Source organism: Aeromonas sp. QDB20 (genome assembly GCF_027707805.1).
GTDB lineage: Bacteria > Pseudomonadota > Gammaproteobacteria > Enterobacterales > Aeromonadaceae > Aeromonas > Aeromonas dhakensis.
Genome location: NZ_JAPCJC010000001.1, coordinates 57,672 through 440,619, shown reverse-complemented (window position 1 = coordinate 440,619; position 382,948 = coordinate 57,672). Strand labels below are relative to the sequence as shown.

At 62.2% G+C, this 382,948-nt stretch carries 313 protein-coding genes, 5 tRNA genes, 2 other RNA genes, 1 pseudogene and 1 other annotated feature (1 of these 322 running past the window's edge); of the genes and pseudogenes, 146 read left to right on the top strand and 175 right to left on the bottom strand.

Features of this window, described 5'->3' with window-relative positions; all coding sequences use genetic code 11:
• Positions 1-79: 79 nt before the first annotated feature.
• The 5 genes from PG897_RS01865 to PG897_RS01845 all read left to right on the top strand — a co-directional run bounded on the left by PG897_RS01865 (position 80) and on the right by PG897_RS01845 (position 4,716).
• Entirely contained in the window at positions 80-1,402 is a 1,323-nt protein-coding gene (locus PG897_RS01865; protein ID WP_270828721.1) for a hypothetical protein, read from the top strand.
• A gap of 3 nt (positions 1,403-1,405) precedes the next feature.
• Positions 1,406-1,720 carry a DUF2523 family protein gene (locus PG897_RS01860; RefSeq protein ID WP_010634000.1) on the top strand — a complete coding sequence of 105 codons (315 nt, stop codon included), beginning with the start codon at positions 1,406-1,408 and terminating at the stop codon, positions 1,718-1,720.
• A 3-nt stretch (positions 1,721-1,723) separates the two neighbouring features.
• On the top strand, positions 1,724-2,926 hold the full coding sequence (locus PG897_RS01855) for a zonular occludens toxin family protein (protein ID WP_081588815.1): 1,203 nt from the start codon (positions 1,724-1,726) through the stop codon (positions 2,924-2,926).
• A gap of 282 nt (positions 2,927-3,208) precedes the next feature.
• The gene (locus PG897_RS01850; protein WP_081588814.1) at positions 3,209-4,051 is read left to right on the top strand and encodes a DUF2971 domain-containing protein; all 843 of its coding nucleotides are present in this window, start codon (positions 3,209-3,211) and stop codon (positions 4,049-4,051) included.
• A gap of 332 nt (positions 4,052-4,383) precedes the next feature.
• Positions 4,384-4,716 (top strand): hypothetical protein, encoded by a 333-nt coding sequence (locus tag PG897_RS01845; protein ID WP_144050649.1) that lies wholly within the window; start codon positions 4,384-4,386, stop codon positions 4,714-4,716.
• A gap of 22 nt (positions 4,717-4,738) precedes the next feature.
• Here the strand turns inward: PG897_RS01845 and PG897_RS01840 are convergent, their stop codons facing one another.
• The 3 genes from PG897_RS01840 to PG897_RS01830 all read right to left on the bottom strand — a co-directional run bounded on the left by PG897_RS01840 (position 4,739) and on the right by PG897_RS01830 (position 7,176).
• Positions 4,739-5,089, bottom strand: coding sequence for a DUF3653 domain-containing protein (locus PG897_RS01840; protein ID WP_042889051.1), 351 nt, complete (start codon positions 5,087-5,089; stop codon positions 4,739-4,741).
• A gap of 196 nt (positions 5,090-5,285) precedes the next feature.
• On the bottom strand, positions 5,286-6,563 hold the full coding sequence (locus PG897_RS01835) for a tyrosine-type recombinase/integrase (protein WP_041204660.1): 1,278 nt from the start codon (positions 6,561-6,563) through the stop codon (positions 5,286-5,288).
• Positions 6,564-6,861: 298 nt separating this feature from the next.
• On the bottom strand, positions 6,862-7,176 hold the full coding sequence (locus PG897_RS01830) for a YebG family protein (RefSeq protein ID WP_024941798.1): 315 nt from the start codon (positions 7,174-7,176) through the stop codon (positions 6,862-6,864).
• A 169-nt stretch (positions 7,177-7,345) separates the two neighbouring features.
• Between PG897_RS01830 and PG897_RS01825 the strand changes: the two genes are divergently transcribed.
• A complete protein-coding gene (locus PG897_RS01825) occupies positions 7,346-8,242 on the top strand; it encodes an esterase/lipase family protein (RefSeq protein ID WP_024941797.1) in 897 nt (298 codons plus the stop codon).
• Positions 8,243-8,291: 49 nt separating this feature from the next.
• Here PG897_RS01825 and PG897_RS01820 read toward each other — a convergent pair.
• Positions 8,292-10,263 (bottom strand): annotated as a pseudogene (locus PG897_RS01820) (SDR family oxidoreductase).
• A 248-nt stretch (positions 10,264-10,511) separates the two neighbouring features.
• Here PG897_RS01820 and PG897_RS01815 point away from each other — a divergent pair.
• The 4 genes from PG897_RS01815 to PG897_RS01800 all read left to right on the top strand — a co-directional run bounded on the left by PG897_RS01815 (position 10,512) and on the right by PG897_RS01800 (position 13,856).
• Entirely contained in the window at positions 10,512-11,096 is a 585-nt protein-coding gene (locus PG897_RS01815) for a phasin family protein (RefSeq protein WP_201880535.1), read from the top strand.
• A gap of 82 nt (positions 11,097-11,178) precedes the next feature.
• Entirely contained in the window at positions 11,179-12,363 is a 1,185-nt protein-coding gene (locus PG897_RS01810) for a patatin-like phospholipase family protein (protein ID WP_005300847.1), read from the top strand.
• A gap of 1 nt (position 12,364) precedes the next feature.
• A complete protein-coding gene (locus tag PG897_RS01805) occupies positions 12,365-13,015 on the top strand; it encodes a TetR/AcrR family transcriptional regulator (RefSeq protein ID WP_201880538.1) in 651 nt (216 codons plus the stop codon).
• A 43-nt stretch (positions 13,016-13,058) separates the two neighbouring features.
• Positions 13,059-13,856, top strand: a complete 798-nt coding sequence (locus PG897_RS01800) for a hypothetical protein (RefSeq protein WP_005300853.1) — start codon at positions 13,059-13,061, stop codon at positions 13,854-13,856.
• 66 nt (positions 13,857-13,922) lie between these two features.
• On the opposite strand, the gene PG897_RS01795 is transcribed toward PG897_RS01800, so the two are convergent.
• Together PG897_RS01795 and PG897_RS01790 are read right to left on the bottom strand one after the other, a co-directional pair.
• Positions 13,923-15,344, bottom strand: coding sequence for a wax ester/triacylglycerol synthase family O-acyltransferase (locus PG897_RS01795; RefSeq protein WP_201880540.1), 1,422 nt, complete (start codon positions 15,342-15,344; stop codon positions 13,923-13,925).
• Positions 15,345-15,636: 292 nt separating this feature from the next.
• Positions 15,637-16,014, bottom strand: a complete 378-nt coding sequence (locus tag PG897_RS01790; RefSeq protein WP_201880543.1) for a polyhydroxyalkanoic acid system family protein — start codon at positions 16,012-16,014, stop codon at positions 15,637-15,639.
• A 211-nt stretch (positions 16,015-16,225) separates the two neighbouring features.
• Between PG897_RS01790 and PG897_RS01785 the strand changes: the two genes are divergently transcribed.
• Positions 16,226-16,969, top strand: coding sequence for an FFLEELY motif protein (locus tag PG897_RS01785; protein WP_094698452.1), 744 nt, complete (start codon positions 16,226-16,228; stop codon positions 16,967-16,969).
• A 90-nt stretch (positions 16,970-17,059) separates the two neighbouring features.
• Here PG897_RS01785 and PG897_RS01780 read toward each other — a convergent pair whose 3' ends face one another.
• From PG897_RS01780 to prpB, 3 genes are all read right to left on the bottom strand, one after another.
• Complete coding sequence (locus tag PG897_RS01780; RefSeq protein WP_201880553.1) at positions 17,060-18,505, bottom strand: bifunctional 2-methylcitrate dehydratase/aconitate hydratase; 1,446 nt, start codon at positions 18,503-18,505, stop codon at positions 17,060-17,062.
• Between the two features lie 129 nt (positions 18,506-18,634).
• Complete coding sequence (gene prpC, locus PG897_RS01775; RefSeq protein ID WP_201880555.1) at positions 18,635-19,762, bottom strand: bifunctional 2-methylcitrate synthase/citrate synthase; 1,128 nt, start codon at positions 19,760-19,762, stop codon at positions 18,635-18,637.
• Positions 19,763-19,773: 11 nt separating this feature from the next.
• Complete coding sequence (gene prpB, locus PG897_RS01770; protein WP_201880558.1) at positions 19,774-20,661, bottom strand: methylisocitrate lyase; 888 nt, start codon at positions 20,659-20,661, stop codon at positions 19,774-19,776.
• Between the two features lie 148 nt (positions 20,662-20,809).
• Between prpB and PG897_RS01765 the strand changes: the two genes are divergently transcribed.
• The 4 genes from PG897_RS01765 (at position 20,810) to rsmF (ending at position 26,207) form a co-directional block, all read left to right on the top strand.
• Positions 20,810-21,442, top strand: a complete 633-nt coding sequence (locus PG897_RS01765) for a paraquat-inducible protein A (protein WP_010633989.1) — start codon at positions 20,810-20,812, stop codon at positions 21,440-21,442.
• Complete coding sequence (locus PG897_RS01760; RefSeq protein ID WP_010633988.1) at positions 21,420-22,028, top strand: paraquat-inducible protein A; 609 nt, start codon at positions 21,420-21,422, stop codon at positions 22,026-22,028. The genes PG897_RS01765 and PG897_RS01760 overlap by 23 nt, the downstream gene beginning before the upstream one ends.
• Before the next feature lie 68 nt (positions 22,029-22,096).
• Entirely contained in the window at positions 22,097-24,649 is a 2,553-nt protein-coding gene (locus PG897_RS01755; protein WP_201880563.1) for an MlaD family protein, read from the top strand.
• A gap of 130 nt (positions 24,650-24,779) precedes the next feature.
• On the top strand, positions 24,780-26,207 hold the full coding sequence (gene rsmF / locus PG897_RS01750; RefSeq protein ID WP_024941787.1) for a 16S rRNA (cytosine(1407)-C(5))-methyltransferase RsmF: 1,428 nt from the start codon (positions 24,780-24,782) through the stop codon (positions 26,205-26,207).
• A 214-nt stretch (positions 26,208-26,421) separates the two neighbouring features.
• On the opposite strand, the gene PG897_RS01745 is transcribed toward rsmF, so the two are convergent.
• The 16 genes from PG897_RS01745 to PG897_RS01670 form a co-directional block, all read right to left on the bottom strand.
• Positions 26,422-26,691 carry a RepB family protein gene (locus PG897_RS01745; RefSeq protein WP_024941786.1) on the bottom strand — a complete coding sequence of 90 codons (270 nt, stop codon included), beginning with the start codon at positions 26,689-26,691 and terminating at the stop codon, positions 26,422-26,424.
• A 181-nt stretch (positions 26,692-26,872) separates the two neighbouring features.
• Positions 26,873-27,901 carry a site-specific integrase gene (locus tag PG897_RS01740; RefSeq protein WP_024941785.1) on the bottom strand — a complete coding sequence of 343 codons (1,029 nt, stop codon included), beginning with the start codon at positions 27,899-27,901 and terminating at the stop codon, positions 26,873-26,875.
• A 308-nt stretch (positions 27,902-28,209) separates the two neighbouring features.
• A complete protein-coding gene (locus tag PG897_RS01735) occupies positions 28,210-28,989 on the bottom strand; it encodes a TatD family hydrolase (RefSeq protein ID WP_139430864.1) in 780 nt (259 codons plus the stop codon).
• 17 nt (positions 28,990-29,006) lie between these two features.
• Entirely contained in the window at positions 29,007-29,954 is a 948-nt protein-coding gene (holB, locus tag PG897_RS01730) for a DNA polymerase III subunit delta' (protein WP_201880565.1), read from the bottom strand.
• Positions 29,939-30,580, bottom strand: a complete 642-nt coding sequence (tmk, locus tag PG897_RS01725; RefSeq protein WP_201880566.1) for a dTMP kinase — start codon at positions 30,578-30,580, stop codon at positions 29,939-29,941. The genes holB and tmk overlap by 16 nt, the downstream gene beginning before the upstream one ends.
• Positions 30,580-31,581: an endolytic transglycosylase MltG gene (gene mltG, locus PG897_RS01720; RefSeq protein ID WP_005300892.1), complete on the bottom strand. Its 1,002-nt coding sequence runs from the start codon at positions 31,579-31,581 to the stop codon at positions 30,580-30,582. The genes tmk and mltG overlap by 1 nt, the downstream gene beginning before the upstream one ends.
• Positions 31,571-32,425 (bottom strand): aminodeoxychorismate lyase, encoded by an 855-nt coding sequence (gene pabC, locus PG897_RS01715; protein WP_201880568.1) that lies wholly within the window; start codon positions 32,423-32,425, stop codon positions 31,571-31,573. Before pabC ends, mltG begins: the two co-directional genes overlap by 11 nt.
• A gap of 19 nt (positions 32,426-32,444) precedes the next feature.
• On the bottom strand, positions 32,445-33,686 hold the full coding sequence (gene fabF / locus PG897_RS01710) for a beta-ketoacyl-ACP synthase II (RefSeq protein ID WP_201880570.1): 1,242 nt from the start codon (positions 33,684-33,686) through the stop codon (positions 32,445-32,447).
• A gap of 82 nt (positions 33,687-33,768) precedes the next feature.
• Complete coding sequence (acpP, locus tag PG897_RS01705) at positions 33,769-34,005, bottom strand: acyl carrier protein (protein ID WP_005300909.1); 237 nt, start codon at positions 34,003-34,005, stop codon at positions 33,769-33,771.
• 157 nt (positions 34,006-34,162) lie between these two features.
• Positions 34,163-34,897, bottom strand: a complete 735-nt coding sequence (gene fabG, locus PG897_RS01700) for a 3-oxoacyl-ACP reductase FabG (protein ID WP_005300916.1) — start codon at positions 34,895-34,897, stop codon at positions 34,163-34,165.
• Positions 34,898-34,910: 13 nt separating this feature from the next.
• A complete protein-coding gene (fabD, locus tag PG897_RS01695; protein WP_201880573.1) occupies positions 34,911-35,846 on the bottom strand; it encodes an ACP S-malonyltransferase in 936 nt (311 codons plus the stop codon).
• A gap of 69 nt (positions 35,847-35,915) precedes the next feature.
• Positions 35,916-36,875, bottom strand: a complete 960-nt coding sequence (locus PG897_RS01690; RefSeq protein ID WP_139430868.1) for a beta-ketoacyl-ACP synthase III — start codon at positions 36,873-36,875, stop codon at positions 35,916-35,918.
• A gap of 7 nt (positions 36,876-36,882) precedes the next feature.
• The gene (gene plsX, locus PG897_RS01685; protein ID WP_017779016.1) at positions 36,883-37,902 is read right to left on the bottom strand and encodes a phosphate acyltransferase PlsX; all 1,020 of its coding nucleotides are present in this window, start codon (positions 37,900-37,902) and stop codon (positions 36,883-36,885) included.
• Positions 37,903-37,911: 9 nt separating this feature from the next.
• The gene (rpmF, locus tag PG897_RS01680; protein WP_005300935.1) at positions 37,912-38,079 is read right to left on the bottom strand and encodes a 50S ribosomal protein L32; all 168 of its coding nucleotides are present in this window, start codon (positions 38,077-38,079) and stop codon (positions 37,912-37,914) included.
• 19 nt (positions 38,080-38,098) lie between these two features.
• On the bottom strand, positions 38,099-38,620 hold the full coding sequence (gene yceD / locus PG897_RS01675; protein ID WP_010633974.1) for a 23S rRNA accumulation protein YceD: 522 nt from the start codon (positions 38,618-38,620) through the stop codon (positions 38,099-38,101).
• 250 nt (positions 38,621-38,870) lie between these two features.
• The gene (locus PG897_RS01670; RefSeq protein WP_043170170.1) at positions 38,871-39,536 is read right to left on the bottom strand and encodes an START domain-containing protein; all 666 of its coding nucleotides are present in this window, start codon (positions 39,534-39,536) and stop codon (positions 38,871-38,873) included.
• A gap of 248 nt (positions 39,537-39,784) precedes the next feature.
• Between PG897_RS01670 and PG897_RS01665 the strand changes: the two genes are divergently transcribed.
• Positions 39,785-40,366 (top strand): Maf family protein, encoded by a 582-nt coding sequence (locus PG897_RS01665; protein WP_043170168.1) that lies wholly within the window; start codon positions 39,785-39,787, stop codon positions 40,364-40,366.
• 72 nt (positions 40,367-40,438) lie between these two features.
• Here PG897_RS01665 and PG897_RS01660 read toward each other — a convergent pair whose 3' ends face one another.
• Positions 40,439-41,086: an HAD family hydrolase gene (locus tag PG897_RS01660; protein ID WP_043170165.1), complete on the bottom strand. Its 648-nt coding sequence runs from the start codon at positions 41,084-41,086 to the stop codon at positions 40,439-40,441.
• Positions 41,086-42,030, bottom strand: coding sequence for a 23S rRNA pseudouridine(955/2504/2580) synthase RluC (gene rluC / locus PG897_RS01655; RefSeq protein ID WP_201880576.1), 945 nt, complete (start codon positions 42,028-42,030; stop codon positions 41,086-41,088). The genes PG897_RS01660 and rluC overlap by 1 nt, the downstream gene beginning before the upstream one ends.
• A gap of 411 nt (positions 42,031-42,441) precedes the next feature.
• Here rluC and rne point away from each other — a divergent pair, with 411 nt between their 5' ends.
• Positions 42,442-45,570: a ribonuclease E gene (gene rne, locus PG897_RS01650; RefSeq protein ID WP_043170161.1), complete on the top strand. Its 3,129-nt coding sequence runs from the start codon at positions 42,442-42,444 to the stop codon at positions 45,568-45,570.
• A gap of 730 nt (positions 45,571-46,300) precedes the next feature.
• Here the strand turns inward: rne and PG897_RS01645 are convergent.
• The 4 genes from PG897_RS01645 to apbC all read right to left on the bottom strand — a co-directional run bounded on the left by PG897_RS01645 (position 46,301) and on the right by apbC (position 50,652).
• On the bottom strand, positions 46,301-47,770 hold the full coding sequence (locus PG897_RS01645; RefSeq protein WP_005300957.1) for an inorganic phosphate transporter: 1,470 nt from the start codon (positions 47,768-47,770) through the stop codon (positions 46,301-46,303).
• A 399-nt stretch (positions 47,771-48,169) separates the two neighbouring features.
• Positions 48,170-48,751, bottom strand: a complete 582-nt coding sequence (dcd, locus tag PG897_RS01640) for a dCTP deaminase (protein ID WP_005300960.1) — start codon at positions 48,749-48,751, stop codon at positions 48,170-48,172.
• 63 nt (positions 48,752-48,814) lie between these two features.
• On the bottom strand, positions 48,815-49,459 hold the full coding sequence (gene udk, locus PG897_RS01635) for a uridine kinase (protein ID WP_005300963.1): 645 nt from the start codon (positions 49,457-49,459) through the stop codon (positions 48,815-48,817).
• Positions 49,460-49,569: 110 nt separating this feature from the next.
• A complete protein-coding gene (gene apbC / locus PG897_RS01630) occupies positions 49,570-50,652 on the bottom strand; it encodes an iron-sulfur cluster carrier protein ApbC (RefSeq protein WP_005300966.1) in 1,083 nt (360 codons plus the stop codon).
• A gap of 186 nt (positions 50,653-50,838) precedes the next feature.
• Between apbC and metG the strand changes: the two genes are divergently transcribed.
• Together metG and PG897_RS01620 are read left to right on the top strand one after the other, a co-directional pair.
• A complete protein-coding gene (metG, locus tag PG897_RS01625; protein ID WP_201880589.1) occupies positions 50,839-52,872 on the top strand; it encodes a methionine--tRNA ligase in 2,034 nt (677 codons plus the stop codon).
• Positions 52,873-53,070: 198 nt separating this feature from the next.
• On the top strand, positions 53,071-53,706 hold the full coding sequence (locus tag PG897_RS01620) for a glutathione S-transferase family protein (protein ID WP_010633965.1): 636 nt from the start codon (positions 53,071-53,073) through the stop codon (positions 53,704-53,706).
• Positions 53,707-53,795: 89 nt separating this feature from the next.
• On the opposite strand, the gene PG897_RS01615 is transcribed toward PG897_RS01620, so the two are convergent.
• Positions 53,796-54,068: an acylphosphatase gene (locus PG897_RS01615; RefSeq protein ID WP_005300975.1), complete on the bottom strand. Its 273-nt coding sequence runs from the start codon at positions 54,066-54,068 to the stop codon at positions 53,796-53,798.
• A gap of 85 nt (positions 54,069-54,153) precedes the next feature.
• On the opposite strand from PG897_RS01615, the gene PG897_RS01610 reads away from it, so the two are divergent.
• A complete protein-coding gene (locus PG897_RS01610) occupies positions 54,154-55,584 on the top strand; it encodes a methyl-accepting chemotaxis protein (RefSeq protein WP_201880595.1) in 1,431 nt (476 codons plus the stop codon).
• A 147-nt stretch (positions 55,585-55,731) separates the two neighbouring features.
• Here PG897_RS01610 and PG897_RS01605 read toward each other — a convergent pair whose 3' ends face one another.
• Complete coding sequence (locus tag PG897_RS01605) at positions 55,732-57,246, bottom strand: flagellin N-terminal helical domain-containing protein (protein ID WP_043171350.1); 1,515 nt, start codon at positions 57,244-57,246, stop codon at positions 55,732-55,734.
• A 347-nt stretch (positions 57,247-57,593) separates the two neighbouring features.
• On the opposite strand from PG897_RS01605, the gene PG897_RS01600 reads away from it, so the two are divergent.
• A complete protein-coding gene (locus tag PG897_RS01600; protein WP_005300980.1) occupies positions 57,594-58,787 on the top strand; it encodes a class I SAM-dependent methyltransferase in 1,194 nt (397 codons plus the stop codon).
• A gap of 476 nt (positions 58,788-59,263) precedes the next feature.
• Here PG897_RS01600 and PG897_RS01595 read toward each other — a convergent pair whose 3' ends face one another.
• The gene (locus PG897_RS01595; RefSeq protein ID WP_043171351.1) at positions 59,264-59,908 is read right to left on the bottom strand and encodes a glutathione S-transferase family protein; all 645 of its coding nucleotides are present in this window, start codon (positions 59,906-59,908) and stop codon (positions 59,264-59,266) included.
• 254 nt (positions 59,909-60,162) lie between these two features.
• On the opposite strand from PG897_RS01595, the gene PG897_RS01590 reads away from it, so the two are divergent.
• The 4 genes from PG897_RS01590 (at position 60,163) to PG897_RS01575 (ending at position 64,535) form a co-directional block, all read left to right on the top strand.
• Positions 60,163-61,347 (top strand): acyltransferase family protein, encoded by a 1,185-nt coding sequence (locus PG897_RS01590; protein ID WP_201880598.1) that lies wholly within the window; start codon positions 60,163-60,165, stop codon positions 61,345-61,347.
• 383 nt (positions 61,348-61,730) lie between these two features.
• Positions 61,731-62,768, top strand: a complete 1,038-nt coding sequence (gene selD, locus PG897_RS01585; RefSeq protein WP_043171353.1) for a selenide, water dikinase SelD — start codon at positions 61,731-61,733, stop codon at positions 62,766-62,768.
• Positions 62,765-63,865, top strand: coding sequence for a tRNA 2-selenouridine(34) synthase MnmH (gene mnmH, locus PG897_RS01580; RefSeq protein WP_201880601.1), 1,101 nt, complete (start codon positions 62,765-62,767; stop codon positions 63,863-63,865). Before selD ends, mnmH begins: the two co-directional genes overlap by 4 nt.
• Before the next feature lie 25 nt (positions 63,866-63,890).
• A complete protein-coding gene (locus PG897_RS01575; RefSeq protein WP_043171356.1) occupies positions 63,891-64,535 on the top strand; it encodes an MBL fold metallo-hydrolase in 645 nt (214 codons plus the stop codon).
• Here PG897_RS01575 and PG897_RS01570 read toward each other — a convergent pair.
• The 7 genes from PG897_RS01570 to PG897_RS01540 form a co-directional block, all read right to left on the bottom strand.
• Complete coding sequence (locus tag PG897_RS01570; protein WP_010633956.1) at positions 64,525-65,526, bottom strand: response regulator; 1,002 nt, start codon at positions 65,524-65,526, stop codon at positions 64,525-64,527. The two genes, PG897_RS01575 and PG897_RS01570, sit on opposite strands and share 11 nt — an antisense overlap.
• Positions 65,523-68,693, bottom strand: coding sequence for a hybrid sensor histidine kinase/response regulator (locus PG897_RS01565; protein WP_201889261.1), 3,171 nt, complete (start codon positions 68,691-68,693; stop codon positions 65,523-65,525). Before PG897_RS01565 ends, PG897_RS01570 begins: the two co-directional genes overlap by 4 nt.
• A gap of 205 nt (positions 68,694-68,898) precedes the next feature.
• A complete protein-coding gene (gene rplY, locus PG897_RS01560; RefSeq protein ID WP_005301003.1) occupies positions 68,899-69,186 on the bottom strand; it encodes a 50S ribosomal protein L25 in 288 nt (95 codons plus the stop codon).
• A 106-nt stretch (positions 69,187-69,292) separates the two neighbouring features.
• A complete protein-coding gene (locus PG897_RS01555; protein WP_201880605.1) occupies positions 69,293-70,144 on the bottom strand; it encodes a hypothetical protein in 852 nt (283 codons plus the stop codon).
• Positions 70,145-70,207: 63 nt separating this feature from the next.
• Positions 70,208-74,122, bottom strand: a complete 3,915-nt coding sequence (gene hrpA, locus PG897_RS01550; protein WP_201880608.1) for an ATP-dependent RNA helicase HrpA — start codon at positions 74,120-74,122, stop codon at positions 70,208-70,210.
• Between the two features lie 216 nt (positions 74,123-74,338).
• Positions 74,339-74,761, bottom strand: coding sequence for a CBS domain-containing protein (locus tag PG897_RS01545; RefSeq protein WP_005301012.1), 423 nt, complete (start codon positions 74,759-74,761; stop codon positions 74,339-74,341).
• An 84-nt stretch (positions 74,762-74,845) separates the two neighbouring features.
• Entirely contained in the window at positions 74,846-75,916 is a 1,071-nt protein-coding gene (locus PG897_RS01540) for a helix-turn-helix transcriptional regulator (protein WP_043171359.1), read from the bottom strand.
• 591 nt (positions 75,917-76,507) lie between these two features.
• Between PG897_RS01540 and PG897_RS01535 the strand changes: the two genes are divergently transcribed.
• The 3 genes from PG897_RS01535 to katG all read left to right on the top strand — a co-directional run bounded on the left by PG897_RS01535 (position 76,508) and on the right by katG (position 83,034).
• A complete protein-coding gene (locus PG897_RS01535; RefSeq protein WP_043171360.1) occupies positions 76,508-77,830 on the top strand; it encodes a YjiH family protein in 1,323 nt (440 codons plus the stop codon).
• 583 nt (positions 77,831-78,413) lie between these two features.
• Entirely contained in the window at positions 78,414-80,102 is a 1,689-nt protein-coding gene (locus PG897_RS01530; RefSeq protein WP_043171361.1) for an ArnT family glycosyltransferase, read from the top strand.
• Positions 80,103-80,847: 745 nt separating this feature from the next.
• On the top strand, positions 80,848-83,034 hold the full coding sequence (gene katG / locus PG897_RS01525; protein WP_043171363.1) for a catalase/peroxidase HPI: 2,187 nt from the start codon (positions 80,848-80,850) through the stop codon (positions 83,032-83,034).
• A gap of 468 nt (positions 83,035-83,502) precedes the next feature.
• Here the strand turns inward: katG and PG897_RS01520 are convergent, their stop codons facing one another.
• The 4 genes from PG897_RS01520 to PG897_RS01505 all read right to left on the bottom strand — a co-directional run bounded on the left by PG897_RS01520 (position 83,503) and on the right by PG897_RS01505 (position 87,731).
• Positions 83,503-83,832, bottom strand: a complete 330-nt coding sequence (locus tag PG897_RS01520; RefSeq protein ID WP_005301028.1) for a YbaB/EbfC family nucleoid-associated protein — start codon at positions 83,830-83,832, stop codon at positions 83,503-83,505.
• Between the two features lie 113 nt (positions 83,833-83,945).
• Positions 83,946-86,492, bottom strand: a complete 2,547-nt coding sequence (dnaX, locus tag PG897_RS01515) for a DNA polymerase III subunit gamma/tau (RefSeq protein ID WP_201880610.1) — start codon at positions 86,490-86,492, stop codon at positions 83,946-83,948.
• A 184-nt stretch (positions 86,493-86,676) separates the two neighbouring features.
• Positions 86,677-87,222: an adenine phosphoribosyltransferase gene (apt, locus tag PG897_RS01510; RefSeq protein WP_005301034.1), complete on the bottom strand. Its 546-nt coding sequence runs from the start codon at positions 87,220-87,222 to the stop codon at positions 86,677-86,679.
• 131 nt (positions 87,223-87,353) lie between these two features.
• Positions 87,354-87,731 carry a YbaN family protein gene (locus PG897_RS01505; protein ID WP_043171367.1) on the bottom strand — a complete coding sequence of 126 codons (378 nt, stop codon included), beginning with the start codon at positions 87,729-87,731 and terminating at the stop codon, positions 87,354-87,356.
• Positions 87,732-87,909: 178 nt separating this feature from the next.
• Between PG897_RS01505 and dusC the strand changes: the two genes are divergently transcribed.
• The 3 genes from dusC to PG897_RS01490 all read left to right on the top strand — a co-directional run bounded on the left by dusC (position 87,910) and on the right by PG897_RS01490 (position 90,182).
• Complete coding sequence (gene dusC, locus PG897_RS01500; protein WP_201880613.1) at positions 87,910-88,854, top strand: tRNA dihydrouridine(16) synthase DusC; 945 nt, start codon at positions 87,910-87,912, stop codon at positions 88,852-88,854.
• 97 nt (positions 88,855-88,951) lie between these two features.
• Positions 88,952-89,320, top strand: coding sequence for a TraR/DksA family transcriptional regulator (locus PG897_RS01495; protein WP_043171370.1), 369 nt, complete (start codon positions 88,952-88,954; stop codon positions 89,318-89,320).
• Positions 89,321-89,414: 94 nt separating this feature from the next.
• Positions 89,415-90,182 (top strand): substrate-binding periplasmic protein, encoded by a 768-nt coding sequence (locus tag PG897_RS01490; RefSeq protein WP_043171371.1) that lies wholly within the window; start codon positions 89,415-89,417, stop codon positions 90,180-90,182.
• Positions 90,183-90,223: 41 nt separating this feature from the next.
• On the opposite strand, the gene rnd is transcribed toward PG897_RS01490, so the two are convergent.
• The 7 genes from rnd to PG897_RS01455 form a co-directional block, all read right to left on the bottom strand.
• Positions 90,224-91,336, bottom strand: coding sequence for a ribonuclease D (gene rnd, locus PG897_RS01485; RefSeq protein ID WP_181969393.1), 1,113 nt, complete (start codon positions 91,334-91,336; stop codon positions 90,224-90,226).
• Between the two features lie 96 nt (positions 91,337-91,432).
• Entirely contained in the window at positions 91,433-93,109 is a 1,677-nt protein-coding gene (gene fadD, locus PG897_RS01480; protein ID WP_010633942.1) for a long-chain-fatty-acid--CoA ligase FadD, read from the bottom strand.
• A gap of 198 nt (positions 93,110-93,307) precedes the next feature.
• Positions 93,308-94,174, bottom strand: coding sequence for an alpha/beta fold hydrolase (locus tag PG897_RS01475; protein ID WP_201883580.1), 867 nt, complete (start codon positions 94,172-94,174; stop codon positions 93,308-93,310).
• Between the two features lie 9 nt (positions 94,175-94,183).
• Positions 94,184-94,699 carry a Slp family lipoprotein gene (locus PG897_RS01470; protein WP_065017116.1) on the bottom strand — a complete coding sequence of 172 codons (516 nt, stop codon included), beginning with the start codon at positions 94,697-94,699 and terminating at the stop codon, positions 94,184-94,186.
• Between the two features lie 95 nt (positions 94,700-94,794).
• Positions 94,795-95,496 (bottom strand): tRNA (adenosine(37)-N6)-threonylcarbamoyltransferase complex dimerization subunit type 1 TsaB, encoded by a 702-nt coding sequence (gene tsaB / locus PG897_RS01465; protein WP_017788102.1) that lies wholly within the window; start codon positions 95,494-95,496, stop codon positions 94,795-94,797.
• Between the two features lie 157 nt (positions 95,497-95,653).
• Positions 95,654-97,570 carry an ATP-dependent DNA helicase gene (locus PG897_RS01460; RefSeq protein ID WP_270828705.1) on the bottom strand — a complete coding sequence of 639 codons (1,917 nt, stop codon included), beginning with the start codon at positions 97,568-97,570 and terminating at the stop codon, positions 95,654-95,656.
• A gap of 71 nt (positions 97,571-97,641) precedes the next feature.
• Positions 97,642-97,884, bottom strand: coding sequence for a hypothetical protein (locus PG897_RS01455; RefSeq protein ID WP_005301068.1), 243 nt, complete (start codon positions 97,882-97,884; stop codon positions 97,642-97,644).
• A 186-nt stretch (positions 97,885-98,070) separates the two neighbouring features.
• Positions 98,071-98,199: a sequence feature (His leader region), on the top strand.
• Between the two features lie 24 nt (positions 98,200-98,223).
• Here PG897_RS01455 and hisG point away from each other — a divergent pair.
• The 11 genes from hisG (at position 98,224) to hisIE (ending at position 113,012) form a co-directional block, all read left to right on the top strand.
• Positions 98,224-99,120 carry an ATP phosphoribosyltransferase gene (gene hisG, locus PG897_RS01450; RefSeq protein ID WP_017764450.1) on the top strand — a complete coding sequence of 299 codons (897 nt, stop codon included), beginning with the start codon at positions 98,224-98,226 and terminating at the stop codon, positions 99,118-99,120.
• Between the two features lie 12 nt (positions 99,121-99,132).
• The gene (gene hisD / locus PG897_RS01445; RefSeq protein WP_201880622.1) at positions 99,133-100,458 is read left to right on the top strand and encodes a histidinol dehydrogenase; all 1,326 of its coding nucleotides are present in this window, start codon (positions 99,133-99,135) and stop codon (positions 100,456-100,458) included.
• Entirely contained in the window at positions 100,455-101,525 is a 1,071-nt protein-coding gene (gene hisC / locus PG897_RS01440) for a histidinol-phosphate transaminase (RefSeq protein ID WP_201880625.1), read from the top strand. The genes hisD and hisC overlap by 4 nt, the downstream gene beginning before the upstream one ends.
• Before the next feature lie 15 nt (positions 101,526-101,540).
• On the top strand, positions 101,541-102,671 hold the full coding sequence (gene hisB, locus PG897_RS01435) for a bifunctional histidinol-phosphatase/imidazoleglycerol-phosphate dehydratase HisB (RefSeq protein ID WP_201880628.1): 1,131 nt from the start codon (positions 101,541-101,543) through the stop codon (positions 102,669-102,671).
• A complete protein-coding gene (gene hisH, locus PG897_RS01430; RefSeq protein ID WP_017784289.1) occupies positions 102,671-103,300 on the top strand; it encodes an imidazole glycerol phosphate synthase subunit HisH in 630 nt (209 codons plus the stop codon). The genes hisB and hisH overlap by 1 nt, the downstream gene beginning before the upstream one ends.
• 5 nt (positions 103,301-103,305) lie before the next feature.
• A complete protein-coding gene (hisA, locus tag PG897_RS01425; protein WP_201880631.1) occupies positions 103,306-104,055 on the top strand; it encodes a 1-(5-phosphoribosyl)-5-[(5-phosphoribosylamino)methylideneamino]imidazole-4-carboxamide isomerase in 750 nt (249 codons plus the stop codon).
• 151 nt (positions 104,056-104,206) lie between these two features.
• Positions 104,207-105,316, top strand: a complete 1,110-nt coding sequence (locus PG897_RS01420; RefSeq protein WP_010633932.1) for a response regulator — start codon at positions 104,207-104,209, stop codon at positions 105,314-105,316.
• Positions 105,309-107,462: a PAS domain-containing protein gene (locus tag PG897_RS01415; protein ID WP_201880636.1), complete on the top strand. Its 2,154-nt coding sequence runs from the start codon at positions 105,309-105,311 to the stop codon at positions 107,460-107,462. The genes PG897_RS01420 and PG897_RS01415 overlap by 8 nt, the downstream gene beginning before the upstream one ends.
• The gene (locus PG897_RS01410) at positions 107,459-111,430 is read left to right on the top strand and encodes a PAS domain S-box protein (protein WP_270828704.1); all 3,972 of its coding nucleotides are present in this window, start codon (positions 107,459-107,461) and stop codon (positions 111,428-111,430) included. The genes PG897_RS01415 and PG897_RS01410 overlap by 4 nt, the downstream gene beginning before the upstream one ends.
• 180 nt (positions 111,431-111,610) lie before the next feature.
• Positions 111,611-112,384, top strand: a complete 774-nt coding sequence (gene hisF, locus PG897_RS01405) for an imidazole glycerol phosphate synthase subunit HisF (protein WP_011706044.1) — start codon at positions 111,611-111,613, stop codon at positions 112,382-112,384.
• Positions 112,377-113,012: a bifunctional phosphoribosyl-AMP cyclohydrolase/phosphoribosyl-ATP diphosphatase HisIE gene (hisIE, locus tag PG897_RS01400; RefSeq protein ID WP_201880640.1), complete on the top strand. Its 636-nt coding sequence runs from the start codon at positions 112,377-112,379 to the stop codon at positions 113,010-113,012. Before hisF ends, hisIE begins: the two co-directional genes overlap by 8 nt.
• Before the next feature lie 91 nt (positions 113,013-113,103).
• On the opposite strand, the gene PG897_RS01395 is transcribed toward hisIE, so the two are convergent.
• From PG897_RS01395 to PG897_RS01385, 3 genes are all read right to left on the bottom strand, one after another.
• Positions 113,104-113,424: a hypothetical protein gene (locus tag PG897_RS01395; protein WP_201880643.1), complete on the bottom strand. Its 321-nt coding sequence runs from the start codon at positions 113,422-113,424 to the stop codon at positions 113,104-113,106.
• A gap of 66 nt (positions 113,425-113,490) precedes the next feature.
• On the bottom strand, positions 113,491-114,189 hold the full coding sequence (locus PG897_RS01390; RefSeq protein WP_201880787.1) for a helix-turn-helix transcriptional regulator: 699 nt from the start codon (positions 114,187-114,189) through the stop codon (positions 113,491-113,493).
• 193 nt (positions 114,190-114,382) lie between these two features.
• Positions 114,383-116,005: an acyl-CoA synthetase gene (locus PG897_RS01385; RefSeq protein WP_201880645.1), complete on the bottom strand. Its 1,623-nt coding sequence runs from the start codon at positions 116,003-116,005 to the stop codon at positions 114,383-114,385.
• Positions 116,006-116,640: 635 nt separating this feature from the next.
• On the opposite strand from PG897_RS01385, the gene PG897_RS01380 reads away from it, so the two are divergent.
• Positions 116,641-118,167 (top strand): YfcC family protein, encoded by a 1,527-nt coding sequence (locus PG897_RS01380; protein ID WP_201883578.1) that lies wholly within the window; start codon positions 116,641-116,643, stop codon positions 118,165-118,167.
• Between the two features lie 58 nt (positions 118,168-118,225).
• On the opposite strand, the gene PG897_RS01375 is transcribed toward PG897_RS01380, so the two are convergent.
• A complete protein-coding gene (locus PG897_RS01375; protein WP_017764436.1) occupies positions 118,226-118,414 on the bottom strand; it encodes a hypothetical protein in 189 nt (62 codons plus the stop codon).
• Positions 118,415-118,918: 504 nt separating this feature from the next.
• Between PG897_RS01375 and PG897_RS01370 the strand changes: the two genes are divergently transcribed.
• Entirely contained in the window at positions 118,919-119,464 is a 546-nt protein-coding gene (locus tag PG897_RS01370) for a glycine zipper 2TM domain-containing protein (RefSeq protein ID WP_010633922.1), read from the top strand.
• A gap of 135 nt (positions 119,465-119,599) precedes the next feature.
• Here the strand turns inward: PG897_RS01370 and PG897_RS01365 are convergent, their stop codons facing one another.
• The 12 genes from PG897_RS01365 to mocA form a co-directional block, all read right to left on the bottom strand.
• A complete protein-coding gene (locus tag PG897_RS01365) occupies positions 119,600-122,818 on the bottom strand; it encodes an ExeM/NucH family extracellular endonuclease (protein ID WP_226013828.1) in 3,219 nt (1,072 codons plus the stop codon).
• A 529-nt stretch (positions 122,819-123,347) separates the two neighbouring features.
• The gene (gene xdhC, locus PG897_RS01360; protein WP_065017101.1) at positions 123,348-123,833 is read right to left on the bottom strand and encodes a xanthine dehydrogenase iron sulfur-binding subunit XdhC; all 486 of its coding nucleotides are present in this window, start codon (positions 123,831-123,833) and stop codon (positions 123,348-123,350) included.
• On the bottom strand, positions 123,830-124,708 hold the full coding sequence (xdhB, locus tag PG897_RS01355) for a xanthine dehydrogenase FAD-binding subunit XdhB (protein WP_201880649.1): 879 nt from the start codon (positions 124,706-124,708) through the stop codon (positions 123,830-123,832). Before xdhB ends, xdhC begins: the two co-directional genes overlap by 4 nt.
• A complete protein-coding gene (gene xdhA / locus PG897_RS01350) occupies positions 124,701-127,019 on the bottom strand; it encodes a xanthine dehydrogenase molybdenum-binding subunit XdhA (protein WP_201880651.1) in 2,319 nt (772 codons plus the stop codon). The genes xdhB and xdhA overlap by 8 nt, the downstream gene beginning before the upstream one ends.
• A gap of 329 nt (positions 127,020-127,348) precedes the next feature.
• The gene (locus PG897_RS01345) at positions 127,349-128,725 is read right to left on the bottom strand and encodes an NCS2 family permease (protein WP_011706033.1); all 1,377 of its coding nucleotides are present in this window, start codon (positions 128,723-128,725) and stop codon (positions 127,349-127,351) included.
• A gap of 286 nt (positions 128,726-129,011) precedes the next feature.
• Positions 129,012-130,328, bottom strand: a complete 1,317-nt coding sequence (gene guaD / locus PG897_RS01340) for a guanine deaminase (RefSeq protein WP_029302966.1) — start codon at positions 130,326-130,328, stop codon at positions 129,012-129,014.
• 24 nt (positions 130,329-130,352) lie between these two features.
• On the bottom strand, positions 130,353-131,870 hold the full coding sequence (locus tag PG897_RS01335) for a nucleobase:cation symporter-2 family protein (protein ID WP_270828703.1): 1,518 nt from the start codon (positions 131,868-131,870) through the stop codon (positions 130,353-130,355).
• Between the two features lie 95 nt (positions 131,871-131,965).
• Positions 131,966-134,863 (bottom strand): molybdopterin-dependent oxidoreductase Mo/Fe-S-binding subunit, encoded by a 2,898-nt coding sequence (locus PG897_RS01330; protein WP_201883577.1) that lies wholly within the window; start codon positions 134,861-134,863, stop codon positions 131,966-131,968.
• Positions 134,860-135,636, bottom strand: coding sequence for a molybdopterin-dependent oxidoreductase FAD-binding subunit (gene ygfM / locus PG897_RS01325; RefSeq protein WP_201883576.1), 777 nt, complete (start codon positions 135,634-135,636; stop codon positions 134,860-134,862). The genes PG897_RS01330 and ygfM overlap by 4 nt, the downstream gene beginning before the upstream one ends.
• Positions 135,637-135,717: 81 nt before the next feature.
• On the bottom strand, positions 135,718-137,046 hold the full coding sequence (ssnA, locus tag PG897_RS01320) for a putative aminohydrolase SsnA (protein WP_201883575.1): 1,329 nt from the start codon (positions 137,044-137,046) through the stop codon (positions 135,718-135,720).
• Between the two features lie 30 nt (positions 137,047-137,076).
• Positions 137,077-140,187, bottom strand: a complete 3,111-nt coding sequence (ygfK, locus tag PG897_RS01315; RefSeq protein ID WP_201883574.1) for a putative selenate reductase subunit YgfK — start codon at positions 140,185-140,187, stop codon at positions 137,077-137,079.
• A 420-nt stretch (positions 140,188-140,607) separates the two neighbouring features.
• Complete coding sequence (gene mocA, locus PG897_RS01310; RefSeq protein ID WP_226013829.1) at positions 140,608-141,243, bottom strand: molybdenum cofactor cytidylyltransferase; 636 nt, start codon at positions 141,241-141,243, stop codon at positions 140,608-140,610.
• Between mocA and yqeC the strand changes: the two genes are divergently transcribed.
• Both yqeC and yqeB read left to right on the top strand, forming a co-directional pair.
• Positions 141,242-142,090 (top strand): selenium cofactor biosynthesis protein YqeC, encoded by an 849-nt coding sequence (gene yqeC / locus PG897_RS01305; protein WP_201883572.1) that lies wholly within the window; start codon positions 141,242-141,244, stop codon positions 142,088-142,090. The genes mocA and yqeC overlap by 2 nt on opposite strands.
• A gap of 19 nt (positions 142,091-142,109) precedes the next feature.
• Positions 142,110-143,702 (top strand): selenium-dependent molybdenum cofactor biosynthesis protein YqeB, encoded by a 1,593-nt coding sequence (gene yqeB / locus PG897_RS01300; RefSeq protein WP_201883571.1) that lies wholly within the window; start codon positions 142,110-142,112, stop codon positions 143,700-143,702.
• Positions 143,703-143,771: 69 nt separating this feature from the next.
• Here yqeB and PG897_RS01295 read toward each other — a convergent pair whose 3' ends face one another.
• The 12 genes from PG897_RS01295 to fadI form a co-directional block, all read right to left on the bottom strand.
• Positions 143,772-144,695, bottom strand: a complete 924-nt coding sequence (locus tag PG897_RS01295) for a DMT family transporter (protein ID WP_201883570.1) — start codon at positions 144,693-144,695, stop codon at positions 143,772-143,774.
• Between the two features lie 184 nt (positions 144,696-144,879).
• The gene (arcC, locus tag PG897_RS01290; protein ID WP_201880672.1) at positions 144,880-145,812 is read right to left on the bottom strand and encodes a carbamate kinase; all 933 of its coding nucleotides are present in this window, start codon (positions 145,810-145,812) and stop codon (positions 144,880-144,882) included.
• 95 nt (positions 145,813-145,907) lie between these two features.
• Complete coding sequence (gene hydA, locus PG897_RS01285; protein ID WP_201880674.1) at positions 145,908-147,332, bottom strand: dihydropyrimidinase; 1,425 nt, start codon at positions 147,330-147,332, stop codon at positions 145,908-145,910.
• A gap of 99 nt (positions 147,333-147,431) precedes the next feature.
• Positions 147,432-148,649 (bottom strand): YgeY family selenium metabolism-linked hydrolase, encoded by a 1,218-nt coding sequence (locus tag PG897_RS01280; RefSeq protein WP_270828702.1) that lies wholly within the window; start codon positions 148,647-148,649, stop codon positions 147,432-147,434.
• 124 nt (positions 148,650-148,773) lie between these two features.
• Positions 148,774-149,973, bottom strand: coding sequence for a diaminopropionate ammonia-lyase (dpaL, locus tag PG897_RS01275; protein WP_201880682.1), 1,200 nt, complete (start codon positions 149,971-149,973; stop codon positions 148,774-148,776).
• Between the two features lie 127 nt (positions 149,974-150,100).
• The gene (gene ygeW / locus PG897_RS01270; RefSeq protein WP_201880684.1) at positions 150,101-151,288 is read right to left on the bottom strand and encodes a knotted carbamoyltransferase YgeW; all 1,188 of its coding nucleotides are present in this window, start codon (positions 151,286-151,288) and stop codon (positions 150,101-150,103) included.
• 428 nt (positions 151,289-151,716) lie between these two features.
• A complete protein-coding gene (locus tag PG897_RS01265) occupies positions 151,717-153,651 on the bottom strand; it encodes a sigma 54-interacting transcriptional regulator (RefSeq protein ID WP_201880686.1) in 1,935 nt (644 codons plus the stop codon).
• Positions 153,652-153,866: 215 nt separating this feature from the next.
• Positions 153,867-154,751, bottom strand: a complete 885-nt coding sequence (locus tag PG897_RS01260) for an AEC family transporter (protein ID WP_270828701.1) — start codon at positions 154,749-154,751, stop codon at positions 153,867-153,869.
• 11 nt (positions 154,752-154,762) lie between these two features.
• Positions 154,763-155,320, bottom strand: coding sequence for a YaeQ family protein (locus PG897_RS01255; protein ID WP_010633897.1), 558 nt, complete (start codon positions 155,318-155,320; stop codon positions 154,763-154,765).
• A gap of 192 nt (positions 155,321-155,512) precedes the next feature.
• Positions 155,513-155,653, bottom strand: coding sequence for a TIGR02808 family protein (locus tag PG897_RS01250; protein ID WP_005301193.1), 141 nt, complete (start codon positions 155,651-155,653; stop codon positions 155,513-155,515).
• Between the two features lie 294 nt (positions 155,654-155,947).
• Positions 155,948-158,071, bottom strand: coding sequence for a fatty acid oxidation complex subunit alpha FadJ (gene fadJ, locus PG897_RS01245; RefSeq protein ID WP_201880694.1), 2,124 nt, complete (start codon positions 158,069-158,071; stop codon positions 155,948-155,950).
• Positions 158,071-159,381, bottom strand: a complete 1,311-nt coding sequence (gene fadI, locus PG897_RS01240) for an acetyl-CoA C-acyltransferase FadI (protein WP_010633895.1) — start codon at positions 159,379-159,381, stop codon at positions 158,071-158,073. The genes fadJ and fadI overlap by 1 nt, the downstream gene beginning before the upstream one ends.
• A 194-nt stretch (positions 159,382-159,575) precedes the next feature.
• Here fadI and PG897_RS01235 point away from each other — a divergent pair, with 194 nt between their 5' ends.
• The 11 genes from PG897_RS01235 (at position 159,576) to PG897_RS01185 (ending at position 171,965) form a co-directional block, all read left to right on the top strand.
• Positions 159,576-160,526: an AAA family ATPase gene (locus PG897_RS01235; RefSeq protein ID WP_201885002.1), complete on the top strand. Its 951-nt coding sequence runs from the start codon at positions 159,576-159,578 to the stop codon at positions 160,524-160,526.
• A gap of 34 nt (positions 160,527-160,560) precedes the next feature.
• Complete coding sequence (locus PG897_RS01230; protein WP_201880696.1) at positions 160,561-161,451, top strand: DUF58 domain-containing protein; 891 nt, start codon at positions 160,561-160,563, stop codon at positions 161,449-161,451.
• Complete coding sequence (locus PG897_RS01225) at positions 161,436-162,017, top strand: DUF4381 domain-containing protein (protein ID WP_201880698.1); 582 nt, start codon at positions 161,436-161,438, stop codon at positions 162,015-162,017. The genes PG897_RS01230 and PG897_RS01225 overlap by 16 nt, the downstream gene beginning before the upstream one ends.
• Positions 162,014-163,024, top strand: a complete 1,011-nt coding sequence (locus PG897_RS01220; protein ID WP_201880700.1) for a VWA domain-containing protein — start codon at positions 162,014-162,016, stop codon at positions 163,022-163,024. Before PG897_RS01225 ends, PG897_RS01220 begins: the two co-directional genes overlap by 4 nt.
• Positions 163,024-164,514 (top strand): VWA domain-containing protein, encoded by a 1,491-nt coding sequence (locus tag PG897_RS01215; RefSeq protein ID WP_201880789.1) that lies wholly within the window; start codon positions 163,024-163,026, stop codon positions 164,512-164,514. The genes PG897_RS01220 and PG897_RS01215 overlap by 1 nt, the downstream gene beginning before the upstream one ends.
• A complete protein-coding gene (locus PG897_RS01210) occupies positions 164,511-166,052 on the top strand; it encodes a BatD family protein (protein WP_201880702.1) in 1,542 nt (513 codons plus the stop codon). Before PG897_RS01215 ends, PG897_RS01210 begins: the two co-directional genes overlap by 4 nt.
• Before the next feature lie 12 nt (positions 166,053-166,064).
• Positions 166,065-166,655, top strand: a complete 591-nt coding sequence (locus PG897_RS01205) for a sigma-70 family RNA polymerase sigma factor (protein ID WP_005301215.1) — start codon at positions 166,065-166,067, stop codon at positions 166,653-166,655.
• Entirely contained in the window at positions 166,648-167,394 is a 747-nt protein-coding gene (locus tag PG897_RS01200) for a DUF3379 domain-containing protein (RefSeq protein ID WP_201880704.1), read from the top strand. Before PG897_RS01205 ends, PG897_RS01200 begins: the two co-directional genes overlap by 8 nt.
• Before the next feature lie 410 nt (positions 167,395-167,804).
• On the top strand, positions 167,805-169,103 hold the full coding sequence (locus PG897_RS01195) for an outer membrane protein transport protein (RefSeq protein WP_005301224.1): 1,299 nt from the start codon (positions 167,805-167,807) through the stop codon (positions 169,101-169,103).
• Between the two features lie 253 nt (positions 169,104-169,356).
• Positions 169,357-170,613, top strand: a complete 1,257-nt coding sequence (locus tag PG897_RS01190; protein ID WP_201880706.1) for an OmpP1/FadL family transporter — start codon at positions 169,357-169,359, stop codon at positions 170,611-170,613.
• Between the two features lie 128 nt (positions 170,614-170,741).
• The gene (locus PG897_RS01185; protein ID WP_201880708.1) at positions 170,742-171,965 is read left to right on the top strand and encodes an EAL and HDOD domain-containing protein; all 1,224 of its coding nucleotides are present in this window, start codon (positions 170,742-170,744) and stop codon (positions 171,963-171,965) included.
• On the opposite strand, the gene PG897_RS01180 is transcribed toward PG897_RS01185, so the two are convergent.
• Positions 171,962-173,125, bottom strand: coding sequence for an acetyl-CoA C-acyltransferase (locus tag PG897_RS01180; RefSeq protein WP_201880710.1), 1,164 nt, complete (start codon positions 173,123-173,125; stop codon positions 171,962-171,964). The genes PG897_RS01185 and PG897_RS01180 overlap by 4 nt on opposite strands.
• A gap of 121 nt (positions 173,126-173,246) precedes the next feature.
• On the opposite strand from PG897_RS01180, the gene PG897_RS01175 reads away from it, so the two are divergent.
• Positions 173,247-173,642, top strand: a complete 396-nt coding sequence (locus tag PG897_RS01175; protein WP_201880712.1) for a MerR family transcriptional regulator — start codon at positions 173,247-173,249, stop codon at positions 173,640-173,642.
• Positions 173,643-173,698: 56 nt separating this feature from the next.
• Here PG897_RS01175 and PG897_RS01170 read toward each other — a convergent pair whose 3' ends face one another.
• Complete coding sequence (locus PG897_RS01170) at positions 173,699-174,937, bottom strand: dicarboxylate/amino acid:cation symporter (RefSeq protein ID WP_005301229.1); 1,239 nt, start codon at positions 174,935-174,937, stop codon at positions 173,699-173,701.
• Positions 174,938-175,206: 269 nt separating this feature from the next.
• Between PG897_RS01170 and ppnP the strand changes: the two genes are divergently transcribed.
• The 3 genes from ppnP to PG897_RS01155 all read left to right on the top strand — a co-directional run bounded on the left by ppnP (position 175,207) and on the right by PG897_RS01155 (position 178,725).
• A complete protein-coding gene (gene ppnP / locus PG897_RS01165) occupies positions 175,207-175,491 on the top strand; it encodes a pyrimidine/purine nucleoside phosphorylase (protein WP_010633884.1) in 285 nt (94 codons plus the stop codon).
• 204 nt (positions 175,492-175,695) lie between these two features.
• On the top strand, positions 175,696-177,078 hold the full coding sequence (locus PG897_RS01160) for an L-serine ammonia-lyase (protein ID WP_005301231.1): 1,383 nt from the start codon (positions 175,696-175,698) through the stop codon (positions 177,076-177,078).
• A 276-nt stretch (positions 177,079-177,354) separates the two neighbouring features.
• Complete coding sequence (locus PG897_RS01155) at positions 177,355-178,725, top strand: L-serine ammonia-lyase (RefSeq protein ID WP_005301233.1); 1,371 nt, start codon at positions 177,355-177,357, stop codon at positions 178,723-178,725.
• Positions 178,726-178,888: 163 nt separating this feature from the next.
• Here PG897_RS01155 and PG897_RS01150 read toward each other — a convergent pair whose 3' ends face one another.
• Both PG897_RS01150 and PG897_RS01145 read right to left on the bottom strand, forming a co-directional pair.
• Positions 178,889-179,848, bottom strand: coding sequence for a lytic murein transglycosylase (locus PG897_RS01150; protein WP_201880714.1), 960 nt, complete (start codon positions 179,846-179,848; stop codon positions 178,889-178,891).
• The gene (locus PG897_RS01145; RefSeq protein ID WP_017764394.1) at positions 179,845-180,126 is read right to left on the bottom strand and encodes a YcgL domain-containing protein; all 282 of its coding nucleotides are present in this window, start codon (positions 180,124-180,126) and stop codon (positions 179,845-179,847) included. The genes PG897_RS01150 and PG897_RS01145 overlap by 4 nt, the downstream gene beginning before the upstream one ends.
• A 107-nt stretch (positions 180,127-180,233) precedes the next feature.
• Here PG897_RS01145 and minC point away from each other — a divergent pair, with 107 nt between their 5' ends.
• The 5 genes from minC (at position 180,234) to mtgA (ending at position 183,330) form a co-directional block, all read left to right on the top strand.
• A complete protein-coding gene (gene minC / locus PG897_RS01140; RefSeq protein WP_201880716.1) occupies positions 180,234-180,944 on the top strand; it encodes a septum site-determining protein MinC in 711 nt (236 codons plus the stop codon).
• A gap of 18 nt (positions 180,945-180,962) precedes the next feature.
• Positions 180,963-181,775: a septum site-determining protein MinD gene (minD, locus tag PG897_RS01135; RefSeq protein ID WP_005301248.1), complete on the top strand. Its 813-nt coding sequence runs from the start codon at positions 180,963-180,965 to the stop codon at positions 181,773-181,775.
• Positions 181,776-181,777: 2 nt separating this feature from the next.
• The gene (gene minE / locus PG897_RS01130; protein ID WP_005301252.1) at positions 181,778-182,044 is read left to right on the top strand and encodes a cell division topological specificity factor MinE; all 267 of its coding nucleotides are present in this window, start codon (positions 181,778-181,780) and stop codon (positions 182,042-182,044) included.
• Positions 182,045-182,242: 198 nt separating this feature from the next.
• Entirely contained in the window at positions 182,243-182,569 is a 327-nt protein-coding gene (locus PG897_RS01125) for an HI1450 family dsDNA-mimic protein (protein ID WP_005301255.1), read from the top strand.
• 53 nt (positions 182,570-182,622) lie between these two features.
• A complete protein-coding gene (gene mtgA / locus PG897_RS01120; protein ID WP_017779732.1) occupies positions 182,623-183,330 on the top strand; it encodes a monofunctional biosynthetic peptidoglycan transglycosylase in 708 nt (235 codons plus the stop codon).
• Between the two features lie 23 nt (positions 183,331-183,353).
• Here mtgA and PG897_RS01115 read toward each other — a convergent pair whose 3' ends face one another.
• Positions 183,354-183,488 (bottom strand): hypothetical protein, encoded by a 135-nt coding sequence (locus PG897_RS01115; RefSeq protein ID WP_017764392.1) that lies wholly within the window; start codon positions 183,486-183,488, stop codon positions 183,354-183,356.
• Positions 183,489-183,633: 145 nt separating this feature from the next.
• On the opposite strand from PG897_RS01115, the gene PG897_RS01110 reads away from it, so the two are divergent.
• Positions 183,634-183,957: an HI1450 family dsDNA-mimic protein gene (locus PG897_RS01110; RefSeq protein ID WP_005301259.1), complete on the top strand. Its 324-nt coding sequence runs from the start codon at positions 183,634-183,636 to the stop codon at positions 183,955-183,957.
• Positions 183,958-184,000: 43 nt separating this feature from the next.
• Here PG897_RS01110 and PG897_RS01105 read toward each other — a convergent pair whose 3' ends face one another.
• Positions 184,001-184,312: a DUF1289 domain-containing protein gene (locus PG897_RS01105; RefSeq protein ID WP_201880718.1), complete on the bottom strand. Its 312-nt coding sequence runs from the start codon at positions 184,310-184,312 to the stop codon at positions 184,001-184,003.
• Entirely contained in the window at positions 184,313-185,188 is an 876-nt protein-coding gene (locus tag PG897_RS01100) for a CvfB family protein (protein WP_019840419.1), read from the bottom strand.
• 212 nt (positions 185,189-185,400) lie between these two features.
• Between PG897_RS01100 and PG897_RS01095 the strand changes: the two genes are divergently transcribed.
• The 4 genes from PG897_RS01095 to PG897_RS01080 all read left to right on the top strand — a co-directional run bounded on the left by PG897_RS01095 (position 185,401) and on the right by PG897_RS01080 (position 187,783).
• Positions 185,401-186,615 carry a UPF0149 family protein gene (locus PG897_RS01095; protein ID WP_201883567.1) on the top strand — a complete coding sequence of 405 codons (1,215 nt, stop codon included), beginning with the start codon at positions 185,401-185,403 and terminating at the stop codon, positions 186,613-186,615.
• 169 nt (positions 186,616-186,784) lie between these two features.
• Positions 186,785-187,255 carry a MarR family winged helix-turn-helix transcriptional regulator gene (locus PG897_RS01090; protein ID WP_005301279.1) on the top strand — a complete coding sequence of 157 codons (471 nt, stop codon included), beginning with the start codon at positions 186,785-186,787 and terminating at the stop codon, positions 187,253-187,255.
• On the top strand, positions 187,252-187,440 hold the full coding sequence (locus tag PG897_RS01085) for a DUF4250 domain-containing protein (RefSeq protein ID WP_017784784.1): 189 nt from the start codon (positions 187,252-187,254) through the stop codon (positions 187,438-187,440). The genes PG897_RS01090 and PG897_RS01085 overlap by 4 nt, the downstream gene beginning before the upstream one ends.
• Before the next feature lie 163 nt (positions 187,441-187,603).
• The gene (locus PG897_RS01080) at positions 187,604-187,783 is read left to right on the top strand and encodes a hypothetical protein (RefSeq protein WP_236660883.1); all 180 of its coding nucleotides are present in this window, start codon (positions 187,604-187,606) and stop codon (positions 187,781-187,783) included.
• Positions 187,784-187,878: 95 nt separating this feature from the next.
• Here the strand turns inward: PG897_RS01080 and PG897_RS01075 are convergent, their stop codons facing one another.
• Entirely contained in the window at positions 187,879-188,466 is a 588-nt protein-coding gene (locus PG897_RS01075) for an FMN-dependent NADH-azoreductase (RefSeq protein WP_005301286.1), read from the bottom strand.
• Between the two features lie 225 nt (positions 188,467-188,691).
• Between PG897_RS01075 and PG897_RS01070 the strand changes: the two genes are divergently transcribed.
• The 4 genes from PG897_RS01070 to PG897_RS01055 all read left to right on the top strand — a co-directional run bounded on the left by PG897_RS01070 (position 188,692) and on the right by PG897_RS01055 (position 192,100).
• Positions 188,692-189,582, top strand: coding sequence for a DMT family transporter (locus PG897_RS01070; protein ID WP_050559303.1), 891 nt, complete (start codon positions 188,692-188,694; stop codon positions 189,580-189,582).
• An 85-nt stretch (positions 189,583-189,667) separates the two neighbouring features.
• A complete protein-coding gene (purT, locus tag PG897_RS01065) occupies positions 189,668-190,846 on the top strand; it encodes a formate-dependent phosphoribosylglycinamide formyltransferase (RefSeq protein WP_201883566.1) in 1,179 nt (392 codons plus the stop codon).
• A gap of 127 nt (positions 190,847-190,973) precedes the next feature.
• The gene (hxpB, locus tag PG897_RS01060) at positions 190,974-191,633 is read left to right on the top strand and encodes a hexitol phosphatase HxpB (RefSeq protein WP_017764382.1); all 660 of its coding nucleotides are present in this window, start codon (positions 190,974-190,976) and stop codon (positions 191,631-191,633) included.
• Positions 191,634-191,896: 263 nt separating this feature from the next.
• On the top strand, positions 191,897-192,100 hold the full coding sequence (locus tag PG897_RS01055) for a CPXCG motif-containing cysteine-rich protein (protein WP_005301298.1): 204 nt from the start codon (positions 191,897-191,899) through the stop codon (positions 192,098-192,100).
• Between the two features lie 85 nt (positions 192,101-192,185).
• Here PG897_RS01055 and ribE2 read toward each other — a convergent pair whose 3' ends face one another.
• Positions 192,186-192,797 (bottom strand): riboflavin synthase E2, encoded by a 612-nt coding sequence (gene ribE2, locus PG897_RS01050; RefSeq protein ID WP_201883565.1) that lies wholly within the window; start codon positions 192,795-192,797, stop codon positions 192,186-192,188.
• 131 nt (positions 192,798-192,928) lie between these two features.
• On the opposite strand from ribE2, the gene PG897_RS01045 reads away from it, so the two are divergent.
• From PG897_RS01045 to PG897_RS01015, 7 genes are all read left to right on the top strand, one after another.
• Positions 192,929-193,135 (top strand): YaeP family protein, encoded by a 207-nt coding sequence (locus tag PG897_RS01045; RefSeq protein WP_043171700.1) that lies wholly within the window; start codon positions 192,929-192,931, stop codon positions 193,133-193,135.
• A gap of 146 nt (positions 193,136-193,281) precedes the next feature.
• The gene (locus PG897_RS01040; protein WP_005301310.1) at positions 193,282-194,661 is read left to right on the top strand and encodes an MATE family efflux transporter; all 1,380 of its coding nucleotides are present in this window, start codon (positions 193,282-193,284) and stop codon (positions 194,659-194,661) included.
• Between the two features lie 161 nt (positions 194,662-194,822).
• Positions 194,823-194,899 (top strand) — tRNA-Val (locus PG897_RS01035).
• Between the two features lie 12 nt (positions 194,900-194,911).
• A tRNA-Val gene (locus tag PG897_RS01030) sits at positions 194,912-194,988 on the top strand.
• A gap of 16 nt (positions 194,989-195,004) precedes the next feature.
• Positions 195,005-195,081: transfer RNA gene (locus PG897_RS01025), tRNA-Val, on the top strand.
• A 37-nt stretch (positions 195,082-195,118) separates the two neighbouring features.
• Positions 195,119-195,195, top strand: a tRNA-Val gene (locus tag PG897_RS01020).
• Between the two features lie 37 nt (positions 195,196-195,232).
• Positions 195,233-195,309 (top strand) — tRNA-Val (locus PG897_RS01015).
• Between the two features lie 131 nt (positions 195,310-195,440).
• On the opposite strand, the gene PG897_RS01010 is transcribed toward PG897_RS01015, so the two are convergent.
• Entirely contained in the window at positions 195,441-197,879 is a 2,439-nt protein-coding gene (locus tag PG897_RS01010) for a DNA polymerase II (protein ID WP_370688960.1), read from the bottom strand.
• A 198-nt stretch (positions 197,880-198,077) separates the two neighbouring features.
• On the opposite strand from PG897_RS01010, the gene PG897_RS01005 reads away from it, so the two are divergent.
• The 3 genes from PG897_RS01005 to PG897_RS00995 all read left to right on the top strand — a co-directional run bounded on the left by PG897_RS01005 (position 198,078) and on the right by PG897_RS00995 (position 200,553).
• Positions 198,078-198,572 carry a prolyl-tRNA synthetase associated domain-containing protein gene (locus PG897_RS01005; protein ID WP_196249033.1) on the top strand — a complete coding sequence of 165 codons (495 nt, stop codon included), beginning with the start codon at positions 198,078-198,080 and terminating at the stop codon, positions 198,570-198,572.
• Between the two features lie 203 nt (positions 198,573-198,775).
• Positions 198,776-200,014, top strand: a complete 1,239-nt coding sequence (locus tag PG897_RS01000) for a GGDEF domain-containing protein (RefSeq protein ID WP_201880725.1) — start codon at positions 198,776-198,778, stop codon at positions 200,012-200,014.
• Entirely contained in the window at positions 200,011-200,553 is a 543-nt protein-coding gene (locus PG897_RS00995; protein WP_201880727.1) for a GNAT family N-acetyltransferase, read from the top strand. Before PG897_RS01000 ends, PG897_RS00995 begins: the two co-directional genes overlap by 4 nt.
• A gap of 51 nt (positions 200,554-200,604) precedes the next feature.
• Here PG897_RS00995 and PG897_RS00990 read toward each other — a convergent pair whose 3' ends face one another.
• From PG897_RS00990 to PG897_RS00975, 4 genes are all read right to left on the bottom strand, one after another.
• Entirely contained in the window at positions 200,605-201,465 is an 861-nt protein-coding gene (locus tag PG897_RS00990) for a PA4780 family RIO1-like protein kinase (RefSeq protein ID WP_123246207.1), read from the bottom strand.
• A gap of 110 nt (positions 201,466-201,575) precedes the next feature.
• On the bottom strand, positions 201,576-202,571 hold the full coding sequence (locus PG897_RS00985; RefSeq protein WP_270828699.1) for an LpxL/LpxP family acyltransferase: 996 nt from the start codon (positions 202,569-202,571) through the stop codon (positions 201,576-201,578).
• 170 nt (positions 202,572-202,741) lie between these two features.
• A complete protein-coding gene (gene lpxM / locus PG897_RS00980) occupies positions 202,742-203,731 on the bottom strand; it encodes a lauroyl-Kdo(2)-lipid IV(A) myristoyltransferase (protein WP_017764371.1) in 990 nt (329 codons plus the stop codon).
• A 253-nt stretch (positions 203,732-203,984) separates the two neighbouring features.
• A complete protein-coding gene (locus PG897_RS00975; protein ID WP_054544830.1) occupies positions 203,985-204,965 on the bottom strand; it encodes a TDT family transporter in 981 nt (326 codons plus the stop codon).
• 99 nt (positions 204,966-205,064) lie between these two features.
• Between PG897_RS00975 and PG897_RS00970 the strand changes: the two genes are divergently transcribed.
• Entirely contained in the window at positions 205,065-205,973 is a 909-nt protein-coding gene (locus PG897_RS00970; protein ID WP_201880730.1) for a LysR substrate-binding domain-containing protein, read from the top strand.
• Positions 205,974-206,096: 123 nt separating this feature from the next.
• Here PG897_RS00970 and PG897_RS00965 read toward each other — a convergent pair whose 3' ends face one another.
• The 3 genes from PG897_RS00965 to PG897_RS00955 all read right to left on the bottom strand — a co-directional run bounded on the left by PG897_RS00965 (position 206,097) and on the right by PG897_RS00955 (position 209,079).
• On the bottom strand, positions 206,097-207,086 hold the full coding sequence (locus PG897_RS00965; RefSeq protein ID WP_270828698.1) for a Gfo/Idh/MocA family protein: 990 nt from the start codon (positions 207,084-207,086) through the stop codon (positions 206,097-206,099).
• Positions 207,087-207,119: 33 nt separating this feature from the next.
• A complete protein-coding gene (nfo, locus tag PG897_RS00960; protein ID WP_201880732.1) occupies positions 207,120-207,965 on the bottom strand; it encodes a deoxyribonuclease IV in 846 nt (281 codons plus the stop codon).
• A gap of 160 nt (positions 207,966-208,125) precedes the next feature.
• On the bottom strand, positions 208,126-209,079 hold the full coding sequence (locus PG897_RS00955) for a LysR family transcriptional regulator (RefSeq protein ID WP_017764366.1): 954 nt from the start codon (positions 209,077-209,079) through the stop codon (positions 208,126-208,128).
• A 125-nt stretch (positions 209,080-209,204) separates the two neighbouring features.
• Here PG897_RS00955 and PG897_RS00950 point away from each other — a divergent pair, with 125 nt between their 5' ends.
• Positions 209,205-209,960, top strand: a complete 756-nt coding sequence (locus PG897_RS00950; RefSeq protein WP_005301360.1) for an SDR family NAD(P)-dependent oxidoreductase — start codon at positions 209,205-209,207, stop codon at positions 209,958-209,960.
• A 29-nt stretch (positions 209,961-209,989) separates the two neighbouring features.
• Here the strand turns inward: PG897_RS00950 and PG897_RS00945 are convergent, their stop codons facing one another.
• Both PG897_RS00945 and PG897_RS00940 read right to left on the bottom strand, forming a co-directional pair.
• Complete coding sequence (locus PG897_RS00945; RefSeq protein WP_201883563.1) at positions 209,990-211,267, bottom strand: HD-GYP domain-containing protein; 1,278 nt, start codon at positions 211,265-211,267, stop codon at positions 209,990-209,992.
• Positions 211,268-211,511: 244 nt separating this feature from the next.
• The gene (locus PG897_RS00940; protein WP_095592683.1) at positions 211,512-212,945 is read right to left on the bottom strand and encodes a glycoside hydrolase family 1 protein; all 1,434 of its coding nucleotides are present in this window, start codon (positions 212,943-212,945) and stop codon (positions 211,512-211,514) included.
• Between the two features lie 157 nt (positions 212,946-213,102).
• On the opposite strand from PG897_RS00940, the gene PG897_RS00935 reads away from it, so the two are divergent.
• A complete protein-coding gene (locus PG897_RS00935; protein WP_017764364.1) occupies positions 213,103-213,975 on the top strand; it encodes a LysR family transcriptional regulator in 873 nt (290 codons plus the stop codon).
• Between the two features lie 49 nt (positions 213,976-214,024).
• Here PG897_RS00935 and PG897_RS00930 read toward each other — a convergent pair whose 3' ends face one another.
• The 4 genes from PG897_RS00930 to PG897_RS00915 are packed head-to-tail and all read right to left on the bottom strand — an operon-like array spanning position 214,025 to position 219,145.
• A complete protein-coding gene (locus PG897_RS00930) occupies positions 214,025-215,194 on the bottom strand; it encodes a glycosyltransferase family 4 protein (RefSeq protein ID WP_201880734.1) in 1,170 nt (389 codons plus the stop codon).
• Entirely contained in the window at positions 215,191-216,456 is a 1,266-nt protein-coding gene (locus PG897_RS00925; RefSeq protein ID WP_201880736.1) for a glycosyltransferase family 4 protein, read from the bottom strand. Before PG897_RS00925 ends, PG897_RS00930 begins: the two co-directional genes overlap by 4 nt.
• Complete coding sequence (locus PG897_RS00920; RefSeq protein ID WP_201880738.1) at positions 216,453-217,838, bottom strand: O-antigen ligase family protein; 1,386 nt, start codon at positions 217,836-217,838, stop codon at positions 216,453-216,455. The genes PG897_RS00925 and PG897_RS00920 overlap by 4 nt, the downstream gene beginning before the upstream one ends.
• Positions 217,826-219,145 (bottom strand): lipopolysaccharide biosynthesis protein, encoded by a 1,320-nt coding sequence (locus PG897_RS00915; RefSeq protein ID WP_201880740.1) that lies wholly within the window; start codon positions 219,143-219,145, stop codon positions 217,826-217,828. Before PG897_RS00915 ends, PG897_RS00920 begins: the two co-directional genes overlap by 13 nt.
• 318 nt (positions 219,146-219,463) lie before the next feature.
• Here PG897_RS00915 and PG897_RS00910 point away from each other — a divergent pair, with 318 nt between their 5' ends.
• The 4 genes from PG897_RS00910 to PG897_RS00895 all read left to right on the top strand — a co-directional run bounded on the left by PG897_RS00910 (position 219,464) and on the right by PG897_RS00895 (position 224,554).
• Complete coding sequence (locus tag PG897_RS00910) at positions 219,464-220,240, top strand: acyltransferase (RefSeq protein WP_201880742.1); 777 nt, start codon at positions 219,464-219,466, stop codon at positions 220,238-220,240.
• Positions 220,237-221,436, top strand: coding sequence for a glycosyltransferase (locus PG897_RS00905; RefSeq protein ID WP_201880744.1), 1,200 nt, complete (start codon positions 220,237-220,239; stop codon positions 221,434-221,436). The genes PG897_RS00910 and PG897_RS00905 overlap by 4 nt, the downstream gene beginning before the upstream one ends.
• Before the next feature lie 89 nt (positions 221,437-221,525).
• The gene (locus PG897_RS00900) at positions 221,526-224,015 is read left to right on the top strand and encodes a hypothetical protein (protein ID WP_201880793.1); all 2,490 of its coding nucleotides are present in this window, start codon (positions 221,526-221,528) and stop codon (positions 224,013-224,015) included.
• A gap of 11 nt (positions 224,016-224,026) precedes the next feature.
• Entirely contained in the window at positions 224,027-224,554 is a 528-nt protein-coding gene (locus PG897_RS00895; protein WP_226013850.1) for a hypothetical protein, read from the top strand.
• On the opposite strand, the gene PG897_RS00890 is transcribed toward PG897_RS00895, so the two are convergent.
• On the bottom strand, positions 224,529-224,981 hold the full coding sequence (locus tag PG897_RS00890; RefSeq protein WP_201880746.1) for a hypothetical protein: 453 nt from the start codon (positions 224,979-224,981) through the stop codon (positions 224,529-224,531). The two genes, PG897_RS00895 and PG897_RS00890, sit on opposite strands and share 26 nt — an antisense overlap.
• Entirely contained in the window at positions 224,965-225,732 is a 768-nt protein-coding gene (locus PG897_RS00885) for a hypothetical protein (RefSeq protein ID WP_201880795.1), read from the bottom strand. The genes PG897_RS00890 and PG897_RS00885 overlap by 17 nt, the downstream gene beginning before the upstream one ends.
• A gap of 149 nt (positions 225,733-225,881) precedes the next feature.
• On the opposite strand from PG897_RS00885, the gene PG897_RS00880 reads away from it, so the two are divergent.
• The gene (locus tag PG897_RS00880; protein WP_201880748.1) at positions 225,882-226,739 is read left to right on the top strand and encodes a DUF1194 domain-containing protein; all 858 of its coding nucleotides are present in this window, start codon (positions 225,882-225,884) and stop codon (positions 226,737-226,739) included.
• 133 nt (positions 226,740-226,872) lie between these two features.
• Here PG897_RS00880 and PG897_RS00875 read toward each other — a convergent pair whose 3' ends face one another.
• The 3 genes from PG897_RS00875 to PG897_RS00865 form a co-directional block, all read right to left on the bottom strand.
• The gene (locus PG897_RS00875; protein WP_201880750.1) at positions 226,873-227,556 is read right to left on the bottom strand and encodes a hypothetical protein; all 684 of its coding nucleotides are present in this window, start codon (positions 227,554-227,556) and stop codon (positions 226,873-226,875) included.
• Positions 227,557-227,619: 63 nt separating this feature from the next.
• On the bottom strand, positions 227,620-228,627 hold the full coding sequence (locus tag PG897_RS00870) for a hypothetical protein (protein ID WP_201883560.1): 1,008 nt from the start codon (positions 228,625-228,627) through the stop codon (positions 227,620-227,622).
• 478 nt (positions 228,628-229,105) lie between these two features.
• Entirely contained in the window at positions 229,106-230,509 is a 1,404-nt protein-coding gene (locus PG897_RS00865) for a GumC family protein (RefSeq protein WP_201880754.1), read from the bottom strand.
• A gap of 161 nt (positions 230,510-230,670) precedes the next feature.
• Between PG897_RS00865 and PG897_RS00860 the strand changes: the two genes are divergently transcribed.
• From PG897_RS00860 to PG897_RS00850, 3 genes are read left to right on the top strand one after another with little or no spacing between them, the layout of a single operon-like run.
• A complete protein-coding gene (locus PG897_RS00860; protein ID WP_270828696.1) occupies positions 230,671-231,771 on the top strand; it encodes a glycosyltransferase in 1,101 nt (366 codons plus the stop codon).
• Positions 231,772-231,815: 44 nt separating this feature from the next.
• Complete coding sequence (locus tag PG897_RS00855) at positions 231,816-233,009, top strand: glycosyltransferase family 2 protein (RefSeq protein ID WP_201880757.1); 1,194 nt, start codon at positions 231,816-231,818, stop codon at positions 233,007-233,009.
• Positions 233,006-233,641, top strand: a complete 636-nt coding sequence (locus PG897_RS00850; RefSeq protein WP_270828695.1) for a sugar transferase — start codon at positions 233,006-233,008, stop codon at positions 233,639-233,641. The genes PG897_RS00855 and PG897_RS00850 overlap by 4 nt, the downstream gene beginning before the upstream one ends.
• 491 nt (positions 233,642-234,132) lie before the next feature.
• Here PG897_RS00850 and PG897_RS00845 read toward each other — a convergent pair whose 3' ends face one another.
• The 6 genes from PG897_RS00845 to PG897_RS00820 all read right to left on the bottom strand — a co-directional run bounded on the left by PG897_RS00845 (position 234,133) and on the right by PG897_RS00820 (position 240,261).
• A complete protein-coding gene (locus tag PG897_RS00845) occupies positions 234,133-235,134 on the bottom strand; it encodes a glycosyltransferase family 4 protein (RefSeq protein WP_065018123.1) in 1,002 nt (333 codons plus the stop codon).
• A gap of 75 nt (positions 235,135-235,209) precedes the next feature.
• On the bottom strand, positions 235,210-236,697 hold the full coding sequence (locus PG897_RS00840; RefSeq protein ID WP_201880758.1) for a SpoIIE family protein phosphatase: 1,488 nt from the start codon (positions 236,695-236,697) through the stop codon (positions 235,210-235,212).
• A gap of 10 nt (positions 236,698-236,707) precedes the next feature.
• The gene (locus PG897_RS00835; protein ID WP_270828694.1) at positions 236,708-237,376 is read right to left on the bottom strand and encodes a capsular biosynthesis protein; all 669 of its coding nucleotides are present in this window, start codon (positions 237,374-237,376) and stop codon (positions 236,708-236,710) included.
• A 1-nt stretch (position 237,377) separates the two neighbouring features.
• A complete protein-coding gene (locus PG897_RS00830) occupies positions 237,378-239,483 on the bottom strand; it encodes an SLBB domain-containing protein (protein WP_201880760.1) in 2,106 nt (701 codons plus the stop codon).
• Positions 239,484-239,500: 17 nt separating this feature from the next.
• Positions 239,501-239,917 carry a hypothetical protein gene (locus PG897_RS00825; protein ID WP_010633832.1) on the bottom strand — a complete coding sequence of 139 codons (417 nt, stop codon included), beginning with the start codon at positions 239,915-239,917 and terminating at the stop codon, positions 239,501-239,503.
• Positions 239,914-240,261, bottom strand: a complete 348-nt coding sequence (locus tag PG897_RS00820; RefSeq protein WP_005301420.1) for an STAS domain-containing protein — start codon at positions 240,259-240,261, stop codon at positions 239,914-239,916. The genes PG897_RS00825 and PG897_RS00820 overlap by 4 nt, the downstream gene beginning before the upstream one ends.
• Before the next feature lie 341 nt (positions 240,262-240,602).
• Between PG897_RS00820 and PG897_RS00815 the strand changes: the two genes are divergently transcribed.
• The gene (locus tag PG897_RS00815; RefSeq protein WP_201880763.1) at positions 240,603-241,094 is read left to right on the top strand and encodes a molybdopterin-dependent oxidoreductase; all 492 of its coding nucleotides are present in this window, start codon (positions 240,603-240,605) and stop codon (positions 241,092-241,094) included.
• Positions 241,095-241,102: 8 nt separating this feature from the next.
• Entirely contained in the window at positions 241,103-242,926 is a 1,824-nt protein-coding gene (locus PG897_RS00810) for an ATP-binding protein (RefSeq protein WP_043158731.1), read from the top strand.
• 109 nt (positions 242,927-243,035) lie between these two features.
• Here the strand turns inward: PG897_RS00810 and PG897_RS00805 are convergent, their stop codons facing one another.
• Both PG897_RS00805 and PG897_RS00800 read right to left on the bottom strand, forming a co-directional pair.
• A complete protein-coding gene (locus PG897_RS00805; protein WP_226013861.1) occupies positions 243,036-244,064 on the bottom strand; it encodes an MBL fold metallo-hydrolase in 1,029 nt (342 codons plus the stop codon).
• A gap of 119 nt (positions 244,065-244,183) precedes the next feature.
• Positions 244,184-245,167 carry an aldo/keto reductase gene (locus tag PG897_RS00800; RefSeq protein WP_010633828.1) on the bottom strand — a complete coding sequence of 328 codons (984 nt, stop codon included), beginning with the start codon at positions 245,165-245,167 and terminating at the stop codon, positions 244,184-244,186.
• Between the two features lie 193 nt (positions 245,168-245,360).
• Here PG897_RS00800 and PG897_RS00795 point away from each other — a divergent pair, with 193 nt between their 5' ends.
• Entirely contained in the window at positions 245,361-246,341 is a 981-nt protein-coding gene (locus PG897_RS00795) for a LysR family transcriptional regulator (RefSeq protein ID WP_080761011.1), read from the top strand.
• Between the two features lie 48 nt (positions 246,342-246,389).
• Here PG897_RS00795 and PG897_RS00790 read toward each other — a convergent pair whose 3' ends face one another.
• Genes PG897_RS00790 through PG897_RS00780 form a run of 3 tightly spaced genes read right to left on the bottom strand, consistent with a single transcriptional unit; the run spans position 246,390 to position 248,980 of the window.
• Complete coding sequence (locus PG897_RS00790; protein ID WP_201880765.1) at positions 246,390-247,028, bottom strand: SDR family oxidoreductase; 639 nt, start codon at positions 247,026-247,028, stop codon at positions 246,390-246,392.
• 55 nt (positions 247,029-247,083) lie between these two features.
• Positions 247,084-248,013: an alpha/beta hydrolase gene (locus tag PG897_RS00785; protein ID WP_026141351.1), complete on the bottom strand. Its 930-nt coding sequence runs from the start codon at positions 248,011-248,013 to the stop codon at positions 247,084-247,086.
• Positions 248,014-248,062: 49 nt separating this feature from the next.
• On the bottom strand, positions 248,063-248,980 hold the full coding sequence (locus PG897_RS00780) for an alpha/beta hydrolase (RefSeq protein ID WP_201880767.1): 918 nt from the start codon (positions 248,978-248,980) through the stop codon (positions 248,063-248,065).
• Positions 248,981-249,103: 123 nt separating this feature from the next.
• On the opposite strand from PG897_RS00780, the gene PG897_RS00775 reads away from it, so the two are divergent.
• Positions 249,104-250,024, top strand: a complete 921-nt coding sequence (locus PG897_RS00775; protein WP_270828693.1) for a LysR family transcriptional regulator — start codon at positions 249,104-249,106, stop codon at positions 250,022-250,024.
• Positions 250,025-250,433: 409 nt separating this feature from the next.
• Here the strand turns inward: PG897_RS00775 and ffs (PG897_RS00770) are convergent.
• Positions 250,434-250,527: signal recognition particle sRNA small type (gene ffs, locus PG897_RS00770), an RNA gene on the bottom strand.
• 269 nt (positions 250,528-250,796) lie between these two features.
• On the opposite strand from ffs (PG897_RS00770), the gene PG897_RS00765 reads away from it, so the two are divergent.
• Positions 250,797-250,979, top strand: coding sequence for a hypothetical protein (locus PG897_RS00765; protein ID WP_223920027.1), 183 nt, complete (start codon positions 250,797-250,799; stop codon positions 250,977-250,979).
• A gap of 278 nt (positions 250,980-251,257) precedes the next feature.
• Here the strand turns inward: PG897_RS00765 and PG897_RS00760 are convergent, their stop codons facing one another.
• From PG897_RS00760 to radC, 6 genes are all read right to left on the bottom strand, one after another.
• Positions 251,258-252,052: a hypothetical protein gene (locus PG897_RS00760; RefSeq protein WP_270828692.1), complete on the bottom strand. Its 795-nt coding sequence runs from the start codon at positions 252,050-252,052 to the stop codon at positions 251,258-251,260.
• A 26-nt stretch (positions 252,053-252,078) separates the two neighbouring features.
• Complete coding sequence (locus tag PG897_RS00755; RefSeq protein ID WP_270828691.1) at positions 252,079-252,630, bottom strand: recombinase family protein; 552 nt, start codon at positions 252,628-252,630, stop codon at positions 252,079-252,081.
• Positions 252,631-252,870: 240 nt separating this feature from the next.
• The gene (locus PG897_RS00750) at positions 252,871-253,014 is read right to left on the bottom strand and encodes a hypothetical protein (protein WP_005345168.1); all 144 of its coding nucleotides are present in this window, start codon (positions 253,012-253,014) and stop codon (positions 252,871-252,873) included.
• On the bottom strand, positions 253,011-253,139 hold the full coding sequence (locus tag PG897_RS00745; RefSeq protein WP_254902196.1) for a hypothetical protein: 129 nt from the start codon (positions 253,137-253,139) through the stop codon (positions 253,011-253,013). The genes PG897_RS00750 and PG897_RS00745 overlap by 4 nt, the downstream gene beginning before the upstream one ends.
• Before the next feature lie 17 nt (positions 253,140-253,156).
• Positions 253,157-253,525 carry a DUF2787 family protein gene (locus PG897_RS00740; protein ID WP_005345165.1) on the bottom strand — a complete coding sequence of 123 codons (369 nt, stop codon included), beginning with the start codon at positions 253,523-253,525 and terminating at the stop codon, positions 253,157-253,159.
• Positions 253,522-253,989 (bottom strand): RadC family protein, encoded by a 468-nt coding sequence (radC, locus tag PG897_RS00735; protein ID WP_111900654.1) that lies wholly within the window; start codon positions 253,987-253,989, stop codon positions 253,522-253,524. The genes PG897_RS00740 and radC overlap by 4 nt, the downstream gene beginning before the upstream one ends.
• Positions 253,990-254,249: 260 nt before the next feature.
• Between radC and PG897_RS00730 the strand changes: the two genes are divergently transcribed.
• The 3 genes from PG897_RS00730 (at position 254,250) to PG897_RS00720 (ending at position 259,586) form a co-directional block, all read left to right on the top strand.
• Positions 254,250-254,627 carry a hypothetical protein gene (locus tag PG897_RS00730; RefSeq protein WP_111900653.1) on the top strand — a complete coding sequence of 126 codons (378 nt, stop codon included), beginning with the start codon at positions 254,250-254,252 and terminating at the stop codon, positions 254,625-254,627.
• A gap of 537 nt (positions 254,628-255,164) precedes the next feature.
• Positions 255,165-256,421: a S1 family peptidase gene (locus PG897_RS00725; RefSeq protein WP_111900659.1), complete on the top strand. Its 1,257-nt coding sequence runs from the start codon at positions 255,165-255,167 to the stop codon at positions 256,419-256,421.
• A 516-nt stretch (positions 256,422-256,937) separates the two neighbouring features.
• Positions 256,938-259,586 carry a phage/plasmid primase, P4 family gene (locus PG897_RS00720; protein ID WP_270828690.1) on the top strand — a complete coding sequence of 883 codons (2,649 nt, stop codon included), beginning with the start codon at positions 256,938-256,940 and terminating at the stop codon, positions 259,584-259,586.
• A gap of 196 nt (positions 259,587-259,782) precedes the next feature.
• Here the strand turns inward: PG897_RS00720 and PG897_RS00715 are convergent, their stop codons facing one another.
• The 10 genes from PG897_RS00715 to PG897_RS00670 form a co-directional block, all read right to left on the bottom strand.
• Positions 259,783-260,922: a site-specific integrase gene (locus PG897_RS00715; protein ID WP_182963761.1), complete on the bottom strand. Its 1,140-nt coding sequence runs from the start codon at positions 260,920-260,922 to the stop codon at positions 259,783-259,785.
• Positions 260,923-261,006: 84 nt separating this feature from the next.
• An RNA gene (gene ffs / locus PG897_RS00710) (signal recognition particle sRNA small type) lies at positions 261,007-261,103 on the bottom strand.
• Positions 261,104-261,205: 102 nt separating this feature from the next.
• On the bottom strand, positions 261,206-261,994 hold the full coding sequence (locus PG897_RS00705; RefSeq protein WP_019840551.1) for a sulfite exporter TauE/SafE family protein: 789 nt from the start codon (positions 261,992-261,994) through the stop codon (positions 261,206-261,208).
• 91 nt (positions 261,995-262,085) lie between these two features.
• The gene (gene arcD, locus PG897_RS00700) at positions 262,086-263,522 is read right to left on the bottom strand and encodes an arginine-ornithine antiporter (RefSeq protein ID WP_270828689.1); all 1,437 of its coding nucleotides are present in this window, start codon (positions 263,520-263,522) and stop codon (positions 262,086-262,088) included.
• Between the two features lie 389 nt (positions 263,523-263,911).
• On the bottom strand, positions 263,912-264,673 hold the full coding sequence (locus tag PG897_RS00695; protein ID WP_019840550.1) for an SDR family oxidoreductase: 762 nt from the start codon (positions 264,671-264,673) through the stop codon (positions 263,912-263,914).
• 71 nt (positions 264,674-264,744) lie between these two features.
• On the bottom strand, positions 264,745-265,665 hold the full coding sequence (gene mmsB, locus PG897_RS00690; RefSeq protein ID WP_201883558.1) for a 3-hydroxyisobutyrate dehydrogenase: 921 nt from the start codon (positions 265,663-265,665) through the stop codon (positions 264,745-264,747).
• Between the two features lie 27 nt (positions 265,666-265,692).
• Positions 265,693-266,796, bottom strand: coding sequence for an enoyl-CoA hydratase/isomerase family protein (locus PG897_RS00685; RefSeq protein WP_201883557.1), 1,104 nt, complete (start codon positions 266,794-266,796; stop codon positions 265,693-265,695).
• A gap of 59 nt (positions 266,797-266,855) precedes the next feature.
• Positions 266,856-267,668 carry an enoyl-CoA hydratase gene (locus tag PG897_RS00680; protein WP_043171672.1) on the bottom strand — a complete coding sequence of 271 codons (813 nt, stop codon included), beginning with the start codon at positions 267,666-267,668 and terminating at the stop codon, positions 266,856-266,858.
• A 123-nt stretch (positions 267,669-267,791) separates the two neighbouring features.
• On the bottom strand, positions 267,792-268,949 hold the full coding sequence (locus PG897_RS00675; RefSeq protein ID WP_201881844.1) for an acyl-CoA dehydrogenase family protein: 1,158 nt from the start codon (positions 268,947-268,949) through the stop codon (positions 267,792-267,794).
• Between the two features lie 80 nt (positions 268,950-269,029).
• Entirely contained in the window at positions 269,030-270,541 is a 1,512-nt protein-coding gene (locus tag PG897_RS00670) for a CoA-acylating methylmalonate-semialdehyde dehydrogenase (RefSeq protein ID WP_201881846.1), read from the bottom strand.
• A 245-nt stretch (positions 270,542-270,786) separates the two neighbouring features.
• On the opposite strand from PG897_RS00670, the gene PG897_RS00665 reads away from it, so the two are divergent.
• The 9 genes from PG897_RS00665 (at position 270,787) to PG897_RS00625 (ending at position 282,852) form a co-directional block, all read left to right on the top strand.
• Positions 270,787-271,935: an isovaleryl-CoA dehydrogenase gene (locus PG897_RS00665; RefSeq protein WP_201881848.1), complete on the top strand. Its 1,149-nt coding sequence runs from the start codon at positions 270,787-270,789 to the stop codon at positions 271,933-271,935.
• Positions 271,932-273,533, top strand: a complete 1,602-nt coding sequence (locus PG897_RS00660) for a carboxyl transferase domain-containing protein (RefSeq protein WP_043171669.1) — start codon at positions 271,932-271,934, stop codon at positions 273,531-273,533. The genes PG897_RS00665 and PG897_RS00660 overlap by 4 nt, the downstream gene beginning before the upstream one ends.
• Positions 273,534-273,542: 9 nt before the next feature.
• Complete coding sequence (locus tag PG897_RS00655) at positions 273,543-274,382, top strand: enoyl-CoA hydratase-related protein (RefSeq protein ID WP_043171668.1); 840 nt, start codon at positions 273,543-273,545, stop codon at positions 274,380-274,382.
• Between the two features lie 109 nt (positions 274,383-274,491).
• Positions 274,492-276,456, top strand: a complete 1,965-nt coding sequence (locus PG897_RS00650) for an acetyl/propionyl/methylcrotonyl-CoA carboxylase subunit alpha (protein WP_043171667.1) — start codon at positions 274,492-274,494, stop codon at positions 276,454-276,456.
• Complete coding sequence (locus PG897_RS00645; RefSeq protein WP_043171665.1) at positions 276,453-277,409, top strand: hydroxymethylglutaryl-CoA lyase; 957 nt, start codon at positions 276,453-276,455, stop codon at positions 277,407-277,409. Before PG897_RS00650 ends, PG897_RS00645 begins: the two co-directional genes overlap by 4 nt.
• An 11-nt stretch (positions 277,410-277,420) precedes the next feature.
• On the top strand, positions 277,421-277,843 hold the full coding sequence (locus tag PG897_RS00640) for a MerR family transcriptional regulator (RefSeq protein WP_005301493.1): 423 nt from the start codon (positions 277,421-277,423) through the stop codon (positions 277,841-277,843).
• A 38-nt stretch (positions 277,844-277,881) separates the two neighbouring features.
• A complete protein-coding gene (locus tag PG897_RS00635; protein WP_043171664.1) occupies positions 277,882-278,643 on the top strand; it encodes a substrate-binding periplasmic protein in 762 nt (253 codons plus the stop codon).
• Positions 278,644-278,691: 48 nt separating this feature from the next.
• Entirely contained in the window at positions 278,692-281,592 is a 2,901-nt protein-coding gene (locus PG897_RS00630; RefSeq protein ID WP_201881850.1) for a DUF748 domain-containing protein, read from the top strand.
• A 663-nt stretch (positions 281,593-282,255) separates the two neighbouring features.
• Positions 282,256-282,852: an acetate uptake transporter gene (locus PG897_RS00625; protein WP_017764320.1), complete on the top strand. Its 597-nt coding sequence runs from the start codon at positions 282,256-282,258 to the stop codon at positions 282,850-282,852.
• A gap of 82 nt (positions 282,853-282,934) precedes the next feature.
• Here PG897_RS00625 and PG897_RS00620 read toward each other — a convergent pair whose 3' ends face one another.
• Together PG897_RS00620 and PG897_RS00615 are read right to left on the bottom strand one after the other, a co-directional pair.
• Positions 282,935-283,744, bottom strand: coding sequence for a zinc-dependent peptidase (locus PG897_RS00620; RefSeq protein WP_201881851.1), 810 nt, complete (start codon positions 283,742-283,744; stop codon positions 282,935-282,937).
• Between the two features lie 19 nt (positions 283,745-283,763).
• Positions 283,764-284,201, bottom strand: coding sequence for a GNAT family N-acetyltransferase (locus tag PG897_RS00615; RefSeq protein ID WP_124250592.1), 438 nt, complete (start codon positions 284,199-284,201; stop codon positions 283,764-283,766).
• Between the two features lie 316 nt (positions 284,202-284,517).
• Between PG897_RS00615 and PG897_RS00610 the strand changes: the two genes are divergently transcribed.
• On the top strand, positions 284,518-286,017 hold the full coding sequence (locus PG897_RS00610) for an alanine/glycine:cation symporter family protein (protein ID WP_117403429.1): 1,500 nt from the start codon (positions 284,518-284,520) through the stop codon (positions 286,015-286,017).
• Between the two features lie 66 nt (positions 286,018-286,083).
• Here the strand turns inward: PG897_RS00610 and PG897_RS00605 are convergent, their stop codons facing one another.
• On the bottom strand, positions 286,084-286,890 hold the full coding sequence (locus PG897_RS00605) for a crotonase/enoyl-CoA hydratase family protein (protein WP_201881852.1): 807 nt from the start codon (positions 286,888-286,890) through the stop codon (positions 286,084-286,086).
• 167 nt (positions 286,891-287,057) lie between these two features.
• On the opposite strand from PG897_RS00605, the gene PG897_RS00600 reads away from it, so the two are divergent.
• The 5 genes from PG897_RS00600 (at position 287,058) to PG897_RS00580 (ending at position 293,374) form a co-directional block, all read left to right on the top strand.
• Positions 287,058-288,845 carry a putative nucleotidyltransferase substrate binding domain-containing protein gene (locus tag PG897_RS00600; RefSeq protein ID WP_201881853.1) on the top strand — a complete coding sequence of 596 codons (1,788 nt, stop codon included), beginning with the start codon at positions 287,058-287,060 and terminating at the stop codon, positions 288,843-288,845.
• Between the two features lie 2 nt (positions 288,846-288,847).
• On the top strand, positions 288,848-289,474 hold the full coding sequence (locus tag PG897_RS00595; RefSeq protein WP_054544786.1) for a 3'-5' exonuclease: 627 nt from the start codon (positions 288,848-288,850) through the stop codon (positions 289,472-289,474).
• 109 nt (positions 289,475-289,583) lie between these two features.
• Positions 289,584-289,895 (top strand): DUF485 domain-containing protein, encoded by a 312-nt coding sequence (locus PG897_RS00590; protein ID WP_005301514.1) that lies wholly within the window; start codon positions 289,584-289,586, stop codon positions 289,893-289,895.
• Positions 289,892-291,547: a cation acetate symporter gene (locus tag PG897_RS00585; protein WP_201881854.1), complete on the top strand. Its 1,656-nt coding sequence runs from the start codon at positions 289,892-289,894 to the stop codon at positions 291,545-291,547. The genes PG897_RS00590 and PG897_RS00585 overlap by 4 nt, the downstream gene beginning before the upstream one ends.
• A 234-nt stretch (positions 291,548-291,781) precedes the next feature.
• Positions 291,782-293,374 (top strand): ABC-F family ATPase, encoded by a 1,593-nt coding sequence (locus PG897_RS00580; protein WP_010633798.1) that lies wholly within the window; start codon positions 291,782-291,784, stop codon positions 293,372-293,374.
• Between the two features lie 244 nt (positions 293,375-293,618).
• Here the strand turns inward: PG897_RS00580 and ppiD are convergent, their stop codons facing one another.
• From ppiD to tig, 6 genes are all read right to left on the bottom strand, one after another.
• A complete protein-coding gene (gene ppiD / locus PG897_RS00575) occupies positions 293,619-295,532 on the bottom strand; it encodes a peptidylprolyl isomerase (RefSeq protein WP_201881855.1) in 1,914 nt (637 codons plus the stop codon).
• A 151-nt stretch (positions 295,533-295,683) separates the two neighbouring features.
• Positions 295,684-295,956, bottom strand: coding sequence for a nucleoid-associated protein HU-beta (gene hupB / locus PG897_RS00570; RefSeq protein ID WP_005315375.1), 273 nt, complete (start codon positions 295,954-295,956; stop codon positions 295,684-295,686).
• Between the two features lie 240 nt (positions 295,957-296,196).
• Positions 296,197-298,551, bottom strand: coding sequence for an endopeptidase La (gene lon / locus PG897_RS00565; protein WP_005301522.1), 2,355 nt, complete (start codon positions 298,549-298,551; stop codon positions 296,197-296,199).
• A gap of 141 nt (positions 298,552-298,692) precedes the next feature.
• A complete protein-coding gene (gene clpX, locus PG897_RS00560) occupies positions 298,693-299,967 on the bottom strand; it encodes an ATP-dependent protease ATP-binding subunit ClpX (protein WP_270828688.1) in 1,275 nt (424 codons plus the stop codon).
• Positions 299,968-300,113: 146 nt separating this feature from the next.
• Entirely contained in the window at positions 300,114-300,737 is a 624-nt protein-coding gene (gene clpP / locus PG897_RS00555) for an ATP-dependent Clp endopeptidase proteolytic subunit ClpP (RefSeq protein WP_005301526.1), read from the bottom strand.
• Positions 300,738-300,823: 86 nt separating this feature from the next.
• Positions 300,824-302,134 (bottom strand): trigger factor, encoded by a 1,311-nt coding sequence (gene tig / locus PG897_RS00550; RefSeq protein ID WP_017781395.1) that lies wholly within the window; start codon positions 302,132-302,134, stop codon positions 300,824-300,826.
• Between the two features lie 428 nt (positions 302,135-302,562).
• Here tig and PG897_RS00545 point away from each other — a divergent pair, with 428 nt between their 5' ends.
• Both PG897_RS00545 and yfbR read left to right on the top strand, forming a co-directional pair.
• Positions 302,563-302,997 carry a YccF domain-containing protein gene (locus tag PG897_RS00545; protein WP_005301529.1) on the top strand — a complete coding sequence of 145 codons (435 nt, stop codon included), beginning with the start codon at positions 302,563-302,565 and terminating at the stop codon, positions 302,995-302,997.
• Positions 302,998-303,069: 72 nt separating this feature from the next.
• Positions 303,070-303,660: a 5'-deoxynucleotidase gene (yfbR, locus tag PG897_RS00540; RefSeq protein WP_010633794.1), complete on the top strand. Its 591-nt coding sequence runs from the start codon at positions 303,070-303,072 to the stop codon at positions 303,658-303,660.
• Between the two features lie 86 nt (positions 303,661-303,746).
• Here the strand turns inward: yfbR and lolE are convergent, their stop codons facing one another.
• The 3 genes from lolE to PG897_RS00525 are packed head-to-tail and all read right to left on the bottom strand — an operon-like array spanning position 303,747 to position 306,962.
• Positions 303,747-304,988, bottom strand: coding sequence for a lipoprotein-releasing ABC transporter permease subunit LolE (gene lolE / locus PG897_RS00535; RefSeq protein ID WP_043171656.1), 1,242 nt, complete (start codon positions 304,986-304,988; stop codon positions 303,747-303,749).
• Positions 304,988-305,686, bottom strand: a complete 699-nt coding sequence (gene lolD, locus PG897_RS00530) for a lipoprotein-releasing ABC transporter ATP-binding protein LolD (RefSeq protein ID WP_005301532.1) — start codon at positions 305,684-305,686, stop codon at positions 304,988-304,990. Before lolD ends, lolE begins: the two co-directional genes overlap by 1 nt.
• Positions 305,687-305,726: 40 nt before the next feature.
• The gene (locus PG897_RS00525) at positions 305,727-306,962 is read right to left on the bottom strand and encodes a lipoprotein-releasing ABC transporter permease subunit (protein WP_005301533.1); all 1,236 of its coding nucleotides are present in this window, start codon (positions 306,960-306,962) and stop codon (positions 305,727-305,729) included.
• A 76-nt stretch (positions 306,963-307,038) separates the two neighbouring features.
• Between PG897_RS00525 and PG897_RS00520 the strand changes: the two genes are divergently transcribed.
• Positions 307,039-307,614, top strand: coding sequence for a hypothetical protein (locus tag PG897_RS00520; RefSeq protein WP_010633791.1), 576 nt, complete (start codon positions 307,039-307,041; stop codon positions 307,612-307,614).
• Positions 307,615-307,623: 9 nt separating this feature from the next.
• Positions 307,624-311,088 carry a transcription-repair coupling factor gene (mfd, locus tag PG897_RS00515; RefSeq protein ID WP_043171654.1) on the top strand — a complete coding sequence of 1,155 codons (3,465 nt, stop codon included), beginning with the start codon at positions 307,624-307,626 and terminating at the stop codon, positions 311,086-311,088.
• An 86-nt stretch (positions 311,089-311,174) separates the two neighbouring features.
• Here mfd and fbp read toward each other — a convergent pair whose 3' ends face one another.
• On the bottom strand, positions 311,175-312,209 hold the full coding sequence (gene fbp / locus PG897_RS00510; protein ID WP_017781392.1) for a class 1 fructose-bisphosphatase: 1,035 nt from the start codon (positions 312,207-312,209) through the stop codon (positions 311,175-311,177).
• 384 nt (positions 312,210-312,593) lie between these two features.
• On the opposite strand from fbp, the gene PG897_RS00505 reads away from it, so the two are divergent.
• On the top strand, positions 312,594-314,210 hold the full coding sequence (locus tag PG897_RS00505) for a peptide ABC transporter substrate-binding protein (RefSeq protein ID WP_043171653.1): 1,617 nt from the start codon (positions 312,594-312,596) through the stop codon (positions 314,208-314,210).
• A gap of 48 nt (positions 314,211-314,258) precedes the next feature.
• Here PG897_RS00505 and PG897_RS00500 read toward each other — a convergent pair whose 3' ends face one another.
• From PG897_RS00500 to sixA, 3 genes are all read right to left on the bottom strand, one after another.
• Positions 314,259-315,176 carry a DMT family transporter gene (locus PG897_RS00500; protein ID WP_017781390.1) on the bottom strand — a complete coding sequence of 306 codons (918 nt, stop codon included), beginning with the start codon at positions 315,174-315,176 and terminating at the stop codon, positions 314,259-314,261.
• 201 nt (positions 315,177-315,377) lie between these two features.
• A complete protein-coding gene (locus tag PG897_RS00495; RefSeq protein WP_005301545.1) occupies positions 315,378-315,584 on the bottom strand; it encodes a DUF1107 domain-containing protein in 207 nt (68 codons plus the stop codon).
• A gap of 133 nt (positions 315,585-315,717) precedes the next feature.
• Positions 315,718-316,185: a phosphohistidine phosphatase SixA gene (gene sixA, locus PG897_RS00490; RefSeq protein WP_017784731.1), complete on the bottom strand. Its 468-nt coding sequence runs from the start codon at positions 316,183-316,185 to the stop codon at positions 315,718-315,720.
• A gap of 162 nt (positions 316,186-316,347) precedes the next feature.
• Here sixA and PG897_RS00485 point away from each other — a divergent pair, with 162 nt between their 5' ends.
• Positions 316,348-319,122 carry an insulinase family protein gene (locus PG897_RS00485; RefSeq protein ID WP_201881856.1) on the top strand — a complete coding sequence of 925 codons (2,775 nt, stop codon included), beginning with the start codon at positions 316,348-316,350 and terminating at the stop codon, positions 319,120-319,122.
• A 320-nt stretch (positions 319,123-319,442) separates the two neighbouring features.
• On the opposite strand, the gene PG897_RS00480 is transcribed toward PG897_RS00485, so the two are convergent.
• Positions 319,443-320,096, bottom strand: coding sequence for a thiopurine S-methyltransferase (locus PG897_RS00480; protein ID WP_017779648.1), 654 nt, complete (start codon positions 320,094-320,096; stop codon positions 319,443-319,445).
• Between the two features lie 216 nt (positions 320,097-320,312).
• Positions 320,313-321,662, bottom strand: coding sequence for a leucine-rich repeat-containing protein kinase family protein (locus PG897_RS00475; protein ID WP_201881858.1), 1,350 nt, complete (start codon positions 321,660-321,662; stop codon positions 320,313-320,315).
• Positions 321,663-321,985: 323 nt separating this feature from the next.
• Between PG897_RS00475 and PG897_RS00470 the strand changes: the two genes are divergently transcribed.
• Together PG897_RS00470 and PG897_RS00465 are read left to right on the top strand one after the other, a co-directional pair.
• Positions 321,986-322,750, top strand: a complete 765-nt coding sequence (locus tag PG897_RS00470) for an SDR family oxidoreductase (RefSeq protein ID WP_042050539.1) — start codon at positions 321,986-321,988, stop codon at positions 322,748-322,750.
• Between the two features lie 51 nt (positions 322,751-322,801).
• On the top strand, positions 322,802-323,629 hold the full coding sequence (locus tag PG897_RS00465) for a bifunctional transcriptional activator/DNA repair enzyme AdaA (protein ID WP_201881860.1): 828 nt from the start codon (positions 322,802-322,804) through the stop codon (positions 323,627-323,629).
• A 32-nt stretch (positions 323,630-323,661) separates the two neighbouring features.
• Here the strand turns inward: PG897_RS00465 and PG897_RS00460 are convergent, their stop codons facing one another.
• The 4 genes from PG897_RS00460 to guaB form a co-directional block, all read right to left on the bottom strand.
• A complete protein-coding gene (locus PG897_RS00460) occupies positions 323,662-327,219 on the bottom strand; it encodes a YobI family P-loop NTPase (RefSeq protein ID WP_270828687.1) in 3,558 nt (1,185 codons plus the stop codon).
• Positions 327,220-327,823: 604 nt separating this feature from the next.
• On the bottom strand, positions 327,824-328,096 hold the full coding sequence (locus PG897_RS00455; protein WP_010633780.1) for a hypothetical protein: 273 nt from the start codon (positions 328,094-328,096) through the stop codon (positions 327,824-327,826).
• Between the two features lie 378 nt (positions 328,097-328,474).
• Positions 328,475-330,064, bottom strand: coding sequence for a glutamine-hydrolyzing GMP synthase (gene guaA / locus PG897_RS00450; RefSeq protein WP_043172061.1), 1,590 nt, complete (start codon positions 330,062-330,064; stop codon positions 328,475-328,477).
• Between the two features lie 83 nt (positions 330,065-330,147).
• Positions 330,148-331,611, bottom strand: a complete 1,464-nt coding sequence (guaB, locus tag PG897_RS00445; protein ID WP_005301581.1) for an IMP dehydrogenase — start codon at positions 331,609-331,611, stop codon at positions 330,148-330,150.
• A gap of 464 nt (positions 331,612-332,075) precedes the next feature.
• Between guaB and PG897_RS00440 the strand changes: the two genes are divergently transcribed.
• The 6 genes from PG897_RS00440 (at position 332,076) to xseA (ending at position 338,481) form a co-directional block, all read left to right on the top strand.
• Entirely contained in the window at positions 332,076-333,944 is a 1,869-nt protein-coding gene (locus PG897_RS00440) for a potassium transporter Kup (RefSeq protein WP_041202971.1), read from the top strand.
• A 235-nt stretch (positions 333,945-334,179) separates the two neighbouring features.
• A complete protein-coding gene (locus tag PG897_RS00435) occupies positions 334,180-334,953 on the top strand; it encodes an energy transducer TonB (RefSeq protein ID WP_201881867.1) in 774 nt (257 codons plus the stop codon).
• 2 nt (positions 334,954-334,955) lie between these two features.
• Complete coding sequence (locus PG897_RS00430) at positions 334,956-335,711, top strand: MotA/TolQ/ExbB proton channel family protein (protein WP_201881868.1); 756 nt, start codon at positions 334,956-334,958, stop codon at positions 335,709-335,711.
• On the top strand, positions 335,711-336,130 hold the full coding sequence (locus PG897_RS00425; protein ID WP_201881869.1) for an ExbD/TolR family protein: 420 nt from the start codon (positions 335,711-335,713) through the stop codon (positions 336,128-336,130). Before PG897_RS00430 ends, PG897_RS00425 begins: the two co-directional genes overlap by 1 nt.
• Positions 336,131-336,268: 138 nt before the next feature.
• Positions 336,269-337,009: a DMT family transporter gene (locus tag PG897_RS00420; protein ID WP_270828686.1), complete on the top strand. Its 741-nt coding sequence runs from the start codon at positions 336,269-336,271 to the stop codon at positions 337,007-337,009.
• A 107-nt stretch (positions 337,010-337,116) separates the two neighbouring features.
• A complete protein-coding gene (gene xseA, locus PG897_RS00415) occupies positions 337,117-338,481 on the top strand; it encodes an exodeoxyribonuclease VII large subunit (RefSeq protein ID WP_201881871.1) in 1,365 nt (454 codons plus the stop codon).
• Positions 338,482-338,554: 73 nt separating this feature from the next.
• Here xseA and hutW read toward each other — a convergent pair whose 3' ends face one another.
• Positions 338,555-339,925 carry a heme anaerobic degradation radical SAM methyltransferase ChuW/HutW gene (gene hutW / locus PG897_RS00410; protein WP_201881873.1) on the bottom strand — a complete coding sequence of 457 codons (1,371 nt, stop codon included), beginning with the start codon at positions 339,923-339,925 and terminating at the stop codon, positions 338,555-338,557.
• A 260-nt stretch (positions 339,926-340,185) separates the two neighbouring features.
• On the opposite strand from hutW, the gene PG897_RS00405 reads away from it, so the two are divergent.
• Positions 340,186-341,781, top strand: coding sequence for a methyl-accepting chemotaxis protein (locus PG897_RS00405; RefSeq protein WP_201881875.1), 1,596 nt, complete (start codon positions 340,186-340,188; stop codon positions 341,779-341,781).
• A gap of 94 nt (positions 341,782-341,875) precedes the next feature.
• On the opposite strand, the gene aroG is transcribed toward PG897_RS00405, so the two are convergent.
• From aroG to PG897_RS00380, 5 genes are all read right to left on the bottom strand, one after another.
• Positions 341,876-342,931 carry a 3-deoxy-7-phosphoheptulonate synthase AroG gene (aroG, locus tag PG897_RS00400; RefSeq protein WP_017765809.1) on the bottom strand — a complete coding sequence of 352 codons (1,056 nt, stop codon included), beginning with the start codon at positions 342,929-342,931 and terminating at the stop codon, positions 341,876-341,878.
• A 213-nt stretch (positions 342,932-343,144) separates the two neighbouring features.
• Positions 343,145-344,428, bottom strand: coding sequence for a 3-phosphoshikimate 1-carboxyvinyltransferase (gene aroA / locus PG897_RS00395; RefSeq protein ID WP_043172052.1), 1,284 nt, complete (start codon positions 344,426-344,428; stop codon positions 343,145-343,147).
• A 171-nt stretch (positions 344,429-344,599) separates the two neighbouring features.
• A complete protein-coding gene (gene serC / locus PG897_RS00390; RefSeq protein WP_043172051.1) occupies positions 344,600-345,688 on the bottom strand; it encodes a 3-phosphoserine/phosphohydroxythreonine transaminase in 1,089 nt (362 codons plus the stop codon).
• Between the two features lie 224 nt (positions 345,689-345,912).
• The gene (locus PG897_RS00385; protein WP_043172050.1) at positions 345,913-346,839 is read right to left on the bottom strand and encodes an electron transfer flavoprotein subunit alpha/FixB family protein; all 927 of its coding nucleotides are present in this window, start codon (positions 346,837-346,839) and stop codon (positions 345,913-345,915) included.
• 100 nt (positions 346,840-346,939) lie between these two features.
• Entirely contained in the window at positions 346,940-347,689 is a 750-nt protein-coding gene (locus PG897_RS00380) for an electron transfer flavoprotein subunit beta/FixA family protein (RefSeq protein WP_005301613.1), read from the bottom strand.
• A gap of 123 nt (positions 347,690-347,812) precedes the next feature.
• Here PG897_RS00380 and PG897_RS00375 point away from each other — a divergent pair, with 123 nt between their 5' ends.
• The 3 genes from PG897_RS00375 (at position 347,813) to PG897_RS00365 (ending at position 351,411) form a co-directional block, all read left to right on the top strand.
• On the top strand, positions 347,813-349,456 hold the full coding sequence (locus PG897_RS00375) for an electron transfer flavoprotein-ubiquinone oxidoreductase (RefSeq protein ID WP_270828685.1): 1,644 nt from the start codon (positions 347,813-347,815) through the stop codon (positions 349,454-349,456).
• Positions 349,457-349,861: 405 nt separating this feature from the next.
• On the top strand, positions 349,862-350,809 hold the full coding sequence (gene corA / locus PG897_RS00370; RefSeq protein WP_005301617.1) for a magnesium/cobalt transporter CorA: 948 nt from the start codon (positions 349,862-349,864) through the stop codon (positions 350,807-350,809).
• A 140-nt stretch (positions 350,810-350,949) separates the two neighbouring features.
• Entirely contained in the window at positions 350,950-351,411 is a 462-nt protein-coding gene (locus PG897_RS00365; protein WP_270828684.1) for a DUF2919 domain-containing protein, read from the top strand.
• Positions 351,412-351,424: 13 nt separating this feature from the next.
• Here the strand turns inward: PG897_RS00365 and PG897_RS00360 are convergent, their stop codons facing one another.
• Complete coding sequence (locus PG897_RS00360) at positions 351,425-352,177, bottom strand: hypothetical protein (protein ID WP_043172046.1); 753 nt, start codon at positions 352,175-352,177, stop codon at positions 351,425-351,427.
• Between the two features lie 251 nt (positions 352,178-352,428).
• On the opposite strand from PG897_RS00360, the gene PG897_RS00355 reads away from it, so the two are divergent.
• The 5 genes from PG897_RS00355 to PG897_RS00335 all read left to right on the top strand — a co-directional run bounded on the left by PG897_RS00355 (position 352,429) and on the right by PG897_RS00335 (position 358,704).
• Positions 352,429-353,658, top strand: a complete 1,230-nt coding sequence (locus PG897_RS00355) for a siderophore amonabactin export MFS transporter (RefSeq protein ID WP_201881878.1) — start codon at positions 352,429-352,431, stop codon at positions 353,656-353,658.
• A 57-nt stretch (positions 353,659-353,715) separates the two neighbouring features.
• Complete coding sequence (locus PG897_RS00350) at positions 353,716-355,689, top strand: siderophore amonabactin TonB-dependent receptor (RefSeq protein ID WP_270828683.1); 1,974 nt, start codon at positions 353,716-353,718, stop codon at positions 355,687-355,689.
• A 70-nt stretch (positions 355,690-355,759) separates the two neighbouring features.
• Positions 355,760-356,776: an amonabactin ABC transporter permease subunit 2 gene (locus PG897_RS00345; protein ID WP_010633763.1), complete on the top strand. Its 1,017-nt coding sequence runs from the start codon at positions 355,760-355,762 to the stop codon at positions 356,774-356,776.
• Positions 356,777-356,789: 13 nt separating this feature from the next.
• The gene (locus PG897_RS00340) at positions 356,790-357,857 is read left to right on the top strand and encodes an amonabactin ABC transporter permease subunit 1 (RefSeq protein WP_201881879.1); all 1,068 of its coding nucleotides are present in this window, start codon (positions 356,790-356,792) and stop codon (positions 357,855-357,857) included.
• Between the two features lie 43 nt (positions 357,858-357,900).
• On the top strand, positions 357,901-358,704 hold the full coding sequence (locus PG897_RS00335) for an amonabactin ABC transporter ATP-binding protein (RefSeq protein WP_043161687.1): 804 nt from the start codon (positions 357,901-357,903) through the stop codon (positions 358,702-358,704).
• A 61-nt stretch (positions 358,705-358,765) separates the two neighbouring features.
• On the opposite strand, the gene amoD is transcribed toward PG897_RS00335, so the two are convergent.
• Positions 358,766-359,536, bottom strand: a complete 771-nt coding sequence (amoD, locus tag PG897_RS00330; RefSeq protein ID WP_201881881.1) for an amonabactin biosynthesis phosphopantetheinyl transferase AmoD — start codon at positions 359,534-359,536, stop codon at positions 358,766-358,768.
• Between the two features lie 156 nt (positions 359,537-359,692).
• Between amoD and PG897_RS00325 the strand changes: the two genes are divergently transcribed.
• On the top strand, positions 359,693-360,637 hold the full coding sequence (locus tag PG897_RS00325; protein ID WP_201881882.1) for an amonabactin ABC transporter substrate-binding protein: 945 nt from the start codon (positions 359,693-359,695) through the stop codon (positions 360,635-360,637).
• 73 nt (positions 360,638-360,710) lie between these two features.
• On the opposite strand, the gene amoH is transcribed toward PG897_RS00325, so the two are convergent.
• The 7 genes from amoH to amoC form a co-directional block, all read right to left on the bottom strand.
• Positions 360,711-362,255, bottom strand: a complete 1,545-nt coding sequence (gene amoH / locus PG897_RS00320; RefSeq protein WP_201881888.1) for an amonabactin biosynthesis glycine adenylation protein AmoH — start codon at positions 362,253-362,255, stop codon at positions 360,711-360,713.
• Positions 362,252-368,545 (bottom strand): amonabactin biosynthesis non-ribosomal peptide synthetase AmoG, encoded by a 6,294-nt coding sequence (amoG, locus tag PG897_RS00315; RefSeq protein ID WP_201881895.1) that lies wholly within the window; start codon positions 368,543-368,545, stop codon positions 362,252-362,254. The genes amoH and amoG overlap by 4 nt, the downstream gene beginning before the upstream one ends.
• Before the next feature lie 135 nt (positions 368,546-368,680).
• The gene (gene amoA / locus PG897_RS00310; protein ID WP_201881897.1) at positions 368,681-369,430 is read right to left on the bottom strand and encodes an amonabactin biosynthesis protein AmoA; all 750 of its coding nucleotides are present in this window, start codon (positions 369,428-369,430) and stop codon (positions 368,681-368,683) included.
• 20 nt (positions 369,431-369,450) lie between these two features.
• Entirely contained in the window at positions 369,451-372,552 is a 3,102-nt protein-coding gene (gene amoF / locus PG897_RS00305) for an amonabactin biosynthesis non-ribosomal peptide synthetase AmoF (RefSeq protein ID WP_201881906.1), read from the bottom strand.
• Positions 372,549-373,475: an amonabactin biosynthesis bifunctional protein AmoB gene (amoB, locus tag PG897_RS00300; protein WP_201881908.1), complete on the bottom strand. Its 927-nt coding sequence runs from the start codon at positions 373,473-373,475 to the stop codon at positions 372,549-372,551. The genes amoF and amoB overlap by 4 nt, the downstream gene beginning before the upstream one ends.
• 23 nt (positions 373,476-373,498) lie before the next feature.
• Positions 373,499-375,166, bottom strand: a complete 1,668-nt coding sequence (locus PG897_RS00295) for a (2,3-dihydroxybenzoyl)adenylate synthase (protein WP_201881911.1) — start codon at positions 375,164-375,166, stop codon at positions 373,499-373,501.
• 76 nt (positions 375,167-375,242) lie between these two features.
• Positions 375,243-376,430, bottom strand: a complete 1,188-nt coding sequence (gene amoC / locus PG897_RS00290) for an amonabactin biosynthesis isochorismate synthase AmoC (protein WP_017765830.1) — start codon at positions 376,428-376,430, stop codon at positions 375,243-375,245.
• A 314-nt stretch (positions 376,431-376,744) separates the two neighbouring features.
• Here amoC and PG897_RS00285 point away from each other — a divergent pair, with 314 nt between their 5' ends.
• Positions 376,745-377,296, top strand: coding sequence for a lipoprotein (locus PG897_RS00285; protein ID WP_017765831.1), 552 nt, complete (start codon positions 376,745-376,747; stop codon positions 377,294-377,296).
• A 147-nt stretch (positions 377,297-377,443) separates the two neighbouring features.
• On the top strand, positions 377,444-379,444 hold the full coding sequence (locus PG897_RS00280; RefSeq protein ID WP_201881913.1) for a hypothetical protein: 2,001 nt from the start codon (positions 377,444-377,446) through the stop codon (positions 379,442-379,444).
• Positions 379,445-379,521: 77 nt separating this feature from the next.
• On the opposite strand, the gene glgC is transcribed toward PG897_RS00280, so the two are convergent.
• Positions 379,522-380,796, bottom strand: a complete 1,275-nt coding sequence (gene glgC / locus PG897_RS00275) for a glucose-1-phosphate adenylyltransferase (RefSeq protein WP_005301813.1) — start codon at positions 380,794-380,796, stop codon at positions 379,522-379,524.
• 188 nt (positions 380,797-380,984) lie between these two features.
• Here glgC and PG897_RS00270 point away from each other — a divergent pair, with 188 nt between their 5' ends.
• Positions 380,985-382,625: an EAL domain-containing protein gene (locus PG897_RS00270; protein WP_024941938.1), complete on the top strand. Its 1,641-nt coding sequence runs from the start codon at positions 380,985-380,987 to the stop codon at positions 382,623-382,625.
• Here the strand turns inward: PG897_RS00270 and PG897_RS00265 are convergent.
• Positions 382,588-382,948, bottom strand: the 3' portion of a protein-coding gene (locus tag PG897_RS00265) for a hypothetical protein (RefSeq protein ID WP_010633746.1). It continues 134 nt past the right edge of the window; only the last 361 of its 495 coding nucleotides appear in the window; its start codon lies beyond the right edge, outside the window; it ends in the stop codon at positions 382,588-382,590. The genes PG897_RS00270 and PG897_RS00265 overlap by 38 nt on opposite strands.

Genomic DNA, 382,948 nt, shown 5'->3' with positions numbered 1-382,948 from the left:
CAGGCAGCCTGTCAAGGTATTCGAAGAGTACCGTCAGGCGGCATAGGCGAGTGTCGCACTTCGAAGTTGAATTCGCGCTGTGCGCATCGCTTGGCTTTTATTGCTGTTTCCGCTGGGGGCTTGGGCGGGTTGTCCTGTCGGGCTCCGCCTGTCTAACGTGCCGATTTCTACTGCGCTGCCGTTCTGCGTGAAATGGGAAAGTTCCTCCCAGGGAGGCTGCTTTGTCGGGTGTCCAGGTATCTGCCTGCAGTTCCCAGATGCCGGCACTATGGGGCCGATTGAGAGTACCGGCCAGGAGTGCTCGGTGGGCGGTGGATCCGATGGGGATGGCGGCTCGGATGGCGATGGTAACGGTAGCAATGGCAATAACGGCAATAATGGCGATGTAATTCCCAATCTGCCGCCCAACGGGATCCGTGTCGGTGGTGATAAGCAGGAAATGACCACGGACGCCTTGCGTCAGGTGAATAATACCCTGATAACGGGTTTTACTAGCTTGATGTCGAGCTCTGCGGGTGCGAGTCGATCAGCTCAAAATATTGATGGCAAAATGGTAGATGTTCTTCGTTATATGAAGGCCACTAATAATGGTCAGGTTGGCATGGAGAACAGTATTCGGGAGCAGACGGCGTTAGGTCATAAGTTCTATGACGAGTTCCTTGGATTAAAGAATGCCATGATTAATCCGCAAGACGGATTTGGTCAAAGCACGGGTGAGTATCGTGTTTTGAAAGAGTTGCGGGATAATTTCTTTGGGCCTGATTTTGCTCAGAATTATGGTGGTAACACCATGTATGGGCTTATGCGGACAATGCAGTATGACATCGAGTCGATGAAAGGCCGAGTGCATGAATCCGCCAGCGACATGCACAACCTTTATTCCTACACCATGCAAGATATGCGAAATAATAGCATTGAAATGAACCGCAATATTAAGGCCATTGCTGAGGCCCTGCAAAATGGCGGTACAAATGGTGGTGATGGCACCGGCGGCACAGGTAATGGCAGCAATGGTAATGGCAATAATGGCCCAGGCATTGATTACTCACAAATGCCTGGCTCTGCAGAAAATCCGCTGCATGTAACAGGGTCTGAATATACATCCCAGCTCTGTAAAGGTGGTGCGCACTGTTTCTTTGACCTGGAAACCATTAATAAGCAGTTCCAGGAGCATAAGGAGCAACTCAAGAATACCCATAACGGTATTAAAGAAGATATGGTCGATATGTTCCGGTATAGCCTGAGCGGGTCGGCGGCGGTGCCCAAGTGTTTTGATATGTTCTCGATGTTTGGTCGCTCTTATTCCGTCTGTCCCGAGGTGGAAGGATATTGGGAAATGATAGCGGCCATCATGATGTTCATCTTCTATTTTCTGGCGCTGATGATTGTGGCTAAGAGGTGATATATGGAATGGATGAGTGATTTCTTTAACGGATTTTTCAACGATATATATCAACTGGCGGTGCAGTTTGCAGCCTGGATAACGGTTAAATTGGCTATTCAGTGGGTCGAGTTCAAAATATTCCTGCTCACTTTTTCCTGGGACGTTGCCAAGCAGATACTGATTAACCTGCAATTCAGCGACCTGATCTCCGCCTCCTTTAATAACCTGCCCTCTCAAATGAGGGGGATCTTGCTCTATTTGCACGTTGATAAAGGGCTGTCGATATTGACGCAAGCCTTTGTGACCCGCTTTTTGCTGAATATGTTGGGGTGGTAAGCCATGTCTATCAAGATCCACCACGGCGCCCCAGGCTCCTATAAATCGTCAGGAGCGATTCATACCGATGTGATACCGGCCATCAAGGCTGGCCGTCATATCGTTACCAACGTGCGCGGCTTTACCGCGGAGCGGTGCAAAGAGGTATTGGGCAAGGAAGTGCCTGACGAGTTCCAGGTCACCTATATCGAGACAGAATCCCAGGAAGGACGTGATCACCTCGCCCGCTTTTATCATTGGGCACCTAAGGGAGTGTTCTTCCTGGTCGATGAAGTGCAAAGAATATTTCCGCCTTCCTGGCGCCAGAGTGATTTAGACCGGCTCGATTATCCTGGCGGGCCGGATGTGGCCAAAGCCGATGGCCGGCCAGAGACAATTGATGTGGCCTTTGATATGCACCGTCATCATAACTGGGACTTTGTATTTACGACTCCGAACATCAAAAAGGTGCACCAGGTAATCCGGGCTGCTGCCGAAACGGCCATTCGTCATACCAATATGGCGATATTGGGGATTGGTGGTCGATATAAGACGGTGCTTCACCTCTCTGATAACTCCGGTACGTCCATGAATGACGTACTGCAAGCCAAGCCATTTAATAAGGTGCCCAAGTATGTTTTCAAGCTTTATGACTCGACTACTACCGGTAAGGTCTCGGATACAATCGCGGGCAGCTCGATATTACGAGACCCTAAAATTCTGTTTATTCTGGCGATTTGGGGACTCTGCGTATTCTTTGGCTTCATCAAGCCTGAATATATTGATGCTCCTGCTAAGGCCGATGAAACCGCTTCTGCCGCTGTTCCGGCTGCTGGTGCGGTGGGTGCTTCGCCCGTTGCTGATGTACGTCCTGGTGGCGCTCCTGCTGCGTCTGCTGCTGGCGTCCTTGCTGTAGGGCCGTTTGCCGGCCATCAGCTCATTATCAGCTGTCACGTCCTGATAAAGGATCACCTGGGCGAGTATCGGGTCGAGTATTGCTTCTCGCTGCGCAAGGGCGATGACGTGCAGCCGCTCGACAGGGACGATTGGCCGGACGAGCTCGCCAGGGTGGATCCCATGAGTGCATGCCATGCGGTGGTCAAGTACCAGGGGCAGCCTGTGGACGTGTACTGTGACCCCGAGGGGGACGCCCTGCGCCGGAAATACAATGCCACCCTCTTTGCGGGTGGAAACAACAAGCAAGCAAATACTGATGACCGGTCATAACTCCTTTCTCCTGCCAGTGGCCGCCTTTCTCCAGGTCGGCCACTGAACCCCAGGGGCGTGAGCCCCTACAAGCCGCCCTCTGCTGTCCATTTGGCCTCTAAAAGCCTCGCGGCGGAACACGCCCATATTGCCCCGAGACTGGACACCCCCTTCCCTGCAAAACCGGCTTTTAAGGCTCTCCGGCTCTGAGGGATGTAAATGCAATAGCACCCTTTGATGTTGCGTTAATGCTTTAATGTATAGGATGATGGCAAGTATTAATCGTTATAGGTGTGTGAGCTAATGAATTATTATAAATATATGGGGCGTATTTCATCGGAATGTTTTTTGAAGGATTCAACAATACGCTTTTCTCAACCAAGGGCACTAAATGATCCCTTTGAGCTGAGTCCTGAAATATACTGTGAAGAATCCGATGCTAAGTTGGGAATGAATTTCCCAACAAAATATTTTCTTACTGGACGTGAGTCTGTCGTAAAAAAATATCTTGTCCCTGAAGATAATTTTTCTAAAGGAAGTTTAATGGTTGATGTTAAATATCAAATAGAGCAGTTTAATACTAAGCTTGGTGTTTTGTGTTTAACTAGAGATCATCATATATTCCCTAAAAACTCTCTTATGTGGGCTCATTATGGTGAGTCCCATTCTGGAATTGCGTTGAAGTTTAAAAAAACTTGTCAGTTTGTTTCTGAGTCTCACGAGGTTCACTATGTGAAATCAAGGCCAATAATAAATGCAAAGATCTTTTTTGAAAACGCTGAAATTTCTATTGGTGATTGGTTTTTTAAGTCTGACGCATGGGCTTATGAGCGTGAGGTTAGATTTCCAAGGCATTTAGATGATTGTTTGAATACCGGTAAGAAAGATTGTTTTGGTAATGACATTTACGTGCGTCATGTTGAATCTGATTTGCTTGAATGCGTATATATAGGGGCTAATGCTAGTGATGATTTGAAGCATCTGGCTTTAGCGTTTCACAATAAAACAGGTGTTGACGTTATTTATTTGGGTGTAGGTTCACGTCAGTATTCTTTAATTCCATACAGTTTTAATTCCCGTAAAAGCTATGATCATATGATAGAAAAAATCATGCGAATTCATCAGGAAAGCCTGGTGCTTTTTTGAGTTACGGGCCCCCCGTGTAGTAATACGGGGGGAATACTACCCCTTCCCTCTACCCCTACCGTCTACCCCCGCCCCTTCCCGTTCTGCCCTTGACCACTCGATGGTAGGGCCATACGGGCAACCACTCGGCTAAGGCTTACTCGGGCGAGTGTTTAGTGCAGGGGCGTTCTTACTAAAGCGCGGGGGGTGCAGCCTCCAGCTTTTGCGGCGCTACGCGCCGACATATGTTTTTTCTATCAACCCATCTTAATGATAATTGTTGATTATAATTGACACAGTTGACAGTATAGTTTCTGGTTGTGGTAAAGCCATTGATAACAAATGGGACTCCTATGGGTACAACCTTAAAAATACTATGTCATTTGTTTAGTTTTGACCTTCTCAATAATGCTAGCCCGATGGTTGTTGCCTTGGCTCATCGTGCAATTCGGTTTGGCTTTGATAGTCTATCTGTAGAGCAGAAATTGATTCTTAAACCCTTTCTATCCGTTAAGTGTTCTGGTTATGAAGATGTGGATGGTGCGCATCAGTGTTCGAAGGTGTTAGAGGGTGAAGATCTTTTGGAGGCTTATGGAGCATCGGGCGGGTCTTGGTTCATTCGATGTCGTCACTGTCACGCAGCAACGAATTACATTGCTTATTGCGCTTCGGCGGATGATAAATAAATGGGGGCCGTAGCCCCCAAGCTCACATTAAGCCAAGTTTCTTTCTCCAATAGAAAGCAGCCATTTGCCGTTCGGATCGCTCCACCTGGATGATGGCAATCGCCTCTATCCTGCGTCTGTCGAATCTCACACCTGTTGGCGATACAAGGCAATCATTCATCATTCGCCAACCTTCCCAGTCTTTCCAAATTGTCGGCAGTTCTCTCCCTGAAGCCATGCGCATTAGCCGTTTATAGACAGGTGGGATCTCTTTGCCTTTATCCCAATATGTGACCTGTCTCACAGAAACAAAACAAAGATTGGCCGTTTCTTCAATTGATAAACCGCACTCAAACCATCGAAAAATGAAGTTTTTGGTCAACTCTCGTTCCATCCAAGTAAATACCTGATAAACCAGCAAAATTGCGTGGATTGGCTTATCGGCGGGTTCCGGATGGGCATTTAACAAAACGTCGCATTATGCGCGGTTGCGAATGTGGAGCAATTTAGTGTCCTGGATTGGTTCAACAACACTGGGTTGGTTTGCCATGAACGAATTTTTCCCTTTCTGTTATCTCTCACTGTTGAACTTAATCATGTAGCCGATCCAGTGGTTTGTGATTGGCACTCTCGTGACGTTCGCTGTTGCCGGTGTGCAGGTATTTGGAGGTGGTGTCGATGCTGTCGTGGCCGGCATCGGCTTGCACATGGGACAAGGGCCGGCCGTTGAGATTGATGTCGTGAGTGATGCCGGTATGACGAATGGAGTGCGGTGTCAAGTTGCGCATCTCTGCGGCATCCTGGGCAAAGCCATCCTGTTCTGCCAGCGTAGCGGCCGCCTGAATGACGGCCATCACCAGCTCGCGCAGCTGACGGATGCCGAGGTTGGCATTGAGCTCACCTTGTTCACGGCCGTGGGCTGCGGCCTTGTGACGCACAAACAGTGGCGTCTGTTCATCGGGTATCGGCAGTGGCGAGAGACCGAGAAACGTCCGGTAGCGTTTGAGGGCCTCCAGCAAGGCATGGGAGACCGCCACTGTGCGGCGCTTGCCGCCCTTGCTGCGGGGAATGTAGTAGCCCCAGACGCCGGTTTTCCCGTCGCGGCGAAACTGGCCCATGACGGGGGTAAAACCCGGTCTTGCCGCCACCTCGGAGATGCGCAGGTAGCAGGCATACATCAGGCTTATCAGAAAGCGGCTGCGCTCATGCTGCTCCGGTGATTCGGTGGCCAGCCGATCGGCCGCCTGCATCACATAGGACCACTGCAGCTCGCTGAAGGCCTGGCCCTGATCATCCGGCTCCTGCTGGACGGTGCGTTTCACCCGTTGCAGCAGGAGCGCCGGGTTGCGGTCCATGTACTCTTCCTGGATCAAAAACTGGAAAAAGGCCGACAGAATGGCGAGCTTGGTCTTCATGGCTTGCTCGCTGAGGCGGTACGGCAGTTCACGGCCCAGCTCCCGTTTGCCAAGGAAGGGTCGCCATTGGGGATTGGGCAGGCGCTCTCCCCACTCCTTGTCGAGCACGAACTGCGCCACATTGCGATAGGCAATCAGGGCCGCTGGCGGTGACTGGCAATAATCGAGGTAGCGCATCATGATGCGCCGGGTCAGATCCTTTGGGCTGATGCGCATCTCGCCAAAGCACCAGTGCAAGAACGTGGTCAGCTCACTGCGATAGGTCTTGTAGTTGTTCTCGTTGTTGCGCTGCTCCAGCAGCCAGTCGACGGCGAGTTCGTAGACGATCCCGGCATCGGGTACGTCGGTGAGGCTGAGGTTGGCCAGGTACTGATTGACCTGGGGGTTGCCCGCCTCCAGGTATACCAAGCCATCGAACAGCGGCATGGCGGGTGGAAGTATGGTTGTGGTCATGGTCTTGCTTGAAATGGTTCTGGCTTGCGGCCTGCTCAAGGGTAATGCCGATAAATGGGGTTATCGGCATCATCGGTGGTGGGAACATTGTCAGGAAACATGGATGCAGTCACCACGTGGAATCACTGCGAACACATTCTTATCCCATTCAATGAATATGCACTCTTGTCAGAAAATTCTCGGGGTAAATAGTCTGAAAGTTGACTGTTAATACTATCTTTTTGAATAAGAAAGTGTTTGGCCGTGATGGCTCGCCCCTTTTCCCTGTCCTTCCTCACCCTGTTATCCAGACGCCTTGCTACGCAACCCGCTTGAGTGACTTGCCTTTGGGGTCGGTTGCTTCACTCTGGGTTTCCTGGCTCTCTGTCTTGTTGCTCCCCTGCCCCTTTCCACCACGCAATACGCTCTGCAGTGCGTCCCGCTGTTCGGCCAGATAGAAGGCCAGGCTCTCCTGCTGTTCCGGCGCGAGTGCAATGGGAGCCGCGGCCAGCAACGTCATCAACTCATCGGCAGTGTCCAGCAGCTTGTCATAGGCGTCAGCCTCTTTCTTGCTGGTAAAGGTCATCTTCTCCACTCCCCCACGAACCACAACATATTTGATCTCAACGGCCATAGTGGCGTCCTCCTTCTGATGGTGAATACAAGTATATGTATGGATATACAGTATTGCAAATAGCCGCAGGCAGGTAGGTTTGAGCCGAGACTGACCGAGAGCTGGTTGGCCGTCACATTGATGAAAGGGTCATTTGACTTCCACGCCAAACTGGTCGGATGATTGAGTCATGACGATAACAAAGCAATTACTGATCCTGCTGCTGGTTGAGGTGACGCTCCTTGGGAGCATCGCCCACCTTGCCATCGACCTCTCTTGGGTGCCCTCCATCTTGTTTGTGGTGGTAGCCCTGCTGGGGCTGCGCACCTTGGTGGTATTGCTGACCTGGGGCTTTTCCCGCTTCTACCCGGTGCCAGCCATCGGCTGGCGAGCCTGGCTGCCCATGGTGGGGCGGGAGATAGCCGCCTACCTGCTGACCTTCACCTGGCTGCTGCCGTTCGAGCGCTGGTTAATGCCGCCTGACAAGTTGACCCCCTCCCCCCTGCCCCTGCTGCTGATCCACGGTTATGGCTGCAGTCGCGGCATCTGGCGGGTGCAGCGGGCACGGCTGGAGGCCGCCGGTCACACGGTGGCAACCGTCACCCTGACTCCTCCCTTTGGCCATCTCGACGACATGGTGCCGCTGTTGGCCAGGCGTATCGACGAGGTGTTGGCCGCCACCGGCGCATCGCAGCTGGTGTTGATCGGCCACAGCATGGGCGGACTGGTGTGCCGCGACTATCTGGCGGTGGCGGGGGGTGACAAGGTGGCGCAGCTCATCACCCTGGCCACCCCTCATCAGGGCAGCCAGCTCGCCACCCTGGGACTGGGCGACAATGCCCGCGAGATGGAGCCAGGCTCCGGCTGGTTGCAGCGCTTTGCCGCCGTGCCGCTCTGCGTACCCGGCGTCTCGGTGCGCACCAGTCACGACAACTTCGTGCTGCCCCAGTCCCGCCAGCGTCTCGATGGCATGGAGGACGTGGAGCTTGCCGCCCTTGGCCACCTCTCCTTGCTCTACTCCCGCCGCACCACGGCCCTGCTGCTGACTCTGCTCTCCCGCCCGCAACCGCAAATGAAAAGGGCCTGATTGTTCAGGCCCTTTCCGTTTTTGCTACATCAGCTCGTTGTGGTCACCACTAGAAGTGGATCCCCTTGATCAGGGTGGAGACTGCCATCTGATCCGCCGACGCCTTGGACTCGTTGCCCTCCTTGGGGTCGGAGAAGGTGCGGAAGCTGGTGTTCATGATCACCTGGGCCACCCGCGGTGCCAGGGCATGGATCACCTGGCCGAACACCCCGAGCCGGGTGGCGAGGCGCACGTGCTTGTTGATGATGGTGTCGCACACCAGATCGGCGGCCTCTTCCGGCGTCATCATGGGCACCTGTTCATATACCTTGGTGGGGGCCACCATGGGAGTTTTCACCAGCGGCATGTTGATGATGGAGAAGTTGACCCCCTTGTCGGCAAACTCGGAGGCCGCGGTGCGCACCCAGGCATCCAGCGCCGACTTGGAGGCGACGTAGGCGGAGAAACGCGGCGCATTGGTCAGCACTCCGATGGAGGAGATGTTGATGATGTGCCCCTTCTTCTTCTCGATCATGGTGGGCAGTACCCCCATGATCACCTTGAGGGTGCCGAAGTAGTTGAGCTGCATGGTGCGCTCCAGATCGTGGAAACGGTCGAAGGAGTCCTCGATGGCGCGGCGGATGGAGCGACCGGCGTTGTTGACCAGAATGTCCACGCCGCCATGCTCGGCCACGATCTGCCGAGTGATCGCCTCCCCCTGCGCCAGGTCGGCGAGATCACCCTGATAGACCTGCAGGGTCAGGCCCAGCTCGGCAAACTCGGCCTGGGTTTCGGCAATCTTGTGCTCGTCCCGGGCGATGGTCAGCACCCTGGCCCCCGCCTCTGCCAACTTCTTCGCGGTGGCCTTGCCGATGCCGGAGGTGGCACCGGTGATCAGCACCACCTTGCCCTCGACCCGGCCGCGCAGGGTGCGGTCGATGAACAGGTCCGGGTCGAGGTGACGCTCCCAGTAATCCCACAGGCGCCAGGCGTAGCTGTGCAGCGGCGGCACTTCGATGCCGGTCCCCTTCAGCACCCGCTGGGCCTCGCGGTTGTCAAAGCGGGTCGGATAGTTGATGAGCCGGAAGATGTCCTTGGGCAGGCCGAGATCGGCGATGGCTGCATCGCGAATACGCCGCACCGGGGTCAGCGCCATCAGCATGGTCATCAGATGGCGGGGAATAAAGCTGAACAGGGCGGCATTGATGCGAATGGCCGGCTCGGGGGCATGGGCCGCCCGGGAGAAAGTGCTCAACATGTCGCCGACCCGCATGGGGTGAGAGTCGGTCAGGTGGAACGCCTTGTTGTCCTCCCCCTCCAGGTGGGCGATGTGATCGATGGCATCTACCACGAAGTTGACCGGCACCAGGTTGATGCGTCCCCCCTCGACCCCGATGGCGGGCATCCAGGGCGGCAGCATGCGGCGCAGCTTCTGGATGGTCTTGAAGAAGTAATAGGGGCCGTCCACCTTGTCCATCTCGCCGGTGTTGGCGTCGCCGACTACTATGCCGGGTCGATAGATGCGCCAGGGGATGGTGCTCTCCTTGCGCACTATCCCTTCGGCCTCGTGCTTGGTCTGGAAATAGGGCATGTCGAGGTGTTCGGCCTCATCGAACATGTCTTCCCGGAACAGGCCGTCAAACAGGCCGGCCACCGCGATGGAACTGCAGTGATGGAAACAGCGCACCTTGGAGCCGCTCGGCCAGTTGCAGGGCCTGACGGGTGCCCTCGGCATTGACCTGCTGCTGAATGCCCGCCTTGGCGTTGAGATCATAGATGGCGGCGAGATGCAGAAAATGATCGACCTTGCCGATGAGGGGCTCCAGTTCACCGTTGCCGACGCCGAGCAAGGGGTGGGTCATGTCGCCCACCACGGCAATGGCGCGATCCTCACCAACGCCCCAGTAGGCCAGCAGGTCGGGTACCCGCTCGAGATGGGCTGCCCGCATCAGGAAATGCACCCGACTATTTGGACGCTGCAGCAATTTTTTAATCAGCCGGCGGCCGATGAAGCCGCTGCCACCTGTGATGAAATAATCCATGGTATTTATATCCCTTACTGATTGGGCTGTTAGTTGCTGTTAGATATATCACGCTTTTACTGAAAATATTCATTCGAATATCATTCTTCGTGACCCAGTCCAAAATTACCAGGGTTGCCTGTTCCGTTATTAGGTAGAACCCTCTATTTTTTCTCCCTAGACTGAGGATGAAAGTTAAGTAATGCCACAACGAATATACCAAGGTTGTTGTCATTACCATCATCTATATCACGAGTAAGGAGACTGTCATGGCCAAAAAATTGAAAGCACTGGCAAGTTCGGTGACCGACAACCATCTCACTTCCACCATCAAAGAGTCCACCCAGCAGATCTGGCTGGCTGGCCTGGGTGCCTATGCCAAGGCGCAAGAGGAAGGCGGCAAGATCTTTGAAGCCCTGGTTCAGGAAGGGGAAGCCCTGCAAACCCGTACCCGTCAGAGCGCCGATGAGAAAATTGCGGCCATGACCGACAAGACCGCCGGTACCTGGGGCCGTCTGGAGCAGGTATTCGAGGATCGCGTGGCCCGCGCCGTCGCCAGCCTCGGCATCCCGACCCGCAAGGACATCGACAAGCTCTCCAAGCGGATGGCTGAACTGACCGAAGTGGTGCAGCAGCTGATCGATGCCCAGGACGACACTGCCCCGGCTGACGAGGTCAAACCTGCTGCCGCAGCGGCCAAGAAGCCGGTTGTTGCCAAGAAGCCGCCGGTCAAGAAAGCCGCCGCCGCACCCGCTCCCGTCGCCAAGGTGAAGGAAGAGGTCAAGGAGCTGGCAACGGAAGTAGAGAACGTGGCCAAGGAGATCAAGGAGAAGGGTGAAACCGCCCTCTTCTGATCCCGACCGGCTTGTTCTGACTGATGATCCACCGGCCCATGCCCTCTGCTGGGCCGGTTTTGCGTGATAAGGGAGGCAAATCATGAGCACGATTGCGGTTGCCCTCGCCGGGGGGGGACCTCTGGGGGGGATCTACGAGATCGGTGCCTGCGCCGCCCTGGCCGACAGCATCAAGGGAGTGCGTTTCGAGCAGGCTGACATCTATGTGGGGGTGAGTTCGGGGGCGGTGATCGCCTCGGCGCTGGCCAACGGCATCTCCCCCGACAAGCTGGTGCGGATCCTGCTGAGCGACGACAGTGGCGAGTTCTTCGACCCCTCTACCCTGCTGCGCCCCGCCTTCGGGGAGTATTTTGAGCGGCTCACCTCGCTGCCGCCGCTGGCGCTGGCGTGTCTGGCCGACTACCTCTCCTCCCCCTGGAACAAGAGCCTGCTCGGCTCACTGCAGGGGCTGTCCAAGGCGATCCCCACCGGCATGTTCGACAGCCGTGGGGTGGATCGGATCCTGACCCAGTTCTTTTCGCGCCCCGGTCGCAGCAATGATTTTCGCGAGCTGGCCAGCCGGCTGTTCGTCATCGCCACCGAGCTCGACACCGGTCGGGCGGTGGCCTTCGGCAGTCCGGGGCTCGACCAGGTGCCCATCTCCGCCGCGGTGCAGGCCTCCGCCGCCTTGCCTGGCCTGTTCCCGCCCTCCCTCATCGATGGCCGCTACTACGTGGACGGCGCGCTCATCAAGACGCTGCACGCCTCGGTGGCGCTGCAGGAGGGGGCCGATCTGGTGTTCTGCATCAACCCGCTGGTGCCCTTTGATGCTGGCCTGGCCAGCGAGCGCCCCGCCAAGCTGGTGGATAGCGGTCTGCCTGTGGTGCTGGCCCAGACGTTTCGCGCCATCATCCACTCGCGCATGCACGTGGGGATGGATCGCTACAAACACCAGTACCCAGATGCGGATGCCCTGCTGTTCGAGCCCTCCCCGGCCGATGGCGAGATGTTCTTCACCAATGTGTTCAGTTACCGGGACCGACGCCATCTGTGCGAGCACGCCTTCCAGCATACCCGCCGGGATCTGTGGCAGCGGCGGGCCGAGCTTGGTCCCATCCTCGCCAGACACGGGCTGGAGCTGGATCTTGACGCGCTGGCCGATGAGCAGCGCTCCCTGCTGACCCCGGGCATCGGTGCGGTGGCGGCGCTGGATGCCTCACTGACCCAGTTGCAGCACTGGCTGACCCGTCGCTATGGCGACAAGGGCCGGCGTCAACCGAAGGAGTAGCATGGATCGCAAACCCAAGCGGCGTACCAGGGATCGCATCCTGGCCACCGCCCTCGCCCAGTTCAACCTGCTGGGCGAGCCGACCGTCACCACCACCGCCATCGCGGCCGAGCTGGAGATGAGCCCGGGCAACCTCTATTACCACTTTCACAACAAGGAGGAGATAGTCAACGCCCTGTTCGGCGAGTTCGAACAGGAGATGGCCCACCTGCTCGACACCATTACCCCGCCGTTGAACGAGGCAGAGGACATCTGGTTCTTCTTGCACCTGATGTTCGAACTCATCTGGAAGTACCGCTTTTTCTATTACGACATCAGCACCCTGATGAACGGCAACCACAAGGTGGAGCAGCGCTTTTCGGCCCTGCTGCGGCGCAAGGAACTCACCGCCGCCGCCATCTGTCACCACCTCTGGCGCAGCAGTCTGCTAGAAGGCGATGAAGCGCAGGTGACGGCGCTGGCCGCCAACATTGCACTGGTGGGGACCTTCTGGATCTCTTATCAGCGAGCGCTGCATCCGCGGGCCGATGCCGACATCGCCCTCGGCGTTTTTCAGGTGATGGAGCTGGTGGCCCCCAGGCTGCGAGCCGATGCCCGCGCCGCGCTCGATGCCATCGCCAGCCATTATCGTCCCGCCACCGTGGCGGGTTGACCGAACCGTGTTTTTTGATTGTGTTTTTAACAGGGAGAATCATATGACCACTGCACAGCCCAACTTCGATTTCACCCCCTTCCCCTGGCCGGAAGCCACCTATGACTATGCCGGGGAGCGCCTTGAGCAGCACTGGGAGCGGCTGCACCAGGGGGATGCCGAGCCCTGGCCCGAAGATGAACAAGTACAGGAAGCCTGGCGCGCCTATCACGCCGGTGATTTCGCCCGGGCCGTCAGCCTGGGGCTGGCCGCCGGCGAGGATGGCCTCAACGTGGCGAACAAGGCGCTGGTGATCCACGCCAGCTACCTGCTGGATGACAAGTATGCCAAGCGCGAGGCGTTCGAGCTGGCCGCCAGCAACGCCGAGAAGCTGCAAAAACGTCAGCCAGACAACGTCAACGCCTGGTACTTCCACGCCCTGGCGCTGGGTCGCTACAGCCAGGTGATCTCGGTCTCCAAGGCACTCTCCATCGGCATAGGTGACAAGATCAAGAGCAGCTTGGAGCAGGCGCTGGCGCTGGAGCCTGACCACGGGGAGGCCCATATCGCCTTCGGTGCCTGGCATGCGGAGATCATCGACAAGCTGGGCGCCATGATCGGCGGCATCACCTACGGCGCCAAGAAGGATGAGTCCGAGCGTCACTTCAAGGCGGCGCTGGCCATCATCCCCCACTCCGCCATCGCCCGCATGGAGTACGCCAACGCCATGGTGATGATGCACGGCAAGAGCAAGATGGCGGCGGCCGAGGCACTCTATGGCGAGGCTGCCGAGTGCGAGGCGCTGGATGCCATGGAGCGGCTCGACGTGGAAGCCGCCCGTGAGGAGCTGGAGGAGGAGTAATTCGCCAGACTCATAAAACAAGAGGCCAACCCCCGGGTTGGCCTCTTGCGTTTGAAGCGCGGCGGATCAGCCGTGCAGCAGTTGATCCAGCATGGCGGGGTCGTAGAGTAGATCCGGCTCCATCAGTACCAGCAGCAGCAACTGCTCAAACTCCACCGCGAAGCGCTCGACGATGAGGTCGGGGTCTGGCACCCGCTTCTTGTCGGTGATCAGGCCCACCTGCACCTTGTTGTCATAGGAGAGGATGGAGACGCCGACTGCGATATCGCCGGCCTGGGGCACCCAGAACAGCGGCTGACGCAACCTGGCGCCGGCCAGATAGAGGGTCTGCTGCGGGCCAGGCACGTTGGTGATGACGGCGCTGGCCTTGGCGGAGAGGATGTCGATGGCCTGTTGCTGCACCGCCTTGGGGGCCATGCCCATCACTTCCAGCAGGTTGAGCACCACCGCTGGCTGCAGGGAAGATTTGAGCGCCTGCATCCGATCCCGCACCGCATAGAGGCGTTGCAGCGGATGTTCGATGTTGAGGGGCAGATCCAGGGCCACCAGCCCGAAGCGGTTGCCAAGGGCCCCCTTGTCGTCCGGAGCGCGCATGTTGACCGGCACCAGGGCCCGGATGTCGACGTCGGCCTCGTCGCCCTTCTCCAGCAGATAGTGGCGAAAGGCCCCGGCGGTGGCGGCGATCAGCAGGTCGTTGACCGAGCAGCCGAGCACCCGCCCCACCGCCTTCACGTCCGGCAGCGGGATCTGTTCTGACCAGGCTACCCGCTTGGTGCAGCCGGTCTCTCCCCTGAGCCGGGTATCGGCATCATCGGAGAGGGTGGCAATGGTGTAGAGCTCGGCGGTCACGTCCCTGCTGGTCTTGAGGTAGTCCATCGCCTTGGTGGGGTGGGTCAGCACCTCGACGTATTTGGACCAGAGGGTGCCGGTCAGCTTGAGGCCGGCCCGCAGCAGGCGACTGCCCTGCTGATCGTGCTCTTCATCGTCGTCGTTGGCCACCGGCTCGGGCTGCGGTCTGGGAGCGGCAACCGGGCTCTCGTCCATCATGGTGAGCATGGCCCGCACCAGGGAGAAGCCGTCCCCCATGGCGTGATGAAAGCGTACCACCAGCGCCTGACCGCCGAGGGAGGTGTCTACCAAGTGCATCTCCCAGAGCGGACGCTGGTGGTTGAGGGGGGTGGAGGCAAAGTCGGCCACCAGCCGCTCCAGCTCTGCCTTGCCGGCCTTGCCCGGCAGGATCACCCGCTTGAGGTGCAGGTCGAGATCGAAATCGGGGTCGGTACGCCAGTAGTACTCCCCCCCTTCCAGGCAGGCTTTCTGTGCGAAGCGTGGCTGTACCCGTACGGTGTGCAGCAGGCTCTCGCGCAATCTGGTTTCATCCAGCTGACCGTCGAACATCAGCACGCCGACGATCTGCATCAAGTTGTTGGGCCTGTCCATCCGCAGCCAGGCGGTATCGACACAGGAGATGAGTTCACACACAGACATGTATTATCCCTATTATTTCGCATTATTTGTGCCACATTTCGTTCTGGACGTCGGCGACCAGAACGGAAGCAACAAACAATGTTTTCTTATGTTGGTGAAACTGCACGGCGATTAATTAACGCCAGCCATCCATGACAAAGGCAGAGGCTCTTATTGCCCCGTGAAAATTAAAAATACGACTTGTGATATGCCGCCTGAATAATAATCTCCAGGTCGGCTGTTTCGCCAAAAGAATATAAAGCGCACTATTTCACCATTATTTATTGCGCTGGATCAGTCTTTATTGGATTGGTTATCGCCGCGTGGGACAAGGCAGACGCTGATCGACATATTCGAGGATCTCCTGCTCCAGTACGCTGCGTACCGGTAACAGCATCAGGCCGAGGCGCACTTCCAGCGACAGGGTATCCTCGGTGAGGCAGAGGGAGCCATTGACCCCGGCGCCGCGAAACAGCAAGCGGGTCTCCTCCTCGTCTTCCCACTCGCAGTCGAGTTCGTACTCTTCGCTCATGTCCTGGGCGATGGCTTCGGCAGCGAGCCGAGCACCTGCGAGGCCGAGCGGGTGTTGACGGCTGACCTGGATGGTCGACAGGCTGCTGCCGGCAAGGGGATCGTATAGAAACATGCTAACTCTCTGAGCGGTGACGACATTTACTGATATTAAACACATGAATCAAACAAGTGAAAGTGATTTGCAACATATTTGGGACTCACTTAACAAAGGCTGTCGAGTAAAAGCTCCATCGATTCCGCCTGGGTTGCCGCCGCGTTACACTGGTCTGGCGGCTCATGACGAGTGACTCCCGCCCCTCGCCGGCCGCCCGTTTTATCCGTCACAGGCCATGGGATACACCAGAGAACACAGGTCAAGAGAGCAGCAGATGACCCAAGAGAAACAACCATCCGATGACCACCACCTAGATGAAGAGAGCACCCTGGGGCGACTCTACCGTCAGCTCAACCAGGTGGCCGCCTTGCGTGAGCAGATGCGCACCCACCCGCAGGATCAGCAAGACAGGGACGCATTGCGCCAATGGCAGGCCGATCGGCTGGGGCGCACTCACCGCGATCTGCTGGAGAGCAAGCGCTACGGCCCGGCTGCGCAGTTTTTCCTGACCGACCTCTACGGGCCGGGGGATTGTGCCCGCCGCGATGCGGACGTGATGCGGGTGATGCCGACCGCCGAGCGGCTGTTGCCGGAGTCCGGCCTCAAGGTGCTGGCGCAGGCCATTGAACTCGACGCCCTCTCCGAGGAGCTCGATTACCTGATGGTGGTGGCGCTGCGTCGTAGCGGCAGCATGGCGCGACTGAACGCCAAGGCCTATGCCCTCGCCTATCAGGAGGTGGGTGAAGAAGCGCGCCGCCGTCATCAGTTGCAACTGGTCAACGAGCTGGGAATGACCCTGGACCGGCTGGCCAGAAAGCCGCTGCTCGGGGCGACCTTGAAGCTGATATCGGGGCCGGCCCATCTGGCGGGGCTGGGTGAGCTCTTCTCCTTTGTCGAGCGGGGTTACCGGGTCTGTCATCACATGGGGCGGGCCAGCGAGTTTCTCGAGACCATCGCCAGCCGCGAGACGGCAATCATGCAGGCGTTGCTGACGGGCGATGACACAGTGCTGGATTGACCTTGGGAGTCATGCAGGCACACATGCCGTCAAACATGACAAAGCGGGCCGAGTGGCCCGCTTTTCGTTTATTGTTGGACAGGAGTGCGGTCAGATCACCAGCAGATCCATGAAGGTGTGCACCGGGGTGGCGGCCAGCTGCTTGCCATCCTGGCAGAGGGCCAGGATCGCCTCGGCCCGTCTGGCCGGGAAGCGGGTGGCCAGGTTGTGGCGGAACTTCTCTACCAGCAGCGGGATCCCCTCCTCGCGGCGGCGACGATGACCGACCGGATACTCCACCTCCACCTTGGCGGTATGGGTGCCGTCCTTGAAGAACACCTGGATGGCGTTGGCAATGGAGCGCTTGTCCGCTTCCAGATACTCGCGGCTGTAGCGCTTGTCCTCCTGCACCACCATCTTGGCGCGCAGTCCATCGATGCGGGGATCGGCAGCCACGGCGTCCTCGTAATCCTCGGCGATGAGGCGTCCGAAGATGAGCGGCACCGCCACCATGTACTGCAGGCAGTGATCCCGGTCCGCCGGATTGTTGAGGGCGCCCACCTTGCTGATGATGCGAATGGCCGACTCATGGGTGGTGAGCTCGATGCGGTCAATTTCGTCGAGGCGTCCCTTCACCTGCTCATGCAGCTTCATGGCGCACTCCACCGCGGTCTGGGCGTGGAACTCGGCAGGATAGGAGATCTTGAACAGCACGTTCTCCATCACATAGCTGCCGTACCCCTGATGTAGGGCGAACTGGTTGCCCTTGAACAGCACGTCGTAGAAGCCCCACTTGGGGGCCGTCAGAGCGCCGGGATAGCCCATCTCGCCGCTCATGGTGATAAGGGCGAGGCGCACCGCCCGGGAGGTGGCATCCCCCGCCGCCCAGCTCTTGCGCGAACCGGCATTGGGGGCATGACGGTAGGTACGCAGGCTCTGGCCATCGACCCAGGCCTGGGAGACCGCATCGATCACCTGATCGCGGCTACCGCCCAGCATGTGGGTCACCACGGCGGTACTGGCAACCTTCACCAGCACCACGTGATCGAGACCGACCCGGTTGAAGGAGTTCTCCAGTGCCAGTACCCCCTGGATCTCATGGGCCTTCACCATGGCCGTCAACACATCGCTCATGGTGAGCGGCGCCTTGCCTTCTGCCACCCGGGTACGGGAGAGCCAGTCGGCGGTAGCCAGGATCCCCCCCAGGTTGTCGGAAGGGTGGCCCCACTCGGCGGCCAGCCAGGTGTCGTTGTAATCGAGCCAGCGGATGATGGCGCCGATATCCCAGGCGGCCTTGACCGGGTCGAGGCAGAGCTGGGTACCGGGCACCCGGGCACCGTGGGGTACCAGGGTACCGGGCACGATGGGGCCAAGATGCTTGGTGCACTCGGGAAAACGCAGGGCCAAGAGGCCACAGCCCAGGGTATCCATCAGGCAGTAACGGGCGGTATCGAGGGCGGCCTGGCTGGTAATGGGGTGATTGCAGACGTAATCGGCAATATCGACCAGCACCTGATCGGGGTCTGGTCTGTGGTTGACGTCGACGTTGGCGGACATCGTGACTTCCTTATCGTTGTAGTGAATGAAACAGGGTGATGAAACGGCGCCCTGCCCGCCCGCCTGCGCGCATCGACCCCGCTGTGGCCGGTGTCGGGTGACGCAATGGGGTGACAGGGCTGCTCATGGTTATCGCTGCTGCAGCGAGACGAAATGCCGGGGCGCCGGGCCGACGTAATCGGCGCTCGGGCGGATGATCCGGTTGTGTTCGCGCTGCTCCATCACGTGGGCGCACCAGCCGGTGACCCGCGAGCAGACGAAGATGGGGGTGAACAGCTTGGTCGGGATCCCCATGTAGTGATAGGCGCTGGCGTGGAAGAAGTCGGCGTTGGGGAAGAGCTCTTTCTCCTCCCACATCACCTTCTCCGCCTCGCAGGAGACGCGATAGAGCCGGTCATCGCCCACCGCCTCGGCCAGCTTGGCCGACCACCCCTTGATGATGACGTTGCGCGGATCCGAGGTGCGATAGACGGCGTGGCCAAAGCCCATGATCTTCTCCTTGGCTGCCAGCTTGGCCTGCAGCTCGCGCCGCGCCTGGGCCTCATCCTGCCAGGGTTCGATCATCGCCATGGCCGCTTCGTTGGCGCCGCCGTGCAGCGGGCCGCGCAGGGTGCCGATGGCCGCGGTGACGCAGGAGAACATGTCAGAGAGCGTCGAGGCGCAGACCCGGGCCGCAAAGGTGGAGGCGTTGAACTCATGCTCGGCGTAGAGAATGAGGGAGACGTGCATCACCCGGCGCTCCAGCTCGCTCGGCGTCTTCTGGTGCAGCAGCGCCAGGAAGTGGCCGCCGATGCACTCTTCGTCGGTGTCGAGGGCGATGCGCACCCCGTCGTGGCTGAACTTGTACCAGTAAAGGAGAATGCCCGGGAAGGCGGCCAGTAGCCGATCCGCCACTTCATGCTCGTGCTCGAAGCCATCCTCCGGCTCCAGATCGCCGAGCATGGAGCAGCCGGTGCGCAGCACATCCATGGGATGGGCGTCGGCTGGAATGCGCTCGAGCACCTCCAGCAAGGCGGCAGGCAGGGTGCGCAGGCGGAGCAGCGTCCGCTTGTAATCCTCGAGCTGCTGCTCGTCCGGCAGCTCGCCCTTGAGCAGCAGGTAGGCGACCTCTTCGAACTGGGCGCCGTCGGCCAGCTCCTGGATGTCATAGCCGCGATAGGTGAGCCCGGTGCCGCTCTTGCCCACGGTGCAAATGCTGGTCTCCCCCGCGCTCTGGCCACGCAGGCCGGCGCCACCCAACGGTTTTTGCTGTCCCATTGCCTTTCCTCCTAGTCCTTGGGTGTAAACAGACGGTCCAGCGTCTGCTCGTAGTGGTGATAACCGAGGAAGTCGTAGAGCGACTCCCGGGTCTGCATGGTGTCGACGACGGCCCGCTGATGGCCATCCTGGCGAAGGTGCTGATAGACGTTGAGGGCTGCCTGGTTGGCCGCCCGGCTGGCACTCAACGGATAGAGCACCATGTCGACGCCGTGGGCGGCGAGCGCCTCCTTGTCGAACAGCTCGGTTTTGCCAAATTCGGTCATGTTGGCGAGAATGGGCACCCCGGCCGCCTGCTTGAACAGGTCATACTGGCCGAGCTCGGTCACCGCCTCGGCGAAGATCATGTCGGCCCCGGCGGCCACGTAGGCGGCGGCGCGCTCCAGCGCCGGGCCAATCCCCTCCACCGCCAGCGCGTCGGTGCGGGCCATGATGACGAACTCGTCGTTCTCGCGGGCATCCACCGCCGCCTTGATGCGATCACACATCTCCTCCTGCGAGACCACCGCCTTGTTGGGTCGGTGGCCACAGCGCTTCTGGGCCACCTGATCTTCCATGTGCACGGCAGCTACTCCGGCACGTTCGAAGGCGCGTACGGTGCGGGCTATGTTGAAAGCCCCGCCCCAGCCGGTGTCGATGTCGACCAAAAGCGGCACACGGGTCGCCGCCGTGATGCGTTCGGCGTCGGTCAAGACGTCGTTCAGGCTGGTCATGCCAAGATCCGGCAGGCCATAGGAGGCGTTGGCCACGCCGGCGCCCGAGAGGTAAATGGCCTGAAAACCGCTGCGCTCCGCCATCAGCGCCATGTAGGCATTGATGGTGCCGACGATCTGCAGGGGGCGTTCATTGGCGAGGGCGGTGCGAAAGCGCAGACCTGCCGAGGGGGTAAGGCTGGACATCATGACTCCTTTCACTTGTCTGGTCTGACTATCTAATATCACGTTTACGTTAACGTCAATCATACTTTCGTGGCAGCCCCCTGCCAGGCAAGACAGGACGCGGCTTTTAGGGTAAATTTCACCAATTCCTTCAACAGGTTGAATCGTAATGTCGGATCCTAATCCCGTGATCGTCTGCCCGGCTTGCGACTTGCTGATCGAACGCAAGTTATTGCCGCTTGGGCGCCACGCCCACTGCCCCCGCTGTCATCAGCATCTGTACGGGCGCTACGCATTTCGCCCCTCCCAGCTGATGGCGCTGACCATCACCGGTTTCCTGTTGCTCCCGTCCGCCTTCTTCGAACCGCTGATCTACCTGCGCCTGGCTGGCGTTAACTCGGACGCCAACCTGCTCAAGGGGATCCTGGTGCTGCTGCTCGAACACGAGATCTGGGTGGCGGGGCTGGTGTTCTGGTGCGCCGTGCTGGCGCCGGTGGGCTTGCTGCTCGGGATCTTTGCGCTGGCCTCGGGCCTCGCCAAACGCTGGCACATACTGGCGCCGACCCTGCAGGCGGTGGAGGTGTTTCGCCACTGGGCCATGCTGGAGGTCTACATCGTCAGCCTGCTGGTCGCCCTGTTCAAGCTGGTCGACATCGCCGACGTGCGCCTCGGCGGCGGCCTGCTCAGCCTTGGGATCCTGATGCTGCTCAACCTGACGTTGCTGATCCTGTTTGACCCCGCCCCCTATTGGGAGCGGGTACCGCTGGAGGAGCCGGACCATGTCCCAGACCAGCGCCCGTGAACTGGGGCTCTGCCGCTGCCACACCTGTGGCCTGCTGGTGCGCTATCAGGCGGGCAGCGTCTGCCCCCGCTGCCACAGCCGGCTGCAAGTGCGCATTCCCCACTCCCTGGCCTGGTCCTGGGGTTTGCTGGCGCTGGCCAGCTTCATGCTGCTGCCCGCCAACCTTCTGCCCATCACTCATTTCTACAACAAGGGATTGTTGCAGTCCGACACCATCTTCAGCGGTATCATGATGCTCTATCGCAGCAAGATGTCGGGGATTGCCACCATAGTCCTCACCGCCAGCATCATAGTGCCGGTGGGCAAGATTTTGGGGCTGGGCTGGATCTGCTGGCAGTTGCAGCGCAGCAAGCCGGTGCGGCGCAAACGCCAGCTCATCATGTATCGCATCATCGACTTCATCGGGCGCTGGTCCATGCTGGACTTGTTCGTCATCTCGCTGATGGTGGCCCTGGTGGATCGCGGGGTGCTGCTCAACGTGCGAGCCGGCCCCGGCGCCACTGCCTTTGCCGGTGTGGTGGTGTTGACCATGATGTCGGCCCGCATGCTGGACACGCGCCTGCTGTGGGACAAGGCGGCCCGTTAGGGCGCGGCAGTGTTAACCTGTTTTCTTCTATCTGAATGCTGTTTATCTCAGCCAATTAAGGAGTCGGTATGATCGGGGCTGAACCCGTCATTGAGAAGCGTCGCTGGTTGTCACCCGTCTGGTTGCTGCCCTTTATCGCCCTGTTGCTGGCGGGGGGCTTCATCTACCAGCAGTTTGTCAGCAGTGGCCAGCTTATTCGCATCAACTTCGCCCAGGGCAACGGCATCTTGCCGGGCAAGACCCAGGTGCGTTACCAGGGGGTCGCCATCGGGGTGGTACAGGAGCTGGCGCTGGCCGAGGATGGCCGCAAGATAGCGGTGCTGGCCAAGATTGACAGCCGGGCTCGCCCGCTCATCCGCAAAGGCTCGGACTTCTGGCTGGTGAGCCCCAAGGCGTCGCTCACCGAGATTTCCGGCCTCGATACCCTGGTCTCCGGCAACTACATCAACCTGCAGCCCGGGCGGGACAACAACCCGCTGCAGGAGGAGTTCGACGCGCTGGACGGCCCTCCCCCCGGTTATCAGGCCCAGGGGCGGATGCTGCACCTGACCGCCGATTCGCTCGGCTCGGTCGGCATCGGCGCCAAGCTCTATTTTCGCGGCATCGAGGTGGGCAGCGTCATCAACACCCGCCTTGGCGAAGAGAACCAGAACGTGATCCTGGATCTGGTAATCGAGCCGCGTTTTGAACACCTCATCAAGGCCGACACCCGCTTCTGGAACATCAGCGGCATCAAGGGCTCCTTCAGCCTGGCCGGGGTCAATGTGGAGGCCGGCAGCCTCACCTCCATCCTGAGCGGCGGCATCGCCTTCGACTCTCCCAAGGACTCCCCGGAGCCGGAGAAAGGCCAGGTCTTCACCCTCTACAAAGGGTTGGCCGAGGCGGCCCGCGGCGAGCGAATTGACATCCAGGCGGGGGATCTGCCCATCAAGGAGGGGATGCCCATCCTGTTTGAAGGCATCGAGATCGGCCGCATCGACCCCATTCGCCTGACCGACAAGGGCCGGGTGGTGAGCGCGCTGATCAACCCGGAGCAGGCGTTTCGGATCACCGGCAACAGCCGCTTGGTGTGGGAGAGCGTCTCCCTCGGCGCCGGCGGCATCAAGCATGCGGATCGCCTGCTGGCGGGCCCGGCCATTCGCCTCGACTATGTGGCGGGCGAGCGGGTCAAGGCCATGACCCTGAGCAGCAAGGAGCAACCGGGCGGCATCAAGCTGGTGCTGCAGGCCGACGATCTGGCCGGCCTCAACGAAGGGGCGCCGCTCTGGTACAAGGGCTTGCAGGTGGGCCAGATCAGCCAGCTCACCCTGGATGGCGGTGGCAACGCCAGTGTGGCTCTGGTCGTGCAGAGCCAGTATCAGCATCTGCTCAACCGGGCCCGTTTCTATCGGGCGGCGCCGCTGCAGATCGATGCCGACTTGAGCGGTATCAAGGTGGAAACCAGCCCGGCCAGCGCCTGGATTGGCGGCGGCATCAAGCTGGTGCAGGCTCCCTCTGGCGAGCGGGTCAACCGGCTCTATCCCAGCCAGGAGCTGGCCCTGCTCGGTACCCGGGATGCCAAGCCCCGTCGCTGGATGTTGAAGGCTGAACAAGCCGATGGCATCGGTATCGGCTCCCCGGTGCTCTATCTGGGGCTCGAGGCCGGTAAGGTCAACGCGCTGCGCGCCGCCAGGGAGGGGGTGGAGATCGAACTCGAGATCGCCGGTGTCTATGCCCCCCTGCTGGAGCAGCAGCCGCAATTCTGGAAAAAGCCGGCGCTGGATACCCGGGTGCGGGTGGATGGCGTGCAGGTCAAGGTGGGGAACCTCGCCACCCTGCTGCGTGGCGCCATCGAGTTCGATCGGCTCGGCACAGGCCGCAGCAGTCATCAGCTGTTTGACAGCAAGGAGCAGGCCAAGGCCAAGGTACGGACCCTCTCCCTGGTGGCTGACAGCAACCCGGGGCTCGGGGTCGGCAGCCCGATCCGCTACCGCGGGGTCGACATCGGCAAGATTGAACAGATTGAGCTGGAGCCGGCCCTGGGCCAGGTGATCTTCAAGGCCGAGCTGGATGGCCAGTATGCCGCGCGCTTCCTGCAGTCCGGTGCCCGCTTCACCCTGGTTCAGGCCAAGCTGGGGCTGGGTGGCGTGGCCCACCTCGATACCCTGATCAAGGGTGCCTTTGTGGAGGCGCAGCCCGGCCAAGGAGCTGGCAAGGAGCGCTTCCCCCTTAGCCAGAGTGGCCCGGCCGGCCTGGCGCTCACCCTCAAGAGCGCGTCGGTCAACGGTTTGAGCGTCGGCAGTCCATTGCTGTTTCGCAAGATGGTGGTGGGCAGCGTGACCAAGGTGGCGCTGGCCCGCGATGGCAGCGAGGTGCTGATCGACGTCAACGTGGAGCAGGAGTACGCCCATCTGGTGCGGGTCAACACCCGCTTCTGGAATGTCTCCGGAGTCAAGGCGGATATCGGCCTGACCGGTGGTACCATCGAGGTGGAGACGGTGCAGAGCCTGCTCGCCGGCGGCATCGCCTTCAACACTCCGGAGAAAGAGATGGGGCCGACCGTCAAGGCCGGCCACAGCTACCCGCTGCATGCCAAGGCCGAGAAAGAGTGGCAGGAGTGGAGCCCCCGCATCCAGCCCTGATCTCTCCCCTCACTCACGCTCACCCAAGCCCGGCACTGTGCCGGGCTTGTTTTTAGCCGCTGCGCTTTCAGAATATTCCTGCCCTTGTGATAAGATGTCGCCCCTCATTTTCGGTCAACGAGACGGCTCCGTGCACGACAACACCTATCTTCCCGATCACTTCTTGCGCCATATCGCAGCCATCATGCCGGCGCACCTCTCCATGGATGAGTTCGTGGCCAGTTGTCGACGACCGCTGCGGCGCAGTATCCGGGTCAACACCCTGAAGATATCGGTGGCGGCGTTTGTGGCGCGGATGCAACCGCTCGGTTGGCAGCTCGATCCCGTGCCCTGGTGCGACACCGGCTTCTGGCTCAGTCGCGAAGACGAGAGCGTGCCCCTTGGCAACACCGCCGAGCACTTGAGCGGCCTCTTCTACATTCAGGAGGCGAGCTCCATGCTGCCGGTCACCGCCCTGTTTGCCTGTGAGCAGACCCGGCGTGATGGCATGTTGCTGGACGCGGCGGCGGCCCCCGGCTCCAAAACCACTCAGATTGCGGCCCTGATGGACAACCAGGGGATGCTGGTTGCCAACGAGTATTCCAGCAGCCGGCTCAAGGTGCTCAGCGCCAATCTGCAGCGCTGCGGCGTGACCAACGTGGGCATGACCCATTTCGATGCCAAGGTCTTCGGCCAGTGGTTGCCGGAAACCTTCGATGCCATCCTGCTCGACGCACCCTGCTCCGGTGAGGGTACGGTGCGCAAGGACGAAGACGCCCTGCGCAACTGGAGCATCGAGAGCATCGACGAAATCGCCGCCGTGCAGCAAGGGTTGCTGGAGAGCGCCTTCCATGCTCTCAAACCGGGGGGCGTACTGGTCTACTCCACCTGTACCTTGAGCCTGCAGGAAAACCAGGCCGTCTGTCAGTCACTGCAAGACAAGTTCGGCGATGCCTTCAGCTTTGACTCGCTGGCCGATCTCTTCCCCGCTGCGGAGAAAGCCTGTACACCGGAAGGATATCTGCACGTTTGGCCCCAGATCTTCGACAGTGAAGGCTTTTTCGTCGCCAGATTGCGCAAGCACCACTCAGTGCCCAACACCATGTTCAAACCGGGCAAGCTCGGCAAATTTCCCTTCTCGCCGCTGCCGGCCAAGGAGTCCGAACCCATGCTGCGCGAGATTGAAGCAGCCTTCGGGGTGGCGCAGCAGGGAAATCTGTTTGGCCGCAGCGAGGAGATCTGGCTCTTCCCCCAGCTGTTCGAACAGGTACAGGGCAAGCTGCGTTTCGATCGCATCGGACTGAAACTGGCGGAGACTTTCAAGAAAGGGTATCGGCTGACCCATGAGTGGGCGCTGGCCTATGGTGACGGTGCGAGCAAGGGATTCGTCGAGCTCGATATAGCGAATGCGCGGGAGTTCATGATGGGGCGGGACGTGTGGCCGGAGCAAGCCGCCGGCACTGGCGAGGTGATCGTCCGCTATCAGGGTCATACCCTGGGCATGGGGAAATGGGTGGGCAGCCGGGTCAAGAATGCCCTGCCCCGCGAGCTGGTGCGTGACAACAATCTGTTCGTGTAACAAGTTGTACCGGAGCAGGAAAACCCACACTCCGGTTGAACCTTTGCGCGGGTCTTGAAAAGCCTTGAGCCTTGTCTAAGCTTAAAGGCAATCCGAACACCAGTTAGCGCACGGCTCTGCAAGGAGCCAATTCCCCTATGCCAGGTACAAGGAATTCGTACCTGGCTTTTTTTATGTCCCGGTTTCTCGATCTTTGCCTCAATTGCCGGCGCGTTTACTCGAGCATCTCCGCCGGTGCTTGTGCATCGATCTGCGCCCTGTCCTGTTTCTGTTTCTGCTCATGCTGATAGAGCAGATCGATGGCCTGTTCGATGAGGGATGCCTGGCTATCTTCGAGCAACTGCCCCAACATGGCCAACCGCTCGGCATGGCGATTGCTGATCCAGCATTGCAACCGGCTGTGAGTTTCCTGTTTGCGTTTCACGTGCTGGCGCTGCCGCTCGGCGTTGTCTTGCGCCCCGCTCACTTCTATTTCCTGGCTCATATCACCTTGCAACTTTGATTTTTACAGCCCGTTATCTCTCACCAAGTCTTCAATATTCGCTGACCAACACCGAAGAGCCTGACTCTCCCCTTCTTGATGGGGTGAGGTCCAGTGCGCTGCAAATATATCATTGGATCAACAAGATATCATTTAACATAAAAAAGTGAGTGACGCGGTTATATTACAGCAGGCCATCCAGGGCGTGATCCGAGAACTTGTGAGCATCGTCGAAATACTCCTGCAAGGTACGGATGTCCTTGTGGCGGGTGACCTCGATGATCTTGTTCATCGGTTTGCCGGCAGTGACCGCCGAGGTGATGAAGCCGCGGCGCAGACTGTGGCCGCTGACCTGGAGATCGTCGATGGCCTGACCGGTGCGCCGCTTGATCATCAGGTTGATGCCTTGCGGGCCGAGCGGCTCCTGCATGAGCTGGCCCCAGCGATTCATGCGGCGAAACAGGGCCCCCTCATGGATCCGGCTCTGTTTGAGCCAGCGCGCCAGTGCCGACACCGGGCAATATTGTTTGCCGGGCACCAGGGCGATCTCCGTTTCATGTAGCTGATGCTTGCTGGGCTTGAGCCGAAGGCGGATCCCCTGCCCCACAAAGTCGAGGTCATCCACCTCAATCCTTGCGGCCTCCGAGCGGCGCAAGGCACCGCTGAACATCAGCAACAACAGGGTGTAATCCCGCAGTCCCGCCAGATTGCTGGTGTCGATTTCGTCGAGCACGCATGCCAGCGGTTTCAGGGTCAGCGCCCCCGTTTTACGTTTGCGGTTGTCACCGAGCCGCACTATGCCCCGCATCATCTCCTTTATTTCCGCATGCTCGGTCGGCATGGGGTGGATCCCCTTCTGCTTGAAGGCATAACGGATGCCGGCGAGCCGTCTTACCAGGGTGGCTGGCTTGCGGGGATCGCCGTTTCGCAGCTCCCCCTTCCCCTCTTCCTTGTCCAGCCAGACCCAATCGGCCAGGATGCCGTCGGCCTGATCCGCCAGAAAGTTCATGATGTCATGATGGGTAGTCTGCAGCGGATCGAGCCCATGCAGCTGACACCAGAACACGAAGATACGGGTATCGGCCTGGTAGGCATTGAGGGTGGAGTCGGCTTTGGCGCTGCGCAGGAAGCGTCTGGCCCGGCTGTTCAGCTGAGGATCGAAGACGCTCTGCAAGGGCTGCTGAACTGGGTTTGAAATGCGTGGGTAGTTCACTTAACTCTATGATTTAATGCGGAGTTTCGTTGGATCTTACAGGATCTTGCAGATCTATCAAGTATCGATAATGAATATTATCGATACTTATGAAGAGTGCTTTTAACCCATTTCACCCTCCTCATTTATTCCTCAGCACACTGTTCTTCTTGCTTCGTTTTATCAGGGTTGAGGGCTTTGCCTCATCAGCATCCACTACACGAGGTGAGAGATAACGAACAACTATGATCGTTTTTGAATGGGCCATGATAGTGCTGATTGTCATAGTAAAACATAGTAAAACGCCCCGCATAGCGGGGCGTTGTTTGTTATCGCTTTGCCAACTTGAACAATTCAAAGAAGTTGTCACTGGTCGCTTGCGCCAATTCGGCTAGCGGCATTTGCCGCAGATCCGCGATGAACTGGGCCACGTCGCGAACAAAGGCCGGCTCGTTCTCCCTACCCCGGTGCGGAACCGGCGCCAGATAGGGAGAGTCGGTTTCAACCAGCAGTCGTTCCAGTGGCAACGCCTTGACCACCACCTGCAGAGCAGCCGCATTCTTGAAAGTGGCGATGCCGGAGATGGAGATATAAAACCCCATCGCCATGGCCGCCTCTGCCATTTCGAGTGACTCGGTGAAGCAGTGCAGCACCCCACCTACCTGATCTGCCCCCTCTTCACGCATGATCTGCAGGGTATCCTGCTGGGCATCGCGGGTATGGATGATGAGGGGCTTGTTCAGGGCGCGGGCCACCCGGATATGCTCCCGGAAGGAAGCCTGCTGTACCTCCTTGTTCTCCGGCGAATAGAAGTAGTCGAGCCCGGTCTCGCCGATGGCTACCACCCTTTCATCCGCCGCCTGGGCCAACAACAAATCGGCATCGACGCCAGGCTCCTGGTTGAGGGGATGCACGCCGCAGGAGGCAAACACCTGAGGGTAAGGGGCTATCGCCTCCAGCATGGTCGGGAACTGTGCCTGGGTCACGCTCACACAGAGAAAATATCCCACGTCCTGCCTGGCCGCCTTGGCCAGCACATCGGCCATGTCGGTCTGCTTGCTGCCATAACTCAGACGATCGAGGTGGCAATGGGAATCAACGAGTAACATACAAAACCTTTTGGGATCTATAACCAGCGAGTGAGCCAGTTCATCAAATGAATTGTGGGGTTGGAGAGCTGCCCGGGCTGGCAGGCCGCCTTGAGCCCAACGAGCTGCTGCTCCGCCTCCAGCAGCTTTTCACTGGAGTGACGTTCCGCCAGTTGTTGACTGAGCGCGGCCAGATCCGGCATGGCCAGCTGGTGAGGGCCACAACCGGCCTGCGTCTTGAGCGCATCGCACAAGAACAGCTGCACCCAGTGCAGTCTGACCTGGGTATCGCTCGCCAGCAGGCTGCACACATGGTTGGTCCGGGTGGGTGTTTGCGAGAGGGCGAGAAAACTCTCAAGCAAATCACGGCGATCCGTGTCCTGCTGCTGCGTCAAGTAATCCAGCACTCGCAGCGGAGCCCCTTGGCAGATCCGCACCTGAGCCTGGGTGGCCTGATGACCCTGCTCGGCGAGCCAGGCCAGGGTCTCCCCTTCCGCCGGCAACTGGCAGACATGCTTGTGGCAACGGCTGAGAATGGTGGGCAGCAGGCGGGAAACCTGGGAGGCGATCAGCAGCAACAAGCTGTCACCAGCCGGCTCCTCCAGGGTTTTGAGCAGGGCGTTGGCGGCCGATTCGGTCATGCGCTCCGCATCGGGGATGATCACCACCTTGCCGCGGCCAAGCTGGGCCGAATTCTGCAGGCGCGCACAGATCTCGCGGATGGCCTCGACCCCTATGGTCTTGCCCTCAGTGGTGAGGGAGCCCAGATCCGGGTGATGACCCTTTTCAAACAGCTGGCAGGAGTGGCAATGACCACAAGGCTCGCCCCGATCAGGCTGATGGCACAGGTGCAGGCGGGCCAGCTGCTGTGCAAGTTGCTCCTTGCCAAGACCGGGATCACCCAGCAGCAGCCAGGCGTGCCCCAGCCGGCCGGCGGCGGCAGTCTGACTCAAGGCATGCCAGTCCGGGATCAACCAGGGATACATGAGGGCTCGTCTTTCAGGTAGTGGGACAATGCAGCCTCGATGGCCGCCTTGACCTGCTCCGGCGCTTGGCCGGCATCGATCACCTTGATTGACTCATCGGCGGCAGCCAGTTCCAGATAACGCTGGCGGGTACGCTCGAAGAAGCTGAGCTGCTCAAGCTCGATCCGGTCCAGCTCACCGCGGTGACGGGCCCGTTGCAGGCCGATGGCGGGATCGATGTCGAGATAGAGGGTCAGATCCGGCTTGAAGTCGCCGAGCACGGCCCGCTTGATGGCGCCGATGAGGTTGGCATCGATGCCACGACCACCGCCCTGGTAGGCCTGGGAGGAGAGATCGTGGCGATCGCCCACCACCCAGACGCCGTCAGCCAGCGCCGGCTTGATGCGTGTCTCGACCAGTTGCACCCGGGAAGCGTACATCAGCAGCAGTTCGGCTTCGATGGTGAGCCGCTCGTCGTGCACCTCCTTGACGATGGCCCGCATCCGTTCCGCCAACGGCGTGCCGCCCGGCTCACGGGTACACTCGATCCGCGCCACGCCGCGGGCATGCAGATAGTCGGTCACGTAGCGCACCGCGGAGCTCTTCCCCGCACCTTCCAGTCCTTCAATCACGATAAATTTAGACATTAGGGTTTCTTCAAAATGTATTCACGCACCGCCCGATTGTGTTCATCGAGGGTCTTGGAAAAATAGTGGGCCCCGCCCCCCTTGGCGACGAAATAGAGATAGTCGGTCGACAGGGGATTGAGCGCCGCTTCGATGGAGGCCTTGCCCGGCATGGCGATGGGGGTGGGCGGCAAGCCGTCGATCACATAGGTGTTATAGGGGTTCACGTCGGTCAGGTCGCTGCGGCGGATATTGCCGTCATACCTGTCCTTCACCCCGTAGATGACGGTGGGATCAGTCTGCAGCTTCATGCCAAGGCGCAGACGATTGACAAACACCGAGGCGATCCGCGCCCGCTCTTCCGGCATCCCCGTCTCTTTTTCGATGATCGAGGCCATGATCAGCGCCTCGTAGGGAGTCTTGTAGGGCAGATTGGCCTGACGCTTCTCCCAGCTCTGCTGCAGGAAGGTTTCCATGTCCTGATGGGCACGGCGCAAAATGGAGAGATCGCTGGCATGAGTGGTATAGGCGTAGGTCTCCGGCAGGAACCAGCCCTCCAGCTTGCCGTTTTCAATGCCAAGCTCCTGAGCCAGATCGGTCTCGGGCAACTCGACGGTCAGCCGCTCCAGATAAGGGGCGCTGGCCAGCTGCTTCAACCAATCCTCGAAACGGGATCCTTCGACGAAGGTCAGGCTGAAGTGAAACTCCTTGCCGGAAGCAAACAGGGAGAGGGTATCCTTGAGCGGTGCCCCTTCCTTGATCTCATAGGTTCCGGACTTGATGGCAACCAGCTCGGGGTGACCGCGCAACCAGAGTCGCACCGCCCAGGGGCTGGTTTCCCCCTCCCCCAGTTCGGCGATCAGACGCGCCGCATGGGCTCCCTTCTCTACGGTAAAGAGACGGGTCGGTCCCTTGTTGGTGAGCGTCTCCACCTGTTGCCACTTGTAATGTACATAGCCCCCGGCAGCGGCGACAGTCAGCGCCGCGCCCGCGAGCAGGGTGTAAAGCCGATTAAACTTCAATGACCAAACGCTCCTGTAAACGGCGGATCAATTCCTGACTGGCATATTGGGTCTCCCCGATGCCGGTGACCGGCACTATGCCCATCAGGGTATTGGTCAGCCATACCTCTTCGGCCTGCCACAGTGACTCCAGCGGAGCCTCCACGACACGCAGTTCAATGCTCATCTGTTTTAGCATCGCCATCACATGGCGCCGCATGATGCCGTCTATGCCGCAGTGGGAGAGATCCGGCGTAAACACCGTTCTGCCACGGCGCCAAAACAGATTGGCACTGACCCCTTCTACCAGAAATCCCCGACTGTTCAAGACTATACCTTCGACCCCGGAACGGGCCGCAAGTTCGCTTTTCAGCAGCACCTGCTCCAGCCGGTTGAGGGTCTTGAGGCCTGCCAGCATGGGGGCATCCCCCAACCGCTGCCGGCATACCAAGAGTGGAATGCCATCTTGCTGCCATGTCGGGTAGTGAGCCGGGTAAGCAGCCAGCGACAGGATCCGGGTCGGCGCATGGCAGGCAGTGCAATCATAGCCCCGGCCACCGCTGCCGCGGGTCAGCATCACCTTGATCACCGCCAGCGCTTGATCACGGGCCAATTGGGCCACTTCATCGCCGAGTTGTTGCCAGTCCAGCTCGGCAAGGCCGAGTCTGGCGCTCGCTTGCTGCAACCTTGCCAGGTGTGCCGGCCACCAGACGGGCCGGCCATCCCTGACCAACAGGGTGGTGAAATGACCATCCCCATAGGCCAGACCACGATCCATGGCGGACACGCTGTCTGTCGGTATTCCATTGATCAGCAAAAGGATCCCTCCGATAAAAAAGGCCCGATACTGACGTATCGGGCCCATACTATCCGCCCAGGGCGAATTATACGCGTTTGAAGATCAGTGAGCCATTGGTGCCGCCAAAACCGAAGGAATTGGAGAGGGCATATTCGAACTTGCCGGCCTTGGCAACATGAGGCACCAGATCCAGATCGCACTCATCATCCGGGTTGTCCAGGTTGATGGTGGGCGGCGCCATCTGATCGCGCAGCGCCAGTACCGTGATGATCGCCTCGATGGCGCCGGCGGCACCCAACAGGTGTCCGGTCATCGATTTGGTGGAACTGACCATCAGGGATTTGGCATGTTCGCCAAATACGGCCTTCATGCCGCGCAGCTCGGCAACGTCACCCAGCGGGGTGGAGGTGCCGTGGGCATTGATGTAACCCACCTGCTCGGGGGCGATACCGGCATCCTTGATGGCATTTTGCATGGCGCGGGCGCCACCGTTGCCATCGGCGGGAGGGGCCGTCATGTGGTAGGCATCACCGCTCATGCCAAAGCCGACCAGCTCGGCATAAATCTTGGCGCCACGGGCCTTGGCGTGTTCGTACTCTTCCAGCACCAGCACCCCGGCGCCATCACCCAGTACGAAACCGTCGCGATCTTTATCCCACGGACGGCTGGCCTTGGTGGGCTCGTCGTTGCGGTTGGAGAGCGCCTTGGCGGCGGCAAAACCGCCCATCCCCATCGGGGTGGATGCCTTCTCGGCACCACCGGCCACCATCACGTCCGCATCGCCGTAGGCGATCATGCGACCGGCCATGCCGATGGCATGGGTGCCTGTGGTACAGGCGGTGGTCACGGCGATGTTGGGGCCCTGCAGGCCTCTCATGATGGAGAGATGACCGGACACCATATTGATGATGGTGGACGGTACGAAGAAGGGGCTCAGCTTGCGGGGACCGCCGTTGACCAGGCTGCTGTGGTTCTGCTCAATCAGACCCAGACCGCCGATGCCGGAACCGATCGCCACACCGACACGCTCGGCATTCTCCTCGTTGATGACGAGACCGGCATCATCCAGCGCCTGCACGCCTGCGGCGATGCCGTACTGGATGAAGAGATCCATCTTGCGAGCTTCTTTGCGGTTGATACCGTACTGCTCGGGATCGAAATCCTTGACCTGGCCTGCGAAGCGGGTCGCAAACTCGCTGGCGTCAAAGTGTTCGATGGGAGAAATGCCGCTCTGCCCGTTGAGCAGGGCTTGCCAGCTGGATTCGGCAGTGTTGCCTACCGGGGAAAGCATCCCCAAGCCGGTCACCACGACTCTGCGTTTTGACACTGAGGTAGTCTCCGAGAGGTGTTTTGAAAAGGAGTAAACATAAAAGAAGCGGCCCTTAGGCCGCTTCTTTCAGAACAGGAACTTATTCCTGATTAGCGGTGATGTAGTCGATAGCCGCTTGAACAGTGGTGATCTTCTCGGCTTCTTCATCAGGAATTTCGGTATCGAATTCTTCTTCCAGCGCCATTACCAGTTCAACGGTATCCAAAGAGTCAGCGCCCAGGTCGTCGACGAAGGAGGCAGCGTTCTTAACGTCTTCTTCTTTAACACCCAGTTGTTCGATGATGATTTTCTTTACGCGTTCTTCGATGTTGCTCATGACCTGAATTTTCCTTTAAAAATACGCTATTGCGTCTGGTTGGGGTAGTTTATTCAATTGACGTGAGTTTGCAAGTAGCTTGCCGCTGGTCAAACCACGAAATTCGCCAAACTTCGGCGTACTATCGCAAATTTGAACAGATCTCACGACAAATTGATTACACCATGTACATCCCGCCATTAACATGCAGGGTTTCGCCAGTGATGTAGGCGGCATCATCCGATGCCAAGAATACCACAGCAGCGGCAATTTCTTTTGGATCGCCCAGACGAGCGGCAGGTACCTGGCTCATGATGCCGGCACGCTGCTCTTCATTGAGCGCCTTGGTCATATCGGTCTCGATGAAACCGGGGGCAACCGCGTTCACGGTAATGCCGCGGGAGGCCACTTCACGAGCCAGCGACTTGGTGAACCCCACCAGGCCCGCCTTGGCGGCCGCGTAGTTGACCTGACCGGCGTTGCCCATGGTGCCGACCACGGAACCGATGCTGATGATGCGGCCATTGCGCTTCTTCATCATGGCGCGCAGCACCGGCTTGCTCAGACGGTACAGGGAGGTGAGGTTGGTGTCGATGATCTCGTTCCACTCATCATCCTTCATCCGCATCAGCAGGTTGTCACGGGTGATCCCTGCGTTGTTGATCAGGATGTCGATGTCGCCAAAACGCGCTTTGATGGCGGCGAAGACGGCTTCGATGGATTCCTGGCTGGTCACGTTCAGCGCCATGCCGCAACCCTGTTCACCCAGATAGGCGCTGATTGCCTCGGCGCCGCTCTCGCTGGTCGCCGTGCCGACTACCTTGGCGCCACGGGCCGCAAAAGTTTCAGCAATCGCACGGCCGATGCCACGACTGGCACCGGTCACCAACACAACCTTATCGGTAAAGCTCATTCATTGCTCCTGTTTACTTGATCTGGGCCAGCGCCTGCTCGAAAGAGGCGGCATCGTTGGCATGAATACCTTCCACGCGCTTGTCGATGCGCTTGGCGAGCCCGGTCAGTACCTTGCCCGGTCCCATTTCGATCTCGAGGGTGACCCCCTCATTGGCCATCCGCTCGACAGTCTCGGTCCAACGAACCGGGCTGAACAACTGACGCACCAATGCCTGCTTGATGGCGGCCGGATCCTGCTCACAGGATACGTCGACATTATTGATGACGGCGATGGCAGGAACCTTGATCTCGATCCCGTCCAGCGCAGCTGCCAGTTTTTCGGCAGCAGGTTTCATCAGCGCGCAATGGGAGGGCACGGAGACCGGCAGCGGCAGCGCACGCTTGGCTCCGGACTCTTTCATCAGCACGTTGGCGCGCTCGACGGCCTCTTTGTGACCGGCGATGACCACCTGGCCAGGGGAGTTGAAGTTGACCGGAGAAACCACCTGCCCTTCAGCCGCTTTCTCGCAGTTGGCGGCGATGGCGTCGTTGTCCAGGCCGATGATGGCGGCCATGGCACCGGTGCCTTCCGGCACGGCTTCCTGCATGGCCAGACCACGCAGCTCAACCAGTTTGACCGCATCGGTAAAGGTCAGCGCGCCGCTGCAGACCAGGGCGGAATACTCACCCAGACTGTGGCCTGCCATCACGGCGGGGGTTGCCCCACCCTGCTGTTGCCACAGGCGCCACAGCGCGACAGAAGCGGTCAGCAGTGCAGGCTGGGTACGCCAGGTCTTGTTCAGCTCTTCGACCGGACCTTCCATGACCAAGGCAAACAGGTCATAACCCAGCACCTGGCTCGCCTCGGCGAAGGTCTCCTTGATCACGGCATGTTGTTCGGCCAGCTCGGCCAGCATGCCGACGGTTTGGGAGCCCTGTCCCGGGAAGGCAATGGCAAATTGGGTCATCATTGATTCCTTTAAATAAGAGAAAAATGAGAACGGCAGGATGAGACGCTCGTCCCATCCCGCTGACGATCAGAGGCGAACCAGCGCCGAGCCCCAGGCAAAACCGCCGCCGAAGGCTTCCAGCAAGACCAGCTGGCCCGGTTTGATCCGGCCGTCGCGCACCCCTTCATCGAAGGCGATGGGAACGGAGGCGGCAGAGGTGTTGCCGTGTTTGTCGAGGGTCAGCACCACCTTGTCCAGCCCCATGCCAAGCTTCTTGGCGGTGGCGCTGATGATGCGGAAGTTGGCCTGATGGGGCACCAGCCAGTCCAGCTCGCTCGGCTCGATGCCGGCGGCGGCCAGGGTCTCGGTGACGATTTCGCTCAGACGGGTGACCGCGACTTTGAAGACATCATTGCCCTTCATGTACATGTAGGCTTCGAGCTCGGCCCCCGGCATGCCGCGACGGGGCTGCGGCAGCTTGAGCAGCTCGCCATAACGACCATCCGCATGCAGATGGGTGGAGAGGATGCCGGGGGTGTCGCTCGCACCGATCACCACGGCCCCTGCCCCATCCCCAAACAGGATGATGGTGCCACGATCCTCGGGATCGCACATGCGCGACAGCACATCGGCGCCGACGACCAGCACGTGGCGGGCGGCACCGGATTTGACGAACTGATCGGCAATGGAGAGCGCATACGTAAAGCCGGCGCAGGCGGCCGCCACGTCGAAGGCCGGGATCCCTTGCGCTCCGAGCAGCCCCTGCAGTTCACAGGCGGCGGCCGGAAAGGCGTTTTCGGCGCTGGTGGTGGCCAGCACTATCATGTCGAGATCGGCGGCCGTCAGGCCCGCGGCCTCCAGTGCGCGCAGGGCTGCCTGGTGAGACAGGGTTGCAACGGTTTCATCGGCACCGGCAATGCGGCGTTCACGGATCCCGGTACGCTCCACAATCCACTCGTCACTGGTCTCTACCATCTGTTCGAGGTCGGCGTTGGTGCGTACCGAGTGCGGCAGATAGCTGCCAGTACCCAAAATTTTGCTATGCATAGAGTTCTTATAGATCCCTGTCGGAAAAGACAGATTCAAGGCGATCTGCGATTTGCAATGGAAGTTGATGCTTGGCCTCTTGCGCGGCCAGCAGGATCGCGTTACACAGGGCACGCCGTTCGGCCCGCCCATGGCTTTTTACCACAATGCCGCGCAATCCTAACAGACTTGCACCGTTATACTGGTCGGGGTTCAGGTAAGAAAAACGTCGTTTGAACATAAATCCGGCGATACGGCCAAGAAAACTGCGTTTCTTGCGGGGATATCCGGCCAGTTGGGCCATCATCCGCACCACCCCCTCCGCCGTCTTGAGGGCGACGTTGCCGACAAAACCGTCGCAGACGATCACGTCGCAATCGCCGCTAAAAATTCGATCCCCTTCAACAAAGCCGACAAAGTTGAGCGCCTGGCACTGGCGCAGCAGTTCGGCACTGTGGCGCACCAGATCGTTCCCCTTGATCTCCTCCTCCCCCACGTTGAGCAGGGCCACCCTGGGAGTGGCAACCCCCTCCACCTTTTCAGCCACCACTGAGCCCATCACGGCAAACTGCAGCAGGGTGTCGGCATCGCAGCTGACGTTGGCACCGAGATCCAGCATCACGGTGCGTTTGCCGGACAGGGTGGGCAGCGCCTTGATGAGGGCGGGTCGGTCGACGCCGGGCAGGGATTTGAGCACGCATTTGGCCATGGCCATCAGTGCACCTGTGTTGCCGGCGCTGACGCAGGCATCGGCTTCGCCGCCCTTGACCAGATTGAGTACGACTCGCATGGAGGAGTCTTTCAGGGTGCGCAGTGCCACGATCGGTTTGTCGCCCATCCCAACGACCTGGGAGGCATGTACAAAACGGACACGAGGGTGATTGAGCAAGCCATGTTGCTGCAGGAGGGGGGTGGTCTGGTGCTGGTCACCGACCAGGATCAATTTCAGCTGGGGTAAAAGAGACAGTGCCTGCACGGCGGCAGGCACTGTTTCCGAGGGGCCAATATCTCCCCCCATGATGTCTAGCGCGACAGTTTGCGTAGACAAAGGCAATCCTTAAGCGATTACCTTTTTACCGCGGTAGAAACCATCGGCAGTCACGTGGTGACGACGATGAATTTCGCCACTGGTCTGATCAACAGTCAGGGCAGCGGTGGTCAGCGCATCGTGGGAACGACGCATGCCACGCTTGGCACGGGTTTTACGGTTCTGTTGTACGGCCATTGTAGGCTAACTCCTAAATTCACTTACGTTTAAGCTCTTCAAGAACTGCAAAGGGATTCGGCCGCTCATCAGCAGGTTCGATTTCACCCCAGGTCATCTCCATGTTACCGCGCGGGCAAGCATCCATGGGATGCATGGCCACCTGCGGCAACGAGAGGATGAGTTCATCCTCCAGGATTTGATGAAGATCCATCTCGCCGTTTTCGTCCAACTCAATGGGCTCATAAGCTTCCGGCAGTTCTTCCTCGTTTGTTCTTTCGAACAGCGGAGTGTAGATAAATTCAGCTTCACAGAGATGTTCGAATGTCTCTCCACAACGCTGGCAAACCAGGTCAACCTTGGCATGGGCAGTGCCTTTCATAACGGTCAACTTCTGGACATCTTTGCCAAAGTGCAGCGATACATCGATATCACTCCGCAAGCCTGCGGTTGATTCCTCCAGCCTGGGCATCTGCGACTTTTCCACTATCCCGACATAATCGAGCAGCTTCGAGGCACTACGGACTGGATCAACCTTTACGGGCAACTTCACCTTTTGCATAGGGCGCGAATATTATAGGTCCAACAACTGATAGTCAAAGGAAAAAGTCCTTACCGCCGATGATTTTAACCTCACAACCCCCGCACATGGCGGAACTTGCGCTCACCGGTGCCTGATTATGCCACAAACCTGCGGATCCGACACCGGATCCTGGCCGGATTTGCTGGTGCGTCAGGCCCCAGGCAGTTGTCAGGTAGTCCCGCCGTGACTTGCTTGTCCAATTCGCCCTGCCTTCCCCACCCTGCTGCAGTCAAGGGGTGGCGTTACAAGCACCATGCTTTCCACTAGGTCGCTGATGAAGACAGGCACAGATCCCCACCGGGGCGGCCTCCATCAGGCGGCGAATGGCTCGAAAACTCTGCAGCGCAGCATCAGTAGCCATGGGATTGACGAGCCAGGCTGGCAGCGTGTCGCCCGGGTTGGTATAGGTTTCGAGGCGCACCAGCGTCGTGCCGTTTAGCTGAGGCAGCGCTTCCCAGCGTCCTTCACTGGTGTGGATCCGCACCCGACCGGGATAAGGCGGCAAAGCATCGGGGGCCGCCCAGACGCTCAGCACCAGGCCGCAATCTGGCAGCCGTTGCAGGCGGGAATGGGTGATCAGCTCCCGGTCCTGTACGGGCCAGGGGGCTGCGAGGCGGGTATAGACAATATCCTCATCGGGGGCGGGCTTGGCTAATACCCTCACCTCCAGGCTTTGGGGCAGCCACTCCTGATGTCGACCGGTATCACGCAACACCGCGAGCAGCGCCGCAGGGGGCGCTGCCACATACATCTCCAGTCGCAAGGCCAGAAAGGCGCCGGGTGGATGAGGGCGGGTCCAGAGCAGTATGCCCTCCTCCCCTGCCTGCAGGTGCCAGCCTTGTCCCCAGACGGGCAGACAGAGCAGCCACAACAACCATGCCCCCAGCTTGTTCATCTCATCGCCCCCGTTACCCCGCTCTTATGCTTATAGCCGTTTTCAGACGGGGCAGAGACAGGCAGTGAACGGGGGAGCAAAACCAAGTCACTCCATCAGCCAGATGCAGCCGACGCGTACTGTGTTCTGAGCAAGGCCAGCGCATCGAGCAGGATCACCCGCTTGCGAGCGCGGCGATATTTGCCCGCGCCGCACGATGGCGATACCATCGGCGCCTGCCCGTTTCTGAACCTGGATACCTGATTGCCATGTCGCGCCCCCTGATCCTCGCCTCCACCTCCCGTTACCGCAAAGCCTTGCTGGAAAAGCTGGGCCTCCCCTTTGAGTGCGCCGCGCCCGAAGTCGATGAATCTGTGCTGCCCTGTGAAGAGGCACAGGCGCTGGTGGCCCGCCTTGCCCATGCCAAGGCCAGCGCCATTGCCGGCCTGCGTGATCAGGGACTGATCATCGGCTCGGATCAGGTGTGCGTCTGTGATGGCCGGATCCTGGGGAAACCGGGAACGGTCGAACAAGCGGTAGCCCAGCTGATGGCGGCCCAGGGGCGCAGCGTCACCTTTTATACCGGCCTGTGCGTACTGGATGCGGCTTCCGGCCTGGTCGAGCAGCTGGTTGAGCCTTTCACCGTCCATTTTCGCCAGCTGGATGAGGAGGCTATCCGCCGCTATGTGGAGGCCGAACGTCCCCTCGACTGCGCCGGCAGCTTCAAGTGTGAAGGCATGGGTATCGTGCTGTTCAAGGCTCTGGAGGGACGCGATCCCAATGCTCTGATCGGCTTGCCGCTGATCGGACTGATCGAACTGCTGGAGCGCCACGGCCTCTCTCTGCCCTGATGAAGGCAGAATGTTGGCAATAAAAAACGGAAGCCTTGGCTTCCGTTTTGTATTGCATCCCGGTGCTTGTCATCAACCCAGCAGCGCCCTCAGCTCCGCCATGGTATCGGCCACCGCCAGCGGATGGTGAGCCTGCAGGCGCCCCCGGTCGTGCACGCCCCAGCTTACGCCGATGCGCGGCATGGCCAGCGCTTCGGCCATCGCCATGTCGTGGATGGAGTCACCGATCATCACCGCCTGGTGCGGGGCAATGTCCAGCTCATCCAGAATTTGCGTCAGCATCAGCGGATCAGGCTTGGAGTTGGCCTCATCCGCTCCGCGCGTGGCGGCAAAGAGTGGCCGCAACCCGGTTTCATCCAGTACCCTGTCCAACCCCCGCCGTGACTTGCCAGTCGCCACCGCCAGCGCAATGCCCTGCTCGTACCAGCCGTGCAGCAGCTCCCTCGCCCCAGCAAACAGGGGGCTGGGAGTAGCATCGTGCAGATAGTGGTGGCGATAGCGGGCGATCAGGGCATTGGCTCGCTCACCGCCCTGCTCCAGGGAAAACAGCCGGGGGATGCCGACCTCCAGACTGAGGCCGATGATCTGATGAGTCTCGGTGGCGGTGGGCACCACCTCGGCACAGTCACGGGCCGCGGCAGCCACGCAGGCCACTATCCGGCCCACCGAGTCCATCAGGGTACCGTCCCAGTCGAAAATGGCGAGCCGGATCTGTGTCATCAGCGCGCCAATCCGTTGAGGAAGGTCTCGAGCTCGGGCGACAGGGGCGCTTCGACCTGCATCTCGCGACCATCGGCCGGATGAGTGAAGGTCAGACGCCAGGCATGCAAGAAGAGCCGTTTCAGGCCTTGGCTGCGCATTTTCTCGTCAAATGCCGCTTCTCCATACTTGTCGTCACACGCGATGGGGTGGCCGGCATGCAGGGTGTGCACCCGGATCTGGTGGGTACGGCCGGTGATCGGGCTGCACTCGACCAGGGTCGCCTCGGCGAATTGACGGGCAATGCGAAACCGGGTTTCAGACGGCTTGCCATCGGCGCTGACCCGCACGACCCGCTCGCCGGATTGCAGATCATTCTTGCGCAGCGGCGCATTGACCACCTTGACGTGGGGTTGCCACTGGCCACGCACCAGTGCCAGGTACTGTTTGCGCATGGTCTTGACCCGCAGCTGCTCGTGCAGACTGCGCAGGGCGCTGCGCTTCTTGGCGACCAGCAGCACACCGGAGGTGTCGCGATCGAGACGATGCACCAGTTCGAGAAAACGGGCTTCCGGGCGCAGGGCGCGCAGCCCTTCGATGACCCCGAAGCTCAGCCCGCTGCCGCCGTGAACGGCCATGCCGGACGGCTTGTTGAGCACGATCATGGCGTCGTCTTCAAACAGGATCTGGCTCTCCAGACGCTGGATGCTGCCAAGGTTGGCCGAGGGCAATTCGTTCTTTTCGGCGACCCGCACGGGGGGAACCCGTACCTCGTCACCGGTACAGAGTTTGTACTCCGGTTTGATGCGCTTTTTGTTGACGCGCACTTCCCCCTTGCGAAGGATGCGATAGATCAGGCTCTTGGGGACGCCCTTTAGCTGAGTCTTGAGAAAATTGTCGATGCGCTGCCCGTCATGCTCAGCTTCGATGGTGAGCAGCTGCACTTGTTGTTGTATCTGTGTCATGGCGCGGATTTTAACACTGCCGACGGCCCTTGGCTGCATGCTTTGTTGAAAAATGGCGCCTTGCTATAAAAGTGATTTAAATGGGATAATAAACAAGGTTTTGTCATTGTGTTCAAGCCTTGTACTAAGTGGCCAAAAATTATGCCACCCAATCCCGAAACACCGTGTATACAAGAACATGACGGTTCCCGGGTGCGAGGTACAGCGCATGGAGAACGCAAACAGAACCGCCTATTTGTCTCCACACCGGTATCCTTTTCATGCCTTCTCGAGAAGGCTGAACCAGAGTGCCCTTAGTTTGCGCCTCATGCATACCCCAACCGGGAGGTTGCCCCAGTATGCTGAAGACCCGAGGCCGGCGCCGGCAGGATCCTGTGGAGGAAATCAAAATGACAAAATAACGAGAACTCAATGAAAAGAATGCTAATCAACGCGACTCAGGAAGAAGAGTTGCGCGTAGCGCTGGTTGACGGACAACAGCTCTACGATCTGGATATTGAAAGTCCGGGACACGAGCAGAAGAAAGCGAACATTTACAAGGGCAAAATCACCCGCGTAGAACCCAGTCTCGAAGCTGCTTTTGTCGACTATGGCGCCGAGCGCCACGGTTTCCTGCCGTTAAAGGAAATCGCCCGCAATTACTTCCCCTCCGGTTACTCCTATCAGGGTCGTCCCAACATCAAAGAAGTGGTCCGCGAAGGCCAGGAAGTCATCGTCCAGATCGACAAGGAAGAGCGTGGCACCAAGGGTGCAGCTCTCACCACCTTCATCAGTCTGGCCGGCAGCTACCTGGTGCTGATGCCGAACAACCCCCGTGCCGGCGGTATCTCCCGTCGCATCGAGGGCGATGAACGGACTGAACTGAAAGAAGCCCTGAGCGGCCTGACCGTGCCGGACGGCATGGGCCTCATCGTGCGTACCGCCGGTGTGGGCAAGTCCCCGGAAGAGCTGGAGTGGGATCTGAACGTTCTGCTCAACCACTGGGACTCCATCCACAAGGCGTCACAGAGCCGCTCCGCGCCGGTGCTGATCCATCAGGAAAGCAACGTCATCGTGCGTGCCATCCGTGATTACCTGCGCCGCGATGTGGGCGAGATCCTGATCGACAACCCGGTCATTTTCGAACGCGCCAAGTCGCACATCGAGCTGGTACGTCCCGATTTCCTCAACCGCGTGAAGCTGTACAAGGGTGAAGTTGCCCTGTTCAACCACTTCCAGATTGAGAGCCAGATCGAGTCGGCCTTCCAGCGTGAAGTGCGCCTGCCCTCCGGCGGCAGCATCGTGATCGATCCGACCGAAGCGCTGACCTCCATCGATATCAACTCCTCCCGCGCCACCAAGGGCGGCGATATCGAAGAGACTGCGCTGCAGACCAACCTGGAAGCGGCCGACGAGATTGCCCGTCAATTGCGTCTGCGTGACCTGGGTGGTCTGATTGTCATCGACTTCATCGACATGACGCCGGTTCGCCATCAGCGCGAAGTGGAAAACCGTCTGCGTGAAGCCGTGCATCAGGACCGTGCCCGCATCCAGCTCGGCCGGATCTCCCGTTTCGGTCTGCTGGAGATGTCTCGTCAGCGTCTGCGTCCCTCCCTCAACGAGTCCAGCAGCCATATCTGCCCCCGTTGCCAGGGTCAGGGCGTGATCCGTGACAACGAATCACTGGCCCTGTCCATCCTGCGTCTCATCGAAGAAGAGGCGATGAAGGACAACACCGAGCAGGTGCATGCTCAGGTGCCGGTCGATGTCGCCGCCTATCTGCTCAACGAGAAGCGCAGCTCCATCGCCAGCCTGGAACAACGCAATGATGTGCGTGTCTACATCATTCCGAACCAGCACCTGGAAACCCCGCACTACGAAGTGACCCGCATCCGTCAGAACGAGATCCCGGAAGCGGCCAGCTACGAGCTGAAAACCGAAATTGCCAAGCCGGTCTACCAGCCGAAACAGGCCCAGACCATCGAGCGCGAGCAGCCCCTGCTGCAAGGCTTCGTCCAGGCACCGCAACCGGCTGCGCCGGCGGCCCCCGCCCCTGTTGCAGCCCCGGTTGCCGAAGAGCCGGGCCTGTTCGGCAAGCTGTTCAAGAGCCTCTCCAACCTGTTCGGCGGCAATGCTGACAGCGCCGAGGTCACCGCGCCTGCCGAGAAACCGGCAACGCGCGAGGCTCGCAAAGAGGACGGTCACCGTCATCAGCGCGATGAATCCCGCAGCCGTGGTCAACGTGGTCGTCGTGACGACAACCGCAGCAGCCGCAACGGCGATGCCGGCGAGAAGCGCGAAGGCGTGGCCAGCCGCGAGAACGGCGAAGGCCGCAACCGTCGCCCACGCAAAGAGCGTGAGCCGCGTCAGGAACGTGAAGCCCGTGGTGACGTGCGCGAACAGCGCATGGAACGTGAACCTCGCGAGGCTCGTGAGCCGCGTCAGGAGCGCGAACCCCGTGCCCCACGTCAGGCTCGTGAGCCCCGCGCTCCGCGTGAACCCCGTGCCGAGGTAGTGGTCGACACGCTGGACAGCGTAGAAGCCGTTGCCACCAACGTGGAACAGCGTCAGGAAAAAGAGCAGAAAGTGGCCGAGCGCCGCGAACGCCGCCAACTGCGCAAGCAAATCCGCGTCGATGCGCCTGCCGATGACGCCGCTGTTGCCCATGCTGCCGATGTAGCGCCGGTTGCCACCGTCGATGCCGTTGACGCGACTGAACAGCAGGATGAGCAGGCAGAAGGCCAGCGTCGTTCCCGCCGTACTCCGCGCAATCAGCGTATCGAAGGCCAACGCCGCAAGCGCATCAACGAAGAAGCTCGCAGCCAGCGTGACGATGAAGAGCAGACTGCCGAAGTCGCTGCACCGACTCTGACTGCCGCCGCGCAAGCCGATGCAGCCCAGGTCAAAGTGGAAGAGCCGGCCGTGCCCGTGATCACCATCCCGAGCGCTGAAGCCGTTGCTGCTGCCCTGCAGGCCTCCTCCGCCCTGACCGAGCACGTGGTTGCCGAGGCCGTCGCCGAAGAAGCCCGCGAGCAGGCCGAAGCCGTTGTCGCCGCTGAACCGGTAGCAACCGTCGTCGAAACCGCCCCCCTGGTGGCCGAACCGGTCATTGCTGCTGTTGAAGCTGCGCCTGTTGAAGTGGAAACCGTGGCAGAGGCGGTCGTTGAGCCCGTACAGGCTGTTGAGACTCCGGTTGTCGAGAGCAAGCCGGTTGTGGAAGCGACCGTAGAAACCGCCCCGGCAGTTGCAGACGTTGTTGCCGTACCGACCGTTGAGCCGGTTGCCGCAGTGGCCGAGCCTGTTGTCGCGGCAGAGACTGCCAAGGTTGAACCCGCAACCGCAGCCCCGGCTGCCAAGCAGGTCAAGCGCGGTGGCAGCCTGCTGGCTGGTGCCCGCAAGGCCTCTGCCCCGATGGCAACTCCGGCCGCCGCCCCTGCCCTGCCGGCACGCAAGCCGGTCGAGTATGCACCCTTGGTGCGCAGCGAAGTGGCCACTTCCGGCCGTCATGGTGGCAGCACTGCCGCCGTCAACGTTGCAACCAGCCCGGCCGGTCGTCCCTGATTGACCCGCTAACCTGATAAAAGAGCCACACACTGTGTGGCTCTTTTTTTATCTCTCTATGTAGCACGTATCGCTCCAGCAGCACCTGCAACCCGCTCCATTACCGTCAGCTCATCTTCTTTATGCCACTCTGTGCAAACCTAACCCTGGCTTCTCGCACTGCTGATGGTTACCCGTCATGCTCCCCTGCCCCACTATCCAGGCTTCACGCCTCTGATACATCCATATGATCTGAAACCCCGGTCGTTTTACGACAGCAGACATGGTCAGTTGAAACCGCGGTTAACACGGCTTGCTCCCCCACTCCAACCGGCTTTCCAAGCAGTGACGCTGTGATAGCGGAGCAGAACATTGCTCATGCCGTTGCACACTGTCCATTTCCTCTATCGGATATTCACCAACGCACATCTGACTCTTTGTCTTTGCCTCGTTACATCATCTGAACTCTGCGGCTCGCGCCGATTGGCCTCCCCACTACTTGAGTGACTGGTCTAACGGGCCACATTTTTGTCGATGTCAAATCCCCTCGCTTTGTAGACGGTTTTTTTGAAGGTCGTGATATGGGCGAGATCAGTAAGGAGTCTTTTACATTGTTTTCAAATATTTAGCTTGATGGCATATAACGAGAGCATTGGCGTCCTCGTCTACTACGAAGGTATGGCTGATTGTTTGTTTTGAAGACATGAAAAAAGGGCCCTGGGGGCCCTTTTGACAATCAGATGGAACTGGTTCAGCTGAACAGATGGTTGCTGATCAGGAACAGGCCACCGGAGAGCAGCATGGTGAGCGGCAGGGTCAGCACCCAGGCCATCAGAATGGTCTTGATGGTCTGGCTCTGCAGGCCCGACTTGTTGGCCACCATGGTCCCCGCTACCGCGGAGGAGAGTATATGGGTGGTGGACACCGGCATGCCGGTCAGACTGGCGATACCGATGGAGGCAGCTGCCGTGATCTGGGCTGCAATCCCCTGGCTATAGGTCATGCCGGAGGAGCCGATCTTCTCGCCTACCGTGTAGACGATACGACGCCAGCCCACCATGGTACCGCAGCCAAGCGCCAGGGCGATGGAGACGATAACCCAGGTCGGCGCGTATTCGGCGGTCGCGGTCAGATCCTTGCGCCATTTGGCGAGATCGGTCAGCTCCTTGGCCGGCAGCGGCAGCTTGGAAACCTTGCGTGCGGTATCGTCGATGCACAGCAGCAGGCGACGCACTTCACGACGATCGGTCAGGTCCATCTCTTCATAGGTGCGCACCTGGGCAAGACGATTGTCCAGGGTGGCCATGGCCTGCAGTGCACCGGAGGCGGCGCAATGGGTCATCAGCTCTTCCTGGGCCTGGGCCGGCACCTTGAAGTCCACCACCTTGGAAACCAGCTCATGGTTGCGCTGATAGATCTCCATGATGCGCTGGTTGGCATCCTGGGTACGATCCAGATCGTAGGAGCGGCTGTTCATGTCCAGCGCGAAGTAGGCCGGCGCCATGCAGATCAGCACCAGCATCACCAGACCGATCCCCTTCTGGCCATCGTTGGAGCCGTGCACGAAGCTGACCCCCATGGCAGAAGCTACCAGCGTGAGGCGAGCCCAGAACGGCGGATGCTTCTTGCCATCCACCAGCAGGCGCTCTTCCGGTGTTTTGTGGATCTTGCTGCCCTGCCAGACACGTTTCATGGCAAACAGCAGTATGGCCGCAATGATGAAACCGACGGTGGGCGAGATGATGAGGGAGAGCATGATGTCGATGGCTTTGCCGACGTTGATGCCTTCCTGCAGCGGTTGATGGTTGATCCAGGCATAGGCGCCGCCTACCCCCAGGATGGAGCCGATCAACGTGTGCGAGCTGGATGCGGGGATCCCGAAGAACCAGGTGCCCAGGTTCCACACGATGGCGGAAAACAGCAGGGAGAACACCATGATAAGACCCTGGGTAGAGTCCATTCCGAGCAGCAGATCGATGGGCAGCAGGTGAACAATGGCATAGGCCACCCCCAACCCGCCCATCATGACCCCGGCAAAGTTGAACAGACCGGAGGCCACCACGGCCGTATGTGCCGGCATCGCCTTGGTATAGATGACCGTTGCTACCGCGTTGGCGGTATCGTGAAAGCCATTGATGAATTCATAGGCCAACACAAAAAAAACGGCCAATACCAAACCGATTGACCACCACAAACCCAAACCACTAAACATTTCAAACATAAAAAACGAACCTGTTTATGAGTTGCGGCGGATTATGCCAGAAGGCTGGTAACGCCATACCCGTTGTTGAAATATTTCAGTAAGAAAAAAAAAGAGCATTCAGCCAAAAAATAGCTTAGCGCCAGTCACCATGCGGCTTGTCTTGGATTAATTAAACAGACCTTGCCTGACAAAAACAGTCCCCAAACGGGAACAATTCATCATTTCCGGCCACTCCAATCCCCCTCCACAGGTGCGCGTTGCGTCAATCTTGGACCAACCCAAAAGGGAGAATTGCACAAGGAACCGACAACTTACCTGCCGACACAGGTTGCCACCACCATGGATAAGGGCGCCGTTGCGGGCGCCCTTCTTCAGCATATTGTCTCTTGTCGACTGCCAAGGATCACACAGGCCAGATCAGTCCTGGTTGATGCGGCTGGCCACGGCGCCCTGCTGGCTCTTGTACTTGGCGTTTTCCCGCTTGTTGTAGGGACGCGCCGCCACACCGGAGAGCATCTCGAAGTTCAGCGCACCGATCTTCATCTTGGGGCGCAGCGCCAGCGGCAGCTTGCCGCCGTTGTAGAACTCCAGCACGATGCGGCCGGACCAGCCCGGATCAATGCGGTGTGCGGTCACATGTACCATGAGGCCCAGGCGAGCCAGGGAGGAACGGCCGTCGAGCCAGCCGACGATATCCGCCGGCAGGGTGACCGATTCATAAGTGACCGCCAGCGCCAGCTGACCCGGGTGCAGATAGAAGGCTTCCCCATCGGGAATGTGGATTTCGTCGCTCATCACCCGATCGATGGCATCGGCCATCTCGCTGCTCGGCCCGCTCAGATCAATATAGGGAGCGGTGTGATCGCGAAACACCCGAAACTCGTTGCCCAGCAGCACATCGACGCTGACGCCACTGATCCGTTCAATACCGGGTCTTGGCTCAATGACGATCTTGCCTTCATCCAGATGACGTTCGATATCGGTATCACAAAGACGCATTGGGCGACTCTCCTGACAAATTGTTCATTTAAAAAAGCCGGGCATCACCCGGCTTGATATCTCTCAACCAATCAACATATGGCGGATCCGCGCCTTGAGCATGTCGATGGCGATGCGGTTCTTGCCGCCACGGGGTACGATCACGTCCGCGTACTGCTTGGAAGGCTCGATAAACTGCAGGAACATGGGACGCACCGTCTTCTGGTACTGCTTGAGCACGGAATCCATGGTCCGGCCGCGTTCCTGCACGTCGCGCACCAGGCGGCGCAGCAGGCAGATGTCGAGCGGGGTATCCATGAAGATGGAGGCATCCATCAGATCGCGCAAGCGGCTGTCGGTCAGCAGCAGGATCCCTTCCAGAATGATCACCCGGCGCGGGGCAAAGGGGGTCACATCGCTCATGCGGGTGTGTTCGGTATAGGAGTACTGGGGAATGTTGACGGCATCCCCCTGCACCAGCTGGCTCAAGTGTTGTACCAGCAGGTCGTGATCCAGTGCGTTGGGGTGGTCATAGTTGGTCTTGACCCGCTCTTCCATGGTCAGGTGGGTCTGATCGCGATAGTAGCAATCCTCGGTGATCACGCCAATTTGACCGGCTCCCAGCTCGGCCACCAGCTCTTCATAGATGGTTTGGGCTATAAGACTTTTGCCGGACGCGGATGCACCAGCAATACCGATGATCACACACGAATGTTGAGTATCAGACATTGAAAAATACCTAAAGAGAAGAGCAGTGGGGATTGTTTAAACCGATCCATTATATAAAAAAGGGTGAGCCCTGCCCACCCTCAAATCCACCCCAAACAGCCGACCGCCGATTATTCATCCAGCGCCATGGTATAGAGAGGGGTCGCAATCGGTTTTCCGCTGAAATAGAGCTCAGCCCCCACCCGACGGGCCAGTTTCAGATAGGCCTCTGCCAGCTCCCCTTTCGGTGCGCCGAACACGGTCGGGCAACCATCGTCCATGTGTTTGCGGATGTCGATGTGCAGTGGCAACTGACCCAGCAGCGCCACCTGATACTGCTCGGCCATCTTCTGGCCGCCGCCGGTACCGAACAGCGCCTCATGATGACCACAGGCGCTGCAGACGTGATAACTCATGTTCTCGACGATGCCGAGCACGGGCACATTGACCTTGTTGAACATGGCTACCCCCTTGCGGGCATCCGCCAGCGCCACATCCTGAGGGGTGGTGACGATCACCGCTGCCGTGGTCGGTACCTGCTGGGCCAGGGTGAGCTGGATGTCACCGGTGCCCGGCGGCATGTCCACCACCAGGTAGTCCACCTCGCCCCAGCGGGTCTCGTGGAGGATCTGGGCCAGCGCCTTGCTCGCCATGGGGCCGCGCCAGATGGTGGCATCCTGCTCGGAGACCAGATAGCCGATGCTGTTGCTCTTGAGGCCACAGGCCATCACCGGCTCCATCAGCTTGCCGTCATGGCTGACGGGACGCTCCTTGAGGGTTCCGGTCATGGTCGGAATGGAGGGACCGTAGATGTCCGCATCCAGAATGGCGACCCGCGCCCCCTCCTTTTGCAGTGCCAGCGCCAGGTTGACGGCGGTGGTGGACTTGCCCACCCCGCCCTTGCCGGAGGCAACCACAATGATGTTGCGAATGCCCTGCACCGCCGCCAGCCCCTGCGCCCGCGGCATGCTGGCCACCTCGATCTCGCCGACCCAGTCGATACGGGTCGCGCCGGTGACGCTGCGCAGCCGGGCATCGAAGTCCTGCTGGATCTGCTCGAACAGGGAGTGGCCAGCGAAGGGCAGCACCAGCTTGATGGTGAGCGCCGAACCTTGTTTGTCGATGCTGCGCACGAAGCCGGCAGCCACCAGATCCTTGCCCCACCCTGTCGGCTTAAATTCGGCCAGGATCTGTTTTACTGAATCAATCACCATTAACTCCTCATTATCTTGTCATTATCTTGAGGTGAACGGTTACCGCACACAAATCAGTGGCTTGCCTGCTTGCCGACCAGCGTGCGCCGGCGGGTAGGACGAGCCACAACCCTAGGCAGGCTACCCCCAATTCGGGTAACATGCACGGCACTCTATCATCCCAACAAGCACATCAAGAACGACTATATGGCAACTGATCCTCGTACAATGCTGGTAACCTGCGCCCTTCCCTATGCCAATGGCTCCATCCATCTTGGCCACATGCTGGAACACATCCAGGCCGATATCTGGGTTCGTTATCAGCGAATGCGCGGTCACCAGGTGCACTTTGTCTGTGCCGACGATGCCCATGGCACCCCGATCATGCTCAAGGCCCAACAGCTGGGGATCACCCCGGAAGAGATGATCGCGGCAGTCTCCCAGGAGCACCAGGCCGACTTCGCCGGGTTCAACATCAGTTTTGACAACTATCACTCCACCCACAGCGACGAGAACCGTGAGCTGGCCGGGCTTATCTACGGCCGTCTGCAGGCCGGCGGCAAGATCAAAAGCCGCACCATCTCCCAGCTGTTCGATCCGGAAAAATCCATGTTCCTGCCGGATCGTTTCGTCAAGGGCACCTGCCCCAAGTGCAAGTCCCCGGAGCAGTATGGCGACAACTGCGACAGCTGCGGCGCTACCTACAGCCCGACCGAACTGATCGATCCGAAATCCGCCGTCTCCGGCGCTACCCCGGTGATGAAGGACTCCGAGCACTTCTTCTTCGACCTGCCGCAGTTTGAGACCTGGCTGGCCGACTGGGTGCGCGGCTCCGGCGCCATTCAGGAAGAGATGGCCAACAAGATGCAGGAGTGGTTCGAAAGCGGCCTGCAGCAGTGGGACATCACCCGTGACGCCCCCTACTTCGGGTTCGAAATTCCCGGCGCCCCGGGCAAGTACTTCTACGTCTGGCTGGATGCCCCCATCGGCTACATGGCGTCGTTCAAGAACCTGTGCAACAAGCGCGGTGACATCGATTTCGACAGCTACTGGAAAGCGGACTCCGAGGCCGAGCTCTACCACTTCATCGGCAAGGACATCGCCTACTTCCACTGCCTGTTCTGGCCATCCATGCTGGAAGGCGCGGGCTTCCGCAAGCCGACCAAGGTCAATGTGCATGGCTACGTGACTGTCAACGGCGCCAAGATGTCCAAGTCCAAGGGCACCTTCATCAAGGCCTCCACCTATCTCAATCACCTGGATCCGGAGTGCCTGCGTTACTACTACGCCGCCAAGCTCAACAGCCGCATCGATGATCTGGACTTGAACCTCGAAGACTTCGTGCAGCGCGTCAACGCCGACGTGGTCAACAAGCTGGTCAACCTGGCGTCCCGCAACGCCGGCTTCATCGCCAAGCGCTTCGACGGCAAGCTGGCCGCCACCTGCGCCGAGCCTGAACTCTACGCCGAGTTCGCCAACGCCCGCACCGCCATCGCCGAGGCCTACGAGAGCCGCGAGTTCAGCCGCGCCATCCGTGAGATCATGGCGCTGGCCGACAAGGCCAACCGCTACGTGGACGACAAGGCCCCCTGGGTCATCGCCAAGCAGGAAGGGGCGGATGCCGAGCTGCAAGCAGTCTGCTCCGTCGGCATCAACCTGTTCCGCGTGCTGATGGCCTACCTCAAGCCCGTCATGCCGCTCCTGGCCGAACGTGCCGAGGCCTTCCTGGCCGAGACCCTCAGCTGGGATGGTATCGCCGCCCCGCTGGTCGACCACACCGTCGCCCCGTTCAAGGCGCTCTTCTCCCGCATTGAGCCGGCCAAGATTGAAGCCATGATCGAGGCCTCCAAGGAGGACCTGGCCAAGGAGCAGGCACCGAAAGCGAGCGGTCCGCTGGTTGATGACCCCATCAGCGAAACCATCGCCTACGACGATTTTGCCAAGGTGGACCTGCGGGTGGCGCTGATCACGAAGGCCGAAGCGGTGCCGGAAGCGGACAAGCTGCTCAAGCTGCAACTGGACATCGGCGGCGAGACCCGCCAGGTGTTTGCCGGCATCAAGTCCGCCTACAACCCCGAAGATCTGGAAGGCAAGCTGACCGTGATGGTGGCCAACCTGGCCCCGCGCAAGATGCGCTTTGGCATGTCTGAAGGCATGGTGCTGGCGGCAGGCCCAGGTGGCAAGGATCTCTGGATCCTGGAGCCACAGGAAGGTGCCCAGCCTGGCATGCGCGTCAAATAAGCGCTGCCACAGCCGTTAGCAACGAGGGAGGCCTGGGGCCTCCCTTTTATTTTCTCTCTTTCCTCCTCCCCCTCTCCCGCTGATTGCGCCGTTTTGTGCTTTGCCTCCCCCCTTGGGTGCTTGTTGCTCCCGATCAATTTGCCTAGACTGGCGATTCACTTCGGGCCCATGGCCCCATTCATCAGGCAAGGAGCAAGCATGATCACCTTATATGGCACCCCCGTCAGCCGAGCCCTGCGCGTATCCTGGTTACTGGAAGAGCTGGACGTGGCATGGCAGTTCCAGTTTCTCGACTTCGCCAAGGGCGAGAATCGCAGCGACTGGTTTTTGACCCTCAACCCGAGCGGCAAGATGCCGGTGCTCAAGGACGGGGAGTTCGTGTTGACCGAGTCCGCCGCCATCATGCAGTACCTGGCCGAGGTGTATGGTCCGAACTGGCTGCCGGCCAGAGGGACCCAGGCCTCGGCGCTGCACGCCCAGTGGGTCAGCTTCATCACCTGTGAACTGGAGCAGCCGCTGTGGACCATCGGCAAGCACCGCTTCGCCCTGCCCGAGGCCCAGCGCCTGCCGGCCATCTTCCCCACCGCCAAATGGGAGTTCGACAAGGCGGCGGCCATCGCCGAATCCTGGGTGCCCGAGCAGGGTTACCTGCTGGGTGAGCAGGTAACCATCGCCGATCTGCTGCTGGCCCATACCCTGATGTGGGCCACCCGCTTCGAGCAGACCATTCCCCCCAAGCTGGCGGCCTATCGGGATCGCCTGGCCAAACGCCCCGCCCTGCAGGCGGTGCTGGCCAAGACCCAGGCCATCGCCGACGCCGCCCAGGCCGGCTGACCTGCGGACAAGAGAGCGTCAATGCAAACGGGAGCCTGTGTGGCTCCCGTTCTTTATGGCTGTTCGGCATCATTGACGTGGCAAGGCGCTCAATTGGTATGAAAGCCGCTCCCCTTGGGCGGTGGCGCCACCTCATATTCCATCCGGGTCACCTCGGCGGTACGCGGCCCCCGCTCCAGCCAGCCCAGCATCATTTGCACGCTCTGCTCCGGCCCGCAGATGAGGATCTCCACCGAGCCATCTTCTAGGTTGTAGGCATGGCCCCGCAGCCCCAGTTGCAGCGCCCGCTCCCGGGTGAAGTAACGAAACCCCACCCCCTGTACCAGGCCCCACACTCGCACGACAAACGATTGCTCTCCCATTTCTCACACCTTCCCCTTAAGAAATTTCCCTTCAAGGCGATAATGAGCGCGACACTCTCATCCCCTTGCAGGACGCAATACCATTATGAAAGAAGTAAAGTTTCGGTGGGTTGACCGTTATCTCATTCACCTCACGATCAGCGAAAAATTTCTCATCACCTTCTGGTGTCCGCTGTTGTTCATCGCCTTTATCAGCTGGTATCTGCTGGCAGACGGCCATCAGCAGGAGATGCAACTGCGCCTGGAGCAGCTCAAGCAGCGGGTCGAACTGAGCGCCCAGCTGGCCAGCCAGCACGCCGATCTGACCCTGCCGGCCGAGCTCACGCTGAGCCCGACCGGCAGCACAGGGTTGACCCAGCAGGGCGACATCTATCGGTACGGCGCCAGCGCCGGCCAGGCCGGGGTCGTCACCGGTACCCTGGATGCCTCCCGCTACTCCCTGTGGGATGGTCAAGGAACCACCCTCACCATCATAGCCGTGCTGGCCGCCCTGCTGGCCCTGGTGACCCACTACCTGATGACCTTTGTGTCGGGGGCGCTCTACTCCACCAACAAGGCGCTGCAGACCGTGGCGGATGGCGATCTCACCTTCCGCCTCAACTTCTTCCCGGTGCGCGACGAGTTCTCCATTCTGGCCGGCAGCATCGACCGCTTCACCGACCGCCAGCACAAGATAGTACAGCTGGTGGAGGAGTCCGCCGAGGCGCTGACCATGGCCGCTGACGAGTTTCGCGATCATGCCAGCGAAGGCGAAACCATGGCCCGCTCCCAGCGCCAGCACATGGACTCCCTGGCCGCCGCCATGGAGCAGATGTCCGCCGCCATTCGCGAGGTTGCCCGCAACGCCAACGACACCCTGCAGCAGACCCGCCAATCTAGCGAAGAGGCGGCCAACGGCGCCTCCCGGGTATCGCGCACCATCACTGCCATTCGCACCCTGGCCGACGAGATTGGCAACGCCTCCGGCGCGGTGGAGCGGCTGACCCACAATGCCAATCGCATCAACGAAGTGGTCAACGTCATCAACGCCATCTCCCAGCAGACCAACCTGCTGGCCCTCAACGCAGCCATCGAGGCGGCCCGCGCCGGCGAGCAGGGTCGCGGCTTTGCGGTGGTGGCCGACGAGGTTCGCACCCTGGCCAGCCGCACCCAGCAGGCCACGGTAGAGATCCAGCAGATGATTGAAGAGCTGCAGGCCGGCACCGGGGCACTGAACGACATCATGGAGAAGACGGTGGAACGAGCGGCCAGCAGTCAGCAGCTCATCAGCGAGGTGGGGCTCGACATCGACAAGCTCAGCAACCACAGCGATGCGGTGCTGGAGATGAGCACCCAGATCGCCACCTCGAGCGAACAGCAGAGCTCGGTGGCAGAAGAGATCACCCGCAATCTGGATCAGGTGCGCCATGAAGCGGGCCAGGTGGAAGCGTCCGCCAGTGCCTCGGTGGCCGGCACCGCCGGCCTCAAGGCCACCGCTACCGAGCTGACCCAGGCCCTGAAAGGCCTGAAGATCTAACTTGCCGCGCAATAACGACAGAGGCCATCCCCAGGGATGGCCTCTGTCGTTTCAGCATTAACATGGGCTTGAAATAACGTCACCGAACTATTTGCGTTCAATGACGCTCCACTCATTTGATCGCGGTGCTGCCTGCGTCCCCCATCATCATGACTGCAGCAGGCTGAGAGCCATATTGGGTCGGCTGTTGGCCTGACTTAAGATGGATGAGCTCGCCTGCTGCAATATCTGGGTACGCACCAGGCGGGCCGACTCACTCGCTATGTCGGCATCCCGGATCCGTGAACGGGCAGCACTGAGGCTCTCATTGGCGTTGGCCAGATTTCGTACCCGGGCGTCCAGTGCATTGGCCTGGGCCCCGAGCCGCGAACGCTGAACCCCTAGCTGTTTCATGCCCACATCCAGCGTCTTGATCGCTCTGCTTGCATTGTCATCATTAAGAACATCAATATTATCAATGGTATATTTCTTCTTGTCTGCTTGATAGAAACCCAGTGCATGCAAGCTCGCCCCTTGCATGTCGATGTTGGAGTACTTGTCACCAGATGAGTGCAATTCCATCTGGCCGATATAAGTCGTGGGGGACACATCTGGCAAAAGAGCGCTCAAAGAAGAATTGCTGCTCACTGGCGGCGCCGGTGGTGCGGGTTGCGGAGGGGGCGTTGTGCCATTAGCCAGCGCAAGACTGTTCCCCTGTGAGCTATAAACGGTCAATGTATTGCTGGCAGGATTGTTGCTGTTGGACGCGCTTACATAAAACCCTAAACCCGCTGACTGAGCCGTATTATTGATACGCTTGACCACTTCCCTCATCAAATCGTTGTTTTCGTGCGTTGGATTGACCGGATCCCATCCAGTTATATCAATCCCGCTGGTCAAGTCCACAGAGTGGCCCGCCACATCGATATAGGATGGCAAGGCGGACAAATCGACGGAAGAGGCCACGGAAAATGGCAGTTGCCTTGCTGTTACCGGCCCCTGATTATTGGGAAAGGTAGTGCCATTGATATCAGCTACGAACCCTTCCAGGGTTGCATAATCCTTGTCAAAGATCACGCCATTGAGAGTCACGGGTTGAGATGAAAGTTTTAGATCAGCAATGTCATAAGCCCCCGGCTTGCTGCCTGCCGGACTGCGCGCTTGCCACTCCATCTCCCCCAGATTTTTGGTTTGTGCATTGAGATCGGTGATGACGGTATTCTGACCTGCATAAGCTCCAACCGAGAAGATCCCCTTATAACTCCCCGCCAGCAGTTCCTGTCCGGCAAACTGGGTACCTGTGGCGATCCGGTCCATTTCCAACTGCAGTTGCTTGAATTCAGCATTCAGGGCTATGCGATCCTCTGTCGTATTGGCACCACTCCCTGACTGCAACGCGAGAGTGCGCATCCGCTGCATCAGGTTCATCGACTCATCGAGTGCCCCATCAGCCACATTGATAACTGATATCCCATCATTGGCATTGCGGATCGCCGTGTTGGTCCCGTTTACTTCACTGGTGAGACGATTGCCAATCTGCAAGCCGGCGGCATCATCGGCAGCACTGTTGATGCGCAATCCGGATGAGAGTCGTCGATAGACCGAATCCAGCGTGTTTGATGACTGACCAAGATGACGAGACGCATTGAGGGAGGAAACATTGGTCGCAATAGAGAGTGACATGGACAGCTCGATACAAGGAAAGATTCAAAATGGCCTCCACACTATCGACATCACCAAATGGCTCTTTAGAGGAAATTGCATAGAATAAAGATAAAAATACCAATATGGATATATTTTGCGCACTCAAAGAGTGAGTTTGAGTAAAAAACAAGCATTTAAGGCCAATACTGATAAGCTGAGCAGCCAGATACGCCAACGCCGAGTTTCATGAAATTACGCGAAGCCGGTACCTGATCGCTGCTCAAGGGCAGAGAGCAGTCATGCGTCGTATGCCAGCAAAGACTGGCTTAGCAGCCCTATTGCCCTTAGAATGTGGCCCCTTTTCTTTTGACCATCTGGCAACTCCCATGAGCGCTTCCATCTATCTCGTCAAAGGCCGCGAAAAATCCCTGCTGCGTCGCCACCCCTGGATCTTCTCCAAGGGGATCGAGCGGGTTCAGGGCAACCCCATTGACGGCGATACCGTCGAGATCCTCACCCATGACGGCAAGTGGCTCGCCCGTGGCGCCTGGTCCGGCAGCTCCCAGATCCGCGCCCGGGTCTGGACCTTCGACAAGGATGAGACCGTCGATCTCGACTTCTTCATCCGTCGTCTCAAATACGCCCAAGAGTCCCGTGACGGACTCATCAAGCGTCAGGGCCTCACCGGCTATCGTCTGTGCGCCGCCGAGTCCGACGGTCTGCCGGGCTTGACCATCGACCGCTACGCCGATTTTCTGGTGTGCCAAATTCTCTCCGCCGGCGCCGAGTTCCAGCGTGAGCTGATCACCCAGGCGCTGCGCACTCTCTACCCCGAGTGCAGCATCTATGAGCGCTCCGACGTGGCGGTGCGCAAGAAGGAAGGGCTGAAAGAGCGCACCGGCGTCATCCATGGTGAGACCCCGAACGAGCCGGTGGTGATCGAGGAGAATGGCGGCGTCAAGATCCTGGTGGACATCCGCAACGGTCACAAGACCGGCTTCTATCTGGATCAGCGTGACAACCGTCAGGCCGCCGCCAAGTACACCGAAGGCAAGCGGGTGCTCAACTGCTTCTGCTACACCGGTGGTTTTGGCGTTTATGCCCTCAAGGGCGGCGCCAAGGAGGTGGTCAACGTGGATCTCTCCCAGAATGCGCTGGACATCGCCCGCCAGAACGCCGAGCTGAACGGGCTGGATACCAGCAACACCCAGTTTGTCCGTCACGACGTGTTCAAGCTGCTGCGTGAATACCGCGAGAAGGGCGAGAAGTTTGACGTCATCGTGCTGGATCCGCCCAAGTTTGCCGAGAGCAAGGCCCAGCTGCTGGGCGCCTGCCGCGGCTACAAGGACATCAACATGCTGGCGTTCCAGCTGCTGGCGCCGGGTGGCGTGCTGCTGACCTACTCCTGCTCCGGCCTGATGGAACAGAGCCTGTTCCAGAAGATCGTCGCCGATGCAGCGCTCGATGCCGGCCGCGACGCCCAGATCCTGGAGCTCTTGTCCCAGGCCTCCGATCACCCCATAGGTACCGCCTATCCGGAAGGCTTCTACCTCAAAGGGCTGGTGGTGCGGGCCCGCTAAGCCGAGCAGACCAGCGCTGGCCACCCCTTCTCCCCGGCTCCAGAGCCGGGCCGGGGTCCGGCAAGCCATCCAGAAGCCCGCGATCAAAGCGGGCTTTTTTATGCAGCTCTTGCGGCCGCCAAAGAGATAACCTCCCCTCGACGTTGCCACCAGCAGCGATGGGTGCCCCTGTCTCTCCTCTTCAACTGACTACAGCCATCCTCAATATGGAATTGCCCCATCGTTAGCCCGCTTCTCATGCCTCTTTCACCCTTGGCATGGCATACACAGCCCGCCAGCAGGGACTGCCCGGCATTTGTTTTATGCAAAAACATGAAATGTTACGCATCAACATTAAAAATATCTCGGGGAAATATCGGCCATAAACGCATATTCACTCACCTGAGTGAATATTGTTGTTTTCCCCTGTGGTTGGTCACAACCCTGCCTCTCCCGGCTCGTCAAAGCACCAGGTCGGCAGGAATGCATCATTCCATTCAGTCACGTGCCGGCGCGCCCAGCGGGAAGTAGTGCCGAAATGGTCTGGCCTCGTCCACCACCCGCACAATGGAGGGATGGCTGAGCAGACGGGCGCGATAGGCACGTAGGCGGCCATAACCAGCGGGGATCTCGTGGGCCCAGTCGGCGTAGAAGAGCGAGGGCGCGGCGGCGCAATCGGCCAGCGTGAAGTCTGCGCCGGCAATCCAGTGGCGCCCTTCCAGCCGCTGATCGAGCCAGGGGTAGATCTGATCGAGCAGCTCGCGGGCCTCCACTACGCCATAGCGGTCACGCTCAGCGGCCGGGCGCAGCATATCCAGCACCACTTTTTGCATCGGCGTCATCACATAGTTGTCGAAGACGCGATCCAGCATATGCACTTCCAAGCCCGCATCGCCAGGCGGGATCAGGCAGACAGGGCCCGGGTGGTGCGCCTGCAGATGGGCGACTATGGTGCTGCTCTCGAGGATGCAGCGACCGTCATCCAGCAGCACCGGGAAGCGCTTGAGCGGCCAGAGGGCGGCAAGTTCTGCGTTGGCCGCCGGCTCTTCGAGATTCCGGTACTCGAACGGGGTGGCATTCTCGTAGATGGCGATCAGCACCTTCTGGCTGTAGGACGAGAAAGGATGGGCATAGAGTTTCATCGGGATGCTCCTGGCACGCGGATGGATGACTCACCTAGTCTAGATCCCTTCTCCACTTCCGATGCCGCGCTCATCCCTTGCTGGTTTTTGGATGATAAGTGCGCATTCATGACGACAGTCACACCCGTATGGCTCTCTTTTAGGTAGGGTGATCCCGCCTGCGGCCGCCAAGCCGGGGCCGCCGACTCATTGATGAGCGGCACCACAACAAAAATCGATGTCAGGCCAAGCTGAACATCATCAAGGATCCCGTCATGAATCAATCATTGCCACTGTTGACACCGCTGCGGGGCATCGCTGCCCTGATGGTGGTGCTGTTTCACGCCCGCTTGCTGCTCTTTCCCCAGTGGATGGAGTCGATCGCCGGCCACACCCAACTCATCGAGAACGGCTACCTCTGGGTCGATCTCTTCTTTATTTTGAGCGGGCTGGTGCTGGCCCACGTCTATGGGGAAGACTTCGCCCGCACGCCCCGCACCATAAGTTATGGCCGCTTCCTCTGGCTGCGGCTGACCCGGGTTTATCCCCTCTACCTGGTGACCCTGCTGCTGCTGGTTGGCTGGGAGCTCTACAAGGCCCACCATGGGATTGGCTTCTACGCCGGCCCCCTGTTCAAGATGTGGGAGTGGGAAGGGATGCCCCCCTTCGGCTCCCCCTTTACCCCGGCCGAGGCACTGCCAAGCAGCCTGTTGCTGCTGCAGGTGGTGACCGATCACGGATTGACCTGGAACTTCGCCGCCTGGTCGCTGAGCGTGGAGTGGATTAGCTATCTGCTGTTTCCGCTGCTCATTCCGCTCGCCGTCACCCACAGCCGCTGGAGCAACCTCGCCCCTTTGCTGGCCCTGACTGTGCTGGCCTTTATCGTGCACAGCCGGGGTACCCTGGATGTCACCAGCGGGGCACTGGCCATCGGGCGCGGGGTGAGTGAATTCGTGCTCGGCCTCTGGCTGCTGCCGAAGGTCAAGGCTGCCCGCCAGTGGCCCATGATGCAGCAAGATCTGCCGCTGCTGCTCGCCTTTCTGCTCCCCTTCGCGCTGATGCAGTTCACCATGACGCCGCAGCTGACCCTGCTGCTGATCAGCGCCTACGTGTTGCTGATCTGGATTGCCGCCTGCCAGGGCGATCGCCAGAGCCCGCTGCTGCGCCTGCTGGATAACCGCGTCACCAACTGGCTGGGGGATCTCTCCTACTCTATCTACCTGCTGCACGCCCTGGTACTGCTCACCGGCTGCGAGCTTGTCCACTATCTGGCGCCGGGGCTCACCGAGTGGTGGTATGCCCAGACCCCCCCCCTGCTGGGGGTGCTGGCCACCTTGTTGATGCTGGCAGCGCTGATCGGGCTCTCGTCCCTCAGCTACACCCTGCTGGAGCGGCCGCTGCAACGGCGCTTGCGCCGGCTCGGCAAGGCTCGCCAGCCGGTGATGGAGCAAGCCGGCTAAGTTCCCCACCAAAGATGGCCCCGATGGCAGCATGGCTTGCCTTCGGGGCTACATTGGGGAGAGCCTTGTCAGCGACATGGCGAGGGCGGCCCCCTTCCTCTAAAGCCGCCAATTCCCTGCGCTTTGTGTGAATTCCAGTTCGAACCAGAGCGGCCATTTGTGGCATAATGGCCCGTCCTGTGGCCCTTGGCGGGGCTGCGCCGGCGCATCTGTCGCCTCTCCTCCCCCGTCCTGCCAGACTGCCTTGCACGGCTGCCTGACATCGCTGCGCTCACAGCCAGCCTGGGCCACCCGAATTTCGCGCGCATACGCGCACATTTGACGGCTATACAGAGCCGCTGCACTTATTTGTACACGCAAGTTTGCACACACAAGGGGAAAGTATGTCTTCCATTCGTCTGACCCAATACAGCCACGGCGCTGGCTGCGGCTGCAAAATCTCTCCCAAGGTGCTCGACACCATTCTCAAGAGCCAGATCCCGGGCTTTGACGACCCGACCCTGGTGGTCGGCAACAGCAGTAAGGATGACGCGGCCGTGGTCGATATCGGCAACGGTCAGGGTATCGTCTCCACCACCGACTTCTTCATGCCCATCGTCGATGATCCCTTCACCTTCGGCCGCATCGCCGCCACCAACGCCATCAGCGACATCTACGCCATGGGCGGCAAACCCATTGTCGCCATTGCCATCCTCGGCTGGCCCATCAACACCCTGGCGCCGGAAGTGGCCCAGCAGGTGATTGACGGTGGCCGTCAGGTGTGTCACGAAGCCGGTATTTCTCTGGCCGGCGGCCACAGCATCGATGCCCCCGAGCCCATCTTCGGCCTCGCGGTGACCGGTATCGTGCCGCTCAACGCCATCAAACAGAACGACACCGCCAAGGTGGGTGACATCCTTTATCTGACCAAGCCCCTTGGCATCGGCATCCTCACCACCGCCCAGAAAAAGGGCAAGCTCAAGCCCGAGCACGAGCAGTTGGCCCCCAACGCCATGTGCACCCTCAACAAGATTGGCCAGCGCTTTGCCGAACTGCCCGGCGTACACGCCATGACCGACGTGACCGGCTTTGGTCTGGCCGGCCATCTGCTGGAGATGTGCGAAGGTTCCGGCGTCAGTGCCCGCCTGGACTTCAAGGCGCTGCCGCTGCTGGACGAGGTGGATTACTACCTGAGCGAGGGCTGCGTACCGGGCGGTACCCTGCGCAACTTCGACTCCTATGGCGCCAAGCTGGACGCCATGGACGATCGCACCCGCAACATCCTGTGCGATCCGCAGACCAGCGGCGGCCTGCTGGTAGCCGTCGGTAAAGAAAGCGAAGCCGAGCTCCTCGCCATTGCCGCACAGGCAGGGCTGACCCTTTCCCCCATCGGCCAACTGCAGGCCCAAACCGGCAACCAGTTCATCGAGGTTGTCCAATGAGTGCTCTGCCACTGGCCACGGATTACGCCCGGATTTTTCTGGATGACGTTCCGCTCATCGACCTGCGCGCCCCCATCGAGTTCAAGGAGGGGGCCTTCCCCTGCTCGACCAATCTGCCATTGATGACAGATGACGAGCGGGCCAAGGTCGGTACCTGCTTCAAGCAGCAGGGGCAGGCGGCCGCCATCGCACTGGGCCATCAACTGGTCGGTGGCGCGGTGCGGGCCGAGCGCCTCGAAGGCTGGCTGGCCCAGCTGCGCCGGCAGCCGGATGCCGTGATCTACTGTTTTCGCGGCGGTCTGCGCTCGCAAACGGTACAGCAGTGGCTGCATGAGACGGGAGTCACCCGCCCGCGGGTGGCCGGTGGCTACAAGGATCTGCGTCGCTTCCTCATCGACACGCTCGACGGGGCGGCAGCCGAGTGCCACTGGAGCGTGCTGACCGGCATGACCGGCTCCGGCAAGACCCACATGCTGGCCAAGGTGGCCCAGGCGCTGGATCTGGAAGGCCATGCCCATCACAGGGGATCGTCCTTTGGCCAACTACCCGGCGGCCAGCCCAGCAACATAAACTTTGAAAACAACATGGCCATCGAGCTGCTCAAGCGCCGTCAGCAGGGGGAGCAGCGTTTCGTGGTGGAAGACGAAAGCCGCCTCATCGGCCGCTGCTGCCTGCCCAATTCACTGTTTGACACCATGAGCCAGGCCCCGCTGGTGGTGGTCGAGGTGCCGCAAGAGGAGCGTGCCGAGCAGATCCGCCAAGACTATGTACACGATCTCTGGCTGCGTTATGAGGAGCGTTTCGGCGCCGAAGAGGGCTGGCCGCTGTTTGCCGCCTACCTCACCGATGCCCTGGCCAGACTCAAGCGCCGGCTCGGCGATCAGGCCCATCGCGAGCTGGATCAGTTGATGCAAGTGGCTCTCGAAGAGCAAGGCCGCAGTGGCCACACCGAACTGCACCTGGCCTGGATCACTCTGCTGCTGACCCGCTACTACGACCCCATGTATCTCTACCAGCTTGGCAACAAGCGCGAGCGCGTCATCTTCCAGGGCGACAAGCAGGCCTGCCTCGACTTCTTTGCCCAGCAGCGTGCCTGATCTTCACCGTACAAGAGGACCCCATATGTTGAAATTCGAGGTGATCCCGGTCACCCAGTTTGCCCAGAACTGCTCCCTCATCTGGTGCGACGAGACCCATCAGGCCGCCCTCATCGATCCGGGCGGAGAGGCGGACAAGCTGCTGGCCGCCATCGCCAAACGGGGGTTGACCCTCACTCACATCCTGCTGACCCACGGTCATCTGGATCACGTGGGTGCCGCCGCAGAGCTGCGCGACAGAACCGGCATCACCATCACAGGCCCCCACAGGGAAGATGCCTTCTGGCTCGACATGCTGCCCCAGCAGAGCCAGATGTTCGGCTTTGCTCATACTCCGGCCTTTACACCGGATAGCTGGCTCGAACAGGGTGACAAGGTGCAGGTTGGCAAGTGCGAGCTGGAGGTCTACTTCTGCCCGGGTCACACTCCGGGCCATGTGGTGCTGCTCAGCCAGGCCGAGCGGCTCGCCTGGGTGGGCGATGTGCTGTTTGCCGGCAGCATAGGTCGGACCGACTTCCCGCGCGGGGATCACGGGACGCTGATCAAGTCGATCACCGAGACCCTGCTGCCGCTGGGGGACGACATCATCTTCATTCCGGGGCACGGCCCCAGCTCGACGTTTGGCCGCGAGAAGGCAAGCAATCCCTACCTGACGCAACCTATCTGGTGATCTCTCGCTCCTCGCGGGTGTCCCACTGGCTCTTGAGACGCAAGATCTCCGGCATGATCTCGAGAAAACGTGCGAGCAGCCGGGGATCGAAATGCTGGCCAGCACCGTCACGCAGCGTGGCCAGCACCTGCTCCAACGGCCAGGGCTCCTTGTAAGGGCGACGCACGCTCAGAGCATCAAACACATCGGCGATGGCCACGATCCGCGACGCCTCGGGGATCCCTTCGCCGGTCTCCCCTGCGGGGTAACCCGAACCATCCCACTTCTCGTGGTGATGCAAGGCAATCTCCGCCGCCATCCGAAAGATGGGGGCGTCTGAGCGGCTCAAGATCTCGTAGCCGATGCGCGGGTGGGTGCGCATGATGACCCACTCTTCTTCGGTGAGAGGACCGGGCTTCTTGAGGATGTGATCGGGGATCCCAATCTTGCCCATGTCGTGCATGGGGGCCGCCAGCTCCAGCAGCTCCGACTGCTCCGGACTCCAGCCCGCCGCACTGGCCAGCGCGCGGGCGTAGGCGGCCATGCGCCAGATATGTACCCCGGTGTCGGTGTCGTTGTAGTGACCCGCTTCGCTCAGCATCACGATGGCGGTGCGGTAGCTGTGCTCGAGCTGATCGAGGCGCACCAGAGAGAGGTGGTTGCGCACCCGGGCGCGCACCGTGCTCGGGCAGACCGGCTTGTAGATATAATCCACCCCGCCCGCCTCGAACCCCTGGCTCTCGCTGTCTGCGTTATCGCTCGCCGTGATAAACAGCACCGGGATCCCGGCGTGGGCCGGATCGGCCTTGAGCCGGCGGCACACCTCGTAGCCATCCATGTCAGGCATACGCACGTCAAGCAGGATCAGGGCGGGCTCGTGGCGCGCCACGGCGGCCAGCCCCTCCTCGCCTCCCTTGGCGAAGAAGAGGCTGTACTCCTCCTTGAGGATTTGTCGCAGCAGCCCGAGGTTGCTCGGCTCGTCGTCGATGATCAGCACACGCGGTCGGTTCATGATCCAGGTGCCTCCCGATTCTCCAGATAATCCTCCAGCTTGCAGGTGGCAAGCTGAATGTCGAACAGCTCCAGGGCCGCACTGATCTCGCTCACCAGCTCAGTGGGCAAATAGCTCTTGGCCTGACCCAGCGCAGGCTCGATCAGCTCCAGATCCTCGCTCATGAGGGCCTGACGCAGGGCGTGCAGGCACACCTCCTGCGCCTCCCCCTGCGCCAGCGGGGAGCTGACGGCACCTGGCTCGCGCCCGGCATAGATGTCGATGGCCTGCTGCGCCCGCTCCAGCGCCTCGAGCAAGGGGGCGATGAGCTGACTGGTGTCCCCCCCCTGTTCGATGGCCTCGTTCAATTCCGCACTGATGCGCGCCACATCGGTGAGCGACAGGCTGCCCGCCACCCCCTTGAGCTTGTGGGTCAGGCTCGCGGCAGCGTCCGTCTCGTGCTGGGCGATGTAACCCGGCAGCACGGTACCGACCGTCATGTAGTCATCGCGAAAACGCCGCAGGTATTTGAGATAAACCGACGCCTCGCCCCAGTTACGAAGACCGGTATCGATGTCGATGCCGGCCACCGGCTCCTGGGCTGACGGCGCGTCGCTGACCGTGATAGGTGCCACACTGTCGGGCAGGTAGCGCAGCAGGGTTGCGATGAGCTGCTCCACGTCGAGCGGCTTGGCGATAAAGTCGTTCATGCCAGAGGCCAGCGCTGCTTCGCGTTGATCCTTGAACACCCCAGCGGTGAGTGCCAGCACGGGGATATCCTCCCGTCCCGGCAGCTGGCGCAGACGACGGGTCGCCTCGTAACCATCCATCACCGGCATCTGCACGTCCATGAGCACCAGATCGATGCGCTGCGCCGAGTCGGCAAGGCAGGCCAGAGCCCGCTCCCCATCGATGGCGGTGATCACCACGGCCCCCTCCCGCTGCAGCAAGCGGGTTGCCACCTCCAGGTTGATGTCGCTGTCATCGACCAGCAGTATGTGCACGTCCGGCAGGCGCTGATGGCGCTGACCGCTTTCCAGCGGCTCCACATGTTCGCGCTTCTCGTGAATGAGGCGCGCCACCGCGTTGTAGAGACTGGAGCCGGTGACCGGTTTGTGCAGCACCAGATCCACCTGCTCCGAACCGGGGCGGCGCATCAACTCTTCCTGGGAATAAGCGGTCGCCATGATGATGATCGGCGAGCGATCCTGCTGTTCGAAGGCACGGCGAATGGCCACGCAGGTCTCGAGCCCGTCCATGCCCGGCATCATCCAGTCGAGCAGGATCACGTCGAAACGCTCCCCCTGGCGCAGCAGATGGTGCAAGGCCTGCTCGCCCGATTCCACCACCCGTGACTGCCAGCCGAGGGAGCCCACCGTCATCGACAGGGTATCGCGGGTCACCTGGTTGTCGTCGGCGATAAGCAGCGAGACGTGCTGCAGCCGTTCGTGGAAGACTTCGGGTCGCTCTACCTGAGCCAGCCGGACACGGAACCAGAATTCGCTCCCCTTGCCCAGTTCGCTGGTGACACCGATGTCGCCCCCCATCAGGCTCACCAGACGGCGGCTGATGGTCAGGCCAAGCCCGGTTCCGCCAAACCGGCGGCTGGTGGAGGAGTCGGCCTGGGAGAAGGCATTGAAGATGTTGGCCTGCTGCTCGGGCGGAATGCCGATCCCGGTGTCGCGCACCCGAAACAGCAAGGTGGCGGTGCCATCTTGCTCGGCTTCCAGCTCGACCTTCACCTCCACCTCCCCGCACTCGGTGAACTTGATGGCGTTGCCGGTCAGGTTGAGCAACACCTGTTCGAGGCGCAGGGCATCCCCAACCAGGTGAGTGGCCCGCTCGGGGGCACTGCTCACCACCAGCTCGAGGTGTTTTTCGCCCACGCAGGTGGACATGATGGCTGCCACGTGATCGAGTACCTCTTCCAGACTGAATGGCACCTGCTCGAGCTCGAGCCGGCCCGACTCAATCTTGGAGAAATCGAGGATGTCGTTGATGATCCCGAGCAGTGCCTGCCCGGCCTGGTGGATCTTGCGCACCAGGGCCCGCTGGCCATCGTCGAGCCCTCCCTGCTCGAGCAGGTAGGTCAACCCCATGATGGCGTTCATGGGGGTACGGATCTCGTGGCTCATGTTGGCGATGAAATCCCCTTTGACCCGCGCGAGCCTGGCAGCCTCCTGCTGTGCCAACTGCTCTCGATGCCGACTGTGCACCAGCGAGGCCACTCCGGCACCGAACAGCAACAGCAAGGTGGCGCAGCTGGCCGAGATGAGCCCCCAGATGTGAGTGCGAATGGCCAGCAGCTCACTGCGTGGCACCATGGAGGCGGCTTTCCAGATCAGCTGATCGTGATTGAGTGCCGGGTACAGGGTGGTCCAGCTCCACAGCCCGTCTGCCAGCTCAACCTGGCCGCTCGACGCGCCCCAGAATGCCTGCCAGGCCCGGGGAGAAGATTGCTTCAAGGTGAGGTCCGGGCGCTCGAGCATGAACCCCCACTCTTGTGCCGGATCCGGGCTGCGCAGCCAATAACCGTCCTGGTTGAGCAGCATGGTGTGATCGGCGGCCTTGCCACTGCTGTTGGTGAACTCCTTGAGCATGCGAGCGGCCTGCACGTTGATAAGCAGCAAGCCCAGATCGCGGCCCCCCAGACGCATGCGCTTGGCGATGCGGATCATGGGATTGAAGGGGCGATCGATCACCCCGTGTTCGACGTTGAGATCGAGCGGCGAAACGTAAACCCGCTCCCAGGGCAACGCCATGGCATCGCGAAAGTAGTAACGCTCCCCTTTGTTTTGCAGCTGGTCGTCGGCCACACGCTGCAGATGCTGACCCTGACGATCGATACGCACCCGCTCCATCCCGTCCGGCGCCAACCAGCGCACCTGGGCATAGTCGGGATTGCGGTTCATCAGAATGGTAAACTGGGCAGCCATGGTGTCACGCTCGCCGCGGCTCGCCGCCTCGAGCAGAATGGGCTCTTCCGACATGCTGCGCACATGGCGCAACGGCACCGCCAGCTCGTCATCGAGACGACTGCTGGCGAGCGCCAGGAAGGTGCTCTCATCACTGCGAACACGATAGAGCTCGCGCTCGACCAGTGCGTCCCCCAGCAGGTATCCCCCCACCAGGACCAGCACCAGAATGGGTGAGAACAGTAGGAAATATCCCCGTATGATTCCCTTCATGACGGTCAACACCACCCCGTGATTGGACTTGTTCGAATACTTTATATATGTCAGAGCACCACAATTGGTGTCCTGCTGTCAATCATGCCTACAAGTAAAGACTAACAGCACTAGTTGAGTATTTTATTTTTATCGGGAAAAAATTCCGTAAAAACAAAGAGGCCACCCGATTGGGTGGCCTCTTCACAGGAACGTTCGTGGTCGATTAGACGCGAACGAAGTCCAGGTGCAGCAGCTTGTAACGTACCGGGTGACGCTGGATAGCTTTCACTTTTACGTTAACTTCTTCGCCGTTGATAACCAGAGTCAGTACGGACTCGTAGAATTCCGGCTTTTCTTGGGCCAGGATGAATTTCTTGTGGTCAACGGTGATGGACACGGCTTCTTTACCTGCACCGTAAACGATGGCAGGAACTTGGTCAGCGTGACGCAGGCGGCGGCTCGCACCTTTCCCCAGGTCAGAACGGACTTCAGCTTGGAATACGAAAGACATAGTATGTATCTCTTTTAGATGAATTTATGGTGCAGACTGCGACCGGTCGGCACCTCGCAAAACGAGCGCGAATACTATCACGGGCCCCGAGCAGTGACAAGAGACCTCAGCGTCCCTGTTCCAATCTGGCAAAACGCTGCAATCGCTGGGCCGGACTCAGGGCATCGAAACGGGCCAGCGTCTGCGGCGCCGGGCAGTAGAGGGTATCTCCCGCCTTCACCTTGATGCCCTGACCCCTCAGCGCCTGGTTGTCATCGACTATGGCCAGCAAATAGCTGTAGGTATCCCCCGCTACCCCGGTCACGGTCCCGTTCTGGGCCAGCATGGCAGCGATGCGCCAGAGGGTCTCTCCTGCGGCGACCTGATGACAGACCCGCTTGCCGCCAGCCGCCGGCGCTGCCAGCGTCAGCGTGCTGCTGACAGGCACCATCATCCCCTGCCCATCCCCCTGCGATGACTCAAATTGCGCCAACCGGGTAGCTGGCGTCTGCCAGCTGGCCTGCTGTGACAAGGCAGCCAGCAGGGGTTCCCCTTGCTCATTTGCCTTGGGTTGGCCCGGTGATGGGGGCACGGCAAACTCCGCCATGAAGGGCACGGCTAGGGTCGCCACCTCTTGTGTCGGATGAGGTTGATAGGCCGCCGGGGTAATGGGTGCCAGCCCGTAGGCCGCTTCGTCGATGCGCTGCAATCTTGCCAGATAAGCTTTGGAAAGCTCGGCCTCCCCCTCGAACAGATCGAAGGGAGGCACCAGCCGGGCCGGAAACAACACCTGCCAGCGTCCCTTCTTCTTCTTGAGCTCGAGGGTGGGAAATTGATTACCCCGCCAGGCCACGAACATGGCGGGCGGGGTGCGATGCAGCGGGTAGTACTCCGGGTTCAACTGTACCCAGGTTTGCTCGGCAATGGGTTGATAGCCACTGATGTTGACCATCGCCATCCCTAACCAGAATCCAAGCATCCTTGCTCCTCCGTTAGCGTCCAGGCAGCCGGTAGCGCACCCGCGGCCTTTCTCCTCAGCAGATTAGCACTGGGCGATGGCGTTTAGCACCCGTTTATCGGAGACCGGATAGGGGGTCCCCAGATTCTGGGCAAAGAACGACACCCGCAGCTCCTCGATCATCCAGCGGATGTTGGCCACCTCGGTGGGTACCAGCTGGGATTTGGGGATCTTGGCCAGCAGTGCCTTGTACTCCGATTCCACGCTGTGCACCTTGAGCATGTAGACCCGATCCCGGTTCGGGTCGATGGCCAGCTTCTCCAGGCGCCGCTCGATGGCGCGCAGGTAGCGCAAGAGATCCGGCAGCCGCTGCCAGCCGGTCTCGGTCACGAACCCCTTGTGAATGAGGTTGCTGAGCTGCTGCTGGATGTCGGACATGGCAAAGGCGGTGTCGAGCTGCATCTTTCCCTTGAGCCGCTTCTTGATCTCATGGGAGAGGGTCAGCACGGCTTCCACCTGTTTGGCTACCTCCACTACGGCGTCGTTGAGCTCGGCGCGGACATACTCCTTGAGCGCCTCGAAGCCGGCCTCATCCCAGGCCATACCGCCGTGCTGCTCGATGAGCTTGTCGCAGCCGCAGGCGATGCAGTCATCGATCAGCTCCGCCACCTTGCCAAACGGATTGAAATAGAGCCCCAGCTTGGCCTTGTTGGGCAGCTTCTCCTGCAGATACTTGATGGGAGATGGCACGTTGAGCAGCACCAGCCGGCGCTGACCGGCCCACATCAGCTGCTGTTGCACCACCGGGCTCTCCACCAGCTGGATGGCGACCGAATCCTTCTGATCCACCAGGGCCGGATAAGCCTTCACCTCGAAGCCGCTGCGCTTTTGGCTGTACTCCTTCGGCAGCTCGCCAAAGCTCCACAGGGTGAGGCCGGACTGCTCGATGTCGTCGTCCGCCACTTGTGACAAGGTCTCCTGCACCTTGCCGCGCAGGGACTCTTTCAATGCCTCCAGGTCTTTGCCTTCCGCCACCTTCTTGTGTTTGTCGTCCACCACCCGGAAGGTGAGTTTCAGGTGATCGGGCACCGCAGCCCAGTCCCAGGATTCGCGGGGCACGGCCACACCGGTCATGCGGCGCAGCTGGCGCTCCATCTCGTCCAGCAGCGGCCCCTGTTCGGGGTTGATGCTGGCGAGCAGCGCATCGGCATAGTTGGGGGCCGGTACGAAGTTCTTGCGCATCGGTTTTGGCATCGACTTGATAAGGGCCACCAAGAGCTCGTGACGCAGCCCCGGGATCAACCACTCGAACCCTTTCACCTCCACCTGATTCAGGAGCGGCAGCGGGATGTGCAGGGTCACGCCATCGGCGGCCTCCCCCGGTTCGAACTGGTAAGTCAGTTTGAGCTTGAGGCGTCCCTGCTGCCAGAAGTTGGGGTAGTCGAGATCGCTGATGTGGGCCGCATCCCCCTTCATCAGCATCTCTTTTTCGAAGTTGAGCAGCTCGGCGTCCTGCTTCTGCGCCTCCTTCCACCACTTGTCGAAATGACGGGCGGAGATCACATCCTCCGGTAGGCGGGCGTCGTAGAAGCGGAACAGATCCTCGTCATCCACCAGGATGTCGCGACGGCGCGACTTGTGCTCCAGCGCCTCCACCTCCGCCAGCAGCTTGCGGTTATCGCTGAAGAAGCGGTGGCGGGTCTCGAAATCCCCCTCCACCAGGGCGCGGCGGATAAACAGCTCGCGGCACAGGGCCGGATCGATGCGGCTGAAGTTGATGGTGCGCTCGGCAACCAGGGTCAGGCCATAGAGGGTCACCTTCTCCTTGGCCATGACGGCGCCGTTCTTCTTCGACCAGTGGGGGTCGCTGTGGTGCAGCTTGATGAGGTGGCCCGCCAGCGGCTCCACCCACTCGGGTTCAATCCTGGCGTTGATGCGGGCGTAGAGACGCGAGGTCTCCACCAATTCTGCGGCCATCACCCACTTGGGCGGTTTCTTGAACAGGCCCGAGGCCGGGAACAGGTGGAAACGGCCGTTGCGGGCCCCGAGAAACTCCGGCTTCTCCAGATCCTTGTTGCCAATGTGACTCAAGAGGCCGGTCAGCAGGGCGCAGTGCACCGTCTTGAAATCCGCCGGCTCCTGGTTGGCTTTAAAACCCAGCTCTTTGACCGTCTGACGCAATTGGAAGTGAATGTCCTGCCACTCGCGCACCCGCAGGTAGGAGAGAAACTCCTTCTGGCACATGCGCCGGAACGGGTTGCTACCAAGGGCATCCTGCTGCTCTTTCAGGTAGTTCCACAGGTTCACGAAGGCGAGGAAATCGGACTCCTTGTCTTCAAAGCGTCTGTGCTGCTCGTCGGCGGCCTGCTTCTTCTCCATGGGCCGCTCGCGGGGATCCTGAATGCTGAGGGCGGCGGTGATCACCATCACCTCGCTCAAACAGCCGGTCTGCGCGGCGCTGATCACCATCTTCGCCAGGCGCGGATCAAGGGGGATGCGCGAAAGCTGGCGACCAATTTCGGTCAGCTGCAGCTTGGCTTCGCGATCGCCGGTGGCGGGCAGCTCGCGCACCGCCTCCAGCTCTTTTAAGAGGGTCAGGCCATCCTTGATATGGCGTGACTCCGGCGGCTCGACGAAGGGGAACGCCTCCATGTTGCCAAGGCCGAGCGCCAGCATCTGCAGGATGACGGAAGCCAAGTTGGTGCGCAGGATCTCGGGGTCGGTAAAGGCCGGACGGCCGTTGAAATCCTCCTCGGAGTAGAGGCGGATACAGATACCGTCCGCCACCCGGCCGCAGCGCCCTTTACGCTGGTTGGCGCTGGCCTGGGAGACTGGCTCGATGGGCAGGCGTTGTACCTTGGTACGCCAGGAGTAGCGGCTGATACGGGCCGTGCCCGGATCGATCACGTAACGAATGCCCGGCACGGTCAGCGAGGTCTCCGCCACGTTGGTGGCGAGCACGATGCGCCGCCCGGCGTGGGGCTGGAACACCTTGTTCTGCTCGGCGTTGGAGAGGCGGGCGTAGAGCGGCAGCACCTCGGTATCCCGCAGGTTGAGCTTGCGCAGGGCATCGGCGGTATCGCGGATCTCCCGCTCGCCGTTCATGAAGATGAGGATATCTCCCAGCCCTTCGCGGGCCAGCTCTTCGACCGCATCGAAGATCCCCTGCAGCTCGTCGCGCTCCTCCAGCCCTTCGCTCTTGTCACTGCTTTTTTTATCAACAAACAGCGGGCGGTAGCGCACCTCCACCGGGTAGGTGCGGCCAGACACCTCGATCACCGGCGCCTTGTTGAAGTGGCGGGAGAAACGCTGCGGGTCTATGGTGGCCGAGGTGATGATGACCTTCAGATCGGGGCGCCTCGGCAGCAGTTGCTTCAAGTAACCCAGGATGAAGTCGATGTTGAGGCTGCGCTCGTGGGCCTCATCGATGATGATGGTGTCGTACTGGGTGAGCATCCGGTCGTTCTGGATCTCCGCCAGCAGGATACCGTCGGTCATCAGCTTGATGTGGGTCTGCTCGCTCACCTGATCGGTAAAGCGCACCTTGTAACCCACGTAGTGGCCAAGCTCGGACTCCATCTCCTCGGCGATACGGGCCGCCACGGTACGGGCCGCCAGACGGCGCGGCTGGGTGTGGCCGATAAAGCCCTTCACCCCGCGCCCCAGCGCCAGGCAGATCTTGGGGATCTGGGTGGTTTTGCCCGAGCCGGTTTCGCCGGCGATGATCACCACTTGATGCTCTTCAATGGCTTTGGCGATCTCCGCCTGCTTCTGGCTGACCGGCAGGTTGTCCGGATAGGTGACCCTGGGCACCCCGGCCAGACGGGATTGATAGCGCGCCTCGGCCACATCCAGGTCAGCGGCAATGGTCTCGAGCACGGCGGCCTGCTTGGCTTCCGGCAGCTTCTTGGCCCCGTGCAGACGGCTGGAGAGACGGCGGGCGTCGAGGTTCATGCAGGCAGATAGACGGCGGCGCAGCGCCTCGATAGAGAGAGACAAGGTACGAATTCCTTAAAAGAGTGCCCATCAAGGGCCATATCGATAGCTGGGGGAGATCCTAAAGAGCGAGGCTGGACGGTGCAAGCCTTAAAGCGGCGCCGAGGGGGATGAAGCCTGTATCACAGCGGGCATCGGCATTCCCCATGCGGTAATAAAAGAGCAGGCATGGTGCCTGCTCTGTGCTGCCAACGTGCTGACGAGGTGAAAACAGCGTCCTCAGGCACGAGCCTTGTGTACGAAACAGGTCCCCAGCTGGGCGTGGATGGCCTGCATCACGTCGTGGCGGCTGATGACCCCGAGCAGATGCCCCTCCTCCACGACCGGATAGATCTTGGGCTTTTGTCCCATCATCATCTCGGCCAGCTCGAGGATGCTGGTGTCGGGGCCGACGGCCAGCACCTCCTTGCGCATCACATCCCTGACCTGGGCTACCTGTTCACAGTGATAGGCCTCTTTCAACATGACGGCGATACAGTCCTGCTCGGAGACCCAACCCACCAGGTGGCCCCGTTCGTCCACCACGGGGCCGCCAAGCTGGCGACTGTTGAGAAACTTTTCCACCGCCGCCTGCACCATCATCTCCGCGCTGAAGGTGATGGGACGAGTCTGCATGTAATCCTTTGCCTTGAGTGATTCCATCGTGCGTTCCCCCAACCTGCCTCCCGGGCGGGAGGCGCGAGCCGGGCACTATGTCCGGCTCACTCCAAGCATAGCTCGCATGGATCAGGAGATGGATTGCAGCAACAGCAGCAGCTCGTTCTGGCTGTGGCAGTCGGTCTTCTTGAACACCCCTTTCAGGGTCGAGCGCACGGTTTCCACCTTGACGCCACGCAACTCGGCGATGTCGTTGCTGCTGTAGCCCTTGCTCATCAGCACCAGCAGCTCTTTCTCGCCGATGGTGAGCGGATAGAGGCTGGCCAGCGCTTCAATGTCGGGGTTGAAGGAGTGTTCGGGATCCCGCAGCACCACCTCCACATACCGTTCGAAGCGATTGAGACCGCTCATCAGGGTGCACTGGATCAGCAACGGCCGCAGATTGGGCTGACGAGGAATGGACATATAGGCGCTGGCGCCGGGCAGCAGATAGGCGAAGCCATTCAATATCTCTTTGAACTGGCGCTGTTGCTCCTTATTTTGCAGCGAGAAAATACCATTGCCCGCTCGCAGTTCCACGTTCTCGTCGGCAATACGATTGAAGGCCACGTTGGAATAATGGATATGCCCTTTGTCATCGACGATGGCGCTGGGTTTATTATGGTTTTTTACCAGCTGTTGCAGCTGATAGTTCTGGGTTTCCAGGGCCAGCAAGTTCCAATAATGTTGGCTCCAGGCCGCCAGGCCAGAATAAACTTCGCCAAGGGAAGAAATTTCCTGCGCGCTGAAATCATCCTGCGTCGCCGCACGATAGGTGGACAGGCTGCTCAGCCCCCGCCCCTTCACCCGGCAGACACCGCCGGCCGCAAACTGGGCGCCGAAACTGGCCAGCAAACCCGCCGAATTGGAGAGGCTCTTGGCACTGACGATCCCCTGGCAGCCCTTGTCCAGATAGTGATTGAACCACACATCCTGGCGATGGTGCTGGACATAGAACTGCTGCTGGGCTTCGGTCAAACCACTGGAAAAGAGCTTGATGCCGTCGCTCTTGTCGTCATCCCGCAACAAGAACAGCGACGAGCTGCCTGACACGTCGGAGCGGAACTGATCCACCACCAACTTAATGTCAGAATCATTAATACCGCACTCATATAACTGGCTTATATAGGGCGATACCCTTTCTTTTACTAATGCCTTCACACCCGAACTCCTAATTTCTTATTTTTATTGAAGTGGCATCTTACTCTGCAATGAGAAACGCGAAAAGTAGTCAAATGAACAAAGGTTTTATAACTGATCCATAAATAGTAATGATGAAACGACATAAGAGCGCTCGAAAGCGAAAATCTTAAATCCAAGTTAATGTTTTTTATGATTTTTGTCGCTGATGTTGTACTTGTCTGTGGCAAACAACAGGCTCCGCCGACGCGACAATGGTGCAACAAAGCAGCCCTCTCGTGCCATTTGCTGCGACAAGTTGCCCAGGGGTGCCAATCAACGCGACTATGTCACTCCACAGACCTGGTTATTTTGGGCCTCTCCTCGCCTAAGCGCCTGCCACCTCTCGCCCTCGGCCATGCAGGCCCCCTGCCCGACCGCTCCCTGCGCCCCTGATCATTTCTCAAATCCAACCGACTCCCTTTGCCGCCAACCTCATCGCTTACGCGCTGTCGTCGCCGCTCAAGGTGTTTCATTTTAGTTAATTTTGTGTTTAATTCACTCCTGAAACATTTAATGTATATACAAATAACAACCCAACACACGGACTGACACCCACCGCAAGGAGCAGGTATGGAATCGGACAACCTACTGTTAACCCCCATGAAGCCAGGCGCAGGCATCAAGCTGCTGCTGACCAGCCTGCTGGGCATCGCCATCTTCTTCATTCCGGTCGAGCTGGGGGGGCGCAGCACCATAGTGGTGGATCATCTGGCCGGCCTGGTGATGACCCAACGCCCCCTGGCGACCGGCCTCATCCTGTTGCTGATCGGGTATGGTGCCGTGATGCCCTTGCTCGATGGCCGCTGGCGTGCGCGCCCCATCGACAGGCTATTGAGCCTGTTCAAGCTGCTGGGGCTGGGTGTGGCCTTGATCTATGTCACCGGGATAGGGCCGAACTGGTTGATGACCCCGGATCGACTGCCTTTTCTGTTCGACAAGCTGGCCATGTCGGTGGGCCTCATCGTGCCCATCGGCGCCATGGCCCTCACCTTTTTGCTCGGCTTCGGTCTGCTGGAGCTTATCGGCGTATTGATGCAGCCCGTGATGCGCCCCCTCTGGCGCACGCCAGGCCACTCCGCCATTGATGCCGTGGCCTCGTTCGTCGGCAGCTACTCGGTGGGTCTGCTCATTACCAACCGGGTTTTCCTGACAGGCAAGTACACGGTGCGCGAAGCCGTCATCATCGCCACCGGCTTCTCTACCGTGTCGGCCGCCTTCATGATCATCGTGGCCAAGACCCTTGGCCTGATGGCGCAGTGGAATTTCTACTTCTGGTCCACCCTGATCATCACCTTCATCATCACCGCCATCCTGGCGCGCGTGCCTCCCATCGCCACCATGGCTCATGAAGGCGACACCGACGAACCCTTGCCTGCCGGCCAACGCCGCTGGCAAGCGGCCATGGCTGCCGGGCTCACCCAATCCAGCCAGGCCGAACCCTTGCTGAGCCAACTGCGGGACAACCTCAGGGACGGTCTTCACATGGCTGCCGCCGTGGTGCCGACCATACTGTCGGTCGGCTTGCTGGGCCTGCTGCTGGCCCAGCACACCCCCCTGTTCGATCTGATTGGCTGGCTGCTCTGGCCGCTCACCTGGCTGCTCGATCTGGGAGAGCCGCTGGCTACCGCCAAAGCGCTCTCGGCCGGTCTGGCGGAGATGTTCCTGCCGGCCATCCTGCTCAAGGATGCAGATTTGCTGGTGCGCTATGTCGCGGCCGTGGTCTCGGTCAGCTCGGTGCTCTTTTTCTCGGCCTCCATCCCCTGCATCCTAGCCACCCGGATCCCGGTGAGTGTGGGACAACTGGTGGTGATCTGGCTGCTGCGTACCCTACTTGGTATTGTGCTGGCTGCGCTTTGCGGTCGCCTTGCCATTGCACTCGGCTGGCTGGCGTGAAGACTCGAAGAGGATCGCGCATCAGTACGTTGGCTGAAACACTAAACAGGGAGGCAAGCCTCCCTGTTTATTTAATTTATCGACCCCCTATCCAACACTGAAAATAATACATGGCCAGCCCATTCACGATCATCAAATTGATACCGTCTGAGCATCACCAATAATGAACAACAATGGGTCAGGCACATGATGGCCGCTTGAAAAATTTATAAACAATAGAAATCCATTTAAAAAAATATGGCGAGCGTGACCAAGGCAAGTCTTGAATCAGGCCTGTCATGTCGCCCGCGAGCTCACGGTGACAGCTACGTCAGCCCCGCAGCAGGCCTCAATGCAGCCGTCTTTTAGGTTGACGAACCAACCTGACAGCAGAACAGCAGTACCCCATTTTTATTTTTACAGGCAATATTTGGTAACAACTTCCTCATTATCATTCCCCCATGGCTGTGATACTACAGTTGACTGCCGATCTCTTATTTTTGGTGACACAGATTAAATATGGATATTGTCATGACACATCATCGCCATGCATTTTTCGACAGGGTCGACAGGCAACCGCAATTCATGCGGTCAGGAGGGTCCCATGCTGCCCACTAGACCCGCAGTCGAGACTCATCTCGGTGCCTTGCTTATCATGGTCTTCGTCATCGTGCTGATGGGTCAGTTTGGCCACCAGCTATGGACGCCAGACGAACCTCGCGAAGCCGCCATCGCCTGGGAGATGTTCAACAGCCGTGAGCTGGCCATCCCGACCCTGGCCGGCAGCAGCTTTATCGAAAAACCCCCGCTCTATTACATTCTTGCCATCCCCTTGCTGGCCCTGCTGCACGATACCTTGGGCATTACGGTGACGTTGCGCCTGGTGGGGGCCCTCTGGGCCCTGGGCACACTGCTGTTCACCGGCCTGCTGGCCAAGCGGGTATTGGGTTCAGGCACTGCGGCGCTCTGGTCGGTCATTGCACTGGGAACCATGGAGGGCTTCATCATGAACAGCCACTGGATCCGGGTAGACACCAGCCTCGCCTTTTTCGTCGCCTTCACCATGTGGGCTTTCGCCGAATGGTACCTGGGTGGTCGATCACGGATGCTCTGGTTCGCAGGGTTCGGTCTCTCCCTCTGTTTTCTGGTCAAGGGGCCCATCGGCCCCATCACCCTCTTCTTTGGCTGGCTGGCACTGTTCATCCCGGCATTCAGGCGTCATCTTGCCGCTAATGAGGGAGGCCGTTTCGTGATGCAGCACCTCGGCATGAGCCTGTTGTTCGTCATGCCCATTGCAGGATGGCTGCTGACCCTGTGGCAGCATCCCGAGGGAGACGCACTCTGGCAACAGTGGTTCTGGCAAAATCAGGTGGGCAGGTTGACAGGCAGCTCTGCCGAACTGGGCCACATCAAGTCCGGCGAATACTTCTTCTACCTTGTAGGAATCGCAGAATACACCCTGCCCTGGCTGCCCCTCGTGCTCTATTGGGGCTGGCAAACCATCAGGCAGAAACAGTGGAGCGTCTCCCGCCTGTTCCTGCTCATCTGGACAGTGGGCACCCTGCTGCTGCTCAGCGTGGCCTCCACCAAGCGGACCCTCTACCTCTTTCCGCTGATGCCGGTCTTTGCCCTGATGATCGGGCAACTGAGCCTCAGCTGGCCTCGCTGGCTGAATGGCTATGGCCGTGGCTGGACTCTGTTCATGTTCCTGTTCGCTTTGGCCCTGCTCATGGCCCCTTTCTACCTGCCGCTGTTGCCGGTGGAGATCCCCGACCAGACCCTTGGCGTCATCAGCACCCTCGGCTGGCGTCATGTGCTGGCGGCGGTATTGCTTATTTTCGCGGCTGAACAGTTATGGCGCTGGCGTGAAATTGAGGGAGCCACCCTGCTGGCCAGTGCATCCGGCATCATGTTCTTGCTGGCATTTACCCTGGCCTACCCCGCCATTGATGCCGCCAAAGCGATGAAAGGCGATACGGAGCGTTTCTTGCTGAAGATCCCCATCGAGCAGCGTGCCCGGATTGCCGGCTGGAACTTTGGTGAAACCGAGCGGGGACTCTTTTCGGTGTACGGCGACTGGCAGATCAAAAACGTCGACACGGCGCGGCTTCATGACATCTTGACTTGCCGTGACCCCATCTTCACCAGCCTGCTCATCAATCAGGACGACAAGAACTTCCAGTTGGCCAGCTTGCTGGCCGGGCATACCTACCGGTTGCTGGCCACGGGGCACCCCAGAGTGGACAGAGATGCCCGCGCCATCTACTGGGTCAAGGGGCGCTGCGACCATTGATGAATTGCACGGGGATAGACCCCATCGGAGAAAGGCCATTGAGATAGACGCTGGCTCAAGGTGGCCAGTCAATTTGCCAACGCCGGCTGAACAGCCTGCTCCTGCATCACCAGATCAGGCCGCATAAAGCAAAGAAGCCAGGACTGTCGCACTCCTGGCTTCTTTGCTTTTTACGCGCTTATCAGTGTTCAACGCCTGTCAACATGACGCGCCTGCACGATATTCCCTTGCCAATGTCCTTCAAATAAGAGTCGCAGCCGAAAACCCGGCCATGATTGCTTGCCCGGACTATCAACATGACCGGCTTTTTAATGAAGAGCTCCCACCGCCATCAATTCGATTCAATCAGGCGCCCTCGGTTCACGCTATAGACATTGAGCATGCAATAAAGAGTCGTGATCAGATGGCCTGCGATAAGGCGCAGACTCTTCCCCCACTCATCCATGGCCAGGCTGAGGCAAGGCGCCGGTTCGACGCTCAACTATCATCTATGTCTCCACGATTTGATCATACTGACAGGCAGCCAGAGATGGCGCGCATGTCTGTACGCCGGTGCTCTCGTGTGCAAGGAGATCACGGGTTGTTCGAGCAGAAATTGTCGTATGAAAGCTGATCTTCAATCGTCATTGCCGATGAATGTCAGAGTTTTAACCTTATGTTCAGTAACGCTATTTCAGAGTTAGATTGATCTTAGGAACGAAGAGCACTGTTTCACCGTCATAACGTTAATAAGAGGACATAGTGAATGGACAAACACACTCATGGGGCCGGTCAGTGCCCTTTTGCACACGGAGCCAATACTTCCGCCGGCCAGGAGCCTCAAGTTTGGTGGCCCAATGCCCTCAACCTCGACATCCTGCACCAACATGACCGCAAGACCAATCCGATGGATGAGTCTTTCAATTATGCTGATGCCTTCAGCAGCCTCGATTACGATGCCCTCAAGGCCGATCTGCATGCTCTGATGACCGACAGTCAGCCCTGGTGGCCGGCCGACTGGGGCCACTACGGCGGCCTGATGATCCGCATGGCCTGGCACTCCGCAGGCAGCTATCGTGCCACCGACGGCCGTGGCGGTGCCAACACCGGCAACCAGCGCTTCGCCCCCCTCAACAGCTGGCCAGACAACGGCAACCTCGACAAGGCGCGCCGCCTGCTGTGGCCCATCAAACAGAAATACGGCAACAAGATCTCCTGGGCCGACCTGATGATCCTGGCCGGCAACGTCGCTTATGAATCCATGGGGCTCAAGACCTTCGGTTTTGCCGGTGGCCGCGAGGACATCTGGCATCCGGAAAAAGATGTCTACTGGGGCTCCGAGAAGGAGTGGCTGGCGCCGAGCGGCAGTGAAGGGAGCCGTTACAGTGGTGAACGGGATTTGGAGAACCCGCTGGCCGCGGTGATGATGGGGCTTATTTACGTCAACCCGGAAGGGGTGGATGGCAACCCTGATCCCTTGAAAACCGCCCACGACATGCGCGTCACCTTTGCCCGCATGGGGATGAATGACGAAGAGACCGTCGCCCTCACCGCAGGTGGCCACACCGTCGGCAAGGCCCACGGTAACGGCAGCGCTGTCAAATTGGGGCCCGCCCCAGAAGGGGCGGATGTGCATGAACAGGGGCTTGGCTGGATCAACCACGAGAGCCGCGGCATCGGTCGCGATACGGTCACCAGCGGGATCGAGGGCGCCTGGACCAGCAATCCGACTCGCTGGGACAACGGCTACTTCAAGATGCTGCTGGGTCATGACTGGTGGCTCAAGAAGAGCCCGGCCGGCGCCTGGCAGTGGGAGCCCGTTGCCATCAAGGAGGAAGATCGCCCGGTGGACGTGGAAGACCCCTCCCTGCGCTGCAACCCCATCATGACGGACGCAGACATGGCACTGCGCTTTGACCCCGTCTACCGGGAGATCTCCGAGCGCTTCGCAGCGGATCAAGACCTCTTCTCCGACGCCTTTGCCCGCGCCTGGTTCAAGCTGACCCACCGTGACATGGGGCCGCGCAGCCGCTACCTGGGGCCAGAAGTGCCGAGCGAAGTCATGGTGTGGCAGGATCCGGTGCCGGCGGTGAATTACCAGCTCTCCGAGCAGGAGGTGAGCGAGCTCAAGGGCAAGCTGCTGGCCTGCGGCGTGGCGCCAGCCGATTTGATCGCCACCGCCTGGGACAGTGCCCGCACCTTCCGCGGCTCCGATTATCGCGGCGGAGCCAACGGTGCTCGTATTCGTCTTGCGCCGATGAAGGAGTGGGAAGGCAACGAACCGACTCGCCTCGAGAAGGTGCTCAACGCCCTGACTGCCCTGCAAGCCACCCTGAACAAGCCGGTCAGCATCGCCGACCTGATTGTGCTGGGCGGCAGCGCAGCGGTAGAGCAGGCGGCCAAGCTGGCCGGCGTTGATATCGTCGTCCCCTTTGCACCGGGCCGCGGCGATGCCAGTGCCGATCAGACCGATGCCGAGTCGTTTGCCTTCCTGGAGCCGGTGCACGATGGTTTCCGCAACTGGCAGAAGGGACACTACAAGGTGCAGCCGGAAGAGATGCTGCTCGACCGCGCCCAGCTGCTGGGGCTCACCGCCCGCGAGATGACAGTGCTGGTCGGCGGTATGCGGGTGCTTGGCACCAACTATGGCGGCTCGGCCCATGGCGTCTTTACCGACCGGGTCGGGGTGCTCAGCAACGACTTCTTCGTCAACCTGACCGACATGGCCTATAGCTGGCAGCCGACTGGCCGCAACAGCTACCAGATCGTGGATCGTCAGAGCGGCGCAGTGAAGTGGACCGCCACCCGGGTTGACCTGGTGTTTGGCTCCAACTCGGTGCTGCGTGCCTACGCCGAGGTCTATGCCCAGCAAGATGGCAAGGAGAAGTTCGTGCGCGACTTCGTCAAGGCCTGGGTCAAGGTGATGAACAACGACCGCTTTGACCTGAAATAATCCGCCAGGTCCGTAGAAATAACGCCAGCCGCGAGGCTGGCGTTCTTTTTTGTCGGCACGCGCCGCCAGCGGCGGTGCATCAGCCCCCTCACGAACGAGGTACAGGCAAGTGAAGCAAGAGGGGGCGGAAGGGATACAAGCAGAGAATACAGGCCTTGCACCGATTCGATGTGGTGCGCGACGTGACAGACGTGGACCCCTACTCATAAAAACGCAGCTGACACGGGGAAAGTGTCAGCTGCGTCATGACTACTCGCGATGCATCCGGATGGTGAAGGCATTTGAATCGCTGCACAAGCCACTGGCTGACAACGGGAGGAAATCACCTGCCCCATCCTGGCCCATGGGTCGGCAACGACGCTCCAGCGTTACCGGAGAGAGTTGACCGGGAAGTCGGGGCAAGTGCCCCATCACGACCGACGGGCAGACCATCACGCGCAGCCTATTGCTGCGACTGGAAATGAGTCCTTAAAAGGGCATCTTGAAGCCGGGAGGCAGTTGCATGCCGCCGGTCAGCTCGCCCATCTTGGCCTTGTTCTGCTCTTCGACGCGACGCACGGCATCGTTGACGGCCGCAGCCACCAGATCTTCCAGCATCTCTTTGTCATCTTCCATCAGGCTCGGGTCGATTTCGATGCGACGCACACTGTGGCTGCCGGCCATGGTGACCTTGACCATGCCAGCGCCGGCTTCACCGACTACTTCCATCTGGGCAAGCTGCTCTTGCATCTTCTGCATGCGCTCTTGCATCTGTTGGGCCTGTTTCATCAGGTTCCCCATTCCACCTTTACCAAACATATGTCGTCTCTCGTCTTGAAATCCGGCATCCAGCGCCGGGCCGTGGGTTTACCCGTCCTAAGTGGGGACGGCCAAACCGTTTTTCAACCGGGCACCAGGCCCGGATGGTGTGATCAGTTGCTCAGCGGCTCTATGCTGTCGTGGTGCAGCATGGCGCCAAACCGCTGTTGCAAGAATTGCACGTTGGGATCCTGCTCCAGATCCCGGGTGACCTGCTCCCGCACCCCGAGGTAGAGGCGGTGCTCAATCTCGAGCGGGGTTTCCCGCTCGGGCACCACGCCCAGGGTGACGTTCACCTGTACCGCAAGCCCCAGTTCGGGGCCGATGATCTCGGCCAGATCGGCGCGCGCCCTGTCGCTCACCAGATGGCGCTGCTCGGGTTTGAGAGTCAGCAGCACCTTGTCGCCCTGCTGCTCCATCACCGAATTGATGGCCAGCTGGCGCAGGCGGCCGCCCACACCGGTGCGGGCAATCAGTTCGGCCCAATGGTCGCCGCAATTGGCCAGCAGCGAAGAGGGGATCAATCTGGCCGCCTCCTCACTCCCCTGCGGCTGGTTGTCGCTCTCCAGCTCGTTCCAGTCGATGGTTTCCATGACCGAGGCGGCTGGCTCGCTGATGGTCTCCTCAGGGGGCGTTGCAACGGTGGCCGGGGCACTCGGTGCAGCAACCGTCTGCCGGCCGGCACTGCCATCCAGATCCCAGGGCGGCAGATCATCCGCCTGGGGACGCGCGGCAGGCGCTGGCTGCATCACCTGGGTGGTTCGCTCCGGCAAGGGGGCACTGGCGAACGCATCGTTGAAACCCTGATTCAAATACTCTTCGTAGTCGCTGCCGCTCTCTTCATAGGCATCGAGCGGCGGCAACTCATCGTAACCTGACTGGACCGCCTGGGCAGGTGCCTGCACCCGGGGGGCACTCGGGGAGTGGGGCGCCGAGGGCGGCATGGCCGCAGCCGGTGCCACCGGTGCCGGTTTGGCGGTCGCCATCGGCTTGACCGGTGTCGCCCGGGCTGGCGCCGCACTGCCGCTCGGCTCGCCGCGCAGGCGGCTTCGCAGCAGATTGCGCTTGCCCAGCAGGCTCTGCATGCTGGCCACCGTTGAAGAGACACTCCCCTCCCCGCTGTCAGCCACTTCGTCAGCCACATTCGTTGGTACGGCGCCTTGTACGGAGGACGCGGGCTCGGCTGCGGCAGGCTGAGCCGTGGGCGCAATAGGTTCGGGCGCAGCCTCATAGCCCATCTGCTCGGCTTCACGCAGCAACTCCGCCTGCTCGGCAAAGAGCGGATCCAGCGCGGCGCCGCCTTCCGGCTCCGCCATGTCAGCCAACTGTGAGTGAGGCTGGGCGGCCTGTCCGGCCTCCTGCGTCCCTTGGTGTTCGGCTGGTGCAGAAGAAGTAACCGGCGCAGGCGAAATCGCGGCGTCGGCTGACGGAGCCTGCGGCATCATGCCGGTGGCCAGGGGTGGCTCAACCCCCTCGGGCTTTCCCAAGGCGGGGGCTGGGCTCCTCGCACCGGCGGCGGGCAGGCCACCGAGTGCCGGAGGCAGCGCCGTCAGGCTGGCGGGGTGCAACACCTCGCGCCGGGGCGAGAAGGCCAGCATCCGCAGGCAGGTCATCTCCAGTGCGGTGCGGCCATCGGGGGCCCAGGGCAGATCCTTGCGGCCACCCAGCACGATCTGATAGCAGAGCTGCACCTCTTCCGGGCTCATGGCCTGGGCCAGTTGCAGCAGGGCATCGGCATCCGCCCCCTGCTCCTGCACGGTGGCGGGCAACAGCTGCGCCATGGCGATGCGATGGAGCAGCCCTTCCAGCTCGGCATGGAGCTGATCAAAGTCGGGCCCCAGGGTCGCTATCTCGGTGATCTTGGCCATGGTGGCGGGTGCATCCTGGCGCAGCACAGCTTCCAGCAGTTGATGCAGATGGCGGTGATCCAGGGTCCCCAGCATGGCCAGCACGCTGTCGGTGCGCACGCTGCCATTGCCGTGGGCCAGCGCCTGATCGGTCAGGCTCAGGGCATCGCGCATGCTACCGTCTGCCGCCTTGGCCAGGGCCAGCAATGCGCGCGGCTCGAAGGGTTGTCCCTCCTGATCCAGCACCCATTCAAGCTGCTTGGCGATCTGGGTCTGATCCAGGCTCTTCAGATGAAACTGCAGGCAGCGCGACAAAATGGTGATGGGCAGCTTCTGTGGATCCGTGGTGGCCAGCAGGAACTTCACATAGGGGGGCGGCTCTTCCAGGGTTTTCAGCAGCGCGTTGAAGCTGTGGCGCGACAACATGTGCACTTCGTCGATGAGATAGACCTTGAAACGGCCACGGGCCGGTCGGTACTGGACGTTGTCGAGCAGCTCGCGGGTATCTTCCACCTTGGTGCGCGACGCCGCGTCTATCTCCAGCAGATCGACGAAGTTGCCCTGATCGATCTCGCGGCAGGTGTCGCACACGCCGCACGGATGACTGCTGATCCCCTGCTCGCAGTTGAGACTCTTGGCCAGGATGCGCGCGATGGTGGTCTTGCCGACTCCGCGAGTACCGCTCAGCAGATAGGCGTGATGCAGCCGTCCCTGATCCAGGGCGTTGGTCAAGGCGGTCAGCACATGATGCTGGCCTACCACTTGTTCAAACGTATGGGGGCGCCATTTACGCGCCAGAACCTGATAGCTCATAGATCTCGATGCAGGGATGACAAGGCATTGAGGCTGGATGCTAACACAAATGCGGGGCGGGCTGTATCGGCTATCGGCCGAGGCGGGAGGGATCGCTTGAATTTCAAACCGATGCCCGCTCGGGCACCGGTTTGGACGCAGGCAACGGACTGACGAGGCCCGTCTGCGTGATCGGACTGGCGGCTTATTCGCCCGGCAGTTCGACCAGGGAGACCACCTTGACGCCGGCGGCGGTCAGGCGGGCATCACCACCCAGCGACGGCAGGGAGATGATGAAGGCGGCATCGGCCACTTCACCGCCAGCGCGGCGGATCAGCTTGACGGTGGCATCGACGGTGCCGCCGGTAGCCAGCAGATCGTCTACCACCAGCACCTTGTCACCGGGCACGATGGCGTCGGTGTGCAGTTGCAGGGTGTCGGTGCCATATTCGAGGGCGTAGGACTCCTCGATGACGGCGCGGGGCAGCTTGCCCGGCTTGCGAACCGGCACGAAGCCCAGACCCATGGCGAAGGCTACCGGCGCGCCGAAGATGAAGCCGCGCGCTTCGGTACCGACAATCTTGGTGATCCCTTGATCACGATAGTGATTGGCCAGCAGATCAATGGTGGCCTTGAAGGCCTCGGCATTCTCGATCAGGCTGGTGATGTCGCGAAACAGAATGCCCGGCTTCGGATAGTCGGGAATGGTCTTGATGCTCGCTTCGATAAATTTCAGGGTTTCCGGATTCATGGTTTGACCGTTTGTTTTTCGACGCAGATGGTCGTTTCTCTCAGCTTCCCGCCAGCGGGAAATAAAAAGGCCCGTCACGCAAAAATGACGGGCCGACTCCATAGCATTATTGCCGCAATAGCTTAGGGACTTCACTTCTCCATTGCAACTGGCTCCAGCACCGGCAGCCGCATTAACCAGGTGAGCAGGATCACCATTATGGCAATGAGCAGCAGCCTGACCCACAGCAGGGGCACCACCGCCAGCGACACCGAGAAGGAGAGCAGAATAAAGAAAATAGCGCGCCGCCTGGCATGGCGGCGAATGCCGCGATACTGCTGCCAGTCAGCAATGGGAGGCCCGAACCAAGGATGGCTTAGCAGCCAGCGATGAAAGCGGGGAGACGAGCGGGCAAACAGCGCCGCCGCCAGCAGCATGAAGGGGGTGGTCGGCAGCAGGGGCAGGCCTATCCCGACTATCCCGGTGGCGAAGGCAAGCCAGCCCAGGGCCATCAGACACCAGCGTTTCATGGGTACTCCTCTGAATGTATCTCTGCCTTTAGCCTAACAGAGTTGGCCTGGAAGCTGACAGCCTGGCCCAGGCGGTGGCCGTCGATTGGGTTCATCGAGTGGGCAAACGGCTGACAATCCCGGCCATTGCCACTACAATCTGCGCTCTTTTTTCTCTGTTTGCCCTGCGGAACCGGTTATGCGCGTTATTTTGGCCCCCATGCAGGGGGTACTGGATCACTTGATGCGGGAGGTGCTCACCTCCGTCAACGACTACGACCTCTGTGTCAGCGAATTCATCCGGGTGGTCGATCAGCTGCTGCCGGCCAAGGTGTTCCATCGCCTCTGTCCCGAGCTCAAGCAGGACGGCAAGACCCGGGCCGGCACGCCGGTGCGGGTACAGCTGCTGGGCCAACACCCAGAATGGCTGGCCGAAAACGCGCTGCGGGCCATCGAGCTTGGCTCCCCCGGCGTCGATCTCAACTTTGGCTGCCCCGCCCCCACGGTCAACAAGAGCAAGGGAGGGGCCGTGCTGCTCAAGGAGCCCGAGACCATCTATCGCATCGTCAAGGCAGTGCGCGAAGCGGTGCCGGCCCATCTGCCGGTGAGCGCCAAGATCCGCCTCGGCTACGATGACAAGGATCTCTATCTGGAGAACGCCCAGGCGGTTCATCAGGCCGGGGCCAACGAGCTGGCCGTGCACGCCCGCACCAAGCGCGAAGGCTACAAGGCGCCGGCTCACTGGGAGTATGTGGACGCCATTCGCCGTGCCCTGCCCATCCCGGTCACCGCCAACGGCGAGATCTGGAACCATGCCGATGCCCTCGCCTGCGCCCAAGTGTCCGGCTGCGATGCCCTGATGGTGGGCCGCGGCGCCATCTCGTTGCCCAACCTGGCCAACGTGATGAAGAGCGGCTGTGCCCACATGAGCTGGGCCGAGGTGCTGCAGTTGATGGTGAACTACACCGAACAGGACCTAACGAGCGAGAAGGCCGACTACTACCCGAGTCGCATCAAGCAATGGTTCAGCTACCTCAAGCGGGAGTATCCCGAGGCAGACCAGCTGTTTCAGGAAATCCGGGTACTCAAGGAGACCCATCCCATTCGGGACGCCCTGCTGCAGGCCGCGAAAACTGTGATCTAACCGTTCTTTACTTGACGCATATCATCTTGATAATCCTGTCGCTTCCCTATACTGCCCACAATTTGTTATTCGTCCGTTGGGGGCTAGTGTGTGTGAAATGACGCAAGCTCAGTTGGCCGTGTGGCGTGATCGCCTGCTGACTGACTGGGCGCAAGTAAGAGAAGAGCTGATCTGTCAGCTCAAAGCCTGTCGGCGTGACGAGTGGGCGGAGCAGGTGGATCACTGCGAGCGGGATCAGCTGGTCGATCTCACCAGCCGCCTCGACTTGCCCAAGGTGGAGCAGAGCGTGGCCCGGCTCAAGCGGATCGATGCGGCGCTTTGCCAGATGGATCTGGGCCTCTATGGCCTCTGCTCCGACTGCGAGGAGCCGCTGGCCATCGAATCGCTGGAGCAGGACCCGACCCTGCAACGTTGCCCGCGCTGCGAAGCCCGCTATCGCAAGGGATTCCACGCCCACGAGCTCTGAGGGATGCACCTTCGTGCATCCTTTCCCCCGGGCTGGTCAGCCCGACATTTCTATTCAATAATCAACAACAACCACGCTGAACAGGGATAGCTCCGTGTACAGAGTCTTGTTGTTATGGTGTTTGTGCACCGCCGCCTGGGCGCAGGAGTCACTGCAGGTGGGCTGGGCCAGCTGGCACCCGTTCAGCTTTCGCGACGAACAGCAGCAGCTACAGGGGCTGGACATCGACCTGCTGCAAGCCATCTTCAGCCGGGCCGGCTTTAGCGCCAGCTACAGCGAGATGCCCTGGGCCCGCGTACTGCGCGAGCTGGAGTTCGGCACCATCCAGCTCACCATGTCCGCCAACCAGACCGCCGAGCGCGAGCGGTACGCCCGCTTCAGCCTGCCCTATCGCAACGAAGAGACAGTGCTGCTGGTGCGCCGTCAGGACAGGGCGCGCTGGCAAGGGATCACCCAGCTCTCGGACCTGCTGCCACGGCAGGATTTCACCATAGGGATGATGCGTGATTTTGATTACGGCACCGATTTTCGCACCTTCATGCAATCGCCCCAGATGCAGGATCGGCTGCTGGCCCGCCTGCGGATGGAGCCCTTGCTCAAGCTGCTGCTGGCCGGCCGCATTCAGGGGGTGGTCATCGATCCCATGGGGCTGCAGGAGATAAGCCTGGCCGGTATCCCGCTTGATGACCTCACCCCCCTGCTCAATATCCAGCGCACACCGGTGCATCTGATGCTGAGTCGGCGCACCACCACGCCAGCCCAGCTGCACCGGCTGGACGAGGCCATCCAGGCGCTGCTCACCAGCCCGGAATACACCCAGATCCTGGCCCGCTATCGTTATCAGTTGCCGCCCATCAAATGAAAAAAAACGGGCCCAGTGGGCCCGTTCTCTTGTGTACTCGCTCATTGGGCCAACAGATGGCCAACCAGCTCAAAGCGCCAGCCCTGCAGCAGCATGGGCTTGTCGGCTCGGGCCCGCTCTTCGTCGCTCATGCGCCAGCTCCAGGTGAAGTACTGGTGAATGATCTTCTTGCTGGCTACCAGTTCGGGCGGAATATTGCTGGCCTTGGCCTTCTCTTCCACCATCCCCTTGATGCGCTTGAGCTCGGCCTTGTATTGGGGGTAATCCACCAGCCGGCGAATGGGCTCGGGCCAGCCGGCAGGATCGCTCTGCTGAGCGGCGGCCACGATGTCCAGCATCCGCTTGCCGTGGATCTTGATCTCGATGGGGGCCAGCCCCAGCTCGTTGAGATCCCGCAGGGAGGTGGGCTTGCGCTCCGCCACCTTGAACAGGTGCAGCTCCTTGACCACGAAGTTGAGGGCCAGATCCCGGCGCACCGCCTCCTGCTGACGCCAGGCGGCCAGCTCGCGCAGTATCGCCAGCTCGCGGCGCCCCAACTGCCAGGCGTTGACGATGTCGAGATAGGCCTGACGGGGATCGCTGCTCTGGGTCTTGCGGGCGGAGTGGTTCTGGCACTCCTGCTCGAACCAGGCGAACTTGCCGCTTTCACGCAGCGCCGCCATCACCTTGTCGTAGAGAGGCAGCAGATAGAAGACGTCGGCCGCCGCATATTCGAGCTGACGGGGGGTGAGCGGACGCGCCAGCCAGTCGGTGCGCGCCTGATCCTTTTCCAGGGTCACGCCGAGAAACTCGTTGACCAGGGCGCCGAAGCCCACCGAGACCCCGTGGCCCAGAAAGGCTGCCGCCAGCTGGGTGTCGTGCATCTGGTTGGGCAGATGACCCGCCTGATGCTGGATAAGCTCCAGATCTTCGCCGGAGGCGTGCAAAATGGCGATCTGCCCTGCCCGACCGAGTCGCTGCCAGAGGGAGGAGAGATCCAGCGTCAAGGGATCCAGCAGTGCCAGCTGGTGGCCGTCATAGATCTGGAACAGGCCCAGCTGGGGGTAATAGGTACGGGTGCGGACGAATTCAGTATCGATGGCCAGGGGAACGTCGGCCAGGGAGGCGAGATACTGATCCAGTTCGGCTTGCTGTGAAATGAGTTGATAATGCATCTGTGCCTGCGCGTTGATCAGGGCCAAAAGAAAAAACCGTGGGCTGACCCACGGTTTTGCATAACGACGGCATGCTGCTTGGCAGCGCCACGCCGGTTACTGCTTGGCAATCTCCTCGTCGCGCAGCACGCGGCGCAGGATCTTGCCCACATTGGTCTTGGGAAGTTCGTCACGAAATTCTACCAGTTTCGGGACCTTATAGGCAGTCAGATGTTTGCGGCAGTGCGCAATAATCTCGTCTTCCAGCAGCTTTGGATCTTTCTTCACCACGAAGATCTTCACCAGCTCGCCAGAGACCTTGTGCGGCACGCCGACGGCGGCCACTTCCAGCACTTTCGGGTGGAGCGCCACCACGTCTTCGATCTCGTTCGGATAGACGTTGAAACCGGAGACCAGGATCATGTCTTTCTTGCGATCGACGATCTTGAAGAAGCCCTGCTCGTCGCACACCGCGATATCGCCGGTACAGAGCCAGCCATCCTGCATCACCTCGGCGGTGGCTTCCGGCCGCTGCCAGTAACCGCTCATCACCTGCGGGCCGCGTACCTGCATCTCCCCCGGTTTGCCGAGTTCGTGGATCACCTGACCGTTGTCATCCACCAGCCGGATGTCGGTGGAGCAGACCGGCAGGCCGATGGAACCGTTGTAGTCCACCAGATCGTAGGGGCAGACGCTCACCAGGGGTGAACACTCGGTCAGGCCGTAACCTTCCAGCAGCGGAGTGTCGGTCAACGCCTTCCACTGCTCGGCCACCGCCCGCTGCACCGCCATGCCGCCGCCGATGGTGAGCTTGAGCTTGTCAAACGGCATGCTCTGGAACTCGCCATTGTTGACCAGCGCGTTGAACAGGGTGTTGACCCCGGTGATGCAGGTGAAGGGGTACTTCTTGATCTCTTTGACAAAGCCCGGGATGTCGCGCGGGTTGCTGATCAGCAGGTTGTAGCCACCCAGACGCATGAACAGCAGGCAGTTCACGGTCAGCGCGAAGACGTGGTAGAGCGGCAGCGCGGTGACCACGAACTCCTTGCCCCGCTCCAGCACAGGGCCATAGACACCGAGGCACTGCTCCACGTTGGCGATCATGTTGCGGTGGGTCAGCATGGCCCCCTTGGAGAGGCCGGTGGTGCCGCCGGTGTATTGCAGGAAGGCGAGATCGTCGTTGTTGATCTCGGGCTTGATGTACTGCAGATAGCGCCCCTTGGCCAATGCCTGACGCATGGTGCTGGCGTGGGGCAGATTGTACTTGGGCACCAGCTTCTTGACGTATTTCACCACGAAGTTGACCAGGGTCCCCTTGGCCAGCCCCAGGTTGTCCCCCATCCGGGTCAAGATCACGTGCTTGACCGGGGTGTCGTAGACCACTTTTTCCAGGGTGTGGGCAAAGTTGGAGACGATGACGATGGCCTTGGCGCCGGAGTCCTTGAGCTGGTGCTCCAGCTCGCGCGGGGTGTAGAGCGGGTTGACGTTGACCACTATCATGCCGGCACGCAGGATGCCGAACACGGCGATGGGATACTGCAGCAGGTTGGGCATCATCACGGCGACCCGGTCACCCTGGCTCAGCTTGAGCTCGTTTTGCAGGTAGGCGGCAAAGGCGCGGGACTGCTCCTCGAGACGACGATAGGTAATGGTCTGCCCCATGTTGACGAAGGCAGGCTGGTCGGCAAACTCGTTCACCGACTCTTCAAACATCTCGACCAGGGAGCTGTATTGGTCTGGATTGATCTCGGCGGGCACCCCTTCTGGATAACGCTTCAGCCAGACTTTTTCCACGAACTTCTCCTGCATAACTAGCACCTGTGCGCTCACTGTGTTGCCTCCGTCCCTGTTCACATCCATTTCAAGCAGTTGTTTTAAGCTCATACTCTAATGTCGCCCATATTTACATAGGGCAACATCAATTAACAGCGAATTAACAACAGAAAAATGTGAGGGGGAAGACAAACCTGGAATTATTGAAAGCCGCCGATTCTACCGAATTTGACAAAATTTTTCGATACAAACCGCGGTCTCTGCCGAATTTTCCATATGAAAATGGTGGTTTCCCGCCAAAACGACACGTTCAATGCGTGTAAAGGCGGCATGACGCTCTCCCCACTGTACCTGCAGGCTGGCAAATCCCTCTGCGCCGGCGATAAACAGCACCGGGCAACGGATGGCCCGGATCAGCGCCTGAGCCTGCCCCTCGCTCATGCGCATGGGGGAGAGATCCCGCAGACGGGGATCGCTGCGCCAGTGCCAGCGCCCTGCCCGGGCTTCCAACTGCCGCTCGCAGATAAGGCGTGCCGCACTCGGGGTGATGTCCGCCACCTTGCAGCGCGCCGCCACCGCTTCGTCGATGGAGGCAAAGCCCTGGGAGGCTCGCTCGCGGGTTCTGCTGCGGTTGAGGATGGCCCGGCGCAGCTGCTCCGGCACGGCGTCGTCCGGCTGACTGAGGGGTCCGAGCCCCTCCAGCAGAATGAGCCGCTCCACCTGCTCGGGGAAGACCCCGGTATAGGCGGAGGCAATCAGCGCCCCGAGGGAGTGGCCCAGCAGCACAAAGCGCGACCAGCCGGCGGCCTGGGTGATCTGATAGAGATCGTCCAGCCAGTCGACAAAGACATAGGGTGTGTTCTTGTGATCCGAGTGACCGTGCCCCGGCAGATCGACACAGACGAGGTGAAAGTGAGTCAGAAAGGGGGCCAGGGGCACAAAGCTTGCGCTGTTGTCGAGCCAGCCATGCAGGGCAAGCAGCAGCGGTTTGTCCCCCTGCTCTCCCTGCGCCGGCGGGCTCTCGAGCAAGGCAACCCGGCGGCCGTCGGCCAGGGTCAGGAAGCGCTCTTGCAGCAAGGTGTTCATGCCCAGCTCCTAGCGGCGCAGCGGCCGTCTCGGCCAGTAGGGATCATAGAAGGGGTCGTAGAAGTAGGGATCCATGTAGCGGATCTCCACCTCCTTGACCGGCGGCCACAGCTTGCTGCCCGTCACCTTGAGCACCGAGAAGCGGTATTTATGCTCACCAATCTGGCTGTCCACCGGCTGGGCTATGGTGCCGAGCACCGTCAGGCTGCGCCCCTTGGCATAGAGGGTCGGGTCGACAAAACCCTGCATGATGGCCAGAAAACGGCCCGGGCTCTGTTCGGTCTGCTCCGGCACCCCGTTGGACTTGAGCGGCAGATAGACCACCTCGATGACGCTCTGATCCGCCTTGTTGTGTACCGACGAGATGACGCCGCTCCAGCGGGCCGGCTTGCCTTCCAGGCCGGCAAGCGCCGGCTGGTAGGCCACCAGCTGGTTGGCGGGCTCATAGGCCAGCTCTTGCGGGACCGAGCTGCAGGCACCGAGCAGAAGGCCGGCGGCCCCCATCACCATTGCACGCTTCAACATGTCACTCTCCTTGGGTCGGGCTGGGCCCGACCTCTCAACCGCCCGCATGGGGCCTGTGTCGACCGGCATGAGCGACAAGTCTGCCACTCCTGCCCTTATTCGCGACCCGGCAGCTTCTTCCAGGTCACCTTGTCACGCAAATATACCGGGGTCGCCTGCTCGACCGCCACCGCCTCGCCGGCCAGCCAGGCGCTACGGGCAAGCGGCAGCATGTCCTCTGCCGCCGGGAAGCGTACCTGGCTCGCCACCAGCTCGTCGGCCAGCGCAGCGAGGGTCTCGCCATAGGTCTCAAATCCGGTACCGACGCGGGTAAAGCTGCCCGGCAGCATGCCGCGGGACGCCACCAGTGCGGCGGGGCCGCTCACCACCTCTTCGCCCACCAGCTGGATGCGGCCATCGATGAGCTCATAATGGCCGAAGTAGACCTCGTCCATGCGCGCATCGATGGCGGTCAACACCCGCTCGGCGCCGTCTAGCCGATGAGCCCCCTGCGCCATGGCGGCCAGGGTGGAGATACCGATCAGCGGTACACCTGCGCCCAGCGCCAGCCCCTGCGCCACGCCGATGCCGATCCGCACCCCGGTAAAGGAGCCGGGACCACGGCCGAAGGCGATGGCATCGAGCTCGTCCAAGGTTACCCCGGCCTCGTCCAACACAGCCTGAACCATGGGCAGGATTTTACGGGTGTGATCCCGCGGCGCCTCTTCCCAACGGGAGAATACCTTTTCCCCCACCAGCAAGGCGGCGGAGCAGGCTTCGGTGGCGGTATCTACGGCCAGGATCTTCAACTCGTTCATGCTTTCCAATCTCTATAAAATCAGTCAATTACATAATCTGCAAGCAGGCTCTGCCAGCAGTTTTCACATTCTGGTGCGCGAATTGCGGGCCGCCTCGGCCCCTATCGGCAGCGTGGTCGTCACGCCATCGCACGGGTGCGCAGCATCTTCGGTAGATTCAGCCCTTGCGATCGAAAAACCCGCCCAGGGTGGCCAGCTCTCGAGTCCGAGGAATCGCGGGCAGGCTCTTGATGAAGGTCGCGCCGTAGGGTTTGTTGACCATGCGGGGATCACAGATGACCAGTACGCCGTGATCACTGCGATCACGAATGAGTCGCCCCACCCCCTGCTTCAAGGCAATTACCGCCTTGGGCAGCTGGATATCGGCGAAGGGATCACCGCCCCTGAGCTTGCAATCATCCACCCGCGCCTTCAGCAGCGGATCGTCGGGGCTGGCAAACGGCAGCTTGTCGATGATAACACAGGAGAGCGCGGCACCACGCACGTCGATCCCCTCCCAGAAGCTGCTGGTCGCCACCAGCACGGCGCGGCCATTCTCGACGAACTCCTTGAGCAGCCGCTGCTTGTTGTCTTCCCCCTGCAGCAACACGGTGCGACCGATCTCCCGGCGCAGCACCTCGGCCACCTGGCGCATCACCTGATGACTGGTACAGAGGAAGAAACAGCCCCCCGGCGTCTTGTTGATGAGCGGGATCATCAGGTTGGCCAGCTGCTCGCCCCGACCAAAGGCATTGGGCTCGGGCAGGAAGCGCGGCACACACAGGCGCGCCTGCTCGCCATAGTCGAACGGGCTGTCGAGAATAAGCTCGGCGCTGCCGGCCAGCCCCAACTCCGCCTTGAAGTGATCAAAGCGCATGTCCACCGTCAGCGTGGCCGAGGTAAACACCCAGGCCACCTCGGGGCGCAGCACCTCGGCGCCGAAGCGCTCGGCCACCGACAGCGGGGTCAGATTGAGGGTGAAATGGAGCCGCGAGCAATCATACCAGTAGGAGAATCCGGTCTGGTTGACCGCCAGCACCTCGCCAAGACGAGTGCGCAGCTCGCTGATGCGCTCGAAACAGTGGTCAAGCTGCTCCCCTCGCCCCAGCGCCAGCTTCAGCACCTCGTAACACAGGCCGAGTGCATCGTTGAGGCGGGCCAGCGCCTGGCCCCAGAGCGGTTGGCGCAACATGTCACGGGTGTTGCCACGACCGCCGTCCACCCCGAAGGCGAGCCGCAAGTCCTGGCTTGCGATGGCGAGCCTGTCCGCCGCCTTGCCAAGCTGGCCCATGTCGTGGGCCTCGGCCCGATAGGCAAGCTGGATATCCTGCGCCAGATCCTGGATGGTGCGGCTGCCCACCGACTTGCCAAAGTAGTTGGTGGCGATCTCGGGCAGCTGGTGCGCTTCATCAAACACATAGACCTGTGCTTCGGGCACCAGCTCGCCAAATCCGGTGTCTTTCACCGCCATGTCGGCGAAGAAGAGGTGGTGGTTGATCACCACCACCTGGGCATCCATGGCGCGGCGACGGGCCACCACCAGATGGCAGTCGTCGTAATAGGGGCAATCGCGGCCGAGGCAGTTTTCATTGGTGCTGGTGACGTGCGCGAGGATCTCGGCATTCTCCTGCAGCCCCGGAATATCGCCCACGTCACCGTTGTCGGTGGCGGTGGCGGTGGACCAGGACTTCACCTTGACCAGATCGTTGAGCACTTCGGGCTTTTGCAGGTGGGATTCGCTGAGCAACCGGTTCATCCGCTCGATGCACAGATAGTTGCTGCGCCCCTTAAGGAGAGCCACCGGCGGGGTATAGGAGAGTGCGCCGGTGATGGTCGGCAGGTCTCGATAGAAGAGCTGCTCTTGCAGGTTCTTGGAGCCGGTGCTGATCACCACCCGCTTGCCGGATTCCAGCGCCGGCACCAGATAGGCGTAGGTTTTGCCGGTACCTGTGCCCGCCTCCACCAGCAAGCGACCGTGTGACTTGATGGCGTTGGCCACCGCTTCGGCCATCTCCAGTTGCGGGGCGCGGGCGACAAAACCGTCGATATGGCTGGCCAGAGGGCCGTCTGGCTTGAACAGGGTCTGGATGGTCAAAGGGGCGTCCCGCTGCAACAAAAGGGGGCATTATGCCAAAAAGGTGGCAAAAGCGGGACTGACTTCTGCCCCTAGACGAAGAGATCGATCTGGTGATCGGGATCCGGCTTGTGATCGTCCTCTTCAGGCTTTTCCTGATCACGCTTGGCCGAGGGGTAAGGCTGCTGGCGCTGCTGGGAGTCGCCGTTGTCGGTGCTGGTCTTGCGCAACTGATGCTTCTGGCTGATCTGGGTTACTTCCCGCTTGATGTCGTCACTGCTCGGCGCGGCCGGCGCCCTGGGCAGAATGGGGAATAACAGGTCCTGGCTGGGCATGATGTCGCCTCCTCTGGCTCACCTTGTCTAGTTATCGACCATAAAACCGTTTTCTCAACTTTAATCGACCAAATCACATTTTCCGGTTGCTTTTTCCGTCAAGGCAGGTAGTTTAAATCGGGCGTCAACTACGACATCTTATTTGTAAAGGATTGATTACATGCAGTTCACCAGCCTGAAGACTCATCACCACCATCATCATCCCGAATAGTCTTTCAGGAGGTTGACTGCTGGAAGACACTTAACTGGTGACTTCCAAAAGGACCGCAAGATTCATAAACCCTCGGAAGCACCCACTTCCGAGGGTTTTTTCGTTTTTGACTAGAAGGAAATCGAGCAATGGAAACACAACGTCTGCGCATCGCCATGCAAAAATCCGGTCGTCTGAGCCAGGACTCCCAGGCCCTGTTCAAGAGCTGCGGCCTCAAGATCAACCTGCGCGAGCAGCGCCTCATCGCCCATGTCGAGAACATGCCCATCGACATCCTGCGGGTGCGCGATGACGACATCCCGGGGCTGGTGATGGAAGGGGTGGTCGACCTTGGCATCATCGGCGAGAACGTGCTGGAAGAGGTGCAGCTTATCCGCGCCTCCCAGGGCCAGCCCTTTGCGGTCAAGACCCTCAAACAGCTCGACTTCGGCGGCTGCCGCCTCTCCCTGGCGGTGCCGGACGATGTCAACTACACCGGGCCAGAGAGCCTCGCCGGCAAGCGCATCGCCACCTCCTACCCTGGGCTGCTCAAGCGCTTCTTCGACGAGAAAGGGCTCGCCTTCAAGAGCGTGATGCTGGGCGGCTCGGTAGAAGTGGCGCCGCGCGCGGGCCTGGCCGACGCCATCTGCGATCTGGTCTCCACCGGTGCCACCCTGGAGGCCAACGGCCTCAAAGAGGTGGAGGTTATCTACCGCTCCAAGGCGGTGCTGGTGCAAGCGCCCAACCCCTTGTCCGATGCCAAGCAGAAGATCATCGACACCCTGCTGCCCCGCATTCAGGGGATGCAGCAGGCGCGCGAGAGCAAGTACATCATGCTGCACGCCCCCAAGGACAAGCTCGATGCCATCACCGATCTGCTGCCGGGGGCCGAACGTCCCACCATCATGCAGCTGGCGGGCGAGACCAATCAGGTGGCGTTGCACGTCGTCTCCAGCGAGACCCTGTTCTGGGAGACCATGGAGCAGCTCAAGGCGCTGGGTGCCAGCTCCATTCTGGTGCTGCCCATCGAGAAGATGATGGAATAAGGAAGGGACATCATGCAGACCCTGATCTGGAAGACCCTCTCCCCCGCCCAGCAGGCCGACGTGCTGACCCGGCCCGCCCTGAGTGACGAAGCCGACATCGGCGCCGTGGTGCGGGAGATCATCGGCTCGGTACGCAGCCGGGGCGATGAGGCCCTGCGCGAGCTGAGCCAGCGTTTCGAACGTGCCCCGCGTCAGCAACTGCAGGTAAGCAATGCCGAAATCGAGGCCGCCTGCGAGCGCCTCGATGACGACATCAAGGGCGCCATCGAGGCGGCCATCGCCAACATTCGCACCTTCCACGCCGCGCAAGCGCAACCCGTGGTACGGGTGGAAACCCAGCCCGGAGTGGTGTGCGAGCTGCGCACCCAACCCATCAGCCGGGTCGGCCTCTACGTGCCGGGAGGCAGCGCGCCGCTCCCCTCCACCGTGATGATGCTGGCCATTCCGGCAGCGATCGCCGGTTGCCGAGAAGTGGTGCTCTGCACCCCGTCCCCGGCCAGCGACGAGATCCTGTTTGCCGCTCGCGCCTGCGGGGTCGAGAAGGTGTTCGCCATCGGCGGTGCCCAGGCCATCGCCGCCATGGCTTACGGCACCGAAAGCATTCCCAAGGTGGACAAGATTTTCGGCCCGGGCAACGCCTATGTGACCGAAGCCAAGGGCCAGGTGTCCCGCGACTGGCGCGGCGCCGCCATCGACATGCCGGCCGGCCCCTCCGAGGTGCTGGTGATCGCCGACGAGAGCGCCAACCCGGCCTTCGTGGCGGCGGATCTGCTCTCCCAGGCCGAGCACGGCCCCGACAGCCAGGTGGTGCTGGTGACCACCTCACCGCTGCTGGCCGACGCCATCAACGGCGAGATCAAGCGCCAGCTGGCCAAGCTCACTCGGCGCGACATCGCAGCTAAAGCACTCGGCAGCAGTCTGGTGATCCTCTGTGACGATCTGGCCGAGGCCTGCGCCATCTCCAACGCCTACGCGCCGGAGCACCTGATCGTGCAGACCCGCGCCCCGCGCGAGCTGCTGGACCGGCTTGAAAACGCCGGCTCCATCTTCCTCGGGGCATGGACACCGGAATCGGTCGGCGATTACGCCAGCGGCACCAACCACACCCTGCCTACCTATGGCTATGCCCGCACCTGCTCGAGCCTTGGCCTCGCCGACTATCAGCGCCGCTACACGGTGCAGGAGTTGAGTGCAGAGGGCATCCAGGGCCTTGGTCCCATAGTCCAGCGCATCGCCCAGGCCGAGGGGCTTGATGGCCACAAGAATGCCGTCACCCTGAGGTTGAACGCCCTGGCCGCCGCGCCCCAACAAACAGCACAGCAGAAGGATTTGTCATGAGCATTGCCAATCTGGCGCGCCGCGTGGTGCGGGCCCTCACCCCCTATCAATCTGCCCGCCGCATCGGCGGCAAGGGCCACGTCTGGCTCAACGCCAACGAGGCCCCGCTGGCCTATCCCTTCACCATCGAGGGGAGCCGCCTCAACCGCTACCCCGAGTGCCAGCCGACCGAGGTGGTGAACGGCTATGCCGCCTACGCTGGGGTCAATCCCGATCAGGTGCTGGTGAGCCGCGGTGCCGACGAGGCCATCGAGCTGTTGATCCGCACCTTCTGCGAGGCGGGACAGGATCAGATCCTCATCTGCCCCCCCACCTACGGCATGTACGCCATCAGCGCCGAGACCTGTGGTGTCGGTATCGTCGAACAACCGCTCACCGCCAGCCGCCAGCCGGACTGGCCCGCCATCGCCGATCGCCTCGGCGACGTGAAGCTGGTATTTCTCTGCTCCCCCAACAACCCCACCGGGGATCTGGTGGGGCGCGACGGGCTCATCGCCCTGCTGGAGAAGGCGCAGGATCGCGCCATCGTGGTGGTGGACGAGGCCTATATCGAGTTCTGCCCCGAGGCTTCCGTGGTGGACCTGCTGGCTCGCTTCCCCAATCTGGTGGTGACCCGCACCCTCTCCAAGGCCTTTGCCCTGGCGGGGATCCGCTGCGGCTTTACGCTGGCAAACCCGGAGGTGATAGCCATGCTGGCCAAGGTGATCGCCCCCTATCCCATTCCCGAGCCTATCGCCCAGATAGCGGCGCAGGCCCTCTCCCCCATGGGGCTCGAGCTGATGCGCGAGCGAGTGGTGGAGCTCAACAGGCAAAAGGTCGCCTTCAAGGCTGAGCTGGCAGGATTTGCCTGCGTGAAGGAAGTGTTCGAGGACAAGGGCAACTTTGTACTGGTGCGCTTTGTGGATGGCGCCACCGTCTTTGCCGCCATGAAGTCCGCCGGCATCATACTGCGGGACTTCTCCAGCAAGCCGGGCCTTGATAACAGCATTCGCGTCACCATTGGCTATCAGGGCGAGATGGACGCCGTGCTGGCCGTGCTGCGTGACCTGCCCTCTCCCACTTTGTAAGACAAGGATGTAGCGATGAAGACCCCGTTTTTGTTTATCGACCGCGACGGCACCCTGATTGAAGAGCCGGTGACCGACAAGCAGGTGGACAGCCTCGCCAAGCTGCGCTTCGAACCCATGGTGATCCCGGTACTGCGCGAGCTGCAGGCCGCCGGTTACGTGCTGGTGATGGTGACCAACCAGGATGGGCTGGGCACCGCCAGCCTGCCGCTGGAGAACTTCCAGCCGCCCCACGACCTGATGATGCACCTGTTCGAATCGCAAGGAGTGAGCTGGGAAAAGGTGCTGATCTGCCCTCACTTCCCCACCGACGGCTGCAGCTGCCGCAAGCCCCACCTCGGCCTGGTCAAGGAGTATCTCGCCTCGGGTCGCATCGACTTTGCCAACTCCTTCGTGATTGGTGACAGACAGACCGATCTGCAGCTTGCCGAGAACATGGGCATTGGCGGTATTCGCTACCACCCGCAAGATCACGGCTGGCTCGCCATTCGTGATCAGCTGCTCTCCAAAGGACGAGTTGCCGAGGTGGAGCGCTATACCAAGGAGACCCGCATCCAGGTGGCTGTGGATTTAGACAAGAGCGGCGGCAACCAGATTGAAACCGGCATCGGCTTTTTTGATCACATGCTGGATCAGATAGCGACCCACGCCGGTTTCAGGCTCAAGCTCAAGGTCAGCGGCGATCTGCACATCGACGATCACCACACGGTGGAAGATGTCGGCCTCGCGCTCGGTCAGGCCCTGCGCCAGGCTCTTGGCAACAAGCGCGGCATCGGTCGTTTCGGCTTCGTGCTGGCGATGGACGAGGTGCAGGCGGTGATCGATGGCCGCCCGCGTGCGGATGAAGAGACCCCGCTCACCGAGCAGGAGGTAGCCACCGCGCTGGATTTGAGCGGTCGCCCCTACTTCGTGTTCGACTGCCCGAGCGGTTTTGGCCGCGACAACGTGGGCGAGATGGCCACCGAGATGGTGCCCCACTTCTTTCGCTCCCTCTCGGACGCCATGGCCATCACATTGCAGATGAAGGTGGGCAGCGGCAACACCCACCACCAGGTGGAGGCGCTGTTCAAGGGCTTTGGCCGTGCCCTGCGCCAGGCCATTCGAGTGGAAGGGAGCGAACTCCCCTCCAGCAAGGGGGTGCTGTGATGGAAGTGAACAAGCAGAAGCTGGTCATCATCGACACTGGGTGTGCAAACCTTGCCTCGGTCAGGATGGCGTTCGAGCGCCTCGGCGTGCAACCGCGGGTCTCCCGCGAGGCGGCCGACATCGAAGCGGCTGACAAGCTGATCCTGCCCGGCGTCGGCACCGCCGTGGCCGCCATGAAGAACCTCAACGAGCGCAATCTGGTGCCGCTTATTCGCGCCGCCAAACAGCCACTGCTGGGCTTTTGCCTCGGCATGCAGATGCTGGCGGAGGCCTCCGAAGAGACCATGAGTGAGGGCGAAGACAAGGGCGGGCTGATCGACTGCCTCGGCATAGTCCCTGGCAAGATCCGGCTGATGGAGGTGGGCAACCTGCGCCTGCCTCACATGGGCTGGAATCAGGTGGAGCACGACGAGAGCCACCCGCTGCTCAAGGGGATCCCAAGCGGCAGCTACTTCTACTTCGTCCACTCCTACGCCCTGGAGGTGACCGACGCCACCATCGCCACCTGCGACTACGGCCAGCAGTTTACCGCCATTGTCGGTCGTGACAACTTCTTCGGCGCCCAATTCCACCCGGAGCGCTCCGGCGCGGCCGGTGCCCGCCTACTGCAAAACTTTCTGGAGCTTTAACAAGGATGATTATCCCAGCCATTGATCTGATTAACGGCCAAGTCGTCAGGCTCTATCAGGGCGACTACGGCCAGAAGACCGCCTACAGCGACAGCCCGCAGGCCCGTTTCGATGAATATGTCTCCCAGGGGGCGGTGCAGCTGCACCTGGTGGATCTGGACGGTGCCAAGGATGCCAGGGCGCGCCAGCTCCCCCTCATCGCCCAGCTGCTGTCGGCCACCGAGGCACCGGTACAGGTAGGGGGTGGCGTGCGCAGCGAGCAGGATGTGGCGGACCTGCTGGCCGCCGGCGCCAGCCGGGTGGTGATCGGCTCCACCGCCGTCAAATCGCCGGATCTGGTGGCCAACTGGATGGAGAAGTACGGCCCCGAGCGCATCGTGCTGGCACTGGACGTCAATATCGACGCCCAGGGCAATCGCCATATCGCGGTAGCCGGCTGGCAGGAGAATAGCGGGGTGACCATAGAGGCACTGATCGAGCGCTTCCTGCCCGCCGGGCTCAAGCACGTGCTCTGCACCGACATCAGCCGTGACGGCACCCTGGCCGGTACCAACGTCGAACTCTATCGGGATCTCTGCGCCCGCTACCCGAGCGTCGGTTTCCAGGCCTCCGGCGGCATTGGCGGCATCGAGGATATCGAGGCGCTCAAGGGCTCCGGGGTCAAGGGGATCATCCTCGGTCGCGCCCTGCTGGAGGGCAAGTTCTCGGTGGGGGACGCCATCGCCTGCTGGGGCAGCCACGGCAGCGCCGGCTGATCCCGCCACAGCAGACAACCTCCTGACGTTGACTGGTGAAGGCCCGCCTGCGGGCCTCTCTCCAGCAAGGGGTAAATCGGGGTAAGTCCTTATTACTTGGTAACAATTGACTCTATACTCGAACTCACTGAGACAACGTCACGGAGGATCCATGTTTACATCTCACTCCGCCACCATCCTGATTGTCGACGATTCCCCCGAGAATCTGATGGTGCTGACCGACCTGCTCTCCTCCACCTACCGGGTGCTCGCGGCCCAGAGCGGAGAGAAGTGCCTGCGCATCGCCACCGGCAAGATCACACCGGACCTCATCCTGCTGGATGTGATGATGCCTGGCATGGACGGCTACGAGGTGCTCAAGCAGTTGCGTCTCAACGGGCAAACCAGCCGCATCCCGGTCGTGCTGCTCACCGCCCTCGCCGATCCCCAGAGCGAAGAGTACGGCCTGTCGCTGGGAGCCGCCGACTACATCACCAAACCCATCAAACCCGCCATCGTCCAGGCCAGGGTACGCACCCAGCTGGAGGCCAAGCAGGCCCGCGACGGTCTGCAGAACCAGAATGCCGCGCTGGAAGCCGAAGTGGCACGGCGCATGGCGGAAAATGATCTGACCCAGCAGGTCTCCATCCGCGCCCTCGCCCATCTGGCGGAGATCCGCGATCCCGAAACCGGCAATCACATCCTGCGCACCCAGGGCTATGTCAGGCAGCTGGCCAGCGCGCTGTCGACCCATCCCCGCTTTGCCGAGACCCTGACCCCCCGCTACATCGACCTGCTGAGCCGCTCGGCCCCGCTGCACGACATCGGCAAGGTGGGCATACCGGATCAGATCCTGCTAAAACCGGGCAAGCTGACGCCCGAGGAGTGGCAGATCATGCGCACCCACGCCAAGCTCGGCAGCGATGCCATCGAGGAGGCTGAACGGGACATTGATCAGCCACTGGTATTTCTCACCCTGGCCAAGGAGATCGCCCACTGGCACCACGAGAAGTGGGACGGCAGCGGCTATCCGGACGGTCTGAAGGGAGACGCCATTCCACTCTCGGCCCGCTTGATGGCGCTGGCGGATGTGTTCGACGCCCTCATCAACGTGCGGGTCTACAAGGCGGCCATGCCCTATGACGAGGCGCGCGCCCTGATCCTCTCCGGCAGCGGCCAGCATTTTGACCCGGACGTGGTGACCGCCTTTGACAGCCACTTCGACGAGTTCATCGCCATCGCCGAGCGCTACAAGGACGACAACGAGGTCCCTCATGGCTGAACGGCCGCCCTTGACCCGGGCCCATGTACTCAATGTGGTGCTCACCTATGCCGCCGTGGCGAGCCTGTGGATCCTGCTCTCCGACAAGGCGGTGGAGTGGCTGTTCAGCACCCCGGCGCAATTCGCACTGGCCAGTACCATCAAGGGGTGGCTGTTCATTGTCATCACCGCCACCCTGCTCTACGCCATGCTGCGCCGGCGCATCGATCAGCCCACCGTCAGCAGCACGCCATCGAGGCGCCAACTGCTTCCCTTCGTGCTGTTCAATGGCCTCATCATCGCCCTGACCGCCATGGCCATCGCCCAGAACATCAATCTGACCCAGGACAAGGAGGCGACCCGGCTCGAGACCATCGCCGACCTCAAAGGCAAGCGCATCACCGAGTGGCTCAACTCCCGCGAATTCGACGCCCACATACTGCTCGAAAACCCGCTCTATGGCGCCCTCTATCGCGAAGCCCAGACCAGCCATGCCGGCCAGGCCGACCTGATGGCCAGGCTCGATGAGTTTCTCTCCATCCGCCGTTTCAGCGCCGCCACCGTGCTGGCGCCGAGTGGCGAGGTGCTGTGGCAGACGCAGGGGGCCAGCGGTCTCAACTCCGCGCTGCGCAATGCCCTGGCCAGTGTCAGCGCCGGGCGTATCACCCGGGTGGGCCCCTACCTGGACGAGCAAGGGCATGCCCGGCTCGATTTCATCGCTCCCCTGCCGGTGACCGACGGCAAGCCCCCCCTGATCGTGCTGCAGATCAGCAGCAGCGATCCCCTCAACAGCATTCTCAAGACCTGGCCGGTGCCGGACAGCAGCGGCGAAGCCCTGCTGTTTCGCCGCAACGGCGAGCAGATCCAGTTCATCAATGACGTCCGCTATCGTCCGGACTCGGCCCTCACCCTGCAGTTGCCGGCCAGCAGCAAGGAGCTGCTGGCGGCCCAGTACCTGCGCCATGATCACGACGCCCAGGACAAAGCGATCTTCTTTGGCCGGGACTATCGCAACGTGCCGGTGTTTGGCACCGCCCGTCCGGTGCTGGGCACCGACTGGTACCTGCTGGCCAAGATAGACGAGGCGGAGCTCAACCGCGCGGTATTGAAAGAGAGCATCTGGATCGGGCTCATCGGCCTGCTTGCCCTCTTCATTACCAATGCGGGCATCGTACTGCTGCGCCAGCACACCCGGCTGCAGATGGCCGAGCAGGTTCGCCAGTCCCAGGCCGGCCGGCTGCAGGCGCTGCAGTTGCTCTCCGCCATCGCCGACAGCTCGGAAGACGCCATCTTCGCCAAGGATCTGGAGGGCAAGTACATCCTGTTCAACCGCGCCGCCAGCCAGTTCGTCGGCAAGTCGGCCAGCGAGATGCTGGGCCAGGATGACACGGCCATCTTTCCCCCCGATCAGGCGCGCATGCTGATGGAGATTGGCCGCCAGGTGATTGCCAGCAACCGGGTGCAGACCCAGGAGGAGTTTCTGACCCTGCCAGGCGGCGAGCGGGTGTTTCTCGCCACCAAGGGGCCGCTGCAGGGCAGCGATGGCGAGGTGATCGGTATCTTTGGCATCTCTCGCGACATCACCGACTTCAAGCGGGCCGAAGCGGGCCTGCGCGAGCGTGAAGGGCTGTTCCGCGCCCTGGTGGAGCAATCCCTGGCCGGCATCTACATCATCCAGCAGGGTCAACTCTGCTACATCAACCCCGGTTTTGCCCGCCTGTTCGGCTACGGTTCGACTGCGGCACTGCTGAAGATTGGCTCCCTGCCAGCCCTGGCCAGTGCCAAGGACAGCGCCAGAGTGGCCGAACAGCTGCAGCGCTGCGAGCAGGAAGACAGCGAGATCCACACCCGCTTCACCGCCCTGCATCACGATCACCAGAACATCGAGATGGAGCTGTACGGCCGGCGTGTCGACTACCGTGGCCAGCCCGCAGTACTCGGCCTCTTGCTGGACATCACGGAGCGGGAGCAGGTCGAACAGGCCCTGACCCGCCAGGCGAGCGAACTGCGCCAGCAAAACAACGAGCTGGAGCGGTTCAACAAGGTGATGGTGGACAGGGAGCTCGCCATGCTGGCCCTCAAGCACAAGATCAATGAGTTGTCGCTCCAGCTCGGAGAGCAGCCCCCCTACCCGCAGGCCCCCACTCCACCGGAAGAGTCCCTATGATGAACTGGTCTTCGCTGTGGCATCTTCGCCCCACCAAACAGCGCTGGGGCGTCTGCCTGCTGGCACTGCTGCTGCCCGTCCTGATGCTGCAGATCCGGGTCCAGCTGCCGATTGCCTTTGGCGAGCGCCCCCTGCTGGTGCTGTTCATGCTGCCCATCATCGTCTGTGCCCTGCTGGGGGGGCTGTTGCCCGGTCTGCTCTGCACTCTGATGAGCGGCCTGCTCACGGCCTACTTCGTGTTGCTCCCGGTCCACGAGCTGCGCATCGGCTCCGGCCAGGATCTGGTGCAGTGGGGCATTCTGGAGGTCAACGGCATCCTCATCAGCCTGCTGAGCGCCGCGGTGCACAACTCCCGCAGCCGGGAGACCCAGCGTTGGCAAGAGCTGGCCAGCATCCAGTCCCGTCTGCAACAGAGTGAAACCCGCTTCCAGGCCACCTTCGAACAGGCCGCGGTCGGCATTGCCCTGGTCGCCCCCGACGGCAAGTGGTTGCGGGTCAACCAGCGGCTGTGCGACATGGTGGGCTATCAGGCCGACGAGCTGATGGGGATGACCTTTCAGCAGATCACCCACCCGGACGATCTCTTCATCGACCAGACCTATGTGACCCAGATGCTGGCCGGCGAACGCCAGCAGTACACCCTGGAGAAGCGCTACCTGCGCAAGGGGGGAGAGATCCTCTGGATCACCCTGACGGTGGCGCTGGTCAAAAATCTCAAGGGGGAGCCCGACTACTTCATCTCGGTGATCGAGGACAACCAGCAGCGCAAGGAGGCGGAGGAGGCCCTGCGCCGCAACGAGGGGATCCTGCGTGAATCCCAGCACCTGGCCAAGATCGGCAACTGGCGCTGGCACATCGCCGATGACAGCCACTTCTGGTCGCCGGAGATCTACCGCATCTATGGCCGCGATCCCTCCCTGCCCCCTGCCATCTACCCCGAAGTGAAGAAGTATTTCACCCAGGAGGGGTGGCGAACCATTGCCCAGTCGGTCGAACGCTGCCTGCAGGATGGTCAACCCTACGAGTGCGATGCCGAGGTGTATCACGAACATGGCGACCCCGCCTGGATCATCGCCCGGGGGGCGGCACTTCGAGACAGCGAGGGGACCATAGTCGAGCTTTACGGCACGGTACAGGACATCACGGAGCGCAAGCTGGCCGAGCAGCAGTTGCTGCACAACCAGCAGATAGCGCTCGATACCCAGCGCCGCGCCCGACTGGCGGCGCTCAATCTGATGGATGACGCCATCAGCGCCCGCATCCGCGCCGAGACCACCAGCAGCGCCCTGCGCGAGAGTGAACAGCGGTTGCTGCTGGCCCAGGAGGGGGCGCACATCGGGATCTGGGAGTGGAACATCCAGAGCGGTCGCCTCTACTTCTCCCCCGAGTGCGCCCGCCTCTATGGCCGCAGCGCCGAGCAACTCAGCGAGATCCACACCTGGCAGCGCTGCCTGCATCCGGACGACAAGCCACGGATCGACAAGCTGCTGGCAGATCTCCCCGCCGGCGGCAAGCCGGTGGAGCTCGAGTTCCGGATCCTGCTGCCCAACGGCGAGGTGCGCTGGCTCAGCAGCAAGGGCAGCGTCTATCGGGATGCCCAGCAGCGCCCGCTGCGCCTGCTCGGCATCCATCTGGACATCACAGAGCGCAAACTGGCCGAGCAGCAGCTGCGCCAGCTGTCGCTCGCGCTGGAGCAGAGTCCGGACGGCGTCTTCATCACCGATACCCATGCCCGCATCGAGTATGTCAACGTCGCCTTCCTGACCACCAGCGGCTACCAGCAGAGCGAAGTGATCGGCCAGACCCCGACCCTGCTGCGCTCCGGCCTCACCCCCAGGGCCACCTATATCGCCCTGTGGGACGCCATCAAACGCGGCCAGCGCTGGCACGGCGAGTTCATCAACAAACGCAAGGACGGCTCCCACTATCATGTGCTGGCCACCGTCTCCCCCATCCGCCAGGAGAACGGGGTAGTGACCCACTACGTGACGGTACAGGCCGACATCACCGAGAAGAAGCAGCTCGGCGAGGAGCTGGATCAATACCGCTATCACCTGGAGGAGATGGTTGACGAGCGCACCCTGCAACTGGCCCAGGCCCATCAGCGGGCAGAGAGCGCCAACCGCGCCAAGAGTGCGTTTCTGGCCAACATGAGCCACGAGATCCGCACCCCCATGAACGCCATTCTGGGGCTCACCTATCTGCTCAAGCGCGACACGCCGGATCACACCCAGCAGGAGCGGCTGGAGAAGATCGACAACGCCGCCCAGCATCTGCTCACCATCATCAACGACATTCTGGATCTCTCCAAAATCGATGCCGGCAAGATGGCGCTGGAGCAGAGCGACTTCTCCCTCACCGCCATGCTGGACAACGTCAGCGCCCTGATGAGCGAGCAGGCCCGCGCCAAGGGGCTCACCATCATAGTCGACATCGGCGACACCCCGGCCTGGGTGCATGGCGACATCACCCGTTTGCGCCAGGCGCTGCTCAACTACACGGCCAACGCCATCAAGTTCACCGAGCAGGGCTCGGTCACCCTGCGGGTACGACCGGAGCGCCAGCTTGGCAGCGACTATCTGCTGCGTTTTGAGGTGGAGGACACAGGAATCGGCATCAGCCCGGAACAGACCGAGAAGCTGTTCCAGGCCTTCGAGCAGGCGGACGTCTCCACCACCCGCAAATATGGCGGCACCGGGCTGGGGCTCGCCATCACCAGCCGGCTCGCCACCCTGATGGGCGGGGATGTGGGGGTCAGCAGCACCCTCGGCAAGGGCAGCTGTTTCTGGTTTACCGCCCGCCTCTCGGCAGGCCAGGGCGAGCCGCAACAGCCCGCCCGGCTGGAGCAGACGGTGCAGCAGGCTCTCTTTTTCGCCAACCATGCCAGGGTGCTGCTGGTGGAGGACAACGCCATCAACCGCGAGGTGGTGCTGGAGCTGCTCGGCAACAGCGGCCTGGTCATAGAGACGGCGGTGAACGGCCATGAGGCGCTGGAGCGCGTCAGTCAGCACCCCTTCGATCTTATCCTGATGGACATACAGATGCCGCTGATGGATGGCTACAGCGCCACCCGCGCCATCCGGGCGCTGCCGGGTTGGGATAAGGTGCCCATTCTGGCGCTTACCGCCAGTGCCTTCGAAGAGGACAGAAGGGCCTGCGAGTCCGCCGGCATGAACGACTTCATCGCCAAACCGGTCACCCCGACCCGCCTGTTTGCAGCGCTGCAACAGTGGTTGCTTAACAGCTCAGCCGCCAAACCCGCTTATCAACGCCGGGCCAACGATCTGCTGATCGGCCCCCTCGCCCGCCTGCAAGGGGTGCCCGGGCTCGACCTGCAGCAGGGGCTGGCGGTGTTGCAGGGCAACCAGAACAAGTACGTGACCCTGCTGCGCCACTTCGCCAGCGAACACAGTCTGGACATGCAGCAGCTGGCCGCTCAGCTGCAAACCGGTGACAAGCCCGCCGCCACCCGGCTGGTTCACACCCTGCGCGGGGTTGCCAGCACCCTGGGGCTGGTCGAGCTGGCCGCGCTCTGTCAGCAGCTGGAGCAGGCCCTTGCCAAAGGAAACCTGGTCCCGGCCGAGCTGATGATGCCCATCGAGCGCCACCTCTCTGAGCTGCTCAACCTGCTGGGAGAGGAGGAGCGCCTGGTCCCCGCCACCTCGACACCCCTTGGCGGCCAGTGGCAACAACCGCTGCTGCGTCAGATGGAAGATCTGCTGCTGCAAAGCGACACCGCCGTGCTGCCGCTGTTCGAGCAGTATGCCGCCCCCCTGATGCTCACGCTGGGCGCCCAAGGCGAGACGCTGGCCCGTCAGCTCAAGGTGTTCGACTTTGATGGGGCCCTGCTCACTCTGCGGGCACTGCTGGCAACGGATGATTCTCATGGGGAACCACTGGCACGCCAGCCCGATGGCAGCATGGGATCCCAGGGGGCCAACAGGGCAGATAAAGGGTTGAATCACTGAATAAAGTCGTGCATATAGTGGTGTTCCCCCGCGTGAAAACACCGTCCGGATCCGGTCTTTTCTCCCGTACAGGAACCCGCTGTTAAAGCATGCCATTGACATTTTTTCACTCGCCACCGGGCTCTCGGGCCCGTTAGCAACAACGTTAGTTTTAACAGTGCTTTACATGGAGCAACGAGCATGTTGTCAAAGCGTATTATCCCCTGTCTCGACGTCAAAGATGGCGTGGTGGTCAAGGGAGTGCAGTTTCGTAATCACGAGGTGATGGGCGGCATCGTCGAGCTGGCCCGCCGCTACGCCAGCGAGGGGGCCGACGAGCTGGTGTTTTACGACATCACCGCCTCGAGCGATGAGCGGGTGGTGGACAAGAGCTGGGTGAGCCGGGTGGCCGAGGTCATCGACATCCCCTTCTGCGTCGCCGGTGGCATCAAGAGTGTCGAGGATGCCCGCCAGATCCTGGAATTCGGGGCCGACAAGGTCTCCATCAACTCCCCGGCGCTGGCCGATCCCACCCTCATCACCCGACTGGCCGAGCGCTTCGGCGTGCAGTGCGTGGTGGTGGGCATCGACTCCTATTTTGATGCCCAGAGCGGTCACTATCAGGTCAAGCAGTTTACCGGCGACGAGAGCCGCACTCGCACCACCGCCTGGCATACCCTCGACTGGGTCGAGGAGGCGCAAAAGCGTGGCGCTGGTGAAATCGTGCTGAACGTGATGAACCAGGACGGCATGCGCCAGGGCTATGATCTCGAGCAGCTCAAGCTGGTGCGGGCCGTCTGCAAGGTGCCGCTCATCGCCTCCGGCGGCGCCGGTGCCATGGAGCACTTTCGCGATGCCTTCACCCTCGCCGACGTGGACGGTGCGCTGGCCGCCTCCGTGTTCCACAAAGGCCTTATCCCCATTCCCGAACTGAAACGCTGGCTGAAAACCGAAGGAGTCGCCATCCGTGAATAATCAAGCAGTAAACAACGACGCATCGCTGGCTGAGCGCCTGGACTGGGCGAAATGTGACGGCATGATCCCCGCCATCGTCCAGCATGCCGCCAGCGGCGAGGTGCTGATGCAGGGATTCATGACCCGGGAAGCCCTGGATAAAACCTTGGCGACTGGCCAGGTCACCTTCTTCAGCCGCAGCAAGCAGCGCCTCTGGACCAAGGGGGAGAGCTCGGGCCATGTGCTCCAGCTGGTCGCCATCACCACCGACTGCGATCAGGACTCCCTGCTGATCGCCGCCAACCCCGTCGGCCCCACCTGCCATCTGGACAATCCCTCCTGCTTCGACGGCCACCCCGTGCCACCGCTCGGCTTCCTGGCCGAGCTCGAGCAGATCCTGGCCGCACGCAAAGGCGCGGATCCGGCCACCAGCTACACCGCCAGCCTCTATGGCAAGGGCACCAAGCGCATCGCCCAGAAGGTGGGTGAAGAGGGTGTCGAAGTGGCGCTGGCCGCCATGGCCAAGGATCGGGAGGAACTTATCAACGAATCCGCCGATCTGCTCTACCACCTGACCGTCTTGCTGCAAAACGAGGGACTAGGTTTGAAGGATGTGGTGCAGCGGCTGTATGAGCGCCACACCAAGTGATGACCAGCCGGTGAAGCACAAACGGGCCCTGATGGGCCCGTTTCATTTAATGGCCAGCACCGGCACGAGAGCCGGCAGACCGCACACTCTTTCAGCCGATACGGGTCCAGAAGCTCATGCTCACCGAGTCAGGCTCCAGCAGAGTCAGGTACTCCCCTGCCACGGCATTGTGCAACCACTGCTGGCAATAGGCTTCGACCAGTGACTGGCTGGGGGCCATCACCAGGTCAGCATAGAGGCCGTCGGCGCCACGCAGCAGGCAGTGCACAATGAGCTCGGACTGCTGGACAAGAAATTCGGACTCGACCCTGTGTGCCAGGGCAAGCAAATCCGCCTCCGTCACCCCCTCCTTGAGCCTGAAAGTGGCAAACTCGACGCCCCCTGCCCCTTGCATGTCGCCCTTGATGATCATCTTGTTCTCTCCGTTGTGGATGGTCTGGAGAAAACAGCATAACGAAGGGCTACTGACAGCCTTGTGTCAGTCCTGAATTGCCGTTTCGGCACCACTGCGCGCATGGGTGAACTCGTCCGACTGTCGCAGGGTGAGGTAATCGGCCAGGGTCACGCCAGGGGGCGCCCCTTCCCCCTGACGGCACTGTGCCAGGGTATCGATGCGATCCACCCTGAAATCCCGGTAGGCCTGACGCAGCGCACACCAGGCGCCGAGCGTCCAGCATCCGCCCCAGTAAAAGAGTCCGAGGGGATAGATGTGGCGGCCCGTCTTGCAGGCTCTGGCATCCTGATAACCTATTTCCAGCCAGCGGCCGGCGGTGATGGCCTCGTGCAACTGATCCCAGCGGGCGTATACCGGATGCGCCGTGCGATAGTCCGGTACCCGCACCACGGGGTTGCAGTCCATCTGAATGCCCTGTGCCGGCAGCGCCGCCTCTATCTTGGCGAGCAGGGAGCGGGCCGGATCGGCCATCCCCTTGCCGGTCAGCACCGCCACCAGGTTCACCCCGGTGATAAGGGCCTCCAGCTCGGCTGCGCTCAACTGCAAGGGGGCCATCTCGAACCCCTCGCTCAGCCGATAGCCCAGCCCGGCTTCACCATAAACGGGAATGCCAGCCAGAGAGAGATCGTCCATATAGCGGTAGATGGTGCGCTCCGAGACACACAGGCGCGTTGCCAGCTCGCGGGCGGTCAGAGGCTGGTGAGCCCGCAGCAGGTTGGTCAATTGAAACAGTCGATCCGATTTTCTCACGGGCATCCTCAGGCTGGCGGGATATGGCAGGCATGGTAAGCCCGGATGGGCCCGAAAGGCACGTATTGTTGGCTGGCAACCGCTACCATCGAAACCTTGCTTCCTGCATCTCGCAAAGAAAAACGGGCCCGCAGGCCCGTTGATTGACTTGGCGCTCTCGTCAGAGTCACCCCAGCTGCTGGCGCAGCATAAATTTCTGCACCTTGCCGGTGGAGGTTTTCGGCAGTGGGGTAAAGATGATGCGCTTGGGCGCCTTGAAGTGGGCCATCTGCTCGCGACAAAACGCAATCAGCTCGGCTTGGCTGAGTTCGCGCCCCTCCTTGAGTTTGACGAAGGCGCAGGGCACCTCCCCCCACTTCTCGTCCGGCATGGCGATCACTGCCACCTCGTCCACATCGGGGTGGCGATAGAGCACGTCCTCCACCTCCAGACTGGAGATGTTCTCCCCGCCGGAGATGATGATGTCCTTGGATCTGTCCTTGATCTCCACGTAGCCGTCCGGGTGCCACACCGCCAGATCGCCGCTGCGAAACCACCCCTCCGCCATCGCCTCGGCGCTGGCGGAGGGGTTCTTGAGATAGCCCTTCATCACCACATTGCCACGCAGCACGATTTCGCCCATGGTCTTGCCATCCAGGGGGACCGGCTCGCCGCTGACCGGATTGATGACCCGCATCTCTCCCTGCAATGGTGAGGCTACCCCCTGGCGCGCCTTCAGACGCGACAGCGTGGTGGCATCTTGCCCCTGCCAGCTTCTTTGCGGCTCGCACAGCACGCAGGGGCCATAGGTTTCGGTGAGGCCATAGACGTGGGTCACGGCGATCCCCATCGCCTCCATGCCGGCGATCACGGTGGCGGGGGGCGCCGCCCCGGCGGTCATAGCCTTGATGGGGTGGTCGAGCCCGCGTTTGAGGGCCGGATCGGCGTTGTTGAGCATGTTGAGTACGATGGGGGCGGCGCAAAAATGGGTCACCTTGTGCTCGTGCAGCGCCTCATAGATGGCCGCCGCCTGCACATGGCGCAGGCAGACGCTCACCCCGGCCGTGGCCGCCAGGGTCCAGGGGAAGCACCAGCCGTTGCAGTGAAACATCGGCAGGGTCCAGAGATAGACGCTGTGCTTGGGCAGCTCCCAGGAGAGCACGTTGTTGACCGCATTGAGGTGGGCGCCGCGATGGTGATAGACCACCCCCTTGGGGTTGCCGGTGGTGCCGGAGGTGTAGTTAAGGGAGATCGCCTGCCACTCATCTTGTGGCAGCCAGCCGGGCTCATCCCCATTGCCCTCGGCAAGAAACGCCTCATAGTCGAGGTCACCGACCAGTTCCCCCTCCCGGTAGAGGGGATCGTCGATGGCGATGAGGAGCGGCACGAGTTCAATCAATGCCAGCGCTTTGCGCACCACGGCACCGAACTCCCGGTCCACCAGCACCACCTTGCTCTGGGCATGCTGGAAGATAAAGGCCATCGACTCGGCATCGAGCCGGGTGTTGATGGTGTTGAGCACGGCGCCGCTCATGGGCACCCCGAAATGAGCCTCGAACATGGCCGGGGTATTGGGGGCGACGATGGAGACGGTATCCCCCTCGCCGATGCCATGGCGGCGAAGGGCCGAGGCCAACTGGCGGCAGCGTCGCTCGGTCTGGGCCCAGCTTTGGCGCAGGGGGCCATGGATCAGCGCCGGATAGTCGGGATAGACCCGGGCGGCCCGTCCCAGAAAGCTGATGGGGGTTAGCGCCTCATAATTGGCGGGATTTTTTTCCAGATCGCGCTGATAGATGTTCTGCTCTGTCATCGGGTTCCTTCCTCGCAGGTAGCAAAAGCGGTGCGCTCCCGGGAGCGCCGGCAACCATCGTCTGGCGTCCTGCCAGAGGGTGCTCGTATCGGGGATCACAGCCTAGCGCGAGGCGATGGCCACAGGTATTAGCAAAACGTCTTAGAGGCGCTGCGCCGGCAACGCGAATCTGACTAAGCTGCATGCTGATGCCTGTTTTTTCAGCGACAAATCTCGACGGCCAATATCCTCGGCATAAAACCCGGCAAATAATGAATATGCTGATGCTTGCATGCAAGCTGGCCATATCAGGTTGCAGGCTTGCCGATATCGATATATTTCAAAACACTGCCAGCTGGATATTTATGGCATAAGCAAGCACATCGGTTTTTTGCCAATAAATTAATGACAGATTCCTCATGAAATATATTTTGTGACGGCTTCCATAAAGCAGACCCGCAGCGCTGTTCATGCTTCACCTCAACGGGTTATGGTTTCTTGGTGAAATAATCTACCGGATGTTCAATATCAGGCCAGATTTCTCGCCATACGATGCGCTACAACCAGTGAGTTTGCACACTCCCGCTGCATGACGAAGGAACCCTATCGACCCGATATTCCGCCGAGCCCGAACCTGCTTTATCGAGGAGCATTTTATGTGTGCCGAGCCGAATACCCAGACCCGCAGACAATTTCCCACCGCGTTTACCATCTTGTTTTTGATCATGTTGTTGGCCATCGCCCTCACCTGGATAATTCCGGCAGGCGCCTATGCCAAGCTCTCTTATAATGCCGCCAGCCATATGCTGACCATCAACACGCCGCAAGGGGAAACCCGGCGCGTGCCTGCCACTCAGGATGAGCTGACCAGACTCGACATCAATATCGGGGTGGAGCAGTTCGTCAACGGCACCATCCGCAAGCCCATCGCCATCCCCGGTACCTATGAGCGGCTGGCCCAGGCGCCGAAGGGACTCTCCGACGTGGCGGTGAGCATGGTCAAGGGCACCATAGAGGGGGCCGACATCATCGTCTTCATCCTGGTGCTGGGCGGGCTTATCGGCGTCATCAACAAGACCGGCGCCTTCAGTGCCGGGCTGGTGGCGCTGTCGCGCAAGACCCGGGGCAACGAGTTCCTGTTTGTGGCGCTGGTCTGCTTCGTCATGGCATTGGGGGGCACCACCTGCGGACTGGAGGAGGAGGCCGTCGCCTTCTACCCCATCCTGGTGCCCATCTTTCTGGCGCTCGGCTATGACGCCATCGTCTGCGTCGGGGCCATCTTCCTTGCCGCCTCCATGGGCACCACCTTCTCCACCATCAACCCCTTCTCGGTGGTGATCGCCTCCAACGCCGCCGGCATCCCCTTTACCGAGGGGCTGAGCGTTCGCGCCGTCGGCTGTCTGGTGGGCACCCTGGTGGTGATCGGTTATCTCTACTGGTACTGCAAGAAGATCAAGGCCAACCCGGCCTTCTCCTACACCTATGAAGACAGAGAGAGCTTTCGGGCCCGCTTCCTGAAAGAGGGCACCCTCGATGAAGGGGTTCCCTTCACCCTGCGCCGCAAGATCATCCTGACCCTGTTCATCCTCGCCTTCCCCCTGATGGTGTGGGGCGTCTCCATGGCTGGCTGGTGGTTCCCGCAGATGGCGGCCTCCTTCCTTGCCGTCGCCATCGTCATCATCCTTATCTCTGGGCTCAAGGAGAAAGAGGCAGTCGAGGCCTTCACCCAGGGGGCCTCAGAACTGGTGGCCGTCTCGCTCATCATCGGGCTGGCGCGGGGGGTCAATCTGGTGCTGGATCAGGGGATGATCTCGGACACCATCCTGGCCTACGCCTCCAGTCTGGTGGCCGGCATGCACGGCGCCGTGTTCACGGTGGCCCAGATGCTGGTGTTCACCCTGTTGGGGCTGGTGGTGCCCTCCTCCTCGGGGCTGGCGGTGCTCTCCATGCCTATCATGGCGCCGCTGGCGGATACCGTGATGATCCCGCGCTATATCGTGGTGTCGGCCTACAACTGGGGCCAATACGCCATGCTGTTCCTGGCCCCCACCGGGCTGGTGCTGGTCACCCTGCAGATGCTCGGCATCCAGTTCAACCAGTGGGTCAGGTTCGTGCTGCCCATGGTGGGCTTTGTGCTGGGTTTCGGCGCCCTGATGCTGGTGGCGCAGGTGATGATGATCTAGGGCAGATGGCCCCCGCCCCGGCGGGGGTCATACCTTATCCAAGCCGTAGATCCGGGGCCTAGTGGCGCACCCTGTGCTGCTGGCGAAAACAGAAGAGCTTGAGGCTGATGTCGGCAAGGTCGGCGGGCAGCTCCTGCGCCGTCTCGCAGAGGGGTTGATAGAGGGAGTCCAGCAGCCGCTGGGCTTGTTCCCGGGTGATGATGCCGGCCTGCACGGCCGGTTGTATCCATCTTGGCAGCATCGACATATGAACCCCCTTGCTGACCGGATGACCGCAGCCGATCTGGCCTGACTGCGGGTGGCGCCTGCCGGCTCACATTGCTGCGGGCCGCCAGAGACGCGCGATTGATCCTCTCTGCCAACAGAGCAAGCATAATGCTTGCCGTGATCTGTTATCGGCCGCCAATTCTCCCGGCAACAGTGATTTATCAAGCGGTTGGTGCCCCCTGACTGGTCCTTGTTGGCGGCAAGGCCCCCCTTGTTTGCCACTGCGCCAGCCGGCGGTGGCAGGAGATTGGCGCAAAATGGGAAAATAGGCCCAGCTGAATCGCAAAATGCCATTCGCAGATCGCTTTTGCTCCCTTCAGCCGCCCTTTGTCGCCAAAGCCCGACACCTTTTTGGCGAGGCACTTTTCGGTGCAGTCAGGGGCTGTCGTGCCCGCACGGGCTTTGCCTTGTGCCTCCTTGCCCTTGTGCCAAGATGAGCGCAAGCAAGAGACGCATCCCGTGATGCATTTGAGGAGAAGAGAAAATGAACAAATCCATGTTGGCAGGAGTCGGGATCGGTGTGGCCTCTGCGCTGGCCTTGTCAGCCGCCGCCAGCGGATCCCTGTTTTCATCACAGCCTCAGTTCGCCGAAGTGCTGGCCAGCAAAGCGGTGACCGAGACCATCAAGACCCCCCGTCAGGAGTGTCGCAACGTCACCGTGACCCACCGCAAACCGGTACAGGACGAGCACAAGATCCTGGGTACCGTGGTCGGTGCGGCGCTGGGCGGCGTGCTCGGCAACCAGTTCGGTGGCGGCAACGGCAAGAAGGTGGCGACCGCCGCCGGCGCCGTGGCAGGCGGCTATGCCGGCAACCAGGTGCAGGGCAACATGCAGGCCGGTGATACCTACACCACCACCGAGCAGCGCTGCAAGACGGTGCAGGAGAGCAGCACCCGCACCCTGGGCTATGACGTCACCTACCGCCTCGCCGGTCAGGAAGGGGTGATCCGCATGAACAAGGCCCCCGGCGCCACCATCCCGGTCAAGGATGGCAAGCTGGTGATCGACGGCTCCCAGAGCGGCAGCTGATCCCGTCAGCTGGTCCAGCTCAGAGGCCCATCCTGGTGATGGGCCTCGTTGTTTTCGGCACTTTGGCCTGCAACAACAAGGTGGCCAACAACAGAAAGGGGCCCGCAGGCCCCTTTTTATATTGAGGAGTCATCCTCAGTGGCGCCCGAAGGGCCACCAGGACTTGTCGTTGTCGAGAATGTCGACCCGGGCCTCCTGCAGGTTGCCCGGCTGGGCACCCTGCAGCGCGGCCAGGCTTACCTTGAACTGCTCGGTGGGCTCGACAAACCAGTCATCGATGATCAGCACCTTGACCGACTTGCTGCCCCCCTCGCCCGCGGCCCAGCTCACGGTCTGGCTGAACCAGGGCAGGAAATCCAGCCCCCAGCGCGCCGTAACCCCGTCAAGGGCCACCCGAGCCCGGGCCGGCTTGCTCAGATCGCCGCTGCGCACCAGCGGGATCTCGGCAAACCACTGCCCCTCGTTCACCGTCAGGCTGGCGTGCGCCAGCGAGATGGTGGACGGCGCCAGCTTGTCCTTGATGGTCACCAGGGTCTGGTGCTGCTCGCCCAGGGTCGCGCCGCTCGCATCAAACAGCTCCAGCGTAAAGGTCTCGTCCCCCTCGTTCAGGGTGTCGCTCTTCACCGGGATGCTGATGGTCTGGCTGTCGCTCTGGCCAGCGGCCCAGTGCAGGGTGCCGGTGAGTGGCGCCACGTCGCTTGCGTCCGCGCTGCCGTAGGCAATGCGATAGCTGACGCTGGCCTCCCCATAGCTGCCGTCACGGCGCGCCACGCTCAAGGTCAGGGTGTTGCCCTCCTCTACATTCGCAGCGGCGCTCTCGAGGCTCAAGACCCCGGCGGGCGGCAGCGGGTACTGGATGGCCACCAGCACGGGATCGTGATCCGAGGCGCTGAAGGGCCCTTCGGATTTCGCCAGCTGGCCGCTGTACTTGGTGCCGTACTCGAAGAAGTTGCTCTCGGCGGAGTTGATGTGCCAATCCTCGATGCCGATCACCTTGGCAGCGAGGCTCGGGTTTGCCAGGGCGTGATCCAGGTTGCCGAGCTCCCCTTCATAGCTGTAGGAGTAGGTGTCGGTGCCGTGGAAGCGGGTGTTGAGGTTCACCAGGCCATACCCCTTGCCCAAGGCGCTGCCGCTCTCCTCGAAAGGCTGACCCGCCAGGGTGGTGAAGGAGGCGCTCATGATCTGGCGCGCTTGGGCGGCCGGATCATAGTCGGTCAGCACCCGGATGGGATCCTCCATGCCGTAGGCGTTCATGTCGCCAATGAGCAGCAGATCCCCGGCCAGATCCTTGAGCTGTTCCCCCAGCACCTTGGCGGCAGAGACCCGCAGCGCGTTGCAGTGGCCCTGGCCATCCAGCGGATCGGCAGTGGCATAGTCGGGGTAATCCTCAAAGCAGGCGGAGCCCTTGGACTTGAGGTGGTTGACCACCAGGGTCAGCGGCGCATCCCCCTTGGGCGAGCTGAAGCGCTGCACCAGCGACTCGCGCATCCCCTGATTGATGGTCACCGGCTTGCCGCTGGCGTCCTGCGCCTCGGCCTGCTGCACCGGCAGCGCGATGAGGCTGGCGGCCCCCTCCGGGGTCACCTTGGCGGGCCGGTAGATGAGCCCCACCGTGATGGCGTCGGTGCCGATGGACTTGCCATCCGGCGAGGCAATCCAGCGGTAGTGATCCGCCTCGTCCGGCAGGGCCGCGTTGAGGGCCGCCACCAGGTTGGCGATGGCGGAGTTGTCGCCGTAGCCGTTGTTCTCTATCTCCATCAGCCCCACCACGTCGGCATTGAGGCGGGTGATGGCACTGACGATCTTGGTGCGCTGCAACTCGAACTCCGCCACCGTCAGGGCGCCCCGATTGCTGCCGGTGGGGTTGGCATCGCCACCCACGACAGTAGTGAAGAAGTTGAGCACGTTGAAGCTGGCGACCCGCAGATCCCCCGCCTCGGCGAGTTCCGGCGTTTCCACCCGATCCCAGCCGCTGTGATCTATCTGGCTGGCATCGATGCGGTTGCTGGCCACCAGTCGGAACAGGTTGTAGGAGTAACCGAGCGCCCCTTCCAGCCCGTTGAGCTTGTCGCCGATGCGCAGGTAACCGTCCTCGGCGTTGAAGCCGGGGAACCAGGGCAGCACACCGTCCGGCGCCTTGGCGTCGGTCTCCACCACCAGCTGGTTCTGCTGGTTGCGCAGGGCCCAGTTGCTCGCCTCCTCGCTCATGGCGGCAAACTTCTGGGTCGACTTGATGAGCGGCGCGCCATAAGAGAGCACCAGGTTGTTGCGCTTGCCGTCGTAATCGAAGCTGAAGTTGCGGGTCACTACCAGGCTGGATCCAGGCACCAGCCGCACCTGCATCCCCTCGTGACGCTCCAGCAGCTGGCTCAGGCTCTCCCCCGCCACCGGCACCAGATCCACCGCAGCCGGCACGGCCCCAGCGGGCCGGGTCACCACCAGCTCGTCTGCGTTGAGCTGGGTCTGGTTGAAATACTCTTTCACCTTGCCAGAGACGCACACCTCGGCACCCGGCACGATGGCGGCGTTGGCCTTGGTGCTGTAGACGAAGAGGCCGTCGGAGGTGGCCGGATCGCCGTCCCCCTGCTCATCCTGGATGAAGAAGCCCTTGTAGAGGCCGTTCACTACCTGAGTCACCACACCGCGGGTGGCGTAGGCCTGTTCCGATTCAAACTTGCCGGCCGGCACCAGCGGGCTGCTGTTGCCTGGGCCCTGAATGGCGGGCACCGGCACCAGGTTGTCCACCGGACAGACGAAGGCGGGCGGCTGGGTGCCATCGCAGGGACCATCGCCGCTGCAACCCAGGCCACTGGCGTCATCTTTCGGGGCGGCCACGTATTCCAGCGCCGGATCGAAGGGGGCGGTTGCATCAGTCCGGCCGGTGGTGACGGTGGCCTTGCGGCGCAGGGTCATGTCCAGGGTCGAGACGTTGCCCGACACCCAAGCCGTGCCCGGATCCACCCCCACCTGGCCGAAACTGTCGATTATCTCGCTGCCGCGATAGAGCACCAGGGCGTCGTCACCGTTGAACACCAGGTTGCCGCTGGTGCGGTTGGCCTTGGCCAGGATCTCGCTGCTGGCGGAGGGGTTGGCCAGCACCAGAGTGGCGCCCGGGGCCAGGGTGCCCTGCAGCGCCAGGCTGTTGGTAGGTGATTCGCTGATGGGTTTGCCGTTGGCGTAGAGCGCCAACCGGTATTGGGAGAGATCGACGGCGTCGCTGCCGAGGTTGCTCAGCTCCACCGCCTTGTTGTTGCCCGAGCCTTCCAGGTATTCGCTGATGAGCAGCTGTGCCTGTGCCTGTCCCGCCAGCGCCAGCCCGACGGCCAGCGCTACCAGAGAGTGTCTTCCTGACATGCCAGTTTCCTTTTCTTTTTGACGTTATGTTTTGCGCCCCGCCAGGCGGGCCGCAGCACCTTGTTACGATTCTGATTGAGCATCATGGCGGCCTCGGCCAACCACGGCGCCTACTCTGCCCGTTTCGGCGCAGGGCCGCCGCGAGCTGGCTAACAATTACAGAAAAATGTTGCGGCCACGTGACGAAAAAGGGGCTTTTTTTTCGCCCCCTTGCCGTTATTTTCCGTTATTTCCCGCCCACCGGTATTTGCTGCCGCCAATATGCAAAAGAGGCGCACAAGATGGCGACACAAGTTGACATAGTGCGTAAAAACAGTCGCTTGCCATTTCCAGACCGCTGCGCGGACCAGGCTGCTTATTATTTGTACTGACAGCCCGGCAGTGCAGTATGCTTGTTCCCCAGTGCCCGCCCGAAATAACGGGATGCGTGTTTGACCGGCGGGGTGAAAATAACCCTCCCGGCATATTTCAGGCGCTGTCATATCAGCACCGAACGACGGTTTGCGAGGCTAATCGAGGGGCGACCCCATCACCCCTTGCAGCACTTCTTCACCGCCCGCACCACGTTCTGGTAACCGGTGCAGCGGCACAGATTCCCCGACAGGCCGCGGCGGATCTCCGCATCAGTTAAGGGTCGGCGATCTGTCTTGTCGAGCAGGGCGGCGCTTGCCATCACGAGGCCCGGGGTGCAAAAACCGCACTGCACCGCCCCCTCGTCGATAAAGGCCTGCTGCACGTCGGAGAGCTCATTGCCCTGCCGCTCCCCCTCCACGGTGCGAATGGATTTGCCATCGGCCCACACCGCCAGATAGAGGCAGCTATCGATAGCCGTGCCATCCACCCGCACGGTACAGGCGCCGCACTCGCCGACGCTGCACCCCTCTTTCACGCTGATCAGCCCCTGCCCGCGCAGGAAGTGAAGCAGCGACATGGTGGGCGGCACAGCATAGGAGTAAGGCTTGCCGTTGATCTCACACTGGATCGCAACAGTGGGACAGCTTTGCGGTTGCATCATAGGATCTTGCCTCCGGCACGTTCGACGGCGCAGGCGATCACCCGCTGCGCCAGGGTTTTGATCAGGTGCAGGCGAAACTCTTTTTCTGCCCGCCAGGAGGAGCGCGGCGCCACATCGGCCACCACCGCCTCGGCAATGGCCGCCAGCGTCGCCCGGGTCAGCGGTTGCCCCTCGGCCGCCGCTTCGGCGTGGGGCGTGCGCACCGGCGTCGGGGCCGCCACCCCGTAGGCCAGCCGCAGGCGCTTGAAGTGACCATCCTCAATCTGGCAGTAGGCGGCGCAGCCTATGGTGGCGATGTCCATGGCGCCCCGCATGGCGTACTTGAAGTAGTGGGAGCCCACCTGGGGGTGCGCGTCCGGGGTAAAGTGAAACGCTACCAGGACTTCCGCCGGTTGCAGCGCCACCTTGCCCGGGCCGGTGTGAAAACCGGCGATGGGGATGCGGCGCGTGCCATCGGGGCCGGCGATCTCCAGCTCTGCTTCCAGCGCCACGGTGGGCGCCGCCGAGTCGGCACTGGTGGCGCCGTTGCAGATGTTGCCGCCATAGGTGGCGACGTTGCGGATCTGCGGACCCGCAATGGTGGCGGCCGCTTCCGCCAGCATCGGCAGGCGGCGCTGCACCAGCTCGTTTTCGATGAGCTCGGTAAAGGTGGTGCCAGAGCCGATGCGAATAGCGCCGTCGGCCAGCTCGCTCACCCCCTTGAGTTCCGGCAAGTCGTGAATATCGACGATATGACGATAGGCGGCGTTGAGGTGATGGAGCTGGATCATCACATCGGTGCCACCGGCCAAGAGACGCGCTTCGGGGTCGGCCTGGCGCAGAGCGACCGCCTCGGCCACGCTGTGGGCCTTGTAGTAACGGGCAATATCAAACATGGCGTTGCTCCTCCCCTGATCCCTCGCCAATCAAACCCGCCGCGACAAACTCCCGGAACAGGGTCTTGGGGGTGATGGGCAGCTCGTTGATGGCGACCCCGGTCGCCATGCGGATGGCGTTACGGATCGCCGGGCCCGGCGAGATGATGGGCGGTTCCCCTAGGGATTTGTGACCATAGACCGACTGGGGCTCGTAGGTCTGCACGAAATCGCATTCGAGATCGGGCAAGTCCAGCATGGTGGGGAACTTGTAGTCGAGCAGGTTGGGGTTGCGCACCACGCCGGTTTTGGCGTCGATGATCATCTCTTCGAACAGGGACCAGCCGATCCCCATCCCCATGCCGCCGTGCACCTGCCCCTGTGCCAGCTGCGGGTTGAGGATCTTGCCCGCATCGTGCAGGTTGAGGATGCGGTTGATGGTCACCTTGCAGAGATCGATGTCGACGCTGAGATCGACGAAGGTGCAGCCAAAGCTCGGCGGGTTGGTAGTGGTCTTGTGGGAAACCTCGGAAGTGATCTGGCCGCCGATGGTGAGGTGGTAGTAGGCGTTGACCGACACCTCGGCGACGCTGATGAGCACCTTGTCCGGCGCGCCGGCCAGCACCACGTAACCGTCGATCAGGGTGAGCGATCCCACATCCTGATGGCAGAGCTGGGCCGCCAGCGAAAGGATACGGGCCCGCAGCTGCAGCGCAGCCTGATGGATGGCGGGGGCCGCCACATAGCTCTGGCGCGAGGCGAACGAGCCCGGATCGTAGGCGGTGATGTCGGTATCCTGGGTCGAAATGACCCGGATCTGCTCAAACGGAATGCCTAAGGTCTGGGCCGCCATCTGGGCAAAGACGGTGTCCGATCCCTGCCCTATCTCGGTGGCGCCGATCTGCAGATTGACGGTGCCATCCTGATTGAGCAGCATGCGGGCGCCGGCAATTTCGACCCCCACCGGATAGGTGTTGGATCCATAACTGAAACAGGCCACCCCGATACCGCGCCGTACCCGACTCGCCGGATCCTGCGCCAGACACTCGGCCTTGAGCCGTTCCCACTGGAACTGCTCGCCACCCCGACGCAGACACTCGGGCAAACCCGCACTGTAGATGGTCTTCTGGTTGACCTGATTGACATCCCCCTCGCGGGCCACGTTGGCGATGCGCACCGCAAGCGGATCCAGACCCAGCTCGGCGCAGGCATCGTCCAGCATGCATTCGAGGGCAAACACCACCTGTGGCGCGCCGTAACCGCGCATGGCACCGGCGGTGGGCAGGTTGCTGTAGAAGGTTTTGGCGTCATAGCCAAAGGCGCTGCGCGGATAGAGGTAGCTTATCTTGTTGGCGCCGGCGCTGGCGATGGAGTGGCCGTGGGAGGCATAGCCGCCGGTGTTGGAGAGCACGTCCAGTTGATACCCCTTGAGGGTGCCATCCCGGCTGATGCCAAGGGTGCCGTCGATGGCAAAGCCATGGCGGGTACGAGAAGCAAAGAAACACTCCTCCCGGCTCAAGGTCACCTTGACCGGCACGCCGCCGAGCTGGTAGCTCAGAAACGCCGCCATCGGCTCTTCCAGCACATCCTGCTTGTTGCCAAAACCGCCGCCCATGTAGGGCTTGATCACCCGCACGCTCGACCAGGGCAGGCCGAGGGACTTGGCTACCCGGCTGCGCACAATCTGGGGGATCTGGGTGCTGGTGACGACGATGATGTGGTCCGGCTGATCCATGTAGGCGTAGCAGGTCACCGTCTCCAGATGACAGTGCTGCACCACCGGCGTCTGGTAGTGCCCCTTGAACTGCAAGTCGGCCGCGGCGATGGCCTGCTCCGGCTCACCCGCCCGGATCTGGCTCTGGCGCAGCAGGTTGCCGGTCGGGTGGATGGGATAAGCCCCCTCGGCCAGGGCGCTGGCCGCATCCGTCATCACCGGCAGCGGCTCGTAGGTCACCTTGACCAGGGCGGCGGCCTTCTCGGCGACCAGGGGATCGCGGGCCACCACGATGGCGACGCCATCGCCGAAGTGGCGCACATGGTCGGTGAGCAGGCGCCGGTCTTTCACGTCACGCTTGGTCTCATCGAGGGACCAGGCGTGACCGGCGGTGCGAAAACAGGTGGTGGGCACATCCTCGTGAGTGAACACGGCTTCGACCCCGTGCAGGGCCAGCGCGTCGCTGGCGTCGATGGTGAGCACCTTGCCGTGGGCGATATGGCTTCGCACGTACTTGGCGTGGCGCATGCCGAGCATGATGTTGTCGTCGGTGTAGCGGGCGCTGCCGGTCACCTTGGCCTCGGCATCCACCCGCTTGAGCGGTAATCCTATGGACATATGCAAGTCCTTTGTCAGGCAGAAAAAATCAGAACCGGTATAAAAACAGCAAGATATGCGCCCGTTTCCGGCACCTCGGGCCAAGCGGGGGGCAAAGGCGGCGAGCAAAGGGAAGAAGTGTGAAGAAGATCCCATCCGGCGCCCATCAGGCTCTCCGTCATGGCCGTGACCGGCCCCGCAGCAGCTCCCCATGGATGACTCGGCGGCGCCAGTGTCGGGCGGCGTTATCAATCTGGTAAGCCCCGTTATCAAAATGGTATGAGTGCGGTTTGCAGCGCGGGGCCGGCCAAGAGAGGCTGGCCCCGCGATAAAGAAGGACGCGATGCGGACTAGATGGCCCAACCGCCGGCGTAGAAGAGCACCAGCGCCAGGGCGATGATGACGGTGCCGACGTTGAGCTTGCGCCACTCCTTCGAGCAGATGCGGCCGATCACCAGGGCGCTGAAGCCCAGCATGATGCCGGTGACTATGTTGCAGGTGAGCACGATAAAGACGGCGCACAGCAGGCCGGACATGGCCCCGACGAAGTCATCGAAATCGAGTCTGGCGACGTTGCTCAGCATCAAGAGCCCCACGTACATCAACGCCGGTGCGGTGGCATAGGCCGGCACCAGGTAGGAGAGCGGCGAGAGAAACAGCATCAACAAAAACAAGACCCCCACCACGGTGGCGGTGAGGCCGGTCTTGCCGCCTGCCGCCGTGCCCGCCGCCGATTCGATGTAGACGGCGGCCGGCGCGGCCCCCACCAGACCGGAGAAGATGCTGCTGATGGAGTCGGCGCTGAGCGCCTTGCCGCTGTTGATGATGTGGCCATCCTTGTCCAGCAGGTTGGCCTGCCCCGCTACCGCGCGAATGGTGCCGGTGGCATCAAACACCGCTGTCATCACCAGCGCCAGCACACTTGGCAGCACCAGCGGCGAGAGCGCCCCCATGATGTCCAGGCTGAAGATGAGGGACTTGCCCTGCTCGTCGGCGAGGCTCGGCATGGCGAACAGCCCCTGGTACTTGACCGCCGGATCGAAGATGAGGCCGAAAATGGAGATGGCGATGATCACCAGCAGGATCCCGCCCGGAACTTTAAGCTTCTCCAGCCCGACGATGACCGCCAGCCCGATGAGAGACATGATGACCGGCATAGAGGTAAAGGCCCCCAGCGCCACCGGCAGCCCCTCCAGCGGGTTCTTGATCACCAGCCCCACCCCGTTGGCGGCGATCAGCAGCAGGAAGAGCCCGATGCCGATACCGGTGCCGTGGGCGATCCCCATCGGCAGGTTGTCGAGGATCCAGCTGCGCACCCCGGTCACCGAGATGGCGGTAAACAGCACCCCCATCAGAAAGACGGCGCCGAGCGCCACCGGGATGGAGATCTGCTGCCCCAGCACCAGGCTGAAGGCGGTAAAGGCGGTGAGCGAGATGGCGCAGCCGATGGCCATCGGCAGCTTGGCCCAGAGCCCCATCAGCAGCGAACCAAAACCCGCTACCAGACAGGTGGCCACGAACACGGCGCCGGGGGGAAAGCCCGCCTTGCCGAGCATGCTGGGCACCACGATCACCGAATAGACCATGGCGAGGAAGGTGGTGAGCCCCGCCAGCACCTCCTGGCGCACGTTGCTGCCTCGCTCGCTGATCATGAAGTAGCGATCTAGTGCGCCGCCGGCGGGCTGTCGTCCCGCCGCCGCCCCCTTGTCCGCAACTGCCCCGTCCATCTCGTTTATCCTGTTTGTCTGGCTCATGGCCGACTCCTTCCTGCATCCCTGAATGTGTCGTGTCGAAATGGCGGTCGGTGCCGTGGATCTCTGCTGCCACGGTCGCCGGCATCATGGGGTTGGCAGACAAGGCAAACGTTTAACTTGCCGTCTAAAAAAAACCGGGCCATTTCACCTGCTGTGGCGGGGCAAGCGCCTCGCCTGTCGTGCGGCGCAGGCACCACGCTGGCCCCTGCTGCCGTGTTCCCGGGGCGAGCATGCCCGCCCCACTCCTTTGAAAACCGGATCAGCCCCGTTCGTGCACCAGCTGACCATCCACATAGGTGCGGTAGATGGATCTGTCATCCCCCAGGGTCAGCAGCACGAACAGCTTGTCGCGCAAGGTGGTGGAGTTGTCGTAGCGCAGCTGCTGCAGCGGGGTGGCGACCGGGTCGAGCACCACGAAGTCCGCCTCTTTGCCCACCGCGAAGCTGCCGATCTGCTCGTCCAGCCCCAGCGCATGGGCGCCGCCCAGGGTCGCCAGGTAGAAGGCCTGATAGGCCGAGAGGCGCTCGCCCTGCAACTGCATCACCTTGTAGGCCTCGTTGAGGGTCTGCAGCATGTTGAAGGTGGTGCCGGCGCCGATGTCGGTGCCCATCCCCACCTTCACCTGCTTGTGCCACGCCTTGTGCAGCTTGAAGAGGCCACTGCCGAGATACAGATTGGAGGTGGGACAAAACGCGATGGTGGAGCCGGTCTCTTTCAGGCAATCCCACTCCTGTTCTTCCAGATGGACGCAGTGGGCAAACACGCAGTTGTGGCCGGTCAGCCCGTGCTGGTGATAGACGTCGAGATAGCCCTGATGCTCTGGGAAGAGGGATTTTACCCAGGCTATCTCGTCCTTGTTCTCGCACAGGTGGGTGTGCAGATAGGTGGTCGGGTACTCTTCGCGCAGTCGTCTCGCCATCGCCAGCTGCGCCGGGGTCGAGGTGGGGGCGAAGCGCGGCGTGATGGCGTAGAGCAAGCGACCGTTGCCGTGCCAGCGCTCGATGAGCGCCTTGCTCTGCGCATAGCTGCTCTCGGCAGTATCGAGCAGATAATCTGGGGCATTGCGATCCATCATCACCTTGCCGGCGATCATCCGCATGTTGATGCGGCTGGCCGCCTCGAACAGGGCATCCACCGATTCGGGGTGGACGGTGCCAAACACCAGCGCCGTGGTGGTGCCGTTTCGCAGCAGCTGCTTGATGAAGAAGGTGGACATCTCGCGGGCGTACTCGAGATCGTTGTAGCGCCGCTCGGCCGGGAAGGTGTGGCGGTTGAGCCACTCCAGCAGCTGCTCGCCATAGGCCCCCACCATCTCGCTTTGCGGGTAGTGGATGTGGGTATCGACGAAGCCCGGCACTATCATCTTGCCGCGATAGTCCCGCACCCGCACCTGGGCCGGAATGCGATCACGGCCCTCCTCCCACTGGCCGAACCAGTCGATGCAGCCGTTGCGGATGATCAGCAGGCCATCCTCTATGAGGCGGGCATTGGGCTCGATCTCCTCGGGCTGGCTCACCACCCGGGTGATGTCAAAGAAGCTGCCACGCACCGCCTTGACAGAGTTGTCGTTTTTCATCTCTCAATTCCCTCTTGTTGTTCGTTAGCCGCGATCCACTTGCGGGGCGCGCACCTGGGCCTCGTCCGTCGCCAGCCCCTGTTGGCGGGCGGTGGCCGACGAGACGGGCCGGGTGGCAAAACGGGTGTCGGGTTTGTCGCTCAGCTGGCTCAGCTCCACCGCCTCGGCGGCATTGGCGGCCGCCTTGCGTCTGCGGCTCTGGGGCAGCACCCGGTTCATGATGATGGCGGTGATGCCGCCGGCGCAGATGGGGTTCTCCACCAACATGTAGATCCCCGCCGGCAGCACCTTGAAGACGTTCGGGTCGTAGGAGACACCAAGCCCAAGACCCAGGGAGGTGGCGACGATCAGGGTCTCGCGCCGATCGAAGCCGTGACTGATGATGATGCGCCCGCCGGCGATGGCGATCATGGAGAACATGATGACCATGGCTCCCCCCATCACCGGTGACGGTATGGTGGTGAAGAAGCGCCCCACCACCGGGAAGAGGCCGAGCAGCACCAGGATGACGGCGATGAACTTGCCCACATGGCGCGAGGCCACCCCGGTCATCTGGATGACGCCGTTGTTCTGGGCGAAGGTGGTGAGCGGCAGGGAGCCGAGCGCCGAGGCGATCACCGACACCAGGCCGTCCGCCAGCACGCCGCCGGAGAGCCGTTTTTGAAACTCGGGCCCCTGGATCTGCCGGTGGGAGACCATGGCGGTGGCGGTGATGTCCCCCACCGCCTCCAGCACGCTCAACAGATAGATGGTGCCAGCCAGCACGAAGGCGTGCAGATCGAAGGAAAAACCGTACTTGAACGGGATGGGCACAGTGATAAGCGGCAGGTTCTCAAGGGCGGAGAAGTCCACCATGCCGAGCATCAGGGCCACCGCATAGCCCACTAGCAGGCCGATGGCGATGCCGCTCATGCGAAGCAAGGGGCTCTTGCTGCAGTTGAAGGCGACGATGACGCAGAGCACCAGCAGCCCCAGGCCGATGTGCTCGTATTTGCCGAAGGTGCCGCTGCTCATGGCGGAGAAGCCGCCGCCAAAGTCGATGATCCCCACCTTGATGGGGCTCAGGCCAATCATCAGCACCACCACCCCGCTCACGGTCGGGGTGATCACCCGCTTGAGATAGGGCAGCACCAAGGAGGAGCCCATCACCAGGAAGGCCCCGACGAAGGAGACCCCGAGCAGGGTCGAGACGATCAGCTCCTCGTGCAGGCCATCTTTTTTCATGGCGCTGCCAAGCGCAATCATCACGGTGACGAAGGAGAAGTTGACCGACTGGATGGAGAGCAGCCCCGAACCGATGGGGCCATAACGGTTCACCTGCAGCCAGGTGCCGATACCGGAGGCGATCATCGCCATGGAGACCAGATAGGCGGTGGTCTCGGTGGAGAGGCCAAGAGCCCCGCCCACGATGAGGGCCGGCGTCACCATGGGCACGAAGATGGCCAGCAGGTGGGTCACGGCCCCCATCAGGGTTTGGTAAAAGGGTGGTTTGTCTTCGAGCGCGTAAATCAGGTCCGAGTGCTTGCGTGTTGTTTTAGACATCTTGATTGTCCCATCACACAGAATATGGGCGGAGTACTCATTCCGCTGTCAGGTGCTGGGGGCGAGCCTGCGCCCGCCCCTCACCTTTTCTTTTGTTATGCCGACGCTTGTTGCTCCAGCTTGCCCAGTTCGCGCAGGATCTGCTCCGGCGTGAAGTGCCACTTGCGCAGCCAGACACCGCAGGCGTCGTGGATGGCGGTGGCGATGGCGGGCGCGGCGCCATTGACCCCGATCTCCGAGATGGACTTGGCGCCATAGGGGCCGACCTTGTCATCACTCGGTACCAGGAAGGCCCGAAAATCGCGCGGAATGTCGCCAATCTTGGGCGCGCCATAGCTCTTCAGATCCCGGGTGAGCGGGATCCCCTTGCCGTCGTAGCAGATCTCCTCGGTCAAGGAGTGGCCGATGGCCCGCATGGTCGCCCCGTAGATCTGGCCGAGCGCCAGCTCCGGGTTGATGGGGGTGCCGCAGTCGAGCAGGGCGTAGAACTTGTCGAGCCGGATCTGGCCGGTTCTGACGTTGACCGCCACCTCGGCGAAGTTGGCGCCGTACGGGAAGGCGAGCTCCGACGTGATGTAGCTGGCAGTGCCCACCAGGATGCCGAAGCCGGTACCGGTCTCGGCCTTGTGGGCCAGCTTGGCGAGGCTCACCTCCCCCAGCTTGCCGCGCACCAGGCCCGGGAACGCCAGCTCAACATCGGCTACCGGCTCGCCCAGCATGGCGGCGCCGTGCAGCAGGATCTTCTCCTTGAGGTTCTCGGCCGCCTTCTTGGCCGCGTTGCCGGAGAAGCAGGTGCCTGACGAGGCGTAGGCCCCCTTGTCGAACAGGGCGTGGTCGGTGTCGCCCGAGATGACGTGCACATCCCCGAGCGGGCAGTGCAGCACCTCGGCGGTCAGCTTGGCCACCACGGTATCGAGGCCGGTGCCGATATCGGCGCCACCGGAGTGGACGATAAAGGTGCCGTCCGATTCCAGCTTGACCATGCAGTTGGCCTGATCGATGTCCGGGATCCCCGATTTTTGCATGATGATGGCAACGCCACGACCGATGCGCCAATCCCCGTCGGCGGGTTTGGGGCTGTCCCAGGCAATCAGCTCGCGACCCTGCTTGAGGATGGGTTCGAGGGCACAGCTGGCCGCATGGGGCACAGAAGTCGGCATCTTGCCCTCGCCGATGGCCCCCAGCACCTTGAGGATGTCCCCCTCGTGTACCCGGTTGTGCTCCACCATGTCGAGCTGGTCAATCCCCAACTTTTCGGCAAGTTCGGCGATGGCCATGGTCAGCGCGAAGTTGCCCTTGGGTGCGCCGTAACCCTGATAGGCGCCGGTCGGACAGATGTTGCTGTAGTAGGTGTTGACGGTAAAGCGCACGTTCTCACACGGATAGAGCGGCAGGGAGAGCGCCGGGCCGTTGCTCGGCACCGTCAATGAGTGGTTGCCGTAAGGGCCGGTGTTGGCGCGAAAATCCATGTCGATGGCGGTGATGGTGCCATCTTTCTTGGCCCCCACTTTCACCTTCACCTTGGCCACGTGGCGGGAGGTGTTGCTGATGAACTCCTCTTCCCGGGTGTAGCGGAAGGTGACCGGACGGCCGGTGACCCTGGTCGCCCAGGCGCACACCTCTTCCAGCAGGATGTCCTGCTTGGAGCCAAAGCCGCCCCCTACCCGCTCCTTGATCACGTGCACCTGGTGCTGCTTCATGCCGACGATGCGCGCCACCTGACGGCGCACGTGCCAAGGCACCTGGGTGGATGCGTGAATGACCAGACGATCACCATCCATGTAGGTGAAGCAGATGTGCGGCTCGGTCGGGCACTGCTGGGCCTGGGTGGATTCGTAGGTGCGCTCGACAATTTCATCCGCCTCGGCAAAGCCCTTGGCCACATCGCCAATCTGGCCATGGACGCTGGCGGCCAGGTTCTCGTGCGGGCGAGAGCCGATGGGGAAGTTGATGATCATATGCTCGTCGCCACGGCGCACCGAGCAGGCGTTCTGCTGCTCCAGATCCGCCGGCGCTCCGGCCATGTAGACGATGGGCTCGTCGTGCACCAGCGGTGCATTGGGGGCCATCGCCTCGTCTATGCTCATGACCGCCGGCAGCACCTGATACTCGACCTCGATGAGTTTGAGCGCCGCCAAGGCGATGGCTTCGCTCTCGGCCACCACGGCGGCCACCCGATCCCCCACGTGGCGCAGCTTGCGGCCAAACATGCGGCGATCGAGCGGTGACGGCTCGGGGGCACTCTGGCCACCCGGGGTGTAGTAGACATCCGGGCAGTTGAGGTGGGTGATGACATGCACCACCCCCGCCATGGCTTCGGCGCGGCTCACGTCGAGTTTGGTGATCACCGCATGGGGATGGGGGCTTCGCAGCATCTTGATGACCAGCGCATCCTCGGTGACCCTGTCCTCCACGTAGCAGGGTTTGGCCTGCACCATCTTGGCGGCGTCCACTTTCGGGCAGCTCTTGCCGATGTGGCGCAGATCGTCACGAAACTCGGGGGCAATCTGGCACAGGTAATCGGGATCCTTGAGGCGCGAGCTGGCGAGCTCGATGGCCTGATAGAACTGCTGGTAGCCGCCATCGCGGTGAAAGAGGCCCGAGAGGGCGTCGTCGATTTGATCACGGGTGGGTTCGGGATGGCGATCAAGCAGGTCGGTGACGATGAGCGCCGCGGCCGGATCGTTGTAGCCGGACTGCACCACGCCCACGTCCACCATGGCCTGCTGCACAAGACTGAGCTGGTTCCAGCTGCCCAGCGACTCGGCGGTGCGCACCTCTGCCCCCTCCAGCTGGGCTGCGATCAGCAGGGAGGCGTTGATCACCTTGCCATTGAAGAGGATGGCGTCGGAGCCGGCAAAGCCGAAGCCGTCGTCGCTGTTGCGCACCGAGTGCATCCGACACTGGTTGAACAGCACCCGCTGGGCATTCTCGCCAGCCGGGGCGATGACGGTGCGCAGGGCACCGTTCAGGGTAAAGTTGAGTTCCATCATGCCTGTACCTCCTGCTGCTGGCACTCCACCAGCAGATCCGCCACCACCACGCCGCTGATATAGCGCTTGTAGGCCACGCTGCCACCGAGATCCGCGCGCGGCGCAATCAGTGCGCTCACTGCCGCCTCCAGCGCTGCATCCCGCAGCTCATGACGCTCCACGTCCCGCAGGCGCATCGGTTGCGGCGTGCCCCCCGCCAGGGCGACCCGCATCTCGCCAAGGGCGTCGAGGGCCACCGCGGCTGTCATCACCGCCAGACCGTCGGCGTTGCGGCTGATGCGGCGAGTGGCGCAGCGCAGCTCGGGCTCAGGCAGCACCACCCCCAGCACCAGCTCCTTGCGCTGGCCCGCCAGGTAGGCGTCGATGGGCTGCAGCTGGTTGTTCTCCAGCACCACCACGGCTTCGAGCACCAGCAGCACCGGCAGCAGGGGGGAGTCCTGCTGTTGGCAGGCAAGTTCGCCACCGAGAGTGGCCTGATTGCGCAGATGGCGGGAGTAGACAAACCCCAGCGCCTCGCACAGGGCGGCCGGGGTACGGGGATCATCTTTCAGGGTCTGCAAGGTGACGGTGGCGCCGATATGGAGCTGGCCGTGCTGCTGCTCAATCTGGCCAAGTCCGAGCTTGTCCAGCGAGATGGCGACCTTCTTGTCAGTGCGGGTCGGGGCTGCGTTGAGCTTGCTGCCGCCCCCCATGTAGACGGCGTCGTTGCCAAAGCGGGCCTTGAGTTCCAAAGCCTGACCCAGTTGTTCGGGTCGGAAGAATTGCTCAATCATGTGTCGTCCTTACTCTTGCAGCCCGCCGCCGGGCAAATCCACAGGGCGGGCAATCCAGTCCAAAACGTGCGGAAGGTGGCCTCAGGCCAGCTGATCCATCCGTTGCCACAGGCGGCTCGCCACCTTGCTGGCCTGTTGATAAATGGGCTCGACGTCAAAGGCGAACTCGCGATCCTGATAGACCATGCGACCCTCTACCATCACGCTGTTGACCGAGGATGAGCCCATGCCGAAGGCGAGATGGCCACCGAGGTTGCGCGGCGCCAGCGGGGTCGGTGCGGCGTAATCACAGATGGTGAGGTCGGCCTTGTAACCTGGCTCCAGGCGGCCAAATTTGGCGCCGAAGTTGCGCTCCAGCAGGGTGTTGCCGTTCCAGAGGAAGCGGGCAAAGCTGTCGGGCCACAGGGCGCCGCCGGCATCCTTGTGCTTGAAGTAGGCAAACTTGAGCTCTTCGAGCATGTCGGAGCCGATACCATCGGTGCCAAGCGCCAGGTTGCGAAACTGTGGCAGGTGCATGTTGTAGCCCACGTGGTTGTTCATGTTGGAGCGGGCGTTGTGCACCAGGAAGGCATCGCGGCTGTTGAGCAGCTCGATGTCAGCCGGGCTCAGGTAGATGCCGTGGGCGATCAGGGTCTTGCTGTCGACAAGGCCAAACTCGTCCAGCCGGGCGATGGGCTCCTTGCCATGGTGGTGGTGACCGTGGGCCATGTCGTAGCGGTCTTCCGCCACATGGATATGCAGACCGCGACCGGTGACCTGCACCGCTTCGCGCAGCATGGCGAGCCCCTCGTCGGGCACGGTGAAGGGGGCGTGGGCGCCGATATGAGCCTCCACCAGATAGGGTTCGCTCCCCTTGGCTTTGGCCGCATCGATCTGTTGGGCGAACAGGATGTTCTCCTCCACCCCGGCCTGCAGCTCGGCGAGGCCGCCGTTGCGATCCGTGGTCTCGAAGCAGGTCATGCCACGCAGACCCGCTTCCACAAACCCTTTGCGCAGCACGTTCAGGGAGCCCTTGATGAAGTTGGGCGAAGCATGGTGGTCGATCACCGTGCTGCAGCCGCTCTTGATCGCCTCCAGCGAGCAGATGAGGCCGCTGTAGTAGAGGGACTCTTCATCGAGCGCCCGATCCAGCCGCCACCAGAGGTTTTTCAGGGTGGAGATAAAGTCCGGGCAGGGGGCGATGTTGGCCATGATCCCCCGCGACAGGCCGGAGTAGAAGTGGTTGTGGGCACAGACGATGCCTGGCATCACCAGCTTGCCGCCCATCTCCCGATAGTTGGCCTCCGGGTAGAGGGCCCGCAGATTGGGCCCCACCGCCTTGATAAGCGATCCTTCGATGGCGATATCCACCCCTTCCAGCACCCGGGTCGGCTCCAGCTGGACGGCGGTGACGTTCTTCAGAATAAACATGGTTGGCTCCTTCGCTTATTCGTGGTTCGCTCAGGCCGCGACGGCCCCCAGCAGGTAGTGGTGATGGGCGTGGACATGGCTGATGATCCGGCACATGTCGCCGAGCGCCTCGGGCGCATCCTGGATCCGGCTCTGGGCGTCTATGGTCAGGCGATAGATCTCGCCGCCCTGACGCACCCGCAGTTCGCCACCGTCAGCCAGATAGAAACCGGGGTTGCGGCTGTTGTCGAAGTCCTCGGGCAGGCTGAAGATGGTGACCTTGTCCTGATAGGGCTTGCCCTGCCAGGGGCAGAACTGGGCGCAGTTGCCGCATTCGTTGCAGTAGGCATCCAGGTGCAGGGTCTGGAACTGGTCCTTGAAGCCAGGCACCGCGATGGCGACGTTGGCCCGGTTGGGGCAGACATCCACGCACTTGCTGCAGAGGTAGTTGCACTCGAGGCAACGGTGCGCCTCTTGCGCCACGAAGGCATCCCGCTCCCCCTTGTCCACCAGGGTGACGGCGATGTTTCCCTTGCGGCGGTAGATCTCGTCCTTGTCAGACGGCTGGCTGGTCACATCACGCTGCTGGCTGGCGATATGCTCACGGGCCAGCACCAGATCCGCGGCGCGGCGGGCACCGCCGATGGCACCGACGATGGAGGACGGGCCGCTCTGCACGTCACCGATGAGGAAGACGTTGCGACGGCTGGTTTCGCCGCTCTGACCATCCACCTCGGGCCAGCCATCGCTGCCAAGGGGAATGCCCATGGCTTTCAATACCTCGCAGTCAGGCTGCTCGCCGATGGCGGTGATCAGCGCATCCATCTGCATCACTTCGGTCTGCTCGGTGGGCACCGGACGGCGGCGGCCCTGTTCGTCAGGTTCCCCCAGCGCCATCATCCGCACGACAAGCTTGCCATCTTTGTCAAAGCGCTCCGGATTGGTGAGGAAGCAAAAACGTACTCCATCCTCCACCGCTTCCAGAACCTCCTCGCGATAGGCGGGCATCTCTTTCTCGCTACGGCGGTAGATCACGGTCACATCGCTGACACCGGGCACCTTGAGGGCGGCGCGGGCGCAGTCCATGGCGGTGTTGCCGGCACCGATCACCGCCACATGGCGGCCCAGCGGCAGCGGTTTGCCCTGATTGAAGCTGCGCAGGAAGTGGAAGGATTTATAAATCCGCTCGTGTCCCCCATCGAGGCACATGCCGCCATTCTTGTCGGCGCCGATGCCGACGAAGACATAGGCAAAACCCTGAGCGTGCAGCTTGTCGACGGTAAGCGCCGGATCGCAGCCAAACTCGAACTTGACCCCGTGGGCGGCGACAAAATCGATGTCGTGCTGGATCAGCTCCGCCGGAATGCGGAACTCGGGGATGATGTGTTTGACCACGCCACCGGCATCCGCTTCGCGCTCGAACAGGGTGACCGGGTGACCGGCGCGGGCCAGGAAGTAACCGGCGGAGAGACCGGCCGGGCCGGCGCCAATCACCGCCACCGGGTGTTTGTCACCGCTGCCTGCCGGCTTGTGCCAGCGGGCCTTGTACCCTTCCCAGCCACGCTCCAGCGCCACTTTTTTCAGCTCACGGATATTGAGCGGGCTGTCGTAATCCAGACGGGTGCAGTTGTACTGGCACTGGTGATCGCAGATGTGGCCGGTGATGGCGGGCAAGGCGTTGCGCTGATAAATCAGCTCAAGGGCTGCCACATACTCTCCCTCGCCCATCAGGCGAATGTACTCGGGGATATCCTGATGCACGGCGCAGGCGGTGACGCAGGGCGCCACGTAGCAGTCGGTCAGCGGCAGACCGCCGCCCACTTCGATACGATCGTCAGACTTCCACTCCTTCTGGGTGTAATCCATGGTGAGCGCCTTGGCGGCAAGCGCCTCCAGCTTGGCCACATCCACCTGAGCCATGGCCCAGCTATCGGAGGCGTCGATCTCGTTGAGGCACTCGATCTGGCGCAGGTAGCCGCCCGGTTTGAGCAGGTCGGTCGCCATGGTGATGGGACGAATGCCGGTCTCGAAGATCTCGGCGATGTTGAACTTGCTGGCACCACCGGAGTAGGAGATGGGCAACTTGCCATCGAAGGCGCGGGACAGCACGGCCGCCACGTTGATGGAGAGGGGGAACAGCGCCCGGCCGGACATATACATCTCATCGCCGGGCAGTGCCCCCTTGCGGTTGATGGTGCCGAGGGTGTTGGTGAGCTTGACCCCGAAGGTGAGCCCTTTCTCGGCCCCCAGCGCCATCAGACGGGTCAGCATGGCCTTGGCCTGATCCAGCTTGAGGTCGTGATCGAACGACGCTTCGCTCAGACCAATGTAATCAAAGCCGCAGGTATCGAGGATCTCGCGCACCCGCGGGTAACCCAGCAGGGTCGGGTTCAATTTGACGAAGGTGTTGAGCCCCTTCTCTTCCAGCATGTAGCGGCAGATGGCCTCAATTTCGTTCGGCGGGCAGCCGTGCATGGTAGAGAGGGTGACGCCGTGCACCAGCTTGGCCGGGATGCGCTCCACCAGCTGTTGCAGGCGAGCGCGTCGCGTCCCCAGTCCCAGCTCGGCGATAAACTGCTCGTCAGCCACGAGGTCTCGCACCACCTGCTGGTACTCGGCAAATTTCGGACTTTGGCTTGCATCCATCAGGCTGTGGATGAACTGCTGCATCGGCGGCTGTTTGATGCCATCGAGGTTGTACCCCACGCTCATGTTGAAGATGAAGGACTTGGCCTCTCCGTCGAGGCGCGGGTCGAACACCTCCTCCAGCAGATAGAGGGCAAACCAGGCCTTCAGGTACTCGTCAAACGCCTTGGGCAGGGTGAACTCGGTGGACCACTCGGTGTTGAAACACTCGTCTTCGGCATCGATGCAGGGCTTTTCCAGTTCGAGACGGTCCAGGATCTGCACCGTCTTGAGCTCGATAAAGCGCCCGCCGGTCAGCCAGGAAGTGACGATGTTCTGGGCCAGCTGGGTATGGGGGCCGGCTGCAGGGCCTATGGGGGTCTCGCAGGTTTCACCGAACACCTTGATCTTGCGCTCGTCCTGCTTGCGATAGAATTGCGCGGCGGGAATGCCGAAGATGGATTGACTCGCTTTATATTCCGAGAAGATACGGACCAGAAGGTTCTTGAAGGGAACGGGTCGCATAATATCGCCCATGTTGATCTCCTTGCAGCGGCACTGCTCATTGACAGGGTGAATAAATGGGGCCCATCCACAACCACGCATAAAAAGCCCCTTGAAACTGACAAGAGCAACAATCAGGCCAGCGCCGGATCTTTTTATTTTTCAGCCATAAAAACGTGAGGCACCTCCAATTAATAAAACATCGAAAGCCGATACCAGTTTCGACAATGAGAGTGGCTATCAACACCGAAATTAAATAATGGAAACGCCGCCCTTGTTGCTGAAAATGATCTCACTTTGGCGCGGCGTTCTATCAGTTTGATAAAGAGCGAGACCAGCGCCATTATCAGGCCGGCCAGGATGATAACGGCCGCTGTTGGCCCCTGATAACGGGTTAAACAAAGGGATAAATATGCAAACCAAGGCCGGGCAAGCTCCTGCCAGCCGACCGGTTCAGCGCTCGAATGCTTCGGTTGCCAGCAGCGCCTGATAGCGCTCCGGGGTGTCCACATCCTGCAGGATGGCGGCGCTCTGCACCTCGATGAAACGATGGGGGTGCGTCAGCAGCCAGCGGCGCACCGAACCCTGTGCCGGTGCCGCCGCCAGTGCCATGGCAAGGGCTCTGGGCAACAGCACGGGGTGGCCCGCCTCCCCCTGATAAGAGGGAAAGAGGGTCTCGTCCCCCCGCGCCTGCCAGAGCGTGCGGTACACCTCGGGGGGGATGCAGGGCAGATCGCCGTGGCTCACGAAGAGGTGATCGCTGGTACAGGCGGCGAGCCCCGCACGGATGGAGCTGCCGAGCCCCTGTGCATAATCATGGTTGTGCACCAGCCGGATACGGGGGTGATTGACGTAGCGGCTGATCAGCTCATCGGCGCGATGTCCCACCACCAGAATGACCCGGTCACACAGCACCAGGGCATTTTTGAGACTCTCATCAAGAATCGTGCTCTGGCGATACGGTAGCATCAATTTCCACGCGCCCATTCGTGATGAGAGCCCGGCCGCCGTAATTAGGCAGTCACACCGCTCGCGCGAATGCCAGTGCTTCTCACTGACCGCGCCTCTATTTTCATCGGTCGTCGCCATGGCTATTTCATCACCCATTCTGCTCACCTCGCCAAATATCGAGAGTGTATTAAACCCGCTCACCGAAAATATTGATGGGCGTACCACTTTAATTAGTCTTTGCGGCGCCGGAGGGAAAACCAGCACCCTCTTCTGGCTGGCCGACTATTTCCATCAACAGGGCAAGAAGGTGCTGCTCACCACCAGCACCCGGATGTTTCTGCCCGCCCCCTCCTCTCGGCGCACCCTGCTGATCGAGGCCGACCCCATTCGTCAGCTGACCCGCTGCCAGGCGCTGCCCGATGAGCCGATGCAACTGGTGCTGTTCAGCCACCTCGATCGGGCCAGCGGCAAGGCGGTGGGGCCGAGCCCTCAGCAGATCGATCTGCTCAAGGGGCAGCAACGCTTCGACATCATCCTGGTGGAGGCGGACGGCGCCCATCACAAGTTATTGAAAGCGCCCGCTTTGCACGAACCTTGCATTCCTCGGCACAGTGATTGGGTGATCGCCCTGGTGGGCGGCGCCATGGTGGGCGCCAGCGCCGACCCGGCGCAGATCCACCGCTGGGCTGAATTGCAGGCCCTGTGCGGGATTACGGCCGGTGAACGGCTCGACTGGGCCCTGTTTGACCGGCTCATCGCCCACCCCGAGGGGGCGTTCAAGGGCACCCCGCCCGGGGCGCGCCGGGTCTGGTTTATCAATGGCGATTATCAAAATGAGCAGCAGTGGCTGCCCGCCCTGATAAACCTGCTGCAACGCCACCCCGAGCTCCACGCCATCTGGCAGGGGGCCGTGCGTGAACCCGGCGCCATTCACCATGTTTGCTGTCGGCCTGCCCCCGAAGCCGCGCAGTCGCTGACCCGTTAAGGATGATACGAGGTACCTTATGAATCTGTTTGCACACGCTGCCCGACTGGAGCAGGAGAACACCCCCTTTGCCATGGCCCAGATCATCGAGAGTCGCGGCTCCACCCCGCGCCATCAGGCCCAGATGCTGGTGATGGCCGATGGCCGGATCCTCGGCACCATCGGCGGCGGCATGATAGAGCGGCTGGTGATCGAAGAGGCCGTGGCCGCCATTGCCGAGCGCAAGCCGCGCATCTTCCACGGCCGGATGGCCCGCAACGGCGAACATGCGGTGGGCTCGGATTGCGGCGGCGCCATGTCGGTCTATATCGACGTCTACGGCCTGCGCCCCCGCCTGGTACTGATCGGCGCCGGCCACGTCAACCGGGCACTGGCCCATGCCGCGGCGCCGCTCGGCTTTGATATCCATGTGGGGGATTGCTTCGAGGGGAGCCTCAGCCCAGATCTCTTCCCGGCCGACACCCACCTGCAGCAGGCCGACACCATCAGCGCGGTGATCGAGGCGCTGGCCATCGAGCCCGCCAACTTCGTCATCATCGCCACCAACCACCAGGACAAGGAGGCGCTGGAGCGGCTCATCAGCCGTCCCCTCGCCTATCTGGGGCTGCTCGCCAGCAAGCGCAAGGTGCAGACCTTCACCCAGGCCCTGCGCCAGCAAGGGGTGAGCCAAGAGCAACTGCAGCGGCTGCACGCCCCCATCGGCTACAACATAGGTGCCGAAACCCCCGAGGAGATCGCCATCAGCATCCTCGCCGAGCTGCTGCAGGTGAAAAACGGTAAAGCGGGTGGTCTGATGCAGGATGACGTGCGCCTCAAGCGGGATCAGCTGGTGGTGATGCGTGGCTCCGGCGATATCGCCACCGGGGTGGCGCTGCGCCTCTACCATGCCGGTTTCAAGGTGGTGATGCTGGATCTCGACAAACCCACAGTGATCCGCCGCACCGTCGCCTTCGCCCAGGGGATGTTCGACGGTGAAACCCGCGTCGAAGGAGTGCGAGCCAAGCGGGTGGAGAGCGTCGAGCAGGCGTTCGAGCAGCTGGATCTGGGCGTCATACCGCTGCTGGTTGACCCCGACTGCACCACCCTTGCCGAACTCAAGCCCCGCTATCTGGTGGATGCCATCCTCGCCAAGCAGAATCTCGGCACCCACAGGGAGATGGCCCCCATCACGGTGGCCCTTGGCCCGGGTTTTGAGGCGGGTCGCGACTGCGATGCGGTCATTGAGACCAACCGCGGCCACCATCTGGGCCGGGTCATCTATCAGGGCCCTGCCCAGCCCAATACCGGCATTCCCGGGGTGATCGAGGGGCACTCCACCCGCCGGGTGGTACGCGCCCCTGTCGCCGGAGTGATGAAGAGCCTGAGCAAGCTCGGCGATCTGGTGCAGGAGGGGGATGTGATCGCCCATGTGGGGGACGCCCCCATTATCGCGCCGCTCTCCGGCATGGTGCGGGGGCTGCTCAGCGATGGCATCGAGGTCACCGTCGGCTTCAAGATCGGTGACATCGACCCCAGGGGCGAGCGGGCCGATCCCACTACCGTCTCTGACAAGGCGCGAGCGATCGGTGGCGCCGTGCTGGAGGCCATGATGCATTTGGCCCAGCGCAGATAAACCAGCGCGCCAACAAAAAGGGCCCGCCATGATGGCGGGCCCTTTTCCATGCTCGTTCCTCTAATCGGCTTAGCCCTGCTTGACCCGGGTCTCCCCCGCCACCGACACCACAGAGCGCTTGCCCTTGCGGCTGATGACGAGAAGCGCCAGCACGATCAGGGCGATACCGCTCCCCTCCACCGGCCCCGGGTTTTCACCAAGCAGCCACCAGGAGAGCAGCACGCCGCTCACCGGCACCGCCAGGGTGCTGAGCCCGGCGATCCCCGCCGGCAGCTTTTTCAGCACGAACAACCAGAGGCTCCAGGCCAGCGCCGTGGCGAAGATGGCGCTGTAGGCGAGCGCACCGAACACGTAGGGCTGCCAGTCGATGGGTCGCTCCGGCACCAGCGCCGCCACCAATGCCATCACCAGGGTGGCGTAGATCATCTGCCAGGTGGTGAGGGACATGAGATCCACCGCAGGGTGGCGGGCATACATCCGCTTGGCGATGATGGCGCTGATCCCCCAGCAGATGCCGGAGGCAATCCCCAGCAGCGCGCTCTTCATGGAATCCAGGTGCAGCTGCCAGGGCTCGATCACCAACAGCAGGCCGCAGGCGGCCACCCCGACCGCCAGATAGTGGAGCTTGCGCATCCGCTCACCCAAAAAGAGCGCCGCGAAGATCACCACCCAGAACGGCATGGTGTAGCTCAGAATGGCCACCTTGCCCGCCCCGCCGCTGATGAGCGCCCACTGGGCCAACCCCACCATGCCGCAGGTCTGGAACAGGGCGATGGCGAGGGTATAGCGAAACGGGGTGGGTGTAAGGTATTGGCGTCCGCGCAGGCACTGCACCAGCAGCAACACCAGGGATCCGCACAGGCAGCGCAGGGCGGTGAACTCGAACGCCCCCGCGTAGAGCATCACCTGCTTCATCACGATCCAGCTGTAACTCCAGATGGCGGTGAGCAGGATCAATCCCCCCAACGCCGCCATGTTCAACTTGCTATTCATTGTGCTGCCTTGTTGCTGCGGCGGCCGGTGCGTCCGCCATTCGGGGCGCAATCTTACTCCTCTGCCGTCCCCCTGCCCACCGCGGATAAGAGCTGGCCGGCCCATGCTTCCCTCTGCCAATCCCCTGTACCAGCCAACAGAAAGGGGGCCTTGGGCCCCCTGTTTGCAACCATCAAAGACGAGGCTACAAGCTGATCAGGGTGCCGGTCTTGCCGGCAATGCCGTCAGCGGCCTTCTCCAGCAAGGTGATCAGGGATTTGCGCCCCGCCATGGAGGTGGCGAACGAGAGCGCCGCCTCCACCTTGGGCAGCATGGAGCCTTTGGCAAACTGCCCTTGGGCGATAAAGTGCTGGGCATCCCCCACGCTCAGCTGATCGAGCCACTGCACCTCGGGCTTGCCGAAGTTGATGGCGACCTTCTCTACCGCAGTGAGGATGATCAGCATGTCGGCATCGATGAGCTCCGCCAGCCTGGCACTGGCCCAATCTTTGTCGATCACCGCGCTGGCACCGCGCAGGTGGTTGCCCTCGCGCAGCACCGGAATGCCGCCACCACCGACAGTGATCACCACCTGACCGGCTGCCAGCATGGCAGAGACGGTCTCTTTCTCGATGATGTCGATGGGTTTGGGAGACGCCACCACCCGGCGATAGCCGCGACCGGCATCCTCTTTGAGCCGCTCGCCCTTGGCCATCAGCGCCTCGGCCTCCTCCTTGCTGAAGAAGCCGCCGATGGGTTTGCTGGGGTCGAGGAAGGCAGGATCGTTTTTATCCACCTCCACCTGGGTCACCAGGGTGGCAACCGGCTTGTGAATGCCGCGCTCAAGCAGGGCCTCGCGCAGGGCGTTTTGCAGGTCATAGCCGATGTAGCCCTGGCTCAGGGCCACGCAGACCGACATGGGCAGATGGGGCGCCTTGGGATCGTGGCGGGCCGCCACCTCGAACGCCTGCTGGATCATCCCCACCTGCGGGCCGTTGCCGTGGGTCACCACCACCTCGTGCCCCTGGGCGATCAGGTCGGCAATGGTGCCCGCCGTGCTCTGCACCGCCTTCATCTGCTCGGGCAGGTTGTTGCCCAGCGCATTGCCGCCAAGGGCCAGTACGATTCGCTGTTTCATCTTGTTATCTCCAGTGAGGGGACAAGCCGGCGCGATACCGGCCCACCTTTCGTTGTTCGCATAAGTTTGCGGGTTAGCCTGTTTCGAACGGATTGTCAGCCTGCCACTGTGGGACAAGGCCAGTGCCGATCCGGCGCCAAGGCCGGATCAAAGGGCGCTCTGGCCAGAAAACGGCCGTGACCACGGCGCCCCAGAAACTCGCCATCGCGAGCCACTATCTCGCCGCGACTCAGGGTCAGCCTGAGCCGACCGGGGCAGCGCATCCCCTCGTAGGGGCTGTAGTCGCCGTTGTCGTGCAGCGCGGCGTGACGGATCAGGGTCTCGCCACGGGGATCCATCACCACCAGATCGGCGTCAGACCCAAGTTGCAGGTTGCCCTTGCGCGGCCAGAGGCCAAACAGGCGCGCCGGGTTGGCGCTGGTGAGGGCCACGAAGCGGGACGGCGAGATGCGCCCGCCGAGCACTCCGTGGGCAAACAGCAGCAGCATCCGGTTTTCGACCCCGGGCAAGCCGTTGGGGCAGCGGCTGAAATCTCCACCTGACAAGGTCATGCGCTGGGCGTGGGAGAAGTTGCAGTGATCGGTCGCGACGGTGTCGATATCGCCAGCTGCGATGCCGACCCACAGCTTGTCCTGCTCGCTGCGCCCGCGCAGCGGCGGGCTCAACAGGAAGTCGACCCCGTTCTCCTTGTAATAACACTGCTCATCGAGCAACAGATATTGCGGGCAGGTCTCCACCCAGACCGGTTGCCCCTGACGGCGCGCCAGTTTCAGATACTCCAGCCCCAAGCCGTTGGAGAGGTGGACGATATAGAGTGGCGCATTGCCCGCGAGCCCCGCCAGATTGATCATCCGGGCGATGGCCTCCGCCTCGCACTCCAGTGGGCGGCTTTGCGGGTGATACCAGGGTTCATGGTGACCGGCGACCAATAGGGCCGCGCGGCGCGCCGCGATGGCGGCATCGTTCTCGGGATGGACGGTGGCAAGCGCCCCCACCTCCTTGAGGCGGGCCAGGGCGCGCAGCACGTCGTGATCCCCCAACTTGTACTGGTAGGTGAGATAGAGCTTGAAGCTGCTGATCCCCTCCTCCTGCACCATGGCGGCCATCTCGTGGAGGATAGCGTCATCCACATGCTGGACAACGCCGTGAAAGCTGTAATCGACCACCGCCTGATCGGCGGCATAGTCGTGATAGCGGGCCAGCTGGTGATGCAGGTTGCACCCCGCCGGGCCAAATCCCATGTGATCGACGATGGTGGTGGTGCCACCACAGGCGGCGGCACGGGTTCCGCTGAAAAAATCATCGCAACTGCGGGCAATCCCCACGTCGATGTTGAAGTGGGTGTGGACGTCGATGCCGCCCGGCATCACGTAACAGCCGCAGGCATCGATCACCTCGGTTTCGCTATCGGGCTGGATATCGGCGGCACGGGCACGGATCACCCCGTTCTCGATCAACAGATCCTGACGATATTCACCCTGTGCATCGACCAGCACGCCGTTCTTGATCAGCCGTTTCATCCACTCCCCCTCAACTCCTGTTGCCCTTCACGCAGCAAGCCCCGCCTGAGCGGGGCTGATCATGGTGGACAGGGACGCCAGTCTCCCTGCCCTGCGCTCTTACTTGTCCAGCTCCGCCAGATAGAGCATGGGGATCACGGCGTACATGGCGGCGCACTTGACCAGATGCTCCTTCCAGGTCTTCTCGTTCGGCGCGTGGGCTTCCGGCTCCTTGCCCGGGCCAAATCCGATCACCGGAATACCGTGGCGACCCATGATGGAGACCCCGTTGGTCGAGAAGGTCCACTTGTCCACCACAGGCGCCTTGTTGAACAGCTCGCGATAAGCCTTGGAGAGGGTCTTGACCGTGATGTGATCCTCTTCCACCTTCCAGGTCGGGAAGTAGCACTCGGTCGGGTAGACCAGACCTGTGTAGGCCGGACGGTCGTACTGGTACATGGAGACCTCGGCGCCGGCGGCTTGCACCGCAGGCAGGGCGCGGATCTCGTCGAGCGCCCCTTGCCAGGTCTCGCCCCAGGTGAGACGACGGTCGATGGAGACGGCGCAGCTGTCCGCCACGGCGCAGCGGCTTGGCGAAGTGAAGAAGATCTCGGAGACGGTCAATGTGCCCTTGCCGAGGAAGTCGTCATGGCCAAGGTTGTGACTGAGCTCCTGCAACTCGCCAAGGATGGGGCCCATCTTGAAGATGGCGTTGTCGCCGCGCTCGGGCGCAGAACCGTGGCAGCTCACCCCCTGCACCTCGACGCGGATCTCCATGCGGCCACGCTGGCCGCGATAGATGTTGCAGTCGGTCGGTTCGGTACTGACCACGAATTCAGGGCGGATCTTGCTCTGCTCTATGATGTACTGCCAGCAGAGGCCATCGCAGTCCTCTTCCTGTACGGTACCGGTCACCAGCAGGGTGTACTCGTCTTCCAGCCCCAGATCCTTGATGATCTTGCCGGCGTAGACCATGGAGGCCATGCCGCCTTCCTGGTCAGAGGCACCGCGACCACCGACTACCTCGTGATCTTCCATCCCCTCATAAGGGTCGAAGGTCCAGTTGGCCATGTTGCCGACCCCCACGGTATCGATGTGGGCATCCATGGCGATCAGGTGCGGGCCGTGGCCGATATAGCCCAGCACGTTGCCCATGGGGTCGAGCTCCACCTTGTCGAAGCCGACCTTCTCCATCTCCTGCTTGATACGCAGCACCACCCGCTCTTCATCGCAGCTCTCGCTCGGGATGGCGATCATGTCGCGCAGGAACTGAGTCATCTCGGCCTTGTACTGGTAGGCCTTCTCCAACACCATTTCAAACGGAATTTGCTTGCTCATTGTGATTCTCCATAACAACTGAGAGTGCGCGGCCTGTTCGTCGGCAGCGCCCTGTGCCCGTTACCGCGCCCCGTTGGTGAGGCGCGATCAGTTCTTCAATTCGTGTCTCTGTTCTCGCGGGGGATTAGTCGCAGGCGGGGTGCTTGCCTTCCCACACCACTTCCCGGTAATGGGCCACGTCGGTGTCCCCTTCGGTGTTGATCACCAGCACTACCGACTGCTCATCGAGCCCCAGCCGGGCCATCAGCGCCGCGCGATCCGGGTGGTGGCGCACCGCCGCCAGCACGCCGGTGCCGACCGAGCCGGACTCGCCGGAGATGATGCGGGGATCATCGCCAAGGGGGTTGCCGAGCACTCGCATGCCGAGCGCCGAGACCTTGTCGTGACAGGAGATGAACTGGGTGGTGCAGCCGCGCAGCACCGGCCAGCCAAGGGGATTGGGTTCGCCGCAGGCGAGACCGGCCATGATGGTGCGCATGTCGCCCCCCACGTTGACCATCTCCCCCGCCACGCCGGAGCGGTAGATGCAGTCGGCCTGATCCGGCTCGACCACGATACTGTGCAGATTCTTCGCCCCGAAGCAGTCCACCAGATAGCCGAGCACGCCGCCCGCCAGCGCCCCGACCCCGGCCTGCAGCAGCACGTGAGTGGGCTGTTGGATGCCCATGGCCTGCATCTGCTCGACCGCTTCGTCGGCCAGGGTGGCATAGCCCTGCATGATCCAGGTCGGGATCTTGGTGTACCCCTCCCAGGCGGTGTCCTGCACTATGTACCAGCCGCGCTCCTCGGCCATCTTCATGGTCAGGCGCACGGTGTCGTCGTAGTTCATGTCGGTGACGATGCACTCGGCCCCCAGCGCCAGAATGTGGTCCACCCGCTCCTGGGCCGAGCCCTTGGGCATGTAGACCACCGCATGCTGGCCCACCTGCTTGGCGGCCCAGGCGACGCCACGACCGTGGTTGCCGTCGGTGGTGGTGGCGAAGGTCATCGGCTCCTTGATGGTGCGCTTGATGAGATCGAAGGTGAAATCCTCCACCGCCACCCCGTATTTTTCACAGAGCAAGTTGGCGATGGCGTAGACCCCCCCCAGCATCTTGAAGGCGTTGAGGCCAAAGCGTTTGGACTCATCCTTCACCAGGATGTTCTTCACCCCGATATAGGCGGCGAGCGCTTTCAGATCGCACAGGGGGGTGGGCTCATAACCGGCCAGTTTTTTATGAAAGGCGCGGGCCTTTTGCGCCTCGATACGGGAAAACAGGGGCAGCGACTCACCGGTAAAGAAACGGTTATCGGCAATCTCCATCTTCAGGGAAAATTGGGACATGAATACCTCGCAAAGAGTCATCTCGCCGGGGATCATCGAGTGAAAAGCGCCCCGGGGAGAGAACCCGTGACAATCAATGCGTGATGACGACGGCCGGGCGGGCATTATTTCCCGCCCGGCCAGGCCATTATTTGACGCGTTTTTGCGCCTCTTTTATCAAGCTTTCGAGGGCGGCGCCCGGTGCCGAGAATTTACGGGCGACAATCATGGCGGCGATAATATAGGGCTTCCAGCTCGCCTCTTTATAAGTGGCGATCCGGTATTTCTCGAATACCCCTTCACTCACTTCCCCTTCCTTGCAGGAGACGCCGGAAATATCCGCCGGCAGGCAGTGCATATAGAGCGCCTCACCCCCCTTGGTGAGGGCCATCATCTCTTCGGTGCAGTGCCAATCCTTGTGCTTGGCGTTCTGTGCCAGGCAATGCTGCTCCAGCTCTTTCAGGCCCGCATGATCGTTGGCCCGCAGCAGCTCGGTGCGCTGCTCCATCACCTGATAGGGAGCCCAGGACTTGGGATAGACGATGTCGGCATCCTTGAACGCCTCTTCCATGGAAGTCACCTGGCGAAAGCTCCCACCGGAGGCCTTGGCATTCTCCCTGGCCACTTCGATCACGTCCGGGATCAGGTCATACCCCTCTGGATGGGCCAGGGTCACGTCCATGCCAAAGCGGGTCATCAGGCCGATGATGCCCTGCGGTACGGAGAGCGGCTTGCCGTAGCTCGGGGAGTAGGCCCAGGTCATGGCAATCTTCTTGCCCTTGAGGTTCTCGAGGCTGCCGAAGTGCTCCTGCAACCAGGCGAGATCAGCCATGGACTGGGTCGGGTGATCAATGTCGCACTGCAGGTTGACCAGCGCCGGGCGCTGGGGCAGCACTCCCTTCTCGAACCCTTCGTCGAGCGCGGCGCCCACTTCACGCATGTAGGCGTTGCCGGCCCCCAGGTACATGTCGTCGCGAATGCCGATGGCATCGGCGCAAAACGAGATCATGTTGGCGGTTTCACGCACCGTCTCGCCGTGGGCAATCTGGGACTTGCCCTCGTCCAGATCCTGCTGGGTCAGGCCCAGCAGGTTGAGGGCGGAGGCGTAGGAGAAGCGGGTACGGGTGGAGTTGTCGCGAAACACCGAGATGCCAAGACCGGTATTGAACAGCTTGGTGGCGATGTTTTCGGCGCGCAGTCCCTTGAGGGCCTCGGCCAGTTTGAGCACCAGCGCCAGCTCCTGAGGGGTCTGCTCCCAGGTCAGCAGGAAGTCTTTTTCATGCAGGTTGGACTTGAGTTCATTGATCTCTTTGATTAACTGGTTCACTGCTTTCATCGTTAGCCCCAATCTGTTGATGAGAAATGCATTGCTCCCCTTCCACTCACAGGTCACCGAAACAAGGGCCATTGGGTGAGTTCATCGGTCAGCGTCAAACAAGGGCAATCAATAAGCGTGCCAACGCATAAATAAGCGTGAAATAACCAGAAAAGGCGTCTTGAATGTGAGCCGGCGCACAGCCTTAAGCTATATGGCGCCCCGCCAAGGCAGGTGAGCCGGCTTATTTTAAAGCGGATGGCTGAGCGCTGCTGAAATAGCGCGAGAATAGGGTGATAGAAGGCCAAGCCGGCCCTGATAATTATCAGTCCGGCTATCACCGACACCTGCCAATTGATAGAAAGTGGGGCGACATTCTCATAATGATAACGCCGCGATTGTCGGTCACAACGCGGTCAAACGGGGCCGCCAGGCGACCCGCTGCGGGATCAGGCCTGCACGGCTATCTCGTACTTCTTTATCTTGCGATAGAGGGTGGCGATGCCGATCCCGAGTGCCTGGGCGGCCAGCTTCTTGTTGCCAAGGCGCAGCAGGGTCTCCTCTATCATCTGCTTTTCCATGTTCTCCAGCCCGTTTTCGCCAAGTGGCAGCGCCAACCCGCGCTCGACCTGACCGGCAGCCGGCTCTGGCAGGCTTGCCTCTGGCGATGACCAGGGAGCCCCCGTAGCCGATGCCGGGTTGCCAGCAGCAGGACCAAGCGCAGGGTCGGCCAGCACGCCATGGGAATAAGGGTCGGGCGAGAGCGGCATACGCGCGATCTGCGCCGTGCTGCGTGACGGCTCGTCCGCCCCGCTGCGCTGGTTGCGCAAGATGTTGGGGGGCAGCAGGATGCTCTCGATCACCTCCCCCGCCTGCACCACGTTCACCAGGTACTCGATGAGGTTGCTGAGCTCGCGCACGTTGCCCGGCCAGCGGTAGCCTTCGAGCAGAGCCATCACCTCCGGGCTGAGCCCCGGATACAGCAGGCCGATGCGGCTGGTGTGCAGGTTGAGGAAGTAGTGGGTCAGCAGCGCCACGTCCCCCTCCCGCTCGCGCAGGGGCGGCAGGTGGATGGGAATGACGTTGAGGCGATAGAAGAGATCCTCGCGAAACTTGCCCTCGGCGATGTACTGCTCCAGATGCTGGTGGGTCGCGGCTATGATGCGAATGTCCACCGGCACCGGCCGGCTGGCGCCGATGGGGGTCACCTCCCGCAGCTCCAGCACCCGCAGCAGCTTGGCCTGCATGGTGAGCGGCATGTCCCCTATCTCGTCGAGAAACAGGGTGCCCTGCTGGGCGGCCTGGATCAGCCCCTGCTTGCCGGTGCTGGAAGCCCCGGTGAAGGCCCCCTTCACGTAGCCGAACAGCTCGCTCTCGAGCAGCTGCTCGGGGATGGCGGCGCAGTTGATGGCGATGAAGGGCTTGTCACGGCGCGGACTGAGCCGGTGGATGGCGCGGGCCACTACCTCCTTGCCGGTGCCGCTCTCGCCGCACACCAGCACGCTGGAGGGGCTAAGGGCGATGCGATGGAGCAGCTTTTTCAAGGCTCGCATCGGCTTGCTCTCCCCGATCAGCATGCTGACTCCCTCGTCGGGTTCCAGCGGCGGGTTCGGCGTGCCGTGGGACTGGTGAAACGCCATCAGAAACAGCTGCTGGCCCTGCACGTGATGCAACTGGCCGATGATCAGCTCCTGGCGATCCCCCAGGGTGACGATGTGTTGCAGGTGGCCGGTCAACCCCTGCTGGGCAAAGGTGAGCGGCCGCAGCCCTATCTCGCAGCCCAGCAGCGCCTCCTGCTGGCAGTTGAGCTGCTTGAGCGCCACCTCGTTGGCGTAAAGCAGCTGGCTCTTCTCGTCGAGCAGCAGGCAGCCCTGATCCATGTGGTTCATCAGGCTGAGGAAGACCTTGTTGACCCCGTCCGACAGGCCGCGCGAGTCGAGCAGCTTGGCGACGAAGATGCTGGAGATGTGCTGCACATAGTCGCACACCTCCTGCAGGTTGTTGTTGAGGCGGGCCTGCTGCTCCGGGTTGAAGGCCACCAGGCTGATCACCCCGATGCAGTTCTCCTCCACCATGATGGGCACCCCGAGAAAGGCCCGCTCCCGGCAGCTCTCCTTGCAGCTGCACCCCTCGCAAACCGGATCCTCGCTGGTGTGGGTGACGATTTTCTCGCGCTGATGCTCGATGACGTAGCGCAACAGGCGGGAGTCCCCCTCCAGCTGGCGACCGAAGAACTTGCCGTAAGGGCCGGTTCCCGCCACCCGCACCATGTTGGCGTCCACGATTTCCACTTCCAGTTGCAGTACGCTGGCCAGCATCTTGGCAAAGCGCAAAATGGTGGGCTGGATCTGCATCAACAAACATTGGTTACTGACGGACATCATGTTGTAAATCCCCTGGCTCCCACCCCGGGTGGGATTCATGCTGGCCAGATACTATGCCAATTCGATGGCAGCGACTTCGCCGAGGATCACGAAAAGGGAACTTGCACCCGCCCCGCTCCCCGGAGTGAGAGCTGGCGCAGAGTGGGGAAGATAAAAGCCAAGGAGCAGGCCGCAGATATCATCTGGGGTACGCGAAAACGGTGAGAAAGGACGCCTCAACTGCCCAGATGCAGGGCCAGCCAGACTGCCAGCGGGATCACCAGCACCGAGAGCGCATTGCCGCCGAGCACGATACTGGCCACCTTCTCGGGCTGGCACTGGTACTGCTCGCACAACATGTAGTTGAGCACCGCCGGCGGCAGCGCCACCGACAGCATCAGAAGCGGGATCCAGGCCGGTTGCAACGGCAGCAGCCAGACCGCCAGCCCCAGGGAGATGCCACCGGCCAGCAGATAGAGCAGGTTGCACTTGAGGGCGAGCCCCAGGTGATCCAGCACCCCTTCCATCAGCCGGATGCCGAGGGCAAACAGCATCAAGGGCACCGAGATCTGGCCGAGCAGGGAGGCGCTGGTCACCAGGTATTCGGGCAGCGAAATGTGCAGATTGGCCACCAGCAGGCCGGCCAGGGCGGCCCACAGCACAGGGCTGCGTAACCAGAGCCAGCGGGAGGTGTTGGCCGAGAGGATGAACATGCCCACCGAGAAGTGGAGCAGGTTGGAGAGCACGAACAGTATGATGATGGCGCCCAGCTGCTGCTCGCCAAAGGCCAACACCATCAGCGGAATGCCGAGGTTGCCGGTGTTGCGAAACATGGCGGGCAGGATCAGGGCCGGTCGGCTGATGCTGCTAAGCCTGAGCAGGGAGAGCAACAACCCCGGCAGCAGGATCACCAGGGCCCCCGCCGCGATGAGCGAGAGGTGGGCCATCAGATCCAGCGGGTATTTGACCAGCGCCGAGAACACCAGCGCCGGGGTGAACAGCTCGATATTGGCCCGATTGACGTAACCCAGCGCGCCGCCCGGACGCAACCGGCCGTAGAGGGCGCCAAGCCCCACCACCGCAAACACCGGAATGACGATATTGAGCAGGGCGCTGAACATGGGCGAGTCCTTTACAGTTCGCGGGCGGGGGTTCCCATCAGCAGCACGGGATCCAGGGTCACTTCCTGGCGGCCGTTGCTCACCCAGAGCTGGCCGTCGGAGATGGTACAGGTGAGCTGCATGGTGCGCTCCACCATCTCGGTCAGCGGCAGGGTCTGGCTGTCGGAGAGCTCAATCACGGTGAGGTTGTCGTGCAGGCTGAGCTTGCCCTGGTTCTGCTTCCACCAGACGCTGGTGCCACGGCCGCCGTAGAGGTAGAGCACCACATGACGGGAGCGGTTGCACGCCTTCTTGAGACGGCGCTCGTCGGGCTGGCCGAGCTCGATCCAGAGTTCAATCTCGTCGGAATAGTTCTTGCGCCAGAGCTCGGGCTCGTCATCGGCAGAGAGGCCCTTGGTGAACTCCAGTCGCTCGGCGGCGTGCCAGGCGAAGGCCGCCAGCCGGATCATCATCCGCTCGTCGGTCTCGGAGGGGTGACGGGCCAGGGTGAGAGAGAAGTCCTGATAGAGATTGCGATCCATGTCGGACAGGCTGAGCTGAGCCTTGAATACGGTTGCCTTGAGAGCCATAGAAAACCTTGAATACCTTGGGAAGCGGGCCGGAATGAAAAACTGCGCGCCAGTGTAATCAAAATCGGCGGCCGGTTCGACCTCAAGCAGCACAGATTTGGCCTGGCTCGCGCAGATAACGGCCTGCAGAGGCTCCAAAAACAAATGCCAGTCCGAAGACTGGCATTTGGCGGTATGAACGAAAGAAGCGGATCACTTCTCGGCGGACTTGACCCCGAAGGCATTGAGCAGCAAGCAGCAGGTTACTGCTACCGCTACAAACCCGCTCAGGAAGATAAAGGGCATGGCCCCATATCCCAATACAGTCCAGATGGTTTGTTCAAGCAGACTCATTATGTGTCCTTCATCCAGTGAAATGGGTGTCCCTTTCGTGACGGGGTTATTCCCCGTTCCTGATGATGCTATTTGACCCCAACCAGCGCCTGAGTCCTATGCCACCAAAGTAATAAATAGGGGGCTACTTTGCGTTGGATCAACAATTTATCCCTTGCCGAGGAAAAATATGGACGCAATTCAACCCGTTGTCAGCCTACTGCCCTCTCCTCCCCCATCGCTGCGCCAAAAAGAGGGAGGCGACCCCAGGGTCGCCTCCTTGTCAGTTGGCCTGTTGCCGCGAGCGGCGTTACCTCAATAGAAGCGCTGCTGCTCCGCCGCCATCGCCTTGAGGCGATCGCAGGGGGCGAAGCGGTCGCCATAGCGCTTCTGGTAGTGCTCAAGGCGTGCCACCAGGTGCTCGATGCCAAGGCTGTCCATGTAGCGGAACGGGCCCCCCAGGAACGGCGGGAAGCCGATGCCGAAGATGGCGCCGATGTCGCCATCGCGGGCCGAGGCCACCACGCCGCTGTCGAGCGCCATGGCCGCTTCGTTGAGCATCATCAGCACGCAGCGCTCGGCGATCTCCGCCTTGGCCTGTTTGGCCTGGGGGCTGACGCCCAAGACGCCGTAGACGCTGTCGTCCACCTTCTTCTTGCCCTTGGCGGCTTTGCCGTAGAGGTAGAAGCCCTTGCCGTTCTTGCGCCCCTTGCGATCGTTTTGCAGCAGCTTGTCAAAGGCCGCCGGTGCCTGGAAGCGCTCGCCCCCCAGCTCTTTCTCGAGGATCGGGGAGATCTTGGCGCCAACGTCGATCCCCACCTCGTCCAGCAGGGTGATGGGGCCCACCGGGAAGCCGAAATCGAGCAGGGCACCGTCCAGTACCTCCACCGGCTCCCCTTCCAGCACCAGGCGCGCCGCCTCGTTCATGTAGGGGGCTAGGATGCGGTTGACGTAGAAGCCCGCCTCGTCCTTGACCACGATGGGGGTCTTGCCCTGGGCCCGGGCGAAGGCCAGGGTAGTGGCAACCGTCTCGGCACTGGTGCCGGCGTGGGGGATGATTTCCGCCAGCGGCATCTTGTCCACCGGGCTGAAGTAGTGCAGCCCCACCACCCGCTCCGGGTGTGCCGCCGCCGAGGCGATCTGGTGGATCGGCAGAGAGGAGGTGTTGGAGGCAAACACTGTGTGCTCGCCGCATTCGCGCTCTACATCCTTCACCATCTGGTGCTTGAGATTGAGATCTTCGAACACGGCTTCCACCACCAGGTCGACCCGGTGGAAACCGGAGTAGTCGAGGGTGCCGGTCAGCAGGCTCATCTGCTTCTCAAGCTCGCTGCGCAGGATATGACGACGCTTGAGCTTCTTGGCCAGGATGTCGTAGCTGTAGCGCATGGCGTTGCCGATGCCGGCACTGGCCACGTCCTTGATCCGTACCGGTACCCCCGCCTTGGTGGCGGTGACGAAGGCGATGCCGCCCCCCATCAGACCACCGCCCAGCACGGCGGCATGGCCCACCTTGCGCGGCTCGGCCCCCTGATAGGTGACCTCCTTCTTCATCTCGGTGGTGGCAAAGAAGATGGAGCGCAGAGCGGCGGATTCGCTGGTCATCACCAGCTCGCCAAAGTGGCGGGATTCGGCGGCAAGGCCTGCCTGCATCCCCTCTTCCACCCCGATGCGCACCACCTCCAGGATCAGCTCAGGGGCCGGGTAGTTGCCGCGGGTCTTCGCCTTCACCCCTTTGCGGGCCTGATCGAACAATACCTTGCGGCCAAGCTTGTTGGTCTCCAGCAGTTTGCCCTGCAGATCCCGCTTGAGCTCGTGCCGGGGCTTGCCCTTCTTGGCCAGCTTGATGGCGGCCTCCAGCAGGATGGAGGGGGGCACTACATCGTCCACCAGCCCCAGTTTCTTGGCCTGCTTGGCCCGCACCTGCTTGCCGGTCAACATCAGATCGAGCGCCTTGGCCACCCCGATGAGGCGCGGCAGACGCTGGGTACCACCGGAGCCCGGCAGCAAGCCCAGTTGCACCTCGGGCAGGCCGAGCACCGTCTTGCCGTGATCGGTGACCACCCGGCCATGACAGGCCAGTGCCAGCTCCAGCCCGCCGCCGAGGCAGGGGCCGTGGATGGCGGCGATCACCGGGATGGGCAGCGACTCGATCTCGGCAAAGATCACCTGCCCTTCCCGCGACAGCGTCTCGGCATCCTTGGCGCTGGTACAGGCCGCCAGCATGCTGATGTCGGCGCCGGCGATGAAGGAGTCCTTCTTGCCGGAGACCACCACCAGACCGATCAGCTCTTTATTGGCTTTCACCTCGGCCAGCACCGCGCGGATCTCGTCCACGAAGGCGGCTTTCAGGGTGTTCATGCTCTCGCCCGGCACATCCATGGTGAGAATGCCGATGCCATCCTGGCGCACCGCCAGGGAAAAAGTCTTCTCGCTCATCACTCTACCTCCAACACCATGGCCACGCCGAGACCGCCCGCCGCACAGGCGGTGTTCAGCCCCAATCCTCCTCCCCGACGCCGCAGCTCGTGCAGGGTCTGGGTGATCATGCGCGCACCGGTCGCGGCAAAGGGGTGACCATAGGCCAGCGAGCCACCGAGGACGTTGAATTTGTCCATATCCACCTCGCCGATGGCCTGCTCACGACCCAGCTTGCTCTGGGCAAACTCGTGGCTGGCAAACATCTTGAGGTTGGCCAGGGTCTGGGCGGCAAAGGCTTCGTGCATGTCGATCAGAGTGAGATCGCTGAGCGTGATGCCGGCGCGGTCCAGCGCCAGCGGGGTGGCGTAGGAGGGGCCCATCAGCATGTCCTGCCACACATCGATGGCAGAAAACGCGAAGCTGCGGATATAGCCGAGCGGCTCGAGACCGAGCTCGCGGGCTCGCCCTTCGCGCATCAACAGCACGGCGGCGGCGCCGTCGGTGAGCGGGGTGGCGTTGGCGGCGGTGACGGAGCCGTGCAGCCGGTCAAACACCGGCTTGAGCTTGGCGTAGCTCGCCAGATCCGAGCTTTCGCGGATGTTGTTGTCTCGCTCCAGCGGCGCCTTGTAGGGAGGCACGTGGGCGGTGAACACCTCGCCACTGAGCTTGCCATCGGCCCAGGCCTGGGCGGCCAGAGTGTGGGAGCGGTGTGCCAGCGCGTCTTGTGCCTCGCGGCTGATCTGGTGACTCTTGGCCATCTGCTCGGCGGTCTGGCCCATGGAGAGACCGGTGGAGTACTCGGCCACGGCGGGCGGCACCGGCAGCAGATCCTTGACCCGCAACTGGCGCAGGATATTGAAACGCTGCTGCAGATTGCGCGCCTTGTTGAGATCAACCAGGGCGCGGGCCAGCTTCTTGCTCACCCCGATGGGCAGCACGGAGGAGGAGTCGGCGCCGCCGGCGATGGCGATGTCCACCGTGCCGGCCATGATGGATTCGGTGACGTTGGCAACGGCCTGGAAACTGGTGGCACAGGCGCGCGACACGCTATAGGCATCGGTGCTGACGCTCATGCCGGTGCCGAGCACGATCTCGCGGGCAATGTTGGGAGCTTCCGGCATCTGTACCACCTGGCCGAACACCAGCTGGTCGATGAGTTTGGGATCGAGATCGGTGCGAGCGAGCATCTCGCTCACCACCAGTTTGCCCAGATCCACCGCAGGCACGCCGTGAAAGGCGGTGGCCTGCTTGGCAAAGGGGGTGCGCAAACCCGCCACGACGGCAATCCGTTCGCCCTGGCGAGTCGTCAGTTTCAATGGCTCTTTCATCCTGGCTCCTTGGTTAAACGAGAAGACTAAAAGGGAGAGGTCTGACCTCATTGCGCCACATCTTAACAATCCACTCACAAATTTCATACGGCTGATTGAAACTAAATTGCCGCCATCTTGGCCCCCTCCCTCGCCCTTGTGCGCCAACTGGAGTATAAAAAGATCAACTTCTATGAAAACAACGGGTTTATTGCATGGCAGCGGCCGAGTTCAGACAGCTTGGGGACTATCTTGGTAGTCAGATTCTGGGACAGGGCCCCCTCATCGAGGGGCTGCTGATCGCCCTGTTATGTGAAGGACATGTGTTGATCGAGGGCGCCCCCGGTCTTGCCAAGACCCGGGCCGTCAAGGCGCTGGCCGGCGCGGTGGAGGGGCGCTTCGCCCGCATCCAGTTCACCCCCGACCTGCTGCCCGCCGATCTCACCGGCAGCGAGGTGTTTCATCCCCAGGATGCCAGCTTCGTGTTTCAGCCCGGCCCCCTCTTCAACCACCTGGTGCTGGCGGACGAGATCAACCGGGCGCCGGCCAAGGTGCAATCCGCCCTCTTGGAGGCGATGGCCGAGCATCAGATCACCGTGGGCAAGAAGAGCTGGCGCCAGCCCCCCCTCTTTATGGTGGCCGCCACGCAAAATCCGATAGAACAGGAGGGGACCTATCCCCTGCCGGAGGCCCAGCTCGATCGCTTCCTGCTCAAGCTGCTGGTGGACTACCCGAGCCCCGCCATGGAGCTGGCCATCCTCCAGCTCAACGCCCAGGGCGACACCCTGCCAACGCCGCCACTCACCCTGAGCCAGGCCGATCTGCTGGCGGCCCGCAGCGCGGTGCAGGCGGTGCAGATGCAGGGGCGTCTCGAACACTATCTGGTGCAGCTGGTCTGCGCCACCCGCCCTGGCAGCGGCCTGTGTCCGGAACTCGAGCCCCTGGTCGCGGTGGGCGCCAGCCCCAGGGCCAGCATAGGTCTGGCCAGGGCGGCTCGCGCCAGGGCCTGGCTGGCCGGACGGGATTTCGTGCTGCCTGAAGACATTCAGCAACTGGCACCGGCCGTGCTGCGCCATCGCCTCATCCCCAGTTATCAGGCGCTGGCGGACAACCTCGACAACGAGGCGCTAATCACCCTGCTGCTGGATGCGATCCCATGCCCCTGAGCCCGCTCGCACCCTCTGCGCAGGCCCTGCTGCCATGACGAGCGCCGCCGATCCCCTCGCCCATCCCGATATCGCCCTGCCGCTCGCCAGACTGCTGGCAATCAGGCTGTGGGCCCGGCAGGGGCCACGCTCGCGTATTCAACCGGTGGCACAAGGGCGGCTGGGCCGCACACCGGGGCTCACCTTTCGCGAGCTGCGCGCCTATCAGGCCGGTGACGAGGTACGCCACATCGACTGGCGGGTGACCGCCCGCCTCGGTCGCCCCTATACCCGCCTCTACAGCGAAGAGCAGGATCAGGCCCACTGGTTGCTGCTCGATCTCTCCCCGGCCATGTACTTCGGCTCACGTCACCAGCTCAAGGCACGCCTGGGCTGCGAGCTGGCCGCCGCCCTGCTCTGGCAAGGGGAAAAGCAGGCCAACACCCTGATCTGCCACGGCGTGGAGCCCCATCTGCAACACCAGCGCGGCCCGCTGGTGCCGCTGCTGGAGGCCCTCTGCCACCACTACCGGCTGGGGCTGGCGCGCACGCCGTCCCCCCACACCCTGGCCCATACCCTGGCCCGCCTCAATCTGCCCCACGGCGCCAGATTGACTCTCATCACCGATCACAGCCCTCTCGATGAGGCACTCTGCCGCCAGTTGCAGCTGCTCGGTCGGCGCCACGACCTGCATTGCTGGCAGATCCGCGATCCGCTGGAGGCAGCCCTGCCCGCCCAGGGCCGCCTGGCGGTGCGCGCCGGCCAGCAGAGCGGCTGGCTCGAGGCCGGCGAAGCGGGGTTCGCCTGGCGCTATCAAGCGGCCGCCGAGCAGCTGGCCCGCCAGAGCCATCAGCAACTGCTGCCGCTGGTGCAGCGCCTCTACCGGCTCGACAACGGCCAGCCTCTGCAATGCCAGTGGCAGGAGGGGGCATGCCGCCAATTCTGAACTGGCTTGCCAGCGCCGTGCCGGGCAGCAATGTACCCACCTCCCCGCTGGCGGCCCAGCTGCGCGACATTCACCCAGGCCCGCTGCTGCACCTGGCCCCCGATCCCCGCCTGCTGGGCTGGTGGTGGCTGCTGATCGCCCTGCTGGTCGGCACCTTGATCATCCTCGGAGTGCAGAGCCTGCTGCGTTATCGCCGCTGGCGGCGGCAGCTCGACTGGCAGGCCCCCGATCTGGTGCCCCAGCTGCAGACTGCATTACGCGAGGCCGTGCTGCCCCGCTGGCCCGAGGCGGCTGCCCTGCAGGGCGAGCCCTGGCTTGTCTTTCTTGATTCTCTGGGGCTCGATCCTCTGGGAGGCAGCCGCTTTCGCGAGCTGGCCCCGCACTGGTCTGCCTGGCTCTACGGCGGTCAAAGCCCGGATGCGCAGCAGCGCCAGGCGCTGCGCCGGGCCTACCTCGCCTGGGGACGTCACTGCATCTGCCCGCCAGCCTGGTTGCTGGCGCTGCGCACTCGCTGGCGGCGCGGGCGAAGCCGTACAAGAGATGTGCACATCCGGAGGCAGCCATGATCCTCGCCTGGCCCTGGTTTGCCCTGGCGCTGGTGCTGCCGCTGCTGGTGCGCTTCGGTCTGCCGCCCCGCCCCAGCGGCGCAAACGCCCCCGGTGTGCTGAACCATGCCGGCTTTCCTCTGCTGCGCCCCCATGCCGGCCAGCCCCTGTGGCGGATGGCGCTGTGCTGGTGCGCCCTGGTGCTGGCGCTTTGCCGTCCCCAGTGGCAGGAGCCGCCTCAGGTGAGCTATCAGAGCAGCCGGGATCTCATCCTGGCGGTGGATCTCTCCGACAGCATGCGCACCCAGGACATGCTGGACGACGGGGAGCAAAAAGACCGGCTCAGCGCGGTGCGCCAGCAGATAGACAGGCTCATCGCCGCCCGCCCCGGCGATCGCATCGCCCTCATCGTGTTTGCCGACCACGCCTACCTGCTCTCACCCCTGACCCAGGAGACCAACGCCCTGCTCGGCCTTACCCGCGAGCTCGATTTCGAGCTGGTGGGGCGCACCACCGCGCTGGGCGAGGCCATCCTGCTTGCTCGCCAACACAAGGCTCCCAACCGCTCCACCGCCCTCTTGCTGGTCACCGACGGGCGCAACACCGCCGGCAGTGCCGATCCCCTGAGCGAAGCCAAACGAGCCGCCGCCGCAGGCATTCGCCTCTATACCTTGGGGGTGGGCGCCGATCCGGATACCTTTGCCGAGGCGATGGCACCCATGCTGGCCCCGGCCCAGAGCGATCCCAGCGCCGAGCTGGACGAACCCCTCTTGCAGCAACTGGCCGAGGTGGGCCATGGCCGTTACTTTCGGGCGCGCACCCAGGGGGATCTCGAGGCCATCAATCAGGCGCTGGATACCCTGGAGCCCGTCGCCACCGCGCAGACCCGCTATCGCCCCAACGTGGAGCTCTACCCCTGGCCGCTGGCGCTGGCCTGGCTGCTGCTGAGCTGGCCCACCCGGTTGCGCTGGCCGGCGCGACTGATTCGCAAGGCTCTGCCTGACAACCCGTCCCGAGGCGCCCCATGATGGATCTCACCCTGCTGCGCCCACTCTGGTTGCTGGCCCTGCTGCCCTGGTTGTGGCAGGGGTGGCGCCGTCGCCGCCAGCCCCCGCTGCTGGCCCCCGCCATGCAGGCCTATCTGCTGCCGGGGCAGCGGCGCCAGCGCCCCTGGCTCTGGCTGGCCTGCCTGCCAGTGATCCTGGCCTTGAGCGGCCCGGCCCTGCGCCAGCAGAGCCTGAGCGTGCCAAGCCCGGCCCTCGACATCTGGCTGCTGGATCTCTCCCGCTCCATGCTGGCCACCGACCTGTTGCCGGATCGGGCCACCCGGGTGCGGGTGCTGCTGCAGGATCTGCTGGCCGACAGGGCGCGGCAGGAAGCAGCCCATCCCATCGCCCTCATTCTATTTGCCGGGGATGCCTACCTCGCCATGCCGCCCACCCGGGATCAGCAGGCCATCGCCCTGCTGCTGCCCGACCTGCGCCCGGCCATCATGCCAAGACAGGGCAGTGCGCCCGAGCGCGCCGTGGCACTGGCGCTCAAGCAGATCCCCGCCGGCCGGCAAGCCCGCCTGCTGCTGATCACCGATGACCTGACCGTGCATCAGGCCGAGCGGATCAAGGCGAGCTGGCCCTGCCAGGGCAACCTCTTTTGCCACCCCGAAGTGCAAGCCCGTCTCGATATCCTGCTGGTCAACGCAGGCCAACCCAGTCAACTGCCCGCCACCCTGGGCGGCGGCCTTGGCCGCGAGCTGCCCGCCCCGGATGTGGCAATGCTGCAGCAGTTGGCCGGCGATCTCGGCGGTCAGCTGCAGTGGCTGCAGCAAGGATTGCCGCGCTTTGCCCCCCTGCCCATGAGTCAGACCACAGGCGCACACCAGGCGCAGGATCTCGGCCCCTGGCTGCTGCTGCCCCTGCTGCCGCTGGCACTGCTGGCCCGCATCGGCAGCCTATGGCTGGTGGTAATGGGGACACTCTTGCTGACGCCCCCCTCCCTGCAGGCCAATCCGGCGCTTGCCAGCACGCCCCCGATCGGGGACAACCTGGCCTGGCAGGCCTTCTTGCAGGGGCGCTACCAGGAGGCGGCCCGCGCCTTTGCGGATCCTGTCTGGCAGGGCAATGCCTGGTATCGGGCCGGCGACTACGGCCGGGCCGTTGCCGCCTACGGCCGGGCCAACAGCGCCACCGCCCACTACAACCGGGGCAACGCCCTGGTACAGCTGGGCCAGCTGGCCGCCGCCGAGCAGGCCTATCTGGCGGCGCTGGCACTGGCCCCCAACCATGAAGACGCACTTTACAACCTGGCGCTGCTGCGCGCCCAGCCGCCCGCGGCAGCACCAGAGGCGCAGGATCCCAAGCCTGTCGATACCCCCGAACAGGCCGCTACCCCGGATGCCCCGCTGCCTCCATCTCCCCCCGTACTGCTGCTGGAGCAGCGGCTGCGCAAGGAGGATCAGCGCAGGCGCGAGCAGGAGGCCGACAAGGGCCTTCTCCCCACAAGAGGGGAGGATCCCTGGTGACGCGCCTCTTTGCCCCTTGCCATGCGCTCTGCCTTCTGCTGCTCTGGCTGCTGCCGGCGCAGCTCTTTGCCGCCCCGCCCCGGGCCGAGCTGCTGCCGGGGGCCGATCGCCGCGACTGGCTGCTGATCATCGAAGCGGACGGCGAGCGCCAGAGCGATGAACTCGCCATCACCCCCCTGCTGCGCCGCTTTGCGGTGGGCAAGGTGACCATGAGCCGGGTCACGGCCCCGCAGCAAAACCTGACCCGCTGGCAGATCCCCCTGCACCTGCTGGACGACGCAGAGCAGCTGGTGCCGGCTCTGTCGCTGGGGAAGGAGCAGACCCCGTCAATCCCCTTTCCGCCACGCTCCGAGAGCGGCAGCCTGGTGCCTGCACCAGCCATCTCCCCCATCGAGTTGCAGGCCCGGGTGCTGCAACAGGGGCCGCTCTACCCCGGCCAGCCCTTTGTCTATCAGCTCAGCCTCTGGCTGCCCGCCAACATGGAGGCCCCCAACCTCACCGAACCGGCCAGCGATGCCTTCACCATCCGCCGTCTCGGCAACGATCAGTGGCAGCCCCCGGCGAGCCCCGGTCTGCCGGGCCGGCTGACCCGCAGCTGGCTGCTGCAGGCCAGGGAGGCCGGGCGCCATCCGCTGGAGTCCCCCCGCTTTCAGGGACGTCTGCCGCAGGATGACGGCGGCAGCGACCCCCTCTCGGCGCGGGCCGCCACCCTGTTCGTGCAGATCGACGAGCCCCCGCTGCAACCGGTGGCGAGCCGACTCACCCTGAGCCAGCGGCTGGATCCCCCCACCGGCGCCAGAGCGGGCGAACCGGTGATCCGCACCCTGACCCTCACCCTGGAGGGGGGGGATGGCAACCGCCTCACCCTCTCCAGAGTGCTCGGAAGCACAGCCCTGCCCGCCGGCGTGCAGGCCAGACCGGACGGGGAACAGCAGCAGGAGCGCTATCTCGCCGAGGGGACGCTGCGCTTCGAGCGCGAGTGGCGTCAGGCCCTGACCGTCGACGAGCCCGGCGATTACCTGCTGCCCGCCATCGAGCTGGCCTGGTTCAACACCCAACACAAGCGCATCGAATACGCGCACTTACCCGCCGTCCCCTTGCACATCACCGCAGGGGCGCAGGGGGAACCGACCCGGGATGGGCCGAACGACGAGAGCCTGCGCTGGGTCATCTGGGCTCTGCTGCTGCGCGCCTGCTGGCGCCACGGGCCGCGCTGGCACGCCTTTTATCGCCTGCAGCGGGCGCTGGCCCGCACCGAGGCCGAGCCGATCCGCCAACACCTGCTTGGCTGGGCCGCCCTGCGCTGGCCACAGCCCCATCTTCGTCTCGACACCCTGCCCTGTCGCCGCGCTCCCGCCCTTGCGCCCCACTTCGCCGCCCTGGAGCGAGCCTGTTTTGCCGCCGTCTCCCCCGCTAGCCATAGTGGGCACGACTGGCGCGGCTTTGCCGCGGCCCTATGCGGCCATGAAACTTTTGCGATAGCCTATGGCCTCAGGCAACTGGCCCGGATCGGTGGATCCGGGCCTTCATTCAAATAAGGAAGCCCAGCGATGGCTTTAGGATTTTTCAGAAAAAAAGGCGCCACGGTCGGAAAGGATCCCACGACCTCTCCGGTCTATGGAGGTATGGCCGACAAACAAACCAAATACGAAGCCCTGGTGCATGCCCTGCACGGGGACATTTACCGCTACGCCTACTGGCTGTGCCGGGATCCGCAAGTGGCGGAAGACCTGGTGCAGGAGACCTTCCTGCGCGCCTGGAAGGGGATAGACACCCTGGTGGATGACAAGGCCGCCAAGGCCTGGCTCATCACCATACTGCGGCGGGAGAACGCCCGGCGCTTCGAGCGCAAGCAGTTTGATCTCGTCGATCTCGACGAGCACCCCCAGAGCGATCAGGAGGCGCTGCACAGCGAGCAGGAGATGGAGAACGAGTGGCTCAGACGCCACATCGCCCGCCTGCCGGCAGAATACCAGGAGCCCCTGCTGCTGCAGGTGCTGGGAGGCTTCAGCGGCGACGAGATCGCGGCGCAACTGGGGCTGAACAAGAACACCGTCATGACCCGCCTGTTTCGGGCCCGCAATCAGATCAAAGAGGCCATGGAGTCAACGACCCAACAGAGAGGACACACCAATGGATGAGCTGGAATTTCGCCGTCGGGCCATAGCCCATCCACATGAGCAGGATCCCGCGTTTCTCGAGCAGGCCCAGCGCTCTCCCGCCAACCGCAAGCATCTTGAAGAGATGAAGCAGCTCGATCGCAGCCTGCAGCGGGCGATGGAGGTCGAGGTGCCGGCCGGCCTGGCCGAGCGCATCCTGCTCAGGCAGGCACTGGAAGCAGATCAGGAGCAGGTGGTGCCCCTGCCGGTGCGCCCGCGCAGCAACTGGCGTGCGCTGGCGATGGCCGCCTCGGTCGCCTTCCTGCTCGGCATGAGCACCCGCTGGCTGAGCTGGCCGCAGGCCACCCCGGACGAACTCTCGCTGGCCCAGGTCGCCATGGCCCACGTCTATGGCGAGGAGCCCTTTATCAAGGATGTGGACGAGCAGGTGAGCCTGCGCACCATCAACGCCAAGATGGAGAAATATGGCGCCACCCTGATGGGCATGCAGGGGTTGAAGATCACCTATGTCAACCACTGCTCCTTCTATCAGGGGCCGGCGCTGCACATGGTGCTGCAGGGCAAGATGGGCCCGGTCACCCTGTTTCTGGTGCCCAAGCATGTGCCGCTCACCCTGCAGCAGCCCACCTTCGAGGATGGCCAGCTCAAGGGGGAGATCCTGCAACTCAAGGGGGCCAACATGGTACTGATCGGTGACATGGAAGAGCCGCTGGCACCGGTGGCGCAGCAGCTGGAATCCCGACTGCACTGGTCGATTTAACAGGTGTTAACGCAATCCTGACCCGAACGACCTCGGGTCAATCCGACGGGCAGACCAGACAACTTGGCTGCCCGTTTCCGCCCTTATCCCCCACGATTTGCCGCCATTTCCGGCTCATTCACAGCAAGTGCCGAAAAATATTTTTGTGATGCAGATCGCCCTATGTGCGTGTTTTTTATCCAATAAATGGTAAAAGAGACTATTTATGCGGCACATTCAAACAAATGATTAACACTCCAGAAACTTTTATGTATTCTGCTGTCACTGGTCTGATTTCTTACCTCCTACCAGATCCATAGAATCACGCCAGAATTGAATGGGAAGAAGCTGAAATAACAACAGATCTTGTCACATACGGAGGCAAAAAAGCCCCGATGCTGACAGAAAATCTGCCTACAAGAGAGAACACTATGACAACTGCCTTTTTCAAAAAGAGCCTGATCGCTGCCGCCGTCACTCTGGCCAGTACCCAAACCTTCGCCGCCGCGTTTCAGCTGAACGAACACTCAGCCTCCGGTCTGGGCCGTGCGTACGCCGGGGAAGCCGCCGTGGCAGACAACGCCTCCGTGTTGTCCCGCAACCCGGCAGCCATGACCCAGTTTGACAAGATGGCGTTCTCCGTATCCGGCACCTACATCAAGCCGGACGTGGATGTAAATGGTGACATCTATGCAGGTTCCGCCAAGATGGCCGGCGCCAGCGAGAGCGGCATCGCACCGAGCGCCTTCGTTCCCGCCACCTACTTCATCCAGCCGCTGAACGATCAGTGGGCCTGGGGCATCGGCCTGTTCTCCAACTACGGTCTGTCGACCGAGTACACCGAGAACTTCAACGGTGGCTCCATTGCCGGCAACACCGAACTGCTGACCTTCAACATCAACCCGAACATCGCCTACCGCGTCAACCAGCACTTCACTTTCGGTGCCGGTGTGAACCTGGTCTATGCCAAGGCTGAACTGAACCGCCGTGCCGGCGTGCTGGCCGCCGTGCCGCCGCTGAGCAGCGTACCGGGTGTCGGCAAGGACACCATCGTCAGCCACCTGAAGGGTGACGACTGGGGTTACGGCTGGAACGTGGGCACCATGTTCGAAGTCAACGAAAACAACCGCTTCGCCCTGACCTACCGCTCCCAGGTGGATCTGAAATTCAAGGGTGACTACCAGGGTACTTCCTCCGGCTTCAAGACCGTCGGTGGCGAGCTGCCGCTGGATCTGCCGGCCCAGGCCGAGTTCGCCGGTTACCACCGTCTGAACCAGCAGTTCGCGGTGCACTACTCCGTCAACTGGACCGACTGGAGCGCCTTCCAGGAGCTGAAGGCCACCAGCGGCCAGTGCAACAGTACCGACGGTGCCGGTGTCTGCCTCTACAAGCCGGAGAAGTTCAAGGACTCCACCCGCTACTCCCTGGGCGGTACCTGGTACGTCAACCCGTCCTGGGAAGCGCGTATCGGCTTTGCCTACGACAACACCCCGATCGAGCCGGAATACCGCAGCCTGAGCATCCCGGACTCCGACCGCGTATGGTATAGCGCCGGTGCCACCTACCACATCGACAAGGACATGAGCGTCGATTTCGGCATGGCCTATCTGGACGGCAAGAAAGTGGACGTCAACGAGAAGCTGGTTGAAAGCAACGAAGCCCTGCGCTGGAAAGGCACCTCCCACGGCAACGCCTTCCTCGCTTCCGCTCAGTTCAACATGAAATTCTGATCATCAGCGAATTGACCAGAGCGCCTGCGGGCGCTCTTTTTTTATGCGCAATGCCTGTTTCAGCGTACATCTGTAGTAAACAACTGTACGCTTTTCTTTTTTTATCAAGCTATTAGCAGCACATCCTCCAGCATTTAATCCCGTTTTGAACCACCTGCCTCCGCGCCCGTTGCCTTACTGGTCGTACCATATAAAATCCTGCATCCAATCAGAAAAACGTTCGAACCCAAGGTTCACTTTCAAGGACAATGCAATGCACTCCATCATGAAGCCGTCTCTCATCGCCCTGCTGGTGCTGTCGAGCCAGGCCCAGGCGGCAGGTTTCCAGCTGGCCGAGCAATCCGCCACCGGCATGGGCCGCGCCTTCGCGGGCGAAGCCGCCATCGCCGACAATGCCAGCGTGCTCTCCCGCAATGCCGCCGCCATGACCCGTTTCGATACCATGGCCTTCTCCGGTGGCTTCATCTATGTGCACCCCGATGTCAACATCGAGGGCACCACCCGGGTGCCGACCGCCAGAGGGCCGGTCGACCTGGATGCGGCGGCCCACGACATCGCCGATGATGCCTGGGTGCCCAACGCCTACCTGATAGTGCCGCTCAACGATCAGTGGCGCCTGGGGCTGGCCGCCACCTCCTATTACGGGCTCGGCGTCAAGATGCCGGACAACTACAATGCCGGCCACTTCGGCAACGTCTCCGACATCAAGACCGTGGATCTGGGCGCCTCGCTGGCCTATCGCGTCAACCGCGTCTGGTCCGTCGGCGCCGGCCTCTCCGCCATTCAGGGCGAAGGGGAAGTGGGTGGCACCTTCCCGTCCAACAACCAGATCGCCAAGCACCTGAAAGGGGATGGCTGGGCCATGGGCTGGAACCTGGGCACCCTGCTGGAGCTGTCGGACGCGACCCGCATCGGCCTCTCCTACCGCCACGACGTCACCCTGAAGCTCTCAGGCGACGCCATCGGCATCGATCAGAACGGGCAGCCCTTCACCGATACCGGCAGCCTGGAGCTGCCGCTGCCCGCCACCGCCGAGCTGGCCCTGTTCCATCAACTGACGCCGGCGCTGGCGCTGCATTCGAGCATCAACTGGACCAACTGGAGCAAGTTCGTACAGCTGGAGTCCGAGCTCGATCACCACGGAGTCATGCACATCAAGGACGAGCACTGGGAGGACAGCTGGCGCTACGCGCTGGGCCTGACCTACCAGCTGGCGCCGCAATGGCAGCTGCGCTCCGGCCTTGCCTATGACCGCAGCCCGGTCCCGGCGGATCGCCGCACCATCTCCATCCCCGACTCGGATCGGGTCTGGTACAGCGCCGGGGTGGGTTATCAGATCGATCGCAACCTTTCGCTGGATCTGGGGGTGACGCTGATCGACGGCAAGAAGGTGGACGTGAGCGAGACCATGCAGCTCAAACCCGGCATACCGCAAACCACCTCCACCTTCCAGGGCACTTCGGAAGGGGACGCCTGGCTGGCCGGTCTGCAGCTCAATTACCTGTTCTGACGCGGGCGGGCACCCTTGCCCGCCCATTCAAGCACTATGCCAGTTATTGACCGTTTCTGGCCTCCAAGCGCTGGCATAGTGGGCGGCTTCACAATAAAATCAATCCAGTACACCCGCTGGAGAGATGCATGTATTCATACGTAGCAAGGCAGCCCATCCTGGATCGGGAGTTGAAGACCCACGCCTATGAGCTGCTGTTTCGCGACAGTCTGGATAACGTGTTTCCTCCCATCTCCTCCCAGCAAGCCACCGCCAGACTGGTGGTCGAACAGTTCCTGCAACAGAACATCGATCAGCTGCTCGGCGGTCGCCCCTGCTTCATCAACTTCCCTCACTCCCTGCTGCTGGAAGGGCTGGCCGAGTGCCTGCCGCCGGAGAAAGTGGTGATCGAGATCCTGGAAGATGCCGATCCCGACGATGCGCTGCTGGCCAAGGTGAAACAGCTGCACGGACTGGGCTATCAGCTCGCTCTCGATGACTTCACCATGTCGCCGGACTGGGAGCGCTTCCTCCCTTACATCCACATCATCAAGTTCGATCTGCGCGCCACCTCCCTGTTGCGGATCAAGGTGTTCATCCAGCAGCATCAACAGCTCAAGCTCACCTATCTGGCCGAGAAGGTGGAAGACAAGGCGGAGTTCGAGCGGGCCAAGCGGCTCGGTATCGACCTGTTCCAGGGCTTCTTCTTCAGCCGCCCCGAAATGGTCAAGCAGGCCACCATGGAGCCAGCCCAGGTGGTGGTGATGCAGTTGCTCAACGTGGTCAACCAGGCCGAGCCGGATCTCAACCGCATCGAGCAGTTGCTGAGTCAGGACATCTCCCTGTCCCTCAAGCTGCTGCGTTACGTCAACCATCTCAAGAGCCACGCCAACCCCATCTCCTCCTTTCGCCAGGCGGCGGTCTATCTCGGCCACACCCAGCTCAAGCGCTTCGTGACCCTGGTGGCCGCCACCAGCGCCGGCCAGGGCAAGAGCGCCGAGCTCTATCAGATGTCGATGATCCGGGCCCGTTTCTGCGAGCTGCTGGCCCATACCCATGCGCCGACCCAAGAGGCTCAGCAGGCCTTCATCACCGGCCTTTTCTCCCTGCTCGACGTCTTGATGGAGCAGCCGATGGACAAGCTGCTCGGCACCATTCCGCTGATCGAGGAGATCCGGGTCGCCCTGCTGGAACGCAAGGGCAACCTGGGGTTCTACCTGTCGTTTTGCGAAGATTACGAGAATGCGAACTGGCAGCGGATCACTGCCAGAACGGCCCGGCTCGGGCTCAATGAAGAGAAGGTCAGCCAGCTCTATCTGACCGCCACCGCCTGGGTCAACCAGCAACTCCAGGCGATGGCGGAGACAGATTAACCCAGCTCGATGGCGACCGCGGTCGCCTCCCCACCCCCGATGCACAGACTGGCGATCCCGCGCTTGAGGCCACGTTCGCGCAAGGCGTGGATCAGGGTCACCAGGATCCGGGCGCCACTTGCTCCCAGCGGATGACCGAGGGCACAGGCGCCGCCGTTCACGTTCACCTTGTCATGGGGCAGCTTGCAGCCCGCCATGGCCAGCATGCTCACCATGGCGAATGCCTCGTTGACCTCGAACAGATCCACTTCGCCCACCTGCCAGCCCACCTTGGCCAACAAGCCCTCGATGGCCCCGATGGGCGCGCTGGTAAACTCGGCGGGCAGGGCCGCGTGGCTCTGATAACCCACCAGTCGCGCCAGCACCGGCAGCCCCAGCTGCGCGGCAGTGTCGGAACGCATCAGGATCAGCGCCGCCGCCCCATCCGAAATGGAGCTGGCATTGGCTGCCGTGATGGTGCCCGTCTTGCTGAAGGCCGGCTTGAGCTGGGGGATCTTTTCGGGCCTGGCCTTGGCAGGCTGCTCATCCTCGGCCAGCAGCAGGGTATCTCCGGCCCTCACCGGCGCCAACTCTGCTGCAAAGGCCCCGCTGCGCTGGGCCGCCAGCGCCCGCTCCAGCGATGCGATGGCAAAGGCATCCATATCGGCACGGGTCAACCCGGCGCGATCGGCGCTCAGCTGGGCATAATGCCCCATCAGCTGACCTTCGTAGGCATCCTGCAGTCCGTCGAGGAACATGTGATCGAGCACGCTCTGGTGCCCCATCCGAAAACCGCTGCGCGCCTTGTCGAGCAGATAGGGGGCGCGGCTCATGCTCTCCATCCCGCCGGCGATCACCACGTTCGTATCGCCGAGCCGCAACCCATCGGCCGCCAGCATCACCGCCTTCATGCCGGAACCGCACACCTTGTTGACCGTGGTGCAGGGGATGCTGTCCGGCAAGCCTGCCTTCAGTACCGCCTGGCGGGCGGGTGCTTGGCCAACCCCGGCACTCAGCACGTTGCCCAGATAGGCTTCATCGATCTGCTCCCCCTTGAGCCCAGCTTCTGCCATGGCCGCGGCAATGGCACAGGCGCCCAGCTCGGGAGCCGTCAGGTTGGCTAGGGCCCCCTGGAAGGCCCCCATGGGGGTACGTTTGGCCGCAACTATCACGATATCCATCAATTGCACTCTCCTTGTTACATTGGAATAACATATGCTGCCACCGCTGAGGGAACAAGACTTGCGGGGCAGTTGACGTTTGGGTAAGGTGCCAGCCAGGATTGACAGCCAAGATAGCGCCATGAACCGAACCAAGGATGACACGCGGACCTACAGCATCAGCGAACTGGCCCGTGAATTTGATGTTACGACCCGAAGTATTCGTTTTTATGAAGATCAGGGACTTTTGAATCCTGCCCGGCAGGGACAGACCCGGATCTACAGTCGGCAGGACAGAGTGCGGCTCAAGCTGACCCTGCGCGGCAAGCGACTGGGCTTCAGCCTGGCGGATATCCGCGATCTGTTCGATCTCTACGATGCGGACAAGAGCAGCCGTACCCAGCTGCAGACCATGCTGGGACTGGTGGCCGACAAGCGGGATACCCTGCAGCAGCAGCTGGAAGACATCAAGATGGTGCTGCTGGAGCTGGACGCCGCCGAGCAGCGCTGCCAGCAGGCGCTGGAGCAGCTCGGCTGAGGCAAACAGACAAGCATAAAAAAGGGGCCCGCGGGCCCCTTTTCATTGCAACTGGATTATTTGTTCCAGCGGTCCGGGTCGTAATCCGGGCTGTAGCGGTCGACGATGACGGCACAGGCCGCATCGCCGGTGATGTTGAGGGCGGTACGGATCATGTCGAACAGACGATCCAGCGCAAACAACAGCGGCAGTCCCTCGATGGGGATCCCGGCGGCCAGCAGCACGGCGACCACCAGGAAGCTCGGGCCAGGTACACCGGCCTGACCGATGGCCCCCAGGGTGGCGGTCACTATGATGGCAGCCCAGGCACCCATGGAGAGATCGATCTGATAGACCTGGGCGAAGAAGATGGCGACCAGACCGTAATAGATGGCGTTGCCGCTCATGTTGATGGTGGCACCCAGCGGCAGCACGAAGGAGGCCGTGGCATTGCTCACCTTCAGCTCTTTCTCGCAGGTCTCCATGTTGACCGGCAGGGTCGCCATAGAAGAGGCGGTGGAGAAGGCGACGATCTGCGGCTTCTTCATGGCAGACAGGTACTTGCGCACCGGGGTGTTGGAGAAGATCATGACCAGCAGCGGATAGACCACGAAGCCGAAGATCAGGATGGCGGCCAGATAGACCACGAACAGTTTGATCACCAGGGTCAGCACGTCGAAGCCGTAGGTGCCGATGGCGTCGGCCATCAGGCCGAACACGCCGAGCGGCGCAATCAGCATCACCTTGTTGATCATCCAGACGAAGGCATCCACCAGGGTGTTCAAACCATCGACCAGCGGCTTGGCCCGCTCGCGGGGCTGCTTGGCCAGCGCGATGCCGAGGAACATGCAGAACACCAGGATCTGCAGGATGTTGGCTTCGTTGAGCGACTGGAAGACGTTGGTCGGGATCATCCCGAGCAGGGTGGCGACCGCATCGGGCAGGGCGCCCTTGTCGGAATAGTCACCGGAGAACATGGAGGCCATGGAGCCGAACTCGACCCCGATCCCGGGTTTGAAGATCTGCCCCATCACCAGTGCCAGCAGCACCGCCAGCGCCGAGGTGCCGAGGAAGAAAGCCAGCGTGGTGACGCCAATCTTGCCTGCTGCCGGGCTGGCCCCCAGATTGGCTGCCCCCGACAGGATGGCCACCGCCACCAGCGGGATCACCAGCATCTTGATGAGCTGGATAAAGAGCGTACCGAGCGGTGCGAACACGGTGGCTTGTTCACCCATGAACGCCCCCACCAGTGCCCCCAGCACCATGGCAACCACGACCTGGAAGCCAACGTTCTTAATGAGTCCTTTTGTTAACACAGAATGTTCCTTTATGTAGCAATTATTTACACTTTCCCAGTGCAATCAACCAAACAGGGGAAGAACAGCTGTCCATTCTCCTGAGCGCGCGCTTTATCTCATATTTATTGGCTGTTTGAAATCGCCAAATCGTTAACGGGAGTTATTGATAAGTTTGCAATAAAATTAAGATTCAAAAGGAACACGGCGATTTTTCCCGATTTCATCATGACAACTGACAAAACATTGTGCTATTTTGGCTTGGCAAACGTGCATACAGGGATGAAAACATGCTGAAAGTTAACGAATATTTTGACGGAAATGTAAAATCCATCGGTTTCGAGCAAAAAGGGGACAAAGCAACCGTCGGCGTGATGGAAGCGGGTCACTACCAGTTCAATACCGCCGCCCCCGAGCGGATGACGGTGGTCAAGGGTGCCCTTACCATCCAGCTGGCCGATGAAGATGAGTGGCACACCTATGAGCAGGGCCAATCCTTCGACGTGGCCGGCCACTCCTCCTTCAAGCTGGAAGTGAAGACCCCCACCGCTTATCTGTGCGAGTTCCTCGACTAAGCGGCAGACAAGCTGCAGCCCAAGTGGATAAGAGAGCGGACCCGAGTCCGCTCTTTTTCATCTGGTACTCTTCCCCGTCTCGGCTGCCCTTCGCCGTAACCACCCCCATTTGCGTGCCGCCATCACACCCCTCGGTTTTCCCGCTTTCCATCGACTACAAAAAATTTACAATATTTAGACGAAACCCATAATCGGAGTGGTGTCATGATCAGTGTCTTCGACCTGTTTTCCATCGGGATCGGTCCCTCTTCTTCTCATACCGTGGGGCCGATGCGCGCCTCTTACGCCTTTGTCATCGCACTCAAGCAACAGGGGCTGCTGCCCCGGACCGAACGGGTAGAAGTGGAGTGCTACGGCTCCCTCGGCCAGACCGGCAAGGGCCATGGCACCGGCAAGGCCATCATCCTGGGGCTGGCCGGTTTTGAACCCGAGTCGGTGGACATCGAGGCCATTCCCGCCTTCCTGGCCGAGGTGGAGCGCAGCCAGTCGCTGCGGCTGGCGGGGGAGCAGCCCAGCCAGTTCGCCCGCAGCGGCGCCATCATCTTCAACCGGCGCAAGACCCTGCCCGCCCACTCCAACGGCATGACCCTGCGCGCCTTCGCCGGTGAACAGCTGCTGTTCGAGCAGACCTACTACTCCATCGGTGGCGGCTTCATCATCGAGGAGAGCCACTTCGCCAACGCCAAGGAGGAGGCCGCCCGCTTCGATGCGGCCCACCCCGTTCCCTACCCGTTTGAGAGCGGCGCCCAGCTGCTGGCTCACTGCCAGGAGAGTGGCCTCTCCATCTCAGGCCTGATGCTGGCCAACGAGAAGGTGTTTCGCACGGAGGCCGAGATCAAGGCGGGCCTGCGCAAGATCTGGCAGGCGATGCAGGGTTGCGTCGAGCGTGGCTGTCGCAGCGAGGGAGTGCTGCCCGGCGGGCTCAAGGTGAAACGGCGGGCGCCGGCCCTCTATCGCCAGCTCAGCTGCGAGACCAACTTCAACAAGGATCCGCTGATGGTGATGGAGTGGGTGGATCTGTTCGCGCTGGCCGTCAACGAGGAGAATGCCGCCGGCGGCCGGGTGGTGACCGCCCCCACCAACGGTGCCGCCGGCATCATTCCCGCCGTGCTGCACTATTACGATCGCTTCGTGCGCAAGGTGGATGACGAGCTGCTGCTGAGCTACTTCCTCACCGCCGCCGCCATCGGCATCCTCTACAAGAAGAACGCCTCCCTCTCGGGTGCGGAAGTGGGCTGCCAAGGGGAAGTGGGGGTGGCCTGCTCCATGGCGGCGGGGGCGCTGACCGAGATCCTGGGGGGCAGCCCGGCAATTGTCGAAAACGCCGCCGAAATAGGCATGGAGCACAACCTGGGGCTCACCTGTGATCCGGTGGGTGGCCAGGTGCAGGTACCCTGCATCGAGCGCAATGCCATGGGGGCGGTCAAGGCGATCAACGCCGCCCGCCTCGCCCTTCGCGGCACCGGCGAGCACAAGGTGTCGCTGGACAAAGTGATCAAAACCATGTGGGAAACCGGCAACGACATGAAGACCAAATACAAGGAAACGGCCCGCGGCGGCCTGGCGGTTAACATCACCGAGTGTTAAAAATCGGTAACTTGCTCCATTTGGTTCCTAAATACCCGGCATTGTCGGGTATTTTTATGGGCAAACGCTTAACAAAATGGATAAGCATCAAAATAAATTTTATACTCGCCGCTCTGATTCAACAAAAATAGATCTATTTCAACTTTTTTTGGGCTTTGAGCCGTTACACTGTGGTTATCTGGTTCATTGACCTCGGCGACGACGCCCTCGTCCCATGGATCACCCCGTTTCTGCGAGTGGGCATGGCGCCCCCTTCTATCCTGAGGTAATTGTTACATGATCAGCGTTTTTGATATCTTCAAAATCGGTGTTGGCCCCTCCTCTTCCCACACTGTCGGCCCGATGAAGGCAGCCAAACAGTTCGTGGATGAACTGCGTGCAGGCGGCAAGATCCGTGACATCACCCGGATCCAGGTCGATGTCTACGGCTCACTCTCCTGGACCGGTAAAGGTCACCACACCGATACCGCTATCATCATGGGTCTGGCGGGCAACCTGCCGGAAAATGTCGATATCGACGGCATCCCCGAGTTCATCTCCCGCGTCGAACAGACCGGTCGTCTGCCCATCGGCCTGCACTGCCACACCGTCAGCTTCCCGCGCGACGCCATGGTGTTCCATGACGAAGCCCTGCCGCTGCACGAAAACGGCATGAAGCTGACCGCCTTCATCGAAGACGAAGCCGTCTACAGCAAGACCTACTACTCCATCGGCGGTGGTTTCATCGTTGACGAAGAGAACTTCGGCAAGGGCGACAGCGGCGACATGTCCGTCAGCTACCCGTTCAAGAGCGCGGCCGAGCTCATCGCCCACTGCAGCCAGACCGGCCTCTCCATCTCCGCCCTGATGATGGAGAACGAGAAGTGCTTCAACACTCCGGAAGAGATCTACAAGAAGCTTGGCAAGATCTGGACCACCATGCGTGAAGGGATCGAGCGTGGCTGCCGCACCGAGGGCGTCCTCTCCGGCCCGCTGCGCGTACCGCGCCGTGCTGCGCCGCTCTATCGCCAGCTGACCACCAACGAGAACCTCTCCAACGATCCGATGAACATCGTCGACTGGGTCAACATGTTTGCCCTGGCGGTCAGTGAAGAGAACGCGGCCGGTGGCCGTGTGGTGACCGCGCCGACCAACGGCGCCGCCGGCATCATCCCGGCCGTGCTGGCCTACTACGACAAGTTCATCCAGCCGGTTGGCCGTGACGACTATACCCGCTTCTATCTGGCTGCGGCGGCCGTCGGCATGCTCTACAAGATGAACGCCTCCATCTCCGGCGCCGAAGTGGGCTGCCAGGGTGAGGTGGGCGTCTCCTGCTCCATGGCCGCCGCCGGCCTGACCGAGCTGATGGGCGGCAGCCCCGAGCACGTCTGTGAAGCTGCCGAGATCGGCATGGAGCACAACCTGGGTCTGACCTGTGACCCGGTTGCCGGTCAGGTGCAGGTGCCCTGCATCGAGCGTAACGCCATCGCCGCCATGAAGGCGGTCAACGCCTCCCGCATGGCGCTGCGTCGTACCTCCAAGCCGCGCGTCTCGCTGGACAAGGTGATCGAGACCATGTACATCACCGGCAAGGACATGGACTCCAAGTACCGTGAAACCTCCCGCGGTGGCCTGGCCATCAAGGTGATGCAGGTTGCCTGCGACTAAGCAGATAACGGCAAATGCAAAAGGCGGGAATTCCCGCCTTTTTTATTGCCCATTATTTCCCACTCATCACCTTCTTCATGGCGCCATTTCCCTGGGGCTGGCTCGCTAATTTCCGGGACCATCCTGCTGCCCGGCCGCGATTGATGGCCAGAGTACCTCAGGCTTATTCCACCAGGCGATCGGCCAGGGTCCCCACCGCCACCACGAAATAGTGGGAGCGATTCCACTCGCGCAACACCCGATAATTGGGATAGGCGAGATAGGCAGCTCCCCCTCCCCCGTCGGGCTGCACCAGCGAGGCCTGCATCTTCACCGCGGGCAAGGCGCCGCCATCCGCTTTGCGTACCCCGAGGGCCTGCCATGCCGACAGCGTTCGGGTATCTTCAAGCCCGACCAGCGCAGGATCCAGACCGGTGGGCACCCTCACCCGGCGCCCCCAGGTTTCATCCCCGTGCCAGCCGTTCTGGCGCAGATAATTGGCTGCCGAACCAAACACATCCGCCGGCGTCCCCCACAGATCCTTCTTGCCGTCACCGTCCTGGTCGACCGCGTATTGACGGAAGGATGAGGGCATGAACTGCACCTGCCCCATGGCGCCGGCCCAGGAGCCCTTGAGCTCGGCCGGGGTGATCGGCTCCTCTTCCAGCATGTGCAGGGCATCGAACAGCTGCCCCTTGAAGAAGGCCTCACGGCGCCCCTCCCAGGCCAGGGTCGCCAGCGACGAGACCAGCGGATATTTGCCGGTCAATTTGCCGAAATTGGTTTCAATGCCCCACAGGGCGACAATAAAGCGGGGTTGCACATCATATTCCGCCCCTATTTTTGTGAGCAGCGGCAAATACTGACGATATAGGCGTTTGGCTTGATTGACTTTCCACTGCGGCACCGCGTTGGAAATATAAGTGGCGAGGGTCTGTTTAAATTCCGGCTGATTTTTATCGTGCCGAATGGCGACCTCGATCAGATGAATATCGGCGAAGGCGGCAGCAATGGTCGCGGGCTGGATCCCGGCAGCCAGGGCCTCCTGTTTGAGGCCCGTCACATAATGGTCAAAATCGGGGCTGGCCTGCAGCGGGTGGCTCGACAATCCCCCCATCAGCAGCAGTGCCAGCCGCCTCTTCATTTCCGTTCGGCCTTCAATTGAGCCTTGTGCTGCTCCAGCAGGTTTTCCGGCGGCGGGGGCATCTGCAGGTAGAAGCCCTGACTCTGCAGCGCCTCCATCACCCGGCTGGTGGAGGCGATCCCCAAGGGCTTGGCTGGGTCCAGTTTGGTCATCAATACCAGTTCGGGACGGCCGAATGTACTCATCAGCACCTCGGGTACGCGGGAAAAGTCCTCTCTTCTTTCAACAAAAAGATAGGTCTCGGCTTTTTTGCGACTTTTATAGACTGCACACAACATGGAAATTGATATAATCCAACCGGTTTATTGCCTCTGAGGATGGCAAACTATAACATCAGGAATTGAATAACAATAACGGATTACCGTCTCTGTCTCGGGGAAGATTCATGGTTGAGCGCGATAACGAATTGAAAGGGACCACCTTCACTATTTCTGTGTTGCATATCAGCGATGGCAAGCCTGAGCGGATCCGCCAGTTGCTGGCGGCCAAAGTGGCCCAGGCGCCCCAGTTCTTTAATTGTGCCCCCCTCGTCATCAATGTGGAACGGCTCACAGAGATCCCCGACTTCGAACAGCTCAAGGAGCTGGTGGAATCGGAAGACTTCGTGCTGGTCGGGATCACGGGGGCCCAGAACGAGGCGATGAAGACGGCCGCCAAGGCGGCAGGGCTGGCGGTGATGGCCTCCGGCAAGAGCCGCAAGGCCGAACCCCAGCCAGAACCGGCGCCGGCCCCCATCGTAGAAACGAAACCCGTGCCGGCACCGGTGATAGCGAGCAAGGTGCATGTGGGCCCGGTTCGCTCCGGCCAGCAACTCTATGCCGCCGGCACCTCTCTGGTGGTGCTGGGCTCGGTCAGCCCGGGCGCCGAAGTCATCGCCGACGACAGTATTCATATTTATGGCACTCTGCGCGGCAGGGCCATTGCCGGCGCCAAGGGCAACCCCCAGGCACGGATTTATTGCCAGCAACTGCAGGCCGAGCTGCTCTCCATCGCTGGCACCTTCCAGCTCAGCGATGCATTGCCGGCCGGCCTCATCCAGCAGCCGGTTCATGTCCGGCTGGATAACGAACAACTCCGTATAGACCGTATCAAATAGAGTTACAAGGAAGCGAGAATGGCGCGAATCATAGTCGTTACATCGGGTAAAGGTGGCGTTGGCAAGACCACAACCAGCGCGGCCCTGAGTACCGGTTTAGCCCAGCGTGGCCACAAGACAGTGGTCATCGATTTTGACATTGGCCTGCGAAACCTGGACCTCATCATGGGCTGCGAGCGGCGCGTGGTGTATGACTTCGTCAACGTCATCAATGGCGAGGCCAACCTCAACCAGGCCCTCATCAAGGACAAGCGCTGCGAGAACCTGTTCATCCTGCCCGCCTCCCAGACCCGGGACAAGGATGCCCTCACCCGCGAAGGGGTCGAGAAGATCCTGGATCAGCTGAGCGAGATGCAGTTCGACTACATCGTCTGCGACTCCCCGGCGGGGATCGAAGCCGGCGCCCTGATGGCGCTCTACTTCGCCGATGAAGCTATTGTCACCACCAACCCGGAAGTCTCCTCCGTGCGTGACTCGGATCGCATCCTCGGCATCCTGGCCTCCAAGTCCCGCCGTGCCGAGCGTGGCGAAGACCCCATCAAGGAGCACCTGCTGCTGACCCGCTACTGCCCGACCCGCGTCAACCGCGGCGACATGCTGAGCGTGCAGGACGTACAGGAGATCCTGGCCATCAAACTGCTCGGGGTGATCCCGGAGTCCCAGGCGGTGCTGCGCGCCTCCAACTCCGGCGAGCCCGTCATCCTGGACAAGGAGTCCGATGCCGGTCAGGCCTATGAGGACGCCGTTGCCCGCCTGTTGGGTGACACCAAGGATTTTCGTTTTCTGGAAGAAGAGAAGAAGGGCTTCTTTAGCCGACTGTTCGGGAGTTAAGCATGTCATTATTGGATTATTTTCGTTCCAACAAGAAACAGAGCACCGCACAACTGGCCAAAGAGCGGTTGCAGATCATCGTGGCTCACGAGCGTTCATCCAGAGGGGGGCCGGATTACCTGCCCCAGCTCAAGCAGGATATCCTCGACGTGATCCGCAAATATGTGGAGATAGACCCTGACAAGATCACGGTCCAGCTCGACAAGAAGAGTGATGAGCTGTCGGTACTCGAGCTCAACATCACCTTCGCCGACGACAAGAAGGGATGAGCCTGACGCCCTATGCGTGACCCTTTCCCCCAATGAAGACCGGATCCTGCTGCCAGGATCCGGTTTTTTATTGCCGCAACCGGGTCAAGGGCGCTGCTGCACTCGCCAAGCCCGTGGGGGACGGCTAGAATACGGCGCGCCACCGTGCGGCCGGGCCGTCGGTGTTTTTCTTTATTTATCAGCTGGAACAGACCGCTTATGTCTTTGAATGACGAAATGCACAGCGTCGAGGAACTGCTCGACACCGCCCTCGAACTCTTCATGGAGCTGGCCTCCGACAACCTGCCGGAGCAGGAGATCGCCCGCTTCAATCAGGAGTTCAACGACCGCGGCCTGCTGGCGGAAACCGATCCGGCCGATGACTGGGAAGCGGACGTTGGCTTCGAGGTCAGCGACGCCGAGTACGCCGAGATCTGGATCGGCCTTGGCAACGAGCAGGAAGAGTACGAGCACCTGTTCGCCCGCATGCTGCTCTCCCGCCGTGTTGACGAGAAGTTCTGCCACATCGAATGGCTGCCCCAATAATTCCGGATCCCGATGATCCGAGTCACTACATCTGGGAGTCGGAGCCAGAGCCCGTGCGGCCCAATCCGGCACGGCGCCTGCTGAACTGGCTCAGCAAGCTGCTGCTGGCAGCCCTGCTCAGCACCATCGTCTCGGTGGCGCTGCTGCGCTTCATCGATCCGCCCATGTGGACCTGGCGCATCGAGCGGGCGCTGTTTCCCCCTGCCAAGGTGGCCGAGGTGAAGCACGACTGGGTGCCGCTCGAGCAGATCTCCCGCGAGCTGCAGCTGGCTGTGATCGCCGCCGAAGATCAGCGCTTTGCCGAGCACAACGGCTTCGACATGGATGCCATCAGCTCGGCACTCAAGCACAATCAGCACAGCGAGCGGGTGCGCGGCGCCAGCACCCTCAGCCAGCAGACCGCCAAAAACCTTTTCATGTGGAGCGATCGCAGCTTCCTGCGCAAGGGGATCGAGGCCTGGTTCACCCTGCTGATGGAGCTGGGCTGGGACAAGTCCCGCATCCTCGAGGTGTACCTGAATATCGTGGAGTTCGGGCCCGGTATCTACGGCGCCGAGGCCGCTGCCAGACACTACTTTGGCAAGCCGGCGATACGTCTCACCCGCTACGAGGCGTCACTGCTGGCGGCAGCCCTGCCCAACCCCTGGCGCTACCGGGTCAAGCCCCCCTCGCCCTACGTTCAGCAGCGCTCGGCCTGGATCCGTCGCCAGATGGGCCAGCTGGGGCAGGTGACCCTCAACAAGGTGCATCAGGCAGACTGATGCCTGATGGGTGTCGGGCTTGTTCACGGTGCGAGCCCGGCCTCGTCGGTGGAGGGCCCCAGGTGCCCGCCCACCGTGCCCCGATGCAGCGGCAGGTAGTGCCACCACCAGGTCTCCCGCCGCCGCTTGATCTGCTGCCGTCTCGTCCGCCGTTTCATGCCCGCTCTCCCTTGCCCTACCCCTCTTCAACCATACCCAACTCCAGTCAGCCTTGCCCGGCGCTGGCGCACCCTTCCCACTGGTCTGGCCGCCACCGCCAATAATTGCTACAGTAGCGAACCTCGATGTATCTGGAGTGATTTCATGGAACAGCGTACCCCGGATCAGCTGGTCGAATGGGCCTATGATCAGTTTCTTGAGCAGGCCGCAGACATGCTGGCCCCCGAACAAATCGTCGACATCACCCTGGAGTTCGAACAGCGTGGCGCCGTCGAGGCGACCCTGCCCAATGCCGACTGGTCAACCGAGCTCGGTGTGCCGGTGGACATGGAGCGCTGGGTCGAAGTGTGGGTGGGTCTGCTGGACCATCAGGAGGAGTTTGAGGTGATCTTTGCCACCTTCCTGCTGCCCCGTCATAGCAATGAGCACGATGTCCACGTGCGCTGGCACCGTCAGCAACAGGCATGAAAAAGGCGCCCTCGGCGCCTTTTTCTTTTGCGGTGATCATTGCTCAAGGCCGGGCCGCGATGGCCTTCGCCAGACAGCGCCGGCACCAGCAGGCATCGGCCTCCCCCATGGGCAGGGCCGGCAGCTGGCTGCACCAGCACTGGTCGATGGTCGCTCCGGCCGACACGGCGCAAAAGGTCGGTTCACCGCAGCCGGGGCAGTGATGGGTGCTGGTGGAACCATCCAGCTGCGCCATCACCGCCAGCTGGGCCTCGCTCTCCATGGCGGACCAGCGACCTATCTCGGTCAGGGTACGGCCACAGCCAAGGCAGAGACCGTCTTTCGCCCGGCACGCACCGACGCAGGGGCTCGGCACTTATTCGCCGCCTTCGCGCTGATCGTCGCCCGTCAATGTGATGCTGTAGTCATCGATAACCAGCTTGCCCTGCTTGTAGAGGCCGCCGATGGCCTTCTTGAAGGTGCCCTTGCTCATGCCGAGCAGCTTGTAGATGAGCTCGGGTTCGCTCTTGTCACCCACCGCCAGGCTGCCGCCCTGCTTCTTGAGGCGGGCCAGGATCTGCTCGCCGGCATCGTCCAGCCGCGCCACGCCCGGCTTTTGCAGGGTCAGATCCAGCTTGCCGTCATCACGCACCTGCTTGACCCAGGCGGTCAGCGGACGGCCCGTGGTCACCCGGCCGAACACCTCGTTCTTGAACAGCATGCCGGAGTACTCGCCATTGACGATGGCCTTGATGCCGAGCGGCGTGCGCTCGCCAGGCAGGGCAGTCACTTCGTCACCGGCCTTGAAGGGAGGTTTGTCGGTGCGCAGGAACCGCTCGAGGCGGCTGGTGCCCACCATGCGCCCCTCGTGATCGAGCATCAGCCGCACCAGATAGACATGGCCCACCTGCATCGGCTTGTTCTGCTCGCGGCTTGGTACGAACAGATCCTTCTTCATGCCCCAGTCGAGGAAGGCACCAATCTTGTTGGCATTGACCACCTTGAGGCCGACGATGTCGTCCACCATGGCAAACGGCTTGTCGGTGGTGATCACCGGCTCGCAGTCGGCATCCAGATAGAGGAAGACCTTGACGCCGTCCCCTTCCGCCACCCCTTCCGGCAGTTGACGCTTGGGCAGCAGCAGCTCGCCGTACTCTTCGCCAGCCGCCAGCCAGGCGCCCCGATCTTCGAGCTCGACTACGGTAAGGGTGTTCATCTTGCCAATCTGTAGCATGGTGTTCTCTTCTTTCATTGTCCGGATGGCCAATTTTTCATTGCCTGTATGGGCGCGCATGTTACCCCAAGAGCGGTAACAGGGCCTAGTCCCTTGCCCTGTTCGCGGGTGATTTTCAAGGCCTTTTGGCCGGGGCGTGTCCATATAATCGCCAGTCAGCCGCCCTTTTGCTGCAAATAACCCCACTTTTGGGTAGACTTCGCCGCTGTCAAAATCCAGAGGAACTGTCGATGAATCCATCCACTCGTACCCGTCATCTCAATCAATGGATCCAGACCCACAGTGGGCAGGACATGACCTACCCGGCGCTGCACGGCTTTTTGTGTGCCCGCCTGGTCGGGCCGGATGCCCCTGACTGGCAGGCCCCGCTGGCCGGTCTGTTGCCCCATGACGCCGAGCTGGATGAAAAAAGCGCCGAGGCGCTGCGCCACCTGATCGCCGAGCTGGAAACCCAGGCCGATGAGGCCCAGCTCGCCCTGCCGAGCCAGTGCCGCCTCTCCACCGAGAGCCCGGAGCAGGTGTTCGAGCAGAGCCACCCCCTCGGTCAATGGTGTTACGGCTTCAGCCAGGGCTTTGCCACCTGGCCCAAGCCCAGGGATCTGAACGATCCTACCACCCAGTACCGTTTCAGCCTGGCCGCCGAGCTGAGCCTGTTTCGCGACAAGCCGATGGCGCAGATGCTGCACGCGGCCGCCGGCAGTGACCTCCCCTTCATGGAGTTCTGCAAGCGTCAGCGCCAGAACATGAAGACCGCCCTCAACCAGCTGCTGCAATTAGATGAGTATCAGGCCGTGCCGAGCACGGAGCAGGCGCTGGACAGCCAGCAGGCCGAGCAGTGGCAGCAGTGGTTCGAACTGGCCGATGCCAGCCGCGATCCGCACAGCCGCCTCGGCTGGTTTGACAAGGTGATCGCCGACGCTGAGCCGCTGTTCGACGCCGCCTTCTGGCAGCAGATTGCCGGCCATGGCTGGAGTGCCCACGAAGCGCGCCCGCTGCTGGCCGCCCGCGCCGGGCGGGCCGACTGCCTGTTGCGTCTCGGCCAGCTGGAACAGGCGCGCAGCGAATATCTGGCCCTGCTCAAGCTGTGCGTGGCCGATGAGCTGGGTTGCCGTTATCCCCTCTCCAGCCTCTATGCCCTGCAAGGGGACTGGTCGGCCCTGCAGGCTCTGCTGGTGCGCTTTGATGAAGCCTCCAGCTGGCTGCTCTACAACAAGGCGCTGATGACGTTCGTCTGCGCTGGCCCCGAGGCCGCGCAGCCGCTGCTGGCCGCCGCCGTCAAGGCCAACGCCCATGTACCGGCCTGTCTGCTGGGCCAGCGCAAGCTGCCCAAACAGGAGCCCCACAGCTGGCAGGCTGGCAGCCGTGACGAAGCGGCGCTCTACACCCTGCAAAGCCGCGAGGCCTGGCTCAAGCACAACGCCCTGCTCTGGCTGCGCAAAGGCTGAGCCAGCGACAGTAAAACCAGCTTCGAATAGACCCGGTTGCGGCGGATGACGTGCGCAACCGCACATTTCTCTGGTACTTGTTCAGACAAACGGCCCTGTGTTACGTATCATCAAGGTCAAAGTATCAAGAGAAACTGCACCCGATGCAGCCGTCACAGCAGGATGTCATATGTCAAAGATCATAGAGCTGCTTGCCCACTATCCCCCCTATCAGCTGGTACACGCCGCCGAGATGGTGCGTGATACCTTCGAACAGTTTTACCAGCAACGCTATCAGCTGACGGTGCCTCAATGGCGCCTGATGATGGTGCTCGGCCCCCACTACCCCATCAGTCAGAAAGAGCTGGTGGAGGCGAGCGGGATGGACAAGGTACGGATCTCCCGCGAAATTCACCGGCTGGTGGAGAAAGGGATCCTGTTCACCGAAAGCAGCGAGCACGACAAGCGGGTCAGCCTGGTCTCCTTCACCCAGGCGGGGCTCACCCTGTTCCAGCAGCTCAAGAGCGAAGCGGGCAGCTGGCAGCACACCCTCACCGACTACCTGCCGGCCGAGGCGCGCCAATCCATCCGTCTGCACCTGCAAAGCGTCAGCGATGCCATCGAACAACTTCACCTGCTGGATAACGAGCGCCCATCATGAACCTCAACAACTTTGCCACCATGGACGTCAACATGCTGCTGAGCCTGGTCAACATGCAGCTGCGTGATCGCTACGATGATCTCGATGATCTCTGCAAGGCGCAGGATCTCGACAAGGCGGCGCTGGTCGCCCGGCTGGCCAGCGGCGATTTCCACTATCAGGACGATCAGAAGCAGTTCAGATAGGGATCCGGATCACAACCCGGCCCATGCCGCTGGCTCCGGCGGCAAAAGCTGCTATGGTGATGGCTACCCCGGTCAACTGACCATCGGCAAGAGGTATGGATACATCTTGCTGTCACAGACCGCGGTTAGCCTTCTCTTCACCAGCCGTAGCCAAGGATGACCCATGATGTTTCTGACCCGTCCCGCCAGCCTGATCACCCTCTGTGCCTTGCTGATGATCAGCCTCCTCTCGCCCCACCAGCCCGACAGCGCCGAGCAGTGGCTCACCACTCTGCTGCTGGGCTCCCTGGTGGTGGTCTGCCTGATGGTCGGCAGCGGCTGTCGCCGCTTTCTGCGGGATTGACCTGACGGGCCGCTTCATCCGATCAGGCACCAAAAAACAACGCAGCCCTAGGGCTGCGTTGTTGCTTTCTGGCGTATGGCGGGTTGCTCTCTTGATCAGAGGGCCAGGGTCTCCAGCTGGCCCTTGGCCTGCTCGATGCCCTTGGCCTGGGCATCCGGACCCATGCCCATGCCTTCGGCATAGATGAAGTCCACCTCCTTGATGCCGATGAAGCCCAGCACGGTGCGCATGTAGGGGGTCACCAGATCGGTGGCGCTGCCGACGTGCATGCCGCCGCGGGGGCTGATCACTAGGGCGCGGGTGTTTTCCACCAGGCCGACCGGACCGGTTTCGGTGTAACGGAAGGTCACGCCGGCGCGGGCTACCAGATCGATCCAGTTCTTCAGCTGGGTCGGGATGTTGAAGTTGTACATGGGGGCGGCAATCACCACCAGATCGCTCGCCTTGAGCTCTGCGATCAGCTCGTCGGACTGGGCCAGCACGGCCAGTTGACGCTCGTTGAGGTTTTCACCACCGCGCAGGCCAGACGCCAGCTCGCCATCCAGTACCGGCAGGTTCAGGGCCGCCAGATCACGCACGGTGACGGTGTCGGACTGATGGTCGGCCAGGAAACCGTCGATCAGGGCGTTGGATTGGGAATATTGGCCCAGGATGCTGGACTTGAGTACGAGGATATTGGCCATGGTGAAACTCCATTAGGTTGTCGGTTGAACAGCGGTGCTGTCGATGGAGGTCACTCTAAACATTGGGCTTCTATACAGATAGCGAAAATAGATGCTCAACTTATTCAAAAAATTTGATGGTAGTGCATTCTCTCGCCAGCCGCCTCTCTCCCGTCCCGCCAAGGCTTGGCAGAACAAACGATTGCCGTTATGATCCGCCGCACTTTTTTCAGCGACCCGGATCCCATGACACCCTCGCGCAGGCACTCCCCCTTTGCCGGTGCAGTCTGGATGATGGTAGCGGGCCTCTGCTTCGCCGCCGTCAACAGCCTGAGCCAGTATGTCAGCTTCAAGCTCGGCCTCCCCTCGACCCAGGTCGCTTTCCATCAATATCTGATTGCCCTGGTCTGTCTGCTGCCCTGGCTCATTCGCCACGGCCTGCGCCAGTCGCTGATGACCAACCAGCTGCGGCTGCACCTGCTGCGGGTTGCCCTGGCGGTGGTCGGCATCCAGTTTTGGCTGTGGGCGCTGGCAGTCCCCGTTCCCATCTGGCAGGGGATAGCGCTGCTGATGACCTCGCCGCTGTTTGCCACTCTGGGGTCGGCCCTCTTTCTCAAGGAACAGGTGAGCCGGGCCCGCATTCTGGCGACCCTGGCCGGCTTTGTCGGCGCCATGCTGATCCTGGCCCCCTGGACCGACGATTTCAGCTGGGCTTCCCTGCTGCCGGTGGCGGCGGCCCTGTTCTGGGCCGGCTACTCCTTGCTGGTGCGCTATCAGGCGGCGAGCGAGTCGTCCCACACCATCGTCGTCTACCTGCTTATCTTCAGCACCCCGTTCAACGCCATGCTGGCGCTGCCGGAGTGGCAGTGGCCGAGCGAAACCCAGTGGCTGCTGGTAGCCGCCTCCGGCGTGCTGTCGGCGCTGGCCCAGATGTCCATCGCCCGCGCCTACAGCGTGGCCGAGGCCTCGTTCGTGCAACCCTTTGATTTTGCCAAGCTGCCCATGAACGTGCTGGCCGGCTGGCTGGTGTTTGGCTGGGCGCCGCCCGGCCGATTGTGGCTGGGAGCCGCCATCATCATCGGCGCCATCACCCTGCTCACCCATCTGGAGCAGCGCGCCCATAAATCTATTTCCTGAGGTACGCCATGCGTGCCTCTTTTTTTGCCCGCTATTCGTGCAATAGCATTCATCAACCGTCACCCACGACATCAGGAGAGATCACATGTTTGGAACCGCTACCCGCCCCGGCGCCACCCGCGCCCTGCTGCTGGGCTCCGGCGAACTTGGCAAGGAGGTCGCCATCGAGCTGCAACGCTTCGGCATCGAGGTGATCGCCGCCGACCGCTATGCCGATGCCCCCGCCATGCAGGTGGCGCACAGCGCCCATGTGCTGGACATGCTGGACGGTGACGCCCTGCGCGCCCTGGTCAACGAGGTCAAACCGGATCTGATCATCCCCGAGCTGGAAGCCATCGCCACCGATACCCTGGCCGCCCTGGAGCAGGAAGGGGTCAAGGTGGTGCCGAACGCCCGCGCCACCCAGCTCACCATGAACCGGGAGGGGATCCGCCGCCTCGCCGCCGAGACGCTGGGCTTGCCCACCTCCCCCTACCGCTTTGCCCAGAGCAAGGAGGAGTTCATCGCCGCCGTCGAGACCATCGGCCTGCCCTGCGTGGTGAAGCCGGTAATGAGCTCGTCCGGCAAGGGGCAGAGCGTGCTGCGCGATCTCGCCAAACTCGACGAGAGCTGGACCTATGCCCAGGAGGGCGGTCGCGCCGGTCGCGGCAAGGTGATCGTCGAGGGCTTCGTCCCCTTCGAGTACGAGATCACCCTGCTCACGGTACGCGCGGTGGACGGTATCCACTTCTGCGAACCCATCGGCCATCGCCAGGAAGATGGCGACTACCGCGAATCCTGGCAGCCGCAAGCCATGAGCGAACTGGCTCTTGCCCGCTCCAAGGAGGTAGCGGCCAAGGTGGTTGAGGCGCTGGGCGGCTACGGCCTGTTCGGGGTCGAGCTCTTCATCAAGGGTGACGAGGTGTGGTTCAGCGAGGTCTCGCCGCGCCCCCACGACACCGGCATGGTGACCCTCATCTCCCAGGATCTCTCCGAGTTCGCCCTGCACGTGCGCGCCATTCTGGGGCTGCCCATCGGCACCATCACCCAGTACGGGCCGAGCGCCTCCGCCGTGGTGCTGCGTGAAGGGCACAGTCAGGACATCCGCTATCAGGGGATTGGCGAGGCGCTGGCGCTGGTGCCAGGTGCCCAGCTGCGGCTGTTTGGCAAGCCGGAGATCGCCGGTCGCCGCCGGCTCGGCGTGGCACTGACGCGAGCCGAGCAGTGCGACGAGGCGGTAGAAAAAGCCAAAGCGGTCGCGGCCGGCGTCAAGGTGCTGTTCTAAGCCCACTTTTTGGCACACGAAATCAAACGTTTGCCAGCATGATCCAGCGCAAGGGGCATGGCAATGCCCCTTTTGCATTGAGGCACCTTGTTTATAATCCCCCCTTCACCTATGTCAGGAGTACAAGATGTTAACTGCCGTGATCTTCGATATGGATGGTGTTCTGATCGACTCGGAACCCTTTTGGCAACGGGCCCAGATGGCTGTGTTCTCCGAGCTGGGCCATCCCCACACGGTGGAAGATTGCGAATCGACCATAGGCGTGCGCATCGATCAGCTGGTCGCCCACTGGTATCGGTTGCGCCCCTGGAGCGGCCCCAGCCAGGAAGAGGTGGTGCAGCGCATCCTGGATCGGGTCAACGCCCTGATCCTCTCCGAAGGTCAGGCCAAGGCTGGCGTGCTGGAGGCACTCGACCTCATCGAGGCGCAAGGCCTTAAAATCGGTCTGGCCACCTCCTCCCCCTTTGCCATGGTGGAGGCCGTGCTCGGCAAGCTCGGCATTCGCGATCGCTTCCTGGCGGTGCACTCCGCCGAGGTGGAGCGCTTTGGCAAGCCGCACCCGGATGTCTATATCCACGCCGCCGAGAAGCTGGGAGTCGAGCCGGTGCATTGCCTCGCCATCGAGGACAGCTTTACCGGTCTGCTGGCGGCCAAGGCGGCCTCCATGACCGCGCTGATTGTGCCGGATCCAGCGCTGGTGGGTGACCCGCGTCTGGCCATTGCCAACCATCAGCTGCGCTCGCTCACCGAACTGGATGCCCAGATGCTGACCAGCTGGGTCAAGTAAACGACCAGCAGGCGCAGATCGTTCCCATGTACCCGGCATTGGTGGGTGACCCACGCTTGGCCATCGCCGACCATCAGCTGCGCTCGCTGGCCGAGCTTAATAGCGAGATGCTGGCCAGCTGGGTCAAATAAACCACGCTCTGGCGGACTGACCTCCTGCCTCCCTTGATCCCGGTCATAATCGTGCGCTTGCTCGCGGTCAGGCAGGTGTGATCAAGCTAGAATCTGGGGAGAGAGGCGGCCCACGGGCCCGAGGAGGTCATCATGATCGAGTACACCAGCAAGCGCATCGTCTGCCCCCACTGTGGCCATCATACCCGGGTCGAGCTGGATGCCAGCCAAGGGGATCAGGAGTTTTATGAGGATTGCATGGCCTGCTGCAACCCCATCCACCTGCGACTGCACCGGGATGAGGCGCGCGACTGCCTGCAACTCTTCGTGGATGCTGACGACGAACAGATGTTCTGAGTCGCCCTGACAGGGAATAGCGCAAAACAAAGCGGGGTCCACTGGGCCCCGCTTTCCTTTTCGCCTAAACGGCCGCGCCTGCGCCTTATTGGCGGGCCGCCAGCACCCGCTCCACCGTGTCGACAATGGCCTGGGTCTGGGGGTCAATCTCGATGTTGGTCTGCCAGCCGGCCTTGACCCAGCCGAGGTTGGTGCGGGCCAGGGTCTCGGGGATCAGGTTGACGCAAAATTCGCAGCCGCGCACCTCGCCCACGGTAAGGCTGATGCCGTCGATGCCGATGTAGCCCTTGGTCAGCACGTATTTCATCAGCGTTGGGGCCAGGCGATACCACACCTGCCGGTTGTTGGGGGTGTCGATGACCGAGATCACCTGCGCGGTGCCCATGATGTGGCCGGACATGGCGTGACCGCCGATCTCGTCGCCAAAGCGGGCAGCCCGCTCCACGTTGACCTTGTCCCCCAGCTGCAGCTGGCCGAGGTTGGTGAGGCGCAGGGTCTCCTGCATCAGATCGAAGCTGACCAGCTCCCCTTCGACCCGGGTGACGGTCAGGCAGCAGCCGTTGTGGGCCACGGAGGCGCCCAGCGCCAGCCCCTCGCCCCAGGCCGGGCTCGGCATGCGGATCACGTGGGTTCGAAAGTTGGGCAGCTCTTCGATAGCCACCAGTTCGGCGGTCCCCTGCACTATGCCGGTGAACATGTCTCGTCTCCTGCTACGAAAAAAGGCAGGGTAACCTCGCCGCGCACCCCAGACAAGCGCAACCGCTGACAAGCAGGCGGCCGATCGCTATAGTGACGGCATTCAAACCAAGTGCTGACAAGGAAACAAAAATGCAGGTATATCAATGCTGTGAGGCCATTCGTATCGCCTACAACCAGATTGGCTCCGGCGAGCAGGGCTATGTGCCGCAGGCCATCGCCGCCACCATCAGGGTGCTCAACGCCGTGGCATCGGATGAGCGGGTGCCGGCGGATCTGCGCGAGCAGGCCGCCTACGCCGCCGCCAACCTGCTGATCAGCGATCACGAAGACGCCTGATCCCGGGCTTGCACCAATCGTTTCGTCCCGGATGAATTTCAGGCTAGAATGACCCCCCCGCACTTTGCACTCCCGCTTCTGGAGTGCAAAGGCTCTTCCCGATACCCGCTCTTTTTACGCTTTATCTGATCCACTCGGAGGTGTCAGTGCAACGTTATTGGTCCGAGGCGAGGCAACTCGTTCGTCTAGCCAGCCCCATTCTGGTCGCCCAGGTGGCCCAGATCGCCATGAACTTTGTCGATACCGTGATGGCGGGACAGGTCAGCGCCGTCGATCTGGCCGCCGTGTCGGTGGCCTCCAGCTTCTGGTTGCCGGTGATCCTGCTGGTGCAGGGCATCATCATGGCGCTCACCCCCATCGTCTCCCAGCTCAATGGCGCCCGCAAACGGGACGAGGTGCGTCCGGCGGTGCACCAGGGCTTCTGGCTGGCGCTGATGGTCACCCCCATCGCCATGGTGGCGCTCTATTTCAGCCCGCTGGCGCTGCAGTTCATGGACGTAGATCCCGTGATGGCCGCCAAGACCACCGGCTACCTGCACGCCATCCTGTGGGGGCTGCCCGCCTTCGTGCTGTTCCAGGTGCTGCGCAACTTCAGCGAGGGTCTCTCTCACACCATGCCGACCATGGTGATCGGCTTCGTGGGGCTGGCGGTCAACATCCCGGCCAACACCATCTTCATCCACGGCCTGTTCGGCATGCCGAAACTGGGCGGGGTCGGCTGCGGCGTGGCCACCGCCATCGTGCTGTGGGCCATGCTGCTGGCGATGATCGTCTATGTGAAGCTCTCCCGCCACTTCAAGGAGATCAACCTGTTCGCCCAGCTCGCGCGCCCCAATGGCAGCCGGATCTGGCGCCTGTTCAGGTTGGGTTTCCCCATCGCCATGGCCATCTTCTGCGAGGTGACCCTGTTTACCGTGGTGGCCCTGATGCTGGCCCCCTTTGGCGCGGAGACGGTGGCGAGCCACCAGATAGCGCTCAACTTCTCCAGCCTGGTGTTCATGCTGCCGCTCTCCATCGGGGTGGGCGTCACCATCCGGGTCGGTCACAGCATCGGCGAAGGGCTGCCTGATCACGCCCGGGTCGCCGCCCGCACCGGCCTGATGCTGGGCATGACGGTGGCCGCCGCCACTGCCGCCCTCACCGTGCTGCTGCGCGAGCAGATCGCCACCATCTACACCGAAGACCTGCAGGTGATCACCCTCGCGGCCACCCTGCTCTTCTTCGCCGCCATCTACCAGATCTCCGACTCGGTACAGGTGGTGGCAGCCGCAGCCCTGCGCGGTTACAAGGATACCAAGGCGATCTTCTACGTCACCATCGTCGCCTACTGGGGACTGGGGCTGCCCACCGGCATGATCCTGGGCCTGACCGACTGGGTGGTACCGCAGATGGGACCCCAGGGCTTCTGGGTCGGCTTCATCGTCGGCCTCACCTCCGCCGCCCTGATGCTGGGTACCCGGCTGCGCTACATCTATGGCCGCTTTGCCAGCCCGGAGGCCTGCAGCGCCCTCTCCAAGGCGCAATAAGGGGAAACTCGCCTGCAAAATCAACAGGCTGCGCAAGAACTGGGCAAACAGTCTCCTTTGTGCGTGCGGCCTGTTGACAGCCTAGGGGGGCATGGGTAGTATGCCGACCACGCCAGCAGTGCTGGCGGGATAAAACGGGTTTTCAATCCGGTTTATGAAGTGGGTTTATAGCTCAGTTGGTTAGAGCACTACCTTGACATGGTAGGGGTCGTTGGTTCGAATCCAATTAAACCCACCACTTTTCCGCGATGCGTCCTTAGCTCAGCTGGTTAGAGCACCACCTTGACATGGTGGGGGTCGGTGGTTCGAATCCACTAGGACGCACCATCCGGAACACTGTTATGCGTCCTTAGCTCAGCTGGTTAGAGCATCACCTTGACATGGTGGGGGTCGGTGGTTCGAATCCACTAGGACGCACCATAACAGTTTGAATAAATTGCAGATATGAATTTGATGTGGGTTTATAGCTCAGTTGGTTAGAGCACTACCTTGACATGGTAGGGGTCGTTGGTTCGAATCCAATTAAACCCACCACTCCCCTGCAATCACACAAAGTCGCCTTGCGCACCCTGCGTCCTTAGCTCAGCTGGTTAGAGCATCACCTTGACATGGTGGGGGTCGGTGGTTCGAATCCACTAGGACGCACCAGATTTGAAAAGCCCGCTCCTCGAGCGGGCTTTTTGCATTTATCTTCTCTGACGATCCATGCTTTCCCCTCTCATCAGCCCCTCTTGACCCGCTGCGGCCATTGTCGTGCCATGGCCGCAGCGTTTGCCCAGTCAGAAGAGATCGAGCTGCTGGCCGCAGATCCGCTCGAACGACTCGCCGATAAAGGGGAGGATGGCATCGGCGATGGGTTTGAGCTGCTTGTCGATGTAGTGCTCGTAGTCGATGGCGCTGCGCCGGTATTCCAGCGGCTCGGGGCCATTCAGAGTCACCAGGTAGGCGATGGAGCCCCTGTGCTGGTAGCGCTGGGGCAGACCGCGGCGCAGGTTCTCCTCGTCCGCCAGGCGCGCCGCCCGCACGTGGGGCGGCACGTTCTTCTGGTACTCCTCGAGCTTCTGGCGCAGCCGCTTGCGATAGACCAGCAGATCGTCGTGAAGGCCGGCGCGGGTCTCGTCCACCATGGTGCGCACATAGCCGCTGGGATCCTGGTCGTGAAACACCATCTCGTAGAGGCGGGTCTGGAACGCCTTGGCAAGGGGCGTCCAGTCGGTGCGCACCGATTCTAGCCCCTTGAACACCAGCTGCTCCTCTTCGCCAGTGTGATGGCCTGCCACCAAGCCCGCATAACGCTTCTTGCTCCCCTTCTCCAGCCCGCGGATGGTGGGCATCAAGAAGCGGCGATAGTGGGTCTCGTACTGGATCTCCAGATAGCTCGGCAAATCGAACTCCCGCTTGATCAGCGCAGTCCAGTTGTCGTTGATCATAATGGCCAATCGCCGGCCGATCTCGTCCGCCTGGGCGGGGCTGGTCTCGCGCCCCAGGTGGACGAAGGTGGAGTCGGTGTCGCCATAGATCACCTCGAAACCCTCCCCTTCGATCCACTCCCGGGTCTGCTGCATGATGCCGTGACCGCGCAAGGTGATGGAGGAGGCAAGCCGCGGGTCGTAGAAGCGGCAGCCCCCCGAGCCCAGCACCCCGTAGAAGGAGTTCATGATGATCTTGATGGCCTGGGAGAGCGCCTTGTTGCTGGCCGCCTTGGCTCTATCCCGCGCCGCCCACAGGGTGGCGATGAGATCCGGCAGGAAGTGGCGCTCGCGGGAGAACAGGGCGCCGCGAAAACCCGGGATGGCATGGTCGGGATGCTGCAGCCCCTCGATGAGCCCCATGGGGTCGATGCAGAAGGTGCGGATGATGCTGGGATAGAGGCTCTTGAAATCGAGCACCAGCACGTGGCGATAGAGCCCAGGTTTGGAGTCCATCACATAGCCGCCAGGGCTCGCGAGCCCCCCATCGGCTGGCAGGTTGGGGGCCACGTAGCCGCCTCGGTGCAGCCGTGGCAGATAAAGATTGGTAAACGCTGCCACCGAGCCCCCTACCCGGTCGAGCTCCAGGCCAGTGAGGGAGGCGCGCTCGATGGCAAAGGGGATGAGGTGGCAGTAGTCGAAGATCTCCCACACCAGCTTGCAATCCTCCAGGTTGTAGCGGGCCAGCGCCTCCTTGTCGGAGTGGAACAGCTCGGTGATCTTCTCCCCCCGGTTGGCCACGTCCTCGATGTCCTTGCCGCGGCCGAGCAGCTCGCTCGCCACCGCATCCAGGCTGTAGCTGGGGAACTGCCAGGTGGCGCTTTTGAGGGTGTCGATGCCGTCCAGCACCATGCGCCCGGGAATGATGACGCTGCCGCTCTGGGGGTCGTTGCGCGATGAGCGCCAGAAACAGAGCTCGTGACCACGGCCGAGTCGCAGCCGCCGCTTGTTGAGCTCGGCGCGGCGCAGCAGCAGGCGAAAGTCGAAGTTGACCACGTTCCAGCCGATCACCAGATCCGGGTCGTGCCGCACAAACCAGCGCTCCAGCGCACTCAGCAGGGCGCTCTCGTCCGCCACCCACTCGACCTGGGTACCCCAGCTGTCGGCATCGGCCTCAGGCACGCCGATCATGATGACCCGCGCATCCTCTTCGCTATAGAGCCCCACCGAGAAAAGCGCCCCGTCCATGGCGCACTCCACGTCCAGCGACACCCAGGAGAGGGTCGGCGTCACCGCCTGGGGCGCGCAGCGCGCCTCGTTCACCTCCCAGTAGCCCTGCTTGCCCCCCTTCTTGCGCGCCCGCCCCTCGAAGCGCACGCCGGCGGTGATGAAACGCTCCATCAGGAAGCGCTCCGGCAGCCGGATATCCGCCTCGAAGTGCTCCAGCCCGCGGATGAGCAACAGCTCGATGGCGCGGTGAAAGGCGCTCAGGGTGGCAAAATAGCAGCCCACCACGGCGCGACCGTCGAAGGTGTGCATGGGCAGGCGGCGAAACCGCCCGCTCACCCCGGCCCCCTTGAACAGCTCCGCCGCCTCCGCCATATGGCTCTGCGGCAGGAAAAAGACCGGCTCCTGCCCCGGCACCACCACCCGCACCGGCCCCTGTTCGCTCCAGAGCCACATCACGATCTCGGTGCGCTCCGGCTGCTCGCCGCGGCCGCGCACATCCCGTCCATGACGGGTCAGAATAAAGCCGTCGCGTGGCGGAGTAACGGGTGGGATGGACGGTTGGTCAGTCATGCAAGTCATCGGGATCAACATGGAGATGGGAGTATTGTACGTTCATACAGTGCTTTGCTGCAATTGCCACGCCAGCCGCCATGGCCTAACCAAGCTGCGAGAGGAGCCGCAAACTGGTAAGCTCGGCCAGAATGGCAGCGAATGCCGGTGGCGGCTGTATTCGCGATGCCATTCATCCCCCCACTCTTCACCCGATATCAGGAGGTCATGGTGGCGCTTTACTCTCTGCTGGATCAGCTGGCCATTCCCTATCAGCGTATCGATCACGCCCCCGTCTTCACCTGCGAGGAAGCCAGCCGGCTGCTGCCCGACCTGCCCGCCGCCAAGACCAAAAACCTCTTTTTGCGAGATCCGAAAAGCGAGCGGCTGTTTCTGGTGGTTACCCCTGAAGAAAGCCGGGTCGATCTCAAGGCACTGGCTGCCGCCCTTGGCGTCAAGCGGCTGAGTTTTGGCTCGCCCGAGCGACTGGAGGCGGTGCTTGGCCTCACTCCGGGCTCGGTCACCCTGCTCGCCATGGTGCGCGACAGAGAGAGCGCGGTGGAGCTGGTGGTAGATGAGACGATTTGGCAGGCCGAGCGGGTGCAGTGCCACCCGCTGGTCAATACCGCCACCCTGCTTATTCGCCTCGACGACGTGCGCCGTCTGCTGGCCCACCTCGGCCGGGAAGCCACCGTCATGCGGCTGCCGGTGGTGGTCGACTGAGGTCGACGTGAGCGGGGGATGGCCCTTCGTCACTCCCCGCCCCTGATTAATCGTGTCAGCCGCCGGCAACTGGTGGTGTTGGCACTATCCTGCCCAGACCATCCAAGCCATTGCTCAGCGGCACAATTCATGCTGTGATCCGCCCCAGTCACCCGGCCCTGAGACCACAGCGCCGTTACCGGCAGGAAGAGCCCATACCCTTGATGCAGAGTCTGTTTTCCTCGGCCCAGTTGCTGAGCCTGGTGCTGTTTGTCAGCCTGTCCCACGTCGGGGTCGCGGCCATTTTCGCCTACCTGTGGCATACCCAGCGACCGCTGCGCGCCCTGCTCTACTGGTCGGCCAGCGAGCTGGCCATCGCCGCCGCCTTTGGTTGCCTGCTGCTGCGCCCCCTCACGGGGGAGACGTCCCTTGCCAATATCCTGCTCACCAACCTGCTGATCATCGCCACCCCGCTGCTCTATGAGCGGGGCCTGCGCCACTTTTTCCGGCGCGAGGCCGACCGCTTCGGCTGGCTCTGCCCGCTCCTCGCCCTCGCCGGCTTTCTGCTGTTTGCCCTGGTGGCCTGGCAGCAACCGCTGGCCGATGTGCACAGCCGGATCATCACCCTCTCCGGCGTGCTTTCGCTGCAGATTGGCCTGCTGCTGTGGCAGCTCTGGCGCTACCAGCGACTGGCCCCCGCCTACCGGGTGCTGCGCTTCGCCATCCTGCTGCTCGCCCTGCAACTGGCCCTGCAGCTGCTCAGGATGGCCAAGCATCAGTGGTGGCCGGAGTCGGCTGCCTCCAGCCTCACCGACCCCCTACTCGGCCCGGTGATCCTGCTCAGCCTGCTCTTTACCATTGCCCGCAGCTTCATCCTGCTGAGCCTGGTGCACACCCGCCAGCAGCAGGCCATGCTCGCCACCCAGCGTGAGCTGGAGCGGCGCGCCAACCAGGATGCCCTGACCGGACTGGACAGCCGTCACCATTTCGAGCAGCAGCTGGCGGCGCGGGCCTGCCGCAGCGCCCGCCCCTGGCAGCTGCTGCTGATCGACCTGGACAACTTCAAGCAGATCAACGACCGCCACGGCCACCCCGCCGGCGATGCCATGCTGCGGGCGGTGGGCCGGGTGATCCGGGAGAGCCTGCCGCCAGCGGCACTGGCCGGGCGCCTCGGCGGCGACGAGCTGGCGCTGCTGGTGATGGAGACGCCGCAGACGCTGCCCGGCTACTGCCACACCCTGCAACAGGGGGTCACCGAGGCCACCCGCCCGCTGGCTGGCGGCCCCATTGGCCTTAGCATGGGGCTGACCTCGCTGCAGGCGGGAGAGAGCTTCGAGCAGGCCTATCTGCGGGCGGATCAGGCGCTCTATGCCGCCAAGCAGAGCGGGCGCATGCGCGCCTGCATCCGCGAGGCCCACCACAGCGAGCCACGCCTGCTGCAAGCGGCAGAACTGCACCTGTGACAGCCGTCATCGAGTGTCGGGCCGCACAGCCTGCCGATGGCCCCGCCTACCGCCGCTATGTGGCCGAGTGTGGCGCCGCCGGCCTGCCCCTCTATCAGGTGGCGCAATTCGACCCGGATCAGTGGCTGCAGGATCTGCTCGCCCATGCCGCTGGCGAGCGCCTGCCGCCGGATTACCCGCCCACCACCACCTACTTTGCCCTCGAGGGGGAAGAGATCCTCGCCACCTTGCGCCTGCGCCACGGCGACAACCCGGCGACCCGCCAGTGGCTCGGCCACATCGGATACGAGACCCGCCCCTCACGCCGCGCTGAAGGGGTGGCCCGCACCCTGCTCGGCTGGCTGCAACGCCATGTCCTGAGCGAACCCGTGATCATCAGCTGTGACGAGGCAAATCCCGCCTCCCTCAAGGTCATTGCCACCGCCGGCGGGCAATGGCTGGATCGCCGCTACCATGCTGGCGATCGCTGCTGGGTGAACTTTTACCAGATCCAGCCCCACCCCGCCCGCCAGCAAGGCGCCGTTGACTCGCAGCCATAAAAAAAGCGCCCGCAGGCGCTCAGTTGTCTCTTGGTTGCTGGAGCCAGGGCGTCAGTAGCCCTCCTCCTGCTCCGCCTTCAGTCGCGCCTGGCGGGCCAGGGCCTCCTCCTCGGCGCTCTCGATTTCGTGCAGTACGGCGTCAAGATCCACCCGCTCGTTGCTCTCTTCGAACAACCCGGTCAGTTCGCTGTCGGGGGTGAGCTTGCCATCTTCATAGAGGGCCCACATCTCCTTGGCGTAACGGGTCTTGAGCAGCTCGGGGGCATACATGCCGTAGTAGTTGCGCATGTTGTCGACGTCCCGCTCCAGCATGGCCTTCGCCTGGTTGTTGGCGGCGGCATCCACCACCTGGGGCAGGTCGATGATGACGGGCCCCTCTTCATCCACCAGCACGTTGAACTCCGACAGGTCGCCGTGAATGAGGCCGGCGCAGAGCATGCGCACCACGTAGCGGATCACCCTGGCGTGGTCGGCCAGCGCCTGTTCGCGGCTGAGGGCCACGTCGTTGAGGCGGGGTGCCACGTTGCCATCGGCATCGGTCACCAGCTCCATCAAGAGCACGCCATCGAGGCAGACATAGGGCCGCGGCACCCGCACGCCGGCGGCGGCCAGCTTGAACAGGGCATCCACCTCGGTGTTCTGCCACACCTCTTCGTGCTGCTTGCGGCCGTACTTGGAGCCCTTCTCCATGGCGCGGGCATCGCGGCTGCTGCGCACCCGGCGCCCTTCCTGATAGACCACCGCCTGCTTGAAGCTGCGCTTGGCGGCCTCCTTGTACACCTTGGCGCAGCGGATCTCGTCGCCGCAGCGCACCACGTAAACATCGGCCTCTTTGCCGCTCATCAGCCGGCTGATCACCTCGTCAACCAGGCCGTCGTCAACCAGAGGTTGGATTCGATTTGGAGTTTTCATGCCCGCCCTTTCACCCTGTGTGCGCCCCCGAAGATAGCCTCTTCCGGTGCGCTTGCCTATTCCAGATTGTGCCGTGCCACCGGCGCCCGGGCGCCGGTCCTTCAATTGCGTCAGTTTTCGGGGGGCAGGTCGCCGCGGATCCGCTTAATGCCCTCTTCGTAGAAACCCTCGTGCCCCTGGGGATGCTCCATGGTCTCGAAGATCTTGAGGAACCACATGTACTGCTCCGGGTGCTGGCGCAACTGCTGCTCCACCATGTCATTCATGGCGCGAACGTCGGCCTCCAGATCGGTGCCGGGATAGGGATCAAAGGGGGCCTCGATCTCCAGCCAGTAGCAGCCCTCCTCCTCGTCATAGCAGGCGAGGATGGGCACCGCCTTGGCGCCGGTCAGCTTGACCAGCTTGGGCAGGGCCGGCAGGGTCGCCTTGGGGTGGCCGAAGAAGGGTACGAAGATGCTGGCCTCGCGGCCGTGATCCTGATCCGGCAGGTAGAAGAAGCTGGCGCCGCCGCGGATCGCCTTGATGGCTGGCTTGATGCCGGCACTGCGCTCATACACCTTGCCCCCCTTGGCCCGCTCGCGGTTGATGTACCAGTCGAAGACCTGATCCTTGGCGCTCTTCATCATGGTGCACATGGACATGCCCCGGATGGCGAAGTAGCGGCCTATCATGTCCACCGCCCAGGTGTGAGGCACCACCAGGATCACCGGCCTGCCGGCGGCCTGCTCTGCCTCGATGTGTTCCCAGCCGCGCACCTTGATGCGACTGGCCAGGTGATCGGCGCTGCGCAGGGTCAGTTCGGCAAAGCCCATGAAGGTCTTGAGCCCCACCCGGATCGATTTGAGCAACAGGGTCTGACGGCCCGCCTCGTCAAGCTCGGGAAAGCAGATCTTGACGTTGGTGTCGGCGATATAGGCCTGCTTCCTGGACAGACGCAGCAGAGGGGGAGCCAGCCGGTCGGCCAGCCGGTCACGCAGACCATGGGGCAGCAGCCCCAGCAGGCAGAGCAGGCCGAGCGCCAGCCAGCTGCCCCACCAGCGCGGATGGAGCAGACGGGGATGAAATGAGGTGTCGAAAACCGGATCGTGTGAGGACATGGCCGCCATCAAGTCATAGAAAATAAACGGTTATTTTAATTATCCTGACAAAATTTTCCACTTTGGGCTGGCGCGGGCCCGGTTGAGGCAGGCGCCGGCTCGACGCCTCGCCCTGCCAACCGGCAGAGTGCCAATAAAAATGGCCCCGCAGGGCCATAGTACCAACAAGGAATTGCTCATCAGGAGAGCGGCTGCAACCCGCGACGGATCCGCTGGATCCCCGCCTCGTAGCGGCCATCCAGGCCCACCTGATCCTCGCGGGTGTCGAAGATCTTGAGAAACCACATGTACTGGCCCGGATCCCGGCTGAGCTGCTGCTGCACCATGTCGTTCATCCGGCAGGTGTCGGCCATCACATCGTCGGTGGGATAGTTGTCAAAGGGGGCGTCTATCTCCAGCCGGTAGCAGTGGTGCGCCTCGTCATAGCAGGCCAGCAGCGGCACCGCCTTGGCGCCGCTCACCTGCACCAGTCGCGGCAGGGCCGGCAGGGTTGCCTTGGGCTGACCGAAGAAGGGGGCGAAGATGCTCTTCTCGCGGCCATGATCCTGATCCGGCAGGTAGAAGAAGCTGTTCCCCTCCTTGATGGTGCGGATCACCGCCTTGATGCCGGCGCTGCGCTCATAGACGCGGCAGCCATTGCGGGCACGAGCACGGTTCAGATGCCAGTCGAACACCGGATTGCGCGCCCGTTTCATCATGGTGCACATGGGCACCCCGCGTCGGGTGAAGTAGTAACCGGCCGCGTCCACCGGCCAGCTGTGGGGCACCACCAGGATCACCGGTCTGCCGGCCGCCTGCTCCGCCTCGATATGTTCCCAGCCAGTGACCCGCATCCGCTTCATCAGATAGGCGGGGCTGCGCACCGAGAACTCGCCAAAGCCGAGCAGGCTCTTGAGGCCGACCCGGATAGAGGTCATCAGGATGGCATCGCGCTCGGCCTCGCTCTTTTGCGGGAAACAGAGGGCCAGGTTGGTTCTGGCGATGTAGACCTGCTTTTTCGAGATGCGAAACACCAGCGGCGCCAGGGCGGCGGCCAGCCGATCGCGCAGCCTCACCGGCACGAAGGCCAGCAGCATCAGGACGCCAAGCGCCAGCCAGCTGAACCAGTAACGCGGATGCAGGAATCGGGTCTCAAAACGAGAGTCAAACACGGGATCATGGGAAGACATGGATGGGGTCAAGCATGGGAAAGGGAGCTGCATTGTATTCATCCTGACAGGTAATACCAGTTAAATTCATCATGGCTTTGGCGAGAGGGTCGCCCCGGTCGGGGCCAACAAAGCGGGCGGGTTTGCGCAGGCAAATGCATAAAAAAAGCGCCCCACCCGAGGTGGAGCGCCTTGTCGTCATCTGTTCGGTGGCGTCCGTCTTGCGCGGACCTGCTCACCGGACCCTTTATCCCGGCCCTCTTGCGGCCATTTCCTAGCGACGAACCATGCCGGATGCCAGCTCGTCGTTGCCCAACGGCAGGAAGAACATCAGGTAGCGCAGGGCCACGTAACCGACGATCAGGGTGGCGGCGCCCAGTTCGAAGTGGGCCAGCAGCCGGATCTGTTCGACGTACTCGGCCGCCTGGGGCCACTGTTCGACCAGATGGCTCACCTTGAACAGGGCGGTGGCACCGATCACCAGCGGGAAGGTGAAGGCGGCATAGCCCGGCGAGAACGGCAGACGCAGCAGCTTGATGAAGGCCAGGTAGATGATGCCGGTCATCAGCACGGCGATCCCCAGCAGCACGGCCACCAGCAGCAGAGACGGTTGCTCGCTCACGGTCAGGTAGCCGGCCAGTGACAGGCTGGCGGGTGCCGCCAGGATGGCGATGGTCGGTTTGGCGGCATCCGGCACTTCATGGCTGAAGATGAGGCGATAGAGCATCAGCGGCAGCATCAGGCCGTAGCAGAGCATGCCGAACCAGAGCAGGCCGTTGGCCAGCGCGGCGTATTGGCCGCCCGGGAAGGCGACGTCCGCGACTATGATCCCCACCGGCGGTACGAACCAGCTCGGCACCATGTGGTGAATTTCAAACTGTTTGGCCCGATGCCAGACGAAGGTGGCCAGGAACCCCAAGTGCAGCAGCACGGCAAACAGCCAGAGCCCCTCCCCCAGACCGGCGTTGAGCATGCCGACCGCCTTGGAGACCACCATGGTGCCCATGGCATAGGTGGGCACCACGCTGCCGACCACCGGGTGGGCCAGATCCTGCCACAGCAGGCGCGGGTGCAGCAGAAACTTGAAGGTCAGGATCACCAGCAGCACGGCGGCAACGGCGGCGCCCAGCAACTGCAGACGGCCATCGAAGTGACCGGCATTTTCCCAGCACCAACCGAGACTGGCGATCCCGAGCGCCAGTCCTGCCATGGGGGTCGGAGCAGCGGCCAGGGATTGACGGGTTCTTGCGATCATGTCTGAAACCTCATGTGAGAGACGATGGGCATAGGATAATGAGCGGCCATCGTTTACGATATCTAAATGAATTAAATCAATTGTTCAGGATTTCCAAACATGAAGCTGACCCTGCAACAACTCAAGGTCTTTGCCACCATCGCCCGTTACGGCAATCTGGGGCTGGCCGCCAATGAACTGTGCCTGAGCAAGGGCGCCGTCTCCCAGTCGTTGCAGGAGCTGGAGCGTCAGCTCGCCACCCCGCTGTTCGATCGCATTCACCCCAGGCTGCAGCTCAACAACGAGGGACGCCTGCTGCAACCGGCGGCCGAAGAGCTGCTGACTCGGATGCAGGATATCGAGACCCTGTTCAGCCCGGATGCCGAACCGAGCGGCCAGCTGCGTCTGGGTGCCAGCCAGACCATAGGCAATTACCTGCTGCCGGCCCTGCTCGCCACCAGCAAGCAGGAGCTGGGACAACCGCCCAGGGTCACCATCACCAACACCCACCAGCTCTGCCACCTGCTGGCCAACTTCGAGCTGGATCTGGCGCTGATCGAGGGGGAGAACCACCACCCGGATCTGGTCAGCGAGCCCTGGCTCCACGACGAGATGCTGATCGTGGCCCAGCCCACTCACCTCCTCGCCGGCCGCCATCGCCTCTCCCTCGCCCAGCTGAGCGATGAGACCTGGGTGCTGCGCGAGCCCCAGTCCGGCAGCCGCGAGCAGTTCGAGCAGCAGATCCAGCCCGAGCTGCCGCGCTGGCAGGCGGGGCTAGAGCTCAACACCCTGGAGGCGGTGATGCTAGCGGTCGAGAAGGGACTCGGCATCTCCTTCATCTCCCACCTGGCGGTGTCAGACCGGCTGCAGGCGGGTCGTCTGGTGGCCCTGCCCCTGGCCCGCCGCTTTCCCCGCCAGCTCTCCCTCATCTGGCACCGGCAGAAGTATCACTCCGCCGCCCTGCGCCGCTTTCTGCAATTTTGCCGCGCCCAGGAGGATGTGTTGCCCAGCCAGATCCGCAGCACCTGAGTCAATGGGATGATCGGGCAGCATATTGCCCGGCATGGCACTTGCCACCGGGTATCGGCAGCAATAGCAGCAATAGAAGAGGGAGAGCCCAGGCTCTCCCTCTTGGTCATTCTGCCTGGTGACTCAGCGTTTCGCGGGCTGCAATCCCCGCTCGACCCAGCCCAGCACCTGTCTGGTCAGTGCCTGCGGCACCCAGGGGGAGTCGGTCATGCCCGCCCTGACGCAGGCGGCAAAGTGATCCGCCTCGTGCTGCATGCCACCGCCCGCCACCGGCAGCGCGATGTCGTGGGGCCAGGCCGGCAGAGGGTCACCACCAAGCCAGACGATCTGCTGGGGGTTCCACCACTTGCCCACCAGCTCCAGCGCCCAGCCGGGCCCGGACAGCCAGGCCGACTTGTCGAGATCCTCGACGATGGAGGCCACCAGCTCGGCCTTGAGCGGGCCGGCAAACTCAAAGCGGGCGGCTTCGTCCACCTTGCCCTTTTGGCGAGACAGCGTGACCTCGGGCTCACCCGCCGCCAGCCCGAGCTGGTGACAGAGGGCGGCATAGAGCCAGAGCGGGTAGACCCACACATCCCAGGCGGCGCCGCCAGCCAGCGCCGGATCGAACAGCTTGCCGTCCCGCGTCTGCACCGAGCCGAAGGCGGCCTTTAGCCTGTCGGGGGCTGGCAGGGCCGACAGTCGCCCCAGCAATGCGCGCATGGCGGGGAAGCACATCACCTTCATCGCCTCCATCAGCAGCAGGCCCCGCTCGGCGGCGAGGCGCACCAGCCGATCCCAATCTGCGACGCGAGTCACCGCCGGCTTTTCCACCAGCACGTGCTTGCCCGCCAGCAACATGCGTTCGATCAGGGCGGCGTGCTCCGGGTGGATCACCGCCACGTAGACCGCCTCCACCAGGGGATCCGCCGCCAGCGCCTGATAGCTGCCATGGGCGTGGGGCAAGCCCTGCTCGTCGGCAAAGGCCTGCGCCCGCGCTTGATCACGGGCGGCGATCGCCACCACCCGGCTGCCACTGGCGTGTCCGTTCACATCCTGACAAAAACGGCGGGCGATGGCCCCCGCGCCGGCAACACCCCAGCGCAGCGGCTGTTCGCTTGCTCTCTCTTGCATCCCTGTCTCCTTATGCCCTCTGCCGGTCAATCATCATGCCTGCGCCAGGCTGCGCAACCAGCGGATCTCGTCGCCCCAGATGGACTCGTCGATGGTCTCCAGGATCAGCGGAATGCCGTCGAAGCGATGATCATTCATGATATGATGGAACACCGCCTCCCCCAGGTTCCCCTCACGCAGACTGTGGTGGCGATCGACCCGGCTGCCGAAGGTGCACTTGGCGCCGTTGATATGCATCCCTTTCAGGTACTGGAAGCCTACCGTCCGGTCGAACTCGGCAAAGACGGCAGCACAACTCTCCGCGGTGCGCAGATCGTAGCCGGCGGCAAAGGCGTGGCAGGTATCAAAGCAGATGCCGACCCGGCTCTTGTCTTCCACCCCGTCGATGATGGTGGCCAGGTGCTCGAACGACCAGCCGAGGTTGGTGCCCTGGCCGGCGGTATTCTCGATCACCGCCGTCACCCCTTCGCTGCGCTCCAGCGCCCAGTTGATGGATTCGCTCACCAGCTTGAGGCTGGCCGCCTCCGGGATCTGCTTCAGGTGGCTGCCCGGATGAAAATTGAGGTAGCAAAGACCCAGCTGCTCGCAGCGCTTCATCTCGTCCAGAAAGGCATCGCGGGACTTGGCGAGGCCATCGGGGTCGGGATGACCCAGATTGATGAGGTAGCTGTCGTGGGGCAGGATCTGCTCGGGGCGAAAGCCCCCCTTCTCGCAGGCCAGCTTGAAGGCGCGAATGCTGGTCTCGGAGAGCGGCGGCGCCTGCCACTGGCGCTGGTTCTTGGTAAACAGGGCGAAGGCGTTGGCCCCGATGGCCTGGGCGCGGGCGATGGTGTTCTCCACCCCGCCGGCCGCACTGACGTGGGCTCCGATAAATTTCATCTCATCTCCTCTGCACTGTTGCTGGGGCCGGCCACACCGCAAAGGGGCGGCCACCCCGTGTGGGGCGCCATTATGCCAAGCCACCCGGCCGGCGCCAAACCGGGATTGTCGATGGCAGCCATAGAGTGACCCGCCGCAGGTGGGGATTAGCGTCAAGCCATCAATCGGCTGCGTCCATCCCTGCCCGCGTCGCCAGGCCATCGCGCGGGCCGTCAGGGCCCAGCGCTGATGCCAGGATGCCGCTCAGCCACTGGATGAAGGCCTGCACCCGGGGGGCCAGCTGACGGCGATGGGCATAGAGGGCGTGAATGGGCAGCGGCGGCGCCTGCCACTTTGGCAGGATGGCCACCAGCTCGCCGCTGGCCAGCAGTGGCTCTACCCCGACTCGCGGCTGCTGGATGATGCCAAGCCCGGCCAGCGCCGCCGCCAGATAGGATTCGCTGTCGTTCACCGTGAGCGCCCCGCTCATCGCCAGCACGGCGCGCGAGCCATCCGCCTGCAGATACTCGAAACCGCTCTCTCTGGGCCCGCTGCTGCTGCCGTAGTGCACCAGCCGATGGCCACTCAGCTCGCTCAGGCTGCGGGGCGTCCCGTAGCGGGCCAGGTAGGCGGCGCTGGCGCAGTTGATCTGGCGGTAGTGGCCGAGGGGGCGCGCCACCAGGCTGGAGGGCTCAAGCGCCCCGACCCGGATCACGCAGTCAAACCCCTCCCGCACCAGGTCGACCCGCCGGTCCGTGCTGCTCAGCATCAACTGCAAGGCGGGATGCGCCGCCAGAAAGGCGGGTAGCGCCGGCATCACCAGATGGCGGGCCATCCGGCCCGGCATGTCCACCCTCAGCTGGCCGCTCAGCTGCCCCTGCTGGCGAAACAGCCCGTTGAACTCCTCCATGTCTGCCAGCAGATCCTGACAACGGGCATAACAGAGCCGGCCATCCGTGGTCAGCTGCACCCGCCGGGTGGTGCGCTGCAGCAAGCGGGTGCCCATCTGCTCCTCCAGCCGGCGGATGGCCGCCGAGAGCGTCGCCTTGGGGACTCCTAACTGTTCGGCACTGCGGGTAAAGCTCTCCAGCTCCGCCACCCGCACAAACATCCTCATCGCATCCAGTTGATCCATGGCGCCATTGTCTCGCTAATCGGAACAGTGCATTCATTATCACCTTATTTATCCAATCAACAACGGGCAATAGAGTGATCACACCGGCTCATCCCGAGCCCATGACCACAGACAGGAGTCCTCTCATGACCCATCCCATCGCACTCATCACCGGCGCCAGCCGCGGCCTTGGCAAACAGGCGGCGCTGGCCCTCGCCGCCCGTGGCGTCGACCTCATCATCACCTATCGCAGTCAGGCCGATGAAGCTGCGGCCGTGGTGGCCGAGGCGACCGCCCTCGGCGTCAGGGCCCATGCCCTGCCCCTCGATGTGGCCGACAGCAGCAGCTTTGCTGCCTTCGCCAGCCAGGTGCGCGAGCAGCTGGGCGCGTGGCAGCGAGATCGGTTCGATTTTCTGGTCAACAACGCCGGCATCGGCATTCACGCCAGCATCGAGCAGACCAGCGAGCAGCAGTTCGACACCCTGTTCAACATTCACCTCAAGGGGGTTTTCTTTCTGACCCAGCAGCTGCTGCCGCTTCTGCGCGATGGCGGGCGCATCCTCAATCTGTCGAGCGGGCTGACCCGCTTCGCGCTGCCCGGTTATGCCGCCTATGCGGCCATGAAGGGAGGGGTCGAGGTGCTGACCCGCTATCTGGCCAAGGAGCTGGGGCCGCGCGGCATTGCCGTCAACGTGGTGGCGCCGGGGGCCATCGAGACCGATTTTGGCGGGGGTGTGGTGCGGGACAATCAGGCGGTCAACGACTTCATCGCCAGCCAGACCGCGCTGGGCCGGGTGGGCCAGCCGGAGGACATCGGCGGCGTCATCGCCGCCCTGCTCTCCCCCGACAGCCGCTGGATCAATGCCCAGCGCATCGAGGCTTCCGGCGGCATGTTCCTCTAAGGCGTCAGCTCACCGACGCCAAGGTCTCTCTAGGCCGCCTGCGTCTGACCGCTGGCGGCCTGGTGAGCCTCGGGCAGGTGCGCCGCCAGGATAGCCACGGCATCGACATCGACCCGCCCCTGGCTCGCCAGCTGTTGCAAGAATGCGAGCGCCGCGCCGGCGCTCAGCCCCGCCCGGTAGGGTCTGTGCTGCACCATGGCCTGGAAGATGTCTGCCACCCGCAGGATCCTCGCCTCCAGCGGCATCGCCTCGGCAGTCAGGTGGAAGGGGTAGCCGCAGCCATTGGGCTCCTCGTGGTGATAGGAGGCCCACAGGGCAATCTCCTCGAAGCCGTCGATGTGGCGCAAAATCTGATAGGTTTCAAAGCTGTGGGTGTTGATGATGGCCCGCTCCCGCTCATCGAGTTTTCCCGCCTTGTCGAGGATCTCGTCGGGTACCCGCAGCTTGCCGAGATCGTGCAGCAGCCCGGCGATCTCCAGCTGCTCGCAGCGTTCCTCCTCAATCCCCATCCATTGGGCCAGCCGCCGGGCCAGCCTGGCCACCCCGAGGGAGTGGGCCACGGTGAAGGGGCTCTTGGCATCGACGATGGCCGAGAAGATGCGTGCCAGCTGCTTGAGCTCGCCGTTGCTGGTGAGGCAGGGCTCCCGCTCGCTCAGCATGCCGCGCATGTAGTCGGTGATGGCGCGCCCCTCCAGCTGCAGCCAGAATGCCTCCGGCAGAGAGGCCCGCAAAAAGGCCGCCACCAGCTCGGGGTCGAAGAACTCGCCGGCGCACGCCTCGATCCGCTGCCGGATCTCCTGGATGTGCATCAGCAGGGAGCCGTCCCCATAATGCGGGGCCGCCAGGGCATCGACCCGGTCCACCAGAAAGATGAGGTTGGCCTGGCGCCGCACCGTGGCCGTCACCTCCTGCTGCCGAACAAGTTGATGCCAGTGGGTGTGGTGATAGCGGATGGGCTCCGCCAGCGGGGCCAGCGGCGGAAAATCCTTGAGCAGATCGTAACCGACCTCGCAATGACGCTGGGAAGACTCCCAGTCGAACTCGCTGACCAGATGGCTGTGGATAAAGGTGGAGGAGACGCCGATGTCGTGCAGCACCCCCAGCTCGAACAGGCAAGCCTGCTCGCTCTCACCGGCCCCCAGTGCCTTGCCACACTCGGCGGCCATGATGCCGACCCGCTTGCCGTGTGCCACATCACCGATGCCAACCAGATCCAGCGACGCCGACAGGGCGTATACCAGCTGGCGCAGATCAACCTGCTGGGCAACCAACCCGCCGCAGCGGGGATGAGAGCTGTTGTGGTGCATGATGCGCTTCCACCTCTGCCAGGGTGATAGATCCCTCTTCGGGGCCGCGTAAACATATTGAATCTAAACCAGATTGCCCCTCCCGCCGCTTTGCAGCCGCCATCCGCACAGGCTAATTGACAAAAAGATGAGTTAGATCAATCCGGCAAGTGCCATGCCCGGATGCGGCGCGGGCCGGCCCGGCAGACGGACAAAAAAAACGGGCCCCGCCAGTTGGCGGGGCCCGTCGAGGGGATGGATTTGGTTACAGTGTCTTGCCGCCCGAGCTTATCACCGTCTGGTACCAGTAGAAGCTGTCCTTCTTGAGCCGGCGCAGGGAGCCCCCCTGCTCGTCCCGCTCAACATAGACGAAGCCGTAGCGCTTCTGGTAGCCGTTGAGCCAGCTCAGGATGTCGGTGAACGACCAGGCGCAATAGCCCAGCAGCTCCACCCCGTCCTGCAGCGCCTCCTGGCACGCCTTGACGTGGCTGCGCAGATAGTCGATGCGGTAGTCGTCGTGCACCCGATCTCCCTCTACCAGCTTGTCGAACTCGCCGAGGCCGTTCTCGGTGATCATCAGCGGCAGGCCGTAACGGGAGGAGAGCCGGCGCAGGGCGATGCGCATCCCGGTCGGATCGATGGCCCAGTCCCAGTTGCTGGTCTCTAGGTGCGGGTTGGGGGCCGTCTTGTAGAGGCCGGGAATGCCGCTTGGCGGCGTAGTGCCCTTCTTGCCCGTGGTGTTGATGCGCTGCATCGTCTGGCCGCCGAGCGGGTTGTCGGTATAGGTCAGGGTGTAGTAGTAGTTGACGCCTATGTAGTCGGGGGTTCCTTCCCGCAACAGCTCGAGATCGCCCGGCAGGATCTCCGGCGCCTCGCCGGTTTCCCGCAAATAGGCGAGCGCCGCCTGGGGGTAGCGGCCGAAGCAGTAGGCATCCAGCCACCAGAGGTTGGTGAACTCCTCGGCATTCTCGTAAGCCAGCATGTCTTTGGGATCGCACGAGGCCGGATAGGCGGGAGAATACGCAAAGCTTGGGCCGATCAGTCCCCCCGGCACGTGCTGGCGAAACGCCTTGATGACCCGGGCGTTGGCCAGAAACGCGATGTGGTTGGCGGCAAAGAAGCGCTTGCGATCCTGCACCGCGGGCGGATGGGTGCCGAGCTGATAGGCGTTGGTCAGGTTGTAGTTCTGCTCGTTGAGCGACACCCAGTACTTCACCTTGCCGGCAAAGCGCTGGTAGAGGGTCACGCAGTAGCGCTCGAAATCGGCGATGATGCGTCTGTCTTCCCAGCCGCCGTATTCATCCTGCAGCGCCTGGGGCAGGTCCCAGTGATAGAGGGTGAGCACCGGCTCAATCTGGTGGGCCAGCAGGGTATCGATGAGTTTTTCATAGAAGGCGAGCCCCGCCTCGTTCACCTCGCCACGGCCAGTCGGGTAGATGCGCGGCCAGCTCACCGAGAAGCGATAGGCCTTGAGCCCCATCTCGGCCATCAGCGCCACGTCCTCCTCCATGCGGTGGTAGTGATCCACCGCCACGTCGCCGTTGCTCCCCTCAAAGGTCTTGCCCGGCAGCTTGGTGAACAGATCCCACACCGAGGGCCCCTTGCCATCGGCGTCCCAGCCCCCTTCCACCTGATAGGCGGCAGAGGCGGCGCCCCACAGAAAATCTTGCGGGAAGTCGTTGAACTTGTGGTGATGCATCTGGGGTTGCTCCTTCTGCGGCGGTGGCGCTGGCCACCTTGATCGCACCGACTGGCGGTGCCCAATGGAATTGGCATTAGCATCGAACAGTTCTAAAATTCCGTCCAATGACAAATTTAACCATTCAACATTCCAAACAGGAATCACAGGAGCTGACATGGAGTTGCGGGATCTGAAGGCCTTCGTCACCCTGGGGGAGGTATTGCACTTCGGTCAGGCGGCGGTGCGCCAGCACGTCACCCAGTCGGCGCTGAGCAAGCAGATCCGGCGGCTGGAAGAGGAGCTGGGCGGCGAGCTGTTCGAGCGCAATGCAAGCAGCACCCGTCTCACCGTGCTGGGGCGCGCCCTCTATGAGGATGCCCGCGCCCTGGTGGCGGCCAGCGAGCAGCTAGCACGCAGCGCCCGCGACGTGCTGGCCGGCAACAGCGGCACCCTGCGCATCGGCTTCGGCGTTGCCACCAAGCTGCTGGTGCCCGCCGCCATCGCGCAATTTCGGGCCGAACGCCCCCAGGTGACCATAGAGCTCAACGATCTCTCCACCCACCATCAGTTGCTGGCCTTGAGCGAAGGCAAGCTGGATCTCGGCTTCTGCCGCCTGCCCGCCCCCAAGGGGTGGCCGTGTCTGCCGGTGGTGCGGGCCCATTTTGTCGCCGTGCTGCCCGCCAGTTACGCCGGCGTGAGCAAGCTGGCTGATCTGGTGGACAAACCGCTGGCGATCCTGCGCCGGGACAAGGCCCCCTCGTTCTACGATCACCTGATGCACTACCTGGCCCAGAGCGGGCTGCGTTTTCGCGACATCCAGTACGTCAACGACTTCGCCGCCGGCGTTGCCACCGCCGCCGCCGATATCGCCTGGACCCTGGTCCCCTCCTCCACCACCATAGAGCACCCGGACGTGCTGACCCTGCCGCTGACCGAGGGGGAAGCCTGCTGGACCATAGGCCTTATTCGCCCGCCCCACAGCAAGGGGCCGCTGATCGACGCCTTCTGGCAGACAGTCGCCAGCATGAGCGAGCCGGACCTGCCATAAGGTCAAGGCCCGGGCAAGGCCGCGATGCGAAGGATCGAGTGACGCGCCGCTACAGCGCCGGGCCAGGGCGCTTCGCGGCGCACTCAGGCTCGGCCCGCTCAAGCAGTCGTGCCAGCCCCTCCACCATCTCTCTGCCCGTCTCGCTCGCCTTGTAATGTGCCGCCGCATGCAGCCTGGCATTGTCCCCTATGGCCATGGCCACCGCAGGGGCCTCCTGCAGCGCCGCCAGCACGCGCGCCAGTTCATCGGCGCTGTCCGGCTGATATTTGCGGCAGTTCACCCCGTCGGTCAGGTGGCGATCCCACCAGGCGCCATCCGCCGGAATGACCACGCACAGGCCGGCGGCCATGGCCTCCAGGATGGAGAGGCCGAAGGGCTCCTGATGGCTGGTGGAGACGAAGATGCCGCAGCCGGCCCTGATCTCGTCAAGGTTGCCGGGGTTTTCATGCCAGCGGGTATCGGGCAGTTCTGGCCTGGGTTCGCTGCAAGGCTGCAGTATGTTGCGTGGTTGCAGATAGCAGACGGTCAGCGGCGCACGGGGCTCGGCAAGCTGCTGATGCGCCGCCAGCATGGTCTCCAGCCCTTTCCACTTGAGCAAGGAGGCGGCCCACAAGATGCCGGTTCCGCCGGTCGTGGCCGTGGGCCAGCTCGCCTCGCACAGTCCGTTGATGAAGGGCTGCCAGCGGGGCGGAAAGTCACGCTCGCCAAGGCGGGCGATCAGGGCCGAGAGCGAGGAGCGGGCGGCCTCCAGATAGAAGACCTGGCTGGCGCGCCACAGGGCCCTTGCCGACATGCCGGAGCAGCCCACCGGGCCGTGAATAAGCTGCACCACCGGGATCCCCGCGATCCGGGCAGCCCAGTAGCAGCAGAGATCCACCCCGGGGCCGGAGGCCGCCAGCAGGCCGCGCACCTCCCCCAGCCGCCATATCAGCCAGAGGATCATCAGGCTCTGCCACCCCTGCTTGAGCAGATACCCCAGGCCCGACTCGCGCCCCCGCAGCAAGGCGGGCACCCAGAGCGAATGGTGACGACATCCGGGCCAGGAGTCCAAATCCGGCGTCAGGACATGCAGCGCCAGGGCCGGCAGGCGGTCGGCCAGCCCCGCCAGGATCACCTCGGTGGCCACCTTGGAGCCGCCGCGAAAAGAGATGGGATCCACCACCAGCAGCGTCTCCCCCTGCCCGGCCTTGCCAGCAGTCGACTCATGGTGCGGCTTCATGATGGTGCTCCTTCATCCGACCCGATCGCCGCCCTGCGCCCGCCAAGCAGCCCCCCTTCCCCCGCAAGACCCACCCTGGCCAGCAGCCGCTGGCCGAGCCAGCGCACCATGCGCCCGTAGGGGGGGAGCTCGGGATTGTCCCAGCGCCCCGAGAGGGCCGCCGACCAGAGCTCGCTCACCTTCTCCACATAGCGTTTGACCGTGAACAGCTGGCTGGCGCGCAATTGCCCCGCCCGCCCCAGCCGATAGCGCAATCCGGCATCGCCCAGCCGCTGCCAGTGGGCAGCCATCTGGCGCCAATCACCGGGATCGGCCAGAAGGCCCGTAACCGTGTGTTCCACCACCTCGGGGATCCCCCCCACCCGATAGGCGCTGACCGGCAGCCCCAGGGTGCCGGCCTCGGCCAGGGTGAGGCCGAACACCTCCTCGCGGGCGCCGGAGACCAGCAGATCCACCCCGCCGCGCAGGATGGCGGCGCTGTCAGGCCGCTCGCCGAGAAAGTGCACCCGCTCGGCCACTCCCAGTTCAGCGGCCAATGCCGTGAGCGCGGCCAGTTCGGGGCCGCTGCCGACAACCAGCAGCTGCGCCTTGCCCCCCTGAGCGCAGAGCTCTGCCAGGGAGCGGATCAGCAGGTCCACCCCCTTGCGCTTGATCAGCGACCCTATGGTGGCCAGGATCAGCTCTCCCTCAGGCAGCCCGGGCAGGCTGCTGACGGGCCAAGGCGCGTCACGGTTGAGCCGCCCCCCATCCACCCCGTTGGCGATGTGAACCAGCCGTCTGTGCTCGCAGCCATCTTCCCGCCAGGGGGCCAGCACCGGCTGGCTCACCCCGATCAGCACGTTGGCCTGATGCACCCGGAGGGTAAACCTGTCTCTGGGCTGATAACGGGCGTGCAGATGGCACACCAGGGGCACCTTCATCTTGCGGCACACCCCGGCCAGCCACTGGCAGGGGGCGGCGCTGTTGGCGTGCACCAGAGTGATGCCATGCTCGCTTATCAGCGCCTGCGCCCGCTGGCACAGGGCCCGATGGGCGGCCAGATCGAAGCGGGGAGCCTGCCAACCCAGCAGCAGGGCAAAGGGCTCGACCACCGCCTTCACCCCGAGCAGGGCGGCCTCCTCTGCCAGCTGCTGGCTGTTGCACCAGAGCAGGGGGGCAAAGCGGCTGCGATCCAGGTGGGCCAGCAGATCCAGCAGGCAGCGCTCGCTGCCACGGATCCAGTTCTCGCCGTAATGCACCAGCAAAATGGGGGTTGCGCTCATGACTCAGCTCCCTTGTTTGGTTTATCCCGCTCCGTCTCGGCCATGGCCATTTCCGTTTCTCTGGCCTGCCGGACATATTTGATGGCTGCCACCGCCAGCGACAGCTCCAGATAGATGGGCCAGGTAAAGCCCTGGGTCAGGAAGGATCCCGAGATGACGAACCCCACCATGCTCGCCATCACCCCCTGCATGGCAGTGACTACTGCAGGAGGCATGCCATCCAGTGAGCAGCGCCAGGTCCGGTAGAGGGTGACCACCACCATGCCGATGAAGATGAACAGCCCCACGAAGCCGGTCTCCGCCAGCACCCCGAACCAGGTGGAGTGCACCGCGTGGTTGAGGCCGTCCCAGTGGGGGCTGAAGAAGAAGTAGTTGTAGTAGAAGTTGGAGAGCCCCACCCCGATGAGCGGATGGGCCAGCGCCATGCCCCAGGCGGCCTGCCAGGCGTAAAGGCGTCCCATGGCCGAGGCATCCACCCCGCTCTCCGCCGCCCCGCCGGAGGCCCTGTCGCTTATCCCGGCAGCGGCAAACAGCACCAGCAGCGCCAGGGTGCCGCACAGGATCAGCACGGTTTTCGACTGCACCCGCTGCCAGGCAAAGAGGCCACTCACCGCGCAGATCCCGAGCAGGCCGCCGCGGCTCTGGGTGGCGATGATGGCAGCCCCCACCAGCACAAACCCCACCGCCCCCAGGATACGCCCGGCCAGGCCGTTCTGGTTGAGCAGCAGGCTCAAGGAGAAGCCGGCGGGAAACAGCAGCACCAGCGCCAGATCGTTGGGATCCCCCAGCACAGAGCCGAGCTCGCGCCCTATGGTGACCCGGGTCCCCTCCACCAGCCCGATGCCGCTGCCCTTGTTGTAGAGCGCCACCAGCGCCACCATGCAGCCGGCCACCACGAAGGCCCGCACCGCCAGGGCGAAGTCCTCCGGCCTGCGCACCAGCCAGGCGGTGGCCAGCGTCATCAGGTAGATCTTGCTGTAGCTGCCGGTCCAGGTGGCGATCGCCTCCCCCCGGTTGCTGGCAAACAGCACCCCGATGGAAACGACGATGAAAAAGGCGGTCAACCAGCTGAGGGGCTGGCTCCAGTAGGGCCTGATGCGACCGGTCAGCAGGGTGTGCCAAACCAGGGCACCGATGGCCGCCAGCGAGAAGAGCAGCGGGATCTTGAGGGGATAGAGCTGAGGAAACACCTCGTGCAGCCGGAAAAACGAGAAGGTGACGAACCCCAGCACCATCAGAAACGGCCAGCGCAGGGCAAACCAGATGGCGGGAATGGCCAGCCCCAGCACCGGCAGCAGCAGCGGGTGCGGCAGCCGCCACCAGAGTCCGGCCACCAGCAGGGTGGCGGTCAGCCCCCAGAGGGCGTGGCTCAGGCGGCCCATTGCCCTGCCCACCACTGGCCGAGCCACATCATGGCAAGGGAGCCGGCGCCGCTCGCCCACAGCGCCGAGAGACGGTATGGCAGCGGCAGCAACCGCTGGCTCACCAGATAGAAGGCAAGCGCCCGCACCAGGTAGACCAGCAGCAGGGTCCAGATCACCCCGGCCACCCCGAAGTGCGGAATGGCGAGCAAAAAGCCAAGGACGCCGAGCAAACTGCATCCCAGATTGATAACCATCTGGGCCTTGCTCTCCTCCCCGCTGAAGCAGCCGACGTTGAGCAGATCAGAGACGTTGCGCACCGCCATCCCCAGCACCAGCAGCGGGATATAGGCGATGGCCCCGTGGTAGCTCTCGGGGGTGAGCCAGCGGATGAGCAGGGGGGCGGTGAGCCCCACCACCCCGGCGGTGGCGAACCCCAGCACGGAGCCCAGCACGCTGTAGTGGGCGTTCAGGCGCAGGCCGTCCGGCTCCTTGAGCAGCATGAAGCGGCGCGGATACCACCAGAGGGCGAAGGGCTGCAGCAGGAGTCCCACCGCCAGCGCCAGCTTGCCTGCCACCGCGTAGTAGGCCAGCAGCGCCTCGCCGACGTGATCGGCCAGCAGCCAGCGATCCAGCCCGCTCAGGGCAAAGCCCGCCAGCCCGCTCACCACCAGCGGCAGGCCGTAGCGCAGCAGGGGGCGGTAGTGTTGCCAGTCAAAGCGGATGCCACCATCGCGCCACTGCCAGAGGCTCAGCAGCAGCGCCAGCGCGACACAGGTGAGGGTGCCAGAGGCGAGTACCCCGCTCACACCCCAGCCAAGCCAGAGCCACCAGGCGGTCAGCAGGGACTGGATCACCGCCTTGCCGGCGGTGGCCACGAAGAAGAGGCGGGCCTGATTGCGCATCCGCAGCCAAGCCAGCGGCACCCCGATCACCCCCTCGAACGGCAGGGCGCTGAGCACCCAGCGCACATCGGCAAGGCGGGTTTCGGTTGGCAGCAGCCGCTGCACCAGGGGCGCCAGCCACCAGAGCAGCACCAGGCTGGCCAGGGCGATGATCCAGACCAGGCCAAACACCCGCGCCACCACCTGCTTGCGCTCGCCCTCATCTGCCGCCATCCCGGCGAAGCGGTAGAGGGCGTCCACCAGCCCGAACCCCAGGATGAGGGAGCCCAGGTTGATGATGGTCAAGAGCACCTCCAGCTGGCCATACTCCCGGGGCGCCAGCAGGTGGGTCAGCACCGGCAGCATCAGCAGGGAGATCCCCTTCATCAGCAAGAGGCCGGCGGCGTAATAGAGCATGGCTATCTGGTTCACTCCGAGTCTCATAGGGCCTCCCAGCCACCAGGCAACGGATCTTGGGTCATCTGGGGTCAGCCAATGCAAGGGGCACGCCAGCCGGTGCAATTCCCCGCGTAGCCCTGCATGCCGCGCTCTCGACCTTCACAGCAACGCACATCAGGCCCAAAATGAATCTGATTTTTGCGTTTTGCAGCCCGGCCGGCGCAATTTGCACAGCGCCTTGCCATCCACCCCCCTGGCAGGCGGCCGGCGCGAGCCAACAGCGTGCTGAGCGTCAGTTGGCCCGATCCCTGCTAGTGCCTGACTGGTCGGCCATGACGACGCAGAGCCAGAGGAGAGGACGCCATGAACAGCATCAGCCTGTACCGGATGAAAACCTGGGCCAAGCAGGGAGAGACGCCGCTGGCCCGCCTGCTGTGGCGCCTTGCCAAGGGGGCCCGCAGCTGGAGCTTCCCGCTCATCCCGCCCCTGCACGGCCTGCTCTATCGCCTCTATCGGCTGGCAAGCCAGACACTCGCCACCCTGGCCCGCACCCTCTGGTGGACGCCGCTGTTCCAGTCCCGCCTGCGCGCCCCCGCCCCCCGCCTCTACCTTTACGGCGGCATCCCCTTTATCAGCGGCCCCGTGTCGATCGAGGTGGGGGCGGATTGTCGCCTCAGCGCCGCCATGACCATCAGCGGGCGCCCCTCGAGCAAGGGGCCCGCTCTCAGGATTGGCAACAATGTCGGCATCGGCTGGCAGACCACCATCGCGGTGGGCAGCCAGGTGGTGCTCGGCGACAACGTGCGCATCGCCGGGCGCGCCTTTCTCGCGGGCTACCCTGGCCACCCGCTGGATGCGCAAGATCGGGCCCGGGGGCTGCCGGATCGGGACGAGCAGGTCGGCGACATCGTACTCGAACACGACGTCTGGCTCGGCACCGGTGCCATGGTGATGGCGGGGGTGACCATAGGAGCCGGTACCGTGGTCGCCGCCGGCAGTATCGTGACCCACAGCCTGCCTGCCGGGGTGCTGGCCGCCGGGGTGCCGGCCCGGGTGCTGCGCCCCCTCGATGCACAAGATTGCCGCGACGCGCTGGCAGAGAGTGCCGCCAGCCGCCTGAGTGAGGAGAAACAGCCATGAAACCGTCGAGCGCACAGCCCCAACTGGTGGTACTGGGGGAAGACTGGGGTCAGCACCCCTCCAGCACCCAGCACCTCATCAAGCGCCTGCTGCCGGACTATCGGGTGCTCTGGGTCAACTCCATCGGCCTGCGCCGCCCCCGCCTCAACGTGCGCGACCTTGGCCGGCTCGGCCGCAAGCTGGGGGCCGTGCTGCGCCGCCCGGCCAAGGGCAAGGCGCAGGCAGCCGCCATCCAGAGCGGGCCGACGCCCCAGGTGATGCCGCCGCTGGCGCTGCCCCTGCCCGGCAGCCCATTGGCGGGGCGGATCAATGGCCACTGGCTGGCGGCCCAGATCCGCCGCCAGCTGCCCGAGCTCGACAAGCCGCTGCTCTGGATCTCCCTGCCAAGCGCCGTTGATCTGGTAGGCAAGCTCGGCGAGCGGGCGGTGATCTACTACTGCGGCGACGACTTCTCGGCCCTGGCGGGGGTGGATCACGCCGCCATCGCCCGCTGCGAGGCCAGGCTGGTAGAAAAGGCAGACCTTATCCTGGCCGCCAGTCCGGCGCTGGCCAGCCGCTTCCCCCCCCACAAGACCCGGCTGCTGAGCCACGGGGTGGATCTCGGGCTTTTTATGCCCCCCCAACCCAGGCCGGCGGATCTGCCGAGCGGGCGCCCCATCGCCGGTTTTTACGGCAGCCTGAGCGACTGGATAGACGTCCCCCTGCTGGCGGAGACCGCCCGCGCCCTGCCCCACTGGGATCTGGTGCTGATAGGGCCCAGGCAGACGGACCTGAGCCCGCTCGCCGGATTGCCGAACGTGCACCTGCTCGGCCCAAGGCCACACCACACCCTGGCCGCCTACGCCCAGCACTGGCAGGTGAGCCTGCTGCCCTTCGTCGACAACGCCCAGATCAGGGCCTGCAATCCGCTTAAACTGCGCGAGTATCTGGCGACCGGCCGGCCCGTGGTCAGCACCGATTTTCCGGCGCTGGACGGCTATCGGGCGCTGGTGCATCTGCCCCGCCCGGGCGACAGCCTGGCCCAGGCCATCCAGCGTGCCGCCCTCGACGCTCCCGCGCAGGACTGGTTCCAGCGCTACGAGTGGGAAGCACTGACTCGCAGCGAAGGGCGCCAGAGTCGCCAGCAGGCAGTGGCGCAGCAGAGCTGGGATCACAGGGCCGACGAGCTGAAAAACTGGCTGGCGGGGCTGCTCTGATGATCTGGCTGGCGGCGCGTTTGCACATAACATGCTGGCTACGGGTACTCGGCCTGCTCACCCTCAGCCTGCCCGCCCTCTGTTTGACAATGGGGAGCACTGTGCTGGCGGCGAGCCGCCTTGATGGCCCCACCCCCTTGCCACTGAGCGGCGAGCAGACGCCCCAGCGGCTCACCTTCGAGCGCCTGCCCTGGCCCGTCGGGGCGGACGATGAACTGGTGATCGAGGGTCACAATCCCGCGGCCAGTCCCCAGACCCTGATCCTGCGGGTCGATGACGCTGCCTCGGTCAACTACCGCAGCCGGGTCAATCTGGAGCGGATCATCCCCCCGGGTCCCTTCACCCTGCGCTTCTCCTTAAGCGACTGGCGCACCGCCCAGCCCAGGGCCCTGGCCCTCGACCAGCTCACCAGGCTCTATCTCTTTATGGCTGACGGGGCGACGCCGCTCACCCTGACACGCTGGTACTGGTCCCCCGGGCTGACCCTGCCCGCCGGCACCATTGCCCTCGATCTGGGGGCGAGCGACTCACCTCGCTTTACCGGTTTCGAGACCCTGGCGCCGGGGGATCCGCGTCTGCTTGGCCACCCCAGCCCCATATTGCGCCCCTCCGGCGATGCGCTGATCCGCGACGGGCTGCGCAACCTCGACGGCGTCAGGCTGGAGGTTCCCAAGGGGCGCTACCAGCTCACCCTCTGGCTCGACGATCCGGGCGAGTGGGAGTACCTGCCCCACCCCCTCGAGCGCAGCGTGCTGATCGATGGCGAGCCGGTCTGGGCCGAGCGGTTGCAGCCGGACGAGTGGCTGACCCAGCGCTATCTCGCCGGCCAGCAGCAGGAGGCGCTGCCCAATCCCGACCCCTGGCTGCTGTTTGGTGCCCGTCAGGGGGGGCCGGTCAGCCTGGTGCTCGAGCACCCGGGCGGCCCGCTCACCCTCACCCTGGGGGGCAATTCGCCGGATGCGAAATTTCTCGCCGGCCTGCTGCTGGCCCCCTATCCGGCGGCGGACAAACAGGCTGACGCCAAAGCTAACCCTCATCCCCTAGCCGAGGCCACCCGACTGGTGCTGGCCAAGCAGCGCCAGCTCTTTACGGAGAAGTGGGCCCTGGCCCCCTATTCGCTGCCAGAGCCCCCCGCTCGCCTCACCCTGACCCCCATCACGCCGGGGCAGCCGACCTTGAGTGCCAGGGCCAGCCCGGCAGCCCCAGCCACTCCCGTACTGGCCGCCCAAGGCAGCCAGCTGCTGCTGGAGTTCGTCATCGAGACGCCCGAGGATGACGCCGCCCCCCTGCTGGTGATCCAACCGCCAGCGGCCAACGGTGTCACCCTGCCGCTGACCCCCTACCACGGCCAGTGGCATCTGGTGCGCCCCCAGGCGAGCGGCACCCTGCTGCTCCCCTCGGATCAGGAGCTGGTGGAGGGGGTGGCGGGGCTCACCCTCAAGCGCCGGGTGCCAAGGCGCCTGGTGCTGCATCTTCCCATCCCTAAAGATGCGCCGGCGGGGCGCTATCAGGGCAATATCCAGCTGCTCAGCCACCAGCAGCTGGTGCAGATGCCGTTAGACGTCGAGGTGCTGCCCCTGATCCTGCCCGCCGCCAGCAAACCGGTCGGCATCTACCTCGACACGCCCCCCTACCTTGGCTGGTTCGGCCAGGGCCCGGAGCTGGCCAGCGCCCAGCTGGCCAGCGCCCAGCTGGCCGCCAGTCGCTGCGATCTGGCACGGCTCGCCGGGCTTGGGATAAGCGGCGTGGCCCCCGCCCTGCCCCAGGATGAAGCCGGGATGCGCACCACCCAGGAGGAGGCCATCGGCCTTGGTTTTCACACGCCGCTGCTGGCCTACGCCTCCCTCAAGCGCTGGGGCAGCGACACCAACAGCCGGCTCGATGCCTGGCAGCAGCGCCAGGCGGCCTTTCGCGCCCAGGGGCTGCCCCCCCTGGCCTGGAGCCTGTTTGACGAGCCCGATCTCGGCGCCCTGCCCGCCATTCAAGCCATGGCCCGCGAGATGAAGCGGCGGGATCCCGCCGTGGTGCGGGCCGGTCACTTCAACCACCCCGCCCAGGCGCCCTTGCTTGGCGAGGTGGAGATAGCCCTAATCAACGCAGGTTTCGGCGCCGACAAGGCCGATGTGGAACGGGTCAGGGCCGCCGGGGCCGCCCCCTGGTTTTACAACCTCGGCACCCCGCGCGCCGCCGGCTTCTACCTCTGGCAGAGCGGGGCAGAGGGCTATCTGCAGTGGCACGGACGCATGCCCACCGCCCTGCCCTACGACCCCACCGACGGGCGCGAGAGCGACTTTCTGCTGCTGGGCCCGCAGGCCTGCGAGGCTCATCGCCTCTCCTACGATCTATTGCTGCTGCAACAGGGCATCGAGGATCTGCGCTGGCTCACCTGGCTCGAGCAGGCGGCGCGCCAACAGGTGGAGGCGGCCCTGCTGCTGCAGCGGCTGCGCGAGGCGGTGCCCACCCGCTGGCAGCAGGCCGAAGCACTCCCCGCCAGCCGCTGGGCCAGCTTTCGCGGCGAGATTGAACAACTGGCCAAGCGCTTGAAAACATTGCAAACTGGAGCCAATTCATCCCCCTGACTGGCCAGCTTATGCCGCATCAGAACGTCACCAACATAAAGGCTTTTGGGCGCCAGAGTACCGGGCGTCGTCCCCGCCAGAGCGGGCTTGCCGCAGGCTTGTTGCCTGCCTTGCTGCTCTCCTTGCTGCCCTCTTTGCTACTCACTGGCTGTGCCCGCCAGACGCCCACCGAGGATCCCTTCCCCATGCTGGCGCAGTTGCGCCAGCAGCAGTTGGCCGAGCAGGCCCAGTTGTCGCTGACTTATCAGGATGAAGCGGTGATGTTGGCGACGGATCAGGAGCAGCAGTTGCACCAGTTTCTCGGCCAGCGGGATCCGGCGAAGATAGCCCTTATCAGCGGCCCCGGGCCGCAGACCGACATGCTGGAGAGTGCGCGCCTTGCCAGCAGCCGCCTTGGCAAGCTGACCAGCCTGCTCAGTGCCCGCGCCATCGAGCTCGAACCGCGCTACGACCCCATGCTGGCCCCGAACAGCCTGCTGATCCGGGTGTTGCCGGCCGACGCGGCGAGCCCCCTCAGCGAGGCTCGCCAGGCGCAATAAGGGCAAGACAGGCCGCAGGCAGCGCGACCCGATAGAGGGGGGCCGGCGCATCGCCCCACAGCTTGTGCCAGCCCTGATTGAGCCGATAGGCCAGCAGTGGCGGCTCCGGGTGCCACTGCCCCTGAAACATCACCCCCTGCAGCTGGCCTTTGCCTGCGAGCCGCACCGACATGGCCTCCCGATCCGGGGCCACCGCCATCGCCTGCAAGACCCCGTCACAATCTGGGTGGCGCAGCCGGTAGCCCACATAGGTGCCCCCCAGCAAGGGGCTGGCCCCCTGCCGCTGCCAGCCGAGCTGGCGGAGCTCCTGCAGCATCTGACGCGTGCCATCCACCGGTTGGCGGTGCTGATAGCGCCACCCCATGGCGCCGGTGGAGGCCAGTGCCAGCAGCACCAGCCAGAGATAGCCCCTAATCGGTGGTGACATGGCGCCCCCTTCGAAACAGCAGTGTCATCAGCAGCAACAGCACCAGCCACTGGTAGAGCTGGGCGAGCGTGCCGGTATGCAGCCAGCCGTACCAGCGCAGATCCAGGCTCATCAGCACCAGCCGCAGCTGGTTGCTGCCGATGTAGAGCAGCAAGACCAGCCCCAGCAGGGGCAGCTGACGGTATAGCGCCCGCCCGGGGGCGAGCCAGCAGGAGGAGACCAGCCAGGCCAGCGCCACCAGATAGAGCTGGGAGAACGAGGAGCAGCCCTTGAGCACGATCAGGGCATGGCCCCCCACCCGCTCGATGCGATTGCCGCTTTGCACCGTCTCCCACCCCAGCAGTTGCAGCCACTGGCCCACGCCCCAGGCATCGAGCGCCAGCACGGGGCCGGAGCAGAGGGCAAAGAGCTGCTGCCCCCACAGCACGGCCAGGGTGAAGGCCACCACTATCTGCAGCGCGGCGCGCTCGTCCCAAGGCTGCTGGCGCCGCCACAGGCTCGCGGCCAGCAGCAGGCAGGCCAGCGCCTTGCAACTGGCGCTCGGGATCAACAGCAGCAGCGAGAAGAGCAGCAGAGCGGCGCGGCCAGGTTGCCAGGCTGGCGCAACCCGCGATGCAATTTGCCACCAGATGGCAATCAGCAACACCACCAGCAGGTTGAAGTGGCCCGTATTGAGCCACACCATGGCCCACTGATTGACCAGCCCCAACAACAACCAGTTGGGCGCCCACTGCCAGGGACGGATCTCCATCGCCTCACCCCCCCACTTGTTCATTTTCATCCTGTGCGAAGACCGCAAATTTCATGCCCGCTGCTGATACCTGCAAAGTGGCACGCTTTATTCATCCTCCCCATCGGCACTGAGGATCAGGGCCAGGCCCCAAGGAGAAGGAGTGAGTTATGAGACTAAAACCGTTGGCAGGGCTGGTGGGGATGCTGCTGGTCAGCGCCCCCGCCTACGCTTTGACCGAAGTGGATACCGAGCTGCAACTGCTGATGGATGTGTCGGGCAGCGTGACGGCCCAGGAGTTCAACCTGCAGTTGCAAGGTTATGTGGATGCCTTTTACAGCCAGGCGGTGCAAGACGCCATCCTGGATACCAGCGATGGCAAGCTGGGCACCATCGCCGTGCAGATGGTGATGTGGAGCGGCTCGACCCAGCAGGCGGTGATGACCGACTGGTTCTACCTCTATGACATGACCTCCATCAACGAGTTTGCCGCCACCCTGGACGCCCTGACACGCCCCTACTCGGGGATGACGGCGCCGGGTTCGGCCATGCAATTCGGCGCCCTGCAGTTCGATACCAACGACTTTACCGCCACGCGCCAGGTGATGGATGTCTCAGGTGACGGGATCCAGAACGCCGGGCTGGATACTTCCACGGTGCGGGATCAGCTGCTCGCCTCCGGCATCGATACCATCAACGGCATCACCATAGGCCAGGACTACCCCGATGGGGTGCTGCAGGATTGGTATCTGAACAATATCGCCGGCGGCGAGGATGCGTTCGTCATCAACGCCACCACCTTCGCCGATTTTGGCAGCGCCCTCGAGCTGAAACTCGCGGCCGAGATTGAGGGGGGTATTATCCCGGAGGGTGCACTGGCGGCTCCCATCGAGGAGATCCCGCTGGCGGCCCAGCTGCTGCTCGGCATGCCCTTGCTGCTGGCCTGGCGCTATCAACGCCGCACTCAAGGCCAAAATCAGGGGAACCAGCAGCACGCCGGATGGCAACGGATGCCGGTCATCGGCTAGTTTGTCACCCTATGTGCAGAGATTAGGGAGCGGATGCTCCCTGATTTTGCCGCAACATGACACAGCGGATGATCATAGGAGCTTAAACGCCACTCGTTGACAGTTTCTCTTGAGGCTTTTTTAGCAGTATCTTCTAGTGGCTACTTGCAACTATTTGCTTGCTTTTCACATTTTCAAACGTTGCTTCGACCATTTTAATCATTGTAGGATCACCCGTTTGATAGAGAGCACCCAATAGCTGAAGAGCATTACCAGCCGGAGCTTCCATCACCCACCTAACATCATTGAAAACAATATGATTCAACCCTACAGGACCTGTGCCTTTAAATTTAATAATGGAACCATGAAACTCACAGTTTAAGAATTCTTTACCATCAAGCTCGACTATCTCTACACCAAACTTTTTGTTTGTAATCTGCTCGAGTGGTTCATCATTCTGATGAAGCATCACTCCACATTTTTTCCACTTTTCAAGAGACTGATTTAACTCATCAAGATCTCTGTTCTTATCCTCAAGCAATTTCTCCAATGACGAAGAAAATTGTTGATGAGCACCTAATGCTTTTTCTTTTGCCGCTAACTGTTGACGTATTTCATCAATCTCACAAATTAACCTCTGATGCTCAGGGTTGATAGACTTACGAAACCAAATAATCGCCAACAAAATGGGAATTACTAGCAATGAAACGACAGCCCATACAGGTATCGATAACGATACTTCCAGATATTTAATAATACTGAGCACACCTGCAAGCTCCATTATAATGGCAGCTACAATTGATGCGCTTACACCAAATAAAAACTCTCGCTTACCCATTTAAACCTCGGCTAATTAATACTACCAAGCCACATTCAGTGACTTATTCTCTGTAATGCCTCGCTATATATTTATTTTTATCTCAAACTTAGACGAAATATTTTTTAAGTACTCATTCCTAGATTTGATAAACTCATTCTGTTGCTCTTTTGCTCGAGTCATTCTTCTGTTTACATCATCTAATAGAATTTCCGTCTTCGCTTTCATAATATCCGGATCTTCCCCTCCAACGATTTGATCACCAACAACGCCATAACCTGACATTTTTTTCAAAGATAAAAATAAATTGGTATCGACAGTTAGTGGTATAGATACAGGGTGGTAATTTCCTCTAGATTGACTATTAAACTGACTTCTAATGTTTCCTTTCCATAATAGCTCAATATCAGCTAGTCCTTTTACGCGCCCCTTCCTATCTAAGTGGACAACCTCCCTCAGAAGATATTCATTATCATATTCTTTGGCCACATCCAAATTATTTACTGAATTAGTAGATAGTTTATGCGCCATATGATCTTTCAAAAATAAAGCCACGTAATAAGGATGGAAATATTGAGTGTTAAGATCTTTATAGAGATGATCGGCAGCTAAAATTGGAGCCACCTCTATCATCCCATCTTGTCGCAATGCCCCCATGACACCACCGGGCGATCTAATAAAATCATAATGGAACTCGCTATCTTTAATTTCTAACAAACGTTCCTTTATCAAATTTGAATCATGCTCAATACAGTTTATATAATGCTCTGTTTTTTCAAAAGAGTCTAAATTATCAAAAAGCACATCAGTTCCTAGGCTGCGCTCTATTAGACCTCTAATTGATTGGAACTTCCCCCAGTACTCTTTTAGATTCGATACATTCTGCAACCTAAAAAACTCATAAAAAACAACTGGGGTGACAATAAGATCAGCTTTAAATTGTGACTGTTGTTTATAATAATCAAAAAACAACATAATCGAGAGCAAACCTTCTTGAAAACACTCTCTCTCATAATCTTCTAATCTCATAATAATATTAGAGTCCAGAACAAACCGATAAGGCCCTTTTAGGGACATGGCATCTTCAGCCAACTCCAACAAAATTATTAAATTAATTATAAATCTATTTTTTTCTCATCAGAGAGATTTTTAAAGTGTAAAAAAATATCGTTTAGATCCATGGTAAAAAAATCCTTTTCGTATAATAGCAATTAGATGGAAGGCATTATTAATGTATTAGTAAAAACTTTCATCTAATTCCACTACACCATATATCACAACCAACAAATAATTTTAAAATAACTGCATTACCAATCAATCTCTGATTTATAACCGCATGATTAATAGAGCGTAACGGCTCCATTTGTACCACTGTATGAAACCACAGTCAATAAGCAGAATTGAGGAAGCGCCACCAGACATTATCGTTGCAATCACATCAAGTTCGTTGCAAACCATAGCAGTTGATCAAGACACTGCTTGAGTGACATAAAAAAGGCCTCATTACGAGGCCTTATCAGAAATATTCTGGTTCAGAGTGGAGGCCTGTCTTGAGGGCCATGGGCAACTATCAACCCGGCACCTCCACCAGTGGCGGCTGGGCATGGGCCGCCTGGCCGGTGTGGGCATGCACGGGTTCGCAATAGGGAATGCGGCTTAGCACCGGCGCCTTGATAAGCGCTGCCAGCTGATCGGTGCGGCGCAGGCTGGTATCCGCCAGTTCAATGAGCAGCGCCAGGCCGCAACCTAACCCGAAGCCCCCCACCATGCCGGCAATAAGAAACAGCCAGAGCGGGTAGTTGCTGGGTTTGCTTGGGGCGAAGGGCCTGTCGATCACCTTGATCCGCTCGCCGGGCTCAAAACTGCCGAGCGCCCCGGTCACCTTGGCCTTCTCGTAGCGCAGCAGCAGATCCTGATAGAGGGAGCGCTTGACCTCGAGATCGCGCTCCAGCTCCGCCAGCTGGCTCTCCGTTTCACCCTGGGAGGCCACCACCTTGTTCAGATCGTCGAGCTGGGCCTGCAGCGCGGCGGCATTCTGCTCGGCCTCGGCCAGCTGGGCCCTGGCCTGATCCCATTCTGGCCCGACCGCCACGCCGGGTTGGCTCTTCTGCTGTTCCAGCTCCTGTTGCAACTGCTCAATCTGGTAGCGCAGGCTTTGCACCTCGCTGTGCTGATCGCTGTAGCGCACTCGCAGCAGGGCCAGCTCGGTTTGCATCTGCTGCAGCTTCTCCTCCAGGCTGCGGGCCGTGGCCCCCTCCTGGCCGTGGGAGAGCTGCTCGACCCGGGCCTTGGCCTGCTGCAACTGAAGCAGGCTCTCGGCGTGGCGATCTTTCAGGCCGTAGAGCCGGGCGGCGTTGGCATTTTGCTGATCCGGCAGGGCGCTGGCATGCTCGCGCTTGAAATCCGCCAGCAGCTGTTCGGCCCCCTGCAGCTCGCTGCGCCGGCTGTCGAGCTGGCTTTGCAGGAAGCGCTCGGAGGACTCGGCCGACTGGCGCCCCTTGTTCAGCAGGTTAAAGAAGAAGCGGCGCGAGACGGCCTCCAGCAGGCCGGCACTGCTCTCGGCCGAGTCGGCTTTCACCTTCAGCTCGATCACCTCGTCCCCGATAAGACGGATAGAGACGGACGCCGAAAGCCAGTCCATGATGGCGTCGCGCTTGGCGGGCGGGGTGTTGTCATCCACCAGCTTGCGGTCCCGCGCCACCCCGTCCATCACGTAACGACTGCGCAGCATGGCCTCCAGCACCGCGAAGCGATCCTTGAGGCTCTCCTGGGTGATCAGATCCTTGAGGGTCGGCGTCTGGTTGGAATCCTGCGGCACCATGAAGGTGGTGCGGCTCTCATATACCTTGGGGCTGAGCAAGCCTATCCCCACCCCCACCAGCGGCATGACCAGGGCCGGCATCAGGATGAGATAACGGCGCCGCCAGGCGGCGAAGAGGATGATGTAGAGGTTGTAGTAGAACTGGACCGGCATGGCGTCACTCCCCTCAAGGCAGGTATGGCATTCCACGAATGGAGGAGGAAATGCAAGGGTAATGCCAGCAAGCGGGCCAACATGGCAGACGTTGTGGTACAGGATTCGCATAGTCCCGCCAAGGGGGCCCGGGAAGGGCCGACAACTGTGAGGAGAGCGCCATGCCTACCACCGCCCGGTCAGCCAGCACCGCCATCGTGCAAATAGTCCAGCACCTGCAGCCAGGAGGGCTGGAGACCATGGTGCTCAACCTCAGCCAGGCCAACGAGTGCCACCAGCCCATGCACATCGTCTCGCTGGAGGGGAGCAAGGAGGCGCTGCTCGCCGCCTGGCCCGCCCTGGGGGCATTTGCCTCGGGGATCCACTGTCTGGACAAGCCCGCCGGCTGGTCGCTGACCACCCTCTATCGCCTCATCCGCTTGCTGCGCCAGCTGCGGCCGGCAGCGGTGCACACCCACCATCTGGGCCCGCTGCTCTATGGCGGGCTGGCCGCCCGGCTGGCCCGGGTGGCGAGCCTTATCCACACCGAGCATGACGCCTGGTATCTCGACGATCCCCGTCAGCGCCAGCTGGCCGGGCTTGGGCTGCGCACCTTGCGGCCCACCCTGGTGGCAGACGCCACCCCGGTGGCGCACCAGCTGCAGGCGAGGCTCGGCGCCATCCAGGCCCAGGTGATCCCCAACGGCATCGACGAGGGGCGCTTCGTTCCGGGCCCTGCCGAGCTGGCGCGTCAGGCGCTGGGCTTGCCCCTCGGGGTGAGGCTCATCGGCTGCGCCGCCCGCCTTGAGACGGTCAAGGGTCACCACCTGCTGCTGGAGGCCGTGGCGCGGCTCTCCCCCGAGGTGCATCTTGCACTGGCCGGGGTGGGCAGTTTGCAAAATGCGTTGCAGCAGCAGTGCCGACTGCTGGGGATTGCCCATCGGGTGCACTTTCTCGGCCTGGTGGAGCAGATGCCCCGCTTCTATCAGGGACTGGACCTCTTCTGCCTGCCGTCGCTGGCGGAGGGGATGCCATTGTGCGTGCTGGAGGCCCAGGCCTGTGGCGTGCCGGTGGTGATGAGCGCGGTGGGCGCCGCCGCCGATATCGTCTGCCCGGCCAGCGGTCAGCTGCTGGAGACGCGAGATCCCGCCCTCCTGGCGCAACTTCTGGCACAGGGGTTGCTCAACTCTCGTGGCCTGCGCACCGTCACCCGGGAATTTGTCTGTGAACAGGGCAGCCTGAGCCGGATGGCTCAAGCCTATCAGGCGCTGTACGCCCGCTGAGGCGATGCCATCGACACGCGAAGAGACAGCAAAAGGAGCCTCCCATGGAATGGATCATGATCGTGTTCTGGCTGTGTGCAGCCCTAGTGGTGTACCACCATGTGGGTTACCCCCTGCTGCTCAAATGGGTCGGCAAACGGGCCTGCTCGCGCCAGCACCAACCGACCCCGCACCAACGGGGTTTTCGGGCCGAGGTCGGCGATGAGCAGCTCCCCGCCATCACCCTGGTGATGCCCATCTACAACGAGGCGACCACCCTGGCGGCCAAGCTGCAGAATCTGGCCAGCCTCGACTACCCGGCCGACAAGCTGGCGGTGCACCTGCATTTTGATGGCTGCACCGACGACAGCTATGCAATTGCCCTCTGCCAGCTCGGCGATCCCGCCCTGCTGCAGCTGCAGATCCGGCTGTTCGAGCACCCGCGCAATCGCGGCAAGGTGGCCGTGCTCAACGAGGCGATGACCCAGATTGACACCCCCCTTGTGGCTTTCAGCGATGTGTCAGCCCTGCTGCCCATCGACAGCCTGCTGCTGGCCGCCGCCCACTTTCAGGATCCCGCCGTCGGCGTGGTGGGCGAAGCCTATCGCTTCTGGCAGCCGGGCTCCCAGGGTGAGGCCAGCTACTGGCGCTACCAGAGCCAGATCAAGCTGTGCGAGTCCGCCCTTGGCAGCATGCTGGGGGCCCACGGCGCCTTCTATGTGATGCGCCGTGACTGCCTGGCGCCGCTGGCGCCCGATACCATCAACGACGACTTCATCCTGCCGATGCAGGCCATCGCCAGGGGCTACAAGGCGGTCTATGACAATCGCTGCGCCGCCCTTGAGCTGGAGGTCTCCGATGCCCAGCTGGAGTCCAAGCGCCGCAAGCGCATCGGTGCCGGCAACACCCAGCAGTTGCTGCGTCTGCTGCCGCTGCTGCACCCCAGATTCGGCTGGGTGGCGTTCAACTTCGCCAGTGGCAAGGGCTTGCGGGTGCTCATGCCCCTCTGCCTGACCCTGCTGTGGCTGTGCGCCATTCCGCTGGCCATCCACTCGCCCCTGTTCGCGGCGCTGCTGGCCGGTCAACTGCTGGGCTACGCCCTGGTGCTGCTGATCCAGCTCACCCCGCTGCACAACTGGCCCGGTCTGTTTCGCAAGATCCACTATCTGGTACTCGGACACTGGTACAACGGCATCGGCTCCCTGCGCTACGGCCTGCGGATGCTGACCCGCCCCACCTCACAGGAGAGAGCAGCATGAAACACCCCATCCCCAAAGCGACCCAGGTGCTCAAGCGCATCATGGATCTGGCCGGTGCCAGCCTCGGCCTGCTGCTGACCCTGCCCCTGTGGCCGCTCATCATGCTGGCCATACGGCTCGACAGCCCGGGCCCGGTGTTCTTTCGCCAGCTGCGCATTGGCCGCAGCCACGCCAGCCACACCGAGCTCTTCTTCATGATCAAGTTTCGCACCATGCGCTCCGATGCCGAGGCGGGCACCGGGCCTGTCTGGTGTGGCAAGGCCGACAGCCGGATCACCCGCAGCGGCAACTTCCTGCGCAAGACCCGGCTCGACGAGCTACCCCAGTTCCTCAATGTGCTCAAGGGGGAGATGTCGCTCATCGGACCGCGACCGGAGCGCCCCGACATCGCCAACCGGCTGGAGGATGCGGTGCCCTTCTTTATCGAGCGCACCTATGAGATAGCCCCCGGCATCACAGGGCTGGCCCAGGTCAATCAGGGCTATGACGAGTCGCTGGACGATGTGCGCAGCAAGCTCGCCTTCGATCTCGCCTACTCGGTGACCCTGCTCCACCCCTGGCGCTGGCTGCTGCAGGACATGCAGATCATCGGCAAGACGGTCGCCATCATGGTGGGCAAGAAGGGGCGCTGAGCCTCACCCTGCTGCCGGATTTCGGGCCACTGCCTAGGCGGTGGCCCGATTCTTTTCCCCCTCAACCACCCCAGCCTGTCGGGCCTGCATCCCCTTTTTATTTCATTGCCGACAGCGAGCCGCGCCAACGCAGCCCTCACTCGCATCTCTTACCAGAACGACGCCCCTCGCCATCCCGGGGCGGTTTGTGCCGCCCCCTTTCCCCGACGCCTGCTCTGGCTCCCTGCCAGGGGGAGCCAGAGGTCGCGGTCTGCTTCTTCAGCGAGGTGTTCGTGGGCAAGCGGATTCGCGCTGCCTGTGCTGTGTCACCTCGTCAGGAGCCTGGCGGACTGAGGCATCCAGCCGCACCATCTCCTGCGCCAGATAGGCAGAGCAGAGAGCGCGAGGCTGACAGGGAGAGAGGTTGACCGAAGGTGCGTCGTACAGCCATAAAAAAAGCGAGTGGCCTGGCCACTCGCTGCGCTTGCTGGCTGTGTGCCGGCGGCCCGGGATCAGCCGCCATAGACCGCCAGGATATCGCTCACCCTGTGATTGACGCTGTAACCCCGGGCGATGGTCTGGCGGGCGGCCCGGCTCATGGCGCCCCGCGCCTGCTCGTCGCGGCTCAGCCAGTAGTTGACGATGGCCGCCATGTCCTGCACCTGGCCCGGCTCCACCAGCCAGCCGTTGGACTTGTGGTCAATCAGCGACACCAGCCCCCCCACCGCAAAGGCACAGACCGGAATGCCGTGGGCCATGGCCTCCAGCGCCACCAGCGGCAGCCCCTCGAAGCGGGAGGTGATGCAGAGCAGATCGATATGCTGCCACTCGTCGGCCATCCGGCGAAAACCGTGAAACTCGACGCGATCTCCATACTGCATGCTGAGATCCCCCATCAGCGGCCCCTCACCATAGAGGTGAAAACTCCCCTCCGGGCAGAAGGCGGCCAGCTGGCAGAACGCCTGGGGTCCCTTCTCGGCAGAGAGGCGACCGACGAAGGCGATGCGATTGCCCGCCACCGCCACGGGCGCGGCGGGCATGGGGACGAAATTGCTGATGACGGTGCTCGGCACAGGCAATCTGCGGGCGATGGGCTCGCTCACTGCGATGCACTTCGCAAAGCGGGCCGTGAACCGGTCGAGCCAGCTGTAGAGTTTCAGCAAGCCCTCCCCGTCATCCCCGCTGTGAAAGGTGGAGACCACCGGCTTGCCGCTGCACCAGGCGGTAAGGCGCCCCAGGATCCCGGCCTTGTAGCCGTGGGTGTGCAGCAGCACGAAGCCGGGCTGGCCTGCCAGCACCCGCACGAAGTCACGGCTGTTGCGACAGACCCGGTATGGCAGCCCCTGTTGCCTCAGCAGAGTGACAAAGGGGGTCATACCGTGATCAGCCACCAGCACTATGGTGGTGTTCAGACCCCGCGCCAGCAGATCGCGGGCAAGGTGGGTGATGTGGATCTCTATCCCGCCGACCTGGCGGGCATCGATGGCGAGCCAGACCTGATGTGTTGGCAACATGGGCAACCTCCTCTGGTGGCGTCGGGCCACCTGCAGCGGGGGTTTTGCATAGATTGTGCCAGCGGTTTGGGGGCCTCAGTCGGCAGGAAATGCCACCAGCAGCAGGGTCATGTCATCCGGGGCCTTGTCGGCCCGTTCGTCAAACCAGGTGGCGATGGCCAGGGCCAGCTGCTCCAGGCCGGGTGCGGGGGTGAGACAGATCTGCTGCAGTTGCGCCTCCCACAACTGGCGCTCGGCGGGGTCCCGGCTCTCCAGCAGGCCATCGGTCCAGAACAGCAGGCGCTCGCCCGGCTGCAACTGATGCTCGCAGGTCTCGAAGTGGGGATCCGGCCGCAGACCGGGCAAGGGACCGGTCACGCCGAGCGGGTGCATTCCATCCGCCCCGATGAGCCAGGGGGCCGGGTGCCCGGCACTGGCCCAGCGGACGCGGCCCACCTCCCCCAGCTCGATGCAGAGGGTGGTGAGCAGGGTCGCCCCCAGCAGGGGATCGCTGTGCACGGCGGTGGAGAGGGTGGTCAACAGGCTGGCAGGGGATCGCTGCTCGCTCTGGGCGGTCAGCAGACCGCGCAGATAGCCCGCGTAGGCATGGGCAAAGAACTTGGCCTCGGCATCGTGCCCCATCACGTCCCCGAGCCACAGCACCCGCTCCTTCACCAGCAGGAAATCCCCGCCCCCCACGGCGGCGGCACGGGTCTGCAGCGCCAGCTGATAGCCGTGCAGCTGGTTGGCCGGCAGCAGGGGGCGCAGGGCCGAGGTCATCCGCTGATCCAGCTGATCCCCCCACTGGGCCTTGAGCTGGGCCGACCGCTTGAGCACCCGGGCGACCGCCAACTGCAGCGCCTGCTTGGTGATGGGCTTGATCAGGAAATCATCGATGCCAAGGGCGCCAGCCCGGCTCTGGGTCCATTGATCATGGTGGCCAGTCAGAAAGATGAAGGGGACCCCGCGCATCTTGGGATCCTTCATCAGCTGCTGGCGCAGGGCGAAGCCGTCGATCCCCTCCATCTCGATGTCGGAGAGCACCAGATCCGGCGGCTGGCGTCCCAGCGCCTGCAGGGCCGCCAGGGGATCGGCAAAGCTATCGACCTGATAGTTGTCGTGCAGATAGCCGGTGAGCAGGGTGCGCATCACCTTGTCATCGTCGATCACCGCCACCATGGGCATCCGCCGGGGAGCGTGCCGGGCCCGCAGGATCACCCGGTTGCGCCCCTGCTGGTGGCTGAAGCTCACTTCCTCAAACAGGCTGTGCACCAGCGCCAGACCATAGCCCCCCTCCTGCGGCTCTGCCGGCAGGGGGTTGGCCGCCAGCGCGGGCTGGGGCCCGCCGTCGTCATCCAGTTGCAGACTCAGGCCCCACTCATCCTGCTGCAGGCTGAGCCAGAGCTGGCTCGCCGGCGGCTCGCCATGACGCACGATATTGGTGGCGAGCTCGCTGAAACAGAGCAGCCAGTTGGCCTGCTCCTCGGGGGCAACCTGAAACAGTGCCAACCCTTGCGCCAGACGGCCGCGCAGCTCGCGTACCGACTGCAGGGTGGCGGGGGCGGATCGCAACCACTCTTTCATATCGTCTCCCTCAGATCCGGAAGTTGAGCAGCATGCTGCGCCGGCACCAGCGTTTGAGCCACTCGGTCAGCCGGTTGCTCGGCAGCCGGTTGAGTTCGCGCAGGATCTCGCTGGCCAGCCCCGGATTGACCCTGTCGTTGAACACGGCCCCCAGCAGATTGGCCTCGGCCCGGGTCAGCTTCTCCACCGCGCTCTGCACCATGGTGGTCGGCGTCACGCCGGCCAGCACCACCAGCAGGGCCCCCTCACAGGCGGCGCACACCTGATCCGCCGGGATATTGCCCCGGTTGAGGGCATTGAGGGGGGAGGTATCGAACAGCACAACATCATAGTGCTCGAGCCAGCACACCAGCAGGGCGCGCAGGGTCTCCTTGTTGCGAAAGGCCATCAGATCCTTGCCCGGCGCTGGCAGCACCGCCAGGGCGTGGCCCTGGTGCTGGGGCTCGGGCACGTCGTTGGGCCCCCAGGCCTGGCCGGCGGGCCGGCCCGGGTGATAGAGGTTGAGATCCACCAGCAGGGTCTTGAGGCCATCCGCCTCGGCGCGCCGGGCCAGCGCCTCGCAGATGGTGCTGACCCCCTCGCCCCCCTCGGCCGAGGTGACCGCCAGGGAGCGGATCCCCCGCGCCAGGGTCGAGGCGTAGAGCGACTCCAGTTCCAGGTACTGGATCGGGATGCTCACGTTACAGGGTTCCCACCAGGGCGACCACCGAGATGGTGGTGAGAATGTCACGCATCCCGTCCATGAAGATGGCCCAGTTGCTGCTCTTGCTGTCGGGGATGAAGACGGTGTCCCCTGCCCTGAGCACCGGCAGCTGGCTGAAATCGGGCTCCTTGGCAAAGCCGTCCAGATCGAAGGTACGGGCCTGATCCCCCTGGCCGCTGACGGCCATGTTGATCACCACGATCTTCTTGATGTAGGCCGAGCTGGTGGGCCCGCCGGCTTCCGCCAGCAGATCCAGCAGGGTCATGGAGGAGTTGAAGCGATAGCGACCCGGCCGGGCGATGGCCCCCAGCACCCGTATGGTGTTCTCCTTGGGCTCGTCGAGCCAGGGGCGGTTCTTCTCCGGCAGGTAGATGGAATCCCCCGGCAGCACCTTGGGCAACAGTGTCTCGTCGCCGGTCTCGAAGTAGAGGGAGAGATCCAGCTTGCTCACCCGCGCCGTGCTGCCGTTGCGATGGGCGATGCGCACGTTGCGCAGGTCTGCCGCCTGGGTCGGGCCGTCTGCCGCCGAGAGGATGTCGATAAAGCCCATCTCCTCGTTGAAGGCGTAGCGACCGGGGGCGCCGACCTGACCGAAGATGTAGATGGAGCTGTCCGGCGACTGGCGTACCCACTGGGACTTGTTGTCGCTGGGATCGGTGGGCAGCTCGGGGATCATGATGGTGAAGCCGGCGTGGATCCTGGGCAGGCTGCCAAGGGCTCCCCCCTGATGGAGAAACTTGTCGAGATCGAAGATGGTCGGGGTCGCCATGCCCCCTTCCGAGGTCAGGATCTGCACCTTGGCGATGTCGGCCCGCTCGTTGGGGCCGCCGGCATGGGCGATGAGATCGAGCAGCGACATCTCGTCAGACCATTCATAGCGGCCGGGAATGCGTACCGCCCCCATCACCATCACAGCCCGCCCCGGCGCCACTTTGAGCCAGGACTTCTCGTTGATGTCGGTCTTCTCCGGCACGAAGATGGCGTCCCCCGGCCTTATCTGCGGCAGGTTTTTCTGCATGCCCTCGGTATAGGCCTGCAGATCGATGGGTTCGACCGCGCCATTGGTGCGCAGCAAGCGGATCTGGCGGCTCTCGGCATAGCGGGTCGGTCCGCCGGCGTTGGCCAGGATGTCGAGGAAGGTATCCCCCTCCCGTCCCTCATAGGCGCCGGGCTTGAACACCTCCCCCATGATGTAGATGGTGCGCGCCCCGCGCTTGATCTGCTCCTCGTCCTTGGGCACGAAGATGGTGGCGCCGGGGGCCAGCGCCGGCAGCAGCTTGTTGTTGCCCGAATCGAGGTAGGCCTTGAGATCGAACAGTTCGGGGGCATCCCCGTTGATCACCCGGATCCGCTCCACCCCGGCAAAGCGGGTCACCCCGCCGGCCCGCATCAGCAGATCGACGATGGAGTTGCCGCTCTTGAAGCTGAAGGCGCCCGGGCTGTTCACCTCGCCAAACACCTTGATCGCCTTGCCGGTGTCGCCATCCCCGCCGGCTGCCAGGGTGGCGGCATCGAAGTCAATCTGGACGTTGCCGATAAGGGGGGATGCGGGCACGAAGACCACGTCGAGGGATTGCAGCGGGGGCAAGAGACCGGCATCGCCGGTATCGAGATAGCGTTTGTAGTCAAAGCTGGAGACGGTGTCGCCACGGCGTACCTGCATGTTGTTGAGCTGGGCCCCCGGCACCAGGCCGCCGGCCGCATCCAGCGCCATCTGCACGTTGCCATCGGGGGCCAGATCATAGCTGCCGGGCTTTTTGACATAGCCCATGACGCTGATGAGCAGCCGCTTTTCCAACAGGGTGATGGTCAGCTGGGAGAGGTTGTTGTAAACGGGCTTGAGGGCGGTGCGAATGATGGCGTCCGCCTCTGGGAGCGTCTTGCCGCCCACCACCACTGAGCCCACCTCGGGCAGTTTGATTTCACCCTGCTTGTCGATCTGGAAGGGCTTGTCGAAGGCGGCCTCCCCCGGCTGCACGATTGAGAGCCGATCACCCGGCGCCAGCAGGGTGCTTGCCAGCAGCGGACAGGTAAACAAAAACAGAACAACCGCGATAAATCCCTTGATAGCGCCCCGATCCATAGACATCCTTTTTATTGTTACGTTTGCCTCCACTGACGCAACGGAAGTCCAGACCAGCTCCGGCTACAACCCCCACTGGTGGTCTTTTCCAGCTGCAAACGCACCTGCTTCAACGACTCGGCCAGCATGGCCTGACGCCAGGCTACGTCGGCCCAGAGTCGGCCATGTACATCCCGTACTATATCAACTCGTTGAGATTGTAGCTGTTTTAGCCCAGCCGGCATGCAGTCGCGCAGACCCGCCTGCTGCAGGCTGACCAGTTGCTGATCGAGCTTCTGTTGACGCTCATCATAACCTGACAGCAGGCGTTGTTCATCCTCATTTAACGGTAACCAGGTGGGTCTCAGCTCGGCCATTCCCCCCTTGCCCTCGGATGGCCATTGCGCGCAACCCGCCATCAGCAGCGAGATCCCGAGCACAAGCCAGTGCTTCATGATGCCACCACCATGCCGGATGACTGCATGTAGGCTTTCACGTTCTCATGACAGGGAATGACCCGGTTGATGTGCAGCATGTCCAGCAGATCGCGGGGCTGACCGGGACCACAGATGATCTCCAGATGATGGCCGTTCATCACCAGCCGCTTGTGGAGAAACACCAGGGCACCGATCCCCGAGGAGTCGATGAAGTGCACGTCTCGCAGATCCGCCAGCACATCACCTGTGTACTCCGACAGCTTTTCAAATAAGGGGCGCAATTCACTGACGGCCATTGCATCAAACTCGCTTTCCAATGCCACAACCTGAGTGTCGTTAAGGGTGTAGGTCATGCTTTCCATGTTGAAGCTCCTTGTCTATGCCAGGACGGTTTAGTTCCATGCCATACCCAGTAAAGCAAGAGCCGTGCCTGGCAAGAAAAAGACCCAAAGAAACCCTGTTTTTCACCTTAACTAGAGAAGCACATCGGCCACGGCAAGGGGAACATTCTTTGCCAATTTGCAACATGGCTCATCCTTCTCATTGCAAAATGCGATGAAAAGACACTCTCACCTCCTCTTCACCCCCGTCTAAGCCACGCCAGTTGCCACTTTCCACTATCAGGCACGCTTATTGCCTTGCCTCTATGCCAGGCCCGCCGTTGCCCTGGCATCTGCTTCTCACGGTTCCATGGAGGAAGGTTATGAGATTCAATTTTTATATGGCACCCCTGCTGGCCATTCTTTGCGCTACCGCCCAGGCGACTCCCGATCCCGACAGCGCCCAGCTCAGGGTGGAAGGCGCCATTACCCAACCCAATTACCAGCAGGACGCCCTGTGGGACACCGCCATGCTGGATCAACTGCCCGAATACGAGATCAAGACTCACACCCCCTGGTATGACGAAGAGAAGACCTTCCGCGGCCCCCGTCTGAGCGATCTGCTGGCCAAGGTGGGCGCCAGCGGCAAGCAGCTGACCATCACGGCGCTCAACGACTACTCGATCCAGGTGCCCACCAGCGATGCCGCCCAGTATCAGGTGATCCTGGCCCGCAGCATCGATGGCAAGCCGCTGTCGGTGCGTGACAAGGGACCCCTGTTCCTGATCTACCCGTTTGATCAATACCCCGAGCTTCGCAACAAGCTCTATTACGGCCGTGCCATCTGGCAGATCAACAAGATCAAGGTGGAGTGAACCGCATCATGCAATCCATGGCAGCCAGTCAGCGCTCCCTGTTCGTCGTGCTCTGCGTGCTGTTGCTGGCGTTTGCCGGTATCGGTACCGTCCAGTACCGGCAGTTCGAGGAGCTGCAGCACAGCACCAGTCAGGGTGAAGACAACGTCATGTGGAACTATTTCCAGCTCTACAACGAGGCGCTGCGCTTTCAAAATGCCCTGAAAAATGAGCCGCGGGTCAAGTTCCAGCTCAGATACGACATTCTGGTCAGCCGGATTGAGCTGGTGCTGGAGAGCAAGGATCGCAACCTGCTGCAACATACCCAGATTTATCAGCAGGCCAGCAAGGAGATGCGCCGCTTCATCGCCCTGGCCGATCTCTGGCTCGGGCCGGTCCAGCACAAGCCGCTGGATCAGGCGGCCCATCAGCAGCTTGATCAACAGCTGGCCGCCCTGCTCCCCCAGCTCCACCAGCTGACCCTGGAGGTCAACGAGCAGGCGACCCTGCTCGACGTCGCCCGCCGCGAGGGGGTCCGCCAGCAGATCATCACCACCAGCCTGATCGCGGCCCTGCAGTTTGCCCTGCTGTTCGTGCTGGCCCTGCTCATCTGGCGGCAGATGAATATCTCCTTCCTGCAGCACAAGCTGATGCAGCAGCTCAACGAGAAGCTGGTACGGGCCAATCGCGAGGCCGAAGCGGGTCAGCGGGCGAAAAGCAGTTTTCTGGCCAACATGAGCCACGAGATCCGCACCCCCATGAACGGCATACTCGGCATGTTGTCGCTGCTGGCGGATCGCACCATGGCCCCCAGAGAGCGGGAGTACCTGGAAACGGCCCGGGAGTCAGCCAACCATCTGCTGGGGCTGCTCAACGACATTCTGGATATCTCGAAACTGGAAGAGGGTCGCATCGAGCTGCAACTCGTGCCCCACCATCTGCCCAAGCTGCTGGAGGACATCCGGGCCCTGATGCAGAGCAATTGCGATGCGAAAGGGATCAAGCTCAGCCTGACCCTGGCCCCCAACACGCCGGAATGGCTGATGATGGATCCCCTGCGGGTGCGCCAGATCCTGTTCAACCTGCTGAGCAACGCCATCAAGTTTACCCACCAGGGCGAGGTGAACATCAGGGTGGACAGCCAGCCGCTGGACAAGGAGCGTCATTCGATTCGGATCGCGATTCAGGACACCGGCATCGGCATGAGCAAGTACCAGATGGGCAACCTGTTCCAGCGATTCTCCCAGGCCGACATCTCCATCACCCGCCAATATGGTGGCTCGGGGCTGGGCCTCGAGATCTCCCGCAACCTCGCCCGCCTGATGGGGGGCGACATCTCGGTCGAGAGCCACGAGGGGTTCGGCAGCACCTTTACCTATCTCTGGCCTGCCCAGGCGACCACCCCGTCGATGACCAGCCTGCCCAGCAAGCCGACCAGTCAGGAGAGCTATCGCATCTTGCTGGTGGACGACAACGCCACCAATCGCAAGGTCATCGGTGCCATGCTCGCATCTGCCGGTCATCGGGTGACGCTGGCGCTGCAGGGGGAAGAGGCGCTGGCCAGACTGGCGCAAGAGACCTTCGACATCGTGCTGATGGATGTGCAGATGCCGGTGATGGACGGGCTGGCAGCCACCACCCATATCCGCGCCTCGCGCCAAAGCTGGGCCGACATTCCCATCATCGCCCTGACCGCGGATGCCATGCCCGAATCAAAGCAGTACTACCTGTCTCACGGCATGAACGGCTACATCACCAAGCCCATCAGCAAGGAGACGCTGCTGGGGGAGATCAACCGTCACCTGGTGCGTGAACAGCGCAAGCGCACCATGACCCTGGGCAATCAGGCTTGAAGCGGCGCCGCTGCGCCCGAACGCAGCGGCGTAAAGGTAGCAGGCGCTGGCTCGACGATGCGGGCGCCCGCCATGGGCGCCCGTTTTCACGCTTGAGCCAGACCCAGGTTCACTCCCGCCACCAGAGGCTGCCGCCATGGGGGGCCTGCAAGGTCAGTGACTCCCCCATCATGGGGGTGGTCAGCGGGATCTGCTGCTCGGCCGCCAGCCGGGTGATCTGCTCCAGCGGCTCATCCCATGGGTGCATGGCAAGATCGAAGGTGCCGTTGTGGATGGGATAGAGCCAGGTTGCGCGCAGATCATGAAACGCCTGTGCGGTCTGGGCCGGAAACATGTGCACATGGGCCCAGCGCTCGTTGTAGGCCCCCGTCTCGAGGAAGGCGATGTCAAACGGGCCATGGCGCTCCCCTATCTCCTTGAAGCCGGCGAAATAGCCGCTGTCGCCGCTGAAGAACAGCTTGCACTCATCGCTGCGAATGACCCAGGAGGCCCACAGAGTCTGGTTGCCATCGCTCAGGCCGCGGCCGGAGAAGTGCTGGGCCGGCGTGGCGATGAGTTCAATGCCATCGACCCGGGTCTGCTGCCACCAGTCCAGCTCCCTGATCTTGTGTGCCGGCACGCCCCAGGCGCGGAGCCTGGCCCCGACCCCGAGCGGGGTGATGAAGTGCGTAACCCTGCCCTGCAGCGCCACTATGGTGGCGTGATCCAGATGGTCATAGTGATCGTGGGAGAGGATCACCCCGGCCAGGGGCGGCAGATCCTCAAGGGCCATGGGCGGGGCATGCCAGCGCCTGGGACCAAGCCATGAGAGCGGTGATGCGCGCTCGCTGAAGACGGGATCGGTCAACCAGAACTGGCCGCGCAATTTGAGCAGCAGGCTGGAGTGACCCAGCCGCCAGACGCTGGAATCCGGCGCCGCCATGACATCCGCAAGGGTCATGGCCTGCACCGGGATGGCGCGATCCGGCAGGGTGCCGGCTGGCTTGCCAAACAGGAAGTCACGCCAGATCCCGACCTCTTTCCAGACACTGCGCGCGGGGGGCGCCACCAGATTGTGAAACCGGCCCGCCCGATACTGGGTTGAGTCCTGATGTTCGGGCAGACCCGATTGCAATACAGACGAGATAATACCGGCCATCGCGGCTCCTGTGAGTCATAACAACATAAGGGCCCCGGCAAACCGGGGCGACGCGAGCGTTGCCAAGACACGCGGCAGTGGCCGGGTGCCTTGCACGGCTCGCTTTCAAACAGGGCGCCTCAGCGCCCCACCAGTTTTCCCAGGTGCGCCGGGTAGCGCCCCCCTTCCAGCTCGATGCCTGCCACAGCGGCGTCTATGTCGGTCAGCTCGCGGCTGCCGAGCCTGATGGCGGCGGCCCCCAGGTTCTCTTCCAGCCGGTGCAGCTTGGTGGTGCCCGGAATGGGCACGATCCAGGGCCGCTGGGCCAGCAGCCAGGCAAGCGCAATCTGGGCCGGCGTTACCCCCTTGCTGGCGGCCAGATCCCCCAGCACCTCCACCAGGCGCAGGTTGGCGGCGCGGGCCTCCTCGGCAAAGCGCGGCACTATGCTGCGAAAATCGTTCGCCTCGAAGCGGGTATCGGCCTTGATGGCCCCGGTCAGAAAGCCCTTGCCGAGCGGGCTGAACGGCACGAAACCTATCCCCAGCTCGTCGAGCAGCGGCAGGATCGTCTGCTCGGGCTCACGCCACCAGAGGGAATATTCGCTCTGCAGCGCCGCCACCGGCTGCACCTTGTGGGCACGGCGGATGGAATCGACGCCGGCCTCGGACAGACCGAAGTGGCGCACTTTCCCCTCGCGGATCAGGTCCTGTACGGTGCCGGCCACTTCTTCCATCGGCACCCCGGGATCGACGCGGTGCTGGTAGAAGAGATCGATGACATCGGTGTTGAGCCGGCGCAGGGAGGCCTCGGCCACGGCGCGGATATTCTCCGGCCGGCTGTCCAGCCCATCGGGTACCTTGCCGTGCTTGAAGCCGAACTTGGTGGCGATCACCACCTTGTCGCGAAACGGGGCCAGCGCCTCCCCCAGCAGCAACTCGTTATCGCCCGGGCCATAGGCTTCGGCAGTATCGAAGAAGGTGACCCCGAGCTCATGGGCGCGCCGGATCAGGGCGATCGCCTCCGCCTTGTCGGTGGCGGGACCATAACCAAAGCTCAAGCCCATGCAGCCCAGACCGATGGCGGATACCGTCAGCCCGCTGTGACCCAATTGACGTGTTTGCATGCTTGCTCCTTTTCTCACAATGCAGCCGGAACTGCCCTGGTAACCATGGATGCACAGCCCCTTGTCTCAACCAACCCGAAGGGGAGTCAAGCGCTAAAGGCTGGCGCGGTCGATGGACGCACTATAGAGATGGGATAAACATCGAACTAGACGGTAAATGGCGGAATCAGTTACAACCAAATGATGTAAATCCATGAGCCAGACCATGATCAACGAATTGCGCTCCATCACCACCTTCGTACACACGGCCGAGCTGGGCAGCCTCAGCAAGGCGGCCGAGGCCCAGCAGATCTCTCCCCAGGCCGCCAGCAAGGCGCTCGGGCAGCTGGAAAGCTATCTGGGGGTACGCCTGTTTCATCGCACCACCCGCAGCATGTCGCTGACCGAAGAGGGGCAACGATTTCTGGAGGCGGCGCAGCCTGCCCTGCTCGGCCTGCAACAGGCCCTGACGGCGGCGCGCCAGACCCGTGAGGAGTTCGCCGGCCCGCTGCGAATAGTGGGCCCGCGCTCCGTGGTGCAGACGGTCATAGGGCCGCTGCTGGAGGAGTACTGCCGCCGCTATCCCGATGTGCAGCCGGATATCCGGCTCGATGACAGGGTCGGCAACTGGGTGGAGGAGCGGGTCGATGTGGGGCTGCGCATCGGCATCTCGCCCCAGGAGGGGCTGATCGCGCGCCGCCTGTTCCCCATGCAGCTCATCATCTGCGCCGCCCCCGCGTATCTGCGCAAATATGGCGTACCCCTCACCCTGCACGATCTTGCCCTGCATCGCTGCAGTGCCTTTCGCCACGCCGGCAACGGACGCCTGATCCCCTGGTACGTCAAGATGGGGGACGAATTGCAGGAGCATCCGGTGCGCCCGGCACTCTCCACCAACGACGAGATGGTGGAGCTGGGGGCCGTACTGGCCGGCGATGTCATCGGCCAGCTAGCCGGGCCGACGGCGGCGGCGCATATCCGCGCCGGCCGCCTGGTGCCCTTGCTGCTCGAGCACATGACCCAGAGGCTCGGCCTGTTTCTCTACTACGGCAGTCGCGCCGCCCAGCCCGCCCGGGTGCGCCACTTCATCGATCTGGCGATCGCCAGCCTCGCGGACAACCGCGCCTATGTGCTCGACCTGGATGAACTGGAGCAGGCCCATCGGGCCGGCATGGCGTCGCTGCAAGCGACATGACGCCCACGCCCCCGTCCCGGCGCCGCAGACCAGCGCCCAGGCCTTCCCTTACATGAAGTACGGCTTGTCGCCCTCGCTGCCGGGTTGGTGGATGCCAAGGTTCTCCCCCAGATGCAGCTCGGGCGAGACCAGGATCCGGGTGATGAGCTCCCCCACGCTCCTGCGCGACACCACAGTGCCCAAGAAGGGCTGGCCCTTGGCGGTCAGCTCGTAATCCACTTCATCCTCATCGGTCAGCCAGGCCGGGCGCAAGATGGTGTAATCCAGCCCCGATGCCTCGATGGCGTCCGCCGCGCGCCGGTAGGGTTTAAGCTCCTCGCCGATGATGCCGCGATTCCACTCGCCGAACTTGCCGGGCACCTCGTCGTAGATCCCGAGCGACAGCACGAAGACCAGGCGCTTCACTCCGGCGGCCTGCATGGCGGTGATGATCGCCTGGGCCTGCTTGTCCAGGTTGTCGCCACTGAGGTTGGCGTAGACGATCTCTTGTCCTGCCATCGCCTCCTTGAGCAGCGGCTTGTCCAGCACGCTGCCGATCACCACCCTGGCGTTGGCCGGCTCACGGCCGCTCAATTTCCTGGGATCGCGCAGCAGCAAGGTCTGGCGGAGGTCGCCCTGCCCGGCGAGCCCCTTGACCACCCACCGGGCTATCTGGCCGCTGGCGCCGAGGATCAATACGTTTCGCATATCGGTTGACCTTTCGTTTGTCGCTTGAATGGGCGGGGATGCCCCCACCGCGGGATCACAGGGTGCGCTGGAAGAAGGGCACCACGCTTGCCATGGCGATGGCCACCGGCTCGGGTTTGTCGTAGAGGTCGTAGTGGGACCAGCCTTCGGCCACGACGATGTGCTTGTCGGTGGAGGCGGCGCGGCCGTAGATCTCCCAACCATCACGATAGGCCCCAAAGCCCCCTGCCTTGTCGCCGATCACCACCATCAGCGGCTGGGTCAGCAGCACCTCGGCATGGAGGAAGGCATCCCACCCCATGGCGGCGCCGGTGAAGGACATCAGCTGGCGGGTCGCGCCATGGGGCTGCTGACCGCGCGCCGTCTTGTAGTACTCGGTGGCCTCCAGCACGTCGATGTCGGTGATGCCTGCCGCGGTGGCCGCCGCCACGGACTCTGGCAGCAGTTCGGCGGGCTCAGTGGCGTCACCTTGTGCCTGCGCCGTGCGCATCCGGGCGATGCTCTGGGCCAGCTCAAGAGGTTTGAACTGGGCGAAGCCTTCACGGATCAGGCGGCCATAGTTGACCCCGGTGATGGAGACCAGCGCCTTGAGGCGGTGATCCGTGATGCCCGCATGGATGGTGTAGGCGCCGCCGCCGCACACGCCGATGGCGCCGATGCGATCGTTGTCCACATAAGGCAGGGATTGCAGATAGTCCACCGCGAAGCGGATGTCGGAGACCCGAATGGCCGGATCCTCGATAAAGCGCGGCTCACCGCCGCTGGCGCCCTGGAAGCTGGCGTCGGGCACCAGTACCACGAACCCTGCCGCGGCCATCCCCTTGGCGTAGACATTGCCGGCGGTCTGCTCCTTGCAGCTGCCGATGGGGTGGGTGCTGACGATGGCCGGGTAGCGCTTTTGCTCGTCGAAATCGGGCGGCAGGTAGAGGTCGGCCGCCGTCTGCCAGCCCAGGTTCTGATAGGTCAGGTTCAATACATGGCTCATGATGATGCTCCTCGATAAGCGAGAGGGGCCTCCCCCTCTCGCGGGCCGATTAGTTCAGGGTTCGCAGGAAGAAGGGGGCCAGCTTGGCGACGGCCTCGTCGACATGGCGGGGCACATCGTAGAGGGACATGTGATTGGCCCCCTCCACCACATGCAGGGTCTTGTCTGTGCTCGCGGCGCGCTCCAGCAGGTCATCGCTCATCCACTTGCTGCCGGCCACACTGCCAGCCACCGCCAGAATGGGCTGGGTCAGGAAGGCCTCGGCCTTGTGATAGGCGTCGTAGGTGATGATCTGGTTCAGGTTGCGGGTCAGCGCAAAGCCCGGCGCGTTGGGGTGCTCGCAGCGCGGGGTATGGTAGTACTCCCAGGCTTCGCGCAGCTCCTCGTTGGGGGCATCCTCTTCACGCAGGGGCGCCAAGGGGATGGTGGCGTAGGCGGTGCCTGACGCATCCGTGGTGCGCGCCTGGGAGCCGAAGTCCAGATAGCCCATGGCATCGGCATCCTTGACGCTGTTGTCCCAGCCATTGCGGAACATCTGGCCGATGTTGACCGCGCTGACCATGCCGAGCGCCTTGATACGGCGATCCTGGATGGCGGCATTGGCGCTGTAGCCGGCACCGGCGCAGATGCCCATGGCCCCGATCTTGTGCTGATCGACATAGGGCAGCGTGGTCAGGTAGTCCACCACGGCGCTGACGTCCTCGGTGCTGACATGGGGGTTCTCCAGCTGACGCGGCTCGCCCGAGCTCTCGCCCTGATAGGAGCGGTCAAAGGCGATGGCGATGAGGCCCTGCTCGGCCAGCTTGCTGGCGTACAGGCCCGCGGTCTGCTCCTTCACCCCGCCGCCGGGGTGGGAGACCACGACCGCCGGGTACTGCTTGCGCTCATTGAAGTGCGGCGGGAAGTGAAGGATGGCAGCCATAGTGATGCCTTGGCCGTTGCGATTGGGGAAGGTGACGTGGGACATGGTCGGGCTCTCCGTTAGGTTCTAGATCGTCTTGGTTGACGCGAGTTCAAGCACATAGTAGTAAGTCTATTGAGCTAGATATACGCACCTATCCAGACATGACTGATTAGCCAGGCTAAACAAATGCCCATAGAACCTTCACTCGTCGCGTCACTGACGTGGTTTGCCCACATCGCCCGTCACCGCAGCTTCACCAAGGCCGCCACCGAGATGGGGGTGACCCGCGCCGCCCTCTCCCAACACCTGAAGGGGCTGGAGCAGCAGCTGCAGGTGCGGCTGCTCAACCGCACCACCCGCGACATGTCGCTGACCGAGGAGGGGCGGCGCCTGCTGGATGTGCTGCAACCCTCCCTCACGGCCATCGAGCGGGTGGTGAGCGAGCTCAATGACTCCCACCTCGAGCCCTCGGGACTTATTCGCATCAACAGTTCGCGCATCGCCGCCAGGCTGCTGCTCGAGCCCCACATGGGTGAGTTTCTGGCGCGCCATCCCAAGCTGCGGCTGGAGCTGGTGATGGCGGACGGGTTTTCCAACATCATCACCGACGGGATGGATGCCGGCATTCGCCTGGGGGAGAGCCTGGATGAACACGTGGTGGCGGTGCCTATCACCCCCCCTCTGACCATGGCCATCGTCGGCTCACCCGACTATTTCAGGCAGCATGGCACGCCGCAGACCCCGGGCGATCTCACCCGGCACAACTGCCTGGCCTACCGCTTTACCTCCAGCAATACCATAGACCGCTGGTCGTTTACCTCCCCCGATGAGGAGCAGCACACTCAGATCGTCGATCCCAAGGGCAACGCCGTGTTCAACGACGACGACAGCATGCTGCAGGCGGCCCTGCAGGGGGTGGGGTTGGTCAAACACCTGGATCTGCGGGTGCGCCAGCACCTGAGTGACGGCTCACTGGTGCGGGTACTCGCCCCCTGGTGCCCCCCCTTCCCTGGGTTTTATCTCTATGTGCCGTCGCGGGCCCAGATGCCGGCCAAGATCCGGGCGCTGATGGATTTCCTGATCGAGAAGCGAGCGCTGCTGTCCTGATCCCCCAGTGCTGGCCGTTGCCCGTCAGGCCAGCAAGTGGTTCACGCGCCACCAGTCAGTGCTCGGGCTTGCCGACGGTCTGGCGCTTTCCTGCACTTGGGCGTAGGCGTACGGCAAGCCCTTCTCTTTCAAAAAGGGGTTGTAGCGTGGTGAGAACAAAGAGAATGCAATGGCAATAGAGGCCACGGGCAGTGACTGAGGGAAACATGATCCCAAGGGAACTACGTGGAAGATCAAGAGGACGTTTGCGCTGGACGCCAGAGCCACCTTGCGGTCGCACCTGAGAGCTTGCGGCAGAGAATCGGAAATATGGGATGAAGACGCCAGGCTCATCCACATCAAGTGGATGACCAAGAGGTCTGAAGAGAGATTGATAGGTAACTTATTGAATTGCAGAAACAAGTGGTGGCCCTACCAGCCACATCCCGGCACTCGAGTCCCCCGCCTTGGCTGCTACCTTCCGGTCCTGACCAGGTCGACGGGTTATCAATGCGAGCCCAAATAAATCAGGCACATGGGGATGGAACTGATTGCCATCACAGTGTTCTGAAACCTCAACAAGCGAGAATCCGCCGCAAGTACGGTCATCCACATCAAGTGGACATGCTTAAATGGGTAACAAACAGGGCAATCCTACCCGCCCTCACCCGTACACTGCAAGCACCTCATTACAGGCCCCATCCCCTCCCGCCACAGCTCAATAATCAACCCAATGTTGAGCAAAGTGACATCTAATGATAGCTTTGGGTCTCACTTAAACCCGAGGTGACATATGGCTACGAACACAGGCAAAGGCTATCGACAAGGTTCCGTCAACGACCGTACCCAGGTAAAAAATCCGGTGACTGGAAACTGGGTGAAACGGGACGCTGACACTGGCCGCTTTATCGACCAGAAACAAGATGGAGAACCCTTCAAAGGGGTAGCCAAAGAAACCGACAACCGCCGTAAGTGAGATCGCCGATGACCGACCAGTGTTCTTGTGGCCAGCCACTCAATCATTCTGTTGTGTTCCATCAAAACGGGCAGAAACTCAAAAGCTGCCCGAACTGTTCAGAACAGGCTGGCGTTCATGTGTTCTATCGGGCAGGAGAATTCGGATTCAGACGGATGGCTGGTGTAACCAGGATACAATCATGGTGCCGTGGTTGCCGAGCCAAGCACCGCTACCGGCTTGATGCCTTGCATACCTGCTAAAGAAAAGGAGCTCTGATGTGAGCTCCTTCAAGTCTACTAGGCCAGAATCGCCACTACTGGAAACAGCAGAAGCAAATGGAACACAAACAGGATCGGGGTAGGATAGCCCTGTGCCTTCCCTAACGCCTCTTTCGCCTCTTCTGCAAGGTTATCGCTGTTGCGGTAACTGGGAATCAAGAAGAGCAGAGCCAAGCCAACGTAGACCATGACTTGGCTGGCCAATATCCAGGAGTCATAGCCTAGCTCCGACAGAAACTCTGATGTTTTGAGTCCAACGTCATAGCCGAGGCCAAGATCATTGGATAGTCCATAAATCCTTGCAAAGTGTGCAGAACGTTCAATGCTGATGAACCATCCGATCACGAATCCTGTCGCAGTCATCGCAACAGTAGCCACACCGATCATGCGGCTCAGCGGGTCTGTGCGTACGGCAGCCTGGAGACGCTTTTCGTAGCCAATAAAGACCAGAATGGCCCAGTGCAGAGTACCAACTACAACAGTGCCCATGATGATCCCAAGCCCTGCGTTGTAGTTAATGCTCAACCCCATGCGAGGCAGCAGAAACTGCCAGGCGAGCACGAGAAGTGCCGTCAGCCACAACCCCCACAGGTGAGCCCTCAGCATGCCCGAGAGATAGGCGTTATAACTGCAGATCCCGCCCCGCAGATAAGGGTTGTTGTTGACCTCGGTTGAATTGGACGGAAGTTCTAGTCGCACAGATTGCTTTAGCCAATCGCGATAACGAGCCCACTTGCCCGCGACCTGTGCCGATGCAGTTTCCCGCTGCTCGAAGAACCGGCCAGATTCTTGTTTTGTCTTCTCTTGTTCCATGTTGTTATCCTTGTTGTCAAAACCACTCATTCGCTGGACAGCCCACGCAAGATCCGCTGCACACTGGAGAGACTGATCCCCGTCCGACGTGCGATTTCGGCCTTGGCAAGTCCTCTTGCTGCCAGCGCCAGCACCTCTTCCCCCTTCGCCATGGCGGTCGGCTTGCGGCCCTTGTAGACCCCACGCCTCCTAGCCAGCTCAATCCCTTCGGCCTGTCGCTCCAGCATCAGCTCCCGCTCAAACGTGGCGATGGCACCGATCATGGTCAGCATCAGTTTTCCGGTAGGTGTCGAGGTATCGATACCCAGATTCAAAATTCGCAGAGCAACCCGCTTAGCGTGCAGGTACTCCGAGATCTCCAACAGATGGCGAGTATTGCGAGCCAAACGATCCAGCTTGGTCACCATCACTACGTCTCCCTCACGAACAAAATCCAGCATCAACGAGAGCTGAGGGCGGTCATCCTTGGCCCCGCTCACTTTCTCCTGAAATATCTTGCTGCACTCGGCCAGTGCCTGAAGCTGGGCATCCAGGCTCTGCCCCACAGTGCTGACACGCGCATATCCCACCAGTGCCATGGTCTCCTCCTGGTCAATAGGGCAAGGTACACTGACGCGACCGGTCAGAAGGTCGAAAGGAACCCATATGACCGGCAAAAAGTGGCACTTTCGCTCGCGTCACACGGGCTTGGTCTATTGACCTGTGCCAGTGATACAAATGAAAACGGGCCACTCCGTGATGGAGGGCCCGCAGGGGTAGTCAACCAGATGCTCTGGCTGCTCTATCTATTGGTCATGCAGGGTGCCGACCGGGGGATCTCAATGACGCGTCGCCCCGCCCGGCATCCGCAATACCTTGGCCAGCTCCTCGGCATGAGCCTTGTCACGAGCGATTAGGCGGATCATCAGGGTTCCCCCTGCAATGGCAACCAGAGTCACCGAGGTCAGGATCATTTTGTTCATGGGTAGTCCTCTTCGTTCATGTTGTAGAAGTGTGGCGGCATGTAGCGGGCCATCATCGCGTTGACGATGACAGACGCGAACGCCGTCAGGGCTGCCTTCAAGGCGTCCAGCAGCAAGGTTTTCATGAAGTCATTCATAGCGATTACTCAGGGGTTATCTTCAGGCGGTAGACCTCCATCCGGTGATAGTCGAGAAAGTTCCTCTCCCAAAGCCGGTAGAGGTCCATGGTGGTGGCCAGCGGCCGCTCTCCACACCAGAGCTGTGAGGCCAGCCCGGCGTTGAAGTCAAAATCGAGATCCTTGACCAGCTCGCCACCGAGGTAAGTGAACTCGGTGACGTAGGCCATCCCCCAGCTACCAGCCCGTTTTTCCAGACGGATTTCGACCGGACGGTAACCACCAGTGTCGGCGGAATAATCGGGACTGCGGAAGTTGAGGGTCAGGGCAGTGGCATCGGGGTGGAGGTCGATTAACTTGGCGAACAGGGCCTGTAGCGGTTTGGATGGGGTCATAGCAGCCCCCTGTCGGCAAACGAGACGATGTCGTGCTGTCCCACCACAAAGTGGTCGAGCACTCGCACGTCTACCATCTCGAGCAGATCCTTGAGACGAGTAGTAATCGCTTTGTCTGCGTCTGAAGGGTCGACCATACCGGAGGGATGATTGTGGGCCAGAATGACCGCTGCGGCGTTTTTGTTGAGGGCCGCCTTGACCACCTCACGGGGGTGAACGGTGCCCGCATTGATAGTACCGAAGAACAGCTCCTGGTAATCGAGCAGTCGATGTTGATTATCGAGCAGCATGACGGCGAACACTTCCCGCTCGTACTCCCCCATCTTGAGCCGAAGGAAGTCTGCTGCCGCTTGAGGCTGGGTGAAGGCTTGGCCCAGATGCCGCTGTCGACTCTCCAAAATGGCCAATGCCTGATTGATGATGTGATCGTCCTGTCCGGGGTAATCATCATAGTGGTGTGTCATAACAGTAACCTCGCGTCGTTTGGTACACGAGTTACTTATGCCAGAGAGCTTGGCTGTTATTGAATCCGGACGGGGCTGGTATAAGGGGTGCGGGGGCCTACATTCACCAATGAGCCCCCTTAAAAATTTTTAGACGGATTTCACGGTTTTCCCTTTATTGACGCGATATGTTTTCACTCATGGTCAAAAAAGAGGGGTAAAAACCCACTTGAGACCAATTGTTAGCGATATCGTCTCGTTTTGTGTGAAGGAGAACACCAGTGGCAACTACTCATTTTATCCCCGCTCAGCCCAGTGAGTACGGTTACATCATTGTCGAACCAAATGACAACGGAGAAACGACCCTTGAGCGTTACCCACTACTCGGGTACGCCATCAAGATTACAGAAGGTGGGTCAGAGGATTTCAAGATACAGACACTGCCAGTCTGCACAACAGGTGAGAGCTTCACCCCGAACTTCATCCAGCGCTATGACGGCACCTTCAGCCGAGCTGATGGCGAGTACCTTTGCCACTCCCTGTCAGAGATGATGAATCTTTTCGGTTTCGAAGCAGATGATCGGCATACTCTGCCCCCGGCAAATGCCAAAGAGCTATCAGGATACGTCTGGCGTCCGCTTCGAAATCCGCAAAGCTAATATCTGCTGATTTTGGATCTGGCCCTTTTGCCCGCTATCAAAGGCAAAGGGGCCATGTCGGATGCTCAATCTGCCGAAATTGTAGCTGTTTATAGAACTTTCCCTGTATGAAATCTCGTAGAAAAGGTCTTATAAATGCCAAAATTTCAGCAGATCGGCTCCTGTTTTTATTTCAGTACAGCGTCTCACTTGATTTGCTGGGTCTCGGCTCCCTCTTTTGCCATGACTAAAGGCGGAGCAAATAGACCTGTTCAGCAGCTTTAACATGTTCACCACCATAACGCTCCAAAATCTGTTTGTATTGAACCATCTTTAACAGTCACAATATTCCACATACCCTCGCCCTACCAGACATTTTGTGGCACCCTGTTCAGATAATCAACAGCTAATTATCTATTACATTATTGGCTGCATGAAAGTTAAAGACTGAAATATACAGTTACAAATATTCTCTCTCTCCTACTACCTATCTAGCTCACTTTTTGATAATTTCAACCTCCTGCCGATTAATTAATCATAAATTGAGAGAGGAGTATTATGTTAGATGCAAAAATTAAAACAGCTTCGCTGATTAGTATGTCATTACTGGCGTCCTATTCCAATGCTCAAGAGCTTCCTTCTCATCGTATTGTTGGTGGTTCAGCTGTTCAAGCACCAAGCTGGATGGTAGCTATTGGCAATCATGTTAACAATAAGTGGGATAATTACTGTGGCGGCACTCTGATTGATAAAAACTGGGTGCTAACCGCAGCACATTGCGTTGAAGGTAGCAGCCTGAATGGGATGCAAGTGGCTATAGGTGTGACCGACCTCAGTAAGCATCATCCACGTAGTGTTGTAGATCAGATCATCATGCATGAGACCTATCGCAATAACTTCGTGCGGAACCTTGGATCCAATATTGAGGATATAGAATCAGATATAGCGCTTCTTCATCTTCGAACACCAAGCACTAAAGATGTGCTAGCTGTATCGGATAAGGACTCTGCATCAGACTACCAAAAAGGCAGATCAGAGTTCACTGCTTGGGGATATGGAGGTATTAATCCTGATGCAACCCTCTCTAGCCCTCAGCTACTACGCGTAAACCTAACCTTTCAAGGATTCAAAGACCTCTGGATCTTGACACCTACACAGACACATATCTTTGCCGGTGACGTAGTTGGTAAAGATACTTGTCAGGGTGACAGTGGTGGCCCTCTCACTGACCAACATGGCCTTGTTGGCGTTACCAGTTATGGAGGTAATCGTTGTGCCACAGGCCAGGCTGGAGGCTACACATTTGCACCAATATTCAGAGACTGGATCGCTGAGAAGATACACTCAGTCAGTATCACCAACCATCAGTTAGTATCCTTACCTGCTGGCCAGCATTCTTGGGTTAGCTACACGGTACTAAACACATCACCTGATTCGGTTACCTTAGAAGGCTTCAATACTGACGCACCAGCATTACTAAATGAGTGCCCGAGCTTACTGGCACCAGGGGCAAAATGTAACCTCAAGGTACGCTTTGATGCCAATTTCACACCTGATACGTACAAGCTTTACAAGCTGAGCATAAATGCTTTGAAGCCGAATGGCTCAAGTCAACGTCTTGATGCAAGCCTCGTCGCCGTAACGACCAAGAAGTCCGATACTGGCTCTTCGATCGAGGGAGGCTCATCTTCCAGCTCAGAATCCCACACCTCATCGGTGTCTTCATCCAGCAGTAGTGGTGGTGGTGGCAGCTTTGGGCTGTTTAGCCTTTTACTTTTGCCCTTGGCATGGCGTCGTAACTGTAAGTCATTCTAAAACAGAGAGGCCAGGGAGTAACCTGGCCTCTCTATAGATGGATTCAAGATTTAATTAAGAAGCTCTTAGGAAGGTGCGAATAAGTCATATGGCACGAGAGCATTTACTGGTAACCCATTGATATTAAATGACTAAAATTTTCATTTTTTGTTCTTGGGATACTTGTTCGCACTTTCCCTAAGGAGGGTGTGAACAAGTGCCTGACGTGAAATAGAGAGACCCACTTAGCACCACAAATTGTCGATAAACCTTTCATAAATTTCATCAAGTACTGTTTTTGCATTGTTCACAACAAAAACACGAAATGGGGCCTTAGGGATGAAAAAAGAGGGGTTGTATTGCTTCTGCCGATGTGTATAGTCGGTATTGTCGGCGGGCAGACGCCCCCGCACATCGCACCTTGGCTCACGCCATAAGCCCTCGGGGGGCGCCAATTACCCGACCTGATTACCGCCGCTTGGAACGCACTCAACCTGATTTTAGTTCCAGCAGCGGTCATCTAAGAGGAGAGACATCATGTCTCAATCCACTCAATTTGATCTTGAATTTGCCCTGGCCGATGCAGGCCACTCCCTGACTCTCGACTTTGCTGCCATCAAAGAGCAGTTCCCCATTATGGATGTCACCTCGGCCCTGACCGGGCAAGACGTCAAGAAAGTCGGCTCCAACACCTATCGACTGGACGATGCCAGTTGCCCACTGTGTGGCCATAACGACTGCTTCACCCTCTATCCTGACGACGATAAGTTCCACTGCTATAGCTGTGAGGAGAGAGGGGATGTGTTCGAGCTTATCGTCAAGTGCGGTCAAGCCGACAAGGCGTCTGATGCCGCCCGTTTACTCCTGCTGGGAGAGCTGTCAGTCGCTCCGACCGTTCGCAAAGTAGTGAAGCTGGAGCAGCCGGTCTACACGGCCCCACCCGCTCGCCTGCAAGAACTCTTCAACCTCGCAGCTCGTCACTACCAAGCTCGCCTAAATGTAGAGGAGCTGATGGAGCGGCGTGGCCACTCTGAGGAGGTGCTGGTGGGGTTGGATATCGGCTTCTCCGGTGGCCTGAACAAGGCACTAAAGGATGCAGGATTCAGCCAAGAGGAGCGACTGGCCTCCGGTCTGGCCAAAGCCAGCCAGGAGAGCCCAGACCTCCTGCGTGACTTCTTCCCGCGTGGTGTCTATGTGTTCCCGCACTTCGACCGCAACGGACAAGTCAGTCGCTTCACCTTCAAGGATCCAAACAAGGGTCAGCCGTACCAACTACCGAGCCGTCATTGGCTTAACGGGGTGCAGTTCTACGGGGAAGAGAGCCTGAATTCCCCCGGCCCTGTCGCCCTGGTAGAGGGAGAGAATGACCGCCTGTCGCTGGTAGATGCCGGTTGGCCGGGCCCTGTGCTCGCGACCATTGGCACGCTGTCGCAAACCCAATTGGCGTGGCTGGGGCGTGAGCTGGCTGATCGAGACGTCGTGACCTTCTTCGACACTGATGAAGCGGGCGAGAAGTACCGCTCCAAGGTTGCCCAACTCGGTCTCAAGCTGACCCAAGTCAAGCTGCCGGATAGCGTCAAGGACATCGACGAATATCTACACGGCGACAACCCGTTGCCTCTAACCGAGCTGGTGGCGGCATTCACTCTGGTTGAGTCTGTGGCCGAAGCCGAAGCCGAAGCCGAAGCCGAAGCCGAAGCCGTCCAGGACGATGATCAGCTGCCGGAAGTCGTCAAGGTCATGCCACGTACTGCCATCTTTGAAAACGAGCTCAACGATTCGGCCAACGCCGAACGGTTTGTGCAGATGCACGGGCATAACCTGAAGTTCGTCCCTGAGTTAGGTGGCTTCATCCACTTTGATGGTACGCACTGGACCCAGAATGACTTGACGCCAATGACCCTTGCTCAAACAGTGGGCAAAGAGATCCAGGAAATCGGGCAGGCATTGATCAAGCAGGCATGCAAGAAAGAGGAGCTGTCTTGGGCCTATACAGTGCTCAGACACGGCTCTAGCAGCCTTAACCGGGCTGGCATTCAGAACATGCTGGAGCTGGCCAAGCCGATGATGACGGCAAGACTGCACGAGCTGAACGCCAACCCGATGCTGTTGGGCACGACGAATGGTGTCATCGACCTGAAGTCGGGTCGCCTGCTGGCACCAAGACGGGCATTCATGATGACCCACCATAGCCCGGTGGCCTATGACTCGGCCGCTACCTGCCCGCGATGGGAGCAGTTCATCGGCGAGATCACCTGTGGAGATGCCGAGTATGCCGCCTTCCTGCAACGTTGTGTGGGCTACTGGATCACCGGCCGCACCGACGAACAGCTCCTGTTCTTCCTCCACGGGGGCGGCTGCAACGGCAAGAGTACCTTCATGTCGGTCATTCAGCAGTTGCTGGGAGAGTTCAGTCGGCAAATCAGCAGTAACGTCTTGCTGTTTAACCGCAACGGTAATACCGGGCCGAACCCGTCACTGACCAAGCTGGTGGATGCCCGTCTAGTGGTGGCCAACGAACTGCCAGAGGGATCTCGCATGGATGAGAACTTGGTGAAAGCCATGACGGGGGATGACGTGATTGTCGCACGTGCTCCCTACGCCAAGAAGGAGATGGAGTTCCGCCCGACCTTCTCACTGGTGATGGTGGGCAACCACAAGCCCGAGATCCGCGATACCAGCAATGGTATGTGGCGTCGGATGCTGATGCTGCCCTTCAATGCTTCATTCACGAAGGCACAGCTAGACCCCATGCTGATGGAGAAGCTACGGGCCGAGATGCCAGGCATTCTGAACTGGGCCATCCAGGGCTGCCAGATGTGGCAAGAGCAGAGACTCAAGGCATCGACTCCTGCTCGTCTCAAGCAGGATGTCGAGACCTACCGTGCCGAGTCGGATATGGTTGGCTGCTTCCTGGAAGAGTGCACCCAGGCCAGAGCAGGGGCCAAAGTGCCCATGAGCGAGGTCTATGCAGTCTACTGCGAGTGGATCAAGCAGAACGGTGAATGGGCCATGAAGCAGCAGGCCCTGAAGAAAAAGCTGATGGAGAAGGGCTTTGCCACCACCCGATACAACAGCAAGGTAACCATCATCGGATTGACCCTGCTAGATAGCGAGATGGCTGACATGACGGTCTCATCAGCCCACCGAGAGCAGCCGGAGACAGGAGCGAACTACACAGTATGATGAATGGGGGGCCTGCGGGCCCCTCTGCCGTTTTTGATTTTCCCGTTTTGCCCGCCAACAAAGGCAAAGAGCCCAAACCAAGTAGTCAATCTGCTGAAATTTCAGCTATTTATAGAACTTTTACTGTATGAAACATCGTAGAAAAAGTTCTTAAAAATGCCAAAATTTCAGCATCTCAGCAGCCCCATCCTTCCCTTTATCCGGCATCAGCAAAGGATGAGAGGGCCGCCTCTATCACCTCTTTGAGCTTCTCCAGCGAGACATCCCCTCCATATCGGTCATAGCTGATCGCCCCGTTGGTGTGGCCCAAGATCGCCGCCGCATACTGCAATGGCACACCGTGATCTTTGAGGGCTGTCCCCACGGTATGCCGCAGGCTGTGGAAATCCTTGTCGACAGGGCGATGGCGGCTAAACCACTGCCCCCACAGGTGACTATAACCGTCCTGACGATGGGGTAGCTCGGTGAAGAGTCGCCCCCCTGCTCGCCCCTTCACAAACTCGATGAAACCGCTCTGGAGGAGATATCTATGGAGAGGAACTAGGCGAGCACTGTTGACCGTCTTGAGTTTCTGGTCTGGCCGTCCATTGCGAATATTCAGGCACCATATACCGTCAACCTGTTGCACATCATCGGCATAGAGCTGACAGATTTCGTTGGCACGAGCTCCGGTGAACAGACCCAGCAGAGCAATCCACCTACGGTGGGGCTCTTGCTGCTTAGCCCACCCGATAAACTTGCGACGTTCTTCCGCTGTGTATCCACTTCGTGAGTTCACCTCCTTGGCTCGCTGCAGCTTCAATCCGGCGAAGTGGTTGATGACCCCCTCCTGATGGTTAGCCAGCCAGTTAAACAGCAGGGAGAGCTTCTGGAGATACTTGTTGATGGTGGTCGGACTCTTGCCGGAGTTCAGCAGGTCCTCCTTGAACTTGACCACATCCGCTTTCGCATAGTCAGCAGCCGGTCTATCACCCAGCGCCTTGATGAAGCAGCCGATGTAGTTCTTCTGGTTGCTGAGCTCTTTCGGTGCCCAGGAGAGGGCCTTCTCTTTCAGATAGCGGCCACTCAAGACCGACAACAGCGGAGCAAGCGGTCTGGCCGCCGGAACAGCAGGCTTGATGTACGGCTGAGGTTGCGGGTTCTCAGGCTCGCTTGTGGGTTGCACGACTGGCTGAGCTTTGGAACGCACGCAGGCAAGCAGCTTTGCAACAGCTGCACGGGCCGTCAGCTTGTCTCGGGTATGCAGGGATTTTTTGATCTCTTTACGACGACCACAGGGGAGCGTGGTGACTTTCCGGTAATACCAGATGCCGTGGGGACTGAGCCAGAGATTCATCGATGAGCTCCTCGTCGTCCACACAAAGTGGATGACCAAGGGCTTTAGAAAGCTAACTTATTGAATTGCAGAAACAAGTGGTGGCCCTACCAGCCACATCCCGGCACTCGAGTCCCCCGCCTTGGCTGCTACCTTCCGGTCCTGACCAGGTCGACGGGTTATCAATGCGAGAGGACCAATAGGACCACCGGCGAGGAGAATAGGCAAACTGGCCCATCAATGCAACGGCTTTCTGCCCTCGCTCATGCCGTTCGCCTTATTTTTCAACAATCTGGCCAAGGGTTCAGCTAAACAGCATGAATTTGGCCCCCACCAGCAGCATCAACAGGGCGAACGCCTGCTTGAGCCGCTGGGGAGAGAGTCGGTGCGCCAGCTTGGCCCCCACCCGGGCAAACTGGGTACTGGTGAGCACTATGCCAAGCAGCGCCGGCAGATAGATGTAACCCAGGCTCCACTCTGGCAGATCCGGGTTGCCCCAGCCGGCGTAGAGGTAGCTGAGGCTGCCTGCCAGGGCGATGGGCATGCTGCAGGCGGCGGAGGCCGCCACGGCGTTGCGCATCGGCACGCTGTTCCAGCTCAGATAAGGCACGGTCAGCGAGCCGCCACCGATGCCAAACAGTGCCGACATCCAGCCGATGAGGGTGCCGGCGATGCCGGTGCCGAGCGCCCCCGGCAGATGGCGCTCCGCCTTGGGCTTGAGGTTGAGCCCCATCTGCAGCGCCATGGTCCAGGCGAAGCAGCCGATGATGATGTTGAGGGTGCTGGCGCTGAGCAGATTGGCGGTCATGCCGCCGAGCCAGGCCCCGATCAGCATGCCGGCGCCAAGCCGGCGGATCATCACCCAGTCCACCGCCCCGGCCTCCTGATGGGCGCGCAGGGAGCTGAAGCCGGTGAAGATCATGGTGGGCAGCGAGGTGCCGAGTGCCAGATGGGTAATGATGTCGGGGGCGACCCCCTGGGCGTGAAAGCTCAGTACCAGCACGGGCACTATGATGAGACCGCCGCCGATGCCGAACAATCCCGCCAGCATGCCGGCGAATGCCCCCAGCAGCAGATAACCCATAAACAGCATAAAAATTCCTTCCGAGGCTCTGCCGCGCACCGAGTCGTGTGCAGCACATAAAAAAAGAGATGGCCCTTGGGCCATCTCTTCATTGTGCCGGTTAACTCAAGGGAATGGTACCGTCCATCACCTTGTAGAAGGCCAGCACGGCGCAACCGAGCAGGGCCGCCGTCATCCCCTGCTCCAGCCGGTTGAGGCCGCGCAGCCCATGGTGCTGGCGCGCCTTCCAGTAGATGAAGATGCCGGGGCTGTAGAGCAGCGCCACCAGCAGCAGGTACTCGACCCCGGCGGCATAGACCAGCCAGCAGCCATAGACGGTCGCCACCAGCGCCAGGAACAGGTCGCGCTTGCGCTGATGGGGCTGACCTGCGTAGGTCTCCCCTTTCAACGCCAGCTTCAGCCCGTAGGCGCCGGAGAAGACGTAGGGCACCAGCGCCGCCGAGGTGGCGATGTTGACCAGCGCCAGATAGGTGCTGCTCTGGAAGTAGATGATGATGAGGAAGGTCTGTACCAGGCAGGTGGAGCACCAGAGCGACACCTGCGGCGAGCCGTTCTTGTTCTCCTTGGCGAACCAGCCGGGGAAGACGCCGGTCTTGCCCGCGATGTAGGGCACTTCCGCCGCCAGCACGGTCCAGCTCAGCAGGGCCCCCATCACAGAGATGACCAGGCCGATGTTGATGAGCCAGGCGCCCCAGGGGCCGACCACGGCTTCCAGGATCATGGCGGTGGAGGGGTTCTTGAGGGCCGCCAGTTGCGGCTGGTTCATGACCCCCAGCGAGAACAGGGTCACCATGACGTAGAGCGTCAGGGCCCCCAGCAGTGCCAGCACGGTGGCACGGCCTACGTCCTTGCGATGGCGGGCACGGGCGGAGACCACCACGGCCCCCTCGATGCCGATGAAGACCCAGAGCGTCACTTTCATGGTGGACTTGACCTGATCCATCACCGAACCCAGCTCAGGGGTGCCCTGACCCCAGATGTCCAGGGTGAAGGTCTCCATGTTGAAGGCGAGCAGGATGGCCACGCAGAAGACGATGAGGGGCACCATCTTGGCGATGGTGGTGACGATGTTCACCAGCGCCGCCACCTGGATGCCGCGCAGCACCAGGGCGTGTACCGACCAGATGAGGATGGAGGCGAGCGTGATGGCCACCGGGGTGTTGCCGTCACCGAAAATGACGTTGTCCGGTGTATCGAAGAAGTAGCTCAGCGCACTGAACACCACGATGGCGTAGGAGACGTTGGCCAGCAGCTGGCAGAGCCAGTAGCCCCAGGCGGCGTTGAAACCGATGAAATCGCCGAAACCGGCCTTGGCATAGCTGAAGATGCCGCCATCGAGATCCGGGCGACGCATGGAGAGATTCTGATACACCAGCGCGAGGCAGATCATGCCGATACCTGTGATGGCCCATCCCAAAGCGACGGCCCCGGCACTGGCATGAGCGGCGATGTTTTGCGGCAGACTGAAGACCCCGGCACCGATCATGGAGCCGATCACCAGCGAGATGAGGGCGCCAAGCCCCAGTTTCTTGTCCATCTCAATCCTGTTTAATTAGGCGGCGGCAGAGCGTCCGTATTCATACTGCGCGCAATATGGGAGGGGCTAGAAATCCGTACCCCGTGAAAAAGGCGGCAACTATATTGCATGACTATTCCGACCGCAATCCCTCGTACCGTCAATCATGCACCGCCTTGACCGCGCGCAATTTTACAGCACTGACCCCGGGGGCCTGTGAGCTGGTTCAAATTAAGAAAGACCCGTTGATATTTCACATTTTTCCATGACCTGAGCCCCCTTTTTGCGGATAAGACCTGCATGAGAATGCAGCTTGCAGCCGAGCTCGGCAAACCTGACTGCTGACAAACGTTTCAATAAAAATGCCCCTGCGCCGAGGGCCAGGGGCATCTGCAAAAGAGAGCCGGAATCTAGAGGCGCAAGCCGCCGTCCAGCTCGATCATCCGCCCCGACAGATAGTCATTGGCGAGAATAAAATGCACCGTCTGAGCCAGCTGCGCCGCCTGCCCGAGGCTCCCCACCGGGATGGCCTGCTGCATGCGGGCCATGGCTTCGGGCTTCATCGCCGCCGTCATGTCGGTGGCAAACACCCCGGGGGCGATGCCCATCACCCGGATGCCGTGGCGGGCCAGCTCCTTCCCCCAGGTGACCACCAGCGAGGCCACCCCTGCCTTGCTGGCGGCATAGTTGCTCTGGCCCATGTTACCGGCGCGGGCGATGGAGGAGATGTTGATGATGACGCCCCCCTCCCCGCCGGTGGCCATCAGCGCCGCCCCCTCGCGCCCGCACAGGAAGGTGCCGGTGAGGTTGACGTCGATGACGCTCTGCCACTGGGCCAGGCTCATCTTCTCCGCAAGCAACCCCTCCTTCACCTTGATCAGCATGCCGTCCCGCAGAATACCGGCACAGTTGACGAGGCCGTGCAGGACCCCGAACTGATCCTTGATGGCGGTGAAGGTCGCCTCGACCTCCGGTTCGCTGGCCACGTTGCAGACGAACAGGGCGCAGCGGCCGTCACGGCTGCGCACCTCCGCCTCGGTCACCTCCAGATCGGTGCGGTTGACGTCGATGAGCGCAAGCTGCGCCCCCTGTTCCGCCAGACTCAGGGCGATGGCGCGGCCCAGCCCCCTGCCCGCCCCCGTGATGGCGATGACTTTCTGTGTGATATCCATAAATGCTCCTGGTGAGATGGCCGGTGACTATCGAGTCAAAGACTATCGGGTAAAAAGGTAGATAGCGGCCCTTAACCCGGCTCTGTCTTGTCCAGATAGAGTTCGACGATGCTGGAAAAATCCCGGCCCCCCTGCCCCTTGGTGGCGTGCAGGTTGAAGAGGTTGCGGGCCAGCGCCCCCATGGGCACGGCGCTGTGGGCATGCTCGGCCAGGGCCATGGCCAATCCTAAGTCTTTGACCATCAACCGGGTCATGAAGCCCCCCTGATAGTTGCGCGACGCCGGCACGTTCTCCATCACCCCGGGCCAGGGGTTGTAGCGCTCGAGGCTCCAGTTGTTGCCCGAGCTCTTGCCCATGATGGTGGAGAGCACGCCCGGATCCAGCCCCTCCTTGACCCCGAGCGCCAGCGCTTCCGCAGTGCCCGCCATGTGGATGGCGAGCAGCATGTTGTTGCACATCTTGGCGATCTGGCCAGCACCGAGCGCCCCGGCGTGAAACAGGTTTTGCCCCATGCAGGCGAGTACGGGTTTGGCCGCTTCAAAATCCGCCTGTTCGCCGCCGACGATGAAGGTCAGCGTCCCCGCCGCCGCGCCGGCCACCCCTCCCGACACCGGAGCATCGAGAAAACGGATGCCGCGCGCCTTCGCCGCCGCCCCTACCTGGCGGGCCGAGGCCACGTCTATGGTGGAGCAGTCGATGACCAGGGCGCCGTGCGGCAGGGCCGCCAGCAGATCCTGCCCGCCCCGCTCACCGGCGCTCTCGCCAAGCCAGAGGCTGCGCACATGCTCCCCCGCCGGCAGCATGCTGATCACCAGCTCGCAGCCGCTCACCGCCTCGCGGGCATCGCCGGCGGCGATGCAGCCAGCCTCGATGGCGCGGGTCAGGCTCTCGGCCACCAGATCAAACACCTGCACTGTGTGCCCCGCCCTGGCCAGGTTGGCGGCCATGGGGCCCCCCATGTTGCCAAGCCCGATAAATCCAATCCTTGTCATGGTCTGTTCCTTGTGTGTGATCCCGCGTCAGCGGGGGCGCAAGGGGTTGTCCCCCTCGGGCCAGCGATAGAAGGCATCCAGCCAGGCCTCGCCCGTCTGCGGGGCCTGCCAGCGGGGGGATTTGTCCTTGTCGATGAGCAGGGCCCGCACCCCTTCCACGAAGTCCCCTCTGAGCACGCAGTTGACCGAGAGGGTCAGCTCGTCGGCAAACACCTCGGCCAGCGACTGGCGCCGTGCCTGCCAGAACTGGCGCCAGAGAATAGCGCGGCTGATGGGGCTGCCGCTCTGGCAAGTCGCCCGCGCCTGGGCCAGCGCCGGTTCGTCCAGCTCGGCACCCTCGAGGCGTGCCAACACCCCTTGCAGGGAGCGGCCGGCCAACAGCGTATCGATGCGGGCCTGGTGGGGCAACAGCACGGGGGTCGGCAGCGTCTGGCCAAGGGATCGCTGCAAACCGGCCAGCAGCCCCTCGATCTGCTCGCTGGCATCGACAGCGCCGGACCAGTCGAGGGCGGCGAGGCGCGCCGGCAGCTCCGCCCGCTCGTGGCTCGCCATGGCGTGATCCGCCAGACCCAGACCGATGGCGTCCGCCCCGTTGAAGCGAGCCCCGGTGAGACCGAGCCAGAGCCCGAGCCGGCCCGGCATGCGGCTCAAAAACCAGCTGGCCCCCACATCGGGGTAGAGGCCGATGGTCACCTCCGGCATGGCGAACAGGCTCTTCTCGGTCACTACCCGAAAACCGGCCCCGGCAAAGAGGCCGATGCCGCCCCCCATGCAGATGCCGTCCGCCACGCAGATGAGGGGCTTGCTGTAGCAGTGGATGTGATGATCGAGCCGGTACTCCTGCTCAAAGAAGTCGCGGGCATAGCCAAACAGTGCCGACTCGCTCGCCTCCTGCTTGCGGTAATAAAAAGAGCGGATGTCGCCGCCGGCGCAAAACGCCTTCTCGCCGGCCCCCTGCAGCAGCACGCAGACGATGGTCGGATCCTGCTCCCAGCGGGTCAGCGCCGCCTGCAACAACTGGATCATCTCAAGGCTCAGGGCATTGAGGGAGGCGGGGCTGTCCAGGGTCAGCATGCCGATGTGGCGACCATCCGCGGTGGGGTGGGTCTCGATGCGCACAGGCTCACTCATGGCTAGCCTCCGCAGACCGGGTATCAGCCCCTGCGACACGGCGGGCCGCCATCATTACCTCATTCATCCTTCACTCCCTCACTCTTCACAGGCTTCGATTGGTCGTAGTGCCAGCGCGGGGCCCGTTTCTCGAGGAAGGCGGCCACCCCTTCGCGCTGGTTGGCATCGTCAAACAGGGTGAGGAACAGGCTGCGCTCCAGCGGCAGCGCCGCGTCCCGATGGCCGCTGCGCCCCTGATTGATTAGGGTCTTGCAGGCGCGCAGGGCGCTCGGGCTCTGGCGCTCCACCAACTGGGCCATCTGGTGCGCCGCTTCCCAGGCGTGGCCCTCCTTCACCACCTCCTCCACCAGCCCCATTTCGTAGGCCAGGGTGGCGCTCACCTTCTCGCCGCAGAGGATCATCCGTTTGGCCCAGCCCGGCCCCACCAATTCGGTGAGGCGCTGGGTACCGCCGGCGCAGGGCAGCAAGCCCACCGAGGCCTCCGGCAAGCCCAGCTTGGCCTGCTGCTCGGCGATGCGGATATCGCAGGCCAGCGCTACCTCAAGGCCGCCCCCCATGGCGTAGCCGTTGATGGCGGCGATGCTGACCCCGTGAAAGCGGGCCAGCGCCTCGAAGGCGCGGCCAAAGGCCTCGGCCACTTCGCGGGCGTGCTCCAGGTTGCCGTCGGCAAACATGTTGAGATCGGCGCCGGCACAGAAGAACTTGTCTCCGGCCCCGCGGATCACCAGCGCCACCACGTCGGGGCGGCCGTCGAGTTCCACCATCATCTGCAAGAAGGCCTGCAGGCTGGCGAGCGTCCAGGTGTTGGCGGGAGGATGGTCGAGGGTGATATAGGCCACGTGACCGTGATATTCGAGCCTGATCCTTGTCATTGCGTTGTCCTTGTCAAAAAACCTGCCCCATGATGACAGGGTTGAATGGAGCCGACCTACGGCTGGCTCACAAAGCCTGACGACGAGTCACGCCAACCGCGTCGTCAGGGCGGCACCCTCTCGCTACTCCAGTGCCAGACCGGGCTCGGCCAGCAGACGGCGGGCGATGATGAGCCGCATCACTTCATTCGTCCCCTCCAGAATGCGGTGGACCCGGGTATCGCGCAGGTAGCGCTCGAGCGGGTACTCGCGGATATAACCATAGCCGCCAAAGAGTTGCAGGGCGTCGTCGCAGATGCGGTGGCCCACATCGGTGGCAAAGCGCTTGGCCATGGCGCACCAGGCGCTCTTGTCCGGCGCCCCGGCATCGAGTCTCGCGGCCGCCTGACGCACCAGCAGCCGGGCGGCGGCGAGCTCGGTGGCCATGTCGGCGAGGCGAAACTGCACGCTCTGGAATTCGCTGATCGGGTGGCCAAATTGCTGGCGCTGCTGCACATGGGCCAGGGCATCGTCGAGAGCCTGCTGGGCGGTGCCGACCGAGCAGGTGGCGATGTTGATGCGCCCGCCATCGAGGGCCTGCATGGCGAACTTGAACCCCTCGCCCTCCTGCCCCAGCCGATAACGGGCGGGAATGCGCACGGCGCTGAAGTTCACCTCCCGGGTCGGCTGGCTGTTCCAGCCCATCTTCTCCTCCGCCTTGCCGTAACTCACGCCGAGGGTCTGGGCCGGTACCATGAAGGCGGAGATCCCCTTCGCCCCCTCGCCACCGGTGCGGGCCATCACCACCAGCACGTCGGTGCTGCCGGCGCCCGAGATGAACACCTTGCTGCCGTCAAGAAGATAATCCAAGCCATCGCGCACGGCGCGGGTCTTGAGGGCCGCCGCATCGGAGCCAGCCCCCGGTTCGGTGAGGCAATAAGAGCCCAGCAGCTCGCCGCTGGCCAGCCTGGGTACCCACTCCTCGGCCACCTCGGCAGGCAACCAGCTGCCCAGCATCCAGCTCACCATGTTGTGGATGGTCAGATAGGCGGTGGTGGAGGTGCAGCCCATGGCGAGGCGCTCGAAGATAAGGCTGGCATCGAGCCTCGGCAGGCCGAGGCCGCCGTACTGCTCCGGGGTGTAGAGGCCACAAAAGCCAAGCGCCGCCGCCTGCTTGATGGTAGGGACAGGAAACTCGTGCTCCTTGTCCCAGCGCGCGGCGTGGGGCTTGAGCGCCTCCTCGGCAAAGGCACTGGCAGCCTCCACATAGGCCTGCTGATCCGGGGTCAGGTTAAAATCCATCTTGTTTGCTTCCTTGTACTTGTTCGGTCGTTCCGTTGCTGTCAATGAGTGCGCCCGGACAACCCGGGCGGCATCCGCCATCAGCGCAGCTGGATGGTCATGTTGGGGCCGGTCGGGATGTCTTCGTCGAACCAGCGTTCGGTCACCGTCTTGGTCTCGGTGTAAAAACGCACCGCCTGCTTGCCGTAGGCGTGCAGATCCCCGTAGAAGGAGCCGCGCCAGCCGGTGAAGGAGAAGAACGGCAGCGGCACCGGAATGGGCACGTTGATCCCCACCTGGCCCACCGCCACCTCGTGACGGAACTTGCGGGCGGCGGCGCCGCAGCCGGTGAAGATGGAGGTGCCGTTGCCGTAGGGGTTGTCGTTGATGAGGGCGAGCGCCTCATCGAGGTTCGCCACCTCGAGGCAGGCCAGCACGGGCCCGAAGATCTCCTCCTTGTAGATACGCATCTCGGGAGTCACGCCGCGAAACAGGGTCGGCCCCACCCAGTTGCCCACCGGGTAGCCGGGCACGTCGCAGAAGCGGCCGTCCAGCAGGCACTCGGCCCCCTCGGCGATCCCCGCCTCGATAAGCCCCTCCACCCTGACTTTGGCCTCCGGGCTGATGAGCGGGCCATAAGCCGCTTCAGGATCGTGCCAGACACCGGGCTTCACCTTGGCGAACTTGGCAGCGAGCTCGGGGATCCACTCCCGGGCAGTGCCCACGAACACCGCCACGCTGATGGCCATGCAGCGCTGACCGGCGGCGCCGACCCCGGCCCCCACCAGGTTGCTCAGCACCTGCGCCTTGTTGGCATCCGGCATGATCACCATGTGGTTCTTGGCACCGACAAAACACTGGGCCCGCTTGAGCTGGGAAGTAGCGCTGCGATAGACGTGGCCGCCGACCCGGGCCGAGCCGACGAAGCTGACCGCCTTGATGTCGGGATGGGCCAGCAGGGCATCCACCTGCTCGGCGCCGCCATGCACCACCGACAGAATGCCCCTGGGGGCCCCTGCCTCGGCAAACAGCTCGGCCAGGCGCATGGGGGTAAGCGGATCCTGCTCGGAGGGCTTGAGCACGAAGCCGTTGCCGCAGGCCACCGCCAGCGGGAACATCCAGAGCGGGATCATGGCCGGAAAGTTGAAGGGGGTGATGCCAAGGCAGACCCCGAGCGGCTGCACCCAGGAGTGGCCGTCGACCCGGCGGGCCACGTTGCCCATGGTCTCCCCCAGGGTCTGGCTGGCGATGGCGCAGGCCTGCTCCACCACCTCGATGCCGCGCCACACGTCCCCTTTGGCATCCGCCAGGTTCTTGCCGGTCTCCTGGGCCAGCAGGGCCGCCAGCTCGTCGTGATGCGTCTTCAACAGATGCTGGTAGTTGAACATCACCCGGGCCCGCTCGGAGGCCGGCACCTCTCGCCACAGCAGATAGGCGTCGTGGGCGGTGCGCACCGCCAGCGCAATTTCCGCCGAGGTGGCCTTTGGCACTCGCGCCAGCAGGCTCTGATCCGCCGGGTCGGTCACCTCGATCCACTGTTCGCTCGCGGAAGGGTACGCTTCCCCGCCGATGTGCAGCGGCACGTCACCGAACCGGGTCTGATGGTTGTTCATGGGCACTCTCTCCTTGCTGGCACATCATGGGCCGTTTGCGGGCGGGCCATGGGCACTCCTGTGACGGGGGACCATCACGACCGGGCAATCGCCCTTGCCGTCATGGCGCAACAAATTTACCTTAGACTAACAATCAATTTACGTTTACGCTAACGTAAACTTAAATCACAAATGGACTGACCAGTTTGGCCCCCTGTTTCGGCTCGGCCGCCAGGCTGTCACCCCTTCATATGAGGAGAGCAAGGATGCATGCAGTGATGGACGAGACCCTGTGCGCCCTGACCGAGCAGGTCGAGGCCTTCTGCCAGAAAGTGATCGCGCCGCGGGCCGGCGACATCGATCAGAGCAACGTCTTCCCCCGCGATATCTGGCCCCGGATGGGTGAGCTGGGGCTGCACGGCATCACGGTGGCGGAGGAGTATGACGGGGTGAACCTCGGCTATCTGGCCCATGTGCTGGTAATGGAGCAGGTAAGCCGCGCCAGCGCCTCGGTCGGCCTCTCCTACGGCGCCCACTCCAACCTCTGCATCAACCAGATCCACCGCCACGGCACGGCGGCGCAGAAAGCGCGCTACCTGCCGCCGCTGGTGAGCGGCAAGCATGTGGGGGCCCTGGCCATGAGCGAGCCGGGCGCCGGCTCCGACGTGGTGAGCATGCGCCTCACCGCGGTGCGCGAGGGGGATCACTTCGTGCTCAACGGCAACAAGATGTGGATCACCAACGGGCCCGATGCCGACACCTTCGTCATCTATGCCAAGACGGATCCCGCCGCCGGGCCCAAAGGGATTTCTGCCTTTATCGTCGAGGCGGAGACCCCAGGTTTTTCCACCGCCCAGAAGCTCGACAAGCTCGGCATGCGCGGCTCCAGCACCTGCGAGCTGGTGTTCGACAACTGCCGGGTGCCGCAGGAAAACCTGCTGGGCCCCCTGCACGGCGGGGTCAAGGTGTTGATGAGCGGGCTCGATTACGAGCGAGTGGTGCTGGCGGCCGGCCCGCTCGGCATCATGCAGGCCTGCATGGACGTGGTGCTGCCCTATGTGCGCGAGCGCAAGCAGTTCGGCCAGGCCATCGGTGAGTTCCAGCTGGTGCAGGGCAAGCTTGCCGACATGTATACCCGCCTCGCCAGCAGCCGGGCGCTGGTCTATTCGGTGGCGAGCGCCTGCGATCAGGGCCGCACCAGCCGCAAGGATTGTGCCGCCGCCATCCTGTTTGCCGCCGAAAATGCCACCCAGATGGCGCTCGATGCCATCCAGCTGCTCGGCGGCAACGGCTACATCAACGAATACCCCACCGGCCGCCTGCTGCGGGACGCCAAGCTCTACGAGATAGGCGCCGGCACCTCGGAGATCCGCCGCTGGCTCATCGGTCGCGAGCTGATGGGGGATAATGCATGAGCAGGCTCCACTCCCGTCTCGACACCGCCAGTCCCGACTACGAAGCCAATCAGGCCGCCATGCAGGCCCTGGTCGACGATCTCAATGCCCGCCTGGAGGAGATAGCCTTGGGCGGCGGCGCGGCCAACAACGCCCGCCATCAGGCCCGCGGCAAGCTGCTGCCCCGCGAGCGCATCAACCAGTTGTTAGACCCGGGCTCCCCGTTTCTCGAGCTCTCGGCGCTGGCCGGCTGGCAGGTCTATGACGAGCCGGTGCCCGCCGCCGGCATCCTCACCGGTATCGGCCGGGTCTCTGGGCGCCTGTGCATGCTGGTGGTGAACGATGCTACCGTGAAGGGCGGCACCTACTACCCGCTCACGGTGAAAAAGCACCTGCGCGCCCAGGCCATTGCCGAGCGGCTGCGCCTCCCCTGCCTCTATCTGGTGGATTCCGGCGGCGCCTTCTTGCCGATGCAGGACGAGGTGTTCCCCGACCGGGATCACTTTGGCCGCATCTTCTACAACCAGGCCCGCATGTCGGCCCAGAACATCCCGCAGCTGGCGGTGGTGATGGGGCTCTGCACCGCCGGTGGTGCCTACGTGCCCGCCATGGCGGATGAGTCCATCATGGTCAGGGAGCAGGCCACCATCTTTCTGGCGGGCCCGCCGCTGGTCAAGGCGGCCACCGGCGAGGAGATCAGCGCCGAGGCCCTGGGCGGCGCCGAGGTGCACTGCGCCCACTCCGGGGTGGCGGATCACATGGCCCGCGACGATGCCCATGCCCTGGCCATCGCCCGCACTCTGGTGACCCACTTGGGCAATGAGCCGGTAGAGACCAACCCCGGCTACGAGTCCCCCTGCTACCCCATCGAGGAGCTCTACGGCCTGGTGGGCACCAGCCTCAAGCGCCCCTATGACGCACGGGAGCTGATCGCCCGACTGGTGGATGGCTCTGACTTTGACGAATTCAAGGCGCTGTTCGGCACCACCCTGGTGACCGGTTTTGCCCGGATCTGCGGCATGCCGGTGGGGATCCTCGCCAACAACGGGGTGCTGCACAGCGACAGCGCCCAGAAGGGAGCCCACTTCATCCAGCTCTGCAACCGGCGCGCCATCCCGTTGCTCTTTTTGCAGAACATCACCGGCTTTATGGTGGGCAGCTCGGCTGAGCGCGAAGGGATCGCCAAGCACGGTGCCAAGCTGGTCACCGCGGTGGCCTGCAGCCGGGTGCCCAAGATCACCCTGGTCGTCGGCGGCAGCTTTGGCGCCGGCAACTACGGCATGTGCGGGCGCGCCTACGACCCCGATTTTCTGTTCAGCTGGCCCAACAGCCGCATCTCCGTCATGGGAGGCGAGCAGGCAGCCGGGGTGCTGGTGCAGGTGCGCCGGGACAAGCTGGCCGCCGAGGGCAAGCCGTTGAGCGAGCAGGAGGCGGCCGCCATCCGCGCCCCGGTGATCGAGCAGTATGAGCGTCAGGGTCACCCCTACTACGCCAGCGCTCGCCTATGGGATGACGGCGTCATCGACCCGGCCCAGAGTCGCACCGTGCTGGCGTTGGCGCTGGCAGCCTGTCAGGGGGCCGAGACCGGCCCGGAACAGTACGGCATCTTCCGGATGTAAGGAGTTCACATGTCCGATCCATTCAGTCACGACATTCAGCCCGGTTTTCGGCTGGAGCGACACGGCCCGCTGGCCGAGCTGGTGCTGTCGCGCCCGGCCCGCCACAACGCCTTTGACGCCGACCTCATGCTGGGGCTGCTGGACTGCCTCGACGAGCTGGCCCACACCCACGGCCAGGCCCTCGCCGACCGCCCCCACGCCTTGCTGCTGCGCGCCGAAGGCAAGCATTTTTGCGCCGGCGCCGATCTTAACTGGATGCGCAACCAGGCCCATGCCGATTTCGAGCACAACCGGGAAGACGCCCGGGTACTGGCCCGGTTGATGCAAACCCTGGACGAGCTTCCTTTCCCCACGGTGGCGCTGGTGCAGGGGGCCGCCTATGGCGGAGCGCTTGGCCTGGTCTGTGCCTGCGATCTGGTGCTGGCCGCCGATGACGCCCGCTTCTGCCTCTCCGAGGTGAGCCTCGGGCTGGTGCCCGCGGTGATCAGTCCCTACGTGGTGCGCGCCATGGGAATGCGCCAGGCCCGTGCCCTGATGCTCAGCGCCGACCCGTTCGATGCGGTCACTGCCTGCCGCCTCAACGTGGCGCACCGGCGCTGCCCGCCGGATCAGCTGCTGGCCGAAGGACGCGCGCAGGCCCTGCGTCTGTGCCGCAACGGGCCAGAGGCGATGAAAGAGACCAAGCGGCTGCTGGCCGCCCTCGAGAGCCACAGCGCCAGCCTGCACGAAGAGAAAACCGTCGAGACCATCGCCCGGGTACGGGTCGGTCTCGAAGCCCAGGAGGGGATGCAAGCCTTCTTCGACAAACGCTCCCCCAGCTGGCGTCCCCGTTTCAAGGATGAGACATGACTCAATACCACCCCATCAAGCACCTGCTGATCGCCAGCTGTGGTCAATATAACTGGCGTGTGGATCAACACGCTTCGCACTTGTGCGCCTTGAACGACAGGGAGCCAGCATGACCCATCACGCTCCAATCAAGCGTCTGCTGATCGCCAATCGTGGCGAAATCGCCGTGCGGATCATCAAGACCGCCCGGCGCCTCGGCATTCACACCATCGCCCTCTACTCGGACGCCGACGCCAGCGCCATGCATGTGCGCGAAGCCGACGAAGCCTGGCATCTGGGGCCGGCCCCCGCCCGGGAGAGCTACCTCGACACCGGCAAGGTGCTGAAGATTGCCAAAGAGGCGAACGCCGACGCCATCCACCCGGGCTACGGTTTCCTCTCCGAGAACAGCGACTTTGCCGCCGCCTGCGAGCAGCGGGGCTTGCGCTTCATCGGGCCAAGCGGCGCCGCCATCCTCGCCATGGGCGACAAGTCCGGTGCCAAGGCGCTGATGCAGGCCGCCGGCGTGCCGGTGCTGCCCGGTTATCACGGCGCGGATCAGCACCCCGACTTTTTGCGCGATCAGGCGAGCCAGGTGGGCTTTCCGCTCCTTATCAAGGCGGCCAGTGGCGGCGGTGGCAAGGGGATGCGCCGGGTCGATCAGCTGGCCGACTTTGACGCGGCCCTGGCAGCGGTCAAGCGGGAGGCAAGTTCTGCCTTCGGTGACGACCATGTGCTGCTGGAGCGCTATCTCGCCTGCGCCCGCCACGTAGAGGTGCAGGTGTTTGCCGATACCCTCGGCAACGCCATCTATCTGGGGGATCGGGACTGCTCGTTGCAGCGCCGCCACCAGAAGGTGATCGAGGAGGCCCCCGCCCCCGACATTCCTCCGGCGCTGCGCCGTGCCATGGGCGAGGCGGCCGTCGCCGCCGCCCGCGCCATCAAGTATCGAGGAGCCGGCACCATCGAATTTCTGCTGTGCGGGGAGGAGTTCTTCTTCATGGAGATGAACACCCGGCTGCAGGTGGAGCACCCGGTCACCGAGGCCGTCACCGGCCAGGATCTGGTAGCCTGGCAGCTGGCGGTGGCCGAAGGCAAGCCGCTGCCACTCACCCAGGAGGAGGTGGTGCTGCGCGGCCACGCGGTGGAGGCGCGCCTCTACGCCGAAGACGTGGCCGCCGGGTTTCTGCCCGCCAGCGGCCCCATCCAGTGGCTCAGCTGGCCCAAAGGAGTGCGCATCGATACCGGGGTCAGCGCCGGCGATGCGGTAAGCCCCTATTACGACCCCATGATCGCCAAGCTGATCGCCCATGCACCGAGTCGCAGCGAAGCCTTTGCCAGCCTGGCCGACGCGCTGGCGGCGCTGGAGCTCGGCCCCTTGGTGCACAACGGTCCGCTCTTGCTGCGCCTGTGCGAAGAGCCAGAGGTGCTGGCGATGGGCCACCACACCCAGTGGCCCATTCCCACCGATACTCTGCCCGTTCCGGCGCTCGCCTGGCCGCTCGCCGCCCTCTGGCTCGCCAGTCGCCAGCGCGATGCCTCCCCCTGGCAGCAGGCAACAGGCTTTCGGCTCGGCCCCAACCGCAGCTTCAGCGCAGCGGTGCGCATCGACGAGGAGGCCCGCGTGCTGACCCTCACCGAGCAAGCCGGCGCCCTGCTCTGGCAGGGTGAACAGATCCCGTTCGAGCTTGGGCCGGATCACATACGCCTGCAGCAGGACGGCAACTGGCTGCGCTACCCGCTGCAGTCCCTCGGCGAGGGCGACTATCTGCTGCAACTGGCGGGCAGGCGTATCCGCTTCTCGGCCGATGATCAGCATCATCAGCTGCACCATGATCACCAGGTGGGCGGCGCCGCCGGCATCCTGGCCCCCATGCACGGCATAGTGGTGGCGCTGCAGGTCGAGGCCGGCCAGCCGGTCAGTAAGGGGCAGCCCCTGCTGGTGCTGGAGGCCATGAAGATGGAGCACGTCCTCAAGGCCGACCGGGATGGGGTGATCGAAGCGCTGCAGTGCCGCCAGGGCGAACAGGTGAGTCAGGGCGCCGTGCTGGTGCGCTTTGCCGAAGAGCAGACCGGGCAGGAGGTGCGTTCATGAACCGAGCACAGGAGAACCGGGACGACAAGGTCAGCCTGGTGGAGATGGGGCCGCGGGACGGCCTGCAGAATGAGGCCGCGACCCTCTCGCTGGTGCAGCGGCTGGAGCTCATCGCCCGCCTGGCCGAGAGCGGGCTGCAGCGCATCGAGGTGGGCGCTTTCGTGTCACCCAAAAAGGTGCCGCAGATGGCGGATTCCGCCGCACTGTTCGACGCCCTGCCGCGCAAGGTTGCAACCCGTTACGGCGCCCTGGTGCCCAATCTGCAGGGGCTGCAGGCCGCCATCGCCGCCCGCGCCGACGAGATAGGCCTCTTTACCGCCTGCTCGGACGGCTTTACCCGGGCCAACATCGGCATCAGCGTGGAGGAGTCGCTGGTGCGCTTCGCCCCCTTGGTGCAGGAGGCGCGCAGCCTCGGCATCAAGGTGCGCGGCTACCTCTCCACCGTCATCGCCTGCCCGTTCGATGGCCCGACCCGGCCCAAGCGGGTCGCCGCCATGGCCGAGCGACTGCTGGATCTGGGCTGCCACGAGATATCCCTCGGCGACACCATAGGCGTCGGCACCCCTGGCACGGTGGCCCCCATGCTGGATGCGGTGCTGCACGAGATCCCGGCCGGCCGGCTGGCGGTCCATTTTCACGACACCTATGGCCAGGGGCTGGCCAACCTGCTGCCGGCGCTGGAGCGCGGCATCCGCACCATCGACAGCTCGGTGGCCGGGCTCGGTGGTTGCCCCTATGCCCCCGGCGCCTCCGGCAACGTCGCCTCGGAGGAGGTGGTCTACCTGCTGCACGGCCTTGGCATGAGTACAGGCGTCGATCTCGACAAGCTGGCCGCCACCGGTCAGTGGGTGAGCGAGCAGCTCGGCCGCCCCAACGGCTCTCGGGTCGGCCGGGCCCTGCACGCCAACGCCGAGCGGCTGCGCACGCGGCTGTGCCAGCCATCCCCGCATTAAGGAGCCCCGCCATGCCCAATACCCTCGCCCACGGACTCGCCGGCAAGGAGGTGACCTACAGCATCTCCGAGCTGGCTCACGAGTTCGACATCACCCCGCGCACCATCCGCTACTACGAGGACGAGGGGCTCATCACCCCGACCCGGGAGGGGCAGACCCGCATCTACAGCCACAAGGACAAGATCCGCCTAAAGCTGACCCTGCGCGGCAAGCGCCTCGGCTTCAGCCTGGCGGAGATCCGCGAGCTGTTCGACATGTATGACACCGACCGATCCAGCAAGACCCAGCTCAACTCCATGATCCAGCTCATCGAAACCAAGCGCCACTCCCTGCGCCAGCAGCTGGAGGATATCCAGATGGTGATGGCCGAGCTGGAGGCGGCCGAGCAGCGCTGCGTAAATTCCCTTAACGGCTTGAAAACTGGCGCAGATTAACCGAATCTGGGGTTATTTACCCCCTTCCGGGAGCCCCGATGAAACGCTGGTGCTGGTTGTTGCTGCTGCTCTGCTGCGGGGCATGGGGCCACCCTGTGATCCGGGTCGGCGGCTACCCCTATGCCCCCTTTGTGATCAAGGATGCGAACGACGGCTATCACGGGCTGACCCTGGATCTTATCGCCCAGCTCAACGACATCCAGCGGGACGTGCGTTTCGTCTTCGTGCCCACCTCCGCCACTCACCGCTACCAGGCGCTGGCCCTCGGTCGTTTCTCCCTGATCCTGTTTGAAGACATCCATTGGGACTGGCATGCCGATGAGGTGCTGATGACCCGTCCGCTGCTGCTGGGTGGAGAGATCTATGTTGCGCTCAAGGCGCCGGGGCGGGATCAAACTGTCTTTGATCATCTGGAGCAACGCCAGCTGATCGGCGTCAGCGGCTATCACTACGGCATCGCCGATTTCGACGCGACACCGGGCAACATGAAGCGACGCTTCAACATCACCTTGGTCAAGGACAACGTCAGCGCCCTGCAGGGGCTGTTCAAGGGGCGCGGCGAGGTGGCCATCATCAACCTCTCCTACCTCAACCAGTTCGAGAAAGAACAGCCGAAACAGGCCGCACGACTGCTGCGATCGGACAAATGGGATCAGCAATACGCGCTGCGAGCCCTGCTCAGCCCGGATAGCAGGGTCTCGGTGCAGCAGCTGGAGCTGTGGCTGGATGCGCTTGAAAAGAGCGGAAAACTGGCAAGCCTCTGGACAAGGTACGGCGTACAGAATCAAGTGGCACCATGATAATGACCTGAAAGTTTGTTACCCTATGCGCATCAATTGGAGACCCTCATGCCCAAGCCCCTGCGTGCCCGCCTGCTGCGCTACGCTCTCTACTTCTGCGCCGCCCTGCTCTGTTCTCTGCTCATTCTGTTATGGCAAGCCCCCACCCTCACCCAGCGCCACCTGCCGGCCTGGCTGGCCAAACACTACGGTCTGCACCTGACCCTGGGGGAGATTGACATCGGCCTGCGCCACCCCTCCCTCGCCATCGGCCCCACCACCCTGTTCGATGACCAGCAACAGCCCCTCGTCGCCTTCGATCGCTTGCAGCTCACCCCCCTGATAGGGGAAAGCTGGCGCCAGCGCGCCCTGATCCTCGATGAGGCACTGCTGGTCAAGCCGACGGTCAATCTGGTACGACTGGCGGATCGCGGCCAAGACGTTCGCTTCAACCTGACCGAGGCGCTGGCCAGCCTGCTCGCGCCGAGTAACGCCGCGACCACCGACAGCGGCGCCCCCCTGCTGGTGCAAGTCAACCGGCTGGCGGCCGAGCAGGGTCACATCACCTATCAGGACAGCCGCAAGCAGAGCAGCCCCGGCTGGGTGCCCACCCTGGCCCTGAGCGGGCTAGACCTGCAATTGCCACGCTTTTCCACCGCTCCGGGCCGCGCCAACCCTTTCGTGCTCGGAGCCACCCTCAATAAGCAGAGTCCGCTCAAGGCGAGCGGTGAGCTCGACATCATGAGCGGCGCCGGCAAGGGCAAGATCAGCCTGGGCAAACTGGCGCTCACCCCCTTCGCCCCGCTCTGGGCCCCCTATCTCGATATCAAGCTTGCCAGGGGCGAGGCCAACGCCGAGCTTGCCTACCAGATAACCGAGGGCAAGCAGGGGCTGGGCTGGCAACTCTCCAAGGGCAAGCTGACCCTCAATGACTGGCAGCTTCAGCGCAGCAAGGGCGGCGAATTTGCCCGCTTCAAGCAGCTGGCGCTGACCGGCATCGCGCTCGACGGCAGCAAGCAGGCGCTGCAGATCGACCGGGTGACGCTCAAGGCCCCGGCCGTCAGTGCCGTGCTCGATGCCAACCAGCAGCTGGATCTGGCGACCCTGCAGATCCCGCAGCCGCCGGTCAAAACCAGTAAAGCCGCCAAACCGGCCGCCCCTGCCAAACCCTGGCGCTGGAGCCTCAAGCAGACCCGCATCGAACAGGGCCAGCTCAAGCTGACCGAATCGAGCAGCGGCAAGCCGCTGCTGCGCGAGCTCTCCGCCCTGACGCTGGCCCTGGGTCCGCTGGGCAGTCAGAGCGGACAGCGCAGCCCGCTCACCTTGAGCGGGGCGCTCAACAACCAGGCAAAACTGGACTTTGACGGCGACCTCGCCCTCGCCCCCTTCAGCCTCAACGGCGAGATCAAGCAACAGGGTCTGCCGCTCAGCTGGGCCCAGCCCTATCTGCAAGATCTGCTGCGCATCAGTGTGCGCGACGGCCAGCTTGCCAGCCGCACCAAGCTGGCGCTGGCCACCGATGCCAAGGGGGCATTGAGCAAGCTGGAGCTGAGCGGCGGGCTCGATATCGATCGGCTCAACGTGCTGGATCGGGCCGACAACCAGCGCCTGCTGCAAATTGAGCAACTGCAACTGAGCGGCCTGCACTACGACGGCATCAGCCAGCAGGTGAAGATCGACGACATCCTGCTGCGCAAACCCTTCGCCCGCATCGAGATCAACGAGGACAGGGTCACCAACGTGCAGCAACTGCTGCTGCCGCAACCAGCCACGACCAAGCCCGCCAGCAGCGGCCCGGCCCCCCGCGTCAGCATCGCCCAGGTGCGCACCGAGCAGGGCAACCTGCGCTTTGCCGATCGCAGCCTGAGCCCGGAATTCGTGGTGGACATCGCTTCCCTCAGCGGCCAGAGTCGCCACATCAGCAACATCCCGGGCCAGCGCTCCGAGCTGGCCTTCAACGGCAAGGTGGACCGCTACGCCCCGGTGACCATTCGCGGCGGCACCAACCTGCTGATCGAGCAGCCGGTGCTGGACGTGGCCGTCACCTTCAACAACCTGGAGCTCACCACCTTCACCCCCTACTCCAGCACCTACGCCGGTTATGCCATCGACAAGGGCCAGCTCTCCATGAAGCTCAACTACCAGTTGCACGGCAACCGGCTGGAGGGAGACAACGACATCACCATCAAGAAGCTGCAACTGGGGGAAAAGGTCAAGAGCGAGCAGGCCAAGGATCTGCCGCTGGGGCTGGCGGTTGCCCTGCTGAGCGATGCCAACGGCGTCATCCAGATGAACCTGAAAGTGAAGGGCAACCTGGATCAGCCTGACTTCAGCCTCGGCAACATCTTCTGGGACGTGCTTGGCAACACCCTGCGCAAGGCGGTCACCTCCCCCTTCTCGCTGCTCGCCTCCCTCGCGGGTGGCAGCGAGGATCTGGACGAGCTGCCCTTCCTGCCTGGTGAGCCGGATCTCACTCCCACCCAGCAGGAGAAGCTGACCAAGCTGGCACAGGCCCTCAAGGACAGACCCAAGCTCAGCATGAACATTCGCGGCAAGGTCAACTTCAACGAGGAGCGCCCCATCTTGCAGCGCCAGAAGCTCGAGCGGGTGCTGGCCAAGATCACCGGCAACCCGGTGGATCTCGATCTGCTGGAGCAGGACCCCGCCATGCAATCGGCACTGGCAGAGGCCTATGAGGCCCGTTTCAACGAAGATCTCGGGGATCTGGCCGATCGGCTGAAGCTCGATGAGGCGAGCCCGGCCCTGCGCGCCCAGGCGGTTATCCTGCTTCGGGATCAGCAGCTCATCACCGCCAAGTCCCTGCGCAATCTGGCCATGCGCCGCGCCCAGAACACCAAGGAGTTTCTGGTAGACCGCCAGGGGATCGCACCGGAGCGGCTATTTGTGCTGGACAGCCAGGTCAAGGAGGCCGACAAGGAGGCCAAGGTGGTGCTGACCCTGGACGATTGAGCCGGTGACATCAGCAGGATGAGGGGGATGCCATTCCCCCTCTTCTTTGGGATTGAGCCCCCCTTTCGAGACCTGTTGCCGAGCACATCCCCCGCGTTCCTTCTCTTCCCCCTTCATCCGGCCAGCCCTCTCGGCTATCCAGCAACAATCTGCGTCACTGCATAAGGCCAACTGCAGGACCCAAGCTCGCGTTCAACACTTTATCACCCCCATCCTGACCCCCTTGTTTCAGATATCCACCTCGTCAGCTCACTCGCCCGGCGCAATGCCCCTTGCCCAGCCATGCCAAAGCCGCGGACAGGCAGTCAGGTCGCTTGTATTGAACCAGTCATTGACGCCTCTTGTCTGATGGCATATGAGCGTATTTTTTGGCCTCAGGTGTGCTCAGGTTTGGCGATGAAAATACGGTAGACAGCGCGGCTCAGCCCATCGCCTCGAGCTGTATGAAACTTTCAGAAACGTTCTGCTCAATACAATTTTTCAACCTTGCTTGAACCATTCATTCACCTGTCATCTACCTGGATCGCACGAATGGTCAGCCGGGTAAAAAATTCCGTTATTTTTTTACTGTTTCGTCCCTTCCGCCTCTTGCCCGAGGCCAAGAGCCTGCCTAAAATCGCGCGTCTTTTATCAACCCCCACCTCTATTTTTGGAGAACGCCACGTGAGCGAAAAATTGGCCAACCCTGCCCCTCTGGGTCTGATGGGTTTCGGTATGACCACCATTCTGCTGAACATCCATAACGCAGGTTTCTTCCCCATCAGCGCCATGATCCTGGCCATGGGCCTGTGCTATGGCGGTCTGGCCCAGATCATCGCCGGTATCATGGAGTACAAGCGCGGCAACACCTTCGGTGTGACTGCCTTCATCTCCTACGGCACCTTCTGGTGGAGCCTGGTGTTCCTGCTGGTGATGCCGACCATGGGTCTGGCCGAAGCCACTCCGCACGCCTACATGGGCTGGTACCTGCTGATGTGGGGCATGTTCACCCTGTTCATGCTGATCGGGACCGTCAACTACCCGCGCGTGAAGCAGTTCGTGTTCGCCTCCCTGACCGTGCTGTTCTTCCTGCTGGCCGCCCGTGACTTCACCGGCAGCACCCTGATCGGCACCATCGCCGGTTTCGAAGGCATCATCTGCGGCGCCAGCGCCATCTACCTGGCCATGGCCACCGTGATCAACGAGCAGTTCGGCCGCACCGTGCTGCCGATCGGCGATCACAAAAAAGCCGCCGCCGTTCAGCTCAAAGCCGCTGCCTAAGCACCCGGCCGACACAGCTGTCACGAAAAAGGCACCCCGCGGGGTGCCTTTTTGTTGGGCGCGATTTGCCAGGTTCACCCGACTAGCCGTGATACTCGGGCTCACCCGCCAGCAGTCGGGTCGCCGGAAAACGCGTCGCCGGCTGCTGGCCGAAGAAGCGGGTGAACTGCTGGTACACCGCCGGATAGGTATCGCGCAGGCGCAGCGGATCGGTAAAAAAGCACTCGCTGCACACCGCAAAGAACTCGGCCGGGTGCGAGGCGGCGTAAGGGTCGATGGCGGTAGGCTCATGGCGATCCAGCTGCGCATGCATGGCATCGAATGCTGCCTGCAGCGCACTCGTCCACTGGCGCGGATCCATGCCTGCCGGCAGCGGCGGCGCCCCGTCGGCCTCCCCTCCCAACATGTCGAGCTTGTGAGTCAGCTCGTGGATCACCAGATTGAAGCCGTCCCAGTCACCGTCCTGCTGTAGCTCGCTCCAGGCCAGTACCAGCGGCCCCTGGGGCCAGGATTCGCCGGCATTCTCCTCTTCCACCTCGCTCACCAGCCCGAACTCGTCCTGTACCTGCTGGCGGCGCACCACAGGCTCGGGGATCAGGATGATTTCGTGAAAGCCCCGATACCAGTCGAGCCCCAGATGCAGAATGGGCAACGCCGCCTGCAGGGCCAGCACCGCCTGCTGGCGGGGGGTAAGCGTCACCCCGATCTGGGTGAGGGTCTTGCGGGCCAGCAGCTGCTGCGCCAACCCGATCAGGGTCTGCTCCTCCTCCCGGGAAAAGCCCTGCAAAATGGGCACTGCGGCCAGGGCCTGCTGCCACTCCAGGGCATCCGGCCCCTGCTCATCTTGCCGGGACGCACCACCAAACACACTTCGTACGCGAGACCAGAACACGCAGACTCCTCTTTGCTGATCAGACTGTTTTCACAAACCGTTTCGGACGCTCGACATACCCCTGCGCCAGATAGAAGCGATGGGCCCCTTCCCGCTTGAGGCTGCTGGAGAGCTCCAGCTGGCTGCAATCCCGCTCCCGTGCATGGCTCTCTGCCACGGCCAACAGGGCGGCCCCCACGCCGCTTCCCCTTGCACCCTCATCGACAACCAGCGCCGAGATCAGGCCCCACTCTGGTGCAACGTGCAGCGGGTTCAGCCAGTGCCACACCAAGACGCCTGCGATCCCCTCATCCAGGCAGGCCACCAGCACCTCGCGGGCCGGATCCGGCGTCAGCCAGCGCTCCTCCAGCTCCTGTGGGCTGACCGGGTAGCCCAGCTGGCCGAACAAGTCGGCCATGGCGGCCACATCCCCGGCGCAGGCCGGGCGGATCACCGCCGTCTCTCTCTCTGTTTGCATCCTTGGCCTCGATTTTGCTCTGCTTCTCCCCCACGGGCATGCCGATGAAAGAGGAGATGATACCGGGTTGACACCGCATTTTGTCCAACCACATCACGATTTGTTAATGTCAATTCACAAATTAACAAGGTGACAACATATTTCGCTAGGAAGCCCTTGCACAAATCGATATGTTAAAACCCGCGGACTGGCCAGTGGAAACTTCCGCCACCAACCGGCCCCCAATCATAACGAGTGACCCCTGGGTCACCTGAAATTTAAGGGAGCGGGGCAGAGACCCCGCCAACAAGACAGCACAACAAAGGAGTTGTTGTACATGAATGAGATCGTCAATGCCATCAATGGTGTGATTTGGAGCCCTGCGCTCATCTACCTGTGTCTGGGGGTAGGCCTCTACTTCTCCCTGCGCAGCCGCTTTTTGCAACTGCGTCACATCAAGGAGATGATCCGCTTGATGTTTGATGGCAAGAGCACGGATGCGGGGGTCTCCTCCTTCCAGGCGCTGGCCATGACCCTGGCCGGTCGCGTCGGTACCGGCAACATCGCCGGGGTTGCCACCGCCATCACCTTCGGTGGCCCGGGCGCCCTGTTCTGGATGTGGATGGTAGCCTTCCTCGGCGCCAGCTCCGCCTTCGTGGAGTCCACCCTGGGTCAGGTCTACAAGGAGAAGATCAACGGCGAATACCGCGGCGGCCCGGCCTTCTACATCGAGAAGGGACTTGGCATGAGCTGGTTCGCCTGGACCTTCGCCATCGCCACCATCTTCGCCTGCGGCGTGCTGCTGCCAGGGGTGCAGGCCAACTCCATCGGGGCCAGTCTGCAGACTGCATTTGATATCGATCCGAACGTCACCGCCGCCGGTCTGGCGCTGCTGCTCGGTTTCATCATCTTCGGCGGCGTCAAGCGCATCGCCAGCTTCGCCAGTACCGTGGTGCCCTTCATGGCGCTGGGCTACATCATCGTCGCCTGCGTCATCATCGCCCTCAACATCCATGCGCTGCCGGGCGTGATCCTGCTGATCTGGAAGAGCGCGTTCGGGATGGATGCCGGCTTCGGTGCCATTCTGGGCCTGGCCATCATGTGGGGGGTCAAACGCGGGGTCTACTCCAACGAAGCAGGCCAGGGTACCGGTCCGCACGCCTCCTCCGCCGCTGCGGTAAGCCACCCGGCCAAGCAGGGCCTGGTGCAGGCGTTCTCCGTCTACATCGACACCCTGTTCGTCTGCTCCGCCACCGGCTTCATGCTGCTGATCACCGGCCTCTACAACGTGCAGGGGCCGGATGGCGCGGCGCTCTACACCGGTATTGCCGGCGTGGCTGCGGGCCCGGGCTATGTGCAGACCGCCATGGAGAGCATGATGCCGGGCTTTGGCAGCATGTTCGTGGCCATCGCGCTGTTCTTCTTCGCGTTCACCACCATCGTCGCCTACTACTACATCGCCGAGACCAACATAGCGTTCGTCAACCGCAAGATTAACCGCCCCTGGCTCACCTTCTTGCTGAAGATTGCCCTGATGGCCGCCACTGTCTACGGCACCGTCAAGACCGCCGATCTGGCCTGGGGCATGGGTGACATCGGGGTCGGCCTGATGGCCTGGCTCAACATCATTGCCATCCTGCTGCTGCAAAAGACCGCCTTCACCTGTCTGAAAGACTACGAGGCCCAGCAGGCCCAGGGGCTGGATCCGGTGTTCCACCCGGAGAAACTCGGCATCAAGAACGCCGACTACTGGTCTGGTCACCGCTCCGAAGACAACCTGGAGCAGGAGAAATCCGGTCACTCGTTCGAGCCGGACCAGGATCGCAAGATCTCCTGATCGCTTAAGACTCACCCAACAAAAATGGCAGCCTCGGCTGCCATTTCTTTTGTTCATCCTTGTCGCTCAGAGCGCGTTGCGGCGCGGCCCGAACGGCAGGCGCCAGCGAAACAGGCTGTTGAGGGTGGCACGCCACTGATTTGGGCGTCCCAGGATCTGCTTTTGCAACCGGGTCTCCTCTTTGAGCATTGCCTCGTCGCTGCGGGCCCAGGCCTGGTTGTAGAGCTGCTTGATCCCCGCCAGCGCGTCCGGCGACTTGGTGATGAGAGTTCTCGCGAACTCCCGCGCCTGAGCCAGCGGATCGTCGCAGACCCGGCTCACCAGCCCGAGAGACTTGGCCTCCGGCGCCGCCAGCTCGCGCCCGCTCATGGCCAGCTCCATGGCGGTATCCACCCCCATCAGGTTGCGCATGGTGACGCTGCCGCTCATGTCGGGGATGATGCCCCACTTGATCTCCATCACCGAGAAGCGGCAATCGGGGGTGCTGAACCTAAAGTCGGCGCCAAGGGCGATCTGCAGCCCGCCGCCAAAGCAGACCCCCTGGGTCACGGCGATCACCGGCACCGGCAGCTGATGCCAGCCATAGGCCACCCGCTGGGCCAGGTTGGTGGCTTCGTCCGCCTCGCGTTTTAAAATCTCGAGCGCCGCCACCGGCTGCTTGAGCATGGATTTCACATCCAACCCGGCGCAAAAGGCCCGCCCCTCCCCGTGCAGGATCACCGCCCGCAACCCCTTGTGCTGGCGTAGCTGCTCGAGTACCTCGTCAATGGCGCTGAACATGCCTCTGTCCAGCGCATTGAGCTTGTCGCCCCGCGCCAGCATCACCTCGGCGATGCCGTCCCGGATCTCGCATTTGACCCTTGGTTTTTCCATTTTCCCCTGTCCTCTCCTGAGCTCACACTGGTCATACCACCACGTTATCAGAGTGTTATCATCAGGTACAGCGGCCCATGGGATCGGCTGGCCGTGCGACTAAAGTCGGCTGGCCGGCAGCACGCCGCTTTGTCAGACTGATTTGACGCCACCGGCCAAGGATTGCCATGACCACCCTGTTCAACTTTGCCCGTCCGCCGTTTGAGTGCCTGAGCGAGCCTGAGCGCCAACAACTGGGGCAGGCCCTCTCCATCTGCTATTTTCGCGCCGGCCAGCCGGTGTTAAAGGCCGGCGACGCCCCGCCCGGCCTCTACCTCGTCATCAAGGGGGCGGTGGAGGAGTCGACCCCCCACCATCAGTTTGGCGACTACGGCGAGGGGGACATGTTCGACGTGCGCGCCCAGTTCGACGGCCACTGTCGCCACCAGTTCAACGCGCTGGAAGATCTGCTCTGCCAGCTGATCCCCCGCGATACCTTCCTGGCCTTGTGTGAAGGCAACGACGCCTTCGCCCGCTACTTCACCGCCAGCCTGGCACAGCGACAGCAGCTGCAGGAGCAGCGCGCCCAGCTGGGCCAGAAGAATCTGGCGGAGTTCATCCTGACCCGCATCGAACCCGGCCATCTGCAGCCGCCGCTCATCGTCGACAGCCGCCTGTCGCTCCTGGCCGCCACCGAGGCAATGGTGGCCAGGGGCACCGACTGCCTGCTCTACCCCGCCACGGATGGCAGCCTGAGCCTGGCAACCCGCAAGACCCTGCTGCACGCCCTCACCCTCAAGGGATTGCCGCTGACGGCGCCGCTGGCAGTACTGACCCCCACCCCGCTGATCGGGCTGGCCCAGGGCAGCTATCTGTTCGATGCCCTGTTGCTGATGACCCGTCATCGCATCAAGCGGCTGGTTGTCTGGCAGGGACAGGAGGTGGCGGGGATCCTGCACCTGACCCAGGTGCTCGGCCTCTTCTCCACCCACTCCCATGTGCTGACCCTGCGCATCGCCCGCGCCGACACCCTGCCAGCACTGGAAGCGGTGGCCCGTGAACAGCAGCAGCTGACCCGCTCCCTGTTCGCCCAGGGGATCCACACAGCCTTCTTGATGAAGCTCATCGCCACCATCAACGAGCAGCTGATCGCCAAGGCCTTCGCGCTGGTGATCCCGCCCGAGGTGCAGGAGCGGGTCTGCCTGCTGATGCTGGGCTCGGAGGGGCGCGGCGAGCAGATCCTCAAAACCGATCAGGACAATGCCCTGATCCTGCCCGCCGACCTGCGCTGGCCTACCCAACAGGCCGATCTGGCCGCCTTCAGTGAGCTGCTGGCCAGGCTCGGCTACCCGCCCTGCCCCGGCCGGGTGATGGTCAACAACCCCGCCTGGGTCAAACCCCTCGACGGCTGGCTGCAGGAGATCGAGCGGGCCTGCGTCGAAGCCAGGGAGGAGGATCTGCTCTGGCTCGCCACCCTGGCCGACGCCCACCCCATCGCCGGCGATCGCGCCCTCCTTCCCCCCGTTGCCCGCAAGTTGCGCGAGCAGCTGGCCGAGCGGGGAGATCTGCTGGCGGAAATGGTGCGGCCGGCGGTCGCCTTTCACGCCCCCCTCACCCTGTTTGGCCGGCTGGAGCGGGCACCGGAGGGGCTGGATCTGAAACGTGGCGGCCTCTTCCCGCTGGTGCACGGCATCCGCATGCTGGCGCTGGAAGCCGCCATCCTGGAGACCTCCACCCTGGGGCGCATCGAGGCGCTGGTGGCGGCAGAGCGGCTCAGCGCCAGCTTTGGCGCCGATCTGGCGGAGGCGTTCAGGTTGTTCGTGCGACTCAGGTTGCGCAGCCAGCTCAAGGAGGGGGAGAGCAGGGTGCAGGTCAATGATCTCAGCCATGGCGAGCGGGACCTGCTGCGCCAGGCGCTGCATCAGGTGAAGAAATTCCAGCAGTGGCTCACCTTGCACTTTCGTCTGAGGCAATAGCCGTGTTGAGCCGCCTGCGTCGTCATTGGCTTGGTCGCCGCTTTCACGCCTCGGCGTTCGCGCCGCTCTTTGCCGCCCCCCCGGCCGACGAGTGGGTGGCCCTCGACTTCGAGACCACCAGCCTGGATCCCGACCGGGCCGAGATCGTCGCCATCGGGGCGGTACGCATTCGGGGCAACCGGCTGCTGACCGGCGAAGCGCTCTCCCTGCGGGTGTTGCCACCCGACAACCTCACCGCCGAGTCGGTGGTGATCCACGGTCTGCGCCATCAGGATCTGCAACAGGGCATGGAGCTGGAAGCCGCGCTGCATCAGCTGCTTGCCTTCATCGGCCCCCGTGAACTGGTGGGGTATCACATCGCCTATGATCTGCGCATCCTCAACCTGGCCTGCCGCAAGTTGTGGGGGTTGACCCTGGCGCAGCGAGGCATAGAAGTGAGCCGGCTCTACCACGATCACCTCTATCGCCGCTATCCTGAGGCCGTCATCGATCTTCATCTCGCGGCGATCTGCCACCATCTGGCACTTCCCCCCCTGCCCGCCCACGACGCCCTCAGCGACGCCATCACCGCGGCCCTCATCTTCCTGCGCCTGCATCAGGGCGGGCCACTGGCTTATCCCAAAGTCTAATTGTCCACAAATAACATTTGATTCACATTTTGGTTACATGGGCGGCTTAGGTTGCCCGGTAGGGAACCCCCTCATCCACCGCTGACACTCAATGTCATGGAGCACTGCAATGGAACAGCAACCTTATCTTCGGATCCAGCAAGATCCCAACTTCCAGGCGCTGGTCGCCAAGCGCCAGCGCTTCGCCTGGTCCCTCTCCATCCTGATGCTGGGGCTCTACCTGGCGTTCATCCTGCTCATCGCCTTTGCCCCCGGCTGGCTTGGCACCCCCTTGAGCGAAGGATCTTCCGTCACCCGCGGCATCCCGGTCGGAATAGGTCTCATCCTGTCCGCCTTCGTGCTGACCGGTGTCTACGTGTTTCGGGCCAACGGCGAGTTTGACGAACTGAACCAGAAGATCCTCAAGGGAGTGAAATCATGAAAGGCAAGTTTCTGCTGCTGCCGGCCCTGCTGGCATCGTTCCCCCTGCTGGCAGCCGATGCGCTGACCGGCGAAGTGCATCGCCAGCCCCTCAACATCCCGGCCATCATCATGTTCGTGGTCTTCGTGGCGGCGACCCTGTTCATCACCTACTGGGCCTCCAAGCGCAACCGCTCGGCTGCCGACTACTACGCCGCCGGCGGGCGCATCACCGGCTTCCAGAACGGTCTGGCCATCGCCGGTGACTACATGTCTGCCGCCTCCTTCCTCGGCATCTCGGCGCTGGTCTACACCTCCGGCTACGACGGTCTCATCTACTCCATCGGCTTTCTGGTGGGCTGGCCCATCATCCTGTTCCTGATCGCCGAACGGCTGCGCAACCTCGGCAAGTACACCTTTGCCGACGTCGCCTCCTATCGCCTCAAGCAGACCGAGGTGCGCACCCTCTCCGCCAGCGGTTCCCTGGTGGTGGTCGCCCTCTACCTGATCGCCCAGATGGTCGGTGCCGGCAAGCTCATCGAGCTGCTGTTCGGCCTGCAATACCATGTGGCCGTGGTGCTGGTCGGCATCCTGATGGTGCTCTACGTACTGTTTGGCGGCATGCTGGCCACCACCTGGGTGCAGATCATCAAGGCGGTGATGCTGCTCTCCGGTGCCAGCTTCATGGCCATCATGGTGATGAAGTCGGTCAACTTCGACATCGGTACCCTGTTCAGCGAAGCGGTGAAAGTGCACGAGAAGGGCATCGCCATCATGAGCCCGGGCGGCCTGGTCGCCGATCCCATCTCCGCCATCTCGCTGGGTCTCGCCCTGATGTTCGGTACCGCCGGCCTGCCCCACATCCTGATGCGCTTCTTCACCGTGAGTGACGCCAAAGAGGCCCGCAAGAGCGTGTTCTATGCCACCGGTTTTATCGGCTACTTCTACATCCTCACCTTCATCATCGGCTTTGGCGCCATCCTGCTGGTCAGCACCAACCCCGACTTCAAGGATGCCACCGGCGCCCTGCTGGGCGGCACCAACATGGCGGCCGTTCATCTGGCCGATGCGGTAGGTGGCAGCCTGTTCCTGGGCTTCATCTCCGCCGTGGCGTTTGCCACCATACTGGCGGTGGTGGCCGGGCTGACCCTGGCCGGTGCCTCTGCGGTCTCCCACGACCTCTACGCCAGCGTCATCAAGAAGGGCAAGGCCAACGAAGCCGACGAGCTGCGCGTCTCCAAGCTCACCACCATAGTGCTGGGTGTGGTGGCCATCGGGCTGGGCATCCTGTTCGAGAAGCAGAACATCGCCTTCATGGTGGGACTGGCCTTCTCCATCGCCGCCAGCTGCAACTTCCCGGTGCTGTTCCTCTCCATGTTCTGGTCACGCCTGACCACCCGCGGCGCCGTCTATGGCGGCTGGCTGGGGCTGGTGAGTGCAGTCAGCCTGATGATCCTGGGCCCGACCGTGTGGGTGAAGGTGCTGGGTCATGCCCAGGCGATCTTCCCCTACGAGTACCCTGCCCTCTTCTCCATGGGGCTGGCGTTTGTCGGGATCTGGTTCTTCTCGGTGACCGACAAGTCACAAAATGCCGCCGACGAGCACGCCAGGTTCTTCCCGCAGTTCGTCCGCTCCCAGACCGGGCTTGGCGCCGCCAGCGCCAGCTCCCACTGAGCCTTCCATTAACAGTGCAAGCCGGCCTCAGGGCCGGCTTTTTTCATGCCGACAGGCTACGGTTAGCGCCCGTTGCTGTCCGATCGACGCGGCCATGGCCGCCAGGGGGCGTGAGCGCACAGCACCACCATCCAAATCCCCCCTGCAATAGGCCCGGATCACAGTTCTTGCTAAAACTTTCGGGGGATCTGTGCCATAATGCGCGCCATTTGACAGATCAACCGGGACATTCCAGTGCTTTCAAGCAACAACATCACCATGCAGTTCGGCGCCAAGCCGCTGTTTGAGAACATCAGCGTCAAGTTTGGCGGCGGCAACCGCTACGGCCTCATCGGCGCCAACGGCTGTGGCAAGTCCACCTTCATGAAGATCCTCGGCGGCGATCTGGAGCCCACTGGCGGTAATGTGAGCCTGGACGTCAACGAGCGGATTGGTAAGCTGCGTCAGGATCAGTTCGCCTACGAAGAGATGCGCGTGCTGGACGTGGTCATGATGGGTCACACCGAGCTGTGGGCCGCCATCGCCGAGCGCGATGCCATCTACGCCAATCTGGAAGCGACCGACGACGACTACATGAAGGCCGCCGAGCTGGAAGGCCTGGTCGCCGAGTATGACGGCTATACCGCCGAAGCCCGCGCAGGCGAGCTGCTGCTGGGTGCCGGCATTCCCATCGAGCAGCACAACGGCCCCATGAGCGAAGTGGCGCCGGGCTGGAAACTGCGGGTGCTGCTGGCACAGGCGCTGTTCTCCAACCCCGACATCCTGCTGCTGGACGAACCGACCAACAACCTGGACATCAACACCATTCGCTGGCTGGAACAGGTGCTCAACGATCGCGAGAGCACCATGATCATCATCTCTCACGACCGTCACTTCCTGAACTCCGTCTGCACCCACATGGCGGATCTGGACTACGGCGAGCTGCGCGTCTACCCGGGCAACTACGACGAGTACATGACCGCCGCCACCCAGGCCCGTGAGCGCCTGCTGGCCGACAACGCCAAGAAGAAGGCCCAGATCGCCGATCTGCAATCCTTCGTGTCGCGTTTCAGCGCCAACGCCTCCAAGTCCAGCCAGGCCACCTCTCGCCTCAAGCAGATCGACAAGATCAAGATTGAGGAAGTGAAGGTCTCCAGCCGTCAGAACCCCTTCATCCGCTTCGAGCAGGAGAAGAAGCTCTACCGCAACATCCTGGAGATCGAAGGCGTTTCCAAGGGTTATGGCGACGGCCCCCTGTTCAAGGGGCTCAACATGATGCTGGAAGTGGGCGAGAAGGTCGCCATTCTGGGTACCAACGGGATCGGTAAATCCACCCTGATCAAGACCCTCGTTGGGGCACTGGCACCGGATACCGGCACCATCAAGTGGTCCGAAAACGCTCAGATAGGCTACTACGCCCAGGATCACGCCGAGGACTTCGACACCGACCTCAATGTGTTCGACTGGATGGCCCAGTGGAAACAGGAGAACGAAGACGAGCAGGCCGTACGCTCCGTGCTGGGCCGTCTGCTGTTCTCCCAGGACGACATCAAGAAGCCGGTCAAGGTGCTCTCCGGTGGTGAACAGGGCCGCATGCTGTTCGGCAAGCTGATGATGCAGCGCCCCAACATCCTGATCATGGATGAACCGACCAACCACCTGGACATGGAATCCATCGAATCCTTGAACCTGGCGCTGGAGATGTACAAGGGCACCCTGATCTTCGTCTCCCACGACCGTGAGTTTGTCTCCTCCCTGGCGACTCGCATCCTGGAGCTGACCGAGAACGGCATCCGCGATTTCGGCGGCACCTACGAGGATTACCTGCGTACCCAGGGCGTGGTGTAACCCCGACCTTCAGGCAGCACGATAAAAACCGGCACGCGTTGCCGGTTTTTTTATGCCTGTTGGCAAGGCTCCCTCTTGGGATGCAGACCAGAAGAGCCAAGGGTTCGGCTCCCGCAACTGACCTTCCGCCAGGCAGCTTATCTTCGGCCAGAAGGAGCAGCACATCCCGCCCCTTCCGCCGCGTGCAGATAAAAAAACGGCCCCATCAAGGGGCCGTTCTCATATCGACTGGGATCGGTTCGACTTATTCGACCGTGGCTTCCACGTCGGTGAAGTACTCAATCTTGGCAGACTTGCGCAGCTCGTCGATGAGAGACTTGTAGCTCACCTGAGCCTTGCCCTGACCCAGCTGGCCTTGCAGCAGCTTGGCCATACCGGACGGCTCCTTGGCGACGGTCACCTTGTCCAGGGCCACCACCACGCGGTCGCCATTGGCTTCGGTCACCAGCTCGACGCTCGGCTTGCCATCGACCGGATGAGGCATGCGGAAGGCCTGTGCCACCAGGTTCTGATCCAGATCCTGGGCGAAACGGGCGACGCCATCGTGGCTCTCCACCTTCAGACCCAGTGCAGTCAGCTCAGACTGGATGTTCTCGCCGGCCTTGAGCTTGTCCAGCAGACCCTGCGCCTTGCCACGGGCCACTTCACTGGCCTTGTCGTGCGTGATGGCGGCAATCACCTGCTCTTTCACCTCCGCCAGCGGCTTGGCCGCTTTCGGCTGGTGACCGGTGATGTGCATCACCAGCGCCTTGCCGTCAGCCAGCTCGATCACGTCGGAGTTGGTGTTGTCATCGCGCAGCTGCTCGGAGAAGGCCGCAGAAAGCGCCTTGGGATCGTTGAGCGGTGCCGGTGCATCAGCCTGGCTGAAGTAACCGGTGGACTGCACCTTGAGGCCCATGGTCTCAGCGGTCAAGTCCAGCGAGTCCGGGTTCTCGAAGCTGCTGTCGGCCATCTTCTGCTGCTCGGCAAAGAACAGCTCCTTGGCCTTGTCGCTCTGCAGACGGCTGATGGTCTCTGCTTTCACATCGGCAAACGGCTTGGTCTGGGCCGGTTCAACCCCCAGCAGCTTGATGACGTGGAAGCCAAACGGGCTCTTGACGACGGCGGAGAGATCGCCGGCCTTGGTCAGGGCAAAGGCCGCCTTCTCGAACGCCGGATCCATCACCCCTTTCTCGAACCAGTCCAGCTCGCCGCCCTTCTTGGCGGAGAAGGTATCGGATGAGTCGGCCTTGGCCAGGGCAGCGAAGTCGTCACCCGCCTTGGCTTTGGCCAGTACGGCTTCAGCCTTCTGCTCGGCGGCTTTCTCGTCCTTGCCAAACGGGATCAGGATGTGAGCCACGTGGCGACGCTCGGCACGCTGGAACAGATCCTGGTGCTGATCGTAGTAGTCCTGGGCATCCTGCTCGCTCACCTTGACGTCTTTGCCAAGGGTGGCGGCGTCCAGCAGCAGATAGTCGACCTTAACCTGCTCGTCGTTCATGAAGCGGTTGCTGTTAGCCTTGTAGTACTGCTCCACCTCTTCATCGGAGACTTTTACGTCACCCAGATAGGCGGAGGCGGCCAGGCGCACCAGACGCAGATCGCGAGTCTGGTTGTAGAGCTTGTCCAGTTGCTCGGCTTCACCCTTGAGCGCAAATTCGGTGCCCAACAGGGCGCCCATCAGTTGCTGACGCACCATGTCCTGGCGCAGGGAGTCACGGAACATCTCGGGGGTCATGCCGGCACGGCGGATCAGCTGCAGGTAGCGATCGTTGTTGAACTTGCCCTCTTCGGCAAACTCGGGCATGGCGACGATGGCCTGCTTGATCTGCTCATCGCTGACCCGCAGACCCAGTTCACGGGCCTTGCTGTCAAACAGGGCCTGATCGATCAGTCTGTCCAGTACGCCGCGACGGAACTGTTTCATGTAATCGGGATTGGCGGCCAGCTGATTGAAGGACTCCCCCATTTGGGACTCCATGCGGGCGCGCTCGTTGCGGTAGGCATTTTCCAGTGCCGCGGCAGTGATATCCGTGCCGTTGACGGTGGCGGGGGCGGTACGGGCCGGACCGTTCAGATAGCTACCTACACCGGCCAAGGCAAAGGAGAGGATAATCAGGCCCAAGATAACCTTGGCCACCTTGCCCTGCGCCCCTTCGCGTAGTTTATCCAACATCATGTTTGTACTTATGCTCCCGAACTCGATGGGCGTAAATAATGAAAAGGCGCACCGATTGCGATGCGCCTTGGTCAATCAGTATGAGGGAGAGCCCTCTCACTTGTCTGGTCTGTGACCAAGGACGGTAGCCGATGTAGAATCAGCGCCCGGCTTAGTTGACCGCGTCTTTCAGGGCCTTACCGGCTTTGAAGGCAGGAACTTTACCAGCGGCGATTTCGATGGTCGCGCCAGTTTGCGGGTTACGGCCAGAACGGGCAGCACGTTCGCGCACGGCGAAAGTACCGAAACCAACCAGAGCAACCTGGTCACCCTCTTTCAGAGCTTCACCGACGGCGTCAATGAAAGCATCCAGCGCACGGCCAGCAGCGGCTTTGGAGATATCAGCACCGTCTGCAATCTTGTCAATCAGTTGAGATTTATTCACTCTTATATTCCCCTTTTATCGAACATCGCTGCGGCGCCGATTTCCCTGGCCACAACAAGTGGAGGTTTTATAGCAAGCCTCCTGATCAGTTGCAAGTGACAATCTGGCGCAAACCCGCGCCACATCACGCCTTGCGACTCATCATGAGTTCCCGATCGGTGGTCAAGGCTACTTCCGTTATCCGGAGCATGCAAGCCTTAACCACCGCCCGAATGCGCCAAATTTGCGGCGCATCAACATTTATACGACAGAAACGCGCTCAAACCCTTGCGGATTGTCCTGCAACGCCAGTTCCAGCACCTCGTCAATCCAGCGAACCGGATGAATTTCAAGGTCTTGTTTGACGTTGTCCGGGATCTCCTCGAGGTCCCGCTCGTTCTCTTTCGGGATCAGCACACGCTTGATGCCACCACGATGAGCCGCCAGCAGCTTCTCTTTGAGACCGCCGATGGGCAGCACTTCGCCGCGCAAGGTGATTTCCCCCGTCATGGCCACATCAGCACGAACCGGATTACCGGTCAAGCTGGAGACCAGGGCGGTACACATGGCGATACCGGCGCTAGGACCATCTTTGGGGGTGGCCCCTTCCGGTACGTGCACGTGGATGTCGCGCTTCTCGTAGAAGTCCGCATTGATGCGCAGCTTCTCGGCACGGGCCCGCACCACCGTCATGGCCGCCTGGATGGACTCCTGCATCACGTCACCGAGGGAGCCTGTGTAGGTGAGCTTGCCCTTGCCCGGCATGTTGGTGGTCTCGATGGTGAGCAGATCGCCCCCCACTTCGGTCCACGCCAGACCACAGACCTGACCCACCTGGTTCTGGTCGGTCGCCTTGCCGTAGTCGAAGCGCTGTACCCCGAGGAACTCCTTGAGGTTGGCCTGATTGACCTGAACATGCTTGATGCTCTTGTCCAGCAGGATGCGCTTGACCGCTTTGCGACAAATCTTGGAGATCTCGCGCTCCAGGCTACGCACCCCCGCCTCGCGGGTGTAGTAGCGGATCACCCCGACCAGGGCGGAATCCTCGATGGTGATCTCGGACTCTTTCAGGCCGTTGCGCTGGATCTGCTTGGAGACCAGGTGCTGCTTGGCGATGTTGAGCTTCTCGTCTTCGGTGTAACCGGACAGACGGATCACTTCCATCCGGTCCAGCAGTGGACCCGGGATGTTCATGGAGTTAGAGGTGGCCACGAACATCACGTCCGACAGGTCATAATCCACTTCCAAGTAGTGATCGTTGAAGCTGTTGTTCTGCTCGGGATCCAGCACTTCCAGCAGGGCGGAGGCGGGATCGCCTCGCATGTCCGAGCTCATCTTGTCGATCTCGTCGAGCAGGAACAGCGGGTTCTTCACGCCGACTTTGGCCATCTTCTGGATGAGCTTGCCGGGCATGGAACCGATGTAGGTACGACGATGACCGCGGATCTCCGCCTCGTCACGCACGCCGCCGAGCGCCATACGCACATATTTGCGACCGGTGGCCTTGGCGATGGACTGACCGAGCGAGGTCTTGCCCACACCGGGAGGCCCAACCAGACAGAGGATGGGGCCCTTGAGCTTGTTGACCCGCGCCTGCACCGCCAGATACTCGAGGATGCGATCCTTGACCTTCTCCAGGCCATAGTGATCGGCATCCAGCACCTCTTGCGCCTTGCCCAGGTCTTTCTTGACCTTGGAACGCGCCTTCCACGGCACCTGCACCATCCAGTCGACGTAGCTGCGCACCACGGTGGCTTCCGCCGACATGGGGGACATCATCTTCAGCTTGGCAAGCTCGGCCTGCGCCTTCTCACGCGCATCTTCCGGCATGCCGGCCTCTTCAATCTTGCGATTGAGGGCCTCGAACTCATCCGGGCTGTCTTCCAGCTCACCCAGCTCTTTCTGGATGGCCTTCATCTGCTCGTTGAGATAGTACTCGCGCTGGCTCTTCTCCATCTGCTTCTTGACCCGGGAGCGGATACGCTTCTCGACCTGCAGCAGGTCGATCTCCGACTCCATCATGGCCATCAGAAACTCGATGCGCTCGGACACGGAGGCGATTTCCAGTACCTTCTGCTTGTCTTCGAGCTTGAGCGGCATGTGGGCAGCCATGGTATCGGCCAGGCGCGCCGCGTCGTCGATCGCCGAAATCGAGGTGAGCACCTCGGGCGGGATCTTCTTGTTGAGCTTGATGTAACCTTCAAACTGACCGATGGCAGAACGTACCAGCACGTCCTGGTCCTTCTCGTCGATCGCCTTGGAGGCGATGTACTGCGCCTCGCCAACGAAGAAGTCCCGGTCGTCGATCATCCGCTCAAGACGGGCACGCTGGCCCCCTTCCACCAGCACCTTGACGGTGCCGTCGGGCAGCTTGAGCATCTGCAGAATATTGGCCACTGTCCCGACGGAGAAGATCTCCTCCACCGTCGGCTCATCGGTTGACGCATCCTTCTGGGCCACCAGCAGAACTTTCTTGTCCTGCTCCATGGCCGCTTCCAGACAGCGAATGGATTTTTCCCGCCCCACAAAGAGTGGAATGACCATGTGGGGATAAACCACCACGTCACGAAGAGGCAGGACGGGAATCTCGATGCGTTCTGAACGCTCTAGGTTCATATATGTCCTCTCGGCTTGTTATACCGTTGGCAAAGCGCTTGGCTGAGTATATGGGGGCGCTTAGATGAGATTCAATCGCCGAAACCGCAAAAAGCATGAAAGGGGCAAAAAGCCCCTTTCATTTGATTAAAAATCAGACATTTACTCTGATGCTGCGGCCTGGGTCTCGGGATTTTCGTAGATCATCAAGGGCGCGGAGTCCCCCTTGATCACGGTCTCGTCGATCACCACCTTGCTGACACCGTCCAGCGACGGCAGGTCATACATGGTATCCAGCAGCACGGCTTCCACGATGGAACGTAGACCGCGAGCGCCGGTTTTGCGCTCCATAGCCTTGCGGGCAATGGCGTTCAAGGCGTCGTCACGGAACTCCAGCTCCACCCCTTCCAGATCGAACAGCGCGGCATACTGCTTGGTCAGCGCGTTCTTCGGCTCTTTCAGGATCTGGATGAGGGCAGCCTCGTCCAGCTCGGTCAGGGTCGCGACCACCGGCAGACGACCGATGAACTCGGGGATCAGACCGTATTTGATCAGATCTTCCGGCTCCACCTTGGCAAAGCTCTCGCTCAAGGTCGCCTTGGCGCTCTTGGACTTGACCTCGGCACCAAAACCGATGCCGGTGCCCTTAACGGAGCGCTGCTCGATCACCTTGTCCAGACCGGCAAAGGCGCCACCACAGATGAACAGGATCTTGGAGGTATCAACCTGCAAGAACTCCTGCTGCGGGTGCTTGCGACCACCTTGCGGCGGCACGGAAGCGATGGTCCCTTCGATCAGCTTGAGCAGGGCCTGCTGCACCCCTTCCCCGGAGACGTCGCGGGTGATGGAGGGGTTGTCCGACTTGCGGGAGATCTTGTCGATCTCGTCGATGTAGACGATGCCGCGCTGGGCCTTCTCCACGTCGTAGTCGCACTTTTGCAGCAACTTCTGGATGATGTTCTCCACGTCCTCACCCACGTAACCGGCTTCGGTCAATGTGGTGGCGTCGGCCATGGTGAACGGCACGTCCAGCAGACGGGCCAGGGTTTCGGCCAGCAGGGTCTTGCCGCTGCCGGTCGGACCGATCAGCAGGATGTTGGATTTGCCCAGCTCCACACCACCAGACTCGCTGCCGCTGCGCAGCCGCTTGTAGTGGTTGTAGACGGCTACCGCCAACACCTTCTTGGCGTACTCCTGCCCGATCACATAGTCATCCAGATGAGCGCGGATTTCATGAGGGGTCGGCAGCTCGCTACCATCGCGCTTGGGCGAGACCTCACGGATCTCCTCGCGGATGATGTCGTTGCACAGCTCGACGCACTCATCACATATGTAGACGGAAGGGCCAGCGATCAGCTTGCGCACTTCATGCTGGCTTTTGCCGCAAAAAGAGCAGTAGAGCAGCTTATCACCCTCACCCTTGCGTTTTTCTGTCATTCAGCAACCTCGTTTTATCAATAGAGGATGGATTGTCCTGTTGAGTTTACAACAGTCCGGAACACCCTGCCCATGCCTGATCTGCCGATTGAGGGCATCACCAAATCAGATGATGTCCTCAATGATGGTACGGGCTAGCTCGTGGCTCAGCCGCGGCGGCTCAGGACACCATCAACCAGACCATAGGCCACGGCCTGCTCGGCGGACATGAAGTTGTCACGGTCGGTGTCACGCTCGATGGTGGCCATGTCCTGTCCGGTATGGAAGGCAAGACGCTCGTTCAGGGTATTCTTGATCTTCAGGATCTCCTGGGCGTGGATCTGGATATCAGATGCCTGGCCCTGGAAACCGCCCAGCGGCTGGTGGATCATCACGCGGGCATTGGGCAGGCAGAAACGCTTGCCCTTGGCACCACCGGCCAGCAGGAAGGCGCCCATGGAACAGGCCTGCCCCATGCACACAGTGCTGACGTCCGGCTTGATGAACTGCATGGTGTCATAAATGGACATACCGGCCGTGACGGCCCCACCCGGAGAGTTGATGTAGATGCTGATGTCCTGATCCGGATTTTCGGACTCCAGGAACAGCAGCTGAGCCACCACCAGATTCGCCATGTGATCTTCAACCTGACCGGTCAGGAAGATCACCCGCTCCTTCAGCAGACGAGAATAGATGTCGTAGGAACGCTCCCCTTTCGCGGTTTGCTCTACCACCATCGGGATGAGCGCATTGCGTGGGGATTCAGTCACATCGTTATAGTTCTTGTACATAAGGCATTGTCCCTAAAATAAAATGGCCCGAGTGGAGATCACACGAGCCATTATACTTAACAGTCTTGACCTTAAGTCAAATGTTCTTAGGCAGCGGCACCGGACTTGTTGATCACTTCGTCAAATGCAACTTCTTTCTCGGTCACCTGGGCCTTGGAGAGGATCAGGTCGATGGCTTGATCTTCTACCGCCAGGTTGCGAACGCCGTTCAGCATCTGCTCGTTCTTCTGGTAGTACTCGATCACTTCCTTCGGATCTTCGTAGGCAGTGGCCATGGATTCGATGATGCTGTTGACGCGGGCGTCGTCAGCCTTGATCTCGTTGGTACGGATCACGTCGCCCAGCAGCAGACCTACGCGTACGCGACGCTCGGCCTGGGCCTGGAACAGCTCGGCCGGCAGTTCAGGTGCGTTGCCGCCCTGGAAGCCGCCGAAACGCTGCAGTGCCTGCTGACGCAGGGCATCGATTTCCTGAGCAACGGCAGCCTTCGGCAGATCGATCTGGTTGGCTTCAACCAGGCCGTTCAGCACCTGCTCTTTCACGCTGTTTTTCAGGGCTTGAGCCAGTTCGCGCTCCATGTTCTTGCGCACTTCGGCTTTCAGCTCTTCAACGCTGCCGCTCTCGATGCCGAAACGCTTGACGAACTCTTCGGTCAGCTCAGGCAGGATCTGCTCTTCCACCTTGTTCAGCTTGGAAGCGAACTTGGCAGCTTTACCTTTCAGGTTTTCAGCGTGGTAGTCAGCCGGGAAGGTTACGTCGATGGTGAACTCGTCGCCTGCTTTCTTGCCCAGGATGGCGTCTTCGAAGCCAGGGATCATGCGGCCGGCGCCCAGCACCAGGTTGAAGCCTTCGGCCTTGCCGCCGTCGAACTCTTCACCGTCGATGGAACCGACGAAGTCCATGGTCACACGCATGCCATCGGCAGCGGCGGCGTCCACTTCACTCCAGGTAGCGTGCTGCTTGCGCAGGGTGTCGATCATGTTGGCCAGATCTTCATCCTTCACGGTAGCAACCGGCTTCTCGACCTTGATGGTCTCCAGACCGGCAACTTCGAACTCCGGGTACACTTCGAAAGTGGCGGTGAATTCGAAATCCTGACCCTCTTTGATCTCTTTCGGATCCATGGTCGGGGCACCGGCCGGGCTCAGCTTGTTGTCGATGATGGCCTTGATGAAGTTGCTCTGCATCATTTCGTCAGCAACGCGAGCATGAGCCATGGCGCCGAACATTTTCTTGATGATGGCAACCGGAGCCTTGCCAGGACGGAAACCGTCGATGCGACGGGTTTTGGCCAGGCCGTTCAATTCTTTGCGCACGGCGGCGTCAACGGTAGCGGCCGGTACGGTGATGGTAAGACGGCGTTCCAGACCCTGGGTTGTCTCTACAGAAACTTGCATTCTTCTACCTCGTTCAACTCAGCACTGCGTGCTGACCCTTTATTGCCCCTGGGCAAAGCCCGGAGTCTTCCTGTTTATAAAGACAACGACTGTCTTTGTGATGAGAAAATATGACGCGACATTATAGCGGCGCACTTTGATCGAGTCGAGCCACACGTCCCCAAACCGGGCTGGCAATGGCACAATTCGCGCAAAACTGCCCCTTATATGGGGAAAACCGAGCCCGACTTCAAGGATGCAGACTGCAAGAATTTGCACTTGCTCACCTTTTTTCGTGCAAGAGCCTACTTTTTCAGCTCATCAGCCGGCAGACCGGCCACGGCGTGCAGGCTGCGACCCAAATTGTCCGCCCCGCCCCTTCAACCATTGCGTCCATAACCATCGCTCGTTATGGTGGCAGCCATCTTGATAAGTCTGGAGTCACCGACATGGCCTTTTTCCGCTTCTTGTTCAATCTGCTCTGGTTCGTACTGGGAGGCGTCTTCATGGGGCTGGCCTGGTGGCTGGCCGGACTGCTCTGTTTCATCTCCCTCATCGGCATCCCCTGGGGACGCGCCTGCTTCGTCATCGGCACCTTCACCTTCTTCCCGTTTGGCAAGCAGGCAGTCAACCGCAAGACCATGACGGGGCTGAGCGACATGGGCACCGGCACCATGGGGCTGATTGGCAACATCATCTGGTTCGTGCTGATCGGGATCTGGCTGGCCATCGGCCACATCGCCTCGGCGCTGGCCTGCTTCGTCACCATCATCGGCATCCCGTTCGGCATTCAGCACCTCAAGCTGGCGCTCATCAGCCTGGCCCCCATCGGCCAGATGATCGTCACCAATCAGGAAGCCGAATCCGGTCGCTATATTCGTTAAGGGCGATGCCGCCGACCGCAAAAAAGGGCAGACTAGGGTCTGCCCTTTTTCATTGCCATCTTGAGGTACCCCATGCTGCCCAGCCACTTCTTCGCCAATCTCGCCCGCATGAAACTCATCTACCGCTGGCCGCTGATGCGCAACATCCAGCCCGAGAACATCGCCGAGCACAGCCTGCAGGTGGCCATGGTGGCCCACGCCCTCGGCCTCATCAAAAACCGGCTCTTTGGCGGCAGTGTGGATGCCGATCGCGCCGCCGTGATGGCCCTTTATCACGACAGCAGCGAGGTGCTGACCGGCGATCTGCCCACCCCGGTCAAGTACTTCAATCCCGAGATTGCCCGCGAATACAAGAAGATTGAGTTGGCGGCCGAGCAGCGCCTGCTCGGCATGTTGCCGCCTGAGCTGGTGGAGGATTTTCGCCCGCTGCTGGACTCGGGTGCCCAGGACGGCGAGCTGGCCAGGTTGGTGAAGGATGCCGACACTCTCTGCGCCTATACCAAGTGCCTGGAGGAGATCAACGCCGGCAACCGGGAGTTCGAGCCGGCGCGCAAGCGCCTCGAGCAGATGCTGGCCGCCCGGATGAGCGACGAGATGCGCTACTTCATCGACATCTTCGTGGCGAGCTTCTCCCTGCCACTCGATGAACTCAACGCCCATTAAACCAGCCAGCTCCCCTCAAAACAGAAAGACCCGCCGGTTTGCGCCGGCGGGTCTTTCGTTTTTCTCAGCAGACAAGATGCCGCGTATCAGTGCCCCAGCTCGCGCGACGGCACCAGCCCGCTCGCCCGCCAGGCGGGGTAAAGGGTCGCCACCAGGCTCATCAGGATGGCGGCGCCGGTCACGATGAGCAAGTCCTGCATGTGCAGCTCGGTCGGCAGAAAGTCGATGAAGTAGATGTCCGGATTGAGGAAACGGTGGCCGATCACCCCTTCAATGGCGCTCAGGATCTGGGTCAGCTTGCTGGAGAGCAGGCCGCCCAGCAGGGCGCCGAGCAGAGCCCCTGCCACCCCGTTCACCATCCCCTGAATGACGAAGGTGAGCCGGATCTGGCCCGGGCTCGCCCCCATGGTCTTCAAGATGGCGATCTCGCTGCGCTTCTCGTTCACCGCCATCACCAGGGTGGAGACGATGTTGAAGCAGGCCACCGCCACCACCATCAGCATCACCACGTACATCACGGTGCGCACCATCTGGATGTCCTGATAGAGATAGCCCTGGCGGCTCATCCAGCTGCTGATGTAGACGTAGTGCGGAAACTTCTGGGCGGCCGCCACCGTGATGGACTGCGCCTTGAGCACGTCGTTCACCTTGAGGCTGAAACCCTCTACCGCGCTACCCATGCCGGTGATGGCCTGGGCATCCGCCAGATGCATGAAGCCGAGCACCCCATCGAGCTGACCACCGATCTCGAGCAGCCCCACCACGGTAAGAGACTCGCGCTTCGGGTTCTTGATGCCGGTGGCATCGCCCCCCTGAGGCAGCAGCAGGGTGACGGTATCCCCTATCTTGACCCCCAGCTTGTCGGCGATGGTCTTGCCGAGAATAAGGCCGTGCTCGCCGGCTTGCAGTTCGCGCAGGCCGCGCCCCGTCATGTAGTTGCCCGCATCGGAGAGATTAGCCTCGAGCTCCGGCAGCACGGCGCGCACTTGCAACCCCTTGAGGGCGCTGCCGTGCTCCAGCAAGCCGTCGAGCCGGATCACAGGGGCGGCAGCCTCCACTCCGGGCTGGGCCAGCAGGTAATCCCGCAGTTTGGGCCAGTTGGGGAGCGGCGCCTCCATCCCCATCAGCTCGCCGTGGGGCACCACGGAGAGCACCCGGTTTTTGAGCTCCCGCTCAAAGCCGTTCATGGCGGAGAGTCCCAGGATCAGCGCCATCACCCCGAGGGCGATGCCGATGAGGGAGGAGGCGGAGATAAAGGCGATGAAGCCGTTGCGACGGCGGGAGCGGCTGTAACGCAGGCCCAGAAACAGGGGCAGCGGTTTGAACATCAGGCGACCTCCGCCATCACGCCGCTCACCAAGGTCACCCGGCGATGGAGCTTGGCCGCCAGGCTCAAGTCGTGGGTCACCACCACGAACGCGGTGCCGAGCTCGCGGTTGAGCTCGCAGAGCAGCTCATAGACGGCGGTGGCGCTGGCGTGATCCAGGTTGCCGGTGGGCTCGTCCGCCAGCACCAGGCTGGGTTCGTTGACCAGGGCGCGGGCGATGGCCACCCGCTGGCGCTCACCACCGGAGAGCTCGGACGGTCTGTGGTTGAGACGATGGGAGAGACCTACCCGCCCCAGCATCTTGCTCGCCTTCTCGGTGGCGCTCGCCACCGACTCGCCGGCGATCAGCAGCGGCATGGCAGCATTTTCCAGCGCACTGAATTCGGAGAGCAGGTGGTGGAACTGGTAGACAAACCCCAGCTCCTGGTTACGAAACTTCGCCTGGGTGCGGCTGTCCCAGCGGTGGATGTCCTGCCCCTTGAACAGCACGGCGCCGCTGGAGGGGTTGTCGAGCGCCCCCATCAGGTGCAGCAGGGTGGTCTTGCCGGAGCCCGAGCTACCCACCACCGCCAGCATCTCACCGGGCGCCACGCTAAGATCGATGCCCTTGAGTACCTGGGTCTCCAGATCGCCCTCTTTGTAGACATGGTTGAGGGCCTGACAGCGCAGCAGCGGCTCGCAGGAGACGGATTGATTCATAAAGGGGGCTCCACTTGCACCAGTAACAACAGAAGATGAATTATTCATAGCGCAGCGCCTCCGCCGGTTTGACCCGGGCCGCACGGGCTGCCGGGTAGAGGGTGGCACTGAAGCTGAGCAGCACGGCGCCCAGCAAAATGGTCACGACCTGGGCGGGTTCGACGATGACCGGCAGGCCCGAGCCGCCGGCCGTCATATAGAGGTTGAGCCCCACCGCATTGAGCAGAGGGTTGAGCCCCATGGAGAGTGCCAGCCCCGCCAGCCCCCCGAACAGGGCGCCGATGACGCCGCTGGAGGCTCCCAGCACCATGAAGATCTTGACGATGCCAGACTCGCTCATGCCCATGGTTCGCAGGATGGCGACCTCCCCTTCCTTGTCGGTCACCACCATCACCAGGGCGGAGAGGATGTTGAAGGTAGCGACCGCGATGATCAGCACCAGCATCAGCCCCATCATCCGCTTCTCCATGGCCACCGCCTGGAACAGCTCGCCGCGCTCGCGGCGCCAGTCCTGCCACTCCAACCCGTCCGGCAGCGCCGTCTTCACCACCTCGTCGGCGGCGAAGGGATCATCCAGCCAAAGGCGAATGCCGCCTACCTTGTCCGCAGGCAGGCGCAGCAGACGCTGGGCATCTCCCAGCGCAATCAGGGCAACCTGGCTGTCCACGTCGGCGCCGACCCCGAAGATGCCGGAGACGGTGAAGAGGCGCTGGGCCGGCACCCGGCCAAACGGGGTGAAACGGGTGCCTTCGGTCAGGATCAGACGGACCTGGTCGCCCATGGAGACCTTGAGACGATTGGCCACCCCCTGCCCCAGCACTATGTGGTATTCGCCAGCTTGCAGGCTGTCCAGACGCCCCATCTGCATCTGGGCGTGCAGGATGTCATCCTTGGGCCACTGGGCGGGATCGATGCCCTGCACGCTCACGCCGGTGAGCTGACCGGGGCTTTGCAACATGCCTTCGCTGTCGAGCATGGGAGCATGGGCGATCACGTGGGGCAACCTGGCCAAGTCCGGCAGCCCCTGCGGCGCGGCGTCGATGCGCCCCGCCGGGCTGGTCACCACCACATGGGGGATCACCCCGAGGATGCGCCCCTTGAGCTGCCCTTCAAAACCGTTCATCACCGAGATGACCACCATCAGGGCCGCGACCCCGATGGCAATGCCGAAAGTGGAAAACAGGGAGATAAATGACACGAAGCGATTGCTGCGTCGCGAGCCTGCGTAACGCAGGCCGATGGCCAGCGACAGTGGCTGAAAAAGTCCAGTCTTCAAGGATATCTACGTTGCCAACAAAATAAGATACCGGATAATAAAGGGAAACCGTCTATGACAACAAGGGATAGCCTCCATGCAGGAACAGTTCTTCAGTGTCACCCATGCCACGCCGGTCAATGTGATCCCCATGCCCGGCGATTTTCACCTGCCCTCGCTGGAGGCTCTGGAAGCCGAGCTGCCCGAACCCTTTCGCATCGCCTCCTCCATCACCTCCATCGACATGGTGACCAGTCGCCTGCTCCGCAACCAGAGTGAGTCGATGCACGATCTGGTGGAGATCATCAACCAGCAGTCGCGCAAGATCGACATGATCATGGGCTATGTGCTGTCGGTGCAGGATCACCCGGAGCACCGCTTCCACACCCTGCGCTTTGGCGCCGGCCAGCTCACCTATCTGCACCCGCGCCAGGGCCACGGCGAGGCACCGCACCTGCACCAGATAGTGCGGCTCAAGATATTTCTGCGCGAAGAGGCCTCCGCCATTTACTGCTACGGCCAGGTCAAGCAGCTGGAACCGAGCGAGCACGGCACCCAGGTGGTGCTCGACTATGTGCGGATCCGCGAGGATGACCGCGAACTGCTGGTACGCGCCAGCCTGCATATCCAGTCCAAACAACTCAAACTTCGTGCGCAAGACCGTCAACGTTAAAAGAATCGAATGATGCCAATGAAGCTCCCCGCCTTGCCCGCCAAGGCGGGCCAAAAGTTAACGCTCGGCCAGCTGACAGGCAGCAGCCTCTCGCTGATGGCCGCCCGCCTCACCGAGGAGGCTCATCGCCCCGTCCTGCTGGTGACCGCCGATACCCCGAGTGCCCTGCGCCTCGAACAGGAACTGCAGTACCTCTTGGCCGACAAGGGCTGCCCGGTACTGCTGTTCCCGGATTGGGAGACCCTGCCCTACGACACCTTCTCCCCCCATCAGGACATCATCTCCCAGCGGCTCGAGACCCTCTACAAGCTGCCGCAGATGAGCAGCGGCGTGTTGATCGTGCCCATCTCCACCCTGATGTTGCGCACGGCGCCCCGGGTCTATCTCGACAAATACAGCCTGATGGTAAAGAGCGGCCAGCGCCTCAACCTGCAGCAACTGCGCGCACGCCTGGCCGAGGCTGGTTACGTGGCGGTGGAGCAGGTGCTGGAGCACGGCGAATTTGCCGCCCGCGGCTCCCTGCTCGATCTCTTCCCCATGGGCAGCAGCAGCCCCTATCGCATCGATTTTTTCGACGACGAGGTGGACTCCATCCGCCCGTTCGACCCCGAGACCCAACGCTCCAGCGAGCCGGTCAAGAGCGTCAGCCTGTTGCCGGCCCGGGAGTTTCCCACCGATGAAGCCGCCATCGAGCTGTTTCGCGGCCAGTATCGCGAACAGTTCGAGATCTCCCGCGCCGAGGGCTCCATCTATCAGGAGGTGAGCAAGGGGCGCTGGCCGGCGGGCATCGAGTACTATCTGCCGCTCTTCTTCCAGCAGACCGCCAGCCTGTTTGATCACCTGCCGGACAACACCCTGCTGCTGACCGTGGGGGAGATCTACCCCGCCGCCCAGCGCTTCTGGAACGACATCGGCCAGCGCTACGAAGACAGGCGCTGGGACAATACCCGTCCCCTGCTGCCGCCCCAGCAGATCTACCTGCCGGTGGAGCAGCTGTTTGCGGCGCTCGGCCAGTACGCGGCCGTACGGCTGCAGGAGGCCCCCACCGCCGGTGATGCAGGCCAGCACGACCTGCCCCTCTCGGCGCTACCGGATCTTCAGCTCGATCACAGCAAGGAGCAGCCGCTGCTGGCCCTCAGCCAGTTCCTGCAAGATTTTGCCGGCCGCACCCTGTTTGCGGTGGAGTCCGAAGGTCGGCGCGAGGTGCTGGGGGATCTGCTGGCGCGCATCGCGCTGCAACCCAAGGAGTTCACCTCGCTCGATGCCTTCATCACCAGCAAGGCCCGCCACGGCCTGCTGGTGGCACCGCTCGAACGCGGTTTCTTGCTGCGAGAGCCGGGGCAAGAGGAGCTGGCGCTCATCACCGAAACCGAACTGCTGGGCGGCAAGATCCGCAGCAAACGGCAACGGGAGAAGAGCAAGAATTTAAGCTCCGATGCGGTGATCCGAAACCTTGGCGAGCTGACCCAGGGTCAGCCGGTGGTGCATCTGGATCACGGGGTCGGCCGCTATCTGGGGCTGGAGACCATAGACGCCGGCGGCCTGCCCACCGAGTTTCTGACCCTCGAATACGCCGGTGGCGACAAGCTGTTCGTGCCGGTCACCAGCCTGCACCTCATCAGCCGCTATACAGGATCCGACAATCCGCCCAGCCACAAGCTCGGCGGCGAGGCCTGGGTCAAGGCGCGGCGCAAGGCGGCCGAGAAGGTGCGCGACGTGGCGGCCGAGCTGCTCGATGTCTACGCCCACCGCGCGGCCCGCGCCGGCTTTGCCTTCAAGCACGACCGCGAGGCCTATCGCCAGTTTGCCGCTGGCTTCCCGTTCGAGGAGACCGACGATCAGCTCAACGCCATCAATGCTGTGCTCGGCGACATGTGTCAGGCCAAGAGCATGGACCGGCTGGTGTGCGGCGACGTGGGCTTTGGCAAGACCGAGGTGGCGATGCGGGCGGCGTTTGTGGCCGTGCATGGCGGCAAGCAGGTGGCCGTGCTGGTGCCCACCACCCTCTTGGCCCAACAACACTATGACAACTTCCGCGACCGCTTCGCCAACTGGCCGGTGCGGGTCGAGGTGCTGAGCCGCTTCCGCTCCGCCAAGGAGCAGAGCGCGGTGATGAAGGAGATGGCCGAGGGCAAGGTGGACATCATCATCGGCACCCACAAGCTGCTGGGCGCCGAGCTCACCTTCAAGGATCTGGGCCTGCTCATCGTCGACGAGGAGCATCGCTTCGGGGTGCGCCAGAAGGAGAAGATCAAGGCGCTGCGCGCCGACGTGGATATCCTCACCCTCACGGCGACCCCCATTCCGCGTACCCTCAACATGGCGATGTCGGGCATGCGGGATCTCTCCATCATCGCCACCCCGCCCGCCAAGCGCCTGGCTATCAAGACCTTCGTGCGCCAGCACGAGCCGGCGGTGGTGCGCGAGGCGGTGCTGCGGGAACTGAAGCGTGGCGGTCAGGTCTACTACCTGCACAACGACGTGGAGAGCATCGAGAAGTGTGCGGCGGATCTTGCCGAGCTGGTGCCGGAGGCGCGCATCGGCATCGCCCACGGCCAGATGCGCGAGCGGGAGCTCGAGCGGGTGATGTCTGACTTCTACCACCAGCGCTTCAACCTGCTGGTCTGCACCACCATCATCGAGACCGGCATCGACGTGCCAAGCGCCAACACCATCATCATGGACCGGGCGGATCATCTGGGCCTGGCCCAGCTGCACCAGCTGCGGGGCCGGGTCGGCCGCTCCCACCACCAGGCCTATGCCTACCTGCTCACCCCTCATCCCAAGCTGATGACCAAGGATGCGGCCAAGCGGCTGGAGGCCATTGCGTCGCTCGAAGATCTCGGCGCCGGCTTTGCGCTCGCCACCCACGATCTGGAGATCCGCGGCGCAGGCGAGCTGCTGGGCGACGATCAAAGCGGCCAGATCGAATCGGTCGGCTTCACCCTCTACATGGAGATGCTGGAGCAGGCGGTGGAGGCGCTCAAACATGGCAAGGAGCCGTCCCTCGAACAGCTCATGAGTCAACACACCGAGGTGGAGCTGCGCCTGCCGGCCTTGCTCCCGGACGACTACATCCCGGACGTCAATATGCGGCTCTCCATGTACAAGCGGATCGCCAGTGCGGCGGACGAGCAGGAGCTGCGCGAACTCAAAGTGGAGCTGATCGACCGCTTCGGCCTCTTGCCGGAGGCGACCAAAACCCTGATGGAGCTGGCCGCCTTCCGCCAGCGCGCAACTGCCCTTGGCATTCGCCGGGTGGAGATGAGTGAGCGCGGCGGTTACCTGGACTTCACCCAGGAGACCCGCGTCAACCCGGCCTATCTGGTCAAGCTGCTCTCCGAGCAACCGCGCATCTACAAGATGGACGGACCGACCCGGCTGCGCTTCCAGGTGCCGACTCAGGAGCGGGCCATGCGCCTCAAACTGGTGGATGGTCTGCTGGCGGATCTCGCCAGCCACGCCAGCCCCTGAGGTGGCATTCCTTGAGCGGCTAGCCACTCACCCAAATAAAACGGGAGCCATATTGGCTCCCGTTTTTTATCCCGTGACACAAGCGGTCAAGCCTGCTCGGCCGGGTTCTCGTGGGCGGAGAACTCCCGCATGAAGGCCTCGGCCCGTTCCACCATCTTGGTGGAGCCCACGAAATAGGGGGTGCGCTGGTGCAGCGCGGTGGGCTGGATATCCATGATGCGGTTGAAGCCGTCGGAGGCTCTGCCACCCGCCTGCTCCACCAGGAACGCCATGGGGTTGCACTCATAGAGCAGACGCAGCTTGCCGTTCGGCGAGTTGGTGCCGGACGGATAGATGTAGATGCCACCCTTGAGCAGGTTGCGGTGAAAATCGGAGACCAGAGAACCGATATAGCGAGAGGTATAAGGGCGGTGGGTCGCCTCGTCCCGCTCCTGGCAATATTTGAGGTACTTCTTCACCCCGTCCGGGAACTTGATGTAGTTGCCCTCGTTGATGGAGTAGATCTTGCCCTCCTCCGGAATGCGGATGTTCTCGTGGGAGAGGCAGAAGCAGCCGATGGAGGGGTCGTAGGTAAAGCCGTTGACGCCAAAGCCGGTGGTGTAGACCAGCATGGTGGAGGAGCCATAGACCACGTAACCGGCGGCAACCTGGCGGTTGCCCGGCTGCAGGAAGTCTTCCAGGGTGACGCCGGCACCCGGCTTGCTGACCCGGCGATAGATAGAGAAGATGGTCCCGACGGAGACGTTGACGTCGATGTTGGAGGAGCCGTCGAGGGGATCTATCAGCACCACGTACTTGGAGTGACGGGAGAGCTCGGAATCGAAGGAGACGAAATCCTCCTCCTCTTCGGAGGCCATGCCGCACACTTCGCCACGGGCTTCCAGCGCCGCCTTGAAGCGCTCGTTGGCGTAGACGTCCAGCTTCTGCTGCACCTCGCCCTGCACGTTTTCAGCACCCATGGAGCCGATGATGTCCGCCAGCCCCGCCTTGTTGATCTCCCGGTTCACCACCTTGGCAGCCAGGCGAATGGAGCTGAGCAGAGAGGTCAGCTCGCCGGTCGCAGTGGGATAATCCGCCTGCTTTTTGACGATGAACTCGCCCATGGTGATCATGTTTCGCATTATGGTTCCTTTAAGATCGTTTCCGTTGGCATTGAAAACGTTTGCAAGCATCAGCAAAAAAAGTGCCGATCCTCGGCAGCGTTGTTTTGTAACCTAATGTAACGTCTGTTTTTTGTTTTTGCAGCGAATTAAGCCGCTTGATAAATGCACATTCCCGCCATTTTTTCTGCCCGGAACTCGCCATAAACTGGTTTCAATCGGTAACTTTTAGAATGTTAATTCGTGGCAAAAAATCACGAAGATGTTGCCATGAAGGCGCCAAGATCCCCGCTCTGCCCCCTATCTGGGGCGCATGCCAAAGGAGACCGGTCTGCCTCTTGAGATCTCGCCATCAATCCCGCACACTGGCCAGGCTTTGGAAGCAAAAAAACATAAGGATATTCAATGAAAAGGACTCTCATTGCCGGCACGGTGGCCGCACTGTTCGCACTCCCCGTCCTGGCGGCCCAGGTACCGGCCGGTACCAAGCTGTTACCCGCAGAACAGCAAACCTTCATCCGCAACATAGGTACCGAACCCGCCTCCATCGATCCCCAGATGGTGGAGGAGAGCGCGGGCAGCGAAATCGTCAACGATCTGTTCGAGGGGCTCTACACCCTGGACGGGGACGGCAAGCTGCAACCTGCCGGCGCCCTGGGTTACCAGCTCGATCCCACCGGCACCGTCTACACCTTCAAGCTCAGACCCGATGCCAAGTGGTCCAACGGCGAGCCGGTGACGGCAGCCGATTACGTCTATGGCTGGCAGCGGGCGGCGGATCCCAAGAACGCCTCCAACTACGCCTGGTTCATCGAGCTGACCGGCGTCACCAATGCCGCCGAGGTCATCCAGGGCAAGCAGAGCCCGGATACGCTGGGTATCAAGGCGCTCGATGCCCATACCCTGCAGATCACCCTGAAAAACCCGGTCCCCTTCTTCCTGAAGACCCTCTCCCACTACACCACCTTCCCGGCGCCCAAAGCGACCATCGAGAAGTTCGGTCATGAGTGGGTCAAGCCGGGCAACATCGTCTCCAACGGTGCCTTCGTGCTCAAGGAGTGGACCCCCAACGAACGCCTCATCGCCGAGCGCAACCCCCATTACTGGGACAACAAGAATACGGTGCTGAACAAGGTGCTCTATCTGGAGATCGTCTCAGATACCGCCGCCTACAACCGCTACCGCGCCGGCGAGCTGCACTACACCAGCTACCCGCTTGAGCAGTACAAGCAGCTCAAGCAACAGAGCCCGCAGGAGCTGGTGAGCGTGCCGACCCTGGCCACCTACTACTACGTGTTCAACACCCAGCGCAAACCGTTCGATGACCCCAAGGTGCGCAAGGCGCTGTCGCTTGCCATCGACCGGGACACCATCACCGAGAAGATCCTGGGACAGGGTCAGATCTCCGCCTTCAGCCTGACCCCGCCCATCGTCGACGGCTTCGAGCTCAAGCGACCGGCCAGCGAGCTGATGAGCAAGGAGGAGCGGATCAAGCAGGCCAAGGCGCTGCTCGGCGAGGCGGGCTACGGCCCGGACAAGCCGCTGACGGTGGACATCCTCTACAACACCAACGAGGGGCACAAGAAGATAGCGCTGGCCATCTCCTCCATGTGGAAGCACAACCTGGGTGTCCAGGCCAAGCTCAACAACATGGAGTGGAAAACCATGGTCTCGGCCCTCAACGAAGGGGATTTCGGGGTCAGTCGCTACTCCTGGAACGGGGACTACAACGACGCCTCCACCTTCCTCGATATCCTGACCTCCAGCAGCAGCGCCAACAGCGGCAAGTGGTTCAACAAGGAGTACGACGCCCTGCTGAGCAAGGCCCACGACTCGCAGGATGGCGCCGAGCGCAACCGCCTCTATCAACAGGCGGAAGCGGTGATCGAGGCCGACGCCCCCATCGCCCCGGTCTACTTCTACGTCAAGTCCCGCCTGCTCAAGCCCAACATCAAGGGCTACCCCTACCAGAATCCGCAGGATCTGGTCTACTCGAAGGACCTCTACCTCACCGCGCAGTGAGGCTAGCTATCCCGCATAAAAAAAGACCGCCATTCGGCGGTCTTTTTTTCAATCCTCCTGGCAGGCGGCCAGTGCCACCCTGCGCCGGCGCAGCACCACAGGTTGTACCAGCAGCTGGGCCAGCAAGACCCCAAACAGGGTCATGCCACCGCCGATCAGGTGGTAGCTGGTCAATCTCTCGCCGAGCCAGCTGATGGCCAGGCCCGCTGTCATCACCGGCAACAGGTTCATGAAGATGGCGGTGCGGCTTGCCCCGAGCAGAGCAATGCCCTGCATCCAGAGCCAGGGGGACAGGGCTGAGGTCGGGATCCCCGCATAGAGGATCAGCCAGAGCGCCCGCCCGTCCGGCCAGTGTCCATCCACCAGCAGATAAAACGGGGTGAGGAACAGCAGACTGCAGAGCACCTGGCCGTAGAGCATGGACCAGTTGTCGAGCCCCAGATCCCACTTCTTGAGCAGCACGCTGTAAAGCGCATAGGTGCCCGCCGACAGCAGCATGTAGACGGAGCCGATGTGGATGCCCTGGGTAAAGAGGCGGGCGGGATCCCCCTGCCCCAGCAAAATGGCCAATCCCAGAATGGAGATGACGCCGCCTAACAGCGCACCCCAGGTGGGACGTTCGCGCAGCAACCAGATGCTGAGCAGCACAGTCATCAACGGCGTCAGCCCCATCATCAGGCCGATCTCGGTCGCCCCCAGGGTCTGCGCCGCGTAGTAGCCAAAGGTCTGGTTGAGCACCATGCCGAGCAGGGCCAGCGCCGCCAGCTGATAGAAGCCGGCCCGCAGTTTGGCCCGCTCGCGCCAGGCCCGATGGGCCAGAAACGGGGTCAGCACGATGGCAGCCACCATCCAGCGTGACCAGGCCAGCGCCGCTGGCGAGAGCACCCCCACCGCCAATTTGCTGACGATGGCGTTGCCGGCCCAGATGGCCATGCAGGAGAAGGGAAACAAGAAGGCAAGGGGCATCGCTATATCCAGAAAAAGCCAGCGGGTATTTCAGGCGGGAGTATAGGGAGGCCGGCAGGATTAGCAAGCGCCACACCGTCTAGGGTGGATTGCCTGACAAAAAGGGGAACCGAACAGCGCCAAAGAGGCCGGAATGGCCCCAAAAACAATCATGCCCGCACGGTGGCGGGCATGATACGGATCAGCGAGGTGACGAAGCAATCACGCCGCATCCATGTGCAGTCTCGAGATCAACGCGTTGACCTCGACCACGGTCTGGCGGTGGGGAATGTCCGCCGACGTGGGCATCATCAGCAAGCCGGACTGGAAGTCGAAGCGTCCTCTGCCGTGGATGTAAATCCGCCCCTTGAAGAAGGTTTTGACATGTTTTGCCACCATCAGTGGCAGGTACTTCTTGAATACTCTCATCGTTTGCAACCTCTTGCAGTTGTATCCGTATGACAGCAGCTTCTGCGAAATAATTCCGTCAAATCTGTATAAAAATCCGGAAAAATCGCAACTCTCTTCCCCAAAAAACCAATCTATAACTTTTTATTAACTTTTAGCGTATTGTATGTGGTCCTTCCAACCAGAGCAAGACCCCCTTGCCATCCTGCCACTCGATACAGGCCAGGCCCGAGGTGGCAAACATGGGGGCACCGGCCGCCGGACAGAGGCTCTGCACCAGGTATCCCACCAGCGGCAGGTGGCTCACCATCAGGATGCTGTCGTGTTTGGCCGCCAGCGTGGTGAGGTAGCTCGCCACGAAGGCCGGATCGCCATAAGGGGTGATGTCACCGCTCTCTTCGACGGCCCCCGCCTTGGGTAATTCACTGCATATGCTCTGCCAGGTTTGTCTGGCGCGCAGGTAGTTGCTGTGGATCACCCGATCCAGCTTGCCGCCAAGCTGGGGGGCCAGCCAGCGGGCCATGTGGATGGACTCTTCGATTCCCTGCTCGGTCAGTGGACGCTGTTCATCTGTTTTCGCATTCATGCCAGCCTGGCCATGACGCATGATGTAGATTTTCATTACAACCTCGCCCAACGGGCCTGTTTTGATAGCGGGGGGATCTTACCCCGCCATGCCGGGGGAAACAATTGCGCTACCTCTCAGAAAAGGGTTTGCCTCACCGGGTAGCGGGGTCGATAATCATGTTTAAATTCAAATAAATCCAACAAGAGTCACGCGCCAATGAGCCCATATGCCAGTCCCAACGACCATCGGCAATACCACTATCTGGAGCTGGCGAACCGGCTCAGGGTCTTGTTGATCTGCGATCCCGACACCGACAAGTCCGCCGCCTCCCTGGCCGTCAACACCGGCCACTTCGACGATCCGGCGGACCGGCAGGGGATGGCTCACTTCCTTGAGCATATGCTGTTCCTTGGCACCTGCACCTATCCCAAACCTGGTGAATACCAGCAATTTATGAGCCGTCATGGCGGCAGCAACAACGCCTGGACCGGCACCGAGTTCACCAACTTCTTCTTCGAAATTGACAACGGCTTCTTCGAGGCCGGGCTGGATCGCTTCTCCCAGTTCTTCATTTGCCCCACCTTCGATCCCGAGTGGGTGGACAAGGAGCGCAACGCGGTCGACTCCGAATACCGCCTCAAGCTGCAGGACGACGTGCGCCGCAGCTACCAGGTGCACAAGGAGACGGTCAACCCGGCTCACCCCTTCGCCAAATTCTCGGTGGGCAACCTGGATACCCTGGCCGATCTGCCCGGCCGGGATCTGCGCTCCGACCTTATCCGGTTTTACGAAACCCACTACAGCGCGGATCGCATGGCGCTGGTGATGATCTCTCCTGCCGCCATCGAGACCCAGCTCGGTTGGTGCGATCGCTTTTTCGCTCCCATTTTGAATCGCAATCTGGGAACGCCGACCCTAGACATGCCCCTCTACCGGCTCGATGACCTGGGCATTCGCATCCAGATCAACCCGGTCAAGGAGACCCGCAAGCTCGCGCTCACCTTCCCGCTGCCCAACGTAGATGAGTATTACGACAAGAAGCCCCTCACCTTCCTGAGCCACCTCATCGGCTACGAAGGAGACGGCAGCCTGCTCTCTCTGCTGAAAGCGAAGGGTTGGGTCAACCAGCTCTCCGCCGGCGGTGGCATCAGCGGCGCCAACTTCAAGGATTTTGGCGTCAACTTCGGGCTAACCCCGCTCGGGCTCGAACACGTCAACGAGATAGTGACGGCCCTGTTCGGTTACTTGAAGCTCATCGAGCGCGGCGGAGTGGAAGCCTGGCGCTATGACGAGAAGCGCACCGTGCTCGAATCAGCCTTCCGCTTCCAGGAGCGGGGCCGGGCACTCGACACCGTCTCCGGGCTGGTGTTGAACCTGTTCAGCTACGCTCCCGACGACCTGCTCTACGGCGACTACATGATGCGCGCATACGACGAGCCGCTCATTCGCCGCCTGCTCGCCAAGCTCACCCCCCATAACCTGCGCATGACCATCACGGCGCCGGAGCTCGGCACGGATCGGCTGGCCCGCTGGTATCAGACCCCTTACAGCGTCTCCATCATCACCGAGGCGGAGAAGATCCGCTGGCAGCAGAGCGAGCCGGATCCGGCACTGGCCCTGCCGCTGCCCAACCCCTTCATCAGCAACCGGCTAGACGTGCGCACGCCCGAGCTTGCCGCCGACATGCCCGCCTGCCTCATCGATCGGCCCGGCTTTCGGCTCTGGCACCTGCACGAGCACCAGTTCAGCGTGCCCAAGGGCAACCTCTACATCTCCATCGACAGCGAGCACGCGGTCAAGAGCCCGCGCCACATCGCCATGGCACGCCTCGCGGTGGAGCTGCTCACCGACCACCTCAACGCCCTCACCTACCCGGCGGAGCTGGCGGGGCTCGGCTATCAGATCTATGCCCACCAGGGCGGCTTTACCATCAACCTGAGCGGCTTTGCCGACAAGCAGCCGCTGCTGCTCGACATGATCCTCGGCAACCGCACCCTGGGTTATCCGGATCCGGCCCGTTTTGCCGAAATCAAGGAGCAGCTCATCCGCAACTGGGACAATCAGTCCAAGGCGCGCCCCATCTCCCAGCTGTTCAACCAGCTCACCAGCCTGCTGCAGCCCAACAACCCGCCGTTCGAGCAGTTGCTGCGCCACCTGCGCAGCGTCGAGCTGGGCGAAATGCCCGCCTTCGTGGCTAGCCTCTTTGCCGAGGTGCACGTAGAGACACTAGTGCACGGCGACTGGACCGCCGCCGAGGCCCTCGAGCTTGCCGCCCTGCTGGAGCGCCACCTCGGCGTCAACAGCCAGCCCAGTGCCGAGACCCGTCGCCCGCTCATTTCCATTCAGGACAGGGGCACCCTCATTCGTGAACAGGGCTGTGAGCATGAAGACTCGGCCCTGCTGGTCTACTACCAGTCGCGCACCACCCGGGCACGGGATCTGGCCTGCTTCACCCTGGCCAACCACATCATGTCCTCCACCTTCTTTCACGAGCTGCGCACCCGTCAGCAGCTCGGCTACGTGGTGGGGGCCGGCAACCTGCCCCTCAACCGCCATCCCGGCCTCATCTTCTATATCCAGTCGCCGGTGGCCGGGCCGCAGATCCTGCTGGATGCCGTAGAGGAGTTCATCGATCTGTTTCCGCTGGCCATGCTCGAACTCACCGCCCGGCAGTGGCAGGACAGCAAGGCAGGCCTGCAGGCCCAGCTGAGCGAGCGGGATGCCAACCTGCGCAGTCGGGGACAGCGGCTGTGGGTCAGCATCGGCAACAAGGATCTGGGCTTTGATCAGCGCGAAAGGGTGTGCGAGGAGGTGGGCAACCTGAGCCGCGCCGATCTGGTGCGCTTTATCACCCAGCTGAGATCGAGAACGTCGGATCGGCTGATCCTCTGCAGCTATGGTCAGGGCCACGAGCACGACGAGCGCATCACCGGCCAGTTTATCGACGACCCGCGTGCGTTTCGGCTCGATGCCGCCACCTTCGAGGCCTGATCAGGCCTCCTGTTCCCCTGCTGGCAGCCAATAAAAAGCCGACCCCGTGGGGTCGGCTGGAAAAACCATAATCAATTGCGACCAGAGCCGCCAAAAGTGAACATGAGCGTGAAAATCAGACACTGAGTTGATGGTCGGCGGGCAGTCCCAAACCAGAGCGCGCCTGCCGATGACAACAGTGATTGAGAAACAGGCTCATCTTAGGCACTCCCCTCCCTTGTCACGTTGATCTATGTCAAAGGAGGTAATAAAGAGTCAACCAGCTGCAGCTTTATGGCGAGTTTTATCGCCTCGGGTCACGCTTTTGGTCAGGCTTTTGGTCAGGCCTGTGGACGGCGCACCAGCCGGTAGGCCACCTCGTCGAAGTAGGAGAGCTGGCCCGACAGCACCCTGGGGTGATCGAGCTCCGCCGCTCGCCCCAGCACCTCCACCTGGAAGTGGCGCTCGAACAGGGTGCGCACCTCCATCTCCCCCACCGAGAACGGCGGCTGGCGCTGCTGCTCCGGCTGATACTCCAGAGTCACCAGCAGGATCTGACCGCCCGCCTCGATAAGCCGGCTCATCAGCTCGGCATATTGACGGCGCATGGCGGTCGGCAGCGCGATGAGGGCCGCCCTGTCGTAAGCCAGCCGATAACGGCGGCCAAGTTCGGGGGCGGCGAAAAAATCCCCCTCATAAATGCGCAGGCTGTCGTGCTGATGGCACTGATAGGGCCCCTCGGCACTCACCGTTTCACTCAGTTTGTTCTCGCTGAAAAAGCTGTTGATGGCGACGGACGAGAGCTCGAACCCGTCGACCGGATGGCCCTGCCCGCTCAACCAGAGCATGTCGCGGGACTTGCCGCACAGGGGCACCAGCACGGGCTCGCCCTGCTGCTGGGCCGACCACCAGGATTGCAGCCAGCGATTGAAATCCGCCTGATGAAAGCCGATCCGGTTCTCTTCCCAACGCTGATGCCAAAAAGCCGCTTCCATCCTGTCACCCCTGTCATGTAAAGATGTCTCAATATCACAACTTAGTTCGCTGCGCGCAAGCACCAACAAGGCGGCAGCCGCAACTTTTGCCCAAAAAAGCACAGCAAAACAAAAAAGGGCCCGAAGGCCCCCTTTTGACATCTTTTTGTCATCCACTCCGGCTCTTGCTCGCCAGCTTTGCGCCCGCTTGCTACCGCGACGGCAAGGCGAGTCGGATCAGAGCAAGACTGGCTCGGCGCAGATGACCGGCGCCACCGCAGCAAGCCTGGCTGTAATCTCGGTAAAATCTGGGCGCGCCGCCACCACCTCGGCAAGAGAGTCATCCACCAGCGCATGCAGGGCGTCCAGCCGGTCATCACGGGGGACGCAGCGGGCCAGCAGCTCTTCCAGCAGGCAGCCGAAGGCTCTCACTTCCAGTCGCTCCAGCAAGCCGGCCAGCTCGCCGTTGGTTCGCTCATAACAGGAGGCGGCGCCGAAATCCCCGAGCAGCAGCCGCCCCTCACCTTGTGAGGAGTGCAGCATGTTGTGGGCGTAGAGATCGCCGTGCAGGATGCCGCGCCTGTGCAGATGCAGCGCGGCGCTCGCCACCCCCTGCACCATGGCCAGCAGTGCAGCCGGGGTAAAGCGGGTATCGGCTTGATAGATATCGCGAGTGCAGGAGTCCAGGCTCGGCGGCCCCGCCAGGTTGATAAAAACAGGGTCTATCAGCGCCATCACCAGCGCCGGGATGCCGGAGGGGTGATCGCCCACCCGCCCCTCGACCCCGACCAGATAGGGATGACGACCAGCCGCCAGCGACACCGCCAGCTCGCAGCGGGGCAACCCATCGCTGGTCACGGCCCCCTTGAAGCACTTGACCGCCACCGCCCGCGACCCCGCCGGCGTGGCCAGCTCGGCGCGATGGATGACGCCGGAAGCCCCCTGCCCCAACAGCTCGCCCACCGTCAGCGCAGCCCACGGGATATCGTCCACCGAGGCGCACTGGCCCAGCCGCTGCTCCTGCCTGTCGCTGAAGGGATTGCCCGCATACGCCAGCCAGGCGAGGCGTGGCAGGCTCACCAGCCAATCCGGGAGCGCCTCGAGCCGGTTGGCGGCGATGCGCACCAGCTCCAGACGCTGGCAGTTGGCAAGGGTTACCGGCAGCTCGCGCAGGCGATTCCCCGAGAGCATCAGCTTTTGCAGGGCGCCGCACAGACCCAGCTCATCGGGCAACTGCTCGATGGCGTTGTCGGTCAGGATCAGCCAGCGCAGCCCCGCCGGCAGCGACGCGGCGGGCACAGTGGCAATCCTGTTGGCCTTGAAGCCTACCATGGTGAGCGCCGGGCAGCGCCCCAGCACCTCGGGCAGCTCGGTAAAGCGGTTCTCGGAGCAGAAAATGATGCGCAGCTTGCTGAACCCGGCCAGCTCGTCAGGCAGCCGACTCAACTGGTTGCCGGTGAGGTCCAGCACCTCCAGCGTCTCTTTGAGACTGAAGATCTCGGGCGGGAACTCCGTCAGGTTTTCGGCGAGTTTGAGGTGGCGGGCGCCGCAGAGTTCACCTGCGCGCAGCTGTTCCAGGGTATGCATGACATCGTCTCTATCGGGTGGCCGACTCGCGGCCAACGTCGCTGCCGGTGGTTGGCCCGGCAGTCAAACCGGCAGTCAAACCGGCAGTCAAAAAAGAGGGGGCATTATAGAGAATGACGGCAGAAGATCCCCTGTTTTGTTGCCGCAAGGGTCTGCACCGGCGCACGGTGCCGTGATAGGGGGCAAAGAGAGCAAGATCCGGGTCGTGTCAGCGAGGGCTGGTTGCCATAGTGGAGCCGAACCAGAGTGGGGTCGAGCCTATTGAGGGTCGAATCCATTACCAATCCTGTGCGCCCGCACAACACACCTGCGAGGGAACTGCCATGTCATTACTGTCCAACAAGGTCGCCATCATCACCGGCGCCAGCTCCGGCATCGGCCGCGCCAGCGCCATCCTGTTTGCCCGGGAAGGGGCCAGCGTGGTCGTCGGCGCCCGCCGCCAGCCCGAGCTGGATCTGCTGGTGGAGGAGATCCGCCATGAGGGGGGACAGGCGGTGAGCCTGGCGGGGGATGTGAAAAGCGAATCTTACGCCCGCGCCCTGGTGGATCTCGCGCTGACCCGTTTCGGCGGACTCGATATCGCCTTCAACAACGCCGGCACCACGGGGACGCCGGGCAGCGTGCCGGCGCTTGGACTGGCGCAGTGGCAGGAGACCCTAGATACCAACCTCACCAGCGCCTTTATGGGAGCCAAGTACCAGATCCCCGCCATGCAGGCACGCGGTGGCGGCTCGCTTATCTTTACCTCCACCTTCGTCGGCCATACCCTGGGGCTGCCCGGCATGGCGGCCTATGCCGCGAGCAAGGCCGGCCTCATTGGCCTGACCCAGGTGCTGGCCGCCGAATATGGGGCACAAGGGGTGCGGGTCAACGCCCTGCTGCCGGGGGGCACCGACACCCCCATGGGACGGGCCTTTACCGATACGCCGGAGAGCCTCGCCTTTGTGCAGAATATGCATGCCCTCAAACGGCTGGCCCAACCGGAGGAGATCGCCCGCTCGGCCCTTTATCTGGCGTCCGATGCATCCAGCTTTACCACCGGCATTGCCCTGCTGGCCGATGGTGGGGTATCTATTTGTCGCACATGACCTTGTCGCACCCAAGACCCTGCGGCTGCCAACTTATCGTGAGAGCGCCTTATGTCTGATTACGCCCGCATCGCCGATGCCATCCGTTTTATCGCAAGCCAGGTGGCGCGCCAGCCCACTCTGGACGAGATAGCGGCGCACGTTCACTTGAGCCCCTTTCACTTCCAGCGGCTGTTCAGCCGCTGGGCCGGGGTGACGCCCAAACGCTATCTGCAGGTGCTGACCCTGGAGCGTGCCAAGACGCTGCTGCAGGAGTCACGCCCGCTGCTGGAAGTGGCCGATACCCTGGGCCTGAGCAGCGGCTCGCGGCTCTACGATCACTTCGTGCAGCTCGAAGCGGTGACGCCGGGCGAGTACAAACAGCGCGGGGCCGGGCTGGTTATCGATCACGGGGTGCACGACACCCCCTTCGGCCAGGCGTTTGTCGCCCTGACCCCGCGGGGGGTGTGCAACTTCTCGTTTCTCGATGAGCAGGCGCCAAAGACACCGCTGGCCGCTCTCGCCCGGAGCTGGCCAGAAGCAGAACTTAGGGAGGCGCCATCACGCACCCAGGGGGTCATCCACACCATGTTCGATGACAGCAAGACGCCGGATCGCCCCATCTCATTGCACGTGAGCGGCACCAACTTTCAGATCAGTGTCTGGCGGGCGCTGCTGCAGATCCCGCCCGCCAAGGTGGTGAGCTACGCCCAGGTGGCGAGCGCCGTCGGCAACCCCAAGGCCGCCCGCGCCGTGGGGCTGGCGGTGGGCACCAACCCCGTCGCCTTGATGATCCCCTGCCACCGGGTCATTCAGCAAAACGGCAAGCTCGGCGGCTATCACTGGGGCGAGACCCGCAAACAGGCAATACACGCCTGGGAAGCGGCAAGATATGAGTAGATTCCCGATTCCATAATCAGCCTTTTCTCTTATCAGCTCCTATAAAGATTCACTCTTATCTCGTCAGTGAACACACGACTCTCACTCCATGATGAGATAATGTCCCTGTCATTAAGCCATATAACAAAAACCTGATTCTCAGGAGTTTTCTTCAAAACCGGAATATTGTACCCAACTTTTATTTCAGAATATGGCTTTGGTAGGTTTTCTAAGACACAACGTACTTCGCCATCCGTCATAAGAGAATGATATTTATTAAAGAGTGAGATTTTCGTCGCAATAGGCATGGAGTTAATAACTAAGGATTGAGCAATACCACTATTGATATTGGATAGGTTAGCATCAGTATTGTTAATAATTTTACCGATGAGAGCCGACCGTTCAGGGTGGTTCACAAGTAACTCCAGATCCATCAAACCAATAATCTCAAGCTTGGCTTTATTATCAATTTCAGTGCGAAGAAGACTTTCTCTAAAATCATCATCGAGGTCGAACTCGTCTGGCTCTTCAAGGTATGTGTTAACGTTTGCGGCTACAAATAAAACCTGTAGATCTTTGTTACCAGCGAGTGCATCAAGACACTCATTACTAAAGATGATTTTACCTTCATCAATCAGAATGCGAAGCTTTGTAGGAGCAAACCCTTCTGGTAGTTTTTTGAACGACTTAGGTAGAGCATGAATATATTCTCTATAGGTGGAGTCAGACAGAGAGCCAGCATTGAAGAGGAAGCTACGCAGTTTCTGTGAATAATCATCACTAGGAATAGGCTGTTTCAGGAGAGCAGTACGGACAGTATCTCGGTCAAGATACCCTGTTAAACTCTCCACCACGAATTCTTTACTTTCTATAAAAGATAGACAGTTCAGCCAAGTTGGCTCGATCAAACCTAACTTGAACAGTGTTGCGTGCAATTTCTCGGGAACATCCGCTAGCGTTGGCAACAAGGTCGTTTGTCGTTCAAGAAACATCAGTAGATCATCCTGCTCAAGCCCTTCATGCTGCATAACAGCAAGAATAGCCGGAGCATCCTCCTTTGAATTCCCTTTAAGCGCCAAAAGTACGTCATGTAGGTAGCGGCCGAAATCACGCTCTATCCGTTTCAACAAGGCAGCATTGTTCTTCAAACGAATAGCAGTGAAATTCCTCTCGCGTAATTGCTCGAGATCGTTTTCTCCAAAAATGGCTTGATAGATGTACTCCAGATTGGCGATTGTAATTTCGAAGCGCCCTTTCTCGAACATGGTACGTACAATCTCAGAATGCTCTTTGATTTCGGCCAGTTCTTTTACCTCAAAGCCAAGACATACAAGACGTTCTGGTACAAGTTCAGGTGAATTTATCAAAATTTCCGGGAGGTTCTCCGAAATAAATATAGGTAGTTCATCGAAACTCTTTGCCAGTTCTTCGAGCTGCCTTTCGGGCAAGCTAGAAACTAGTTTAGTTGCGTGTGAAATATTATTAACACTCTCAATGGCAGCAGGGACAAGACCCTTCCAAACATTGGCCAACCCCGAAAGTAGCCCTACAACATCGTGGCCACTCGTATAATAAATGTCGAAGAAATTCTCGCAGCTCTCGAATTCTTTTGAAAGGAACCCGAAAAGCTTCTGCAGCTGGTTGTGGTAACGACCACGATCGCTCAGGAGACAATCAACCAGTTTAACGTTCAAAACATAATTTTGCCGGAAGTCCTCATCGCGCATCGCAGCGATAACTTCATGTGGATTATCGATAGAAAAACCTGGTTCAGGGGTAACAAATGCTCGAATCTGGATAAGAAACTTATTGTCATTAGGTGACAAGCGGCCCGAGTGAAAGAGTGAAGTATATTGATAGTAGGTATCATCGAGATAGCCTTCCAAAATTAGAAAACGGGCAAGATCTCCGTTTTCCCCGAAGTTATCGAAGAGACCCTGTACACTATCGGCATTCAAACGCAACAGTTCATTAAGTTTTGTCGTACGCAGCTCTGATAATTTTTCCCTCAAGTCATGTACTTGGCGCAAGTTCTTATTCTTATTTTCAAGTGCCCTACTTTCAATTTCCAATTTTCGTTGCTTATAGGTTTTCTGAGGGTCCACCTCATTTTGCAAATGTGAAATATCGATGGACTGGGATGCATGACCATTGGCGTAGCTGTAGTAGACATACGAAGATTCTATAAGTTGATCGAACGCATCACTGCTGGCCAATTGAGGAAGCGAAATATATACTTGCCGATTATGGCTAGCGCTAGTTACATTTGCTGGAAGCTTCTCTACAAGAGCCATAGCGTAGATTTGGCGTAATTCTCTCAGGTTAGAAGGTGTTTGTCGCTCAGCAATTTCAAGCTTCTCTTCGATCGAAATTATTTTAGCCCTATAAGTAGCCTCGCCAGAGCCAATCAGTTCATCTTGATGACTTAATATTTCAGCAAGAGTACCTGCACCTCGGTGTAGCTGTTCAAAGTCTCTTGGATAGACATTTTTATAGATCAATATTGCGAGAAGTTTGTTAGCATCAAGTAGATTCTCACCATCTGTTTCCAAATTAGCCACATAAATAGAGTATTCATTAAAGATGTTCTGAATCAACCTGAGGTCATTAAGGTATCGTGATACCTCTCTCAGAAACTGCCGATCAAGGCGCCCATCGAGATCAAGTCTCTTTCCTTGCGCCAATACCATATCGATCGAATTCGATGTATTGATGATCGGTATGACAGGTATGATAAATTCGAAAAACTTTGTTCTATCAGTATTGACAAACATGTCGTCGCGAAGGGCGTAGAGAAATCTTATAGTGCGCTTTACACCAGCATTCTCATTTACCAGATTATTAATTTCTCTCAGTGTTACAAAAATCTCTGAGTTCTCAAATCGGTCTAGGTCTTCAATAATAACAAGATCGTAATTCGTTGATTGGAAAAAATAGACTATTTCATCTAGGTGCCTATTTAATATAGAGGCTTGGTCATCACACGCAGGCTTTATTTCAATATCTTTTAACGATATGCTTTTCAGTGACAGTCCAAAGCTAGCAACATAAAAATGATGAAGCATCGCCCAGAAAAATACTACCGCGACAGTAAAAACAGCCAGATTTATGCCATTGCTTAATTCAAATGGAGTGAAGTAAGTGCCACTTATAATATACTCTCGCTGATGAATAACGTACCAAAGTGAGAAAACACCAAGCATTATGAAGAGAGATTTAAATATAGCGAATGCACTTGGAGACTGAATTCTTTTAAATCGTGATAGTGGAAGTCTATTTGCATCAGCACCATACAGCATCTGCTGTAGGATACTCCTTTCAATCTCTTGGCGGCTCACCTTACCTCCCTCCGAATCCGTTTCGGGAACGAACGAAGCCAGAGAAATATGAAGTACAGGTCGCCGATAATTTCGCAAGAAGGTCTGAATTATACTACTTTTTCCTGACCCGTAGGGACCAGTTAGAGCGATGTTGAATATCTTCGAGTTATTCGTAGCAAAAAGAATCGCTTCGGAATATATGCCTGTCTTATCTGCTTCATCAGTTGGCGCAAGGTCCACGAACTTAGATGGTGTATTGACGGAGCTGTCTTTACTTTCCAGCCAAGACACAACACTATCAAGGCGATTAGCAAACCTTCGTGTTAGAGAGATGATTGTCTTTATCATATGATACGGAATTAACGCCCCCTTAAAAATCGAAAACACACAGACGAAAATTTTTCAAGTCACTTTTATCATTCGACCACCTAAACATAGTGATGCTCTGATGATGGAGTTCGGTAATGGCGCCTTGAAGTTCATTCATTTCAACTGAACTACACACGGTTTACAAGCTTATTGCTGCAAGACAAGATATTGGAGCACCCACCTTTCCATTGTTCGAGCTAATCCTTGCCATTGATGGATAGGATATTGCTCCCCAACAAACCACCGAGCCGGCGCAGTGCTGTAGCCGCTGGTCACATAGGGATATGCCGTGTGCAAGATGGGGAAAGACCTTCCTGGATCGGCAAAAAAATACGCCCGAAGGCTAGGTTAAATTTCCTCCGAGTACGGAATCATTGCATCTACAAGTCGCAGCTTCGTTCAGCTTTGGGGACAACGTTCTAGCAAGTAATAGAAAAGACGCCCTAAGGCGTCTTTCTTATTTCCAGAGTTCGAAACAAACGGGTTGAAGACTATGTCCCCCTACCCGCCTTGCCCCACAACCCAATTAGATCGGGGTGATGGAGGTGATATGGGCCGATCCATCCAGGGACTGGAAGATCTGCACCACGGCTTCTCCGTGGATCGGGTTGGGCAGCGGCACCGTGGTTTTGCATTTGAAACGGTAGTTGGTGCCGGCGACGACCTGGGTGGAGACTTCAAAGGGGGTGTACTGCACCCCGACAAATCCTTCCAGTGCCTGGTTGAATACGGCCTGATCTTTGGCGCTCAGCTTGTGGTAGGCAGTCCATCCGCCCAACAACACTGCTTGTTCTGACATAACAAACCCTCCGTGATCTCTTGTCCCTACTCGTTTGGCTGTTCGGGTTCCGCCCCGTTTATTCAAGTGGTGTCCGGACTCCACCGGGGGTCATACCAGATTTGGCATGTCCGGTGTCGACAGTGCACATGAAGGCGTTGCTGTCGTCACTCTCCCCTGCTGCCACGACCCTCGCCTCACAGCATCGGTCTCAATTGGCATGGCTGAGCCTAGTGCGAGATCCATAAAACACCCCCTGTCATATCTGACAGAGGCAGGGAGGCAAGAAAGCGGCTAGCGAGAGGAAAAATGAGGCGCAAACGATTGGAAAAAGAAAAGACGCCGCAAGGGCGTCTTTTTTACATTTTTATGCTTGAAGGGCGAAAGGGCGTTAGCCGCTTATTCCCATTCGATGGTTGCGGGCGGCTTGCCGGAGACGTCGTACACCACGCGGGAGATACCGTTGATCTCGTTGATGATGCGATTCGACACGTGACCCAGGAAGTCGTACGGCAGGTGAGCCCAGTGGGCGGTCATGAAGTCGATGGTCTCGACGGCGCGCAGCGCAATGACCCAGTCGTACTTGCGGCCATCGCCCATGACGCCGACGGAGCGCACCGGCAGGAACACGGCGAACGCCTGGCTGACCTGGTTGTAGAGGTCGGCCTTGCGCAGCTCTTCGATAAAGACCGCATCGGCGCGGCGCAGGATATCGCAGTACTCTTTCTTCACTTCGCCAAGCACCCGCACGCCCAGACCCGGGCCCGGGAACGGGTGACGGTAGAGCATGTCGTAGGGCAGACCCAGCTCGAGGCCAACGCGGCGCACTTCGTCTTTGAACAGCTCGCGCAGCGGCTCCACCAGACCCATCTTCATCTCTTCCGGCAGGCCGCCGACGTTGTGGTGAGACTTGATGACGTGGGCCTTGCCGGTCTTGCTGGCAGCCGATTCGATGACGTCCGGATAGATGGTGCCTTGTGCCAGCCACTTGGCGTTTTTCAGCTTTTTCGCTTCATCGTCAAACACTTCGACGAACACGCGGCCGATGATCTTGCGCTTGGCTTCCGGCTCATCAACACCGGCAAGGGCGGAGAGGAAGCGCTCTTCGGCATCGACCTTGACGATGTTCAGACCGAAGTGGTCGCCAAACATCTCCATCACCTGGGTGCCTTCGTTCAGGCGCAGCAGACCGTTGTCGACGAAGACGCAGGTGAGGCGATCGCCGATGGCGCGGTGCACCAGCATGGCCACCACGGAGGAGTCCACACCGCCGGAGAGGCCCAGGATCACCTCGTCGTCACCCACCTGCTCGCGGATGCGGGCAACGGCGTCGTCGATGATGGTGGCCGGGGTCCACAGGCATTCGCAGCCGCAGATGTCTTTGACGAAGTGCTCCAGCATGCGGGCACCCTGACGGGTGTGGGTCACTTCCGGGTGGAACTGCACGCCGTAGAAACGCTTGGCCTCGTTGGCCATGGCGGCGTGCGGGCAGGTGGCGGTCTGTGCGATGGTGGTGAAGTCGGCCGGGATGGTAGTGACCTTGTCGCCGTGGCTCATCCACACATCCAGCAGGGCATTGCCGTTGTCGGCGATGGCATCTTCGATGTTGCGCAAGAGCGCGCTGGTCTTGCCGGCGTTGCCCAGCACTTCCACCTTGGCGTAACCGAATTCACGCTCGGTGGAGGATTGCACCTTGCCACCCAGCTGCTCGGCCATGGTCTGCATGCCGTAGCAGATGCCGAACACCGGCACGCCGGCGTTGAACACGTACTCGGGGGCGCGCGGGCTGCCCGCTTCGGTGACGGACTCGGGGCCGCCGGAGAGGATGATGCCGCTCGGATTGAATTCGCGGATCTGCTCTTCGGTCACATCCCAGGCCCACAGTTCGCAGTAGACGCCGATTTCGCGCACGCGGCGGGCGATCAGCTGGGTGTACTGGGAACCGAAGTCGAGGATAAGGATACGGTGCTGGTGAATGTCTTTAGTCATTTTATTCCTGCATCAGGCTGCTGTTGTCACAAAAAGCACGGGATAAAAAAGGGGTGGAGAAACGGGGCCGCAGCCCCGTTTTATCAGCCCATCCGGTAGTTGGGGGCTTCTTTGGTAATGGTCACGTCGTGGACGTGGGACTCTTTCATCCCGGCGCCCGAGATGCGCACAAACTCAGCCTTGGTGCGCATGTCGTCGATGGTGGCGCTGCCGGTCAGCCCCATGGAGGAGCGCAGGCCACCCATCTGCTGGTGGATGATCTCTTTGAGGCGGCCCTTGTACGGCACGCGGCCTTCGATCCCTTCCGGCACCAGCTTGTCGGCGGCGTTGTCGGTCTGGAAGTAGCGGTCGCTGGAGCCTTTGGACATGGCGCCCAGAGAACCCATGCCACGGTAGGATTTGAAGGAGCGCCCCTGATAGAGCTCGATCTCGCCCGGCGCCTCTTCGGTACCGGCGAACATGGAACCCACCATGACGCAGCTGGCGCCCGCGGCGATGGCCTTGGCCACGTCACCGGAGAAGCGGATGCCGCCATCGGCAATCACCGGGATGCCGGTGCCTTCCAGCGCGTCAACGGCGTCGGAGATGGCGGTGATCTGGGGCACGCCCACGCCGGTCACGATACGGGTAGTACAGATGGAGCCCGGGCCGATACCGACCTTGACGGCGTTGACGCCGGCAGCGGCCAGCGCCTTGGCGCCCGCGGCAGTAGCCACGTTGCCGCCGATGATCTGCAGATCAGGGTAGGCTTCGCGGGTCGCCTTGATGCGATCCAGCACGCCCTGGGAGTGGCCGTGGGAGGAGTCGATCAGCAGCACGTCCACACCGGCTTCCACCAGGGCGGCGACGCGCTCTTCGTTGCCGGCACCGGCACCGACGGCGGCACCGACCCGCAGACGACCCTTGTCGTCTTTACAGGCGTTCGGCTTGCGCTCGGCTTTCTGGAAGTCCTTGACGGTGATCATGCCCTTGAGTTTGAAGTCGGCGTTGACCACCAGCACCTTCTCGATACGGTGCTTCTGCATCAGGCCGACCACCTCTTCACGAGGCGCCCCTTCACGCACGGTGACCAGACGATCCTTCTGGGTCATGATCTGTTCGACAGTCTGGGAGAGATCGGTCACGAAGCGCACGTCACGACCGGTGATGATGCCCACCAGCTGGTTGCCTTCGGTCACCACCGGATAGCCGGCGAAACCGTTCTTGTGGCTCAGCTCCTTGATCTGGGCGATGGTCAGGTCAGGGCGTACGGTGACGGGGTCGGTGACCACGCCGCTCTCGTACTTCTTGACCTTGCGCACTTCTGCAGCCTGCTGCTCGATGGACATGTTCTTGTGGATAAAGCCGATACCGCCTTCCTGGGCCAGTGCGATAGCCAGACGGGCTTCGGTCACTGTGTCCATGGCAGCGGAGATCATGGGGATGTTCAGGCTGATGGCAGAGGTCAGCTTGGTACGCAGATCGGCAGTATTGGGAAGAACTTCGGAGTGGGCGGGAACCAACAGTACATCGTCGAAGGTTAACGCTTCTTTGGCAATCCTGAGCATGGCAATATCTCACCGTTGAGGAAGTGGGGGTGTAAAATATTGCCGACGAAGTTTACTCACGCATTGGTCACTGGTAAAGAAGTTTTTTGAATTTTTTATGGCGTTTTGACCTTTTCAGCCGCCAAGACGCTAAAAACCCAACAATTTTCGTCATAAAACGGCCGTTTGCAGGCAAAAGAGTTGCCTCATTGCGGTTTTATGCAAAAAAGCCCCCGTTTAATTTTTTCAGGCAGCCCCGCAACCCCTCCCCCGTTGCAGACCCGTTGGCACCTGTCGAGCACCCTCGCCAACCGGGTCACTCGCCTCTGGCAAGTCCGTCAACAACTAAACCAAGCTGCGCCGTATCCAAACTGGTTCACCCGGGTTGGTACGCCCAGCGAAGTGACCTTTTCACGGCGCGGGTTTGCTTTGAGCCGGCGCCTGCGTATCATGATTAACATTCTGAATTGAAATGGAATTTCATGATGAATCACGGACACTCGCAAGGGCGCATGGCCATAACCCTGGCGGCACTGGGGGTCGTCTATGGCGATCTTGGCACCAGCCCGCTCTATGCCCTCAAGGAGAGTTTCGCCGGACACCTGGGCCTGCAACCCACCCCGGCTGGGATCCTCTCCATCGTCTCCCTCTTCTTCTGGACCATCATGATCGTGGTCTCATTCAAATATGTGCTGCTGGTGCTCAGGGCCGACGACAAGGGAGAAGGGGGGATCCTCACCCTCGCCTCGCTGGCCTCCCGCCGCCTCCCGGCCAGGTCGCGCGCCCTGCTCATGATGCTCGGTCTGGTCGGCGTGGGGCTCTTCATCGGGGATGCGGTGATCACCCCCGCCATCTCGGTGCTCTCGGCGGTCGAAGGGCTGCAGGTGATCACCCCGGAGCTGGCGCCCTTCGTGCTGCCCATCACCCTCACCGTACTGGTGATCCTATTCGGGGTGCAGCATTACGGCACCGCCGGCATCGGCCGCCTGTTCGGCCCGGTCATGCTGCTCTGGTTCGGAGTGCTGGCGGCGCTCGGCGCCTATGAGATCGGGCAGAATCCCGCCATTTTGCAGGCCATCAACCCGCTCTACGCCCTCGATTTCATGGCCAGCCGACCGGGGGTCGCCTTCATCACCCTGGGGGCGGTCGTGCTCTGCGTCACCGGCACGGAGGCGCTCTACGCCGACATGGGCCACTTTGGCCGTGGCGCCATCCGGCTGGCCTGGGGCTCCCTGGTGATGCCGGCCCTGCTGCTCAACTACTTCGGCCAGGGGGCCCTGCTGCTGCGCAATCCGGCCGCCATCGAAAATCCCTTCTACCTGCTCGCCCCCTCCTGGCTGGCCTTTCCCCTGTTGATCCTCGCCACCCTGGCCACCGTCATCGCCTCTCAGGCGGTGATCTCGGGCACCTACTCGGTGGTGCGCCAGGCCATCTTGCTCGGCTACCTGCCGCGCCAGGAGATCCGCCACACCTCGGAGCACGAGATAGGCCAGATCTACCTGCCGCTGGTGAACTGGCTGCTGCTGGGGGGCATCGTCATCGTCATCTTCTGGTTCCAGAGCTCGAGCAACCTGGCGGCCGCCTACGGCATCGCGGTGACCGGCACCATGGCACTGACCACCCTGCTGCTGATGGTGGTGGCCGCCCGCCGCTGGAAGTGGTCGCGCTGGCTGATTGCGCTGGTATGCGCGCCGCTGCTGCTGGTCGATCTCACCTTCTTTGCCGCCAATACCACCAAGTTTCTGGCCGGTGGCTGGCTCCCCATCCTGTTTGCGCTGCTGGCCATCCTGGTGATGACCACCTGGAAGCGCGGACGGGAGCTGGTGCTCGACAAGCTGGAACACAAGTCACTGGCGCTGAAAGGGTTTGTCGACAACATGCAGGCAGACCCGCCGCTGCAGGTACCCGGCACCGCCGTGTTTCTCTCCAAGTCGGTGCAGGTGGTACCCCACGCCATGCTGCACAATCTCAAACACAACAAGATCCTGCACGAACGGGTCATTTTCCTGACTGTTCAGATCAAAGACGAACCCTGGCTCTCCTTCAAGGAGCGCATCGAACTCACCCACCTTGGCGAGGGGTTCTGGCAGGTGGTCGCCCACTTCGGCTACAAGGAGGTGCCCTCCATGGAGGAGATCTTCCAGGCCTGCGCCCAGGAGGATCTGAAAGTCACCATGGCCAAGACCTCCTTCTTCCTCTCCCACGAGCACCTGGTCAGCACAGATCTGCCCGGCATGGCGCGCTGGCGGGAGGGTCTGTTCGTCTGGATGAACCGCAACTCCCTCAAGGCCACCGATTTCTTCCATATTCCCGCCAACCGGGTGGTGGAGCTCGGGGTATTGCTGGAGCTGTAACCCGCTGCCGCCACTCATTACCAGAAGGCGGCGTTGCAACCAGTGAGGTGGCAAAGGGGCCCAGTATCGATACTTATCCCCCGGTTTTTCATCCTGTTACGATTAAAACACGATTGATAATAGTTATTGTTTGACAGGCTATTCGTCGGGCAAGCTTGCGGCTTCGGCGCCGGTTCGGGCGCCTTCACACCAGCCGTTTGAGTATGAATATGAAGACTCGTCAGGGAGCCCAGTGATGGCCGCCTGCAGCCCGAGACCCGCACTGCCCGCCAACGATCCTGGCGCCGCCCGTCTCGTTTGCCTTGCCATCGCGATCGCCCTGCATCTTGCCGCCTTCTGGTGGCTCTATGCGCACCAGCCTGCACCCATCACCCCGCCCTTGCCGCTGACCCTGTCGGCCCGCTGGGTCGGCGAGGCCGCAACCAATGACGCGCCAGCCAAGGCGGCCCCCGCCCCTGCTACCACAGCGCAGCAAATACAAAAAGTGCAGCAAAAGGCCAGGCCGCTGCCGCCCCCCAAAAAACCGCCGCTCAAGCCAGTCAAAAAGAGCGTCAAGCCGCTTAAACACCGCACCCCGCCGGTGCAGCCCGCCAAGGTCATGCCGGTGAGCAGTCCGCAACCTCCGGTCAGTGCGCCCGCCCCTGCGACGGCGGCAACCGCCACACAGGCGAGCGGCGGAAGTACCAGTCAGCATCCTGCCCAGAAGGCTGGCGGCGGCGCGGGCAACAGCGCCCCCATCGCCCGCGATGCACGGCTCAACAACCCCGAGCCCCAATACCCCTATGAGTCGAGACGACGAGGAGAAGAGGGGCAGGTCATCCTCAATGTGCGGGTGACGGCCGAGGGCACCGCCGCCTCGGTGGAGGTGGCCAAGAGCAGCGGCTATCGGCGGCTGGACATGACGGCCCGCAAGACCGTCAGCCACTGGAAATTCATTCCTGCCAGACAGAACAACGTGGCCGTCGAGGCCTCGGCAAGAGTCACCATCATTTTCAAATTAAGGGCTTGAACATGGATCCTGAAATCGCAAGCAACGGCATGGGCATCGCCCACCTGCTCAGCCAGAACAGCGGCGTGGGGCTGATCCCCTTCATCCTGCTGGTATTGATGTCCCTTGGTACCTGCTACTACGCCCTGCTCAAGGGCTACCTCGCGCAGCGGGAACAACGCCTCAACGCCCGCTTCATCGCCGATTTCTGGCAGCACGACAGCATGCCGGAGATGGAGCGCCAGCTGGCCCACCTGCCGCCGCAGGAAGCCTATGGCCGGCTGACCGGCGCCGCGCTGGCGGCCGTGGCTCAGCTGAAGCGGGCCGAGGAGCGAGCGGTCAGCTGCAAGCTGGGCTCGCCGGATGAATATCTGCTGCGCGCCATGCGCCGGGCTATCACCCAGGAGCGGGTGCGGCTGGAACAGGGACTGGCCTTCCTCGCCTCGGTGGGCTCGGCGGCCCCCTTCATCGGGCTGTTCGGCACCGTCTGGGGCATCTACCACGCCCTGCTGGCCATCGGCGCCGCCGGTCAGAGCAGTCTGGACAAGGTTGCCGGCCCCGTGGGTGAAGCGCTGATCATGACCGGCTTCGGCCTCGCGGTCGCCCTGCCGGCCGTGCTCATCTACAACTTCTTCGTGCGGCGCAATCGCCTCAGGCTCGCGGCGCTGGAGGAGTTTGGCCACGATCTGTTCACCCTGCTGGTGACCGGCTTCGAGCAGGCCGCCACCACCAAGGTCACTCCGCTGATGGAGCGGAAAACCAGAGAGGAGCGCGGGTGATGGCATTCGGCAAACTGTCGGACGAAGGGGACGATCAACCCCTCTCCGAGATCAACATGATCCCGATGATCGACGTCATGCTGGTGCTGCTCATCGTCTTCATGATCACCGCCCCCCTGCTCACCAACGCGGTCAAGCTCGAGCTGCCAGAGGCCAGCAGCCAGCTCAACCAGCCAGACAAAGAGGAGATCAATCTCGCCATCGATGGGGCCGGCAAGATCTACTGGAACGATCAGGAGGTCGACGAAGCCGCTCTGCTCGCCAGGATGGAGAGCGCCGGCCAGGCCGAGGGGGAGCTGCCCGAGATCCAGCTGCGCATCGATCGCAAGGTGGAGTACGGCATCATCGCCAGGGTGATGGCCCAGGCCTCCCAACACGGCCTGCACAAGATTGCCTTCGTGAGTCAGCCGGAGCCGTAACGCTCCAGGCACCCACACGCCGGCACCACAGGGCATGGATGCCCTGCAGCCATCCTGGCAGTTGCCAGCACAGGCACCTTGTCGGCATCATGCCGATGCAGCGCCAATATTGGCGATCATCACCGCAAGGACGACACCATGAAACCTGCCGATTATGGGCGCCTGCTTCTGCTGGCCGCCATCTGGGGCGCCAGCTTCCTGTTCATGCGCATCGCCGCCCCGGCATTTGGCGCCGTCAACACCACCTTCCTGCGGGTACTGTTCGCCCTCATCGGCTTTTCCTGCTTCAACGAGCACCTTGACCGGCGCAAATGGCTGGGGGTGGTATTGGGGGTGATCGGGATCAGCCTCATCACGACTACTGGCGAGGTGAGTGCCGGTGGGCATCTGCTGCCCGGGGTGCTGGCCTGCCTGTTTGCCACCGCCTGCTACGGCCTTGCCGGCTTTCTCACCCGCAGCTGGATCACCCATCGCGGCGGGCTCGATGCCAAGCTGGTGGCCTTTGGCAGCCAGCTGGGTGCCAGCCTGTTTCTGCTGCCCTTTTTCGCTTACCAGCTGGCGGCCGGCCCCGCGGTCGACTGGGCCGTGCCCACCGCCTGGGTCAGCGTGCTGGCGGTCGGCGTGGTCTGCACCGCCCTCGCCTACCTGCTCTATTTTCGACTGATCGCCGATATCGGCCCGCTGCGCAGCCTCACCGTCACCTTCCTCATTCCCCCTTTTGGCATCTTGTGGGGTGCGCTGGTGCTTGGCGAGACCTTGAGCCAGGGCTTCGTGCTGGGGGGGCTGGTCGTCTGCCTCTCGGTCTGGCTGGTGACCAGCCAGGCCAGCCCCCCGGCCGTTCAGGCCCGGGCGCAACCTCAGGATCCGGACGCACGCTGAACCCGCCAGGGCCAGCGCCGCTCGGCGTTCGCCCCGAACTGCGTTAAGATGGCGCCATTGTTTTATGTCCCCGCCCCCAAGGCGGGGCACACAGCGCAGGACCAGCCTTGAACTACCGCAACGAACCGAGTCAAAGCAGACAACAGCAGGTCTTTACCGTCACCCGCCTCAACAGCGCCGTGCGCATGATCCTGGAACAGGATCTGGGGCTGGTGTGGCTGACCGGCGAGCTCTCCAACCTGGCGATGCCAAGCTCCGGCCACTGGTACTTCTCCCTCAAGGACATGTCGGCCCAGGTGCGCTGCGCCATGTTCAAGGGCAACAACCGGCGGGTGGCCTTCCGCCCACAGGACGGCATGCAGGTACTGGTGCAGGCGCGGGTCTCCCTCTATGAGCCGCGTGGCGATTACCAGCTGATCATCGAGTCGATGCAGCCGGCGGGCGACGGCGTGCTGGCGCTGCGCTTTGAGGAGCTCAAGCGCCGCCTCGGCGCCGAGGGGCTGTTTGACGAGGGGCGCAAGCGGCCGCTGCCCCGCGAACCGCGCGCGGTGGGCCTCATCACCTCCGCCACCGGCGCTGCCCTGCACGATATTCTGACCGTGCTCAAACGCCGCGCGCCGGATCTGCCGGTGTTTATCTACCCGACTCAAGTACAGGGCAGCGCCGCCATCGGCCAGATCGTCTCTGCCATTGCCCTCGCCAACCGCCGCGCCGAAGTGGATGTGCTGATCGTCGGGCGCGGCGGCGGCTCGCTCGAAGATCTCTGGTGCTTCAACGAAGAGGCGGTGGCGCGCGCCATCGCCCACTCCGCCATCCCGGTGGTGAGCGCAGTAGGCCACGAGGTGGACGTCACCATCAGCGACTTTGCCGCCGACTTGCGCGCCCCTACTCCGTCGGCGGCCGCCGAGCTGGTGGCGCCGGATCAGAGCGCCCGCGCCCAGCGCCTCGCCCATCTCAAGCAGCAACTGCTGCAGGCCATGAACCGCCAGCAGACCGCCGCCCGCCACGATTTCATCCTGCTGCAAAAGCGGCTCGACCATCAGGATCCGAAGCGGCGGCTGGAGCAGCAATCCCAGCGCCTCGACGAGCTCTCCGCCCGCTTGCAGCAGTTGATGAATCACAGACTGCATCAGGGGGAGCGGCGCCTCGCCAATCTGGAGCTGCGCCTGCAGGGCAAGAGCCCGGAGCGCTTGCTGGCCGTCGGCAAGCGTCGCCACCAGCTGGCCGAGGAGCGCCTCCATGCCCTCATCGCCAAGCGCCGGGATCTGGCCGACCACCGCCTCGCCATGCTCAGCGCCCGCCTCGACGGGGTGAGCCCGCTTGCCACCCTGGGGCGAGGTTACTCCATCACCCGTACCCAGAGCGGTGAGGTGATCAGCCGCGCCGCCCAGGTGGATGCCGGCCAGACACTGGTCACCCAGCTTGCAGAGGGGCAACTGCGGGTGCGGGTGGAAGAGGTCCACCAGCCATAACGAACAAGGGGGCACATCAGGTGCCCCCCTTGTTTATCATCCCCTCGTTGCCCGGCCCTCTCGGCCAGCGCACTCACACCAGCGAATGGCGCACCGCCTGCGCCGCATCGGCAGGCGCCGTACCCGACCCCGCCAGCGGGTTGAGCTGCAAGTATTCAAACAACCCTGCCTGCAGATTGACGTTCCAGAAGCGCCCCGCCAGGGTGAGCTCGAGCCGTGCATCACTCAGCGTTGCCAACCCGTGCTGTTGCCAGGCCTCGAACAAGGGTTGCAGATGTGCCCGCAGCGGCGTCGGCAAGCGGGCCAGCACCAGCCAGCCGCTGTCGAGCGCGCCGCGCAGCAGGCCATCGAGGCGGCCATTGGGATTGCGCCCCATCACCATGCCGGGGGCCCGCTGATCCGCCGCCAGCGCCTCGTGCCAAAGCGCCAGATCTCGGCCATACATGAGGCCGTGCCCATGCACGTTGCCGCCCGCCCCAGCCCCGAAGGGAAGGATCTCGGCACCGCGCTTGGCCATCTGGTTGTAGCGGCTCTGCTCGGCCTCACCGCGCCGCCAGTGGCTGCAGGAGAGCCGCTGCCAGCCCCCCTGCTCCAGCGTCTGGGCACCATAGGCATACATGGCGGCCCGCTGTTGACCGTCGGCGGCCCAGCCGAGCTTGCCCTTCGCCTCGGCACGGGCCAGATTGGTGCCGGCCATGGCGATGAGCTGATAGAGATCCACCCCGTGCACCCCGCTCGCCATCACATCCGCGATGTCCTGACGCCACACGGCATCATCCTGGCCCGGCAGGCCGAAGATGAGATCGGCCACGATCACCGCGTCGTCGTGGCGGGTCAGCTCCCCCAACCGGGTCAGCAGGGTCTCCCGGTCGTCGAAGCGGGCCGCCGCCTGGCGCACCTCGGTATCAAAGCTCTGCACCCCGAACGAGAAGCGGTTGAAGCCACCCGCCAGCGCACTTTGCCACTTGGCATCGTCAAAGCCATTGAGGCGCCCCTCCAGAGTCACCTCCGCATCCGAAGTCAGGGGAAAACGACGGATGGCGGCGGCCAGCATCGCCAGCTCGTCGGCGCTCATGTCCGTCGGTGTGCCGCCCCCCACATAGACGGCCGAGAAGGGGCGGCTCTGGGTGAAGGGGGTCTCGGCCGCCTTGGCAAGCGCGCCGCAGAGCGCGTTGACATAACGGGTGATACGGGCCGGATTGGCGCCATTTTCAAAGAAGTTGCAGAAGCTGCAGCGCTTGCGGCAAAACGGGATGTGGATATAGAGCGCCCGTTCGTCCGCCTCGCTCTCGCGGCGCCACCAGGCTTGCCAGTCGGCATGGTCGAGGGTGAACGGACGCACGCCGCCGCGACTGGCGTGGGCCGAGGTCTTGGCGCCAAAGGCGAACTTGAGGGGATCCGGGGTGGCAAGACCTGTCATGGTCGGGGTCAGCAGTGGTGTCATCGCAGGCAGGCTATCGAGTGAAATAATGCAAATGATAACCACTATCAATAACTACCAAGTTTGTGCTGGATCAACTCAATGACGAACAACCCTCGTTTGCTACGCACCATTAACCTCCATGATGGATCCAGTTAACAGTTAATTTACTCAAGATGAGGTAGGGTGAGCCGATAGAGAACCATCTCCCCCGTTCTGATGAGCAAACGGGGGAGAGTCATCAACCATTGACGATCGCTCACCTGCGCATGGACCTGCCAACGATGCAAAATCTGTCTCTGAACTGGAAAATCTTTCTCCCCCTCGCCCTGGTCATCGGCTGCACCTTCGCCCTCAGCTTCGAGCTTTCCGCCTGGCTGCAACGGGATCTCGCCATCCGGCTGGCGGGTGAAAAGGTGGAGAGCGCCGCCAACACCTACATGGATCAGCTCAACGTGCTGATGATGACGGGGGCCATCGCCAATCGCCAGATCGTGCAGACCAAGCTCAAGAGCGAGGCCGGCATCGTCGAGGCCCGCCTGATCCGCGCCCCGGCGGTCACCAGCCTGTTCGGCCCAGGCCACCCGGATCAGCAGATTGAAGACAAGCTGGACGAGCGCGCCATCCAGCAGGGCGAGACCATTCTCGAGCAGCAGGGCAACCAGCTCACCCTGATCAAGCCCTTCAAGGCCTACAAGGAGTATCGCGGCACCCAGTGCACCACCTGCCACCAGGTGGCGGAAGGTACCGTCATGGGGGCGGTGCGCATCAGTTACGATCTCAGCCACACCTTTGGCGAGATCCATCGCAACAACCTGATCCTGAGCGGCAGCCTGGTGGCGGTGTTTGGGCTGGGCTTCGGCCTGCTGGGCTGGGTGCTGCAGCGCTACATCAAGCGGCCGGTGCGCCATCTGCAGCTGGCCATGACCCGCATGGCCAAGGAGCGGGATCTCTCCCTCCCCCTGGAAAACCCCAACCGGGATGAGCTGGGCGAGATGACCCGTGCCGTCAGTGCCATGGTGCAGGGGTTTCGCCACAGCCTGCAGGAGGTGGAGAGCGCCACCCACCAGCTCTATCAGGAGTCCAACCAGATCCGCCTGGTGGCGACCCAGACCGAAGGCTCGGCCCGCCAGCAGGAGAGCATGACGGTACAGGTGGCCGCCGCCGTCAGCGAGCTGGCCGCCAGCTCCCACGAGGTGCGCGAACACGCCCGCAAGAGCGCCGAGCTCTCCGCCCTCACCAACCAGGATGCGGCCAACACCAGTCGCCTGGCCCAGCACTCCATCAACGACATGGGCGAGATGTCGGCGGAGATAGAGCGGGTCGACAAGGTGATCCAGCAGCTCGACAATCGCTGCCTGGCGGTCGACGGGGTGCTGGAGGTGATCAAGGGGATCGCGGATCAGACCAACCTGCTCGCCCTCAACGCCGCCATCGAGGCGGCCCGGGCCGGCGAGCAGGGCCGCGGCTTTGCGGTGGTGGCCGACGAGGTGCGCGCCCTCTCCAACCGCAGCCGCGCCGCCAGCGAGGAGATCTCCCAGATGATCGCCGCCCTGCAGAACGAGGCCCAGAGCGCGGTATCGGTGATCGGGGATGCCAAGGCCAAGGCGGACGAGAGCATCCACAAGACGGAGGCGACCCTGGCCGCCATGCAGAACATCATCGGCCGTATCAGCAGCATCAACGATCTCAATGCCCAGATGGCGCAGTCCGCCGAGGAGCAGGACAGGGTCTGCAGCGAAGTGGACGGCTCGGTGAGCGACATTCGCAACACCTCCAATGACACCCTGGGCCAGGCTCACGCCGCCAATCTCGCCAGCGTCCAGCTGGTGGAGCAGTGCCGCAAGCTCGAGCAGCTGCTCAAGACCTACCGCTGGTGATCATGCCTGCCGCCCGCGGCGGCCAATAAAAAAGCGCGACCCCGGGTCGCGCTTTTGTTTTGCGTCTTGTTGAGCTGGCGCGGCCCGGCCGAAATTAACCTGCGTTGCGGGTGGCCACCGCATCGGCCAGATTGCGCAGCAGGGTCTCGGTGTCGGCCCAGCCGATGCAGGCATCTGTGATGCTCTGACCGAAGGTGAGTTCGCACCCTTCCACCAGATCCTGACGGCCCTCCACCAGGTGGCTCTCCACCATGACGCCGAACACCGCCTTGCTGCCGGCACGCAGCTGACCGGCCACGTCCTCGGCCACCAGCATCTGGTTCTTGAACTGCTTGCTGCTGTTGGCGTGGCTGAAGTCGATCATCACCTTCTGCGGCAGACCGGCCTTGTCCAGCCCCTTCACCACTTCGTCCACGTGGGCGGCGCTGTAGTTCGGCTCACGGCCGCCGCGCAGGATGATGTGACAGTCCGGGTTGCCCCGGGTCGCGACGATGGCGGAGTGGCCGTACTTGGTCACCGAGAGGAAGTGGTGCGGCGCGCTGGCAGCGCCGATGGCATCGATGGCCACCTTGATGGTGCCGTCGGTGCCGTTCTTGAAGCCCACCGGGCAGGAGAGACCGGAGGCCAGCTCGCGGTGCACCTGGGATTCGGTGGTGCGGGCCCCGATGGCGCCCCAGCTCATCAGATCCGCCACGTATTGCGGGGTGATCATGTCGAGGAACTCGGAGGCGGTCGGCAGCCCCATGTCGTTGAGATCCAGCAGCAGCTTGCGACCGATGCGCAGGCCATCGTTGATCTGGCAGCTGTTGTCGAGGTAAGGGTCGTTGATCAGCCCCTTCCAGCCCACCGTGGTGCGCGGCTTCTCGAAATAGACCCGCATCACTATCTCCAGCTGACCCTTGAGTTCATCACGCAGCACCTTGAGGCGCTTGCCGTACTCCAGCGCGGCGGCCGGGTCGTGAATGGAACAGGGGCCGATCACCACCAGCAGGCGCTGATCTTCACCGGCCAGGATCTGATGGATGGCCTGACGGGATTCAAAGACGGTATTGGATGCGACCTCGGTGGCCGGAAACTTCTCAAGCACCGCAACCGGGGGTAATAACTCTTTGATTTCACTAATACGAACGTCGTCGGTTTGATGCTGCATGATAAGGCTTCCTGCTAGATGACTGCGATAAAGAAACTTCAATCTAGCCCGCACAAGCAGTGGTGTAAATAGAAAATTACATTATTGGATAAGGAATTTTCTTAACCTACCTTGCAAGTTTGAATAATGCTGCTAGGCGAGGATAAAGAGAGGGGGGTAGCAGAGCGGGACAGCCCAAAGAAACAGGCCCGCTGCGAGGCGGGCCTGGTTGACTCATGCACGCTGGCTGATGCTGGCCAGCTTGTCGAAGTAGTCCGGGAAGGTCTTGGAGGTACAACCCGGATCATTGATGGTGACGGCGGTATCGGACAGCGCCACCAGCGAGAAGCACATGGCGATGCGGTGGTCGTTGTAGGTATCGATGGCCGCATGCTTGAGCTGCGCTGGCGGGGTGACGGTGATGAAGTCACGCCCCTCCTCTACCTCGACGCCCAGCTTGCGCAGCTCGGTCGCCATGGCGTGCAGACGGTCGGTCTCCTTCACCCGCCAGTTGTAGATGTTGCGAATGGAGGTGGGCCCCTCGGCGAACAGCGCTGCCACGGCGATGGTCATGGCCGCATCGGGGATGTGGTTCATGTCCATGTCGATGCCGTGCAGCGGCCCCTGCTCGGCCTCGATGAAGTCATCGCCCCAGGTGATGCGGGCGCCCATCTTCTCCAGCACGTCGGCGAAGTGGATATCGCCCTGAATGCTGTGCTTGCCGATGCCGGTGACCCGCACCTTGCCCTTGATGGCGCCCGCCGCGAGGAAGTAGGAGGCGCTGGAGGCATCCCCTTCCACCAGGAAGTCGCCCGGGCTGACGTAGCTCTGGTTGCCCTTGATGTAGAACAGCTTGTAGTTGTCGTGCTCGATGACCACCCCGAACTGCTTCATGATGTGCAGGGTGATGTCGATGTAGGGCTTGGAGACCAGCTCCCCCTTGATGTGGATGCGGGTGTCGCCCGCCGCCATGGGCGCCGCCATCAGGAAGGCGGTCAGGAACTGGCTGGAGACGGAGCCGTCGACATGCACATCACCGCCCCACAGCCCCTTGGCATCCACCACCAGCGGCGGATAGCCGTCTTTCTTCAGGTACTGGATATGGGCGCCCGCTTCGCGCAGGGCATCCACCAGATGGCCGATGGGGCGCTCTTCCATGCGCGGTTCCCCGCCCAGGGTGTATTCGCCGGAGCCCAGACACAGCGCGGCGCACAGCGGTCGCATGGCGGTGCCGGCGTTGCCGAGGAACAGATTGACCGGCTCCTTCACCGCAAAGCTGCGACCCAGACCGTGCACGGTGCACTCGGTCTTGTCGGCGGAGAGCTTGTACTTGACCCCGAGCTGGGTCAGCGCCGCCAGCATGTGACGAATGTCATCGCTGTCGAGCAGGTTGGTGAGCCGGGTGGTGCCACGGGCCAGGGCTGCCAGCAGCAGGGCCCGGTTGGATACGCTCTTGGAGCCGGGCAGATTGACCTCACCGGCCACACGAGAAATGGGTTCCAAACGCAACGAATTCATAGACTTCCTGTACGATCTCAAAAAAATGACCTGACCGGACGTTAGCAGCCCGCGCCCTGCTCGGCAAGACTGCGGGTGGCACAAAAGCAGGCCGCGGGGGCGGCCGGTCCGGCATCAGGGAAAAAACAGACGCCGGGGAGTCCCCGGCGTCGGCAATCGGGGAATAACGCCTCAGCCGTGGCGCTTGGCAAAACCGTCCATAAAGCTGACCAGCGCCTTCACCCCTTCCAGCGGCATGGCGTTGTAGAGGCTGGCGCGCATGCCGCCGACGATGCGGTGTCCCTTGAGCGCCAGCAGGCCGGCGGCTTCCGACTCGGCCAGGAACAGCTTGTCCAGCTCGGCATTTTTCAGCTGGAATGGGATGTTCATCCGTGAACGGCAGCTGGCATCCACCTGGTTGCCATAGAAGCTGGACTGATCGAGATAGCCGTAGAGGAAATCGGCCTTCTCTTTGTTGCGCGCTTCCATCGCCTCGAGGCCACCCTGTTCTTTCAGCCACTCGAACACCAGCCCGGCCAGATACCAGGCGTAGGTGGGCGGGGTGTTGAACATGGAGTCGTTCTTGGCGGTGAGCTGGTAGTCGAAGATCGACGGCACATCGGCGCGGGCCTGATCCAGCAGATCGTCGCGCACGATGGCGATGGCCAGCCCAGAGGGGCCGATGTTCTTCTGGGCGCCGGCATAGATGATGCCAAAACGGCTCACGTCGATGGGACGGGAGAGGATGGTGGAGGAGAGATCCGCCACCAGCGGCACCTCGCCGGTGGCCGGGATGTCGAACATCTCGATGCCATCGATGGTTTCGTTCGGGCAGTAGTGCACATAGGCCGCATCGGCGCGAAACGCCGGGGTCGGCAGCAGGTGGGAGATCCCCTGCTCGTTCTTGGCAACACCCTGGAAGGTCTGGATATCGCCATACTTTTTGGCCTCATCCACCGCGCTCTGGGACCAGACCCCGGTCAGCAGGAAGTCGGCCTTTTTGTTGGCGCCCCCCAGCAGGTTCATGGGCACCGCGGAGAACTGGCCACGGCCGCCGCCGTGCATGAACAGCACCTTGTAGTTGTCAGGCACCGCCAGCAGCTCGCGCAGATCGGCTTCGGCCTTCTCGGCGACCGCCATGTAGGGCTTGCCACGGTGGGAGAGCTCCATGACCGAGGCTCCCAGCCCCTGGAAATTACAAAATTCGCGCTGGGCGCGCTCCATGACTTCAACCGGCAACATGGCGGGGCCGGCACAGAAGTTGTAAATCTGTTTGCTCATGACGCTTTCCGTGAGTGGATGAGTGTGATCGGTGACTTGTCTGGTTTTACACAAGTGCAGCCCCCGGATCAAAGGCTTTTTGGGAGCTGGCTCAACCTTTTGCCGACCCGCCGCCAGTGCTCTTGGCAGAAAAAAGCCCTGAACGGGTCAGGGCTTGCAGAGAACATGCGTGGAAATGGGCGTCTGCCGGCGCTCAATGCCCCAGGCCCCCTTTTTTCACCAGGTTACAGCTTGGCGGTGAGCTCCGGCAGCAAGGTGAAGAGATCCCCCACCAGCCCGTAGTCGGCCACCTGGAAGATCGGGGCCTCGCTGTCCTTGTTGATGGCGACGATCACCTTGGACTCTTTCATCCCCGCCAGATGCTGGATGGCGCCCGAGATGCCGACCGCGATATAGAGCTCGGGGGCCACCACCTTGCCGGTCTGACCCACCTGCAGATCGTTGGCGACAAAGCCCGCATCCACCGCCGCCCGCGAGGCACCCACCGCGCCGCCCAGCTTGTCGGCCAGCGCCTCGATCAGGGCGAATTGCGCCTTGGAGCCGAGCGCCCGCCCGCCGGAGACCACCACCCGCGCCGCCGCGAGCTCGGGTCTGGCGGAGCGCACGGCGCGCCGCTCGATGAGGCGGGTACGGCAAGTCACCTCGCTCACCGGCAACCGTTCTACCTCTGCCTGGCCGCCGCTCGCCGCCTTGGCGAAGGCGGTGGGCCGGATGGTGAGCACCTTGATGGGAGCACTGCACGCCACCCGGGCCACGGCGTTGCCCGCGTAGATGGGGCGCAGGAAGGTGTCACCGCTCTCGATGCCGGTCACCTCGGAGAGCATCTCCACTCCGAGCCTGGCCGCCACCCGCGGCAGCAGATCCTTGCCCTGGGTGCTGGCGGCCATCAGACAGTGCTGATAATCCCGCGCGATATGGGCCAGCAGCGGATCGACTCCGTCGCTCAGCCCCTCCGCCAGCATGGGATGCTCGGCCAGCAGCACACGATTCACCCCTTGCAGGGCGGCGGCCTGCTCGCCCGCCTCGGTCAGCCCCTGCCCCAGCAACAGCAGATGCACCTCGCCACCCAGCTGGCCCCCTGCAGTGACCAGACGGGCCACGTTGTCGGCCAACTGGCCCTGATGATGTTCGGCAATGATCAATACGCTCATGACTGCCCCTTGCTATCGTCCGTTGATGTCCCAGCCTGTGTGCCCATCACGCCCCCGAGCCTGTCGCCGGCGGGCGGGGTTCTGTTGATTGCTGGCAGCATCAGAGTACCTTCGCTTCGTGCTTGAGTTTGTCCAGCAGCTCGTCCACCGAGCCCACCATGATGCCGGCGCTGCGGGCAGCGGGGGCCATCACCCCGAGCAGCCGGGTCTGGCCGGCCGGCTCGACGCCGAGGTCGGCAAAGGGCGCGCTCTCGAGCGGCTTGCGCTTGGCCTTCATGATGTTGGGGAGCGAGGCAAAGCGCGGCTCGTTGAGGCGCAGATCCACGGTCACCACCGCTGGCAGCGCCATGCCGAGGGTCTCGAGTCCGCCGTCGATCTCGCGGGTCACCTGCAATTCCCCCTCCACCAGCTTGATGGCGGAGGCGAAAGTGGCGAGCGGCCAGTCATTGAGGGCGGCGAGCATCTGGCCCACCTGGTTGTTGTCGGAATCGATGGACTGCTTGCCGAGCAGCACCAGATCGGGCTTTTCCTGCTCGCATACCTGTTGCAGGGCGCGCGCCACGGTGAGCGGGGTCAGGGTCTCGCCGGTCACGTAATGACGGGCCCGATCCGCTCCCAGCGCCAGGGCGTGACGCAGCTGTTCGGCCGCCGCCTCGGGGCCGAAGGTCACCACCACCAGCTCGCTCGCCACGCCGGCTTCGCGCAGCCTGACCCCCTCTTCCACCGCAATTTCACAAAACGGGTTGATCCCCATCTTGACGTTGGCCAGCTCCACGTCCGAGCCATCGCTCTTGACCCGGACCTTGACGTTGTAATCCAGCACCCGCTTGACCGCGACCAGCAGCTTCATGACGCGCATCCCTCGCTTCTGTTGAGTGAATCCATGAAAACCCTCACATTTTTTGCTTACATTTACTTTACGTTTACGTAAACTACCAGCACTACCCTAGGCCAAGTCGAGCACAGAGGCAAGATGGAACGCGAAGCAATGGAATTTGATGTCGTCATCGTCGGTGGCGGCCCGGCGGGACTCAGTGCCGCCATCGCCCTCAAGCAGCACAATGCCGAGCTGTCGGTCTGCCTGCTGGAGAAGGGAGCGGAGATCGGCGCCCATCTGCTCTCCGGCGCCCTGCTGGATCCCGTCGCCCTCAAGGAGCTGCTGCCAGAGAGCTGGCAACAGGCCCCGCTCGGGGTCGAGGTCAACGATGATCAGGTGCACCTGCTGCAAAGCGACAGCCGCGCCCTGCAACTGCCCAACTGGGCGGTGCCGCCGCGCATGCACAACGAGGGCAGCCGCATCATCAGCCTCGGCAACCTCTGTCGCTGGCTCGGTCAGCAGGCCGAGCAGCTGGGAGTCGAAATATACCCGGGTTTTACCGCAAGCGAACTCATCATGGAAGCGGGACGGGTCAAGGGTGTGATCACCGGCGATCTCGGGCTGGATCGGGCGGGCAATCCGAAAGCGGATCACGTGCCCGGCATGGCGCTGCTCGGTCGCTACACCTTGTTTGCCGAAGGGGCCCGTGGCCATCTCGGCAAGCAGCTGATTGCCAATTTTCATCTGGAAAACAGCCCCCAGCCGCAGCACTACGCCATCGGCTTCAAGGAGCTGTGGCAGCTTCCCCCCGGCCAGGGCAAAGCGGGCCAAGTGCTGCACGGCAGCGGCTGGCCGCTCTCCGAGGGGAAGGAAGACAAGAGCCAGGGCGGCTTCTATCTCTACCATCTGGAGCAGGATCAGGTGGCGGTCGGGCTGATTGTCGATCTCAACTACCGCAACCCCTGGCTCAGCCCGTTTGACGAGTTTCAGCGCCTAAAGCATCACCCGCTCATCGCCGCGGCATTGCAGGGGGGCGAGCGCATCAGTTACGGCGCCCGCGCCATCGCCAAGGGGGGCTGGCACTCCCTGCCCCGCATGCACTTTCCCGGTGGCCTGCTCATCGGTTGCGATGCCGGCACCCTCGACTTCTCCCGCATCAAGGGGATCCACACCGCCATGAAGTCCGGCATGCTGGCGGCCAAGACAGTCGCCATGAGTCTGCGCGGCGGCGATGAAGGGGGGCTGGATCTGGCCGAATACGGCGATGCGCTGCAACAGAGCTGGCTGGCCCATGAGCTCAAAACGGCGCGCAACTTCGGCGCCGCCCTGCACCGCTGGGGTCCCTGGCTCGGTGGCGCCTTCAACTGGCTGGAGCAGCGGCTGTTCCCCCGCACCTCGCCGTTCACCCTGCTGGACAAGGAGCCGGACTACCGCCAGCTGCGCATGGCCAGCCGCTGCCAGCCCATCGATTATCCCAAGCCGGATGGCAAGCTCAGCTTCGACAAGCTCTCGTCTGTCTATCTGGCCAACACCAGCCACGACGAGGATCAACCCTGCCACCTCAAGCTGCAGGATGAGACGATCCCGGTGGCGGTCAACCTTCCCACCTGGGCCGAACCGGCCCAGCGCTACTGCCCGGCCGGGGTGTTCGAGATCCTGGGCTCGGAGAGCCAGCCCCGCCTGCAGATCAACGCGGCCAACTGCATCCACTGCAAGACCTGCGACATCAAGGATCCGAGCCAGAACATCGTCTGGACGCCGCCGCAGGGAGGCTCAGGCCCCAACTATCCCAATATGTGATGAAAAAACCGCTGTGCAGACAACAAAAATGCTCAGCCCAAACACATCAAATAGAAGCGGTTTCCGGCGCGCGGCCGGGGGCTGTCGCAGGGCGCTCGGGAGCCCACCATCCCGGCCGGTGAACCCGACTCCTCCCGCCTATCGGGGTGAATAAAGGAGGCGACGCCGGGATCGCCCGTTTCGAGGTCGGCGCGGCTGCTCCGACCTCGCTGTTTTTTTGAGCGAACAGGCTGAACCTCCGATGAATAGGCCCTGACAAGCGCGGCCCGCCCCTGTATAGTTCGCCGCATTCAGGTTTTCCATCGGCCCGTTCAGCTTGTCCACGGGATCGCTTTCTACGCGCTCTAAGGCCGCATGACCTGTGCAACCATCCCTGATTACCCATGACTTCTTAAGGGGGGACAGATGATCACCGCCTACATTCTCAATAACAAGGTACTGGACATAGTCACGCTCGGGCCTGACGACATAGTGCCTGACAACACCGTCTGGCTGGATGCCTACAAGCCGGACACGGCGGAACGAGAATGGTTGACGGGCCTGTTTCTGGAAGAGGTACCCGACAAGGAGGAGCTGGATGACATCGAAGCATCCGCCCGCTTCTACTGGGATACCGACGGTCTGCACATTCACTCCCTGTTTCCCCAGCGGATCGGCCGTGACACCAAGGGTGTCCACGTCTCCTTTACCCTGCGCAACAACCTGCTGATCAGTATCCGCGAGGATGACATCGGCCTGGTGCGCCTGCTGCGCCACTACATGCGTCAGGACCGGCTGGAGGTCGAAGACGCCCTCGACATCCTGCTGGAGGTGCAGAACCTGAAAGTCGAATACCTCTCCGATCTCATCGAAGATGGCTACAAGACCCTGGAAAACACCGCCGATCAGATCTTCGAGCCGGATCAGATCAATCCCATGCTCAAGGAGTTGATGGCCCAGGAAGAGGCCAACGGCCAGATCCGTCTCTCCCTGCACGATACCCGTCGCGCCCTGCGCTTCTTGAAGCGCAGCCTGCGCCAGCGCATGACGGGCGAGCAGAACAAGTGGATCGACGAGATGCTGCACGACGTGGAGTCCCTGCTGCCCCATACCCAGTTCCTGTTCGACAAGATCAACTTCCAGCTGGAGGCCTCCATGGGGGTGACCAACCTGGAGCAGAACAAGGTGATCAAGATCTTCTCGGTGGCGGCTGTCATCTTCCTGCCGCCGACCCTTATCGCCAGCATCTACGGCATGAACTTCGGTCGCATGCCGGAGCTCGCCTGGGAGTACGGCTATCCCCTCTCCCTGGTACTGATGGTGATGTCATCGCTCGGCACAGGTCTCTTCTTCAAGCGCAAGGGCTGGCTGTGATGCTGCTGTCTGACAAATAAAGAGTCGCGGATTGGGGGGCCTGGCCCCCCGATTAATTCCCGCCCCCTGCCCCGCCTTGCAAAGGGCTCTGCTTCGCCCCATATCCCCCTCATCCTTTGCACAGACGAATCCGGGCAACCATGACCCTCTACCCCGAACACAGATATGACGATCACGGCCAGCTGCGTCCCCCGCTCTGGTTCTGGCCCATCGCCCTCTTGCTGACCAGCTCGGTCTGGCTGTTTCTGATGGCCGGCGTCACCCGCGAGAGCGGCAGCGCCATCCTGACCCTCTTCTACCCGGACCGGCTCACCCTCTACATCAGCCTGCTGACCGACGTGCCCGCCATACTGGCGCTGCTCGCCTGCGGCGGCACCTATCAGCAGACCCAGAGCATCCGGGCCTGGCTCAGGCGCCACAGCCCCTTGCTGCTGCTCTGCTCTGCCGTCAGCGGCCTGCTGATGCAACTGCACAGCCTCAATCTGCAGAAGTGGTCGTTCAGCTGGCCCACCGCCCTGGTGCTGGTCGCCACCCTCTGGTCACTCTGGTATCTGCTGCGCAGCCGCCAGCTGCGTGAATACGCGGTGGATCAACCCCACTGAAGGGCGAGTCGGCTCACTGGCGGGTGACCCGGATCTGCAGGGTCTGGCGATCGCTCTGAGTACCGCCGCCCCCCTGCAACTGGGTGCCCAGGCTGCTGCCCTGCTGCGCCGAGCTGGTGGAGAGCTCCCCCACCGTCAGCCACTGACCGGGGGCACCGCTCACCTCGGTGGCACTCTGCCCCCGGTTGATGGTGCCCTGCTCCAGCCTGGCCTGCTCGCTGCTGAGCGCTATCTGTACCCTGTCGCCGATCAGGGTGGCGGTGGCGTAGAGGCCGTTCACCAGCGGCATCAGCCCCACCACCTGGCCACCGCGCCACTGATAGAAGGTGACCGGCTGATAGGTGCCCATCTGCAATAGCACGGGCCGACCCGACAGACCGCGTACCTGCCAGCTGTCATTCTGGCTGCGCTGATACTGCTGGGCATTGCCCTCCAGCAGCCACTGCCGCTTGGCGGCATCCCGGCCCAGCCCCACACCGGCCTGCTGGCCGCTGGAAGCGCCATCCACCCGCCACTCGATGAGCAGGCTCTGGGGCGGCTGGTTGAATTTGGCCAGCGCCGCTTCCGCCTCCTGCAGCTGGGCGGCGCTGCCGCTCAGCACCAGCTGGTTGCCCATGGCGCTCACCCCCAGCTCCGGATAGAGATCCTTGAGGGTCTGCACCGCCGCCTGGGTTTCGAATACCGGGATCACCTTCACCTCAGCCCGCAGCGGCAGGCAACAGAGCCCCCACAGCAGCCAGAGTCCGCACCAATTCCATCTTCTCATCTTCTCCTCCCGCCCCACTCGGCAGCCCTTCACGTCATCGGCCTGCTCATCACCTGGTCATCATGGGCCATCCCGCCCGCTTTTCAATGATTTTGCCCGTGAGCGGTGAACGCCGTGCAGGTCAGATCCTTCATTTTTCGATGAAAAGAGCAGAGATAGATCAAATAACACAAATAAAAATGATTACCATTTGTTGTCACGAAAAAATCGCTCGGATACAATTCGGTCTCATTTTTTCGAGCTTGCCGTCGATGAAGCCAGTGACCACCACCCCCGCCGCCATCCACCTTGCCCTGCTGGTCAACATGCTCTCCATGGGCAGCATGATGATGGTGATGCCCCTTGGGCCGGATCTGGTCATCAGCCTCGGCATGCAGCCGGAGCAGACCGGCTACTTCAGCGGCGGCGCCACTCTGGGGGCCGCCCTGATGGGTCTCATCGCCGCCCCCTGGCTCGATCGAGTCAATCGCAAGCCCGCCCTGCTGGTGCTGCTCACCCTGCGTTTTCTGCTGCTGATGGCCTGCGCCCTGGTGCAAGACAGCCAGCAACTGCTGGTGCTGTTTGTCCTGTCGGGCTGTGTGGCCGGGCCGCTCGCCGCCATCTTGATGGCAGCCGTGCTGGATCTGGTGCCGCCCGCCGAGCGGGGCCGCCGTCTCGCCTACGTGGGCATGGCGTTCTCCCTGGCCGCCATTCTGGTGGTGCCCATCGCCCTGGTGCTGGCCCAGTGGTTTGGCTGGCAGAGCCCCTTCCTGCTGTTTGGTGCGTGCGGCCTGCTGCTGGCGCTGCTGAGCAGCCGCTTGCTGCCCTCCTTGCCGGTCAACCGCGCCCCTCACGGCAGCGGCCTGCGCCAGCTGCTGGGATCGCCGCTCTGCCAGGGCGCCTTGTTGATCCTCTGCTTGCAGATGTTCGGCCACTTCCTGCTGATCCCGCACTTTGCCAACTACTTCCAGTTCAACCTCGCCTTCCCGCGCGAGCAGATCGCCGCCCTCTACCTGTGCGGCGGCCTCGCCAGCATGGCCACCATGCGGCTGTGCGGTGGCTGGATTGATCAGGGCCGGGCCCAGGCCGCCATCCTGATCACCAGCCTGCTGCTGGCGCTGATCACTTTGCTCGGTTTCGCCATGCCGGTCGGCGTGCCCGTCTACCTGCTGTTCACCCTCTTCATGGCGCTGAGCTCGGCCCGCTCCAGTTCGACCCTCGCCATCACCGCATCCATCCCGGCCCCCCATCAGCGCGCCGCCTTCATGTCTTTTCAGGGCACGGTCACCAATGTGGCGGCCGGGCTTGGCAGCCTGCTCTCCGCCAGGTTGCTGGTGTCGGATCAGAGCGGCGCCCTGCACGGCTTTGCTGGGCTCGCCTGGATCAATATCGGCTGCGGTCTGCTGGCCTGCGGCGGTGTCTGGCTCCTGCTCAAGGGGCTGGCACAGACAAGGAACAACAATAACCCCGAGTCTGGCCCCGCCAGACAAGGAAGTCAGTGAGCCACCGGCCCCAGAGCCGGACCCCATAACCTCTGTTTTATTCATGGAGTTTTGACTATGCAGTTGCAGCCTGGCGTCTTTCGCCTGAACCCCATCCTGCTCTCCCTCGGTCTTATCGCCCTGCCGGGCCTGGCCCAGGCCGAAGCGCCCAAAGCCAACGAGACCCTGGTGGTCACCGCCACCCAGACCAAGCACACCGAGCTCTCCGCGCCGGCCAGCGTCTCCGTGGTGACCCGCGCCGATCTGGACAAGATGAACGCCAACAACATCGGCGAAGCGCTCAAGCACGTGCCCGGCGTCAACGTCATCGGCACCAACCCCACCGGCCGCAACGAGATCAAGATCCGCGGCATGGGCGGCGACTACACCCTGCTGCTGATCAACGGCAAGCGGGTCAATGCCCGCGAGACCCTAGGCAGCTCGTTTGGCAATGACTTCGACTTGAGCTCCATCCCCATGGCTGCCATCGAGCGCATCGAGGTGATCCGCGGTCCCGTCTCCTCCCTCTATGGCGCCGACGCCCTCGGTGGCGTGGTCAACGTGATCCTGCGCCAGGCCAAGGAGCAGACCGAGGCCGCCTTCGGCTACACCCACACCATGCCCACCAAGGGTGATGGCGGTGATGCCAACCGTGGCAACGCCTTCGTCTCCGGCGCCCTGATCGACAACAAGCTGCTCGGCAGCCTGGTGGTGGAAGGCTATCAGCGCGACCGCTGGCACAGCGATCAGTCCAACAACAAGGACGCCGATGCGCTGGAGAAACGGGAAGTGGTCAACATGCTCTCCAGCCTGAAGTGGCTGGTCAGCGACAACCAGGACGTGGAGTTCGATCTGGGCTACAACCAGAACGACATGGACAGCTACTTCAACAACGTGCCGCGCGCGCCTACCGCCCCGGCCACTCCGCACAACGTGCAAAAACTCGATCGCCTGAGCCTGGGGGCCACCCACAACGGCCGTTGGGAGCACTTCGACAGCCGGGCCCGCTACTACTTCGAGCAGACCGATCTGATGGATGACTCCCAGCTCAACGGCGGCGCGGCCGACGTCACCCAGACCAACCACACGGTCGACGGCCAGCTGAGCGGTTACCTCGGGGATCATCTGCTGACTTCCGGCGCAGAATTCCGCAAAACCGAGCTGGAACACAGCCGCAGCATCACCAACGGCAGCGTGGATGCAAGCCAGAGCGCCCTCTACCTGCAAGACGAGTTCGGCTTTGGCGATCTGGCGCTGACCCTCTCCGGTCGTCTGGATCACCACGAAACCTATGGCAACGAGTTCAGCCCGCGCGCCTATGCGCTCTACAAGCTGAGCGACGAGTGGGTGATCAAGGGTGGGGCCGGCAAGGCGTTCAAGGCCCCGACCCTGGCCCAGTCCAGCGAAGGCTTCGCCACCACCGCCTGCCGCGGCGCCTGCAAGGTCATCGGCAACCCGGATCTGAAACCGGAAACCGCCGTCAGCTACGAGCTGGGCACCGCCTATGAGGCAGAGCGCTTTGGCGCCGGCCTCACCGGCTTCCACAACGACATCGAGGATCTGATCCAGTGCGATCAGTGGGGCCCGGGCTATCGTCCGAGCGTGATGACCTACCTCAACGTCAAGAAGGCCCGGGTCAAGGGGCTGGAGCTGACCGGATGGGTCGATGTGATGGACGACGTCAAGCTGACCGGCAACTGGACCATGCTGGACTCCGAAGACAAGAGCACCGGCGACGATCTGGCCAAGACCCCGGATCACACCGGCAACCTGAGCCTGGATTGGCAAGCCACCGAGATCGTCAGCACCAACCTGGCCTGGCAGTACGTGGGCAGCCAGTTCATCAAGGTGCCGATGCACAACTCCCAGGCGCTCAAGTCCGACAGCTACCAGACCCTGGACGTCAACACCAAGTGGAAGGTCACCCCGGCGCTCGACTTCAAGCTGGGCATCACCAACCTCACCAACACCAAGCGTGACCAGGTTGCCACCGACGCCGACTTCATTCTGGAAGGTCGTACCGTCTACGCCGGCGTGGATTACAAGCTGTAAGCCCCGCAGGGGAGTCCGTCAGGGCTCCCCTCTTTCTGCTGTTATTGCCTCGACATGAAGGAGTAGCCGGGTGCAGAGACACCAAACACACCTGTTCTGGCTGGGAGTGATCCTCCTGTTCCTGCTGATCTGTCTGTCACTGGCCACTGGCGCCGGTGTCTATGGTGGCCGCGAGGTCGCCGGTTTTCTGCTGGGCGATCCCGCCCTCGTGGCCGATGAAAAACTCGCCATGATAGTTCACACCCTGCGTCTGCCCCGCACCCTGTGTGCCCTGGTGGTGGGCGTCTGTCTTGCGCTGGCGGCCTCCATGCTGCAAAGCGCCACCCGCAATCCGCTGGCCGAACCCGGCCTGCTCGGGGTCAACGCCGGCGCCGTGTTCGCCCTGGTGATCGGCCTCACCTATTTTGGCGTCGAATCCGCCTACGGTTACCTGCTCTGGTCCGGCATGGGGGCCCTGCTCGGCAACCTCATCGTGCTGGGCCTCGGTCTGATGGTGGGGCGCTCCAACCCCCTCAAGCTCATTCTGGTGGGGGTCGCCCTCTCCGCCACCTTCGGCGGCCTCTCCAACTTCCTGCTGCTCTCCAACCAGGTGGTGCTGGAGCAGTTCCGCTTCTGGAATCTGGGGTCGCTGGCCGCCTCGGATCTCGATGCGGTGCTCACCGTGATGCCCTTTGCCCTGCTCGGCCTGCTGCTGACCCTGGCGCTCTGTCGCCAGCTCACCCTGATGCAGATGGGTGACAACCAGGCGCTGGCGCTCGGCATCCGGCCGACCCGGGTGCGCATCGGCGTGCTCTTGGCCGCCACCCTGTTTACCGCCTGCGCCATCGCCATCGCCGGCCCCATCGGCTTCGTCGGTTTTCTCGCCGCCTACTGCGCCCGCCTGGTGGAGCCGGTGCGCCTCGCCATCCAGGTGCGCTTCTCCGCCCTGTTCGGGGTGCTCTTTCTGCTCGGCGCCGACATCCTGGCGCGCTGGCTGATCCAGCCGTTCGAGCTGCCCAACGGGGTGATCCTGGCGCTGATCGGTGCCCCTGTGCTCATCCTGGTGGTGCGCAGCGGCGGCTTCCGCGCCCTGCTGGCCGTCAAATAAGGTTGCCTGCCTCATGAACAATTCCATCCATCCCTCCCTCACCACGACGCTTCCCACCGGCACCGTCTGCCTGCGCGTTGGCAGCCGCACCCTGTTGCTGTACCGCCGCGCCTGGCTGATTACCCTAGGGCTCCTGGTGGCCCTGGTGCTGCTCTCCCTGCTGGCGCTGACCCTGGGCTCCGGCAAGCTCACCATGCTGGGGGTGATCCAGACCCTGCTTGGCGAGGGCAACCGGCTGAGCGAGGTGACCGTCTTCAAGATCCGCTTGCCGCGCATCGTTGCCGTGCTGGTGGCGGGAGCGGCCATGGGCCTCTCCGGCTGCCTGGTGCAGACCCTCATTCGCAACCGCCTCGCCACCCCGGACATGATCGGGGTCAACGAGGGGGCCTCCTTGGCCATCATCGCCTTCTCCCTCTACCTGACCCTCGGCAGCTGGCCCTGGTGGGCCGCGCCGCTGGGTGCCCTGTTTGCCGCCGCCGTGCTCTATGCCCTGTGCAACAAGCCGGGGGAGCAGGGCTACCTGTTCGTGGTGATCGGCATCGGGGTCTCCGAGCTGATGAACGCCATCGGCCAGTTCGTGATGTCCACCCAGTCGCTGGTGCACCTCACCAGCCTCTACCTGTGGAACATGGGCAACTTCGTCGGCCAGGGTTACAGCACCGTGCTGCCGGTGGGGATCCTGATCCTGCTGGTCTGCCCCTGGGTAGTTTATCTCTCCCGGGCCCTCGGCGTACTGCGTCTGGGCCCCGTCACCGCCCAGAGCCTGGGGGTGAACGTCAACCGGGTGCAGCTCGGCGTGCTGGCCCAGGCCATCGTGGTGGCGGCGCTTGGTACCGCCATCGGCGGCCCCGTGGTGTTCATCGCCATGGCGGCCCCGGTGCTCGCCTCCTGGCTCAGCCGGGATCGCATCGTGCCGCTGTGGATTGCCGCCCTGTGCGGCGCCCTGCTGCTGCTGGCCAGCGACACCCTGGTGCGGGTACTGGCCAGCCCCCACGAGGTGGCCACCGGCATCATGACCCGTATTCTCGGCGGCCTGCTGCTGCTGTTCATCCTGCTCAAAGACCGCCAGAAGGCCGACTGACGATGCCATTCATCCATTTTCAAGACAGACCGAGGGCCGCCTGATGACGCTCACCATCAATCACCTGCAATTTGGCTATCAGCACAAGCCCGTCTTCAACGACATCTCCTTCACCATTCCCCAGGGCAAGCTGGTGGGGATCGTCGGCCCCAACGGCGGCGGCAAGTCCACCCTGCTCAAACTGCTGGCAGGCCAGGAGCAGCAGCAGGCCGGCGAGATCCTGCTCAAGAGCAAGCCGCTGGCAAGCTACGGCAAGAAGGCGCTGGCCCGCGAGCTCGCCTACCTGCCCCAGCGCCCGCTGGTGCCCGCCGGCATCCAGGTCGAGCAGCTGGTGCAGTACGGCCGTCATCCCCATCAGGGCTGGTTCAATCAGTGGAGCGAGGAGGATGCCCGCATGGTGCGCTGGGCCTGCGAGCGGATGCAGCTGGGCGACATTCTGCAGCAGAGCGCCAGCTCTCTCTCCGGCGGCCAGGCCCAGCGGGTGTGGCTCGCCATGGTGCTGGCCCAGGATGCGGACATCATCTTGCTGGATGAACCCACCAGCGCGCTCGACATCGGCCACCAGACCGAGGTGATGGAGGCCATCCACCAGATCACCGCCGAGGGCAAGACGGTGCTCATCGTCATCCACGATCTCGCCACCGCAGCCCGCTACTGCGACGAGCTGATCGCGCTGGGGGATGGCGGCATCCAGGCCATGGGGCCAGCCCGCGAGGTGGTGACCAAGTCCCTCATCGACCGCCTCTACCAGACCGACGTGGACATACTGCACGCCCCCGGCGACGGCGCCCCCATCATAGTGCCGCGCCGCAGGCCACATGCCTTTGCCATGCGCCAACCGGCCTGAGCCCCATCAAAAAACCGCCGAGAGGCGGTTTTTTGATGCTTGTGTTTCGGCACACAGCCACTCACAGCAGCAGGCTGGTGAGCACCCCGCCCGGCCGTGTTTGCCAATGCCGTGTCTGCCAGTACATTGGCTGCCAGTAGAGCGTACAGCGCCAACCGGCAGGCAGTGTCGGGGTCAGCGAGTCCACGAGTTCAAGGGTGAGGGTCTGCTCCGTCATGGCCAGCCAGCGGGCATCGAGAAAGTCAAAATAGCGCCCCACCCTGGGGTAGAGCGCCTTGAACAGGCTCTCCTTGGCCGAAAAGATCAAGGTAAGCGCCTCAGCCCTGCTCAGGCCGACGGTGCGGGCAGCGGCCGCCAGCCGCCCCCACTCCTCCCCGCTGGCAATGCCGGGCCAGAGCTCGCTCGCCTGCCCCTCTGCCAGCCAGCCCTCCAGATCCAGCCCCATTCCCGCCCGGCCCGGACGCACCGCACACAGGGCCATGCCGCGCCCCTGCAACAGGCTGTGGCTGATGCTGCCCTCAAACCCCGCAGGCCAGCAGGGTTCGCGGGCGTTGCCGATGGCCACGGGGTGCTTCGAGAGGTGGAAGGGGCGCAGGGCTTCGCGGGCCGCCAGCCGGCCGGCCAGAAACTCCCCCAGCCGCTTGGGAGCCGCGCGCTGCAAGCTGGCGGGTAGCACCATGCCGGCCGCATCGTAACAGGCAGGGGTGAAGGCGACGGGGTCAAAACAGACCCGTTGCAGCGCCAGATGCGTCGCGCCGGGCAGCGGCAGGCTGTCGGCATGCACGATAAAGCGGTCCAGTAAGCAGGCTGGCCCGGTGGCAATGAACATCACAAAGAGCCCTTGATGGATGAGCCAGCATGGTAGCAAACCGCCCCCTCTTCATGCCACAAACACAAATGACAATTCTTATCATTTGAATTTGTGGTAGCATGAGTTCGCCCGTTTGGGACCCAGTGTTCCACTGATTTCACCAAGAAGGATGTAACGATGAAGATCTCCTCTCCCCTGGCTGCCGTGCTGATGCTGGCCAGTCTGGTCGGCTTCCAGGTACAGGCCGGCAGCGAGACCCGTCAGGTGACCGATGCCGACGGCAAGACCCAGGTCGTACCGGCCCAGCCCAAGCGGGTGGTGGTACTGAGCGAAATCGATCTGGACAGCGCCCTGACCCTGGGGCTGCAACCGGTCGGCACCGTCAATGGCCGCGGCCAGTCCACCCTGCCCCGCTACCTGCTGCAACAGGCGGGCAAGGAGATCGCCGTGGTCGGCGATCTGGACAACCCCAACCTGGAGAAGCTGATCGATCTGGAACCCGACCTCATCCTCACCGGCCAGACCAAGCCCGAGCTGCTGGCCCTGCTCAAGGAGATCGCCCCCACCGTCGTTACCGGCAACTGGGGTGACTCCTGGAAGGAGATCTTCAATCGCAGCGCCCACGTGCTGAACCGGGACGCCGAAGCCAAGACCTTCCTCGCCCAGTATGACGCCCGCCTGCAGGAAGCCCGCAGCAAGCTCGCCAAGCATCAGGGCGAGCGCCTGAGCATAGTGCGCTGGAACCCCAAGGGCCCGAGCTACATGCACAGCGGCACCTTCGCCAGCAGCGTGGTGGAAGAGATGGGGCTGACCCGGCCGACCCACCAGATCGGTGACAAGACCCCCCACTCCCCGGCCCTGAGCCTGGAATCCCTCAACCTGCTGGACGGCGACTGGCTGGTGATCGGCACCCTGAGCGCCAGCGGCGATGCGGTGGATGCCATGAAGCAGGCCGAACAGACTCCGGCCTTCCAGCAGCTCGGCGCCATCAAGAGCAAGCGCTTCGGCGCCGTGGACGGGTCGCTCTGGACCTCCACCGGTGGCCCCCAGGCGGCCCTCAAGGTGATCGACGACGTCGAGCAGCTGCTGGCCAAACCCGATGCGGCCCCCATCACCCAATAAGCCCGCGTGATCAGCGCCCACAAAGAAGCCCGCATTTGCGGGCTTTTTTTATCCATGGCTTTTAACATCCAACTTATTCCGGCAAGGGCAGCGCCTTTCTGTCCAGCTTGCCGCTGCCGGTCTTGGGCAGGGCATCCAGCAGCATGAGCCGCGCCGGCACCATGTAGTGCGGCAGCGTCGCCTGCAGCCCCTTGCGCAGGGCGAGGCGATTGAGGGTCACCCCGCTTTTCGCCTCCACGTAGCCTACCAGCATGGCCTCGTCCCCCTCGCCCACCAGACGCACCGCCGCCTCCTGCACCCCGGCCTGGCGGCGCAGTCCCGCCTCCACCTCGCCGAGCTCGATGCGAAAACCGCGCAGCTTGACCTGATCGTCGCGCCGCCCCAGATAGAGGAAACTGTCGGCCCCCAGCCGGCGCACCCGATCGCCGGTGCGATAGAGGCGATGGGTGGCCAGGCGCAGGAAGGCGGCGCGGGTCAAGGCCGGCTTGCGCCAGTACCCCTCGCACAGGGCCGGGCTCTCGATGCAGAGTTCGCCACACTCCCCCTCTGCCACCGGCTGCCCCGCCTCGTCCAGCACCCAGTGACGATAGCCGGGCAGGCTGTGGCTGATGGTGATCTGGCCATCAGTCGGTGGCCAGATCACCTCGCTCACCAGCGACCAGACGGTGGCCTCGGTGGGCCCGTAGCAGTTCCACAGCCGCCGGGTGCGGGCACAGAGCTGCTCGGCCAATCCCGAATCCAGCGCCTCGCCACCGCACAGGGCGGTGAGGGTATTGCGCCCCTGCCAGCCAGCCTTGATCAGCATGCGCCAGCAGGCCGGGGTGGCCTGCAGCCAGTTGATGGAAGGGTCAGCCTCGAGCAGGGCCAGCATCCCCAGCGGATCCTTGTTGTGCTCGCCGCCGGCCACCGTGAGCCGGCCACCGCCCCAGAGCGGCCCCAGCATCTCCAGCAGGGAGATGTCGAAGGCCGGGGTGGTGATAAAGAGCCAGTGGCAGCTCGGTGAGAGCCCGAGCCGCTCGCGGATCCCGTCGAGGAAGCAGAGCAGGGCCCGCCGGCTGATGACCACCCCCTTGGGCTCGCCGGTGGAGCCCGAGGTGAACATCATGTAGGCAGCCAGGGCGTCATCAACCTGGGGCCAGGAAACGGGCCCTGCCGCTGCGGGCCCATTGAGGGTGCGCAGCGGACAGCCGAAGGCGGGAGCCGGCCTGTCGCCGTCGCAGAGCACCGCCGACAGGCGCGCCTGACGGGCGATCCCCTGCAGCCGCTCCACCGGAAAGTCCGGCTCAAGGGGCACGAAGGTGAGACCGAGCCGCAGGCAGGCCAGCAGGCTGGCCACCAGATCGGGGCTGCGGGAAAGATAGAGGCCGACCCGCTCCCCCACCGCCAGCCCCTGCAGGCGGGCGGCAATCCGGGCCACCCGATCATTGAGCGCGCCATAGCTGAGCCACTGCTCATCTGATCCGCCCTCACTGATCCCCTCCCCGCCCATGCGAATGGCGGGGGCCAGCGGGCTGGCGGCCAGACAGGCCGCCAGCCGCGCACCCAGGTTGGCCGCCCCCTTGGAGGCGCCTCTCAGGGGTGACACGGCCGGGGACTCATGCTTGATGGTCACTGTCATAGCGCGGCCTCCGTTTGGCGCACCAGCCAGTGCCCATAGAGCCGGCTGGGGGATGGATGGGCCTTGAGGGTTTGCAGGGTAAGCGGCGCTCGATCCTGGCCAAATGCCTCGTTGAGGGCCACCAGCAGGGCGAGCTGCTGCACCGAATCCACCCCGAGTTCACACAAGGTCTGCTGCCAGATCCCGGGCACGCCGCACTGGCGCTCCCACAGGGCCACCAACGCGCGGGCCTCGGCCGGCGGCTGAGCCAGGCCGGGTTCATCAGCCTTGGTGGCGGCCACCTGCGGCATCACCGGGGACTGGACCGCCACCACGCTGGCCGGCTGGCCCAGATCCGCCTGCGCCAGCCAGCCAAGCTCGGCCAGCCAGTCAGCCAGCACCGCCTCGGCCCGGGCCACGGGGATCTGCTCGCCATCGAACTCGAGGCGCAACTGGAGCGTCTCGCCCCGGCTGCTGACCACCACGGAGAGCGGCAGCTCCACCTTCTCCACCACGGCGCCAAAGCGCGGCACCAGCTGGTGGGGTTCGGCGACGGCAGGCACCGCCGGCATGGGGTAGTTCTCGAACACGAACAGGCTCTGGAACAGGCGTGCCCGGCCTTTGGTCAGTGCCGCCAGCGACTGGGTGCCGTGCTCATTGAGCGCCATCAGGTCGGTCTGCAACCGGGCGATATGCTCGGCCAGGGTCAACTCGGTGTGCCACTCAAGCGCCAACGGCAGGCTGTTGATGTAGAGCCCGACGCTCGCGGTGATCCCCTCGATGGGGTAATCCCTACCCGGGGTCACGTTGCCCACCAGGGTGACGGCATCGCCAGAGCGGCGTGCCAGCAGACGGTGCCAGGCATATTGGGCCAACAGGCCCGCGGTCACGCCAAGGTCGCGGGCACGGTTCGCGAGCAAGGTCGCCACCTCGGCCGACAACGCCGTGGCGCACACCGCCGGTCGCAGCTGGGTATGGCGCCCGCTTGAGCTAGCGTCCAGCGTCACCCCGAACAGGCAGGCGAGATCGTTAGGCGTTGCCAAGAGCTCGCCCCGCCCCTGCCAGTAGGCGTCGGCGCTGCGGGTTTGGCTGGCGATATGGCGGCCAAATTCGAGCCAGGCGGTATCCGGCTCGCCCTGCGGCAGCAGGCCGTTCATCAGCGCCTGATAACCGCGATGCAAGGAACCCAGCAACACGGGGCCGCTCCAGCCATCCAGCACGCCGTGATGGGCGCTGAAGATCACCTTGTGGTGATCGGGGGCCAATTTGAAGCAGGCAAGGCGCAGCAGGGGCGCCTGCTCGAGCGGGATCGGGCTGGCCAGATCCTGCTCGCGATAGGCCTGGACCCGTGCCTCTGCATTTTCCACTTCAGACAAGTCCTCATAGTGGAATGGCAACTCGGCGCGCTTGAGGATGCGCTGGAGCGCCACCCCGTCCGCCAGCACCAGCTCGCTGCGAAGGGCCGGCCAGCGGGCGATCTGCCCCTGCCAGGCCTGACGGTAGATTGCCATGTCCAGCGGCTGGTGATAGTCAAACTCGGTCTGCAGGTGATAGGCGTGATCCCGGGGCAGCAACGCCCTGTGATGGAACATGCTCTGCTGAAGCGAGGTCATGGGCAGCAGGGTCTCCACTTCGCACCCGCTCAGCACCCGATCGAGCGCGCTTTGCGAGAGAGCGATCCCCGGGAAGTCGCTCGGAGTGTGACGCGGGGCCTTCAGGTTGCAGCAGTGCTCCACCAGCGCCGTCAGGTTGTCCGCCAGCCGCGCCATCAGGGCGTCGCTTGCCTGCTGGTTGAGGGCGCCGACCTGGCGCAGGGTGAGGCGACCGTCGTAGACCCCCCCGTGCAGGCTGACCAGTTCGCGCGGCAGGTTGTCAGGGGACGTGGGGGCCCCCGGTGCCATCGGCAGAGGCTGCCAGGGTTGAGCGGCCTCGCCCTGATGGCTGACCCCTAGGTAGTTGAAGACCACCAGGGCTTCGGGCAGTGCCCAGCCACGGGGGTGGTGCAGCCGCAGGGCGTTGAAGCCCACTCCCTTGTCCGGCACGGCGCGCAGCTGCTCCTTGGTGGCGCACACCAGCGAATCCCACGCCTTGGCATCCTCCAGCGCCAGCGGGTAGGTGCTGGTGAACCAGCCCAGGGTACGGCTCACGTCCAGTTCAGCATCGATGGCCTCACGGCCGTGTCCTTCCAACATCACGCAGTGACGGCTGCCGTAACCCAGCTCGCTCAGGGTACGGGTCAGTGCCGCCAGCAGCAGGTCGGGCACCCGGGTGAAGTAGGCCTGGTTGGCGGTGTCGATGAGACGAGCCGTGGTCTCCTGACTCAGTTGCAGCAGGCTGGCGGCGGCGCGGCCATCGGCGGCGCGGGCGGCTTCCAGCAGGTGACCCTGGCTGCCTTCCCCCTGAGCCAGCCAGAAGCCAAGCTGATCCTCTTCCCGTTTGGCGTAGGCCGCGAGCCCCTCGCCCCACTGGCGATAGCTGCTGCCCTTGGCGGGCAGCGGCTCGCCCCTGCTCACCCGGGCCAGATCTTCGGCCAGAATGCGCCAGGAGACGGCATCGATGACCTGGTGATGGAAGGCGAGGAAGAGCCCCTCCACCGTCTCGCGCTCGCCCTCCCGCTCACCCTCGAGGGAGAGATTGCGCAGGCGGGCCCAGGCCAGGGTGTGGCCGCTGGCAGGGTCGAAATCTCCCTGCAGCTCGGTCAGGCGGGCCTGCAGCTCGGCCTCATCTAGGCTTCCGGCATCCAGGGTCGGCAGCGGCGGCAGCGCCAGTTCGGCCAGGTAGCGCTGGCCGGTCGGGGTCACCGCTAGGCGCAGGGCATCGTGGTGCTGGCGCAGGGTATCCAGCCAGCCGCGCAGGGCCTCATCGTCCACCCCGGCCGGCAGGCGCAGGATCACCCCCTGGTTCCAGTGACCGGGCTTGGCAAAGCCCTGCTCGAAGAACCAGTGCTGAATGGGATGGAGCGGGAACTCGCCGGTCAGGCTGCCCTGCTCGCTCCTGTGGCTGACCGCCTGCTGCTGGCCGAGCTGGCGGCAGAGGCGGCGCACCGTCTTGGCTTCGAACACGTCCTTCACGCTGCAGTGCAGCCCCGCATCCCGCAACCGGGTGGTGAGCTGGATGCTGAGGATGGAGTCACCGCCCAACCGGAAGAAATCATCCTCCACCCCGAGCGGCTGCTTGAGCACCCCTTGCCAGATGGCGAGCACGGTCTGCTCCAGTTCGTTTTGCGGCTCGCCCTTGCTCTGCTGCCAGACGATGGCGGGCAGGCGGCGCAAATCCAGCTTGCCGTTGGGGGTGAGCGGCATCTCGGGCAGCCAGCAGAGGCGCGCCGGCACCATGTATTCGGGCAGGCACTCGCCGGCCCGCTGCAGCAGGGCATCGCCGTCGGGCTCGCTCGCACCGGCCTGTAAACTGGCATACGCCAGCAGGCGCCCCTCCTGCACCACCACCTTGATCTGGCGAATGGCCGGGCACAATTCGGCAAGCCGGGTCTCTATCTCCCCCGGCTCGATACGATAGCCGCGCAGCTTGATCTGCTCGTCTATCCGGCCCAGATACTGGATGTTGCCGTCGCGGCGCAGCAGGGCCCGATCGCCGGTGCGATAGAGGCGATATGTGCGTTCCTCCTTCGTTGCATCAAAGGCCAGCTCGATAAAGGCCTCCTGAGTGCGCTCCGGCAGATTGAGGTAGCCGCGAGCCAGCCCCAGCCCCGCCAGGCAGAGCTCGCCTGGGCCCCCCACCGGGCAGAGGTTGCCCGCCTCGTCCAGGATCAGCGCCTTCAGGTGGTTGACGGGGCGACCGATAGTGATGGCCGCCCCCGGGGTGAGCCGCGCGCAGAGCGCGGTGACGGTGCACTCGGTCGGGCCGTACATGTTGAAGAGGGCCACCCGCTCCCCCCAACGCTCCACCAGGCTGCTCGGGCACGCCTCGCCGCCAAAACCGATGGCCTTGAGGGAGCCGAGATCCGCTGGCGGCAAAAGGTTGGCAAGCAAGGCGGTCGGCAAAATCATATGGCTGGCACCACAAGCGATCGCGGCACTGATCACCCCCTCGCCCGGCTCGCCGAAGTGCAGGGCCGCGCCGCAGTAGAGCGGCAACAAGGCGGTCATGTTGCCCGCATCAAACGAGAGGGACATGCAGTTGAACATGGCCCCATTCTGATCAAGGGCGATGCGCTCACCATGATCCGCCATCAGGTTGACCAGGCTGCCCTGCTCCACCATGACTCCCTTGGGCAGGCCGGAGCTGCCGGAGGTGTAGATGATCTGGGCCAGCATGGCAGCGTCCCGAGGCAGTGCGGGCGTGCTGGTTGGCATCTTGTCCAGCGCAAGCTGGTGCAGATCGTGATATTCGGCCGTCGTGCCCTTGATGGCCTCGGCAAGCCGGGCATCCGGCTCTCCCCCGAGCACCAGTGCAATACTGGCGTCGCTCAGGATATGGGCCAGTCGCTCGGCGGGATAGGCAGGGTCGAGGGGCACATAGGCCGCCCCCGCCTTCCAGCAGGCGAGCAGGGCAACCACGAAGGCGACATCACGTCTGGCCTGGATGCCGATGGCGGCGCCCGGGGTGACCCCCTGAGCCTGCAGCCAGTGAGCCAGCCGGTTGGCACGCACCTCCAGCTCGCCATAGGTCAACGATTGCGCGCCGTCACTGACCGCCAGCGCGTCCGGCAACTGCGTGGCCCGCCGCTCGATATGACAGAGCAGAGTATCGCGGCTCGGGTAATCCCGCGGCAGGTCGGCAAGCTGTGCGGCCAGCGCCGCCTGGTCGGTGCCCGCCTCCAGCGGCAGTTGCCAGATGTCGGTCTCGGGGGCCGCCACCACGGCGCGCATCAGGTGCAGCAGGCGATCGGCAAAAGCCTGGATGGTCTCTCGCTCGAACAGGGCGGTGGCAAACAGCCAATCCACCCTGACCGAATCCATCAGCTCGGTCACCTTGACCGAGATGTCGGTCTTGGCCGGCAGCACAGGCGAGGTCTCCTCCACCAGCTGGCAGCCGGGGATGAGATCGTTGAAGTCCACCTTGGCCTGATAGACCAGCATGATCTGGAAGATGGGGTTGATGGCGGTGGTGCGATCGGCGCCGATGGCCTCGGCCAGCGCCTCGAAGCGGTAGAGCTGGTGATCGAAGGCCGCCAGATCTTCCTCCCGGCACTGCTGCAGATAGTCGACAAAGCTGGGCTTGCCGCTGAGTTGAGTGCGCAGCACCAGCGTATTGACGAAAAAGCCCACCAGCGACTCGATCTCGTGGCGCTCGCGATAGGCGAGCGGGGTGCCGATCACCACCTCCTTCTCGCCGCTCTGGCGCACCATCAGCAGAGCAAACAGGGCGTGCAGACCGATGAAGTTGGAGGTGCTGTGGCGCTGACAGAGGCGCTTGAAGCTCTCCCACAGCGCGTTGTCGATGGTAGAGAAGACCAGCTCGCCGCCGCTGTCCTGATGGGCCGGGCGCGGCTTGTCGAGCGGCAGACCGTGCACCTCGGGGCTGCCACCGAGCCGGTCGACCCAGAATGGTTTGAACTCGGCGTGATAATCGAGGAAACGGTCCGAGTTGAACCAGCGGGCATAGTCGATATAGGTGAGCGGCAGCTCGCTCACCTGCAGGGGCTCGCGGTTCTGATGGGCAAGAAAGGCGCGCTTGAGATCCGCGAACATGTTCTTGACCGACCAGCCGTCGGAGATGATGTGATGCTGGGTGATCAGCAGCACGTGCTCGCGGCTGCCCAGCCGAATAAGGTGCACCCGGCTGAGATCCCCCTGGGTCAGGGAGAAGGGGCGGCCTATTTCCTCGCGCACCCGGCGGGCCACATAGGCCTCCCGCTCGGCAGCGGGCTCTGCGCTCACGTCCTCAATCTGCAGCGTGAAGGGGGTGTGGGGCAGGATCTCCTGCGCCCCCCTGCCCGCCTCGTCCTTGATGAAGCGGGTGCGCATGCTGGGGTGGCGGGCAAACAGGTGGTCGAAGGCAAACTCCAGCGCCGCCGTGTCCAGCTCTCCCTTGACGCGAAAATAGACCGGCATGTTGTAGAGGTGGGAGGCCTCCTCGTACTGCTCGATAAACCAGAGCCCGCTCTGGGAGGACGAGAGCGGGCCCTGCCGGGCGCCCTCGGCATCACGTTGCGCAAGAATGGGCGCCTCGAAGGCGGCGCGGGCCGCCAGGCAGCGCACCAGCTCATCCTTGTGGGCCTTGATGGTGGCGCCGATGGCCGGCGTCACCGCCTCCTTGCTCGACTGGGAGATAAGCTGACCCTTGTCGTTCAGCCCAAGCTTCACTCCCTGCCGTTCCAGCTGTTTCAACAGCAAAATCATATTGTTCATCTGTACCTCAGACAGCCGGCGTGGCTCGATGGGAAGAAAAACCGTCCTGCCCCTTCTCATTCAGGGCGAGCTTCACGCTCTGACCGCCCAGCCGTTTCAACAGCAAAATCATATTGTTCATCTGTTTCTCAAGCCTCAGGCACTCAGGGTGGCGCCGCCGTCGACGACCAGATCCTGCAGCGTGATGTGGCTGGCCAGATCCGAGGCCAGGAAGAGGACGGTATGGGCTATCTCTGCCGGGGTGGCTACCTTGCGCAGGGGGATGCCGAGCTTGAACTGCTCCGGCAACCCGGCGATGGTGCGGGCCATGGCCTCCTCGCTTGGCAGCATGCCGCGCAGCATAGGGGTATCCGTCGAGCCCGGCGACACCAGGTTGGCGCGCACGCCGAAGGGGGCCAGCTCCAGCCCCACCGTCTGGGTCAGGCTGGTGACCGCCGCCTTGGAGGCACAATAGGCCGCCATCTGCATGCGCGGCACATGGGCGGCGTTGGAGCCGATGGTGACGATGGCGCCGCGCTTCTGCCCCTTGAAGTGGGGCACCAGGGCCCGCAGCAGATAGAAGACGCCGCTGGCGTTGACCATCATGCAGTCGTGCCAGTCGTCATCGCTTAAGGTCTCGGTGGAGCCGAGGCGCAAGACCCCGGCCCCGTTGACCAGCACATCGAGCCCGCCGTCCGCCAGCAGCGCTGCGCAGCAGGCGTTGACTGCCTTCGAGTCGCCGATATCGAGCAGCCGGGTGGCATAGGGGTAGTCGGCTTCGGGAAATGCCAGATCCAGCCCCACCACGATTGCGCCAGCCGCCACGAACTGCGTCGCCACCTCGCGGCCGATGCCGCGCCCGGCGCCGGTCACCCAGACCCGCTTGCCAGTGAAATCAAAGGCCATTGCTTGTTGCTCCTTATCCATCACCACACCATCTCCACGCTCTCTTCATCCTCGGCAAGCAGGCCGTCGAGAAAGCGGCAGAAGTCGTCGAGGCGCGGGTGATCGAACACGTCGGAGACCTTGACCTGCACCCCGAACTCGGCGCCGAGCCGGTTGACGATCTGGATGGTCTGCAGGGACTGACCCCCCAGTTCGAAGAAGTTGTCCGTGGGCGCCATGGTGGCGAGCCCCAGGATCTGCTGCCAGATGGTGCCGACCCGGTTCTCGGTCTCGCTGCCCAGGGTCAACGCTTCGCCGCCCGCCTGGTAGGCGGCCAGCAGGGCCTTGCGATCCAGCTTGTTGGAGCCGGTGCGGGGCAGCTGGTCATAGTGGCGATAGTCGGTGGGGATCATGGCGGCAGGCAGCACCTTGGCCAGCTGCGCCTTGATGACCCGGCTGTCGCGCTCCGCCCCCGCCACGAAGGCCACCAGCCTGCGCACGCTGCCGATGCTCACCCCCTGCACGCAGGCCTCATCCACCCCCGGCAGGGCCAGCAGCTGGGCCTCCACCTCGCCGGGCTGGATGCGATAGCCGCTTATCTTGAATTCGTTGTCGCGCCGGCCGAGGTAGACCAGCCGGCCGGCCACCAGGCGCACCCGATCGCCGGTGCGATAGACGAGCAGCTCCTCCTCGCCGATCCGCAGGGAGCCAAAGCTGCCTTGCACGCCCCCCATGTAGCCGTTGGCCAGCTGCGGGCCGAGCAGCACCAGCTCCCCCTCGCTGGCAGGTTGCTCCCCCGCCCCCAGAATGAGCGCCTGCATGCCGGGCAGCGGCAGGCCGATGGGCAACTGGGCCTGGCTCGGGTCTTCCTGCTGCAGCTCCTGGGTGGTCACCACCACGGTCGTTTCGGTGGGGCCGTAGGTGTTGAAGAGGCGCACATCGGAGCGGCCCTGACGCTGCCACTGGGCCAGCTGCTCGGGGTAGACCGCCTCGCCGCCGATGATGACAGTGGTAAGCCCGGCAGGAATGTGGGCCTGACCCGCCGTCAGCGCCACCACCCACTCGTTCCAGAACGCGGTGGGCAGGTCGAGGTGGGTGATCCCCATCTGCTCCACCCCGGCCGCAAAGGCGGGCATGGATTCGAGCAGGGCGTCGGTGCGCAGCACCAGGGTGGCGCCGGCGCTCAAGGTAGCAAACACCTCCTCGATGCTGGCGTCGAAGTTGAAGGGGGCGAATTGCAGCATCCGCGCCTCTTCATCCAGGTGATAACGGCAGCGGGCGGCGGCGGCGAAGTGATCCAGCGCGCCGTGGCTCACCGCCACCCCCTTGGGCAGGCCGGTCGAACCCGAGGTGAACATCAGGTAGGCGACGGCGCGGCCGGCGGCCGATTGGTTCAAGCGGTTATCGCTCACCAGATCCCCCGCCAGGAGCGTGCGCCCCTCAAACAGGCTGGCCAGCTTGTGACGGTACTCGGCCTGGGTGATCAGGGTCTTGACCTCCCCCAGCCGCAGAATATGGCCCTGACGCTCCAACGGCTGCTCAGGGTCGAGCGGCACGTAGACGGCGCCCGCCAGCAGCACCGCCAGCTGGGCGAAGATGGCCTGGGGGGTGCGGGCCAGCATGACCCCCACCTTGTCGCCGGGGGCGACGCCTGCGGCCTGCAGGGCGGCCGCCATCTGTTCGGATCTGGCCAGCAGCGCCTCGTAGCTGAAGCGGACCTCTCCCTGCTCCGTGCTCTGAATCAAGGCAATCTTGTCCGGGGTCTGGGCGGCGAAATGGCAGAGCGCCTCCAGCACAGGCCGCACCTGGAGAGCTTCCTGGGCGGGGCCGGCGATCAGGGCCCTGGCTCGCTGCTCGGCCAGCCAGTCGGCCTTGAGCGTTCCCAGGGTCTGGGCGGGCTCGGCCAGCCAGCGGCCCAGCAGGGTGAACAGGGTATCGGCGATGACCGCCAGATCTGCCTGCCGGTAGCAGCCGGGGTTGGCGTCCAGATCCAGTCTGGGCTGGCCATCGACGCCGACCTGCACCTCTATGGTGAGATCCTCCACCGGGCCGGCGCTGATGTTGAGAATATGGGCAGATAGCGGCCCGAAGCGGCGAGCGTGATCGAACGGCATGATGTTGACCAGGGGGCCGAACAGCCGCTTGTCTCCCCCCACCAGGCCAAGGTCTCGGCGCAGCAGCTCGTAGCGGTAGTGCTGATGCTTGCGCACCCCGCGCTTGGCCTTGGCCACGGCGCCGGCGGCGCCCGCCAGATCCAGTTCTTCACCCAGTGTCAGCGCCAGCGGGGTGATATTCATCTGCATGCAGGGCACGGTCAGCGACGCCGAGCCGATGCGGTTCATCATCATCAGGCCAAGCAGGGTCTGGTTTTGGCCGCTCGACAGTGACAGCTGGGCCGAGAGGCCGGCCAGCAGCAGATCGGGCCAGCCCAACTTGTGCTCGTCGGCAAAGCCGGTCAGGGATTGCCACAGCGCCGCCGGCAGCGGGCGGCTCTCGCGGATAAATTCGGCGGCAATCGGCGCGCGGGTCTCGCCAAAAGATTTCACCTCGGGCCAGCCATGCAGCTGCTCCTGCCAGAAGGCGCGGGCGGCGGCGTTCTTGCCGCTCTGCTCGCGGCTCGCCTCTTCCGCCAGCACCTCAGCCAATGAGCCGAAGGGGGATGGGGAGTGCATCTCACCGGCCAGCTCCTCTGCATACAGCTCGGCGATACGCTGGAACAGCAGGGTGGTACCAAAGCCGTCGAGGGCGATGTGGTGCACGCAGCTGTAGAGGTAATCGCGGCCGGGGCCGCGCAGCAGGGCGAAACGGCAGGGCGCCTCTTGGGTCAACTCGAACGGGCGGCGCAGATCGGCCCAGGCCCAGGCGCGGGCCAGCATCTCGTCATCGCGCTCGAGGGAGACCTCTTCATAGGCCAGGGGCAACTCGGCCGGGACGAAGCAGACCGCCTCGCCGTCTTGCTCGACATGGCCCTTGAGCGCCTCGCACTCCCCCACCGCCTTGGCAAGGGCCGCGGCCAGCACGGCCGCCTCGACCTTGCCGTCGAAGGCGATGCACTCGGCGGTGTTGAACATCGCCTTGTCGTCGTTGAGCAGATGTCCGGACCAGAGCCCCTGCTGGGGGATGGTCAAGGGGAAGCGGTTCATGGGGTCACCTCCAGGGCCTGGGCTGCCAGCCTGGCCTCGATGAGGCGCCACCAACCGTTGAGGGTCGGCAGCTTGGCGAGATCCACGAAGCCGAGCTCCACCCCGGCGGCGCGCCACTCGGTGAGCAGGGCCATGATCCGCACCGAATCCAGACCGTAGTCGATGAGGTTCTCGTCGGGGTCAAACTCCCCTTCGTCCTCGTCGATATGGCTCAGCAGCCGCGCCTTGAGCCCCTCGTAGGTCAGTAATGGATTGGTCAGCAAGGGATTGGTGGGTTGGGCAGCAGAAGCGGAAGCCGGAGCAAGGGCCAGTACCTCCTCGCAGCGGATCACCTTGCCGCAGCGGGTCGCCACGTAGTCGAGCGCCATCTGGTGGTCGGCCAGGGAGAAGTCCGCCACCCCGTCCGCCAGGAAGAAGGGCTGGATGTCGCGCATGAAGGCGTCGCAGGCGGTCATCATGCAGCCGATATGGCCGTAGATGCCGCCGATGATCAGCTGATCCCGTCCCAGCGCTTTGAGCATCGGCTCCAGCTCGGAGCGCTGGAAGGCGCTGTAGCGCCACTTGACCAGCACGGTGTCGTCCCGCTCCGGGCGCAGGGCTGCCACCACCTGCTGCTGCTCGGGCCGCTTGTTGAGCCCCGGGCCCCACATGTCGTTGAGCAGGGCGCGATCTTCAGGGGATTGATCCTTGGGCTGGGCGGTGTAGAAGACCGGGATGCCGAGGGCCTTGCACTGCTTGCGCACAGCGGCCAGGCGCTCGGTGAGGGCCGCGATCAGCGGGCTGTTTTCGCCATAGAAGGCGGTGAAGTACTCCTGCATGTCGTGGATCAACAGGGCGGCGCGTTTGGGTTCCAGGGACCAGTCGACCTTGTTGGCCTTCCACTGGCTGGGCATGGCGTAATTGTTCAGGGTTGGGATAGCCATAACGTCATGATTCCTTTTTAGTTTTATGCTGTTGTCAGGGGCTGGTTGGCGGCGATGGCGTGCGCAATGCGTGCCCGCAGCCCCTGCTTGTCAATCTTGCCCACCGCCGTCATGGGCAGGGCGTCCAGGGTTTCGAAACGGTCGGGCAGCTTGAAGTCCGCCACTCCGCGCTCGCGCAGAAACTTGCGCAAGGCCAGCGGCTTCAAGGCGGGATCCGTGCTGACGATAAAGGCGCAGCTCTTCTCCCCCATGGCGCTGTCAGGCATGGAGACCAGGGCCGCATGGGTGATGGCCGGGTGGTGCAGCAGCTGGTTTTCCACCTCTTCCGCCGCGATCTTCTCGCCGCCCCGGTTGATCTGATCCTTCTGCCGCCCTACTACTGTGAGGTAACCATCGGCATCCTGTACCACCAGGTCGCCGGAGCAGTAGAAGCCCTCGGCATCGAACACCCGGGCGTTGTGGGCCGGGCTCTGGTAGTAGCCGCGGAAGGTATAGGGGCCGCGGGTGTGCAGGGCACCAGGCTCGCCGGGGGCAACCGGATTGCCCGCCTCATCGAGGATGCGCACCTCGTCGTCCGGGCTCATGGGGCGGCCCTGGGTGTGAATGACCTTCTCGTCGGGGTCGTCCAGCCGGGTGTAGTTGACCAGCCCTTCCGCCATGCCGAACACCTGCTGCAGCCGGCAGCCGAGCAGCGGCCCAATCTTGCTGGCCACCGCCTCCCCCAGCTTGGCGCCGCCCACTTGCAGCAAGTCGAGGCTCTCGAGCTGAGTGCGCGCGGTGGGGTCCGCTTCCGCTGCCTGCAGCCAGAGCGAGACCGCCGGCGGCACCAGCGAGGTGAGATTGACCCGGTGGCGGGCGATCAGCGGAAAACAGCTGATGGGGCTGGGATCCGGCGCCAGCACCACGGTACCGCCCGCCTCGAACACCCCAAGCGCCCCGGGGGAGCTCAGGGGGAAGTTGTGGGGCGCCGGCAGGGCGCACAGATAGCGGGTATGGGGCCCCAATTCACAGATTTCATTGCTGCGGCGCACGCTATACAGGTAATCATCGTGGGTGCGGGGGATGAGCTTGGGGGTGCCGGTGCTGCCGCCGGAGAGCTGGAAGAAGGCCACCTCGTTCGCCGGGGTCGGGGCAAAGGAGACGGATGGGGAGCCCCCCTCATCCCCCTCGTCGAACCAGCGGGTCAGCCCCAGCTCCCCTGCGTCACCATCCAGCAGCACCAGCTCTGTGCCTATGGTTGTCAGCAGCTCGCTCTCGCGACCCTTGCTCGCAAACAGCGGATGGGCCAGCGAGCCGATAAAGAGGCGGGGGGTGATCTGCTCGGCATAAGAGAGGAGCTCCAGCCGGTTGTGGCTAAAGAGCGCGTTGACCGGCGCAATGCCGGCTTTCAGCAGGGCGAAGAACACCAGATAGAACTCGGCCACGTTGGGGAGCTGCACCAGTGCGGTGTCCCCCGCCCCCAGGCCATGGCGGGCCAGATTTTCGGCCAGCTGGCTCGAGGCGGCGTCCAGTTCGCCATAGCTGAAGCGCCGCTCACCGCAGAGGATGGCCTCGGCCTCGGGGGCCAGCTCGCACTGACGCGCCAGCATGGCGGTCAACGGCTCGCCACGCCAATAGCCCTTGGCACGGTAGTGCTGGGCCAATTCGTCGGGCCAGCGGGTATAGGGCAGGAAACGGCTGGTATCGCTCATTGCGCGACCTCCGGACTCAGGTCCAGGGCTCTCAGATTTGGCTGCCCACTCGGCCAGCCCAGATATTGAAGCTGCGTCATTGCGCCACCTCCAAATCCAGGCCCAGGGCTTTTAGCATGGTACCCAGCTTGGTGCCGGTCTCGGCCCACTCCATCGCAGGATCCGAGCCCGCGACGATACCGGCGCCGGCAAACAGCTCCACCTGATGGCCATCGAGCACCCCACAGCGGATCACCACGGCCCACTCGCCGTTGCCCTGGCTGTCGCACCAGCCGACGATGCCGCTGAACAGGGCGCGCCGGAAGGGCTCCTGCTCGCGGATAAACTGGCGGGCCAGCTCGGTGGGATAGCCGCACAGGGCCGGGGTGGGATGCAGCTGACAGGCCAAGGAGAGCACCGACGCCTCGCCGCCGTGCAGCCGGCCGGCGATGGGAGTGCCCAGATGCCAGAGGGTATCCGTGCTCATCAGCGAGGGACTGGACGGGATCGCCAGCTCGCGACAGTGAGGGGTCAGCACCCGGCGGATCTCGTCGATCACCAACTTGTGTTCATGCTGATCCTTGCGAGAGGCCAGCAGATCCCGAGCCACCATTTCGTCTTGCGCCGGCTCGCTCGCCCGTCTGGCGGAGCCCGCCAGCGGATGAGTGAACACCTCTCCCCCGCTGACCCGCAGCAGCAGCTCCGGACTGGCACCGAGCAGGCGGCGGCCCTGGCCAAGCGGCAGGGAGAAGTGGAAGGCGTGGGGATTCTGGGCCATCAGACGGGTCATCACCCGTTTCGGATCGGCGGGCTGATGCAGAGTGAGCGTCAGCTTGCGCGACAACACCACCTTGGATAGCCGGCCTTGTGCAAACGCATCCAGCGCCGCACTGACCGAGGCCTGGAATTCGCTGGCCGGCGGGGTGCTCTGCACCGAGATGACCCGGTTGGCCTCGACGGCCTGTTCGGCCGCTGTCGTAGGCGCCTGCTGAACCGGGACAGGGCGCTCGCCCTGCTTATAGCGGCCGGGCACATAGAGGCAGGAGGCCTCCGCCGGGTCGAACGCAAAGGCACCGATCAGCAGGGGGTTGCTCTGGCCGGCGGCGCTGGCCGCGGCCAGCGCGTCGGCAATCTGTTGTTCCAGCAAGGGCCATTCACAGGCGGGGGTGGTGATAGGCTGGCCCAGGTCAGTGGCACTGATCGTGCCCTGCCCCGAGGTAAACAAGAAATCGGGCGGTGACGCAGCCTGGGCAGGCGCGCTATTTTCCATCACAAGAGTATCCACGTTACACCCTCAAATATGATTCAAAATGATAATGATTATCAATTTGTATTTGTGCGGCGGTAAAATACTCGCTTTGAAATCCCCCGGTCAATGGGATTTTTATGCCGATAAAACTGGAACTTATCTGTGGATATTGCCCGTCGTGGCCCACCGTGCAGGGCCGACCCCTCTTGCCCGTATGAGCACCGCTGCCAACACCCCATATGAGGCTGCGACAAAAACCGCGGTCTCACCGCCCACGCTGGCAGCGAGCGCCATTTACCCCTAAGATGGCGCCATCTTCATGACCATTGTTACAACCCACGGGATCCTCGATGTTAAAGCACCTGCTTCTGCTCCCCCTCAGCCTGCTGCTGGCTGCCTGTTCACTCACCCAGTACAACGTCAGCGAAGGGGAGATCAACCAGTACCTCAAAGAGAGGGTCGCCTTCGAAAAACAGCTGGGGATCCCCGGCATCATGTCGAGCAAGATCCGCCTCGATGAGATGCAGAGCCGCATCGGTCGCCGCCAGGCTGACCGGGTCGAGCTGGATGCCGCCGGCGACCTGCAGGTGACGAGCCCGCTCGGCAGCCAGCAGATGAAGATCCGCTTCTCCCTGAGCGCCCGCCCCGACTACGTGGCCGAGCAGGGGGCCATCTATCTGCGCGATCTCGAGCTGCTCTCGGTCAAGACAGAGCCGGCCGACGTGGGCACCGCCCTCACCCCGCTGCTGCCCACCTTCAACCAGTCCCTCTCCCTGTTCCTCTCCCAGACCCCTGTCTATCGGCTCGACGGCAGCCGTCAGAACGAGGCGCGGATCAAGGAGAAGGTCGAAGCGCTCAAGGTGGAGCCCGGTCGACTGGTGATCCCCTTCAAACTGATGTGACCCCCCAACCGCGCCCCTCTTCTCTTCAACCCCAGGGGCGCGGTTTTTTTCTTCTCAAGCTCCCCCCTTTGCCTCATAATGCACACCATTCTCATTTAGATTCATGAGAAGCGTCATAATAAAATCAAACATATGGTGAGAAGGGACATGAGAAAAACCGTACTGGTCCAGGCGATCGCCTGCGCGATCCTGAGCGGCGCCGCACACGCCGCCGTCAAGGTAGAAGACAAGACATTCAACACCGCCGCCAACATGCTGGCCTACACCGAATTCGAACTCTCCGGCGAGCCGCTGGCCGAAGCCCTCGGTCTGGATCTGGATGTGCTGGACGCCAACCGCGCCGACGAGCCGACTCCGTTCGACTTCGCCGCTGGCATCGAATCCTATGAATACTCCGAAGAGGCGATGTACGCCCTCAACTATCAATCCGGCATGGGCCCGCACCTGGTGAACGGGCCGCAAAACCTGGCTCGTGGCGGCACCATGGCCACCCTCGGCCAGCGGGTGCTGGCCATGGCCGATGCGGTCGGCTTCCCGGCCGATGAAGTGCCGCAAGGCATGTATCCCCTCTCCCTGCCCTACGCCTCTGCCAATCCGGAGTTCGCCCAGGCCGTGAACGCCACCCCGGTCAACGGCGACCAGATCACCATCAAGACCGCCAAGGGCCACGAGAAGAGCGTCAAGACCCAGGTGCCAGCCTACTTCCGCGACTACGCTACCCTGCGCTGGAGCGGCAGTGACAACCTGCTGGTGCCGGCGGCCGTGGGCGGCATCCTGCTCAAGGAAGTGATGTGGTCCCAGGACTTCCTCGGCGGCATGCACGTGGCCGAGACAGATGAAGAGGTGGAAGCCGCGTCCGCCACCATGGATCAGGACGGCAAGCACAAGCTGGGCGTCTCCGCCGCCGACGGCTTCAACGGCATGATGCTGACCGAGCAGTCCATCGACAAGCTGGCCATCCTGCAGGGTCAGCTCGGCTTTGACGGCAAGCAGCTGGGCGCCAAGATCACTCCGCAGTACGATCCGGCCAAGGGCATCGTCTACTTCCCCCATCAGGTGAAAGTGACCGAGACGGCCAAGAACGAGGTCGGCGCCATCGGCAAGCTCGAGGTGGTTGATGGCTCCGCCCAGCTGCGCGACGCCTGGATGATGCTGTGGCCGCTCTCCGAGTTCTACGCCTTCACCGATCAGCGCAGCGCCAACACCAACCAGAACCCGGCCTTCCACGCCGTGTTTGACGGTGCTCCGTTCGCCGCCGCACCGGCCGCCAACAAGGGCAGCGATGCCGCCAAGCTGGTAGCGGGTGACGATGCCTTCTCCCTGGCGCTGAACCTCTCCGGCATGGTGTTCAAGAACCTCAATGCCCTCCACTTCGAACCCAAGGCCGGCACCCTGGTGGACAGCTGGCAGGCCGGCAAACAGGCCAAGCACGTCACCACCTTTGACGCCGCCTACAGCCTGGTCGCTCTGCAGATCTTCCAGCGCGCCCAGGATGCGCTGCCGGTAGGCTACGCCGCTGGTGACAATGGCGAGCTGAATCTGAAAACCGCTCAGGGCCAGCAGGCTCTGGTGCTCATTCGCCAGCAGGCCGACTTCATCCTGGCCAATCTCAAGGGCAAAAATGGGCTGGTGCACGATGGGATCACCCTGGGTGGCAAGCTCGATGCCGGCCAGTCCATCGACGCGCAGTTTGCCGCCATCCGCGGCCTGACCGCCGCCTTCCTGGCCACCTCGGATGCCAAGTACCGCACCGCGGCGCGCGAGCTGTTCATCGCCGCCGACAAGGCCTACTTCAACCAGAAGGCCGGTACCTGGCTCGCTGGCAAACAGGGTGAATACACCCCCTGGACCCAGGCCGCCATCTCCGGCGCCCTGCGCTCCGCCATGCTGAACCTGCGCAACGAAGGTAGCGAAAAGGCCCCGGCGCTGGAACTGGCCCAGCTGACCCAGCGCTACGTGAGCTGGTTCCGCGGCACCGTCAACGGCGGCATGCAGATGGCCGAATGGATCGGTGACTCCGGCGAGAACGTCATCGAAGGGGCCGGTGGTGACACCGACGAAGATGGCGTCCCGCAAGTCACCGCCGCCGGTGGCAAGCACGGCACCGCCATGGTGATGGCCGCCAAGGCGCTGATCACCGAGAAATAATCAGCCACCGGCTGAACAGCAAAAGGGAGCCTTATCGGCTCCCTTTTTAGTTGTGGCGTCTGGCGTTGGCAGCGACATCACCCCAGCTTGGCCAGCATCTCCTTGGTCACCAGCACTATGCCCTGCTCGGAGCGATAGAAGCGGCGGCTATCCTCGTCCGCGTTCTCCCCCACCACCAGGCCATCGGGCAGCTTGCAGCCCTTGTCCACCACCACCCGCCGCAAGCGGCAGCCGGAGCCTATCTCTACCCCGGGGAAGATCACCGCCTGATCCAGGGTGCAGAAGGAGTGCACCCGCACATGGGTGAACAGCACGGAGTTGAGCACGAAGGAACCGCTGACAATCGACCCCCCCGCAAACATGGAGTTGATGGTCATGCCGTGCTGGCCGTTGCGGTCCTGCACGAACTTGGCTGGCGGCGTCATGGTCTGGCTGGTCCAGATGGGCCAGTTTTCGTCATAGATGTCCAGCTCGGGCACCACGGAGGCGAGATCCATGTTGGCCTCCCAGAATGAATCCAGGGTACCCACGTCCCGCCAGTAGGGTTTCAGCCCCTCCTTGGCCCCCACGCAGGACATGGTGAACGGGTGGGCAAACGCTTTGCCCTCCCCCACGATGCGCGGGATCACGTCCATGCCGAAGTCATGCTTGGACTCCTGGTTGTGGATATCCTCCTCCAGCAGCTGATAGAGGTACTCCGCCTCGAAGATGTAGATGCCCATGGAGGCCAGGGAGACGTGCTCGTTACCCGGCATGGCGGGCGGATTGGCCGGCTTCTCAACGAAGGCGCGGATCTTGCGCTGCTCGTCGATGTCCATCACCCCGAAGGCGGAAGCCTCCGCCCGCGGCACCTCGATGCAGGCCACCGTCACCTTGGCGCCGAGGCGCACGTGATCGAGCAGCATGGCGGCATAGTCCATCTTGTAGATGTGATCCCCCGCCAGCACCACTATGTATTTGGGGCCGTAGTCACGGATGATGTCTACGTTCTGGTAGATGGCATCGGCGGTGCCGCGATACCAGTGCACCTCGTCCACCCGCTGCTGGGCAGGCAGCAGGTCGATGAACTCGTTCATCTGGTAGCGCAGGAAAGACCAGCCCGATTGCAGGTGACGCAGCAGGCTGTGGGACTTGTACTGGGTCACCACCCCCACCCGGCGAATGCCTGAGTTGATGCAGTTGGAGAGCACGAAATCGATGATGCGGAACTTGCCGCCAAAATGGACGGCAGGCTTGGCGCGGTTGTCGGTCAACTGCTTCAGGCGACTGCCCCGTCCCCCCGCGAGCACCAAGGCCATACTCTGGTTCAATAGTTGCCGTGCTTTGGCAGTATTTACGGGTTCTAACAACATAATTACCTCTGCCTTGTTTTGATCCATTCTCGATTCATCTTCGCCTGTTTCCGGCGTCATGAAAGTGGTTTCACTCACATTTAACTGATTTCAATTGGCCCTTTTCCAAGAGTTGAGCGGGATCGCATGCTTTGCGATGCGAGCTTGGTTAGAATTTCAGCATCAACGACATCATCAAGGATGACACCATGTTGAACAAGCTCGGGAGCAACCAGCTGATGGTGATGGCTCTCATCTGTGCTCCCCTGCTGATGCTGCAGGGGCTCTGGCTCGCCTTCGCGAGCACGCCGCTCACCCTGCTGCTCATCCTCGCCACCAGCCTGCTCGGCTTTGGCCTGCTGATCCGGCTGGTAATGGGGATGCAACAGGCGGATCGGGAGAGACAGGAGCAGGTGTGGTGCCGGGCGCTGCAACTGCGCGACCCCACCTGCCTGGAAACCCCGACAGCCCAGGCCGCCCTGCAGCAGCTGCTCGCCCACTTCAACGAAGCCGAGCTCGATGCCCACCGCCAGATAAATGAACTGCACAATCAGGCGACCCAGGACGAGCTGACCCAGCTGCAAAACCGCCACGCCTTTCGGCGCGACATGACCGAGCTGTTGCAGCGGGATCAGGATACCCAGACCGCCACCCTGGTGCTGGTCCGCGCCACCGAGCTTGGCAAGCTCAACGCACAGCGCGGCTTTCAGTCGGGGGATGCCTACATCAAAGATATTGCCAATCTCATCAACAAGGTGGTGAGCCGCTTTCCCGGCCATCAGGTCTACCGCATCTCGGGGGCCGACTTCGCGGTGCTGGTACGGCCGGAGGCCAACATACCGCCCCCCCTGCTCGGGCGGGATCTAAAGATCGCCTTCGACCACTATCAGCAGCAGCACGAGCTGGAGAGCGCCGCCTACTCCGGACTGACCCGGCTCAGCAGCGGCCAGAAGATAGAGGCCATTCTGGCCCGGGCGGATCTGGCGCTGGCCCGTGCCCAGACCGAGACGGTCAATGGCTGGGCCATCCAGCAGGATGACAACGTGGTGGAGCTGCAGGGGCAGCATCACTGGAAGCTGGTGCTGACCGAGCTGCTGGAGCAGGAGCGGATCGACTTTACCTATCAGCCGATCCAGCCCATGCACCGCAGCATGCTGGCCTACAACGAGATCTACACCCGTTTCAGCGGTGCCGACGGTACCGTGCTGCCCACCGACACCCTGTTTGCCATGGCCCAGCGGCTGGACATGGTGATGCGGCTGGAACAGATGCTGGTGATCCATGTCATGCGCCAGTACCGGGCCTTTGGCTCCAACCAGAGTCGCTGGGGCATCAACCTCTCCAGCAATCTGCTGCAAAACAGCGCCTTTCTGATCTGGCTGGACCGACAGCTGCTCAACGACCCCAACACCAGCGCCAACCTGGTGTTCGAGCTGGATGAGGAGCACCTGGAGCGCAACTTGACCGGGGCCAAGCGGGTGTTCGAGCTGCTCAGACGCAACGGCAGCCGCTCCGCCATCTGCAACTTCGGCAAGGGGATCGGCTCGTTCAATCTGTTTCGCGAGCTCAAGCCCGACTACATCAAGCTGGATCCCGCCCTCATCACCGGGCTGGAGCAGGATCTAACCAATCAGCAGTTCGTGCGGATGATCGTCGACGTGTCACACCGGATGGGGTGCCAGGTGATTGCGGAAGGGGTCGAGCAACTGGGCCAGAAGCAGTTGCTGCAGGGCATGTATGTAGACGGGTTGCAGGGCTATCTCATCGCCAGGCCCCAGCCGCTTCGGCCGGACATCAGCCAGCTCGGGCTCTTTACTGAGGATGCTTCAACTTCAACAGAGTCAGAATGATGTCGTTGAGCTGGCGATAGCGCTCCAGCTCCTTCTGATCGTAGCGGGTCGCCAGGGCGGTGGGATTGTGGCGATTCTTGAGGTAACGGTTGATCTGCAGCCGGTTGAAACCCGCCACCTGATAGACCTGCCCCAGCAGAGCATTGAGCTCCTCATGTTCAAGACCGGCCTTGGCGAGGTAATCCTCCTGGGCCGGGCTCTCCAGCTGGCAGCTCTGCTTGGCGATGCGGCCGGTCTCCTGCAGATAGCTGAGCCACTGCTCCAGATAGAGCGGCTTGCAGCCCGCCAGCAGATTGAAGAAGCCCACCGCATCGCAGCGGCAG

Bases quoted from the DNA above. Each gene is read 5' to 3' on its own strand.
- rne (WP_043170161.1), top strand. From the start codon at position 42,442: ATGAAAAGAATGCTAATCAACGCGACTCAGGAAGAAGAGTTGCGCGTA.
- PG897_RS01125 (WP_005301255.1), top strand. From the start codon at position 182,243: ATGTCTTTGAATGACGAAATGCACAGCGTCGAGGAACTGCTCGACACC.
- PG897_RS01055 (WP_005301298.1), top strand. From the start codon at position 191,897: ATGATCGAGTACACCAGCAAGCGCATCGTCTGCCCCCACTGTGGCCAT.
- PG897_RS01595 (WP_043171351.1), bottom strand. From the start codon at position 59,908: ATGAAACTCTATGCCCATCCTTTCTCGTCCTACAGCCAGAAGGTGCTG.
- PG897_RS01605 (WP_043171350.1), bottom strand. From the start codon at position 57,246: ATGTCACTCTCTATTGCGACCAATGTTTCCTCCCTCAATGCGTCTCGT.
- PG897_RS00590 (WP_005301514.1), top strand. From the start codon at position 289,584: ATGGAACAGCAACCTTATCTTCGGATCCAGCAAGATCCCAACTTCCAG.
- PG897_RS00820 (WP_005301420.1), bottom strand. From the start codon at position 240,261: ATGGAAAGCATGACCTACACCCTTAACGACACTCAGGTTGTGGCATTG.
- PG897_RS01855 (WP_081588815.1), top strand. From the start codon at position 1,724: ATGTCTATCAAGATCCACCACGGCGCCCCAGGCTCCTATAAATCGTCA.
- ribE2 (WP_201883565.1), bottom strand. From the start codon at position 192,797: ATGTTCACCGGCATAGTGCAGGGGACCGCCGAACTGGTGGCTATCGAA.
- PG897_RS00425 (WP_201881869.1), top strand. From the start codon at position 335,711: ATGGCATTCGGCAAACTGTCGGACGAAGGGGACGATCAACCCCTCTCC.
- PG897_RS01505 (WP_043171367.1), bottom strand. From the start codon at position 87,731: ATGAAACGCTGGTGTCTGATGGCCCTGGGCTGGCTTGCCTTCGCCACC.
- PG897_RS00875 (WP_201880750.1), bottom strand. From the start codon at position 227,556: ATGGGTAAGCGAGAGTTTTTATTTGGTGTAAGCGCATCAATTGTAGCT.
- PG897_RS01225 (WP_201880698.1), top strand. From the start codon at position 161,436: ATGCCGCCAATTCTGAACTGGCTTGCCAGCGCCGTGCCGGGCAGCAAT.
- PG897_RS01795 (WP_201880540.1), bottom strand. From the start codon at position 15,344: ATGTCTGTGTGTGAACTCATCTCCTGTGTCGATACCGCCTGGCTGCGG.
- PG897_RS01365 (WP_226013828.1), bottom strand. From the start codon at position 122,818: ATGTCAGGAAGACACTCTCTGGTAGCGCTGGCCGTCGGGCTGGCGCTG.
- PG897_RS00955 (WP_017764366.1), bottom strand. From the start codon at position 209,079: ATGGATCAACTGGATGCGATGAGGATGTTTGTGCGGGTGGCGGAGCTG.
- PG897_RS01155 (WP_005301233.1), top strand. From the start codon at position 177,355: ATGATCAGCGTTTTTGATATCTTCAAAATCGGTGTTGGCCCCTCCTCT.
- PG897_RS01545 (WP_005301012.1), bottom strand. From the start codon at position 74,761: ATGGAATCACTCAAGGCAAAGGATTACATGCAGACTCGTCCCATCACC.
- PG897_RS01660 (WP_043170165.1), bottom strand. From the start codon at position 41,086: ATGACACAGATCCGGCTCGCCATTTTCGACTGGGACGGTACCCTGATG.
- PG897_RS00740 (WP_005345165.1), bottom strand. From the start codon at position 253,525: ATGACCCCATCCAAACCGCTACAGGCCCTGTTCGCCAAGTTAATCGAC.
- PG897_RS00830 (WP_201880760.1), bottom strand. From the start codon at position 239,483: ATGGATCGGGGCGCTATCAAGGGATTTATCGCGGTTGTTCTGTTTTTG.
- prpB (WP_201880558.1), bottom strand. From the start codon at position 20,661: ATGTCCAGCCTTACCCCCTCGGCAGGTCTGCGCTTTCGCACCGCCCTC.
- PG897_RS01815 (WP_201880535.1), top strand. From the start codon at position 10,512: ATGGCCAAAAAATTGAAAGCACTGGCAAGTTCGGTGACCGACAACCAT.
- PG897_RS00885 (WP_201880795.1), bottom strand. From the start codon at position 225,732: ATGGAGATCCGTCCCTGGCAGTGGGCGCCCAACTGGTTGTTGTTGGGG.
- tsaB (WP_017788102.1), bottom strand. From the start codon at position 95,496: ATGAACGAGTTGAAGATCCTGGCCGTAGATACCGCCACCGAAGCCTGC.
- PG897_RS00925 (WP_201880736.1), bottom strand. From the start codon at position 216,456: ATGAGCGCAACCCCCATTTTGCTGGTGCATTACGGCGAGAACTGGATC.
- PG897_RS00470 (WP_042050539.1), top strand. From the start codon at position 321,986: ATGTCATTACTGTCCAACAAGGTCGCCATCATCACCGGCGCCAGCTCC.
- hisG (WP_017764450.1), top strand. From the start codon at position 98,224: ATGGAAACACAACGTCTGCGCATCGCCATGCAAAAATCCGGTCGTCTG.
- PG897_RS01145 (WP_017764394.1), bottom strand. From the start codon at position 180,126: ATGTTGTGTGCAGTCTATAAAAGTCGCAAAAAAGCCGAGACCTATCTT.
- PG897_RS00815 (WP_201880763.1), top strand. From the start codon at position 240,603: ATGAGATTCAATTTTTATATGGCACCCCTGCTGGCCATTCTTTGCGCT.
- PG897_RS01785 (WP_094698452.1), top strand. From the start codon at position 16,226: ATGACCCAAGAGAAACAACCATCCGATGACCACCACCTAGATGAAGAG.
- PG897_RS00405 (WP_201881875.1), top strand. From the start codon at position 340,186: ATGCAAAATCTGTCTCTGAACTGGAAAATCTTTCTCCCCCTCGCCCTG.
- PG897_RS01255 (WP_010633897.1), bottom strand. From the start codon at position 155,320: ATGGCTCTCAAGGCAACCGTATTCAAGGCTCAGCTCAGCCTGTCCGAC.
- PG897_RS01780 (WP_201880553.1), bottom strand. From the start codon at position 18,505: ATGTCCGCCAACGTCGACGTCAACCACAGACCAGACCCCGATCAGGTG.
- yceD (WP_010633974.1), bottom strand. From the start codon at position 38,620: ATGCAAAAGGTGAAGTTGCCCGTAAAGGTTGATCCAGTCCGTAGTGCC.
- PG897_RS01280 (WP_270828702.1), bottom strand. From the start codon at position 148,649: ATGAGCAAGCAAATTCCGTTTGAAATGGTGTTGGAGAAGGCCTACCAG.
- PG897_RS01230 (WP_201880696.1), top strand. From the start codon at position 160,561: ATGACGAGCGCCGCCGATCCCCTCGCCCATCCCGATATCGCCCTGCCG.
- PG897_RS00795 (WP_080761011.1), top strand. From the start codon at position 245,361: ATGAGCCAGACCATGATCAACGAATTGCGCTCCATCACCACCTTCGTA.
- PG897_RS00680 (WP_043171672.1), bottom strand. From the start codon at position 267,668: ATGACAAGGATCAGGCTCGAATATCACGGTCACGTGGCCTATATCACC.
- PG897_RS01590 (WP_201880598.1), top strand. From the start codon at position 60,163: ATGAATCAATCATTGCCACTGTTGACACCGCTGCGGGGCATCGCTGCC.
- PG897_RS00340 (WP_201881879.1), top strand. From the start codon at position 356,790: ATGAACAATTCCATCCATCCCTCCCTCACCACGACGCTTCCCACCGGC.
- PG897_RS00750 (WP_005345168.1), bottom strand. From the start codon at position 253,014: ATGAACAAAATGATCCTGACCTCGGTGACTCTGGTTGCCATTGCAGGG.
- PG897_RS00810 (WP_043158731.1), top strand. From the start codon at position 241,103: ATGCAATCCATGGCAGCCAGTCAGCGCTCCCTGTTCGTCGTGCTCTGC.
- PG897_RS01575 (WP_043171356.1), top strand. From the start codon at position 63,891: ATGTTGAAATTCGAGGTGATCCCGGTCACCCAGTTTGCCCAGAACTGC.
- PG897_RS01810 (WP_005300847.1), top strand. From the start codon at position 11,179: ATGAGCACGATTGCGGTTGCCCTCGCCGGGGGGGGACCTCTGGGGGGG.
- nfo (WP_201880732.1), bottom strand. From the start codon at position 207,965: ATGAAATTTATCGGAGCCCACGTCAGTGCGGCCGGCGGGGTGGAGAAC.
- PG897_RS00435 (WP_201881867.1), top strand. From the start codon at position 334,180: ATGGCCGCCTGCAGCCCGAGACCCGCACTGCCCGCCAACGATCCTGGC.
- PG897_RS01745 (WP_024941786.1), bottom strand. From the start codon at position 26,691: ATGAGCCAGGAAATAGAAGTGAGCGGGGCGCAAGACAACGCCGAGCGG.
- PG897_RS00825 (WP_010633832.1), bottom strand. From the start codon at position 239,917: ATGAAGCACTGGCTTGTGCTCGGGATCTCGCTGCTGATGGCGGGTTGC.
- xdhC (WP_065017101.1), bottom strand. From the start codon at position 123,833: ATGATGCAACCGCAAAGCTGTCCCACTGTTGCGATCCAGTGTGAGATC.
- fbp (WP_017781392.1), bottom strand. From the start codon at position 312,209: ATGCGAAACATGATCACCATGGGCGAGTTCATCGTCAAAAAGCAGGCG.
- PG897_RS01600 (WP_005300980.1), top strand. From the start codon at position 57,594: ATGAGCGCTTCCATCTATCTCGTCAAAGGCCGCGAAAAATCCCTGCTG.
- PG897_RS01615 (WP_005300975.1), bottom strand. From the start codon at position 54,068: ATGGGAGAGCAATCGTTTGTCGTGCGAGTGTGGGGCCTGGTACAGGGG.
- PG897_RS00985 (WP_270828699.1), bottom strand. From the start codon at position 202,571: ATGGCGGCCATGTCCTCACACGATCCGGTTTTCGACACCTCATTTCAT.
- PG897_RS01665 (WP_043170168.1), top strand. From the start codon at position 39,785: ATGTCGCGCCCCCTGATCCTCGCCTCCACCTCCCGTTACCGCAAAGCC.
- PG897_RS00945 (WP_201883563.1), bottom strand. From the start codon at position 211,267: ATGCACCACAACAGCTCTCATCCCCGCTGCGGCGGGTTGGTTGCCCAG.
- mfd (WP_043171654.1), top strand. From the start codon at position 307,624: ATGATGCCAATGAAGCTCCCCGCCTTGCCCGCCAAGGCGGGCCAAAAG.
- PG897_RS00950 (WP_005301360.1), top strand. From the start codon at position 209,205: ATGACCCATCCCATCGCACTCATCACCGGCGCCAGCCGCGGCCTTGGC.
- xdhA (WP_201880651.1), bottom strand. From the start codon at position 127,019: ATGTCCATAGGATTACCGCTCAAGCGGGTGGATGCCGAGGCCAAGGTG.
- PG897_RS00325 (WP_201881882.1), top strand. From the start codon at position 359,693: ATGAAGATCTCCTCTCCCCTGGCTGCCGTGCTGATGCTGGCCAGTCTG.
- clpP (WP_005301526.1), bottom strand. From the start codon at position 300,737: ATGTACAAGAACTATAACGATGTGACTGAATCCCCACGCAATGCGCTC.
- PG897_RS00865 (WP_201880754.1), bottom strand. From the start codon at position 230,509: ATGCCGGTCCAGTTCTACTACAACCTCTACATCATCCTCTTCGCCGCC.
- PG897_RS01850 (WP_081588814.1), top strand. From the start codon at position 3,209: ATGAATTATTATAAATATATGGGGCGTATTTCATCGGAATGTTTTTTG.
- ppiD (WP_201881855.1), bottom strand. From the start codon at position 295,532: ATGATGTTGGATAAACTACGCGAAGGGGCGCAGGGCAAGGTGGCCAAG.
- PG897_RS00430 (WP_201881868.1), top strand. From the start codon at position 334,956: ATGGATCCTGAAATCGCAAGCAACGGCATGGGCATCGCCCACCTGCTC.
- PG897_RS01190 (WP_201880706.1), top strand. From the start codon at position 169,357: ATGCACTCCATCATGAAGCCGTCTCTCATCGCCCTGCTGGTGCTGTCG.
- PG897_RS00900 (WP_201880793.1), top strand. From the start codon at position 221,526: ATGGGGAGCACTGTGCTGGCGGCGAGCCGCCTTGATGGCCCCACCCCC.
- PG897_RS01395 (WP_201880643.1), bottom strand. From the start codon at position 113,424: ATGATCATCAAGGGCGACATGCAAGGGGCAGGGGGCGTCGAGTTTGCC.
- corA (WP_005301617.1), top strand. From the start codon at position 349,862: ATGATCACCGCCTACATTCTCAATAACAAGGTACTGGACATAGTCACG.
- PG897_RS00780 (WP_201880767.1), bottom strand. From the start codon at position 248,980: ATGTCCCACGTCACCTTCCCCAATCGCAACGGCCAAGGCATCACTATG.
- PG897_RS00965 (WP_270828698.1), bottom strand. From the start codon at position 207,086: ATGCAAGAGAGAGCAAGCGAACAGCCGCTGCGCTGGGGTGTTGCCGGC.
- PG897_RS00890 (WP_201880746.1), bottom strand. From the start codon at position 224,981: ATGTCACCACCGATTAGGGGCTATCTCTGGCTGGTGCTGCTGGCACTG.
- rluC (WP_201880576.1), bottom strand. From the start codon at position 42,030: ATGACACAGATACAACAACAAGTGCAGCTGCTCACCATCGAAGCTGAG.
- PG897_RS00855 (WP_201880757.1), top strand. From the start codon at position 231,816: ATGGAATGGATCATGATCGTGTTCTGGCTGTGTGCAGCCCTAGTGGTG.
- PG897_RS00270 (WP_024941938.1), top strand. From the start codon at position 380,985: ATGTTGAACAAGCTCGGGAGCAACCAGCTGATGGTGATGGCTCTCATC.
- PG897_RS00895 (WP_226013850.1), top strand. From the start codon at position 224,027: ATGCCGCATCAGAACGTCACCAACATAAAGGCTTTTGGGCGCCAGAGT.
- PG897_RS00360 (WP_043172046.1), bottom strand. From the start codon at position 352,177: ATGAGAAGATGGAATTGGTGCGGACTCTGGCTGCTGTGGGGGCTCTGT.
- PG897_RS01840 (WP_042889051.1), bottom strand. From the start codon at position 5,089: ATGGAACGAGAGTTGACCAAAAACTTCATTTTTCGATGGTTTGAGTGC.
- arcC (WP_201880672.1), bottom strand. From the start codon at position 145,812: ATGAAACAGCGAATCGTACTGGCCCTTGGCGGCAATGCGCTGGGCAAC.
- PG897_RS00920 (WP_201880738.1), bottom strand. From the start codon at position 217,838: ATGGGCCGCCTGAGCCACGCCCTCTGGGGGCTGACCGCCACCCTGCTG.
- PG897_RS01420 (WP_010633932.1), top strand. From the start codon at position 104,207: ATGTTTACATCTCACTCCGCCACCATCCTGATTGTCGACGATTCCCCC.
- apbC (WP_005300966.1), bottom strand. From the start codon at position 50,652: ATGGTGATTGATTCAGTAAAACAGATCCTGGCCGAATTTAAGCCGACA.
- PG897_RS01090 (WP_005301279.1), top strand. From the start codon at position 186,785: ATGTCAAAGATCATAGAGCTGCTTGCCCACTATCCCCCCTATCAGCTG.
- PG897_RS00705 (WP_019840551.1), bottom strand. From the start codon at position 261,994: ATGCTGTTTATGGGTTATCTGCTGCTGGGGGCATTCGCCGGCATGCTG.
- PG897_RS01755 (WP_201880563.1), top strand. From the start codon at position 22,097: ATGATCGGGGCTGAACCCGTCATTGAGAAGCGTCGCTGGTTGTCACCC.
- PG897_RS01180 (WP_201880710.1), bottom strand. From the start codon at position 173,125: ATGGATATCGTGATAGTTGCGGCCAAACGTACCCCCATGGGGGCCTTC.
- PG897_RS00650 (WP_043171667.1), top strand. From the start codon at position 274,492: ATGACCCATCACGCTCCAATCAAGCGTCTGCTGATCGCCAATCGTGGC.
- serC (WP_043172051.1), bottom strand. From the start codon at position 345,688: ATGAGCAAACAGATTTACAACTTCTGTGCCGGCCCCGCCATGTTGCCG.
- PG897_RS01150 (WP_201880714.1), bottom strand. From the start codon at position 179,848: ATGAAGAGGCGGCTGGCACTGCTGCTGATGGGGGGATTGTCGAGCCAC.
- clpX (WP_270828688.1), bottom strand. From the start codon at position 299,967: ATGACAGAAAAACGCAAGGGTGAGGGTGATAAGCTGCTCTACTGCTCT.
- PG897_RS00365 (WP_270828684.1), top strand. From the start codon at position 350,950: ATGACCCTCTACCCCGAACACAGATATGACGATCACGGCCAGCTGCGT.
- minE (WP_005301252.1), top strand. From the start codon at position 181,778: ATGTCATTATTGGATTATTTTCGTTCCAACAAGAAACAGAGCACCGCA.
- fabD (WP_201880573.1), bottom strand. From the start codon at position 35,846: ATGACCCAATTTGCCATTGCCTTCCCGGGACAGGGCTCCCAAACCGTC.
- PG897_RS00645 (WP_043171665.1), top strand. From the start codon at position 276,453: ATGAACCGAGCACAGGAGAACCGGGACGACAAGGTCAGCCTGGTGGAG.
- amoG (WP_201881895.1), bottom strand. From the start codon at position 368,545: ATGAACAATATGATTTTGCTGTTGAAACAGCTGGAACGGCAGGGAGTG.
- guaD (WP_029302966.1), bottom strand. From the start codon at position 130,328: ATGAAAAACGACAACTCTGTCAAGGCGGTGCGTGGCAGCTTCTTTGAC.
- rplY (WP_005301003.1), bottom strand. From the start codon at position 69,186: ATGTCTTTCGTATTCCAAGCTGAAGTCCGTTCTGACCTGGGGAAAGGT.
- hisA (WP_201880631.1), top strand. From the start codon at position 103,306: ATGATTATCCCAGCCATTGATCTGATTAACGGCCAAGTCGTCAGGCTC.
- PG897_RS00420 (WP_270828686.1), top strand. From the start codon at position 336,269: ATGAAACCTGCCGATTATGGGCGCCTGCTTCTGCTGGCCGCCATCTGG.
- PG897_RS01045 (WP_043171700.1), top strand. From the start codon at position 192,929: ATGCAGGTATATCAATGCTGTGAGGCCATTCGTATCGCCTACAACCAG.
- PG897_RS01385 (WP_201880645.1), bottom strand. From the start codon at position 116,005: ATGACAGAGCAGAACATCTATCAGCGCGATCTGGAAAAAAATCCCGCC.
- PG897_RS01835 (WP_041204660.1), bottom strand. From the start codon at position 6,563: ATGACCACAACCATACTTCCACCCGCCATGCCGCTGTTCGATGGCTTG.
- PG897_RS01410 (WP_270828704.1), top strand. From the start codon at position 107,459: ATGATGAACTGGTCTTCGCTGTGGCATCTTCGCCCCACCAAACAGCGC.
- PG897_RS01235 (WP_201885002.1), top strand. From the start codon at position 159,576: ATGGCAGCGGCCGAGTTCAGACAGCTTGGGGACTATCTTGGTAGTCAG.
- xdhB (WP_201880649.1), bottom strand. From the start codon at position 124,708: ATGTTTGATATTGCCCGTTACTACAAGGCCCACAGCGTGGCCGAGGCG.
- guaB (WP_005301581.1), bottom strand. From the start codon at position 331,611: ATGCTCAGGATTGCCAAAGAAGCGTTAACCTTCGACGATGTACTGTTG.
- PG897_RS00725 (WP_111900659.1), top strand. From the start codon at position 255,165: ATGTTAGATGCAAAAATTAAAACAGCTTCGCTGATTAGTATGTCATTA.
- PG897_RS01645 (WP_005300957.1), bottom strand. From the start codon at position 47,770: ATGTTTGAAATGTTTAGTGGTTTGGGTTTGTGGTGGTCAATCGGTTTG.
- PG897_RS01080 (WP_236660883.1), top strand. From the start codon at position 187,604: ATGATGTTTCTGACCCGTCCCGCCAGCCTGATCACCCTCTGTGCCTTG.
- PG897_RS00600 (WP_201881853.1), top strand. From the start codon at position 287,058: ATGACCACCCTGTTCAACTTTGCCCGTCCGCCGTTTGAGTGCCTGAGC.
- yqeC (WP_201883572.1), top strand. From the start codon at position 141,242: ATGGCTATTTCATCACCCATTCTGCTCACCTCGCCAAATATCGAGAGT.
- PG897_RS00505 (WP_043171653.1), top strand. From the start codon at position 312,594: ATGAAAAGGACTCTCATTGCCGGCACGGTGGCCGCACTGTTCGCACTC.
- PG897_RS00355 (WP_201881878.1), top strand. From the start codon at position 352,429: ATGAAGCCAGTGACCACCACCCCCGCCGCCATCCACCTTGCCCTGCTG.
- hisH (WP_017784289.1), top strand. From the start codon at position 102,671: ATGGAAGTGAACAAGCAGAAGCTGGTCATCATCGACACTGGGTGTGCA.
- dcd (WP_005300960.1), bottom strand. From the start codon at position 48,751: ATGCGTCTTTGTGATACCGATATCGAACGTCATCTGGATGAAGGCAAG.
- ygfM (WP_201883576.1), bottom strand. From the start codon at position 135,636: ATGATTGAGCAATTCTTCCGACCCGAACAACTGGGTCAGGCTTTGGAA.
- mocA (WP_226013829.1), bottom strand. From the start codon at position 141,243: ATGGCGACGACCGATGAAAATAGAGGCGCGGTCAGTGAGAAGCACTGG.
- dpaL (WP_201880682.1), bottom strand. From the start codon at position 149,973: ATGTCCCAATTTTCCCTGAAGATGGAGATTGCCGATAACCGTTTCTTT.
- PG897_RS01195 (WP_005301224.1), top strand. From the start codon at position 167,805: ATGACAACTGCCTTTTTCAAAAAGAGCCTGATCGCTGCCGCCGTCACT.
- PG897_RS01220 (WP_201880700.1), top strand. From the start codon at position 162,014: ATGATCCTCGCCTGGCCCTGGTTTGCCCTGGCGCTGGTGCTGCCGCTG.
- PG897_RS00605 (WP_201881852.1), bottom strand. From the start codon at position 286,890: ATGGAAAAACCAAGGGTCAAATGCGAGATCCGGGACGGCATCGCCGAG.
- PG897_RS01520 (WP_005301028.1), bottom strand. From the start codon at position 83,832: ATGTTTGGTAAAGGTGGAATGGGGAACCTGATGAAACAGGCCCAACAG.
- PG897_RS00775 (WP_270828693.1), top strand. From the start codon at position 249,104: ATGCCCATAGAACCTTCACTCGTCGCGTCACTGACGTGGTTTGCCCAC.
- amoF (WP_201881906.1), bottom strand. From the start codon at position 372,552: ATGAACCGCTTCCCCTTGACCATCCCCCAGCAGGGGCTCTGGTCCGGA.
- lon (WP_005301522.1), bottom strand. From the start codon at position 298,551: ATGAACCTAGAGCGTTCAGAACGCATCGAGATTCCCGTCCTGCCTCTT.
- selD (WP_043171353.1), top strand. From the start codon at position 61,731: ATGTCTTCCATTCGTCTGACCCAATACAGCCACGGCGCTGGCTGCGGC.
- PG897_RS01475 (WP_201883580.1), bottom strand. From the start codon at position 94,174: ATGAACACCTTGCTGCAAGAGCGCTTCCTGACCCTGGCCGACGGCCGC.
- radC (WP_111900654.1), bottom strand. From the start codon at position 253,989: ATGACACACCACTATGATGATTACCCCGGACAGGACGATCACATCATC.
- tig (WP_017781395.1), bottom strand. From the start codon at position 302,134: ATGCAAGTTTCTGTAGAGACAACCCAGGGTCTGGAACGCCGTCTTACC.
- rnd (WP_181969393.1), bottom strand. From the start codon at position 91,336: ATGCATTATCAACTCATTTCACAGCAAGCCGAACTGGATCAGTATCTC.
- yfbR (WP_010633794.1), top strand. From the start codon at position 303,070: ATGCTGCCCAGCCACTTCTTCGCCAATCTCGCCCGCATGAAACTCATC.
- PG897_RS01415 (WP_201880636.1), top strand. From the start codon at position 105,309: ATGGCTGAACGGCCGCCCTTGACCCGGGCCCATGTACTCAATGTGGTG.
- PG897_RS01005 (WP_196249033.1), top strand. From the start codon at position 198,078: ATGGTGGCGCTTTACTCTCTGCTGGATCAGCTGGCCATTCCCTATCAG.
- PG897_RS01380 (WP_201883578.1), top strand. From the start codon at position 116,641: ATGTGTGCCGAGCCGAATACCCAGACCCGCAGACAATTTCCCACCGCG.
- PG897_RS01200 (WP_201880704.1), top strand. From the start codon at position 166,648: ATGGATGAGCTGGAATTTCGCCGTCGGGCCATAGCCCATCCACATGAG.
- PG897_RS00485 (WP_201881856.1), top strand. From the start codon at position 316,348: ATGAGCCCATATGCCAGTCCCAACGACCATCGGCAATACCACTATCTG.
- yqeB (WP_201883571.1), top strand. From the start codon at position 142,110: ATGAATCTGTTTGCACACGCTGCCCGACTGGAGCAGGAGAACACCCCC.
- PG897_RS00285 (WP_017765831.1), top strand. From the start codon at position 376,745: ATGTTAAAGCACCTGCTTCTGCTCCCCCTCAGCCTGCTGCTGGCTGCC.
- PG897_RS00675 (WP_201881844.1), bottom strand. From the start codon at position 268,949: ATGGATTTTAACCTGACCCCGGATCAGCAGGCCTATGTGGAGGCTGCC.
- PG897_RS00935 (WP_017764364.1), top strand. From the start codon at position 213,103: ATGGAGTTGCGGGATCTGAAGGCCTTCGTCACCCTGGGGGAGGTATTG.
- PG897_RS00495 (WP_005301545.1), bottom strand. From the start codon at position 315,584: ATGAGAGTATTCAAGAAGTACCTGCCACTGATGGTGGCAAAACATGTC.
- PG897_RS00850 (WP_270828695.1), top strand. From the start codon at position 233,006: ATGAAACACCCCATCCCCAAAGCGACCCAGGTGCTCAAGCGCATCATG.
- amoH (WP_201881888.1), bottom strand. From the start codon at position 362,255: ATGACAGTGACCATCAAGCATGAGTCCCCGGCCGTGTCACCCCTGAGA.
- PG897_RS00915 (WP_201880740.1), bottom strand. From the start codon at position 219,145: ATGAGACTCGGAGTGAACCAGATAGCCATGCTCTATTACGCCGCCGGC.
- PG897_RS00635 (WP_043171664.1), top strand. From the start codon at position 277,882: ATGAAACGCTGGTGCTGGTTGTTGCTGCTGCTCTGCTGCGGGGCATGG.
- PG897_RS01215 (WP_201880789.1), top strand. From the start codon at position 163,024: ATGGATCTCACCCTGCTGCGCCCACTCTGGTTGCTGGCCCTGCTGCCC.
- arcD (WP_270828689.1), bottom strand. From the start codon at position 263,522: ATGGACAAGAAACTGGGGCTTGGCGCCCTCATCTCGCTGGTGATCGGC.
- PG897_RS00805 (WP_226013861.1), bottom strand. From the start codon at position 244,064: ATGGCCGGTATTATCTCGTCTGTATTGCAATCGGGTCTGCCCGAACAT.
- PG897_RS01110 (WP_005301259.1), top strand. From the start codon at position 183,634: ATGGAACAGCGTACCCCGGATCAGCTGGTCGAATGGGCCTATGATCAG.
- acpP (WP_005300909.1), bottom strand. From the start codon at position 34,005: ATGAGCAACATCGAAGAACGCGTAAAGAAAATCATCATCGAACAACTG.
- hisB (WP_201880628.1), top strand. From the start codon at position 101,541: ATGAAGACCCCGTTTTTGTTTATCGACCGCGACGGCACCCTGATTGAA.
- PG897_RS01610 (WP_201880595.1), top strand. From the start codon at position 54,154: ATGAAAGAAGTAAAGTTTCGGTGGGTTGACCGTTATCTCATTCACCTC.
- hisD (WP_201880622.1), top strand. From the start codon at position 99,133: ATGCAGACCCTGATCTGGAAGACCCTCTCCCCCGCCCAGCAGGCCGAC.
- PG897_RS00475 (WP_201881858.1), bottom strand. From the start codon at position 321,662: ATGCATACCCTGGAACAGCTGCGCGCAGGTGAACTCTGCGGCGCCCGC.
- PG897_RS00670 (WP_201881846.1), bottom strand. From the start codon at position 270,541: ATGAACAACCATCAGACCCGGTTCGGTGACGTGCCGCTGCACATCGGC.
- PG897_RS01205 (WP_005301215.1), top strand. From the start codon at position 166,065: ATGGCTTTAGGATTTTTCAGAAAAAAAGGCGCCACGGTCGGAAAGGAT.
- PG897_RS00685 (WP_201883557.1), bottom strand. From the start codon at position 266,796: ATGAGTGAGCCTGTGCGCATCGAGACCCACCCCACCGCGGATGGTCGC.
- PG897_RS00520 (WP_010633791.1), top strand. From the start codon at position 307,039: ATGCAGGAACAGTTCTTCAGTGTCACCCATGCCACGCCGGTCAATGTG.
- PG897_RS00845 (WP_065018123.1), bottom strand. From the start codon at position 235,134: ATGTTGCCAACACATCAGGTCTGGCTCGCCATCGATGCCCGCCAGGTC.
- PG897_RS01845 (WP_144050649.1), top strand. From the start codon at position 4,384: ATGGGTACAACCTTAAAAATACTATGTCATTTGTTTAGTTTTGACCTT.
- PG897_RS01830 (WP_024941798.1), bottom strand. From the start codon at position 7,176: ATGGCCGTTGAGATCAAATATGTTGTGGTTCGTGGGGGAGTGGAGAAG.
- purT (WP_201883566.1), top strand. From the start codon at position 189,668: ATGTTTGGAACCGCTACCCGCCCCGGCGCCACCCGCGCCCTGCTGCTG.
- lolD (WP_005301532.1), bottom strand. From the start codon at position 305,686: ATGAATCAATCCGTCTCCTGCGAGCCGCTGCTGCGCTGTCAGGCCCTC.
- PG897_RS01565 (WP_201889261.1), bottom strand. From the start codon at position 68,693: ATGAAGGGAATCATACGGGGATATTTCCTACTGTTCTCACCCATTCTG.
- tmk (WP_201880566.1), bottom strand. From the start codon at position 30,580: ATGTCTAAATTTATCGTGATTGAAGGACTGGAAGGTGCGGGGAAGAGC.
- ygfK (WP_201883574.1), bottom strand. From the start codon at position 140,187: ATGGGCGATATTATGCGACCCGTTCCCTTCAAGAACCTTCTGGTCCGT.
- PG897_RS00720 (WP_270828690.1), top strand. From the start codon at position 256,938: ATGTCTCAATCCACTCAATTTGATCTTGAATTTGCCCTGGCCGATGCA.
- PG897_RS00975 (WP_054544830.1), bottom strand. From the start codon at position 204,965: ATGATCGCAAGAACCCGTCAATCCCTGGCCGCTGCTCCGACCCCCATG.
- PG897_RS00280 (WP_201881913.1), top strand. From the start codon at position 377,444: ATGAGAAAAACCGTACTGGTCCAGGCGATCGCCTGCGCGATCCTGAGC.
- ssnA (WP_201883575.1), bottom strand. From the start codon at position 137,046: ATGTTTATTCTGAAGAACGTCACCGCCGTCCAGCTGGAGCCGACCCGG.
- PG897_RS01470 (WP_065017116.1), bottom strand. From the start codon at position 94,699: ATGTTGAAGCGTGCAATGGTGATGGGGGCCGCCGGCCTTCTGCTCGGT.
- minD (WP_005301248.1), top strand. From the start codon at position 180,963: ATGGCGCGAATCATAGTCGTTACATCGGGTAAAGGTGGCGTTGGCAAG.
- PG897_RS00640 (WP_005301493.1), top strand. From the start codon at position 277,421: ATGCCCAATACCCTCGCCCACGGACTCGCCGGCAAGGAGGTGACCTAC.
- PG897_RS00745 (WP_254902196.1), bottom strand. From the start codon at position 253,139: ATGAAAACCTTGCTGCTGGACGCCTTGAAGGCAGCCCTGACGGCGTTC.
- PG897_RS01790 (WP_201880543.1), bottom strand. From the start codon at position 16,014: ATGTGTTTAATATCAGTAAATGTCGTCACCGCTCAGAGAGTTAGCATG.
- PG897_RS00440 (WP_041202971.1), top strand. From the start codon at position 332,076: ATGAATCACGGACACTCGCAAGGGCGCATGGCCATAACCCTGGCGGCA.
- PG897_RS00480 (WP_017779648.1), bottom strand. From the start codon at position 320,096: ATGGAAGCGGCTTTTTGGCATCAGCGTTGGGAAGAGAACCGGATCGGC.
- PG897_RS00375 (WP_270828685.1), top strand. From the start codon at position 347,813: ATGGAACGCGAAGCAATGGAATTTGATGTCGTCATCGTCGGTGGCGGC.
- PG897_RS01075 (WP_005301286.1), bottom strand. From the start codon at position 188,466: ATGGCCAATATCCTCGTACTCAAGTCCAGCATCCTGGGCCAATATTCC.
- PG897_RS01095 (WP_201883567.1), top strand. From the start codon at position 185,401: ATGAATCCATCCACTCGTACCCGTCATCTCAATCAATGGATCCAGACC.
- PG897_RS01335 (WP_270828703.1), bottom strand. From the start codon at position 131,870: ATGTCTAAAACAACACGCAAGCACTCGGACCTGATTTACGCGCTCGAA.
- PG897_RS00465 (WP_201881860.1), top strand. From the start codon at position 322,802: ATGTCTGATTACGCCCGCATCGCCGATGCCATCCGTTTTATCGCAAGC.
- PG897_RS01555 (WP_201880605.1), bottom strand. From the start codon at position 70,144: ATGCTTGGATTCTGGTTAGGGATGGCGATGGTCAACATCAGTGGCTAT.
- PG897_RS01735 (WP_139430864.1), bottom strand. From the start codon at position 28,989: ATGTTACTCGTTGATTCCCATTGCCACCTCGATCGTCTGAGTTATGGC.
- PG897_RS00295 (WP_201881911.1), bottom strand. From the start codon at position 375,166: ATGAGCGATACCAGCCGTTTCCTGCCCTATACCCGCTGGCCCGACGAA.
- PG897_RS00715 (WP_182963761.1), bottom strand. From the start codon at position 260,922: ATGAATCTCTGGCTCAGTCCCCACGGCATCTGGTATTACCGGAAAGTC.
- PG897_RS00585 (WP_201881854.1), top strand. From the start codon at position 289,892: ATGAAAGGCAAGTTTCTGCTGCTGCCGGCCCTGCTGGCATCGTTCCCC.
- PG897_RS01620 (WP_010633965.1), top strand. From the start codon at position 53,071: ATGATCACCTTATATGGCACCCCCGTCAGCCGAGCCCTGCGCGTATCC.
- PG897_RS00755 (WP_270828691.1), bottom strand. From the start codon at position 252,630: ATGGCACTGGTGGGATATGCGCGTGTCAGCACTGTGGGGCAGAGCCTG.
- PG897_RS01825 (WP_024941797.1), top strand. From the start codon at position 7,346: ATGACGATAACAAAGCAATTACTGATCCTGCTGCTGGTTGAGGTGACG.
- PG897_RS01265 (WP_201880686.1), bottom strand. From the start codon at position 153,651: ATGATGTCCGTCAGTAACCAATGTTTGTTGATGCAGATCCAGCCCACC.
- PG897_RS01185 (WP_201880708.1), top strand. From the start codon at position 170,742: ATGTATTCATACGTAGCAAGGCAGCCCATCCTGGATCGGGAGTTGAAG.
- hxpB (WP_017764382.1), top strand. From the start codon at position 190,974: ATGTTAACTGCCGTGATCTTCGATATGGATGGTGTTCTGATCGACTCG.
- PG897_RS01530 (WP_043171361.1), top strand. From the start codon at position 78,414: ATGCTGCCCACTAGACCCGCAGTCGAGACTCATCTCGGTGCCTTGCTT.
- PG897_RS00860 (WP_270828696.1), top strand. From the start codon at position 230,671: ATGCCTACCACCGCCCGGTCAGCCAGCACCGCCATCGTGCAAATAGTC.
- dnaX (WP_201880610.1), bottom strand. From the start codon at position 86,492: ATGAGCTATCAGGTTCTGGCGCGTAAATGGCGCCCCCATACGTTTGAA.
- katG (WP_043171363.1), top strand. From the start codon at position 80,848: ATGGACAAACACACTCATGGGGCCGGTCAGTGCCCTTTTGCACACGGA.
- metG (WP_201880589.1), top strand. From the start codon at position 50,839: ATGGCAACTGATCCTCGTACAATGCTGGTAACCTGCGCCCTTCCCTAT.
- PG897_RS01260 (WP_270828701.1), bottom strand. From the start codon at position 154,751: ATGTTCAGCGCCCTGCTCAATATCGTCATTCCGGTGTTTGCGGTGGTG.
- PG897_RS00500 (WP_017781390.1), bottom strand. From the start codon at position 315,176: ATGCCCCTTGCCTTCTTGTTTCCCTTCTCCTGCATGGCCATCTGGGCC.
- fadJ (WP_201880694.1), bottom strand. From the start codon at position 158,071: ATGAGCGAGAAGACTTTTTCCCTGGCGGTGCGCCAGGATGGCATCGGC.
- PG897_RS00455 (WP_010633780.1), bottom strand. From the start codon at position 328,096: ATGTCAGAACAAGCAGTGTTGTTGGGCGGATGGACTGCCTACCACAAG.
- PG897_RS01765 (WP_010633989.1), top strand. From the start codon at position 20,810: ATGTCGGATCCTAATCCCGTGATCGTCTGCCCGGCTTGCGACTTGCTG.
- PG897_RS00800 (WP_010633828.1), bottom strand. From the start codon at position 245,167: ATGCAAACACGTCAATTGGGTCACAGCGGGCTGACGGTATCCGCCATC.
- ppnP (WP_010633884.1), top strand. From the start codon at position 175,207: ATGCTGAAAGTTAACGAATATTTTGACGGAAATGTAAAATCCATCGGT.
- PG897_RS01160 (WP_005301231.1), top strand. From the start codon at position 175,696: ATGATCAGTGTCTTCGACCTGTTTTCCATCGGGATCGGTCCCTCTTCT.
- PG897_RS00695 (WP_019840550.1), bottom strand. From the start codon at position 264,673: ATGGATATCACACAGAAAGTCATCGCCATCACGGGGGCGGGCAGGGGG.
- mmsB (WP_201883558.1), bottom strand. From the start codon at position 265,665: ATGACAAGGATTGGATTTATCGGGCTTGGCAACATGGGGGGCCCCATG.
- sixA (WP_017784731.1), bottom strand. From the start codon at position 316,185: ATGAAAATCTACATCATGCGTCATGGCCAGGCTGGCATGAATGCGAAA.
- holB (WP_201880565.1), bottom strand. From the start codon at position 29,954: ATGTATCCCTGGTTGATCCCGGACTGGCATGCCTTGAGTCAGACTGCC.
- amoB (WP_201881908.1), bottom strand. From the start codon at position 373,475: ATGGCTATCCCAACCCTGAACAATTACGCCATGCCCAGCCAGTGGAAG.
- PG897_RS01330 (WP_201883577.1), bottom strand. From the start codon at position 134,863: ATGATGGAACTCAACTTTACCCTGAACGGTGCCCTGCGCACCGTCATC.
- PG897_RS00610 (WP_117403429.1), top strand. From the start codon at position 284,518: ATGAATGAGATCGTCAATGCCATCAATGGTGTGATTTGGAGCCCTGCG.
- PG897_RS01860 (WP_010634000.1), top strand. From the start codon at position 1,406: ATGGAATGGATGAGTGATTTCTTTAACGGATTTTTCAACGATATATAT.
- PG897_RS00630 (WP_201881850.1), top strand. From the start codon at position 278,692: ATGCCCAAGCCCCTGCGTGCCCGCCTGCTGCGCTACGCTCTCTACTTC.
- lolE (WP_043171656.1), bottom strand. From the start codon at position 304,988: ATGTTCAAACCGCTGCCCCTGTTTCTGGGCCTGCGTTACAGCCGCTCC.
- PG897_RS00385 (WP_043172050.1), bottom strand. From the start codon at position 346,839: ATGAGCGTATTGATCATTGCCGAACATCATCAGGGCCAGTTGGCCGAC.
- PG897_RS01570 (WP_010633956.1), bottom strand. From the start codon at position 65,526: ATGAACCGACCGCGTGTGCTGATCATCGACGACGAGCCGAGCAACCTC.
- PG897_RS00655 (WP_043171668.1), top strand. From the start codon at position 273,543: ATGTCCGATCCATTCAGTCACGACATTCAGCCCGGTTTTCGGCTGGAG.
- udk (WP_005300963.1), bottom strand. From the start codon at position 49,459: ATGTCTGATACTCAACATTCGTGTGTGATCATCGGTATTGCTGGTGCA.
- PG897_RS01345 (WP_011706033.1), bottom strand. From the start codon at position 128,725: ATGGACGGGGCAGTTGCGGACAAGGGGGCGGCGGCGGGACGACAGCCC.
- hisF (WP_011706044.1), top strand. From the start codon at position 111,611: ATGTTGTCAAAGCGTATTATCCCCTGTCTCGACGTCAAAGATGGCGTG.
- apt (WP_005301034.1), bottom strand. From the start codon at position 87,222: ATGAATCCGGAAACCCTGAAATTTATCGAAGCGAGCATCAAGACCATT.
- amoA (WP_201881897.1), bottom strand. From the start codon at position 369,430: ATGGCCTTTGATTTCACTGGCAAGCGGGTCTGGGTGACCGGCGCCGGG.
- ygeW (WP_201880684.1), bottom strand. From the start codon at position 151,288: ATGAAAGCAGTGAACCAGTTAATCAAAGAGATCAATGAACTCAAGTCC.
- PG897_RS00880 (WP_201880748.1), top strand. From the start codon at position 225,882: ATGAGACTAAAACCGTTGGCAGGGCTGGTGGGGATGCTGCTGGTCAGC.
- PG897_RS00910 (WP_201880742.1), top strand. From the start codon at position 219,464: ATGAACAGCATCAGCCTGTACCGGATGAAAACCTGGGCCAAGCAGGGA.
- PG897_RS00335 (WP_043161687.1), top strand. From the start codon at position 357,901: ATGACGCTCACCATCAATCACCTGCAATTTGGCTATCAGCACAAGCCC.
- PG897_RS01115 (WP_017764392.1), bottom strand. From the start codon at position 183,488: ATGAAACGGCGGACGAGACGGCAGCAGATCAAGCGGCGGCGGGAGACC.
- PG897_RS00930 (WP_201880734.1), bottom strand. From the start codon at position 215,194: ATGAAGCCGCACCATGAGTCGACTGCTGGCAAGGCCGGGCAGGGGGAG.
- PG897_RS01250 (WP_005301193.1), bottom strand. From the start codon at position 155,653: ATGAGTCTGCTTGAACAAACCATCTGGACTGTATTGGGATATGGGGCC.
- PG897_RS01495 (WP_043171370.1), top strand. From the start codon at position 88,952: ATGACGCAAGCTCAGTTGGCCGTGTGGCGTGATCGCCTGCTGACTGAC.
- dusC (WP_201880613.1), top strand. From the start codon at position 87,910: ATGCGCGTTATTTTGGCCCCCATGCAGGGGGTACTGGATCACTTGATG.
- PG897_RS01370 (WP_010633922.1), top strand. From the start codon at position 118,919: ATGAACAAATCCATGTTGGCAGGAGTCGGGATCGGTGTGGCCTCTGCG.
- glgC (WP_005301813.1), bottom strand. From the start codon at position 380,796: ATGTTGTTAGAACCCGTAAATACTGCCAAAGCACGGCAACTATTGAAC.
- PG897_RS01805 (WP_201880538.1), top strand. From the start codon at position 12,365: ATGGATCGCAAACCCAAGCGGCGTACCAGGGATCGCATCCTGGCCACC.
- PG897_RS01455 (WP_005301068.1), bottom strand. From the start codon at position 97,884: ATGCCCAGCCAGGACCTGTTATTCCCCATTCTGCCCAGGGCGCCGGCC.
- PG897_RS00615 (WP_124250592.1), bottom strand. From the start codon at position 284,201: ATGCAAACAGAGAGAGAGACGGCGGTGATCCGCCCGGCCTGCGCCGGG.
- hutW (WP_201881873.1), bottom strand. From the start codon at position 339,925: ATGACACCACTGCTGACCCCGACCATGACAGGTCTTGCCACCCCGGAT.
- PG897_RS01000 (WP_201880725.1), top strand. From the start codon at position 198,776: ATGCAGAGTCTGTTTTCCTCGGCCCAGTTGCTGAGCCTGGTGCTGTTT.
- minC (WP_201880716.1), top strand. From the start codon at position 180,234: ATGGTTGAGCGCGATAACGAATTGAAAGGGACCACCTTCACTATTTCT.
- PG897_RS00990 (WP_123246207.1), bottom strand. From the start codon at position 201,465: ATGAAAACTCCAAATCGAATCCAACCTCTGGTTGACGACGGCCTGGTT.
- mnmH (WP_201880601.1), top strand. From the start codon at position 62,765: ATGAGTGCTCTGCCACTGGCCACGGATTACGCCCGGATTTTTCTGGAT.
- PG897_RS01690 (WP_139430868.1), bottom strand. From the start codon at position 36,875: ATGCATAGCAAAATTTTGGGTACTGGCAGCTATCTGCCGCACTCGGTA.
- PG897_RS01070 (WP_050559303.1), top strand. From the start codon at position 188,692: ATGACACCCTCGCGCAGGCACTCCCCCTTTGCCGGTGCAGTCTGGATG.
- PG897_RS00840 (WP_201880758.1), bottom strand. From the start codon at position 236,697: ATGAAAGAGTGGTTGCGATCCGCCCCCGCCACCCTGCAGTCGGTACGC.
- aroA (WP_043172052.1), bottom strand. From the start codon at position 344,428: ATGAATTCGTTGCGTTTGGAACCCATTTCTCGTGTGGCCGGTGAGGTC.
- guaA (WP_043172061.1), bottom strand. From the start codon at position 330,064: ATGACTAAAGACATTCACCAGCACCGTATCCTTATCCTCGACTTCGGT.
- PG897_RS01010 (WP_370688960.1), bottom strand. From the start codon at position 197,879: ATGACTTGCATGACTGACCAACCGTCCATCCCACCCGTTACTCCGCCA.
- PG897_RS01535 (WP_043171360.1), top strand. From the start codon at position 76,508: ATGGAATCGGACAACCTACTGTTAACCCCCATGAAGCCAGGCGCAGGC.
- hisC (WP_201880625.1), top strand. From the start codon at position 100,455: ATGAGCATTGCCAATCTGGCGCGCCGCGTGGTGCGGGCCCTCACCCCC.
- PG897_RS00785 (WP_026141351.1), bottom strand. From the start codon at position 248,013: ATGAGCCATGTATTGAACCTGACCTATCAGAACCTGGGCTGGCAGACG.
- lpxM (WP_017764371.1), bottom strand. From the start codon at position 203,731: ATGTCTTCCCATGATCCCGTGTTTGACTCTCGTTTTGAGACCCGATTC.
- pabC (WP_201880568.1), bottom strand. From the start codon at position 32,425: ATGGGCCCGATACGTCAGTATCGGGCCTTTTTTATCGGAGGGATCCTT.
- PG897_RS01670 (WP_043170170.1), bottom strand. From the start codon at position 39,536: ATGAACAAGCTGGGGGCATGGTTGTTGTGGCTGCTCTGTCTGCCCGTC.
- PG897_RS00660 (WP_043171669.1), top strand. From the start codon at position 271,932: ATGAGCAGGCTCCACTCCCGTCTCGACACCGCCAGTCCCGACTACGAA.
- aroG (WP_017765809.1), bottom strand. From the start codon at position 342,931: ATGCAGCATCAAACCGACGACGTTCGTATTAGTGAAATCAAAGAGTTA.
- PG897_RS01295 (WP_201883570.1), bottom strand. From the start codon at position 144,695: ATGAATAGCAAGTTGAACATGGCGGCGTTGGGGGGATTGATCCTGCTC.
- PG897_RS00665 (WP_201881848.1), top strand. From the start codon at position 270,787: ATGCATGCAGTGATGGACGAGACCCTGTGCGCCCTGACCGAGCAGGTC.
- PG897_RS01760 (WP_010633988.1), top strand. From the start codon at position 21,420: ATGTCCCAGACCAGCGCCCGTGAACTGGGGCTCTGCCGCTGCCACACC.
- prpC (WP_201880555.1), bottom strand. From the start codon at position 19,762: ATGGGACAGCAAAAACCGTTGGGTGGCGCCGGCCTGCGTGGCCAGAGC.
- PG897_RS01800 (WP_005300853.1), top strand. From the start codon at position 13,059: ATGACCACTGCACAGCCCAACTTCGATTTCACCCCCTTCCCCTGGCCG.
- PG897_RS00545 (WP_005301529.1), top strand. From the start codon at position 302,563: ATGGCCTTTTTCCGCTTCTTGTTCAATCTGCTCTGGTTCGTACTGGGA.
- PG897_RS01375 (WP_017764436.1), bottom strand. From the start codon at position 118,414: ATGTCGATGCTGCCAAGATGGATACAACCGGCCGTGCAGGCCGGCATC.
- fadI (WP_010633895.1), bottom strand. From the start codon at position 159,381: ATGAAAGAGCCATTGAAACTGACGACTCGCCAGGGCGAACGGATTGCC.
- PG897_RS00350 (WP_270828683.1), top strand. From the start codon at position 353,716: ATGCAGTTGCAGCCTGGCGTCTTTCGCCTGAACCCCATCCTGCTCTCC.
- rpmF (WP_005300935.1), bottom strand. From the start codon at position 38,079: ATGGCCGTACAACAGAACCGTAAAACCCGTGCCAAGCGTGGCATGCGT.
- hydA (WP_201880674.1), bottom strand. From the start codon at position 147,332: ATGAAACGGCTGATCAAGAACGGCGTGCTGGTCGATGCACAGGGTGAA.
- PG897_RS00905 (WP_201880744.1), top strand. From the start codon at position 220,237: ATGAAACCGTCGAGCGCACAGCCCCAACTGGTGGTACTGGGGGAAGAC.
- PG897_RS01085 (WP_017784784.1), top strand. From the start codon at position 187,252: ATGAACCTCAACAACTTTGCCACCATGGACGTCAACATGCTGCTGAGC.
- PG897_RS00790 (WP_201880765.1), bottom strand. From the start codon at position 247,028: ATGCGAAACGTATTGATCCTCGGCGCCAGCGGCCAGATAGCCCGGTGG.
- PG897_RS00765 (WP_223920027.1), top strand. From the start codon at position 250,797: ATGGCTACGAACACAGGCAAAGGCTATCGACAAGGTTCCGTCAACGAC.
- PG897_RS00940 (WP_095592683.1), bottom strand. From the start codon at position 212,945: ATGCATCACCACAAGTTCAACGACTTCCCGCAAGATTTTCTGTGGGGC.
- fabG (WP_005300916.1), bottom strand. From the start codon at position 34,897: ATGAGCTTTACCGATAAGGTTGTGTTGGTGACCGGTGCCAGTCGTGGC.
- PG897_RS00760 (WP_270828692.1), bottom strand. From the start codon at position 252,052: ATGGAACAAGAGAAGACAAAACAAGAATCTGGCCGGTTCTTCGAGCAG.
- PG897_RS01100 (WP_019840419.1), bottom strand. From the start codon at position 185,188: ATGAAAGAAGAGAACACCATGCTACAGATTGGCAAGATGAACACCCTT.
- PG897_RS01175 (WP_201880712.1), top strand. From the start codon at position 173,247: ATGAACCGAACCAAGGATGACACGCGGACCTACAGCATCAGCGAACTG.
- PG897_RS00970 (WP_201880730.1), top strand. From the start codon at position 205,065: ATGAAGCTGACCCTGCAACAACTCAAGGTCTTTGCCACCATCGCCCGT.
- PG897_RS00380 (WP_005301613.1), bottom strand. From the start codon at position 347,689: ATGAAGCTGCTGGTCGCGGTCAAGCGGGTGCTGGATTACAACGTCAAG.